At 53.4% G+C, this 461,373-nt stretch carries 339 protein-coding genes, 13 tRNA genes, 6 rRNA genes, 5 pseudogenes and 1 other annotated feature (1 of these 364 cut by a window edge); of the genes and pseudogenes, 249 read left to right on the top strand and 114 right to left on the bottom strand.

The annotated features are described in order from the left end of the window. Window positions 1-165: 165 nt before the first annotated feature. Window positions 166-1,170 carry a catabolite repressor/activator gene (gene cra / locus ACX9GT_RS21275; RefSeq protein ID WP_473188590.1) on the top strand — a complete coding sequence of 335 codons (1,005 nt, stop codon included), beginning with the start codon at window positions 166-168 and terminating at the stop codon, window positions 1,168-1,170. Window positions 1,171-1,203: 33 nt separating this feature from the next. On the opposite strand, the gene ACX9GT_RS21270 is transcribed toward cra, so the two are convergent. Further along, window positions 1,204-1,644, bottom strand: a complete 441-nt coding sequence (locus tag ACX9GT_RS21270) for an L-alanine exporter AlaE (protein ID WP_473188589.1) — start codon at window positions 1,642-1,644, stop codon at window positions 1,204-1,206. Window positions 1,645-2,514: 870 nt separating this feature from the next. On the opposite strand from ACX9GT_RS21270, the gene mraZ reads away from it, so the two are divergent. The 16 genes from mraZ (at window position 2,515) to lpxC (ending at window position 20,377) form a co-directional block, all read left to right on the top strand. Beyond that, window positions 2,515-2,973 carry a division/cell wall cluster transcriptional repressor MraZ gene (mraZ, locus tag ACX9GT_RS21265; protein ID WP_459401290.1) on the top strand — a complete coding sequence of 153 codons (459 nt, stop codon included), beginning with the start codon at window positions 2,515-2,517 and terminating at the stop codon, window positions 2,971-2,973. Window positions 2,974-2,975: 2 nt separating this feature from the next. Continuing rightward, window positions 2,976-3,917, top strand: a complete 942-nt coding sequence (gene rsmH, locus ACX9GT_RS21260) for a 16S rRNA (cytosine(1402)-N(4))-methyltransferase RsmH (RefSeq protein WP_473188588.1) — start codon at window positions 2,976-2,978, stop codon at window positions 3,915-3,917. Beyond that, complete coding sequence (gene ftsL, locus ACX9GT_RS21255) at window positions 3,914-4,234, top strand: cell division protein FtsL (protein WP_459401292.1); 321 nt, start codon at window positions 3,914-3,916, stop codon at window positions 4,232-4,234. Before rsmH ends, ftsL begins: the two co-directional genes overlap by 4 nt. A 42-nt stretch (window positions 4,235-4,276) precedes the next feature. Continuing rightward, entirely contained in the window at window positions 4,277-6,040 is a 1,764-nt protein-coding gene (locus tag ACX9GT_RS21250) for a peptidoglycan glycosyltransferase FtsI (protein ID WP_473188587.1), read from the top strand. Continuing rightward, window positions 6,027-7,514 (top strand): UDP-N-acetylmuramoyl-L-alanyl-D-glutamate--2,6-diaminopimelate ligase, encoded by a 1,488-nt coding sequence (gene murE / locus ACX9GT_RS21245; protein ID WP_473188586.1) that lies wholly within the window; start codon window positions 6,027-6,029, stop codon window positions 7,512-7,514. Before ACX9GT_RS21250 ends, murE begins: the two co-directional genes overlap by 14 nt. Continuing rightward, window positions 7,511-8,872 carry a UDP-N-acetylmuramoyl-tripeptide--D-alanyl-D-alanine ligase gene (gene murF / locus ACX9GT_RS21240; protein ID WP_473188585.1) on the top strand — a complete coding sequence of 454 codons (1,362 nt, stop codon included), beginning with the start codon at window positions 7,511-7,513 and terminating at the stop codon, window positions 8,870-8,872. Before murE ends, murF begins: the two co-directional genes overlap by 4 nt. Next, window positions 8,866-9,948, top strand: coding sequence for a phospho-N-acetylmuramoyl-pentapeptide-transferase (gene mraY / locus ACX9GT_RS21235; protein WP_473188584.1), 1,083 nt, complete (start codon window positions 8,866-8,868; stop codon window positions 9,946-9,948). Before murF ends, mraY begins: the two co-directional genes overlap by 7 nt. Window positions 9,949-9,950: 2 nt before the next feature. Beyond that, complete coding sequence (gene murD, locus ACX9GT_RS21230) at window positions 9,951-11,270, top strand: UDP-N-acetylmuramoyl-L-alanine--D-glutamate ligase (protein WP_473188583.1); 1,320 nt, start codon at window positions 9,951-9,953, stop codon at window positions 11,268-11,270. Then, window positions 11,267-12,469 carry a cell division protein FtsW gene (gene ftsW, locus ACX9GT_RS21225; protein ID WP_459401298.1) on the top strand — a complete coding sequence of 401 codons (1,203 nt, stop codon included), beginning with the start codon at window positions 11,267-11,269 and terminating at the stop codon, window positions 12,467-12,469. The genes murD and ftsW overlap by 4 nt, the downstream gene beginning before the upstream one ends. Window positions 12,470-12,472: 3 nt before the next feature. Next, window positions 12,473-13,537: an undecaprenyldiphospho-muramoylpentapeptide beta-N-acetylglucosaminyltransferase gene (gene murG / locus ACX9GT_RS21220; RefSeq protein ID WP_473188582.1), complete on the top strand. Its 1,065-nt coding sequence runs from the start codon at window positions 12,473-12,475 to the stop codon at window positions 13,535-13,537. An 81-nt stretch (window positions 13,538-13,618) separates the two neighbouring features. After that, the gene (murC, locus tag ACX9GT_RS21215) at window positions 13,619-15,097 is read left to right on the top strand and encodes a UDP-N-acetylmuramate--L-alanine ligase (RefSeq protein ID WP_473188581.1); all 1,479 of its coding nucleotides are present in this window, start codon (window positions 13,619-13,621) and stop codon (window positions 15,095-15,097) included. Continuing rightward, complete coding sequence (locus ACX9GT_RS21210; protein ID WP_473188580.1) at window positions 15,087-16,007, top strand: D-alanine--D-alanine ligase; 921 nt, start codon at window positions 15,087-15,089, stop codon at window positions 16,005-16,007. Before murC ends, ACX9GT_RS21210 begins: the two co-directional genes overlap by 11 nt. Before the next feature lies 1 nt (window position 16,008). After that, window positions 16,009-16,872 carry a cell division protein FtsQ gene (gene ftsQ, locus ACX9GT_RS21205; protein ID WP_473188579.1) on the top strand — a complete coding sequence of 288 codons (864 nt, stop codon included), beginning with the start codon at window positions 16,009-16,011 and terminating at the stop codon, window positions 16,870-16,872. Further along, entirely contained in the window at window positions 16,869-18,125 is a 1,257-nt protein-coding gene (gene ftsA, locus ACX9GT_RS21200) for a cell division protein FtsA (RefSeq protein ID WP_459401303.1), read from the top strand. Before ftsQ ends, ftsA begins: the two co-directional genes overlap by 4 nt. 75 nt (window positions 18,126-18,200) lie before the next feature. After that, window positions 18,201-19,355 (top strand): cell division protein FtsZ, encoded by a 1,155-nt coding sequence (gene ftsZ, locus ACX9GT_RS21195; protein ID WP_459401304.1) that lies wholly within the window; start codon window positions 18,201-18,203, stop codon window positions 19,353-19,355. 104 nt (window positions 19,356-19,459) lie between these two features. Beyond that, complete coding sequence (gene lpxC, locus ACX9GT_RS21190) at window positions 19,460-20,377, top strand: UDP-3-O-acyl-N-acetylglucosamine deacetylase (protein ID WP_459401305.1); 918 nt, start codon at window positions 19,460-19,462, stop codon at window positions 20,375-20,377. A 14-nt stretch (window positions 20,378-20,391) separates the two neighbouring features. Here lpxC and ACX9GT_RS21185 read toward each other — a convergent pair whose 3' ends face one another. Then, window positions 20,392-20,916 (bottom strand): DUF721 domain-containing protein, encoded by a 525-nt coding sequence (locus ACX9GT_RS21185; protein WP_473188578.1) that lies wholly within the window; start codon window positions 20,914-20,916, stop codon window positions 20,392-20,394. A 26-nt stretch (window positions 20,917-20,942) separates the two neighbouring features. Here ACX9GT_RS21185 and secM point away from each other — a divergent pair, with 26 nt between their 5' ends. The 3 genes from secM to mutT all read left to right on the top strand — a co-directional run bounded on the left by secM (window position 20,943) and on the right by mutT (window position 24,761). After that, on the top strand, window positions 20,943-21,476 hold the full coding sequence (secM, locus tag ACX9GT_RS21180; RefSeq protein WP_473188577.1) for a secA translation cis-regulator SecM: 534 nt from the start codon (window positions 20,943-20,945) through the stop codon (window positions 21,474-21,476). Between the two features lie 88 nt (window positions 21,477-21,564). Then, the gene (gene secA, locus ACX9GT_RS21175; protein ID WP_473188576.1) at window positions 21,565-24,276 is read left to right on the top strand and encodes a preprotein translocase subunit SecA; all 2,712 of its coding nucleotides are present in this window, start codon (window positions 21,565-21,567) and stop codon (window positions 24,274-24,276) included. A gap of 80 nt (window positions 24,277-24,356) precedes the next feature. After that, entirely contained in the window at window positions 24,357-24,761 is a 405-nt protein-coding gene (mutT, locus tag ACX9GT_RS21170; RefSeq protein WP_473188575.1) for an 8-oxo-dGTP diphosphatase MutT, read from the top strand. 40 nt (window positions 24,762-24,801) lie between these two features. Here the strand turns inward: mutT and yacG are convergent, their stop codons facing one another. Genes yacG through coaE form a run of 3 tightly spaced genes read right to left on the bottom strand, consistent with a single transcriptional unit; the run spans window position 24,802 to window position 26,413 of the window. Beyond that, the gene (gene yacG / locus ACX9GT_RS21165; RefSeq protein ID WP_473188574.1) at window positions 24,802-24,993 is read right to left on the bottom strand and encodes a DNA gyrase inhibitor YacG; all 192 of its coding nucleotides are present in this window, start codon (window positions 24,991-24,993) and stop codon (window positions 24,802-24,804) included. A gap of 47 nt (window positions 24,994-25,040) precedes the next feature. Continuing rightward, a complete protein-coding gene (gene zapD / locus ACX9GT_RS21160; RefSeq protein WP_473188573.1) occupies window positions 25,041-25,793 on the bottom strand; it encodes a cell division protein ZapD in 753 nt (250 codons plus the stop codon). Beyond that, window positions 25,790-26,413, bottom strand: a complete 624-nt coding sequence (coaE, locus tag ACX9GT_RS21155; RefSeq protein WP_473191659.1) for a dephospho-CoA kinase — start codon at window positions 26,411-26,413, stop codon at window positions 25,790-25,792. Before coaE ends, zapD begins: the two co-directional genes overlap by 4 nt. Before the next feature lie 321 nt (window positions 26,414-26,734). Here coaE and ACX9GT_RS21150 point away from each other — a divergent pair, with 321 nt between their 5' ends. Beyond that, window positions 26,735-27,778 carry a GMP reductase gene (locus ACX9GT_RS21150; protein ID WP_473188572.1) on the top strand — a complete coding sequence of 348 codons (1,044 nt, stop codon included), beginning with the start codon at window positions 26,735-26,737 and terminating at the stop codon, window positions 27,776-27,778. Between the two features lie 52 nt (window positions 27,779-27,830). Here ACX9GT_RS21150 and hofC read toward each other — a convergent pair whose 3' ends face one another. The 4 genes from hofC to nadC form a co-directional block, all read right to left on the bottom strand. Beyond that, window positions 27,831-29,030, bottom strand: a complete 1,200-nt coding sequence (hofC, locus tag ACX9GT_RS21145; protein WP_473188571.1) for a protein transport protein HofC — start codon at window positions 29,028-29,030, stop codon at window positions 27,831-27,833. Next, window positions 29,027-30,463: a type II secretion system protein GspE gene (gspE, locus tag ACX9GT_RS21140; RefSeq protein WP_473188570.1), complete on the bottom strand. Its 1,437-nt coding sequence runs from the start codon at window positions 30,461-30,463 to the stop codon at window positions 29,027-29,029. The genes hofC and gspE overlap by 4 nt, the downstream gene beginning before the upstream one ends. A gap of 11 nt (window positions 30,464-30,474) precedes the next feature. Then, the gene (ppdD, locus tag ACX9GT_RS21135; protein ID WP_473188569.1) at window positions 30,475-30,912 is read right to left on the bottom strand and encodes a prepilin peptidase-dependent pilin; all 438 of its coding nucleotides are present in this window, start codon (window positions 30,910-30,912) and stop codon (window positions 30,475-30,477) included. Window positions 30,913-31,117: 205 nt separating this feature from the next. Continuing rightward, window positions 31,118-32,008, bottom strand: a complete 891-nt coding sequence (gene nadC / locus ACX9GT_RS21130) for a carboxylating nicotinate-nucleotide diphosphorylase (protein WP_473188568.1) — start codon at window positions 32,006-32,008, stop codon at window positions 31,118-31,120. A gap of 171 nt (window positions 32,009-32,179) precedes the next feature. Between nadC and ampE the strand changes: the two genes are divergently transcribed. Then, a complete protein-coding gene (gene ampE / locus ACX9GT_RS21125; protein ID WP_473188567.1) occupies window positions 32,180-33,034 on the top strand; it encodes a beta-lactamase regulator AmpE in 855 nt (284 codons plus the stop codon). 47 nt (window positions 33,035-33,081) lie between these two features. Here the strand turns inward: ampE and hemL are convergent, their stop codons facing one another. Beyond that, a complete protein-coding gene (hemL, locus tag ACX9GT_RS21120) occupies window positions 33,082-34,371 on the bottom strand; it encodes a glutamate-1-semialdehyde 2,1-aminomutase (RefSeq protein ID WP_473188566.1) in 1,290 nt (429 codons plus the stop codon). A gap of 325 nt (window positions 34,372-34,696) precedes the next feature. Here hemL and erpA point away from each other — a divergent pair, with 325 nt between their 5' ends. Together erpA and ACX9GT_RS21110 are read left to right on the top strand one after the other, a co-directional pair. Further along, window positions 34,697-35,041 carry an iron-sulfur cluster insertion protein ErpA gene (gene erpA / locus ACX9GT_RS21115; RefSeq protein WP_473188565.1) on the top strand — a complete coding sequence of 115 codons (345 nt, stop codon included), beginning with the start codon at window positions 34,697-34,699 and terminating at the stop codon, window positions 35,039-35,041. A gap of 115 nt (window positions 35,042-35,156) precedes the next feature. After that, a complete protein-coding gene (locus ACX9GT_RS21110; RefSeq protein ID WP_473188564.1) occupies window positions 35,157-36,161 on the top strand; it encodes an IS110 family RNA-guided transposase in 1,005 nt (334 codons plus the stop codon). A gap of 32 nt (window positions 36,162-36,193) precedes the next feature. Here the strand turns inward: ACX9GT_RS21110 and ACX9GT_RS21105 are convergent, their stop codons facing one another. The 4 genes from ACX9GT_RS21105 to mtnN all read right to left on the bottom strand — a co-directional run bounded on the left by ACX9GT_RS21105 (window position 36,194) and on the right by mtnN (window position 38,553). Next, window positions 36,194-36,361, bottom strand: coding sequence for a hypothetical protein (locus tag ACX9GT_RS21105; protein WP_473188563.1), 168 nt, complete (start codon window positions 36,359-36,361; stop codon window positions 36,194-36,196). Between the two features lie 80 nt (window positions 36,362-36,441). Beyond that, window positions 36,442-37,056, bottom strand: a complete 615-nt coding sequence (locus ACX9GT_RS21100; protein WP_459401320.1) for a TRIC cation channel family protein — start codon at window positions 37,054-37,056, stop codon at window positions 36,442-36,444. Further along, the gene (gene btuF, locus ACX9GT_RS21095; protein ID WP_473188562.1) at window positions 37,056-37,850 is read right to left on the bottom strand and encodes a vitamin B12 ABC transporter substrate-binding protein BtuF; all 795 of its coding nucleotides are present in this window, start codon (window positions 37,848-37,850) and stop codon (window positions 37,056-37,058) included. The genes ACX9GT_RS21100 and btuF overlap by 1 nt, the downstream gene beginning before the upstream one ends. A 1-nt stretch (window position 37,851) precedes the next feature. Further along, window positions 37,852-38,553, bottom strand: a complete 702-nt coding sequence (gene mtnN / locus ACX9GT_RS21090; protein WP_473188561.1) for a 5'-methylthioadenosine/S-adenosylhomocysteine nucleosidase — start codon at window positions 38,551-38,553, stop codon at window positions 37,852-37,854. A 125-nt stretch (window positions 38,554-38,678) separates the two neighbouring features. Between mtnN and dgt the strand changes: the two genes are divergently transcribed. The 3 genes from dgt (at window position 38,679) to ACX9GT_RS21075 (ending at window position 43,287) form a co-directional block, all read left to right on the top strand. Then, on the top strand, window positions 38,679-40,196 hold the full coding sequence (gene dgt / locus ACX9GT_RS21085) for a dGTPase (protein ID WP_473188560.1): 1,518 nt from the start codon (window positions 38,679-38,681) through the stop codon (window positions 40,194-40,196). A gap of 316 nt (window positions 40,197-40,512) precedes the next feature. Continuing rightward, window positions 40,513-41,955 (top strand): serine endoprotease DegP, encoded by a 1,443-nt coding sequence (gene degP / locus ACX9GT_RS21080; protein ID WP_473188559.1) that lies wholly within the window; start codon window positions 40,513-40,515, stop codon window positions 41,953-41,955. A gap of 177 nt (window positions 41,956-42,132) precedes the next feature. After that, window positions 42,133-43,287 (top strand): CdaR family transcriptional regulator, encoded by a 1,155-nt coding sequence (locus ACX9GT_RS21075; RefSeq protein WP_473188558.1) that lies wholly within the window; start codon window positions 42,133-42,135, stop codon window positions 43,285-43,287. 53 nt (window positions 43,288-43,340) lie between these two features. Here the strand turns inward: ACX9GT_RS21075 and garD are convergent, their stop codons facing one another. Beyond that, window positions 43,341-44,906, bottom strand: coding sequence for a galactarate dehydratase (garD, locus tag ACX9GT_RS21070; RefSeq protein ID WP_459401326.1), 1,566 nt, complete (start codon window positions 44,904-44,906; stop codon window positions 43,341-43,343). Between the two features lie 503 nt (window positions 44,907-45,409). Between garD and ACX9GT_RS21065 the strand changes: the two genes are divergently transcribed. From ACX9GT_RS21065 to ACX9GT_RS21045, 5 genes are all read left to right on the top strand, one after another. Beyond that, on the top strand, window positions 45,410-46,768 hold the full coding sequence (locus tag ACX9GT_RS21065; protein WP_473188557.1) for an MFS transporter: 1,359 nt from the start codon (window positions 45,410-45,412) through the stop codon (window positions 46,766-46,768). After that, window positions 46,765-48,096, top strand: a complete 1,332-nt coding sequence (gudD, locus tag ACX9GT_RS21060; RefSeq protein ID WP_459401328.1) for a glucarate dehydratase — start codon at window positions 46,765-46,767, stop codon at window positions 48,094-48,096. Before ACX9GT_RS21065 ends, gudD begins: the two co-directional genes overlap by 4 nt. Before the next feature lie 25 nt (window positions 48,097-48,121). After that, window positions 48,122-48,895, top strand: a complete 774-nt coding sequence (gene garL, locus ACX9GT_RS21055; protein ID WP_473188556.1) for a 2-dehydro-3-deoxyglucarate aldolase — start codon at window positions 48,122-48,124, stop codon at window positions 48,893-48,895. Between the two features lie 5 nt (window positions 48,896-48,900). After that, the gene (garR, locus tag ACX9GT_RS21050) at window positions 48,901-49,791 is read left to right on the top strand and encodes a 2-hydroxy-3-oxopropionate reductase (protein WP_473191658.1); all 891 of its coding nucleotides are present in this window, start codon (window positions 48,901-48,903) and stop codon (window positions 49,789-49,791) included. Between the two features lie 83 nt (window positions 49,792-49,874). Further along, window positions 49,875-51,011, top strand: coding sequence for a glycerate kinase (locus ACX9GT_RS21045; protein ID WP_473188555.1), 1,137 nt, complete (start codon window positions 49,875-49,877; stop codon window positions 51,009-51,011). Between the two features lie 37 nt (window positions 51,012-51,048). Here ACX9GT_RS21045 and barA read toward each other — a convergent pair whose 3' ends face one another. Next, window positions 51,049-53,781 carry a two-component sensor histidine kinase BarA gene (gene barA, locus ACX9GT_RS21040; protein WP_473188554.1) on the bottom strand — a complete coding sequence of 911 codons (2,733 nt, stop codon included), beginning with the start codon at window positions 53,779-53,781 and terminating at the stop codon, window positions 51,049-51,051. Window positions 53,782-53,939: 158 nt separating this feature from the next. Between barA and ACX9GT_RS21035 the strand changes: the two are divergent. The 5 genes and pseudogenes from ACX9GT_RS21035 to eno form a co-directional block, all read left to right on the top strand. Then, a pseudogene (locus ACX9GT_RS21035) lies at window positions 53,940-54,587 on the top strand (hypothetical protein); the annotation flags it as partial. 9 nt (window positions 54,588-54,596) lie between these two features. Further along, a complete protein-coding gene (gene relA, locus ACX9GT_RS21030; RefSeq protein ID WP_473188553.1) occupies window positions 54,597-56,831 on the top strand; it encodes a GTP diphosphokinase in 2,235 nt (744 codons plus the stop codon). A 59-nt stretch (window positions 56,832-56,890) separates the two neighbouring features. Continuing rightward, window positions 56,891-57,685: a nucleoside triphosphate pyrophosphohydrolase gene (gene mazG / locus ACX9GT_RS21025; RefSeq protein WP_473188552.1), complete on the top strand. Its 795-nt coding sequence runs from the start codon at window positions 56,891-56,893 to the stop codon at window positions 57,683-57,685. Window positions 57,686-58,049: 364 nt separating this feature from the next. After that, window positions 58,050-59,687, top strand: a complete 1,638-nt coding sequence (pyrG, locus tag ACX9GT_RS21020) for a glutamine hydrolyzing CTP synthase (RefSeq protein WP_473188551.1) — start codon at window positions 58,050-58,052, stop codon at window positions 59,685-59,687. Window positions 59,688-59,771: 84 nt separating this feature from the next. Continuing rightward, the gene (gene eno / locus ACX9GT_RS21015) at window positions 59,772-61,067 is read left to right on the top strand and encodes a phosphopyruvate hydratase (RefSeq protein ID WP_473188550.1); all 1,296 of its coding nucleotides are present in this window, start codon (window positions 59,772-59,774) and stop codon (window positions 61,065-61,067) included. A gap of 94 nt (window positions 61,068-61,161) precedes the next feature. Here eno and ACX9GT_RS21010 read toward each other — a convergent pair whose 3' ends face one another. From ACX9GT_RS21010 to ACX9GT_RS20990, 5 genes are all read right to left on the bottom strand, one after another. Then, window positions 61,162-61,734: a response regulator transcription factor gene (locus tag ACX9GT_RS21010; protein ID WP_473191657.1), complete on the bottom strand. Its 573-nt coding sequence runs from the start codon at window positions 61,732-61,734 to the stop codon at window positions 61,162-61,164. Window positions 61,735-62,352: 618 nt separating this feature from the next. Continuing rightward, the gene (locus ACX9GT_RS21005) at window positions 62,353-63,741 is read right to left on the bottom strand and encodes an amino acid permease (protein WP_473188549.1); all 1,389 of its coding nucleotides are present in this window, start codon (window positions 63,739-63,741) and stop codon (window positions 62,353-62,355) included. Between the two features lie 167 nt (window positions 63,742-63,908). Continuing rightward, window positions 63,909-65,444: a histidine ammonia-lyase gene (gene hutH / locus ACX9GT_RS21000; RefSeq protein ID WP_473188548.1), complete on the bottom strand. Its 1,536-nt coding sequence runs from the start codon at window positions 65,442-65,444 to the stop codon at window positions 63,909-63,911. Then, window positions 65,441-67,132, bottom strand: a complete 1,692-nt coding sequence (hutU, locus tag ACX9GT_RS20995; RefSeq protein ID WP_473188547.1) for a urocanate hydratase — start codon at window positions 67,130-67,132, stop codon at window positions 65,441-65,443. Before hutU ends, hutH begins: the two co-directional genes overlap by 4 nt. 457 nt (window positions 67,133-67,589) lie before the next feature. After that, window positions 67,590-68,933 carry an MFS transporter gene (locus ACX9GT_RS20990; RefSeq protein WP_473188546.1) on the bottom strand — a complete coding sequence of 448 codons (1,344 nt, stop codon included), beginning with the start codon at window positions 68,931-68,933 and terminating at the stop codon, window positions 67,590-67,592. 348 nt (window positions 68,934-69,281) lie between these two features. On the opposite strand from ACX9GT_RS20990, the gene queE reads away from it, so the two are divergent. Then, entirely contained in the window at window positions 69,282-69,953 is a 672-nt protein-coding gene (gene queE, locus ACX9GT_RS20985) for a 7-carboxy-7-deazaguanine synthase QueE (RefSeq protein ID WP_473188545.1), read from the top strand. Between the two features lie 30 nt (window positions 69,954-69,983). On the opposite strand, the gene queD is transcribed toward queE, so the two are convergent. Next, window positions 69,984-70,343 (bottom strand): 6-carboxytetrahydropterin synthase QueD, encoded by a 360-nt coding sequence (gene queD, locus ACX9GT_RS20980; protein WP_473188544.1) that lies wholly within the window; start codon window positions 70,341-70,343, stop codon window positions 69,984-69,986. 418 nt (window positions 70,344-70,761) lie between these two features. On the opposite strand from queD, the gene cysJ reads away from it, so the two are divergent. The 3 genes from cysJ to cysH are packed head-to-tail and all read left to right on the top strand — an operon-like array spanning window position 70,762 to window position 75,075. Beyond that, window positions 70,762-72,567, top strand: coding sequence for an NADPH-dependent assimilatory sulfite reductase flavoprotein subunit (cysJ, locus tag ACX9GT_RS20975; protein WP_473188543.1), 1,806 nt, complete (start codon window positions 70,762-70,764; stop codon window positions 72,565-72,567). Beyond that, window positions 72,567-74,282 (top strand): assimilatory sulfite reductase (NADPH) hemoprotein subunit, encoded by a 1,716-nt coding sequence (cysI, locus tag ACX9GT_RS20970; RefSeq protein ID WP_473188542.1) that lies wholly within the window; start codon window positions 72,567-72,569, stop codon window positions 74,280-74,282. The genes cysJ and cysI overlap by 1 nt, the downstream gene beginning before the upstream one ends. 58 nt (window positions 74,283-74,340) lie before the next feature. Further along, the gene (gene cysH, locus ACX9GT_RS20965) at window positions 74,341-75,075 is read left to right on the top strand and encodes a phosphoadenosine phosphosulfate reductase (RefSeq protein ID WP_473188541.1); all 735 of its coding nucleotides are present in this window, start codon (window positions 74,341-74,343) and stop codon (window positions 75,073-75,075) included. Window positions 75,076-75,112: 37 nt separating this feature from the next. Here cysH and ACX9GT_RS20960 read toward each other — a convergent pair whose 3' ends face one another. Beyond that, window positions 75,113-75,823 carry an XRE family transcriptional regulator gene (locus tag ACX9GT_RS20960; protein WP_473188540.1) on the bottom strand — a complete coding sequence of 237 codons (711 nt, stop codon included), beginning with the start codon at window positions 75,821-75,823 and terminating at the stop codon, window positions 75,113-75,115. 141 nt (window positions 75,824-75,964) lie between these two features. Between ACX9GT_RS20960 and ACX9GT_RS20955 the strand changes: the two genes are divergently transcribed. The 13 genes from ACX9GT_RS20955 (at window position 75,965) to ACX9GT_RS20895 (ending at window position 88,931) form a co-directional block, all read left to right on the top strand. Further along, complete coding sequence (locus ACX9GT_RS20955; protein WP_473188539.1) at window positions 75,965-76,324, top strand: antiterminator Q family protein; 360 nt, start codon at window positions 75,965-75,967, stop codon at window positions 76,322-76,324. Window positions 76,325-76,683: 359 nt separating this feature from the next. Next, complete coding sequence (locus ACX9GT_RS20950; RefSeq protein ID WP_473188538.1) at window positions 76,684-77,610, top strand: phage tail tube protein; 927 nt, start codon at window positions 76,684-76,686, stop codon at window positions 77,608-77,610. Between the two features lie 180 nt (window positions 77,611-77,790). Further along, the gene (locus tag ACX9GT_RS20945) at window positions 77,791-78,192 is read left to right on the top strand and encodes a hypothetical protein (protein WP_473188537.1); all 402 of its coding nucleotides are present in this window, start codon (window positions 77,791-77,793) and stop codon (window positions 78,190-78,192) included. Window positions 78,193-78,272: 80 nt separating this feature from the next. Then, the gene (locus tag ACX9GT_RS20940) at window positions 78,273-78,506 is read left to right on the top strand and encodes a phage tail assembly chaperone (RefSeq protein WP_473188536.1); all 234 of its coding nucleotides are present in this window, start codon (window positions 78,273-78,275) and stop codon (window positions 78,504-78,506) included. A gap of 46 nt (window positions 78,507-78,552) precedes the next feature. Continuing rightward, window positions 78,553-79,890, top strand: a complete 1,338-nt coding sequence (locus tag ACX9GT_RS20935) for a hypothetical protein (protein WP_473188535.1) — start codon at window positions 78,553-78,555, stop codon at window positions 79,888-79,890. Beyond that, a complete protein-coding gene (locus tag ACX9GT_RS20930; protein ID WP_473188534.1) occupies window positions 79,887-80,216 on the top strand; it encodes a phage tail protein in 330 nt (109 codons plus the stop codon). Before ACX9GT_RS20935 ends, ACX9GT_RS20930 begins: the two co-directional genes overlap by 4 nt. 17 nt (window positions 80,217-80,233) lie before the next feature. After that, window positions 80,234-80,941 carry a phage minor tail protein L gene (locus tag ACX9GT_RS20925; protein ID WP_473188533.1) on the top strand — a complete coding sequence of 236 codons (708 nt, stop codon included), beginning with the start codon at window positions 80,234-80,236 and terminating at the stop codon, window positions 80,939-80,941. A gap of 8 nt (window positions 80,942-80,949) precedes the next feature. Beyond that, window positions 80,950-81,687 carry a C40 family peptidase gene (locus ACX9GT_RS20920; protein ID WP_473191656.1) on the top strand — a complete coding sequence of 246 codons (738 nt, stop codon included), beginning with the start codon at window positions 80,950-80,952 and terminating at the stop codon, window positions 81,685-81,687. Beyond that, window positions 81,630-82,181, top strand: a complete 552-nt coding sequence (locus tag ACX9GT_RS20915) for a tail assembly protein (RefSeq protein ID WP_473188532.1) — start codon at window positions 81,630-81,632, stop codon at window positions 82,179-82,181. Before ACX9GT_RS20920 ends, ACX9GT_RS20915 begins: the two co-directional genes overlap by 58 nt. Before the next feature lie 72 nt (window positions 82,182-82,253). Further along, the gene (locus ACX9GT_RS20910; RefSeq protein WP_473188531.1) at window positions 82,254-85,985 is read left to right on the top strand and encodes a TipJ family phage tail tip protein; all 3,732 of its coding nucleotides are present in this window, start codon (window positions 82,254-82,256) and stop codon (window positions 85,983-85,985) included. Window positions 85,986-86,096: 111 nt separating this feature from the next. After that, window positions 86,097-87,845, top strand: coding sequence for a pyocin knob domain-containing S74 family peptidase (locus tag ACX9GT_RS20905; protein ID WP_473188530.1), 1,749 nt, complete (start codon window positions 86,097-86,099; stop codon window positions 87,843-87,845). Between the two features lie 115 nt (window positions 87,846-87,960). Continuing rightward, window positions 87,961-88,572 (top strand): hypothetical protein, encoded by a 612-nt coding sequence (locus tag ACX9GT_RS20900; RefSeq protein WP_473188529.1) that lies wholly within the window; start codon window positions 87,961-87,963, stop codon window positions 88,570-88,572. Continuing rightward, window positions 88,572-88,931 carry a D-Ala-D-Ala carboxypeptidase family metallohydrolase gene (locus ACX9GT_RS20895; protein ID WP_473188528.1) on the top strand — a complete coding sequence of 120 codons (360 nt, stop codon included), beginning with the start codon at window positions 88,572-88,574 and terminating at the stop codon, window positions 88,929-88,931. Before ACX9GT_RS20900 ends, ACX9GT_RS20895 begins: the two co-directional genes overlap by 1 nt. A 59-nt stretch (window positions 88,932-88,990) precedes the next feature. Here the strand turns inward: ACX9GT_RS20895 and ACX9GT_RS20890 are convergent, their stop codons facing one another. Next, window positions 88,991-90,271, bottom strand: a complete 1,281-nt coding sequence (locus tag ACX9GT_RS20890; protein ID WP_473188527.1) for an aminopeptidase — start codon at window positions 90,269-90,271, stop codon at window positions 88,991-88,993. A 261-nt stretch (window positions 90,272-90,532) separates the two neighbouring features. On the opposite strand from ACX9GT_RS20890, the gene cysG reads away from it, so the two are divergent. The 5 genes from cysG (at window position 90,533) to ACX9GT_RS20865 (ending at window position 95,386) form a co-directional block, all read left to right on the top strand. Then, window positions 90,533-91,963 carry a siroheme synthase CysG gene (gene cysG / locus ACX9GT_RS20885; RefSeq protein WP_473188526.1) on the top strand — a complete coding sequence of 477 codons (1,431 nt, stop codon included), beginning with the start codon at window positions 90,533-90,535 and terminating at the stop codon, window positions 91,961-91,963. A 35-nt stretch (window positions 91,964-91,998) separates the two neighbouring features. Further along, window positions 91,999-92,907, top strand: a complete 909-nt coding sequence (gene cysD, locus ACX9GT_RS20880; protein ID WP_473188525.1) for a sulfate adenylyltransferase subunit CysD — start codon at window positions 91,999-92,001, stop codon at window positions 92,905-92,907. A gap of 11 nt (window positions 92,908-92,918) precedes the next feature. After that, window positions 92,919-94,358: a sulfate adenylyltransferase subunit CysN gene (gene cysN, locus ACX9GT_RS20875; RefSeq protein ID WP_473188524.1), complete on the top strand. Its 1,440-nt coding sequence runs from the start codon at window positions 92,919-92,921 to the stop codon at window positions 94,356-94,358. Continuing rightward, window positions 94,288-94,974, top strand: a complete 687-nt coding sequence (cysC, locus tag ACX9GT_RS20870; RefSeq protein WP_473188523.1) for an adenylyl-sulfate kinase — start codon at window positions 94,288-94,290, stop codon at window positions 94,972-94,974. The genes cysN and cysC overlap by 71 nt, the downstream gene beginning before the upstream one ends. Before the next feature lie 94 nt (window positions 94,975-95,068). After that, on the top strand, window positions 95,069-95,386 hold the full coding sequence (locus tag ACX9GT_RS20865; protein ID WP_473188522.1) for a DUF3561 family protein: 318 nt from the start codon (window positions 95,069-95,071) through the stop codon (window positions 95,384-95,386). Window positions 95,387-95,436: 50 nt separating this feature from the next. Here ACX9GT_RS20865 and ACX9GT_RS20860 read toward each other — a convergent pair whose 3' ends face one another. The 3 genes from ACX9GT_RS20860 to ACX9GT_RS20850 all read right to left on the bottom strand — a co-directional run bounded on the left by ACX9GT_RS20860 (window position 95,437) and on the right by ACX9GT_RS20850 (window position 97,698). After that, the gene (locus ACX9GT_RS20860; RefSeq protein ID WP_473188521.1) at window positions 95,437-96,159 is read right to left on the bottom strand and encodes an amino acid ABC transporter ATP-binding protein; all 723 of its coding nucleotides are present in this window, start codon (window positions 96,157-96,159) and stop codon (window positions 95,437-95,439) included. Further along, window positions 96,143-96,862 (bottom strand): amino acid ABC transporter permease, encoded by a 720-nt coding sequence (locus tag ACX9GT_RS20855; protein WP_459402718.1) that lies wholly within the window; start codon window positions 96,860-96,862, stop codon window positions 96,143-96,145. The genes ACX9GT_RS20860 and ACX9GT_RS20855 overlap by 17 nt, the downstream gene beginning before the upstream one ends. A gap of 71 nt (window positions 96,863-96,933) precedes the next feature. After that, a complete protein-coding gene (locus tag ACX9GT_RS20850; protein ID WP_473188520.1) occupies window positions 96,934-97,698 on the bottom strand; it encodes a basic amino acid ABC transporter substrate-binding protein in 765 nt (254 codons plus the stop codon). A gap of 397 nt (window positions 97,699-98,095) precedes the next feature. On the opposite strand from ACX9GT_RS20850, the gene ftsB reads away from it, so the two are divergent. From ftsB to rpoS, 8 genes are all read left to right on the top strand, one after another. Next, complete coding sequence (ftsB, locus tag ACX9GT_RS20845) at window positions 98,096-98,416, top strand: cell division protein FtsB (RefSeq protein WP_459401379.1); 321 nt, start codon at window positions 98,096-98,098, stop codon at window positions 98,414-98,416. Window positions 98,417-98,419: 3 nt separating this feature from the next. Then, on the top strand, window positions 98,420-99,127 hold the full coding sequence (gene ispD / locus ACX9GT_RS20840; protein WP_473188519.1) for a 2-C-methyl-D-erythritol 4-phosphate cytidylyltransferase: 708 nt from the start codon (window positions 98,420-98,422) through the stop codon (window positions 99,125-99,127). Window positions 99,128-99,137: 10 nt separating this feature from the next. After that, a complete protein-coding gene (gene ispF, locus ACX9GT_RS20835) occupies window positions 99,138-99,611 on the top strand; it encodes a 2-C-methyl-D-erythritol 2,4-cyclodiphosphate synthase (RefSeq protein WP_473188518.1) in 474 nt (157 codons plus the stop codon). A 4-nt stretch (window positions 99,612-99,615) separates the two neighbouring features. Continuing rightward, a complete protein-coding gene (gene truD / locus ACX9GT_RS20830; RefSeq protein WP_473188517.1) occupies window positions 99,616-100,662 on the top strand; it encodes a tRNA pseudouridine(13) synthase TruD in 1,047 nt (348 codons plus the stop codon). Continuing rightward, on the top strand, window positions 100,643-101,404 hold the full coding sequence (gene surE, locus ACX9GT_RS20825; RefSeq protein ID WP_473188516.1) for a 5'/3'-nucleotidase SurE: 762 nt from the start codon (window positions 100,643-100,645) through the stop codon (window positions 101,402-101,404). Before truD ends, surE begins: the two co-directional genes overlap by 20 nt. Continuing rightward, window positions 101,398-102,024, top strand: coding sequence for a protein-L-isoaspartate(D-aspartate) O-methyltransferase (locus ACX9GT_RS20820; protein WP_473188515.1), 627 nt, complete (start codon window positions 101,398-101,400; stop codon window positions 102,022-102,024). The genes surE and ACX9GT_RS20820 overlap by 7 nt, the downstream gene beginning before the upstream one ends. 323 nt (window positions 102,025-102,347) lie before the next feature. Next, on the top strand, window positions 102,348-103,313 hold the full coding sequence (gene nlpD, locus ACX9GT_RS20815) for a murein hydrolase activator NlpD (RefSeq protein ID WP_473188514.1): 966 nt from the start codon (window positions 102,348-102,350) through the stop codon (window positions 103,311-103,313). A gap of 53 nt (window positions 103,314-103,366) precedes the next feature. Next, complete coding sequence (gene rpoS, locus ACX9GT_RS20810) at window positions 103,367-104,365, top strand: RNA polymerase sigma factor RpoS (RefSeq protein WP_473188513.1); 999 nt, start codon at window positions 103,367-103,369, stop codon at window positions 104,363-104,365. 77 nt (window positions 104,366-104,442) lie between these two features. Here rpoS and mutS read toward each other — a convergent pair whose 3' ends face one another. Next, on the bottom strand, window positions 104,443-106,998 hold the full coding sequence (mutS, locus tag ACX9GT_RS20805) for a DNA mismatch repair protein MutS (RefSeq protein ID WP_473188512.1): 2,556 nt from the start codon (window positions 106,996-106,998) through the stop codon (window positions 104,443-104,445). A gap of 540 nt (window positions 106,999-107,538) precedes the next feature. On the opposite strand from mutS, the gene ACX9GT_RS20800 reads away from it, so the two are divergent. From ACX9GT_RS20800 to ACX9GT_RS20770, 7 genes and pseudogenes are all read left to right on the top strand, one after another. Beyond that, window positions 107,539-109,035, top strand: a complete 1,497-nt coding sequence (locus tag ACX9GT_RS20800) for a DUF3375 domain-containing protein (protein WP_473188511.1) — start codon at window positions 107,539-107,541, stop codon at window positions 109,033-109,035. Between the two features lie 4 nt (window positions 109,036-109,039). Continuing rightward, the gene (locus ACX9GT_RS20795; protein WP_473188510.1) at window positions 109,040-109,777 is read left to right on the top strand and encodes a DUF4194 domain-containing protein; all 738 of its coding nucleotides are present in this window, start codon (window positions 109,040-109,042) and stop codon (window positions 109,775-109,777) included. Then, window positions 109,774-109,929: pseudogene (locus ACX9GT_RS20790) on the top strand (ATP-binding protein); the annotation flags it as partial. The gene ACX9GT_RS20795 and the pseudogene ACX9GT_RS20790, both read left to right, overlap by 4 nt. A gap of 1,791 nt (window positions 109,930-111,720) precedes the next feature. Next, window positions 111,721-113,079, top strand: a complete 1,359-nt coding sequence (locus ACX9GT_RS20785) for an SbcC/MukB-like Walker B domain-containing protein (RefSeq protein WP_473191655.1) — start codon at window positions 111,721-111,723, stop codon at window positions 113,077-113,079. Continuing rightward, window positions 113,063-114,238 carry a DUF3322 domain-containing protein gene (locus tag ACX9GT_RS20780; protein ID WP_473188509.1) on the top strand — a complete coding sequence of 392 codons (1,176 nt, stop codon included), beginning with the start codon at window positions 113,063-113,065 and terminating at the stop codon, window positions 114,236-114,238. The genes ACX9GT_RS20785 and ACX9GT_RS20780 overlap by 17 nt, the downstream gene beginning before the upstream one ends. Before the next feature lie 15 nt (window positions 114,239-114,253). Continuing rightward, window positions 114,254-116,353: a RecQ family ATP-dependent DNA helicase gene (locus ACX9GT_RS20775; RefSeq protein WP_473188508.1), complete on the top strand. Its 2,100-nt coding sequence runs from the start codon at window positions 114,254-114,256 to the stop codon at window positions 116,351-116,353. Next, window positions 116,350-117,639, top strand: a complete 1,290-nt coding sequence (locus ACX9GT_RS20770) for a DNA-processing protein DprA (protein ID WP_473188507.1) — start codon at window positions 116,350-116,352, stop codon at window positions 117,637-117,639. Before ACX9GT_RS20775 ends, ACX9GT_RS20770 begins: the two co-directional genes overlap by 4 nt. A 53-nt stretch (window positions 117,640-117,692) precedes the next feature. On the opposite strand, the gene ACX9GT_RS20765 is transcribed toward ACX9GT_RS20770, so the two are convergent. From ACX9GT_RS20765 to ACX9GT_RS20755, 3 genes are all read right to left on the bottom strand, one after another. Continuing rightward, window positions 117,693-119,144 carry an alpha/beta hydrolase gene (locus ACX9GT_RS20765; RefSeq protein ID WP_473188506.1) on the bottom strand — a complete coding sequence of 484 codons (1,452 nt, stop codon included), beginning with the start codon at window positions 119,142-119,144 and terminating at the stop codon, window positions 117,693-117,695. Between the two features lie 151 nt (window positions 119,145-119,295). Next, window positions 119,296-119,763, bottom strand: coding sequence for an outer membrane lipoprotein (locus ACX9GT_RS20760; RefSeq protein WP_473188505.1), 468 nt, complete (start codon window positions 119,761-119,763; stop codon window positions 119,296-119,298). A gap of 382 nt (window positions 119,764-120,145) precedes the next feature. Beyond that, complete coding sequence (locus tag ACX9GT_RS20755; protein WP_473188504.1) at window positions 120,146-120,589, bottom strand: periplasmic heavy metal sensor; 444 nt, start codon at window positions 120,587-120,589, stop codon at window positions 120,146-120,148. 315 nt (window positions 120,590-120,904) lie between these two features. On the opposite strand from ACX9GT_RS20755, the gene zraS reads away from it, so the two are divergent. Further along, on the top strand, window positions 120,905-122,344 hold the full coding sequence (gene zraS, locus ACX9GT_RS20750; protein WP_473188503.1) for a two-component system sensor histidine kinase ZraS: 1,440 nt from the start codon (window positions 120,905-120,907) through the stop codon (window positions 122,342-122,344). Next, complete coding sequence (locus tag ACX9GT_RS20745) at window positions 122,331-123,674, top strand: sigma 54-interacting transcriptional regulator (RefSeq protein ID WP_473188502.1); 1,344 nt, start codon at window positions 122,331-122,333, stop codon at window positions 123,672-123,674. Before zraS ends, ACX9GT_RS20745 begins: the two co-directional genes overlap by 14 nt. Window positions 123,675-123,751: 77 nt before the next feature. Here the strand turns inward: ACX9GT_RS20745 and ACX9GT_RS20740 are convergent, their stop codons facing one another. Beyond that, window positions 123,752-124,489, bottom strand: a complete 738-nt coding sequence (locus ACX9GT_RS20740) for a carbonic anhydrase (protein ID WP_473188501.1) — start codon at window positions 124,487-124,489, stop codon at window positions 123,752-123,754. Between the two features lie 271 nt (window positions 124,490-124,760). Here ACX9GT_RS20740 and mltB point away from each other — a divergent pair, with 271 nt between their 5' ends. After that, window positions 124,761-125,840: a lytic murein transglycosylase B gene (mltB, locus tag ACX9GT_RS20735; RefSeq protein ID WP_473188500.1), complete on the top strand. Its 1,080-nt coding sequence runs from the start codon at window positions 124,761-124,763 to the stop codon at window positions 125,838-125,840. A 52-nt stretch (window positions 125,841-125,892) separates the two neighbouring features. Here the strand turns inward: mltB and ACX9GT_RS20730 are convergent, their stop codons facing one another. Further along, window positions 125,893-127,254 (bottom strand): MFS transporter, encoded by a 1,362-nt coding sequence (locus ACX9GT_RS20730; RefSeq protein ID WP_473188499.1) that lies wholly within the window; start codon window positions 127,252-127,254, stop codon window positions 125,893-125,895. Window positions 127,255-127,474: 220 nt separating this feature from the next. Here ACX9GT_RS20730 and pncC point away from each other — a divergent pair, with 220 nt between their 5' ends. The 13 genes from pncC to luxS all read left to right on the top strand — a co-directional run bounded on the left by pncC (window position 127,475) and on the right by luxS (window position 137,152). Continuing rightward, complete coding sequence (gene pncC / locus ACX9GT_RS20725) at window positions 127,475-127,963, top strand: nicotinamide-nucleotide amidase (protein ID WP_473188498.1); 489 nt, start codon at window positions 127,475-127,477, stop codon at window positions 127,961-127,963. A 111-nt stretch (window positions 127,964-128,074) separates the two neighbouring features. Then, window positions 128,075-129,139 (top strand): recombinase RecA, encoded by a 1,065-nt coding sequence (recA, locus tag ACX9GT_RS20720; protein WP_459401403.1) that lies wholly within the window; start codon window positions 128,075-128,077, stop codon window positions 129,137-129,139. A gap of 98 nt (window positions 129,140-129,237) precedes the next feature. Then, on the top strand, window positions 129,238-129,735 hold the full coding sequence (gene recX, locus ACX9GT_RS20715) for a recombination regulator RecX (RefSeq protein ID WP_473191654.1): 498 nt from the start codon (window positions 129,238-129,240) through the stop codon (window positions 129,733-129,735). Window positions 129,736-129,867: 132 nt separating this feature from the next. Next, the gene (gene alaS, locus ACX9GT_RS20710) at window positions 129,868-132,495 is read left to right on the top strand and encodes an alanine--tRNA ligase (RefSeq protein ID WP_473188497.1); all 2,628 of its coding nucleotides are present in this window, start codon (window positions 129,868-129,870) and stop codon (window positions 132,493-132,495) included. Window positions 132,496-132,748: 253 nt separating this feature from the next. Then, on the top strand, window positions 132,749-132,934 hold the full coding sequence (gene csrA / locus ACX9GT_RS20705; protein ID WP_004091602.1) for a carbon storage regulator CsrA: 186 nt from the start codon (window positions 132,749-132,751) through the stop codon (window positions 132,932-132,934). Between the two features lie 311 nt (window positions 132,935-133,245). Next, a tRNA-Ser gene (locus tag ACX9GT_RS20700) sits at window positions 133,246-133,338 on the top strand. Window positions 133,339-133,341: 3 nt separating this feature from the next. Next, window positions 133,342-133,418: transfer RNA gene (locus tag ACX9GT_RS20695), tRNA-Arg, on the top strand. A 62-nt stretch (window positions 133,419-133,480) separates the two neighbouring features. After that, window positions 133,481-133,557 (top strand) — tRNA-Arg (locus ACX9GT_RS20690). A 54-nt stretch (window positions 133,558-133,611) separates the two neighbouring features. After that, a tRNA-Arg gene (locus ACX9GT_RS20685) sits at window positions 133,612-133,688 on the top strand. Window positions 133,689-133,835: 147 nt separating this feature from the next. Next, window positions 133,836-134,402, top strand: coding sequence for a fructose-1-phosphate/6-phosphogluconate phosphatase (yqaB, locus tag ACX9GT_RS20680; protein ID WP_473188496.1), 567 nt, complete (start codon window positions 133,836-133,838; stop codon window positions 134,400-134,402). After that, window positions 134,399-134,827 (top strand): YqaA family protein, encoded by a 429-nt coding sequence (locus tag ACX9GT_RS20675; protein WP_459401407.1) that lies wholly within the window; start codon window positions 134,399-134,401, stop codon window positions 134,825-134,827. Before yqaB ends, ACX9GT_RS20675 begins: the two co-directional genes overlap by 4 nt. An 82-nt stretch (window positions 134,828-134,909) precedes the next feature. Further along, on the top strand, window positions 134,910-136,472 hold the full coding sequence (gene gshA, locus ACX9GT_RS20670) for a glutamate--cysteine ligase (protein WP_473188495.1): 1,563 nt from the start codon (window positions 134,910-134,912) through the stop codon (window positions 136,470-136,472). A gap of 164 nt (window positions 136,473-136,636) precedes the next feature. Next, window positions 136,637-137,152, top strand: coding sequence for an S-ribosylhomocysteine lyase (gene luxS, locus ACX9GT_RS20665; RefSeq protein WP_473188494.1), 516 nt, complete (start codon window positions 136,637-136,639; stop codon window positions 137,150-137,152). Between the two features lie 68 nt (window positions 137,153-137,220). On the opposite strand, the gene ACX9GT_RS20660 is transcribed toward luxS, so the two are convergent. Both ACX9GT_RS20660 and ACX9GT_RS20655 read right to left on the bottom strand, forming a co-directional pair. After that, window positions 137,221-138,510 carry an HlyC/CorC family transporter gene (locus ACX9GT_RS20660; RefSeq protein ID WP_473188493.1) on the bottom strand — a complete coding sequence of 430 codons (1,290 nt, stop codon included), beginning with the start codon at window positions 138,508-138,510 and terminating at the stop codon, window positions 137,221-137,223. 64 nt (window positions 138,511-138,574) lie between these two features. Next, a complete protein-coding gene (locus ACX9GT_RS20655; RefSeq protein WP_473191653.1) occupies window positions 138,575-139,366 on the bottom strand; it encodes a cytochrome C assembly family protein in 792 nt (263 codons plus the stop codon). Window positions 139,367-139,532: 166 nt separating this feature from the next. Here ACX9GT_RS20655 and ffh point away from each other — a divergent pair, with 166 nt between their 5' ends. The 5 genes from ffh to rplS all read left to right on the top strand — a co-directional run bounded on the left by ffh (window position 139,533) and on the right by rplS (window position 143,151). Further along, entirely contained in the window at window positions 139,533-140,894 is a 1,362-nt protein-coding gene (gene ffh, locus ACX9GT_RS20650; protein ID WP_473188492.1) for a signal recognition particle protein, read from the top strand. 217 nt (window positions 140,895-141,111) lie between these two features. After that, the gene (gene rpsP, locus ACX9GT_RS20645) at window positions 141,112-141,360 is read left to right on the top strand and encodes a 30S ribosomal protein S16 (protein WP_037404063.1); all 249 of its coding nucleotides are present in this window, start codon (window positions 141,112-141,114) and stop codon (window positions 141,358-141,360) included. 18 nt (window positions 141,361-141,378) lie between these two features. After that, window positions 141,379-141,927 (top strand): ribosome maturation factor RimM, encoded by a 549-nt coding sequence (rimM, locus tag ACX9GT_RS20640; RefSeq protein WP_473188491.1) that lies wholly within the window; start codon window positions 141,379-141,381, stop codon window positions 141,925-141,927. Between the two features lie 52 nt (window positions 141,928-141,979). Next, window positions 141,980-142,723 carry a tRNA (guanosine(37)-N1)-methyltransferase TrmD gene (trmD, locus tag ACX9GT_RS20635; protein WP_473188490.1) on the top strand — a complete coding sequence of 248 codons (744 nt, stop codon included), beginning with the start codon at window positions 141,980-141,982 and terminating at the stop codon, window positions 142,721-142,723. A 71-nt stretch (window positions 142,724-142,794) separates the two neighbouring features. Then, window positions 142,795-143,151, top strand: a complete 357-nt coding sequence (rplS, locus tag ACX9GT_RS20630) for a 50S ribosomal protein L19 (protein WP_004712521.1) — start codon at window positions 142,795-142,797, stop codon at window positions 143,149-143,151. A 133-nt stretch (window positions 143,152-143,284) separates the two neighbouring features. On the opposite strand, the gene ACX9GT_RS20625 is transcribed toward rplS, so the two are convergent. After that, a complete protein-coding gene (locus tag ACX9GT_RS20625) occupies window positions 143,285-143,506 on the bottom strand; it encodes a DNA-binding transcriptional regulator (protein ID WP_473188489.1) in 222 nt (73 codons plus the stop codon). Between the two features lie 299 nt (window positions 143,507-143,805). On the opposite strand from ACX9GT_RS20625, the gene ACX9GT_RS20620 reads away from it, so the two are divergent. Next, complete coding sequence (locus ACX9GT_RS20620) at window positions 143,806-145,281, top strand: IS1182 family transposase (RefSeq protein ID WP_473188488.1); 1,476 nt, start codon at window positions 143,806-143,808, stop codon at window positions 145,279-145,281. A 93-nt stretch (window positions 145,282-145,374) separates the two neighbouring features. Here ACX9GT_RS20620 and ACX9GT_RS20615 read toward each other — a convergent pair whose 3' ends face one another. Together ACX9GT_RS20615 and ACX9GT_RS20610 are read right to left on the bottom strand one after the other, a co-directional pair. After that, window positions 145,375-146,139, bottom strand: a complete 765-nt coding sequence (locus tag ACX9GT_RS20615; RefSeq protein ID WP_459401415.1) for a DUF481 domain-containing protein — start codon at window positions 146,137-146,139, stop codon at window positions 145,375-145,377. A gap of 245 nt (window positions 146,140-146,384) precedes the next feature. Continuing rightward, window positions 146,385-147,731, bottom strand: coding sequence for an anaerobic C4-dicarboxylate transporter (locus ACX9GT_RS20610; protein WP_473188487.1), 1,347 nt, complete (start codon window positions 147,729-147,731; stop codon window positions 146,385-146,387). A 653-nt stretch (window positions 147,732-148,384) separates the two neighbouring features. Between ACX9GT_RS20610 and ACX9GT_RS20605 the strand changes: the two genes are divergently transcribed. Next, the gene (locus tag ACX9GT_RS20605) at window positions 148,385-149,458 is read left to right on the top strand and encodes a 3-deoxy-7-phosphoheptulonate synthase (protein ID WP_473188486.1); all 1,074 of its coding nucleotides are present in this window, start codon (window positions 148,385-148,387) and stop codon (window positions 149,456-149,458) included. A gap of 6 nt (window positions 149,459-149,464) precedes the next feature. Next, window positions 149,465-150,586: a bifunctional chorismate mutase/prephenate dehydrogenase gene (tyrA, locus tag ACX9GT_RS20600; RefSeq protein WP_473188485.1), complete on the top strand. Its 1,122-nt coding sequence runs from the start codon at window positions 149,465-149,467 to the stop codon at window positions 150,584-150,586. Window positions 150,587-150,642: 56 nt separating this feature from the next. Here tyrA and pheA read toward each other — a convergent pair whose 3' ends face one another. The 4 genes from pheA to bamD form a co-directional block, all read right to left on the bottom strand. Beyond that, entirely contained in the window at window positions 150,643-151,800 is a 1,158-nt protein-coding gene (pheA, locus tag ACX9GT_RS20595) for a bifunctional chorismate mutase/prephenate dehydratase (protein WP_473188484.1), read from the bottom strand. A gap of 40 nt (window positions 151,801-151,840) precedes the next feature. Then, window positions 151,841-151,967: a sequence feature (Phe leader region), on the bottom strand. Beyond that, window positions 151,919-151,966, bottom strand: a complete 48-nt coding sequence (locus tag ACX9GT_RS20590) for a hypothetical protein (RefSeq protein ID WP_197062210.1) — start codon at window positions 151,964-151,966, stop codon at window positions 151,919-151,921. Its footprint overlaps the feature before it by 48 nt. A 124-nt stretch (window positions 151,968-152,091) precedes the next feature. After that, complete coding sequence (gene raiA / locus ACX9GT_RS20585) at window positions 152,092-152,430, bottom strand: ribosome-associated translation inhibitor RaiA (RefSeq protein ID WP_473188483.1); 339 nt, start codon at window positions 152,428-152,430, stop codon at window positions 152,092-152,094. 292 nt (window positions 152,431-152,722) lie between these two features. Then, window positions 152,723-153,454, bottom strand: coding sequence for an outer membrane protein assembly factor BamD (gene bamD / locus ACX9GT_RS20580; protein ID WP_473188482.1), 732 nt, complete (start codon window positions 153,452-153,454; stop codon window positions 152,723-152,725). Between the two features lie 133 nt (window positions 153,455-153,587). Here bamD and rluD point away from each other — a divergent pair, with 133 nt between their 5' ends. The 9 genes from rluD to ACX9GT_RS20535 all read left to right on the top strand — a co-directional run bounded on the left by rluD (window position 153,588) and on the right by ACX9GT_RS20535 (window position 165,168). After that, complete coding sequence (gene rluD / locus ACX9GT_RS20575; RefSeq protein WP_473188481.1) at window positions 153,588-154,565, top strand: 23S rRNA pseudouridine(1911/1915/1917) synthase RluD; 978 nt, start codon at window positions 153,588-153,590, stop codon at window positions 154,563-154,565. Then, window positions 154,565-155,296 (top strand): purine nucleoside phosphorylase YfiH, encoded by a 732-nt coding sequence (gene yfiH, locus ACX9GT_RS20570; RefSeq protein WP_473188480.1) that lies wholly within the window; start codon window positions 154,565-154,567, stop codon window positions 155,294-155,296. The genes rluD and yfiH overlap by 1 nt, the downstream gene beginning before the upstream one ends. Window positions 155,297-155,426: 130 nt before the next feature. Then, a complete protein-coding gene (gene clpB / locus ACX9GT_RS20565; RefSeq protein ID WP_473188479.1) occupies window positions 155,427-158,000 on the top strand; it encodes an ATP-dependent chaperone ClpB in 2,574 nt (857 codons plus the stop codon). Between the two features lie 573 nt (window positions 158,001-158,573). Then, window positions 158,574-160,114, top strand: a 16S ribosomal RNA gene (locus ACX9GT_RS20560). A 218-nt stretch (window positions 160,115-160,332) separates the two neighbouring features. Then, a tRNA-Glu gene (locus ACX9GT_RS20555) sits at window positions 160,333-160,408 on the top strand. Window positions 160,409-160,655: 247 nt separating this feature from the next. After that, window positions 160,656-163,565, top strand: a 23S ribosomal RNA gene (locus ACX9GT_RS20550). A gap of 122 nt (window positions 163,566-163,687) precedes the next feature. After that, window positions 163,688-163,803: ribosomal RNA gene (gene rrf, locus ACX9GT_RS20545) — 5S ribosomal RNA — on the top strand. The 16S, 23S and 5S rRNA genes sit together here with 2 tRNA genes alongside, the layout of an rRNA operon. 93 nt (window positions 163,804-163,896) lie before the next feature. Further along, a tRNA-Asp gene (locus ACX9GT_RS20540) sits at window positions 163,897-163,973 on the top strand. 403 nt (window positions 163,974-164,376) lie between these two features. Continuing rightward, window positions 164,377-165,168 carry an endonuclease/exonuclease/phosphatase family protein gene (locus ACX9GT_RS20535; protein WP_473188478.1) on the top strand — a complete coding sequence of 264 codons (792 nt, stop codon included), beginning with the start codon at window positions 164,377-164,379 and terminating at the stop codon, window positions 165,166-165,168. A 65-nt stretch (window positions 165,169-165,233) separates the two neighbouring features. Here the strand turns inward: ACX9GT_RS20535 and mltD are convergent, their stop codons facing one another. After that, a complete protein-coding gene (gene mltD / locus ACX9GT_RS20530; RefSeq protein WP_473191652.1) occupies window positions 165,234-166,610 on the bottom strand; it encodes a murein transglycosylase D in 1,377 nt (458 codons plus the stop codon). Between the two features lie 72 nt (window positions 166,611-166,682). Next, window positions 166,683-167,438 (bottom strand): hydroxyacylglutathione hydrolase, encoded by a 756-nt coding sequence (gloB, locus tag ACX9GT_RS20525; protein ID WP_473188477.1) that lies wholly within the window; start codon window positions 167,436-167,438, stop codon window positions 166,683-166,685. Window positions 167,439-167,482: 44 nt separating this feature from the next. Between gloB and ACX9GT_RS20520 the strand changes: the two genes are divergently transcribed. Further along, entirely contained in the window at window positions 167,483-168,202 is a 720-nt protein-coding gene (locus ACX9GT_RS20520) for a class I SAM-dependent methyltransferase (RefSeq protein WP_473188476.1), read from the top strand. Here the strand turns inward: ACX9GT_RS20520 and rnhA are convergent. Further along, window positions 168,199-168,666 carry a ribonuclease HI gene (gene rnhA / locus ACX9GT_RS20515; RefSeq protein WP_473188475.1) on the bottom strand — a complete coding sequence of 156 codons (468 nt, stop codon included), beginning with the start codon at window positions 168,664-168,666 and terminating at the stop codon, window positions 168,199-168,201. The genes ACX9GT_RS20520 and rnhA overlap by 4 nt on opposite strands. A 72-nt stretch (window positions 168,667-168,738) precedes the next feature. Here rnhA and dnaQ point away from each other — a divergent pair, with 72 nt between their 5' ends. The 7 genes from dnaQ (at window position 168,739) to ACX9GT_RS20480 (ending at window position 187,828) form a co-directional block, all read left to right on the top strand. Then, window positions 168,739-169,473 carry a DNA polymerase III subunit epsilon gene (gene dnaQ, locus ACX9GT_RS20510; protein ID WP_473188474.1) on the top strand — a complete coding sequence of 245 codons (735 nt, stop codon included), beginning with the start codon at window positions 168,739-168,741 and terminating at the stop codon, window positions 169,471-169,473. A gap of 156 nt (window positions 169,474-169,629) precedes the next feature. Beyond that, a tRNA-Asp gene (locus ACX9GT_RS20505) sits at window positions 169,630-169,706 on the top strand. A gap of 1,717 nt (window positions 169,707-171,423) precedes the next feature. Further along, window positions 171,424-181,650, top strand: a complete 10,227-nt coding sequence (locus tag ACX9GT_RS20500; RefSeq protein ID WP_473188473.1) for an Ig-like domain-containing protein — start codon at window positions 171,424-171,426, stop codon at window positions 181,648-181,650. 239 nt (window positions 181,651-181,889) lie between these two features. Continuing rightward, a complete protein-coding gene (locus ACX9GT_RS20495) occupies window positions 181,890-182,819 on the top strand; it encodes an OmpA family protein (protein WP_473188472.1) in 930 nt (309 codons plus the stop codon). A gap of 309 nt (window positions 182,820-183,128) precedes the next feature. Then, window positions 183,129-185,417 carry a type I secretion system permease/ATPase gene (locus ACX9GT_RS20490; protein WP_473188471.1) on the top strand — a complete coding sequence of 763 codons (2,289 nt, stop codon included), beginning with the start codon at window positions 183,129-183,131 and terminating at the stop codon, window positions 185,415-185,417. 2 nt (window positions 185,418-185,419) lie between these two features. Beyond that, a complete protein-coding gene (locus ACX9GT_RS20485; protein ID WP_473188470.1) occupies window positions 185,420-186,727 on the top strand; it encodes an HlyD family type I secretion periplasmic adaptor subunit in 1,308 nt (435 codons plus the stop codon). A 180-nt stretch (window positions 186,728-186,907) separates the two neighbouring features. Continuing rightward, window positions 186,908-187,828, top strand: a complete 921-nt coding sequence (locus ACX9GT_RS20480; protein ID WP_473188469.1) for a LysR substrate-binding domain-containing protein — start codon at window positions 186,908-186,910, stop codon at window positions 187,826-187,828. Between the two features lie 80 nt (window positions 187,829-187,908). Here ACX9GT_RS20480 and ACX9GT_RS20475 read toward each other — a convergent pair whose 3' ends face one another. From ACX9GT_RS20475 to ACX9GT_RS20460, 4 genes are all read right to left on the bottom strand, one after another. Beyond that, complete coding sequence (locus ACX9GT_RS20475; protein ID WP_473188468.1) at window positions 187,909-188,892, bottom strand: fimbrial protein; 984 nt, start codon at window positions 188,890-188,892, stop codon at window positions 187,909-187,911. Window positions 188,893-189,164: 272 nt separating this feature from the next. Next, a complete protein-coding gene (locus tag ACX9GT_RS20470) occupies window positions 189,165-191,819 on the bottom strand; it encodes a fimbria/pilus outer membrane usher protein (protein WP_473188467.1) in 2,655 nt (884 codons plus the stop codon). A 79-nt stretch (window positions 191,820-191,898) separates the two neighbouring features. Beyond that, window positions 191,899-192,600: a fimbria/pilus periplasmic chaperone gene (locus tag ACX9GT_RS20465; RefSeq protein ID WP_473188466.1), complete on the bottom strand. Its 702-nt coding sequence runs from the start codon at window positions 192,598-192,600 to the stop codon at window positions 191,899-191,901. A 54-nt stretch (window positions 192,601-192,654) separates the two neighbouring features. After that, complete coding sequence (locus ACX9GT_RS20460; protein ID WP_473188465.1) at window positions 192,655-193,197, bottom strand: fimbrial protein; 543 nt, start codon at window positions 193,195-193,197, stop codon at window positions 192,655-192,657. 879 nt (window positions 193,198-194,076) lie between these two features. Here ACX9GT_RS20460 and ACX9GT_RS20455 point away from each other — a divergent pair. From ACX9GT_RS20455 to ACX9GT_RS20445, 3 genes are all read left to right on the top strand, one after another. Then, entirely contained in the window at window positions 194,077-194,778 is a 702-nt protein-coding gene (locus tag ACX9GT_RS20455) for a helix-turn-helix transcriptional regulator (RefSeq protein WP_473188464.1), read from the top strand. Between the two features lie 360 nt (window positions 194,779-195,138). After that, window positions 195,139-196,077, top strand: coding sequence for a LysR substrate-binding domain-containing protein (locus ACX9GT_RS20450; RefSeq protein ID WP_473188463.1), 939 nt, complete (start codon window positions 195,139-195,141; stop codon window positions 196,075-196,077). A gap of 128 nt (window positions 196,078-196,205) precedes the next feature. Next, on the top strand, window positions 196,206-197,084 hold the full coding sequence (locus tag ACX9GT_RS20445) for a siderophore-interacting protein (protein WP_473188462.1): 879 nt from the start codon (window positions 196,206-196,208) through the stop codon (window positions 197,082-197,084). On the opposite strand, the gene ACX9GT_RS20440 is transcribed toward ACX9GT_RS20445, so the two are convergent. The 4 genes from ACX9GT_RS20440 to ACX9GT_RS20425 form a co-directional block, all read right to left on the bottom strand. Next, window positions 197,081-197,371: a type II toxin-antitoxin system RelE/ParE family toxin gene (locus ACX9GT_RS20440; protein WP_473188461.1), complete on the bottom strand. Its 291-nt coding sequence runs from the start codon at window positions 197,369-197,371 to the stop codon at window positions 197,081-197,083. The two genes, ACX9GT_RS20445 and ACX9GT_RS20440, sit on opposite strands and share 4 nt — an antisense overlap. Further along, a complete protein-coding gene (locus ACX9GT_RS20435) occupies window positions 197,359-197,637 on the bottom strand; it encodes a CopG family ribbon-helix-helix protein (protein WP_473188460.1) in 279 nt (92 codons plus the stop codon). Before ACX9GT_RS20435 ends, ACX9GT_RS20440 begins: the two co-directional genes overlap by 13 nt. Before the next feature lie 87 nt (window positions 197,638-197,724). Beyond that, window positions 197,725-198,498, bottom strand: coding sequence for an amidohydrolase (locus ACX9GT_RS20430; RefSeq protein ID WP_473188459.1), 774 nt, complete (start codon window positions 198,496-198,498; stop codon window positions 197,725-197,727). Continuing rightward, window positions 198,486-199,646: a pyridoxal phosphate-dependent aminotransferase gene (locus tag ACX9GT_RS20425; protein ID WP_473188458.1), complete on the bottom strand. Its 1,161-nt coding sequence runs from the start codon at window positions 199,644-199,646 to the stop codon at window positions 198,486-198,488. Before ACX9GT_RS20425 ends, ACX9GT_RS20430 begins: the two co-directional genes overlap by 13 nt. 117 nt (window positions 199,647-199,763) lie before the next feature. Between ACX9GT_RS20425 and ACX9GT_RS20420 the strand changes: the two genes are divergently transcribed. Genes ACX9GT_RS20420 through ACX9GT_RS20410 form a run of 3 tightly spaced genes read left to right on the top strand, consistent with a single transcriptional unit; the run spans window position 199,764 to window position 201,603 of the window. After that, window positions 199,764-200,378 (top strand): methylthioribulose 1-phosphate dehydratase, encoded by a 615-nt coding sequence (locus ACX9GT_RS20420; protein ID WP_473188457.1) that lies wholly within the window; start codon window positions 199,764-199,766, stop codon window positions 200,376-200,378. Continuing rightward, on the top strand, window positions 200,375-201,064 hold the full coding sequence (mtnC, locus tag ACX9GT_RS20415; protein WP_473188456.1) for an acireductone synthase: 690 nt from the start codon (window positions 200,375-200,377) through the stop codon (window positions 201,062-201,064). The genes ACX9GT_RS20420 and mtnC overlap by 4 nt, the downstream gene beginning before the upstream one ends. Next, window positions 201,061-201,603 (top strand): 1,2-dihydroxy-3-keto-5-methylthiopentene dioxygenase, encoded by a 543-nt coding sequence (locus ACX9GT_RS20410; RefSeq protein ID WP_473188455.1) that lies wholly within the window; start codon window positions 201,061-201,063, stop codon window positions 201,601-201,603. Before mtnC ends, ACX9GT_RS20410 begins: the two co-directional genes overlap by 4 nt. A 104-nt stretch (window positions 201,604-201,707) precedes the next feature. Here the strand turns inward: ACX9GT_RS20410 and mtnA are convergent, their stop codons facing one another. Continuing rightward, window positions 201,708-202,736 (bottom strand): S-methyl-5-thioribose-1-phosphate isomerase, encoded by a 1,029-nt coding sequence (gene mtnA / locus ACX9GT_RS20405; protein ID WP_473188454.1) that lies wholly within the window; start codon window positions 202,734-202,736, stop codon window positions 201,708-201,710. Window positions 202,737-202,865: 129 nt separating this feature from the next. On the opposite strand from mtnA, the gene mtnK reads away from it, so the two are divergent. Continuing rightward, window positions 202,866-204,065 carry an S-methyl-5-thioribose kinase gene (gene mtnK, locus ACX9GT_RS20400; RefSeq protein WP_473188453.1) on the top strand — a complete coding sequence of 400 codons (1,200 nt, stop codon included), beginning with the start codon at window positions 202,866-202,868 and terminating at the stop codon, window positions 204,063-204,065. Window positions 204,066-204,123: 58 nt separating this feature from the next. Here mtnK and fadE read toward each other — a convergent pair whose 3' ends face one another. Next, window positions 204,124-206,580: an acyl-CoA dehydrogenase FadE gene (fadE, locus tag ACX9GT_RS20395; RefSeq protein WP_473188452.1), complete on the bottom strand. Its 2,457-nt coding sequence runs from the start codon at window positions 206,578-206,580 to the stop codon at window positions 204,124-204,126. A gap of 251 nt (window positions 206,581-206,831) precedes the next feature. On the opposite strand from fadE, the gene lpcA reads away from it, so the two are divergent. Together lpcA and ACX9GT_RS20385 are read left to right on the top strand one after the other, a co-directional pair. Continuing rightward, window positions 206,832-207,413 (top strand): D-sedoheptulose 7-phosphate isomerase, encoded by a 582-nt coding sequence (gene lpcA / locus ACX9GT_RS20390; RefSeq protein ID WP_473188451.1) that lies wholly within the window; start codon window positions 206,832-206,834, stop codon window positions 207,411-207,413. A 90-nt stretch (window positions 207,414-207,503) separates the two neighbouring features. After that, window positions 207,504-208,298: a class II glutamine amidotransferase gene (locus ACX9GT_RS20385; RefSeq protein ID WP_473188450.1), complete on the top strand. Its 795-nt coding sequence runs from the start codon at window positions 207,504-207,506 to the stop codon at window positions 208,296-208,298. Here ACX9GT_RS20385 and dpaA read toward each other — a convergent pair. Continuing rightward, a complete protein-coding gene (gene dpaA / locus ACX9GT_RS20380; protein ID WP_473188449.1) occupies window positions 208,242-209,000 on the bottom strand; it encodes a peptidoglycan meso-diaminopimelic acid protein amidase in 759 nt (252 codons plus the stop codon). The two genes, ACX9GT_RS20385 and dpaA, sit on opposite strands and share 57 nt — an antisense overlap. Before the next feature lie 546 nt (window positions 209,001-209,546). Here dpaA and ACX9GT_RS20375 point away from each other — a divergent pair. The 9 genes from ACX9GT_RS20375 to dinB all read left to right on the top strand — a co-directional run bounded on the left by ACX9GT_RS20375 (window position 209,547) and on the right by dinB (window position 217,829). Next, window positions 209,547-210,896: a Na(+)-translocating NADH-quinone reductase subunit A gene (locus ACX9GT_RS20375; protein ID WP_473188448.1), complete on the top strand. Its 1,350-nt coding sequence runs from the start codon at window positions 209,547-209,549 to the stop codon at window positions 210,894-210,896. A gap of 3 nt (window positions 210,897-210,899) precedes the next feature. Then, complete coding sequence (locus ACX9GT_RS20370) at window positions 210,900-212,141, top strand: NADH:ubiquinone reductase (Na(+)-transporting) subunit B (RefSeq protein ID WP_473188447.1); 1,242 nt, start codon at window positions 210,900-210,902, stop codon at window positions 212,139-212,141. Further along, window positions 212,131-212,925, top strand: a complete 795-nt coding sequence (locus tag ACX9GT_RS20365) for a Na(+)-translocating NADH-quinone reductase subunit C (protein WP_473188446.1) — start codon at window positions 212,131-212,133, stop codon at window positions 212,923-212,925. The genes ACX9GT_RS20370 and ACX9GT_RS20365 overlap by 11 nt, the downstream gene beginning before the upstream one ends. Beyond that, window positions 212,918-213,547: an NADH:ubiquinone reductase (Na(+)-transporting) subunit D gene (locus tag ACX9GT_RS20360; protein ID WP_473188445.1), complete on the top strand. Its 630-nt coding sequence runs from the start codon at window positions 212,918-212,920 to the stop codon at window positions 213,545-213,547. The genes ACX9GT_RS20365 and ACX9GT_RS20360 overlap by 8 nt, the downstream gene beginning before the upstream one ends. A gap of 6 nt (window positions 213,548-213,553) precedes the next feature. Next, window positions 213,554-214,150, top strand: coding sequence for an NADH:ubiquinone reductase (Na(+)-transporting) subunit E (nqrE, locus tag ACX9GT_RS20355; RefSeq protein ID WP_037403832.1), 597 nt, complete (start codon window positions 213,554-213,556; stop codon window positions 214,148-214,150). A gap of 15 nt (window positions 214,151-214,165) precedes the next feature. Next, a complete protein-coding gene (nqrF, locus tag ACX9GT_RS20350) occupies window positions 214,166-215,389 on the top strand; it encodes an NADH:ubiquinone reductase (Na(+)-transporting) subunit F (RefSeq protein ID WP_473188444.1) in 1,224 nt (407 codons plus the stop codon). 12 nt (window positions 215,390-215,401) lie between these two features. After that, window positions 215,402-216,418, top strand: coding sequence for an FAD:protein FMN transferase (locus ACX9GT_RS20345; protein ID WP_473188443.1), 1,017 nt, complete (start codon window positions 215,402-215,404; stop codon window positions 216,416-216,418). A gap of 7 nt (window positions 216,419-216,425) precedes the next feature. Next, window positions 216,426-216,653: a (Na+)-NQR maturation NqrM gene (nqrM, locus tag ACX9GT_RS20340; protein WP_473188442.1), complete on the top strand. Its 228-nt coding sequence runs from the start codon at window positions 216,426-216,428 to the stop codon at window positions 216,651-216,653. Window positions 216,654-216,770: 117 nt separating this feature from the next. Then, window positions 216,771-217,829 (top strand): DNA polymerase IV, encoded by a 1,059-nt coding sequence (dinB, locus tag ACX9GT_RS20335; protein ID WP_473188441.1) that lies wholly within the window; start codon window positions 216,771-216,773, stop codon window positions 217,827-217,829. 61 nt (window positions 217,830-217,890) lie between these two features. On the opposite strand, the gene pepD is transcribed toward dinB, so the two are convergent. Continuing rightward, window positions 217,891-219,351 (bottom strand): beta-Ala-His dipeptidase, encoded by a 1,461-nt coding sequence (gene pepD / locus ACX9GT_RS20330; RefSeq protein ID WP_473188440.1) that lies wholly within the window; start codon window positions 219,349-219,351, stop codon window positions 217,891-217,893. 261 nt (window positions 219,352-219,612) lie between these two features. On the opposite strand from pepD, the gene gpt reads away from it, so the two are divergent. From gpt to ACX9GT_RS20265, 13 genes are all read left to right on the top strand, one after another. After that, window positions 219,613-220,071, top strand: coding sequence for a xanthine phosphoribosyltransferase (gpt, locus tag ACX9GT_RS20325; protein ID WP_459401459.1), 459 nt, complete (start codon window positions 219,613-219,615; stop codon window positions 220,069-220,071). Between the two features lie 194 nt (window positions 220,072-220,265). Further along, window positions 220,266-221,513 (top strand): esterase FrsA, encoded by a 1,248-nt coding sequence (frsA, locus tag ACX9GT_RS20320; protein ID WP_473188439.1) that lies wholly within the window; start codon window positions 220,266-220,268, stop codon window positions 221,511-221,513. Between the two features lie 60 nt (window positions 221,514-221,573). Then, the gene (gene crl / locus ACX9GT_RS20315; protein WP_473188438.1) at window positions 221,574-221,975 is read left to right on the top strand and encodes a sigma factor-binding protein Crl; all 402 of its coding nucleotides are present in this window, start codon (window positions 221,574-221,576) and stop codon (window positions 221,973-221,975) included. A gap of 112 nt (window positions 221,976-222,087) precedes the next feature. Next, window positions 222,088-223,191, top strand: coding sequence for a glutamate 5-kinase (gene proB, locus ACX9GT_RS20310; protein WP_473188437.1), 1,104 nt, complete (start codon window positions 222,088-222,090; stop codon window positions 223,189-223,191). Window positions 223,192-223,200: 9 nt separating this feature from the next. Continuing rightward, the gene (proA, locus tag ACX9GT_RS20305) at window positions 223,201-224,454 is read left to right on the top strand and encodes a glutamate-5-semialdehyde dehydrogenase (RefSeq protein ID WP_473188436.1); all 1,254 of its coding nucleotides are present in this window, start codon (window positions 223,201-223,203) and stop codon (window positions 224,452-224,454) included. A 174-nt stretch (window positions 224,455-224,628) separates the two neighbouring features. Further along, window positions 224,629-224,704 (top strand) — tRNA-Thr (locus tag ACX9GT_RS20300). A 171-nt stretch (window positions 224,705-224,875) separates the two neighbouring features. Continuing rightward, window positions 224,876-225,076 carry a hypothetical protein gene (locus ACX9GT_RS20295; RefSeq protein WP_473188435.1) on the top strand — a complete coding sequence of 67 codons (201 nt, stop codon included), beginning with the start codon at window positions 224,876-224,878 and terminating at the stop codon, window positions 225,074-225,076. Between the two features lie 248 nt (window positions 225,077-225,324). Further along, window positions 225,325-225,747, top strand: coding sequence for a hypothetical protein (locus ACX9GT_RS20290; RefSeq protein WP_473188434.1), 423 nt, complete (start codon window positions 225,325-225,327; stop codon window positions 225,745-225,747). A gap of 86 nt (window positions 225,748-225,833) precedes the next feature. Further along, the gene (locus ACX9GT_RS20285) at window positions 225,834-226,181 is read left to right on the top strand and encodes a hypothetical protein (protein WP_473188433.1); all 348 of its coding nucleotides are present in this window, start codon (window positions 225,834-225,836) and stop codon (window positions 226,179-226,181) included. 242 nt (window positions 226,182-226,423) lie between these two features. Then, a complete protein-coding gene (locus tag ACX9GT_RS20280; RefSeq protein ID WP_473188432.1) occupies window positions 226,424-228,049 on the top strand; it encodes a ShlB/FhaC/HecB family hemolysin secretion/activation protein in 1,626 nt (541 codons plus the stop codon). Continuing rightward, window positions 228,049-228,603: a toxin-activating lysine-acyltransferase gene (locus tag ACX9GT_RS20275; RefSeq protein ID WP_473188431.1), complete on the top strand. Its 555-nt coding sequence runs from the start codon at window positions 228,049-228,051 to the stop codon at window positions 228,601-228,603. The genes ACX9GT_RS20280 and ACX9GT_RS20275 overlap by 1 nt, the downstream gene beginning before the upstream one ends. Beyond that, on the top strand, window positions 228,600-237,698 hold the full coding sequence (locus ACX9GT_RS20270; RefSeq protein WP_473188430.1) for a hemagglutinin repeat-containing protein: 9,099 nt from the start codon (window positions 228,600-228,602) through the stop codon (window positions 237,696-237,698). The genes ACX9GT_RS20275 and ACX9GT_RS20270 overlap by 4 nt, the downstream gene beginning before the upstream one ends. Further along, window positions 237,695-238,060 (top strand): hypothetical protein, encoded by a 366-nt coding sequence (locus ACX9GT_RS20265; RefSeq protein WP_473188429.1) that lies wholly within the window; start codon window positions 237,695-237,697, stop codon window positions 238,058-238,060. The genes ACX9GT_RS20270 and ACX9GT_RS20265 overlap by 4 nt, the downstream gene beginning before the upstream one ends. 397 nt (window positions 238,061-238,457) lie before the next feature. On the opposite strand, the gene tnpC is transcribed toward ACX9GT_RS20265, so the two are convergent. From tnpC to ACX9GT_RS20195, 14 genes are all read right to left on the bottom strand, one after another. Further along, a complete protein-coding gene (gene tnpC, locus ACX9GT_RS20260) occupies window positions 238,458-240,044 on the bottom strand; it encodes an IS66 family transposase (protein WP_473191651.1) in 1,587 nt (528 codons plus the stop codon). 42 nt (window positions 240,045-240,086) lie between these two features. Then, a complete protein-coding gene (gene tnpB, locus ACX9GT_RS20255; RefSeq protein WP_473191650.1) occupies window positions 240,087-240,467 on the bottom strand; it encodes an IS66 family insertion sequence element accessory protein TnpB in 381 nt (126 codons plus the stop codon). Next, complete coding sequence (gene tnpA, locus ACX9GT_RS20250) at window positions 240,454-240,786, bottom strand: IS66 family insertion sequence element accessory protein TnpA (protein WP_473188428.1); 333 nt, start codon at window positions 240,784-240,786, stop codon at window positions 240,454-240,456. The genes tnpB and tnpA overlap by 14 nt, the downstream gene beginning before the upstream one ends. 71 nt (window positions 240,787-240,857) lie before the next feature. Next, on the bottom strand, window positions 240,858-241,043 hold the full coding sequence (locus ACX9GT_RS20245; protein WP_473188427.1) for a hypothetical protein: 186 nt from the start codon (window positions 241,041-241,043) through the stop codon (window positions 240,858-240,860). Continuing rightward, the gene (locus ACX9GT_RS20240) at window positions 241,040-241,258 is read right to left on the bottom strand and encodes a SymE family type I addiction module toxin (protein WP_473191649.1); all 219 of its coding nucleotides are present in this window, start codon (window positions 241,256-241,258) and stop codon (window positions 241,040-241,042) included. The genes ACX9GT_RS20245 and ACX9GT_RS20240 overlap by 4 nt, the downstream gene beginning before the upstream one ends. 37 nt (window positions 241,259-241,295) lie before the next feature. Continuing rightward, the gene (gene cobA, locus ACX9GT_RS20235) at window positions 241,296-242,090 is read right to left on the bottom strand and encodes a uroporphyrinogen-III C-methyltransferase (protein WP_473188426.1); all 795 of its coding nucleotides are present in this window, start codon (window positions 242,088-242,090) and stop codon (window positions 241,296-241,298) included. Window positions 242,091-242,111: 21 nt separating this feature from the next. Then, window positions 242,112-244,754 (bottom strand): nitrate reductase, encoded by a 2,643-nt coding sequence (locus ACX9GT_RS20230; RefSeq protein ID WP_473188425.1) that lies wholly within the window; start codon window positions 244,752-244,754, stop codon window positions 242,112-242,114. Further along, window positions 244,751-248,875 (bottom strand): nitrite reductase large subunit NirB, encoded by a 4,125-nt coding sequence (gene nirB / locus ACX9GT_RS20225; protein ID WP_473188424.1) that lies wholly within the window; start codon window positions 248,873-248,875, stop codon window positions 244,751-244,753. Before nirB ends, ACX9GT_RS20230 begins: the two co-directional genes overlap by 4 nt. A 3-nt stretch (window positions 248,876-248,878) precedes the next feature. Next, window positions 248,879-249,667, bottom strand: coding sequence for an ABC transporter ATP-binding protein (locus ACX9GT_RS20220; protein WP_473188423.1), 789 nt, complete (start codon window positions 249,665-249,667; stop codon window positions 248,879-248,881). Between the two features lie 9 nt (window positions 249,668-249,676). Beyond that, window positions 249,677-250,555 carry a nitrate ABC transporter permease gene (gene ntrB, locus ACX9GT_RS20215; protein ID WP_473188422.1) on the bottom strand — a complete coding sequence of 293 codons (879 nt, stop codon included), beginning with the start codon at window positions 250,553-250,555 and terminating at the stop codon, window positions 249,677-249,679. A gap of 424 nt (window positions 250,556-250,979) precedes the next feature. Then, window positions 250,980-252,239, bottom strand: coding sequence for a CmpA/NrtA family ABC transporter substrate-binding protein (locus ACX9GT_RS20210; RefSeq protein ID WP_473188421.1), 1,260 nt, complete (start codon window positions 252,237-252,239; stop codon window positions 250,980-250,982). 266 nt (window positions 252,240-252,505) lie between these two features. Beyond that, on the bottom strand, window positions 252,506-253,789 hold the full coding sequence (locus ACX9GT_RS20205; RefSeq protein WP_473188420.1) for a nitrate- and nitrite sensing domain-containing protein: 1,284 nt from the start codon (window positions 253,787-253,789) through the stop codon (window positions 252,506-252,508). A gap of 86 nt (window positions 253,790-253,875) precedes the next feature. Further along, window positions 253,876-254,400, bottom strand: coding sequence for an NlpC/P60 family protein (locus ACX9GT_RS20200; RefSeq protein WP_473188419.1), 525 nt, complete (start codon window positions 254,398-254,400; stop codon window positions 253,876-253,878). Between the two features lie 339 nt (window positions 254,401-254,739). Continuing rightward, window positions 254,740-255,384, bottom strand: coding sequence for a response regulator (locus tag ACX9GT_RS20195; RefSeq protein ID WP_473188418.1), 645 nt, complete (start codon window positions 255,382-255,384; stop codon window positions 254,740-254,742). Between the two features lie 898 nt (window positions 255,385-256,282). Between ACX9GT_RS20195 and ACX9GT_RS20190 the strand changes: the two genes are divergently transcribed. Together ACX9GT_RS20190 and ACX9GT_RS20185 are read left to right on the top strand one after the other, a co-directional pair. Then, a complete protein-coding gene (locus tag ACX9GT_RS20190) occupies window positions 256,283-258,955 on the top strand; it encodes an ATP-binding protein (protein ID WP_473188417.1) in 2,673 nt (890 codons plus the stop codon). 200 nt (window positions 258,956-259,155) lie between these two features. Beyond that, the gene (locus ACX9GT_RS20185) at window positions 259,156-262,596 is read left to right on the top strand and encodes an ATP-binding protein (protein ID WP_473188416.1); all 3,441 of its coding nucleotides are present in this window, start codon (window positions 259,156-259,158) and stop codon (window positions 262,594-262,596) included. A gap of 47 nt (window positions 262,597-262,643) precedes the next feature. Here ACX9GT_RS20185 and ACX9GT_RS20180 read toward each other — a convergent pair whose 3' ends face one another. Continuing rightward, complete coding sequence (locus ACX9GT_RS20180) at window positions 262,644-267,704, bottom strand: Ig-like domain-containing protein (protein ID WP_473188415.1); 5,061 nt, start codon at window positions 267,702-267,704, stop codon at window positions 262,644-262,646. 799 nt (window positions 267,705-268,503) lie between these two features. Here ACX9GT_RS20180 and ACX9GT_RS20175 point away from each other — a divergent pair. From ACX9GT_RS20175 to ACX9GT_RS20125, 11 genes and pseudogenes are all read left to right on the top strand, one after another. Then, window positions 268,504-275,076: an Ig-like domain-containing protein gene (locus tag ACX9GT_RS20175; protein WP_473188414.1), complete on the top strand. Its 6,573-nt coding sequence runs from the start codon at window positions 268,504-268,506 to the stop codon at window positions 275,074-275,076. A 603-nt stretch (window positions 275,077-275,679) separates the two neighbouring features. Further along, window positions 275,680-281,655 carry an Ig-like domain-containing protein gene (locus ACX9GT_RS20170; RefSeq protein ID WP_473188413.1) on the top strand — a complete coding sequence of 1,992 codons (5,976 nt, stop codon included), beginning with the start codon at window positions 275,680-275,682 and terminating at the stop codon, window positions 281,653-281,655. A gap of 109 nt (window positions 281,656-281,764) precedes the next feature. Further along, on the top strand, window positions 281,765-282,271 hold the full coding sequence (locus tag ACX9GT_RS20165; protein WP_473188412.1) for a hypothetical protein: 507 nt from the start codon (window positions 281,765-281,767) through the stop codon (window positions 282,269-282,271). Window positions 282,272-282,436: 165 nt separating this feature from the next. Continuing rightward, the gene (locus ACX9GT_RS20160) at window positions 282,437-283,021 is read left to right on the top strand and encodes a LuxR C-terminal-related transcriptional regulator (protein WP_473188411.1); all 585 of its coding nucleotides are present in this window, start codon (window positions 282,437-282,439) and stop codon (window positions 283,019-283,021) included. 500 nt (window positions 283,022-283,521) lie between these two features. After that, entirely contained in the window at window positions 283,522-285,780 is a 2,259-nt protein-coding gene (locus ACX9GT_RS20155) for a type I secretion system permease/ATPase (protein ID WP_473188410.1), read from the top strand. Between the two features lie 50 nt (window positions 285,781-285,830). After that, on the top strand, window positions 285,831-287,084 hold the full coding sequence (locus ACX9GT_RS20150; protein WP_473188409.1) for an HlyD family type I secretion periplasmic adaptor subunit: 1,254 nt from the start codon (window positions 285,831-285,833) through the stop codon (window positions 287,082-287,084). 6 nt (window positions 287,085-287,090) lie between these two features. Then, the gene (locus ACX9GT_RS20145) at window positions 287,091-288,704 is read left to right on the top strand and encodes a TolC family protein (protein WP_473188408.1); all 1,614 of its coding nucleotides are present in this window, start codon (window positions 287,091-287,093) and stop codon (window positions 288,702-288,704) included. Between the two features lie 247 nt (window positions 288,705-288,951). After that, a complete protein-coding gene (locus tag ACX9GT_RS20140) occupies window positions 288,952-289,602 on the top strand; it encodes a response regulator (protein ID WP_473188407.1) in 651 nt (216 codons plus the stop codon). A 733-nt stretch (window positions 289,603-290,335) separates the two neighbouring features. After that, window positions 290,336-290,593, top strand: a complete 258-nt coding sequence (locus ACX9GT_RS20135; protein WP_473188406.1) for a YjhX family toxin — start codon at window positions 290,336-290,338, stop codon at window positions 290,591-290,593. A 529-nt stretch (window positions 290,594-291,122) separates the two neighbouring features. Continuing rightward, window positions 291,123-291,176, top strand: a pseudogene (locus tag ACX9GT_RS20130) (ESPR-type extended signal peptide-containing protein); the annotation flags it as partial. Window positions 291,177-291,374: 198 nt separating this feature from the next. Beyond that, the gene (locus ACX9GT_RS20125) at window positions 291,375-304,460 is read left to right on the top strand and encodes an autotransporter outer membrane beta-barrel domain-containing protein (RefSeq protein WP_473191648.1); all 13,086 of its coding nucleotides are present in this window, start codon (window positions 291,375-291,377) and stop codon (window positions 304,458-304,460) included. Window positions 304,461-304,585: 125 nt separating this feature from the next. On the opposite strand, the gene ACX9GT_RS20120 is transcribed toward ACX9GT_RS20125, so the two are convergent. From ACX9GT_RS20120 to ACX9GT_RS20110, 3 genes are all read right to left on the bottom strand, one after another. Then, the gene (locus ACX9GT_RS20120; protein WP_473188405.1) at window positions 304,586-304,960 is read right to left on the bottom strand and encodes a lysozyme inhibitor LprI family protein; all 375 of its coding nucleotides are present in this window, start codon (window positions 304,958-304,960) and stop codon (window positions 304,586-304,588) included. Between the two features lie 148 nt (window positions 304,961-305,108). Beyond that, window positions 305,109-308,189: an efflux RND transporter permease subunit gene (locus tag ACX9GT_RS20115; RefSeq protein ID WP_473188404.1), complete on the bottom strand. Its 3,081-nt coding sequence runs from the start codon at window positions 308,187-308,189 to the stop codon at window positions 305,109-305,111. Further along, complete coding sequence (locus ACX9GT_RS20110) at window positions 308,189-309,274, bottom strand: efflux RND transporter periplasmic adaptor subunit (protein ID WP_473188403.1); 1,086 nt, start codon at window positions 309,272-309,274, stop codon at window positions 308,189-308,191. The genes ACX9GT_RS20115 and ACX9GT_RS20110 overlap by 1 nt, the downstream gene beginning before the upstream one ends. Before the next feature lie 1,195 nt (window positions 309,275-310,469). Between ACX9GT_RS20110 and ACX9GT_RS20105 the strand changes: the two genes are divergently transcribed. From ACX9GT_RS20105 to ACX9GT_RS20050, 12 genes are all read left to right on the top strand, one after another. Further along, a complete protein-coding gene (locus ACX9GT_RS20105) occupies window positions 310,470-310,664 on the top strand; it encodes a DUF4762 family protein (RefSeq protein ID WP_473188402.1) in 195 nt (64 codons plus the stop codon). A 208-nt stretch (window positions 310,665-310,872) separates the two neighbouring features. Continuing rightward, the gene (locus ACX9GT_RS20100; RefSeq protein ID WP_473191647.1) at window positions 310,873-311,553 is read left to right on the top strand and encodes a DsbA family protein; all 681 of its coding nucleotides are present in this window, start codon (window positions 310,873-310,875) and stop codon (window positions 311,551-311,553) included. Then, the gene (locus ACX9GT_RS20095; RefSeq protein ID WP_473188401.1) at window positions 311,553-312,500 is read left to right on the top strand and encodes a lysophospholipid acyltransferase family protein; all 948 of its coding nucleotides are present in this window, start codon (window positions 311,553-311,555) and stop codon (window positions 312,498-312,500) included. Before ACX9GT_RS20100 ends, ACX9GT_RS20095 begins: the two co-directional genes overlap by 1 nt. Before the next feature lie 24 nt (window positions 312,501-312,524). Next, a complete protein-coding gene (locus ACX9GT_RS20090; protein ID WP_473188400.1) occupies window positions 312,525-314,672 on the top strand; it encodes a peptidase domain-containing ABC transporter in 2,148 nt (715 codons plus the stop codon). Window positions 314,673-314,683: 11 nt separating this feature from the next. Beyond that, a complete protein-coding gene (locus ACX9GT_RS20085) occupies window positions 314,684-315,853 on the top strand; it encodes an efflux RND transporter periplasmic adaptor subunit (RefSeq protein ID WP_473191646.1) in 1,170 nt (389 codons plus the stop codon). Beyond that, window positions 315,846-317,801 (top strand): ABC transporter permease, encoded by a 1,956-nt coding sequence (locus tag ACX9GT_RS20080; protein WP_473188399.1) that lies wholly within the window; start codon window positions 315,846-315,848, stop codon window positions 317,799-317,801. The genes ACX9GT_RS20085 and ACX9GT_RS20080 overlap by 8 nt, the downstream gene beginning before the upstream one ends. Continuing rightward, the gene (locus ACX9GT_RS20075) at window positions 317,801-319,204 is read left to right on the top strand and encodes an efflux transporter outer membrane subunit (protein ID WP_473188398.1); all 1,404 of its coding nucleotides are present in this window, start codon (window positions 317,801-317,803) and stop codon (window positions 319,202-319,204) included. Before ACX9GT_RS20080 ends, ACX9GT_RS20075 begins: the two co-directional genes overlap by 1 nt. Next, window positions 319,197-320,447, top strand: coding sequence for a beta-ketoacyl-[acyl-carrier-protein] synthase family protein (locus ACX9GT_RS20070; protein ID WP_473188397.1), 1,251 nt, complete (start codon window positions 319,197-319,199; stop codon window positions 320,445-320,447). Before ACX9GT_RS20075 ends, ACX9GT_RS20070 begins: the two co-directional genes overlap by 8 nt. A 2-nt stretch (window positions 320,448-320,449) precedes the next feature. Continuing rightward, entirely contained in the window at window positions 320,450-321,253 is an 804-nt protein-coding gene (locus ACX9GT_RS20065; RefSeq protein WP_473188396.1) for a MaoC family dehydratase, read from the top strand. Between the two features lie 14 nt (window positions 321,254-321,267). Next, the gene (locus ACX9GT_RS20060; RefSeq protein ID WP_473188395.1) at window positions 321,268-321,516 is read left to right on the top strand and encodes an acyl carrier protein; all 249 of its coding nucleotides are present in this window, start codon (window positions 321,268-321,270) and stop codon (window positions 321,514-321,516) included. Window positions 321,517-321,521: 5 nt separating this feature from the next. Continuing rightward, window positions 321,522-322,256, top strand: coding sequence for an SDR family oxidoreductase (locus tag ACX9GT_RS20055; RefSeq protein ID WP_473188394.1), 735 nt, complete (start codon window positions 321,522-321,524; stop codon window positions 322,254-322,256). A gap of 685 nt (window positions 322,257-322,941) precedes the next feature. Continuing rightward, window positions 322,942-324,528 carry a two-partner secretion domain-containing protein gene (locus tag ACX9GT_RS20050; RefSeq protein WP_473188393.1) on the top strand — a complete coding sequence of 529 codons (1,587 nt, stop codon included), beginning with the start codon at window positions 322,942-322,944 and terminating at the stop codon, window positions 324,526-324,528. On the opposite strand, the gene ACX9GT_RS20045 is transcribed toward ACX9GT_RS20050, so the two are convergent. Then, window positions 324,525-325,556, bottom strand: a complete 1,032-nt coding sequence (locus ACX9GT_RS20045; protein WP_473187389.1) for an IS630 family transposase — start codon at window positions 325,554-325,556, stop codon at window positions 324,525-324,527. The genes ACX9GT_RS20050 and ACX9GT_RS20045 overlap by 4 nt on opposite strands. An 81-nt stretch (window positions 325,557-325,637) precedes the next feature. On the opposite strand from ACX9GT_RS20045, the gene ACX9GT_RS20040 reads away from it, so the two are divergent. The 13 genes from ACX9GT_RS20040 (at window position 325,638) to ACX9GT_RS19980 (ending at window position 341,045) form a co-directional block, all read left to right on the top strand. Further along, window positions 325,638-326,678, top strand: a complete 1,041-nt coding sequence (locus ACX9GT_RS20040) for a GLUG motif-containing protein (RefSeq protein WP_473188392.1) — start codon at window positions 325,638-325,640, stop codon at window positions 326,676-326,678. Window positions 326,679-326,783: 105 nt separating this feature from the next. Continuing rightward, the gene (locus tag ACX9GT_RS20035) at window positions 326,784-328,460 is read left to right on the top strand and encodes a ShlB/FhaC/HecB family hemolysin secretion/activation protein (protein WP_473188391.1); all 1,677 of its coding nucleotides are present in this window, start codon (window positions 326,784-326,786) and stop codon (window positions 328,458-328,460) included. A 992-nt stretch (window positions 328,461-329,452) separates the two neighbouring features. Next, window positions 329,453-330,001 (top strand): tyrosine-type DNA invertase, encoded by a 549-nt coding sequence (locus tag ACX9GT_RS20030; RefSeq protein ID WP_459401483.1) that lies wholly within the window; start codon window positions 329,453-329,455, stop codon window positions 329,999-330,001. A 494-nt stretch (window positions 330,002-330,495) separates the two neighbouring features. Then, window positions 330,496-331,020, top strand: a complete 525-nt coding sequence (locus tag ACX9GT_RS20025) for a fimbrial protein (protein WP_473188390.1) — start codon at window positions 330,496-330,498, stop codon at window positions 331,018-331,020. A gap of 101 nt (window positions 331,021-331,121) precedes the next feature. Further along, entirely contained in the window at window positions 331,122-331,796 is a 675-nt protein-coding gene (locus ACX9GT_RS20020; protein WP_473188389.1) for a fimbrial biogenesis chaperone, read from the top strand. Window positions 331,797-331,902: 106 nt separating this feature from the next. Then, complete coding sequence (locus ACX9GT_RS20015) at window positions 331,903-334,530, top strand: fimbria/pilus outer membrane usher protein (RefSeq protein WP_473188388.1); 2,628 nt, start codon at window positions 331,903-331,905, stop codon at window positions 334,528-334,530. 11 nt (window positions 334,531-334,541) lie between these two features. Further along, window positions 334,542-335,642 carry a fimbrial protein gene (locus ACX9GT_RS20010; RefSeq protein ID WP_473188387.1) on the top strand — a complete coding sequence of 367 codons (1,101 nt, stop codon included), beginning with the start codon at window positions 334,542-334,544 and terminating at the stop codon, window positions 335,640-335,642. A gap of 41 nt (window positions 335,643-335,683) precedes the next feature. Then, window positions 335,684-336,223, top strand: a complete 540-nt coding sequence (locus tag ACX9GT_RS20005; protein ID WP_473188386.1) for a fimbrial protein — start codon at window positions 335,684-335,686, stop codon at window positions 336,221-336,223. Between the two features lie 250 nt (window positions 336,224-336,473). Further along, window positions 336,474-337,178 carry a LuxR C-terminal-related transcriptional regulator gene (locus ACX9GT_RS20000; RefSeq protein WP_473188385.1) on the top strand — a complete coding sequence of 235 codons (705 nt, stop codon included), beginning with the start codon at window positions 336,474-336,476 and terminating at the stop codon, window positions 337,176-337,178. A 63-nt stretch (window positions 337,179-337,241) separates the two neighbouring features. Next, complete coding sequence (locus ACX9GT_RS19995; protein ID WP_473188384.1) at window positions 337,242-337,910, top strand: response regulator transcription factor; 669 nt, start codon at window positions 337,242-337,244, stop codon at window positions 337,908-337,910. Window positions 337,911-338,019: 109 nt separating this feature from the next. Continuing rightward, window positions 338,020-338,838, top strand: a complete 819-nt coding sequence (locus ACX9GT_RS19990; protein WP_473188383.1) for a LuxR C-terminal-related transcriptional regulator — start codon at window positions 338,020-338,022, stop codon at window positions 338,836-338,838. A 3-nt stretch (window positions 338,839-338,841) separates the two neighbouring features. Continuing rightward, on the top strand, window positions 338,842-339,291 hold the full coding sequence (locus tag ACX9GT_RS19985) for a hypothetical protein (RefSeq protein ID WP_473188382.1): 450 nt from the start codon (window positions 338,842-338,844) through the stop codon (window positions 339,289-339,291). Window positions 339,292-339,377: 86 nt separating this feature from the next. Beyond that, a complete protein-coding gene (locus ACX9GT_RS19980) occupies window positions 339,378-341,045 on the top strand; it encodes an FKBP-type peptidyl-prolyl cis-trans isomerase N-terminal domain-containing protein (RefSeq protein WP_473188381.1) in 1,668 nt (555 codons plus the stop codon). A 58-nt stretch (window positions 341,046-341,103) separates the two neighbouring features. On the opposite strand, the gene ACX9GT_RS19975 is transcribed toward ACX9GT_RS19980, so the two are convergent. Continuing rightward, the gene (locus tag ACX9GT_RS19975) at window positions 341,104-341,655 is read right to left on the bottom strand and encodes a tyrosine-type DNA invertase (RefSeq protein WP_473188380.1); all 552 of its coding nucleotides are present in this window, start codon (window positions 341,653-341,655) and stop codon (window positions 341,104-341,106) included. Window positions 341,656-342,274: 619 nt separating this feature from the next. Here ACX9GT_RS19975 and ACX9GT_RS19970 point away from each other — a divergent pair. Further along, complete coding sequence (locus tag ACX9GT_RS19970) at window positions 342,275-343,927, top strand: multidrug ABC transporter permease/ATP-binding protein (protein WP_473188379.1); 1,653 nt, start codon at window positions 342,275-342,277, stop codon at window positions 343,925-343,927. A gap of 1,036 nt (window positions 343,928-344,963) precedes the next feature. Here ACX9GT_RS19970 and ACX9GT_RS19965 read toward each other — a convergent pair. The 3 genes and pseudogenes from ACX9GT_RS19965 to ACX9GT_RS19955 form a co-directional block, all read right to left on the bottom strand. Then, window positions 344,964-346,697 (bottom strand): ABC transporter ATP-binding protein/permease, encoded by a 1,734-nt coding sequence (locus tag ACX9GT_RS19965; RefSeq protein ID WP_473188378.1) that lies wholly within the window; start codon window positions 346,695-346,697, stop codon window positions 344,964-344,966. A gap of 228 nt (window positions 346,698-346,925) precedes the next feature. After that, window positions 346,926-347,253 (bottom strand): annotated as a pseudogene (locus ACX9GT_RS19960) (hypothetical protein). A 22-nt stretch (window positions 347,254-347,275) separates the two neighbouring features. After that, window positions 347,276-348,160, bottom strand: a complete 885-nt coding sequence (locus ACX9GT_RS19955; protein WP_473188377.1) for an MBL fold metallo-hydrolase — start codon at window positions 348,158-348,160, stop codon at window positions 347,276-347,278. A gap of 110 nt (window positions 348,161-348,270) precedes the next feature. On the opposite strand from ACX9GT_RS19955, the gene ACX9GT_RS19950 reads away from it, so the two are divergent. Next, entirely contained in the window at window positions 348,271-349,179 is a 909-nt protein-coding gene (locus ACX9GT_RS19950) for a LysR family transcriptional regulator (protein ID WP_473188376.1), read from the top strand. Window positions 349,180-349,182: 3 nt separating this feature from the next. Here ACX9GT_RS19950 and ACX9GT_RS19945 read toward each other — a convergent pair whose 3' ends face one another. After that, window positions 349,183-350,106: a LysR family transcriptional regulator gene (locus tag ACX9GT_RS19945; protein ID WP_473188375.1), complete on the bottom strand. Its 924-nt coding sequence runs from the start codon at window positions 350,104-350,106 to the stop codon at window positions 349,183-349,185. A 122-nt stretch (window positions 350,107-350,228) separates the two neighbouring features. Here ACX9GT_RS19945 and lysA point away from each other — a divergent pair, with 122 nt between their 5' ends. Beyond that, entirely contained in the window at window positions 350,229-351,485 is a 1,257-nt protein-coding gene (lysA, locus tag ACX9GT_RS19940; protein WP_473188374.1) for a diaminopimelate decarboxylase, read from the top strand. Here the strand turns inward: lysA and ACX9GT_RS19935 are convergent. Then, complete coding sequence (locus tag ACX9GT_RS19935; RefSeq protein WP_473188373.1) at window positions 351,482-352,492, bottom strand: LacI family DNA-binding transcriptional regulator; 1,011 nt, start codon at window positions 352,490-352,492, stop codon at window positions 351,482-351,484. The two genes, lysA and ACX9GT_RS19935, sit on opposite strands and share 4 nt — an antisense overlap. Before the next feature lie 134 nt (window positions 352,493-352,626). Between ACX9GT_RS19935 and ACX9GT_RS19930 the strand changes: the two genes are divergently transcribed. Continuing rightward, window positions 352,627-353,082 carry a GNAT family N-acetyltransferase gene (locus tag ACX9GT_RS19930; protein WP_473188372.1) on the top strand — a complete coding sequence of 152 codons (456 nt, stop codon included), beginning with the start codon at window positions 352,627-352,629 and terminating at the stop codon, window positions 353,080-353,082. Here the strand turns inward: ACX9GT_RS19930 and galR are convergent. Continuing rightward, window positions 353,079-354,098: an HTH-type transcriptional regulator GalR gene (gene galR, locus ACX9GT_RS19925; protein WP_473188371.1), complete on the bottom strand. Its 1,020-nt coding sequence runs from the start codon at window positions 354,096-354,098 to the stop codon at window positions 353,079-353,081. The genes ACX9GT_RS19930 and galR overlap by 4 nt on opposite strands. A gap of 415 nt (window positions 354,099-354,513) precedes the next feature. Here galR and aas point away from each other — a divergent pair, with 415 nt between their 5' ends. After that, on the top strand, window positions 354,514-356,667 hold the full coding sequence (gene aas, locus ACX9GT_RS19920; protein WP_473188370.1) for a bifunctional acyl-ACP--phospholipid O-acyltransferase/long-chain-fatty-acid--ACP ligase: 2,154 nt from the start codon (window positions 354,514-354,516) through the stop codon (window positions 356,665-356,667). Continuing rightward, the gene (gene lplT / locus ACX9GT_RS19915) at window positions 356,667-357,854 is read left to right on the top strand and encodes a lysophospholipid transporter LplT (RefSeq protein ID WP_459401507.1); all 1,188 of its coding nucleotides are present in this window, start codon (window positions 356,667-356,669) and stop codon (window positions 357,852-357,854) included. Before aas ends, lplT begins: the two co-directional genes overlap by 1 nt. 30 nt (window positions 357,855-357,884) lie before the next feature. Here lplT and ACX9GT_RS19910 read toward each other — a convergent pair whose 3' ends face one another. The 3 genes from ACX9GT_RS19910 to mutH form a co-directional block, all read right to left on the bottom strand. Further along, window positions 357,885-358,925: an NADP(H)-dependent aldo-keto reductase gene (locus ACX9GT_RS19910; protein WP_473188369.1), complete on the bottom strand. Its 1,041-nt coding sequence runs from the start codon at window positions 358,923-358,925 to the stop codon at window positions 357,885-357,887. Window positions 358,926-359,104: 179 nt separating this feature from the next. After that, on the bottom strand, window positions 359,105-359,821 hold the full coding sequence (locus tag ACX9GT_RS19905) for a TerC family protein (protein WP_473188368.1): 717 nt from the start codon (window positions 359,819-359,821) through the stop codon (window positions 359,105-359,107). Window positions 359,822-359,999: 178 nt separating this feature from the next. Continuing rightward, window positions 360,000-360,686 carry a DNA mismatch repair endonuclease MutH gene (gene mutH, locus ACX9GT_RS19900; RefSeq protein ID WP_473188367.1) on the bottom strand — a complete coding sequence of 229 codons (687 nt, stop codon included), beginning with the start codon at window positions 360,684-360,686 and terminating at the stop codon, window positions 360,000-360,002. A 103-nt stretch (window positions 360,687-360,789) separates the two neighbouring features. Here mutH and ACX9GT_RS19895 point away from each other — a divergent pair, with 103 nt between their 5' ends. From ACX9GT_RS19895 to recD, 13 genes are all read left to right on the top strand, one after another. Beyond that, on the top strand, window positions 360,790-360,945 hold the full coding sequence (locus ACX9GT_RS19895; RefSeq protein WP_473188366.1) for a hypothetical protein: 156 nt from the start codon (window positions 360,790-360,792) through the stop codon (window positions 360,943-360,945). A 437-nt stretch (window positions 360,946-361,382) separates the two neighbouring features. Continuing rightward, the gene (rppH, locus tag ACX9GT_RS19890; RefSeq protein WP_473188365.1) at window positions 361,383-361,910 is read left to right on the top strand and encodes an RNA pyrophosphohydrolase; all 528 of its coding nucleotides are present in this window, start codon (window positions 361,383-361,385) and stop codon (window positions 361,908-361,910) included. 11 nt (window positions 361,911-361,921) lie between these two features. After that, window positions 361,922-364,168, top strand: coding sequence for a phosphoenolpyruvate--protein phosphotransferase (gene ptsP, locus ACX9GT_RS19885; protein ID WP_473188364.1), 2,247 nt, complete (start codon window positions 361,922-361,924; stop codon window positions 364,166-364,168). 171 nt (window positions 364,169-364,339) lie between these two features. Beyond that, entirely contained in the window at window positions 364,340-365,212 is an 873-nt protein-coding gene (lgt, locus tag ACX9GT_RS19880; protein ID WP_473188363.1) for a prolipoprotein diacylglyceryl transferase, read from the top strand. A 6-nt stretch (window positions 365,213-365,218) separates the two neighbouring features. Next, window positions 365,219-366,013 (top strand): thymidylate synthase, encoded by a 795-nt coding sequence (gene thyA, locus ACX9GT_RS19875; protein ID WP_473188362.1) that lies wholly within the window; start codon window positions 365,219-365,221, stop codon window positions 366,011-366,013. A 203-nt stretch (window positions 366,014-366,216) separates the two neighbouring features. After that, complete coding sequence (locus ACX9GT_RS19870; protein ID WP_473188361.1) at window positions 366,217-366,723, top strand: prepilin peptidase-dependent protein; 507 nt, start codon at window positions 366,217-366,219, stop codon at window positions 366,721-366,723. Continuing rightward, window positions 366,711-367,283, top strand: a complete 573-nt coding sequence (locus ACX9GT_RS19865; RefSeq protein ID WP_473188360.1) for a prepilin peptidase-dependent protein — start codon at window positions 366,711-366,713, stop codon at window positions 367,281-367,283. Before ACX9GT_RS19870 ends, ACX9GT_RS19865 begins: the two co-directional genes overlap by 13 nt. After that, window positions 367,280-367,732 carry a YgdB family protein gene (locus tag ACX9GT_RS19860; protein ID WP_473191645.1) on the top strand — a complete coding sequence of 151 codons (453 nt, stop codon included), beginning with the start codon at window positions 367,280-367,282 and terminating at the stop codon, window positions 367,730-367,732. The genes ACX9GT_RS19865 and ACX9GT_RS19860 overlap by 4 nt, the downstream gene beginning before the upstream one ends. Continuing rightward, window positions 367,722-368,081: a prepilin-type N-terminal cleavage/methylation domain-containing protein gene (locus ACX9GT_RS19855; protein ID WP_473188359.1), complete on the top strand. Its 360-nt coding sequence runs from the start codon at window positions 367,722-367,724 to the stop codon at window positions 368,079-368,081. Before ACX9GT_RS19860 ends, ACX9GT_RS19855 begins: the two co-directional genes overlap by 11 nt. A gap of 196 nt (window positions 368,082-368,277) precedes the next feature. Next, a complete protein-coding gene (recC, locus tag ACX9GT_RS19850; protein ID WP_473188358.1) occupies window positions 368,278-371,649 on the top strand; it encodes an exodeoxyribonuclease V subunit gamma in 3,372 nt (1,123 codons plus the stop codon). A gap of 217 nt (window positions 371,650-371,866) precedes the next feature. After that, window positions 371,867-374,758 (top strand): pitrilysin, encoded by a 2,892-nt coding sequence (ptrA, locus tag ACX9GT_RS19845; protein WP_473188357.1) that lies wholly within the window; start codon window positions 371,867-371,869, stop codon window positions 374,756-374,758. Then, on the top strand, window positions 374,755-378,306 hold the full coding sequence (recB, locus tag ACX9GT_RS19840) for an exodeoxyribonuclease V subunit beta (RefSeq protein ID WP_473188356.1): 3,552 nt from the start codon (window positions 374,755-374,757) through the stop codon (window positions 378,304-378,306). Before ptrA ends, recB begins: the two co-directional genes overlap by 4 nt. After that, window positions 378,303-380,147: an exodeoxyribonuclease V subunit alpha gene (gene recD, locus ACX9GT_RS19835; RefSeq protein WP_473188355.1), complete on the top strand. Its 1,845-nt coding sequence runs from the start codon at window positions 378,303-378,305 to the stop codon at window positions 380,145-380,147. Before recB ends, recD begins: the two co-directional genes overlap by 4 nt. A gap of 29 nt (window positions 380,148-380,176) precedes the next feature. On the opposite strand, the gene argA is transcribed toward recD, so the two are convergent. Continuing rightward, entirely contained in the window at window positions 380,177-381,502 is a 1,326-nt protein-coding gene (gene argA, locus ACX9GT_RS19830) for an amino-acid N-acetyltransferase (protein WP_473188354.1), read from the bottom strand. A 229-nt stretch (window positions 381,503-381,731) separates the two neighbouring features. On the opposite strand from argA, the gene amiC reads away from it, so the two are divergent. Continuing rightward, entirely contained in the window at window positions 381,732-382,982 is a 1,251-nt protein-coding gene (gene amiC / locus ACX9GT_RS19825; protein WP_473188353.1) for an N-acetylmuramoyl-L-alanine amidase AmiC, read from the top strand. A 93-nt stretch (window positions 382,983-383,075) separates the two neighbouring features. On the opposite strand, the gene ACX9GT_RS19820 is transcribed toward amiC, so the two are convergent. From ACX9GT_RS19820 to ACX9GT_RS19810, 3 genes are all read right to left on the bottom strand, one after another. Continuing rightward, window positions 383,076-383,152: transfer RNA gene (locus tag ACX9GT_RS19820), tRNA-Met, on the bottom strand. Window positions 383,153-383,214: 62 nt separating this feature from the next. Further along, window positions 383,215-383,291: transfer RNA gene (locus tag ACX9GT_RS19815), tRNA-Met, on the bottom strand. 66 nt (window positions 383,292-383,357) lie between these two features. Further along, window positions 383,358-383,434 (bottom strand) — tRNA-Met (locus ACX9GT_RS19810). A 214-nt stretch (window positions 383,435-383,648) separates the two neighbouring features. On the opposite strand from ACX9GT_RS19810, the gene mltA reads away from it, so the two are divergent. Further along, the gene (gene mltA / locus ACX9GT_RS19805; protein WP_473188352.1) at window positions 383,649-384,794 is read left to right on the top strand and encodes a murein transglycosylase A; all 1,146 of its coding nucleotides are present in this window, start codon (window positions 383,649-383,651) and stop codon (window positions 384,792-384,794) included. Between the two features lie 83 nt (window positions 384,795-384,877). Continuing rightward, the gene (gene tcdA, locus ACX9GT_RS19800) at window positions 384,878-385,684 is read left to right on the top strand and encodes a tRNA cyclic N6-threonylcarbamoyladenosine(37) synthase TcdA (protein WP_473188351.1); all 807 of its coding nucleotides are present in this window, start codon (window positions 384,878-384,880) and stop codon (window positions 385,682-385,684) included. Here tcdA and csdE read toward each other — a convergent pair. Both csdE and csdA read right to left on the bottom strand, forming a co-directional pair. Continuing rightward, the gene (gene csdE, locus ACX9GT_RS19795; protein WP_473191644.1) at window positions 385,675-386,109 is read right to left on the bottom strand and encodes a cysteine desulfurase sulfur acceptor subunit CsdE; all 435 of its coding nucleotides are present in this window, start codon (window positions 386,107-386,109) and stop codon (window positions 385,675-385,677) included. The two genes, tcdA and csdE, sit on opposite strands and share 10 nt — an antisense overlap. A 7-nt stretch (window positions 386,110-386,116) precedes the next feature. After that, a complete protein-coding gene (gene csdA / locus ACX9GT_RS19790; RefSeq protein ID WP_473188350.1) occupies window positions 386,117-387,322 on the bottom strand; it encodes a cysteine desulfurase CsdA in 1,206 nt (401 codons plus the stop codon). A 481-nt stretch (window positions 387,323-387,803) separates the two neighbouring features. Here csdA and ACX9GT_RS19785 point away from each other — a divergent pair, with 481 nt between their 5' ends. From ACX9GT_RS19785 to rlmM, 3 genes are read left to right on the top strand one after another with little or no spacing between them, the layout of a single operon-like run. Then, window positions 387,804-388,721 carry a transcriptional regulator GcvA gene (locus tag ACX9GT_RS19785; protein WP_473188349.1) on the top strand — a complete coding sequence of 306 codons (918 nt, stop codon included), beginning with the start codon at window positions 387,804-387,806 and terminating at the stop codon, window positions 388,719-388,721. Window positions 388,722-388,751: 30 nt separating this feature from the next. After that, the gene (locus tag ACX9GT_RS19780; RefSeq protein WP_473188348.1) at window positions 388,752-389,147 is read left to right on the top strand and encodes a DUF423 domain-containing protein; all 396 of its coding nucleotides are present in this window, start codon (window positions 388,752-388,754) and stop codon (window positions 389,145-389,147) included. Next, window positions 389,140-390,240: a 23S rRNA (cytidine(2498)-2'-O)-methyltransferase RlmM gene (gene rlmM, locus ACX9GT_RS19775; protein WP_473188347.1), complete on the top strand. Its 1,101-nt coding sequence runs from the start codon at window positions 389,140-389,142 to the stop codon at window positions 390,238-390,240. The genes ACX9GT_RS19780 and rlmM overlap by 8 nt, the downstream gene beginning before the upstream one ends. Window positions 390,241-390,272: 32 nt before the next feature. On the opposite strand, the gene xni is transcribed toward rlmM, so the two are convergent. The 3 genes from xni to queF form a co-directional block, all read right to left on the bottom strand. Then, window positions 390,273-391,031 (bottom strand): flap endonuclease Xni, encoded by a 759-nt coding sequence (gene xni / locus ACX9GT_RS19770; protein WP_473188346.1) that lies wholly within the window; start codon window positions 391,029-391,031, stop codon window positions 390,273-390,275. 54 nt (window positions 391,032-391,085) lie between these two features. Next, a complete protein-coding gene (gene ppnN, locus ACX9GT_RS19765; protein WP_473188345.1) occupies window positions 391,086-392,438 on the bottom strand; it encodes a nucleotide 5'-monophosphate nucleosidase PpnN in 1,353 nt (450 codons plus the stop codon). A 217-nt stretch (window positions 392,439-392,655) separates the two neighbouring features. Next, window positions 392,656-393,501 carry an NADPH-dependent 7-cyano-7-deazaguanine reductase QueF gene (gene queF, locus ACX9GT_RS19760; RefSeq protein WP_473188344.1) on the bottom strand — a complete coding sequence of 282 codons (846 nt, stop codon included), beginning with the start codon at window positions 393,499-393,501 and terminating at the stop codon, window positions 392,656-392,658. 63 nt (window positions 393,502-393,564) lie between these two features. Between queF and syd the strand changes: the two genes are divergently transcribed. Next, window positions 393,565-394,113 carry a SecY-interacting protein gene (gene syd / locus ACX9GT_RS19755; protein ID WP_473188343.1) on the top strand — a complete coding sequence of 183 codons (549 nt, stop codon included), beginning with the start codon at window positions 393,565-393,567 and terminating at the stop codon, window positions 394,111-394,113. Window positions 394,114-394,735: 622 nt separating this feature from the next. On the opposite strand, the gene ACX9GT_RS19750 is transcribed toward syd, so the two are convergent. Next, entirely contained in the window at window positions 394,736-395,974 is a 1,239-nt protein-coding gene (locus tag ACX9GT_RS19750; protein ID WP_473188342.1) for an MFS transporter, read from the bottom strand. Window positions 395,975-396,138: 164 nt separating this feature from the next. Here ACX9GT_RS19750 and ACX9GT_RS19745 point away from each other — a divergent pair, with 164 nt between their 5' ends. The 3 genes from ACX9GT_RS19745 (at window position 396,139) to pbpC (ending at window position 405,136) form a co-directional block, all read left to right on the top strand. After that, the gene (locus ACX9GT_RS19745; protein WP_473188341.1) at window positions 396,139-396,468 is read left to right on the top strand and encodes a YqcC family protein; all 330 of its coding nucleotides are present in this window, start codon (window positions 396,139-396,141) and stop codon (window positions 396,466-396,468) included. Between the two features lie 249 nt (window positions 396,469-396,717). Beyond that, window positions 396,718-402,711 (top strand): alpha-2-macroglobulin family protein, encoded by a 5,994-nt coding sequence (locus ACX9GT_RS19740; protein ID WP_473188340.1) that lies wholly within the window; start codon window positions 396,718-396,720, stop codon window positions 402,709-402,711. Window positions 402,712-402,769: 58 nt separating this feature from the next. Next, window positions 402,770-405,136 (top strand): penicillin-binding protein 1C, encoded by a 2,367-nt coding sequence (pbpC, locus tag ACX9GT_RS19735; protein ID WP_473188339.1) that lies wholly within the window; start codon window positions 402,770-402,772, stop codon window positions 405,134-405,136. Between the two features lie 50 nt (window positions 405,137-405,186). Here pbpC and ACX9GT_RS19730 read toward each other — a convergent pair whose 3' ends face one another. Next, window positions 405,187-406,473, bottom strand: a complete 1,287-nt coding sequence (locus tag ACX9GT_RS19730; protein ID WP_473188338.1) for an alpha/beta fold hydrolase — start codon at window positions 406,471-406,473, stop codon at window positions 405,187-405,189. Window positions 406,474-407,116: 643 nt separating this feature from the next. Here ACX9GT_RS19730 and ACX9GT_RS19725 point away from each other — a divergent pair. Both ACX9GT_RS19725 and ACX9GT_RS19720 read left to right on the top strand, forming a co-directional pair. After that, window positions 407,117-407,602: a hypothetical protein gene (locus ACX9GT_RS19725; RefSeq protein ID WP_473188337.1), complete on the top strand. Its 486-nt coding sequence runs from the start codon at window positions 407,117-407,119 to the stop codon at window positions 407,600-407,602. Window positions 407,603-407,779: 177 nt separating this feature from the next. Next, the gene (locus tag ACX9GT_RS19720; protein WP_473188336.1) at window positions 407,780-409,393 is read left to right on the top strand and encodes a SulP family inorganic anion transporter; all 1,614 of its coding nucleotides are present in this window, start codon (window positions 407,780-407,782) and stop codon (window positions 409,391-409,393) included. 21 nt (window positions 409,394-409,414) lie between these two features. On the opposite strand, the gene ACX9GT_RS19715 is transcribed toward ACX9GT_RS19720, so the two are convergent. Both ACX9GT_RS19715 and dapF read right to left on the bottom strand, forming a co-directional pair. Beyond that, a complete protein-coding gene (locus tag ACX9GT_RS19715; protein WP_473187481.1) occupies window positions 409,415-410,623 on the bottom strand; it encodes an IS256 family transposase in 1,209 nt (402 codons plus the stop codon). A gap of 219 nt (window positions 410,624-410,842) precedes the next feature. Continuing rightward, window positions 410,843-411,685: a diaminopimelate epimerase gene (dapF, locus tag ACX9GT_RS19710; RefSeq protein WP_473188335.1), complete on the bottom strand. Its 843-nt coding sequence runs from the start codon at window positions 411,683-411,685 to the stop codon at window positions 410,843-410,845. A 265-nt stretch (window positions 411,686-411,950) separates the two neighbouring features. On the opposite strand from dapF, the pseudogene ACX9GT_RS19705 reads away from it, so the two are divergent. The 3 genes and pseudogenes from ACX9GT_RS19705 (at window position 411,951) to ACX9GT_RS19695 (ending at window position 413,639) form a co-directional block, all read left to right on the top strand. Continuing rightward, a pseudogene (locus tag ACX9GT_RS19705) lies at window positions 411,951-412,357 on the top strand (Exc2 family lipoprotein). A gap of 17 nt (window positions 412,358-412,374) precedes the next feature. Beyond that, complete coding sequence (gene truC, locus ACX9GT_RS19700) at window positions 412,375-413,142, top strand: tRNA pseudouridine(65) synthase TruC (protein ID WP_473188334.1); 768 nt, start codon at window positions 412,375-412,377, stop codon at window positions 413,140-413,142. Between the two features lie 47 nt (window positions 413,143-413,189). Beyond that, window positions 413,190-413,639 carry a flavodoxin gene (locus ACX9GT_RS19695; protein ID WP_473188333.1) on the top strand — a complete coding sequence of 150 codons (450 nt, stop codon included), beginning with the start codon at window positions 413,190-413,192 and terminating at the stop codon, window positions 413,637-413,639. Window positions 413,640-413,670: 31 nt separating this feature from the next. On the opposite strand, the gene ACX9GT_RS19690 is transcribed toward ACX9GT_RS19695, so the two are convergent. The 5 genes from ACX9GT_RS19690 to map form a co-directional block, all read right to left on the bottom strand. Then, window positions 413,671-414,405, bottom strand: coding sequence for a glucosamine-6-phosphate deaminase (locus tag ACX9GT_RS19690; RefSeq protein ID WP_473188332.1), 735 nt, complete (start codon window positions 414,403-414,405; stop codon window positions 413,671-413,673). 209 nt (window positions 414,406-414,614) lie between these two features. After that, window positions 414,615-415,004, bottom strand: coding sequence for a DUF3461 family protein (locus ACX9GT_RS19685; RefSeq protein WP_459401545.1), 390 nt, complete (start codon window positions 415,002-415,004; stop codon window positions 414,615-414,617). Window positions 415,005-415,191: 187 nt separating this feature from the next. Beyond that, a complete protein-coding gene (gene dapD / locus ACX9GT_RS19680; RefSeq protein WP_473188331.1) occupies window positions 415,192-416,016 on the bottom strand; it encodes a 2,3,4,5-tetrahydropyridine-2,6-dicarboxylate N-succinyltransferase in 825 nt (274 codons plus the stop codon). A gap of 42 nt (window positions 416,017-416,058) precedes the next feature. Beyond that, window positions 416,059-418,737 (bottom strand): bifunctional uridylyltransferase/uridylyl-removing protein GlnD, encoded by a 2,679-nt coding sequence (gene glnD, locus ACX9GT_RS19675; RefSeq protein WP_473188330.1) that lies wholly within the window; start codon window positions 418,735-418,737, stop codon window positions 416,059-416,061. Window positions 418,738-418,795: 58 nt separating this feature from the next. Next, entirely contained in the window at window positions 418,796-419,593 is a 798-nt protein-coding gene (map, locus tag ACX9GT_RS19670) for a type I methionyl aminopeptidase (protein ID WP_459401548.1), read from the bottom strand. A 351-nt stretch (window positions 419,594-419,944) separates the two neighbouring features. Between map and rpsB the strand changes: the two genes are divergently transcribed. The 21 genes from rpsB to ACX9GT_RS19565 all read left to right on the top strand — a co-directional run bounded on the left by rpsB (window position 419,945) and on the right by ACX9GT_RS19565 (window position 444,082). Then, a complete protein-coding gene (rpsB, locus tag ACX9GT_RS19665) occupies window positions 419,945-420,670 on the top strand; it encodes a 30S ribosomal protein S2 (protein WP_473188329.1) in 726 nt (241 codons plus the stop codon). A 117-nt stretch (window positions 420,671-420,787) separates the two neighbouring features. Continuing rightward, entirely contained in the window at window positions 420,788-421,639 is an 852-nt protein-coding gene (tsf, locus tag ACX9GT_RS19660; protein WP_473188328.1) for a translation elongation factor Ts, read from the top strand. A 148-nt stretch (window positions 421,640-421,787) separates the two neighbouring features. Beyond that, a complete protein-coding gene (gene pyrH / locus ACX9GT_RS19655; protein ID WP_337261329.1) occupies window positions 421,788-422,513 on the top strand; it encodes a UMP kinase in 726 nt (241 codons plus the stop codon). 122 nt (window positions 422,514-422,635) lie between these two features. Beyond that, complete coding sequence (gene frr, locus ACX9GT_RS19650) at window positions 422,636-423,193, top strand: ribosome recycling factor (protein ID WP_473188327.1); 558 nt, start codon at window positions 422,636-422,638, stop codon at window positions 423,191-423,193. A gap of 157 nt (window positions 423,194-423,350) precedes the next feature. Next, on the top strand, window positions 423,351-424,547 hold the full coding sequence (gene ispC, locus ACX9GT_RS19645; protein WP_473188326.1) for a 1-deoxy-D-xylulose-5-phosphate reductoisomerase: 1,197 nt from the start codon (window positions 423,351-423,353) through the stop codon (window positions 424,545-424,547). Between the two features lie 282 nt (window positions 424,548-424,829). Then, window positions 424,830-425,588 (top strand): (2E,6E)-farnesyl-diphosphate-specific ditrans,polycis-undecaprenyl-diphosphate synthase, encoded by a 759-nt coding sequence (gene ispU, locus ACX9GT_RS19640; RefSeq protein WP_473188325.1) that lies wholly within the window; start codon window positions 424,830-424,832, stop codon window positions 425,586-425,588. Window positions 425,589-425,597: 9 nt separating this feature from the next. Next, window positions 425,598-426,446, top strand: coding sequence for a phosphatidate cytidylyltransferase (gene cdsA, locus ACX9GT_RS19635; RefSeq protein WP_473188324.1), 849 nt, complete (start codon window positions 425,598-425,600; stop codon window positions 426,444-426,446). A gap of 33 nt (window positions 426,447-426,479) precedes the next feature. After that, window positions 426,480-427,835 carry a sigma E protease regulator RseP gene (rseP, locus tag ACX9GT_RS19630; RefSeq protein ID WP_473188323.1) on the top strand — a complete coding sequence of 452 codons (1,356 nt, stop codon included), beginning with the start codon at window positions 426,480-426,482 and terminating at the stop codon, window positions 427,833-427,835. 35 nt (window positions 427,836-427,870) lie between these two features. After that, entirely contained in the window at window positions 427,871-430,294 is a 2,424-nt protein-coding gene (gene bamA / locus ACX9GT_RS19625) for an outer membrane protein assembly factor BamA (RefSeq protein WP_473188322.1), read from the top strand. 161 nt (window positions 430,295-430,455) lie between these two features. Next, window positions 430,456-430,953, top strand: coding sequence for a molecular chaperone Skp (gene skp / locus ACX9GT_RS19620; protein ID WP_076943703.1), 498 nt, complete (start codon window positions 430,456-430,458; stop codon window positions 430,951-430,953). A 4-nt stretch (window positions 430,954-430,957) separates the two neighbouring features. Then, window positions 430,958-431,980, top strand: coding sequence for a UDP-3-O-(3-hydroxymyristoyl)glucosamine N-acyltransferase (gene lpxD / locus ACX9GT_RS19615; RefSeq protein ID WP_473188321.1), 1,023 nt, complete (start codon window positions 430,958-430,960; stop codon window positions 431,978-431,980). 161 nt (window positions 431,981-432,141) lie between these two features. Next, window positions 432,142-432,597 (top strand): 3-hydroxyacyl-ACP dehydratase FabZ, encoded by a 456-nt coding sequence (gene fabZ, locus ACX9GT_RS19610; RefSeq protein WP_473191643.1) that lies wholly within the window; start codon window positions 432,142-432,144, stop codon window positions 432,595-432,597. 3 nt (window positions 432,598-432,600) lie between these two features. Beyond that, a complete protein-coding gene (gene lpxA, locus ACX9GT_RS19605) occupies window positions 432,601-433,389 on the top strand; it encodes an acyl-ACP--UDP-N-acetylglucosamine O-acyltransferase (protein WP_473188320.1) in 789 nt (262 codons plus the stop codon). Between the two features lie 3 nt (window positions 433,390-433,392). After that, on the top strand, window positions 433,393-434,541 hold the full coding sequence (lpxB, locus tag ACX9GT_RS19600) for a lipid-A-disaccharide synthase (protein WP_473188319.1): 1,149 nt from the start codon (window positions 433,393-433,395) through the stop codon (window positions 434,539-434,541). Continuing rightward, entirely contained in the window at window positions 434,538-435,131 is a 594-nt protein-coding gene (rnhB, locus tag ACX9GT_RS19595) for a ribonuclease HII (RefSeq protein ID WP_473188318.1), read from the top strand. The genes lpxB and rnhB overlap by 4 nt, the downstream gene beginning before the upstream one ends. A gap of 65 nt (window positions 435,132-435,196) precedes the next feature. Next, complete coding sequence (dnaE, locus tag ACX9GT_RS19590; RefSeq protein ID WP_473188317.1) at window positions 435,197-438,685, top strand: DNA polymerase III subunit alpha; 3,489 nt, start codon at window positions 435,197-435,199, stop codon at window positions 438,683-438,685. A gap of 12 nt (window positions 438,686-438,697) precedes the next feature. After that, on the top strand, window positions 438,698-439,657 hold the full coding sequence (gene accA, locus ACX9GT_RS19585) for an acetyl-CoA carboxylase carboxyl transferase subunit alpha (RefSeq protein ID WP_473188316.1): 960 nt from the start codon (window positions 438,698-438,700) through the stop codon (window positions 439,655-439,657). A gap of 139 nt (window positions 439,658-439,796) precedes the next feature. Continuing rightward, the gene (locus ACX9GT_RS19580; protein ID WP_473188315.1) at window positions 439,797-441,941 is read left to right on the top strand and encodes a lysine decarboxylase LdcC; all 2,145 of its coding nucleotides are present in this window, start codon (window positions 439,797-439,799) and stop codon (window positions 441,939-441,941) included. Window positions 441,942-441,973: 32 nt separating this feature from the next. Beyond that, window positions 441,974-442,372, top strand: a complete 399-nt coding sequence (locus ACX9GT_RS19575) for a VOC family protein (protein WP_473188314.1) — start codon at window positions 441,974-441,976, stop codon at window positions 442,370-442,372. A 63-nt stretch (window positions 442,373-442,435) separates the two neighbouring features. Beyond that, window positions 442,436-443,761 carry a tRNA lysidine(34) synthetase TilS gene (gene tilS / locus ACX9GT_RS19570; protein WP_473188313.1) on the top strand — a complete coding sequence of 442 codons (1,326 nt, stop codon included), beginning with the start codon at window positions 442,436-442,438 and terminating at the stop codon, window positions 443,759-443,761. Between the two features lie 6 nt (window positions 443,762-443,767). Continuing rightward, window positions 443,768-444,082, top strand: coding sequence for a c-type cytochrome (locus tag ACX9GT_RS19565; protein ID WP_473188312.1), 315 nt, complete (start codon window positions 443,768-443,770; stop codon window positions 444,080-444,082). A gap of 52 nt (window positions 444,083-444,134) precedes the next feature. Here ACX9GT_RS19565 and rof read toward each other — a convergent pair whose 3' ends face one another. Both rof and ACX9GT_RS19555 read right to left on the bottom strand, forming a co-directional pair. Beyond that, entirely contained in the window at window positions 444,135-444,398 is a 264-nt protein-coding gene (rof, locus tag ACX9GT_RS19560) for a Rho-binding antiterminator (protein ID WP_459401566.1), read from the bottom strand. Continuing rightward, window positions 444,385-444,585: a YaeP family protein gene (locus ACX9GT_RS19555; RefSeq protein ID WP_473188311.1), complete on the bottom strand. Its 201-nt coding sequence runs from the start codon at window positions 444,583-444,585 to the stop codon at window positions 444,385-444,387. Before ACX9GT_RS19555 ends, rof begins: the two co-directional genes overlap by 14 nt. Window positions 444,586-444,801: 216 nt before the next feature. Between ACX9GT_RS19555 and ACX9GT_RS19550 the strand changes: the two genes are divergently transcribed. The 3 genes from ACX9GT_RS19550 to nlpE are packed head-to-tail and all read left to right on the top strand — an operon-like array spanning window position 444,802 to window position 446,515. Continuing rightward, entirely contained in the window at window positions 444,802-445,350 is a 549-nt protein-coding gene (locus ACX9GT_RS19550; protein WP_473188310.1) for a YaeQ family protein, read from the top strand. Window positions 445,351-445,353: 3 nt separating this feature from the next. Further along, a complete protein-coding gene (gene arfB / locus ACX9GT_RS19545; protein ID WP_473188309.1) occupies window positions 445,354-445,767 on the top strand; it encodes an alternative ribosome rescue aminoacyl-tRNA hydrolase ArfB in 414 nt (137 codons plus the stop codon). A gap of 58 nt (window positions 445,768-445,825) precedes the next feature. Beyond that, window positions 445,826-446,515, top strand: coding sequence for an envelope stress response activation lipoprotein NlpE (gene nlpE, locus ACX9GT_RS19540; protein ID WP_473188308.1), 690 nt, complete (start codon window positions 445,826-445,828; stop codon window positions 446,513-446,515). Window positions 446,516-446,579: 64 nt separating this feature from the next. On the opposite strand, the gene ACX9GT_RS19535 is transcribed toward nlpE, so the two are convergent. The 7 genes from ACX9GT_RS19535 to metN all read right to left on the bottom strand — a co-directional run bounded on the left by ACX9GT_RS19535 (window position 446,580) and on the right by metN (window position 453,148). After that, complete coding sequence (locus tag ACX9GT_RS19535) at window positions 446,580-447,437, bottom strand: YaeF family permuted papain-like enzyme (RefSeq protein WP_473188307.1); 858 nt, start codon at window positions 447,435-447,437, stop codon at window positions 446,580-446,582. A gap of 78 nt (window positions 447,438-447,515) precedes the next feature. After that, the gene (gene proS / locus ACX9GT_RS19530; protein WP_473188306.1) at window positions 447,516-449,234 is read right to left on the bottom strand and encodes a proline--tRNA ligase; all 1,719 of its coding nucleotides are present in this window, start codon (window positions 449,232-449,234) and stop codon (window positions 447,516-447,518) included. 124 nt (window positions 449,235-449,358) lie between these two features. Continuing rightward, window positions 449,359-450,066: a tRNA (N6-threonylcarbamoyladenosine(37)-N6)-methyltransferase TrmO gene (gene tsaA / locus ACX9GT_RS19525; RefSeq protein ID WP_473188305.1), complete on the bottom strand. Its 708-nt coding sequence runs from the start codon at window positions 450,064-450,066 to the stop codon at window positions 449,359-449,361. Continuing rightward, window positions 450,063-450,467 carry an Rcs stress response system protein RcsF gene (gene rcsF / locus ACX9GT_RS19520; protein ID WP_473188304.1) on the bottom strand — a complete coding sequence of 135 codons (405 nt, stop codon included), beginning with the start codon at window positions 450,465-450,467 and terminating at the stop codon, window positions 450,063-450,065. The genes tsaA and rcsF overlap by 4 nt, the downstream gene beginning before the upstream one ends. A 114-nt stretch (window positions 450,468-450,581) precedes the next feature. After that, on the bottom strand, window positions 450,582-451,397 hold the full coding sequence (locus tag ACX9GT_RS19515; protein ID WP_459401591.1) for a MetQ/NlpA family lipoprotein: 816 nt from the start codon (window positions 451,395-451,397) through the stop codon (window positions 450,582-450,584). 73 nt (window positions 451,398-451,470) lie between these two features. Continuing rightward, entirely contained in the window at window positions 451,471-452,124 is a 654-nt protein-coding gene (locus ACX9GT_RS19510) for a methionine ABC transporter permease MetI (protein ID WP_473188303.1), read from the bottom strand. Beyond that, window positions 452,117-453,148 (bottom strand): methionine ABC transporter ATP-binding protein MetN, encoded by a 1,032-nt coding sequence (gene metN, locus ACX9GT_RS19505; RefSeq protein WP_473188302.1) that lies wholly within the window; start codon window positions 453,146-453,148, stop codon window positions 452,117-452,119. The genes ACX9GT_RS19510 and metN overlap by 8 nt, the downstream gene beginning before the upstream one ends. 187 nt (window positions 453,149-453,335) lie before the next feature. On the opposite strand from metN, the gene gmhB reads away from it, so the two are divergent. The 7 genes from gmhB (at window position 453,336) to ACX9GT_RS19470 (ending at window position 461,173) form a co-directional block, all read left to right on the top strand. Then, window positions 453,336-453,899 (top strand): D-glycero-beta-D-manno-heptose 1,7-bisphosphate 7-phosphatase, encoded by a 564-nt coding sequence (gene gmhB / locus ACX9GT_RS19500; protein WP_473188301.1) that lies wholly within the window; start codon window positions 453,336-453,338, stop codon window positions 453,897-453,899. Between the two features lie 417 nt (window positions 453,900-454,316). Continuing rightward, window positions 454,317-455,857, top strand: a 16S ribosomal RNA gene (locus ACX9GT_RS19495). Between the two features lie 74 nt (window positions 455,858-455,931). Beyond that, a tRNA-Ile gene (locus ACX9GT_RS19490) sits at window positions 455,932-456,008 on the top strand. Between the two features lie 156 nt (window positions 456,009-456,164). Beyond that, window positions 456,165-456,240, top strand: a tRNA-Ala gene (locus ACX9GT_RS19485). Between the two features lie 223 nt (window positions 456,241-456,463). After that, window positions 456,464-459,373 (top strand): 23S ribosomal RNA (locus ACX9GT_RS19480). 122 nt (window positions 459,374-459,495) lie between these two features. After that, window positions 459,496-459,611, top strand: a 5S ribosomal RNA gene (rrf, locus tag ACX9GT_RS19475). 251 nt (window positions 459,612-459,862) lie between these two features. After that, window positions 459,863-461,173 (top strand): MFS family transporter, encoded by a 1,311-nt coding sequence (locus ACX9GT_RS19470; RefSeq protein ID WP_473188300.1) that lies wholly within the window; start codon window positions 459,863-459,865, stop codon window positions 461,171-461,173. 1 nt (window position 461,174) lies between these two features. On the opposite strand, the gene ACX9GT_RS19465 is transcribed toward ACX9GT_RS19470, so the two are convergent. Then, on the bottom strand, window positions 461,175-461,373 hold the 3' portion of the coding sequence (locus tag ACX9GT_RS19465; protein WP_473191642.1) for a YfiM family lipoprotein. Its footprint extends 134 nt past the window's final position; the window shows 199 of its 333 coding nt (coding positions 135-333); its start codon lies beyond the right edge, outside the window; it ends in the stop codon at window positions 461,175-461,177.

Raw genomic sequence — 461,373 nt, 5'->3', positions numbered from 1 at the left:
GCTGTTAGATCCAAAGACTGGGTTGAATAACCATAGTGATTATTATGGTTACTCGCTATCTTCCCTCTTTCAAACCGCAGCGTTGTTTAGCCGTGATCTGAGAGTGAAAGACTAAAACTGCACTCTTTATTTCTACTTTATTTTCAGCGTCATTAAGGGGTTAACGTGAAACTGGATGAAATCGCGCGTCTCGCAGGCGTTTCGCGCACTACGGCCAGTTATGTCATCAACGGCAAGGCGAAGCAGTATCGTGTCAGCGATAAAACCGTCGAAAAAGTGATGGCCGTGGTCAGGGAGCACAACTATCACCCGAATGCTGTCGCGGCAGGGCTACGCGCTGGCCGCACCCGCTCAATCGGCCTGGTGATACCGGATCTTGAAAATACCAGCTATACCCGCATCGCCAACTATCTGGAGCGTCAGGCACGCCAGCGGGGTTATCAACTGTTGATCGCCTGCTCGGAAGATCAGCCGGACAACGAAATGCGCTGTGTGGAGCATCTGCTGCAACGCCAGGTGGATGCGATCATTGTGTCTACCGCATTGCCGCCTGAGCATCCTTTCTATCAGCGCTGGGCCAACGATCCTTTCCCGATCATTGCGTTAGACCGTGCGCTGGATCGTGAGCATTTCATCAGCGTGGTTGGGGCCGATCAGGAGGACTCCTTAGCGCTGGCGCAGGAGTTACGCAGCTTCCCGGCCGAGTCAGTGCTGTATATTGGGGCATTGCCAGAGCTTTCGGTGAGTTTTCTGCGTGAGCAAGGGTTTCGCGAGGCTTGGCAGGATGACGCACGCCATGTGGACTATCTGTATGCCAATAGCTATGAACGTGATGCCGCAGGGGCACTGTTTGCCGAATGGCTGAAAACCCACCCAATGCCGCAGGCGCTGTTTACCACCTCCTTCTCCCTATTGCAGGGGGTGATGGATGTGACGCTGAAAAAATATGGGCGTTTACCCACGGATCTGGCTATTGCCACCTTTGGTGATAATGAGCTGCTGGATTTCTTGGAATGCCCGGTGCTGGCCGTGGCACAGCGCCACCGTGATGTGGCCGAGCGGGTGTTGGAGCTGGTTCTGGCCAGCCTTGACGAACCACGTAAACCGAAACCGGGCATGACGCGCATCCGTCGTAACCTGTTCCGCCGTGGCAGCCTGAGCCGGAAATAAGTCAACAGGGGCCAGCAAGCCGGGCCCCTGTTTTTACACATATCCCACGACCCGGAATAACCTACGGCAATACTCCAGAAAATAGCCATACACCACTCCCATTGCCATTGATACCAGCGCATTACTGGCTACCGCCGCCATAATTTGTTGCCCATCGGCACCCACGCTCCACAGAATCGCCGCATAAACCGGTGACTGAAAACTGACATAGGCCAGAAGATCGGCCAGATTGCGCAGTAAAAACTGCCCACGCGGGAAATGGCGAGCCGTAGCGATAAAAAAATCGCGGTAGCGGCCATACGGCCAGGCAATAAGAATGTTGACGGGAATCGACAATAAGCGGGAAGAGAGCGATTGGCTGAAACTCATGCCAGAAATCAGAATTTCAATCGCCATGCCTGCCAGAAAGCAGTACACCACCAAGGCAAAAGTATCGGCAGCGGCGCTGCGTAAACGTGAAGCAGGTGAAAACATGGGGTGAGCTCCTGTGCATTAGGTTAATACTTTTACTTTAAATGTTAATGTAGTGTAATAATCTGTAATTTAAAACAAAACCAGTTTACTAAACTGCATTGATTATTTTAACTAGCTCAATATTTTTATTTTTAACAATTGAGTGGTTTTTGTCCTGACGGAATGCGCCAAAATACAGTTTGGAGGGATTAAAAATGGGAGATATCAACAAAGTTATTAGAAACAGTATGTTGCGATTTTTTTCTTGGTTTGGGTGCTAAAAGGCGATTTACACAGCAACAAATAGAAATGTAAAAAAGTGCAACCTGAATTGTAAGTGAGTATTTTGGGAATAATCCCACTCAATTAACTGAAATTAGAATGGGTAAGCCTTGCAATATCCGCTCGATATATTTTTTCTGTGTGTCCTTCATTGATGGGATAATTGACGTAAAATAGCGCCCGGTTTACGGCGAAATATTTATCGAGTGTTATTAAGTCAATGGCTTATAACACATAACTGTAGGCCAGCAACGTGAAGCCAGGCCTTGGTGGACGCGGCTTGCCGCAGAGTGGCAACCGGTGATTGTCCGGTTTGAAAGTGAGACCTGGATTGCAGAAGGAAGTAATGAGTTAATTAATCGCCAATTTGTGAGTTTTTTAATCACCTTATTGCCGTTTAGAAAATTCTTCCCGTTTATCATGGTGTTAATTTTTATTCGTTTAATAAATAGAGTTCCTTTCGTGAGTCAGCCCCCAGAATGAACACTGAAATATTGCCAAAGCGCTGCCGCTCTGGCTTGACAAGGTTTTCATACCCTCCGTAAACTCTAATTTGTGGTAATTTGTGGGGGAAAGTGGTGAAAAAGGTCACGAGGGGGTAGCTCAGGTATGTTCCGTGGAGCAACGATGGTTAACCTCGACAGTAAAGGGCGGCTTGCCGTACCTACCCGTTATCGGGATTTACTGAATGAGGAGTCGCAAGGCCAAATGGTTTGTACCATTGACCTCCATCAGCCCTGCCTGCTGCTTTACCCATTACCCCAATGGGAAATTATCGAACAGAAATTGTCCCGTCTTTCGAGCATGAATCCCGCCGAGCGCCGCGTTCAGCGCTTACTTTTGGGGCATGCCAGCGAGTGTCAGATGGATGGGGCCGGGCGGTTGCTGTTGGCCAGTACGCTGCGCCAACACGCCGGGCTGACGAAAGAAGTGATGCTGGTCGGGCAGTTCAACAAGTTTGAACTGTGGGATGAACAGACCTGGTATCAACAAGTCAAGGACGATATTGACGCAGAACAATCCACTCAGGAACCCTTGTCTGAGCGGCTACAGGACTTGTCACTATAAGCATGTTGGAAAACTATAAACACACCACCGTACTGTTGGATGAGGCCGTGAATGGCCTCAATATTCGTAGTAACGGTACATACATTGACGGAACTTTTGGTCGCGGTGGCCATTCTCGTCTGATTCTGTCCCAATTGGGGCCGGAAGGGCGCTTGTTGGCTATTGACCGCGATCCGCAGGCCATTGCCGCTGCCCAATCTATTGAAGATTCTCGTTTTACTATCGTACACGGCCAGTTTTCTGATTTGTCGCACTATGTGCGGGAACGCGATCTGGTCGGCAAAATTGACGGTGTGTTGCTCGATCTGGGGGTTTCTTCTCCGCAGCTGGATGACGCTGAGCGTGGTTTTTCCTTTATGCGTGACGGCCCGCTGGATATGCGCATGGATCCCTCAAGCGGCCAGTCCGCCGCCGAATGGCTGATGAAAGCCGAAGCCGATGACATTGCCTGGGTGTTGAAAACCTTCGGCGAAGAGCGTTTTGCCAAGCGCATTGCGCGCGCCATCGTGGAAAGAAACCGTACTGAACCGATGACGCGCACCAAAGAACTGGCGGATCTGATCGCTAACGCCAGCCCGTTCCGCGAAAAGCACAAGCATCCGGCGACGCGCAGTTTCCAGGCGATCCGTATCTATATCAACAGCGAACTGGAAGAGATCGAGCGTGCGCTGGATGGCGCGCTGGAAGTACTGGCTCCGCAGGGCCGCTTGTCGATCATCAGCTTCCATTCGTTGGAAGATCGCATCGTCAAACGCTTTATGCGCCACCACAGCCGTGGAGCCCAGGTTCCGGCCGGTATTCCGTTGACCGAAGCGCAGTTGCGCGAGATGGGCGGCCGTACGCTGAAAGCGCTGGGCAAAATGATGCCGTCTGATGCGGAAGTGGCAGAAAACCCGCGTGCGCGCAGTTCGGTGCTGCGTATTGCCGAGAGGATGCCCGCGTGATTGGCAATGAACGCCACGGATTGGTCGGGGTCATCAGCGGTGATCTGCTGCGTAACGCTAAGATCCCGCTGATTTTACTGGCTGCCGTACTGGTTTCCGCCGTTTTTGTGGTCACTACCGCGCACCGCACCCGTTTGCTGACCGCCGAGCGCGAACAGCTGGTTCTGGAGCGGGATGCGCTGGATATTGAGTGGCGCAACCTGATTCTGGAAGAGAACGCCCTTGGCGATCACAGCCGTGTAGAACGTATTGCTACCGAGAAATTGCAGATGCAGCACGTTGATCCATCGCAGGAAAATATCATCGTTAAACCATAAAGGGCTTAACCACATTCACGACACGGAGCAGAAAGAGAACCAATGAAAGCAGCACGCCCCGGTAAGTTGAAACGCCAGGAAGATCAAGCCAGCTTTGTTAGCTGGCGTTTTGCGTTGCTGTGCGGCTGTATTCTGCTGGCGTTGACCGGGCTGTTGGTGCGTGTGGCTTACCTACAGGTGATCAACCCGGATCGGCTGGTGAAAGAGGGCGATATGCGCTCGCTGCGTGTGCAGGAAGTGCCTACCGCGCGCGGCATGATTAGCGATCGCTCCGGCCGTCCGTTGGCCGTCAGCGTGCCGGTGAACGCCGTATGGGCCGATCCTAAAGAGCTGATCGAGCGTGGTGGCATTACGCTGGATTCGCGCTGGAAGGCGCTTTCCGATGCGTTGCAGATCCCGCTGGATCAGTTATCTAACCGCATTAACGCCAACCCGAAAGGGCGCTTTGTTTATCTGGCGCGTCAGGTTAACCCGGCGATTGGTGACTATATCCACAAGCTGAAACTGCCGGGGATCTACCTGCGCCAGGAATCACGCCGTTACTATCCTTCCGGGCAGGTGACCTCGCACATTATCGGCGTCACCAACATTGATGGTGAAGGGATCGAAGGGGTTGAAAAGAGCTTCGACCGTTGGCTGACCGGGCAACCGGGTGAGCGAACCGTACGTAAAGATCGTTATGGCCGGGTGATTGAGGATGTCTCCTCAGTGGATAGCCTGGCGGCGCACAACCTGATGCTGAGCATTGACGAACGCTTGCAGGCGCTGGTGTATCGCGAATTGAATAATGCCGTGGCCTTTAACAAGGCGGAATCTGGCACCGCCGTGTTGGTGGATGTGAATACCGGCGAAGTGTTGGCAATGGCCAACAGCCCATCGTACAACCCGAATAATATGGCCGGTACGCCGAAAGACACCATGCGTAACCGTGCAATTACCGATATTTTTGAACCGGGTTCCACAGTGAAACCGATGGTGGTAATGACGGCATTGCAGCGCGGCGTAGTGAAAGAAAACAGCGTGCTCAATACCATTCCTTACCGCATTAACGGCCATGAAATCAAAGATGTGGCGCGTTATTCGGAACTGTCCATGACCGGGATCTTGCAGAAGTCGAGTAACGTCGGTGTTTCTAAACTGGCGTTAGCGATGCCGTCCTCAGCGTTAGTAGATACTTACTCACACTTTGGACTGGGAAAGGCGACCAACTTGGGGCTGGTCGGAGAAAGCAGTGGCTTATACCCAAAAAAACAACGGTGGTCTGACATAGAGAGGGCCACCTTCTCTTTCGGCTACGGGCTGATGGTAACGCCGTTACAGTTAGCGCGAGTCTATGCCACGATCGGCAGTTTGGGCGTATATCGCCCATTGTCGATCACTAAAGTTGACCCTCCGGTCGCCGGTGAGCGCGTCTTTCCTGAAGCTACGGTGCGTACCGTGGTGCATATGATGGAAAGCGTAGCCCTGCCGGGCGGCGGCGGCGTGAAAGCCGCCATCAAGGGTTACCGCATTGCGATTAAAACCGGTACCGCTAAAAAAGTCGGCCCGGACGGTAAATACGTCAACCGATATATCGCTTATACCGCGGGTGTGGCGCCCGCCAGTCAACCCCGTTTTGCCCTGGTGGTGGTGATCAACGATCCACAGGGCGGCAAGTACTACGGCGGTGCGATTTCAGCGCCCGTGTTTGGTGCGATCATGGGGGGCGTGCTGCGGATCATGAACATTGAGCCGGATGCTTTGCCTACCAGCGACAAAAGCGAATTAGTTATCAACAGTAAAGAGGGTACAGGTGGCAGATCGTAATTTACGCGATTTACTCGCTCCTTGGGTGCCAACGGCACCCGAGCGCCAGCTTAGGGAAATGATATTAGACAGCCGCATTGCGGCTGCCGGGGATCTGTTTGTCGCCGTTGTCGGCCATCAAACGGATGGTCGCCGCTATATTCCGCAAGCCATCGCGCAAGGGGTTGCCGCCGTTATCGCCGAGGCCGAAAGCCAGGCCGAAGACGGCAAAATCTGTGAAATGCACGGTGTGCCAGTGATTTACCTGAGCCAACTCAATCAGCGCCTTTCCGCACTGGCCGGGCGTTTTTACCAGCAGCCCGCAGATCGCCTGCGTTTGATCGGCGTGACCGGTACCAACGGCAAAACCACCACCACGCAGCTGTTGGCGCAATGGAGTCAATTGCTAGGGGAAACCGCTGCGGTGATGGGTACGGTCGGTAATGGGTTGCTGGGGCAGGTTTGCCCAACGGAAAATACCACCGGTTCTGCGGTGGATGTCCAACATATCCTGAACGATCTGGCCGAACAGGGCGCTACCTTTGCCGCAATGGAAGTCTCTTCTCATGGCTTGGTGCAGCACCGCGTAGCTGCTTTACCGTTCGCAGCGGCCGTATTCACCAACCTGAGCCGCGATCATCTTGATTATCATGGCGACATGGCCAGCTACGAAGCGGCTAAATGGTCGCTGTTTGCGGATCATGAGGTTGGGCAGGCGATTATCAATGCCGATGATGAAGTCGGGCAGTGCTGGCTGGCTAAACTGCCGGATGCGGTGGCCGTTACCATGCACGATAACTTGCAGCCTGGCTGCCGTGGCCGCTGGTTGAAGGCCACCGCAGTGAATTATCACGATAACGGTGCCACCATCCATTTCAGCTCAAGCTGGGGCAATGGCGAGATTGAAAGCCGCCTGATGGGGGCGTTCAACGTCAGTAACCTGCTGTTGGCGCTGGCAACATTGCTGTCGCTTGGTTATCCGTTTGATGACCTGGTGAAAACTGCCAATCAATTGCAGCCGGTCTGTGGCCGCATGGAAGTGTTCAATGCGCCGGGCAAGCCGACGGTCGTGGTGGATTATGCCCACACCCCGGATGCCTTGGAAAAGGCCTTGGAAGCCGCACGCTTGCATTGCCAGGGGCAACTGTGGTGCGTGTTTGGCTGTGGTGGCGATCGCGACAAAGGTAAGCGCCCACTTATGGGCGGCATTGCCGAGCAGTTCGCTGATCGGGTGGTGGTCACCGACGACAACCCGCGCACCGAAGAACCGCAGGCCATCATCAAAGATATTCTCGCCGGGTTGCTGGATGCCGGGCATGTGCAGGTGATCCACGGGCGTGCAGAAGCCGTCACCAGCGCCATCATGCAGGCAAAAGAACAGGATGTGGTACTGGTGGCGGGCAAAGGCCATGAGGATTACCAAGTGGTGGGTAACCGTCGCTTGGACTACTCCGATCGCACCACCGTCGCGCGTCTGCTGGGGGTATTGGCATGATCCCGGTCTCCCTTAAGACACTGGCGAAGGTATTGAGCGCTGAACTGATCGGTGCTGATTGCCAAATCACCGAAGTGACGACCAATACACGTCAGATCACGCCAGGTTGCCTTTTTGTGGCGCTGAAAGGTGAGCGTTTTGACGCCCATGACTTTGCTGCTGACGCCATCACTGCGGGCGCAGGAGCGCTGCTGGTAAGTAAGCGCTTATTGGGGGATGTGCCGCAACTGGTGGTAAAAGATACCCGCATTGCGTTGGGGCAGCTTGCCGCCTGGGTGCGCCAACAAGTTCCGGCCAAAGTGGTGGCGCTGACCGGCTCATCGGGCAAGACCTCGGTGAAAGAAATGACCGCCGCCATTCTGCGTGAATGTGGCGAAGTGCTGTATACCGCCGGGAATTTCAATAACGACATCGGCGTGCCGCTGACGTTACTGCGTTTACAGCCGCAGCATGATTTTGCCGTGATTGAGCTGGGCGCGAATCATATTGGTGAGATCGCTTATACCACCGCTTTAACCCAACCGCAGAGCGCGCTGGTGAACAACCTGGCGGCAGCACATTTGGAAGGGTTCGGCTCTCTGGCCGGTGTGGCTCAGGCAAAAGGTGAAATCTTTGCCGGTCTGCCTGCTGATGGTGTGGCGATCATCAACGCCGACAATAACGACTGGCCGCATTGGCAGGCCCAATTACAGGGCAAGAAAGTGTGGCGCTTCTCGCCGCAGGTGGCAGAGTCCGTAGACTTTTTTGCCAGCGATATCCAGGTGAATGGCAAGGGAACGCAGTTTACTCTGCACAGTCCGTTTGGCACGGTGGCTATCGAGCTGCCACTGCCGGGCCGCCATAACGTGGCCAATGCCTTGGCGGCAGCGGCACTGGCGATGTCGGTAGGTGCCAGCCTGCAAGCGGTGCGAAAAGGGTTACAACAGTTGCAAGCGGTGCCGGGGCGTTTATTCCCGGTCGTGCTGGCGGAAGGCAAACTGTTGCTGGATGACAGCTATAACGCCAACGTCGGTTCCATGATAGCGGCTGCACAGACGCTGGCAGAAATGCCGGGTTACCGGGTGATGGTGGTTGGCGATATGGCCGAACTGGGTGCAGAAGCCGAAGAGTGTCACCGCCAGGTGGGAGAAGCCGCCCGTCTGGCAGGCGTTGATCAAGTGATCAGCGTGGGCCAACTGAGCCAAGTGCTGAGTTCGGCAGCCGGTAACGGCGAACATTATCAAGATAAAACAGCAGTGACCGCACGCGTGGCGGAATTACTGTCAGCACATGCGGTAATTACCGTGTTAATCAAAGGGTCACGTAGTGCCGCAATGGAGCAGGTAGTACGCGCGTTACAGGAGAAAGCACCATGTTAGTTTGGCTGGCCGAACATTTGGTCAAATATTACTCAGGCTTCAACGTCTTTTCCTATCTGACGTTCCGGGCCATTGTCAGCCTGCTGACCGCGCTGTTTATTTCTCTGTGGATGGGGCCGCGGGTGATCAAACGCCTGCAGGAAATGTCCTTTGGCCAGGTGGTGCGTAACGACGGGCCAGAATCGCACTTCAGTAAACGCGGCACGCCAACCATGGGCGGCATCATGATCCTGACCTCCATCACCATTTCGGTGCTGATGTGGGCTTATCCCTCTAACCCTTATGTCTGGTGCGTGCTGTTCGTGCTGGTGGGCTACGGCATCGTCGGGTTTGTCGATGACTATCGCAAAGTGGTGCGCAAGGATACCCGAGGGTTGATTGCCCGCTGGAAGTACTTCTGGCAATCGGTGATTGCGCTGCTTGCCGCTTTTACCATGTATGCCATAGGAAAAGACACGCCAGCCACCGAGTTGGTGGTGCCATTTTTTAAAGACGTCATGCCGCAACTCGGCCTGTTGTACGTGCTGCTGGCTTACTTTGTGATTGTCGGTACCAGCAACGCAGTCAACCTGACCGATGGGCTGGATGGTTTGGCGATCATGCCAACCGTGTTCGTGGCCGCCGGTTTTGCGCTGGTTGCCTGGGCGACCGGTAACGTGAATTTTGCCAGCTACCTGCACATCCCCTATCTGCGCCATGCCGGTGAACTGGTGATTGTGTGTACCGCCATTGTGGGGGCCGGTTTAGGCTTTCTGTGGTTCAACACTTACCCAGCCCAGGTGTTTATGGGTGATGTCGGTTCGCTGGCGTTAGGGGGAGCATTGGGGACGATCGCCGTGCTGCTGCGTCAGGAGTTTTTGCTGGTGATTATGGGCGGCGTGTTCGTGGTTGAAACGCTGTCGGTGATCTTGCAGGTGGGGTCGTTCAAGCTGCGCGGGCAACGTATTTTCCGCATGGCACCGATTCATCACCACTATGAATTGAAAGGTTGGCCAGAGCCGCGCGTGATCGTGCGCTTCTGGATTATTTCGCTGATGCTGGTGCTGATTGGCCTGGCGACGCTGAAGGTGCGCTAATTATGGTGGATTATCAGGGTAAAAAAGTGGTCATCATCGGGTTAGGCCTCACCGGTTTGTCCTGTGTTGATTTCTTTATGATGCGTGGTGTGACGCCGCGCATTATGGATACCCGTATTGCTCCGCCGGGGCTGGATAAGTTGCCTGAGAGCGTGGAGCGGCATTTGGGCGATCTGAATCAGGATTGGCTGCTGGAAGCGGATTTGATCGTTGCCAGCCCAGGTATCGCCTTAGCGATACCGGCCTTGAGCACCGCTGTGGATGCCGGTGTGGAAATCGTCGGCGACGTCGAGCTGTTTTGTCGCGAGGCACAGGCACCGATTGTGGCGATCACCGGTTCTAACGGTAAAAGCACGGTGACCACGCTGGTGGGTGAAATGGCCAAAGCTGCCGGTTGGGCGGTGGGGGTCGGCGGTAATATCGGCCTGCCTGCGCTCAGCCTGCTGCGTCAGGAATGCCAGCTTTATGTGCTTGAGTTGTCGAGTTTCCAATTGGAAACCACCTACAGCCTGCGTGCTGCCGCCGCTACCATTCTGAACGTGACCGAAGATCATATGGATCGCTATCCGTTTGGCTTGCAGCAGTATCGTGCCGCCAAACTGCGGATCTATGAAAATGCCAGTAGGTGCGTGGTGAACGCAGACGACGCGCTAACCATGCCGGTGCGTGGTGCCGACAAGCGCTGTGTCAGCTTTGGTGCTGATGTGGGGGATTATCACCTCAATCGCCAGCAGGGCGAAACCTGGCTGCGGGTTAACGGCGAGAAAGTCCTCAACACCCGCGAGATGAAACTCACTGGCCAGCATAACTATACCAATGCGCTGGCGGCCTTGGCGTTGGCCGATGCGGTCAAACTGCCGCGCTCTTCCAGCCTGAAAGCGCTGACCACCTTTACCGGCCTGGAGCACCGTTTCCAACTGGTGTGGGAACATAACGGCGTGCGCTGGATTAATGATTCTAAAGCCACCAACGTTGGCAGCACCGAAGCGGCGCTGAACGGTCTGCAGGTTGAGGGTACGCTGCACCTGCTGTTGGGCGGTGATGGCAAATCTGCGGATTTCTCATCGCTGGCGCGTTATCTGCAAGGTGACAACGTGCGTTTGTACTGCTTTGGCCGCGATGGTGCCCAACTGGCAGAGTTGCGCCCAGAGATTGCGACCTTGACTGACACCATGGAGCAGGCGATGCAAACGATCGCTGGGTGCGTGAAAGCGGGCGATATGGTGCTGCTATCACCCGCCTGCGCCAGCCTGGATCAGTTCCGTAATTTTGAAGAGCGTGGCAACGAGTTTGCCCGTCTGGCGCAGGAGCTTGGCGGATGAGACTACGGGTGCCGACGTTTGGCCTGACCAACAAGCTGAAAGACTGGGTGATGGGGTCGCGTGAAAGCGATTCGAACAGTATGGTGCTGTATGACCGCACTCTGCTGTGGTTAACCCTAGGCCTGGCGGTGATCGGTTTTGTGATGGTGACGTCGGCATCAATGCCGATCGGCCAACGTCTGGCAGAAGATCCGTTCCTGTTTGCCAAACGTGATGCACTTTATCTGGTACTGGCATTTGGCCTGTCGCTGGTTACGCTGCGTATCCCGATGGAAGTGTGGCAGCGCTACAGCAACGTCATGCTGCTGGTGTCGATGGTGATGCTGCTGATCGTGTTGGTGGTCGGCAGTTCGGTCAACGGCGCATCGCGCTGGATCTCTCTTGGCCCGCTGCGCATTCAGCCAGCCGAACTCTCCAAACTGTCGCTGTTCTGTTACCTGTCGAGTTACTTGGTGCGTAAGGTCGAAGAAGTGCGTAGTAACTTCTGGGGCTTCTGTAAACCGATGGGGGTGATGGTGGTGTTGGCGGTATTGCTGCTGGCACAACCGGATTTAGGTACGGTGGTGGTGCTGTTTATCACCACCTTGGCGATGTTGTTTCTGGCCGGTGCCAAGATGTGGCAGTTCCTGGCGATTATCGGTTCCGGTGCGTTTGCGGTAGGGCTGCTGGTGATTGCCGAGCCCTATCGTATGCGCCGTGTGACCTCGTTCTGGAACCCATGGGCCGATCCATTCGGTAGCGGCTACCAGCTAACCCAGTCGCTGATGGCGTTCGGCCGTGGCGAGTTCTGGGGGCAGGGGCTGGGTAATTCGGTACAGAAGCTGGAGTATTTACCGGAAGCGCACACCGACTTTATCTTCGCGATTTTAGGTGAGGAATTGGGCTATATCGGTGTGGTTTTAGCCCTGTTAATGGTATTCTTCGTCGCTTTTCGCGCGATGTCGATCGGCCGCCGCGCACTGGAGATCGATCAGCGATTCTCCGGTTTCTTGGCATGTTCGATCGGCGTTTGGTTCAGTTTCCAGGCGTTGGTTAACGTGGGTGCGGCTGCGGGAATGCTGCCGACCAAAGGGCTGACGCTGCCGCTGATCAGCTATGGTGGTTCGAGTTTGATCATTATGTCGACGGCGATTGTGCTGTTGCTGCGTATTGACTATGAAACGCGCCTGACCAAAGCGCAGGCGTTTGTGAAGAGGTAACGGATGAGCGGTAAAGCTAAGCGTTTAATGGTGATGGCGGGCGGTACTGGCGGGCATGTGTTCCCGGGGCTGGCGGTTGCGCATCATCTGATGGCGCAGGGCTGGCAGGTGCGCTGGCTCGGAACCGCCGACCGTATGGAAGCCGATTTAGTGCCAAAGCATGGGATCGAAATCGATTTCATCCGTATTTCCGGTTTACGCGGCAAAGGGCTGAAGGCCCAGTTGACCGCGCCGTTACGCATCTGGCGTGCCGTGCGTCAGGCCAAGGCGATTATGCGCAGCTATCAGCCCGACGTGGTGCTGGGGATGGGCGGTTACGTTTCCGGCCCCGGTGGCTTGGCTGCCTGGCTGTGCGGTGTCCCGGTGGTGCTGCATGAGCAGAATGGTATTGCGGGTTTGACCAATCGCTGGTTATCGCGCATCGCCAAAACGGTGTTGCAGGCTTTCCCCGGCGCGTTCCCAAGTGCGGAGGTAGTGGGTAACCCGGTGCGTACCGATGTGTTGGCATTACCGCTGCCAGCGGAACGCTTGGCTGGGCGTGAAGGGCCGGTTCGCGTGCTGGTGATTGGCGGTAGCCAGGGCGCACGCGTGCTGAATCAGACCGTTCCTGAAGCCGCAGCGCTGCTGGGTGATAAGATTACCCTTTGGCATCAGGTAGGCAAAGGGGCACTGGAAACGGTGCTGCATGACTACCAGAGGGTAGGGCAGACCCAGCACAAAGTGACTGAATTTATCGATGACATGGCGACTGCCTATGCTTGGGCTGATGTGGTGGTGTGCCGTTCCGGTGCGCTGACCGTCAGTGAGATTGCAGCGGCCGGTTTGCCAGCCATTTTCGTGCCTTTCCAGCACAAAGATCGCCAGCAATATTGGAATGCGCGTCCGCTGGAAGCGGCAGGCGCGGCGAAAATTATTGAGCAGCCGCAGTTTACCGCCGGGACCATGGCGGAGTTGTTGGCGGGCTGGGATCGCCCAACGTTACTGGCAATGGCCGAAAAGGCTCGTGCGGTGGCGATACCGGATGCAACAGAACGCGTGGCGGCGGAGATTGTTCGCGTCGCCAAATAGATAATGCAGGGCTTGGTTCGCCGGGCCACATGAAGAATAAGCAAGATGGGGTTCGCAGATTGAACCCGGATAGAGAGAGTGATGAATACACAACAATTGGCGAAACTACGCACTTTCGTGCCCGAGATGCGACGCGTCCGGCACATCCACTTTGTTGGCATCGGTGGTGCCGGCATGGGGGGTATCGCCGAAGTGTTGGCTAACGAAGGCTATCAGATCAGCGGTTCCGATTTGGCACCGAATCCGGTCACCCAACAGTTGAGCGAGCTTGGGGCAACGATTTACTTCCATCACCGCCCAGAGAATGTGCTGGATGCCAGCGTGGTGGTGGTTTCCACCGCGATTTCGGCAGATAACCCGGAGATCGTCGCGGCCCGAGAGGCACGCATTCCGGTGATCCAGCGTGCAGAGATGCTGGCCGAACTGATGCGTTATCGTCATGGCATCGCAATCGCCGGTACGCACGGCAAGACCACCACCACGGCGATGGTATCGAGTATTTACGCAGAAGCTGGTTTGGATCCGACGTTTGTTAACGGTGGATTGGTGAAGGCGGCGGGGACTCATGCGCGCTTGGGCTCCAGCCGTTATCTGATTGCCGAAGCCGATGAGAGCGATGCGTCGTTCCTGCATCTGCAACCGATGGTGGCGATTGTCACCAATATCGAAGCCGACCATATGGATACCTACCATGGCGATTTCGAAAACCTGAAGCAGACGTTTATCAATTTCCTGCACAACTTGCCGTTTTATGGTCGTGCGGTGATGTGTATTGATGATCCGGTGGTGCGTGAATTGCTGCCGCGCGTGGGCCGCCATATTACTACTTACGGCTTCAGTGAAGATGCCGATGTGCGCGTAGAGAGCTATCGCCAGATCGGCCATCAGGGGCATTTTACTCTGAGCCGCCAGGACAAGCCGTTGCTGACGGTGACTCTGAACGCACCGGGCCGCCATAATGCGCTGAACGCCGCAGCAGCGGTTGCGGTAGCAACGGAAGAAGGCATTGCCGATGAAGCCATTCTGCGTGCGTTGGCTGGTTTTCAGGGAACGGGCCGTCGTTTTGATGTCCTTGGTGATTTCCCGCTGGCAGCGGTTAACGGGAAACCCGGTAGTGCGATGCTGGTGGACGATTATGGCCACCATCCAACCGAAGTGGATGCGACCATCAAGGCTGCGCGTGCAGGTTGGCCGAGCAAGCGCCTGGTGATGATTTTCCAGCCGCACCGTTTCACGCGTACCCGCGATCTGTACGACGACTTTGCCCATGTGTTATCGCAGGTGGATGTGCTGCTGATGCTGGATGTTTATTCGGCGGGTGAAACGCCGATCCCAGGTGCCGACAGCCGTTCGCTGTGCCGCACCATTCGCAATCGCGGCAAGTTGGATCCGATCCTGATTGCCGATGCGGAAATCGTGCCGGAAACGCTGGCGCAATTGTTGCAGGGGGACGATCTGATTCTGGTGCAAGGCGCGGGCAACGTCGGTAAAATTGCGCGCAAATTAGCTGAGCTGAAGTTGCAGCCACAGAATAAAGAGGAGGGCTACCATGGCGGATAAAGTTGCCGTGTTGCTGGGTGGAACCTCCGCAGAACGAGATGTGTCACTGCAATCCGGTGCCGCAGTGCTGGCTGGGTTGAGAGAAGCCGGTATTGATGCTCACCCGATCGATACCCGCGATTTCCCGGTGACCCAATTGAAAGAACAAGGGTTTAACAAGGTCTTTATCGCGCTGCACGGGCGTGGCGGTGAAGATGGCACTTTGCAGGGCCTGTTGGAGTTTTTGCAGTTGCCTTATACCGGTAGCGGTGTAATGGCATCGGCCCTGACCATGGACAAGTGGCGCACCAAGCTGGTGTGGCAATCTATGGGTTTACCGATCGCCCCTTATGTGGCGCTGTGCCGCCAGCAGTATTTGGGTAGCGAGCGGGAGAGCCTGCTGGCCGCCGTGGCAGCTCTAGGTTTACCGTTGATCGTCAAGCCGAGCCGTGAAGGCTCCAGCGTTGGGATGAGTAAGGTCACCGAGAGCAGCGCTCTTGAAAGCGCGTTGGCAGAGGCTTTCCACCATGACGACGACGTGTTGGTGGAAAAATGGTTGAGCGGCCCCGAATATACCGTGGCGATCCTCGGTGACCAGGTGTTGCCTTCCATCCGCATTCAGCCCGCTGGAGTGTTTTACGACTATCAGGCCAAATATATTGCCGACGACACGCAGTATTTTTGCCCGAGTGGCCTGAACGCGCATCAGGAAGCCGAGATGGCTGCGCTGGCACTGCGTGCCTATCGTGGGCTGGATTGCAGCGGTTGGGGGCGTGTTGACGTGATGCAAGACAGCGATGGTGGTTTTTATCTGCTGGAGGTGAATACCTCGCCAGGCATGACCAGCCACAGTCTGGTGCCGATGGCGGCGCGTCAGTCAGGGCTAACGTTCTCGCAGCTGGTCGCGGCAATTCTGGCATTGGCTGACTGAGATGTCGCAAGCGGCCCTGAATACGCGCGATCGCGAGGTGGATAACGGCCCGCGCCGCAGCAATGGCACTCAGCTGGCAGGCATGATTTTCCTGCTGATGGTGTTGGGAACCATTTTGTGGGGCGGTTGGGCGGTGATTGGCTGGATGAAAGATGCCAGCCGCCTGCCGCTCTCGAAGCTGGTGGTGACCGGTGAACGCCATTACACCACCAACGACGATATTCGCCAGGCGATTCTGGCACTGGGAGCACCCGGCACCTTTATGACGCAGGATGTGGACATCATCCAGCAGCAGATTGAACGCCTGCCTTGGATCAAGCAGGCCAGCGTGCGTAAACAGTGGCCGGATGAGCTGAAGATCCATCTGGTGGAGTATGTCCCGGTGGCACATTGGAACGATTTGCACATGGTTGATGCTGAAGGGAAGTCGTTCAGCGTACCGACAGAACGCTTAGGCAAACAGACATTGCCGTTGCTCTATGGCCCGGAGGGCAGCGAGCAGGATGTTCTGGAAGGTTACCGCGCGATGAGCAGCATGTTGGCGGCCAGTAGGTATACGTTGAAGATGGCGGCGATGACTGCCCGCCATTCATGGCAGTTGGCTTTGGATAACGATGTTCGGCTGGAGCTGGGACGTGACGATCGCATGGGGCGTCTGCAACGCTTTATCGGGCTTTATCCGGTATTGCAGCAGCAGGCGCAGGCGGAAAACAGGCGTGTCAGCTATGTCGATTTACGTTACGACACCGGTGCTTCGGTAGGTTGGGCTCAGGCGTTTATCGACCCGCAGGCGGGTGTACAGGCAGCAGGCGATCGGCCAAACAGTAATCAGCAACAGAATCAGGCACAGGCAAAACAACAATGATCAAGTCGACGGACAGAAAACTGGTAGTTGGACTGGAGATCGGAACTGCAAAAGTTTCCGCATTGGTAGGGGAAGTTCTGCCCGATGGCATGGTCAATATTATCGGGGTGGGCAGTTGCCCCTCTCGCGGGATGGATAAGGGTGGTGTCAACGACCTGGAATCGGTAGTCAAATGCGTTCAGCGTGCTATCGATCAGGCCGAACTGATGGCTGATTGTCAGATTTCTTCGGTTTATCTCGCATTATCGGGTAAACATATTAGCTGTCAGAACGAAATAGGGATGGTTCCTATTTCAGAAGAGGAAGTGACTCAGGAAGATGTAGAGAATGTGGTGCATACCGCCAAGTCGGTACGCGTACGCGATGAACACCGCATCCTGCATGTGATTCCTCAGGAATATGCCATTGATTATCAGGAAGGCATCAAAAACCCGGTGGGGTTATCCGGCGTGCGTATGCAGGCCAAGGTGCATCTGATCACCTGCCATAACGATATGGCGAAGAATATTGTCAAAGCGGTGGAACGCTGTGGTCTGAAAGTGGATCAACTGATTTTCGCCGGTCTGGCGGCCAGTTATGCGGTATTGACCGAAGATGAGCGTGAACTCGGCGTTTGTGTGGTGGATATCGGCGGCGGTACCATGGATATCGCGGTGTATACCGGCGGTGCTCTGCGCCATACCAAAGTCATCCCTTATGCCGGGAACGTGGTCACCAGCGATATCGCCTATGCCTTTGGCACACCACCGGCAGATGCGGAAGCGATTAAAGTTCGACACGGCTGTGCGCTTGGGTCGATTGTCAGCAAGGATGAGAGCGTAGAGGTGCCGAGCGTCGGAGGACGCCCGCCACGTAGTCTGCAAAGACAGACACTGGCTGAAGTGATTGAGCCACGCTACACGGAACTGTTGAATCTGGTTAACGATGAAATTTTGCAATTGCAGGAGCAACTACGGAGCCAAGGGGTGAAGCATCATCTGGCAGCGGGTATTGTGCTGACCGGCGGTGCCGCCCAGATTGATGGCTTGGCAGCCTGTGCGCAACGGGTATTCCACACCCAGGTACGCATCGGCCAACCCTTGAACATCACGGGCCTGACGGATTACGCACAGGAGCCTTATTACTCCACTGCGGTAGGGCTGTTGCACTATGGAAAAGAATCTCACCTGAGCGGTGAGGCAGAAGTAGAAAAACGCGCCTCGGTGGGCAATTGGTTTAAACGTATCAATAGCTGGCTGAGAAAAGAGTTTTAATGTTTCAACAAAGAGATCATGCTGAATTCATCTTTTTATGATCTCGCAGCGACAGGCACAAAACGGAGAGAAACTATGTTTGAACCAATGGAACTAACCAATGACGCGGTGATTAAAGTCATCGGCGTCGGCGGTGGCGGTGGCAACGCCGTTGAACACATGGTGCGCGAGCGCATTGAAGGTGTTGAATTCTTTGCCGTTAACACAGACGCTCAAGCGTTACGTAAAACGGCAGTGGGCCAAACCATCCAAATTGGTAGTGGTATTACTAAAGGATTGGGGGCAGGCGCGAACCCGGAAGTGGGTCGTAATTCGGCGGAAGAAGACCGTGAAGCCCTGCGTGTAGCCCTGGAAGGTGCAGACATGGTCTTTATCGCAGCAGGCATGGGGGGCGGTACCGGCACCGGTGCTGCGCCCGTGGTGGCTGAAGTTGCCAAAGAACTGGGTATCCTGACCGTCGCCGTGGTGACCAAGCCGTTCAATTTTGAAGGCAAGAAGCGCATGGCGTTCGCTGAGCAGGGTATCGCTGAGCTGTCCAAACACGTGGACTCGCTGATCACTATCCCGAACGACAAGTTGCTGAAAGTTCTGGGCCGTGGCATTTCTCTGCTGGACGCGTTTGGTGCGGCTAACGACGTGCTGAAAGGCGCGGTGCAGGGGATTGCCGAACTGATCACCCGTCCGGGCCTGATGAACGTCGACTTCGCCGACGTGCGCACCGTGATGTCCGAAATGGGCTACGCGATGATGGGCTCAGGTGTCGCGAGCGGTGAAGATCGTGCGGAAGAAGCGGCGGAAATGGCGATCTCCAGCCCACTGCTGGAAGACATCGACCTGTCCGGCGCCCGTGGCGTTCTGGTCAACATCACCGCTGGCTTCGATCTGCGTTTGGATGAGTTTGAAACCGTGGGTAACACTATCCGTGCTTTCGCTTCTGATAACGCGACCGTGGTGATCGGGACTTCGCTTGATCCGGAAATGAACGACGAACTGCGTGTGACCGTAGTGGCTACCGGTATTGGTATGGACAAACGTCCTGAAATCACCCTGGTAACCAACAAACAGGCCAGCCAGCCAGTGATGGATCACCGTTATCAGCAGCATGGTATGTCGCCGCTGCCGCAGGACGTTAAACCTGCTGCTAAAGTGGTGAACGATCAGAGCACGCAGCCGAATAAAGAGCCTGATTATCTGGATATTCCGGCCTTCTTGCGCAAGCAGGCAGACTAGGAATAAGCTGGAAATTTGGAATCTCCGCTCTTTGTGCTAAACTGTCCCGCCGGCCTTGCTGTATGCTTGGCCGGTAGGATGGATAAACATTGCGAGATAAAACGATGATCAAACAAAGGACATTAAAACGTATTATTCAGGCGACTGGTGTCGGTTTGCATACCGGCAAAAAAGTCACGCTGATAATGCGCCCAGCGCCGGCTAATACCGGGGTCATCTATCGTCGCACTGACTTGAATCCACCGGTTGATTTCCCGGCTGATGCAAAATCCGTGCGTGATACCATGCTCTGTACTTGCCTGGTCAATGAGCATGACGTACGTATTTCTACCGTTGAGCATCTCAATGCTGCGCTGGCGGGTTTAGGCATCGACAACATTATTATTGAAGTTGACGCTGCTGAAATCCCCATCATGGACGGTAGTGCCAGCCCGTTTGTTTTCCTGTTGCTGGATGCTGGCATCGAAGAGCTGAATTCAGCGAAGAAATTCCTGCGTTTGAAAGAGACAGTGCGCGTTGAAGATGGAGATAAGTGGGCAGAGTTGTCACCACATAATGGGTTCCGCCTGGATTTCACTATCGACTTCAACCACCCGGCTATTGATGCCAGCACGCAACGTTATCGCCTTGATTTCTCAGCCGATTCGTTCGTGCGCCAAATCAGCCGTGCGCGTACTTTTGGCTTCATGCGTGATATTGAGTACCTGCAATCCCGTGGCTTGGCCTTGGGCGGCAGTTTCGATTGCGCGATTGTGGTAGACGACTACCGAGTTCTGAACGAAGACGGCCTGCGCTTCGAAGATGAATTCGTACGCCACAAAATGCTGGATGCCATCGGTGACCTGTTCATGTGCGGCCATAACATCATTGGCGCGTTTACCGCGTACAAATCGGGTCATGCGCTGAACAATAAACTGTTGCAGGCGGTTCTGGCGAAGCAGGAAGCTTGGGAGTACGTCACATTCCAAGATGAAGAAGAAATGCCATTGGCATTCAAAGCTCCTTCCATGGTTTTGGCGTAAAACTCATACTGCTGTTATTTATCACGACTGGTAGCGTTGGCTCTCTCTCCTGCCAACGATGCCAGTCGTTCTAATACTTTCCGCAATTTTTCTGGGCTACGTGCCGCTAATCCTCGTAATTCATCCGCGCTTTCCTGGCTCAAATGACGTAATGGTGCGCTTGGTTGCTTATTTTCTGTCGTTTGGGCCGCACTTTGCACCTGGTTGTTGCCTTTCGCCATCAAGGCTGGATTAATCCTGATGTCGATTGACGACAATGATGGTAGAATTTGCGCTCGTAGTGCGGATAGCAAGCTGGGTTGTTCATAGCGTAAGCGCATCATCCAACTGGCATTAGCGGTTTCCAGCACTAAAACACCCTGTCTGAAGTTAGCGACACGGCACCATGGGTGCAACTGAGCAGGCAACAGGCCTCTCACTGCACGATTGAGTTTCAGTAGCGCCACGGCGCGTTGCTGAACGTTATGCAGCGGCCCTTTCTCTGCTGTGAGAGCGTCGTCGAACAGGACATCTAATAATTGTGGACGGCTATCGCGCATAATGGGCTCCGGCGGATTATAAACTTGTGATCGGTATTCTAAATCGTTGGCGACAATTTGGCAGACGTTATTTCTGGCCCCATCTCCTGTTAGGGATGGTTGCGGCCACGCTTGGCGTACCCCAAAATCTGTCCGGCACGTCCGATCAAACCGCATTGCCGAGCACCTCGTCCAGCCTTAACCGCCAGAATTCGGCCAGTAACGCCTTCAACAGCCTGGCGTTGCTGCAAGAAGTGCATCGTCGCCCAACGTTTGGCGTTGATTACTGGCACCAGCATGCGCTTCGTACCGTCATTCGTCACCTCTCTTTTGCTCTTGCCCCGCAGGCAGTCTATGCGCGGGTGCAGGAAGCTGAGAACGATGCCGTTGAACCCCCCTTGCAGGTGGCGCAATTGGCGTTGCTCTCCACGCTCAATGCGTTGCTGACGCATGAGCCAAAACCACCGACCATCATTCGTGATACCAACCATCCCGTTGTTCCTTCTTTGGCGCAGCATCAGGCCGGGCTTTGGCTCGCTCAGGTGCAGGGGATCCGCGCCGGGCCCAGCGTCCTCAACTGATTCTTGCCCTTCGGGCAACAAAAAACCAACGAAACAATAGCGAGTTGACGGCCGATATCACGTCGTCGCGTAAGAGATATTAAGAATCATGTTAAACAGATTATTGACCAAAGTTTTTGGCAGCAGCAACGATCGTACCCTGCGCCGTATGCGTAAATCAGTTGAGGCGATCAACCGTCTAGAGCCGGACATGGAAAAACTGTCCGACAGCGAATTACAGGCCAAGACCAACGAATTCCGTGAGCGCCTGAAGAATGGCGAAGTGCTGGAAAGCCTGATCCCGGAAGCGTTCGCCGTGGTGCGTGAAGCCAGTAAGCGCGTGTTCGGCATGCGTCACTTCGATGTGCAGTTGCTGGGCGGCATGGTGCTGAACGACCGTTGTATCGCCGAGATGCGTACCGGTGAAGGTAAAACCCTGACGGCGACCCTGCCTGCTTACCTGAATGCCCTGAGTGGCCGCGGTGTGCACGTGGTTACCGTCAACGACTATCTGGCACAGCGTGATGCCGAAAACAACCGTCCGCTGTTCGAATTCCTTGGCCTGAGCGTGGGTATCAACCTGCCGAATATGCCAGCTCCGGCCAAGCGTGAAGCTTATGCCGCAGATATCACTTACGGTACCAACAACGAATACGGTTTTGACTACCTGCGCGACAACATGGCGTTCAGCCCGGAAGAGCGTGTGCAGCGCAAACTGCACTATGCGCTGGTGGATGAGGTTGACTCCATCCTGATCGATGAAGCGCGTACTCCGCTGATCATCTCCGGCCCTGCCGAAGACAGCTCAGAGATGTATATTCGCGTTAACAAGCTGATCCCACAACTGATCCGTCAGGAAAAAGAAGACTCTGACAGCTTCCAGGGCGAAGGTCACTTCTCGGTGGATGAGAAAGCGCGTCAGGTTCACCTGACAGAACGCGGCCTGATCCTGATCGAAGAGATGCTGGTTGGTGCCAACATTATGGAAGAAGGCGAATCGCTGTACTCGCCAACCAACATCATGCTGATGCATCACGTTACCGCCGCGCTGCGTGCCCACGTGCTGTTCACCCGCGACGTTGACTACATCGTTAAAGACGGCGAAGTGATCATTGTTGATGAACACACCGGCCGTACCATGCAGGGCCGCCGCTGGTCTGATGGTTTGCATCAGGCGGTGGAAGCCAAAGAAGGCGTCGAAATTCAGAACGAAAACCAGACGCTGGCTTCGATTACTTTCCAGAACTACTTCCGTCTGTATGAGAAATTGGCCGGTATGACCGGTACTGCCGATACCGAAGCGTTTGAATTCAGCTCGATCTACAAGCTGGATACTATCGTGGTGCCGACTAACCGCCCAATGATCCGTAAAGATATGCCGGATCTGGTCTACATGACCGAAAAAGAGAAGATCGATGCGATCATTGAAGATATTCGCGAACGTACCACTAACGGTCAGCCGGTGCTGGTTGGTACGATTTCGATCGAAAAATCAGAAGTGGTTTCTCGCGAGTTAACCAAGGCAGGCATTGAGCACAAAGTGCTGAACGCCAAATTCCACGCCATGGAAGCCGACATCGTGGCCAATGCGGGCCAGACGGCGGCGGTGACCATCGCGACCAACATGGCAGGCCGTGGTACGGACATCGTGCTGGGCGGCAGCTGGCAGTCCGAAATCGCGCAGTTGGAAGAGCCGACCGAAGAGCAGATCGCGGCGATCAAAGACGCGTGGCAAATCCGCCATGATGCGGTGTTGGCTGCCGGTGGTTTGCATATTATCGGTACCGAGCGCCATGAATCACGCCGTATCGATAACCAACTGCGTGGTCGTTCTGGTCGTCAGGGGGATGCCGGTTCTTCCCGCTTCTATCTGTCGATGGAAGATGCGCTGATGCGTATTTTTGCCTCGGATCGCGTATCCGGCATGATGCGTAAATTGGGTATGAAAGATGGCGAAGCCATTGAGCACCCATGGGTGACTAAAGCGATTGCCAACGCGCAGCGCAAGGTTGAAAGCCGTAACTTCGATATTCGTAAGCAACTGCTGGAATATGACGATGTAGCGAACGATCAACGTCGGGCGATCTACAGCCAGCGTAACGAACTGCTGGATGTGTCAGACGTGAGCGAAACCATTAACAGCATCCGTGAAGACGTCTTCAAAACCACCATTGATAGCTACATTCCGCCGCAGTCGCTGGAAGAAATGTGGGATGTTAAGGGGCTGGAAGAACGCCTGAAAAACGATTTCGATCTGGATATGCCGGTCGCCGAATGGCTGGACAAAGAACCGCAACTGCATGAAGAAACATTGCGTGAGCGTATTCTGGAGAAAGCGAAGGAAGATTACCTGCGCAAAGAAGACGTTGTCGGTGCTGAGATGATGCGTAACTTTGAGAAGGGCGTGATGTTGCAAACGCTGGACTCTCTGTGGAAAGAGCACCTGGCGGCCATGGATTATCTGCGCCAAGGGATCCATCTGCGCGGTTATGCGCAAAAAGATCCTAAGCAGGAATACAAACGTGAGTCCTTCAACATGTTTGGCACCATGCTCGAATCACTGAAGTATGAAGTGATCAGCGTGCTGAGCAAGGTTCAGGTACGTATGCCGGAAGAGGTTGAAGCTCTGGAGTTGCAGCGTCGTGAAGACGCCGCACGTCTGGCGCGTCAGCAACAGCTGAGCCATCAGGAAGAAAACGCCTTGGCTCTTGAAGATCCGAACGCACCAGAGATCGCCGAGCGTAAAGTGGGCCGTAACGACCCTTGCCCATGCGGTTCCGGCAAAAAATACAAACAGTGCCATGGTCGTTTACAAAAGTAAGCAGGCAGTAATGAGTCACTAAACATAGGGGGTTCAGCTTGCTGAACCTCTTTTTTATACGCCAAGAGCGGGAGAACGCGATGAAGCACCTGAACATCGCCGTAGGTATTATTCGTAACCCACAGCAGGAAATTTTTATCACGCGTCGCGCGGCCGATTCGCATATGGCGGGTTTTTGGGAGTTCCCCGGTGGCAAGATTGAGCAGGGGGAAACACCGGAACAGGCATTACGCCGTGAGTTACTGGAAGAAACCGGGATTGACGCACATCAGGTAGCGTTGCTGGAAGTGCTGGAGCATCGTTTCACCGATCGGATCGTGACGCTGAATTTTTATTTGGTAGAAGGTTGGACGGGTGAACCTTATGGCCGTGAAGGCCAGCCGATGCGCTGGGTTAAGCAGGCCGATCTCCGTGAGGAAGAGTTCCCAGAAGCTAACGCTAGCATCATTAACCTACTGATTGCACAGGCTTGTACGGCACAGTGATGATTTTTCGGCCTGGCGTACCAGGCCACTATCATGACGATTATCGATCGTCTTCTTCACTCCAATCTTCCGTTTCCGACAGATCGCCGTTACTCGGAATGCGTTTTTCTTCATCGGCCCATTCGCCGAGATCGATCAGTTGGCAACGCTTGCAGCAGAACGGACGATAAGGGCTGACTTCCCCCCAAACGACACCTTTGCTACAGGTGGGGCACTTCACTACGATCGTCATATTTCTTCCTTACTTCCCTCAAGAGGCGAAAGTTTTATTGCCATGTCTTAACAGCAGGCCAGCTCAAAGTTCAAACGCTCTGGCACCATGCCGTTCTCGCTGTCTAACGGCAGAAAACGGATGGCATAACGGGTTTTGTGACCAGAAATCTGTGGGTAGAGCTGGTAAGCCAGATCGATATTCAAGCGTAACAGATCTGCCCCTTCGGCGTTGTCCTGAAAGAAACCGTTCAAACTGATCTGGTTACGAAATGCCCCGGCCTGACGCACCAGATCCAGCACCATGGTCAGTGCCTGATGCAGCGGTTCCAACGTTTCCAGCCAGGCGGCAACGTCGGCATCACGTTCATATTGGGCAATGTGCATCCACATGTGCAGCGTCGGTAAATCAAAGCTGCAACAGCCGCCCGGAATACTCAGGCGCTGGCGCACCAGGCTGATCAGGCGATCTTCACGCAGTGCCTGGCCCATACGCGGGGCAGACATTAATGACGCCGCCCGCGTTTTCAACTGGCTGCGCAACTGGTTGACCCGCGACATGTCTACGCCCGGGACTTCGGCCCATTGCAGCAGTTTTTGCTGTTGGCGTTCCAGCTCTTTCAAGAGTTCGGTACGGACTTCGCCACGTTCCAAAACGTCCAACAGGTCGGCGACGGTGCGGAAAAAGGTCAGGGCAATAGCGGTTTCGCTTAGTGTGCTTTGGCCATGCAGTTGCTGCAGTAAAAACTCGATTCGCAGCCAGGTACGCATTTTTTCATTTAACGGGTGTTCAAAGAGAACGGTTAGGGAAGAGTCACTCATTCAGTGTAATCCTGTCGGGTTGCTGACATTGCCAGCTCAAGATAGCGTTGATGCAGTGCGGCTACACAAGGCTCAATTCCCTGAGCTGTGCCGCTATTGTTAATAATGTCGTCGGCAACCGCCAAGCGCTGTTCACGCGTAGCCTGTGCAGACAAAATGTCCTGTGCCTGTTGGCGGCTGATGCCGTCACGGGCGATGGTTCTGGCGAGTTGCGTCTCAGGGTCAACATCGACAACCAAAACGCGATCGGCACGATCCTGCAGATGGTTTTCCACCAGTAACGGCACAACCCAAAGTGCATAGGGGCCGTTGACCGTTGCCAATTGACGCCGGGTTTCCTGGTGAATCAGCGGATGCAGTAGCCAGTTAAGCCAGGTTTTTTCGTCAGGATGACTGAAGATACGCTGGCGCAAGGCCGAACGGTTGAGTGAACCATCAGCCAGCAACATTTCATTACCAAAATGTGCAGAAATAGCTGCTAATGCCGGGGTTTCTGGTTCAACAATCTGACGGGCGATCACGTCAGCATCAACGATGGCCACGCCGAGGCGCGCAAAAGCCTCTGCAATAGTCGACTTGCCGCTGCCGATACCGCCTGTCAATGCAACAATGTAGGCCATGGTATGGGAAACTTCCTGATATTCACCAAAAAATAATAAACGAATCATAAAGCGATCGCGCAGAAGTGCAAGCTGGCGCGAATGGCTTGCCCTGCATCACAGGATGTCACTCCGCCAGAGGGGAAAAGGGGCGAAGAAAGTGAGGCAGGAATCACATCGCAATATCATAGGTAAATTTATGGGATTGTAGCGTAAATAAAGGCGAAATCGCAGTCTTGCCGAGCGATTATTAGTGCGTATGATAGCGTCACTGGAACTGGCATTAATAAGGTTCGAATATTCCCCTGCGATCCGTCGCCAAAAACCAGGAAATTATTAGTCATGCGTATTGAAGAAGATTTGAAGTTGGGCTTTAAAGATGTGTTGATCCGCCCAAAGCGCTCCACGCTGAAAAGCCGCTCAGAAGTTGAACTGGAACGCCAGTTTACCTTCAAACATTCAGGTTGGAACTGGTCCGGTGTGCCGATTATCGCCGCCAATATGGACACGGTTGGAACCTTCCGCATGGCTGAGGCTCTGGCATCTTTTGATATCCTCACTGCTGTCCATAAACACTACACCGTTGAACAATGGGCTGAGTTTGTGCAGCGCGTGCCGGAATCTACCCTGCGCCATGTGATGGTGTCTACTGGCACTTCTGAAGCTGACTTTGTGAAAATGAAGCAGATTCTGGCTTTATCCTCTGCGCTGAAATTTATCTGCATCGACGTAGCCAACGGCTACTCCGAGCACTTTGTTGCCTTCCTGCGAAAAGCGCGCGAAGCCTGCCCTAATCATGTGATTTGTGCCGGTAACGTGGTCACCGGTGAAATGGTGGAAGAACTGATCCTGTCGGGCGCGGATATTATCAAAGTGGGGATCGGCCCTGGCTCGGTATGTACCACCCGCGTGAAAACTGGCGTGGGTTATCCGCAGCTTTCCGCCGTGATCGAGTGCGCCGATGCGGCACACGGTCTGGGTGGCCAGATTGTCAGCGACGGCGGTTGTTCCGCGCCGGGCGATGTTGCTAAAGCTTTCGGCGGCGGCGCAGACTTTGTGATGCTCGGCGGCATGCTGGCGGGGCACGATGAATGTGAAGGCACCATAGTGGAAGAGAACGGTGAAAAATTCATGCTGTTCTATGGCATGAGTTCTGAATCTGCGATGAAACGCCACGTAGGTGGTGTTGCCGGGTACCGTGCGGCAGAAGGTAAAACCGTCAGGTTGCCACTGCGTGGTGAGGTTGAGTTTACCGTGCGCGATATCCTGGGTGGCCTGCGTTCTGCCTGTACTTATGTTGGTGCAGAGCGCTTGAAAGAGCTGACCAAGCGTACAACCTTTATCCGCGTTGCGGAGCAGGAAAATCGCGTTTTCGGCAGCAAATAAGCCCCAACAGCCCTCTTTAAACCCGGTTAACGCCGGGTTTTTTATTTCTGCATTACCCCAACACATTCCCCAGTTGGAAAATGGGTAAATACATGGCGATGACCAGCGCACCGACAATGCTGCCTACCACCATCATCAATAGGGGTTCCAGCGTTTGCGCCAGCGTATCAGCGAGTTCGTGAGTCTGTTGTTCATGCCAGAGTGCCAGTTTCCCTAAAAGAGTATCCAGAGTGCCGGATTCCTCCCCAACCCGAACCAGTTGCTGGCATAGGGAAGGGAACAGCACCTGGTGGGCTAATGCACTGTGGAAAGGATGCCCTTGCGCCAACTGTTGCTGAATAGTTTCCAGTGCCTGGCGATAAAACAAATTACCTACCGACAGCGTGGCAGCATGTAACCCTTCGACCAGCGTCAGACCCGCCTGTTGGGTCATGGTGAGTATGCGGAAGATTTGGCTAAGACAGTTACCTTTTATCAGCGAAGAAATCAGCGGAATGCGCAGCAGAGCCGCCTGTTCACGCTGTTGCCAATCAGGCAACGGATGCAGCCAGCGCAGATAAAACCCTATCAGTGACGCCAGGATCACCAGCAGATAAGGCCCAGAACCGATCAGCAGCGCGGAGAGATTCAGCAGCCCTTGGGTAAACCAGGGGAGTGGTGCATTAAATGATTGGTATACCTTGGCAAACTCCGGCAGCACCATAACCAGCATCAACATACTGACCAGTATGGCAACCACGCAGATAAACAACGGGTAGCGCAGGGCTTTCGCTACTTTTTTCTGTAGTTTTTGCTGGGCCTCCTGCTGTTGTGCCAATTGCAGGCAGCAGCGGTCAAGATTGCCAGTCAACTCACCGATAGCAATCAGTTGGCGATAGATCAACGGGAACACGGCCTGTTGCTCGGTAATCACTTCGGAAAAGGGTTGCCCTTGCGCCACTTTGTTACTGATTTCCAACAGCAAACAGCGCCAGGCCGCTGACTGATGCTCTTTTGCCAGCAGTTGTAAGCTGTTCACCAGCGGCAGCCCAGCCTGTAACAACGTGGCCAATTGCCGGGTAAATTGGATCATCGGTTCACCGCGCCAGAGGCGTGGTGCGATGCGTTTTCCAGCGCTGATCTGATAAGGCTGTAGCCCTTGCTCAAGTAATTGCTGATAGACCTGATTTTTATCATCGACCATCAATTCCCCCTGGCGAATACCGCCGTGAGAATCGATAGCCTGCCACAGATACAGGCGGCGTGTTTTCATGTTATCGCCTCGCTATCCGTTGCTACGCCAACGACGCGGTACACCTCTTCCAAAGAGGTCACTCCCTCTGCCGCTAGTGTTAAACCGGCTTGCAGCAGCGTGACTTGCCCCTGTTGTTGCGCGATGTTTGCCAGTTGAGTGGCCGAGGCGTTCTGCAACAGCGCGTTTTGCACTTCAGGCGTGATGGTCAGTAGTTCGTAAAGGCCAATGCGACCGTAATAACCACCAAAGCAATGTTCACACCCTGTGGCATTCCAGGGGATCAAGGGTTCAGGCCACAGGTTTGTCGGGAAGCGCAGAGGCTCGCTGTGTGGATAACGACAGTGCGGGCATAAGCGCCGTATCAACCGCTGAGCGATGATCAGCTTCAGGCAGGCCGCCAGCAAGTAACCAGGAATACCCATTTGGGTCAGGCGTGTCAGGGTTTCGCTGGTGGAGTTGGTATGCAAAGTAGAAAGTACCAAGTGCCCGGTTTGTGCCGCTTTTACGGCGATCTCGGCGGTTTCTCTATCACGGATCTCGCCGATCATGATGACATCAGGATCCTGGCGCAGCAGCGCCCGCAGTACGCGAGCAAAATCGAGGTCGGTTTTGCTGTTGATCTGGGTCTGGTTGATACCGAATACCGGGATCTCGATGGGATCTTCCACGCTGCACAGATTGCTCTGTACATCATTCAACTGGCGCAGGCCGCTGTATAGCGTAACGGTTTTGCCACTGCCGGTGGGGCCAGTGACCAGAATCATGCCTTGCGGGCTGGCAAGGGCATTGGCATACAGCCCAAGCGCTTTCGAGTTCATGCCGAGCTGTTCGAGAAGCAGTTCCTGACGATCGGTTTGCAAGATCCTCAGCACCACTTTTTCGCCATACAGTGTTGGCAGCGTCGAAATGCGCATAGAGAAGTTGGCATTGTCCAACTGCACGCTAAGTTGACCATCCTGCGGCAGACGGCGCTCCGCGATATCCAACTGCCCCATAATTTTCAGCCTGGCGGTAATGCGCGCGGCCAGTGGGAACGGTGGAGGAATAATGGCCTGCAACACGCCATCAATCCTTAACCGGACGCGGAACGTCTGTTGGTAAGGCTCAAAGTGGATGTCAGAGGCCCGCCGCTGGATGGCGTTGCGTAGGGTCTGATTAATAAATTGCACCACCGGGGTATCACTGTCGTCGTTAAGCGAAGGTGCACTCTCTTCTAAAGCCTCTTGCGGTGGTACGCTATCGGGTGATTGCCACTGATTCTGTGCCTGTTGCAGGCGAGCGAGAGGCCATTGTTCAACCACGATGCTTTTGCCAGCGGCAAAACGCAGCGCTTGCACCAAGGTGGGTGGGATCTCACCGTGCAGGGCGATGGTCAGTTGCTGCGGGTCTTCGCTGAGCGCCAGCGCCTGATAGCGGCGGCACAACGCGTGGATTTCATCGCTGATGCTCATTTCTACTGCCCTCACTCAGCCGCATCATCAAAGCGGAAAACTTCCTGGCAGGTTTCCTGTAGGTTACTGTCACTACTGCTGCATTGGCGCGTCCAGCGGATCAGGCCGGAAGGGTCTTGTACCGGTGTCAGCGTGGTGGTCAGCCCCTGCAAGCTTTGCGTACCGGTCAGGCTGATTGCCCCTTGGTTGACCTCAATTTTACTGACATAGCGTGATGTTGCACCTGCGGGGATGCCTTTACTGCCCGCGTTACAGCCGGTTGGGCTGCCGTTTTCCAGTGAGCAGAGTTCGACCGCCATCTTGTAAGGTGTCATGGCCTGCAACATGTCGGTCATGGCCGCTTTCTGGATATAGCGCTGATAAGCGGGAATGCCGATAGCGCTCAGTATGGCGATAATCGCAATCACAATCATTAATTCGACCAAGGTAAAGCCGCGTTGTGTTTCCATCTGTTGTTTCCTCCCAATAAACGTGGAGGCAACGTTAAAGCGCCGTGCGGCAGGTGGCGAGTGGGTGATTGCAATTGTGCGTAGGTTTTCCACCGCAAAGTGTTTATGTTGCGTGCGGTTGAAAAATAATGCGGGGTGTTTCGCAAATCAGGGGGGAGAAAAAACGCCTCTCTGCGGTAGCAAAGAGGCGGTTCACGAGCCAGGATTATTTAAAACGCATTGATAAATCGAGAGCGGTGACGTGCTTGGTCAACGCTCCAACTGAGATGTAATCCACGCCGGTTTCGGCGTATTCCCGCAGTGTTTGGGCGGTGACGTTACCGGAAACCTCAAGCTGCGTTCTCCCCTGCGCCAAGGCCACGGCAGCGCGCATCATCTCAACGCTGAAATTATCCAGCATCACGATGTCGGCACCGGCATCCAGCGCCTGTTGTAGTTCGTCCAGCGATTCAACCTCCACCTCCACCGGAACGTCGGCGTGCAACCAGAAGGCTTTCTCCACCGCGTTTTTAATCGAACCCGAGGCAATAATGTGGTTTTCCTTGATCAGGAACGCATCAGACAGGCCCAGGCGATGATTGCTGCCACCGCCGCATAGAACGGCATATTTTAGCGCGGTACGCAGGCCTGGCAGCGTTTTACGCGTATCCAGCAGGCGGGTTTGCGTATCTTTAAGCAATTCAACGTAATGGCTGACAGCGGTAGCAACACCGGAAAGCGTCTGAACAAAATTCAGTGCGGTACGTTCCCCGGTCAACAGGATGCGCGCCGGGCCGCTCAGGTAGCACAGGGGTTGGTTGGGTACCAGACGATCGCCGTCTTCCACCAGCCATTCTACTTTCACCTGATTGCCCAGTTGAATAAACACTTCACTCAACCAGCGGCGGCCACAGAAAATGCCCGTTTCGCGGGTAATGATGGTGGCTTCAGCCTGCTTATCTGCCGGGAGTAACTGCGCCGTAATATCGAGCTCGGCATCTACTTCGCCACCCAGATCTTCTCTCAGTGCCTGGGCAACGGTGTAAGGAATATCACTTTCAATACGTTCAAGCAGCGCGGTACGGCGACTGTCGGCACTGTAGCGGCGTGTCGGCATAGAAAACTCCGGAATGGACAGTAGGTTTGTAAGTGAACATGCTACTCTGTTGCAGGATCAAGTACCACTGCGGAGAGATGTCTGATGCCGTTGCAATGGGGTTGAAACGCCGGTGTGCAAGGTTATCTGACAATACGTTCAGCAAAGATAAACAAAGGAGAGGACTAGCTAATGACGCTGTTTACGCTGTTACTGGTACTGGCGTGGGAACGTCTATTTAAACTGGGTGAGCACTGGCAGTTGGATCATCGCCTTGAGGTGGTGTTTCAGCGCTTGCATCGGGTTTCGCTGGCGCAGACGCTGGCTATGGCCATTATCTGGATGGCGGTGATCGGGGGCATTCTGTGGCTGGCTAAGGGGCTGTTTTTCGGCGTAGTGGTGCTGCTGCTGTGGATCCTGATTGGGTTGTTGTGTGTGGGGGCGGGCATCAAACGTAAGCATTACCGGGCCTATTTGAGCGCTGCACGTCAGGGCGATGAGCATGCCAGCGATCAGATGGCGGAAGAACTGGCATTGATCCATGGCCTCCCGGTTGGCGGCAGCAAAGAAGAGCGGCTGCGTGGGCTGCAAAATGCGTTGCTGTGGATTAACTATCGCTATTATTTGGCTCCTCTGTTCTGGTTTGTGGTGTGCGGGCCCTATGGGCCGATTGCGTTGGCAGGGTATGCTTTTCTGCGCGCTTATCAAACCTGGCTGGCGCGGCACCAGACGCCGCTGGAGCGTTCTCAGGCAGGTATCGATTTTCTGCTGCACTGGTTGGATTGGATCCCGGTTCGGCTGGCTGGGGTGGCCTACGCGCTACTCGGTCATGGTGAAAGAGCGTTGCCCGCATGGTTTGCATCGTTGGGCGATCGTTATACGTCGCAATATCAGGTGCTGACGCGTTTGGCCCAGTTCTCTTTGGCGCGCGATCCGCACTGCGATCCGGTGCAGACACCTCGGGCAGCGGTAACGCTGGCGCGGAAGGTGACCATGATTATCCTGGTAGTGGTGGCATTGCTGACGATCTACGGTACGCTGGTCTAAACCATCGTGCGGGGATAACGCGGGCGCAGAATGCGCCCGCGAAGGTTTTACAGCTTGGCAAAGCAGCGGCGAGCGGCGTCCACGGTGCGCTGAATGTCTTCATCGCTGTGCGCAACCGACATAAACCCGGCTTCGAATGCCGACGGTGCCAGATAAATCCCTTCATCCAGCATCAAGTGGAAGAAGCGCTTGAAGCGTTCAACATCACACTGCATCACGTCTTGGTAGCGGGTGACGGCTGGTGCGTCGGTAAAGAACAGGCCGAACATACCGCCGACATGATTGATGACAAACGGAATGTTTTCGGCTTTTGCTGCTGCCAGCAGGCCTGTCGCCAGTTTGTCGGTCAGTTCGGTCAGCGTCTGGTGGATGCCTACCTGTGAAACCTCGGTCAGACAGGCGAAGCCTGCCGCCATGGCAATCGGGTTGCCAGACAGCGTTCCCGCCTGATAAACCGGCCCGGTTGGTGCCAATGCGGCCATCACGTCACGACGCCCACCGAAAGCCCCGACCGGCATGCCCCCGCCGATGATTTTGCCCAGGCAGGTCAGATCTGGCACCACATTGTAATAACTCTGTGCCCCCGCCAGCGCAACGCGGAACCCGGTCATCACTTCGTCGATAATCAGCAGTGCGCCGTATTGATCACACAATGCACGCAGGCCCGGCAAGAATTCTGGCAGTGGCGGGATGCAGTTCATGTTGCCTGCTACCGGTTCAACGATGATACAGGCGATCTCCGTTGGGTATTGCTCAAACGCGCTACGCACTGACTCAAGATCGTTATAGGTGCAGGTCAGGGTGTGCTTGGCGAAATCGGCCGGTACGCCCGGTGAGTTTGGCTGGCCCAAGGTCAGGGCACCTGAACCGGCTTTTACCAGCAGGCAGTCGGCATGGCCGTGGTAGCAGCCTTCGAACTTGATGATTTTGTCACGGTGGGTGTAGCCGCGTGCCAGACGGATAGCGCTCATGGTGGCTTCCGTACCGGAATTCACCATACGCACCATATCCATGGTCGGCACCAGTTCGGTCACCAACTGCGCCATCTTGACTTCCATTTCAGTTGGTGCACCAAAGCTCAGGCCGCGCTGTGCCGCTTCGATCACCGCATTGCGGATCGCCGGATGGTTGTGCCCCAGCACCATCGGGCCCCAGGAACCGACGTAATCGATATAGGCTTTGCCGTCGGCATCAAAAAGGTAAGCACCATCAGCGCGTTCGATAAACAGCGGTGTGCCGCCGACACCGGTGAATGCACGCACCGGAGAGTTAACCCCGCCGGGGATTAACTGCTGCGCTTGGGCATACAGATTTTCGGACTTGCTGTGTAAGCTCATAAATCGGCTCCTGGATTTTCATTTGAAGGATTTGACCGCGCTATTCTAGAGGAGAGCGCTGCGTTATGAAACGATCGCAGTCAGATACCTATGGTTAGGAGTCACGCAGGTTGCTCAGTTTCTGGGCGGTAAGCTATTGTATTCCTCGCTGTTGGCCTGCACATTAGAGCAACAGGCCATAGGTTATGGCAGAGAAAACAAGCAAATAAAATGCAACAAATGCGGTGAATACTTGAACGTAACACTCAGGTATTAGATAATCAAAGGCATTAATCAGGCTGCCATGGTAGTAACCTGATGTGGAACAATGTTGGGAGTAAAGAGTATGAGTGATGAAACAGCACTGCCCCTGCAATTTACCGAGGCAGCAGCAAGTAAGGTTAAGTTCCTGATTACTGACGAAGAAAATCCAAACCTGAAGTTGCGGGTTTACATTACCGGTGGCGGTTGCAGCGGATTCCAATACGGCTTCACTTTTGATGACAAGATCAACGACGGTGACATGACCATTGAGAAACAGGGTGTTGCGCTGGTGGTTGATCCGATGAGCCTGCAATATCTGGTCGGTGGTTCGGTGGATTACACCGAAGGGCTGGAAGGGTCACGCTTTGTGGTGACTAACCCGAATGCTAAAACCACCTGTGGCTGTGGGTCTTCATTCAGTATCTGATCCCCTCGCTGTCAGAAAACCCGCCAACCATAACGGTTCGCGGGTTAATGAGATGGTCACCCCCACCCTGTGAGCGGTACTCTGACAGGGTGTTTTTTTTCTGAAGGGGATCATCATGCAAAACGTTACACTCATCGGTATCGCTCTCGGCAAGCATTCGTTCCATGTTCACTGTCAGGATAAGTCTGGCAGGGCGCTTCTTCGTAAAAAACTTACTCGAGCCAAGTTATTTGAGTTTCTCGCTGGCTGTTCCTCTGCGACTGTTGTTATGGAGGCCTGTGCCGGTGCGCACTTTATGGCTCGTCGCATATCAGACTTAGGCCATGAGGCCAGGCTTATTTCTCCGCAGTTTGTCCGTCCTTTTGTTAAGAGCAACAAGAATGATTTCGTCGATGCTGAAGCGATATGTGAGGCTGCCTCACGTCCTTCCATGCGGTTTGTACAGCCGAGAACTGAGGCTCAGCAGGCCATGCGAGCTTTACATCGCGTCAGGGAGTCGCTGGTTAGAGACAAGGTCAAAACAACCAACCAGATGCATGCTTTTTTGCTGGAGTTTGGCATCAGCATGCCGGTCGGGATTGCAGTGATAAAACGCCTTGCTGCGGTACTGGCAGATAATGAGCTTCCGCCCTATCTGGCACAACTGCTTATGCGTTTACACGCCCATTACCTTTATCTGGTCGAACAGATCACAGAACTGGAAGTGGCGTTGAAGCAAGAGCTGAGCCGTGATGATACCGGGCAGCGCTTATTGACCATCCCTGGCATCGGTCCTATAACCGCCAGCGTTTTGTCCTCTCACCTGGGGGATGGCAAACAATATGCTCGCAGCCGTGATTTTGCGGCTGCAACAGGTTTAGTTCCCCGACAGCACAGCACTGGCGGGAAAAATACGTTACTGGGGATAAGTAAACGCGGTGATAAAAAGTTGCGCCAGTTGCTTGTTCAGTGTGCCAGGGTTTTTCTCCAGCACATTGACTCCCAGTCAGGACATCTTGCCGACTGGGTCAGAGAGCAACTGACACGAAAGCATTCCAATGTCGTTGCTTGCGCGTTGGCTAACAAACTCGCTCGGATAGCGTGGGCAGTAACGACAGGGCAAACCGTGTTCGAAAGGTAGCGTTAAACCTGCCTTAACCGACAGATTTAACGCTAATTAAAGTAGTTACCCATCTGGTTTTGCGAAGACTGATTATTGATGACATGAACGGCCAAACGGCCTGATGAAAAACCTAACATAAAAAATGGCTCTTGGAAGCCGCCGGGTTTTTTAGGTTTATCAGGCGCGGAACTCATCGTGGCGCGGGCATCCTTGCCCATAGTGACGCCGGATAGATTTAAGCAAGCCCATCATAAATCAAAATCAGTGTTGCAAAAACGGGGGTGACCATAGATTTTTATTACTTTTCGAGGATAAAGGCGGGTAACTTCAGGTGCCAGCGAATGGCGGCCAAACGGATACCCAGCGTGATCGCCATACCCAGCATCATGGCCTGTTGCAGCGGCATGCCGAAAGTGTAGAACGCGGTGGTATGCACGATCCCGCCCACAATACAGGCGGTGGCGTAGACCTCGGTGCGCAGGATCATCGGGATCTCACGAGCCAGTACGTCGCGGATAATCCCGCCGCCCACGCCGGTAATCACGCCCATACAGACAGCCACCAGCGGGCTGGTGCCAGCAGCCAGCGCTTTATTGACGCCAATGCCAACGAATACCGCCAGCCCGACCGCATCCAGCACCGGCAGGATCCATTTCGGCAAGCGACGCGGCTGGCGCACCAGCAGCAGCGTCAGCACGCAGGTGACCATTGCCACCACCAGATCGGTGGGATCTTGCACCCAGAATACCGGCCCGTTAGCCAGAGCCATATCCCGAATGGTTCCTCCGCCCACCGCAGTTACCACGCCCAGCACCAGTACGCCGAACGGATCCATGCGCAATTTGCCCGCCAGCAAGACGCCGGAGATGGCAAACACCGCCGTACCGAGAATATCCAGCCAAAAAACCAGCATTATTTGATCTCCGCCAGTTGGTTACAGAGCTCTTGTGCCGCCAGCATGATGCGTGGCCCGGCACGGTTGAACCAGTCTTCATTCAGCGCAACGATTGGGACTGCCAACTGCGGAGCCCAGAAAGCCTTCACGCTGGCGATCTGCTTTTCGCCACCGGTAATGACGATCGCCTGCGGTTGGCGCGTCAGCACCTGTTCGCGGCTGATCTGCGGCCAAGGAACGCGGCTGTCGGCAAAAATATTTTCCGCGCCGCACAGCGCAAGCACCTGGCTTTGCAACGTGGCTGCGGAAGCGGTGAACAACGGTTGAGTGCCAAACTGCAACAATACGCGCCTTGGTTGGTTATCGGCATATTGGGCCGTCAGCGTAGTCATTTGCTGGCGAATGTTTTCTGCGGCCTGATGCGCCTGCTCTGGATGCGGGCTGTACTGTGCCAACGCATCCAGCGACTGGGCGATGTCGTCGATATTTTTGGCATCGGCGTAGAAGATCGGGATGCCGAATGAGGCAAGCTGATCCAGCAATCGCTGTGGATTACCGCCGCGCCAGGCGAGGATCAGATCTGGCTTCAGCGCCAGTATCCGCTCCAGATTGATGCCTTGCCAGGAAGCCACCTGTTCCAGCTTTTTTGCTGCGGGTGGGTAATCCGAATAGGCACTCACTGCTACCAGCGTTTCGCCCATACCGGCAGCATAGGCGAGTTCTGTGGTGTTGGGTGCCAGGCTGATAACGCGCTGAGCCGCGCTGGTTGGCAGTGCAAAGCATAATGCCAGCAGCCATAACAGGGCCTTCACATTAACCGCGCTTAGCCAGAGTTTGCAGCATGGCGTTGACCATCAGTGACGACTGCTTGGCGGCTACGACCAGGAACTCGTCGAAGCTCATGTGTGATTCCTGATCGGCCACGTCAGAAATCGCGCGCACCACCACGAAAGGCGTGCCGAACTGGTGGCAGACATGGCCCACGGCGGCGGCTTCCATTTCAACTGCGGCAACGGTTGGGAAGGTGGCACGGATGCGTGCCAGCGGTTCAGCGCCGTTGATGAAAGCATCGCCGCTGCAAATCAGGCCGCGCACGGCATTCAGATCAAGCTGTTTAATACAGCTTTCCGCCAGGGCGATCAGTTCGTCGTTGGCAACAAAGGCGGGCGGGCAACCGGCCATCTGGCCCGGTTGGTAACCAAAGGCGGTGACGTCAGCATCGTGATAACGCACTTCTTCAGAAATCACGATATCACCCACTTTCAGCGTTGATGCCAGGCCACCGGCGGAACCGGTGTTGATCACCACATCGGGCTGGCAATGTTCCAGCAGCAGCGTAGTGCCCAATGCCGCCGCGACTTTACCGATCCCCGATTTCAGCAGTGCGACATCCACCCCGCCGATCTGGCCGGTATAGATTTCACAGCCAGCACGTTGAATGGTCTGACGGTTTTCAATTTGCGCGCGCAGCAGGGTAACTTCTTCTTCCATGGCGCCGATGATGCCTACTTTCATAAATAACACTCGCTGATAGGGTGTGGAAATTGCGGCATAGTCTATCATGGCTCTGAGAGAATACCGTTGCATCTGCTGCCGGGAATTGTTATCACGGAGGGAATGCTCAACGTTGGGAGAAACAGATGTCCGGGATCGACTTTAAGCAGAAGATCAGCTTCCAGCGGCCATTCAGCAAGCCGATTGAAGCCGAAGAAGAGTACGACATTGTCCGGCAGTTTGAGAGCGATCGCGGGCGCATCGTCAATTCGGCGGCGATCCGCCGTTTGCAGCAAAAAACGCAGGTGTTCCCGCTGGAGCGTAACGCCGCAGTGCGTAGCCGTTTGACCCATTCGATGGAAGTGCAGCAGGTGGGGCGGCATATTGCCAAAGAGATCCTCAACCGTTTCAAACAGGACCAGCGTATTGATACGCTCGGCCTGACCAAACTGCTCGATCCGTTTGAAAGCATTGTGGAAATGGCCTGCCTGATGCACGACATCGGTAATCCGCCCTTTGGTCATTTCGGTGAATCGGCGATTAACGACTGGTTCCGCCAGCGCCTCGATCCGGCCAACTGCGGCAGCGAGCCCAGCAGCCATGAACGTTGCCTGGTTGATGTGCTGCGCCTGCGTGAAGGGGAGAGCGATCTTAACCGGCTGCGCAGCCGTATCCGTCAGGATCTCAGCCATTTCGAAGGCAATGCTCAGGCGATCCGATTGGTATACACCCTGTTGAAGCTGAACCTGACCTATGCGCAGGTCGGCTGTATCCTGAAATATACCCGCCCGGCCTATTGGGCGAGCGACATCCCGGCCAGCCACAGTTACCTGATGAAAAAACCGGGGTTTTATCTGGCGGAAGAAGCCTTTGTCGATCGTTTACGGCGCGAATTGAATATGGGGGAATTCGATCGCTTCCCGCTGACTTATATTATGGAAGCTGCGGATGATATTTCTTATTGCGTTGCCGATCTGGAAGATGCGGTGGAAAAAAGCATTTTTACGGTCGAGCAATTGTATCAACATTTAACGCAGGAATGGGGTGAGGTTGCTCCTGGGGATCTGTTTGATAAAACCGTCGCCAGTGCATTCCGTAAAATCGATCGCGGCGGCGCGCGCCGAAGTTCAGAAGATCAATTCTTTATGTACCTGCGGGTATTCACCGTGGCACGTTTGGTGCCGCATGCTGCCCAGCGCTTTATCGATAATCTGGACGCGGTTTTTCACGGCCACTTTAATGGTGCACTGCTGGAAGATTCTGGCCCGGTGTATAAGTTATTGGAAATCTTTAAAAACGTAGCTTTCAAGCATGTGTTCAATCACCCAGAGGTGGAGCAGCTTGAACTGCAAGGCTACCGGGTGATCAGCGGCCTGCTGGATATCTATAGCCCCTTGCTGGCGATGTCGCTGGCGGATTTCAGCCAGTTGGTGCGGGACGACAGCCACCGGGCATTCCCGATCGAAACGCGGTTGTTCCACAAGCTTTCTACCAAACATCGGCTGGCTTACATGGAGGCGGTGGAGGGGCTACAACATCTTTCTGCCGAGCAACAGGCGATCAGAGAATATTATTTCCGCGCACGGTTATTGCAGGATTATATCAGCGGTATGACCGATCTTTATGCTTATGATGAATATCGTCGTTTAATGGCAGCAGAATAATATACCCGTCATACTTCAAGTTGCTTGGGTGTTGGCTGCCTTCGTTCACCCCAGTCACTTACCTGAGTAAGCTCCTGGGGCTTCGCTCAGTTGCCGCCTACAAGCAACTCGAATTATTTTGGGTATAAACTCACTACGAAATGTCTTATTTTACAGTCGTCATGGCAAGCGTGAAGTATTATTTCGAGTTTTGTAAAGACGGACAATATTTGTTTACTATTAGCTACCGCTCAGGGCCGGAACTTCGGTGTTTTAATACGCTCTTAATAGGCACAAATTCGCAGTATTTCCTGAACGACTTTAAAGAGACATACAGATGAAAAAAACCGTATTAGTTTTAAGCGCACTGGCATTCAGCATTGGTTTGACTCTGGGGCCGGTAGCGATCGCCAACGCCGCAGAAACTGCATCTGCTTCCCCTAGCATGCAGCAATTGCCGAGTCTGGCCCCGATGCTGGAAAAAGTGATGCCTTCCGTAGTGAGCATCAACGTTGAAGGCAGCGCTCCGGTGAGCGCACAACAGAGAATGCCGCAACAGTTCCAGCAGTTCTTTGGCGAAGATTCACCGTTCTGCCAGGACGGTTCGCCATTCCAAGGCTCACCGATGTGTCAGGGGGGCCAAGGTGGCCCTGGTGGCGATCAGGGCACCAAAGAAACCTTTAAGGCACTGGGTTCCGGTGTGATCATCGATGCCGCCAAAGGGTATGTGGTGACCAACAACCACGTGGTAGACAACGCCAGCAAGATCCAGGTGCAGTTGAGCGATGGCCGCCGCTTTGAAGCTAAAGTGATTGGCAAGGATCCGCGCTCCGATATCGCGCTGATCCAACTGAAAGAAGCCAAAAACCTGACGGCCATCAAGATGGCAGATTCCGAGCAATTGCGTGTAGGTGACTACACCGTGGCGATCGGTAACCCGTATGGCCTGGGGGAAACGGTGACTTCCGGTATCGTTTCTGCGCTGGGGCGTAGCGGTTTGAATATCGAAAACTACGAGAACTTTATCCAGACCGACGCGGCAATTAACCGTGGCAACTCCGGCGGTGCGCTGGTGAACCTGAACGGTGAACTGATCGGTATCAACACCGCGATTCTGGCCCCAGACGGCGGCAACATCGGTATCGGCTTTGCAATCCCAAGCAATATGGTGAAAAACCTGACGGCGCAAATGGTGGAGTTCGGCCAGGTGAAACGCGGCGAACTGGGGATTATGGGAACGGAACTGAACTCCGAACTGGCGCAGGCGATGAAGGTTGATGCCCAGCGTGGCGCGTTCATCAGCCAGGTGATGCCGAAGTCTTCCGCTGAGAAAGCCGGTATCAAGGCGGGTGACGTGATCGTAACTCTGAACGGTAAAGCGATTTCCAGCTTTGCTTCGTTCCGTGCGGAAGTCGGCACCCTGCCAATTGGCACCAAAATGTCGCTGGGCCTGATCCGTGACGGCAAACCGTTGACGGTTGAACTGACGCTGGAACAAAGCAGCCAGGCTCAGGTTGAATCCGGCAATATCTATACCGGTATCGAAGGCGCTGAACTGAGCAACGGCACCGGCCCTCAGAAAGGGGTGAAAGTGGACAATGTGAAGGCTGGCAGTGCTGCGGCGCGCATTGGCCTGAAGAAAGGTGACCTGATCCTCGGTGTGAACCAGCAGCCGGTAGAGAACCTGGGTGAACTGCGTAAAATCCTCGACAGCAAACCTTCAGTGCTGGCGCTGAACATTCAACGTGGCGACTCGACGCTGTATCTGCTGATGCAGTAAGTCTTTCTCGTTACCACACAGGGCACGCTACGGCGTGCCTTTTTTATGCGGCTAAATTGTGAGTTGCAGCACAATTAACATCATGTTTAAACCGTATTCGTGCATATGCACAATGTTCAGGGGCAGGTGCCCCGGTATGCTGGCTGCCTGTGTAATATCCGATAGGGACAAGACGCAATGGCGGAATATCATCTCGATGCCACACTAGCCAAGGAAATTGTCACTCGTACCATGCAAATCATTGACAGCAACGTCAATGTAATGGATACCCGTGGCCGCATTATCGGCAGCGGCGATCATGAACGCTTGGGGGAGCTGCATGAAGGGGCATTACTGGTGCTATCACAGGCCAGAGTGGTGGATATTGACGATGCCGTTGCCCGCCATTTGCACGGTGTTCGCCCCGGCATTAACTTGCCATTGCGTATCAACGGTAAAATTGTTGGGGTTATCGGCCTGACCGGTAATCCGGCACAGCTGCGCCAGTTCGGTGAACTGGTCTGTATGACCGCAGAGATGATGCTGGAACAGGCACGCCTGATGAGCATACTGGCGCAGGACAGCCGCTTTCGCGAAGAGCTGGTGCTCAATCTGATCCGCACCGAGGAACTGTCACCCGCCCTGATGGAGTGGGCGCACCGATTGGGCATTGATCCTGACCAACCTCGCGTTGCGGCGGTCGTCGAGGTTGACAGTGGTCAACTGGGGGTAGACAGCGCCATGGCCGAATTGCAGCAGCTACAGGCTTTGCTGACGATGCCGGAGCGTGACAATCTGATTGCCATCGTTTCCCTCAGCGAGATGGTGGTACTTAAGCCAGCGTTGAATAACCATGGGCAATGGGATGCGGAAAATCATCGGCGGCGGGTAGAAAACCTGTTGTCACGTATGAAGGAAAGTAGCCGTTTGCGCGTGCGTATTGCGCTGGGTAACTATTTCAGTGGCCCAGGCAGTCTGGTGCGTTCTTACCGCACGGCGCGTACTACCATGGCGGTTGGCAAGCAGCGCATGCCGGGCCAACGGGCTTATTACTATCAGGATCTGATGCTGCCAGTATTGTTGGGCAGCCTGCGCAGCGGTTGGCAGGCTGATGAATTGGCACGGCCACTGGAACGTCTGAAGGCCATGGACAGCAACGGTCTACTGTTGCGTACCTTGAATGCCTGGTTCCTGAACAACGTGCAACCTATTGCCACCGCCAAAGCGCTCTATATCCACCGCAATACGCTGGAATATCGTTTGAACCGCATTTCAGAACTGACCGGGTTGAACCTGGCTAATTTTGATGCGCGTCTGCTGCTGTATGTCGGTTTGCAACTGAATGATAACTGAGTGGTATCCCGCAGTTGACCGGCCGCCAGCGGCGCTCAACTGCGGGGTATGGTTCAGGTCACCGGCGCAGGGTTAAATACCGCCAACGCGTTGTACAGCCCCCATTGATCCGACCAGGTTTTCTTCCGCCCACTGGCGATCGCCAGAATAAGTTCAAACAGCTCCCAGCCCACCTGCTCAATGGTGGCTTCACCGGTGGCGATGGTGCCTGCGTTGATATCGATCAGGTCGTGCCAGCGTTCTGCCAGTGCGCTGCGCGTGGCCATCTTGATGACCGGCACGGCAGTCAAGCCGTAGGGGGTTCCCCGGCCGGTAGTGAACACCTGCACCGTGATGCCGGACGCCAACTGCTGGGTGCCACAAACAAAGTCGCTGGCAGGAGTGGCGGCATAAATCAGGCCGCGTTTAGTGGGGCGCTGGCCGGGGGACAGCACTTCGACAATCGCACTGCTGCCGGACTTGGCGATCGAACCCAGCGCTTTTTCCACCACGTTTGCCAAGCCGCCTTTTTTGTTGCCCGGAGAGGGGTTGGCACTGCGATCGGTTTGGCCACTGCTGAGGTAATCATCGTACCAGGCCATCTCCTCCAGTAAGCGCTTGCCAACCTGCTCATCGACGACCCGTGGCGTCAGCAGGTGAACCGCATCGCGTACCTCGGTCACTTCTGAGAACATCACGGTGGCACCACAGCGCACCAGTAAGTCGGAGGCAAAGCCTACCGCCGGGTTGGCGGTGACCCCGGAAAACGCATCGCTGCCGCCGCATTGCATACCCACCACCAGTTCTGATGCGGGAACGGTTTCCCGTTGGCGGCGGTTCAGTCGTTGCAGATGCTGTTCGGCGACGCGCAGGATATCGCTCACCATCGCCTGAAAACCGATATGCTTCTCATCCTGTAGGCGAACGATATGATTTTCATCCAGCGAGATCGGCTGCACATCTTCGGTGCCTAACAGCAGGCGTTCGGGCTGTAGTTTTTCGCAACCGAGGCCCACCACCATCACTTCGCCACCAAAGTTAGGGTTGAGCGCCAAGTTATGGATGGTGCGGATCGGCACCACCGCGGCGGGCGCATTGATGGCGACGCCGCAGCCGTAAAGGTGATTCAGGCCCACCACGCCGTCAACGTTCGGGTATTTCGCCAGCAGGTCGCGTTCAATGATTTTCACCACATAATCCACCACACCGGCTACGCAGTGTACGCTGGTGGTAATGCCCAGCAGGTTTTTGCTGCCAACGCTGCCATCAGCATTGCGGTAACCTTCGAAGGTATAGCCTTCCAAGGGGGGCAATGTCTGCGGCACCTGGTTAGCGAGCGGTAGGCTGGCCAGTTCGGGTGCAGGCGGTAGCGTCACCAGCGACTCGTCAATCCAACTGCCACGGAGGATATCTCGCTGAGCAAAACCGATCACCTCGCCGTAGCGCAGGATATCGCCACCTTCAGGGATATTCTGCAACGCCACTTTGTGCCCCTGCGGAATATGCTCCAATAACGTCAGCCCACAGGGGAATATTTCTCCTTTAGCCAGTCCGTTATTATTGACTACAATAGCCACGTTATCCTGCGGGTGAACTTTTATATATAGCGGTGTTTCTTTAATACGATTAACTTCGGACATTGAAACCTCACATACCCTAACCTGTTATCCCCATTATCTTGCAAGCCGCAACTTGAAAAGTATCGGGTTTATATTGTGCGCCGTAAGTCATAATCGAAAGTCTTGCTCGTGGAGAATTATAGCGTTCACCGGTCTGCCAGGCATTATGCAGATGACCTATATTCTGTGGTTTCTGAGCGCTATTCTTTGGCATTGGTCCAGTTGGCTGTGAGATGGCTCACGCCGCGGCGGGCGGTAGGTGATTCCGTGAGCCAGCCAACGCCATTTTGGGCAGATGCCACAAATTACCCCTGATATTGTCGGAATTATTGGGGTATTGCCCGATGAGTCTGCGTGGCCTGATCTCTATACTTTGATACCAGCAGGATTTATTGCGTTTAAAAATTGCCAGCGCCGGATTTATATTAATCGAATTGCTCAAACAGGCCGCAATTAATTAAACCATTTCGTTCTGAGAATCGTTCAGGATGAATATAGCTACGGCTATCATTCAGGAGAGCATCATGTCTACAGTCAGCACTGAGAGCAGTGCAATAATAAAAAGAACTAATAAGCGTTATTGGATCGTGGTGATGTTGTTTATCGTCACCTCATTCAACTATGGCGATCGCGCCACGCTGTCTATTGCCGGTACTTCGATGGCCCAGGATATTGGCCTCGATCCGGTTGGGATGGGCTATATCTTCTCGGCGTTTTCCTGGGCTTATGTGATCGGGCAGATCCCCGGTGGCTGGCTGCTGGATCGCTTCGGTTCGAAACGGGTTTATTTCTGGAGCATCTTCATCTGGTCGCTGTTTACCTTGTTGCAAGGCTTCGTTGATATCTTCAGCGGTTTTGGCATCGTGGTCGCGCTGTTTGCACTGCGCTTCCTGGTCGGCCTGGCGGAGGCGCCATCCTTCCCCGGCAACAGCCGGATTGTGGCTGCCTGGTTCCCCGCCCATGAGCGCGGCACTGCGGTAGCGATCTTCAACTCGGCACAATACTTTGCCACGGTGATCTTCGCGCCGATCATGGGCTGGTTGACGCATGCGGTGGGTTGGTCACACGTCTTCTTCTTTATGGGGGGATTGGGCATCATCCTGAGCTTTGTCTGGCTCAAAGTGCTGCACGATCCTAAAGATCACCCGAGCATCAACCAGGCCGAACTGGATTACATCGAAGCCGGTGGTGCCTTGATCAACATGGATCAGCAACAGAAAAAACAGCAGAAGGTCAAAGGCGAGAAGTGGTTCCAGATCAAGCAGCTATTGCAGTCACGCATGATGATTGGCGTGTATATCGGCCAATACTGCATCAACGCCATGACCTACTTTTTTATCACCTGGTTCCCGGTGTATCTGGTGCAGGCGCGTGGCATGTCGATCCTCAAGGCAGGTTTTGTCGCTTCGGTTCCGGCAATCTGCGGTTTTATCGGTGGAGTGCTCGGCGGCGTGATTTCCGATTACCTGATGCGCCGCACCCAGTCACTGACCTTCGCCCGTAAAACACCGATCGTGCTGGGCATGCTGTTGTCGATGTCGATGATTTTCTGCAACTACGTCGATACCGAATGGATGGTGGTGGGCATTATGGCCGCCGCGTTCTTCGGTAAAGGGCTGGGGGCTTTAGGCTGGGCCGTGATGGCCGATACCGCACCGAAAGAAATCAGCGGGTTGAGCGGGGGGCTGTTCAATATGTTCGGCAATATTTCCGGCATCGTTACACCGATCGCCATCGGATACATCATCGGCACTACCGGGTCGTTCAATGGTGCGCTGGTGTATGTCGGCATTCATGCGCTCATGGCGGTGGCCAGCTACCTGTTTATTGTCGGTGATATCAAACGTATTGAATTGAAACCTATGACAAGGAGTGGACGATGAATACCGCACCAAAAATTACCTCCATGCAGGTTGTGCCGGTCGCCGGTCACGACAGTATGCTGCTTAATCTCAGTGGCGCCCATGCGCCGTTCTTCACCCGTAATATCGTGATCTTGCAGGATAACGCCGGTAACACCGGGTTGGGCGAAATTCCAGGGGGCGAGAAAATCCGTCAAACTCTGGAAGAGGCGCAATCGCTGGTGGTGGGTAAAACCCTCGGTGAATACAAGAACGTCATGAACGAGGTGCGTAACCGTTTTGCCGATCGCGATGCGACCGGGCGCGGCCTACAGACTTTCGACCTGCGTACCACGATTCATGTGGTCACCGGGATTGAGGCGGCGATGCTGGATCTGCTGGGCCAATTCCTCCATGTGCCAGTGGCCGCACTGTTGGGTGACGGGCAGCAGCGTGATTCGGTCGAGATGCTCGGTTATCTGTTCTATATCGGCGATCGCAATAAAACGCCGCTGCCTTACCAGAGCCAGCCCGCTGAAGCCTGCGACTGGTATCGCCTGCGCCATGAAGAGGCGCTGACGCCACAAAGTATTGTGCGCCTGGCGGAAGCGGCCTACGAGAAATATGGCTTCAACGATTTCAAGCTGAAAGGTGGCGTGCTGGCGGGCAGTGAAGAAGCGGAGGCGGTCACGGCGCTGGCGCAGCGCTTCCCTGAGGCGCGTATTACCCTTGATCCTAACGGTGCCTGGTCGCTGAAGGAAGCGATCGCGCTCGGCAAACAGCTGCGCCATGTGCTGGCTTACGCCGAAGATCCTTGCGGCGCAGAACAAGGGTTCTCTGGCCGGGAAGTGATGGCGGAATTCCGCCGCGCTACCGGGCTACCGACGGCCACTAACATGATCGCCACCGATTGGCGGCAGATGGGCCACACGCTGCAATTGCAGTCGGTCGATATTCCGTTGGCCGATCCCCACTTCTGGACCATGCAGGGCTCGGTACGGGTGGCGCAGATGTGCCACGAGTTCGGCCTGACCTGGGGTTCACACTCTAATAACCACTTCGATATTTCTCTGGCGATGTTCACCCACGTGGCGGCAGCGGCACCGGGCAACATTGCGGCGATCGATACTCATTGGATTTGGCAGGAGGGCAACCAGCGCCTGACGCGGGAACCGTTGCAGATCGTCGGGGGCCGCGTGGCGGTTCCACAACGGCCGGGGCTGGGGATCGAACTGGATCAGGATCGGTTGATGCAGGGCCATGAGCTTTATAAAAAACATGGGCTGGGCGCGCGTGACGATGCGCAGGGTATGCAGTATCTGATCCCTAACTGGGTCTTTGATAACAAGCGTCCGTGCCTGGTTCGTTAATTATTTTTTGAGCAGAGGAAACTCCATGAATAGCTGCCATAACCGTTTTCGCCAGTCGCTGCTTGAGGGGGAAACCCTGATCGGCTGCTGGTCGGCACTCGCCAACCCGATCTCCACCGAAGTGTTGGGGCTGGCTGGTTTCGACTGGCTGGTGCTGGATGGCGAACACGCACCGAATGATATCGGCACGTTTGTGCCGCAACTGATGGCGCTGAAAGGCAGCCACAGCGCGGCGGTGGTGCGCCCGCCGTGCAACGAACCGATCATCATCAAGCGCCTGCTGGATATCGGCTTTTACAACTTCTTGATCCCGTTTGTGGAAAGCGCTGAACAGGCGCAACAGGCGGTAGCGTCAACCCGCTATCCACCCGCCGGTATCCGCGGTGTGTCGGTTGCGCACCGCAGTAACGGTTACGGCACCGTACCGGATTATTTTGCTCAGATTAACGAGCAGATCGCCGTTCTGGTGCAGATCGAAAGCCAACTGGGGGTGGATAACCTGGATGCTATTGCCACAGTCCCAGGGGTTGACGGCATCTTTGTCGGGCCGGGGGATCTTTCTGCGGCGCTGGGCTATCTCGGCCAGCCGAATCACCCAGAAGTGCAGGCGGTGATCCGCCATATTTTCGAGCGCGCCAGTGCGCACGGTAAAGCCAGCGGCATTCTGGCCCCGGCTGAAGCCGATGCCCGCCGTTATCTGGAATGGGGAGCCCGCTTTGTAGCGGTTGGCAGCGATCTCGGCGTTTTCCGCAATGCCACACAGGCATTGTGCGATCGTTTTAAACACAGCGGTAAATAAGGGGAATTAGGATGAAAATCGGATTTATTGGCCTGGGTATCATGGGCAAACCCATGAGCAAAAACCTGCTGAAGGCAGGTTATTCACTGGTAGTGATGGATCGTAATACCGACGTGGTGGCTGAGTTGGTCGAATTGGGTGCTGATGTGGCCGCAACGCCGAAGGCCGTGGCGGCACAAAGTGATATCGTGATTACCATGCTGCCAAACTCACCGCAGGTGCGGGAAGTCGCCCTGGGGGAAAACGGCATTATTGAGGGGGCTAAAGCCGGCACCGTGCTGATCGACATGAGCTCCATTGCACCGCTGGCGAGCCGTGAAATCAGCACCGCCCTGGCCGCCAAACAGATTGCCATGCTCGATGCCCCGGTGAGCGGCGGTGAACCCAAGGCGATAGATGCTACGCTGTCGGTGATGGTCGGTGGCGACAAAGAGGTTTTCGAGCGCTGTTTTGAAGTAATGAAAACCATGGCCGGTTCGGTGGTGCATACTGGTGATATTGGTGCCGGTAATGTGACCAAACTGGCGAATCAGGTGATCGTCGCGCTGAATATTGCGGCGATGTCGGAAGCACTGGTGCTGGCGACCAAAGCCGGGGTGAACCCGGATCTGGTGTATCAGGCGATCCGCGGCGGGCTGGCGGGTAGCACGGTATTGGATGCCAAAGCGCCGATGGTGATGGATCGCAATTTCAAACCGGGTTTCCGCATCGATCTGCACATTAAAGATCTGGCTAATGCGTTGGATACTTCTCATAGCGTGGGTGCCCAGTTGCCGCTGACCGCTGCGGTGATGGAAATGATGCAGGCACTGCGTGCCGATGGCCTTGGCAATGCCGATCACAGCGCACTGGCGTGCTATTACGAGAAATTGGCCAAGGCAGAGGTCACCCGATAAGGGGATCCGATGTCGCGCCCGTTAAATCCGATGGGGCTGGATGCTCGGCCCTTATCGATCGGTCGCTTGGGAGTTGATAGCTTATGAAAATAGTGATTGCGCCGGATTCATACAAAGAGAGCCTGTCTGCGTTTGAAGTCGCCTCGTGTATTGAGGCGGGATTTCGGGAAATTTTCCCGCAGGCCAGCTACCTGAAGCTGCCAATGGCGGACGGGGGTGAGGGAACGGTGGAGGTGATGGTTGCCGCTACCTCGGGCCGTAAGATCGACGTGGAAGTCACCGGGCCATTGGGTGAGAAGGTGATGGCTTTTTTTGGTTTATCCGGCGATGGGCAAAGCGCTTTTATCGAAATGGCGGCGGCCAGCGGGTTGGAGTTGGTGCCGGGGCCACGGCGCAACCCGCTGAAAACCACCTCTTACGGCACCGGTGAACTGATTCGCTGTGCGCTGGATCAGGGCGTTCAGCATTGCATTATCGGCATCGGTGGCAGCGCTACCAACGACGGCGGTGCGGGCATGGTTCAGGCATTGGGTGCCCGATTGCTGGACAGCCAAGGGGAAGAATTGGGTTTTGGTGGCGCAGCCTTGGCTGGGTTGGCGAGCATTGATATCAGCGGGCTGGATCCGCGTATCCACCAGTGCAAATTTGAGATTGCCTGCGACGTTACCAATCCACTGACCGGTAAAAACGGCGCGTCGGCGATTTTTGGCCCGCAGAAAGGTGCCACGCCGCAGATGGTTGAACAACTGGATCGCGCTTTGCAGCATTACGCGAGCATGATCAAATACTGGTTGGATATTGACGTTGAGCAGGTCGCCGGGGCGGGAGCGGCTGGGGGCATGGGGGCGGCATTGCTGGCCTTCTGCCGGGCGGAACTGCGTCAAGGAATTGAGATTGTCACCGACGCTTTGGGGCTGGATGAACTGGTGCGCGATGCCACCTTGGTGATCACCGGTGAAGGGCGGATTGATAGCCAAAGCCTCAACGGCAAAGTCCCGATCGGTGTTGCCAGGGTGGCCAAGCGTTATCACAAGCCAGTGATTGGTATTGCCGGTAGCCTGAGTTCAGATGTCAGCGTGGTGCATCAGCATGGTTTGGACGCGGTGTTCAGCGTGCTGCCCCGCATCTGCACGCTGGAAGAGGCATTGGCTAATGCCGGGGAAAACGTGCGCATGACGGCGCGCAATATTGCCGCGATCATCAAACTGGCCCAACAGTAAATCGCTCTGCCCCTTTCTGATCGAAAGGGGCACAACGCTATTCCAGATGGAACCGCGCTTCAGTAGTGACCAGCTCTATCTCATCCAACAACTCCAGCCATTCAGGCTCCAGATCGCGGCTGTTGGCGCCTTGGCGCAGTTGCTGTTCGAGGTAGTAACACAGTTGTTTGAGGCGTGGCACGCCGCTGTAGCTGCAACTGCCATGCAGTTTGTGGATCAGATCGAGAATACTGTCGTCTACTTCCCCTTCCAGCAGCGCTCTTACCCGTTCACTGACCTCGGGCAGAAACTCCACCAGCATCTGGAGCAGATCGTTGGCCAAATCTTCTTTGTTAGCCGCTTGGCGCAGGGCCAACTGCCAGTCTAATGACAGGGGTTGTTCTGATACATTGCGCGGAGCAACCACCTCTTGCACGATGTCGTGGGTGTGGTAACGGGCCAGCACCTGCGTCAGCATGGCTTCGTCGATCGGCTTGGCCAGGTAATCATCCATGCCCGCCTGCAACAGATATTCGCGCTCGCCGCTGATCGCATGAGCGGTGACTGCGACGATCGGCGTGGAGTTGTGATGTGGCATCTGGCGGATCAGTTCACCAGCACGGATGCCATCAATATTCGGCATCTGGATATCCATCAGGATCATATCCAGCACGTTATCGCGTGCCAGCGCAATCGCTTCTTCACCGCTGCCGCACAGCAGCGTATTTTCCACCTGTTCTGCCAGTAAGGTACCAATCAGTTTCAGGTTAGCGGGGTTATCATCCACCGCCATCACCGTCAGTGGCAGGAGCTTACGTACCGGTGGCGCAACCAGCGGATATTGGCTCTCCATACGCAGCAGTGGATACAGGCGATTGCTGGTGATCGGCTTAATCAGGCAACCAATGGCGCCGAGATTTTTCATTTCTTCGGCATCGACCTGCGACTGGCTTGGCAGCGCGAGGATCACCCGATTGGTGATTTTCAGCGCATCGTTTAGCTTGTTCCGATGTTGAGGGATGCTGTCGCGATAGGGGATCGGCACGCCAACCAGCAGGAAGTCGTAATCGTTTTTCGGCAGTTTCCCCAGCGTCGGTGAATGGGTAACGATCAGTTGAGTAACGCTCAGCATGTTCATCGTCGCCTGAGCGGCAGTAGGGTTGGCTTCGATGTAAGCCAGCATTTTGCCACGTAAATCCGGCAGGTTTGGCGGCAGCGACAGCATGCCCTCATTGAGATCGAGCGTAATGTGGAACCAGAAGGTTGAACCCCGGTTTAACTGGCTGTAGAAGCAGATATCGCCGCCCATTTCCTTCACCAGCTTCTGGGTGATCACCAGACCCAATCCGGTGCCGCCATGACGGCGTGAAATGCTGGCATCCGCCTGACGGAATGCCTGGAACAGTTGCGATTGCTGGCGTTCAGAAATGCCAATCCCGGTATCGTGGATCTGCATTTCCAGTTCGACCTGCCGCTCTAATTGATTGCGCAGTTCGACGCGGATATCAATATTGCCGGTTTCGGTGAATTTGATGGCATTCCCCAGCAGGTTGGTGATCACCTGTTGCAGGCGCAGCGAATCACCAATGACCTGCTCAGGCACATCGTTTTGCACATCCAGCGTCAGCTCCAGCCCTTTTTCGTGTGCGCTGGGGGCCAGCAACACGATCACTTCGTCCAGCGTTTCACGCAGCGCGAACGGAATATGCTCCAGCACCAGTTTACCGGCCTCCAGCTTGGAGAAGTCCAGCACGTCATTGATGATGGTCAGCAGGTTATTGGCTGAACGCTCAATGGTTTGCAGATAGTCGATCTGCGTGGCGCTCAACGTTGTTTTCAGCATCTGGCGGGTAAAACCAATCACGCCGTTGAGTGGCGTGCGCAACTCATGGGACATATTGGCCAGGAATTCAGACTTGATACGTGCGGCTTCCTGCGCCCGTTTTTTGGCCAGATCCAGTTCAACGTTCTGGATCTCCATCTGCTCCAGCGTTTCGCGCAGATCGGAGGTGGCCTGATCGATATTCTGCTGCATCTCTTCGTGATAGGCGGTCAGCGACATCGCCATGGAGTTGATGCCGTTTTTCAGCATATGCAACTCGCCGAGCATAAAGCCTTCTACCCGGCTGTCGAGCTGGCCCCGGCGGATACGGTCGACGGTGTTGACCATATTGCGGATCGGGCCGGTCACGTCGCGCATCAGGCGGTAGGCGAACAGCACGGCGATACACATGCACAACAGCAACAGCATGCTGGAAACGAACACTTCTTTGTATTGCTGTAGCCGTACCGATTTCAGATCCAGTTCGATCGCCACATAGCCAAGTTTGTTATCGGCACGTGCTTCGTTCCCGGCGGTTTCGTCTGGATACGGATTTTCTGACAGGATCGGCGTACGCAGGATCAACGAATCGCCGCGCCGGGTTAACATCAGTTCGGTGGGAAATGGCACATCTTTCGGCAACTGCAACTGGGTATAATTGTGATGATAATTGGAGGTGACGAAAAGGTTGTTCTGCGCGTCAAACACGGTAATCGAACGGACAATATCGGAATGGCGGCGGTGCAACAGGCTGACCAACTGCCTGACCGATTCGCGGCTGCGGAACGTCATGCCGTATTCGCTGGCTACCGCCAGGGGTTCGATGATGCTGGCACCAGAATCAACTAATTGTTCCTGCAGCTCGTTGTAGCGGTGAACCACAAAGAAAGTACTGAGCAACAGACCGATCAGTAACGTCGGTGCCAAGATCAGTATCATCATGCGCGCACGCAGGCTGTATTTGGTCATGGGATTCCAATGTGGGAGAATTGGGCTAATCCTAGCTTAGTGAACCAGCGCTCAATCGACAATTATGGTGCAATTCTACTCTCCCAAACGCCGCGTGACGACCCGGTAAAGTTTATTTAGCACCAGGCAGCGATTGGCTCGGAAAACTGTGCGGTGAAGCGCCGTATGATCAGGTTGACGGCTACGCTTAGAGTTCAGTTTGCACGATTTTATTCAGGTTAATGCTGCAATAAATCGGCAAATTCTGGTTCAGTCCCTTGAATGGCTAGAAATTGCGCCCAATGATCGCATACTGGATCTATTTTGCGGGATGAGTAATCAGTGGCAGGCGTTGAAGGTGTTGCTACGCTGGTAGCGAATGGGCAATATAATGCGCATAAGAATTTGCTGAGTAAGCTGTCGTTTTTCCATCAGAATCGGGAAGGCGGTAAGGGTTTGATAAAGTGACGTTGGATCTTGCCCGCATTGGTGCGGCTGGAGTGATCTCACAGAGTGTAAAACTGGCACCAGAGCGGTAATGCCGGTCAGTTAAGCGCAAAGCTGCATAATTATGCAGCAGGTGCTAAAGGTGTGGCCTCCCTCTCCCTGTGGGAGAGGGAACTGGTTAGCCTTAACTGACAAGCATTACGCCAGAGCGGGGGGTTTATGTTGCCTGTAACCCCACGACGCTGGCACGTGACAGTAAAGTGCTACTGGACGCCGGTTATCGTCTTGCCCGTGTGCGGATGTTGGAGAGGTTTTCGCACTCGGGGCATCTTGAATCCATGGCGTTGGTGCTCAAAACGCCAGGAGTCGCTGCAAAGTAGGGAGAAGTTATGGTTGCGGTAAGAAGTGCGCATCTGAATACGGCGGGTGAATTCGCTCTTGATGATTGGATTGCCAGCCTGGGGCTACCTAACCCGCAGTCATGTGAGCGATTAGCCGCAACCTGGCGTTACTGCGAGCAGCAAACCAAAAGCCATGCTGATGCCCCCCTGTTGCTGTGGCGCGGCGTGGAAATGGTGGAAATCCTCTCGACCCTCAGCATGGATAACGACAGCATGCGTGCCGCGCTGCTGTTCCCGCTGGTGGACGCCGGTATCGTGCCGGAAGACATTCTGACCGAAGCCTTTGGCTCCGGCATTACTTCGCTGGTGCACGGTGTGCGTGATATGGACGCCATTCGCCAACTGAAAGCCACGCATAACGACTCGATGGGTTCCGAGCAGGTCGACAACGTGCGCCGTATGCTGTTGGCGATGGTGGAAGATTTTCGCTGCGTGGTGATCAAGCTGGCGGAGCGGATTGCCCACCTGCGTGAAGTCAAAGACGCGCCGGAAGATGAACGCGTGCTGGCGGCCAAAGAGTGTTTCAATATCTATGCCCCGCTGGCCAACCGCCTCGGTATCGGCCAACTGAAATGGGAGCTGGAAGATTTCTGCTTCCGCTATCTGCACCCAGACGAATACAAACGTATTGCCAAATTGCTGCACGAACGCCGTATCGATCGTGAACATTTTATTGATGATTTCGTGGCCGCGTTGCACCAAGCGATGGTGGATGAAGGCATCAAGGCCGAAATCTATGGCCGCCCGAAACATATCTACAGCATCTGGCGCAAGATGCAGAAAAAGTCACTGGCGTTTGATGAATTGTTCGATGTGCGCGCGGTGCGCGTGGTGGTGGAACGCTTGCAGGATTGCTATGCGGCGCTGGGCATTGTGCATACCCACTTTCGCCATCTGCCGGATGAGTTCGACGATTACGTCGCCAACCCGAAACCCAACGGCTATCAGTCGATCCATACCGTGGTGCTTGGGCCGCGGGGTAAAACGCTGGAAATCCAGATCCGTACCCGCCAGATGCACGAAGACGCTGAACTGGGCGTGGCCGCGCACTGGAAGTATAAAGAGGGCGCGGTCGTTACCGCACGTTCCGGCTACGAAGAGCGTATTGCCTGGTTGCGTAAGCTGATCGCCTGGCAGGAAGAGATGGCGGATTCGGGCGAAATGCTCGACGAAGTGCGCAGCCAGGTGTTCGACGATCGCGTTTACGTGTTTACCCCGAAAGGCGATGTGATCGATCTACCGGCGGGCTCAACGCCGCTCGATTTCGCTTACCATATTCACAGCGACGTCGGCCACCGCTGTATCGGTGCCAAAATTGGCGGCCGCATCGTGCCGTTTACCTATCAGTTGCAGATGGGCGATCAGATTGAAGTGATCACCCAGAAACAGCCGAACCCAAGCCGCGACTGGCTGAACCCGAACCTCGGCTATATCACCACCAGCCGCGGGCGCTCGAAGATCCACAACTGGTTCCGCAAGCAGGATCGTGACAAAAACATCCTGGCCGGGCGGCAGATGCTGGACAACGAGCTGGAACACCTCGGCATCAGCCTGAAAGAGGCCGAGAAGCTGCTGATCCCGCGCTATAACGTCAATTCGCTGGATGAAGTGCTGGCGAGTATTGGCGGTGGGGATATCCGCCTGAATCAGATGGTGAATTTCCTGCAAGGCAAGCTCAACAAGCCGAGCGCCGAAGAGCAGGATCGCCAGGCGCTGCGTCAGTTGACCCAGCAGAAAGCGCCATCCGCCGCTACGCGCAGCAAAGACAATGGCCGCGTAGTGGTGGAGGGCGTCGGCAATCTGATGCACCACATTGCGCGCTGCTGCCAGCCGATCCCAGGCGACGACATCATTGGCTTTATCACTCAAGGGCGAGGGATTTCGATCCACCGGGCGGATTGCGATCAACTGGCCGAGCTGCAATCCCATGCCCCGGAACGCATCGTTGATGCGGTATGGGGCGAGAGCTACTCCAGCGGCTATTCGCTGGTGGTGCGCGTGGTGGCGAACGATCGCAGCGGCTTGCTGCGTGATATCACCACGATACTGGCCAACGAGAAGGTCAACGTGCTGGGCGTCGCCAGCAGGAGTGATACCAAAAAGCAGTTGGCCACCATCGATATGGATATCGAAATCTACAACCAGCAGGTGCTGGGGCGCGTGTTAGCCAAACTTAACCAGTTGCCGGATGTGATTGACGCTAAGCGCCTACACGGTAAGTGATTTTCCTTTTTTCCTAATGGCCCAGCTTGCTGGGCCATTGATTATTCAGAGATTTTTCTATGACCCAATCCACCCCGCTGCAACGCCTGCTGAGCATCATGAAAACCTTGCGCGATCCACAGTCAGGCTGCCCGTGGGATCGCCAGCAGACCTTCGCGACCATCGCGCCTTACACGCTGGAAGAAACTTACGAAGTGCTGGACGCCATCGAGCGCCAGGATTACGCCGATCTGCGTGATGAACTGGGGGATCTGTTGTTCCAGGTGGTGTTTTATGCCCAGATGGGGCAGGAGCAAGGGCTGTTTAATTTCGACCAGATCTGCAACGCCATCAGCGACAAACTGGAGCGCCGCCATCCGCACATTTTCGGTGAGGCCGATGCCGCCGATAGCGCAGCGGTTTCCGCCCGTTGGGAGCAACTGAAGGCCGGTGAGCGCGCCGAGAAAGCGCTGCATTCGGCGCTGGACGATATTCCTAATGCTCTGCCCGCGCTGATGAAAGCCCACAAAATCCAGAAACGCTGCGCGACGGTCGGCTTCGACTGGCATACGCTGGGCCCGGTGCTGGACAAAGTGTACGAAGAGATCGACGAAGTGATGCACGAAGCGCAGCAGGCGGTGGTGGATGAGCAGAAGCTGGAAGAAGAGATTGGCGATCTGCTGTTTGCCACGGTCAACCTTTCCCGCCATCTTGGCCATAAGGCAGAAAGTGCCTTGCAGGCCGCCAACCGCAAGTTTGAACGCCGCTTCCGCCAGGTTGAAGAGATTGTGCAACAGCGCGGTCTGAAGATGGAACAGGCGACGCTGGAGCAGATGGAAGAAGCCTGGCAGCAAGTGAAACAACAGGAAAATTAATCTGAGTCTGGGCGCTCAACCGCATCACTTGTTTGATCGGCAACAAGGTTTGCTCACGCTGAAACGGTTAAGCTCGCCATCCTATCTTGCTGAATTGCGCATTATGTGGCAGAAAAGTCAACAAACTGAATTGTAAGGCGTTTTATTACGGCAGAAGGCAGTTTACCGACAAAAATTTAAGCTAACCTGTTGTTTTAAAAAGGCAGAGAGAGTGAGGCTGGCGGACTAAACCTGGATGAACTCACGGCGGTGACAGAGATGATGGATAGCAAAACGATCGTTTGTAGGTCTAGAGAGGTTCGGGTATACTACTTTCCCGTCCTGGTTCTTCCATCGTCTTTAAACCTAAACTCTCAGGTTCAGCATGACAACTAATTATATTTTTGTGACCGGCGGGGTCGTCTCCTCTCTGGGTAAAGGCATTGCCGCAGCCTCTCTGGCGGCTATTCTTGAAGCCCGTGGCCTCAACGTTACCATCATGAAACTGGACCCGTACATCAACGTGGATCCGGGCACCATGAGCCCGATTCAGCATGGGGAAGTTTTCGTCACCGAAGACGGCGCAGAAACCGATCTGGATCTGGGTCACTACGAGCGTTTCATCCGCACCAAAATGACGCGTCGTAACAACTTCACCACCGGCCGTATCTACTCCGACGTTCTGCGTAAAGAACGCCGTGGCGACTATCTGGGCGCAACCGTACAGGTTATTCCGCACATCACCAATGCCATTAAAGAACGCATTATCGAAGGCGCAGAAGGCCACGATGTGGTGCTGGTGGAGATCGGCGGCACCGTGGGTGATATCGAATCCCTGCCGTTCCTGGAAGCGATTCGCCAGATGGCGGTTGAAGTGGGCCGCGAGCACACGCTGTATATGCACCTGACTCTGGTGCCGTATCTGGCGGCTGCCGGTGAAGTGAAAACCAAACCAACCCAGCATTCGGTTAAAGAGTTGCTCTCCATCGGTATCCAGCCGGATGTGTTGATCTGCCGTTCCGATCGCACCGTGCCTGCTAACGAGCGCGCAAAAATCGCCCTGTTCTGCAACGTGCCGGAAAAAGCGGTTATCTCGCTGAAAGATATTGATTCTATTTATAAAATCCCAGGCCTATTGAAATCTCAGGGGCTGGACGACTATATTTGCAAACGATTCAATCTCAATGCGCCGGAAGCCAACCTGAGCGAGTGGGAGCAGGTGGTTTACGAAGAAGCCAATCCGGGCGGCGAAGTGACCATTGGCATGGTCGGCAAATATGTCGAACTGCCGGATGCGTACAAGTCGGTGATTGAAGCGCTGAAGCACGGTGGTCTGAAAAACCGCTTGACCGTTAATATCAAGCTGATCGATTCGCAGGATGTTGAAACTCGCGGTGTGGAAGTCCTGAAAGGGCTGGACGCGATTTTGATTCCTGGCGGCTTTGGCTACCGTGGCGTGGAAGGTAAGGTGATGACCGCGCAGTACGCGCGTGAAAATAACATTCCTTATCTGGGTATCTGCCTGGGTATGCAAGTGGCACTGATCGAGTTTGCCCGTCATGTCGCGGGCATGGCGAACGCCAACTCAACCGAGTTTGTGCCAGACTGCAAGTACCCGGTGGTGGCGTTAATCACCGAATGGCGTGACGAAGACGGTAACGTTGAAGTGCGCACCGAAGAAAGCGATTTGGGCGGCACGATGCGCGTCGGCGGGCAGCAATGTCATTTGACCGACCACAGCCTGGTGCGCCAGATGTATGGCGAGCCAACCATCGTTGAGCGCCATCGTCACCGTTATGAAGTTAACAACATGCTGTTGAAGCAGATCGAGGCCGCAGGTTTACGCGTTGCCGGTCGTTCTGCGGATAACAAGCTGGTTGAGATTATCGAGCTGCCTAACCATCCGTGGTTTGTTGCTTGCCAGTTCCACCCGGAGTTTACTTCGACGCCGCGTGATGGCCATCCGTTGTTCGCTGGTTTTGTCAAAGCGGCGGGTGAGTATCAGAAGCGTCAGGCGAAATAAGAGTTTTAGTAAGCAACGCGCGGCCAAAACCGCGCGTTGTTTGTCTGGAGTTTTAGTTTAACTTGTGACTTGAGGAAAACCCATATGTCCAAAATTGTGAAAGTCATCGGCCGTGAAATCATCGACTCACGCGGCAACCCAACTGTTGAAGCCGAAGTGCATCTGGAAGGCGGTTTCGTGGGTCTGGCTGCTGCGCCGTCAGGGGCTTCTACCGGTTCCCGTGAAGCGCTGGAACTGCGTGACGGTGACAAATCTCGTTTCCTGGGTAAAGGCGTACTGAAAGCCGTTGCTGCGGTTAATGGCCCAATTGCTCAGGCAGTACAGGGTAAAGATGCCAAAGACCAGGCTAACATCGACAAGATCATGATCGAGTTGGACGGTACTGAGAACAAATCCCTGTTTGGCGCTAACGCCATCCTGGCGGTTTCTCTGGCCGCTGCCAAGGCTGCTGCTGCTTCCAAAGGCATGCCGCTGTATGAGCACATTGCTGAACTGAACGGCACCCCAGGCAAATTCTCTATGCCTCTGCCGATGATGAACATCATCAACGGCGGCGAGCACGCAGACAACAACGTCGACATTCAGGAATTCATGATTCAGCCAGTTGGCGCGAAGACCCTGAAAGAAGCCGTGCGTATGGGTTCTGAAGTGTTCCATCACCTGGCAAAAGTGCTGAAGTCCAAAGGGATGAACACGGCGGTGGGTGACGAAGGTGGCTACGCGCCAAACCTGGGTTCTAACGCTGAAGCTCTGGCGGTTATCGCTGAAGCGGTGAAAGCGGCAGGCTACGAACTGGGTAAAGACATTACCCTGGCGATGGACTGTGCGGCGTCTGAATTCTACAAAGACGGCAAATATGTGCTGGCTGGCGAAGGCAACAAAGCCTTCACCTCTGAAGAGTTCACTCACTTCCTGGAAGATCTGACCAAACAGTACCCAATCGTTTCTATCGAAGACGGTCTGGATGAATCTGACTGGGCTGGTTTTGCTTACCAGACCAAAGTGCTGGGCGACAAGATCCAACTGGTGGGTGACGATCTGTTCGTTACCAACACCAAGATCCTGAAAGAAGGCATCGATAAAGGTATCGCTAACTCTATCCTGATCAAATTCAACCAGATCGGTTCTTTGACCGAAACTCTGGCGGCGATCAAGATGGCAAAAGATGCAGGCTACACTGCGGTGATCTCTCACCGTTCAGGTGAAACCGAAGATGCTACCATCGCTGACCTGGCGGTAGGTACTGCGGCTGGCCAGATCAAAACCGGTTCTATGAGCCGTTCTGACCGCGTTGCTAAATACAACCAACTGATCCGTATCGAAGAAGCGCTGGGCAACCGCGCACCGTTTAATGGCCTGAAAGAAGTTAAAGGTCAGTAATCGTTATAACGGCTTTGTTTGTTTACGGGGAGTGTCATTAGACACTCCCCGTTTTTTATTGTGACTGACTCCCCAGCGCTGCGGCTGAAGCGAGTTACAGCATGGCGATCATTTTCAGCAGTTCTACGCGGTTGCGAATGCCGAATTTTTTACCCGCATTGTTCAGATGGGAGTAGATGGTCTTCGGATGCAGGTGCAAGCGTTGCGCAATGTTACCAATGCTGGTATTACGCGCTATCTCACAGAGCACCATGATTTCACCGGGCGTAATTATCGCCGGTTTCTTGGTTCCCCACATATGACCATTTGCTACAGGTTCTTTTTGTTCTATTAAGAGCATGCACATTTCAAGCACCACATTTATCTTTTCTTTCTTATTCAATAACGCATCCGGATGTGCGCGGGCGATCAACGCCAAGATTAAGGGCGAGGCTTTATCGATGAAAAACAGCGTTTTGATTTTAGGATGACACGTCCTCAGTTTTTCAAGAAAAAGAAGATACTCTTCAAAAAGATAAATCTGTTCGGGGAAGCTCATTATTACCAGATTCGGGGGAGGTTCTTCCGAACGCAACAGGCTTATGGAAGGGTGTGATAAACAAATAATATCTTGTGCCAGCAGTGCCTTCATTCCTAGTTGGCACAGTGGCGAGTGGTCAATATACATAATGCCCACACTGATTCTCCTTTTCAGCAAATTAACCGCACTGTTTCACAGTATCTATATAATGTCATGGTTTATTTTGGGCCATTAACTGGCAAGGGTGAAAAGGATAAGTGATTGATAATAAATGACTAATACTATGTATGGATAATGCTTGAATAGTGACGTGACTGTTTCAGCATGTTTCATTTTGGCAGGTAATTCAAACAAATTGACAAGATTCTGAACATGTTATGTCATTGTTATAAAATAGGTTTATAAACACTCTCTCATTGGGCACTGTCAATGCTGTGATTAGCAATGCTCGGTTAAAAAACAGTATTCGACTCGGTTATTATGATGAAATAATCTCCATAAAATAAGTGGAGAAACTATTTTTTAAGTAAATACTTAATTAAAATTAAGAAGCGTGCCGATAAAATAAAATACGTTATAAGGGCAAGTTGATGTTGTTTATCGAAAGCGCTCGCTGAGTTCTGCGCGGTTTTGCACAATCAGCTTAACCCCGTTCTTCAGCGGTGCTGAGAAGCGGCAATAAAGCATGGGGCGATATAAGGTTTGAAAAGCAGACTTAGTGCAACCAACTGCCCTAAGCCTGCTTAAGTAACGCTAAATCTATTCTTACATATTTTGCGCTGAGGCTACGGCGGATGGGGTTTTCTTACGTACCCACAGCCAGTAGGCCAGGGTGAGGAAGGCCACCCAGACCAGGCCGACATACAGCGCGATGCGGCTTGCTTCGAAATAACCCAACAGACCGATCACAAACAACATGAATACGGTTGCCACCGCCGGAGCAACGGGCCACCAGGGCACCGGGAAACTCAGTTGGCTGACTTCTTCTTTGCTGAGCGTGCGGCGCATGGCGATCTGCGAGAGCAGGATCATCAGCCATACCCAAACGGTGGCAAAGGTGGCGATCGAGGCAATGATCATGAAGATCTGTTTCGGAATGAAATAGTTGAGTACCACCGCCAGCAGCAGCGCGATGGACATTACCAACACCGTCATCCAAGGGACTCCGCTGGCGGTCAACTTAGAGAAGCTTTTCGGTGCCTGGCCGTCGTGGGCCATGCCGTACATCATGCGGCCTGCGCCAAAAATGTCGCTGTTGATGGCAGAGATGGCGGCGGTGATCACCACGACGTTCAACACGTTGGCGGCGGAACTGATCCCCAGATTGCTGAAGATTTCCACGAACGGGCTGCCTTTCTGACCGATGCTGTTCCAGGGATAGATCGCCATCAGCACCAATAGGGTCAATACGTAGAATAACAGTATGCGAATTGGCACGGAGTTGATGGCTTTTGGCAGCACGGTGGCCGGATCTTTGGCCTCACTGGCGGTGATACCGATAATTTCAATACCGCCGAAGGCAAACATCACCACGGCCAGTGAAGCCACGACGCCGCCAATGCCGTTTGGCATAAAGCCGCCGTGCTGCCACAGGTTACTGAAGCCGGTGGCTTCATGCGTTTGGCCGAAGCCAAACATCATTACTGCCGCACCACCGATGATCATCGCCACAATGGCCGCGACTTTCACCAGTGAAAGCCAGAACTCCATTTCACCGAATACTTTGACGCTGCACATGTTGAGCGCGCCGATAAACATAATGATGCTCAGTACCCAAACCCACTGTGCGACATCTGGGAACCACAGCCCCATATAGATACCAAAAGCCGTGACGTCGGCCAGGGCTACGATCACCATTTCAAAGGTATAGGTCCAACCGGTGAGAAACCCGGCCAATGGGCCAAGATAGTGGCTGGCGTAATGGCCGAATGAGCCGGAAACCGGCTGATGAACCGCCATTTCCCCCAGCGCACGCATCACCATAAACACCGCCGCCCCGCCGACCAGATAGGCCAGGAGGACGGCAGGGCCAGCCAGTTGAATAGCGCCTGCGGAACCGTAGAACAGCCCGGTGCCGATGGCGGAACCCAAGGCCATAAAGCGAATGTGCCGTGCGTTCAAGCCGCGCCGGAGTTGAGTTTTTTCGTTACGCATGTTGCTTCCCCGTTTTAGAGTTGTTGTCGGACAGGCAGCACTGCCCACATCGGGGAAACGAGCCCGATGGGACAGAGTACGAACTTGCAGGGTATATCCCTTTTGTCATGCAAACCGCAACTTTGTCGGCTGCGATTTGCAATCCAGAGGGCAGATTAAAGAAACGGCTACGCCTGGCTAGGCAACAGCGCCGCGGGTATTAGTGATGTCAGATGACCGGCCGCCAACAGCGCACTGGCGGCTTCGATATCGGGAGCGAAGAACCGATCCTTATCGTAGTAGCTGACATATTCGCGCAGCAGGCGGCGCGCCTGTTCCAGACCTGCGGTGGTTTGCAGACCCTTACGCAGATCCAGCCCTTGGCAGGCCGCCAGCCACTCTACCGCCAGGATACCGCGCACGTTATCGGCCATTTCCCACAGGCGACGGCCAGCGGCTGGGGCCATAGAAACGTGGTCTTCCTGGTTGGCCGACGTCGGAATACTGTCGACGCTGGCCGGGTGTGCCAGTGCTTTGTTCTCGCTGGTCAAGGCTGCCGCCGTGACCTGAGCGATCATAAAGCCAGAGTTCACGCCGCCGTTATCCACCAGGAATGGCGGTAGCTGCGACATGTGTTTATCCATCATCAGAGAAATACGGCGCTCGGCGAGCGAACCGATTTCAGCGAACGCCAGCGCCAGATTATCGGCGGCCATGGCTACCGGTTCGGCGTGGAAATTACCGCCGGACAGCACATCACCTTGGTCAGCAAACACCAGCGGGTTATCGGACACCGCGTTGGCTTCGATTACCAGCACTTCGGCCGCATTGCGGATCTGCGTCAGGCAGGCTCCCATCACCTGTGGCTGGCAGCGCAGGGAGTAGGGATCCTGCACTTTTTCGCAGTTGTGGTGCGAGTCAGATATAGCGCTACGCTCCCCCAACAGATGGCGATACGCGGTGGCAGCATCGATCTGGCCACGTTGGCCGCGCACTTCATGGATCCGTGCGTCGAACGGGCTGCGGGAACCCAGAGCCGCTTCTACCGTCAGGCTGCCAGTGACGGTCGCCGCTGCGTACAGATCTTCTGCATCAAACAGGCCGCGCAGGGCAAAGGCGGCAGAAACCTGTGTACCGTTCAGCAATGCCAGCCCTTCTTTGGCTGCCAACTGAATTGGCTTCAGGCCCGCTTTGGCCAGCGCTTCCACCGCTGGCAACCATTCGCCCTGATAACGGGCTTTGCCTTCACCCAGCAATACCAGGCTCATGTGCGCCAGCGGTGCCAGATCGCCGGAAGCACCGACGGAACCCTTCAGCGGAATATGCGGATAGACTTCGGCATTCACCAGAGCCATCAAGGCCTGAATCACCTCCAGACGGATACCGGAAAAACCGCGCGACAGGCTGTTGATCTTCAGCACCATGATCAGGCGCACCAGATTGTCATCGGTCGGCGCGCCAACGCCGGCGGCGTGGGAAAGCACAAGGGAGCGCTGGAGATTTTCCAGATCGTCACGGGCAATACGGCTTGAGGCCAACAGACCAAAACCCGTGTTGATCCCATAGGTGGTGCGGTTTTCTTCCACAATGCGCTCTACACAGGCCACGCTTTGTTGGATCGCGCTATAAGCATGGTCGTCCAGAGTCAGTTTTACCGGCTGTTGATAAACCTGGCGCAGCTCGGCAAGCGTCAGTTTGCCTGGGCGAATAGTCAGTGCTTTCATGCTTTGTCTCCCTGAGTGGCCGCGATCATTGGTAGGTTGAGGCCCTGCTCGCATGCACAATCGATAGCAATATCATAGCCTGCGTCAGCATGACGCATCACGCCGGTGGCCGGATCGTTATGCAGCACGCGAGCGATACGCTCAGCGGCCTCGTCGGTGCCGTCACAGACGATCACCATCCCAGAATGCTGCGAGAAGCCCATGCCGACGCCACCGCCGTGGTGCAGGGAAACCCAGGTCGCGCCGCTGGCGGTGTTGAGCAGGGCATTGAGCAGCGGCCAGTCGGATACCGCATCGGAACCGTCCTTCATCGATTCGGTTTCGCGGTTCGGGCTGGAGACGGAACCGGAGTCCAGATGGTCACGACCAATCACGATCGGTGCAGAAAGCTCGCCACGGCGTACCATTTCGTTGAACGCCAGCCCCAGCTTGGCGCGTTGGCCCAAACCGACCCAGCAGATACGTGCCGGTAAGCCCTGGAAGCTGATGCGCTCACGCGCCATATCCAGCCAGCGATGCAGATGTTCATCGTCTGGGATCAGCTCTTTGACCATCGCATCAGTTTTGTAGATATCCTGCGGATCGCCGGATAATGCAGCCCAGCGGAACGGGCCGATGCCGCGACAGAACAATGGGCGGATGTAAGCTGGGACAAATCCTGGGAAATCAAAGGCATTGCTGACGCCCATCTCTTTGGCCATCTGGCGGATGTTGTTGCCATAGTCAAAGGTTGGCACGCCCATTTTCTGGAAGGCCAGCATGGCCTCAACATGTTCGGCCATCGATTGCTTGGCCGCTTTAACCACCAGCGCGGGTTCGGTCTGTGCGCGGCGGCGATACTCTTCCCAGCTCCAGCCTTTCGGCAGATAACCGTTCAGCGGATCGTGGGCGCTGGTCTGATCGGTGACCATATCTGGGCGCACGCCGCGTTTGACCAACTCCGGCAGGATCTCGGCCGCATTACCACACAGGGCGATGGAGATGGCTTTGCCTTCGGCGGTGTAGCGCTTGATGCGTGCCAGTGCATCGTCCAGATCGGTGGCCTGCTCATCGACATAGCGGGTCTTCAGGCGGAAATCGATGCGGCTCTGCTGACATTCAATATTCAGCGAGCAGGCCCCGGCCAGCGTGGCGGCCAGTGGCTGCGCGCCGCCCATGCCACCCAAGCCTGCGGTCAGCACCCAGCGGCCTTGCAGGCTGCCGTTGTAATGCTGGCGGCCAGCTTCGACGAAGGTTTCATAGGTGCCCTGCACGATGCCCTGGCTGCCGATGTAGATCCAACTGCCAGCGGTCATCTGGCCATACATCGCCAAGCCTTTGGCATCCAGTTCGTTGAAGTGTTCCCAGGTCGCCCAATGAGGCACCAGGTTGGAGTTGGCGATCAGCACACGCGGGGCATTGCTGTGGGTTTTGAATACGCCGACCGGTTTGCCGGACTGCACCAGCAGGGTTTCGTCGTCTTCCAGTTTTTTGAGGGTTTCAACAATCTTGTCGTAACAATCCCAATCACGGGCAGCGCGGCCAATACCACCGTACACCACCAGCTCGTGCGGGTTTTCCGCCACGTCAGGATCGAGGTTGTTCATCAGCATACGCAGGGGGGCTTCGGTCTGCCAACTCTTGGCATTTAATTGAGTGCCGCGGGGTGCACGTATATCGACGTTGCGAACTTTGTTATTTGCAGTCACAGCTATTTCCTCAAACAGTATCGGTACAAATTTTATGACGTAGCAGATCACTCACCATGCCATAACAATGCGTCGGGATAATTAACATATACTTGTATGTACAAGCATATGCAACACTGACCAATAAGCGCTGAAAAAACCATAAGAGAAAGCGATTTCTTTTTTTAATCAATCGAATAGGCGCGGTTTTAGCAGAAAAACCATGAATTGAGCCCGGCAGAATAGTGAGTTGCTCTGCAAAAATGAATTAAAGTAGCGTCATTTTTGCGCGTTAAATCACAATAATTTTACATACCCATTACAAGTTAGCTGTAAGGATTAAAAAGTCGTACTACGGAAGAGGAGGATTCGTAGTTATCTGCCCGCTGGAGCCGTGAAGGGGAGGTATTTATGCTCCCCTTGGTAGTGAGCTCGGAGAATGGCTTGATCGCTCGTGGCAATTTCCAATCGATGGCTTTTACGAAAGCACGGGTTGAGCAAGCTGTGGCTTACGCGTCATCTTAAATAGGGTCGCCATCGCGGCCACCAGCGCCGGTATGCACAGGAACATCAGGATACTTTGTATTTCCCACTGCATTGCCAGCAACTGGGCCGCCATCATGGTGCCTGCCACACCACCAAAACGGCCAATACCTTGCATCCAGGCGATTCCCGTGGCACGGCTATGTGTGGGGTAAAAGGTGGCCGCCAGGGTTTGCAGGCCGGATTGTGCTCCGTTCATGGTAATCCCCATCAGGAAGATGAACGCACCAAGCAGCAGGATATGGGTATCTTCGGTTGCCATTGCCATAATCAACAGCGTGGTGACCGCAAAACCACCAGAAACCACCTTATGGGCATTCCAGCGATCCATCAGCCAACCGGCCACCAGTATCCCCAAAGTGCCACCAAAGGTGAACAGCGAAGTCAGGAATGCGGATTGCTCAAGTTGGTAGCCCAATCCCTGCATCAGGAGCGGCATCCAGCTCAGTAGTACGTAATAGATCACCAGCCCCATAAAATAGGTTAACCACAGCATGAGTGTGCCCACCAGATATGGGCGGCTGAACAGCAGACCGACACTGGTTTTTGACTCGGCCAGCTTGTCTTCATACAAATAGAAATGCGTGACGCTGCTGATATTCTGGCTGACAAAACGCTGGGCGATCCGCTTGATTTTTAATGCATCCTGACCGCGGTTAACCATGTATTTGACCGATTCTGGCAGGAACAGGATCAGCAACACGGTAAGCAGCAGTGGGGCAATGGCTCCTAGCAACAGCACAGTGTGCCAGCCGTAGGCAGGGATCAGCCAGGAAGAAATAGCGCCGCCACCTGCGGCCCCCAGTGGGAATCCACAGTACATGGTATTGATAGCCAGTGAACGGCAGCGCTGCGGTGCATATTCTGAAATCAGCGTAATGGCGTTGGGCATTGCTGCACCCAATCCGAGGCCGGTGAGGAAACGCCACAGCGTCAGGCTGTTGAGCGAACCCGCATAGGCAGTGGCCAGGCTGGACAGGCCAAAAAACAGACAGGAGAAGATAAGAACCCGCTTGCGGCCAATGCGATCAGAAATTGGCCCGGCGACCAAGGCACCCAGCGAAAGGCCAAGCAGCGCAGCGCTGAGTACCGGCCCAAGATCCTGTTTTGCGATCCCCCAGTCTTTGGCAACCGAAGGCGCGATGTAGCCCATGGCCGCCGTATCGTAACCATCAATGGCCAGGATCAGAAAGCCCAGAATGATTAAGGTCCAGTGAAATAGTGAAAACTTGCTGTCATCAATGGCTTGCTGGATATTCAATTCAGTGGAATTAACCATAAACCCCCTCTAAATGCAGATGTGATATCCCCGATTTTTAAACTTGGGGGACGCAGACTGATGAATGAAACGGTGTCTTGCTTGTGCTTGCCTGTATATACATCTGCGTCGTCATTAGGGGCTATGTCAAATATATTTATCTTATTTGTTGATTTTATGTTTATTGCGCGCAGTGGGATGTACTGCCCGTGCGGCTATCATCCATTAATAAATTTCATAAATAAGGAAATTAATCGAAAGGATATGCTGGCTGGGGCTCAGGTAAAAAATTTAATACAATCTTCCTGATTTGGTCGTAAGAACAGGATCTGCGATAATGCGTTTTTACCCTGCCTGATTGAGAAAACGATGCAGTATCCGATTAACGAGATGTTCCAAACCTTGCAAGGGGAAGGCTATTTTACTGGCGTTCCGGCTATTTTTATCCGCTTGCAGGGCTGCCCGGTGGGGTGTAGCTGGTGCGATACCAAACATACCTGGGAAAAGGATGCCGATCGGGAAGTGGATATGCAGCGGATCCTGGTGAAAACCGCCGAAAGCGATGCCTGGGGCAGCGCCAGCGGCGAGCAACTGCTTAAGGTGATCCAGCAGCAGGGCTATACCGCGCGCCATATTGTGATCACCGGTGGTGAACCCTGTATCTACGATCTGATCCCGCTGACGACATTGTTTGAAAACAGTGGCTATGGCTGCCAGATAGAAACCAGTGGCACCCATGAAATCCTCTGTTCCGCCAATACCTGGGTGACGGTTTCACCAAAAGTAAACATGCGCGGTGGAATGAAAGTCTTGCAGCAAGCGCTGGTGCGTGCTGATGAGATCAAACACCCGGTCGGGCGTGAGCGTGATATCGAGGCACTGGATGAGTTATTGGCAACGCTGCGCGATGAGAAGCGCCGTATCATCGCGCTGCAACCGATCAGCCAGAAAGAAGAGGCGACGCGTTTGTGTATTGCAACCTGCATCGCCCGCAACTGGCGGCTTTCGATGCAGACGCATAAGTATTTGAATATTGCATAAAATCAAGGCGCCGATCGGCGCCTTTATCTTTCAACCCTTATACACGCAGCCTGCGGTACAGGTTTCTTTCACCATTACCGCCGTCAATTCCGGCAATTGCGGTTTGAGCTGTTGCCAGATCCAGGCGGCAAGCACTTCGCTGGTGGGATTTTCCAATCCTGGAATATCGTTGAGATAATGGTGATCCAGGCGTTGCCAAATCGGATCAAACACCACCTTCAGTTCGGCAAAATCCATTACCCAACCGGTGTGTGCATCCACTTCACCGGTGACTTCCAGGCGCACCATAAAAGAATGCCCGTGCAGGCGGCCACATTTGTGGCCCTCGGGAACGTGTGGCAAGCGATGGGCGGCTTCAAACAGAAAATCTTTAAACAGCGTGGTTGCCATTATTTTGGCCTCATTGATTCAAAAAACGCCGCACAGTGTAGCGAAAAGCGGCTTTGCTTACCATTTATACCCTTCCGTACCTTTAGTCTTTCAAATCACCGCTGCTCAGCAACCTGGGCTTAACACTTTTTTTGTTTGGTCTGCGTGCGGCTTATCGGATGAGGTCGTCAACCATAAATGCGATTCATTCCATAAAGAGTAAAAAAAGTGTCTTATTTTCATAGTGATAAAAAAATGCTCTTAACGCTTTAACCGCTATCCGTTACCAGAAAAACAGCTTAGTCATTTTGGTTATTAATTATTGCTATCCCTTATTTATTCGTTGCAATGGTGCTCGGTAACCTTACAAACTCTCCTGATCTTTTCAGGCAAGCAAACAGCGACTGACACTGGCTAAGCATAGGATATCCGTACTGCGATGACGACTCAGGCTCCTCCAACATCTTTGCTCCCGCTAACACCCGAACAGTTGGCGCGCCTTCAGGCCGCAATTGGTGAGTATTCACCAACGCAACTGGCGTGGCTGTCCGGTTACTTCTGGGGAATGGTTAATCAGCAACCGGGAGCTGTCGCTAACGCGCCAGCGGTGTCTGCTGCCGCTGTGGCCAGCATTACCGTGATTTCTGCTTCCCAGACTGGCAATGCGCGCCGGTTGGCGGAACAGCTGCGTGACGATCTGCTGGCGGCCAAACTGAGCGTCACCTTGGTTAACGCAGGTGACTACAAATTCAAGCAAATCGCTCAGGAACGCCTGCTGGTGGTGGTGGCCTCTACCCAAGGAGAAGGTGAACCGGCGGAAGAAGCGGTCGCGCTGCATAAATTCCTGCATTCGAAAAAAGCGCCAAAACTTACCGATACCGCCTTTGCCGTATTCGGTTTAGGCGATACTTCTTACGAGAACTTCTGTCAGTCCGGTAAAGATTTTGACACCAAGCTGGCCGAACTGGGCGCAGAACGCTTGGTTGAACGCATTGATGCCGATGTGGAATATCAGGAACTGGCAATCGCTTGGCGCAAGCAGGTGGTGGAAGTGCTGAAGGGGCGTGCGCCCGCAGAAAGCAGCGCGCAGAGCGTATTGGCGAGCGGTGCCGTTGATCTGATCGATAGCAGCCCTTACAGCAAAGAACAGCCGTTGACCGCACAACTGGCGGTGAAGCAACAGATCACCGGCCGTGGCTCAGATAAAGATGTGCGCCATATCGAAATTGACCTAGGGGATTCCGGCTTGCGTTATCAGCCGGGGGATGCGCTGGGCGTCTGGTTTGACAATGATCCAGAACTGGTGAATGAGTTGGCGCAACTGTTGTGGCTGAAAGGCGACGAACCGGTTGAAGTCGAAGGTAAAACCCTGCTGCTGCGCGAGGCGTTGCGCACTCACTTCGAACTGACGCAGAACACCACGCCGATCGTGGAAAAGTATGCTGCATTGTCGCGCGATGAAAAACTGATTGGCCTGCTGGCCGATAAAACCAAGCTACAGCACTACGCGCACAATACGCCGATTGTCGATATGGTGCGCCAGGCTCCGGCGGATTTGAACGCCGAGCAGTTGCTTGGCCTGCTGCGCCCGCTGACGCCGCGTTTGTATTCGATCGCCTCTTCTCAGGCAGAGAATGAAAACGAAGTGCATATCACCGTGGGCGTAGTGCGCTACGACATCGACGGCCGCGCACGTGCGGGCGGTGCCTCCAGCTTCTTGGCGGATCGCCTGGAAGAAGAGGGCGATCTGCGGGTGTTTATCGAACATAACGACAACTTCCGCCTGCCCGCTAACCCAGAAACACCGGTGATCATGATCGGCCCCGGCACCGGTATTGCGCCGTTCCGCGCCTTTATGCAGCAGCGTGAAGCCGATGGCGCTGCGGGGAAAAACTGGCTGTTCTTTGGCAACCCGCATTTCACCGAAGATTTCCTGTATCAGGTTGAATGGCAACGCTATGTGAAAGACGGCTTACTGACCCGCATCGATCTGGCCTGGTCGCGCGATCAGCAGCATAAAGTCTACGTGCAGGACAAACTGCGCGAGCAGGGTGCAGAGGTTTGGAACTGGATCCAGCAAGGCGCGCACATTTATGTCTGTGGCGATGCTAACCGCATGGCGAAAGACGTTGAAAACACATTATTAGCACTGGTGGCCGAGCACGGTGGTATGGATACCGAGCAGGCAGATGAATTTTTAAGTGAGCTGCGCTTTGAGCGCCGTTATCAGCGGGATGTGTACTGATGAGTGATAAACACCCTGGGCCTCTGGTTGTGGCAGGCAAACTGGCCGATGCCGAGCGCTTGAAGAAAGAGAGCAACTTCCTGCGCGGCACCATTGCGGAGGATTTAAAAGACGGCCTGACCGGCGGCTTCAATGGCGACAACTTCCTGCTGATCCGTTTCCACGGCATGTACCAGCAGGACGACCGTGATATTCGCGCCGAACGTGCCGAACAAAAGCTGGAACCGCGCCACGCTATGATGCTGCGCTGCCGCCTGCCGGGGGGGATTATCACCCCGCAGCAGTGGCTGGGCATCGACAAATTTGCGCAGGAAAGCACCCTGTACGGCAGCATCCGTATTACCAACCGGCAGACGTTCCAGTTTCACGGCATCCTGAAAGGCAATGTGAAGCCGGTGCATCAGTTGCTGAACCGCCTGGGGCTGGACGCGCTGGCAACGGCTAATGACGTTAACCGCAACGTGCTCTGTACGTCGAACCCGGTAGAGTCTGAACTGCATCAGCAAGCCTACGAGTGGGCGAAGAAAATTTCTGAGCACCTGCTGCCGCGCACCCGCGCCTATGCAGAAGTGTGGCTGGATCAAGAAAAGGTCGCAACCACCGATGAAGAGCCGATCCTCGGGGCCACCTATCTGCCGCGTAAGTTTAAAACTACGGTGGTAATCCCGCCGCAAAACGATGTCGATCTGCACGCTAATGATATGAACTTTGTGGCTATCGCCAAAAACGGCAAGCTGGTGGGCTTTAACCTGTTGGTGGGCGGTGGTCTGTCGATCGAGCATGGCAATAAGAAAACCTATGCGCGCAAGGCGAGCGAATTCGGTTATATCCCGCTAGAGCACACGCTGGCGGTGGCTGAAGCAGTGGTCACCACCCAGCGTGACTGGGGGAACCGTACCGATCGCAAGAATGCCAAAACTAAATACACGCTTGAACGTGTTGGTGTGGACACCTTCCGCGCCGAAGTGGAAAAACGCGCCGGTATTACCTTCGAACCGGTGCGCCCGTATGAATTTACCGGTCGTGGCGATCGTATCGGCTGGGTAAAAGGCATTGATAAACAGTGGCACCTGACGCTGTTTATTGAGAATGGCCGCCTGCTGGACTATCCGGAGCGCCCGTTGAAAACCGGTATGGCCGAGATCGCCAAGATCCACAAGGGCGATTTCCGCCTGACGGCCAACCAAAACCTGATTGTGGCCGGAGTTGCGGAGAGTGAGAAGGCGAAGATCGAAGCGTTGGCGCGCAAGCATGGCCTGATCGACGATACGGTCAGCGAGCAACGCAAGAACTCGATGGCCTGCGTGTCCTATCCCACTTGCCCATTGGCGATGGCAGAAGCTGAACGCTTCTTGCCCGAGTTTGTCACCAAGGTGGAAGACATCATGCAGCAGCATGGCGTTGGCGATGAACATATTGTATTACGCATCACCGGTTGCCCGAACGGCTGTGGCCGTGCGCTGCTGGCGGAGATCGGCCTGGTGGGCAAAGCGATTGGCCGCTACAACCTGCATTTGGGCGGCAACCGCGAAGGCACGCGTATTCCACGCATGTACCGTGAGAATATTAATGAAGCCGATATTTTGCAGGAAATTGACCAACTGGTAGGCCGCTGGGCGCAAGAGCGCAATGCGGGCGAAGGTTTTGGCGATTTCACGATCCGCACCGGGATTGTCCGGCCGGTAGTGGATTCAGCGCGGGATTTTTGGGATTAAAACGCGGCATGCGAGTCGGGTAAGGGGAATACATCATCATTTTCAGGAGGCAAGCAACATGGCTGAACTCGATCTGGTAGCGCTGAATGCCTTGCCAAAATCAGGGCAGGCGCTGGCACTGGCGGTAGTCAATGGTCAGTTGGAACACTTTTCGGCGCAGGAACGAGTCGCCTGGGCGCTGGAGCATTTGCCGGGTGAATTCGTGCTTTCTTCCAGTTTTGGCATTCAGGCGGCGGTCTGTTTGCATCTGGTCACCCGCATCAAGCCGGATATCCCGGTGATCCTGACCGATACCGGTTATCTGTTCCCAGAAACTTATCAGTTTATCGATCAACTGGCCGACAAGCTGAAGCTGAATCTGCAAGTGTTCCGTGCCGAGCATTCACCGGCCTGGCAGGAAGCGCGTTACGGCAAACTGTGGGAGCAGGGCATTGAGGGGATTGAGAAATACAATCAGCTCAACAAGGTTGAGCCGATGAATCGTGCGCTGGAAACGCTGGGCGCACAGACCTGGTTCGCCGGTTTACGCCGCGAGCAGTCCGGTAGCCGTGCCAACCTGCCAGTGCTGGCGGTGCAACGCGGGGTGTTCAAGATTTTGCCGATTATCGACTGGGATAACCGCCAGATTTACCAGTATTTGACCGAGCATGGGCTGAGTTATCACCCGCTGTGGGAACAAGGGTACTTATCGGTTGGCGATACGCACACCACCCGTAAATGGGAAGAGGGTATGAAGGAAGAGGAAACCCGCTTCTTCGGCCTGAAGCGTGAGTGCGGTTTGCACGAAGGCTGAGGTTACTGGCAATGAGGGGTGAAACCCCTCATTGTGTTTACCAGATAGTCGAAGACCAGAAAACCCGGCCAATAATATGGATGCGTTGTTCAAACTCCTGACGATTCAGAGACTCATCGGGATATTCAGCACTATTAAAACTTTTGATGAGTACCCCGCCATCAGGCTTGGCCACCAGTTGCTTGACGCGGATTAAATCGCCATCCCGAATCGCGTAATAATCACCATCATTGATCGGAAACTGATTGGCGGTATCGATACCGACCACATCACCGCTGCGCAACAGCGGTGCCATGCTGTTGCCAATCACTCTGACAACCCGCGCATCACGGGCATTCACCCCCAAGCGCCGCAGGGTATAACGCCGAAACGGCAGGCGATAGATTTCTCTTTCCTCTTCTGGCATCGCACCGCTACCCGCCGACGCCTCAACGTCTAGCACTGGTATATCGATAAACTCTTTCTGATCCTGCTCCATCGATTCCCACTCTTCGACGCGTAAGCGGCTCTCTTTGATTTCGTCGAGCTCAGGTAAGGTTGTCGTTGAGTTGGTCTCGCCAAACAACAACCACTGTGAGGTTACCGAAAGAGCCTCTGCCAGTTTCTCCAGATTGCGTGGCGAGCGGGTTTGCCCAGTCTCAATTTTATTGATGGACTGCTGGCTGACCCCCACTTTTTCTGCCAAGGCTTTCTGGCTTAAACCGAGCTGTTCGCGCCGTTTAGCAAGGCGTTCACCTAAAGTTTGCATAGTTCATCTCCTGTTCCCCTGATTATAAATGAAAAAAATTCAATAACAACCTGTGAGGGTTGATACAACGTAATTATATTGAATTAACAACTATAAGTATGTAGTATACAACAACTGTATTTAGTCTGTCTTGGAGCAAAAATGAACAATATAAAGGTAAGCCTTGAGACGTGGGGAAACTGGGCGCGCTGTCATCTGGGTACTGAATATTCAACGGTAAATATCACTTTTCAAGAAGCGCTGCCGGTGAGTAGTTTCAACCGGACTCGCATCGACGATAAAGAAGGTATGCTGATTGACTCGGCGGTGGCCGGGCTTAAACGCTTTGATTTACTGGCTTATAAATTGATTATTGCGCATTATGTCTATCGCGTCAGCCAGAACCGTTTGGCGAAAGAGATCGGTAAGGCGCAGAGCTATGTCGCCAATCTACTACGTGTTGCCGAAGCCTTCATCGCCGGGCAGATCTTCTCTTATACCGAGACTGCCGCAACCGCTTGAAGACACTTCCAACCTGCTTTCTTGAGATACCGCCGTAAGGCGGTATTTTTTTGCCCACAACAAAAATAACAACAAAAAAGTGTTGATCTAATCTGATTAGCTGGTATAGTAACAACTATAAGGTCAAGGAGTTGTATCTTGAACTCAGCCACCTGAAGCCCTTCTCCTCTGCGTGAAGGGCTTTTTTGTTTGTACCTCTGAAAAACGTATTCACGGTCAATAGGCGCGTTGCTGCTAGCGACGACTTATTGCCGTAAATCATATGCACTCTGAATCGGTGCGTATGTACACCGGGAAGAACGCTTTTCCCACCGCCAATCGGGCAAAAAACAATAATAGTTAAGTAATTGGAGATGACTATGTCACAGGGCGCACGCCATTCGGTTTACTTTGTTAAAGAAGCAATTAGCGGAACTACCCCAAATACTCCAGCGCTGACGGTGTTCCGCGCAACGCAAAACTCACTGGATATCAAAATCAGTACGCTTGAATCTTCTGAATTGCGCAGCGATGCAGAGGTTTCTGATCTGCGTTTGGGGACTCGCAGCGTTGAAGGTTCTCTGTCTGCAGAACTGACTTTCGGCACTTTCGATGATTTGATCGCTGCGGCATTACGCAGCACATGGACTACCGATAATAAATTGACGGCGGGTGTTTTACGCCAGTCATTTACCTTTATTGATTACCAGGCAGACCTTCCTGCTGCCGATGGTCAGTACACTATCTACCGCGGTTGTGAAATCAACTCTATGTCGATGAAAGTGAGTGCAGAAGGGATCACCACCATTGAGTTCGGCATTATCGGCCGCACCATGGAGATTGCCACCGCGCTGCCAACGGGAGCAACTATTACTGCTGCAACCACGACGGCACCGATGGACGGTTTCTCTGGTTCGCTGCTGGAAGGGGGCAAAGCAGTATCCGTTGTTACCGAGGTGGATCTGACGGTAGAAAACGGCATTGAATCGCGCTATGTCGTTGGTTCAAAAACCGCCATTACGCCGAGCACCAAACGCCGTACGGTCAGCGGCACACTCAACACCTATTTTGAGGACAACACCTGTCGTAAGAAATTTATTAACGAAACGGAGAGTAATATCAGTTTTGATTTGCTCGATCCCAATAGCGCAACCAAAAAATATACGGTCAAGGTTCCACGCCTGAAATTCACTGAAGCACCTCGCAGTATTGATGGTGAAGGCGATATTATGATCAACCTTAATTATCGCGGGTTACTGGATCGCACCGTGGGTGCCAGCGTACAAATTACGCGTGTTGTTGCATAATAAAAGATCCCAAGTCTGAATAATAACAATAAATAATAATAAAAACGCCTGCGTCAGCGATTATTTCGCTCCGGTAGCGCAGCTTTTTAGTTTGAAAAAATAAACACTCCCGGCCATCAGTGAATCACTTCGTGATGGTTCGGGATTTTTAAATAATCTCATAACAAGTAGGGTAAAATTATGGCCAGTTTTCGTGAATTAAATATTGCCTCTAAAGCTAATGCTGGGATTGAGATCCCCGTCATGATCCCCGGTGGTGACAAAGGGGTACAAACCGGTGAGCTACTTACCGTGTTAAGCACCTACAGTGAACGGTTTCGTAAAGCGGAGGCCGATGGCTATCGCCGCATTCGCGAATATGTGCGTGAGGCCGAAACCAACAATCAAAAAATGGATGACAAAATCTATGAGGAAGTGGCTCTGGACTCCATCGCACAATTAATTATTGATTGGACCTACGACGAGCCTTGTACCACTGAAAACGTCAAACTCTTTTTACAAACCAACCCCCATATGTATGACACGGTGAATCGTGTTGCAGCGGATCACAGCGTTTTTTTCGCCAACGCCGCGACCAGTTAATTCAACGCCTCGCGGCGGAATGGGAACTTAATCTTCCCCCCAAGGGGAGTAAAGTCGCTCTGCGTAAGCATCTGGAAAAAGTGTGGCAAGTGACCGGTAAAAAACCGGTAAAACTTGTTGAACTGGATAATACGCCCTTCCCGGAAGAGCTTGGCTATCTCTACCAATGGTTTGCCGAATTTTATAATGGTCAACCCTTCAGCTACGGCGAGCTGGAGGCATGGTGCCGTTTGACCTGTCGGCAGTTGGATCCTGTTGAAGTAGAAACTATTCGTTATTTGACTCTTGCCCGTGAGGGCAATCGACAGAATTAAAATAATAAAAAATTAACCTGCTCCATAAAATAATGTGGGAGGAATAATGGTAACCACAAGCGCATCGAGTTATCAAGATAAAAAAACGCAAGCGGTAATAACCAGTACGTTGAAAAAAATGGCTGGTGATATTAATCTTGCCAATAAAAATGTTGATAAAGCAACGAAAGAACTGTCAAGAACCGTCGCATCATCACAGGGTTCCTATGCAGGAATTGCTGCTTTTTTATTAGCCTCCAATAAGTTGATTAGCGCAAGAAATGACTTTGACGCTAAAAGGTTGGCAAAGAAGGAGTATGCGGATAAAAATTTCCAAATTCCTTTTACTTATCCGGGTACTGAAAAACCAGATCTCAGTGGACTGGAAAAATTTATTACTCTGAATATCCCCCTGGCAGATTTATTAAAATTTAGTAATGAATTTTCTACCGCAGGAAAAGAGGTAAGGAATACGCTTAAAACAGCGGGGGAAGTATTTGGTAAAAATTCGAGAGCTTATAGTGTTACAAAAGATGTGACAGTAGGCGTTGATGCTGCCAACGGACTTGTCAATGGTTATACCGCACTGACAAAAGGTTATAACTCGGGTAAAAGTGACTCAGAGTCCTTCAAAATATTTGGTAATACATTTGAGCAACTAACAAATGGTACCTATGCAGAAAATAATCCCAGTACGTCTACCGCTTCAGGTGATGTATTAGCACAACAACAGCAACTTGAAGACAGCAAAACTCAAATTGCGCAAAGCGGCTCAGATCAAAGAGCAGCTATATCACTTACAGAATTACAAATCAGTGCTCAAAACTATGCGAGTGGATTTGGGTCGTTAGCTGGCACCATGGATTCTATGATGCTGGCTTCCGATGGTTTGATCAGCAAACAATCTGGTGCCTACAGAACCATGTTTGCAATGTCAAAAGCATTCAGTGCAGCGCAAGCCTCTCTTAACTTTTATCTCGCTGTCTCTAAAGCCATGGCATCTGGTCAATCAGTTCCAGAGATGATTGCCAATATAGCCATCGCTACGACATCAGGCATGCAGTTAATTGGAGCGATTCAGGGGATCAACTTCTCCGGTCAGGCCCATAGCGGCATTGATTATATTCCACGGGAAGGCACCTGGTTGCTGGATCGCGGCGAGCGGGTGGTGGATAGCCGCACTAACGCCGATCTAAAACAGTTCCTGAACGGCGCACCGTCGTCGGGCGGTGGCTCATCACTCTCTATCAATGTCCCGGTTACCGTGCAAAACGAGGGCGGTGGTTCGTCAATGTCTGCCGAAGGGCTAAGCCAACTGGCCGGCATTATCAAGAGCAAGGTGTATGAGGTGGTCAGTAATGAGCAACGCCCTGGTGGGTTATTAAATAGAGGAGCATACGCGTGAAAACCTTTACCTGGATCCCGGAAGAATCGCTGCAAGTGAGTGTAAAGCCGAAAGTCAAAGTGGTCTCTTTTGGCGACGGTTATGAACAGCGCTCACCCGACGGTATCAATAACCAGTTGCGCAGTTACTCGCTGCAGTTTTCGGGCAGCGCGGAAGATGTCAGGACCATCGATCAGTTTCTGACTGAGCACGGTGGAGCGCAGGCTTTCAGCTGGCTGCCTCCCGACACCCTGAAAAGTGCGCTATTCAAATGCGAAGAGTGGAACCTGACCGTTAACGGTTATTGGAATTCACTGAGTGCTACTTTCCAAGAAGTTGTCGCCTGACAGCAAGGATCAATAAAATGAGAAATATCAGTAACTCGCTGGTGCAATCCAGTGCTGCCATTGAGCAGGATACTTTGCTCGATCTCTACCAGGTCGATCTCACCTTTATCGGTGGTGATTTGCTGCGTTTTCACGCCGGACTAAATGAAAAAGGGGAAACGCTGGTGTGGCAAGGGAAAAGCTATCCTCCTTATCCGATTCAAGCCAATGGTTTTGAATTTAATGGCCAGGGCACCAGCAATCGACCCAAACTTACCGTGGCTAATATCAGCGGTTTGCTCACTGGTTTGAACGAGGATTTTGACGATCTGGTGGGGGCGGTCGTCACGCGTCGCCAAGTTCCGCGTCGCGCGCTGGATGCGGTGAACTTCAAACAGGGGAACCCGCAGGCGGATGCTACGCAGGAATTAGTCAGCCGCTATGTCATTGAGCGGCTGACTAATCTTACCAGTGAGGCGGCGACCTATGAACTGGCACTGCCCAGTGAAAGCGATGGTGCCATGCTGCCTGCCAGGGTAATTATCAGCGACATCTGCCCCTGGGAATACCGTTCAGCCAACTGTAGCTATCGCGGTAGCCCGGTGGCGGATGAGAAAGACAATCCCACCACGTCGGCACAGCTGGATAAATGCGGTAAACGGCTGAACTCCTGCAAAATGCGTTTCGGCAAGAACGGCATCTTGCCATTTGGTGGCTTCCCGTCCGCTGCCAAACTCAGCCGCTGATAGGGGGCATTATGGGCATTGAGCAGCAGATTCTGCACCATGCCGCAGCAGAAGCACCGTTTGAGTGCTGCGGGCTGGTGGTGAGCACTGAAGATCAACCACGCTATCTGCCCTGCAAGAATATCGCCGATCGTCCGGAACTGAATTTTGAAATCTCTCCCGATGATTGGTTACGTGCGCAACTGCAAGGCGACATTCTGGCGGTGGTGCATAGCCACCCTGGCGGGCCGAACTACCTCAGCGAAGCCGATCGCGCGATACAAAAACGCACCGCCTGCGAATGGTGGCTGGTGGGCAGCGGAGATCTCCTGCGCTTTCGCAACTGTTTGCCGCTGCTGGGCCGTCAATTTCTGCATGGTACGACCGACTGTTACACCTTGATTCGTGATGCCTATCATCTGGCAGGCATCGAATTACCAGAGGCAGAACGTGAAGATGACTGGTGGCTCGGCGAACAAGAGCTTTATCTGGAGAATATTGTCAGCGCCGGTTTTAGCCGTATTACTGACGACAACCCACAGCCCGGCGATGTGCTGCTGATCTGCCTTGGCAGCGCACGCGCCAATCATGCCGCGATTTACTGCGGCGATCAGACCATCCTGCATCATGTGCCGCACCGTTTAAGCCGCCGGGATACCTATGGCGGTTACTGGCAGCAATACACGCATTCAATATGGAGACATCAAGCATGGCAACCGTCTGCTTTTACGGCGATCTGCAACGATATGGCCGCCGCTTTAACTTAGAAGTTCACACCGCAGGGGAGGCGCTGCGCGCGCTGATCTCGCAAATTCCTGGGCTGCGCCAGCATATCAGTAACGATTTCTACCGCTTGCGCATCGCAGGGCAAGATATTACGCAAGAAGAGCTCAAACAGGGGATGCATAGTCCTTTACCGGATAAAGCGGTGATTCATCTGGTGCCTCGAGCATTGGGGGCAAAAAATGCCGGTATTTTTCCGACGATCCTGGGGGCTGTGATGGTCGTGGTTGGGGCCTTCACTATACCGTTGGGAGGGGCGGCACTGATCGGTGCAGGGATTGGCATGATAGCGACGGGCGTCGCCAGCATGCTGACCAAAATGCCATCAACCCCCAAAGTAGGGAATAACGGCAATATCACCAATACCGCCTTTTCCAATCTGGATAACGGCATTGCTCAGGGCGCAGCCATTCCCTTGTGTTATGGGGAAGTGCGCATTGGCTCCAAGGTGCTGAGCCAAGGGCTAGCCACTGAGTAAGTTCGCGTCAATCAGCAATTTTTCTTTTCACTCAACCCTGGCCTCGCCGGGTTTTTTTTATCTGAGGTATGTATGGGCAAAGGTGGCGGTGGCGCTCGCACGCCAGTAGAACAAGCGGATAACTTAAAGTCAAAACAGCAATTATCCATTATCGATCTGCTTTGCGAAGGGCAGATCGAAGGCCCGGTTGGCGGGCTAAAAGGGGTCTATCTTAACGATACTCCGATTCAGAACAGCGATGGTTCCAACAACTTTTCCGGCGTTAATGCGCAATGGCTGGCTGGGACACAGCAGCAATCCTGCCTGGAAGGGTTCTCATCCGCAGAGAATGAAGTGCCGGTTTCTACCGAAGTGAAATATGGCACACCGCTGATCAGAACCATCTCTTCTGCGGATATCGACCGTGTTCGTGTCACCGTTGGCGTCAGCGCGTTGTTCTCGCAAACCTCGGAAGGGGACATTAACGGCAGCAGCGTTGAGTTGCTGGTGCAGGTCAGCAACGGTAGTACCTGGCAAACCCGTGAAACGGTGAAGATTGAGGGAAAAATCCGTTCACAATACCTGCGTTCGGTATTTTTGACCGCGCTACCGAAGGCTCCGTTTAATATCAGGGTGGTACGTAACACCCCAGACAGTACCAGCAGTAAAGTCGAGAATAAAACCCTGTGGTCCAGCTATACCGAAATTATCGACAGCAAACTCAGTTACCCGAATACCGCGCTGGTGGGGCTCTCTTTTTACTCCTCGCAGTTTCAGGGGGTGCCAAAGCGTAACTATCTGATTCGTGGCCTGATGATCAAAGTTCCCAGCAACTATACGCCGGAAACACGCGTCTACAGCGGGATGTGGGATGGCAGCTTCAAGATTGCCTGGAGTAATAACCCGGCCTGGATCTTCTACGATCTGGTGATGAACGAGCGTTATGGCCTAGGGAAACGCCTGGGGAGTTTTGGCTGTGACAAGTGGGCCATGTACAGCATTGCGCAATACTGCGATGTGCTGGTCGACGACGGCTTCGGTAATAAAGAACCGCGCATGACCTGTAACTGCTATATCACCGATCGTCGTCAGGCGTATGAGGTGGTCAACGATCTGGCTTCGATCTTCCGTGCCATGCCAGTGTGGGATGGCATGCAGATGAGCTGTGTACAGGATCGGCCCAGCGATCCGGTCTGGCGTTATACCAACGCCAACGTGGTGGATGGCAGCTTCAGCTATCAGTCCAGCGCCCAGAAGGCACGGCATACGGCGGCGCATGTGCGCTATATCGATCCCGCTAATGGTTGGAAAACCGCGACGGAATACGTTTCTGACGATGTGATGATTGCCCGTTACGGTCTCAACGTCACCGAGATCGATGCCTTTGGTTGTACCTCGCGCGGGCAGGCCCGTCGCACCGGCCAGTGGATCCTGCAAACCGAACGGCTGGAAAAGCAGTCGGTCAGCTTCAATGTCGGGCGCGAAGGCATGAAACATCTGCCGGGGGATATCATCGAAATCGTTGATAACCAGTATACCGGCAGCCGCAGCGGTGGGCGTATCAAGGCCATCAGTGGCCGCACTGTTACGCTGGATCGCGACATCACCATCCCCGCTGGGCAGCGCGCCTACTTGGGTTACATCGGGAAAGATAATAAGCCTGCTCAGGTGGATATCGCCTCGCGGCCACTGCCTAATCAGGTGGTATTGGCTCAGGATGTGACTGGCCTCCAGCTGCAAGGCGTTTGGACGCTCTCGCTTGCCAGCCTGAAGCCGCGGCTGTTCCGCGCCATGTCGATCGGTGAAAACGACGATGGCACTTACAGCATTAATGCGCTGCAACATGTGCCGGAAAAAGAAGCGGCGGTGGATAACGGCGTCCGCTTTGATCCCAAGCCTGCTCGGCCTTATGGCGGTAACCTACCGCCGGTGGAACATCTGCTGGTGGAAGCGATCCCAGACAGCAGCGTCACGCAGGCTCGCGCTTACTGGTCGACTCCAACGGTGAACCAGCATGTCACTTTTGAGGTGAAGCTCACCAGGAGCGGAGCGGTGGTATTGCGGGAAAACACCCCTGATACCCAATATCTGCTGAACGGCCTGGAGGTGGCGAATTATCAGATCTCCGTACGCTGCCGTGACAGCGAGGGGCGTTTAGGGGAAGAGACCGTAGTCGACTTTTCTCTTAATGCCCCCGCACCCCCGGCCTATATTGATGTCACGCCTGGGGTGGGGCGCATTACTTTACAGCCACATTTTGCCGGAGCGGTTTCCTTTAATACTTTGTTTGAGTTCTGGTATGCGGAAAAAGCGCTGACGCTGAATCAAGTAGAATCGATGGCGATGAAGTTGGTCACCAGCAGCTACTACATTCACGATCGCTTAAAGCATGGCAAAACCTATTACTACTACGTCCGCTCGGTAAACCCTTACGGCAAATCAGCGTTTATCGGCGTTGAAGCGCAAACCAGCAGCGATGCGTCAGAAATCCTGGACGTGATTGCCGATCAGGTAATGAGCAGTGAATTAGGCAAAAGCCTGACGGAAAGCGTAGAAAAAAATAATCAGGACCTGAACGAAGCGGCGAATGCCATTATCAGTAATGCCTTGGCGAACGATGCCGATGCACGCGAATGGCGGAAAAAGGTTGGCCAAACGGATGCGTCAATTACCGAGGTGAAACAGGTGGTGGCGGATGGCGAACAGGCTACCGCCACGGTGCTACAGCAATTAACCAGTAAAACTGATAATACGGCGGCATCTTTAACCCAGTTGTCGACCACTGTGGCTAACAACAGCAGTGCAACGTCGCAGCAAATTACCGGGCTAAACAGCCAGATTGGCACGGTTTCCGCCGATGTTCAGCAAACTTCGAAAACCGTCGCGGATATCAATGGCAAACTGTCTGCATCCTGGAATATTAAGGTTGGCACCACCAGCAACGGCAAACAGTATGCAGCCGGTATTGGCGTGGGGGTAGAAAATACCCCTAGCGGCATGCAGAGCCAGGTACTCTTTTCCGCCGATAGATTTGCCTTTATTAATACCGCCAATGGCACCACCAGTATACCCTTTGTGATTGATGGTAGTCAGACGATTATTAATAGCGCCTTTATTAAGGATGGGAGTATTACTAATGCTAAAATTGGGGGGTATATTCAATCAGATGATTACGATTCGACTAATAAAACAGGGTGGTCTATATTAAAAAACGGGAGTGCTGTTTTTAATAATATTACAGCTAGGGGGCATATTGAGGCGGCAAGTGGGTATTTCAGTGGGGAGATCCGTGCAGCAAATGGGTCATTTAACGGAACAGTCTATGCAAGTAAAATAATCGGTGACCTAGTTGATATAAATGCTATGGTTGAGTATGTTGATGTTAGCCGATGGATTGATCGGAGTAGTTATATTGATATACCGATAGCAGTTATTGAGCCCGCAGCATTTGAACGGCGAGGTGTTATTAATGGCTTGTTGCCATCTGGCATTTATCATTATAACCAAAGTGGTAAAGTTATAATGGTTCAGCAAGGGAAAATAGCGAGTGCATATGGTCTTGGTGGAGCTACTGGCGATGTTGAACTTATATTAAATAACACTATTATTGCAAAGTCAAACTCGCTTTTTGAGCGTAATTCAGTTGGATTTCCGCTTGGTATAATATCAACAACGCCTTTTAAAATTAAAGCTAACTCAGGTGCGGCTAATTTGACTTTACGCATCAAAAATATCAGTAGCAATGAAGGGAATTGGATTAGTTGCTTTGTGCAATTTTCTATTACAACATCACGCGCCACACAAAATATAGCACTTTTAGTATGATTTAAATGTTCGCAAAAAATCGTATGATACTTAAAAAATCATAATTATTATTATGATTAATAAGTGATAAAAGAGTGCTGTTTTATATAAAAATTAAAAGGAAGAAACGCTATGTCAATGTATGAAACTGGAAAAATTACCGGAAAAATAAATACCACTTTGGTTACTGGTACCGACACAAAATGGGATGATGCCAAAAATGGTATTGCCGCTGGTGCTATTCTGGTGGTGGTGGCAACTGGCAAAGTGGATATGTACCAAGTCAGCAAGGTCAATAGCGCTACGCAACTTACCCTGAGCCGCACTATTACACAGGACTTTACCAACTCTCCTTACGGGATTATTGTAGCTGAAAGTAATAGCACGGCTTCATTTGCCAATCAATTAACGGCAATGTTGAGTTATTACCAAACACAACTTAATGGTTGGCAACAGATCCTGACCGGTACTGGTGATATCAAACTTACAGCACCCGATGGTACAGTTGTTACTGTTACAACTCAGTCAGCATTGAATAAAGCCATCAGTAATTTAAATATAGACTTTGGGAAGTTAAATACAACGGTCACTAGTCTGAATACGGATTTAGGTAAATTAAATGCAACGGTTAGCAATACGCTAGATAAGACAAAAAATGGCACTGATATTCCTGATAAAGTGGCATTCCGTAAAAATATTGGGTTAAAAGCAGCGGCTGAAAGGGATGTCGGGACATCTGCTGGTCAACTGATGGAGGTCGGTGCCTTTGGTGGCCCAACTGGGAATAACCGTTTCTTTCAAGTGAATAATGATGGTGGTGCACCCAAAACGGTAGATTGGAATAGTGTTACAGCACCAGGGCTATACCCCTCTTTATTAAGAAGTAATGATTTCAGCCCTAACGGCCCGCAGGGAACAGGATATTACTTTTATTGCATCGTCTATAAATACTCTGATACTTCAGTGGAACAATGGGCGCTTCCCTATGCTGGTGAGGGGAACGGACGTATGTTTTTCCGTAGTATGAATGCGGGAAAATGGGCTGAATGGTCTGAGGTGCATAACTCAGCCAACCCAATAGATACCAGCAAAAACCCTGTCTTTAGAGGGAGTCAAATTCTGTTGCAAAACAGTGGTAGACGTCATATCCGCACTGAAACTACGGCAGGAGCCGCGGATGGTTATATCTACAAAGATCCAGATGGTTCTTGGGTAATACAGAATTATATCAATAACGTACTAAAAAACCATTGGAGCTTTACTAATACGGGAATGCTGCAATTGGGTGGCATGTTAATGAGTAATGATGCCAATGGTATTATTCGTGGTGCAGTTCAGGGGGGGGCTTATGTAGATTGGCAAAAGAGATCTGCTGGCCTATTAGTTGATTGCCCTAATGCTGAAACCTCTGCTCATCAAATCTGGAAAGCGACTCAGTGGGGGCGTGCACATCTTGCTGGTATGGATATCCATTATCCGCCGAATGGAACTATTCAAGCGCTTATGCATGTTGGTGATGCTAACTTCTTTTGGCATAGCAATGGTGTTTTCTCCTGCCAATCCCTACAGCAGACTTCTGATATTCGGCATAAAAAACAGGTCGAAAATATCACAAATCCTGAGGAAATTATTCAATCCTGGAACGGGAAAACCTGGGTTTATAAAAACAGTGAAACTGCCAGTGCCGGGTTAATTGCGCAAGATGTACAGCAGAAATTCCCAGTCGCCGTGAATACCGCTTCGGATGGCACATTAACTCTGGATTACAGTGCAACGACTGGTGTTATTGTTGAGGTGGTGAAAAACCTACTCAACCGGCAGCAGGAGTTAGAACAACGTATTCAACAACTCGAACAGAAACTTATTGCCAAAGGGCAATGAAAAATTCCCGTCACTCTTTTTCATAAATGATAAGAAAGTCCACTTAAGCCTTGGCAATTGTCAAGGCTTTTATTTCCCTTTTGCCACTTTGAATAGTGGGTTTTTAAGGCTGCATATGAAGACTATAAATCCCCAGGAAGGCATTCGGGAGGATGCTTTTAGGTTGCTTAACTATATTAATACTTGGAAGAAATTAGCCATTCTGATGGTGATGGTTGTTTTCTTTGGTGTTTGTTACGTGGGGTGGGAACAACGAAGAGAGTTATCCTTTTGGCTTATGTCTACCTACGGTATGCCGCAAGTGGATAACGCTATTGTTGATACGGAAGCAATCCAGTTAATGAATGATATTGACGGGAAAAGCGCTGCTATATGGTCCCTGGATCTAAATCAAAATAAACGCTCAGCGATTTATTTTAGAGTTGCCGATAGGCGAATCAATCACCTTGAAGGTACTGCTGATTTGGCTCTTCGCCCCTACTCTGAATATTCTGCAAATATCATCAAAACAATCACGCAAAAAACACTTTGTGTACCTCTGATTGTTAATACTGTAATCGACGAAATGGAGAAAAAAGAGGGGGTGAGTTACGTCTGTTATGCAGCCATTCCACCTTCACACGGAACAATGATTGGCTTGTTGGTCGTGGGCTTCACTCAAAAACCGCATAACGAAGACTATGTCAAAGTGCGGATGATATCTGCAGCACAGAGGATCATTAAATAATGAATAATAAACTTTCAGAGCACTTTAACAATAATGAGTTTGCATGCCACTGCGGCTGTGGCGCATGCGAAGTATCACCAGAGCTGGTTATCGTATTGGAAGATCTACGTGTGCATTTCAATGCACCGGTTAACATCGTCAGTGGCCGTCGCTGCGTTGTCCACAACGTGAGCGTTGGCGGTACTCAATCAAGCCAGCACCTGTTTGGCATGGCTGCTGATATCCAAATAACGACGAAAAGTCCTGCTCAGGTAGCCGACTACCTTGAAGCGAAGTATCCAGGCCGTTATGGCATCGGGCGCTACGCAAACTTCACGCATATTGATGTGCGTGCGACAGCGGCACGTTGGCAACAATAAAGAAAACATAATTACACACAACCTTGTCACCGCTGGGGTTGATTGGCCCCAGTTATCTCCTATTTCTTCTCTTTCTTTTGCCCCACAACCGGCTGCACTTGCGCCAGCTCTTTAATCAATGGCAACAGGATCTGCACGCTGTCATGGCTGCGTTGGTCGATCCGCCCCGGCAGATTGCTCTCCAGATATTGCAGGTTGTCGTATTGCGGGCGATGCCAGGTGACTCCCTGTGGGAACTGTGGGCTGACGGCCGTTTGCTGATAGCCATCTTTATCACCCAGCGACCAGTTGGTGGCTTCTACCGCTAAAACCGGGATTTTTGCCTCATCAAAAACCGTGTGATCGGAGCAGCAGCCAGTTCCTTTGGGGTACTCTTTATTGCCTGGATTAATCGCGGCGGCAATGCCGTAGCGCTGAGCGATTTCTAGCGCACGATCGCGGGTGATTTTGGCGACTTCTGGTGAGGTGTTGCGCCCTGAGTGGAAATAGAGCCGATCGCCGGTGATCAGGTTATCAAGGTTGATCACCAACAGAGTGTTGTCGCGTTCTGCCTGTGTCATACGCCTCAGGTAGTTTTTTGCCCCCAATGATTTAAGCTCTTCACCGCTGGTGGCCAGAAAACGCAGTTGGTAAGCCGTAGGGATATCTTTCATCTGCTTCGCTAGCTCCAGCATTACCCCAACCCCGGAAGCATTGTCATCCACGCCCTGTAGAGTTAGCCCACCCAGGTTGTTGTCCACTTCATTGTCGTTGTGCGGGGTGTAGGTGTCGAAATGCGCCATGATGATGATCTGCTTGGCTTGCGTGTCTTTTTGGGCTGCGATCACCGAAGTAACGATAATCTTGTTCCAATCTTCGCTGGTGTCGTTTTTGGCATAAAGATATTGAGCATTAAAACTACGCGTGTTGCTCGAGTAACCCATACTGGCGAATTGTTGCTTCAGATAATCTGCGGCGAGCAATTCTGCCGGGCTGCCCGCCATACGCCCGGGGAAATGCGTAGCGATATGTCGTATCTGCTTCGCAGCAAATTGACCCAATACTGCGTTTTTAGCCGGTTTAGCCTCTTTTGTTTCTTTTGCTTTTTTGGTCGATTTGCTCGTGGGCGCAACTTTTTCTGTATGGCTGACGGTGGAAAGCAGCATCTGCTCAGCCGCAAACTGGCCCGGTGCGGGTTCTGTGGCCGCCGGAGCGTTTGTCTTGTTAATGATCAGACTATGTTCGGCGGCAAATTGGCCCAAGGTGGCTTCTTTGGCAGGTTTGGTGGTGGCCGAAACGCTTGCAACGTTGCCGAGAACGGCCATCAGTAAAGCGGCTCTCAGGCAAAAGCGGGAAAACATACCGAAAAATCCTTTTTGGGCAGCGGTGAGGCCGATTATTCTTTCGCGGCGATCAGTATGGGATGCTATTAAGGATTACACAATTTCTTCGTCTCTTAATTTTCGGGCTAACACGCAGACTTTCCCTCCGTTTATAACCCCTCAAGCCCAGTGCTGCGGCCTATATTCCATTATCGAACAAGCAATTCCTTTTCGTCATTTCAGAGGCCAAATCTCACCCCGTATAGTCACACTATCTTTCTGTTATATGAAAAGGCCGTTGTGGACTATCTACCAATATTTGCCGACCTTAAACAACGCCCGGTGCTGGTCGTTGGCGGCGGTGAAGTGGCTGCGCGTAAAGTTGATCTTCTCAGGCGCGCCGGGGCGGAAATACGGATAGTTGCGCAGGCTCTCTCACCGGAAATCGAACATCTTCATCAGCAAGGTCAGATCCACTGGTTAGCGCGCTCTTTTGCTCCGCAGCAACTGGACGAGGTGTTTCTGGTGATTGCCGCTACCGATGACAGCCAACTGAACGCCGAGGTGTATGCCGAAGCGGATAAACGCCGCGTGTTGGCGAACGTGGTGGACGATCAGCCGCGCTGTTCCTTTATTTTCCCGTCAATTATCGATCGCTCACCGCTGGTGGTGGCCGTCTCTTCCAGTGGCCAGGCTCCGGTGCTAGCGCGGATGCTGCGTGAGAAGCTGGAGGCACTGTTGCCTGCGAGCCTTGGGCAGATGGCGCAAGTGGCCGGGCGTTGGCGCGGCCAGGTGAAACAGCGGCTCTCATCTATTGGGGCAAGACGCCGTTTCTGGGAGAAAACCTTCAGCGGGCGTTTTGCCACGTTGGTGGCTAATGGCCAAGTGGTGCAGGCTGAGCAACAGTTGGAACAGGATTTAACCGCCTTTGCGCAGGGTAATGAAGGTCAGCAGGGTGAGATCGCACTGGTCGGGGCAGGGCCGGGCGATGTGGGTTTGCTGACGCTGCGCGGGTTGCAGGTGATGCAGCAGGCTGACGTGGTGCTGTATGACCACTTGGTGAGCGATGAAACGCTGGATTTGGTGCGTCGTGACGCCGAGCGGATCTGCGTGGGCAAACGCGCCGGTGCGCACTCGGTGATTCAGGAAGAAACCAACCGCCTGCTGGTGGAACTGGCGCAGCAGGGCAAGCGCGTGGTGCGGCTGAAGGGCGGCGATCCGTTTATCTTTGGCCGCGGTGGCGAAGAATTGCAGGTGGCCGCCGCCGCTGGCATTCCGTTCCAGGTGGTGCCGGGGGTGACCGCTGCCGCTGGAGCGACGGCGTATGCCGGTATTCCGCTGACGCATCGCGATCACGCACAGAGCGTAACCTTTATTACCGGCCATTGCCGCCCGGATGGCAGCGGTTTGGACTGGGCCGATCTGGCGCGAGCGCGCCAGACCTTGGCGATCTACATGGGCACCATGAAGGCGGCGGATATCAGCCGTAACCTGATGGCTCATGGCCGTGAGGCCAGCACGCCAGTGGCGGTGATCAGCCGTGGTACGCGGCCCGATCAGCAGGTGCGGATCGGTACGCTGCAACAACTGGAACAATTGGCCCAACAGGCACCATTACCGGCGCTGCTGGTGATCGGTGAGGTGGTGGAACTGCACCATCAAATTGCCTGGTTTGGGCATCAACCGCAGGCGGAAGGGGGATCTCGTCCCTCCGTCGTGAATCTGGCTTAGGCCGAGTATTACGGCAAGGCGTTTAAGGATCTGCTATGGACGAAAAACGACTCACTCATTTGCGGCAATTGGAGGCGGAGAGTATCCATATCATCCGTGAAGTCGCCGCTGAATTTGGTAACCCGGTGATGATGTACTCCATCGGAAAAGACTCTTCTGTGATGCTGCATCTGGCACGCAAGGCGTTTTATCCGGGTACCTTACCGTTCCCGTTGCTGCATGTGGATACCGGCTGGAAATTCCGCGAAATGTACGAATTCCGCGATCGTACCGCTAAAGAGTACGGTTTCGAACTGCTGGTACACAAGAACCCGGAAGGCGTGGCGATGGGTATCAACCCGTTCGTCCATGGCAGCGCCAAACATACCGATATCATGAAAACCGAAGGCCTGAAGCAGGCATTGAACAAATACGGCTTTGATGCTGCTTTCGGCGGTGCGCGCCGCGATGAGGAGAAATCTCGCGCCAAAGAGCGTATCTATTCGTTCCGCGATCGCTTCCACCGCTGGGATCCTAAAAACCAGCGCCCGGAGCTGTGGCATAACTATAACGGCCAGATCAATAAGGGGGAAAGCATCCGCGTATTCCCGCTGTCGAACTGGACCGAACTGGATATCTGGCAATATATCTTCCTGGAAAAGATCGACATTGTGCCGCTGTATCTGGCGAAACCGCGCCCGGTGGTTGAGCGCGACGGCATGTTGCTGATGGTGGATGACGATCGTATCGATCTGCAACCGGGTGAGGTGATCAGCCAGCGTATGGTGCGTTTCCGTACCCTCGGCTGCTGGCCGCTGACCGGCGCGGTGGACTCTTCGGCACAAACGCTGCCGGAGATCATCGAAGAGATGCTGGTTTCCACCACCAGTGAACGTCAGGGCCGCATGATCGATCGCGATCAGTCTGGTTCGATGGAGCTGAAAAAGCGCCAAGGGTATTTCTAAGGAGCCGCCGGATGAACAACGTTATTGCACAACAAATTGCTGAACAGGGCGGAGTGGAGTCTTATCTGCACGCGCAGCAGCACAAGAGCCTGCTACGTTTCCTGACCTGCGGCAGCGTCGACGATGGTAAAAGCACCCTGATCGGCCGCTTGCTGCACGATACCCGCCAGATTTACGAAGATCAGCTCTCTACGCTGCACACGGACAGCAAACGCATTGGCACGCAGGGCGAAAAGCTCGATCTGGCGTTGCTGGTCGATGGTTTGCAGGCCGAGCGCGAACAGGGCATCACCATTGATGTGGCTTACCGCTATTTCTCTACGGAAAAACGTAAGTTTATTATCGCCGATACGCCGGGGCATGAGCAGTACACCCGCAATATGGCAACCGGGGCGTCGACTTGCGATCTGGCGATCCTGCTGCTTGATGCGCGTAAAGGTATGCTGGATCAGACCCGCCGCCACAGCTTTATCGCCACTCTGCTGGGCATTCGTCACCTGGTGGTGGCGGTGAACAAGATGGATCTGGTGGATTACAGCGAAGCGGTGTTTGAGCAATATAAGCAGGATTACCTGACGTTTGCCGAGCAACTGCCAAGCGATCTGAACATCAAGTTTGTGCCGCTGTCGGCGTTGGACGGTGACAACGTGGCAACCCAGAGCAAACAGATGCCGTGGTACAGTGGCCCGACGCTGCTGGAAGTGCTGGAAACCGTGGATGTGATCAGCCAAAGGGAAAGCCAGCCGCTGCGCTTCCCGGTGCAATACGTCAACCGGCCGAATCTCGATTTCCGTGGCTACGCGGGCACCTTGTCTGCCGGTATCGTGCGCGTCGGCCAGCGCGTTAAAGTGCTGCCCTCTGGCGTGGAATCTAGCGTTGCGCGCATCGTGACCTTTGATGGCGACTTGCAGGAAGCCGTTCCGGGTGAGGCAATTACGCTGGTACTGAAAGACGAAGTGGATATCAGCCGTGGCGATCTGCTGGTAGATGCCGGTGAAACGCTACAGGCGGCGCAGAGCGCACTGGTGGATGTGGTGTGGATGGCCGAGCAATCGCTGTTACCGGGCCAAAGTTATGACATCAAAGTGGCAGGCAAGAAAACTCGTGCCCGGGTAGAAAGTATTCGCCATCAGGTGGAGATCAACTCGCTGGCGCAACATCATGCCGATATTTTACCGCTGAACGGCATTGGGCTGGTGGAACTGACCTTTGACGAACCGCTGGTGCTGGACAGCTATCAACAGAATCACGACACCGGCGGCCTGATCTTTATCGATCGCCTGACTAACGTGACGGTCGGCGCCGGGCTAATCCGCGAAGCGCTGCACCATAGCCATCAAACGGCAACCGGGGATTACAGCGCCTTTGAACTGGAGCTGAATGCGCTGGTGCGCAAGCACTTCCCACATTGGGAAGCGCGCGATCTACTTGGGGGGAAATCGCGTGGTTGAGATCCGGCCAACCGGGCCAGACGATGAAAACGTGGTGTGGTATCCGCATGCGGTAACGCGGGCGGAACGCGAAACACGAAACGGCCATAAAGGCGTGGTGCTGTGGTTTACCGGCCTTTCCGGCTCGGGGAAATCCACCGTTGCCGGTGCGCTGGAGCAGGCGCTGCATCAGTTAGGAGTTAGCACCTATCTGCTGGATGGCGATAACGTGCGCCATGGCCTGTGCCGCGATCTGGGTTTTAGCGATGAGGAGCGGCGTGAGAACATCCGCCGCGTTGGTGAAGTCGCGAAACTGATGGTGGATGCCGGGTTGGTGGTGCTGACCGCCTTCATCTCACCGCACCGTGCTGAACGGCAGATGGTGCGGGAAATGCTCGACAGTGGGCGTTTTGTGGAGGTATTTGTCGACACGCCATTGGCCATTTGCGAAGCGCGCGATCCGAAAGGGCTGTACAAGAAAGCGCGCGCCGGTGAACTGCGTAACTTCACCGGGATCGACTCGGTTTATGAAGCTCCCGCCCAACCTGATGTTTACCTGAATGGTGAACAATTGGTAACAAATTTGACTGCGCAATTGTTAGACGTACTGCGTGGTCAGGCTATTATCAAACCCTGAATTCGAGAAAAGCGTATGGCAGTTTTGCCGTACGCTTTTTAATCTAAGCCCGCTGCAAAGCGCGCCAATAGACTATGAATGACCAGGGATCGCTATGCAAAATGCCCCGCCAGTCCTGATTGATGTGCAACAACAGCAAGAGGAGTCCTCGTACTCTTTCTTGGGTGCTGCCAGCGGTTTTGCCTTCTACTGGTTGGCGTTTGCAGTTCCCTTTCTGGTTTACGGTTCCAACACGCTGTTCTTCCTGCTCTATACCTGGCCGTTCTTCCTGGCGTTGATGCCGGTGTCGGTATTGGTTGGGATCGCTGTCAGCATGCTATTACGTGGCAAACCATTTCTTACCTTATTGACGACTGGCGTTGCCGTCATTTGCCTGTTCTGGCTGGTATTCAGTTTTTTGAGCGGCTGGTAATAAGCAGGGCGCAGATCTGCGCCCGAGAGATGTTAAAGCCGTGCGTAAGGTTACAAAACTTTGCTTAGAAATGCCTGGGTGCGCGGATTGGTAGGGTGACTGAAAATCTGCTGCGGCGTGCCTTCTTCCTGAATAATGCCCTGATCGATAAACAACACCCGATCGGCCACTTCACGCGCAAAGCCCATTTCATGGGTCACCACCACCATCGTCATGCCCTCATGCGCCAGTGATTTCATCACCGCCAGCACTTCGCCGACCAATTCTGGATCCAATGCCGATGTCGGCTCATCGAACAGCATGATTTTAGGTTCCATCGCCAGCGCCCGGGCGATCGCCACCCGTTGCTGTTGGCCGCCAGACAGGCTGCTGGGATAGGCGTCGATCTTATCGATCAGCCCAACCTTATTCAGCAACACTTCTGCCCGTGTAATGGCCTCGCTGCGCGATAACTTTTTCACCCCCATCGGTGCCATGATGATGTTTTCCAGCACCGTCATATGTGGGAACAGGTTAAAACGTTGGAATACCATGCCCACGCTTTCACGCATCTGGTTCAGATCGGTTTTCTGGCTGTGAATGGCAAAGCCGTTAACGTCAATCTCGCCGCCAGAGAGGGTTTCCAGCGCATTGATACAGCGCAGAAAGGTGCTTTTGCCGGAACCGGAAGGGCCGATAATGCACACCACTTCATTAGGCGCGATCTCGCAGGAGATGCCGCGCAGCACGTGGCTTTCGCCAAATTGTTTTTGCAGGTTATGTACGCGAATCACTTTTACCGAACCTTTTTTCCATGTGTTGCACCATCAGCGAAAGCAGGAAGGTGATGACCCAATAGACCAGCGAGATGGCCAGGTAGGGCTCCCAGTAGGTGGCGTACGCGCCGGACACGGTACGGGCGGCATAGGCCAGATCGGCCAGACCAATAGCGGAAGCCAATGACGAATCCTTGACGATGGCAATCGCGTTGTTACCTAACGGCGGCAACATACGGCGAAACGCCTGCGGCAGGATCACTTTGCGCATGGTTTTGCCGTAGCTCATCCCCAACGAGCGTGAGGCCTCCATCTGGCCGCGATCGATAGACTGAATACCGGCACGGAAAATTTCTGACACGTAAGCACCGGCGTTCAGGGTGATCGCCACCACGCACGACAGGAATGCGCCGTAATCAGAACGCAGCGCGCGAGCGAAATCGCTGCTCATCAGGCCGCTGGTGACCAACAAGCCATCACGCGGGTTGATGAACAGCGGCACCAGCGCAAAGTGCACGACCATGATTTGCACAAACAGCGGCGTGCCCCGAAAAGCGCTGATGTAAATACGCACCGGCCATTGAATGCCGTAGTGCAGAATCGGTTTCCAGATGCCGTGCGGTGCCTGCGCCAGGCGGCCCAACCCGAGGATCAATCCCCAAGTGGTGCCCAGCAGCACGCAGATGATGGTGCATTTGATGGTCATCAGGGCGCCTTCCATAAATAATGGCGCGTATTCCTGAATGATCTCCCAACGGAAATTCAAGGGCTGTTCCTTCTGATTGACTCAGTTTACTGCGCTGGCAGCGTTGGCACGTTGCTGTCGAACCAGGTTTGATAGATTTTTGCGTAAGTACCGTCGGCGATGATTTTCTTCAGCCCGGCGTTGATCTTGTTACGCAGTTCATCGTTACCTTTTGCGACCGCGATGCCGAAATACTGGCGCTCAAACTTGGCGTCAGAAACCAGTTTGAACTCTTTCTCCGGGTGGGTTTTGATGTAGAACTTGGCCACGCCAACGTCGCCCACGGCGGCACCGATACCGTCTTCATACAGCTCTTGCAGCATCAGCGGCGTATTGTCGAAGCGTTTAATCGCCGTGCTGTTTTTGCCCAAGGTGTCGGAAACCACGATGTCACCGGTGCTGGAGTTGACGACGCCGACCTTCAGCGCTTTCAGTGCGGCAATGGAATCCACCGTGGAATCTTTCGGCACCACGATCGCCTGTTCTGCCGGGAAATAAGGCGCCGAAAAATCAACCATTTGCTTGCGTTTGTCGGTAATGGTGATACCAGAAATAATAATGTCGCGATCGCCAGAATTGAGGGTGGCGAAAATCCCTTCCCACGGTGTATTGACCAGTTTCACCTGGAAACCTTCCGCTTTGGCTACGGCCTTAATCACATCAATATCAAAGCCTTCCAGCTCTTTCTTGCTGTTTTCGAATTCGAATGGGCGATAAGTCCCACCAGATCCAACCACGTAAGTCGGTTCCGCCGCGAAGGAAGTAAAAGTGGCTGCCAGACAGGCACCAATCAGCACTAAATGTTTTAACATCGTCGATCCCCAGAAATTAAAGGTTATATATTGGATTTATTTATGCACTTTACGTGCATAAAAATAAGCTCATATGAATAAAAACACAACCATTACCTCATGATGAAAATACCAATAGTGTTAAATATGAATAATTATTTTAATCGTGGTGTAAGTGTCGGAGGATTTTTGCGGTAGCCAGTGCTTATTACTGCATAACCTGCTTGGGATGGCTTAGAAGCCAGCCGCCGTTTTTCTGCGGTATAACGTGGCTTTTTTTGCCGTTTTCGGGCGAAAATAAAGCGATAAGCTCAGGAAGTTCTTATCCTTACTCTGAATCTGCTGGCTAAATGCCGCTCCCGGTGTGGAGTCAAACAGAAAGTTGTGGGATGATTGGTCGGTTTTTCAGGGGGCGGAGATGGGAAAACTTACGCTGCTATTGCTTGCATTGCTCGGCTGGCTACAGTACTCGCTGTGGTTGGGTAAAAATGGTGTTCACGATTATGTGCGGGTCAATGAAGACGTAGCGGCTCAACAGAGCAATAATGCCAAATTAAAGGCGCGTAACGATCAGTTGTTTGCCGAGATCGACGATTTGAACGGCGGTCAGGAAGCGATTGAGGAACGTGCACGTAATGAACTGGGGATGATTAAACCCGGTGAGACTTTCTATCGTCTGGTGCCTGACCAATCTAGACGCAGCGCGGCGTCTTCCACGCAAAATAACCTACAAAAATAACGCATGAATCATTCCGCAAGTGCTTTGCCGCAGGTGGTCGCTGTCCTGCCCGCTGCCGGTATCGGCAGCCGCATGCAGGCCGATTGTCCGAAACAGTATTTAACTATCGGCCATCAAACTATCCTTGAGCACGCGATCCATGCCCTGTTGCGGCATCCGCGTATTCCACAGGTGATCGTGGCCATCAGCCCCGACGATCATCAATTCCACCGGCTTCCGATCGCTCAGGATCCTCGCGTGCGCGTTACCGTGGGGGGCCAGCAGCGTGCTGACTCGGTGATGGCCGGGTTGCGACTGGCGGGCGATGCCGAATGGGTATTGGTGCATGATGCCGCGCGTCCTTGTCTGCATGCGGACGATCTGGAGCGCCTGTTGGCCATTACGGCACACAGTTTGGCCGGTGGCATTCTGGCCGCGCCGGTGCGTGATACCATGAAACGCGCTGAAACGGGCCAAAGTGCTATTTCGCACACCGTTGAACGCCAGGATCTGTGGCATGCGCTGACGCCGCAGCTATTCCCGTTGGCATTGCTTAAACTCTGCCTGCAACGCGCGCTGGACGAAGGCGCAACGGTGACCGACGAAGCTTCTGCGCTGGAGCATTGCGGTTATCATCCGCTGCTGGTGGCGGGGCGTTCGGACAATATTAAAGTGACGCGGCCGGAGGATTTAGCGCTGGCGGCGTTCTATTTGACTCAGTTGAACAATTAAGGAGCGCATTATGCGTATCGGTCACGGTTTTGATGTCCATAAATTTGGCGGCGAAGGGCCGCTGGTGATCGGTGGTGTTCGCATTCCTTATGAAAAAGGTCTGCTGGCGCACTCAGACGGTGATGTCGCGCTGCATGCCGCCACCGATGCTCTGTTAGGAGCGGCGGCGTTAGGCGATATCGGTAAACTGTTCCCAGATACCGATCCGGCATTCAAAGGGGCCGATAGCCGCGAGTTGCTGCGTGAAGCGTGGAAACGCATTCGTGCCAAAGGCTATCGCTTGGGGAATCTGGACGTGACCATTATCGCTCAGGCACCGAAGATGGCACCGCATATTCCTCAGATGCGCGTTTTCCTGGCAGAAGATCTGCAATGCCATATGGATGACATTAATGTTAAAGCCACCACCACTGAGCAACTAGGCTTCACCGGGCGCGGTGAGGGCATTGCCTGTGAAGCCGTCGCCTTGTTGATCAAGGAGTAGGCGCATGAATATGGCAAATCTGACCTGGCTGTACGGCCAGCCGCAGGCCCATGGGGTGCTGAAAGCTAACCCGGAAGATTTCGTCGTCGTGGAAGATCTGGGATTTACGCCGGATGGTGAAGGTGAGCACCTGTTGGTGAACATCCGCAAAACTGGCTGTAATACCCAGTTTGTCGCCGATTATCTGGCGAAGTTTGCCGGTATTCATGCCCGTTCGGTCAGCTATGCCGGTTTGAAAGACCGCCATGCGGTGACCGAGCAGTGGTTCTGCCTGCATCTGCCGGGCAAAGAATCTCCCGATCTCACCCAGTTTGCGCTTGAAGGCTGTGAAGTGCTGCAGGCCGCGCGCCATCTGCGCAAGCTACGTATCGGCACCTTGAAAGGTAATGATTTTACCCTGGTGTTACGCGATATCAGCGATCGCCAAGCAGTGGAACAGCGTTTGCAGGCGATCGCGGCAGGCGGTGTACCGAATTATTTTGGCAGCCAGCGCTTTGGCCGCGGCGGCAACAACCTGGTGATGGCGCGCCGCTGGGCGAAGGACGAGATTCGGGTCAAAGAGCGCAGCAAACGCAGTTTTTATCTCTCCGCCAGCCGTAGCGCGTTGTTCAACCTGATTACCAGCCAGCGTCTGGCCAATCAGCAACAGCGTACCGTGCTGGAAGGTGATGCGTTGCAGCTCGCTGGGCGTGGCAGTTGGTTTGTCGCCAAGCCAGAGGAGTTGGACAGCTTGCAACAGCGCTTGGAGGCCGGTGAATTGCTGATCACCGCGCCCTTGCCGGGGGATGGTGAACCGGGCACCGCTGGGGAATCACTGAAATTTGAACAGCAATGCTTGGCGGAACAGCCGGAATTGCTTACGCTTTTAAAGCGCGAGCGTGTTGAACCTGCTCGACGAGCCCTGCTGTTACAACCGCAGAAACTGCTGTGGAATTGGCGGGATGATGTCACCGTTGAATTGCGCTTTTGGTTGCCAGCAGGCAGTTTTGCTACCAGCGTTGTTCGCGAAATCATGCGGCAGGATAACAGTGATGCGGATATTACTGAGTAATGATGACGGTGTTTCGGCACCGGGTATTCAGGCACTGGCTAAGCGGCTGCGTGAATTTGCCGAGGTGCAGGTGGTGGCACCGGATCGCAACCGCAGCGGTTCTTCCAATGCGCTGACGTTGGAGTCGCCATTGCGCACGCTGACCATGCCGAATGGCGATATTGCGGTGCAACATGGGACACCAACGGATTGTGTCTATCTGGGCGTCAATGCGTTGATGCGCCCGGCACCCGATGTGGTGATTTCTGGCATCAACGCCGGGCCGAATCTGGGGGATGACGTTATCTATTCCGGCACGGTTGCCGCCGCAATGGAAGGCCGTCATCTGGGCTTGCCTGCGCTCGCGGTGTCGCTGAATGGCCACCAGCATTATGATACGGCAGCGGTAATCGCCTGCTCCCTGCTGCGCGCCTTGCAGCGTGAACCGCTGCGCACCGGTAAAATCCTCAATATCAACGTGCCCGATTTACCGCTTTCGCAGATCAAAGGGATACGTGTGACCCGCTGTGGCAGCCGACATCCCGCCGACAAGGTATTTTGCCAGCAGGATCCGCGTGGGCAGAATCTGTATTGGATTGGCCCGCCGGGAGATCAGTTCGATGCGGGCCCAGATACTGACTTTGCTGCGGTGGAACAGGGGTACGTGGCAGTGACGCCTTTGCAGGTGGATTTGACCGCCTACGGGGCGCGGGATGTGCTAACAACATGGTTAACCAAAGTAGAGGTTAGCGGGGAATGGTGAACAGACGCATACAGACACTGTTGACGCAACTGCGCCAGCAAGGGATCAGGGACGAACGATTGCTTAAGGCGATCGAAGATGTGCCGCGTGAGCGTTTTGTTGACGAGGCGCTTGAACACAAGGCCTATGAAAATACCGCATTGCCTATCGGTTCGGGCCAGACGATTTCTCAGCCTTATATGGTTGCGCGTATGACGGAGCTGTTAAAGCTGACGCAAACCTCCAGAGTGCTGGAGATTGGTACGGGTTCCGGTTATCAGACCGCTATTCTGGCCCATTTGGTGCAGCATGTTTGCTCCGTTGAGCGGATCAAAGGGTTGCAGTGGCAGGCAAAGCGTCGCCTGAAGCAGCTCGATCTTCACAACGTTTCGACGCGCCATGGTGATGGCTGGCAGGGCTGGGCATCACGTGGGCCGTTTGATGCCATCATCGTGACCGCTGCGCCACCGGAAATCCCGCAGGCGCTGATGCAGCAACTGGACGATGGCGGCATATTGGTGTTGCCGGTGGGCGAGCAGGCGCAAACGCTGAAGCGTATTCAGCGCTGTGGCGATGAGTTTTCTATCGATGCCGTTGAAGCAGTAAGATTCGTGCCACTGGTGAAAGGTGAACTGGCCTAGCCTGAATTTGCCGTGCAGGAAGAAATCTGTTGCACTTTCATAACGTCCGGTTAAGGTTTTAGCGTTTCAACAATATTAATTTTCAATACAATTGTTTTTCTATGTGGTTGTCTTATGGTGTGGCTGCGCCAATGTGGCGAGCATTGGCGGTGCTGCTTTTTTGATTCCCTGGCGGGAGATCACCTGGTGTTCAGGGATCGGCCGAGGGAACCTTTCATTGTAGAAACAGAGAGAACGCTCAAGCTCAGCTACGATGTAAAGGGTATTTTTGGATATATCACTGATATTGCTGTTATGGGGGAAGCATGAGCACGGGAAGCCCAATGATTACTTTGCGCCGAGTTGCGGTGTGTACGATGTTAAGTTTGTGGTTGGCAGGTTGTTCGAACAATAATTCCACCTCGGCACCTATCAGCAGCGTAGGCGGCGATGGTGCTGCTACATCGGGTAACTCGGGTGGCGCTACGGCTTCGCAGGGGCGCATTGTTTACAACCGTAGTTACAACGCTATACCTAAAGGGAGCTATAGCGGCAGCACTTATACCGTTAAACGTGGTGACACGCTGTTTTATATTGCCTGGATCACCGGGAATGATTTTCGTGATCTGGCCCAGCGGAACAATATCCCTCAGCCGTACAGCCTGGAAGTAGGCCAAACCATTCAACTTGGCAATGGTTCTGCCAACGGTAATGGCGGTATGCTGGCTGCAACTAATGCGACCGGCGGTGGTGTACCGAAACCACCATCCAGCTCTCAGATACAAACTGCAACGGTTGATTCTCAATCAACTAACGCGTATTCTGGTAACTCGGGTAAACAGAATGTAGGTAAGATGTTGCCTGCATCAGGGGCAGTCGTGGCAGGTTCCGCCAGCGCTCCTGTTACCGCGCCAAGCACCCTCAGCAATAGCGCTCCGGTTAGTACCTGGAGATGGCCAACTGACGGTAAAATTATTGATAACTTCTCTTCATCGGAAGGTGGAAATAAAGGTATCGATATCGCTGGCACCCGTGGGCAGCCTATTTTTGCTACCGCCGATGGTCGCGTAGTATATGCAGGCAACGCTTTACGGGGTTACGGTAATCTAATCATCATCAAACATAATGATGATTACCTGAGCGCCTACGCCCATAACGACACAATGCTGGTCCGGGAACAACAAGAGGTCAAGGCGGGGCAAAAAATAGCAACGATGGGAAGCACCGGAACCAGTTCAGTACGTTTGCATTTTGAAATTCGTTACAAGGGGAAATCCGTAAACCCGCTGCGTTATCTTCCGCAGCGATAGATTGGGCAGAATGCGTTGTATTCTGCTCGCGGTATCACGGGTAGGAGCCGCTTATGAGCCAAAATACGCTGAAAGTTAACGAGTTACATGATGATGCAGATTTCGATGAGAATGCCACGGAGGTTGAATCATTCGACGAAAAAACGCTGGTAGAGGAAGAATCCAGTGAGAATGATTTAGCAGAAGACGAGCTCTTGTCTCAAGGTGTTACCCAACGCGTATTGGATGCAACGCAGCTCTATCTGGGCGAAATCGGTTATTCACCTTTGCTGACCGCAGAGGAAGAAGTTTATTTTGCGCGGCGTGCATTGCGCGGAGACGTGCCGTCTCGCCGCCGCATGATAGAGAGCAACCTACGGCTGGTGGTGAAAATTGCCCGCCGTTACAGTAATCGCGGCCTGGCGCTGCTGGATCTGATTGAAGAGGGTAACCTTGGTCTGATCCGTGCGGTTGAAAAGTTTGACCCAGAACGCGGTTTCCGTTTCTCTACCTATGCAACTTGGTGGATCCGTCAGACGATCGAACGGGCGATTATGAATCAAACCCGTACTATCCGTTTGCCGATCCATATCGTTAAAGAACTGAATGTTTATTTGCGTACCGCGCGTGAGCTTTCTCACAAACTGGATCACGAACCAAGCGCTGAAGAGATTGCGGAGCAACTCGACAAGCCGGTTGATGACGTCAGCCGGATGCTGCGCCTGAACGAACGTATCACTTCTGTTGATACGCCGTTGGGTGGTGATTCCGAGAAAGCGCTGATGGATATTCTGGCTGATGAGAAAGACAACGGGCCGGAAGACACCACGCAAGACGATGACATGAAACAAAGCATCGTTAAATGGCTGTTCGAATTGAACGCCAAACAGCGTGAAGTGTTGGCTCGTCGTTTCGGTCTGCTGGGCTATGAAGCGGCAACGCTGGAAGACGTGGGCCGCGAGATTGGCCTGACACGTGAACGTGTTCGTCAGATTCAGGTTGAAGGCTTACGCCGTCTGCGTGAAATTCTGCAAATGCAAGGTCTGAGCATCGAAGCACTGTTCCGCGAATAAACGTGTTTGACTTCATTAACAACAAAAACGGTGAGCATGATGCTCACCGTTTTTTTATGCCCATAATTTCAAACTATTCAAACCAGGCTTTTCAGTCGGTAGATCCATTCCAGCGCCTGACGTGGTGATAGAGTGTCTGGATCCAGCGCCTCTAAGGCTTCTACGGCCGGTGAAACTTCCTCATTCAGCAGCGTCATCTGGGTTGCATCTACCGTGCCAGCGGCGGTTTGGCTGGAGAGGCTTTCCAACTCACGCAACTTCTGGCGAGCACGTTTGATCACATCACGCGGCACCCCGGCCAGTGCGGCTACCGCCAGCCCGTAGCTCTTGCTAGCTGCGCCGTCTTGCACGCTGTGCATAAAGGCGATGGTATCACCATGCTCTAATGCATCCAGATGCACGTTGACCACCCCTTCCATTTTTTCTGGCAAGGTGGTGAGTTCGAAATAATGCGTGGCGAACAAAGTCATGGCTTTGATGCGGTTCGCCAGGTTTTCGGCACAGGCCCAGGCCAGAGACAGCCCATCGTAAGTTGAAGTGCCACGGCCAATCTCATCCATCAGCACCAGGCTGTTTTCTGTGGCGTTATGCAGGATATTGGCGGTTTCGGTCATTTCCACCATAAAAGTCGAGCGGCCGGAGGCCAGATCGTCTGCCGCACCAACGCGGGTAAAGATACGATCGACCGGGCCGATGGTGGCTTTGGCTGCGGGCACGAAACTGCCGATATGCGCCATCAGTACAATCAGCGCCGTTTGGCGCATATAGGTACTTTTACCACCCATGTTCGGGCCGGTAATAATCAGCATGCGCCGCTGTGGCGACAGGGAAACCGGGTTAGCGATAAAGGGTTCACTCAGCACCTGTTCGACTACCGGGTGACGGCCCTCAGCGATGCGGATACCCGGCTGTTCAGTCATGGTTGGGCAGGCATAGTTCAGCGTTTCGGCACGCTCCGCCAGGTTGGCTAATACATCCAGCTCCGCCAAGGCTCCAGCACTTTGTTGCAGTTCTTCAAGGTGGGGCAGCAGCAGATCGAACAATTCGTCATACAGCCCTTTTTCAATCGCCAGTGCTTTTCCTTTCGAGGTCAGCACTTTATCTTCGTATTCTTTCAGCTCTGGAATGATATAGCGTTCGGCATTTTTCAGCGTCTGACGGCGTACATAGTGGATCGGCACCAAGTGGCTTTGCCCACGGCTGACCTGAATGTAGTAACCATGCACACCGTTGAAACCCACTTTCAGCGTATCAAGACCGAGCTTTTCACGTTCGCGGATCTCAAGGCGATCCAGATAGTCGCTAGCCCCGTCTGCCAGTGCCCGCCACTCATCCAGCTCTTCGTTATAACCAGGTGCAATCACGCCACCATCTCGCACCAGCACCGGTGGTGCTTCTACAATGGCACGTTCCAGCAGCGCTTGCAGTTCGTCAAATTGGCCGACCTGTGACAGCAGTTTCTGTACGTGTGATGTTGCGGTATTTTCCAGCACCTCACGGATATCCGGCAGTTGCTGGAAAGCGTGGCGCATACGCGCCAGATCGCGTGGACGAGCGGTGCGCAGCGCTAAGCGTGCCAGAATACGTTCCAGATCGCCCACCTGGCGCAGCGGTTGCTGTAGATCGTTACTCAGTTCTTGCAATGCAGCGATAGCTTGCTGTCGGTTGTTCAGCACGTTGACGTCGCGGGTAGGCATATGTAACCAGCGTTTCAGCATACGGCTACCCATTGGCGTGACGGTGCGATCAAGGATCGCCGCCAGAGTGTTCTCGTTGCCACCTGAAAGGTTTTGCGTGATTTCCAGATTGCGGCGGGTGGCGGCATCCATGATGATGCCGTCCTGCTGGCGCTCCATGGTGATCCCACGGATATGCGGCAGCGAGGTACGCTGGGTATCTTTAACATATTGCAGCAGGCAACCCGCAGCACGCAGCGCCTGATGTGCCTGTTCCACGCCAAAACCGGTGAGATCGCGGGTACCGAATTGCAGGTTCAACTGCTGACGGGCGGTTTCCAGTTCAAATTCCCACAGCGGGCGGCGGCGTAGGCCGTTACGTTGTTCAATCAGCGCCATCTGCTCGAAACTTTCCGGATACAAAAGCTCCGCTGGGTTGGTGCGCTGTAATTCGGCCGCCATGGTTTCGAGATCTTCCGGCTCGGCAACCCGGAAACGGCCAGAGCTGATGTCCAGCGTAGCGTAGCCAAAACCGCGGGCATCTTGCCAGATAGCGGCCAGCAAGTTGTCCTGCCGCTCCTGTAGCAAGGCTTCATCGGTGATGGTGCCTGGGGTAACAATACGGACAACTTTACGTTCGACCGGGCCTTTACTGGTGGCCGGATCGCCAATCTGTTCACAAATCGCTGCTGATTCACCCAGTTGTATCAGCTTGGCGAGATAGTTTTCCACCGCATGATGAGGAACGCCTGCCATCGGGATCGGCTCACCGGCAGATGCGCCGCGTTTGGTCAGCGAGATATCCAGCAACTGCGATGCGCGTTTGGCATCGTCATAAAACAGCTCATAGAAATCACCCATCCGGTAGAACAGCAGGATCTCTGGATGCTGTGCTTTCAGGCGAAGATACTGCTGCATCATTGGCGTATGCGAATCGAGTTTTTCGGTACTTGTCATAACGTTATCGCTTCCAATCCATTGAATTTAAAATTGATTGTGATCTTCGTTTTCATCATTAGTTATCGCGCTGTCTCATGAAAAATCACTAAATCTCACTTGTTGAGCTGAAAATGGGTGTCAGCATAATTAAATCAATCAGTTGGTCATAAAGCGGAGCATATATGACGGGCAAACAGGCTGGCAAACCTTTGTGATCCAAGGGCATCAAAATGACGACGCCAGCGGACAGCATTCGGTAATAACCAGAGCCTGCACATGACTTGTGGTGTTACGGGTATCGCTATACTAGCCCAGCGATCAATCAGCTGTCACAGGTAAAAATTGGAAACGTCTCGCAAACTGCGCTTGTAATGGCTTGAGTGAGGTTGCAAGGATTGAAAAGAGAGAAAAAACTAATGAGAATGGAGCAATAAACCGCAAATGTCGGTATTGATGCGATCTAGCGAGCTTTGTGGTGCTGTTTGTTGCTTTACACAATAATTGTTCATCAGTTTAATCCAGGATGTTACCTTCGGTTGATTAAAGGCCCCGGCAGACATGGAAGAAAATACGCAGCAACGGACGGAAAAATACATTTCAGCCAGAGGCCAGCATCCTGCCTGGGTGTTACTGGCTTCCCGCCGCGCCCCGTTGGTTCTAAGCTGCCTGCAATCCCTTTTTGAAAAATCAACAGATGGCATTCCCATGGAAGAGGCGCTACAGGTATTGGGCAACCTGCTCGCCAGCCATGCCAATCAGGAGCAATACCAGATTGAGCCGGAAAACACGTTTCTTCAGGCCGGGCGTGAACTACGGGAATGGATCAAGCGCCGGCTGATCGTTGAACGGGAGGGAAGGATTTTCGCCACGGATGCTCTGGAAGTGGCCATTGGCTTTGTTGATACGTTGGATAACCGCATCATGACGTCCACCGCCTCCCGCCTGTCGATAGTACAGCGCGAAATCGAAAATCTGGAAACCAGCCTTAACCCCAACCCGGCTAGCCGCATCGCCACGCTCCGCCGCCGAATGGCCGATCTCGAGCGTGAGCTCGCAGAGGCCGAAAGCGGGCATATCACCGTGCTGGGAGAGTATCAGGCGGTTGAAGGGATCCGTGAGGTCTATAACTTGGCTACCGGGCTGCGCACTGATTTTCGCCGCGTTGAAGACTCCTGGCGTGAAGCCGATCGCGCGCTCAGGCAGTCAATCATTGGCGAGCAGTATCATCGGGGAGAAATTGTCGAACGCCTGCTTAACGATCAGGATGCGCTACTCAATACGCCAGAAGGCCGCGTATTCGACAGTTTTCAATTGCAACTCCGGCAGTCCAGTGAGTTGACAGCGATGAGTGAACGATTACGCGTGATCCTCATTCACCCGGCTGCCGCCGATGCGCTAACACGCCAACAGCACCAGGAGCTGCGTTGGCTAGTTAAGCGCCTTGTGGACGAATCTCAAACCGTACTTCAGGCCCGTTCTCGCAGTGAGCGTGATGTTCGCGGTTTTCTGAAGACCGGCCTTGCCGCTGAACATCATCGCGTCGGGCACCTGCTGAACGAAATTCTCAGCCTTACGCTCAAGCTCGACTGGCAGCGGCAAGCGGTACGCAAACAGGAAGTGCCATTGCCCGCCATTGGCGTAGCGGTTACAGGGGTCTCGGCGGTTGAGCGCCTGCGCTTCAAAGAGATGGATGAGGCCGCAGAACAGGTTCTGGATCTCAGCAACAATGCCGCCGATCTGGAACAAGTCGGCAATGATTTCTGGGATGCATTTAATGGCCTGGATCGGGAAGCGTTGATTCTGCGCACCTTACAGATCCTGGCACAAGAAAACCGGTCGGTCAGCCTTGGTGAACTGGCTACCCTCCTGCCCCCTGAACACGATCTGGAAACCTTCGCGATCTGGCTGGGAATGGCCCGTGAGGCAGGGATCGAGGTTCTGGATGAGCAGCGGGAAAGTGTTGAGCTCGTAGATGATGAGCAACGCCGTTGGCGCTTTAACCTGCCTTACACCGGGCTAGAGAATCAGGCCCTCAGGGATATTGATTGGGAGTAATAACATGGCTGGCTTTTTTGACAAAGTAGCAGGCTCTGGTGCCACAGAAGACGTTGACACGACGTCAGGATCGGAAATCGAGGAGGTACAAAACCCCGCGAGCCTGGAAAGCGAGGCTCGAACCTTGAAGCCGGTGCGTGAAGCCGTGCAGGAACTGCTCAAATATGGCCTGCTTGAGGAGAACCAGAAGCCCAACCTTTATCGAACCGCTCTAACAAATACGGAAGAGATATCACACATTCTGCAACCCCTGGATCTTGAAATGGGGATAGATGAAATCCGGGGCCTGCTGTATGTCGCGGTACGCCAGGATGACTTACAGGAGCAGGATGAGTGGGCACATCCGCTGGTGCGTCGACAACGCCTGAATCTGGAGCAATCGTTGCTGGTAGCGATGCTGCGCAAATATTTTATCGCTTATGAGCAGGAAAGCGGAACCGGGGCTGGTCAGGCAACGATCGCTGTCGACGAATTAATCCCACAATTACAGGTCTACCTGGGCGATCCGGGCAGCGAGTCTAAAGAACGAACCCGGGTTATTAACCTGTTAGATCAGCTGAAAGGCCATGGGTTGGTTTCCGCACTGGATGCGCAAGAACGTGTCACCATCCGTCCTATCATCGCCCATCTGGCCAACCCCGAAAACTTGCAGGCGTTACTGGTTTGGCTGCAAGAGCAGGTGGAAAACAAATTTCCTGCGGATGATGACAGGCCCCGGGCAGACCTGGAGGAGATGGCATGACGCGAACCGCGCTTTGGGCTGAAAATGAAACCTTTATTTTGACCCATATTGAATTATTCAACTGGGGCGGCTTCCAGGGGTTGCACCAGGCAACGATAGATCCCGCAGGAACCGCGGTCATTGGCCCGACAGGCAGTGGCAAAACAACGTTAGTGGATGCGCTTATGACGCTTCTGTGTGCGAACCCCCGCTACAACTTGGCTTCTACGGGGGGGCATGAAAGCGATCGCGATCTGGTTTCTTATGTACGCGGTGTTTCCGGGCCTGGGGATGGCGGCCCTGGGCAATCTCATATTGCGCGGCTAGGTAAAACCATCACCGGGATCACGGCAACGCTGGAGCGCAATGGGCAACTCGTCCGTCTGGGGGCATTACTGTGGTTTGAAGGCACCAGTTCAACCGCCACCGATCTGAAAAAACTTTGGTTATTCAGTGACAATCCTGAACACACGCTGGAACACTGGCTCAATGTGCACCATGGCGGTGGCATGCGAGCCCTGCGGCAAATGGAGAAAGACGGCACCGGGATTTGGGCCTGGACGAACAAAAAATCCTACCTGGCGCGGCTACGTGACTACTTTGAGGTGGGCGAAAACGCGTTCACGCTACTGAACCGGGCCGCAGGATTAAAACAGCTCAACAGCATTGATGAAATTTTCCGCGAGCTGGTACTTGACGATCACTCTGCCTTTGACCGCGCAGCGGAGGTTGCCAGCAGCTTTGATGACCTGACGGATATCCACCAGGAGCTGGAAACCGCGCGCCGGCAGCAACGCTCGCTACAACCTATCGCTGATGGCTGGGTTAAGTATCAAGCACACCAGGGGCAACTGGACGATAAACTCGCACTTGAAACCCTTTTGCCGGTCTGGTTCGCCGAACAGGCTTTCCGGCTGTGGCAAGCCCAAGTCACCGATCTGCAAACCAAGATCCTGGCGGCGGAAACCATCAGGGCTGGCCTGCAAGCACAGGTTGAGGCACAGAAAAAACAGGTGACGGAGTGTTTGCAGCGTTACATGCAGGTGGGCGGTGCCAATATCGATGACTTAAATGAACGCATTAACGAATGGAAAAGCATCTGTAGCCGGCGAGAAGTTCAAGCGACGCAATATCAACAGTTGGCCCGTAATCTTGAACTGTCGCCAGAACTGAGTCAGGTAGCGTTACAGGCTAACCAGCAGGAGAGCGAAGCGCGGCTGGAGCAAATCAACGGCGAGATAACAATAAAAGAAAATGAGGCCTATCAGAAAGGGGCGGTAGAACTCGGGTTAACACAGCAAATCCAGCAATTACAACAGGAAAAGGCTGAAGTTGAACGCCGCCCCGGTTCTAACCTTCCCGCGCCCTACCAGACATTTCGTGGCGAACTGGCTACCGCGTTGGGCCTTGATGAGTCCGCGTTGCCTTTCGTTGCCGAGTTGGTGCAAATCAAGCAAGAAGAGCAGGCTTGGCGGGGGGCGATTGAACGCGCCATCGGTAGCCACCGTTTGCGCATCCTGGTACCACCTGAAGCGGCAGAACATGCCCTGCGCTGGATTAACCAGCGGCATAATCGCCTGCATGTCCGTTTGCTTGAAGTCAAGATGCCACAATCGCGCCCCACGTTCTTCGACGACGGTTTTACGCATAAACTGCTCTGGAAGGATCACCCCTGGAAAGCTGTCGTTCAAACACTGCTGGCCGGTATCGATCGGCACTGCGTCGATAATCCCGAGCGGTTGCGTGATACTCAACACGCCATGACCGCGCAGGGGCTGATGTCAGGTAAGGCACGCTTCTATGATAAGCAGGACCAAAAGCGCTTGGAAGATGACTGGCTGACGGGGTTCGATAACCAGGATCGCTTGACCTTTCTCACCCGAGAGATCGCGCAGATCGAAGAACAGTTAAATGTGGCTAGGCGGGCGCTGGGTGAAGCTAAAGGGGTCGTTAGCAAACTTCAGATGCAAACCCGTATCTTCGAGCACCTTCGCCATCTTGAGTTCACCGATATTGATCTTCCCGGTGCCCAGCGCCAGGTGGCAGAATTGGTTGCTCGTCTGGAGAACCTGATGCGCCCAGAGTCGGACGCTATGGCCGCCAAGCAGGAACTTGATGATGCGCAGGAACGGCAGAATCAGCTGGAACTGCAATTTCAGCGGGAAATCAAGCGCTATGGCGGGTTGGAAAGGAGCCTCGAAGAGGCGGCTTCATCGGCTCAAAAATGCCAGCAAGTGGCTGGCATAGGCATGACCGAGGCGCAGCGGGAGCAGGGTGCCAAATATTTACCCGTAGTGGACGCCGAACAACGGGGCGATATTCAGTCTCTGGAGCGTGATCACGCGCGGGAGTTGCAAAAGCAGATTGATGAGATCAGGGACGAGCTGCAAAAGATCGGCAGAGAGTTGACTAAGCGGATGTCCGATGCCCAGAAGATCGATACTGGCGCACTTTCTGAAGTGGGCCGGGAACTGGAAGACGTCCCGATGTACCTGCAACGTTTACAGGAACTGACCGAGGAGGCGTTACCAGAAAAACTTAATCGTTTTATTGAGTACCTGAATCGTTCTTCTGATGAGGGCGTCACCCAGTTGCTCAGCCATATAGAACATGAAGTATTGATGATTGAAGATCGCCTGAACGATCTCAATAACACGATGGTCCGGGTTGATTTCCAACCGGAGCGCTACCTGCGCCTAGTGGCAAAAAAGGTCATACACACCAGCTTGCATAACTTGCAGACGGCCCAGCGCCAGCTGAATGCGGCGCGCTTCGCCGATGATAACGGCGAAAGCCAGTATAAAGCGCTGCGTGAACTGGTGAGCCAACTCAAAGATGCCTGCGAACGGCACCGTACTTTAGGTGCCAGAGCCTTGTTGGACCCACGATTCCGCCTTGAATTTGCCGTCTCGGTTATCGATCGCCATACCGGAGAGGTGATTGAAACCCGCACTGGCTCACAGGGCGGCAGCGGCGGGGAGAAAGAGATCATCGCTTCTTACGTGTTAACCGCCTCGTTGAGCTATGCATTGTGCCCAGGCGGCAGTAACCGCCCCCTGTTTGGCACCATTGTATTAGATGAAGCCTTTTCCCGCAGCTCACATGCGGTAGCTGGGCGGATTATTGCCGCACTCAGAGAGTTTGGCTTACATGCGGTCTTTATCACGCCAAACAAAGAGATGCGACTGCTGCGCCATCATACCCGCTCAGCCATTGTGGTTCATCGGCGCGGCCAGAGCTCCAATATGGCGTCACTGAGTTGGGAAGAGCTTGAGCAGCACTATCAGCGGAGAAATCAGGACGCACATGAATTCACCCAGTGATATCAGCCGGAAACTGGCCAGGCAGTGGCATAAAACCAGCATTCGAAGTGAACGCTTGCTCAAGCCGGGCTGTTGGCCACTGCATGTGCCGATCGGCAAGCCTTCAGCAAAGGCGTTTGCTGAAAGCGCGCAATGTGTGCAACGCCATGTTCAGGCCTGGCGACAGGTAAGTATTGGCAATGTGGAATGGGAACCTGTGAGTTACCGCGCCAGCCTCACCCCGGTTTCAATCCCCGTTCGCTGGGTGTTGTATCAGCCTTCAGACTGGATCAAAGCGGCATCAGATCCGCAGGTTAGCCAGGAATTTAAGCAGCTTGAACACATCGTAGAACGTGTCGACGCGTTTTTTCACCCATTGTTGATTAACCAACGCTCACTCTGGCAACAAAAATCGCTGGCGGAAGTGATCGCTGCCGTTGAACTTGCCACTCGTTTGACACCGGGTTGCGCCAAGGGGCGTCCGTTAAGATTGCTGGCCGATCAAGGGGTAGACACCAAGTTTTTCGAAAGAAATGCTCCCCTGCTGACCAAACTGCTGGATGAACGTTTCGCAGGTGAGGCCAGCGAGCAAGGGTTGACGGCTTTTCTGGACGCGCTGGATGAAAATAACCATTGGGTGCTGGTCACACCGCTGGCTCCCGGGCTACTCCCGTTTAAAAAAATCAAAATCACCACGGCAGAACTGGCTGAGGCAGCGCTCCCTGCCGCGCGGATACTGGTGGTCGAAAATGAACACTGTATTCATCAACTCCCGGTATTACCTGACACCATTGCGATCCTTGGGGCTGGCCTGGATTTGCAGTGGCTTGCCTCCCCCTGGCTTGCCGAAAAATCAGTGGGTTATTGGGGAGATATGGATACTTGGGGTTTGCTGATGTTGGCAAGGGTGAGAGGTTATTATCCGGCTATTCATGTTCTGTTAATGAACCGCATGCTGTTTGATCGCTATTCCTCCAGTAGCGCCGTGGTGGAACCTGTAACGGCGCAGGATACGGCTCCCGAAGGTTTGCTGCGCGACGAGGGAGAATTTTACCGCTATTTACTGATGCAAAAGCGCGGCCGCCTCGAACAAGAGTTTTTGCCCGCAGAGGTGGTGATCGCCACGCTCAATGAGTGGGGAAAGGTTGGAACTGCCGATATCCAAACAGAAACTGTGTAAATCAAGGAGGGTGAGATGAACCGAGAACAAGCCCAACAGCTGTTACAAACTGCACTGGCCGATCCCGCAGCTCAGTTTCGCGATGGCCAATGGGAGGCGATTGATGCCCTGGTTAACCAACGGCAGAAACTGTTGGTCGTACAGCGAACCGGCTGGGGGAAAAGCTCGGTTTATTTTATCAGTACCCGGGTTTTCCGCGATCGCGGTATGGGGCCAACCATTATCGTTTCCCCTCTGCTGGCCCTGATGCGTAACCAGATTGAGTCTGCCCAGCGTTTGGGCATCGTCGCACAGACCATGAACTCCACCAATTCGGCGGATTGGCAAGCCGTAACACGGCAGATTCTGAATAATCAGATCGATTGCCTGCTGATTTCACCCGAGCGCTTAGCTAATGACAGCTTTATTGAGACGGTATTGCAACCTATTGCCAACCACATCGCTTTGATGGTGATCGACGAAGCACACTGTATTTCCGACTGGGGCCATGATTTCCGCCCTGACTATCGGCGTATCGTGAACATTTTGCGCCAGCTGCCCGCTAATACTCCGGTGCTGGGCACAACGGCGACGGCTAATAACCGTGTTATCGCCGATATTCATGCTCAATTGGGCAATCTTCAAATCCAACGGGGCCCATTGAGCCGAGAAAGTTTGGCGTTGCAAACCCTGATGCTACCCGATCAGGCCTCCCGTTTGGCGTGGTTGGCTCAGGCGATCCCAAACTTGCCTGGCACAGGTATTGTCTACACGCTAACGGTGCGCGATGCTGAGCAGGTGGCTGAGTGGTTGAATACCAGGGATATTAATGCAAAAGCCTATCATGGCAGCGTCGAGGCCGAGGGGTTTGAAAGCAGCAATGCCTACCGTCAGCATTTGGAAACATTGCTGTTAACCAATCAGCTCAAGGTCTTGGTGGCAACGAGCGCATTGGGAATGGGCTACGATAAGCCCGATCTCAGCTTTGTGATCCACTATCAGGCACCGGGTTCGATAGTGGCTTATTACCAACAGGTGGGGCGCGCCGGGCGCGGTATTGCTCATGCAATTGGAGTGCTGATGTCTGGGGTGGAAGATCAGAATATTCACGAATTCTTTAGAGACTCGGCATTTCCTTCTGAATCACAGGTGCATGAAATTCTACAGGTATTAGCAAGCAGCGATGGCTTGTCTATGAGGGCAATTGAAGAACAAACCAACTTGCGCTACGGGCAAATCGAAAAAGTGCTGAAGCTACTGAGTGTGGAAAACCCGGCCCCCGTACTTAAAGTCGATAACCAGTGGCGCAGAACGCCAGTACATTACGCCATTGATCACGTCCGTATTGCGCATCTTACCCATCAACGCGAGCAGGAATGGGCGGAGGTAAAAAACTACCTGACGGATACAGATTGCAAAATGACTTTTTTGCGCCGCGCGTTGGATGATAACGATCCAACACCTTGCGGCAAGTGCGCCTCCTGTATTGGCCAACCGGTCGTGAACCAACGGGTCGATCCAGAACTTGCTCATCAGGCAGCGACGTTTCTCAAGCATGCAGAAATGGTCATCTTGCCGAAAGCGCAAGTGGCCGCCAATGCCTTTGTGGAGTACGGTTTTAGAGCTAACCTGCCGCAAAACCTGCGTGCCCAGCCAGGCCGGGCGCTGTCTCGCTGGGGGGATGCGGGGTGGGGGCATATCGTAGCCGATCATAAACGTGCTGGCCGTTTCGGTGATGAACTGGTCGAGGCGATGGCGGAGATGATCCAGCAACGCTGGTTACCACAACCAGCCCCTCAATGGGTTTGTTGTGTGCCCTCACGCAATCATCCTGAATTAGTGCCAGACTTTGCCCGCAGGTTAGCTGCTCGGCTAGGATTGCCTTTCATTGATGCGGTGAGCAAAGTAAAGAATAATCAGCCGCAAAAAGCCCAGCAAAACCGCTTCCATCAGTGCCGTAATCTGGATGGGGCGTTTTCTATCAACCAGCCGATACCCAATACACCTATGTTGCTCGTTGATGATATTGTAGATTCTGGATGGACGTTAACGGTTATTGCGGCACTGTTGCAACAAGCCAGTAGCTGCCTGGTCTACCCTGTTGTACTCGCATCCTCTTCGGTAAGAGACTCATGAATTTATCGCCAACCGCACAAGCCATGCTGCTGTTAACCAGCTTTTTTACTAAAGCAAACAGTGAAGATGCCAAGCCGCTAACCAATGCAGAATGGGGGCGCTTTGCTTTATGGCTGAAAGAAAAGGCCACGACGCCAGCGGATTTATTGGTCCCTGAACCACAATCTCTTTTGAGTGGCTGGCATGACCCACGTATCAGCATTGAACGTATTGTGCAGTTACTGAACCGTGGCCATAGTTTGGCGTTGGCCGTTGAAAAGTGGCAACGTGCCGGTCTTTGGGTCGTGACCCGGTCTGATTCCGAATATCCAAGAAGGCTAAAACAGCGTCTGAAAACAGATTCCCCGCCCGTCCTGTTTGGTTGTGGCAACAAAGCGTTACTGAATGCCGGGGGAATGGCCGTAGTTGGCTCACGTAACGCCAGCCTGAGTGATTTGTCTTACGCCGAACAGGTGGGAGCTAAAGCGGCATTTGAGGGCATCGCGATTGTTTCTGGTGGGGCTAGAGGTGTGGATGAAGCCGCCATGCTGGGGGCTATGCACAAGGGTGGAACAGTTGTTGGCGTTATGGCAGATAGCCTGTTGAAAGCGGCGACCAGTGCCAAATGGCGTAATGGGCTGATGGAGGGGAATGTGGTTCTGGTTTCACCTTTTTACCCGGAGGCCGGATTCAGCGCAGGTAACGCTATGGCAAGAAACAAATATATCTATTGCCTGGCCGACAGTTCTCTGGTGATCCATTCGGGGCAGAAAGGCGGCACGCTCAGCGGTGCGCAAGATAATCTCAAAAAAGGCTGGGTGCCGTTATGGGTTAAGCCTACAGAGGATGAAAACGCTGCAAACCGTGATTTGGTTGCCAGCGGTGGCCGCTGGTGTGAAGCGAACATCCAGGCTGTTAACGTCTCTGACTTGTTGCTGGCAGATAACCCTGCATCGTATCGAGAGAAAGCCGAACAGGCTGATTTGTTCTCTTTAGATACTTCATCAACCTTGTTCGATTTTGCGCTGCGGGAGCCGGAAGCGATAAAAGAATCAGGCGTATCGCAAACGGTGATGGAGAGCAAATCGGAGTGCTCTGGCATAGATGACGTGGAAGCACCTGTCGACTTCTACCAGGTATTTGTCGGCGAAGTTCGCCGATTGGCGGCAAACCCGGTCACTCTGGATGAGTTATTGGCGAGCACACTCCTTCATAAGTCTCAGCTTAGTGACTGGCTAAAGCGTGCCATTGCAGACAGCGTGGTAGAGAAATTGAATCGTCCTGTGCGGTATCAGGTAAAGCAGTAGCAACCAATAACGATGGCTGGTGTTATTTATGCACCAGCCATCAGAGGCGTTATTTATTTCGGCTGTGGCCCGATGTTGTCATCAATACGCTTGAGCATATACGGGAAGAACGGGTTTGAGGATAAACGCATCAGCGAATCCAACCCCACCACCAGCACCGCGCGCTCACCGCGTGCGGCAAAGGTTCCCAGGCTGATGCCATACTGATTACGTGGCTCAGGATAGCGCCCATACAGAGAATCATTTAACGGGAACGGCAGAGCAACGTGCGACAGTGAGAATATATCCGGCAAATAGGTGATATCCAGCATTTCGGTGGTTTCTGCTGTCTGCCCGGCAGCGGTGGTACGTGCCTCGGTATCGGTGCTTTCCGGCGTCACGTTGGTCACTATTGTTGCCTTATAGTTACGTGGCGCTGCTGGCAACAACCTGGGTAGCGCGGTATAGGACGAGGTTCTGAGCAAGGGGCCAAACGCAACCGCCTGATTTAAATCGAACAGGACCACTTCACTGCCATTGGCGGGTAGATGGTTATACAGCGCCGTAATCACCGCACGGGTACTGACCGTAGAGTCCATGACCGATTGGAAGGTCAGAATCGGTGGTAATTCCCCCATCTTGTTGTTACGCGAGTCACGGGCAATCTGCTTTTGCAACTCCTGGGTTAACTGGAAAGACTGACGCGCTGCATTCACCGGGAATGAATTGTATTTAAACGGATTGAACTCAGGCACGATGCCCAACCAAGCCGCTTTGGCAAACGCCGGGAAGATGGCTGGCCAACCGGCAACACCGGCAAAGCGGGCAAAGCTGGTCACGCCGATCATCGGTGAAATCAGCACTACACGCTGAGGTTTTGCCAAGGTGGCATCATCCAGCGCATCCAGAGTGTATTTCATCGCCAATGCGCCACCGTTGGAAAAACCAACGATGTGCAACGGTACATCATTACCTGCCAGGCTTTTGGCTTCACGCACCGCCAGGCGGGTCGCGGCTAGCCAATCCTGCCAGTCTACGCGGGTCAAAGCCCCTGGAACGGTTCCGTGCGCAGGCAAGCGAATACCAACTGCGACATAACCTTCCTGACGATAATTATCCGCAATGTGTCTCAGGCTGTAAGGGGTATCGGTCAAGCCGTGTAACAACACCACGGCACCTTTTGGCTTGCCTTCCGGCATCATCACGTATGAGCGATTCCAATCGGTGGGGAATTTTTCGGGATAGATAGGGCTTCCGGAATAATAACGGTTCAACGACGTTTGTACGCTGCTGTCCAGCTTATCGGTAACGTTCAACCGGACTTCCTTGAAAATAGCGTCTTCTGCTTTCAGATAATCAGCCCAACTGGCTTTATCGATCGCAGCGGCACGCATTTCATCTGGCACAAACGTGTGCCAAAGCTGTAGTGCCGGGCCTTGCTGAGTGTAATAAATACGCCCAATCAACGCACCGACGACTAAAAGCAACACCATCAGTACAAGACGTTTAACCCATTTGATAAGCATATATCTTAACTCCGTTTCTTATTGTAATAACCGAGCCGGAAAACTCGCTATCATCCCGAAAAGTCTATTAATTTTTTGTACATAGTCTCCCTTTTGATAAGCCATTCTGCCGTGAACGGCCTAAACAAGAGGATAACGTTTTAAACTACTCTTAGCGTGGTGACACAGTGACAGTGCTGCCGCTGGTGGCAATCGCAACCCGTTGTCCAGGATGGAACTGGCTGCTTCCCTGTGCCTGAACCACAATAATGCTTGTGCCATCGTCGCGGCGGACTTCAAGCTCTACACCGTTGCTGCGATTCATTGCACCCTGTATGTTCTGGCCTACTACCGCCCCACCAACCGCACCGGCTCCGGTTGCCAGATTCCGTCCGCGGCCGCCGCCAACGGTATTGCCCAATAAGCCGCCCACCACCGCCCCGCCAACGGCACCCGCGACATTATTACCATCGCCGCCCTGAATGGTTACCGGGCGTACTGACACCAAGGTTCCGTAGGTGACGGTCTGAACCTGTCTGGCCTGCGCGGCCGTAAAGGTATCGCCGGAAGAGGTATTATTAGCGGCACAACCACTAAGGGCTGCGACCACAACAGCAATGGCAATGATTGTTTTAGTCATATAAACCCCAAAAATGTCTAGTGAGTGTAAGAAGTGACGAAACCAGCAGTCTCGTAGTTTGAAGTATGGCAGGAACTTGATTTTATTCAGGTAGCGGTGAAAAAAATTATGGTGGAGGTTCAGGTTGGAGTATCAAAAATGCGAAGTGATTTTTTATTTTATATATAAATCAAAGAGTTGTTTTTTCTCTGCTCGGATTTTCGCCATGCTGAAGAAAATAATGTGCGTATCAAGGCCTTCAGGAGGATATCAGCACGAATGAGCAAGGAGAGAAGCCCGGAATTGTTGAGCGTTCTCTCCGTTTTGCCTTTAAAGGACGGGAAAGTGAGCCTTAGCCGTTATTTCAGCTGTTGGATCAGGCGGATAACTAGCGGGCCGAAATTTAACGGCACCCGCGGCCACCATGCATTCCTGCTCCCCCCATCCCCATACGGTGCCCCATAGCGGGAACTCCGGCTTTTGCCAATTGAGTATCCAACTCCACACGCTGTTGGTAGAGATTGTCGCGTAAGGCGGTAATTTCTTTGCTGACGGCCAGAACCTTTTGCTCATCAAGCGGCTTACTGGTTAACAGCGCCTGGTACTCATATTGCTTGGACATCATCTGTTGGCGTAAATCGGCCGTTTTAAGCTGGAATGCATCGAAAGCCTTCTGGCTCGTTGCCTGCTGCTCCGGTGTCAGGCTGGCCATATAGCCCTGGTGATAGCCCATACCCCGTTGGGAGTTCGGTCCATTCATACCATTTTGTGCCATGGCAGCATGGCTAAACCCTGTCAGCGTGGCAAGAGAGAGGATGGCGGCAAGGGTGGCTTTGTTCAGTGTCATGATTTACGTCCTTATGCTTGATATCAATAGATGAAATATCGCCAGATGTTCCACCCTGTTAGTGCAACCGGCGTGCCAGGATCGGGTTGGCATGGGAATTGTATGGATCAACGATCGTTATTGATGGGCGTAAAGCTCGCCAGACAAGGAGTCCAGGCGGTGAATACGCTTAACGTTATGGCAGGAGTAAAAAATAAGGCGGGCAGACAATGGAAATGTGCTTGCCAATACCCTGGTAAAAAGTGGGTTATTTTTACTCGCCTGGCTGATAGTGTGAGTAATAATTACCCGTAAGCCAGATTGAAGAAGGTGCTAATGGCGACGAAAATTAAAAAAAAATCAGGCATATCTTCGGTTTTACTGGCCTGGATGGTTATCTGCCCGGTGGTTGTGTTGCTCGGTATCATTATCACGCTGGCCGTTAAGGATTTGCAGAGCGGGCGAGAGATTGAGATCCAGACGCTACGTGAAAAAAGCGCGGTGCTTATCCGTGCGTTTGAATCCGGTGCCCGTACCGGCATGGGGATGCGCTGGCGTCAGGATCAGCGCCAGATCCTGCTGGAGGAGATGGCCTACCAGCCGGGGGTGCTGTATATCGCGATTACCGATCGTTCAGGCAGGATCCTGGCTCACAGCGATCCGCTGCGGGTTGGCAGTCAGTTGTATAGCCAGCAACAGATGGAGGCGTTGCAGGCCACGGGCGCAGAACAGTGGCATATGACCTCTTTTGTTGATCGGCAGCAGAACCGCCAGAATGCCTTTGAAGCTTATCGTTTCTTCAAACCATTGAAACGCGGTAACGGCCACGGTGGCCATATGATGAATATGCATCGGGCTACAGAAACCGAGGCTGCCGATAGCCAGAATGATGAGCAAACCCTCATTTTTGTCGCCTTCGATACCTTGGCGCTGGATGCTGCTCAGGCGAAAGATATCCGTAACACCTCCATCTTGCTGTTCACCCTGTTGTTGCTGGCATTGACCAGCCTGCTGGCGTTGTTCTGGGCGCGGCGCTATCAGCGTTCCAGCCGCCAACTGCAAGACGAAGTGCGCCGGAAAGAAAAACTGGCGGCCATTGGTGACTTGGCGGCGGGCTTGGCGCATGAAATCCGCAATCCGCTCTCTTCGATCAAAGGGTTTGCCAAGTATTTTGCAGACCGCTCGCCGCAAGGCAGCGAAGAGCAGGAATTGGCCAAAGTGATGACGAAAGAGGTTGATCGCCTGAATCGCGTGATTAGCGAATTGCTGGCCTTGGTGCGCCCTGTGGATTTACGCCTACAGCAGGTGGATATCAATGAGGTGATCGAGCACTCATTGCACCTGATCCGCCAGGATGCGGTGAACAAGAATATTACTATCCGCTATAGCCGCAATAATGCCTTACCGCTGGCTGAAATCGACCCCGACCGCCTCACTCAGGCGTTGCTGAATCTTTATCTGAATGCCATTCAGGCGATCGGGGCTGAGGGTTCGTTGGAAGTGGCTGTGGTGCTGGTGGGCGAGGAGGGGTTGCGCATTACCGTTACGGACTCCGGTAAAGGTATCAAGCCGGACGATTTGGCGAAAATTTTCAACCCGTATTTCACCACCAAGGCAGCGGGCACCGGCCTGGGGCTGACCATCGTGCAGAAAGTGATCGAGGAGCATCAAGGTAGTATCACTGTGACCAGTCATTCGCCATCGGGTAGCCGTTTTGCGATAACGATTCCATTGAGACATAAAAAACCGGAGGCTCCTGATCATGGCGACGCCTAACGCACATATTCTGGTGGTGGATGACGATCTGAGCCACTGCACCATCATTCAAGCCTTGATGAAAGGGTGGGGATATCGGGTCACGCTGGCGCATAACGGCCTAGAAGCCGTGGAACAGGCCAAGGGCACGCCGTTTGACCTGATTCTGAGCGATGTTCGCATGGCAGAAATGGATGGTATTGAGGCGCTTAAAGCGATCAAAGCCTACAATCCGGCGATCCCGATCCTGATTATGACCGCTTACTCTAACGTTGAATCGGCGGTTGAGGCGATAAAAGCGGGTGCCTATGATTACCTGACCAAACCGTTGGATTTCGATCTCTTGCAGCTCACCCTCGAGCGGGCACTGGAGCATACTGCCCTGAAATTCGAGAATAAAACCCTCAAACAACAGCTGATTGCCGATCGTGGCAACATGATTGGCCGCAGCGTGCCCATGCGCCGCCTGATGGAGATGATCGCCATGATCGCGCCTTCGGAAGCGACGGTGCTGATCTGCGGTGAGTCGGGCACCGGCAAAGAGCTGATCGCTCGGGCGGTACACGCCAACAGTCAGCGCAAGGATCGGCCGTTGGTGAGTATTAACTGCGCGGCGTTGAGTGAATCATTGCTGGAATCCGAACTGTTCGGCCATGAGAAAGGGGCTTTTACCGGCGCGGATAAACGCCGCGAAGGGCGTTTTATGGAGGCGAATCAAGGCACGCTGTTTCTGGATGAGATTGGCGAAGTTTCACCGTTAATGCAGGCGAAATTACTGCGGGCGATTCAGGAGCGGGAAATTCAGCGGGTTGGCAGCAACCAGACGCTGTCTGTTGATGTGCGGTTGATCGCCGCCACCAACCGCGATCTGATGGCTGATGTGGAAGCGGGCAGATTCCGTCAGGATCTCTATTATCGCTTAAACGTGGTGACGGTAGACAGCCCGCCGCTACGACAACGCCGCGAAGATATCCCGCTATTAGCAATGCATTTTCTGGCAAAGTTTGCCGAACGTAATCGTAAGCCGGTCAAAGGGTTTACCCCACAGGCTATGGATATGCTGCTGAAATACCACTGGCCGGGTAACGTGCGCGAACTGGAAAATTCCGTTGAGCGCGGTGTGATCCTGTTGACCGGTGACTTTATCAGTGAAAAGGAACTGCCATTGAGCGTGAGTTTACTTGCTGATGACGAGCAGGAAAGCGGTTTGGATCAACCGATTCAACCGCTGGAGCAGGTAGAGAAAAATGCGATCCTCGCCGCGTTGGAAAAAACCGCGGGCAACAAAACGGAAGCGGCGAAGCAGTTGGGCATTACCCGCAAGACTTTATTGACCAAGTTGCAGAAATAAAATGCGGGGGCTTTAAAGTAAAGCGCAGCGGTGTGATTAATATCAGCCGCTGCGCTTTTTATCTAAACATTATGTTGTTATGAGAGGAATTCCACTTTACCGCCAGACAGATGGTACATGCTGCCGACGATTTTTATTTTCCCTTCTTCTTCCAGTTTTTTCAGGACCGGGCTGTTTTTACGGATATCTTCAATGGTCATCACAACGTTGGTTTTAGCTACCGCATCTACAAAAGCATCATTTTTGCCGGAGCGATCGCCTTCAAAGACGGTTTTGTCGATCGCCGGTTTGATCTTGTTCAGCAAGCCGGTCAGATTACCCAGTTCGGCATTATCAATAGCTCCCCGTACCGCACCGCAGGCGGTATGCCCTATAACCAGCACCACTTTGGCACCGGCAACGGCGCAGGCGAACTCCATACTGCCCAGAATATCGTCGTTCTGAATGTTGCCCGCTACGCGAGCGTTGAAGGTTTCACCAATCCCGACATCCAGCAGGATCTCCGCCGGGGCGCGTGAGTCAATGCAGCTTAAAATGACCGCAGTCGGGAATTGCCCGTGCTGGCTGGCCTGCTTCTGAGCTACATAGTCATGCTGCTGCATCTTCCCTTCGCGGAATCTCATGTTGCCTTGTTTAAAGCTTTCGATGATTTCATCCGGCGTCATTTTATCGCGTTGTTCTTTGGTCATTGCGGCAGCGAAAGCAACGGAAGGGGCAGTAAAACCGGCAACACCGGTCATAGCAAGAACGGAAAGGGCGGCAGTACGTTTTAATAGAGTTCTACGTGCGGGCTCTTTGGCAGGAAGCTTACTCATAACGTTATTCCTCTGTGTTATTCGGTAGTACAACACTGCGATTATGGATTTACACCAATACAATCGGGTAAAGACGGCAACCTAGCGTTTTAGGGTTGAACCGATATCACCTGTAGAGACGTAAGCATTATAAGTGTATATGCCCCCTCACTTTTCGTTGGAGTATTTTGCCTCTGCCGGGCAGTGAATATGTGCCATATTCCTGTTTGTTCGCGTCAGACAATGGCTTAACATAGCAGCCACTCTTTCTGCCCGGCTATATGGATATCCGATGCGCCACTTGGTCACCCTGTTACCACTGATCCCTTTGCTTGCTGCTTGTAGCAGTGAGCCAGCCCCCCAAGAGCAAGCCCCTCAGGCCGACAACATGGTTCAGAGCGGTTTTCAACTTGAGCCGGAACACGCCATTCATCCGTTGAGCGGAGATTTTGCCGATAACCCGGCAACGGCACGCTTTATCGATAAAATGGTGCAGGAGCACGGCTTTGAGCGCCAGCAACTGCATGATGTGCTGGCGCAGGCGCAACGGCTGGATTGGGTGGTGCGCCTGATGGATAAACAGGCACCGGCTGGCCGCCCCTCAACGACCCCGAATGGGGCCTGGATCCGCTATCGCAGCAAGTTTCTGACTCCCGACAATGTGCAAAACGGTGTAGCGTTCTGGAATAAGTACGACGAAGTGCTACAGCGCGCCTGGCAGGTTTATGGGGTGCCGCCGGAGATTATCGTTGGCATCATCGGGGTGGAAACCCGTTGGGGCCGGGTGATGGGCAAAACACGCATTATCGATGCCTTGGCTACGCTGTCGTTTGACTATCCACGCCGTGCAGAGTTCTTTAGCGGTGAACTGGAAACGTTTCTGCTGATGGCGCGCGCGGAAGGCGACGATCCGCTGTCACTGCGCGGATCCTACGCGGGTGCCATGGGATATGGCCAGTTTATGCCCTCATCATTTAAGGGCTATGCGGTTGATTTTAATGGTGACGGCCACGTCAACCTGTGGGATCCGGTGGATGCCATCGGCAGCGTTGCTAACTATTTCAAAGCCCATGGTTGGACCCGAGGGGCTACAGTAGCGATTCCGGCCAACGGTCAGGCACCAGGCCTGGAAACAGGCTTCAAAACCAACTATGCCATCACCACTTTGGCTGCTGCCGGTTTAACGCCGCAGGGCTCATTGGCAGGCTATCAGCAAGCCAGCCTGCTGCGCCTGGATATGGGCAACCGTTATCAATACTGGTACGGGTTACCGAATTTCTACACCATCACCCGCTACAACCACAGCGTTCACTATGCCATGGCGGTTTGGCAACTGGGTGAAGCGGTCGGCAGGGCGCGGCGCGGGCAATAATACTGGCAAGTCCACCAGAGATTGAGCTGGCAATGGTGCAATCTCTGGTGGTTTACAGCATGGTGTAGGCCTTTTTCAGCCCGGTGTCTTCTTCAGGATTGGCACCTTGCGGATGGAGTGCAATTTCCTCGAGCTGCTCGGGTGCCGCTTCCGGCGCTGGCATGGTGTCCTGAATGATTTGCTCATCAAACGACGGATTCAAGGCCGGGGAGAGTGGGGAACTGCTCAGGCTGTCCGGCATGGCGATATGGGGCACTGGCGCATCCGGTACAAACTGCGATTTATCTTCTTTCACCGTCCTGCTACAGGTGACAAGCAGCACCCCGCAAAGGGCGAAGAACGCATACAGAATATTGCCACCCAGCGGTTGGATCAGCGCCCCAACGGCCAGCGGGCCGATACTGGCCCCTACGCCAAATGACATCAGCAAGCAGGCGGCCAGCGAGACGCGGCGTTCCGGCTCAATCAGGTCATTAGCCAGCGCCACTGCCAGCGGATACAGCGTGAATTGCAGCATGCTGACGACAAAGCCCACCCCCAGCAGGATTGGGAAATCAATATGCGGTAATAGCGCCAATGGCAGAGAGGCGATAATCAGCAAGATCGCATTAATCTGCATCAGCAGAGTGCGATTGTAACGATCGGACAGCCAGCTCAGTGGTAACTGCGCCACCAGCCCGGCAAAAATGGCGATCGCCATAAACAGGCCGGTTTGTTGCGTCGTCAAGGCTTGCTGGCTGGCGTAAACCGGTGCTAATCCATAGAAGGAACCCACCACCATGCCGATCACCAAAGTGCTGGCCAGCACTTTAGGAATAGCGCCGATAAAATAGCGCAGCTCCATGGGAGCGGGTGACATATGGCGAGCATTGGTGCGGGTGGTCAGGGCGATCGGGACCAGGCAGAGGGCAAAACACAGGGCGATCAGCAGCAGCGTGGTAATCCCCAGATCGGTTTGCAGCATCAGCACGATCTGCCCCAACGACATACCAAGATACGACGCCGCCATATAAAAACCGAATACCCTGCCGCGCTGATTGGATTCAGACTGATCGTTCAGCCAGCTTTCCAACACCATGTATTGGCACATCATGCACAGGCCGATAATCAGCCGCAGCACCACCCATACCGGGATATATTCCGTCAGGCCATGGCCCAGCACCGCCGCGGTAATAATACCGGCACAAGAGACATAGGCGCGGATGTGCCCGACGCGGGCAATCAGAAAGTGCCCCACTTTGCCGCCGATCACCAGGCCGATATAGTTGGCGGCGATAATGGCCCCGATCAGTGCGCCGGTAACATTGATGGAGGTTAATCGCAGAGAGATGTAAGTGGTGAGTAACCCTGATCCCAGCAACATCAGCAACGTTGTGGTGTACAGCGGAAAGAATACGCCTAACGTTTTTCTCACTCTGCCTTCCTGTTTCTTATGGCTAATAAGCCGATGTGCGGTATCCCCATCACCAAGCAACGCAGCACGCTGGGCGTCGTCTTTGATACTAGCAGCTTGAGTTACGGCTTAAAACCGCATCAGCCTGCGAAACGCTGCGCATTTCTGTCATGGCTCCGCCAGCGATGCTTGATAAATGTTACCATCGGGCGCATATAGCTTGATTCACTAAGGAGAGGCCATGAGTGAGAGTACACTGCGCAAGCTCAGTATTTCCGTTGGGCAAAAATTACAGGCCAGCGGCCAGTGGATCACCTGTGCAGAGTCTTGTACCGGTGGTGGGATTGCCAAAGCCATTACCGATATTGCGGGCAGCTCGGCCTATTTTGATCGTGGTTTTGTCACCTACAGCAACGCGGCAAAGCATGAATTGTTAGGGGTGGCTGAAACTACCTTGATGGCGCACGGTGCGGTAAGTGAAGCGGTGGTGCGCGAAATGGCGCAGGGTGCGCTGCATGCCGCCAGGGCCGATCTAGCGCTGTCGGTAAGCGGCATTGCTGGCCCTGATGGCGGCAGTGCTGAAAAACCTGTCGGCACCGTCTGGTTTGGTTTTGCCGAACGTTCTGGCCGCGTGCTGGCGCGTAAAATGCAATTTGCTGGCGATCGTGATGCCGTGCGGTTACAGGCAACGATTTTTGCGCTGCAAACGGCGCTTGATGAATTTTTGTAAAATTAGTCTTGATACTGTATGACCATACAGTATAATTAGCGACATTTCCTGCACAACATACATTCAGTGGCAGTGTGGGGTAACACCGGCATTGCAAAACGAGGAGCAAACATGGCTATTGATGAGAACAAGCAAAAGGCGTTAGCTGCGGCACTGGGCCAGATTGAGAAGCAATTCGGCAAAGGCTCCATCATGCGTCTGGGTGAAGACCGTTCAATGGACGTAGAAACGATCTCCACTGGCTCGCTGTCACTGGATATCGCACTGGGTGCGGGCGGCTTGCCAATGGGCCGTATTGTTGAGATTTATGGTCCAGAATCCTCGGGTAAAACCACTCTGACCTTGCAGGTTATCGCCTCCGCTCAGCGCGAAGGTAAAACCTGTGCGTTTATTGATGCCGAGCATGCGCTGGATCCGATCTATGCCAAGAAACTGGGTGTTGATATCGACAACCTGCTGTGTTCGCAGCCTGATACCGGTGAGCAGGCGTTGGAGATCTGTGATGCTTTGACCCGCTCCGGCGCGGTTGACGTGATCATCGTTGACTCCGTTGCGGCTTTAACGCCGAAGGCAGAGATCGAAGGTGAAATCGGTGACTCACACATGGGCCTCGCGGCGCGTATGATGAGCCAGGCAATGCGTAAGCTGGCCGGTAACCTGAAAAACGCCAACACCCTGCTGATCTTCATCAACCAGATCCGTATGAAAATTGGGGTGATGTTCGGTAACCCAGAAACCACCACCGGGGGTAACGCACTGAAGTTCTACGCTTCTGTTCGCCTGGACATCCGCCGTATCGGTGCGATCAAAGAAGGTGATGAAGTGATCGGCAGCGAAACCCGCGTAAAAGTGGTGAAAAACAAGATTGCAGCACCGTTCAAACAGGCCGAGTTCCAAATCCTGTATGGCGAAGGCATCAACAGCCGTGGCGAATTGGTCGATCTGGGCGTGAAGCATAAGATGATCGAAAAAGCTGGCGCATGGTACAGCTACAACGGTGAGAAGATCGGTCAGGGTAAATCAAATGCCTGTAACTTCTTGAAAGAGAACCCAGCTATCGCCGCTGAGTTGGATAAAAAACTGCGTGATCTGTTGCTGCACAGCAATGGCGAACCGGTTGCCGCTGTTGCTGAAAACTTGGATGATAATGAAGCAGAAACCAGCGAAGAGTTTTAATCTTTGCCGGTAAGCAGGTGCACCCTTGGTGGTGTGCCTGTTGAGCTCTAAGGTTGTATGGTATGAATGATGGCATTTCCCCACCCTCACGTAATACATTGAATGCCTTGATAAGCCGCGCGATGCGCTTATTGTCTCAACGCGATCATAGTGAGGCTGAACTGCGCCGCAAACTTGCGGCGCCGCCGTTTGTAGCGAATACCAGATTCGGTTCGAAATCCCCAGCAAATCCCCCCGAAGAACCCGTTGACCCCGCAGTGATTGAGCAAGTAATTGCCTATTGTTATCAGCATAACTGGCTGGACGATCAACGTTTTGCCAATAGTTTTATCACCGGGCGTAGCCGTAAGGGTTATGGCGCACAGCGCATTCGCTCTGAGCTGATGCAAAAAGGCGTAGAAAAAGAGATTGTGCAGGCGGCGCTGGCAGCATGTGACATTAACTGGTGTGAACAGGCTAAGCAGGTTGCACAGCGTAAATTTGGCGATCCGCTACCGGTAGAATGGAAAGATAAAGCCAAAGTTCAACGTTATCTACTCTATCGTGGCTTCTTTCAGGAAGAAATTCAGTCAATTTACCGTGATTTTGCGCAATGAACGCATACGGGGTTTTACTTCCCACCGAAGAAAATTTATCTTATTCACACTTTTTGTTCGTGAGCTAGAGATATCGTCAGGATGTCGTGCTTCTTGCTCACGTGTCGTTATTCTAGCCTTTCCAGGAAAATTATGAGCAAGAGCACCGCTGAGATCCGTCAAGCGTTTCTCGATTTCTTTCATAGTAAAGGTCATCAGGTCGTAGCAAGCAGCTCCCTGGTGCCTAACAATGATCCGACATTGCTGTTTACCAATGCCGGGATGAACCAATTTAAAGATGTTTTCCTGGGGCTGGATAAGCGAGCCTATTCTCGTGCTACCACTTCACAGCGTTGTGTTCGCGCCGGTGGTAAACACAACGATTTGGAAAACGTGGGTTATACCGCACGTCACCATACTTTCTTTGAGATGTTGGGCAACTTCAGTTTCGGCGACTATTTCAAGCATGATGCTATCAGCTATGCGTGGGAACTGTTGACCGGTGAAAACTGGTTCAACCTGCCAAAAGAGAAGCTGTGGGTTACCGTGTATGAGACCGATGACGAAGCTTTCGACATCTGGCAGAAGCAGATCGGTGTTCCGGCTGAGCGCATTATCCGTATTGGTGACAACAAAGGTGCTGCCTTTGCTTCCGATAACTTCTGGCAGATGGGTGATACCGGTCCGTGTGGCCCGTGTACCGAGATTTTCTACGATCATGGCGATCATATCTGGGGCGGCCCTCCAGGCAGCGCGGAAGAAGACGGCGATCGCTATATCGAGATCTGGAATATCGTGTTCATGCAGTTCAACCGCCAGTCCGATGGCACCATGCTGCCGCTGCCGAAACCTTCAGTGGATACCGGTATGGGCCTGGAGCGTATTGCCGCGGTTTTGCAGCATGTGAATTCCAACTATGACATCGATCTCTTCAGTACCCTGATTGCCGCCGTTGCAGACGTGACCGGTGCCACCGACCTGAATAACAAATCACTGCGTGTTATTGCCGACCACATCCGTTCATGCGCATTCCTGATCTCTGATGGCGTTATCCCTTCGAATGAAAACCGTGGTTATGTGCTGCGCCGCATCATTCGTCGTGCTATTCGTCATGGCAACATGCTGGGTGCGAAAGACACCTTCTTCTACAAGCTGGTTGCGCCATTGATCGGCGTGATGGGTTCAGCCGCCGATGAGTTGAAACGTCAGCAAGCGCTGGTCGAGCAGGTACTGAAAACCGAAGAAGAGCAGTTCGCTCGCACGCTGGAGCGTGGTTTGGCGTTGCTGGACGATGAGTTGGCCCAATTGCAGGGCGATACCCTGGATGGTGAAACCGCATTCCGTCTGTACGACACTTATGGCTTCCCGGTGGATCTGACGGCGGATGTCTGCCGTGAGCGTGGTTTGAAGGTTGACGAAGCTGGCTTTGAGCAGGCAATGGAAGCACAGCGCCGCCGTGCGCGTGAATCCAGCGGTTTTGGTGCTGATTACAACAGCATGATCCGCGTCGAAGGGGCTAGCCAGTTCAATGGTTACGACCGCGACGAGCAACAGGCGAAAGTGGTTGCATTGTTCCGCGATGGTCAGCCGGTGGATGCGATTCAGGCTGGTGAAGAGGCTGTCGTGATCTTGGATGAAACCCCATTCTATGCAGAATCGGGTGGCCAAGTGGGCGATAAAGGTATACTGAAAACTGCCGATAGTAAGTTTGTGGTCAGTGATACACAGAAATATGGTCAGGCGATTGGTCATCAGGGCCAACTGGTGGCCGGTACGCTGAAGCTGAATGACCGCGTTGACGCAATGATTGATAGCACACGCCGCGATCGCATTCGCCTGAACCACTCGGCAACTCACCTGCTGCATGCGGCGTTGCGCCAGACTTTGGGTGAGCATGTCGCACAGAAAGGTTCGTTGGTGAATGACAAGTATCTGCGTTTCGACTTCTCGCATTTTGAAGCGATGAAACCGGAGCAAATCCGCGCAGTCGAGGATTTGGTAAACCAGCAGGTACGGCGTAACCTAGCGGTGCAAACTGATGTTATGGCGCTGGACGATGCCAAAGAAAAGGGCGCGATGGCGCTGTTTGGCGAAAAGTATGATGACAACGTACGCGTGCTGAGCATGGGAGATTTCTCTACCGAACTGTGTGGTGGTACTCACGCCAGCCGTACCGGGGATATTGGCCTGTTCCGTATTCAGAGTGAGTCGGGCACTGCTGCCGGTATCCGCCGTATTGAAGCGGTAACCGGTGAAGGAGCGATTGCTACTCTGCATCAGCAAAATGACCTGTTACAGGACGTTGCGCATTTGGTGAAAGGGGATAGCAATAACCTGACGGATAAAGTGCGTGCGGTGCTTGATCGTACCCGCGCGTTGGAAAAAGAGTTGCAACAACTGAAGGATCAGCAGGCTGCGCTGGAAAGTGCTTCTCTGTCGAGCAAAGCGAAGCTGATCAAGGGTACTAAACTGTTGGTCAGTCAGTTGGATAACGTGGAGCCGAAAATGTTGCGTACCATGGTTGATGATCTTAAAAATCAACTGGGTTCTGCAGTGATTGTTCTGGCCACGGCGGAAGAAGGAAAAGTCAGCCTGATTGTGGGTGTTACTAAAGATCTCACCGACCGGGTGAAGGCCGGTGAGTTGATTGGCAATATTGCGCAGCAGGTTGGTGGTAAGGGCGGTGGTCGCCCAGATATGGCGCAGGCTGGAGGTAGTGATGTCAGTGCTCTGCCAGCGGCATTAGAGAGTGTTGAAGCTTGGGTGGCTTCGAAGTTGTAAATATAAATAAATAGGCACGTGAAGACACCATAATACTTTGTAAATTATGGTGTTTTCATACGATGCTAAGACAATGTAGTTATAATTATGGGAACAAAGTTTCTCAGGTCGGCTAAACTTACCATAGTCTGGAGTGACACCAAGTCTGCTTACATTTATTGTGGGCTCTATGGCTTACGTTTTCACTGCATATGATGGATAATGGCCGGGAAACTGAGAAACCCGACTCTTTTAATCTTTCAAGGAGCAAAGAATGTTAATTCTGACTCGTCGAGTTGGTGAGACCCTCATGATTGGCGATGAGGTCACGGTCACAGTGCTGGGGGTTAAAGGCAACCAGGTTCGTATTGGTGTGAATGCTCCCAAAGAGGTGTCTGTACACCGCGAAGAAATCTACCAGCGTATCCAGGCCGAGAAGTCTCAACAGACGACTTACTGATTTCTGAGCAGCGTCTCGTGTTATCGCGAGACGCTCTTGCTCCCTTCGTGACTATTTCCCCCGAACTTTCCTGTATTTCTTCCAATCTTTTTTTCTTTGAGTGCAAACTTTTGCGTCATCTCATCGTATGTTTGCTTGTTGATAAAACACTCTTTTTGTCGTGAAATCACGCATGTTGCCTGTGATTTGTGCAAACGAGCATGAGTTGGGAAAAATTGTTTGACTTATAAGTCGGGGAAAGTAATATGTGCGCCACGCAGTGCCGATGAGCTTCTCTAAAGCAAGTTAGGCACAATTCGCAAGAAGCGTATGGTGAGGTGGCCGAGAGGCTGAAGGCGCTCCCCTGCTAAGGGAGTATGCGGTCAAAAGCTGCATCCGGGGTTCGAATCCCCGCCTCACCGCCATTTGCATCCATAGCTCAGCTGGATAGAGTACTCGGCTACGAACCGAGCGGTCGGAGGTTCGAATCCTCCTGGATGCACCATATTTAGCCATATGGTAAAGCAATTTGAAGTTATACCATAAGGCATCAAAAAGAATTCCTGTGCATCCATAGCTCAGCTGGATAGAGTACTCGGCTACGAACCGAGCGGTCGGAGGTTCGAATCCTCCTGGATGCACCATTCTTCAAGTGAAGTTTCACGGAACGAAACAAACTCGCTGTAACAAATCAGATTGCATCCATAGCTCAGCTGGATAGAGTACTCGGCTACGAACCGAGCGGTCGGAGGTTCGAATCCTCCTGGTTGCACCATCTAAGAAAAACCCGCTTCGGCGGGTTTTTCGCTTTTATCTTCTGCTATTCCTTGCCAGTACAGCACTTTCCGTCATGTTCAAGCAGCGACAACCTTTCGGCTTTACGCTAAAGTGGTTTTCTTTCTTCAATGAGCATGGAGTCACGATGTACGATCGCTACCAGGGTCTGATCTTCGACATGGATGGTACGATTCTGGATACCGAATCGACACATCGCAAGGCGTGGCATGACGTGTTGGCGCGCTACGGTATGAAGTTCGATGAGGCGGCGATGGTGGCACTGAATGGTTCGCCAACGTGGCGTATCGCTCAGACGATCATCATTGCCCATCAGGCCGATCTTGATCCCCACCATCTTGCGGCAGAGAAAACCCGAGCGGTAGAAGCCATGCTGCTGGATAGCGTTCGCCCATTGCCGTTGATTGAGGTGGTAAAATCTTATCATGGACGCCGCCCAATGGCGGTGGGGACCGGCAGCGAGCACCGCATGGCGGAGATGCTCTTACGCCATTTAGGGTTGCTCAACTGTTTTGATGCGATTGTGGGGGCTGACGACGTACAGCGTCATAAGCCGGAGCCGGATACCTTCCTGCGCTGCGCCGAACTGATCGGTATACCGCCAGAAAATTGCGTGGTGTTTGAAGACGCCGATTTTGGTATTGAAGCCGCCAAGCGCGCTAATATGGCCGTGGTCGACGTCCGGACATTGTGAATAGTACGCTGGCAATTCTGTCATTGTTTGGCAGCAGCTTTCTCAGTTCGACGCTGTTGCCGGGCAATTCTGAAGTCGTGTTGGTCGCTGTGCTGACCAACAGCAGTGTTTCACCGAGTATATTGGTGCTGGTTGCGACGTTGGGCAATACCCTGGGTGGATTGACCAACGTGATTATTGGGCGCCTGTTACCGGCGTTGAAACCACAACGGGGGCTGGAAACGGCGCTCGGTTGGTTAAAACGCTTCGGCCCGGCTGCGCTGTTGCTCAGTTGGGTGCCGGTAGTGGGCGATTTATTGTGCGTGTTGGCAGGCTGGCTGCGTATGCCATGGGGCTCTGTTACGCTGTTTCTGTGTGTCGGAAAAGCGTTGCGTTACATCATATTAACTATGATTACGCTACAGGGAATAGCCTGGTGGCATTAACCAAGTGAATATAACTCAATATTCTCTTGGCAGCGGATTCAGTATGCTGACAGGTTATCGTTTTTAGCAGCGGGAGGTCAATTTGATCCCGGACGTATCACAGGCGCTTTCTTGGTTGGAAGCCCACCCTCATGCATTAAAAGGGATCCGGCGTGGTATTGAGCGCGAGACTCTGCGGGTTACCGCAGATGGCACGCTCGCCACTACCGGTCATCCAGAGAAACTGGGGGCGGCATTAACGCACCATTGGATCACTACAGACTTCGCCGAGGCGCTGTTAGAGTTTATTACGCCGGTTGATGACGACATCGATCACTTGCTGACGTTCTTGCGTGACATCCACCGTCATGTAGCACGGAATCTGGATGATGAGCGCATGTGGCCGCTGAGTATGCCGTGTTTCATCGAGGCTGAGCAGGATATTGAGCTGGCACAGTTTGGTTCGTCAAACATTGGCCGCATGAAAACGCTGTATCGTGAAGGCCTGAAGAACCGCTACGGCGCGTTGATGCAGACCATTTCCGGTGTGCACTATAATTTCTCCCTGCCGCTGGAATTCTGGCAGGCATGGGCAGGGGTTGAAGACGCCGAAAGCGGTAAAGAGCAGATCTCGGCGGGATATTTCCGGCTGATCCGCAACTATTACCGTTTTGGCTGGGTGATTCCGTATCTGTTTGGTGCTTCCCCGGCAATTTGTTCCTCGTTCCTGAAAGGGCGAGAAACCGCGCTGCCGTTTGAGCGCAATGCGCAAGGCATGTGCTATTTGCCGTATGCCACTTCGCTGCGTTTGAGCGATCTCGGTTATACCAACAAATCGCAGAGTAACCTGGGGATTACCTTCAACGATCTGCAAAGCTACGTTAAGGGGCTGAAGCGAGCGATCGCGACGCCTTCTGAAGAGTACGCCAAGCTGGGAGTGAAAGAGGGCGATCGCTATCTGCAACTTAACAGCAACGTATTGCAGATAGAGAACGAGCTTTACGCCCCGATCCGGCCAAAGCGCGTCACCCATAGCGGTGAAACGCCTTCAGACGCGCTGCTACGCGGCGGTATCGAATATATTGAAGTCCGTTCGCTGGACATCAACCCGTTCTCGCCGATTGGTGTGGATGCCGTACAGGCCCGTTTCCTGGACCTGTTCCTGGTGTGGTGCGTATTGGCCGATGCGCCGGAGATGAGCAGTGACGAACTGCTGTGTACCCGTAAAAACTGGAACCGCGTGATTCTGGAAGGGCGCAAACCGGGGCAAACTATTGGTATCGGTTGTGATGATACCCGCGAGCCGCTGGCAACGGTAGGTAAGGCGTTGTTTGACGATCTGCGGCGTGTCGCTGAAGTGCTGGATAGCGAGGCGGGTAATCAGCAGTATCAGCAGGTTTGTGACGAGCTGCTTGCCGCATTCGACGATCCTGAACTGACATTCTCTGCCCGTATCCTGAAGGCGATGAAAGCCGGGGGAATCGGCCGTGTTGGTCTTGATCTGGCGGAGCAATACCGCAAGATGCTGATGGAAGAACCGTTGGAACTGTTGACCGAAGATCAACTGGCTCAGGAACAGCAGGCATCATGGCAGCGTCAGCATGAGCTGGAAGCCAGTGATACATTGAGCTTTGATGAATTCCTGAAGGCAAACGGCGGAAGCTGAAAAAGAAAAGGCCACATCAATGTGGCCAAATATACATCTCTGATAACAGGGATGATGATAACAAATGCGCGTCTTTCATATACTCAGACTCGCTGGGTTGGAAAAGGTTTCCTCGAGTAGGAAAAAAGTTTCGAAATAAATGCTATTTATGAGGAGGTGACAACATGCCACTGTTGGATAGTTTTACCGTAGACCATACCCGCATGGCAGCTCCGGCTGTCCGCGTTGCTAAAACCATGAAAACTCCTCATGGCGATACCATCACCGTATTCGATCTGCGCTTCTGTCGCCCGAATCTGGAAGTGATGCCGGAACGTGGGATTCATACGCTGGAGCACCTGTTTGCCGGTTTTATGCGCGACCATCTGAATGGTAATGGCGTGGAGATTATCGACATCTCGCCAATGGGTTGCCGTACTGGCTTCTACATGAGCCTGATTGGTGTGCCAGAAGAGCAGCGCGTTGCCGATGCTTGGCAAGCGGCAATGTCTGACGTGCTGAAGGTTACTGACCAGCGTAAAATTCCTGAGCTTAATGAATTCCAATGTGGCACCTACCACATGCATTCATTGGAAGAAGCGCAGGAAATTGCCAAGCATATTCTCGATCATGGCGTGGTCGTGAACCATAACGACGAATTGGCGCTGCCGAAAGAGAAACTGCAAGAACTGCATATTTAGCTCCGTCAGTATTCAGAAACTAAAAAAGACGCGAAATTGCGTCTTTTTATTTTTATATCAAAGAGTAATCAATGATTCTGCACGCTGGCCTGCAACGATTTTATCGGCGTGACGCGTACCTGTTTGATCATGTTTTCCTGCACGTCGAGGATATCAATATCATAATGGCCAATGCGCACCCGTTTGCCGATGTTCGGGATCTCTTCCAGCTCTTCCAGCAGCATACCGTTGATGGTACGAGCATCCGTGGCGGGCAAGTTCCAGTTGAAGGCCTTATTCAACTCACGCACGTTGGCCGTGCCGTCGATCAATACTGAACCATCGCTTTGTGGATTCACTTCTTCTGCCAGGGTCGGAGACATTGAGGTGGTGAAGTCGCCAACGATCTCTTCAAGAATATCCTCCACCGTGACCAAGCCCTGAATATCGCCGTATTCATCGACCACAATGCCGACTTTCTCTTTGTTACGCTGGAATTTCACCAGTTGCACATTGAGCGGCGTGCCTTCCGGCACGAAGTAAATTTCATCGGCGGCGCGCAGCAGGTTTTCTTTGTTGAACTCTTTTTTCTCGGTCATCAGGCGGTAGGCTTCACGCACTCGCAACATGCCGATGGAATCGTCCAGCGAATCGCGGTACAGCACGATGCGGCCATGCGGGGAGTGGGTTAATTGGCGCATGATCGACTTCCAGTCATCATTGACATCAATGCCGACGATCTCGTTGCGCGGCACCATAATGTCGTCCACCGTCACTTTTTCCAAGTCCAGCACCGAAATCAGCATGTCCTGATTGCGGCGTGAAATCTGTGACTGGGATTCGTTCACGATGGTTCGCAACTCATCTTTGCTCAAGGCACCGCTGATGCGCACGTTGGTACGAATGCCAAAAATACGCAGCAGCAGAGTGGTGATGCCGTTCAACAGCCACACCAACGGAAACATGATTTTCTGTAGCGGCGTCAGCAGGAAACTGCTGGGAAAGGCGATGCGCTCCGGGTAAAGCGCGGCAAAGGTTTTTGGCAACACTTCAGCAAACAGCAGAATGATAAAGGTGAGTATCCCGGTAGCGATCGCGACGCCAATATCGCCATACAGGCGCATACCGACGATAGTCGCCAAGGCTGAAGCCAGTATGTTGACCAGGTTATTACCGATTAACACCAGGCCAATCAGGCGGTCGGGTTTTTGCAGCAGTTTCTCCACCCGACGCGCGCCCCGATTGCCCTGCTTGGACAAATGGCGCAGGCGATAGCGATTGAGCGTCATCATGCCGGTTTCGGAAGCTGAAAAATAAGCGGAGACCACAATCATAATCACCAGGATGAGGATGAGGGCCCCTGTCGAAACATGCTCCAACGCGGTATTCCTTATGCATAGGGAAAGAAGGCCTCACCGGAATGAGGAGGCACTAGAGAGTATTCTAGCGCACCATCACTTCCTGGATCAGGCGGCTGCCGAAATAGGCCAGCGTAAGAAGAAAGGCACCCGCAAAGCTGAACCAGACCACGCGGCGGCCACGCCAACCTTCGTGATAATGACCCCACAGCAGGACGATGTAGACAAACCAGGCCATGATGGACAGCACGGCTTTATGCACGTTCTCTTTGCTGAACAGATTATCCATGTAAAGCAGGCCGGTACACAGCGTCAGTGTTAGCAGCACCACACCGATCTGGGTGATGTGGAACATCTTGCGCTCAATACTCATCAGTGGTGGCATATCGGCGCTGAAACTGAGCTTTTTGTTCTTCAACAGATAATCCAGCCAGGCCAATTGCAGGGCGTAAAGTGCCGCAATCATCAGCGTGGCGTAAGAGAACAGCGCCAGGCCAATATGCACCATCAGTTCTGGGCTGGCTTCCAGATGGGTAATAAACTCACCCGGCACAAAGCTGGCTAAGGCCAGATTGATAATCGCAAAGCTGTAAATAATCGGCAGCAGGAACCAGCCGCGATCGCGTGAGGCCACAAAGGTCATCACCGAACAGATAATCAGGCTGACAACCGAACCAATGTTCAACAGGCTGAGATTTTGCCCGGTGTTGACATCAAAAATGCGTTGCTGAAGTGCGACGGCATGGCAGATCAGTGCCACTACGGCCGAAACGATAGCCAGCCGACGGTAAGCGCTATTCTTCCGCAACAAACTGGGAATAATCAGTCCAAGGCTGAGCAGGTAGGCCATCAAAGCCACAATGGAGAAAACTGGCATAGCGTTATTTAGCATCGGCATGGTTAATTGGAATGCCAGTATAGCGTTGAGCGCGCTTCACTCCAACCGATCTCCAACGCTAAGGCAGAGATCGTGTTTGCTTCGTGTTATAATCGCCGCAATTGTGTCGCCACTGCGGCCTGACTCTTACGTTGAGCATGAGACGATGTTTGAAAATTTAACCGATCGATTGTCGCGCACCCTGCGCAATATCAGCGGCCGTGGGCGGCTGACCGAAGATAATATTAAAGACACCCTGCGCGAAGTGCGTATGGCACTGCTGGAAGCGGACGTTGCGTTGCCGGTGGTGCGTGACTTCATCAGCCGCGTCAAAGAGAGCGCGGTTGGCCATGAAGTGAACAAGAGCCTGACGCCGGGCCAAGAGTTCGTCAAGATCGTCAAGAACGAACTGATTGCCGCGATGGGCGAAGTGAACACTGAGCTGAACCTGGCGGCGCAGCCACCGGCCGTGGTGCTGATGGCGGGCCTGCAAGGTGCGGGTAAAACCACCAGCGTGGCGAAGCTCGGCAAGTTCCTGAAAGAAAAACAGAAGAAAAAAGTGCTGGTGGTTTCCGCCGACGTTTATCGCCCTGCGGCGATCCGGCAGTTGGAAACGCTGGCAGAAGGCGTGGGGATCGATTTCTTCCCGTCTGATGTGCAAGAAAAACCGATCGATATCGTTAACCGTGCGTTGCAACACGCCAAGCTGAAGTTTTACGACGTTCTGATCGTCGATACCGCTGGTCGTTTACACGTTGACGAAGCGATGATGGACGAAATCAAACAGGTGCACGCGGCGATCAAGCCGGTGGAAACCCTGTTTGTGGTCGATGCCATGACCGGTCAGGATGCTGCCAACACCGCCAAAGCGTTCAATGAAGCGCTGCCGCTGACTGGGGTCGTGTTGACCAAAGTCGATGGCGACGCGCGCGGCGGTGCGGCGTTGTCTATTCGCCACATTACCGGCAAGCCGATCAAATTCCTCGGCGTGGGTGAAAAAACCGACGCGCTGGAGCCGTTCCACCCCGACCGCGTGGCTTCACGTATTCTCGGCATGGGCGATGTGCTGTCGCTGATCGAGGATATTGAAAGCAAAGTTGACCGTGCGCAGGCCGAAAAACTGGCTAACAAGCTGAAGAAGGGCGACGGTTTTGATCTGACCGACTTCCTGGAGCAGTTGAAGCAGATGCGCAACATGGGCGGTATGGCCAGCATGCTGAGCAAACTTCCGGGTGCCGGGCAACTGCCGGACAACGTGAAATCGCAGATGGACGATAAAGTTCTGGTGCGCATGGAGGCGATCATTAACTCCATGACGCTGAAAGAGCGCGCCAAGCCTGAAATTATCAAGGGCTCGCGCAAACGCCGTATCGCGATGGGTTCTGGCATGCAGGTGCAGGACGTTAACCGCTTGCTGAAACAGTTCGACGACATGCAGCGCATGATGAAAAAGATGAAGAAAGGCGGTATGGCGAAGATGATGCGCGGCATGAAAGGTATGATGCCGCCGGGCTTCCCAGGCCGCTAAAGCCGTTTGCATTTGTGGATGTGAACGCGTTCAACGATTTGCCGTTCGCGGTAAAAACCGCCTGAAAGTCTCATGGTTGCAAAAACGAATTCTTGGCAATCGACGCTTTAGATTGCTTTTTGCGCCAAAATGAGTAAAATTTTCGGGCTTTTTATATTGCAACCGGGCCCCGTTCCCTCAATGGGGCCCGGCTGTTTTATTAACTAAAGAGGATGTTATGGTAACAATTCGTTTGGCACGTGGCGGCGCTAAAAAGCGTCCGTTCTATCAAGTAGTAGTGACCGACAGCCGCAATGCTCGTGATGGTCGTTTCATCGAGCGCGTAGGCTTTTTCAACCCGATCGCATCTGGTCAGGCTGAAGCATTGCGTCTGGATCTGGATCGCATTGAGCACTGGCAGGGTCTGGGTGCAACGGTTTCTGATCGCGTTTCTGCGCTGATCAAAGAAGCCAAGAAAGCAGCTTAATCTGTCGCGGTGGTGGCAATGAGCAAGCAACTCAAACCGGTAGCACCGATCGCGCCGATTGTACTCGGTAAAATGGGGTCTACTTACGGCATTCGTGGTTGGCTCAGAGTGTTTTCATCCACCGAAAATGCCGAAAGCATATTTGACTATCAGCCCTGGTTTATCCAGTTGGTAGGTAAGTGGCAGCTTGTCGAGTTGGAAGACTGGAAGCGCCATAGTCAGGATCTGATCATCAAAGTTAAAGGCATTGACGATCGGGATGCGGCGAATTTACTGACCAATTGCGAGATTGTGGTAGATTCCGAGCAGTTGCCTCCGCTGGAAGGCGATGATTATTACTGGAAAGACCTGATGGGCTGCCAGGTAATCACCACTTCCGGATACGAACTGGGTAAAGTCGTCGATATGATGGAAACCGGTTCAAACGACGTGATGGTCGTGCGGGCAAACCTGAAAGATGCATTTGGCATGAAGGAGCGGTTGGTCCCGTTTCTTCATGGGCAGGTTATCAAGAAAGTCGATCTCGCTGCCAAGATTATTGAGGCGGAGTGGGATCCTGGTTTTTGACCTCCGGATTCAGCGGTCGAAGCAAGTGGAATAACAAGATGGGGATTGGCTGGTGTTCATTGGTATTGTAAGCCTGTTTCCTGAGATGTTCCGCGCAATCACCGATTACGGGGTGACTGGCCGGGCAGTAAAAAATGGCCTGCTGAGCGTGCAGTGTTGGAGTCCGCGTGACTTCACCTACGACCGGCATCGTACCGTGGACGAGCGCCCTTACGGTGGCGGACCGGGAATGTTGATGATGGTGCAACCTTTGCGGGAAGCCATTCATGCAGCAAAAGCAGCGGCAGGCGAGGGAGCAAAGGTGATTTATCTGTCACCTCAGGGGCGCAAGCTGGATCAAACCGGTGTGCGCGAACTGGCGGCTAATCAGAAGATGATTCTGGTGTGTGGTCGCTACGAAGGGGTTGATGAGCGCGTGATCAAAACCGAAATTGACGAAGAATGGTCAATCGGCGATTACGTCCTCAGCGGTGGGGAACTGCCGGCAATGACCCTGATTGATTCAGTCGCCCGTTTTATACCGGGTGTGCTGGGCCATCAGGCTTCAGCAGAAGAGGACTCTTTTGTTGATGGATTGCTGGACTGCCCACATTATACCCGCCCCGAGGTGTTGGAAGGGATGGAGGTTCCGCCGGTTTTACTGTCGGGCAACCATGCCGAGATACGTCGCTGGCGCTTAAAGCAGTCGCTGGGCCGTACCTGGCTTAGAAGACCTGAACTTCTAGAAAGCCTAGCTCTGACTGACGAGCAAGCGGTGTTGCTGGCTGAGTTCCAACGGGAACATCAGGCCAAGTAACAGGACTATGAAGGGAACGTCTGATACAGACGGGACCGATATATCAGTTTACCTAGGGTAAGAGACATATTATGAGCAACATTATTAAGCAAATTGAACAAGAGCAGATGAAGCAAGACGTACCTGCATTCCGTCCGGGTGATTCCGTGGAAGTTAAGGTATGGGTCGTTGAAGGTAGCAAAAAACGTCTGCAGGCATTCGAGGGCGTGGTTATCGCTATCCGTAACCGCGGTCTGCACTCTGCATTCACTGTTCGTAAGATTTCCAACGGCGAAGGTGTTGAGCGTGTATTCCAGACTCACTCCCCAGTAATCGACAGCATTACTGTTAAGCGTCGTGGTGCCGTTCGTCAAGCCAAACTGTACTACCTGCGTGAGCGTACTGGTAAGTCTGCTCGTATCAAAGAGCGTCTGAACCGCGTTAACTAAGGTTACATCCGAAAGTTAATAGCTATCAGGGGCTTACCGTTATGGTAAGCCCCTTTTTTATGCAAAAAAACGGGTTACTGCCAAATCGTGTTTGCCAATGGAAACGCACGTGGTCAGTCGCAGAGAAAACCTATTACAGTGCGGCTGCGGCGCGCTGCTTGCCTTTTTCCGGATGCGGTTGCGCCGGAATGATATCACCAGGTTTTACAATGACACGGGCTACCGATTCATGGGTGGCAAACGTGCAACTGCAATTAATGTTCTGGCATTGGTGATAACGTTCTTTAGTCGACTCAGTCAAGTAACGGCTGGAGCGAGTGTGTGCCACGCTACCACACAGTGGACAATGCATCATAGAAACCCCCTCTTGGTAAAAATGATAAAACGCTATTGAGTTAAACCACACTCAAGAAAAAATACCGATGTCCCCTAACGATCTATTCTTGCTGGTCATGGTTACTGTATATGTATACAGTATTAAGCTGATTGCTAAAGTCGTCAAGTGGGATATGATTTTTTTAGCAGAATGTGTAATGCAGAGTAGTAAGTATAAAAAAAGCCCATCAATGATGGGCTCAGATTGATGACAAAGTCCTGGCCGTGAGGCCAGGACTTTGATCTAATAAGGTCAGTGCAAAAAATGGACTGACTGCCATGCTCAAAACACCCTCTCCCCAGCAATATCAGTTTGAAACCATCACCCTGGATGAGTTGGTCCCTGAAGACCATCTGGTTCGCCAAATCGATGCCGCCATCGATTTTGAATTTATCCGCGATGCCGTTGCTCATCTCTATTGTCCTGATAACGGCAGACCCGCTATTGACCCCGTTCGCCTGATTAAAATGATGCTGCTGGGTTATCTCTTCGGTATCCCCAGCGAGCGCCGTCTGGTCAAGGAAATACAGGTCAATGTCGCTTATCGCTGGTTCCTGCGTATGGCCCTCACCGAAAAAGTCCCTGACGCCTCGACCCTGAGCCAGAACCGCCTCCGCCGCTTCAACCACAGCGACGTCTTCCAGCAGATTTTTGACCACATCGTGGAACAGGCTCTCAGCCGCGGCATGGCCAACGGGCGTGTTCTTTACACTGACAGCACGCACTTGAAAGCCGACGCCAACCCTCGCAGAGCGGTGAATGAAGAACGTCCGGTGGGCATCAGTGAATATCTGGAGCAGCTTGATGCTGCTGTAGAGGCCGACAGGAAGAAGCACGAAAAAAAGCCGCTGCCCGCCGTAAAAAAGACACCCGAAAACGCCGTCGCCGTTAAGAACACCAAAGTCAGCACCACCGACCCGGAAAGCGGCTTTATGCACCGGGACAACAAACCGAAGGGCTTCTTCTATCTGGACCACCGCACGGTGGACGGGAAGCACGGCATCATCCTGGATACGCATGTGACACCGGGTAATGTCCATGACAGCCAGCCCTTTATCGGGCGACTTGAGCGGCAGGTAGAGCGCTTCGGTCTGGAGCCGGTGGCGGTGGGCGTGGACGCGGGTTACTTCACCGCCGCGGTGTGCCATCTGACACAGGAAATGGGTATCGCGCTGGTTCCCGGCTATCGGCGGCCGCACAAAGGTCAGAATGACTTCCAGAAAAAGCACTTCAGGTACGATGAGAAGCGTGATGTGTATGTGTGCCCGGCAGACACGTTGCTGGTCTACAGCACGACAGACCGTAACGGTTATCGGCATTACCGTTCACCCCCGGCAGTGTGCCAGCGGTGTGAGCAGAGGCAGCAATGTACGCAGAACAGCAAGGCACAGAAAACGATAACGCGGCATGTGTGGGAAGAGGCGAAAGAGGAAGCCAACAGGTTACGGCTGACGAAATGGGGCAAGAAAATCTACGCGCGGCGCAAAGAGACAGTGGAGAGAAGCTTCGCGGATGCGAAACAGCACCATGGCCATCGATATGCGCGGTTCCGTGGCCTGTCAAAAGTGCAGATGCAGTGCCTGCTGGCGGCCACAGCGCAGAATATGAAAAAGATGGCGCTGCTGGCGCTTCTTTATTGTCTTTACCGGTGGTGGAAAGCGTCTTGGGAAGGCCAGAAAGGTGCCTTGGGCGAACAGAAGTTGCCAATGACGGGGTTATGGAAAAATATCGCGATCGCGACCTGCGGTCGCTAAAAAAGAAGAACCCCACCTGAAGAAGTGGGGTTAGTCAGCAGTCTGAGCCCATCAATGATGGGCTTAGAAGAGAGAGGCTGGAAGGCGAGAGAATTACAGACCGTAAACCAGCGTGACGGAAGTGGTGGTATCCGTGTTCTTTGGGGCTGATGCTGGCGGCTTACTGTTGTAAGTCACGGTGTAAGCCAAGCGCAGAGAAAAATCGTTGTTGATTGATACGTTCAGCGCGGTTTCTGAGTTGATGGTGGTTTCATCGTTAGCCAGCGCGGATAAACCTTCTGAGAAACGGGCATTGTCCGTCAACCGGTAAGAATAGTTAGCTGCACCGTAGGCCAGAGCACGAGTAGAGCGACCACCACCGCGATATTCATCGTGGCGAACCCCGGGGCCGAATTCTACACGCAGGTCATGAAGTGGGCCGTTGAAGATCTGGCGACCATAGCCCCCGGTCACGGTAGTACGCGAATTATAACCGTTGAAGCGATCGTTCAACCAACCGGCCTGACCAAACATATAGTTACGGCTGGTCAGATTCTGACGGGTACGGCCACTTGCCTGATATCTTTCTGAGGATCGCACATTGGAAGACGTACTATTGTTCGCCGCCCCCCACAGGCTATAAGCGGCATCGCTGTTAAACCAGGTCATGGTGGTGTTGGCTAACAGCGTGGAGTTCTGCGAGTTGCCAGACTGGGCGTTATAACCCGCCTGAATATTGCCATCAAACGGCTTCTTGGCGGTGGACGGATCGTCCATCGCGGTGAAGAGGGTGTTGTCGGCAAGGGCTGGGATACTGGTGAAAGCGGTCAAGCAGCTGAAATACAGCGGAATGGCGCGACGAGCGCGTAAAGAGAGCATTTTGGATCCAGTTGTTAAGAGTGATAATAAGTGATAGCTGTCACATTATATCGGTTCGTCACTGCGACAAAAATAGCCTCGATTAGCTTAAGTTTTTAATTTTCATTCGCTACTTATTCATTTTTCTTCTACTGCATTTTCTGGCATTAGTAGCATAAAGTGCTTGTTAACCTTAATGTTGAACAGGGTATTGAGACGGGCTTGGTTGTACGGCAACGACAGCTGCCCGTTGCCGTACAGGGGTTTTACAGGAAGGTGGTCACCAAAATATAACCGGTGATGCAGGAACTCAGTACACCGATCAATCCTGGAATAATAAAGCTGTGGTTGATGATAAATTTGCCGATCCGCGTTGTCCCTGAGCGGTCAAAACCAATACAAGCCAAATCGCTAGGGTAAGTTGGCAATACAAAGTAACCGTAAGCCGCTGGGAAGAAGGCCAGCAACATTTTTGGGTCAACGCCTAATTGCAACGCCATAGGGGCAATCGCGGTCAGAGCAGCGGCTTGGCTGTTAACCAGCTTGGAAACCAGGAACAGAACGATCGCGTAGGTCCAGGGTTGGCTTTTGACTACATCTTCCAACAACAGCTTTAAATCGCCCATATGCGCCTGGAAGAAGGTATCACTCATCCAGGCTACGCCGAATACCGAGAATATCGCCACCATCCCGGCCTTGAACACGGCGCCGTTGGCAATATCACCCGGTTTCACTTTGCAGCCGATCAGGATCACAGCACCGGCAATCAACATCATCATCTGGATAACCAGATTCATCGACAGCGGTTTCAGCGCCCCTTTTGCATCAGCAAATGAAGGGCGTATATCGGCAAAAGCCCCCAACAGCACTACGATAGCGATAGCGGCGAAGAAAATGGCGGTGGACCAATAAGCCTGTTTCGGGAATTTTTGGTTGAGCAGCGTTTCGGTACTACCATAAATATACGCGCGTTGCTCTGGGTCCTGAATTTTTGCCTGGAATTCAGGATCTTTATCCAGATCTTTACCACGGCGCAGGCTCCACAAGGCGGCCATCAGCACCCCCACCAGCGACGCTGGGATGGAGACCGCAAGAATTTCAACCAGTGTATAGGCTTTACCGATGCCATGACCGGCCGCGATGATCGAAACCAATGAAACAACCGCCACGGAAACCGGTGAAGCGGTAATGGCCATTTGTGAAGCGACAGAGGCTACGGCCATTGGGCGCTCTGGGCGGATCCCTTTTTTGATGGCGATGTCGGAGATAATCGGGAACATGGTGTAAACCACGTGTCCGGTACCGCACAGGAAGGTCAGCGTCCAGGTGGTAAACGGGGCTAGCAGCGTAATGTGCTGTGGGTGACGGCGCAACAGCCGTTCGGCATATTGCATCATGACGTTCAGGCCACCTGCGGTTTGTAACACCGAGGCACAACCAATGACCGCCAGAATAGTCAGCATGACATCAACAGGGGGTTTTCCAGGCTCAAGTCCGAATATAAAACACAGCAGGAATAAACCAATGCCGCTAATTAAGCCCAGCCCCATACCGCCAAATCGGGTGCCGACTAATAAGCAGAGAATAATAATCGCGAATTCCAGAGTTATCATGAGTGTCCCTTGTGAAAAATGAAAAACTGCTAACGGTTATCACCCCTCAAGGCAGATGAGGCGGGCTCTGTCTATGCAGATTACCTCTTAAGAGGTGCAAACGATTTGCAGCCATGATTATTTATTTAGCAGGGGATAACTGTGAGATTAAGCAATGTTTATTCAATACTTGTTTTAAATCTGCAGGAATAAATGGAAATGAATAATGATTGAAAATCAATTGCCAGTTAATTGTATTCTAATTGTTTTTTAGTTGTTTAATTTATTGGCTGTTATCTGTTGCTACTGATGCTGATTACTTTTTTACATGGATGATTTCCGCAAGATGAGATGTTTTTCAGTGAGCCTGGAACCGACAAAGTGTAAATATTTTTCGTACTAAAATGTTTACACTTTGAAGGTGGTGACTCTTTTTTATAAGCCTCTTAATAGGGGGTGAATTCAGAGCGTAATTAATTTTTATTGTTATTTATCAATATATTATATTCATTTCAGTGAAATTTTAATCCTGCCAAAGCAAGTTTTTCCATGATGGTAACTTTTTATTTACAGCTAATGGATTGAAATCTTTACATGGCATGGTAATGTAAGCGTTATAACGCTCAATGTTCTATCAACGCTCACGTATAACGGCACAAGACAGGAATAGCATCATGCAAAAAGACGCGCTCAACAACGTACATATCAGTGCAGAACAGGTTCTGATTACCCCGGAAGAGCTGAAAAACCAACACCCGCTCAGTGCTCGTGATGAGAATGAAATCTCTGTTGCACGCCAAACCATTGCCAACATTCTGAAAGGGCAGGATCACCGTCTGCTGGTGGTGTGCGGGCCTTGTTCGATCCATGATCCGGATGCGGCGCTAGATTACGCGCGTCGTCTGCAAGCGCTGTCGGCTGAATTGAGCGATCAGCTGTATATCGTCATGCGCGTCTATTTTGAAAAGCCAAGAACCACGGTCGGTTGGAAAGGCTTGATCAACGATCCGCATATGGATGGAACCTTTGATGTTGAAGCTGGTTTACACATCGCGCGTCGCCTGCTGCTGGATCTGGTGGGCATGGGCTTGCCGTTGGCCACCGAAGCGTTGGATCCTAACAGCCCGCAATATTTAGGTGACCTGTTCAGTTGGTCGGCGATCGGCGCGCGTACCACAGAATCCCAGACGCACCGCGAGATGGCCTCTGGTCTCTCAATGCCGGTCGGCTTCAAAAATGGCACCGATGGCAGCTTGGGTACGGCGATCAACGCTATGCGTGCGGCTTCGATGCCACACCGTTTCGTCGGGATCAATCAGGCCGGGCAGGTGTGCCTGCTGCAAACTCAGGGCAACCCAGACGGCCACGTGATCCTGCGCGGAGGCAAGACGCCAAACTACAGCGCGGAACACGTTGCTGCTTGCGAAAAACAGATGCAGGATGCAGGACTCCAGCCGTCCTTGATGATAGATTGCAGCCATGGCAACTCGAATAAAGACTATCGCCGTCAGCCGGCCGTTGCCGAATCCGTCGTTGAGCAGATCAAAGCGGGTAACCGTTCGATCACCGGTATTATGCTGGAGAGCAATCTGCACGAAGGGAATCAGTCGTCTGAGCAACCACGTGCAGAGATGCATTACGGTGTTTCAGTGACCGATGCCTGCATCAACTGGGAAAGCACGGAAACCCTGCTGCGCCAAATGCATCAGGAACTCGGCGCGGTGCTGATGGCTCGCACTGGAGAATAGTGAGTTATGGTGGCTGAACTGACCGCATTACGCGATCAAATTGACGAAGTAGATAAAGCATTGCTGGGTCTGTTGGCGAAGCGCCTGGAACTGGTGGCGGAAGTGGGGGAAGTCAAAAGCCACTACGGTTTACCGGTCTACGTGCCTGAGCGTGAGGCGGCGATGCTGGCCTCGCGCCGTAAAGAGGCTGAAGGCCTTGGCGTGCCGCCGGATTTGATTGAGGATGTGCTGCGTCGGGTGATGCGCGAATCCTATACCAGTGAGAACGACAAAGGTTTTAAAACGCTGTGTCCACAATTGCGTCCGATTGTCATTATCGGCGGCAATGGCCAGATGGGGCGTTTGTTTAATCGCCTGCTGACCTTATCCGGTTATCAGGTGAAGGTGCTGGATCAGGAAGATTGGCCGCAGGCCGACACCTTGCTGGCTGATGCTGGTATGGTGATTGTCAGCGTGCCTATCCACGTCACAGAACAGGTGATCGGCCAGTTGCCACCATTGCCGGAAGACTGCATCTTGATCGATTTGGCCTCGGTCAAAAACCGGCCGCTACAGGCGATGCTGGCAGCCCACGGCGGGCCAGTGCTTGGGCTTCACCCGATGTTTGGCCCGGATGTTGGCAGCGTTGCCAAGCAGGTGGTGGTGTATTGTGATGGACGCCAACCTGAAGCCTATCAGTGGCTGCTGGAACAGTTGCAGGTTTGGGGCGCGCGATTACACCGCATCAGCGCCGTTGAGCACGATCAAAATATGGCCTTTATCCAGGCATTGCGACATTTCGCGACTTTTGCCTATGGCCTGCATTTGGCAGAAGAGAACGTCCAACTGGAACAATTGTTGGCGCTGTCTTCACCGATCTACCGGTTGGAGTTGGCGATGGTGGGCCGGTTGTTTGCTCAGGATCCGCAGCTTTATGCTGATATCATCATGTCTTCCGACGAAAATATTCATCTGATCAAACGTTATTATCAGCGTTTTGGTGAGGCGATTCAGTTGCTGGAGCATGGTGACAAGCAGGCGTTTATCCAAAGCTTCCAGAAAGTGGAACACTGGTTTGGTGATTATGCCCAGCGTTTCCTGGTGGAGAGCCGCTCGTTGTTACGCCAGGCGAATGACAGCCGCCAATAATGGTCATGCTGCTTGATTGATAAGAGGTTCGGCATTGCCGAACCTCTTTTTTTGCATCAAGATGGGTTTACCGGCACCACATTTTCGCTCGGATAGCACCCCAGCACCTTCAGTGAACGGGTAATCGGGGTCAGGTCTTTCAACGCTTTCTGCATGGATTCAGAACGCAGGTTGGCCTGCACATCAATATAGAACATCTCTTCCCACGGGTTGCCGTTAATCGGGCGTGATTCCAGCTTGGTCATGATGATGCCGTTGTCACGTAACACCAATAACGCTTCTACCAGCGCACCGGACTGCTGGCCGGTAGCCATAATCAGCGTGGTTTTGGCCGGAACCTGCTCTGAGACTTCGATCGCTTTGCGTGCCAGCACGATGAAACGGGTGATGTTCTGCTGCTGGTTAGCCAGATTGTGCTCAAGTACCTGTAGGTGGTAGAGCGCACCACCGGCTTCGCTGCCCAATGCCGCAGCCTTTGGCGAATTTAGCTCAGCCACTTTCTCCATGGCGGCGGCGGTGCTTTCGCAATACTCAATTTTCCAGTGTGGATAACGGTTAATAAACTGGCTGCACTGCTGGAAAGGCTGTGGATGGCTGTAAACAATCTCGATCTGGCTCAGATCGGTTTGGCTAGCGACCAGCACGCAGTGATCGATCGGCAACGTAAGTTCGCCTACGATCGACAGACTGGTATGTTGCAGCAGATCATACACGTCGTTGATTGACCCGGAGCTGGTGTTTTCGATTGGCAGAATGGCGTAATCCGCCTGGCCGGTTTCAACCTGAGTAAAAATATCCTGGAATTTCTGGCAGCCGCATTCGATCAACTGATCGAAATGGCGGGCACTGTATTGGCGCGCCGCGAGATGCGAATAGGAGCCCTTGGGGCCGAGGAAGGCAATGCGCGCAGAGTGCTGACTGATTTGGTTAAGCTGATGCTGCAACAGTGTCTGCTGGGTCAGCACGGAGTCTTCAATGATCAACTGGAACAGGCGGGTGACATAGAAACCGTCTAGATCATAAGGTTTGGCAGCGCTAATCAGCGCATCCAGCAGATCGCGTTCACGCTCTTTATCGCGAATCGGCCGGTGTGAGTGCAGCTTGGTTTTGCCCACTTCTACCGCCAGCTCACGGCGTTCTGCCAGCAGCGCCAGCAGTTTCAGGTCCAGTGCGCTGATACGTTCGCGCAGTACGAGTAACGGGTTATCAGTCATAATCAGCCTTATCTTGTGTTCTTATCATCGTTAAATAGCCATAAAAAAAGCCCCCTGTTTTCAGGAGGCTTGGTTGTTCGTCTTCGCATTCTTTATCACACGACGAAACGCCTCCCAATCAGGGGAAGGTAAAAAAGAATGCGAAGAAAAACGGTTTACGAGTCATGGGTGTCCAAAAGTATGTGTAAGCAGGTTAAGGTAACCGCAGGCTTTTCTCTGTGTCAATAAAAACCGGCCGTTAAAAAACGCGCCCGAAGGCGCGTTTGATACGAAACAATCATGAAAAGGTGTTTACTCTTCCGGAGTCACTTCTGGCGCGAGGTCTTTCACACTGGCGTAGGCGCGGCGCGCTTCGCTCTTGTGCTGCACTTTATTCAGCTGACGCTCAAGTTTGGCGATCAGGTCATTAACGGCGGTATACATGTCTTCATGTTTTGCGCTGGCAACCAGCGGGCCGTTAGGTGTGGTAATGGTGGCATCCACGACAAACCCTTTAGGTTCTTTAGACAAAACAATATGCGGATTAATCAGTTGAGCCTGCCATTTATCCAGTTTGGTGAGACGGTCTTCGACATGACTACGGATTGCGGGGGTGATATCCATTTGTTTGCTGGTAATGTTGATTGTCATATAACTTACCTCTCTGTCTTTCCATCTTGGATGTATTCAGCATAACGCGCTTTTTGCCGAAGTGGGTGAAAGAGATCGCGTATTTTTGTCACTTTTTGCAAAGTTAGCTCAATCTGTGATTTAGACTCTGAAACCGTTATCTAACACTTGAGTCTGAGTGGCAGAACGCGCATTATTGATAAGTTAACAGGTGACGTAACCTTGTTAATATTCTGTTTTTTCTTGTGAATTTATCACTAATGAAAACGGCAGCCGAAGCTGCCGTTTTTTATGTTTGTGACGGTTAGAATCGTTACGCCGGGTTGGCGGCAATGATTTTCGCCACTTTGTCGGCTTGAGCATTCAGCTCCAGTTGACGATAAGCATTTTCCATCAGCGGTAGCGCATCACGAGTCGCTTTGGTATCCGGGAATTCACGCATCATCTGCTCAACGCGATTAACAACCGCGACGTAAGCACCGCGTTTAGTGTAGTATTCCGCCACTGAAAGCTCATACTTGGCCAAGCGGTTTTTCAGGAACACCAGACGCTTGTAAGTGTCTGTGGCGTATTGGCTGTTCGGATACTGCTGAAGCAGCTGGTTGAAATCGCGGAATGCGGCGCGGGCATGTTGCGGATCGCGGTCAGAACGGTCAACCCCGAAGAAGCCTTGCAACGCACTGTCATCCAGCGCCATATCTGTCAAACCGCGCATGTACATGACGTAATCAATGTTAGGGTGCGTTGGGTTCAAGCGCATAAAGCGATCGATAGAGGCTTGCGCCATCGGTAAATCGGCAGATTTATAGTAGGCGTAAATCAGATCCAACTGGACCTGCTGGGAGTATGGCCCGAAAGGATAGCGGTTATCTAACGCTTCGAGTTGTTTAATCGCGCCCTTAAAGTCACCGTCCTGCAGTTTTTGCTGGGCAGTAGCATAGATTTCCGAAGGTGGGTTGTCGGGAACCGCATCCTTGGATGTGGAGCAACCTGCCAGCGCCAGGCTCAACGTGGCTGCCGCCACCAGATATTTCATACGCGTCATGACGTTTTGATTATCCTCAGGGTGTTATTCCGGGAGACTGTCCGTTAAGCTCCCGACAAAAGACCAGTTACAATAGCACATTATATTAAACGGCATCGCCGTGAAAACCCAACGTTAACGAAGAATCCTGCATATGGCACAACAAGTACAACTCACCGCAACGGTGGCCGAAACTCAACTCGGACAACGTTTAGATCAGGCTTTGGCCGAATTGTTCCCTGATTATTCAAGATCACGCATAAAAGATTGGATCCTGGAAGATCGGGTACAGGTCAATGGCAAAACGGTAAACAAGCCGAAAGAGAAGGTACTGGGGGGAGAAACGGTCGCCATTGATGCACAGATCGAGGAAGATGCCCGTTGGGAACCGCAGGACATCGCACTGGATATTGTCTATGAAGATGCCGATATTCTGGTGATTAACAAACCTCGCGATTTTGTGGTGCACCCTGGTGCTGGCAACCCGGATGGCACGGTGCTTAATGCGCTGCTGCACTATTACCCGGAAATTGCCGATGTACCGCGTGCCGGTATCGTGCACCGCCTGGATAAAGATACCACCGGCCTGATGGTCGTGGCGAAAACCGTCCCGGCGCAAACCCGCTTGGTGGAAGCGCTACAGGCACGTGAAATCACGCGTGAATATGAAGCGGTGGCGATTGGCACCATGACGGCGGGTGGCACGGTGGAAGAACCGATTGCGCGCCACTCCACCAAACGTACCCATATGGCCGTGCATCCGATGGGGAAACCTGCGGTAACCCATTACCGCATCATGGAGCATTTCCGCGCGCATACTCGTCTGCGTTTGCGTCTGGAAACCGGGCGTACCCATCAAATCCGTGTGCACATGTCGCACATTAACCATCCGCTGGTGGGCGATCCGCTGTACGGTGGCCGCCCGCGTCCGCCAAAAGGGGCATCGGAGTCGTTTATCAGCACCCTGCGTGGGTTTGATCGTCAGGCACTGCACGCGACGATGTTACGCTTGTACCATCCTATCAGCGGTATCCAGATGGAATGGCACGCTCCATTGCCGCAGGATATGGTTGATCTGATCGACGCGCTGAAAGCCGATACCGAAGAATTCAAAGACCAAATGGATTGGTAATGGATGCGCTCATTCTGCCCGATTGGCCGATACCTGCAGGGGTAAAAGCCTATAGCACCACTCGCCATGGCGGTATCAGCCTGCCGCCTTATGATTCATTGAATCTGGGCACGCACGTGGGGGATGATGCGCAAGCGGTAGCCTGTAACCGCCAACGGCTGGTGGCGGGGGCGGGTTTACCGCAGATGCCTATTTGGCTGGAGCAGATACACGGAACACGTGTGTTGGCGTTGGACGGGCAAGCGCCTGATGATTTACGGGCCGATGCGGTTTACAGCAACGTGGCGGGGCAGGTGTGTGCGGTGATGACAGCGGATTGCCTGCCTGTACTCTTTGCTTCACAGGCAGGCGATGAAGTGGCGGCAGCCCACGCGGGTTGGCGTGGGCTCTGTGATGGCATATTGGAACGCACAATAGAACGCTTTGTTGCTGCGCCGGGCAAAATCACCGCCTGGCTTGGCCCAGCCATCGGCCCGCAGCGGTTTGAAGTGGGGGCGGAAGTGCGTGCGGCGTTTATTGCTGCCGATGTTGCTGCTGCTTCTGCGTTTACACCTCGTGGCGATAAATTTCTCGCTGATATCTACCTTTTGGCTCGCCAGCGCCTTCAGCGTGCGGGTATTTTCGCCATTTATGGCGGGGATCGTTGCACAGTGACTGAAATGAGTCATTTTTTCTCCTATCGGCGTGATGGAGTGACCGGACGTCTGGCAAGTTTGATCTGGGTGATATAACCTACTGCCCTAGGACGATCCACAGATGCATGACGTTGTACTAATAATATAGTGTCGGAATAACCTTGAAAATTTGAGGGATGACCTCATTTAATCTCCTGTAGCAATTCTGCACTATATTGGAGGTGTTATGCGTCTGGATCGTCTTACCAACAAATTCCAGCTTGCCCTCGCCGATGCTCAATCCTTGGCCTTAGGGCGCGACAATCAATTTATCGAACCGTTACATCTGATGAGCGCATTGCTCAATCAGGATGGGGGAACGGTTCGCCCATTGTTAACTTCTGCCGGGATCGACGCTGGGCGTGTGCGCAGCGAGATCGACCAGGCGTTAACCCGTCTGCCGCAGGTTGAAGGTACCGGTGGTGACGTTCAACCGTCACATGAACTGGTGCGCGTACTCAACCTGTGCGACAAACTGGCGCAAAAGCGCGCGGACAAATTCATTTCTTCTGAGCTGTTTGTTCTGGCGGTGCTTGAAGATCGCGGTGCGTTGACCGATCTGCTGAAAGCGGCTGGCGCAACGGCCGATAAACTCTCCAAAGCCATTGAACAAATGCGAGGCGGTGACAGCGTGGATGATCAAGGTGCGGAAGATCAGCGTCAGGCATTGAAGAAATACACCATCGATCTCACCGAGCGTGCCGAGCAGGGCAAACTTGACCCGGTTATCGGCCGTGATGAAGAGATCCGCCGTACCATTCAGGTATTGCAGCGCCGTACCAAAAATAACCCTGTTCTGATCGGTGAACCCGGTGTCGGTAAGACCGCCATCGTCGAAGGCCTGGCGCAGCGCATCATTAATGGCGAAGTGCCTGAAGGGCTCAAGCATAAGCGGGTGCTTTCACTGGATATGGGCGCGTTGATTGCCGGGGCAAAATACCGCGGCGAGTTTGAGGAACGCCTGAAAGGGGTGTTGAGCGATCTCTCCAAGCAGGAAGGCAGCGTCATTCTGTTCATCGACGAACTGCACACGATGGTCGGTGCCGGTAAGGCCGACGGTGCGATGGATGCTGGCAACATGCTCAAGCCAGCGTTGGCCCGTGGGGAACTGCACTGCGTAGGTGCCACTACGCTGAATGAGTATCGTCAGTATATAGAGAAGGATGCCGCGCTTGAGCGTCGTTTCCAGAAAGTCTATGTGGCAGAACCGACGGTCGAAGATACCATCGCCATTCTGCGTGGTCTGAAAGAACGTTATGAGCTGCATCACCATGTGCAGATTACCGATCCGGCGATCGTGGCTGCTGCGACTTTGTCGCATCGCTATATTTCCGATCGCCAGTTGCCGGATAAAGCCATCGACCTGATCGATGAAGCGGCATCCAGCATTCGTATGCAGATGGACTCTAAGCCGGAATCACTCGATCGTCTGGAGCGCCGTATCATTCAGTTGAAACTGGAACAGCAGGCGCTGAATAAAGAGTCTGATGATGCCAGTAAAAAACGCCTGGAAATGCTGAGCAGTGAACTTGAGCAGAAAGAGCGTGAGTATTCCGAACTGGAAGAAGAGTGGAAAGCAGAAAAAGCCTCTCTTTCCGGTACGCAGAATATCAAGGCTGAACTTGAACAGGCCAAGATTACTTTGGAGCAATCCCGCCGTTCAGGTGACCTGGCGCGCATGTCTGAGTTGCAGTACGGCAAAATTCCGGAGCTGGAAAAACAGCTGGCTGCGGCAACACTGGCTGAAGGCAAGACCATGAAGCTGCTGCGCAACCGTGTTACCGATGCGGAGATTGCCGAAGTGCTGGCTAAAGCCACCGGTATCCCGGTCGCCAGAATGCTGGAAGGTGAGCGTGATAAGCTGCTACGCCTTGAGCAGGAGCTGCATTCGCGGGTGATTGGCCAGGATGAAGCGGTGGTTGCGGTGTCTAATGCCATTCGTCGTAGCCGAGCTGGTCTTTCCGATCCGAACCGGCCGATCGGTTCATTCCTGTTCCTCGGCCCGACGGGGGTAGGTAAAACCGAACTGTGTAAAGCGCTGGCTTCGTTCCTGTTCGACAGTGATGACGCGATGGTGCGTATCGATATGTCCGAGTTTATGGAGAAGCACTCCGTTTCCAGGCTGGTTGGGGCACCTCCGGGTTATGTCGGTTATGAAGAAGGTGGCTATCTGACAGAAGCGGTACGTCGTCGGCCTTATTCGGTGATCCTGCTGGATGAAGTAGAAAAAGCACATCCCGATGTGTTCAACATTCTGTTGCAGGTGTTAGATGACGGACGTTTGACAGATGGGCAAGGCCGTACCGTTGATTTCCGCAATACCGTGGTGATTATGACCTCTAACCTGGGCTCCGAAATGATTCAAGAGCACTTTGGTAAGGTTAACTATGCGCAGATGAAAGAGTCGGTGATGGAGATGGTGAGCCATCATTTCCGGCCAGAATTCATCAACCGCATCGATGAGGTCGTGGTCTTCCATCCGCTCGGCCGTAAACATATCGCGCAGATTGCCAAGATTCAGTTGGCGCGCCTGTACAAACGTCTGGAAGAGCGCGGTTATGAAGTGAATATCACAGAGCCTGCGTTGGAACTGTTGGGTAAAACCGGTTATGACCCTGTTTATGGTGCTCGGCCATTGAAACGTGCCATCCAGCAGGAAATTGAAAACCCGTTGGCGCAGCAAATCCTTTCTGGAAAGTTGATACCGGGCAAGCCAGTGACGCTGGATGTGGAAAACGACCATATTGTTGCCAAACAATAAACACGGCAGCTATTTATAGTGATGGAAGGGGCGGTTTTTACTGCCCCTTTTCTATTTGTTTAACCAGGTTGATACTTTTTCTCTGTTCAAATATCTGAAAGCGGCCTTTTTCTGGATAATAAACATCCTAAAATAGTGGTTTTGTCCGTTTTCTGAACGCTTGAAAGGTTTTTTGAATTTAGGGGTTGCGGCGCTCTGAGAACTCCCTATAATGCGCCTCCACTGACCGGGAACAACGAACTCTTTATAGCAAAGAATGTCGCCCAGCCAGGAAGAAGCAACCCGGTGAAAACACCGCATCTCGGCAGAGAAAAAAGGTTGACTCTTCAGCGGGAAAGCGTATTATCTGCCTCCCGCGTTACCGAGAAACATGCCGGTAACCACGCTCTTTAACAATTTATCAGACAATCTGTGTGGGCACTCACAAGACGATATCCAGCCACCTCGGTGGCACAAAAATATCAAGTCTTGAAGAGTGACCAAAGCAGTAAACATTTGAACTTCGGTTCCAATGAATATTTGCAGAAAGTAATCTTTGAGCATCGCTTAAGTGGTTTAAGCAAATCGAACTTTTAATTGAAGAGTTTGATCATGGCTCAGATTGAACGCTGGCGGCAGGCCTAACACATGCAAGTCGAGCGGTAGCACAGGGAGCTTGCTCCTGGGTGACGAGCGGCGGACGGGTGAGTAATGTCTGGGAAACTGCCCGATGGAGGGGGATAACTACTGGAAACGGTAGCTAATACCGCATAACGTCTTCGGACCAAAGTGGGGGACCTTCGGGCCTCACACCATCGGATGTGCCCAGATGGGATTAGCTAGTAGGTGGGGTAATGGCTCACCTAGGCGACGATCCCTAGCTGGTCTGAGAGGATGACCAGCCACACTGGAACTGAGACACGGTCCAGACTCCTACGGGAGGCAGCAGTGGGGAATATTGCACAATGGGCGCAAGCCTGATGCAGCCATGCCGCGTGTGTGAAGAAGGCCTTCGGGTTGTAAAGCACTTTCAGCGAGGAGGAAGGGTGGTGTGTTAATAGCGCATCACATTGACGTTACTCGCAGAAGAAGCACCGGCTAACTCCGTGCCAGCAGCCGCGGTAATACGGAGGGTGCAAGCGTTAATCGGAATTACTGGGCGTAAAGCGCACGCAGGCGGTTTGTTAAGTCAGATGTGAAATCCCCGCGCTTAACGTGGGAACTGCATTTGAAACTGGCAAGCTAGAGTCTTGTAGAGGGGGGTAGAATTCCAGGTGTAGCGGTGAAATGCGTAGAGATCTGGAGGAATACCGGTGGCGAAGGCGGCCCCCTGGACAAAGACTGACGCTCAGGTGCGAAAGCGTGGGGAGCAAACAGGATTAGATACCCTGGTAGTCCACGCTGTAAACGATGTCGACTTGGAGGTTGTGCCCTTGAGGCGTGGCTTCCGGAGCTAACGCGTTAAGTCGACCGCCTGGGGAGTACGGCCGCAAGGTTAAAACTCAAATGAATTGACGGGGGCCCGCACAAGCGGTGGAGCATGTGGTTTAATTCGATGCAACGCGAAGAACCTTACCTACTCTTGACATCCACGGAACTTGGTAGAGATACCTTGGTGCCTTCGGGAACCGTGAGACAGGTGCTGCATGGCTGTCGTCAGCTCGTGTTGTGAAATGTTGGGTTAAGTCCCGCAACGAGCGCAACCCTTATCCTTTGTTGCCAGCACGTAATGGTGGGAACTCAAAGGAGACTGCCGGTGATAAACCGGAGGAAGGTGGGGATGACGTCAAGTCATCATGGCCCTTACGAGTAGGGCTACACACGTGCTACAATGGCATATACAAAGAGAAGCAAACTCGCGAGAGCCAGCGGACCTCATAAAGTATGTCGTAGTCCGGATTGGAGTCTGCAACTCGACTCCATGAAGTCGGAATCGCTAGTAATCGTAGATCAGAATGCTACGGTGAATACGTTCCCGGGCCTTGTACACACCGCCCGTCACACCATGGGAGTGGGTTGCAAAAGAAGTAGGTAGCTTAACCTTCGGGAGGGCGCTTACCACTTTGTGATTCATGACTGGGGTGAAGTCGTAACAAGGTAACCGTAGGGGAACCTGCGGTTGGATCACCTCCTTACCGAATGATATTGATTGAGTGAGTGTTCACAACAGATTGTCTGATAGAAAGTAACGAGCAAAAGCGCTACCTGTTGATAAAGGTTGGCGATGATTCCTGAGTGCTGAGGCGTTTGCGGCTGTCGAGTGCAGTAACAAACAACAAGGGCGTTCGATTTTTCTGGAAAAATCTCACCTTTACACAAAAATAGCAACGCATGCGTTGCTGGCAATTTTTGTGTCCCCATCGTCTAGAGGCCTAGGACACTGCCCTTTCACGGCTGTAACAGGGGTTCGAATCCCCTTGGGGACGCCATCCGATAATGCGTGAAAGACATTATCACTGGTTATTTAAACCGAAAAAATCGTAAAGATGACTCTCACGAGTCGTGTTTACGATATTGCTCTTTAACAATCTGGAACAAGCTGAAAATTGAAACCTGACAGCAGAAATTCGTCTCTCCGTAGAACTCTTGAGATGAAAAGTACCCTGTCAGAGAGTCTCTCAATGATTTACAGCACGAATTTGTCTTCTGTTTACAGGAAACACCTTCGGGTTGTGAGGTTAAGTGACTAAGCGTACACGGTGGATGCCTAGGCAGTCAGAGGCGATGAAGGGCGTGCTAATCTGCGAAAAGTGTCGGTAAGGTGATATGAACCGTTATAACCGGCAATACCCGAATGGGGAAACCCAGTGCAATCCGTTGCACTATCATGTCATGAATACATAGTGGCATGAGGCGAACCGGGGGAACTGAAACATCTAAGTACCCCGAGGAAAAGAAATCAACCGAGATTCCCCCAGTAGCGGCGAGCGAACGGGGAAGAGCCCAGAACCTGAATCAGTGGGTGTGTTAGTGGAAGCGTCTGGAAAGTCGCGCAGCAAAGGGTGATAGCCCCGTACACTAAAATGCATGAACTGTGAGTTCGATGAGTAGGGCGGGACACGTGACATCCTGTCTGAATATGGGGGGACCATCCTCCAAGGCTAAATACTCCTGACTGACCGATAGTGAACCAGTACCGTGAGGGAAAGGCGAAAAGAACCCCGGCGAGGGGAGTGAAATAGAACCTGAAACCGTGTACGTACAAGCAGTGGGAGCCTCTTTTATGGGGTGACTGCGTACCTTTTGTATAATGGGTCAGCGACTTATATTTTGTAGCAAGGTTAACCGTATAGGGGAGCCGTAGGGAAACCGAGTCTTAACTGGGCGTCTAGTTGCAAGGTATAGACCCGAAACCCGGTGATCTAGCCATGGGCAGGTTGAAGGTTGGGTAACACTAACTGGAGGACCGAACCGACTAATGTTGAAAAATTAGCGGATGACTTGTGGCTGGGGGTGAAAGGCCAATCAAACCGGGAGATAGCTGGTTCTCCCCGAAAGCTATTTAGGTAGCGCCTCGTGAACTCATCTTCGGGGGTAGAGCACTGTTTCGGCTAGGGGGCCATCCCGGCTTACCAACCCGATGCAAACTCCGAATACCGAAGAATGTTATCACGGGAGACACACGGCGGGTGCTAACGTCCGTCGTGAAGAGGGAAACAACCCAGACCGCCAGCTAAGGTCCCAAAGTCATGGTTAAGTGGGAAACGATGTGGGAAGGCATAGACAGCCAGGATGTTGGCTTAGAAGCAGCCATCATTTAAAGAAAGCGTAATAGCTCACTGGTCGAGTCGGCCTGCGCGGAAGATGTAACGGGGCTAAACCATGCACCGAAGCTGCGGCAGCGACGCTTAGGCGTTGTTGGGTAGGGGAGCGTTCTGTAAGCCGTTGAAGGTGGTCTGTGAGGGCTGCTGGAGGTATCAGAAGTGCGAATGCTGACATAAGTAACGATAAAGCGGGTGAAAAACCCGCTCGCCGGAAGACCAAGGGTTCCTGTCCAACGTTAATCGGGGCAGGGTGAGTCGACCCCTAAGGCGAGGCCGAAAGGCGTAGTCGATGGGAAACGGGTTAATATTCCCGTACTCGGTGTTACTGCGAAGGGGGGACGGAGAAGGCTAGGCTGGCCGGGCGACGGTTGTCCCGGTTTAAGCGTGTAGGGGGAGAGAATTGGTAAATCCGTTCTCTTATTCAACCCTGAGGCGTGATGACGATGCACTACGGTGCAGAAGCAGTTGATGCCAAGCTTCCAGGAAAAGCCTCTAAGCTCCAGGTAACACAGAATCGTACCCCAAACCGACACAGGTGGTCAGGTAGAGAATACCCAGGCGCTTGAGAGAACTCGGGTGAAGGAACTAGGCAAAATGGTGCCGTAACTTCGGGAGAAGGCACGCTGGCGCGTAGGTGAAGAGACTTGCTCTCGGAGCTGAAGCCAGTCGCAGATACCAGCTGGCTGCAACTGTTTAATAAAAACACAGCACTGTGCAAACACGAAAGTGGACGTATACGGTGTGACGCCTGCCCGGTGCTGGAAGGTTAATTGATGGGGTTAGCCGCAAGGCGAAGCTCTTGATCGAAGCCCCAGTAAACGGCGGCCGTAACTATAACGGTCCTAAGGTAGCGAAATTCCTTGTCGGGTAAGTTCCGACCTGCACGAATGGCGTAATGATGGCCAGGCTGTCTCCACCCGAGACTCAGTGAAATTGAACTCGCTGTGAAGATGCAGTGTACCCGCGGCAAGACGGAAAGACCCCGTGAACCTTTACTATAGCTTGACACTGAACATTGAGCCTTGATGTGTAGGATAGGTGGGAGGCAGTGAAGTGTGGACGCCAGTCTGCATGGAGCCAACCTTGAAATACCACCCTTTAATGTTTGATGTTCTAACTCGGCCCCGTGATCCGGGGTGAGGACAGTGTCTGGTGGGTAGTTTGACTGGGGCGGTCTCCTCCCAAAGAGTAACGGAGGAGCACGAAGGTTAGCTAATCACGGTCGGACATCGTGAGGTTAGTGCAAAGGCATAAGCTAGCTTGACTGCGAGAGTGACGGCTCGAGCAGGTACGAAAGTAGGTCTTAGTGATCCGGTGGTTCTGAATGGAAGGGCCATCGCTCAACGGATAAAAGGTACTCCGGGGATAACAGGCTGATACCGCCCAAGAGTTCATATCGACGGCGGTGTTTGGCACCTCGATGTCGGCTCATCACATCCTGGGGCTGAAGTAGGTCCCAAGGGTATGGCTGTTCGCCATTTAAAGTGGTACGCGAGCTGGGTTTAGAACGTCGTGAGACAGTTCGGTCCCTATCTGCCGTGGGCGTTGGAAGATTGAGAGGGGTTGCTCCTAGTACGAGAGGACCGGAGTGAACGCACCGCTGGTGTTCGGGTTGTCATGCCAATGGCACTGCCCGGTAGCTAAGTGCGGAACAGATAAGCGCTGAAAGCATCTAAGCGCGAAACTAGCCTCGAGATGAGTCTTCCCTGGGCCTTTAAGGCTCCTGAAGGAACGTTTAAGACTAAGACGTTGATAGGCTGGGTGTGTAAGTGCAGCGATGCATTGAGCTAACCAGTACTAATGAACCGTGAGGCTTAACCTTACAACACCGAAGGTGTTTTGGTGAGAGACAGAATATAAGTTTTAATTTTCAGCGACGTTCTTAGATTGGTTCTGGTGGTTGCGTGTAAAGACATGTGACGGCCTGGAATAAAACAGAATTTGCCTGGCGGCAATAGCGCGGTGGTCCCACCTGATCCCATGCCGAACTCAGAAGTGAAACGCCGTAGCACCGATGGTAGTGTGGGGTCTCCCCATGCGAGAGTAGGACACTGCCAGGCATCAAACAAAGGTTATCAGAGTGACATCTGGTAATAGCGAAATCACCAAGGTGGTTTTGCCGGTATCAAAAGATACCGCATGAAAGAATCGGTGGAGCGGTAGTTCAGTTGGTTAGAATACCTGCCTGTCACGCAGGGGGTCGCGGGTTCGAGCCCCGTCCGTTCCGCCACTTAATTGATAAGCCCTGAGTCTCTGACTCAGGGCTTTTTGTGCACAGAAAACCTCCAGCTAGGCTGGAGGTTCCGTAAAGCTTTCAGCTTTGAGCCAGTTATAAAAACCCCTTTTGATTTGTTAAAACAGTTTGCGGTCTGGCAACTTCAAACGTTAAACAAGAAATTGAGGGACACAGCCTAGCCCGCCTTTTGCGGGCTTTTTCGCATTTATTACCGCTCACCGCTAACCTTTACAGACGTATACGTTTCACTGATTGAAATCACCTCTCCTCGCCTCTATAACTGAAAGAGCCTTCCTCCTAAAAGCCATGCTGGCAGAGAAGCACAGGCGTATAATCAATCTATTGTTGGTGGCAATGTTGCTATCAACATCATCCAAACGGGAAATAGGCGAATAGCGTGCCGAAACGAACTTATGCAATGAGGTATGTTGCAGGCCAGCCAGTTGAACGAATTTTCCCTGGTGCCATCCATCAACCGCTACTGCCTGGGGCTGCGTTACCTACGTCTGGGGTATTGCGGGTTATGGTGTGGAATATCTTCAAGCAGCAACGGGCTGATTGGCTTTCGGTGCTGAAAGATTTTGGTAAAGATGCGCAACTGGTGTTATTGCAAGAAGCCCAGACGACACCTGAACTGGTGAGCTTTGCTACCTCTCACTATCTGGCGGCCGATCAAGTCCCTGCTTTTGTGTTGCCGCAACATCCTTCGGGCGTGATGACACTGGCAGCGGCCCACCCGGTGTATTGCTGCCCGTTGCGCGAACGTGAGCCGCTGTTGCGTCTGGCTAAATCAGCGTTGATCACCGTCTATCCACTCTATAATGGTCAATTGTTGATGGTGGTGAATATCCATGCGGTGAATTTCAGTTTAGGTATCGATATATACAGTAAGCAGCTAGACCCGATTGGCGAGCAGATTGCTAACCATCAAGGGCCAGTAATCATGGCCGGTGATTTTAATGCCTGGAGCCGCAAACGCATCAATGCGCTGTATCAGTTTGCTGATGACATAGCTTTGCATGAGGTAAGCTTCACCGATGATCACCGTAAGAAAGCATTTGGCCGACCGCTAGATTTTGTATTTTACCGTAATTTAGGCGTTGTGGAGGCTTCTGTACTGGTTACCCAAGCGTCAGATCATAATCCTCTGTTGGTGGAGTTCCATCCAGAAATTGATAAGCCGATCTAGTAGAGGGAATCTGAAGACAATAAAAAAGCACCCTACAACGCAGGGTGCTTTTTTGTGTCGGAAATCTAGGTATCTGGTGACATTTTGTTGTTTACAAACAAGGTCAGTTTCAGACCCGGTTGCAGACTACTTTTTTTGCCGAGCCTTGAGTTCCAACGCATCACGTCATCTATATCGACACCGTGACGGCGTGCAATACTGGAAAGCGAATCACCCTTGCGAACTTGATAGGTGATACTGTTATTATCGCCGGTATTGCTGGCTACCTGCAGCGTTTGTCCAACTTTTAGAGTGCTTTTGGCACGTAAATTGTTCCAACTCTGCAAATCACTTGGCTTTACGTTCAGCCGTTTGGCGATGGTAGATAACGTATCGCCGGAGCGAACCTTATACGCACTTCCGCCAGACAAACTACTGTTCTTCGCCAGCTGGGCTGGCGGTGGAGTAATTTGCCCATCAGCCAACGAGTCTTTCAGCTGTGCGGCATTACCTTTCGGGACCATAATGTAATGAGGCCCGTTCGGTGCCGTCACACCTTTCTTGTAGCCTGGGTTGTAAGCTTTCATTTTGGTGACTGAAAGCCCTGCCATCTCAGCCGCCTGAGTTAGCTGGATCTGCTGCCCAACATCAATTCGCGCCAGTGCACGGGTTTCGTCAGTTTTTGGTAATTTGACTCCGTACTTTTTACTGTGTTTGATGATATCACTCAGTGCCAGCATTTTCGGGACATAGATTGACGTTTCACGCGGAAGCGACAAATCCCAGAACTCGGTGGACTTACCTTGGCGTTTATTCGCCTTCACCGCCTGCATGATGCGGCCTTCACCACTGTTATAAGCCGCGACGGTCAGTAACCAGTCGCCGTCAAACATACGGTTCAAGCGCTCCATCATATCAAGCGCAGCAGTCGTCGAGGCAACAACATCACGGCGCCCGTCATACCACTGATTGTTCTTCAGCCCATAATTACGACCCGTTTGCGGCACGATCTGCCATAGCCCTGCGGCATTGGCATGCGACGTGGCGTGTGGGTCAAAAGCGCTCTCCACTATGGGTAGCAGTACCAGTTCCATCGGCATATTACGTTTCTTAATCTGCCCGACTATCCAGTACATGTACGGCTCTGCCCGTAATGTTACATCGTGGAGATAGCTCTTACTTTTTAGGTACTTTCTTTTTTGTTCACGGATCCGGGGATTTTCCGGAACCTCCATCTTCAGCTCGTCGCTAATGAAGTTCCACAGGTCCTGTTGTGCGGCGCTATTACCCTCTAACCACCGCGCCGAGCTTGCTCGACCATTCGCTGTGTACTCTCCTGCTTCACTTTCTTGACCTGCCGAAGACAGACTCTGTGCATGCTGCTCTGGTACCTGCACGCCCTTCTTGGACGCCTGGCAACCTACTAGCAAGACTGAGGCGAGAATTATCGCTTTAGCCTTCATGTGTATGTCAATATAGTTGCTTAAAAGACGAGCAACTATACTTTGCTTCATCGAATAACACAACTAAAAGCTTCAGAAGCTATCTTTCCGCAGGCGTAATTCGGAAAAAACCGAATGAAGCCTGTCTGGTGGTGAGTTAAAGCCTATTTCTTTTTGTAAATCAGTATCATGGCAGCGTAAAAAGAGATTAATTTTACGCTCTAATTGTAACGTTGTAGGCACGCTAGGCTTACCTTTTGCGCGTAATCTCTCAACTTGTTGCTGATATGTTTCAATGTCGCGATCTTGTGGCAAAATAGCCCGTGAAAACTTAAGATTTGAGAGAGTATACTCGTGTGCGCAACAAATGAGAGTGTCATCGGGAAGTTGCGCGACTCGTTGAAATGAATCATACATTTGTTCAGCGGTCCCTTCAAAAAGTCTGCCACAACCAGCAGAAAAAACGGTATCCCCACAGAAAAGATAAGGTGCACTGTAGAATGCGACATGCCCAAGCGTATGCCCAGGAACCGCGATAATGCGGTACTGCCGCCCATTGATTTCGATAATTTCACCGTCTTGAACCAGAGTATTTGCCCCTTTATTGGCGGTTTCTTGCGGCCCATACATCCTCAGTTCTGGGTATTGCGCAACAAGTTCTGCCACGCCGCCAACGTGATCGCGATGGTGATGGGTCAGTAAAATGGCGTCAGGAATCAGTTGCAAACGTGTCAACGCTTCCAGCACCGGCCTGGCGTCTCCGGGATCGACGATAACGCAATGTCCTTGCTGGTTATCCAGCAACCAAATGTAATTGTCCTGAAAAGCAGGAATGCTGATAAGATTCATAACGGACCTCTCGTTGGCAACTGCTTGAAAGAAGATAATAAATCATGAAACCAGCCCATACTCTACAAAAGCTCACCAGCCCATACTCCTGGGCCGGATTGCCATGGGGAGAATACTACCGTGAGGCGCTTGAGCAGCAATTGCAACCCTGGTGGGCGAAGCTGTTCGGTTTTCATCTGCTGAAAGTGGGTAACCTCAGCGCCGCGCTGGATACTGAAAAGTGTGCCATATCGCATCAGGTCAACGTTGGCTTGGCAGGGGATAACCTGCATGTACTGGCCGATTCCTATCAATTACCCTTTGCTGCCAAATCGGTAGATGCCTGTCTACTGGCACACACGCTTTCCTATGCTGAAGATCCGCACCGCCTGTTGCGTGAAGTTGACCGTGTGATGATTGACGACGGTTGGCTGGTGATCAGTAGCTTCAATCCGTTCAGCTTACTCGGGTTGGGCAAATTGATCCCAGGATTGCGCAACCGGCAACCCTATGTCAGCCGGATGTTTACGCAGATGCGTTTGCTGGACTGGCTCAGCCTGTTGAATTATGAAGTGCTGGAGCAGACACGTTTCCACGTACTGCCCTGGCAGCGTAAAGGTGGCACGTTTTTAAGTACGCATTTGCCGGCGCTGGGGTGTATGAGCGTGATTGTGGCGCGAAAGAGAACCTTACCGCTGACGCCAACGCCGATGAGGTTGGGGGCGAGAAAGCCAGCTCTCAGCCGCGCTGTGGGCGCGACCAAGAGTTACCGCAAACAGCCTTAAGCTTCGGGTTGATACCCCATATCATCCTGCGTTGGATTGCCTGCGGCATCACGCGCCAGCACGTCACAACGCTCGTTTTCCGGGTGGCCCGCATGGCCTTTGACCCACTCCCAGCGGATGGTGTGGCGTGCAATTGCCAGATCCAGACGCTGCCAGAGATCGACGTTTTTTACCGGCTTTTTATCAGCGGTTTTCCAACCGCGCTTTTTCCAGTTGTGGATCCAACTGGTAATGCCTTGTCGTACATATTGGCTGTCGGTGCTGAGCACCACTTCACAAGGGGATGTCAGCGCTTCGAGTGCCACAATGGCGGCCATCATCTCCATACGGTTGTTGGTGGTCAGGTAATAGCCTGCACTGAAGGTTTTTTCGTGCTGCTTGTAGCGCAAAATTGCGCCGTAACCGCCGGGCCCTGGATTACCGAGGCAAGATCCGTCGGTGAAAATTTCTACCTGTTTGAGCATCTCTGGTAGACTCTTCCTATCAGTTTTATAAAAGCCAAGTCTGACATAAACGGGCGCTATGAGCACTGCAATATGATCACTACACCAACCAGACAGATCGTTCTCGATACCGAAACCACCGGTATGAACAAGCTAGGGGTTCACTACGAAGGTCACCGTATCATCGAGATCGGGGCCGTAGAGGTGATTAACCGTCGCCTGACCGGGCGTCACTACCATGTTTACGTCAAGCCGGATCGGCTGGTGGATCCCGAAGCTTACGGTGTGCACGGTATCAGTGATGAATTCCTGGCCGATAAACCAACCTTTGATCAGATTGCTGCTGAGTTTATTGATTTCATCCGTGGCGGTGAATTAGTTATTCATAACGCGGCGTTCGACATCGGCTTTATGGATCACGAGTTCCGCAAGCTGCAACAGAATATCCCGAAAACGGAGACTTTCTGTACCATCACCGATAGCCTGTTGATGGCGCGCCGTCTGTTTCCCGGCAAGCGTAACAACCTTGATGCCCTGTGTGGCCGCTATGAAATAGACAACAGCAAGCGAACGTTGCACGGCGCTTTGCTCGATGCCGAGATCCTGGCGGAAGTCTATCTGGCGATGACCGGTGGCCAGACCTCCATGGCATTCCAAATGGAAGGGGATACTCAGCAAACTGACTCAGCGCAGGATATTCAGCGCATTGTACGCCCGGCCACGGCAATGAAAGTGGTATATGCCAGCGATGAGGAAGTGGCCGCCCATGAAGTGCGCTTGGATCTGGTGGCTAAAAAGGGCGGTAGCTGCCTGTGGCGCAGCGAATAACGCCACCTTGAGTGTAAAAACATGGCGAACGCCGCATTATGCTGCCATGTTCGTTGAAAAACTGTGCAAACGACTCTTTTTATAAGAAAAGGCATTGACGGAATGCAGGGGCAACCGTAATATTCGCTTCGTTCCCCCGTAAGAGGGAACTGGCGCGGAGCGGTAGTTCAGTTGGTTAGAATACCTGCCTGTCACGCAGGGGGTCGCGGGTTCGAGCCCCGTCCGTTCCGCCAATCATTCAGACCCCAAGCTTTTTAAGCTTGGGGTTTTTTTTATGCCTTTTGATGTGCGATTCAAGTGTGCCTATTTATTTGTGAATATACTCTTCATACTTCAAGTTGGCTGCGTCCGCTCGCACTAGCTACATAGTGGCCTATGCTCGTGGCGACTCTCGGACCGGCCACCTACATGCAACGCGAGTTATTTAGAGTATCTGTAGATATTTATCTTTATTTTCTTACCATTAATAATGGTGAGCATTCCTCAGGTTATCGATAATAATAGCGTTACTTGGCTTTTTATCACATTTGACAAGCGCATCTGGCTATTCTGACCCATCCTATTACCCACAAGAAAATCATCGGTATTTGATAGGTGAAATGAGTGTGATCTTACGATTATCTTCAGAAGCTCAAAGCGAAAAAACCCTTTGATTGAGGAATGAGTTGAGAGTGAATTAAGTTAAAGCCGAGAGAACTCCAATGTGAATCATGTTGAATCGTATGGTCTGATTTTACTTATGCATCCATAAATTATGCCTACCGTATCTCATGAGTGTCGGGAGGCAAAATGGATGTGTGTTTATTTTTCCTGCTAACACTGTTAATAGGGCAATTGTGATAGATGAAGCCTCTTTAGAAAACGATATCGGGCTTAAAAAGATGTTGGTGTGGCTAAACCTCGTAGGGCTGAATGGATCTCTTAGTTAGAGCGTGGATAAGCCCATGTAGTGATACATTAAGCGGATTCTGAGAGTAATATACTGATACATATAAGAAAATGGTTATTGAGCTGAAAAAGTATAAGGAATTGTCTGACATAAGCAAAAGGCTGTGGTTTTTATGGTCTATTTTCCACATCTACTTTTAGTCCTGGTTGTCACATCTTTTGGGTTTTAATCTAATATACTGATATATATTGTTTTTATCCCTCCCGTTTATGAAGGGGAGGTCTATGGTTTTTATAGCTCAATCCTCCTATTTCTCTCACCTTTCTTGGTTTAAAGTTCTGTTAAAAACATTGTCATCAGTCATTAATGTAATAAATTTCATTATAAATAGTGTTTTATAAATTAAATTTGATTTAAATTGATTCTTTTTAGATTTTTATGTTGTATCTTTTGATTTCAATTTCTAAGAATGTTTTCTATACACTGCTTGTGTAAGATATTTCTTATCAACACGGGGCAAGCAATTAGAGTTTTCGCTTTTCGCTGTGAGTCACTGACTAATAGTGTGTTGGTAACAAGGTAAGTAGTTAGGGTTCTCATGACCGTTGAGCTGAGTATTCTGCGTTTTTAATGGATTTTTTTCGTTACGCTAAAGGTCATCATGAGTTATCCGTACTTTTGCGACATTGATTGTCAAATAAGAGTTAATTCAAACATGGAAGTAATGAGCGGACCCACCATAGTTTTATATGAAAATTCAATTCACCTGCCGAGGGATAAGCTTGAGTTGCCTAGCCCTTAAACTTGCCAATGCATCATATGCATAGGTGATAGGGGCGGTGTTTGATAGGTATTTCAGAGTTTATTGGAGCTTATATTTAGTTATATGGCTTCAAGGCTTTTACTGGTTTTTATTTCACTGTACCTCTGAGATATTTTTATTATCTATCGAATCAACCTCAATGTAATTATTTCTCTTCCCATTTATGGGTGCATTTCATTTTAAATAAAATGCAGTTCTCTTTGCATTTAATCATGTGACATTTGGAGTTACGAAAAAGATGAGTAAGACCATCGTTTTAGCAGTTAATAGTGGTGAAGGAAAAACCCGGTTATTGACTGCAAATGCCAACAAAGCCGTTAAAGTTAAACTGATCGAAGGTAACAAGTACCTGTTGAAAAACTTGGGTAACGACTTTGCGCCTGAAAATGTGACATTGGTGCGTGCTGGCAAAAACTTGCTTGTCTTGCAGGAAGGTGACGACCAACCTAGCATCATTATTGAGGATTACTTTAATGGTGATGCCAACAACCCGGTACTGCTGGGGATGGCCGAAGATGGGCAACTGTATGCCTATGTACCGTTATCTGGTGAAGGCTACGAAAGTGGTTATCTGGTCAGTGAAGGTGAGTTCTCTCCTGTGGCGTTGGGCGGCCCATCGCTGGGCAGTGGTAACGGCATTTTTGTTTCTTCAGATGACGATCATAACGCCTTGTTTGGCCTGCTCGGTTGGGTCGCTGCGGCGACGGCGATCGGCGCTGGTGCCGCTATTGCCAACCATAACAGTAACAATCGTGACAACAACCCGGCTGACACCACCCCACCGGCCAAACCCGCTATCGGCGAGGCGCTGGACCAGAAGGGCGCTATCACCGGCGTGATTCAGAACGGCAGCGTCACCGATGAAACCCGTCCTGTCCTGAGTGGTCAGGGCACCCCTGGCGACACCATCACCCTGTATGACAACGGCCAGGCCATCGGCAGCACCGTCATTGATGGCAACGGCCACTGGACATTGACCCCTGACACCGATCTGGGCGAAGGCTCGCACCAGTTGGTGATCACCGAGACCGATCCGGCGGGTAATGTCAGTTCTCCGTCCGACTCTCTGAATTTCAACGTCGATACCACCCCTCCGGATGCACCGGGCCTCCAGCATGTCATGGATAAAGTCGGCGACACCGTGGGTGAAATTACAGCCGGCGGCATGACCGACGATCCGCGTCCTGAACTGAGCGGCAGCGGCGAAGCTGGCAGCACCGTCACCATTTATGATAATGGCACCGTGATTGGTGAAACCGAAGTCAACGAAGATGGCCGCTGGTCCTTCAAACCCGACACCGACCTGACCGACGGCAGCCACACCCTCACCGTTTCCCAGACCGATCCGGCGGGCAACCAGAGCGAACCGTCGGGCGGTTTGACCTTCACGGTCGATACCCAGGCTCCTTCCCAGCCGTCTATCGGCAGCATGCTTGACAACACCGGCAGCGTCACCGGCCCGTTGACCAACGGCAGCGTGACGGATGAAACCCAGCCACAGCTAAACGGCGTGGGTGAGCCGGGTAACGTCATTATTATCACGGATAACGGCAAGCCGCTGGGCTCTACCGTGGTCGACGATCAGGGCAACTGGAATTATGTCGTTGACACACCGCTCACTGAGGGCAGCCATCAGCTCGTCGTGACCGAAGTGGATCAGGCCGGCAATAGCAGCGTACCGTCCAACCCGATTGAGATCGTGGTCGATACCACCGCTCCGGGCAAACCGGATGTGGCGCAGGCGCAGGATAATACCGGGCCGATCACCGGGCCGATTGTTAACGGCGGCTCCACCGACGAAACCCAGCCTAAACTGAGTGGCGTGGGTGAGCCGGGCAACACGGTCAACATTTATGACGGCGGCGAGAAAATCGGCTCCGTGGTGGTGGGTGACAACGGCAAGTGGAGCTTTACACCAGAGACCCCGTTGGCTGAAACCGATCACAGCATTACCGTGACTGAAACCGACCCGGCCGGCAATGAAAGTGCGCCGTCCGAGTCATTGAACTTTACCGTCGATACTACCGCATCGCCGGAAGGGCCGGATCATCTGGCCATTACCGCGGTGGAAGACCGCGTGGGCGATCGCCAGGGTACCGTGGATAACGGCGCGGTGACCGACGACAGCCAGCCGCTGATTAGCGGTATCGGCACCGCCGGTGATACCGTGTTTGTTTACACCACCGACAGCGCCGGTCAGCATCTGATTGGCAGCGCCGTGGTGCAGCAGGACGGCAAATGGAGCATGACGCCTGAGCTGCCGCTGCTGGAAGGCGACAACCACCTGGCGATCATGGCTCAGGATCCGGCGGGCAACCGTACCGGCCTCTCTTCACCGAGCTATGACATCAGCCTGTTTATTCCTGTCTCCTCCGAACCGGCGATCACCAGCGTGGTGGACAACGCCGAACCGCACGTCGGCGCACTGCAGAAGGGCGATGTCACCAACGACACGACCCCGACCCTGAGCGGCACCGCCGAAGCGGGCAGCACAGTGATCATTTCTGACAACGGTCAAGTGCTCGGTTCAGTCACCGCGGACGCCAACGGCAAGTGGAGCTTCACGCCGGAAACCGCGTTGAAAGACGGCAGCCACAGCCTGAATATCACCGCGACCGACGCGGCGGGCAACGTCAGCGCGCCAAGCGGCAGCTTCGGGATTGTCATTGATACCGTGGCCCCGGCGGCACCGGGTGAAGTGATCATCACCGACAACGTGGGTGAGAAGACCGGGGAAGTGAAGCCGGGCGAGACCACCGATGACCGCTCACCAACCCTGAGCGGGAAAGGTGAGCCGGGCGACACCATCACGGTGATCGACAACGGCAACGTGATCGGCAGCAGCGTGATCGACGAGAACGGCAACTGGACGTTCACCCCGAGTGAGCCACTGGACAACGGCGAGCATAATCTGAGCACCACCGTGACCGATCCGGCCGGCAACGTGAGCGAGCCCAGCCCGGGCGTGAACATCGTGGTGGACGACACCCCGGTCTTGGTTCAGCTGGGCTCCGTCAACGACAACGTGGGGCCGAATACCGGTAACCTGCAACCGGGCGATGTGACGGACGATGCACGTCCGGAACTGAACGGCAGCGGCAAGCCGGGCAGCGTGGTGACCGTGAAAGACGGTGACACCGTGCTGGGCAGCACCACCGTGAACCCGGATGGCAGTTGGACCTTTACGCCAGAGACCGACCTGGGCGACGGCAACCACAGCCTGACCGTGACCGCAGAAGATGCGGCGGGCAACAGTGTGACCTCCCCGGCGTTTGAGCTGAAGGTGGACACCGAAGCGCCAGCACAGCCGGTGATCGGCGGGGCGATAGACGACGTGGGCGACGTGCGCGGGCCATTGAGCAGCGGCAGCGTGACCGACGACGCCAACCCGACTTTCAACGGCACAGCGGAGCCGGGCAGCGTCATCAAGGTGTACGACAACGACAAGCTGTTGGGCTCGGTCACGACCGACAACAACGGAGCCTGGACGTTTACCCCGACCACCCCTCTGGTGGAAGGTGAACACAGCATCACCACCACGGCGACGGACACCGCAGGCAACACCAGCGCACCATCCGAGTCGTTCGACCTGACCACCGACTACACCGCGTCACCGACCGGGCCAGAGTTCCTGGCGATCACCGGCGTGGAAGACCGCGTGGGCAGCGAGCAGGGCACCATTGTGTCTGGCGGCATTACCGACGACAGCCAGCCGTTGATCAGCGGTATCGGCACCGCCGGTGACACCATCATCGTGTACGCGGCCGATGCCGCAGGCAATCACCCGATTGGCAGCACCACCGTGCAGGCCAATGGCACCTGGTCACTGACGCCAACCACGCCACTGCTGGAAGGCAACAACCAGCTGACCATCGTGGCGGTCGACGCGGCAGGCAACAAGACCACGCCAAGTACCCCGTCGTATGACCTCAAGATCGACATCACCGTGCCGACGCAGCCGGCGATCACCAGCGTGGTGGACAACGCCGAGCCGCATGTTGGGCCTTTGCAGAAGGGCGATGTCACCAACGACACGACCCCGACCCTGAGCGGCACTGCCGAAGCGGGCAGCACAGTGATCATTTCTGACAACGGTCAAGTGATCGGTTCAGTCACCGCTGATGCCAACGGCAAGTGGAGCTTCACGCCGGAAACGGCGCTGAAAGACGGCAGCCACAGCCTGAACATCACTGCCACCGATGCGGCGGGTAACGTCAGCGCGCCAAGCGGCAGCTTCGGGATTGTCATTGATACCGTGGCCCCGGCGGCACCGGGTGAAGTGATCATCACCGACAACGTGGGTGAGAAGACCGGTGAAGTGAAGCCGGGCGAGACTACCGACGATCGTTCCCCGACCCTGAGCGGGAAAGGTGAGCCGGGCGACACCATCACGGTGATCGACAACGGCAACGTGATCGGCAGCAGCGTGATCGACGAGAACGGCAACTGGACGTTCACCCCGAGTGAGCCACTGGACAACGGCGAGCATAATCTGAGCACCACCGTGACCGATCCGGCCGGCAACGTGAGCGAGCCCAGCCCGGGCGTGAACATCGTGGTGGACGATACCCCGGTGCTGGTACAACTGGGCTCCGTCAACGACAACGTGGGGCCGAATACCGGCAACCTGCAACCGGGCGATGTGACGGACGATGCACGTCCGGAACTGAACGGCAGCGGCAAGCCGGGCAGCGTGGTGACCGTGAAAGACGGTGACACCGTGCTGGGCAGCACCACCGTGAACCCGGACGGCAGTTGGCGCTTTACGCCAGAGACCGACCTGGGCGACGGCAACCACAGCCTGACCGTGACCGCGGAAGATGCGGCGGGCAACAGTGTGACCTCCCCGGCGTTTGAGCTGAAGGTGGACACCGAAGCGCCAGCACAGCCGGTGATCGGCGGGGCGATAGACGACGTGGGCGACGTGCGCGGGCCATTGAGCAGCGGCAGCGTGACCGACGACGCCAACCCGACCTTCAACGGCACAGCCGAACCGGGCAGCGTCATCAAGGTGTACGACAACGACAAACTGTTGGGCTCGGTCACGACCGACAACAACGGAGCCTGGGCGTTTACCCCGACCACCCCCCTGGTGGAAGGTGAACACAGCATCACCACCACGGCGACGGACACCGCAGGTAACACCAGCGCACCATCCGCGCCGTTCGATCTGACCACCGACTACTCTGCACCGGACGCCAGCAAAGTGGCGATCACCGGGGTGGACGATGCCGTAGGTGCAATAAAAGGCAATGTGGCGGTGGGCGGTACAACCGACGACAACCAGCCAACCCTCCACGGCACCGGGGCTGAAACCGGTAACACCATTACGGTGTACAACGGCACTACCGTGATCGGTACTGCGACGGTCCAGGCAGATGGCTCCTGGTCACTGAAACCGACCCTGCCACTGGCAGACGGTCTGTATGCCCTGACCGCGAAGGAAACCGACCCGGTGGGTAACACCACCGTGGCATCACCAGAGTATGGCTTTGCGGTGATCACCCAAGCGCCTGCGGCCCCGGTGATCGGCTCGGTGGAAGACGATGTGGCCCCGCATACCGGTGCGTTGCAGAAGGGCGATATCACTAACGACAACACCCCGACCTTGAAGGGCACGGCGTTGCCGGGTGGCACCGTGACCGTGTACGACAACGGCACGGCGATCGGCAGCGTCAAGGCGGACAACAACGGCGCGTGGAGCTTTACGCCATCGACCCCACTGGGTGAAGGCAACCACAACCTGACGGCCTCGGTGATGGACAGCATCGGCCAGGTCAGCCCGAGTACCGGTGATTTCGGTATCGTGGTTGACACCCTGCCTCCAGCGCCAGTAACCGATCTGGTGGTGACCGATGACTTTGGCAATGTGAAGGGCCCACTGACGGCGGGCAGCATCACCGACGACAACACGCCAACCTTCAGCGGCAAGGCCGAAGCAGGCAGCGTGGTCAAGGTACTGGATAACGGCAACGTGATCGGCAGTACCACCACGGATGTGAACGGCAACTGGAGCCTGACGCCAAGCACCCCGCTGAGCAACGGCGAGCATGACTTCACCACCACGGTCACCGACAAGGCAGGTAACACCAGCGGCGAAGGTGAGCATCTGGCGGTCACGGTAGATGTGGATCCGGGCCAGGTGCAACTGATCGGGCTGGCGGATGACGTGGGCAGCGTGCAGGGCAACATCGTGCAGAACGGCGTGACGGACGACACCCGTCCGACGCTGAACGGCACGGCGAAGGCCGGCAGCGTGGTGACGGTGAGCGACGGCAGCAATGTGCTGGGCAGCGTGACGGCGGACGGCAGCGGCAACTGGAGTTTCACGCCAACCACCGATCTGGGTCAGGGTGCACACAGCCTGAACGCCAGCGCCAAAGATCCGGCGGGCAGCATCAGCACCAGCGGCAACTGGGCGTTTACGGTGGATTCGGTCGCCCCTGTTGCACCGACCATTGATTCGGCGGTCGACGATGTGGGCAGCGTGCAGCCACAAAACATGACCAGCGGCAGTGCGACGGACGATCCGACGCCAACGCTGTCGGGCCGTGCGGAAGCCAACAGTATCGTGAAGGTCTATGACCAGAACGGGCTGCTGGGCTCGGCGCAGACCGACGCTACCGGCCAGTGGAGCTTTACCCCGACCACACCATTGTCGGAAGGTGAGCATCGCTTTACGGTTACGGCGACGGACAAGGCGGGTAACATCAGTGCACCGTCCAACACCTTTACCCTGACGCTGGACTTCACACCACCGGATGCCAGCAAAGTGGCGATCACCGGGGTAGAAGATGCGGTGGGTAATGTACAGGGACCGGTTGTCTCTGGGGGCGTAACGGACGATACGCGTCCGACTATCAATGGCACCGGGGCGGAAGTGGGCAACACCATTACGGTGTACAACGGCACCACCGTGATCGGCACCGCGACGGTACAGGCAAACGGCACCTGGTCATTGCAACCGACCCAGTTACTGGCTGATGGGACGTACCAGTTGACCGCCAAGGAAACCGATGCGGTAGGTAATACGAGCCTAGGCAGCAATGCATGGACACTGGTTGTTGACACGGCGATTTCGGATGCAGCTATCGCGATTACGTCGATCAGTGATGACCTGGGGGTCAGTAACTCTGACTTTAACACCAGCGATACCACGCTGTTGGTTAACGGTACGCTGAACAAAGCGCTGCTGGCCGATGAGTGGGTCGAAGTCAGTGTGGATGGTGGCAAGACCTGGACCAAGGCGGCCAGCACCACGGCCAGCAACTGGACGGTGGATCTGCAAAGCCAACCGCTGAGTTCGGGTAACTACACCATCGATGCGCGGGTGGTTGATCAGGCAGGCAATATCGGCAGCACCGATGCGCATGCACTGACCATCGCTACCAGCGGGCCGAACCTGAATGGCTTGACCACCACTACGGGGATCACTACCGATACCAGCAATGGTCTGGTGAATGGCGATCTGTTCAGCCACAGTGCGACGGCAACCAACAACGATATGGTCACCCGTGACCGTACCGTAACGTTGAACGGCAACCTGAGTACTGCGCTGCAAACTAACCAGTATCTGCAGATCTCGCTGGACAACGGTATCACCTGGAAAACGCTGCTGTCACAAAGCGGAAGCCAGTGGAATTACACGCTGGACGCGGTCACGCAGAGCACCACGGTGGATTACCAACTGCGGGTGATTGATTCTGCCGGTAACCTGGGGACCAACACCAATTTTGCCAACAGTTATCAGGTGGTGATCGATCTGGAAGCACCGGACAGCATTCTCGGCGCACCAGACGTGCCGCAGATTGTGGATAACAGCACTGCATTTACCTTCAATAGCAGTACCTACGGCAGGGTTGAGGCCGGGGCAATTGTTTCACTGGTGAGTGATGTTAATGGCAATGGTACTTATCAGGAAGGTCTGGATCAGGTTATCGGGTTTGCCAAGGCGGATGAGAATGGGAACTGGGTGCTGAATACTACGATGCCTGCTGGCGCGCATAACATCGCGTTTATGGTGTGGGATGAGGCGGGTAACCGTTCAGCCATGAGTTCCTCCACCAGCATTGGGGTCACCGATGGTAGCGGCAGTACGCTGATTCAACAGTCGTGGGGCGGCACGACCGATGCAGAAGGCTATGGCCTGAACGCGGCGGCAGTGACCATCAGCCAGGACGGGTTGTGGTCGTTCTTCCAAAGCGTGCGTGGCACTTCAGGGACAACGACGGCGAACGCCGGGCGTGTCTATAACGCCACCTCGCAGGAGGATTACACCTCGACGTATCTGGCACAGCCATCTAACGTTACCGAAGGCTCTTATGGCCGCTTTATCAACTCGGCCACCTTTGCGGATATCAACCGCGATGGTCTGACCGATGTGATGTCGCAGGTCAGCTCTTATGGTAACGGGGGGCGTACTGCTTACTGGATGCAGAATGCCAATGGCAGCTACACGGCGCAGGCGCTGGATCAGGGCACCCTGAACCACCTGGGGGGCGCGATTGCCTATGACCGTGAGGGTGATGGCTATCTGGACTTCGTGTTGGCCGACTCAGAGTCGGACTCCATTTCGTTTATCAAGAACGTCAATGGGACGCTGACCTACGAGAATGGTACGTACACGAGTGGTGGCACTGCACCTAATGGGCACCCTGGTGGGGTCATTCCTGCCGCGTTGAGCGTGTTGCACGAAGTGGGGGCGGTCGATATCGACAACAACGGCACGGTGGATATCACTGCGCACATCGATTACAACGGCGCGGGTGTCTACGCTGGCAACGGTTCACGTGGGCTGGGGATACTCTACAACCAGACCAACGGCACCACCTCGACCACCTTTGGTCAGGTGGGCTATTACGCCAACGTGTTCCGCAGTGACGGTGCAGATGATTACGGCAACCTGTCGATCTCGATGACCTATGCCGACTACAACGGGGATGGCTGGCTGGATCTGTTCCTGAGCCGCGGGGCGAAAAATGCGGCGGACGGTAACGAAAGCCGTATCTACCTGAACGACAAGACCGGCAAGCTGATGGCCACCGATGCGCAGGCGCTGTGGTTCGGTGACAGCCTGGATGGCGGAACGTCGCTGGCGGTGGACTGGAACCACGACGGCAAGATGGACATCATCGAAGTGCCACGCTCCGGTGTGACCGGCAGCCCGACGCTGTACCTGAACCAGGGTAACAATGTCTGGGGAACCAATGCGGTCAAGCTGACCAGCGGAACCTACAACAACCTGACGGGGGCGGTAGCGCTGGACTACGACTGGGACGGCTCGATGGACCTGGTGCTGTACCGCTCCGGCGCTGACGCCGCGGTGGTGTCTGGCGATGCGTCTGCACCAACGTTGCTGGTGAAAAACACCAACATCGCGGCAGACGGGACCAGCCTGCAGATCCGTATTGTTGACGGCAACGGCATCAATACCTTCTACAGCAACACCGTCAAGCTGTATGACTCGCAGGGTAACCTGGTGGCGACGCAGCTGATTAACCCGCAGGCGTCCGGCTCCAGCAACAGCATGGGCCTGGTGAGCTTCTTCGGGTTGAACCCGGACGAAGTGTACTCGGTACAGCTGCTGCGCATCACCAACGGTACGGCTAACCACGTCGGAGCCTTTGCCGGTGAGCAGGGTGGCAACATCAACACCACGGTGAATGAAAACTGGGGTGGGTTGACGACCGGCAAGGCGCATGATGCTTATGTGCTGACGGCGGAAAACACCAACGATGCCAACAATACCATCGGCACCGGCGGGATCATCGGCACCGGGTATAACGACACCTTCTTCGGTTCAGCGGGTGACGATACCTACACCGGGGGTGGCGGCTGGAACCAGGTGGTGAGTGGTCAGGCGGTCTGGAGTGCCTCTGCGGGCATGGACATCGTCGATTACAGCCGTTCATCAGGTGCCATTACGGCCAACCTGTGGACGGGGACCGCGACGGGCCAGGGTAACGACAAGCTGGTCAGTATCGAAGGCTTGATCGGCAGCAATCAGGGCGACACCTTCACCGATAACTCGGCAAACAACCTGTTTGAAGGCCGGGGTGGCGATGATACGTTCTACCTGACTAACGGGGGCAACGACACGCTGATGTATAACGTGTTGGCGGGTATGGCGAATGACGGGACGGGCGGTAACGGTCACGACACGGTCCATGGTTTCCACGTTGGCAACGTCGTCACTGACAAAGACGCCGACCTGATCGACCTGAGCGATCTGCTGGACTACAACGGCCCGATCTCCTTCTTCCAGGATGATGGCAAGATGGAGCTGGACTACTCTTCCCAAGGTATTCTCAAGTACCTGAAGGTGGAGACTTCCGGCAGCGATACGGTGATCAGCATCGACCGTGATGGCCAGGGCGGGCAGTATGCCTTTAGCAGCGTAGTGACGTTATCAAACGTGCATACCGATCTGGAAACGTTATTGCAGAATAACCAAATCATTGTTTAACCGGTAACGGAGCCCACGGTTTAAATACCGTGGGTTATTTCCCTCTAGCACTGGACTTCGGTGTTAGCTGTTGGGGAAAAACGGGAAAACAGAGGGGTATTTCAATCCTGTGTAACAAACAGAAATAAATAAATCTTTAGTGACCGCTAGCCTGGCTTCCCTTCTGATATAGGCGAAGGGATAACAGCGGCAATACGGTAATTAATGGATGAATACGGTAATTTTGGAGTTATTTAATAATGAAAGTTGTTCGTCATGGATGTAAATCAGTCAATATTTTGTTGACTGCTTTGGTGCTTGGGTTGTTTTCTTTTACCGCGATGGCGGAACAGACATTAGGGCGCTCTGGGCCAGAAGTGTCGCTTGTTTCTGACTCATCCAGTGCCAATACCCGTCATTCGGCTGTCAACTATCGGCCGGTTGCTGATGTTGTTTCAGAACTGGCGCAAGTGGTGTTTTACTACCCGCAAGGGGAATTGCCCGCCGCTATTTACGTGGATCGTGAATTACAATCAGCGCTACTGCCCGGCGAATTTAGCGTGTTTTGCGTTGCGCCAGGGGCACATGCTGTTGAATCTTACTTCAACGATCAGCCTACGTATCAAGGGAAACAAAACCCAACTCATCAGTTGGGGATGAAGGCGGGGAAGACTTACTTCCTGCAAGTTAACCCCGGTTCGAAAGGGACCACGACCGCACTGGCCGATCGTGCCAGTGCAGAGCGTGCGCTGAACACCCTGCGCAAGCAGACACGTATTGTTAACCGATCTTCACAAGTGAAACCGTGCGAATACGTTAAGGGTAGTGATATCGCGTTGATCCAGGAAAGTGTGTTGTTCCCGTTTGGCCAGAGCGATGCCAGGGCAATCTTGCCTGAGTCTCGAGCTAAGCTGCGTACTGTGATTGATATTATCAAGCAGGGGCCTGGTGCCACAGAAATCGAATTGCGCGGTTACACGGATGCGATTGGTCACCCTGAATCTAATCTGCGTCTTTCTGAGGCTAGAGCCCAGGCAGTACGTAACCTGTTGATTCAAGCTGGGGTGGAATCCTCCAACATTACGGCTACCGAAGGAATGGGCATCGCAGAGAGTGCTGAAGGATGTGTGGAAGGTCAGGCTGCGGGGTGTAATATTAATAGTCGGCGTGTCGATATCGTCGTCAGATAACGATAGTTAAGCCACACACAGAGTATGCAACGTAAAATGGGCTACAATAATAGGTGGCCCATTTTATTTGCTATGGATTTTATTCACGATATTTTAAATTCCCCAGCTATCTGCTGAAATTTTTGAGTTTACAGTTATGAGTGCTCTACTTTTAATATAATAGAGTTTAAGGGTATTCATTTGTTTTCACGAGGGTTTATTCTGGCGGCGAATCGCTGATTGCTTGCGGGGTTTTATTTCCTTTGCTACGCTTCATTATAATCAATCTAACCAATAAGAGTAGGTTCTCTATGAAATCAGAGAATGGCTATGAGTGAGAATATAACTCCTCCTCCAGTCTTAGAACCCACCGATTTTGATAATGTTGAAGATAATAGCAAAGATTCATTGCTGTGGGCGGTTGAATGGTTATGTCGATATCATAATAAAGTTGCCAGTAAAGAGGTCTTATACGCAGGATTACCGCGTAGTGAAAAGCTGACACCGGAACTGGCCTTGCGGATGCTGGATCAAGTTGGTCTTTCTGGCGGATGGATAAAACGAGATCTGGCCAAGATCTCTTCTTATCTTTTGCCTTTGGTGCTGGCTTACAACGATGGCAGCTATAGCGTCATTACTTCACGTACGGGCAAACGTGGTGACATGAAGTACCAGGTCGTGGTGCCGGAAAGTGGTGGCGCTCTCCAGATGTCGGAAGACGAACTGGCGGCCAATTATAGTGGGTACGCCATGTTGGCGAACCCAAAGCCCAAACTGGATAAGCGTACAGACGATGAAATACTGCCTGAAGCGAACCGCGAAGGGCACTGGTTGTTTTCTACGCTGTGGCGTTATCGTCACTACTTCTATAGCGCCGCAATGGCCGCTTTGTTGGCCAATATTCTGACCCTGGCCAGTACGTTTTTCACCATGAACGTCTACGATCGCGTGATCCCGACTCAGGCTTACGTCACCTTATGGTCGCTGGCGATCGGTGTATTGATTGCTATCGTATTTGAATTCATCTCGCGGCAGGTTCGTACTTACCTGATTGATGTTGCCGGTAAGAAAGCCGACTTGATTCTGGGTGCCAAATTGTTCCGCCAGGTCATGGCAATGCGTATGGAGAGCAAGCCGCAGTCAACGGGCTCTTTTGCTAACCAATTGCGAGACTTTGAAGCTGTTCGTGATTTTGTGACATCAGCGACGCTATCGACGCTGTCAGACCTGCCTTTCTGTATCCTGTTTATGCTGATCATCTATCTGATCGGCGGGCAATTGGCTATCGTTCCGTTGATCGCCATCCCGATTATTCTGCTGGTAAGCGTGTGTATCCAATGGCCACTCAGCCGCTATATGGGGGAAAACATTCGTGAGATCTCCCAGAAGCAGGGATTGTTGATTGAAGCCATCGAAGGGCTTGAAGCGTTGAAAGCGGCCCGGGGTGAAGGCGTGATGCAAAAGCGCTGGGATGATTTCAGCGCCCTGGCTGCGGCTTCTTCCATGAAGACCCGTTATCTCTCTTCCTTGACGTCTAACTTCGTCAGCTTTATGCAGCAGGTGACCACCGTGGTGATTGTGGTCTTCGGGGTTTATCTGATCCACGCGGGCGAGTTGACCATGGGCTCGATGATCGGGGTGGTGATCTTGTCCGGCCGCTCGCTGGGGCCACTGGCTTCGGTCGTGGCGCTGGCCCTGCGTTACCAGCATGCTAAAACCGCGTTGAAATCGCTGAATCAGTTGATGGAGTTACCGACGGAGCGCGATGCTGCGATTAACTATTTACCGACGCCAAATTTCACTGGGAATCTGCAACTGAGAAAAGTGGGGTTTGCCTATCCGGTGCCGGGGGTCATGGTTCCGCCTTCAATCCTGGATAACGTCAATATCAGTATTCGGGCGGGGGAACGGGTGGCGATCATTGGCAGCATTGGCAGTGGAAAATCGACGTTGTTACGGGTGATGGGGCGCCTGCTGCAACCTCGGAGCGGCCAGATTACGATTGATGGCGTTGATGCGACGCAGGTGGATCCGGCTGATTGGCGAGCGGCGGTGGGGTACGTCGGCCAGGACTGTCGCTTGTTCCACGGAACCTTGCGCTATAACGTGACCATTGGCAACCCGGGTGCCAATACCGAAGAATTTCTGCGCGTTGCGGGGATGACGGGCCTGGATCGGATTGCGGCCAGGCATCCGCTGGGTTATGACATGCCGGTAGGGGAGATGGGTAACGCGCTGTCCGGTGGGCAGAAACAGTTGGTTGCTCTGGCGCGCTGCCTGCTACTGCGGCCCAAAATTCTGTTGATGGATGAACCGACCAGCTCGATGGATGCGATGACGGAAACGCTGTTTATCCGTCAGTTGCAAAAAGCGATAGAAGGGCAGACGTTGGTGATTGTGACCCACCGTATGTCGGTATTGAATATTTTTGAACGGTTGATTGTGCTTGATGATGGCCGGGTGATGGCAGATGGCCCTAAAGATCAGGTCATCGCCATGCTTAATGCGAACAGCCAGAAGAAAAGCCAACAGAATGCGCAGATGGACGCTGGGAAAACAGCACCAGCGAAGCCAGATAGCGGCATGACAGCCATCGCCGAACAGAAAAGGGGAGCATAGTGATGAATAAGGATGACCTTAAGGTATCCCCACCACAGCAGGATCGGGCTAAAAAAAATCAGGTCAGCAAAGGCGAAAGTGCCAATGATGGCCCATCGAGCGGCAAAGTTGAAAATGGCGATTTAAATTTTATCAATGAATTGCAAGCGGCGTTGATCTCACAAAAGACGCCGTTCAGCATGATCATGCTCTATACCATTGCACTGGTGGTCGTGGTGGCATTGGTTTGGGCACATTTTGCGCGCGTCGAAGAGATCACGCGTGGAGATGGTAAAATTATCCCAGCCAGCCGTGAGCAGGTCATCCAGAGCCTGGAGGGCGGGATCTTGCAGGAACTGAACGTACACGAAGGCGACGTGGTTGAAAAAGGGCAGGTGCTGCTGAAAATGGATCCAACGCGTGCCGACTCCAGCTACGGTGAATCCCTGTCGAAAGTCTTGGGGCTACAGGCCTCTATAGCTCGGTTGCGTGCACAGGCTTATGGTAAACCGCTGGTATTTCCTCCCGAGGTGCTGGCGGAACCCAGCATCGTGAATGATGAAACCCAAGCCTACAACGCCCAATTGAGAACCCTGAATGAGAGCGTCGATGCGCTGAAGAAAAGCCTGGCACTGGCGGAAAACGAGGTACAGCTTTCAGCGCCATTGGCTAAAAAAGGGCTGGTGTCGGATGTGGAAATCCTGCGTCTGCGCAGGCAGGCGAATGAGTTCCAACTGCAGATTGCCGAACGTACCAACCGTTTCCGATCTGATGCCAACAGCGAACTGAACAAGCTGGAGTCAGAACTGGCTCAGGCTGAAGAAATCCTGCGTGGCCGCGAAGACGTGATGCAGCGCACCACCATTGTTGCCCCGGTGCGCGGAACGGTCAATAACATCCGCATCACCACCCTAGGGGGCGTTATCCAGCAGGGGGCCGAGATCATGACGATTATTCCTCTGGAAGATAACTTGCTGGTTGAGGCGCAGATTAAACCGGCGGACGTGGCATTCATTCACCCAGGCCTGCCCGCCACGGTCAAAATCACCGCTTATGACTATGCCATTTATGGCGGGCTGAGCGGCGTGGTGGAGCATATCAGTTCCGACACCTTGGTTGATGAAGAGAAAGCGCGCTCAGGTCGTGGGGACTCAACCTACTACCGCGTATATGTACGGACTAATCAGGCAGCATTGCATGTCAAGGATAAAACGTTCCCCATCATCCCAGGGATGGTGGCGAATGTTGAGATTCGTACCGGAGAGAAAACGATCCTCTCTTATTTGCTGAAGCCGGTATTAAAAGCACGAGAAGCATTCCGGGAGAGATGAGGGAATCATCGGGGTCTGTGGTGGAGTTCTGGCATGGTTCACATTCATAGCATTGCGCTTGATAAAGCAAAGGAATGCACTATGATCTTTAATATTAAAGAGAGTGTTTAATTTAAAGTTTCGTTGTTCATACAGGCTATATGTTCAATGTTGTTTTTTATAAAACTCCTAGGGTGCATAATGAAAGAACTCCCAAAGATTAATCAACTCAGGAATTTTCAAGCGATTATACGCTATGGGAGTATTAGAACTGCATCGCAGGCTTTGTTTCAGACACAGCCTGCCATGACACGGAGTATTCAGGAGTTAGAAAGAATATTGGGTGTTCCTCTATTGGCCCGTGGGCCACAAGGGATGGTGTTAACCAAAATGGGGCGAATCTTTGAACCCAGGGTTAATATGATTCTTAATGATCTGGAAAGGGCTGTCGATGAATTACACCAAGAGAGTCAATTATCACAAGGCACCGTAGTATTTGGTTGTTCACATTTGCCTGCTTTTAGTATTATGCCTTCCTTAATCAATAAATTTCAAAGTTCACATCCATTCTCCAGTATTACGGTAGTCGAGGGACAGCTTTCTGAATTAATTACCTCTCTACGGCTAGGGCGATTGGACTTTTTTGTCGGCATCGCGTCACCTGAGATATCTATGAATGAGTTTACTGTGGAGTGCTCAATCAATGCAGAGTTTTGTATTATCTCACGCCGTGAACATCCCTTAGTTAAAAGCAACTCATTAAGTCAGTTGCAGGGGGCTAAATGGTACTTCCCTAACTCCAGAACGGGATATTATAAGAATTTAGAAAAATTTATCTTCCCTAAAGGCAAGTCTGAGAGCAATGCTATTATTTACGGTGATTCAATGACCATTGGTGAACAACTGGTTTTAAATGAGGATTATCTGTTCGTTGGCCCTAAAGCGATACTCGAAGTTCCTTATATCAAAGATCTGATATCGGCGATCCCGATCAAAGAGAAACTGCCAGATGCTCTCTATATCGTGATATACAAGCAACAACAAGGTCTGACTCCTTTGGCGAAGTTGTTAATGGAGGAGGTTGCTGCGGAGTGCGCTAAATTTCTTGCTCACAATGTATGAGGGCGTATCAACACAATAATCTGATTCTTTATTGTGCTGATACGTTCTTTCATAGAAAGTTTGTGATGATTTTTCTGTAATTAATAATAGTTAATCAGGAATATTGTTTTGCCATTCGCCTTACCTGGCATGGGTTTCGCTTCGGTTTGAATATAGCGGGCGGCCAATGGAACACGGATTGTCGTACTTCCGTCTTTCGGTAATGTCATCGATTGTTCTGCCGCGAAGTTAAACGGAACAGGAGTTTGGTTGCTCATGCCCCAACCAAGCTGGATACCTACGCCTGATGCAGCCCCAGATACCGTCGAGTCGATAGCCATAATGCCATTGGCGGCATCTTTCACCTCGGTTGTCGGGGTTAGACGCACGCCAATGTTGTTATTGAGTGGCGAGGCGACGATACCTTCTCCTGTCTGGTAGTTCATCATCAACGTCGGATTGCTCGCGTTATAAAAACCGTGGAATACCGGGCAATTGTTCAACGTCACTGATGCATCAACCCAAGGGGTTGTTGAATTGACGCCCTTAAAATGGGGACTTATTTCATAAGACCCCAGAGCAACAGAGACATCTGAAGTGGTACAGGTTTGCGTAGAGATCGTCAAGCTACCCTGAAAACTGATATTAAATGCCGTTAGCGGAAATCCCGTTACGGGTACAGTATCACTGTGGCTGCCTTTCGCTTGTTCGATTGTCGTCTTGACTGTAGGGAAATTTGACGCATTGATCTGATAATTGCCCGGCACCATCGGGCCGGTTTTAACCAGCGCTAAATAACGTGTTGCTCCAATTATATTAACAGCACCCGCGAGCGATGGCCCCTTCGTTGAGATATAGGCATCACCACCAAGAGGTGTCGTTTGTGATAGCGGTGCGCCAGTGCTGTATAAAATGGCCACGCCAACACCCGGAATGTTGGTATTATAGACCGCGCCAGCCAATGGACCTGTCAGCAGATTACTGAGTGGGAGAGGGGCACTTTCGATAATCGTGGCGCCTCGGTACCAAATCGATTTATCCTGATCCGCCGCCGCCCAAGAGCATTCTAGGACTGTGTTTTTCATAATCCAACTGCCCTGGTAGAACACTGTCCCCACAGGGATATCGGCACCTGCTGAAATTATGGGTGGGCTCAACGGCACAGATTCTGTTTGTGTCACACCAGGCCCAAACCAACAATTCGCATCGGCCCAACTACTGTGGCTGGTTGCGGTTAATAGGAACCCGCAGAGCAGACCGGAAACTTTATTTATTGATAACTTCATTATGTTATTTGCCCTCTTTCTGGCAGGGAATTGCTGCCAGCCAGAAAATAATTATTGTGATGCAACGATGGTTAACCCTTATTAAGAGGCGCTGCGATGCTGTATTTAGCCAGTTTCGCTGCCACTGGCGCAGAGGATATCGTTGGCGTACAAGGGGAGGTAAATTGCTGTACCTGCGTCTGTTTCTGCCCTTTGGCCTGCGGCATCAGTAGGTAATTGATGGTGCATTGCATCTCGTGACCTTCTCCCCACTTCACGCGTAACTGACCTTTTTCCTGCGCTACGCGAGCATACAATTGCCCCGCCTGGCCTACAGACCCCACGTTGTTACCCAGGCTGTCAAATACCTCCGCACCAAATATCAGTGGCTCGCCCTGATGGATGGCATTGATCAGGATTGGGATGCCCTGTTTGGTGTTGTATTTCACCTTTACCACTGCGCCAGAATAGGGGGCGATTTTCTGGCTGGTATTTTCCAGTTCAATATCGGCCGATGTCCCTTTCGGATCGATACTGATGTCGTTCATTTGGTAAGGGTTGAGATAAGGCACTACGGCATAACCATGGGAATCGACTCTCACCCCGGAATAAGATGACACGCTGGCCCCTTCGGCCCCTTTGGCTTCTACCAAGGCAAAGGTGTCAGAGGTATACGGGGTCAACGTTACACCACCAGAGTGCCCAATCACCGTACCGCTCATCCCGGCAGAGGCACTCCGATAACCTTGACCGGTGCTGTAGGTAGCGCTCAGCGCGCTGAACGGGCTGCGGTAATTGCCGCTCACTGAACCGCTGGAACCGATGCCCTGGTTGGCGTTCATCGCCGTTACGCCATAGTTGTACTGCTTCTCCGCTCCGGCAGTGCCGGATATCGTGGCCTGCTGGCCATAACGGCCACTGCTGTCATGAGACAGATCCAAGCGTAGCTGTGGTGTGTGCGTCTGATCGTTACGCCCTAACGGCAGGCTGAAACTCAGCAGATAGTTGGTCTGGGTTGCACCCAGGCTCGAATAGCTGCGGTTGGCACTGAGGCCATAGGAGAGGTTCTTATAGCGGTTGTTGTAGCCCACCTGGTATTGCTTCTCGTTGCCCTCTTTGTTCCAGTAGTTCTGCACGGAGCCACTGACATACATTTGCCCCCAGCCACTTGGCAACCCCTGGCCTGCGGTGATCGTAAAGCGGTTCTTCGCCCGTGAGACTGAATCCGGTGAATAGCCCTGTACCACTGCATCACGGGTCTGCATCGCGGTCATAAAATCCATGTAGCCATCGGTGGAGAAACGATAAGCCGCCAGCGACAGGTTACTGTTGGTTTCACTGATCACCTTACTGTAGCTGAGCTGATAGCTCTGCCCGCTGAGGGAGTTGCCAGCGCGATGGCGTCCATCCTTATCGGTACTGTTATCCAGATGCGTGCGTGCCTGTGTGACATCCAGAGCTACGGCCCCGATCGGCGTACCGACGGCGGCCCCCAGTTGCAACGCATAGTAATCCGGGCTGGCTTGCAAGCCACCGTAACCGGTGATGGCGTTGGTCAGCCCATATTGGTAAGTAGCCTGATACAGCGCTGGATTGCCACGAATATTATCACTGCGTAATTCCCCCATGGTGACTGCATAACGGGACGATCCTGGGCGTAGCAGTTGCGTTACCGACGCATAAGGCACCAGGAAGCGTTGTTCTGTGCCATCTGACTCACGTACGGTGACCTCCAGATCGCCACCATAGCCGGTTGGGTACAGATCGTTGATCAGGAATTCACCCGGTGTGACCGTGGTTTCATAGAGTACCTGGCCGCTTTGGCGCACGGTGACACGGGCGTTGGTACGCGCAATGCCGCGAATATCTGGCGCATAGCCACGCAGGGATTCCGGCAGCATGCGTTCATCACTGGCCAGTTGCACACCGGAAAACGGTAAGGTGTCAAAAAGCTGCCCAAGGGTGTTGGACTGGCCCACCAGCAAGCGGCCTTTAAGTTGTGGAATGTCACGCTGTAGATAGGTATTGAGATTGCTGTACTGATTGGGGCCGTTATCCATCCGAGTATAGGCACCGTTATGGCGCAAGTACCAAGCTCCTACGTTCAACCCGGCATTCACTCCGGCATACAGCGAGTTAAAAGTGTTGCCATGAGACTCACTGGAATAACCATTAACGTTATAGCCCAATAGCAGAGCAGGCACGCCGCGATCCCACAATTCCGGGCTGACGGTGCCCTGTGCCGTTTTCAATATGTAAACCTGCGGGATCGTCAAATCAAGGCGCTGTTCATTACTGTCAAAATTGACCTGCGACTCAGGCAGTTTGCGCTGCAAATCTATGCAGAGTTCGCCCTGTTCTTCCTGGCTTAAAAAGCCGGCTGGCAGTTTTGCGTAGTTGAACGCAATATTGTTAATCACGGCACGCGTCAGACAGGGATAAACCGATTTATCTTCCCGCGATTTAAATTCAATCTCTCGGTGATCAATCAGCACATTATTGACATATACCGCAGTGCGGTAAGTCCCAGGCAGTGCCGAAGCACCGTTGGCAAAACGGCTCAGGTCAACCGAGTTTTGGTCGTCAACATTCAGGAAAGAAGCATCGAACTCCAGATTCTTTGCGATCTCTTGTGGCGGAATGGTCGTATTTTCAGCACTGACGCCCACTGCGAAGAAGGTCGATAGAATAGCCATAGCCAGAGGGGAAAGTTTACTCTGGATGCTACATTGCAAAGATTTTGACATAGCGAATCCCTTCAGAATTTATTTCCTGAATAATGACTAAAATGATATTTAAAATAGAATGCTAAGGTATGTGTGAGTGCTAATTAATAACGGCTTCAAAGAGGTTAACTGCACCGTAATCATTAACGAAACTTCCTGTCACTTTATTTCCCGTATTTGCTGGCAGCGCAAACGTGAGTGTAGATCGCGGTGCCAACAATTCGCCTTCAATCTGTTTGCCGTTAACCATCAGGCTGACAAACGACACATGATAAGGGGTTGGGTTAGTAGCCTGTAGGTTGTTGCCTTTTATGCTCCAGGTAACGACTTTAGCCGCATCATTGGCATTGCCTTCCAGCCCAACCGGGCGGTAAAACAGCTTAATGCGCGAGCGAAACGCCATTTGTAACAGGTTCTCGGCAGTCTGGGCCTGTTTTTTGGCCGGTACTTCCAGCACGTTCAGCCAGAACACCGATTCCTTGTCCATCGGCAACGTACCGCCAGCATAGCTGATCCGCAGGGTTTGCCCTTTCCCCGGTTCAACACGGTTAATAGGTGGGGTCAGTATAAAGGGTACCTTAATGGTCGACGGTTTGGCATTAGTGTCACCGGTATCGATCCAGCTTTGGAGCAGAACGGGAGAGGGCCCCATATTGCTGAGTTTAACACTGACTTCTTTTGCATCAGACGGATAGATCACGCGGGTGCCGGTGATCACCACGCTGGCCAGGCTATTGGCGCTAAACAGTGCGGCCAACGCCAGCATGAGAGCCTGATGAGGGAGGCGAGAGAGAAATGACATAATAAATTCCTGATAAGCGCTCAAGATGGGGAGGGTAATCCCCCCCATAAAGCATTATTTGTACTGAATAGAGTAAACAACGTTGCTGACTACGGTACCCGCTTCGGTTTTACCATCCGCGTAGTATTCCACTGCGTATGGCAGGTTGGTGCTGCCGCCAGAGATGTCTGCGAACTTGGTTTTCAGAACCTGATTCTGGTTACCCGCCTGGATAATGTCTTGAGATACGTTTGAAGCGTCACGCAGTTGCAGGCTGACATTTTTAGCGGTACCGGTCATATTTCTCAGACGACCCGTCACTGAATCAACGGATGCACCTGCTTCAAAGAAGGCAGAAGCCGTCTGCAGAGCGCCTGCGCAGTTCTTCAGAGCCATAACGAAGCCAGTCTGGCCCGCAGTCTGAGCAGCAGTAGTCAACTGGTTGATGCCCACGGTAGGCAGAGTTACGGTGGCATCTGCAGCCTGGCCGTCAATAACAACGTCACAGGTGGTGGCAGTCAGTTCACCTTCAAAGGTGATAGTGCCCGTAGAGGCCGCCTGAGCCATACCTGAAGACAGAATTACGCTGGCGAAAGTAGACAGAAGAGTCTTGTTCATTTATATATTCCTTACTTACAGTTAACACGACGTCCTTATCATTAGGAAGCGTCTACAATATTTACGTTCATCATTGAACGGGATAAAAATAACCCTGAGCAAGAGGGTTATTTGCAGTGCGTTCAATATATAAAAGGGAGTTGTGAGTGCTCTCTGAGATAACGCGTAAATAAATGGAATTTGTATAGGTGCTGTTTAGCGAGAGGTACTATAGGATTTCATTGAAAACCCGTAAAGGAAGTATTTTTTATCACTGATAAAAAAAACTAATTCCCGAATAAAAAATCAATGCAAATCGAGACTAATCAATATGAAAAATAGGGTTTTTTATAAAGATATCCAGTTCGGTTAAAGTTTTATCCTGCGACATAAGGTTCTTCTTGTTGGGAGGATTTTTATGTTGAGCACATCTGTAAGCATCACTTAAAAGGTGGGGATCCCCGATTTTCGCATGATGATTCTCATTACTGTTGCGATAAAAAACTGAGCTTCACCTTGTTGAGGTCGCGAATTGATAATTTTACTAATGTGTTAAATTATGTGGTAAATAAGGTGATAATCATTTTATTTTCGTTTTTATCATTGATTTATATTGGTTTTTATTATTGTATTATTTTTTATTATCACCGATAAAAAATACTTCCTTCACAATCTATGAGTATAATCCTATAATAAAATTACTAAAAATAGCCCTTCATAGTGAAGTCATTTTTTTAGTGATGTTTTAGTGATTAATAGATCATTGCATTACCCTGCCAGATAACAAATGTATTATTAACGTAGCTATTTGTACCCGATAAAAGTGTTGCATACCCAACATACTTAAAGTTACTGCTTAAAGTATGTTGGGGAAATTATGACGATCTCTATGAGGATATAATGATAAAGAAAAAAGTAGTGTTGCAATGCCCCTGCCATTTTACGCTAACAGGGCTGGAAGCACTAATCAACGATAGATATTTATCTGAGTATTTCGAGATCGTTGCCAGCACCAGTCATATTGAGCAATGTGAAAATATTTTAAGTTGTTTACCGTCTGTTGATATCGTCATCCTCACGTTAAGCAACAGTGATTATAGCCTAGCCTCGTTCTTGAGACTGCTCGGAGAGCGCTTACCGCAGATGCACCCTTCCAGTAAGATCGTGCTGATAGGAGATATAGCCTATATAGACGTGCTAAAACTTTATTTCAGCAGGTTAAAAAACACTCTGATCACCGTGGATAGCTCAATAAAGCTGGATAAATTGCAAGAGCAACTGCGGGATAGCGTCCTTTGTTGTACGGATAAGCGTAAAGATACCGTGAAATCATCTACAAGGCTCTCACCGCGTGAATGGTTGGTGTTACGCAAATTGTTGGATGGCAATACGCCGAACCAGATAGCCTGCGATTTACAGCTGAAATACAAAACGGTAAGTCACCACAAGCGTGCGGCGTTGGCAAAGCTTGGCATTCGTTCCCTGTGTCCTCTGGTGGTGCATAACCATAACCGACAAATAATACACTACAGGCTGCAACATCTGACGAAAAAAAGTTTCCATATCAATCCAACCTACTGGGTACCTCAGGAAGTTGAATAATAAAGCAAGAATAGGCACTGGCAATAAGGGTGAAAATAACACCTCTTGAATGATGTGGAGCGAGTGTTTGGCAGGGATCTACCCTGGATGATATGAAAAACCACGGCTTTTGGGTTAATTGCAATATATCCACTTGTCAGCAATTAACCTGATGAAATCAAGATAAAAATAACTCTCACTGCCTTTACCTTATTGTTATCTATTTTATATGGGTTTTATAAAAATATCCATTGCCCACGGGCATGGTGAAATAACGGAATTTTATATTTCAAATAAATCAAAGAAGTATAAGAATAATTAGTAATGGATAAAATAGATATCATATTCATGAGAAATCTGCCCAAACCCAATCAACTGAAAATGTTTCAGTCAATTATCGAGCATGGTAGCTTTCGTGCGGCGGCTAAAGCCCTGCATCAGACTCAGCCCGCGTTGACACAGTCAATGAACGAGCTTGAGAAAATGTTGGGAACGTCGCTGATCGTTCGCGGGCCGCGCGGTGTGGTACTGACCGAAGCGGGCAAACTGTTTGAACCCCGCGTGCAGTTGGTGTTGAAAGAACTGGAGCGCGCCGTTAATGAGGCAAAGCAATTCAGCGTTGCATCCAAGGGAACCATTGAGTTAGGCAGTTCCTCATTACCCTTTTTTACCATGCTGCCATCGGCAATACAGCGTTTCCAAAAACGCTTTCCGCAGGTCAGCATCAATCTTTCAGAAGGGCAACTTTCTGAACTGTTGCCAGCGCTACGTGCTGGAAAATTAGACTTTATTATCGGCGTGACGTCGCCAGAAAATATTACGCCTAGCGAGTTTGTCGTGGAGCCGTTCTTTACCGCTCCCTTTGGTGTCTTGGCACGCCGGGAGCATCCGCTGGCACAGAGTCACTCACTAAGCCAACTCAGAAACGCCAAGTGGTATTTACCGTCGTCGAGGCTGGGCTACTACGGTCAACTGGATACACTGTTGTTTCCCGAAGGGCACCAGGTTGCGCAAGCGGTTATCAGAGGGGATACGGCGATCATGGCTTTGCAGATGGTACTGAATGCTGATTTTCTGACCGTGGCCGCCAAAGAGATTTTGCGGGTGCCTTATCTGATGCAGCAACTTTGTGTGATACCGGTTGAAGAATCATTACCCGATGCATCCTACAGTTTTATCTACTCCCGACATTTACCGCTAACGCTGGTGGCCAGGAAGATGATGGATAAACTGCTTTGGGAATGCAAAAACTACCCTTGGTATGCTAAGAGCGAATCTAAACCGATTTCTCAGACGGTGGCCTCTTCCGCTGATGACTAACACTGCGCGAGTGGCGTGAGGCTAATCTCGAATGCTGCGGCCGTTAGGACGAGCCAAAAATTCATTGCAATTGGTAATGATTCTCCTTCAAACTAGCCGTTGGCGTTTTGTGCCGGAGAATCATTGGAATGTCCGCAAGCTACCGCATTTTTGATATTACTTTGAAGTATAAACAACCTATTTCTCCTTCTTTGCTGCGCTGCGTGTTTACCGGCCCCGAAGTGAATCGCATGAAGTTGGAAGCCCCCGATCAGCGTATCAAACTGCTGTTCCCCACAACGGAAGGGCCAGTCCTACAGCTTGGAAATGATGATGATTGGTATCGCCAATACATGGCGATCCCGAAAGAGCAGCGGCCAGTGATGCGCACCTATACGCTGCGGGCGTTGCGCAGTAGTGAGAGTGAAATGGACGTGGAGTTTGTGTTGCACGGTGTTAATGGCCCGGCTTCTGCCTGGGCAACCCACGCCGTGCCGGGGGAGACGCTACAGGTGGTGGCACCGAATGCTGGCTTTGATGGCGACAGCGGCGGCTATGAGTGGGTGCCCCCTAAGCAGATGCAGCAAGCATTGTTGATTGCTGATGAAACCGCGCTGCCTGCGGCGATGGGGATTTTGGATCAACTGGCACAGCAGGCCAATCCTCCGCGCGTTCAGGCATTTTTTGAAGTGCCGCAGGCGGGGGATTGCCTCAGTTTGGCTAAGTTCCCTTTCGCTGAGGTTTACTGGTTGCCGCGTGATGTCGGGCATCAGCATATTCACGGTTCGTTGTTAGTTGAATCGGTAAGGCAGCGGGTTAACATCCCCGTTGCGGCGCGCGCGGCAGAACAATCACTGGCGGAAAATAGTCTGGGTGGCGATCTGCTGTGGGAGCGTGCCGAAGGAGCTAACACTTTTTATGCCTGGGTGGCGGCGGAGTCTTCCGTGGTGAAAACGCTGCGCCACTATTTGATTGGCGAGTGCGATCTGGATCGTTCCTCGGTGAACTTTATGGCGTACTGGTGCTAATAGCCCACTTCACTTTGATGACGCACCGCCAGAATAACGGCGGCGCTACCGTCAACGTGATAGAGCGCCAGATATCTGCTGTTACCAAACTCGATTGGCCATTCGCGAAATTCGTTGGGTAATTCGTCTGCGGGGCGGCCAACCTGTGGTTGATGAGCCAAAATTTGCATGCTGCGGCGGATCGCGTTAACGGCGCGTTTTGCCGCATCGTTATCCTTCTGCGCCAGAAAACGGTATAGCCGTTGCACATCGGCGAGCGCAGCCGGTGTCCAGGTTAGTTGTGGCACTCCGGGATCTCCGTATCATGACCTTTCTCCAGATTGGACAGCCAGTTATCGGCTTCTTCTAGCGTCAGATGTTTACCATTGGCTTGATAGGTTTCCCATGCTTGTAATGCATCATTGCGCAATGCTTCGCGTTTTTCTTCACGTTCGACATATTCGCGGATGGCCTCACGCATAATCCAGTGGGCAGTCCGCTGGCGGTTGGCGGCAATGTGCTGCACGCGTTGCTTAAGCTCGTCGTCGATTTTAATGGATGTCGCTGTAGCCATAAGTCACCCTTAGTAGTGAAAGGTAATACCTTTGGCTACTATAAATCTCTTCTGCTGCCGTTGTCTAGTTTATGAGCTCCGGCATCATCAATTGTTGAGCAGGAAGCCATCAGCATCGCGCCAAGCCGGGAAAGCGTCACGATAGGTTTGCAGATTCTCCAGCGAAAGCTCCGCATCCAATCGGCTGGCCTGGCCCGGTTCAGCGCTGGCCAGGCGTTCCCCTTGTGGGCTGATGATCAGGCTGTCACCGCTGTAATTCAGACCGTTGCCGTCTTCCCCCACGCGGTTGCAACCCGCAACATACGCCTGATTTTCAATCGCCCGCGCGGCCAGCAACGTTTGCCAGTGCAGGCTGCGCGGCGCAGGCCAGTTGGCAACGTACAGCGCCAGATCGTAATCCTGCTGATAGCGTGACCAGACCGGGAAGCGCAGGTCGTAACAGATTTGCGGCAGAATGCGCCAACCGCGCCATTCGAAGATTTCGCGCTGGGTTCCGGCCTGATAATGCAAGTGCTCACCGGCCATGCGGAACAAGTGACGTTTATCGTAGAAATGCACCTTGCCGCCCGGTTCAACCAGCAGAAAACGGTTAACCGCACCTTCGGCAGTTTTCAACGCCACGCTGCCGCCGATCAGGGCGTTGGTTTTGACTGCCCAAGTGTGCAGCCAGTCGATAACCTGCTGCTCTGGCAATGCGCTTTCACCGGCATCCATAGCGAAACCGGTGGTAAACATTTCCGGTAACACGATCAGATCGCGGCCGGTAATCGGTGCCAGCAAACCATCGAACTGGCGCAGATTGGCTTTACCATCGCGCCAGACCAGAGGTTGCTGCAACAGGGTAATTTTCAAAGTCGACATAACCGCTCCGCGGCAGCGTCCAGCGTGGCATCCTGTTTAGCGAAGCACAGCCGGATCAATTTATAAGGAAAAGGCTCGGCACAGAAGACGGACAGTGGGATCGCCGCCACGCCTGCGTGCTCGGTTAACCAACGACAGAAGGCCACATCATCCAGATCGGAAATGGCACTGTAATCTGCCAGCAGGAAGTAAGTCCCGGCGCACGGCAGAATTTCCAGCCTGCTGTTGGCCAAAGCCTGCACAAAACGATCGCGTTTGGCAAGGTAGAACGCAGGCAACTGCTGCCAATGTGCGGGTTCGGCATGCAGCATATCGGCCAGCGCCAACTGTGCCGGAGTGTTGACCGAGAAGGTCAGATACTGGTGAACCTTGCGCACCTCGGCACTCAGCGCGACAGGTGCTACGCAGTAACCGACTTTCCAGCCGGTCATATGGAAGGTTTTACCAAAAGAAGAGACGGCGATTGCCCGCTGACGCAGTTGCGGGTGCGCCAGCACGCTGGCATGGCCACCTTTAGCAAAGCAGATGTGTTCGTAAACTTCGTCACTCAGCACGTAGACTTCGTGTTCCGCAATCGCCGCCCACAGTTGCTGCATGTCTTCTGCCTGCCAGGCCGTGGCGGAAGGATTATGCGGAGTATTGACGATCACCAGCCGGGTGCGTGGTGAGATCAATCCAGCAAACCGTTGCCAATCCACTTTGAAGGCGGGCGGTTGCAGGGTGATGCGTTTCAGTTCACCACCGGAAAGCTGTACCGCCGGGGCGTAGCTGTCGTAGCTGGGATCAAAGCAGATCACTTCGTCGCCTGGGCGCACCAGCGCGCTGATGGCGGCGAACAGCGCTTCCGTTGCACCCGCCGTAATAGTCACTTCGCTGGTGGCATTTGGCTGCCAGCCATACAGTTGCGCGGTTTTTTCAGCAATGGCTTCACGCAGTGGGGCAACGCCGGTCATCGGCGCATATTGATTAGCCCCTTGGCTGACGTGCCAGCTCAGGCGCTGTTTCAGATAGTCCGGGCCGTCAAAGTCGGGGAACCCTTGCGACAGGTTGATCGCCTGATGCTGCTGCGCTAACGCGCTCATCTGGGTAAAAATGGTGGTACCGAGGGCCGGTAATTTACTTTCGGGAATCGGGGCGGAAGTGTTCATCTCAGGTTCTTACTCCTGGGGCTTATGTTGCCAACAATATAACACGGTGTTAACCTTTGGCAATCAAGACGTTTAGATGGCTATATGTTCATCGCTACCTTGCAGGAAACTGAGTGTATGACGGAAAACCCGCAACTTCATGCGTTACTGGCGGCTTGCCACTGGATTGGTGACAAGGGTTGGTGCCCGGCCACCGGTGGTAATATGTCGCTGCGCCTCGATCATGAACAGTGTTTGGTAACCGAATCCGGTAAAGATAAAGGCAGCCTGACCAAGCAGGATTTCTTGCTGGTGGACATTGTTACCAACCAGGCTCCAAGTGGGCGCACCCCTTCGGCAGAAACCGGCCTGCATACCTTGATCTACCGTTTGTATCCCCAAGTGAGTGCAATCCTGCATACCCATTCGGTCAATGCTACGGTGCTGTCGCGCGTTGAGAAAAGCGACGCGCTGGTGCTGCAAGGGTATGAAATGCAAAAATCCCTCAGCGGGCAGCAAAGTCATCTGAGCAGCGTAGAAATACCGATTTTTGATAACGACCAGAATATTACAGCGCTGGCGGCCCACGTTGCGGACTATGCGGAAACCACGCCGTTGCAGTACGGTTTTCTGGTGCGTGGGCACGGGCTGTACTGTTGGGGCAAACAGGTGGCAGAAGCACGCCGCCATCTTGAAGGTTTGGAGTTCTTGTTCCAGTGCGAACTGCAACGCCGTTTACTGGAGGCTCAATGATCCGTGCGATTGTGACCGATATTGAAGGCACCACCAGCGATATCCGTTTTGTGCATCAGGTGTTGTTCCCTTATGCCCGCGAGCGGTTGGCCGAATTTGTACGCAGCCATGCTGCCGAAGCGGAAGTGGCCGCCCCATTGGCGGCATTGCGCGAAGAGATTGCTCAGCCGGATGCGGATCATGAGCAGCTGATTGCGGTGCTTTACCGCTTTATGGATGAAGATCGCAAATCGACCGCGCTGAAAACTTTGCAGGGGATCATTTGGCGCAGCGGCTATCACAATGGTGATTTTCGCGGCCATCTCTACCCGGAAGTGGCCGAGCAACTGGCCGCCTGGCAGCAGCAAGGGATAAAGCTGTATGTCTATTCTTCTGGCTCGGTGGAAGCACAGAAACTGCTGTTCGGTTACAGCGAGGCGGGCGACTTACGGCCGCTGTTCAGTGGCTATTTTGATACCCGCGTCGGGGCCAAGCGCGAGATCGCGTCCTACCAGAATATTGTGCGAGATATTGCGCTTGAACCGGCGGAGCTGCTGTTCCTTTCCGATATTCATCAGGAGCTTGATGCCGCGCGGGCCGCGGGTTGGCACACCTGTCAGTTGATTCGCGATGCTGCCGATCCGCTGAGCCAGCATCCACAGGTTGACCGTTTTACTCACATTGATTTAAGGGAGTTTGTCGTATGAGTGGATTGACCATTTTCAGTGACGCAGAACCACAGCAGGCGCTATGGCAGAGTCATGACGTGCAGGCTATTCAGCAGCAACTGGCGCAGATTGGCGTGCGTTTCGAGCGCTGGCAGGCGGATCGTGATTTGGGGGATAACCCACAGCCGGATAGGGTGATCGCCGCCTATCAGCATGAGATCGACCGGCTGGTGGCGGAAAAGAATTATCAGAGCTGGGATGTCATCAGCATGCGCCCGGATAACCCGCAGCGCCAGGAGTTGCGCGGCAAGTTTCTTGCGGAGCATACCCATGGCGAAGATGAGGTGCGTTTCTTTGTGGAAGGCAAGGGGCTGTTCTGCCTGCATCTGGAAGGCAAGGTTTTCCAGATCCTGTGTGAGAAAAACGATCTGCTTTCCGTGCCAGCCAACACTCACCATTGGTTTGATATGGGGTCTGAGCCAAACTTTACGGCGATCCGCATATTTGATAACCCACAAGGCTGGGTAGCGCAGTTTACCGGTGACAAAATTGCCGATGCTTTTCCGCGTTTGGATTGACCCTCGCTTTAAGCCAGATCGTCTTCTCCTGCTTGGCGAACAGGCAGGAGAAGGTGTTCTCTAGTGGCATATTGAGATAAGAAATAATCCAGCTACGCAGGCATTTAACCTAACGCCCGCTGGAAAATCCCGTCAGCCACCTGCTGCGGAGCGATCACGCCGCTGTCCAACACCCAGCCGCTGATTAACGCCGCAGGCGTGACGTCGAACGCCGGGTTATACACCGGGGCATCAGTCGGTGCCCACTGGCAGGAGCCAAAGCTGCCCGCTGCGCCGGTCACTTCTGCTGCGGCGCGCTGTTCGATGGGGAACGCCGCACCGTTTGGGCAATGGGGATCGTGAGTGGTGTGCGGCGCGGCAACGTAAAACGGAATGCGGTGGTAATGTGCCAGCACTGCCAGGCTGTAAGTGCCGATTTTATTGGCCACGTCGCCGTTGGCGGCGATGCGATCGGCCCCGACCCAGACGGCATCGACTTGGCCTGCGGCCATCAGGCTGGCAGCCATCGAATCGCAAATCAGTTGGTAAGGGATGCCAAGCTCGCCCAATTCCCAGGCGGTGAGGCGGCCGCCCTGCAACAGCGGGCGGGTTTCATCCACCCAAACCTGCGCGATCTTGCCTTGCTGGTGGGCACGCAGTAACACACCGATGGCGGTGCCGATCCCGGCGGTGGCTAACCCGCCGGTATTACAGTGGGTCAGCAGGCGGCTGCCCGGTTGCACTCGCTCTGCGCCGTGATCGGCGATGCGATCGCACAGCGCCCGATCTTCTGCTACCAAGCGCAGCGCTTCTGCGGCCATCGCCGTGACCCAATCGGGCTGTGCCAACGCCTGCTTCATGCGATCCAGGTTGTTCATCAGATTCACTGCCGTGGGGCGCGAGGCGCGCAGAGTGAGCAACGCCTGTTCCAGTTCGGTGGGGGATAAACCGCGTTCCGCCAGCAGGGCCAACAATAAGCTGGCCGAAAGGCCAATCAGCGGCGCACCACGTACCCGCAGCGTGCGGATATGCTCCACCAATTCATCCACGCTGTCGCAGGGCAGCCAGCGTTTTTCCTGCGGCAGCGCCTGCTGATCGAGGATCCAAAGTCGATTTTCCTTCAGGTTCAAACTGGTGGTGTTAAGCGTTTGCATCGGCAGTTAAATCCTTGTTATGTGCTTATTGCATCTGTAACGCTATTCTGCCAACATGACTTCCGGATGTATAGACGGCTAAATGCTTTTACGTCTAAAAAATAGAAATCATCGCGAAAGGGGTTGGGGATGTCGCTTTATCGTACGTTTACTGCTGCCGATGCTGTTGAATACGCCCGCCAATATGGGCAGGTTGCCGATCCACAAAGTTTGGTGAGTGCCGATGAGATTGGTGACGGTAATCTGAACCTGGTGTTTAAGATCCGCGATCGCGAAGGTGTGAGCCGAGCGATCGTCAAGCAGGCGCTGCCCTATGTGCGCTGCGTGGGTGAGTCCTGGCCGTTGACGCTGGATCGTTCGCGCATTGAGGCGCAAACCCTGCTGGTTCATGGCGCTTTGTGCCCGCGTCATACGGTGAAGGTATTGCACCACGATGCTGAATTGGCGGTGATGGTGCAGGAAGATCTCTCTGACCACCAGATCTGGCGCAGTGAGCTGGTGAAAGGGCGCTACTATCCGCTGGCGGCCGGGCAACTGGCGGAGTACCTGGCGCAAACCCTGTTCCATACGTCTGATTTTTACCAGAACGCACAGAAGAAGAAGGCGGAAGTCAGCCGTTTTACCAACCCGGAACTGTGCCAGATCACCGAAGATCTGTTTTTCACCGATCCCTATATCGATCATGAACGCAATCAGTTTGACGAGGCGCTGCTGCCGCAGGTGCAGGATCTGCGCAATGACGCAGCCCTGAAGCTGGCGATTGCCGGGCTGAAACATCGCTTTCTGAGCAAGGCCGAAGCGTTGTTGCACGGCGATATCCACAGCGGTTCGATTTTCGTTGCGGAAGGCAAACTGAAGGCTATCGATGCCGAGTTTGGTTTCTATGGGCCGATCGGGTTTGATATGGGGACTGCGCTGGGCAACTTGCTGCTGAATTATTGCGGCTTACCGGGGTTACTTGGCCCACGTGATGCTGCCGCCGGGCGCGAGCAGCGGTTGCAGGATGTGCGCGAACTGTGGCTGATCTTTGCCGATCGCTTCCTGACGTTGTGCCACCAGCACACCCGCGATGTGGCATTGGCGTTGCCGGGTTATGCCGAGCAGTTTCTGCAACAGGTGTGGCGGGATGCGGTGGGATATGCGGGCACCGAACTGATCCGCCGCACTATCGGGTTGGCGCACGTCGCCGATCTGGACAGCATTAACGACCCTGAAATGCGCGCCGACTGCCAGCGCAGTGCACTCAGCCTGGGGCGCACCTTGGTCGTTAATGCCGCGCAAATCGAATATATTGATGCACTGCTGGCGCGTATCCGGCAAAACGGTTGAATATGCAAAGAAAAAGGGGCGATTTGCATCGCCCCTAGGGATTTACTGCGGCAGAAGGTTATGCCGCTTCAGTCTGCTGCTGGCGTTTTTCCTTCTTCACCGGCTTTTCCGATTTGTGTGCCGCCAGCGCTTCAGGAGCGAAGTCATCAACGTTGATCGAACGCAGACGGCTTTCTTCGGCTTTCACCAGGGTCTTCGCTTCATCCGCATTGATTTTGCCTTCTTCCAACGCACGCTGTGCCAAGCGATCCAACCGGGTAAACGGCAGGTTTTTGCCCATCGCTTTACAGAGGCGCTCATGAATCGGCTCTGCGGCGATCACGTCGGCCAGAGCCGCTTCCAGCAGGCCAACCGGGTTATGCTCGCTCGGCGTCAGGTATTGACCACGGCCCAAACGGCTGCGGGTAGCAGACGGTTGTTGGAGGATCTTAGCCAGTTGATGGTCAAGGCGATCCGAAGGCGCAGAGTGGACGCGGCCGAACGGGAACACCACCAAACGCATGGCTCCGGCGATAAAACGATTCGGGAAATTACGCAATAAATCATCCAGCGCTTGTTCCGCCTGGTTCAGGCTGTCCTGCACGCCCCAATGGACCAGCGGCAGATCTTCTTTCTGACGGCCTTCATCTTCAAAGCGTTTCAGCGTTGCCGATGCCAGATACATCTGGCTGAGTACATCCCCCAAGCGCGCGGAGATACGTTCACGGCGTTTCAGGCTACCACCCAGCACGCCCATGGAAACGTCAGACAGCAGGGCCAAGTTGGCGCTCAGCCGGTTTAACTGCTGATAGTAGCGGCGGGTCGAGTCTTTAGTTGGGCTGCTGCTGGTGCGGCCGTTGGTCAGGCCAAGCCACAGACTGCGCATTTTGCTGCTGCCGACGTGGCCCAGATGGCCGAACAGGGCTTTATCGAACGCCTGTAGGTCGTTGTCCTGCGCTGCTGCCATTTCAGTCAGCACATAAGGATGGCAGCGGATCGCCCCTTGACCGAAGATCATCATGGTGCGGGTCAGGATGTTGGCCCCTTCAACCGTGATGGCGATAGGTGCGCCCTGATAGGCACGCGCCAGGAAGTTGGATTCGCCCAGCATGATGCCTTTACCGCCGGTGATATCCATCGCATCAATGATGGCCTGCTGGCCACGGTGGGTACAATGGTATTTCACGATGGCAGACAGCACCGCCGGTTTTTCACCCTGCATCAGCGCATAGGTGATCAGCGAAGCGGCGGCATCCATCACGTAGGTGTTACCGGCAATGCGCGCCAGCGGTTCTTCGATCCCTTCCATCTTGCCGATAGAGATCTTGAACTGACGGCGGATATGGGCATAAGCCCCGGTTGCCAGCGCAATGGATTTCAGGCTACCGGTCGAGTTGGAAGGCAAGGTAATACCGCGCCCGACTGACAGACATTCAACCAGCATACGCCAGCCCTGACCGGCCATTTTTGGCCCGCCGATGATGTAGTCGATCGGCACGAATACGTCGTTGCCGCAGGTTGGGCCATTCTGGAACGGCACGTTCAGCGGGAAATGGCGGTTGCCGATTTCTACCCCTGGGGTGTTGGTTGGGATCAGCGCACAGGTAATGCCTGGTGAGGCGTTATCGCTCAACAGGTGATCCGGGTCATGCAGCTTGAATGCCAGGCCCAATACGGTGGCGATGGGCGCCAGAGTAATGTAGCGCTTGTTCCAGGTCAGGCGCATGCCCAAAACCTGTTGGCCCTGCCATTCGCCCATGCAGACGGTACCGGTATCCGGAATAGCTCCGGCATCGGAACCCGCTTCCGGGCTGGTCAGCGCAAAGCAAGGGATTTCGTCGCCGCGCGCCAGGCCTGGCAGATAATGATCTTTCTGCTCTTCGGTGCCGTAGTGTTGCAGCAGTTCGCCTGGGCCGAGGGAGTTAGGCACGCCAACGGTAATCGCCAGAATACCGGAGACACCGGCCAGTTTTTGCAGTACGCGAGCTTGTGCATAAGGTGAAAACTCCAGGCCGCCGTACTCTTTCTTGATGATCATGGCGAAGAAACGGTGTTCTTTCAGATAGGCCCACAGTTCTGGCGGCAGGTCGGCCAGTTCGTGGGTGATCTGGAAGTCATTCGCCATGCGGCAGGCTTCTTCAACCGGGCCATCGATAAACGCCTGCTCTTCTTCCGTCAATTTGGGTTGCGGATAGTTGTGCAGTTTGTTCCAGTCTGGCTGGCCACGGAACAGATCGCCTTCCCACCAGGTGGTCCCGGCTTCGATGGCTTCTTTTTCCGTGGTGGACATCGGTGGCATCACCTTGCGGAAGGCGTTCAGAGCCGGTGCGGAAAACAGCGAGCGGCGCAGCGAGGTGATATTCAGCGGTAGCAGAACGATCGCCAGTGGCAGCAGCATCCAATAGCTCCACAGGCCGATAGCGCCCATGGCCACCGTGTAGGCCAGCAGAAGGAGACTGCTGAACGTCAGATTCACTCGGTGATAAAACACCACACCAATGAGTGCGAGTAGGACAACGATGCTAAGAACCATCATAAGAAGCTCCGAAGTAGTAAGAGGTCTGACCTGTTGTATATATTGGTTGTAGTCCATGCCCAGGCTTTTATCAATGCATTTACACTTTAATTACAACTTAAGTCACAAACTGGCGATACCCATCGTCAAAAACTTCTACTGTAGCTCAACACAGGTGCTGTTTCATTCACAGCACTTCTCGGTTTTTCTGCGATCCGTTACACTGCACAGCGAAAGATTGACGATGCCACAGCAAAAAAGAGGCGATCTCCATGTACCACGATTTAATTCGCAGTGAACTGAACGAAGCGGCTGATACTCTGGCGAAATTCCTCAGCGATGATGCCAATATTGACGCTATCCAGCGTGCGGCGGTCTTACTGGCCGATGCTTTTAAAGCGGGTGGGAAAGTGATTTCCTGCGGTAACGGCGGCTCCCACTGTGATGCGATGCACTTCGCAGAAGAGCTGACGGGGCGTTATCGTGAAAACCGCCCTGGCTACCCGGCTATCGCGATTTCTGACGTCAGCCATCTGTCCTGCGTCGGCAACGATTTTGGCTATGACTATGTCTTCTCGCGTTACGTGGAAGCGGTTGGCCGTGCGGGGGATGTGCTGCTGGGTATTTCTACTTCCGGTAATTCTGGCAACGTGATCAAGGCCATCGAAGCGGCTCGCGCCAAAGGGATGCACGTCATCACTCTGACCGGCAAAGACGGCGGTAAAATGGCCGGTTCTGCGGATGTTGAAATCCGCGTTCCGCACTTTGGTTACGCCGATCGTATTCAGGAAATTCATATCAAAGCGATCCATATCCTGATTCAACTGATTGAAAAAGAGATGGTCAAGGCTTGATATAGCTAAACCGGTTTAGGCTGGTGGTGAATGGCAGTAGGGCGCAGCAGAGTGCGCCCATAGTGTAATGTGCTTAAGGAGTGGCTTTCGATGTGTGAATTGCTCGGGATGAGCGCAAATGTGCCAACCGATATTTGCTTTAGCTTTAGCGGGCTGGTTCAGCGCGGTGGCGGCACCGGGCCACATAAAGATGGTTGGGGCATTACTTTCTATGAAGGTAATGGTTGCCGCACCTTCAAGGATCCACAGCCGAGTTTCAATTCACCGATCGCCCGCTTGGTACAGGAATACCCGATCAAATCCTGCGCGGTGGTTTCTCATATTCGCCAGGCTAACCGTGGTGAAGTGGCGCTGGAAAATACCCACCCGTTCACGCGTGAACTGTGGGGCCGTAACTGGACCTACGCTCACAACGGCCAGCTTAAAGGGTATCGCCAACTGCCTACCGGCAACTTCCGCCCGGTGGGGCAGACCGACAGTGAATATGCCTTCTGTTGGTTACTGAATCAGTTGGCGTTGAAATATCCACGGACGCCCAGCAATTGGCCCGCGGTGTTCCGCTATATTGCCCAGCTTGCCGATCAACTGCGGCAGAAGGGCGTATTCAATATGCTGCTGTCGGACGGGCGCTTTGTGATGGCCTATTGCTCAACCAATCTTTACTGGATCACCCGACGCGCACCGTTTGGCAAAGCCACGTTGCTCGATCAGGATGTGGAGATTGATTTTCAGCGGCAGACTACGCCCAATGACGTGGTAACGGTGATTGCGACCCAGCCGCTGACGGGCAATGAAACCTGGCACAAAATTGCGCCAGGTGAATTTGCTTTATTTTACTACGGTGAACGGCTTGGCCTGGGTGAGCGGGTTAGCATCAACCGTTGAAGCATATTGCGTCGGCTGGCCGCTGCTGTTAACCGGGTGAGCCAGCACGTATTGACCATTGGTCACGTTAACCATCGGCGGCTGGCGGTTTTTGACAAAGTAGTCATAACCCGGTTTCAACTGGCGCCAGAAGTTGATGTAGTTAGATGAGCGGTGGCGTTGCAGATTCTGTTCGGTCATGCGGAACGGATAAATGCTGATATTCACCTGGGCTTGACCATAGGTAAATGCCGCCTCCACATAGCGATAAATCTCGTCCATATAGGTGTTGGTCATCGCATAGCAACCAATGGATTTGCATTCGCCGTGGATCATCAGATAGGCACCGGAATAGCCCTGTGCTTTATCATAATCATTCGGGAAGCCGATATTGATTGCCCGGTAATATTTGCTGTTGGGTTTCAGATTGCGTACGTCGACGCTATAAAAACCTTCCGGGCTTTTAAAGTCGCCTTCACGGCGTTTCGGGCCCAAACCCCCTGAGAAATTGCAAATAGGGAAAGAGTTCACCAAGCGGAATTCATTACCCATTTTGGCGTACAATTCCAGCTTGCGTTCTTCTTTGAATATCTGGATATAGACGGGTGAACCCAATAATTGCTGTTTAACTAGCGGTGATTCGGGGGCCTGCTCGCTGGCGCTACAGGCTGTGATCATCGGTATACAAAATAGCATCGCAAACAACAGCGCGACTTTGCTCATTATTATTCCTGATTATATTTACTGCTGGCTTAGAGAGAGAACGCCGCCAACATGCCACTGACTTATGTGATTGCACTAAATGCCACGCCAGATTACCAGTGTGTTTTTTTTTAGCAATACACGAAGTGTATAAAAAAACTACAAGCATCGATAAAAGTGAATTGACTGGCAGATTTTAACGATGAGTGATGAAAAATTGCCGCTATTTAATTGTATTTGCTTGACTCAGGTCACTAGATAGCACGGAAAAATATTACCAAAAATGTTAGTATCCCACCTCTGTTTTACTATCCTTATTGGTTATCGACGGGGTTATTTTGAGTGAAATAGAATCAACCGCGTCTTGGTATTGATAACAAGGTTTTAACACGCTCTGTGGCCGGAATATTGTGATAGAAAAAACGGTTCAGTGAGAGTTTCATGTTGGGTATGATCTTGTCGTGCTCATCCTGAGGTTGTTATGGCAACCTCGTCATCCTGGCATCGTCTGTGCTTGCCTCTTGGGCTGGTAAGACGTGTGGACATTTTAAACATCGTGTACATCCTATGATCAGAATCAGAAAAGGGTTAGATCTGCCGATATCCGGGATACCGTCTCAGGTGATTCAGGACGGCCCCGTTATCACGCGTGTGGCACTGCTTGGCCAAGATTATGTCGGTATGCGCCCCTCCATGCTGGTGGAGGAAGGCGATCGCGTTAAAAAAGGCCAGGCGCTGTTCGAAGACAAAAAGAATCCTGGCGTTTTCTTCACGGCACCCGCCAGCGGGCGTATTGCTGCTATCCAGCGCGGTGAACGTCGCGTGCTGCAATCGGTAGTGATTGAGATCGAAAACGGCGGTGATGAGCAGGTGGAGTTCGCTTATTACCAGCAGGCCGATCTGCCGCAGTTGGAGCGTGAGCAGGTCGAAAGTGATTTGCTGGCCAGCGGTTTGTGGAGCGCACTGCGCACCCGCCCGTTCAGCAAGGCACCGCGTATTGGCTCTGTACCTCGCGCGATTTTCGTTAGCGCCATGGATACCCAGCCGTTAGCGGCCGATCCGCAGGTGATCATTGCCGAACAGCTGGCGGCGTTTAACGCCGGGCTGACGGTGTTGACGCGCCTGACCGATGGCAAAGTGCATGTCTGTCAGGCGGCAGGTGCCCGGCTGGCGGAACAGAGTGGGGCACAGATTAGCTACAGCGAGTTCGCTGGCCCACACCCTGCCGGTTTGGTGGGGACGCATATTCATTTCCTGGAGCCGGTCAGCCTTAAGAAGACCGTCTGGCATATCGGCTATCAGGATGTTATCGCCATCGGTACCTTGTTTACCACTGGCAGGCTCGATACCCGCCGCGTTGTGGCGCTGGCCGGGCCACAGGTGGAACAGCCCATTCTGCTGCGTACCCGTTTGGGTGCCAGCCTGGATGAGCTGACCGCTGGTCGTCTGAAGGCCGGGGAAAACCGTGTGATTTCCGGTTCGGTGCTGAGTGGCACCCATGCCAGCGGCCCGAACGCCTGGCTTGGCCGCTTCCATAATCAGGTTTCTGTACTGCTGGAAGGGCGTGAGAAAGAGCTGTTCGGTTGGATCGCTCCCGCGCCTGATAAATTCTCTATCACCCGTACCACGCTGGGTCATTTCCTGAAGAATAAGCTGTTCGCTTTTTCGACCACCACCAACGGCGGTGAGCGTTCAATGGTGCCGATCGGCAATTATGAGCGCGTGATGCCGCTGGATATTCTGCCGACCCATTTATTGCGCGATCTGTTGTCTGGCGATACCGACAGCGCTCAGGCGCTGGGCTGCCTGGAGCTGGATGAAGAAGATCTGGCGTTATGCACCTTCGTGTGCCCCGGCAAATATGAATACGGCCCGGTGCTGCGTGACGTGCTGACCAAGATTGAGCAGGAAGGATAACCCATGGGCCTGAAGAATTTTTTTGACAAGATTGAGCATCACTTCACGCCGGGCGGCAAGCTGGAAAAGTGGTATCCGCTGTATGAAGCGACCGCCACGGTGTTCTACACCCCAGGCACGGTGACGCATGGCGCTTCGCACGTGCGTGATGCTATCGATCTGAAACGTATGATGATCCTGGTGTGGCTGGCGGTTTTCCCGGCGATGTTCTGGGGGATGTACAACGTCGGCCAGCAGGCGATTCCGGCATTGCATCACCTGTACAGCGGTGAACAACTGCAACAGGTGCTAGCAGGCGATTGGCATTACAGCCTGGCGCAGTGGCTGGGGGCATCGTTAAGTTCCGATGCGGGCTGGATCAGCAAAATGGTGCTCGGCGCGACCTACTTTGTGCCGATCTACGCCGTGGTCTTCCTGGTGGGCGGTTTCTGGGAAGTGCTGTTTGCCATGATCCGCAAACACGAGATCAACGAAGGCTTCTTCGTGACCTCCATTCTGTTTGCGCTGATCGTGCCACCGACGTTGCCTCTATGGCAGGCGGCGCTGGGCATCACTTTTGGCGTGGTGATCGCCAAAGAGATCTTTGGTGGCACCGGGCGCAACTTCCTTAACCCGGCGTTGGCAGGGCGTGCTTTCCTGTTCTTCGCTTATCCTGCGCAGATTTCCGGCGATCTGGTGTGGACTTCCGCAGACGGTTTCTCTGGTGCCACGCCGTTGGCGCAATGGGGTACGGGTGGGGTTCACAGCCTGAGCAACGCCGTGACCGGGCAGCCGATCACCTGGATGGATGCATTCATGGGCAATATCCCAGGCTCGATCGGGGAAGTGTCCACGCTGATGATCCTGATTGGCGGTGCGATCATCCTGTTTGGCCGCGTGGCTTCCTGGCGCATTGTGGCCGGGGTGATGATCGGCATGATCGCCACCGCTTATCTGTTCAACGCCATTGGTTCTGCCACCAACCCGCTGTTTGCCATGCCATGGTACTGGCATCTGGTGCTCGGGGGTTTTGCCTTCGGCATGATCTTTATGGCTACCGACCCGGTTTCTGCCTCGTTTACCAACAAGGGGAAATGGTGGTACGGCATGTTGATCGGCACGATGTGCGTGCTGATCCGAGTGGTCAATCCGGCCTATCCGGAAGGCATGATGCTGGCGATCCTGTTCGCCAACCTGTTCGCACCGCTGTTCGATTATCTGGTGGTGCAGGCCAACATCAAGCGGAGAAAAGCCCGTGGCGAATGAATCTAAAAATGACAGCATCGGCAAAACGCTGATGGTCGTCCTGCTGTTGTGCTTGGTGTGTTCTGTGGTGGTGGCGGGTTCCGCCGTGGGTTTGAAACCCAGACAGCAGGAACAACGGTTATTGGACAAACAACGCAACATTCTTGACGTCGCAGGGTTGCTGGTACGTGGCATGCCCGGTGAGCAGGTCAGAGCGCTGTTTAGCAAACGTATTGAAACACGCCTGCTGGATCTGAACAGCGGTGAGTTTGTGCCGGGTAATCATAGCGATTTTGATCTGGCCGCCGCGTTGCGCAGCAATGCCAACAGCATCGCCTTACCGGCCAGTAAAGATCTGGCCGGGATCCGCCGCCGCAGCAACCAGGCAGAAATCTATCTGGTGCGTGATGACGCAGGTGCGGTAAGCAAAATCATACTGCCGGTATACGGTGCCGGGCTGTGGTCGATGATGTACGCCTTTGTGGCAATTGATGCCGACGGTAATACCGTGCGCGGCCTCAGTTTCTACCAGCACGGTGAAACCCCAGGGCTGGGTGGTGAAATCCAAAACCCTAACTGGCGTGCGCAGTGGGTGGGCAGGCAGCTGTTTGATGAAAACGGCAACCCGGCGATCCGCATTGTGAAAGGCGGTGCGCGCTCAGGGGATATTCACTCGGTGGATGGTTTATCCGGTGCGACGCTCACCTCCAACGGTGTGCAGAATACCTTTAATTTCTGGTTGGGCGAGCACGGCTTTGGCCCATTCCTGCAAAGAGTCCGTGAAGGAGCGCTGAAGAATGGCTGATTCCAAAGAGATTAAGCGGGTTCTACTGGGGCCGCTGTTTGACAATAACCCGATTGCCTTGCAGATCCTCGGGGTGTGTTCGGCGCTGGCGGTGACCACCAAGCTGGAAACGGCGTTGGTGATGACCATTGCGGTGACGCTGGTGACCGCGTTTTCCAGCTTCTTTATTTCGCTGATTCGTCATCATATTCCCAACAGCGTGCGCATTATCGTACAGATGACCATCATTGCTTCGCTGGTGATCGTGGTAGACCAATTGCTGCGTGCGTATGCGTTTGAGATTTCGAAACAGCTGTCGGTATTCGTTGGCCTGATTATCACCAACTGTATCGTGATGGGGCGCGCGGAAGCTTACGCCATGAAGTCGCCGCCGATCGAAAGCTTTATGGACGGGATTGGCAACGGTTTGGGGTACGGCGTGATCCTGATCCTGGTGGGGTTCCTGCGCGAGTTGATCGGTTCGGGCATGTTGTTCGATATCCCGGTACTGGTGACGGTGCAGAACGGCGGCTGGTATCAGCCTAATGGCCTGTTCCTGCTGGCGCCAAGCGCGTTCTTTATCATCGGCCTGCTGATCTGGGGTTTACGCACCCTGAAGCCAGCGCAGATAGAAAAGGAGTAACCGCCGATGGAACATTATATCAGCCTGTTTGTGCGCGCAGTGTTTGTTGAAAACATGGCGTTGGCGTTTTTCCTCGGCATGTGTACCTTCCTGGCGGTGTCGAAAAAGGTTTCTACCGCCTTTGGCCTGGGGATTGCGGTCACTCTGGTGCTCGGCATTTCCGTGCCGGTGAACAACCTGGTGTATAACCTGCTGCTGCGCGACGGTGCGCTGGTGGAAGGTGTCGATCTGAGCTTCCTTAACTTCATCACCTTTATCGGTGTGATCGCCGCACTGGTACAGATTCTGGAGATGATCCTCGATCGTTTCTTCCCGGCTTTGTATAACGCCCTCGGTATCTTCCTGCCGCTGATCACCGTGAACTGCGCCATCTTTGGTGGCGTGTCCTTCATGGTGCAGCGCGATTACAACTTTATGGAATCCGTGGTGTATGGCTTTGGCTCCGGTATCGGCTGGATGTTGGCCATCGTGGCTTTGGCGGGGATCCGCGAAAAACTGAAGTATGCCGATGTGCCAGCCGGGTTACGTGGTCTGGGCATTACCTTTATTGCCACCGGGCTGATGGCGTTGGGCTTTATGTCCTTCTCTGGCGTTCAGTTATAAAGGCGGGAAGTATTTATGGAAATTATTTTAGGCGTCGCCATGTTCACCTGCATCGTTATGGTGTTGGCACTGCTGATTCTGTTTGCCAAATCCAAGCTGGTGAATACCGGTGATATCGCCGTTGAGGTTAATGGCGATCAAGATAAAAGTTTTACCGCTCCGGCGGGGGATAAACTGCTCAACATGCTCTCCAGCCAAGGGATCTTTGTTTCCTCGGCCTGTGGCGGCGGCGGTTCCTGCGGCCAGTGCCGGGTGGTGATCAAAGAGGGCGGCGGCGATATTCTGCCCACCGAGCTTTCTCACATCAGCAAGCGTGAAGCCAAAGAGGGTTGCCGCCTGGCGTGCCAGGTGAATGTGAAGCAGAACCTCAAGATCGAACTGCCGGAAGAGATCTTCGGCGTGAAGAAATGGGATTGCGAAGTTATCTCCAACGATAACAAAGCCACCTTTATCAAAGAGCTGATGCTGAAGATCCCGGATGGCGAAGATGTGCCATTCCGTGCCGGGGGCTTTATCCAGATCGAGGCTCCGGCGCACGAAGTCAGCTATGCCGATTTTGAAGTACCACAGGAATACCGGGGTGATTGGGACAAGTTCAACCTGTTCCGCTTCCGTTCGGTGGTGAAGGAACCCACGGTTCGAGCCTACTCAATGGCCAACTACCCGGATGAAAAGGGCATTATTATGCTCAACGTGCGTATCGCTACGCCGCCACCGAATAACCCTGAGGCACCGCCGGGCATTATGTCTTCCTATATCTGGTCGCTGAAAGCGGGCGACAAGGTGACGATCTCCGGGCCGTTCGGCGAGTTCTTTGCCAAAGATACCCAGGCAGAAATGGTGTTTATCGGCGGTGGGGCCGGTATGGCACCGATGCGTTCACACATTTTCGATCAGCTGAAACGCCTGCAATCCAAGCGCAAAATCACTTTCTGGTACGGTGCCCGTTCTCTGCGTGAAATGTTCTATGAGGATGACTTCAATCATCTGCAGGAAGAGAACGAAAACTTTACCTGGCACGTGGCGCTTTCCGATCCGCAGCCGGAAGATAACTGGGCTGGCTATACCGGCTTTATTCACAATGTCCTGCTGGAAAATTACCTGAAGAACCATCCGGCACCGGAAGATTGTGAGTTTTACATGTGTGGCCCGCCAATGATGAACGCGGCAGTGATCAAGATGCTGAAAGATCTGGGTGTTGAAGACGACAATATTATGCTCGATGATTTTGGTGGTTAAACAGGCGGTTGAATGAAGTTTTGCATGACAATAGTGGCGCTTGGCGCCACTTTGCTCTTGGCAGGGTGTGAGCCGAAGCAGGAAAATCTCGACGGCAAGACGATGGGAACCTATTACTCGATCCGTTTTGTGCCAGGGGAAGAGACGCCCGCAGTGGAGACGTTGCGCGCCGAGATCGATAAACGGCTGGAACAGGTTAACGATCAGATGTCGACCTATCGGCCCGATTCTGAACTGAGCCGTTTTAATGCCAGCCGCGAAGTGAACCAACCGTTCCCGGTTTCCGCTGCAACCACGGAAGTGGTGCTGGAAGCGTTGCGTATCAACCGGGTGACCGACGGTGCGCTTGATGTCACCGTTGGGCCGCTGGTGAATCTGTGGGGTTTTGGCCCAGAAGGGCGCCCGAATAAAGTGCCGAGCGCCGCCGAACTGGAGCTGCGCCGTAGCTGGACTGGGATCGACAAGCTGTCGGTCGAAGGTAACGCGCTGGTGAAGAGCATTCCGGAGTTGTATGTCGATCTCTCTTCCATCGCCAAAGGTTATGGTGTGGATGTGATCGCGCAATACCTGCAATCACAGCAGGTCAAAAACTACATGGTTGATATCGGTGGTGAAGTGCGTACCCGCGGCCATAACGGCGAGAAACAACCGTGGCGTATTGCCATTGAACGCCCAATCGCCGGTGTGGAGCAACAGGCACATCTGGTGATTGAACCGGGTGAAATGTCTATCGCCACCTCTGGGGATTACCGTAACTACTTCGAACAGGATGGGGTGCGCTATTCTCATACTATCGACCCTGCCACCGGTAAGCCGATCAACCATCATCTGGTATCGGTTACCGTGATCAGCCCGCAGTGTATGACCGCTGACGGCCTTTCCACCGGCCTGAATGTGCTGGGGCCGGATCGGGGTATGGCGCTGGCAAACCTGATGGGGATTCCGGTCTTCATGATCGTGAAAACCGCCAACGGTTTTGAAGAGCGTTATTCTGCGGCGTTCAAACCCTATCTGAAGAAAAGCGAGTGAGGCGGTTATGCTGACGGTATTCGTTGCATCCTTTGTGCTGTTTCTGCTGGTGGTTGCTGGCATGTCGCTCGGCTATCTGTTCCGACGCAAAACCCTGCAAGGCAGTTGTGGGGGGATTACCGCGTTGGGAATGGAGAAAGTCTGCGATTGCCCAGAACCCTGCGATGCACGCAAAAAGCGTTTGGCGAAAGAAGCGCGGCGGCGTGAGCAACTGGAAAAGCATCGCATTTTATAACCGCTGAATATCAAGGGGTTCTGTACGCAGAGCCCTTTTCTTATCCCATCTGATCATTTTCGCGTTTGAGTTCCCTATATTTTACTGTATATTTAAACAGTATTCTGGGAGGGTGAGATGCGTAAAATCATTCATGTCGATATGGATTGCTTCTTCGCGGCGGTGGAAATGCGCGACGATCCCAGCCTGCGCGATATTCCATTAGCGATTGGTGCCAGCGCCGATCGGCGTGGGGTGATCAGCACCGCCAACTACCCTGCACGCCGTTACGGGGTACACAGCGCCATGTCTACCGCCATGGCGCTCAAACTTTGCCCGCACCTGAAGCTGCTACCGGGGCGGATGGCGGCCTATAAAGAAGCCTCGCAGCAGATCCGCGCTATTTTTGCCCGCTACACCTCCTTGATTGAACCGCTGTCGCTGGACGAAGCCTATCTGGATGTGAGCGACAGCGTACAGTGCAGCGGCTCAGCAACGTTGATCGCCCAAGAGATCCGCCAGGCGATCTCAGATGAATTGCATCTCACCGCCTCGGCCGGGATCGCGCCGATCAAATTTCTCGCCAAGATCGCCTCGGAATTGAATAAACCCAACGGCCAATACGTGATTACGCCCGCGCAGGTGCCGGGTTTTTTGCAGCAGTTGCCGCTCGGTAAGATCCCTGGCGTGGGCAAAGTGACCGCCAAGCGGCTGGAGGAACTGGGGTTGCGCACCTGTGCCGATGTGCAGCAATACGATCTGGCGGCATTGCTAAAAAGCTTCGGCAAGTTTGGCCGGGTACTGTGGGAGCGCAGCCAGGGTATTGATGAGCGAGAGGTTTCCCCCGATCGCCTCCGTAAGTCGGTCGGCGTTGAGCGCACGCTGGCAGAAGATATTCACCATTGGCAAGATTGTGAGACGCTGATTGTCGACAAACTGTATCCCGAGTTGGAGATGCGCTTGCGTAAGGTTAAACCGGATCTGCACATCGCCCGGCAAGGGGTGAAACTGAAGTTTCAGGACTTTCAGCAGACCACGCAGGAGCATATCTGGCCGGTGCTGAATAAAGAGGATTTGATCAACGTTGCGCGCCAAGTGTGGCAGGAGCGGCGGGAAGGGCGCGGTGTGCGCTTGGTCGGGTTGCATGTCACGTTGCTGGATCCGCAGCTTGAGCGGCAACTGGTGCTGACGTGGTAAGAACGGGTGGTTGATGTATTAACCTGCAAGGGCACAATATTGCACCCTTGCAGCATAACTCTTATTCGCGCTCAGGAATTGCTTTCAGCAGTTCGGTCAACAGCGTCCAGTATTGCCCGACGCTGGCGATATGCACTTGCTCATCCGGCGAGTGTGGCCCGGTGATGGTTGGCCCAATCGACACCATATCCATATGCGGGTAAGGCTTTTTGAACAAGCCACATTCCAACCCGGCGTGGATCACCATAATGTTTGGCGTGCTGTTAAACAGTTTCTGGTAGGTTTCACGCACCAGTTGCATCACCGGTGAGTTGGCATCGGGTTGCCAGCCGGGATAAGCCCCCTTGGCTTCGGTCTGTGCGTTGGCCAGTTGCCCCAGCGCGCTCAGCATCCCCACCACGTAATCTTTACCGCTGTCGATCAGAGAGCGGATCAGGCAGACGATCTCTGCTTCTTTTGCGCTGGTAGTGACTACGCCGACGTTCAGTGAGGTTTCCACCACGCCTTTCACTTCGTCGCTCATGCGGATCACACCGTTAGGCGTGCCGTTCAGCAGGGCGATAAAACGCGCCTGGCAGCTTGCGGTCATTGCCTGTGATGTGCTGGTGACGGGATCCAGCAGCACGGTAATATTTTTCTCTTTCGCGACCAGTTCGTTTTTCAGGATAGTCAGATAATGTTGGCTCAGCGCTTTCAGCGCATCGGCCTTGGCTGCCGGTACGGCAACCACCGCAGAAGCCTCGCGCGGGATCGCGTTACGCAACGTACCGCCGTTCAGATCCAGCAAGCGCAGATCCAGTTCTTGCGCATGGGCAAACAGGAAACGCGCCAGCAGTTTGTTGGCGTTGCCTAAGCCCTGATGGATTTCCGCGCCTGAGTGGCCACCCTTCAAGCCCTTGATGGTCAGCTTCAGGGTTTGATAACCGGCTGGCAGCGCTTCACGTTGCAGCGGCAGCGTGGTAATGAAATCAATACCGCCAGCGCAACCCATGTAGATTTCGCCTTCCGTTTCGGAGTCGGTGTTGATCAGGATATCGGCCTGCAACCAGTTGGGCTGCAAGCCAAAAGCGCCATCCATACCGGCTTCTTCGGTCATGGTCAGCAGCACTTCCAATGGGCCGTGCTCAACGCGGTCATCAGCCAGGACGGCCAGCGCAGAGGCCATGCCGATGCCGTTATCCGCGCCCAGCGTGGTGCCACGGGCTTTTACCCAGTCACCATCAACGTAAGCCTGAATCGGATCTTTGGCGAAGTCGTGAACGGTGTCGTTATTTTTCTGCGGCACCATATCGAGGTGTGCCTGCATCGCAACCGGCTTGCGGTTTTCCATGCCTTTGGTGGCTGGCTTGCGCAGTAGGATGTTACCTACCTGATCGCGTTCGGCGTGCAGGTGCTTTTCTTTTGCCCAACTGAGGATGTGCTGTGCCAGTGCTTCTTCATGGTAAGAAGGGTGGGGAATCGAGCAGATCTTGGCAAAAATATCCCACAGCGGCTGTGGCGAAAGTTGAGACAATTCAGACACTAGAGGTCTCCTGTAACAGCATGCCTTGCAGAGGGAATGCTGCGCGGTTAGGGGGAGTTGATATCTGTGCTTGGTGGCACGATGCTGAGAGAATATCACTTTATTCCAGGGCGTGCGCGCCGGTTTAGCCAGACGAAATACTGATGAATTCCTCAGTTCAACTGGTATTCGGCGCGGTCAGTCTCTATAATCTCGCGCAACCTTTTTTCCCCCTGATTACTGAATAAGCCACATTAACTGCTGGCCGGGACCACACATTCTATGAGCGAAAAATACGTTGTTACCTGGGACATGTTGCAAATGCAAGCGCGCAAACTGGCTCACCGCCTGCTGCCTGCCGATCAATGGAAAGGCATCATTGCCGTCAGCCGCGGTGGCCTGGTTCCGGCCTCTTTGCTGGCGCGTGAACTGAGCATCCGCTATGTGGATACCGTGTGTATTTCCAGCTATGACCATGACAACCAGCGCGAGATGAAGGTGCTGAAACGTGCCGAAGGTGATGGTGAAGGTTTTATCGTGGTTGACGATCTGGTGGATACCGGCGGCACCGCGAAAGCGATCCGTGATATGTACCCGAAAGCCCACTTCGTCACTATTTTTGCCAAACCGGCTGGCCGTCCGTTAGTTGACGACTACGTGGTTGATATCCCTCAGGATACCTGGATCGAACAGCCATGGGACATGGGCGTTGCCTTTGTACCACCGATCGGCGGCCGTTGAGTTCAGCCAAAACGCCCGGTTCCGCCGGGCGTTGGTATTTATTGCCGCTAGCTGCCTGATTTCGTCATCTTCTGTAAATTCCCCGCGTTCTGCCCGTTGAGCTTTGGTGTCTATAGCCAGAGTTAGGTACACTACCCCCAGACATTCCGGCTGTTTTCGGCCTTGAAGCAAGATTCTCGGAGGCTGTTGTTACCATGGCACAAGCCAACCTTTCTGAAGTACTGTTCAAACCTTCATTTAAACATGTCGAAACCTCGACGTTGGTATCGCGCGCTCATCATACGGTGGGAGCAGATATGCACTCCGCACTGGAAGGGGATACCGGCAACAATTGGTATCGCATGCTCAATCACCTGCTGTGGACCTGGCGCGGTATCGATCCGTTGGAGATCAGCGAAGTCTTGGCGCGTATTGCCAACTCGAACGCCGAGCACAGCGACGATCACCTGCTGGATACCGTGGTGGGTTATCGCAACGGCAACTGGATTTATGAATGGGTACGCCAAGGGATGCTGTGGCAACAGCGGGCGCTGGAGCAGCAAGATCCGCTGCTGGGCGGGCAGTATTGGTTAAATGCCGCCAATCTATACAGCATTGCCGGTTACCCGCATCTGAAAGGGGATGAACTGGCTGAGCAGGCGGAAGTGCTGTCCAACCGCGCGTATGAAGAGGCCGCCTTGCTGTTGCCGTATCAGCTCAAAGAACTGGAGTTCGCCATTGAGGGCGGCAGCGCGATCACCGGTTTTCTGCATATGCCGGAAAACGGACAGGCTCCGTTCCCAACGGTGCTGATGTGCGGCAGCCTCGATACGTTACAGACCGACTATCACCGCCTGTTCCGCGATTACCTGGCCCCGCTGGGCATTGCCATGCTGACCATTGACATGCCTTCTATTGGCTCATCTTATAAATGGAAGCTGACGCAGGACTCCAGCTTTCTGCATCAGCAAGTATTGATGCAACTGCCTTCGGTGCCGTGGATCGATCACCAGCGCGTTGCTGCCTTTGGTTTCCGTTTTGGTGCTAATGTGGCGGTACGTCTGGCTTATCTGGAAGCGAACCGCCTGCGTGGTGTGGCGTGCGTGGGTGCTCTGGTACACAGCCTGCTGTGCGAAGCGCGATGCCAGGAACTGGTGCCCGACATGTATATGGACGTGCTGGCCAGCCGCATGGGCATGTCGAATGCGTCCGACAGCGTATTGAGAACCGAACTGAACCGCTATTCGCTAAAAACGCAGGGGCTGCTTGGCCGTCGTTGCCCAACGCCGATGCTGGCGGCTTATTGGGATGGCGATCCGCTCAGCCCGAAAGCCGAAGCTCAACTGATCGCCTCATCCTCGCTGGATGGCAAATTGATCGCCATCCCTCGCTCGCCGGTCTACGAGAGTTTCCACAAATCGCTGCTGGAGATTTGTAACTGGTTGAAAGATAAAATGCGTTAACCAGTTGCTAATTTTCAACAGTTTGCTAAAAAGGGTGGTCTACATTGAGGAGGTTAAAGAATGACGTTACCAAGTGGCCATCCTAAGAGCCGGTTAATGAAACGCTTTGCCAGCCTGGGGCCTTATCTGCGCGAAGGCAAATGTGAAAATGACCGTTTCTTCTTTGATTGTTTAGCGGTCTGCGTCAACGTAAAGCCCGCACCGGAAAAGCGTGAGTTCTGGGGATGGTGGATCGAACTTCAGGCTGACCAATCCCGCTTTACCTATACCTATCAATTTGGCCTGTTCAATAAAGATGGGCAGTGGAAAGCAGAAAAGATTAAAGACAGTGAAGTACAAGAGAAGTTGGAAACCACGCTGCGCGATTTCCATCGTCGCTTGGGGGAACTGATGACCAGCCTGGAACTGGTGCTGGAGCCTGCTGCTGACTTTAATGAGAAACCGATCAAACTCTCCGCCTAGATCATTTTCGCTTCATAATTGCGCTGAAATCGCGTTGTGCCTGTTGGCATAACGCGTGTCTCCTGTTACAAAGTTCTTTGTATTCCCTTCTTATTTCAACGGCAGAGAGATTATGAGCAGCGGCCAGACATTGGTTGTGAAATTGGGCACCAGCGTGTTGACCGGCGGATCGCTGCGTCTTAACCGCGCCCATATTGTCGAACTGGTGCGCCAGTGCGCGCAGCAGCATGCGGCAGGTCACCGTATTGTTATTGTCACTTCCGGGGCGATTGCTGCCGGGCGTGAGCACCTGGGCTACCCCGAACTGCCCGCCACCATTGCGTCCAAACAGCTGTTGGCGGCGGTAGGGCAAAGCCGCCTGATCCAACTGTGGGAACAGTTGTTCTCAATCTACGGTATCCACATCGGGCAAATGCTGCTGACGCGTGCCGATCTGGAAGACCGCGAGCGGTTCCTCAACGCGCGTGACACCATGAGCGCGCTGCTGGATAACCGTATCGTGCCGGTGATCAATGAAAATGATGCGGTGGCCACCGCGGAAATCAAGGTTGGCGATAACGACAACCTTTCGGCACTGGCGGCCATCCTGGCCGGGGCGGATAAACTGCTGTTGCTGACCGATCAGCAGGGCTTGTACACTGCCGATCCGCGCAATAACCCCTCGGCGGAGCTGATCCGTGAAGTGCATGGCATTGATGATGCCCTGCGTGCCATCGCCGGTGACAGCGTATCCGGCCTTGGCACTGGCGGTATGGGCACCAAATTACAGGCCGCCGATGTCGCTTGCCGTGCGGGTATTGATGTGATTATCGCGGCGGGTAGCAAGCCGGGCGTGGTGGCCGATGTCATTGAAGGCAAACCGGTAGGCACCCGTTTCCATGCGCTGGAAACCCCGTTGGAAAACCGTAAACGCTGGATCTTTGGCGCACCGCCTGCGGGGGAGATCACCGTTGATGATGGTGCGGTAGACGCGATGATGGCGCGTGGCAGCTCACTGCTGCCAAAGGGGATCCGTGACGTTAAAGGTGATTTTTCCCGTGGCGAAGTGATCCGCATCTGCAATCTGGCGGGCCGCGATCTGGCTCATGGCGTCAGCCGCTATAACAGCGATGCGATGCGTATGATTGCCGGGCATCACTCGCAGGAAATCAACGAAATTTTGGGTTATGAGTATGGCCCGGTGGCAGTCCACCGCGACGATATGATTGTCAGCTAAGGAGTGAGCATGCTCGAGCAGATGGGGAAGGCCGCGAAGCAGGCTTCCTGGCAACTGGCGGTGCTAAGCACGGCAAAGAAAAATCAGGTGTTGGCGGTGATGGCCGACAGGCTGGAAGCTAACAGCGAAGTGATCTTGCAGGCTAACGAACAGGATATGGCGCAGGCGCGTGAGGCCGGTATGAGTGAAGCCCTGCTGGATCGCCTGTTGCTGACGCCCGCCCGCCTGGCGGCGATCGCCAATGATGTGCGGCAGGTGTGCCGCCTGAGCGATCCGGTGGGGCGTGTGCTCGATGGTAGCCTGTTGGACAGTGGCCTGAAGCTGGAACGCCGCCGCGTGCCGCTCGGCGTGATCGGGGTGATCTATGAAGCGCGCCCTAACGTCACGATCGACGTTGCCAGCCTGTGCCTGAAAACCGGCAATGCGGTGATCTTACGCGGTGGCAAAGAGACGCACCATACCAATCAGGCCACGGTGAAAGTGATCCAGCAAGCGTTGGAACAATGCGGCCTGCCTGCCGCCGCCGTGCAGGCGATTGAAAGCCCGGATCGTGCACTGGTGAACGAACTGCTGCGTATGGATCGCTATGTCGACATGCTGATCCCGCGTGGCGGTGCTGGTTTACACAAACTGTGCCGCGAACAGTCGACGATTCCGGTAATCACCGGCGGCATTGGCGTGTGCCATATCTACGTGGACGACAGCGTGGACTATGACAAAGCGCTATTGGTGATTGAAAACGCCAAGATCCAGCGGCCAAGTGCCTGCAACTCGGTGGAAACCCTGCTGGTTAACCGCACTATCGCTAACAGCTTCTTGCCCGCGCTGAGTGCGCGTATGGCAGCGGTGGGGGTGACGCTGCACGCCAGCGATAATGCGATGCCTTTATTGCAGGAAGGCCCGGCAAGGGTGATTGCGGTAGAGGCGAAAGACTACGACGACGAATGGCTGTCGCTGGATATGAACGTAACGCTGGTGGACGATATCGATCAGGCGATCGACCATATCCGCACTCACGGCACCAGCCACTCGGATGCGATTCTGACGCGTTCGCTGAGCAACGCCGAGTATTTTGTACGTGCGGTGGATTCCTCCGCGGTGTACGTCAATGCCAGCACCCGTTTTACCGACGGTGGCCAGTTTGGTCTGGGAGCCGAAGTGGCGGTGAGCACCCAGAAACTGCACGCTCGTGGCCCGATGGGGTTGGATGCGTTGACGACCTATAAATGGATTGGTTACGGCGACGATCTGGTTCGCAGTTAACGTTTCGTAGCAAGCTAGGGGCACGCTGTGCCCCTATGACATTTAGCTTTAAACTCTAATAAGTATACGGCTGACGCTAAATGCAGCAGATGATTAGCTGCCTATTGACTCACCCGGTGCTTTTGCATAATTTGTTCAGCGTACTCCGGTATGCATCTGCATACCCGGCCCAAGGCCGATATAGCTCAGTTGGTAGAGCAGCGCATTCGTAATGCGAAGGTCGTAGGTTCGACTCCTATTATCGGCACCAGTCAAACATTCACCAACGTCTACTAAAGTCTACCAAAACCCCTTATATACTGCCTGTCTTGGCGCAATCCATAGTATCCCTACGTATACTGACATACCCCAAAATCTACAGGTAAATGGGGGTATTTTATGTTAGGTCTAGTGGTCATCCTCGAAAGATGACCGGGGCAGAATGACCGTCAAATACAGTTGCAACTTACCTGAACGTTACCTGACGTATTACCGCAGCAGCACGGAAACCGTCGCCAAGTCCACGGTTGATGAACGTATTAATGCACTGAGAGTGCATAACAAACTCATTGAAGATGAGAGGGTTCAGACCGGGCAGTTGGTAAAGAGAAGAGTTGTGCTCATCAAAAAAATGCCGCACTGATTAACACTGTAGCAAGAAGTTAGCACCAGAACGGTCTTTCACGGATGGGAGGGGCGTATGGCATATTCGATAACACCACTTATATTTCCGGTTCTGGCGTAACCACATTGGCCACCGTGGAGGGATTCTGCCACGCATAATGGCGGGGTCTTGACGTTACCGACCCCTGTGTCACCGACGCTTACCCGGTTTATACCGCACTGCACGAAGGCTTGAAAAACCTCGAGACTTCCGATGATCGCTATTTCATGCTGCAAGTGATCAAACAGTGCGTTTGGGCGAAGGGCGAATCTTCTGACCGGGTAGCACAATGGCTGGCGGAATATGCACAAAGCGCCGAGCATGCTTATGCTGCCAGCCAGGCGGATATTGACGAAAACCAGAAAAGAATAACTGCCCTGGAGCAGGCATTGCAGGACTTCAAGGCCGGTCTTGACGTGTGGAGGGTAACGGAAACCTTTTGTTGGTGGGTTAGGTGTCTGTCATTTAGAGTTGCCACTGCCCTCCTGCTTACTGGATACTATTCAGCATCAATTTCACTCAACATTATGACATTAATGACAAATCCTCCCGACCAAACCGTGCAAGATCTTGCCCACCTCGCCTTTTGTGCCTTTGTCGCATTACATACTGCCGTTCAGCAAGGTGCCATCACTTCTCCCCCATGGTAGATCACCTGTTCCTCGTTCGCTGGCTGGCGACAGCCCAAAAGCAGAAACGGTTTCCCCGCAGTGTGGCTATCGATATTTAGCAGTTATTGGACAAGGGGTGTAAGCGTGGGGTTGAGGCCAAACTCAGAACCCGCTTCGAGTACGTCTGGCGTTCCTGTGATGGCGAGTTAAAGCACCAAAACGATCTGTTCAGGCTTACCTACGCAATCGAAAACCTCAAGGCACAGTGCTGGCGTAATGAACTGGTCACGCTGGCCGAGTGGAATAACGGCCTATCCGGTGAGTTGGAACCCACACTGTATGGGGTCAAGTCGGCGCTCAACGCGGCGTTTACCCAAAAAGGCCGGTTAATCACGCCGTTTGAGTTTAGGGTGGTAGGCCAACGTTCAGGCTTTTATCGATGCTTTAGCCACCGGCTTCCTCACCGCCAGTGAATCAGGGAATACAGTGACATTGAGGCCAACGGGACTGATAGCGGCGTCTTTATCTGAATCTGAGTCAGGATAATCATTGCAAACGGGCTTTCTCATGGTTAATATTCGCGCAAAATTTATATAAGCAAATATTAAGCGTTTCCAACAAGGATTGTTTGATGCTATCCCCCCGTTTTGTCCGCCGGGCGCGACGTTGTCGTGCCTGTGCTATTGCTGTGCCTGCGCTTCTGATGGTTTCACCTATGGCATTTGCCGCTAGCGCCATCAATAACAACGAACAAGTGATCTTGCAGCAGCAACGTCAGCGTGCGCTGGAACAACAGTTGTTGCCCCCCACGCCCGATGTGCGTCTGTTGCCCCCGGCTTCACGGTTGGGGCGTTTGGCATTCCCGCTGGAACAACCTTGCTTCAACATTGATCGCGTGGAACTGAGTGGCCAGGAGGCCCTGCCGCGCTGGTTGCCGTTACAGCGCATCGCCAATCAGGCGCAGGGCCAGTGTCTGGGCGGTAAAGGCATCAATCTGCTGATGAGCACTATGCAGAACCGCCTGGTGGATCACGGCTATATCACCACCCGTGTTCTGGCCCCGCAGCAGGATTTAAAGAGCGGCACGCTGCAACTGAAAATCCTGCCCGGTTTTATCCGCCAGGTGAAACTGACGCCGGACAGCGGCCAGTATGTCAGCCTGTTCAATGCTTTCCCGCCGCGCGCCGGTCAATTACTGGACTTGCGTGATATCGAGCAGGGGCTGGAGAACCTGCAACGCCTGCCGACCGTGCAGGCCAATATGGAAATCGTTCCCGCTGCAAAACCCGGTGAAAGCGATATTCAGCTCAACTGGCAGCAGGCCAAAATCTGGCGACTGGGCGCGTCGCTGGACGATTCCGGTTCGAAAGGCACCGGGCGTTATCAGGGCGGATTGACTTTCTCGCTGGATAACCCGCTGTCACTCAGCGATCTGTTCTATATCTCCGGCACCCGTGCGCTGCAACCCGGCAATGCCAAGAGCAGCAAAAACCTCACCGCCCACTACTCGGTGCCGTTCCGCTACGCGATGCTGTCAGTCACCGCCAACGACTACGACTATCACCAGACCGTGGCCGGGTTGAATGGCGATTTTCGCTACAGCGGTGACAGCCAGAACCTGACGGTGCAACTGAGCCGGGTGCTGCACCGCAGTGGTAGCCAGAAGACCACCTTTACCTACGATATCCTGACGCGTGGGTCGAAGAACTACATCAATGACACTGAAGTGGAAGTGAATCGCCGCCGCACCGCCGCCTGGCGCATGGGGCTGCAACACCGCCACTTTATCCAGCAGGCGACGCTGGATGCCGGTATTAGCTATCAACGTGGCACCCGCTGGTTCGGTGCACTGCCTGCGCCGGAAGAGTCTTACGGTGACGCCACCGCGCTGAGCAAGATTATCCAAATCTCCAGCCAGTTGAACGTGCCGTTTTCGCTGGGTAAGCAGACCTTCCGCTACAACGTTCAGTACCAGCGCCAGATGAGTAACACCCCGCTGACGCCGCAGGACCAGTTTGCCATCGGCAGTCGCTTTACGGTGCGCGGCTTTGACGGTGAGCGTACCCTCAATGCCAACGCCGGTTGGACGGTGCGCAACGAACTGGCCTGGAGTACGCCATTGCCGAACCAGGAATTGTATCTGGGGGCTGACTACGGCCACGTCAGCGGTCGTGGTCCTGAGGAACTGATAGGCACCAACCTGGCCGGTAGCGTACTCGGCGTGCGGGGCAGCGCCTTCAAGACCCGTTATGATCTTTTTGCCGGGGTACCGCTCTCCAAACCGGATGGTTTTGATACCAGCCCGGTCACGCTGGGTTTTACCCTGAACTGGGATTTTTGATGCAGATAGGTGCTTATGACGTGCATGCCCCGTTGATGCTGGGCGGGGATCGCAGTGAGGCCGAGGTGCTCGGGGCCGCCGTGTGGCTGTGGATGCATTCGCCACAGCACCGGGATCTCCCGTTGCACGCGTTGACCACGGTGCTGTTGCCAATTATCAAACACCAGCACTATATGCTGGTCAGCCGGGGCACACAGCCGCTGTTTTTCCTCAGTTGGATGTGGCTGAGCGTTGAGGCGGAAGCGCGTTATCTCACGCAACCGGCCATCCTGGTGCAGGAGGATGACTGGGCCAGCGGCGATCGCCTGTGGCTCCGAGACTGGATCGCGCCGTTTAGCGATGTCCGGGCAATGCGCCGCCTGGTCGGTGCAGCGCTGTTTCCTGAGCAGTGCTTCCGGGCGCTCTATCACCGTGGTGCGGAAACCGGCCAGCGGGTGATGAATTTCAAGGGTGACCAGGTCAGTCATGCGCAGGCCCGCGCCTGGCGTGCGGCCAACCCATTATCTGTTTCTCTACCCGAATACCCGCAAGACCAATCAAGGATGTTGCCGTGAACAAGAATTTATACCGACTCATTTTCAACCAGGCTCGTGGCATGATGATGGTGGTGCCCGATATCGCCGGGGCTGGCCGTGCGGGGGCCGCGTCGTCGCCGTCCGGCACGGGCCACACCCTTAGCCAAATGGTCGGTAAAGTTCATGGTGTGTGTTTCGCCTTGCTGCTGGCCTTGGGGGCCATTCAGCCGGTGCAGGCCAATGTCGTGGCCGATGGTAGCGCGCCGGGCAACCAGCAGCCGACCATCATCAGCAGTGCCAATGGCACCCCACAGGTCAATATCCAGACACCAAGCGCAGAGGGGGTTTCCCGCAACGTCTACAGCCAGTTCGACGTGGATAACAAGGGCGTGGTGCTCAATAACAGCCACCTCAACACCCAGACCCAGATCGCCGGGATGGTGACCGCCAACCCGTGGCTGGCGAAGGGTGAAGCCAAAGTCATTCTCAATGAGGTCAATGCCAGTAACCCCAGCCAGTTGAACGGCTTTATCGAAGTAGCCGGGCAGAAAGCGCAGGTGGTGATCGCCAACCCGGCAGGCATTACCTGTAGCGGCTGTGGCTTTATCAACGCCAACCGCGCCACGCTCACCACCGGCCAGGCGCAAATGACCAACGGCCAACTGACCGGTTACAACGTCGAACGCGGCGAAATCGTCATTCAAGGCAAGGGGCTGGACAGCAGCCTGCAGGATCATACCGACCTGATCGCCCGCTCGGTCAAGATCAATGCCGGGGTGTGGGCCAACGATCTGGCGGTGACCACCGGACGTAACCAGGTGGATGCGGCACATCAAACTGTCGCAGCAAAAACCGCTGACGGCAGCCCACGCCCACAGGTGGCGGTGGATGTATCCCAACTGGGCGGTATGTACGCCAATAAAATCCGCCTGCTGGGCACCGAAGCTGGGGTCGGCGTGCACAACGCCGGGGCGCTCAATGCGATTGCCGGTGACGTGGTGGTCAATGCGGATGGGACGCTCACCAACAGCGGGGCGATGACCGCTTCTCAGACCGTCCAGGTGACGACCACCGGGGATATCAATAACAGCGGCAAGCTGTATGCCGGGGCAGATACCCAGGTGCAGAGCCGCGGCGCACTGACCAACAGCGGGATTGTGGCAGCACAAGGCAACACCCGGCTTACTGCAGCCAGCATTAATAGCACCGCACAAGGCGTACTGGCGGCAGGCATGGCCAGCGATGGCAAACTCGGCAGCAGCGGCAACCTGACGCTCAACAGTCAGGGGCAACTCACCGCCAACGGGCAAAACTCGGCAGCGGGCCAACTGTCAGCCACCGGCACCGCGCTAGACCTCAGCGGTAGCCAGACCTATGGCAACACTGTCGATCTGCAAGCCACGGTGGGCGATATCAGCACTGCAGGGGCCAACTTGGCGGCAACGCAAGCACTCTCCGCGCGTACCGGCGGGATGCTCAACAACGACGGCGGCAAACTCAGTGCCGACCAGCTTTCATTGACTGCCAATGCGCTGTCTAACCAGCAGGGCACGGTGCAACAGCTCGGGCAGCAGGATCTGACCTTGAGCCACGCCAGCAGCATCAACAACCGTGCGGGTACGATTGCCAGCAACGGTAAAAACCTGACGCTCAATACCGCCAACCTCAACAACCAGCAGGGTACGATTGTACATGCCGGTGACGGGGCATTGACCCTACAGACCGGGCAGATGAACGGCGACAACGGTGCAGTGGTGTCCAACGGCAGCCTGGCACTGATGGGCACCCAACTGCAACTGGATAACACCACCACCCAGGCGGGAAATATTACCCTTAACGCCGGTAGCCTGTCGCACCGTGGCGGGCAGATGACCCAGACCGGCAGCGGCACGTTGAACCTGAACATCACCGACCTGTTCGATAATCAGGACGGTGCGGTGTTCTCCAACGGCGCGTTATCGCTGACCGCCGGAACGCTGAACAACCAGCAGGGTGAGCTGATTGCTGCCGACAAGCACGATCTGACGCTGACCCTGGACGGTGCGCTCAACAACCGTGATGGCCTGATTGCCGCCGATGGCCGTTTGATCTCGCTCAGCGGTGCGGTGGATAACACCGGTGGGTTAATGCAGGCCGGTTCCACCTTGAGCCTGAACAGTCGCGGTGCCGAGGTGCTGAACCGCAACAGCGGCGCACAGGGCGGCATTGTCAGCGCAGGCGATATGCAGCTTGCAACCGGCAACCTCGATAACCGCAACGGCCAGATTGCGGCCAACACCCTGAATGCCCAGACCGGCAATATCAACAATGCCGCAGGCAAAATTCTGGCGGACAAAGGGTTTACGCTCAGCAGCGGCGCCCTCAACAACCAGGCGGGCAACCTCCAGTCCGGTGCGGCACTGACGCTGAATACCCACGGCCAGACAATCGACAACTCGGCAGGCGGGCTGATCGGCGCAACCGGGGCGTTATCGCTCGCCAGCGGTGCAGTGGATAACCGCCAGGGCAAACTGGTGGGCGGTGGCGATACGGTATTGCACACCGGGTTACTGGATAACCGGAGCGGCCAACTGGCTTCTCTCAGTAATTTGTCACTGTTTAACACCGGCCTGCTCAATGATGACGGCGGTTTGCTGCAAAGCGCTGCTGATTTGCTGATCGACACTCAGGGTGGGGCTCTTAGTAATACCCACAGTGGTGACCAGGGCGGCATTACCAGCCAAGGTTCGCTGACGCTTAACACTGCCCTGCTGGACAACCAGCAGGGCGTGCTGATCAGTAACCAGCAACTGACCCTGACCTCCGGGGCAGTCGATAACCAACAGGGCCAGATCGCCGCATTGGGCAGTATCAATGCCCTGACGCAGGCGCTGAATAACGCCTGGGGTACCTTGCAGTCCGGTCAGGATCTGCAGTGGAATACCCAAGGCTTTGCGCTCGATAACCAGCACGGCACCTTCAGTGCGCAGGGTGATCTGTCGCTGACCACCGCCGATGTGAACAACCAGCACGGGCTGCTGGCTTCCGGCGGAGCGATGGCGCTCAATACCACTGCGTTCGACAACAGCCAGCAAGGCAACCTGTTCAGCAAGGGCACATTGGATCTCACCGCCAGCCGCCTCAATAACCAGCAGGGCCAGATCCAGGCGCTGGGCGATATGGCGCTCAACGCCGCTCAATCGGTGATCGACAACGGGGCCGGGCTGATCCAGGGGGCGCTGAATGTCACCTTGAACGCCGCCAGCATCTTCAACCAGAATACCCTCGGCGCAACCAGTGGTATCCAGGGCGGCAGCCTGACGCTGAATGCTCAGGATGTTGATAACAGCCAGGGTGCGCTGCGCGTGGATGATGCGCTGACGCTTAATCTGAGCGGCAGCCTGAACAATACCTCGGGGCTGTTGAGCGCACAGAACAGCCTGCACACCCAGGCCCAGCAAGTCACCAATAGCGCCGGTGCCATGGAAGCGGGTCAGCAACTGACGCTGAACAGTGGTTCCCTGACCGGTGACGGCTCGCTGCTGTCGCTGGGGGACATGTCGCTCACGCTGGCGCAGGATTTCTTCAATACCGGGTCAATCCAGGCAAGCCATGACCTGAGCTTGACCACCCAGGGCAATCTGACCAACCAGTCGCTGATCCAGGCAGGTAACCAGTTGGATCTGACGGCCACCAACCTTTTCAACAGTGCCACTGCGGAAATCAGCGCAGGCACCACGCAACTCACCGCCACCCAGATCCTGACCAACTACGGCCTGATTGACGGTTTCTACACCCGCCTCAACGGCACCACTGTCAACAATATCGGCAGTGGCCGGATTTACGGCGATGCGCTGGCTATCCAGGCTGGGACATTGAACAACCTGGCGGAGAACGGCCAGGCGGCGACTATCGCGGCCCGGCAACGGCTGGATATCGGTGTCGGCACCCTCAACAACCGCGACCATGCGCTGATTTACAGCGATGGTTTCGTGGCAATAGGTGGGGCGCTGGATGGTAACTATCAGGCTATCGGTCAGGGTGGTGTGCTCAACAACCACAGTTCCACGATTGAGTCTGCCGGGGATATGGCGCTCAACATTGCGCAGATCAACAACGTCAACGACCACTTCTCGCTGGAAAACGTGCTGGTTTCCCAGGAGCAGATCTCCGAATACGAAGTGGCCCGCCTCAATAACGGCGTGCGCTACAACGACAAGGATTACACCATCTACATCTACCAGGATGAAGTAAACGTCCTGTGTATTGAAGGGGTGATCTGCCACACCACCGACGGTGACCGTTTTACCCATTACGACTACACCCGCACCATCACTGAAGATCGCGTCAAGGAATCTGACCCGGCGAAAATCCTGGCTGGCGGCAATCTCAGCATCAATGCGGGCAGCGTGCTGAATGACAAGAGCCAGATCATTGCCGGTGGCGCGCTGGCGCTACAGGCCGGGACGCTGGATAACGTCGAGGTGGAAGCCAACCGCCAGATCAACGACGTCGGTGTTGCCACCTACTACTCACGCCATCAGAGCAAAGGCGGCGACTCCTCTAATGTCGATGACGTTGATTACCAACCGCCGACGGTGATCCAGGCCATCACGCTGAAGCCGAGCACCCTAGCGGAATACACCCAGGGCCAGGGGAGCAGCCTGGTGATTGATGCGCAGCAAAAAGCAGATATCAACGGTGATATCCAGGGCGCAGCAGGCATTAACGCCGCGCCGATTGCCGGACCGGGCGCAGGTAACCTGCTGCCGGTAGTGCCGGGTGCGATTACCCTGCCTGCGGGCAAAACCTTCGAGGTGAGTCTTGGCGATTCTGGCAAGGTCGTGCGTCTGGTGGGGCCGAACACCCAACTGCCGGACAACAGCCTGTTCCAGGTACACCCGGAAAGCAGCCCGTATCTGGTAGAAACCGATCCGCGCTTCACCAACCAGAAACAGTGGCTGGGCTCGGATTACATGATGAACGCCTTCACCACCGATCCGAACAACGTGCTGAAACGCCTGGGAGACGGCTATTACGAACAACGGCTGATCCGCGAGCAGGTGATCGCCCTGACCGGCAACCGTTATCTGGACGGCTTCCTGAATGATGAAGACCAGTACAAGGCTCTGATGAACAACGGGGTGGAGTTCGGCAAGCAATACAACCTGACCCTGGGTGTGGCGCTCACCGCTGAACAGATGGCGCTGCTGAGTGGCGATATCGTCTGGCTGGTCGCCCAGACCGTGACGCTGCCGGACGGCAGCACCCAGCAAGTTCTGGTGCCGCAGGTGTATGCCACCGTTAAGGCGGGTGACCTGGATGGCAGCGGTGCGCTGTTGGCCGGGAAAAATGTCGGCCTGAACCTGAGTGGCGATCTGACCAACAGCGGGCGCATCAACGGCCAGCAGAGCACGCAGATCCTGGCGGAGAACATCAATAACCTGGGCGGGTTGATCCAGGGTAACGATGTGGCGCTGAAAGCGCGCACCGATATCAATAACGTCGGCGGCGTGCTCGCCGGGCAACAGAGCCTGGTGGCGACCGCCGGGCGGGATATCAACGCCATCACCACCACCCGCAGTGCAGAAAGCGCGGGCGGCGATTTTGCGCGCAACACGCTGGATCGCGTCGCGGGGCTGTATGTGCAGCAACCGGATGGCACATTGGCGCTCCAAGCCGGGCGCGATGTGAATCTGACGGCAGCGCAGGTAGTCAACAGCGGTGAAGGCGGCACCACCTCCATCACGGCGGGGCGTGACCTGAACCTCAATACCGTCACTACCGGCAGCAAAGACAACCTCAACTGGGGTGACAACTGGCAGCACCACTCCAGCAGTCAGCAGGTCGGCAGTGAAATCGTCGGTGCAGGAAGCGTGCAACTGGGTGCCGGACACGATGTGAACATCACCGCAGGCAACGTCTCTGCCGGTGACAAGCTCAGTGTGGCGGCGGGTAACGATATCAATATTCAGCATGGCCTCGACACCAGCACACTGGACCAGCATTACAAGGCCACCGGCAGCAGCGGCATGCTCTCCAAAACCACCACCGAGTCGCGGGACACGATTAGCCAGCAGACCGTCAATGGCAGCCAGTTAAGCGGCGACAGCGTGACCATGCAGGCCGGACGTGATTTGACCGTCACTGGCAGCAGCGTGGCGGCTACGCAGGATGTGGCTCTTTCCGCCGGTAACAATCTGAGCCTGCAGGCGGCAACCGAGCAGCGGGATGAAACCCATATGCTGCAAGAGAAGAAAAGCGGGCTGTCCGGCACCGGCGGGATTGGTTTCAGCTACGGTACCAACGACACCAAAACCACCGATGACGGCAAATCCCAGACCAGCGTCGGCAGCACCGTGGGCAGCACCCAGGGTAACGTTACGTTGAATGCAGGAAACACCCTGACAGTTCAAGGCTCCGACGTATTGGCCGGAAAAGATATCACCCTGACCGGGAAGGAAGTGAATGTCCTCGCCGCAGAAAACCAGAGCACCCAGAAGCATGTGGTGGAGCAGAAACAGAGCGGCCTGACGCTGGCGCTGTCCGGTACCGTGGGCAGTGCGGTGAGTTCAGCGGTATCGAGTGCCAACGATGCCAGCAAGGAAAGCAGTGGGCGTCTTGCCGCCTTGCAGGGGATGAAGTCGGCATTAAGCGGGGTACAGGCCGCTCAGGCCAACGAACTTAACAATGCCGGAGATGAAAAAACCAGCCTGGTGGGGCTGAACCTCTCCTATGGTAGCCAGTCGTCAAAATCCGAGCAGACGACCAACCAATCGCAAAGCCAGGGCAGCACCTTGACCGCAGGCAACAACCTGAATATCCGCTCGACCGGGACGGATATCAACGTTCAGGGCAGCCAGTTGCAGGCCGGGAAGGATATCAACCTCAATGCGGCGCGGGACGTCAATCTGCTTTCCGCCCAGAACACCCAGACGGTGGACGGCAAGAACGAAAGCCACGGTGGTTCTGTTGGTGTGGGCGTGAACTTCGGCCAAGGCAAGAACGGCCTGACGCTGAACGCCAGCGCCAACAAGGGCAACGGTTCTGAGAGCGGCAATATGCTGACTCACACCGAGACCACGCTGAACGCGGGTAACAACCTCAACATTACCAGTGGTCGTGACACCACCCTGACCGGCGCACAGGTGAGCGGTGAGAAGGTGACGATGGATGTGGGCCGCAACCTGACCTTAACCAGTGAGCAGGACCGCGACAACTACGACTCGAAGCAGCAGAACGCCAGCGCGGGCGGCAGCGTCGGGTTCGGCTCTGCCAGTGGTTCGGTCAATCTGAGCCGTGACAAGATGCACTCGACCTACGACAGCGTGCAGGAGCAGACCGGGGTCTTTGCCGGAAAAGGTGGTTTTGATATTACCGTGGGTGAGCATACCCAGTTGAACGGTGCGGTCATCGGTTCGACAGCGACGGCAGACAAGAATAAACTGGATACCGGTACGCTAGGTTTTAGCAATATCGAGAACCAGGCCGCATACGACGTTGAGCACCAGAGCGTGGGCGTCAGCTCGGGAGGGAGCATCGGTGGACAGTTCGCGGGGAATATGGCTAACGGTCTGCTGACCGGGGTGAACGGCAGCGGCAGCGCCAGTTCAACGACCCAATCGGCGGTCAGTGAAGGCACCATCACCATCCGTGACAAAGACAAGCAGACTCAGAATGTCGGGGATCTCAGTCGCGATGTGGACAATGCGAATCCAGAGCTGGAAAAAATCTTCGACCTCGAAAAGGAGCAGAACCGGCTGAAAGAAGCGCAGCTCATTGGGGAGATCGGGAGCCAGGTCGGTGATATCGTGCGAACGCAGGGGCAGATCGAAGCCACCCGAGCGGCGAACGAGAAGATGCAGAACGTGACGCAGGCCGACCGTGATGCCGCCGAGAAACAGTGGCGGAAAGATCACCCAGGGCAGGAGCCAAAGGCTGAGGATATTAACGGCCAGATCTACCAGACGGCGTATAACAAGGCGTTTAACGACTCTGATTTTGGGACAGGGGGTAAAGTCCAACGCGCGGTACAGGCGGCGACGGCAGCAGTGCAGGGCTTGGCCGGGGGGGACCTGTCGAAAGCGCTGGCGGGTGCGAGCGCACCTTATATCACCAACATTATTGCGGATAGCCTGCGGGATGATCCTGCTGCACGAACCCTGGCTCATGCTGCTGTGAACGCTGCCCTCGCGGCTGCCCAAGGCAATAATGCGTTGGTGGGTGCGGGTGGTGCAGTCACCGGCGAACTGATGGGTATGATTGCGATCAATGCTTATGGTAAACCGGTTAGTGAGCTGAGCGAGACAGAGAAACAGACGATCACAGCGCTGGCGACATTGGCGGCAGGGTTAGCGGGTGGGTTGATAGGCAACAGCACAGCGGATGTGATAGCAGGAGCACAGACCGGGCAAACGGTGGTTACCAATAACTCGCTGAGTGGTGATGCAGCGCGTGAAACGGTGAAACAGGTTGCCGGCAATATGAAGGATCAGGTCAGGGATAAACTTGGCGAAGGTACACTCTCCGCTATCGTTAACAGCATTATCGGTGCGGCGGCGGATACCGGTGATGCGGTATTAGGTGGGGCGGATTACGGTGCTGATGCGGCGATGGCTCTCACTTCATGCGCGATGGGAGACAGTTACTGTACTCAGGCATTAAACGATCTGGCGGGTAAAAATCAGGCTGCGGCAGATACGTTGAAAGCCCTGATGAAGAGTGAAACCTGGACAGCGGTTGCCGGGCAGGTGAAAGAAGCCGCGCAAGGTAACCAGCTTGCTCTGGAAGCCACGGGTGGGATACTGGCGAGTATTATCTTGCCGGGTAAAAAAGTTCCACACGTTCCGAATGCCGGGGCTGTTGGTAATATGGGTGAGTTCTTTAAGCAGGCTGGTTTTGGAAGTGAAATTAAAGAGATATCTAAAAAAACCAGTAAGCAATATCAGGGGCAAAGCGTTTACCAGGCAAATAAACCTGTAGGTGATTATATTCAGAAAGGTGATCAATTCTATTTAGATGCCAAACATAAAGACCATATCGAAGTTTTTGATAGTACAGGGACAAAGGTAAGGGCGGTTCTTAATCTTGACGGTTCCTTTAATGACGCAAAAACCAAGGCCGCTAAAGCTGAAGGTAGAAGGTTGCCAAAATGATAGATATTAGTATGTTAGATAAATTTAAAGATGCTTACTTGGAGCTGTTAAAGCAGCGGTCGGGTAAAGAGCTTGATATGGATGACCTTTATTTGGCGAAAGATTATTCAATAGTAGATAGCATCCAAGGGAGCATGAAAAATCTTAATTTAACAATTGAGTTGTTTTTTAATGCACAAGAAAATAACGATGAATTAGCAATGCAAGCAGCCTTGCTGCGTATATCAGCTTTTTTATCTGGGATATACGGGGTTTTTTATCAGACGACTGAGGATATTGACCGTTTTTTCAAGCTTCCTGATGAGATATCTTTCCCGGAAGATTATAAAATCCCTGAGCATTACAACTATCCTATTAAATAGAACCAATCCCGGCCATTTGGCCGGGATCTTTGCATTTAAGCCCTAAAAACTTCCACTTCCCGCCGCTGTAACCGGAGCATACCGTGCGCAATGATGAGTTCCAGGTGTGCTTCCGGTGAACCGTGTGCTTCCGGTGAACCCGTATTGACAGGTTTATGAGACCTGCATCGTGTGCTTCCGGTGTGTGCTTCCGGTGAACCCGTATTGACAGGTTTATGAGACCTGCATCTGGTTTACAGGAGGCCGTTCGTCAGGTGGTGAAGTGCTGAGTGTGGTGTTGGGGGGCTTTGGCACAGGGGCTGAGTCCGTTGTCGCTGCCGTTGAAGCCATGTGGGACGCGGGCTCCCGATATTTACGGTGTCAGCGCCGCAAGTCCTTAGTGCGCGAAGTCACGGGATTACTGGCAGGCGTCGCTCCCCGCGAAGGTGAACCCCGGCAGCGGCAACAACTCCTCCAGACGCCCTTCTGGCCAGCCCGGCAGACGCCGCAGAACATCCGTCAGCCAGGCATGCGGCTCCAGGCCATTCATCTTTGCCGTTTCCAGCAGACTCATGATTTTCGCCGCGCGTTCGCCTGCTGCAACCGAACCTGCGAACAACCATGATTTTCTGCCCATGACCACCGGTTTGATCGCCCGCTCGCAGACATTGTTGTCCAGCGGCAACCCGCCATCGTCCAGGAAGCGACTGAGGGCAACCCGACGTTTCAGCGCGTACGTGATCGCTTTGCCCAGCGCAGAGTTCTCCGGGCACGCATTTTTCTGCTGTTCCAGCCAGTGCCAAAGTTTTTCCAGTGCCGGTCGCGCATAACGCTGTCGCCACTGGCGGACCTTTTCTACTGGCCGGTGCCGGATCTTCTTTTCCAGCCGGTACAGGCTGGCTATCTGTCTTATCGCCGTGGCTGCACGCGGAGCTTTACCCGCTTTATACAGGTCCGCGAAGTTTCTGCGGGCATGAGCCCAGCACCCCGACAGGATTATCCCGTTGTGCTGGTTTGCCAGCGTTTCATACGCCGGGTACCCGTCAACCACCAGGCTCCCGGCCCAGTCTTTCAGGTATCCCGCCGGATATTGGCTGCTTCTGCCGGGTTGACAGTCGAAGCACACCACTGGCGGGCCACTTCGTTCACCACTGACGTAGCACCAGAGATAACCGGCGCGGGATTTGCCCCCTTTTCTCGTGTCGAGGAGTTGCAGGGGCGTTTCATCGGCGTGTACCACATCCCGTGTCAGCAACATCCGGTGCAACGTCTCTGCCAGTGGCGTCAGTACGGTGCCCGCACGCCCGACCATATCCGCCATCGTGCTGACGGGCAGACTGATGTCTGACCGGGCCAGCACCGACTGCTGACGATACAGCGGCATATGGTCACAGTGTTTACTTATCACCAGTTGCGCGATGAGTGACGGTTCAGCCACACTTTTCGGGATAATGTGCGCGGGCATGTCACCGCTGACCACACACTGGCAGCAGTTGCAGCCGTACTGCGGGCGAACATACCGGTTAACCACGATGCGGGCCGGGATGTACTCCAGTTTTTCGCTCACTTCATCGCGGATGTGGTGCAGCATTCCAGGGCATTCGGGGTCAAGGCAGCTTTCCGTTGATGCGGGAACGATAACGATCTCTTTTCGCGGAAGATGTGCCGGAAGCGGTTTACGTGCCGGACTTTTGCCGGGGGGCGTTTCTTCTGGGGGAAGCAATGTATCCAGTTGCGCTTCAACGGCGGCGATATCGGCATCCATATCCTCTTCGAACAGGGAGCGTTGCATCCCGGCCAGGGTCTCACTTTTTTTCCCGAAGCGCTGTTGGCGGGCCAGTTTCAGCATTTCTTCCAGGAGTTCGATACGCTGTTGAAGCCCGGTATTTTGCTGACGAAGTTTTTCTTTTTCTGCATTCTCAGACATTGCATTTTGCACCATGGCAAGTGCCAGAGTGCGAAGCTGTTCGATGTCACTGATGGTGGTGAGAACGGAGATATCCATGCGGATCATTATACCACTCCCGACATGGATAATCATTATTCTTCATGAGGTTATCATGTTCTGCGAGCCATATTCAGACTCGCCATGGAAGACCCATTTTTCGAGGTCGTGGCCTCTCACCTGCTGCCAGTCAACACCACTGACGAGCCAGTTGAACTCATCGGGCGTGAGTGACCAGGCAACCTCATTTGCCCGGGGCCAGCGGAAGTTTCCTTTGTGCAGACGACGAACGCACAACCAGACGCCGTGCTTATCCCAGCGCAGCACCTTAATGCGGGAGCGAGCCTTGTTGGTGAAGACGAAGGCGGCACCTTCGTGCCAGGACGCCTGCAGTTCATCTTGCACGTACTGCGTAAGCGTGTCGATCCCGCGCCGCATATCAACGGGTTTCACGGCGAGAAAGACATTTTCAGGCGTCAGTATGCTTGAGCGCCTTGAAGACATCGGTCAGTTGTGAAGGATGGCAGCACATCCGTATTCCGCCGGGCAGGAATAGCGTAACGGGTTCATTCGCCACAGATGAAAAGGGTTCAGAAGGTGGAGCGGATTGGACGATCTGAACGGGCAAAACAGTAGGTTTGCTTGCACGTCGTTGAGCTTTTGCGACATCTTGGGGCCATTCACGAAAGGAGGTAAAAGGAATATCGTTGAGCTCACAATACTGCCGGCGGGTAAGGCCGCTGGCGCGCCAACTGGCGACGTGTTGTTTTTTCTGGTCAATGAACCATCGTTGTTTTTGCATCGGTAAACACCCTTGTGTCAGTGGAGGATGGTGCCGATCTTACCTGCTGAAATTATTATGAAAATACGAGTTCACCGGAAGTACACGGCCTCGCACAGCGCTTCCCAGGTGGCCTCGTCGGTGACGACAGTGATCCATAAGGTGCGATGCTGGCGTGTCAGTTGCAGCGGGGTGCCAGCGGTAAATCCGAGTCTGGCCAACGTAGCGCCTTCAATCATCAGCTCCGGGATCGGCTCAGGGGTAAAGGTGACGTTCATGCGGTTCCCTCCGTGGCGGGCGCGGTGCGAATAATCAGTTGGCCGTGCTCGGCGGTAATGTTCACCGGTTGGCCCTGAGTAAAGCCCAACGCTTCCAGCCAGCGGCCCTTGATCGTCAGTTGTGGCAGCGTGTTCGGCCTGCCGCCGTTGGTACGGCAAACCGCTTGGTTTCTTCTGCCATCAGGTAGTAACTCCCCTGCATCAATCCGAGTGATTGGAGGGGAAATCAAGCTCTGCTTACTGAGGTTATTGTTATCCAAATCCATCAGTTTGATTTGCAAAACATAATCTCGTTACTGCGCCTATTATCAGCAAACTGGGGGATATTGGGCGTGTGCGGGAAATAAGCTCTGATAGATTACCCAAAGTACCAGTTAGCACTCTTTGTTGCGGTTGTGTTCCTCGTTCAACGATTGCCAGTGGTGTATTACTTTCCATGCCGTAACGTATTAATTGGGATGCAATTAATGCGCTATGCGATAATCCCATATAGAATACCAAGGTTTGATTATCACTGACCAATGAATGCCAGTCAGGCATGAAACCACCATCACGGCAATGCCCCGTCACGAACCGCACCGATTGTGCCAAAGTTCTGTGAGTTAGAGGTATACCACTCGCTGCTGCACAACCACTGGCAGCAGTAATACCGGGTATGATATGGCAAGTTATACCGTACCGCCGTAATGTGATCATTTCCTCGCCTCCGCGACCGAAGATAAAAGGATCTCCGCCTTTTAATCGCACGACCTGATTGCCAGCATATGCCAATGTTACCAATAACTGTTCAATTTCAGTTTGTGACACGGTATATCGGCCTGCGGACTTACCCACGTCGATTCGCCGTATTCTGTCTGGTAACAACGCCATTATTTCTGCAGAAACAAGCCTGTCGAACACAACTACATCTGCTTGCTGCATAACACGCAGCGCTTTTATGGTAAGTAGCTCTGCATCTCCAGGTCCAGCCCCGACCAACCAAACTTCACCATGTGTTACCGACGGACGTTTCTTCCTTAACACTTTCTGCTGTTCTACCTCTTTCATCGTTTCACTCCGTCAGATGACTTACTGAGTTCCATGCAGTTGGAGTAGTTTTTTCAGCTCTGGCAGGCAAGAACCGCAGTTAGTGCCGCATTGCAGGCGTTCACCCAGTGCGGCGGCGCTGCGACATCCTTCCGCAATTGCCGCGATAATGTGATTTTCCCCTATGCCGAAACAGCTGCAAATAGTCGCGCCCGTCGCCAGTTTATCTGCTGCGCCTTGCCCCGCCAGCAACGCCAGTCGCGCGACACCCGGTGCTGGCGCCAGCACAAACGCCTGTAAAACCGCATCGCGATCGACCATCGGTGCCTGACGCTGAACGTAAAACGCCAACGCCACTTGCCCCTGTTGCCAGCCAATCACATGGAAACCGTCTGGCCCCAGCCAGGCGGTCTGAAACGTCAGTCCCTCCTGCGGAAAGTACCGCCGCAACCAGCCTGGCCAATCGGTCACCGCCCTGCGTCCAGCCATAACGTAATGTGTCACGCCCTCCTGCGCGATTCGGCTCCAGTAGACGCCGACCGGCGCTGGCATATCCGTGCGCAGAAATATTTCCGCCTGCCAGATGGTCGGCCAGCGGCTGATCCGTACCGGCGTATGCTTGCTCTCCGGCTGGCCGGAATGGGGATCCACCACAGACGGGATCAGGCTGTCCACCCTCCCTTGTGCGGTAAACTGCTCGTTCCAGTGCATCGGCACAAACACGTTGCCGCGCCGCTGCCCTGAATTTAACTGCGCGCGCGCCAGCATCCAGCCATAGGGGGTACAGAGCCGCACCAGACTGCGATCCTCGATACCCTGTGCGGCGGCATCCAATGGGTGCATATCGCAAAAAGGCTCGCTCAGATGGCGCATTAGCCGAACCGCCTTGCCGGTGCGCGTCATGGTGTGCCATTGGTCGCGGATGCGACCAGTATTCAGGACCAGAGGATAGGCTGTAGACGGCGCGTTATGCGGCAGTTGCGGAACGATCGGCAACAGGCGCGCCTTGCCGTCGGCATGCAAGAAACGGCCATTCTCGAACAGGCGGTGACAACCTGCCGGATGACGTGAATTGACCGGCCACTGTACCGGTGCCATGTGATACCACGACTCTTGGGTCATTGACGCCAACCCGCTGATATCGAAAGCGCGCGTACCGTTATTTTCAAAACCGGACAGAGCCGCATGCTCGTTGAAAATCTCCGCAGGATGACGATAGGCGAACGCCGCGCCGTGCCCCATGCGCTGCGCAACCTGGCTCAGGATCCACCAATCGGCTCGGGCTTCTCCCGGCGGCGGTAAAAATGCCCGTTGACGAGAAATGCAGCGCTCTGAATTGGTAACGCTGCCTTCTTTCTCTCCCCATGCCAACGCTGGCAGGCGAATATGCGCCAGCGCAGCGGTATCGGTGGTGATCATCACCTCCGATACCACCACCAACGGACACTGCCGCAGCGCCTGTCGCACCCTATCAGCATCCGGCAGCGACACTGCCGGGTTAGTGCCCATGATCCATATCGCCTTCACCCGTCCGGTGGCTACGGCTTGAAAAAGCTCCACGGCATTCAAGCCGGGCTCGCGCGCTATCGCAGGCGCCTGCCAAAAACGCTGTACCCGATCGATATCCGCATCGTTGAACCCCATATGCGCGGCCAGTTGGTTGGCCAATCCGCCGACCTCACGTCCTCCCATGGCATTGGGCTGGCCGGTCAGCGAAAACGGTCCGCAGCCAGCTCTGCCGATACGACCTCCCGCCAGGTGCAGGTTTATGATCGCATTGCATTTATCCGTGCCGCTCGAAGATTGGTTGATGCCCATCGAATAAAGTGTCAGCCAATTGCTGGCATCTCGCAGCAGACGGTAAAACGCCAGCAGCTTAGATACTGGCAACTGGCAAAACGCCGCCACCCGCTCCAGCGACCACTGCATAGCTTGGGCCAACGCAGCTTCAAACCCCGTCACATGTCGCTGTAAAAAAGACCGATCCAATTCACCCTGTTGCGCCAGCCAGTGCAAAGCGCCATTGAACAATGCCGCATCACTACCGGGGCGCAGCGCCAAATGCAGATCAGCGATGTCGCAACTGGCAGTCTCTCGCGGGTCGATCACCACCACCTGCATCTGTGGCCGTAGTCGGCGTGCGTTAACCAACCGTTGATATACCACCGGATGTGCCCAGGCGGTGTTCGAACCTATGAGGATCACCAAATCCGCCTGCTCGATATCCTGATAGCTGCATGGCACCGCATCAGCGCCAAAGGCTCGCTTATATCCCATCACCGCTGAGGCCATACACAGGCGAGAGTTGGTATCGATATTGGCGGAGCCGATAAACCCTTTCATCAGTTTGTTAGCGACATAGTAGTCTTCGGTCAACAGTTGGCCAGAGGCGTAAAACGCCACCGCCTGCGGCCCATGTTGCTCGATAATTCGGTTAAAGCGTTCCGCCACCTGTTCCAGTGCTTCATCCCAACCGACGGTTCGGTCATTTATCTGTGGATAGAGTAAGCGCCCCGTCAGATCGAGCGTCTCCCCCAGCGCGCTGCCCTTCACGCACAGCCGTCCCTGATTCGCCGGGTGCTCCGCATCGCCACTGATCGTCAGCGTACCGTCATCTCGCTGCTCGATGGCGACCCCGCAACCAACGCCGCAGTAGGGGCACGTCGTGCAATGGCGGACACTCATGACGTTATGTCCAGCGATTGTGTCGTATCTGCTGCGAGCGGTTGGCTATATACCCACACCTGCCCAGACTGTACCCGTACCGGCCAGGCGGTCACACCCTGTTTGCCGCCATCCACACAGGTGCCGTCGCGCAACCGAAAGCGCTGTTTGTACAGGGGAGAAATCACCACCGGTTCACCCGCTACGTCACCCAGCAAGCCTCGTGCCAGCACGTTGGCGTCGCTGTCTGGCTCCCGGTTGGCTAACGCATAGACGCCGCGATCGGGAAGATGAAACAGGGCGATTTGACGCTGGCCCAAGCGCGCGGCGACTCCGGCATTGAGCGGAATATCCGCCAAATTACAGACGACTTCCCATTGCGCCGGTTGTTCGGCGATCGGGCTCACCTGCTCGCGCCAACCGGCAGGACGCCGCTGACCGCGTTCCGGCAACCAACCGATCGCTTCATCCGGCTGTTCACTATTGACGAATGCACGAAATAGCTTAAGCCGGTCGGGACTGGCCAATGTGGTCTGCCACTCGCATTGATAACTGGCGATCACCGAGGCCATTTCGGCCTCCAGTTCGGCAGCAATGCCGAGACGATCTCCCAGCACCACCTCTCGCAGATAATCCAGCCCACCCTCCAGGTTATTCATCCAGGTGCTGGTACGCTGTAGCCGATCGGCAGTGCGAATATAGAACATCAAAAAACGATCGACGGTGCGAATCAACGTGGCGGTATCGAGATCGCTTGCGAACAGGTCTGCATGGCGCGGTTTCATACCGCCATTACCGCACAGGTACAGGTTCCACCCTTTTTCGGTGGCGATCACGCCAACGTCCTTGCTTTGCGCTTCCGCGCACTCGCGGGTGCAGCCGGATACCGCCATCTTGATTTTGTGCGGCGAGCGCAGCCCTTTGTAGCGATGCTCCAATTCAATCGCCAACGCTGTCGAATCCTGCACGCCATAGCGGCACCAGTTGGAACCGACGCAGGATTTCACCGTGCGTAACGATTTGCCATAAGCGTGGCCGGTTTCAAATCCCACAGCCACAAGATGGCGCCAGATCTCCGGCAGTTGTTCCAGTCGCGCACCGAACATGTCAACCCGCTGACCGCCGGTGATTTTGGTGTAAAGCTGATAGCGTTGGGCGATTTGGCCGATGGCGATCAGGCCTTCCGGCGTGATTTCGCCTGCCGGTACCCGCGGCACTACCGAATAGGTGCCATCCTTTTGCATGTTGGCGAAGAAGCGATCGTTAGTATCCTGCAGCGGTAGATGCTGCGGCTTCAGCAAATACTCGTTCCAGCAGGAGGCGAGAATAGAGCCGATCAGCGGCTTGCACACGTCACAGCCGTTCCCCTGGCCGTGACGGGACAGCAGTTCGTCAAAGGTGCGAATTTCGCCAACGCGAACCAGATGATAAAGCTCTTGCCGCGAGTAGGCGAAGTGCTCGCAGATATCTTTTTTCACCACCACGCCGTGTTGTTGTAACTCATGCTCCATTACCTGCTTTACCAGCGCCTCACAGCCGCCGCAGCCGGTGCCCGCTTTAGTGCAAGCCTTCACCGCCGCCAAATCGCCGCAGCCTTGGGCAATCGCTTCGCTGATGTCGTTTTTGCTGACGTTATGGCAAGAACAGATCTGCGCACTGGCCGGCAAGGCCGAAACGCCCGCTCCTGGCTGCACTGAACCCGCAGAAGCCGGCAGAATTAGGTTTTCCGGATGGGGGGGCAGCGGCATATCGTTCAACATCATTTGCAGCAGGCTGTTGTATTCCGCACTATCCCCTACCAATACCGCGCCCAACAAGCGCTTGCCTGTCGCATCGACCACCAGCTTTTTATACACTTCTGCCGGGCCGTCAACCCAACTGTAGCTCTGACTCCCCGGCGTGTGACCGTGAGCATCGCCGATAGACGCCACTTCGACACCCAGCAGCTTCAGTTTGGTACTCATATCAGCGCCGCAGAATAGGCTGTCTTGCCCGGCAAGTTGATCCGCTAAGGTTCGTGCCATCTGGTATCCCGGCGCAACCAATCCAAATATTTGGCCATTCCATAATGCGCATTCGCCGATCGCATAAATGGCATCGTCACTGGTGCGGCACTCACTGTCGATAACGATACCGCCGCGCGGCCCAATCTCCAGTCCGCACTCGCGCGCCAGTTGATCCCGGGGACGGATACCGGCGGAAAACAGGATTAAATCCGTCTCCAGATGCCCACCGTCGGCAAAATTCATGCTATGACGCCGCAGTAAACCTTCGCCTATGCTCTGTGTCTGCTTGTCGGTATGCACATTGACGCCCAAAGCTTCGATTTTTTTACGCAGCATCGACGAACCGCCTTCATCTAACTGCACCCCCATGAGCCGCGGCGCAAACTCGACTACATGGGTTTCCAACCCGAGTTGACGCAATGCGTTGGCCGCTTCTAACCCCAGCAAACCGCCGCCAACCACAGCCCCAACGCAGGCACTTTGTGCACATTCAGCGATCGCCGCCAGGTCGTCCAACGTGCGGTAGGCCAGGCAACCGGTGCGATCGTTACCGGGGAACGAAGGCACGAAGGGATAGGAGCCGGTAGCCAGCACCAGACGGTCATAGGCCGTCTCCCGGCCAGCATCATCGATCACACAGCGTCGTTGACGATCGATGGCGCATACCGTCCGGCCTAATCGCAGTTCGATGTCATAACGTTCGAAAAAACCATCCTCGACCATCGACAACGACGCCGCGCTACGCCCCGAAAAGAACTCAGACAGGTGCACGCGATCATAAGCCGCCGTCGATTCTTCTCCGAACACCACGATGTGATGTTGCCGATGCAGCTCGCGTGCCACCAGTTGTTCGAGAAAGTGATGCCCCACCATGCCGTGACCGGCGACCACCAAAACAGGTTTGTTCATAGCCAATGTCCTCTCGCCGGGTGTGCCCGGCGCTTTGTGTTCATCACTGCCGAACAGCAGAGCCGCGGGTTGATTCACCGACTGACCAAGCCGTTGTAGATAAAAAGCGCTCTCTCTGGCATCGCCGTACAGCAGCGCACCACTCAGCACGCCGTTGCGTACCAACAGGCGCCGGTAGTGCTGCGCCAGGGGATCTTCCGCGTGGTAAACCTCGGTATGTTCATCCGCCACCACTTCGCCAGCGCTGAACATCTCAATGCCGCTGACCTTTAACCGCAAAGGCTGCGGCTCTTGCGCGTACGCTTCCGTCGGCTCGCCAGCCAGCCGCCGAGCCAGCAACGTCGCCTGCCGCCAACATGGCGCCACTAGCCCCAGCGTGGTTTCGCCAAACTGTGCGCATTCCCCCAGTGCGAAAATTGCCGGATCCGACGTGTTCATACGCTCGTCGATGATGACGCCGCGCCCGCACCTCAGCCCTGCGGCCTGCGCCAGACGGATCTCTGGCTGCACGCCGATGGTGACCACCGCAAGTTCGCACGCCAATTCCTCCCCGCCGCTCAGGCTGACGGCGCTGAGTCGTTCCTCGCCCTGAAAGTGCAGCGCCTCGCGGCCCAACCGACACGCTATGCCGCGCTGCTGCAAATTGCGCTGTAACATTTCCGCAGCGACGGCGTCCAATTGCCGCTCCATCAGGTGAGCGCCGCGGTGCACCACGGTGACGCACATGCCACGCTGAGCCAGCGCCGCCGCCGCTTCGATGCCCAATACGCCACCGCCCAGCACCAGCGCTCGTCGCTCCGGTTCGCAATGCGTCAGCATAGCCTCCACATCATCCAGCGTGCGAAATCCATGAATACCCGTCAGCCCGATGCCGGGTAACGTCGGCATCAGTGGCCGCGATCCGGTTGCCAACACCAGCAGGTCATATCCCAGCCAGCGCCGCGAGGTTGTAATCCGCTTTTGACGCCGATCCAGCGTTAGCGCTGGCTCGCCAGCCAGCAACTGCACGTCTTGCTGGCGATACCATTCGGCGTCGTGCAACACCGTCTCGCTGAAGGTTTTCTCCCCCGCTAATACCGGTGACAACAGGATGCGGTTGTAATTGCCGCGCGGCTCCTCGCCGATTACCGTGATGGCATAGCGCTGCGGCGTCCGTTGGCAAAGCGTTTCCACCAGCCGCATTCCAGCCATGCCGTTGCCGATCACCACCAGTCGTTGGCGCGCCATGACTCAGGCCGCCTTCGCATGCTTTTCGTACAGGAACTTCAGCACCTGCTGACGGCTATGGTGATAGTCGGCGTCGCTTGCCAGCGTTACCCGGGAACGTGGTTGTGGCAACGTCACCGGCAGCACTTCGCCAATGCGTGCCGCCGGGCCGTTGGTCATCATCAACACCCGGTCGGACAGCAGCACCGCTTCATCCACGTCGTGCGTGATCAGCACGATAGTGGTGTGCAACCGCCGTTTGATCTCCATCACTGCGTCCTGCAAATGCGCGCGGGTCAAGGCGTCGAGCGCGCCGAACGGCTCATCCATCAGCAGCACTTTGGGTTTCATCGCCAACGCGCGCGCAATGCCGACGCGCTGCTTCATGCCGCCGGAGATCTCATGTGGCCGCTTGTGCAGCGCATGGCTCATATGTACCAGCTCCAGGTTGTGTTCGATCCACTCTCGCATCTCCGCCTGGCTCATCTGTCCGCGAAAGACCTGATGCACAGCCAGTGTCACGTTCTCGTAAGCGGTAAGCCACGGTAGCAGCGAATGGTTTTGAAACACCACGCCGCGCTCCGGCCCTGGACTGACGATCTGCTGGTTGTCGCACAGCAATACGCCATCGCTCGGCTGAGTCAGCCCGGCGATCAAATTCAACAGCGTGGATTTGCCACAGCCGGAGTGGCCAATCAGGCTGACGGTTTCCCCAGCCTGAATATCGAAGCTCACCCGATCCAGCGCGACGAATTCCCCTTGTGGGGTGGCGAAGCGCTGGCTGACGTTTTGCACCTGAATGATTGGTTTCATATGTGCTCCTTAATGTTGTTGATAACTAAAACGTTTCGCCAGCCACATCAGCCCTTGTTCGAGTAGCAGACCCACTACGCCGATCGCCACGATGGCGATGATGATGTTTTCCACGTTGAGGTTGTTCCACTCGTTCCAGATCCAAAAACCGATGCCAACACCGCCGGTGAGCATTTCCGCCGCCACGATCACCAGCCAGGCGATGCCGATCGACAGCCGTACGCCGGTCAGCACGTAAGGCAACACCGCTGGAAACAGGATTTTGCGCATCACCGTCCACTCAGGCAGTTTCAGCACGCGCGCCACGTTGAGGTAATCCTGCGGGATGCGTGTGACGCCCTCGGCGGTGTTGAGGATCATCGGCCATATCGAGCAGATGAAAATGGTCCAGGTGGACGCCGGTTCGGCGCGTTGAAACAGCAGCAGGCCGATCGGCAGCCAGGCTAGTGGGCTAACTGGCCGCAACAGAGAGATGATCGGGTTCAGCATCTGCGCCATAAATGTGAAACGACCAAGCAGAAAACCGGCGGGGATACCGACCAGCGCCGCCAACCCGAAGCCGACTGCGACGCGCTGCAACGAAGCCAGCACGTTCCAGCCGATACCCTGATCGTTCGGTCCGGCGGAATAAAATGGGTCAGCGAAGAGCGTCACCGCCGCCTGCCAGGTGGCGTGCGGCGTCGGGAATCCCTGACTGTTGAGCGCGGCGATCTGCCAGGTGGAGACGACCAGCACCAGGCCGATCGCGGCGGGCACCGCTCGGCGAAAGGTGCGTTGCAGCAACTGTCGCCAGTGCGGTCGGCGCGTAGGTTTGGGCTGCACCTTCAACGGCACCACCTCCGCCTCCAACGGCTTAGGGATGTCCAGACGTTCGGCGAGATTTTTCATACGTTGCTATATGAATGCATCCCGTTTGCAAGGCTTCCGTGGTATTGACGTTGACGGTAGGTTGCAGCTCTATATCCGGCTTTGTTGCAGCCAGTGCTGCGGGCCTTGATGAGATTCGCTGACTCATGCCTTATTCTCCGAGCGAGCTTTAAGCTCAGGAACGTATCCAGGTTTGGTGAGGCACGGTCTTACCTGTCGTTGTCATCACTACGGCTGCCTTGGCAACCTTTCAGCATTCACCCTTATGTTTAAAGAGTTAATGTGTTGCCAGCATCTGTCGTTCAGAACGGCCTGACGCTGACGTGTTTCCTGTCGTAGGTTCGGTTATGCATTCCGTATTGGGCACCATAATGCCGGAGGTCTCACACCTACCTGACGAACCCTTCGCCGCTCTTAAAATAGTTGGGATACGCTCATCTCATTCTCAGCGTTTTAAAGAGAAACTGTTGGCGTATTCCGCCGGGTTGCTGCCATCCCAGCGCTTGCCGTCCAGCAACGTGCTGGCGCGCATGTCGTTGCTGGGCAGATTGATGCCGCCCACCGCTTCGGCGGCCTGTTTGTAGAGATCGGTACGATTTATCCGGCGCGCGATGGTCAGGTAATCCGGTTCGGCGTTCAGCAACCCCCATCGACGGTGTTGGGTCAGGAACCACATGCCATCAGACAGATAGGGGTAACTCACCTCACCATCGTGGAAGAAACGCATCTCATGGGAGTCCTGCCAGCGTTTGCCCAGACCGTTCTGATATTGGCCCAGCATGCGGCTGACGATAATCTCTGGACGCACGTTGATGTAGGCCCGTCCTGCCACCGTCTGCGCCGTCTCCTGCCGGTTGGCGTCCGTGCTGTCAATCCAGCGCGCCGCCTCCAGCACCGCTGCGGTCAGCGCCCGGGCGCTGTTGGGATTGGCTGCCGCCCAATCCGCCGTGGTGCCCAAGACTTTTTCCGGATGATCGGGCCAGATCTCCTGAGTGGTGATGGCGGTAAAACCGATGTTTTCCGCGATCGCGCGCTGGTTCCACGGTTCCCCGACGCAAAAACCGCTCATGTTGCCGATCTTCATGTTCATCATCATTTGCGGTGGAGGTACCACCACGTTTCGCACGTCGTCGAATGGATGAATGCCAGCATTCGCCAGCCAGTAATACAGCCACATGGCGTGCGTGCCGGTCGGGAACGTTTGGGCGAAGGTATACGCGCCCTTTTCGCCTGCATCGATGTGCTTCTTCAGGCTATTGCCGTCGAGGACGCCGGCTTGCCGAAACTGATGGGAGAGTGTGATCGCCTGTCCGTTGTTGTTGAGTGTCATCAGTACCGCCATCTCACGCTGCGGCCCGGCGATGCCGAGTTGCAGACCGTAGACCATGCCGTACAGCACGTGCGCCGCATCCAGCTCGCCGGACAACAGTTTGTCGCGCACCGTTGCCCAACTGGCCTCTTTGCTGGGCACGATCTTAATGCCGTATTTCTCGTCGAATTTTTTCACCGCCGCCATCACTACCGAGGCGCAGTCGGTCAATGGAATAAAGCCCACGCGGATCTCTTTCTTCTCCGGCGCATCGGAGCCAGCAGCCCAGGCGGCATTCATTAGTCCAGGCAACATCATATTGCCGCCCAACGCCGCGCTGCCTATCAGAAAGCGGCGGCGCGATAGCTTCAGGCTGGGGTTGTTGGTGTGCGTCATCGGCGAATCCCTCAGTCAGGCGATAAAAATAAAAAAGGCGTCCCATCAGCACATTCCACCGTGGGTATGAACGTGCTGAAAGGACGCCTTTGTCCAAATCTTGTAGCCTATCGACCGCCATTGGCCGATTGACACAGTGATTAATGCAAATTACGCGCCAATTTAATAACTAATGGAATTGCCGGGTATTGCGCGCGTTCGCGGTGCCTGAAGTCACGGCGATTGCACAAGGGTAAAGCAGAAGCTGCACTGACAGAGTGCATACCTTACGGCCTATCGCCTGCAGGCTGGGGTAAAATCTCGGCCACCGCCAGCATCGCTTCGGCGATATCGATCAGGCGTCGGTTTTGATTCATCGCCATACTACGCAGCAGACGATGTGCTTGTTCCTCCGACAGGCCACGGTGCTGCATCAGGAGTCCTTTTGCGCGCTCAATCCGCTTCCGCTCATGCAATGTAGCGTGCGCGCTGGCCAATTCCGCCGATAAGGTCTGCAAACGTTGCGACTGTTGGCGAATCATATCCATCATCGAACGCCCCAGATACGGAGGAATGCCATCCCCCAATAGCGGTTCCACATCGCTCAGCGGAGCCGCCACGAACATCGCAAAGCTCTCCTGCATCTGCGGGGGAGTCCAGGCAGCGTAATCCTGTTCCAGTTCGCGCTGCGCTTCGTTCAGGCTGTGGCGACAACCGATCATCAATGCGTCCTCCAGTCGGTCTTCGATTTGCTTCATCAGATCGATTCGTTCGCTGGTGATCTCGAACCAACGCAGACTGGTATCGCGCGGATCGCTCAATTGCCGCTGAGTGCAGGCGATACGCCGTAAGCGCTCAAATTCGCGATGATCCTGTTGTTGCACGCTCCGCCACTGTGCCAACGTTTCGCCATCGGCAAAATCGCTGAAGAGTTCGAAGCAGCGTTCCTGACCATCGATAAGCGTCTGTAGCCGTCGATGTTCCTGCTCGCCAAACCGCATCGCGGCGAATCCCGCTGCGCCGATAGCCCGTTCTTGCCCCGCCAGTTCCTTGCCCTGCATAAAACTGAACATGGCGATCAATGATCGTGCAACCGCTGGCTCCACACAGGCATCTGCGGCCTCGAATACCAGCGCCAGCAGGCTGTGAATGAGGGTATTGAAGATGTCCATGATCACCGGCTGGGCGATCTGTAATCGTTGCACCTGCCCACGCAACGTCGGCAAAGCGGTAAGGTGATGCAACGCGCGGGCGATGCGATTAAATAGACGGCTGGAACCGGCCAGCGGCGCGTTGACGATATCAAGAGAGATCAACAGCCGTTGTACCGCCAGTTCAGCCTGCTCGACCTCTTGCGCCCGCACCGCGAGCAGGTCACCGAACATCGTGCCTTGTGAACACACATAGATATTGACGCTGCCACGCTCTCGTTGCAGTACGTGGATCAGTTGACTTACCTGCCCGACCAGTTGCCCCATCTGCAACAGTTGCTGTAGATGGGTAATTTCACAGCGCTTCGACGCCAGCCAAAAAGCAGTGGCGCTAGGTGGAAAAGCGCGATCTCGGCTCATGAGGATCCTCGTTGCGGTAAATAACGAGTTTATACAAGATTCATGCCATCATGGATGATGTTGTCTTAGTAGGGTGGATGAACTTATTAAGTTTCGGTGTGATTGATGCGTCGCGCTTGATCGTACTTTGTCTTCCAGTATTGATTGTCCAGTTCTGAAACCGTGACGCCTACTTTGCTAGAGGCATGGAGAAACTTGCCATCTCCGACATATACGCCAACGTGACGCTCTCGTGCCGAGGTTTTAAAAAAAACCAAGTCGCCAGCAGTGAGCTCGTCCTTGGTAACGCGTGAGCCTAACTTGATCTGCTCGTGTGAGGTTCTAGGCAGACTGAAAGAAAATCCATCTTTAAAAACGCGCTGCATATAGGCAGAGCAATCAATCCCTTTGCGTGAGTTGCCACCGAATTTGTAGCGTACGCCTTCCCATTCCTCATAATGATCCAGGATTTTTTTAAGTCTTTGTGTGTCGCTGTACCTTGATTTATCAGAGGACTTTTCGCTGACAAACGATGAGTTAAAAAAAGCCTGCTTAGTGCTGGTACTTGCCATGGCAGAAAAAACGGATAATGCGGTTAAAACAAAAATAAACGGAATGAAAATGTTCGACATAACTATAACTAAATTCAAATAACTGTTTCTAGAGTGAACTCCTGTTAGGAATCCTGATGAGTGGATAAACGTTACATAATGTTGGTGCAAAAATAAACCAATGCGTGATTGCTAATTGAATATTCTGTCATGTCAGATTTTTTTTATTATTTTTACTGTCTCTGTCATATATCGAAGAGTAGCCTTTTCGTTCTCGGCTAAAGTCGAAATAAGATGATGTGCTAGGCAAGATGTTTATCAACCATGCGGCGAGGCGCTGGTTTTGACATTCCAGATTGCGGTCTATGTTGGAAGACTTGATGATTTACTTGAGTCTATTCTCGGGCCTGCGAGTCTGAATTATTGGCTTGGCGTAATGCCTGATTCAAAGGCAAAGCGGAATAGATCTGCATCACGCGATATTCCTAACTTGCGCATGGCACTGGCTTTCTGCGAGCTAATAGTTTGCTTGGTGCGATGTAACTGAGAGGCAATTTCATTCACTGACAGGCCTGAAACATAAAGACGGATCACTTCCATTTCGCGTTTTGTCAAGGCTAGGTGTGGAACGGGATTTTGCATAATTCCGCTATGGCCTGTTATCAGATCCTTAGTCGGAAAATAGTTCGAACCGGCATAAACCGCATGGATCGCCGAGATTAACTGGCTGGTATGCTGTGTTTTTCCTAACACACCGTTTACCCCAAGCTTAGCCAGCTCCTGAGTTAGCGCCTGGTTTTCCAAGGTGGTGAAAACCACGATTTTCAATTGTGGCTTTACACGCCGGATATGGGACAACAGGCCAATGCCATCACCGTATTTACCTCCCGGCATAACGTAATCTGTTACTAACACATCGCATTCTGTTTTGTGTAACAGCTCAACTAGCGTATCAGAGTCCAACGCCGTACCTAAGATCTCCAAGGTTGGGAGTTTAACCAGTTCATGCATTAACCCTGCCAGTAACGCAGGGTGATCATCAGCGAGCAACAGGCGAATTTTCATGTTTTGGCTACATCCTTTATGGGATCACTGTACTGGTTTGATGATGAAGTGCGTATTACTAGCATAGACTTTTCTTCGTCACTTGGCAGGGTTTTGCCGATAACCCTCGTTCTTGTCTGTTATTTCTTTGATTATGCTAAGACTAGTTCGCTTTTGTTGATCTGCTATTTCTGATCTTTTTCATATGCTTCATGATAGCGTTTTTTTATGAGGTTGAACTGCTTTTTGGTTCGTTTATGCTGTTGTGTTAACTCCCCAAACTAAATCACTTATTCGCTTTCGTTACTACCAGCGCTGGTTGGTTTTTGGCTGCGGTACTTTTATCACCCTTATGCTTTTTTTAGCTTTTTTTATGGGCGTCAAAATCAAAGTACTCAACCATATTGAGACGTTGCATCAAAACTTTATGTCTGAGTCTGCCTTGTTAGATAAGGAGATTGTCGAACGAGAAAGTGTTTTCCGCACGATACTGATCGGTGCGGAAATGATATTGAAAGAGGATATTCATCTCGATAAAGCCTATCTGCCCCAATACCGCCTAAGCCATCAACAGGTGCTTTTAGCGTCGACCCCCGACACGGCTTCACAATGGATCTATAGTCCTGAAGATTTCACCGCGAATGAAAAGTTTGCCAGACATTTTTTTGAATTGACTGCGTATATCGCAAGAGTTCTGCGTGCAGAACGCATGATGACGGAAGAAGATATTCTATCCAGCTATTTATACAGCATGGGACACAGAATAATAGGTATTATCCCTGCCCCTGATTCAGCCGCGCGTGAACAGATTCAATCAGAGCGAAAGTATTATCTGAATTTGCTGACGCAAGATGTGGATAAAAATATATTCTTGTCTGGGCAGATAACAAATCATCAGGGTTTAAACCGCTTATATTGGATGCCTCCCTATATAAACCCCTATTCGGGTAAAAAAGTGCTGCGTCTTGCTGCACCGCTCCTGCTGGATAGAGTACCGTTTGCGACTCTTGTGATGGAGTTTGCCCCCCCGACGCGGGTGTCAATTCATACTCAGGAAGCTCAACTGGGTAGTTATACGCTTTTGTCAAAACAAGGGGATATCATCAGCGAGTATGCTGCGCAACCGGATACCAAGCGATGGGGAGCGGGGCAATCGGTTCTGCATAATGGAGAGAAGCTCGCAACTCAGTATCAGGAAAGGGGGATTGTTTTCGTTGCAACTTTGGGGGAGAGCGATTGGTTTCTGGTATTTCACTGTTCATGGCGCGAGATCGCGGCAGTTGTTGCTTTTGAGGTGAGGGGCGATGCGCTTATTACCCTTGGAACGCTGCTGTTTGTCTGGTGTTTTCTGATCTATTTTAAATTCTACATTTTCCGTCCGGTAATCAGGCAATCCCAGCAGGTTTTTGAAAGCGAACAACTGAGCCGCACCCTGATTGAAACCGCTCCGCTGGGGCTGGGGCTGTTGGCGCTGGCCAATGGTGAACCGCTGTTGCGCAGCCCGGCGATGTTGCAGATGCAAGGGCGGCTCCATACCGCAGGCAGCAGCCTGCCTGCCGAACTGGCCCGTTGTTATCGCCAGCAGACGCTGCCGCAAGGTGAGCAACTGTACCAGGAACTGACGTTCGACACGCACAGTGGCAAGCCGGTCATCCTGTCGGTCAGCATGGCCCCGGTGCGCTATCGGGGCGAGGATGCGCTGGTGGTGGCCTTTATTGACATCAGCAACCAAAAACAACTGGAGCAGCAGTTGACGGCGGCCAGAGAAGCAGCCGACAGGGCCAGTGCCGCCAAATCCTCCTTCCTGGCGGCGATGAGCCATGAGATCCGCACCCCCCTCAACGCCATCCTTGGCAACCTTGAACTGCTGGCCCACTCGGCGCATGACGGGCAGCGTGAACGCCTGCACACCATCCGCCAGGCGTCAGACAGCCTGCTGGCCACCATCAGTGACGTACTGGATTTTTCCAAGATTGAGGCGGGTGAACTGTACCTGGAACATATCGAGTTTGACGTGCTGGCGGTGGCGGCCAACGCGTTAGCTATCTTTGCCCCGGTGGCGCAGGCCAAGGGGCTGGCACTGGTGGGGGAATTAGGGGAAACGGTCAGCCAGCCGATGCGCGGTGACCCAACCTGTCTGGGGCAGGTGCTCAACAACCTGCTGTCGAATGCGCTGAAGTTTACCGAGCAAGGGCAGGTATTGCTGCGGATCGGCGTCGATGAGCCTGCCTCGTTAATCAAGATTGACGTAGAGGATACGGGGATCGGCATGTCTTTGTCACAGCAGGAACGGGTGTTCCGCGCGTTCAGGCAGGCGGATGAAACCATCAACCGGCGCTATGGCGGTACAGGCCTGGGGTTGGCGCTGTGCACGCGGCTGGCGCAGGCGATGGGGGGCGAGCTGTCGATGACCAGCGAGCCGGGTAAAGGCAGTGTGTTTCAACTGTCGTTGCCGCTCTCTCAGGACGTGGGGGAGGCGGAGCGTCCGCTGTTTCACGGTGAGCGGGTTTGCGTACTGGCGGCGATGCCGGGCGCTCGGGCGTATCTGAGCAAGGTATTGACGGCGTGGGGGCTGACGGTGGATGTCTACCAGCATCCGACCCAGATTGATGACGCGACCTTAGACTCACTAGGGACATTGGTGCTGTGGGGCGACAGAGCCACCTGGCACCCGGATGACGAGAACCGTCTGGTGGAAGAGGCAGCTTGGGTGGTTGAGTGCAGCAGCGACGGTGCGGAGATACCGGCGGCCACCGGTCGGGTATTAAGCACGTCGGTATACGGATTGAAAGGGTTGGCCTGCGCCTTGCGGTACACTTTGCAGGGTGAACGTCTGCCGACGCGTGAGCAGGGGGAGGCGGCGCTGCCCGGTGCGCTACGGGTGTTGGTGGCGGAGGATAACCCGGTTAACCGGCGCCTGCTCGAGGAGCAGTTGAAGCTGCTGGGCTGCGCGGTGAGCCTGGTGGAGGAGGGAGAACAGGCCTTGGCCTGCCTGGAGCGGGAGCGGTTTGATATTCTGCTGACGGATTTATCGATGCCGGGCATGGATGGTTATACGCTGGCGCGGCGGGTGCGAGTGGCATGGCCTTTGATGCCGGTGGTGGCGGTGACGGCCAACGCCACCCAGCAGGAGTATGACGAATGTGAGGCAGCAGGAATAGTACGTGTATTGACCAAACCGCTGTTATTGGACGAGTTGAAAGAGATGTTGCTGACGGTGTGTGGTCTGGAGATGGCCGAGACAAAGCCAGCGATACAGGCGGGAGGGCAACACAATGCATTATTAGGTGACCATTCATTACCAGAGGATATCTGGGATAGTTTTGAGCGCCTCTGCTTATCGTCTTGTCAGAAAATTCGCCAGGCTCAACGTATTGGGAACGTGGCAGAGATTTTGCGTGAATTACACCTGCTCCGTGGGGCACTGGGCGTATATCACTTTTCTGACGCTGAAAAAAAACTGGCGGAGATTGAGTTACATCTCAAATCGGGCGCATCCGATGCTGAAGAACGCTTGGAGCCATTTCTGCACATGCTCCAGCGTGAGTTATTTCTCCGTCGTCAATCGGCATCGCATCTACCGGCATCCTGAAACACGGCAGTGATATGAGGTAAATAAATCGGAGAAGGGGTGACACTGGCAATTGTTTATTACTGCACCATAATCATTTTGAGTGGGCTTGGGGGGTATTCATCATACTTCAAGTGGAATCTCTGGATGAACAAGTCTGCTCTCTGCCTTATTGATGTCACCAATGAGGTATTTCGAATAAACGTGAGAGTCTCCTGCCTATGATAAATCGTCATAAAGATGGCGTATTAGGGCGCTTACGCCGCCATCATTACCTGTTAATCAACGGTGGCGGTCTGGTGCTCACCCTGACCGTATTGCTTGCCAGTGGGTTGGAGATTTGGGCGAGTATCCGAGGCTACCAGGCCAGGGTGCACGATGAAATCTCGCTTGATGTTGCTCAATTATCGGCTCTGGAAAATCGTACTGCCACCACGATCCGCAATGGTGTGCAGAATATCGAACTGGCTTTGAATTCCCAGGCACCGCTAGACTCTGTGTTTCTACAGCGATTTTGGGCGAGTGGTGCCAGTTCACTCATACAGGCGGCGCCTGGCTATCAACCCGTTCTTGTTATGGCGAATAAATCGATACAGCATTTGGAATATGCCTGGCCTTATATTTCCCTGGCACAACAAATGTCCCCGATTGTTTCCAAAGTCAAAGAACGCAATGAGGGTAAACTGAGTGTTTATCTGTACAGCGCGGACAGAAACTTTTTGTTAGCCACGGTAGCGCCGTGGACAGACAGCACCTGGCGTAAGTTACAGTATCAATGGGGTTCAGGGCTTATGGAACAGTTAAGCTCCCCGATAGAGCAGGTGATCGCTGCCAATAACGAAGTGCATCGTACAGTAAAACCGGTTTTGCATTGGCTACCCTCTTATGAAAGCCGGCTAAGTGGTCAACCCGTATTCCGTGTTGCTACAACGATATGGGGGGCTGAAGACGTGCGGTTCGGTGTGATGGTTTTTGAACTGCCCGTTGAGTCATTATCCACCTTACTCCCTGCATCCAGTTTTGGCGGCAACTGTTTGCTCCTGGATCGAAATGGACGGTTAATGTTGCCGTGTAACAATCTTTCCGCAGGAAAGCTGCTTAACTTGGCACAGCAGGGGCAGAAACAAGGGCTCGGCGAGAATCACAGAAGTTTCTATCAGGATGGGCAGTTCCTCAATGGTTGGAAGCTGGGGCAAAGCGGTTGGGTACTGGTTTATTCCCTCTCATGGGGGGAGATTGTTGCGGGTACCAAACAGCAAATCCTGGTGTCTGCTTTATCCGCAGTCCTCATTATCCTGATAACCTGGTTTTTACTGCTGCTGGTTAAACGGCGCGTTTTGGCCCCCGCAGTGCGGCAGTCTGAACAGGTTTTTGAAAGCGAACAACTGAGCCGCACCCTGATTGAAACCGCTCCGCTGGGGCTGGGGCTGTTGGCGCTGGCCAATGGTGAACCGCTGTTGCGCAGCCCGGCGATGTTGCAGATGCAAGGGCGGCTCCATACCGCAGGCAGCAGCCTGCCTGCCGAACTGGCCCGTTGTTATCGCCAGCAGACGCTGCCGCAAGGTGAGCAACTGTACCAGGAACTGACGTTCGACACGCACAGTGGCAAGCCGGTCATCCTGTCGGTCAGCATGGCCCCGGTGCGCTATCGGGGCGAGGATGCGCTGGTGGTGGCCTTTATTGACATCAGCAACCAAAAACAACTGGAGCAGCAGTTGACGGCGGCCAGAGAAGCAGCCGACAGGGCCAGTGCCGCCAAATCCTCCTTCCTGGCGGCGATGAGCCATGAGATCCGCACCCCCCTCAACGCCATCCTTGGCAACCTTGAACTGCTGGCCCACTCGGCGCATGACGGGCAGCGTGAACGCCTGCACACCATCCGCCAGGCGTCAGACAGCCTGCTGGCCACCATCAGTGACGTACTGGATTTTTCCAAGATTGAGGCGGGTGAACTGTACCTGGAACATATCGAGTTTGACGTGCTGGCGGTGGCGGCCAACGCGTTAGCTATCTTTGCCCCGGTGGCGCAGGCCAAGGGGCTGGCACTGGTGGGGGAATTAGGGGAAACGGTCAGCCAGCCGATGCGCGGTGACCCAACCTGTCTGGGGCAGGTGCTCAACAACCTGCTGTCGAATGCGCTGAAGTTTACCGAGCAAGGGCAGGTATTGCTGCGGATCGGCGTCGATGAGCCTGCCTCGTTAATCAAGATTGACGTAGAGGATACGGGGATCGGCATGTCTTTGTCACAGCAGGAACGGGTGTTCCGCGCGTTCAGGCAGGCGGATGAAACCATCAACCGGCGCTATGGCGGTACAGGCCTGGGGCTGGCGCTGTGCACGCGGCTGGCGCAGGCGATGGGGGGCGAGCTGTCGATGACCAGCGAGCCGGGTAAAGGCAGTGTGTTTCAACTGTCGTTGCCGCTCTCTCAGGACGTGGGAGCGACGGAGCGTCCGCTGTTTCACGGTGAACGGGTTTGCGTACTGGCGGCGATGCCGGAAGCTCGGGCGTATCTGAGCAAGGTATTGACGGCGTGGGGGCTGACGGTGGATGTCTACCAGCATCCGACCCAGATTGATGACGCGACGTTAGACTCACTAGGGACGTTGGTGCTGTGGGGCGACAGAGCCACCTGGCATCCCGAGGATGAGAATCGCTTGGTGGAAGAGGCGGCCTGGGTGGTTGAGTGCAGCAGCGACGGTGCGGAGATACCGGCGGCCACCGGTCGGGTATTAAGTACGTCGGTATACGGATTGAAAGGGTTGGCCTGCGCCTTGCGGTACACTTTGCAGGGTGAACGTCTGCCGACGCGTGAGCAGGGGGAGGCGGCGCTACCTGGTGCGCTACGGGTGTTGGTGGCGGAGGATAACCCGGTTAACCGGCGCCTGCTCGAGGAGCAGTTGAAGCTGCTGGGCTGCGCGGTGAGCCTGGTGGAGGAGGGAGAACAGGCCTTGGCCTGCCTGGAGCGGGAGCGGTTTGATATTCTGCTGACGGATTTATCGATGCCGGGCATGGATGGTTATACGCTGGCGCGGCGGGTGCGAGTGGCATGGCCTTTGATGCCGGTGGTGGCGGTGACGGCCAACGCCACCCAGCAGGAGTATGACGAATGTGAGGCGGCAGGAATAGTACGTGTATTGACCAAACCGCTGTTATTGGACGAGTTGAAAGAGATGTTGCTGACGGTGTGTGGCCTGGATGCCGTCTATCATGATGTGCAGATTCAGCCTAAGGGAGAGGTGGTGTCATCCGGGTTGCTGAATGGCAAGGCTCTGCCTGAGGATGTCCAACGTCTTTTTGAGAAAAGCTGTGCTGATTCACTTGCCGCGATCAAACAAGCCTGTGTGACAGAAGATGCCACGGTTATTTTGCGTGAACTGCATTCCCTTAGCGGTGCGTTCGGTGTTTTTGAGATGAATGAATGGGTCAGACAAGCGTCTGATGTGGATAGTCTGGTGAGAAACTCCGGGGTTAAATCAGCCAGTCAGGCGTTGACATTATTCTGCCAGGCTTTAGAAGCTGTAGCCTCAGGGAAGCATACGGAAACCGAGGCGTTGATCGCTCGCATTATTACCTTGGCATCACTTTGTTCTGAAGAAAAAGTGGTGGCAGAAATTACGCGGTTGGGAAATCAGTTACTGACTGCGCTAGCTGAGCGCCGGTAAGCGGGTAAAAAAAGGGTTATCCCCGTTGGAGGATAACCCTTGTGGTATTACATGACGGTCACGTGGATATTCTGCTCGACCAACAGCTCCGTCGCACCTGCAACGTAGGTGTGGTAAACCACGCCACCAATTTCAGCCTGACCCGCTTCCGCCCACGACTCGGATTGCGTATCCAGCAGTTGCAGCGCGTTCGAGCCGTCGCCGTTGATCACCAACTGGTTCTTGCCGTCGGCCATCACCATATTGCTCTGCCCCATCCCTTCGAGCGCAGAGGCGCTCAGGCTCAGGCTGTTGGCGTTGCCCTGGCCGAGATCGATCTTCTCAATGCCGGTGATGCGGCCGATCAGTGCGTCGAGATCCAATGCCATGTTTTTGCCGTCCAGCAACAGGGTATCGATGCCGTCACCGCCGTGGATAGAAGCAAATGAGGTATTGGAAATACCAATTACATCATCACCCGCACCGCCGCGCACCGCCGACAGTGACTCACCGCTCAGCAGCAGGCCGGAGGTAGACCCATCGTCAAACAGCATCCACAGGCTACCGTGCTCTGCGTTGTCAGCCAGCATAAGGGCTGCTGCCCCATTGTTACCGGCCCCAACGTCCACCGCTGAACCCAGGCCCAGAGAGCTGTCGAGGTCAATGATGCGCCCTTTGATCGCCGCACCGTTACCATCACCCACGCCGTAATCGGTCCAGGTGACGAACAGACGGCCATCGTCAAGGAAAGCCACATCGGGTTTTTTTTGATCACCCGTCACCAGTTGGTTAATCTCTAGCTCTTGTCCTATACGGTGCCCTGCATCGTCAAAGAACTGTGCGTAGATACCGAGTGTACCTGCGCCAGGGGCAGTATCCGCCGCTGACTCGTAGATGACGATAAAGCCGCCGCCAGGGCGTGCAATAGCATAGCCGTTTTTCTGGTCGCCCGGTGTGAAGCTATTGACGAGGAACTCATTACCCACGGCTGTGCCGTCCGGTGAATAGATACGCGCCCACATTCCCCAGCCACTTTGGTCTGGGCCATCATGGTTGTTGGAATCCCAGGTCACCACAAAGTTGCCATTACTCAGTTTGGCGACGCCAGGAGCGGTCTGATCGCCAGAAACTGTCTGGTTAGTGATGACTTCTGGCCCAAAAATTTTACTCTGTGGATCATAGATCTTGAAGGCGATATCAAAACCTGATTGCTGTTTGGCATAAGAAAACACCACGCGCCCATCCGCTAATGTTTCGACGGTACTCATATGCCAGGTTAAAGGTGCCTCTGCTGTAAAGTTGGATTTGGCTACCAGCATATCGTCAGGGGTAGTTGGTGTGCCGTTCTTGTCATACTGACGTGCCATGATTGACCATTGACCACCCGATGATTTGATCCAGGTCAGCATGTAACCGCCATCATCAAGTGCAACAGTGGTGACGACACGGTTATGGGTGCTGCTATCAACGCTAACGAGTGAGTTGCTGCCGATTGGCGTTAAGCCAGAGCTCGCATTCCCCTCATAACGCTGTGTCCGTATCACATCATGACTATTCTCATAGCTGTGCCAGGCGATGATCACGCTACCATCACTGAGGGTCGTGGCACTGGGTCTGCCTTGATAGTCAGCGGTTAAGGTATTAACCGTAAATTCTTTACCGACGGACATACCTCTGTCATCAAAGACCTGAGCCATCACGTCAGCGTTACCATTTTGCCAGGATTCCCAGACCACCATAAATCCGCCGCCTGGCAGTTTGGTGGTGACGGAATTATTTTGGTCTCCGTTTGTCGTGGTGTTGACGATAAACTCCGAGTAGAAAGCGGCATCAATATCAACAACGACCCCTTCGATCCCATAACCATTCGGGTCGATTTTGTCACTGTGCCAGGTAACGAAAAGGTTACCATCTTCCATCAACGTAGCGGCAAGGATATGGTTCAAGTTGACATCATCCCAACCAGAGCCCTGGTTGCCCCAGGTGGTGGGGTTGACCAGGAGTTCATGGCCGATCTTGTTGCTGTTGGCATCAAAACGCTGAGCATAGATGGCAGAACCATCCCCATCGCCGCCGTCAGAACCCCAGATCAACACATAGCCGCCGTCGTCCAGCGCCACGCCCACCGGCTTATACTGCTTGCCCGCGCGATAGTCGTTGACGATATAGTCACCGTTACCGAGCATGGTAGGAGTTCCCGTCACCGGATCAAAGGTGTAGTGCGCGGCGCGGATATCGCTGCCAATCGCCTTGCTGTCGTTGGTATCCCAGAACACCACAAAGCTGCCATCCTTGAGCACGATGGCATCTGGGAAGTGCTGGTCTGCATCCCGCGTAGTGTTCAGCGTCATGACCGGGCCAGCGACGGAGCCGTCAATTTTTCGCAGTTGCCCCAGCACGCCGTCGCCTTGGCCGTCACCACCAGACCAGACGGTCAAGTACCAGCCTTCATGCGGTCCGTCTTCGAACAGCCTCATTTCTGGGCCACCGTACTGGAAAGAGGCACCTCCTGTTTTGATGACAAACTCATTACCCACAGGTTTGTTATCAGCACCATAGATGCGTTGTACGATCGAATAGCCGCTCTGCTCGCTGAACCAGGAAACAATGTAGCCACCATCGGGTAGGCCTAATGCACTTGGCGAGCGCTGGGCACCAACTATCGTCTGGTTGACCAGGAATTCATCGGTCTGGGCAGATCCATCGGCACCGTATCTACGGGCGAAGACCCCGTCTCCGTTGTTGTCCAGCGAACCGCTCTGATAGGACTCGAACACCACCAGGAAACCACCATCGGCCAGTGCTACTACCTCCGGGCTGTCCTGGTCATTGAGATTCCGCTGGTTGACAAACTGCTCTCGGCCGATCTTGTGGGTGCCGGTTGAGTCCATCAACTGCATCATCACATCATAACCACCGCCAACGTCCTGTTGCCACACCATCACCAGATTGCCGTTGGCCAGTTTGGTCACCTGTGGGTTGTTCTGATTGCCCAACACCGTGGTATTGATCGATCCACCCGAACTCTGGTTACTACCGAGGTCGTAGCCGCCTACCGTATCGTTGGTGGTTACGGTGATCTTGTAGCCTGGGCTGTGTGGCGTGGTGTTGCCCGCCGTATCAACGGCCACGGCGGTAAAGGTATTTGCGCCATAGCTCAAGGTTTCATTGACTTCCAGGAACCAGGTGCCGTTGTTGCCGACTTTCACACGGCCGATTTCATGCTGGCCGGTGGCATCGGTGTTATAGATAATCACGGTTTCGCCCGCTGGGCCGGTGCCGCTGAGGCTCGGGTTGCGGTCATCGGTACGGCTGCCAGGGACGATGTTGCCCGTGATATCACCTACATCATCGTAAACGCCGGTAATGCGCAGGTTTGATGCATCCGGTGCGGTCAGATCCAGCACCAGATCGAACGCCGGAGAGAGTTCACTGGGGGATTGGTTGGCGTTGAGCGCCTGCACCTGGAAGCTGTGTGCGCCTTCGGTCAGATCGAATGTAGGTGTAAAGCTCCAGCTACCATCGGCACCAGCTTCGGTTTCACCGATCGGCGTATTGTTGTCAAAAATCTGCACCTTGTCGCCGGGCTGTGCCTTGCCACGCAAGGTGGGGGTGGCATCGTCGGTCTGTGCCCCGCTGAACAGTGCCCCTTGAATGGAGCCCACATCATCGGTCACGCTGTCAATGGTTGGCGTGGTAGTGCGGTCTTCCCCCAGTTGCAGGGTGAAGGCATCGCTTTCGGTGCTGAGGTTGCCCGCCGGATCGCGCGCGGTGGTGGTGAACAGGTGTTCGCCGTCGGTCAGATCTGAAGACGGTGTAAACGACCATGTTCCTTGCGCACCGGCATTGGTGGTGCCGAGCAGTTTACCGTTGTCGTAGACAAATACCGTCACACCCGCCTCGGCCTTGCCGGAGAGCGTTGGGGTGCGGTCGTCGGTCAGGGCACCTGACGCCAGATTGCCCTGCTGCGCGCCTGCATCGTCAAACGCCTGCAGGATGGTGGGCACCGCAGGAGGGATGGTGTCGATGGTGATTTTGTAAGTGGTGGATGCCAGACCGGTGTTGCCGGAAAAGTCGATGGACTTGGCGGTGATGCTGTACACCCCGTCTGGGAAGGTAAAGGCGGAAGAGAACTCCCAGGCACCGGTGGCGTCGGCAAAGGCGGTACCCAGCATGGTCTTGCCGCTGTAGATGGCGACCATGCTTAACGCTTCGGCATGGCCTTTGATGACCGGAGTATTGTCGCTGGTATAGCCATTGTTCTGGATCGGGGTGTTGCCGTCGCGGTCGTTGATGATGCTGTCAATCACTGCCCGTGAAGGGGCGACAGAGTCGACGATCAGTACAAAGTTATCGGAAGACGCGCCGCTGCTGGTGTCGCGTGCGGTAAAGACGTGCCCGCTTTCGCTGAGTTTTTCTTCAGGCGCGAAGCTCCAATGACCATTGGTGTCAACGCTTACGCTGCCAATGACCTGACCGTTATCAATAATATCGAGCGTAGCGCCCGGTTTGCCTGTTCCCTCTATCACTGCCCATTGGTCATCTGTCACGTTGCCCGACTTCATTGAACCTTGGCGGGTACCGATCTGATCGAGGGCGTTGGTGATTTTAGGCGCTTCATCCGTTAGCAACGCCGCCATCATCAACTGGGGTGCAGCCGGTTCGGTGACCGGAGCCTGCGGGGTATCGGTATCAGAGAATGTCACCTCATGCAGCATGCCCAGCGCCCGTTGCTGTGGTTGCTGTTCGATAACACCCAACGATTGAGCATCGAAGTTTACCGGGCCTTGCTGTGGGTTATCCTGTGCAGACAGGCTACGGATAAACTCGCCGTCCTGTGTCATCACATGCAACTGACCGTTATGAGTAAAGAAGTTTTTGATATTCAGCGCTGGCTGGTCGTGTTCCTGGTTGCGGAAAGCGATAAGCAAGTCTTCACCTGAACGTGTGGCAACGAGCATATCTTCAATTGAAGCCTGTTCAAACTCTTGCAGCAGGTAAGTGTTGCCTGGCGTGTACGGGATCTGCTGTGTCGGCATGTCCAAAGACGCATCCAGCACATAGGTCTGTGTTAATGATTCTTCAGTAATGACTGAAAAACGGAGATAATTGTCAATAATATTTTTCATTTAAATAGAGAGATCATCAGGTAATTAATGAGGGAGTTCTAAGAAAAATAAGCACAAGCGATAGGTTGCTTTACAGTTATTTTTTTAACGGTAGTGCAACGGCCAACATTAATACCAAGTAAGAACATGGATTAACTCTTTTGGTTTTCTTGAGGGGCTGCTTATTGCCGTAATTGCTTAGAAAACGTCGCGACTTTGCGCGATGAGTAGATTAGAGAACGCTAAAGGAAATAAATACCTGACCAGTTCGAAATAGTGCCAGTAACCCCCCTTACTTTGGCAACTACGGCTGTAGCCTGATGCAGGATGGGGCGTTGATGACCTGATCTTATTGTGCAGGATAATCTTTATTTAGACATATTTTTTAAGTTAATTAAACACATAATCACGATTTCGTACGGGAACGCCCGCAAGCATCAAGAATTCATACCAATCAGAAAGACTATTCCGCCATCACACTGTTCAATATGGGCTTCAGGGTAAAGGCATGTTTCAGCCGGTCTGCAACAGCCAGCCATGACCCATGTTTAGCATCATTAAGAACACCATCTGGATTGTTACATCTGCTTTGCGAAAAAAGTGTATGTGACGATCGTATCGTTAGCAAATTGAAATTGATTAGGAAGAATATATGGTAATGCGGCCAACACAACTCGTATTAATGGAGGGTAAGGAAGTACGGCAAGAGCTGTCTTTGCGCCAAAAAAACACGAGCTCCCCTCAAAAGATAAAAGCCATTCCCAATGGTAAATTTATCCTTGCAGACAAAGAAACCGGTTTTGCCCCTGAAAACATCACTGTGAAGCGTGTGGGTAAAGACCTGCATGTCAGTGTTGAGGGGGATTCGTTGGATCAACCAACGGTCATTATTGAGGATTTCTTCCTGAATAATGCGGAACTTATCGGCATGGCTGAGAGCGGGGCTTACTATCCATATATCTCTTCCGATGGCGACGATAATGGTGCTGTTGCGGCGATGTTGTTGGATGGTGAAAGTTCGCCATTGGTTCTGGGTGGGGAACAGCTCTCCAGCCATGAAAGCTACTCCATACTGACTGCTCTCGGCATCCTCGGGCTGGGCGCTGCGGCTATTGGTGCCATGGTCAGCCAAGGCCGACCTGGCAAGCATAGCGGCGGCGGCAATAGTGATATGCCTCAACCTCAACAACCACAGGCTCCCGCAGATCCACAGCCAGCACCGGGCGTATCTACCCCAGTGTTAGGTCAGATTATTGATAATAAAGGCTCTTTACAGGGTGCTATTATCCGTGGTGCTGAGACTGATGATAATACCCCGACTTTTCTGGGGAGCAGCGGCACGCCTGGTAATACCATTGTCTTTTACGACAATGGAAAGAAAATAGGTGAAACTCAGGTTGGTCAGGATGGCCGCTGGTCATTCACTCCGCGCGAACCGCTGACCGACGGTTCCCACAGTATCACTATGGTTGAACAGAATGCCGATGGTGCGATCAGCAAGCCATCTGATGCGTTTGACTTTACCGTTGACACCCTTGCTCCAGCACAGCCTGCTATCGGCGGCATCTTTGACGACGCGGGCAGCGAAACCGGGCCATTGGCTGCGGGCGACACGACCGATGACGCGCAACCGACCCTGTCGGGCCAGGCTGAAGCCGGTGCCATCGTCACTATTTACGACAACGACCAGAAGATCGGCCAAACTCAAGCCGATGCCACAGGTAAGTGGTCATTCACCCCAGCGGCTCCGCTGGCAGACGGTTCACACAGCTTTACCGCTACCGCGACCGACGCAGCAGGCAATACCTCCGATCTTTCCGGTTCTTGGAAACTGGTGATTGATACGTTGCCACCTAAGTTTGAAGAACCTAAAGCCCAAGACCCTATCAGTGAAATCATCGACAATCAGGGCTCCATTCAGGGGCCGATCGTCAAAGGCGGCACCACTGACGACACCACTCCGACGCTAAACGGTACCGGTCAACCAGGGGACACGATTATTGTTACCGACAACGGTAAGAAGATCGGCGAAACCACCGTTAAGCCAGACGGTCAGTGGAGCTTTACGCCAGAAACTGAACTGGGTGAAGGCGAGCACGAGATTAGCGTGATCGTCCAAGACCAAGATGGTAATCAATCCAAGCCGTCCGATCCGTGGGTGGTGATTGTCGATACCAGCGCGCCAGACGCGCCGACCATCGGCAGCGTTTATGATGACGTGGGCAGCAAGACCGGGCCACTGTTGCCAGGTGCCAGCACCGATGATACGAAGCCAACCCTGAGCGGCCAGGCTGAAGCGGGAGCCACCGTAGCAATTTACGACAACGGCCAGAAGATTGGCGAAGCGGTGGCCGGTACGGATGGCAAGTGGGAGTTCACGCCACAAACTGCGCTGGCCGAAGGCCCGCACAGCTTTGCCACCACGGCAACCGATGCAGCAGGCAACACTTCCACGCCTTCCAGCGCCTGGGAACTGGTGATCGACACCATCCCACCTGAGCAGCCGGGTACCGACGGTAATGGCCCAGGCATCAGTGAGATCGTTGACGATCAGGGGCCAATTCAGGGGCCGATCGCCAAAGGGGGCATCACTGACGACACCACCCCAACGCTGAAAGGCCAGGGTGAGCCGGGTGACACCATCATCATTACCGACAACGGTAACAAGATCGGTGAAACCACCGTTGAGCCAGACGGTCAGTGGAGCTTTACGCCGGAAACCGAACTGGCAGACGGTGAACACGAAATCAGCGTGATTATCGAAGATAAAGCCGGTAACCAGTCAGAGCCGTCCGATCCGTGGGTGGTGATTGTGGATACCAGCGCACCAGACGCACCAACCATCAGCAGCATTGTTGATGACTTGGGCAACAAGACCGGTGCAATTCAGCCGGGTGAGGTGACTGATGACAATCGCCCAATGATCAATGGTAAGGCTGAAGCGGGTTCTACGGTCATTATTTACGATCAGGGTAAGAAAATCGGTGAAGCTCAAGCCGATAGCGAAGGTGATTGGAAATTTACGCCAGATGTAGCGCTTAACGTAGGTAACCACACGATCACGGTTAAGGCCATCGACGCTGCTGGCAATATGAGTGACTCCTCGTCCGCGTTCGATTTTTCGCTGATTGCACCCTATGCACCAAGCGCTCCATCGATTATTGCCGTACTTGATGATGTGGGTACCATCCAGGGGGCACTGCAAAAGAATGCGCTTACCGATGATACTCGCCCTACCCTGAAGGGAACTTCAGAACCAGGAACCACAATCAGCATCTATAACAACGGTGAGTTGTTGGGCAGCGTTGTGGCAGAGACTACAGGTCAATGGAGTTTCACCCCTGATACAGACCTGCCTGAAGGGCTAAACAATCTGTCGGCGCAGGCAACGGATGCTGCGGGTAATATCAGCCCGAGAACCGGGGATTATCCTTTAATTATTGATACCACACCGCCAGCCGCGATCGCATCCGGTGAACTGCTGGACGACGTTGGCAATATCCAAGGGCCTATCGCTAACGGCAGCATTACCGATGACGCACAGCCGACCTTCCATGGCGAAGCTGAACCTTATGCCACCATTGTTATTTACGACAAAGGTATAGAGATTGGCCGTGTGGCAAGTGGTAGCAATGGAATCTGGAGTTTCACCCCAGATACAGCGTTAATCGATGGTGATCACAGCCTGAGCGCTCAGGTTATCGATCGTGCGGGCAACCTGAGTGAAATCAGCACGCCTATCGAATTTACCGTCAACACCCATCTGGTTGAAGTGTCTATTGATGCGGTGCAGGACGACGTTGGTGTCAAGCAAGGCCCAATCAGCAAGGGTGGCGTAACGGATGATGCAACGCCAACCTTCAGTGGCCGTGCGTTCCCTGACTCCACCGTGGTGATCTACGACAAGGGTGTTGAGATAGGTTCCGTGAAAAGTGAGGCTTCTGGTAAATGGAGCTTTACACCACTGACGCCATTGCCTGAGGGGAGTCATGAAATCAGCGCAACGGTGATTACCGTTGCTGGTGGTGAAAGCTCACCAACTCCAGTCTTTGATTTCAATATTGATATCACCGCACCGGGTAAACCAGGAAACGACGGGGAAACAGGGATTGGCAGCGTTATTGATGACGTTGGGACTATCCAGGGGCCAATAGCGAATGGTGGAACGACCGATGACACGACGCCGACCTTTAAAGGCAAAGGTGAGCCGGGAGATACCATCCATATCTATGACAATGACGGACTGTTGGGCAGCGTTGAGGTTCAACCAGACGGTAGCTGGTCTTTCACTCCACCTCCAATGCTTGAGGGTGAGCATGAAATCAGCGTAATTATCGAAGATAAAGCCGGTAATCAATCAGAGCCGTCCGATCCATGGGTGGTGATTGTGGATACCAGCGCGCCAGACGCGCCGACCATCGGCAGCGTTGTTGACGATGTGGGCAGCAAAGTGGGTGAGCTTGCCCCAGGTGCCAGCACCGATGATACGAAGCCAACCCTGAGCGGTCAGGCTGAAGCGGGAGCCACCGTAACGATTTACGACAAAGGGCAGAAGATTGGCGAAGCGGTGGCCGATAAGGATGGCGAGTGGAAGTTCACGCCGGAAACTGAGCTGGCCGAAGGCCCACACAGCTTTACCACCACGGCAACCGATGTGGCAGGTAATACCTCCGCGCCTTCCAGCGCCTGGGAACTGGTGATCGACATCACGCCACCTGTGCAGCCAGGTACCGACGGTAATGGCCCAGGCATCAGTGAGATCGTTGACAATCAGGGGCCAATCCAGGGGCCGATCGCCAAAGGGGGCATCACTGACGATACCACCCCAACGCTGAAAGGCCAGGGTGAGCCGGGCGACACCATCATCATTACCGATAACGGTAAGAAAATCGGTGAAACCACCGTTGAACCAGACGGTCAGTGGAGCTTTACGCCGGAAACCGAACTGGCAGACGGTGAGCACGAAATCAGCGTAATTATCGAAGATAAAGCCGGTAACCAGTCAGAGCCGTCCGATCCATGGGTGGTGATTGTGGATACCAGCGCGCCAGACGCGCCGACCATCGGCAGCGTTGTTGACGATGTGGGCAGCAAAGTGGGTGAGCTTGCCCCAGGTGCCAGCACCGATGATACGAAGCCAACCCTGAGCGGTCAGGCTGAAGCGGGAGCCACCGTAACGATTTACGATAAAGGGCAGAAGATTGGCGAAGCGGTGGCCGATAAGGATGGCGAGTGGAAGTTCACGCCGGAAACTGAGCTGGCCGAAGGCCCGCACAGCTTTACCACCACGGCAACCGATGTGGCAGGTAATACCTCCGCGCCTTCCAGCGCCTGGGAACTGGTGATCGACATCACCCCACCTGTGCAGCCGGGTACCGACGGTAATGGTCCAGGCATCAGTGAGATCGTTGACAATCAGGGGCCAATCCAGGGGCCGATCGCCAAAGGGGGCATCACTGACGACACCACTCCAACGCTGAAAGGCCAGGGTGAGCCGGGTGACACCATCATCATTACCGATAACGGCAAGAAGATCGGTGAAACCACCGTTGAACCAGACGGTCAGTGGAGCTTTACGCCTGAAACCGAATTGGGTGAAGGTGAGCACGAAATCAGCGTGATTATCGAAGATAAAGCCGGTAACCAGTCAGAGCCGTCCGATCCATGGGTGGTGATTGTGGATACCAGCGCGCCAGACGCGCCGACCATTGGCAGCATTGTTGACGATGTGGGCAGCAAAGTGGGTGAGCTTGCTCCGGGTGCCAGCACCGATGATACGCAGCCGACCCTGAGCGGCCAGGCTGAAGCGGGAGCCACCGTAACGATTTACGATAAAGGGCAGGAGATTGGCGAAGCGGTGGCCGATAAGGATGGTGAGTGGAAGTTCACGCCGGAAACTGCGCTGGCAGTCGGCTCGCACAGCTTTACCGCTACGGCGACCGATGCGGCAGGCAACACTTCTGCGCCTTCCAGCGCTTGGGAATTGGTGCTGGTGAATGGCGGTGACTTACCGGCTAAGCCGGTGATCGACGCGGTGATCGACGATGTTGGTCCAGTAACCGGGGAATTACATTCTGGCGATGTGACCGACGATCGTCGTCCTGAAATTACCGGACGCAGTGAGCCTGATGTTACCGTGATCGTTTATGACCGTGGTGTCGAAATCGGGCGGGCGCAGGCTGATAACAAAGGGATTTGGAACTTTACGCCAGACAGCGATTTGCAGGATGGTGAATACAGTTTCACCGCAGTGGCTGAAAATGGTACTGGTAGCATGAGTGTAGCTTCCGATCCCTTTGATCTGGTTGTCTATAACGGCACTGGTCCGACTCAGGTTGCTCGCCTTTCACAGATGGGCAAGGACTCCGGTTATGACGGTCATGATTTTATCACCGACAATGGCAATGCGGGCCGTCTGATGTACGGCACCCTCAGTGCAAAACTGGTGGCTGGGCAGAGCGTGCAGGTTTCCACTGACGGTGGCCGCACCTGGCTGGATGCCATGGTCGACGGAACCCGTTGGGCTGCGCAAGACTTGAGCGAACACGCGGCGAGCTGGAGCATCCAGACCCGTGTGGTAGACCAGTCTGGTAACGCCGGTTATGTGATGAACCAGGACGTTGCTTTTGACAACGTCGCGCCGCCAACACCGGGTAAAGCGACGTTGGATGGAACCAGCCTGCGGGTTGAGTTTGGTTCGGCGAATGTGGTGGCGGGCGAGCGCATCGCGGTAATCGCTGACAACGACACTCATCGTTTTGAGTACACCCTGACCGAGCAGGATATCGCAGCAGGTTCAGTAACGCTGGAGGTGGGTGCAGTCAGCAGTGCCAGCGTAGCCTTGGTTGATTTGGCCGGTAATCTGTCTGGTTTTGCCAATACCAGCGGTGTCGCACCGGGTGTGAATATGACCGTAACGGGGGATGTGGCCGAAATCTACGGTCAGAACCGTGACAATACCTTCACGGTGGATGACGTCAACGTACTGAACTCCGTCAAGGTGATCGAAGGTAACGCTGGTGTTGATACGCTGAAACTGACCGGAGCGGATCAGGTGTTGGATTTGTCTGCCTGGAAAGGGCGCTTGAGTTCGGTAGAGGTGATCGACATTACCGGCTCTGGCAATAACACGCTGAAAATCTCCCTGGGCGATGTGCTGGATCAGGGGCACCGTGGTGCGTTTATCAACGATGACAGCGTGCAATTGGCGGTCAAAGGTAATGCGGGTGACGTGGTGATGTTGAGCGATCTGCTGCCTAACGGCATGGACGTGGGGGACTGGGAAAACCTCGGCGAGGTGATTTCTGCAGGTGTCTCTTACGATGTCTATCACCACACCGGGTTGGAGGCCGAAATCCTGGTACAGCAGGGCGTTGACGTACAGTTCCAATAATCGTTCTGACAGACCTGATTAGAGTAGCAATAAAGCGGGCTTTGCCATACAGGGCTCATGCCCGCTTTATTTTTTAATCAATATACTCACCCCACTTCAGGATATAGGTGTGTTTGCTGCGTTGGCTAACGGGTAAGCACAATCCTGAGTTCTTTAGAGTTGGTATGAAGATTATATGCAATGGATTTAGTACTGGTTCTACACTCTTTCATTTAAATTCGAACGCGCCTGACAGACATAAAAGCCGTTAGAATTTAGAGTAATGCTTCAATAGCTGAGGGGAGGCGGTTTATTTCCCCAGATTTCTTTTGCCTGTCATTTTCACAAGTATAGCGACAAACGCTATGGGGTTTTGATAACGCGGGTTCGATTAAGACATCAAAGGATTACTGACATGCTATTAGAGGAAGGTCATCTGAGTCAGAACGAAGATTCACTTGCACTAAGTTTTAAATCTCACTAAGGCGAGCTTTTCCATACCAGGCTCGGGTTCGCTTTATCTTTGAATAAATATACATAGGTAATAATGCAATGAACTTTGCTTTTTTAACTGATGAAGACACTTTATTTTTCTATCCTGTAGATGAAGTTAAGAGTTTATATTTGCCTGTTCAGGCGATGGATGGGGCACGCTATATTGTTACTGAGCAATACGGTACTGATATTAACGAAAGCGTTGCGGCAGAGCGTGTCAGTAACGATCTGCATCTGAATTTTTATACGGAGTCACAGACGCCTTCTAGCGTAGTCATCAAGGATTTTTACCTGACTAACGGTAAAGTCTTCGGTTTGAGCGACAATGGCGAATATCGTCAGTATCTGTCTGCTGAAGAAAGTCCTGCTCAAGGGCCAGTCGTATTAACCAGCATTGATCTTGGTACACAGCAGGAGCAGGCAGAAGCGGTTTCTCTGAAGGTGATCCAGCAGGCCACCACCTTGCAATATCTTGAAGAGCAGGCTGAATTGCTGAACCCAACCAGCGATGTTTCTTCAGAGCCAACCGACGCTGTCGCCCCTGCGAACGCGTTGTTCCTGTCAGCGGCAAGCCTGCCGGAAGAGAATTCATTTGCTGTAAAACCATCAATCACGGCTGTTTATGATCAGGTTGGTCAAAAACAGGGCGTGTTGGTCAGCGGTAGCGTCACCGATGATAAAGCACCTAAGCTTGAAGGTGCTGGGCAACCGGGTGCGCGGCTGGAAATCTTCCAGAACGGTGAGTTGGCTGGCTTTGCTGATGTTAACGCGGAAGGTAACTGGTCATTTATCCCTACTGTTCCATTGGAAGAAGGCGGGCAGCTTTTTTACGTGCGCGATCCGGCTACCAGCCAGACTTCTGGAAACATTGTATTGATCATCGATACGGTGGCGCCTTCCCGTAGCGACATTTCCAGTGTGGTTGCTGATAATACTGGCACAGCCACGCCGATCGGCAAAAATGGTTATACCGGTGACAATACGCCGACCCTGTCGGGTAAAGGTGAAGCCAACTGTTTGATCGCCATCTACAACGGTAATGCACTGGTAGGCACCACCTATGCCGATCAGTCCGGCAAATGGGACTTTACGCCAATTTCTCCATTGCTGGATGGCCAATACGCTTTCAGGGCGGTGGGGATCGACTTCTCTGGTAACGTCGGCCTGTCCTCGGCCAAATATATTTTCACCATTGATACTCTGCCGCCTGCGCAACCTCAGATTATTGAGGTGTTGGATGACGTTGGTGCAGTAACAGGGGCGGTGCCTAATGGCGCGGCAACCGATGACAGCACGCCAACGTTAAAGGGGCGTGCTGAAGCTGGCAGCAAGGTCACTATTTACGACAACAGTACCAAAGTTGCTGAAGTTCAAGCCGATGCTGACGGAAACTGGGATTTTACCCCGGCTACGCCAATGGATGGCGGGTTGCATACTCTTACCGTAACCGCCACGGATCAGGTCGGCAACCTGTCTCAGGCATCGCAGCCTTGGCAAATCAATATTGTACTGGGTATGCCAGATGCACCGATTGTCGATTCAGTTTACGACGATCATGGCGATATTGCGCATTACCTTAACTCTGGCGATAAGACTGACGACGCTACCCCGACGATTGCTGGCAGAGCAGAACCTGGCTCAACCGTGATTATTTACGATAACGGCCAGGAAGTCGGTCGTGTATCAGCAGATACGGGAGGCGAATGGCGCTTTACTCCAGCAGCTCCGCTTGCTGATGGTAATCATAATCTGACCTTTGTGACGTTAAACGAAGCAGGTAACTATAGCGAGGCCAGTTCCCCGTGGGTGGTGATTGTCGATACCGTAGCGCCAGATGCGCCGACCATCGGCAGCGTTGTTGACGATGTGGGTAACAAGACCGGGCCACTGTTGCCGGGTGATGTGACTGACGATACGAAGCCAACCCTGAGCGGCCAGGCCGAAGCGGGAGCCACCGTAGCGATTTACGATAAAGAGCAGAAGATTGGCGAAGTGGTGGCCGGTACGGATGGCAAGTGGGAATTCACGCCACAAACTGCGCTGGCCGAAGGCCCGCATAGCTTTACCACCACGGCAACCGATGTGGCAGGCAACACTTCCGCGCCTTCCAGCGCCTGGGAACTGGTGATTGACACTACGCCACCTGTGCAGCCGGGCACCGACGGTAATGGCCCAGGCATCAGTGAGATCGTTGACGATCAGGGGCCAATCCAGGGACCGATCGCCAAAGGGGGCATCACTGACGACACCACCCCAACGCTGAAAGGCCAGGGTGAGCCGGGCGACACCATCATCATTACCGATAACGGTAAGAAAATCGGTGAAACCACCGTTGAACCAGACGGTCAGTGGAGCTTTACGCCGGAAACCGAGCTGGCAGACGGTGAGCACGAAATCAGCGTGATTATCGAAGATAAAGCCGGTAACCAGTCAGAACCGTCCGATCCGTGGGTGGTGATTGTGGATACCAGCGCGCCAGACGCGCCGACCATCGGCAGCGTTGTTGACGATGTGGGTAACAAGACCGGGTCACTGTTGCCGGGTGATGTGACTGACGATACGAAACCGACCCTGAGCGGCCAGGCCGAAGCGGGATCTACCGTAGCGATTTACGATAAAGAGCAGAAGATTGGCGAAGCGGTGGCCGGTACGGATGGCAAGTGGGAGTTCACGCCACAAACTGCGCTGGCCGAAGGCCCGCACAACTTTACCACCACGGCAACCGATGTGGCAGGCAACATTTCCGCGCCTTCCAGCGCCTGGGAACTGGTGATCGACACCACGCCACCTGTGCAGCCGGGCACCGACGGTAATGGCCCAGGCATCAGTGAGATCGTTGACGATCAGGGTCCCATCCAGGGGCCGATCGCCAAAGGGGGCATCACTGACGACACCACCCCAACGCTGAAAGGCCAGGGTGAGCCGGGCGACACCATCATCATTACCGATAACGGTAAGAAAATCGGTGAAACCACCGTTGAACCAGACGGTCAGTGGAGCTTTACGCCGGAAACCGAGCTGGCAGACGGTGAGCACGAAATCAGCGTGATTATCGAAGATAAAGCCGGTAACCAGTCAGAGCCGTCCGATCCGTGGGTGGTGATTGTGGATACCAGCGCGCCAGACGCGCCGACCATCGGCAGCGTTGTTGACGATGTGGGTAACAAGACCGGGCCACTGTTGCCGGGTGATGTGACTGACGATACGAAGCCAACCCTGAGCGGCCAGGCCGAAGCGGGAGCCACCGTAGCGATTTACGATAAAGAGCAGAAGATTGGCGAAGCGGTGGCCGGTACGGATGGCAAGTGGGAGTTCACGCCGGAAACTGCGCTGGCCGAAGGCCCGCACAGCTTTACCACCACGGCAACCGATGTGGCAGGCAACACTTCCGCGCCTTCCAGCGCCTGGGAACTGGTGATCGACACTACGCCACCTGTGCAGCCGGGCACCGACGGTAATGGCCCAGGCATCAGTGAGATCGTTGACGATCAGGGTCCCATCCAGGGGCCGATCGCCAAAGGGGGCATCACTGACGACACCACCCCAACGCTGAAAGGCCAGGGTGAGCCGGGTGACACCATCATCATTACCGACAACGGCAAGAAGATCGGTGAAACCACCGTTGAGCCAGACGGTCAGTGGAGCTTTACGCCGGAAACCGAACTGGCGGACGGTGAGCACGAAATCAGCGTAATTATCGAAGATAAAGCCGGTAACCAGTCAGAACCATCCGACCCATGGGTGGTGATTGTGGATACCCAAGCGCCAGATGCGCCGACCATCGGCAGCATTGTTGACGATGTGGGTAACAAGACCGGGCCACTGTTGCCGGGTGATGTGACTGACGATACGAAACCGACCCTGAGCGGTCAGGCTGAAGCGGGAGCCACCGTAGCGATTTACGATAAAGAGCAGAAGATTGGCGAAGTGGTAGCCGGTACGGATGGCAAGTGGGAGTTCACGCCGGAAACTGAGCTGGCCGAAGGCCCGCACAGCTTTACCACCACGGCAACCGATGTGGCAGGCAACACTTCCGCGCCTTCCAGCGCCTGGGAACTGGTGATTGACACTACGCCACCTGTGCAGCCGGGCACCGACGGTAATGGCCCAGGCATCAGTGAGATCGTTGACGATCAGGGGCCAATCCAGGGGCCGATCGCCAAAGGGGGCATCACTGACGACACCACCCCAACGCTGAAAGGCCAGGGTGAGCCGGGTGACACCATCATCATTACCGATAACGGCAAGAAGATCGGTGAAACCACCGTTGAGCCAGACGGTCAGTGGAGCTTTACGCCAGAAACCGAGCTGGCAGACGGTGAGCACGAAATCAGCGTAATTATCGAAGATAAAGCCGGTAACCAGTCAGAGCCGTCCGATCCATGGGTGGTGATTGTGGATACCCAAGCGCCAGATGCGCCCACTATCTTGGGGGTTTATGACGACGTGGGAGAGAAGGTGGGGGCTCTTGAACCGGGTGATATTACCGACGATACGCGGCCAACCCTGACGGGGCGTGCAGAGGCAGGGGCAACTATCACGATTTACGATAAAGAGCAGAAGATCGGCGAAGTGGTAGCCGGTAACGATGGCAACTGGATATTTACCCCGGAAAGCGAACTGGCAGAAGGTGAGCACAGCTTTACCGTTTATGCAGAAGATGCTGCTGGCAACAAGTCTGAGGCATCAACCGCATGGCCAACCACTATTGTCGTGCACCTGCCTGAGGCACCTGTCATTGAATTCGTGAAGGACGATGTTGGTTCCGTGATGGGGGCATTGAATTCTGGTGATCTGACTGACGATCCCCGTCCTGAAATCGGCGGAAGCAGTGAGCCTGATGTTACCGTGATCGTTTATGACCGCGGTGTTGAAATTGGGCGTGCGCAGGCTGATGACAAAGGGATTTGGACCTTTACGCCGCAGAGCGATTTGCAGGATGGCGAATACAGTTTCACTGCCGTTGTCCTGAACGTCGCAGGTAACAGCAGCCCGGCTTCCGATCCCTTTGATTTGATTGTCTATACCGGTAATGGCCCGACTCAGGTGGCTCGTTTGTCGCAGATGGGTAAAGACTCCGGCTATGACGGGCAAGATCTTGTCACCGACAACGGCAGTGCTGGGCGCCTGATGCACGGTAGCCTGAGTGCAGAACTGACCGCAGGCCAGACCTTGCAGGTGTCTAGCGACGGTGGCCGCACCTGGTTTGATGCGCTGGTTGAAGGCACTAAATGGGCGGCTCAGGACTTGAATGAACACGTGGCGAACTGGAGCATCAAGACCCGAGTGGTAGACCAGTCCGGTAACGCCGGTTATGTGATGAACCAGGACGTTACTTTTGACAACGTCGCGCCGTCAACACCGGCTAAACCGACGTTGGATGGAACCAGCCTGCGGGTTGAGTTTGATCCGGCGAACGTGGTGGTGGGCGAGCGTATCGCGGTAATCGCTGACAACGGCACTCATCGTTTTGAGCACACTCTGACCGAGCAGGACATCACAGCAGGTTCAGTGACGCTGGAGGTGGGGGCAATCAGCAGTGCCAGCGTAGCCTTGGTTGATCTGGCCGGTAACCTGTCTGGTTTTGCCAATACCAGCGGTGCCGCACCGGGTGTGAATATGACCGTGACGGGGGAGGTATCTGAAGTTTACGGTCAGAACCGTGACAATACCTTCACGGTGAATGACGTCAACGTACTTGACTCTGTCAAGGTGATCGAAGGTAACGCTGGCGTTGATACGCTGAAACTGACCGGAGCGGATCAGGTGTTGGATTTGTCCGCCTGGAAAGGGCGCTTGAGTTCGGTGGAAGTGATCGACATTACGGGTTCCGGCAATAACACGCTGAAAATCTCCCTGGGCGATGTGCTGGATCAGGGGTTCCGTGGAGCATTCATCAACGACGACAGCGTACAGATGGCAGTTAAAGGCAATGCGGGCGACGTGGTGATGCTGAGCGACCTGCTGCCTAACGGCATGGATGTGGGGGATTGGGAAAACCTCGGTGAAGTGGTTGCCGCAGGTGTCTCTTACGATGTTTATCACCACACCGGGTTAGAGGCAGAGATCCTGGTACAGCAGGGGGTTACCGTCCAGTATTCGTAACATTAACACCAGGGGCTGCCCGTCGGCCCCTTCAATATTGAGATATCAATCGATTACGCACTTTTATGGTGCGTAATCGCAAGCAGGATTATTAAGGAGTATTTTTAAAATGTATTGCAAGAACATAAAAGTCATTTTGACCGTTTTATTATCGCTGGTACTGGTGCCTAACGTTTTTAGTCAGACCGTTCAGCACACACCTAAGTTAACGGTATTCGGTGAGCAGTATCATGCGTTGCCAGCAGCTGCGTCTGATAAAGCACAGGTCACTTATTATCGGGCAGCGTCGGGGGCGCAAAAATTATCCGGCGCAAATGTCTATGTTGATGGGCATTATCATACCTCCCTATTACCCGGTGGTTTTTCCACTTTTTGTCTTGTCCCAGGCGAACATACCTTGGGGGCTTATCAGCATGATGCGCCATTATATCGTGGCAAAACTGAGGAGCTTTATCGTGTTAAACTTGAGGCTGGAAAGACCTATTTTATAAAAGTTTCTGATGATGGCAAATCAGCGCCTGTTTCTGTAACGCGTGCTGAAGCTGAGCAAGAGTTAAAGTATGCCCATGAACAAAAGCACGCGGTTTCACGAGCCGCCGTTTTGACCTGTAAGTGATTGGACTGGTAATAGATTGAAATACGCAATTTAAACCGTAACAGCCTCGCAGTACTTAGTGTTAAACGAATAACAACGGTGTTTGTTATCCTTATTTGTGTAGTGCAAAAGAGTCTCAGAGTGAGCATATAAAATATCCTCCGTGATAAAAAATGGAGGATATTAATGGTTGTTTATAAATTCAATTTTTACGGAGGGGAAATGAAGAGAGAGTGTTTCATCGTCACTAATGACAGTTATTTTTATCTGGGAATGTCTCAATTGTTAAGTGATTTGCCGGAGAATGATATATCAAGGTTGTCATTTAATTCTTTATTTAAAACATGGCATTGTAATAAACTTACGCTGTTTATTGTACACCTTGATGATATGGTGTCTAATTTTAAAGCATTATTGTTTTTTGAAAGAATGAGTAATGATGTCGTGTTTTTATCAAAGAGCAATAAAGTCATGAAGCTTTGTTCAAACTTTGGCTATAACAGTGTGAAGATAAAAACGTTTATGGGGGCCTATGCAATGATTCGCAATGGATACGAGAGTGGGTACAGGAGAGCGCTATTATCTGGTATGGAAAAAAATGTGATTATAAATCTACTTGATGGTGAATCTAATATTAAGCTGGCAAGAAAAAACAGACTGTCTGATAAAACCATATCTCATCATAAGAGGAGTGCCTTATCAAAGGTTGGAATGGATAATATTAATTCTTTCTTTGATAATATAAATAAAGATATTTTCAAAGTTATATAATTTTATTTCAGAGAGTTATTTTAATTATTATTGATTGAAGTTGCAGATAATGACGCTGTAATTTTACGTGGTTGGGGCTGATATCGTTATGGCCCGTTCTCTTAAGTTCCTCGGCAATGGTTGCTCGATAGAGCTACCATATTGCCATTTCGATTTTATATTAATTTATGTAACAAAAATAACGTACCAAGGTTATTAACATTGCATTGTGCATGGCTAATATCAAAGTTCGGAGCCAGCTATCCATCCCGGGATACAAAAAAAGTAAGAACATCCATTTAGTACTGGTCCTACACTCTTTCATTTAAATTCGAACACGCCTGACAGACATAGAAGTCGTTGGAATTTAAAGTGTGCTCCTATAGAAAGCGTGAAGGAGACACCAATGTTTCCTGATTCCCTTTACCCCAGATTCTTATAGGCATAGCGACTAAGGTTATGTCTTTTTAATCAATCGTTGCCAAAGCTTGGGTCGATTAAGACGCCAAAGGATTATGAATATGTTGTCAGAAAAAGATCATCCGGATCAGAACGAAAACTCGTTTGCTCTTCCGCCACCTGAACGGATTGTGGATACGCTACTTGAGTGCACGCTGTGGATGTGTGAATACCAGGGCTCTCCCAGGAGTGCTGAAAGCTTATGTGCAGGGCTACCTAAAGGTAACCAACTGACTCCGTCTCAGGCTATTAGCGCATTAAGCAATGCAAATCTTACTGCGGGCATGGTTCGTCGCCGTGCGCATGAGTTTTCTTCACATCTGATGCCTATCCTATTGCTCCGTAAAGATCGTGGTGCGGCGATTCTCTTGGCTTCTCGGCGTGATGAAGAAGGTAAGCTGCGTTTCCAGATCATTCTGCCTGAGATCGGGGTCGACTCACCGGTAGAGATCGATCAGCAGGAACTCTCAAGCTGGTATTCAGAGCATGCCATCCTGGTTAAGCCCAGTGCGCAGATTGATGTACGTGCAGGTGAAGAAACCCCACACTCCGCCGGGCATTGGCTGTTCAGCACATTGTGGCGTTATCGCAGTTACTACCGCAGTGCGGCCCTTGCTGCGGTTATTGTCAACATTCTGGCGCTGGCCAGCATATTTTTTACGATGAACGTCTATGACCGGGTGGTGCCAAACCAGGCTTACGTGACGCTTTGGTCCCTTGCTATTGGTGTGGCTATTGCCATGTGTTTTGAAGCGATAACACGCTATACCCGCGCCAGTTTGCTGGATATGTCGGCTAAAAAAGCCGATTTGGTGTTGGGGTCCCGGCTATTCCGTCAGGCGCTGGGGGTGCGTATGGAGCACAAGCCGCCTTCTGCTGGCGCCTTTGCCAACCAACTGCGCGAATTTGAATCGGTACGAGACTTTTTTACTTCGGCAACGTTAGCTGCCTTATCCGATTTGCCCTTTGTTCTGCTGTTTGTTGGCGTGATCTTTGTTATTGGTGGTTCGCTGGGGTGGATACCCCTGTTGATGATACCTTGCATCGTACTGATCAGCGTGCTTATCCAGTGGCCGTTGGCGAGAACTATGCGTGAAAACCTGCGGGAATCCTCGCTGAAACAAGGCGTGCTGCTGGAGTCTATCGAAGGCATGGAGACGCTCAAGTCCGTTGGCGGCGAAGGCTATATGACGCGCCGTTGGGAGGCTTTCAGTGCGGCCGCCGCCAGCACTTCGATGAAATCACGCCAGCTCACCAGCACCGCGTTGAATCTGGTGACTTTCCTTCAGCAGTTGCAGACGGTCATTATTGTGGTGTGCGGCGTTTACTTAATTGGCAATGGTTCTCTATCACAGGGGGCTCTGATAGGCACCGTGATGCTGGCCGGACGGGCAACCGCTCCTTTGACGCAGGTGGCAGGATTAGCGGTACGTTTCCAGCAAGCCAAAGCAGCGCTGACATCGTTGAATCGCCTGATGGATATGCCGCTTGATCGTGAAGTCAATAAAAAATATTTGTCGTTACCTTCACTTCAGGGGCGGTTGGAACTTAAAGGAATTAAATTCGCTTATCCAGCACCACCGGATAAACCCAATCAGCCAGTGCTCGAGAATATCAATGTTTCCATCGCTCCCAACGAACGAGTCGCGATATTGGGCAAAATAGGCAGCGGCAAATCGACGTTACTGCGTCTGATTGCTCGCCTGTATCAACCGACTGCGGGGCAGATGCTGATTGGTGGTATTGATGTTGCACAGGTTGACCCGGCAGATTGGCGTGGCACCGTGGGGTACGTGGGTCAGGAAGCGCGTTTGTTCTACGGCACGCTGCGCGAGAACATTATGATCGGTCGTCCAGAAGCCTCTACAGATGAACTGCTGCGCGTTTTGCAATTGACGGGGCTGGACCAGATTGCGCAAAAACACCCTATGGGGATCAACCTTCCTATCGGTGAAATGGGTGAAGGATTGTCAGGAGGACAGCGTCAACTGGTTTCTTTAGCGCGCAGTTTGCTGGCGCGGCCACAAATGCTGTTACTGGACGAACCCACGAGCGCCATGGATACGCAGACTGAAGCCATTTTTATGGCGCGGCTGAATAACGCCACTAAAAACCAGACGTTGATATTGGTCACCCACCGAACATCGTTACTTAACCTGGTCGACAGGATCCTGGTGGTTGATGACGGGCGTATTGTCGCCGACGGGCCAAAAAATGAAATCATCGCCGCTTTGAGCGTAACGAGCGATCGTGAATCGGCGGGGAAAACACCTTCAGCTCAGCAAAACCCGGCGACAAAAGCCTCTGCTGCTGCCAGCTAAATTGTTCAGGCTGAGAATCAGCCTGGTTAAACACCGTAAGGGATTTAGAAATGTTCAATAAAATTCTGCGCCGTTTCAAGCGCACGCCTAAGCCTGCACCATTAAAGGCGGGGGATGCGGCTTTTATGAGTGACTTGCGTGAGTCATTACTTATTCAATCGGCACCTGGCTCACGTTCTGTTTTATATATTATCGTTGTTATTTTATTTACAGGGGTTATCTGGGCACACTACGCGAATGTTGAAGAAATTACTCAGGGCGAAGGGAAGATTATTTCAAAAAGCCGTGAGCAGGTCATAGAGAGCCTTGAGGCTGGCATTATCGATGAAATGTTAGTGCGTGAAGGTGATATTGTTGAGAAGGGGCAACCTTTACTTAAAATAAATCCAACGCGAGCGAGTTCTACCTATCAGGAAATGAATGCCAAATTAATGGGATTAAAAGCAATGATAGCGCGGTTAGAGGCCGAGGCTTATCAGGCGCCGTTGAAATTCCCTGAGGAACTACAGAAATATCCTTCGTTGATCGCGCAGGAAACCAAAGCATATGAATCACGGAAAAAGTCTCTTGATGATAGCTTGAGTGCATTAGAGCGCAGTCGTGACCTTATTTTGAAAGAGTTGTCCATGACCGCGCCACTGGCCGCTCGTGGCCTGATCTCTGAAGTTGAGTTGCTGCGTATGAGGCGCCAGGCCAATGATTTGGAGATCCAGATTGTGGAGCGCCGTAACCGTTACCAGGGAGAGGCAAATTCAGAATTGACCAAGTCTGAGCTTGAAGTTGCACAGCTGACAGAAAGCCTGGTAGGGCGTAAAGATGTGCTGGAGCGTACCACTATTTATGCCCCGGTTTATGGCACGGTTAAAAATGTCAGCATCAGTACGATTGGCGGTGTTATTCAACCGGGTGCGGATATCATGGAAATTGTACCCTTGGAAGATCAACTGATTGTTGAGGGGCAGATTAAGCCACAGGATGTCGCATTCCTGCGCCCAGGGCTCCCAGCTACCGTTAAAGTGTCTGCTTATGACTACGGTATTTATGGTGGCCTTAAAGGAAAGGTGACGCTCATAAGCCCTGATACTTTACAGGATGAAAAGAAATTAGCCGCAGGTCGCCCAGATGCTATTTATTATCGGGTTCAAATACTCACCGATACCAGTTGGCTTGAGTCTGGTGGTAAGAGACTGCCTATTATTCCCGGTATGACGGCTACGGTAGAAATACGTACGGGTGAGAAAACTATTTTGGATTATTTGCTTAAGCCAGTATTTAAAGCCAGAGAAGCTTTCCGCGAGAGATAATGCATAATGAAGCCAAGTAAAAGAAAATACATGCCTAAAAAGGCTCGTGTATTAGTGTGGAATACCTCAATGCAGCTTCTGCTGTGTTCTGGGATGATTTACTCCTCTATTCTGCATGCGCAACCTAATACACAGGATATTGTATTGTTGGCGGCGGAAGATGAATCTCGCAAGGCTTCATCATGGAGTTTGTTCTCATCTTCGGAAAAAACTAAAAGTGCCGAATTTCGTGGCACATTTGGTGAATACCGTCAAATTGCGGAGCAAGCTCAGAAATTATCACCCGCTAAGAAAGTAGCCGTTAAAGAAACAATGAAGCCGGTAGAGTCCTCCTCTACCCGTACTTATGCAGCGCGTCAAACACAGACTTATCGTCAAGACGGCGAGCGTGGTGCAGCGGGTAGCAACGCACTTAAAGCTATTTTGGCCGGGGCTTTAAAACAGGCGATTGAACGCAGCCCCACACTAAAACAGGCCAGTGCAGAACTGGGTGCGGCAAATGCTGATGTGCGTGAAGCGGAAGGGCAACGCTGGCCACAAATCGATGTGAGTGCTAACTCTCGTTCAAAATCATTGGGGCGCAATAGTAATCCAGCCACCCAGACGGTCAATCTGAATATGACGACTACGTTGTACGACTGGGGGCGCACGGAGAAAACGATCGATAGCCGAAAAGAGCTTGGAACAGCAGCGGTCCAGAAATATATGGCCAACGTGGAAGTCCTGGCCCAGGACGTAGCCAGCACTGTTCTTGAGAAAGAGAAGGCAAGCCGGATAAGCATTATCAGCCAGCAATACGTCGAACGTATGAAGCGGTTGGTTGATATGTTGAGTGACATAGTAGCTACTGATCCAGGGCGGGCCAGTGAGCTTGTCCAGGCGCGTGCCAGATTGATGGATGCCGAAGCCAGCCGAGATACATGGCAGGCACGTGAGCGCGATGCTGAAATAAAACTGCGCAAGCTGATTGGTAAAAATTCGGTCAGAATACCGCAGAATATTAAGTTTACGTTGCCAGATATTGAGCTGAATAGATTGCTGTCATCGGCCCAAAATCATCCTGCTTTATTGCAGGCTGAAGCCGAGGCGAAGGCATCAAGGCTTCATGCTGAATCACTGCGTGCTGCTGAGAAACCACAGATCAATTGGGTCGTGACTAAATCAACGGGTAAGGATGATTTTGGCCGAGAAGATCCTTGGCAGACCATGGTAACCGTCAGTTGGCCTATCTTCCGCGGTGGCTCAGCGACAGCGGCTCGGGAGGCTGCGTTGTTGAGAGCCGAGGCTGAACTGGAGAATAAAGAACAACAGCAAATGGATCTTGAATTTGAAGCTCGTGCTGCTGTGCAGGATGCCAATACGTTGCTGACAAGGGCGGATCTATACGTTGGCCTGATTAAAGAAACTGAAAAAGTGAAGGAGGCATTTTTTGATCAGTGGTATCACCTTGGTCGTCGAACGCTGCTTGATGTTCTGATTGCCGAAAGTGATTACAACAATAATCGCGTCAACGAAGTTTCATACCGTTTTGACAGCTATCTGGCCGTAATAAAAGCCTATGGAAGTACAGGAATGTTAAGCCGTTGGTTGATGGATGATATGAACAAATCTGAGCGATGAATTTCGTGAAGTTTTCCTAACGTGTTTGGCGTTGTAGGAAGAGGGTTGACTTTCTGCAACTTATCAAGTGATGTGGATATACCGGATGTTTTCACCTGTCTGAACAAGGGGGAGCCAGTTCCTCGGGGCTGGCTCTGTGGCTTTCTCTACCTGCCATTATTGGCATCTGGCGTATAGAACGATGCGATAGCACTTTATGAAATTTAATAAAGTGCTAAGGATATAGTTATTATTGATTGGATAAATTATGAATATTAATATTGTTATTGCTGACGATCACCCTGCAATACTTTCGGGTATTTCATACGAGTTATCGACAATTCGTACGCTAAATATTGTCGGAAAGGGGAGAAACTCGACAGAGGTTCTTGATGTATTAAACCAGGTTAATTGCGATGTTCTGATAACCGATTATGTCATGCCAGGAGGTATTGCGGGAGATGGCATGGCAATGCTTTCTTTCTTAAGACGGCATTACCCAGAATTAAAGATTATCGTTTTCACGATTATAGATAACCCCGCTATTGTTACTGAAATACTCAAGCTAGGTGTGGGTTCAGTGTTGAATAAGGCAGAGGATACTGGTCACCTCATTTCTGCCATACATGCTGTCTATGCTGGAGCTACTTATATTTCTCCTCACTTCAAATCAGTGGCGCAGGATTTGGGGGGTAATATGGCTTCACGAACCGCTAATCATAAATTGACAAGGCGAGAGGCTGAGGTTATCAGGCTGTATGTATCGGGGATGTCTGTAAATGACATCGCGAGCCAGTTAAAGCGAACTAAACAAACGGTCAGTTCTCAAAAAACCAGTGCGATGCGCAAACTTCAAATCTCAAGGGATGCCGATCTGTTTCGCTTTGCCTTTGAAACAGGTTTAACCGGTGTTGGTTAGGTCATAGGTTTGATGAAAATGTCATTCCTTAAAAATCGGAGTACCTATAATTAGCGTTTTCACGTCATCAGGAGTCGGTACCGCTCTTTATCACTGGCCGAGTGCAGAGTTGTTGGAGTAAATCCAATAGCTGCATTATGTTCAGTGAGCGAAAAATAGTTTTTAAACTTCATTGGCAGTGATTTAAAATAAGAATAGCTCATGTCTCGTTACGATATGCCAGACCTTACCTGGGAATTAATCGTTTCATTTTGCCTCCAGAACGTCCAGGCACTGCGGGCGTCCATACCGGTGCCTGGTTCGAGCCGGGCTTTGGACCCTTACCCAAGGGCCGAATGCTATGAGCTGTCTGATTGAGAGGCAACGTGAGGATACTGAATTCCTGAAAGAGGCAGCAGAAAATATAATACCGAGCATTCACTCCATCATGTGAATCATATCAGGCTGCTGACAACGGATTATATTCTATTCAGCAGCCAAGTTGCAGCCACTCGCTTTCCTCATTGAGATCACATTTTTCAGGCTTGCTGATTCCCATATAGAAAGTACGTGTTATGATTCCCGCCGTAAATACCTTTCACTCTCACCGAGGCTTTGATGCTGGAGAATGTAATCATCAGATAATCAGCTTACCGACCTTTTCAGGCCGGGCTGATTATCAATGCGCCGAAATCGAATGCAGACACTGCTGTGTTTGCACGTTTTGCACATGATGATTAACAGGTTTTTCAGTATGAATTTATCCCGTCAGGAACAACGTACCTTACATGTACTCGCCAAAGGTGGCCGTATTGCGCACGTCCGCGATGCTTCAGGCCGCATCACATCCGTAGAATGCTACAGCCGCGAAGGGCTATTGCTCAGCGACTGCACGCTCGCCGTCTTCAAAAAACTCAAAGCCAAAAAGCTGATCAAGTCCGCCAATGGTCAGCCATACCGCATCAACACCACCGGGCTGAATAGCGTACGTTCACAGCCGGACAATCGTTAAGGAGTGTGCCATGAACACGATATTTTCCCCTGAGTTTATCCACGCCAATATGACCGGCTGCATCAACAAATAAAACAACTCCCCCATCTTCGGATGGGGGAGCAAGAATTGTTTGTGGATATTTTCCTCTCTGATTTATATAGGTAATTCTGAATTATCAGATTGTTAATCCTTAGAACCACCTAATATCCGCCTAAAAACTCCTACGCATCGAATGTATTTAAATCGTCTGAATATGTTGTGTATCAGCGACATAGGTTATCAGCTTGTAAAAATGAATATTAGCCTGAGTGAGCGCATTATTGTTTTACGATTAATCTTAAACCATTGAATGTATAAGTGATTCCTTTAAAAAACAGGATAAAAAATCCTCCTTGATCCTTGATTTCAAAAGATTTACAACCGCAAGCAGCCTGCTTGCGTTTTAACAGGACAGAACTAGATTTAACTTAAATTTGTGTTTTTACGCCTTCAAATCTGAAGGTGGTAAATAGCTTATGGCGTCTGGCAGACCTTCAGAGGGATTCTTATGAACAAAGTTTATAGAGTGATATGGAGTGCGGTATTACAGGTTTGGGTGGTTGTCAGTGAACTCACTAATAAAAAACAGAAAACAGCCAGTCACAGTAGTTGTAATCAGCAACATGTTGATAAAATAACTAAAAATAATCAATTATTCAAAAATAGCGCTGTAGCCTTTTCACTATTTTCTGCCCTGGCGGTTTATAACAATGCTTATGCGATTACTGTGGCTGAATGTAATGCTTCGGGGGGCAGTTGCGTGACGGTGGGAACCGCGGCTGCGTTAGCCACTGCATTGAGTAATACCGGAGCAGGCAGTACAGCGACGACGATCCTATTAACCGCCAATATCGATATGTCAGCATCACATGCTGGTGGGATGGCGGTGAACCAAGCCGCTAACGCCCGGCAGAATCTGGTGGTAGATGGCGGCGGCTATAATTTAAGATTTGCTGGCTATGCTTTTACCATGACGGCGGCAGGCACCAACAACGTGGCCTGGAATACGCAGAATGCCACTTTTAAACTCACCAATTTTGGCGATATTACCTCAACCTTGGCGATCACCAGCGGCACGGTTTCCCGATTAGTCTATGCGCAAGATGCGACGACCAGATTGTCGGCAACGCTGGACAATATCAATTCAGTGCCTAATGGCAAACTGGTTGCCATGGGGTCTGATAGTGCCGCGGTTGCAGCTAACTCTGTCGGTAGAGTGATATTTGGCAACATCATTCAACCAATCACCTTGAATTTTGGTACTTATCGGCAGTCGGTATTAGGTAGCAATATTACCTTTACCGGCAATTTCGACTTAACGGGGATCACCAGCCCTGACTATCCGGCGGTATTCTGGAGTAATGATACCGCTGCTAACAGCCTGCTCCATTTTGCCGCTGGTTCGGATGTTAATATTATTGGTACACGTCTGACGAATGGCCCAGGTACTGTGGGTGTTGGGACTGCATCGTACAACTACCTGATTGATGACGGCGCCAAACTCACTCTGACGATTGATAGCCAAAACCCATTGGGTCTTGCCAACTATGGTGTGCAGATAGGCTCTTATAACACAGGGACCGGTTTATTTGGCCCCGGTGCTGTGGTTGTCATGAATAATCTGGCGGGTGATGTGATCAGCAATGCCTCCAGTACCACCACCACTTCATATATTTACAATGGCCCAGCCTCACCTAACGATGTGATCTACAACCTGGCGGCGGGGTCAAACCTTGTTGTTGCTTCCGGGGCGGCCAATGATGGGATCCTTGCCACCAAAACCACCGGAACGGGGGGGATTTATATCCGTTCGGCGGCGACCATCTCTGATGGCACGGCAAATACCACCGCCGGTAGCGGGATTAACGTCACTGCGGGCTCATCGGGCAAAGTGGTCGTACGTAATGAGGCTGAAGGGACGATCAGAAAAGCGACCGGGATCAGCGTCACTGATTCTGGTAGTAGCGCGGTAGATATCACCAACGCCGGTATCATTAACAGCACCACTGCCGGGGTGGCTATTGCCCATAACGGCAGCGGAACAGCCACCCTGACCAACAGCGGTTCGATCACCAGCACCACCGCCGGTTTGGCGTTGAGTGCCACCACTGCGGGTAAAAACATCACGGTGGACAGCACCGGAGGGACGATCACTGCCACTGGCGGCAGTGGGATCACGCTGGGCAATAACATCGTTCTTAATCTTATCAATGGCATGATTACGACGACAGGTGCCGCCACAGGCTTGACGATTGGGGCAACCAACGCGGGCATCCAGACGCTGACAGGGACCATATTTAATCTGGGGGGAACCGGCAGTGCGATCTCTAAAGGGGCATCGGGGAGTGTTAATCTCAGTAATACTCAATTCAATGCCACCAGCGGCACGGTGTTTACCACCTTGGCAGGCCTTAATTTCCTGCAAGGCCTGACGAATAACGCCATCAACCTGACGGGAAGTGGTGCCGTCACCGGGATCAGTTCGACGGCTTCGCTCGATCTTTCTTCCGCTTATCTGGATATCAATGTTAACAATGCGGCAGCAACGGGGATCTCGACCTCGGGTGCGGCCGGAGGCTCCGTCACCGTCGGGCCTAACACGACGATCAATGCCAGCGGTGGAGCCGCTGCGATCACCTTTGGCAACACTATTCCCGAGTCATTGATCAATAACGGGCTGATCAGCGGCAGCGTTTCCATGGGGAACAGCGGTAATACCATCGTTAACAACAGTACATTGGGTTCTCTGACCAGTGGCACTGGCGTGGATACGCTGACGTTGAGTACCGGTTCGATCAGCACGGGTATTATCGATCTGGGAGCCGGTAATAACATCGTTAATGTTAACGATGGCGCCACGATCTATGCGGTGAATACGGGGGCAGGCAACGACACCTTTAATGTCAATAATCTCACCAACGGCAGCATCACCTCTTTAGGCGTGCTTAATGCCGGGGGCGGCACCAATACGCTGAACCTGATCAACTCCACACGCACCCTGAACAGTGGAACCCGGTTGCAGAACTTCGATAATATCAATCTAACGGCGAATTCTAATATCGCCCTGAGTGACAGCAACAATATCACCAGTGGCAATGTTAACCTGGCCGCCGGTAATACCCTGTTATTCGGTAATACCTATAACGGCGCATTTGACGCTATTCTCAGTGGGGCAGGCAATGCAGAAATACAATCTGCCGGGAATGTGACCTTGAGCGGGGCTAGCACCTTTGCCGGGAACTGGCAGATTGATGCTGGCGGCACGTTGAACGCCGATGCGTTTAATCAATTTGGTACCGCCTCGATTGCTCTCAACGGCGTATTGAATTTTTCCAATAGCGGTACCTTTAATAATGCATTAACCGGTACTGGCCTGCTTAATATTAACGACACGGGGGGTGCATTTGATTTTGGTGCCGGTGCCGGGAGCGCATTTGCCGGTACCGTTGATATCAGTAATGCCACATTCAATTTGTCGGGGCTCAATTCCAGTGCGCTGAATGACGCCACCCTGCGTAATTCTACGGGGGGAATTATCACCCTGGATCTCGGTATTCATAACGTCGGTGACCTGATCTTTAATGGTGGCACATTGCAGTTCTCACCGGGCGGCCTGATCAGTACCGGCGCGGGTACAGGTTCTGGTTTACTCGCCGTCACGGGGAATTCGGTTATTCAGGCCGATCCTACGTTGCTGACCGCAGGAAACATTTTGGATCTTAACGCGGGAACCTTTACCGATCTGGTACAGAGTGGCAACGCGCTCTCTGGGGCAGATTTAGCCAGACTCCAGTTGCAGGATCTATTGGGTAATAACCTGCTGACGGGAACCACGGCAGACTATATACAGGGCGGTCAAGTGGTCGCCGTGAATACCTACGATTTTGCTCTGGTCAGTAATTATGGTTTCAGTAATCTGGGGCTGAGTATTTATGAACAACTGACCCAATCGGATTTGCAAGCCGGGCAAACGCTGACCTTAACCTCCAACGGTGCCAGCAATACCACGCTCACCTCGCAATTAACCGGCGCGGGCAATCTGGCGATTGGTGCAGATAACACGGCGCTGACTCTCAGTAATGATTTGAACAACTACACTGGCTCTACCACAGTGAATGCCGGTAGCCTGACGCTGGGAGCCAATAATTCTCTGGGTAACACGTCACTGCTTGATGTCGTGGCCGGGGCAACGGTCAATCTGGCTGGCAATGAGCAAACCGTTGGCGCACTGAGTAACGCAGGAATCGTCGGCTTGGCCGGAGGAACCCTGAACGTGACCAATGGCGGTACCTCCAGTGGAACGGGGGGGCTGACCGGCGCGGGTGCGTTGAATATCAATGGCGGTACGTTCACCGTGACGGGGGCAAACAGCGGGTTGTCGGCTCAGACCACGGTGGCTTCTGGTGCGATCGCTACGCTCAGCGGTGCGGGTAATCTGGGCAGCGGTGGTATTGAGGTTGACGGCACCCTGAATCTGAACAGTGCCAACCCAGGTTTTGCCAACCCACTCAGTGGTGTAGGCAGCGTGAATGCTAACGCCGCGATTGGGCTGACGGGTGACAATAGCTTCAGTGGCATTTTTGATGTTAATACCAACGGTAGCCTGACGGTAAGCAGCGCAGCTAATCTGGGCGGTGCAGAGGTCGATTTAACGGATGCGTCTGCCCAATTGCTGCTTAATGGCTTCATAGAAAATCTGGGTAATACCCTGAGCGGGGTAGCGGGCTCTACGGTTCAACTGAATAACAGTTCATCCACCACCTTGAGCGGTGCCAACAGCGGCTTTGCTGGCTTGTTTGATCTGACGGGCAACAGCACTCTGACTGCATCGCAGAATGTGCATCTGGGCAGTAGCAGCGTCAATATCGGCAGTGGCAGTACCCTGATCTTTGATACCTTTGCCGGGGGAGTCTTGACCGCCCTGAACAATGCCCTTAACGGGGCGGGGAACTGGGTGCTGCGCAACAGCAATATCGATCTTTCAGGCAACAGCAATGCGTCGGGCCTTAGCGGCTTGTTGGACATTAACATCGGTTCCTCTTTGACCTTAGATGGGACTACGGCGCTGAATGCGGCCACCGTACTGAATGTCAACGATGCGACCAGCGCGCTGAACATCACCAATGGCGGTGCCTTTACCCTGAACAATGCCCTGACCGGGGCCGGGCAGGTCAACGTCGACACGGCCAATAACGCCTTCAACTTCGGGGCGGGCGCAGGCACGGCCTTCACTGGCAATGTGACGCTGAATAACGCTACCTTCTCACTGGCAGGCACCAATGCCAGCGCCCTGGCGGGCGCCGGGCTGACGCTAGGCACTGGCAGCGATACCACCGTCGGGGTTGCAGGAACGCCAAGCACCGAAACGCTGCAAACTCTGATACTGGATGGCGGTACGCTGAACTTTACCGGTGGGGCACCATTGTCCAGCGCTGAAAGCACCATCACCGCCCAGACTCTGACCGCCAACAGCGGCACCATCAACGTGGTGGGCGGGGGGTCTTGGAACAACGATCAGCCGGTGGTGCCACCGAACCTGTCGATCCTGGACCAGAACCGGGGCGGGACGGCGATGCAGTTGATCAACGCCACCACGGCCAGCGGGGCCGGTAACCTGACGCTGACGATTGACGGCGTGGCGGTGACGCCACAGGGGTTGGTCTCTGCCATTAACCAGAACGCGCAACATGTGGCGGATGCGACTTACCACTATTCGTTATCCAATACCAACAGCGCCAGTGCCGCTGGCCTGTACCTGAACTATGACCTGAGTGCGATCAACCTGCTGCTGGACAATCCTGATGCGCTGATTATTGCCACCGATGCCAGCCCGGATTCCAACAAGGATTTGACTGCACAACTGACCGGGGTCGGTGGCATTGTATTTAATGCCACCAACGGGGCGTTGACCGTCTCCAACGCTCAGAACAGCTACACCGGCAGCACTACGGTGACCGGCGGCACAGTGCTGCTGGGAGCCAACAATGCCTTTGGCACCACCTCACTGCTGACGGTGGCCAACGGGGCCACTTTCAATACCCATGATTTTAGCCAGACGGTCGGCGCACTGACCAACCTGGGAACGGTGATACTCGATCCTGGCGTGTTAACCAGCGGACTGCTGACCAACACCGGGATCATCGATCTCGCGGGCGGCACCCTGAACCTGCTGGCAGGCGGTACCTCGAGTGCCGTTGGTGGCCTGACCGGGGCCGGTACGCTGAACGTGAACGGGGGCAATCTGGCCCTGAGCGCCGCCAACAGCGGCCTGTCGGCCGCGACCCATATTGCGTCCGGGGCATCAATCACCTCAAGCGCGGCCAATGCGTTGGGCACCAGCGCGGTGGAGGTCGGTGGCACGCTTAATCTCAATGCCGCAGATACCCTGGCCAATCTGCTGAGCGGAACCGGGACGATTAACACCGATGCGGCGGTCACCCTGAGCGGCAGCAACACCTTCAGTGGTACCCATGATATCAATGCGGGGGGCGCGCTGACGATCAGCACGGCCACTAACCTGGGAACCTCGGCGGCCAGCGTCGATCTCACCGATGCCACCGCCCGGTTGTTGCTTAATGGCGTCACGGGCAACCTTGCCAACGCGCTGAGTGGGGTGGCGAACGCCACGGTACAGCTCAATAATGCCGCGGACACCACATTGACGGGGGCTAACAGCGGTTTTGCGGGCTTGTTTGATCTGGTGGGCAACAGCGCCCTGACGGTATCGCAGAACACCAACCTGGGCACCGGCAGCGTCAGTATCGGCAGTGGCAGTACCCTGAACTTTAACGCCTTGGCGGGTGGGGCGTTGACGGCCCTGAACAATGCGTTGAGCGGGGCGGGGAACTGGGTGCTGCGCAACAGCAACATCAACCTGGCCGGTAACAGCAATGCATCGGCCTTTAGCGGCCTGCTGGACATTAACACCGGCTCCTCTCTGACGCTGAACAGTGCTACGGCGCTGAATGCGGCCACTGTGCTGAACGTCAACGATGCGACCAGCACGCTGAACATCAGCAACGGCGGTGCCTTTACCCTGAACAATGCCCTGACCGGGGCCGGGCAGGTCAACGTCGACACGGCTAATAACTCCTTCAACTTCGGGGCGGGTGCGGGCACCGCCTTCACCGGCAATGTGACGCTGAATAACACCACCTTCTCACTGGCAGGCACCAATGCCAGCGCCCTGGCATTGGCCGGGTTGACCTTGGGGAATGGCAGCATCACCACCGTCGGGGTGGCAGGAACGCCAAGCACCGAAACGCTGCAAACTCTGGTACTGGATGGCGGTACGCTGAACTTTACCGGTGGGGCACCATTGTCCAGCGCCGAAAGCACCATCACCGCCCAGACCCTGACCGCCAACAGCGGCACCATCAACGTGGTGGGCGGGGGTTCTTGGAACAATGATCAGCCGGTGGTGCCACCGAACCTGTCGATCCTGGACCAGAACCGGGGCGCGACGGCAATGCAGTTGATCAGCGCCAATACGGCCAGCGGGGCCAGTAACCTGACGCTGACGATTGACGGCGTGGCGGTGACGCCACTGGGGTTGGTCTCTGCCATTAACCAGAACGCGCAACATGTGGCGGATGCGACCTACAATTACGCCCTGTCTAACACCAACGCTGCCAGCGCCGCTGGCCTGTACCTGAACTACGGTCTGAGCGCGATCAATCTACTGCTGGATAACCCTGATGCGCTAATCATTGCCACCGATGCCAGCCCGGACTCCAACAAGGATTTGACTGCGCAACTGACCGGGGTGGGCGGTATTGTGTTTGATGCCACCAACGGGGCGTTAACCGTCTCCAACGCTCAGAACAGCTACACCGGTAGCACCACGGTAACCGGCGGCACAGTGCTGCTGGGAGCCAACAATGCCTTTGGCACCACCTCACTGCTGACGGTGGCCAACGGGGCCACTTTCAATACCCATGATTTTAGCCAGACGGTCGGCGCACTGACCAACCTGGGAACGGTGATACTCGATCCTGGCGTGTTAACCAGCGGACTGCTGACCAACACCGGGATCATCGATCTCGCGGGCGGCACCCTGAACCTGCTGGATGGGGGTACCTCGAGTGCCGTTGGTGGCCTGACCGGGGCCGGTACGCTGAACGTGAACGGGGGCAATCTGGCCCTGAGCGCCGCCAACAGCGGCCTGTCGGCCGCGACCCATATTGCGTCGGGGGCATCAATCACCTCAGGCGCGGCCAATGCCTTGGGCACCAGCGCGGTGGAGGTGGGTGGCACGCTTAATCTGAACGCCGCAGATACCCTGGCCAACCTGCTGAGCGGAGCCGGGATCATCAATACCAATGCAGCGGTCACCCTGAGTGGCAGCAACACCTTCAGCGGTACCCATGATATCAATGCGGGGGGCGCGCTGACGATCAGCACGGCCACTAACCTGGGAACCTCGGCGGCCAGCGTCGATCTCACCGATGCCACCGCCCGGTTGTTGCTTAATGGCGTCACGGGCAACCTTGCCAACGCGCTGAGTGGGGTGGCGAACGCCACGGTACAGCTCAATAATGCCGCGGACACCACATTGACGGGGGCTAACAGCGGTTTTGCGGGCTTGTTTGATCTGGTGGGCAACAGCGCCCTGACCGTGTCGCAGAGCGCCAACCTGGGCACCGGCAGCGTCAGTATCGGCAGTGGCAGTACGCTGAATTTTAACGCCTTTGAGGGCGGCGCCTTGACCGCGCTGAACAATGCCCTGAGCGGGGCGGGCAACTGGGTGCTGCGCAACAGCAATATCGATCTCTCTGGCAGCAGCAATGCGTCGGGCTTTAGCGGCCTGCTGGACATTAACACCGGCTCCTCTCTGACGCTGAACAGTGCTACGGCGCTGAATGCGGCCACTGTGCTGAACGTCAACGATGCGACCAGCACGCTGAACATCAGCAACGGCGGAGCCTTTACCCTGAACAATGCCCTGACCGGGGCCGGGCAGGTCAACGTCGATACCACCAATAACGCCTTCAACTTCGGGGCGGGTGCGGGCACCGCCTTCACCGGCAATGTGACGCTGAATAACACCACCTTCTCACTGGCAGGCACCAATGCCAACGCCCTGGCATTGGCCGGGTTGACCTTGGGGAATGGCAACATCACCACCGTCGGGGTAGCAGGAACGCCAAGCACCGAAACGCTGCAAACCCTGGTACTTAATGGCGGCACGCTGAACTTTACCGGCGGTGCGCCGCTGTCCAGCGCCGAGAGCACCATTACCACTCAGACCCTGACGGCCAGCAGCGGCACCGTCAACGTAGTGACCGGCGGCTCCTGGGACAATACGCCGCCGGTGGTGCCACCGAACCTGTCGATCCTGGACCAGAACCGGGAGGCGTCAGCGATGCAGTTGATCAGCGCCAATACGGCCAGCGGGGCCGGTAATCTGACGCTGATGATTAACGGTGTGGCGGTCGCGCCAGGCCAGGGCGTGGTGTCGGGGATTGATCAGAACGCGCAGCATGTGGCGGATGCGACCTATAGCTACTTATTGTCCAATACCAACAACCTGAACGCGACCGGTCTGTACCTGAACTACGGCCTGAGTGCAATTAATCTGCTGCTGGACACCCCTGATGCGCTGATTATTGCCACCGATGCCAGCCCGACGTCCAACAAGGATTTGACCGCACAACTGACCGGGGTGGGCGGCATCGTGTTGGATGCCACCAACGGGGCGTTGACCGTCACCAACAGCCTGAACAGCTACACCGGCAGCACTACGGTGACCGGCGGTAATGTGCTGCTGGGCAGCAACAATGGCTTTGGCGCCACCTCACAACTGACGGTAAACAGCGGGGCCAGCGTCAATGCCAACACCTTCAGCCAGACGGTGGGGGCGCTGACCAACCTGGGAACGGTCACGCTCAATACCGGCGTGCTGACCAGCGGGCTGCTGACCAACACCGGAGCCATCGATCTTGCGGGTGGCACCCTGAACCTGTCATTAGGGGGAACGTCAAGCGCCACCGGCGGCCTGAGCGGGGCCGGTACGCTGAACGTGAACGGGGGCAATCTGGCCCTGAGTGCTGCCAACGGCGGCCTGTCAGCCACCACCCATATCGCGTCCGGAGCCTCAATCACCGCAAGCGCGGCCAATGCGTTGGGCACCAGCGCGGTGGAGGTGGGCGGTACGCTGAATCTGAACGCCGCAGATACCCTGGCCAACGTGCTGAGCGGGGCCGGGATCATCAATACCGATGCGGCGGTCACCCTGAGCGGCAGCAACACCTTCAGCGGCACTCACGCTATCAATGCGGACGGTGTTCTGACGGTCAGCGCGGCCAATAACCTGGGGATCTCGGCGGCCCGCGTCGAGTTGACCGAGGCGACCTCGCAACTGATATTCAATGGCCTGACCGGAGATGTCGCCAATGCCCTGAGCGGAGTGGCGGATTCCACGGTCACCGTGAATAACGGGTCTACGATGTCCCTGTCCGGCAATAACGCTGGGTTTGCGGGCCAGTTCGGCATTACCGGCAACAGTGCGCTGAGCGTCAGCCAGAACCCGAATCTCGGCTCAGGCACGGTGGACATTGCCAGCGGTAGTCAACTGGTGTTTGCCGGGTTGACGGGCGCGCTGAGCAATACGCTCAGCGGGGCTGGCACTTGGGCACTGTCGAACAGCCAGGTGACGCTGAACAATGCCAATGCCACGGCCTTCACCGGCACGGTCAGCATCAACGGCGGCTCGGTGCTGAACCTGGACAGCATTGACTGGTTCAACCCGGCCGCCACGGTAGATATCGTGAGCGCCAGCGACACCTTGAACATCAGCAACAACGGGGATTTTACCTTTGATAACCTGTTGCTGGGGGCCGGTGTGTTGAATATCAATACCAACAATAACCTGTTCAACTTTGGCAGCAACGTGGGCACAGGGTTCACCGGGCAGGTCAATCTGCAGAACACCCAGTTCCAGCTGTCGAACAATAACACCAGCAGTAACAGCAATACCGTGCTGAACCTGGAGAACAACAGCCGTACCTCGGTCGGTGATGGGGTGCAGAATATCGGTGCGCTGGAGATGAACGGCGGGACGCTGATTTTCAGTAACATCATTGATAACAGCGGGTTATTGACCTCCGGGGGAACCGTGGCGGCCAGCCGTATCGATACCACCGGGGGCGGAACGGTGAGTGTCAACCTGCCGCCGAACGTCTCCCCCAGCCTGGAAGGGATCAGTACCTTGGCCCTGGACACCGGGGCCATTGTGGTGGACCTGGTGACCGGGGCGGCCACCGGCACCGGGCGCGAACTGACGCTGACGGACGGCAGCAATGCGCCGATTATTCAGGACTATTTTGAAGGTATCACCAACCCGAACAACAGCGTGGTGGCGGCAATGGGAACCTTTGGTTTTGGCCTGACCACTGGCGATCAACGCGATGGGTTGTATGTGAACTACAGCCTGAAGAGTCTGGATCTGCTGACCAGCGGCAGCGAGGCGCTGGAACTGGTCGGCACGGCGAGCTTTAACGGCACGCCGGGCAACGAACTCTTTGCGCAAATTACCGGCAGCGGGGATCTGGCGATCACCGAAGCGGATCCGGGCGCGATAGTGGTGCTTTCGGGGGCCGACAACAACTACACCGGGGCCACGCTGGTCCATGCGGGGACCGTGCAGTTGAATGCGGATGCCGCGCTGGGGCAGACCTCGGATCTGGTGATTGATGGCGGTGCGGCGGTGGACATCAACGGGCACACGCAAACCGTGGGGGCGCTGAACAGCGCTGCCGACAGCCTGCTGGATCTGGGCGGTGGTGTGCTGGCGGTGAGCAACGGCGGCGTGGCCGACGGGGCGTTGGCGGGCGCGGGCAATCTGCTGCTGAGCAGCGGCACGCTGGCGGTCAATCACAACAACACCGATTTTAGCGGCACCACCACGATTAACAGCGGGGCGACGGCAGACGTCACGCAGGCGCAGGGGCTGGGCACCGGCGCTATCGCGGTAGACGGCACGCTGCTTCTGGATGGCCGCGCCGGGGGGCTGGCGACGGCCACCCTGGTGAACGCCTTGCAGGGCAGCGGTAATACTGTGCTGAGCGATGCGGCCAACGTCACCCTGAGCGGCAACAACAGTGCGTATGCGGGGACTTTTACCACCCAGACGGGCACCACCCTGACGGCGACCCATGGCGATAATTTTGGCGCGGCGTCGGTCCTCAATGCGGGCAGCCTGGTGCTCAATACGGCGGGCGACTGGGATCTGACTACGCCTATCAGTGGCAGCGGTAGCCTGGTGAAACAGGGCAGCGGCACGGTAAACATCAACAACAGCCTGGTGAGTGCCGGTATGACGACGGTGCAGTCCGGGGCGTTGCTGGTGGGAACACCGGCAGTGAATGCCGCCGCACCGCAGGCGTTTGCCCTGCCGACGGCGTTCGCCTCGGTCGGCAGCGCCACGCTGACCAGCGACGTGACGGTGCAGGCTAACGGCACCTTTGGCGGTGACGGCCAGGTTATCGGCAACGTGTCCAACGCCGGGAACCTGGTGGTTGGGCGGGCCGCCACCGGGGGCAGCTACAGCGATTTCATCATCAATGGTAACTATGTGGGTAACGGCGGTAACGTTGCCTTGAATACCGTGTTGGCGGGGGATAACGCTGCCACCGACCGACTGGTGGTGACGGGGGATACGTCTGGCACCAGTACGGTCAGCGTCAGCAACATCGGCGGGGAGGGGGCGAAGAACATCAACGGTATTCAGGTGATTAACGTCGGCGGCAACTCGGCGGGCGTCTTCAACCTGAATGGGCGTGCCCAGGCCGGGGTGCTGGAATACTTCCTCTATCAGGGAACGCCAACGGATACGGCAGACGGCAACTGGTACCTGCGCTCCAACTATCAGGACAAGGTGGTGACCTATAACCCGGAATCGGGAGCCTTTATCGCCAACATCGCCGCGGCCAATACGCTGTTTAACACCCGGTTGGAAGATTTGCACGCAGGGGATGCGCGCGACAGCGGCGACCTGAGCGGTGCAGAGACGCGCTCCAGCCTGTGGCTGCGTCAGGTGGGTTCACGTAACAAGTTTGAGGATGCATCGGGCCAACTGTCCAACACCAGCAGCCGCTATGTGGCGCAGTTGGGGGGCGAAGTATTGGATACGCAGTTTACCGGGCAGGACCGCTTCGGGCTGGGGGTGATGGCCGGTTATGGTCGCGCGACCGGGACCACCGATTCGGGGGAAACCAGCTATAAATCCGATAACAGCCTGACGGGGTATACGGTTGGGGTATACGGTACCTGGTATGCGAAGGCCAGCGAACGTCACAGCCCGTATGTTCACGGCTGGCTGCAATACGAATGGTTCAATGCCACCGTCAGCAGCAGTGCCTACGACAGCGGAAACTACCATCTGCGCGGCGTAAGCACCTCGCTGGAAGGCGGCTACCCTGTTGAAATCTACCACGGTGAGGAGAATAACACCTATATCACGCCGCAGGCGCAGTTGACCCTGAACGGGGCGAAGATGAGCGACCTGCAAAACAATGGTTCCCTGGTGCAGCAGAGCGGCAATAACAATCTGCAAACCCGTCTGGGGGCCAAACTGTCGAACGACACGCTGATGGGGAAAGACAAGTCACGCATTCTGACCACCTATGTGGACCTGAACTGGATCCACAACAGCCGTCTGCCTGGCGTGAGTTCAGATGGCCTGGGGGTGCAGCAGACCGGCAGCCGCCATCTGGTTGAAGTGAAAGTGGGGGCGGAAGGCAAGCTGAGTAACAATTTCAGCGTCTGGGGTAACCTGACGCAGCAGATAGGGCAGAAAGGGTACGATGACAAAGCGGCGATGCTGGGGGTGAAATACAGCTTCTAATCGCAGTAAGAGGGTAAGAAAACGCTGGCTGCCGGTTCGGCAGCCAGCGGCTAAAAGGGATAATGCCCCACGTCGAATTAAGAGTTCGGCTTGGGGCATTATCCCTTTAGCTCAATTAGGCCGGATTACTGCTGCTGAGCCAGTTTATTACTGTCACAACCGGTGCTCTTGCACTCACGCTCCACGCTTTTCAGGAAATTAATCCGGCTCTGCATGGTTTTGTTTGAGCAATCGAGGAATAGACGCGCGCCGTCGCTGCATTCGTTATCCCGGTTTTGCAGCCACTGGACCTGCGATTGTTTTAACGTCTGTTTTTGCTGCGGATTCAGCAAACCCATCACTTTCTTGTATTCCACATTCAGTTCCTGATCCAACTGAACCATTTCCAGTGACGCACAGTAGGTTCTGTCATAAGCATTACGTGGGTTATCGCAGCCGCCCGCCAGCGCGGCGGCGGAGACTAACAGCAGTGAACATCCCAGAATCGTTTGTTTAATCACGTTGCACTTCTCCTTGTTTTGTCTTAATCCGCGCACACAGTAAACCAATGCTGTGCATTGGAATAGCTTGAAAAATTATCAGTGAATAGTGGTTCACATAAAAAAGCCCTCTTTACTGCTAAAGAGGGCTGGGTAAGGGGAAGGGCAATCAGGCTTCGGCTTCAGCCGCTACCTTGTTTTTGTCGGAGTTCATACAGCTGTAGATGACCGGCAGCACCAATAGCGTCAGCACTGTCGCAAAGCCTAGGCCGAACATGATGACCACCGCCATGCTTTGGAAGAAGGCGTCGCTAAGCAGCGGTGCCAGGCCCAGCACGGTGGTAAAGGCGGTCAGCAGGATCGGGCGCAAACGCGAGGTTGAGGCATCGATAATCGCTTCCAGCATCGGTTTCTCCTGGCGTTGCAGGCCGATCTCCTCCACCAGCACAATCCCGTTACGGATCAACATACCGCTCAAGCTCAGCAGGCCGATCAGCGCCATAAAGCCAAACGGAATACCGGTGAGCAGAAAGCCCAGCGTGACCCCGATCAGCGCCAGTGGGATCGTCAGCCAAATCGCCACGGCGTTTTTCAGCGAACTGAACATCAGCACGGTGATAATGAACATGATCACAAAGGCAACCGGCAGGCTGGTGAACAGCCCGGCCTGTGCCTCTTTGGTGCTTTCATAGTCGCCGCCCCATTGCAGTTCATAACCGCGTGGCAAAGTGATGGCCTCAATACCCGGCTTGATGCGTTGTAGCAATTCAGCAGAGGTTTCGCCGCTCTGGGTGCTTGGATCGGCCTGCACCGTCAGGGTACGCTTGCGATCCAAGCGCATGATTAACGGATCTTCCCATTCGGTTTTAAAGCCGCTGACCACGTTATCGATAGGAATAAACGCCTGCCGTGCCTGGCTCCAGATCATCACGTCGTTCAGCCGTTCGGCATTCAGCCGTTCAGAATCTGGCGTTCTCAGCACAATGGGCATCAGCCGGGTTCCATCGCGGTAAAGCCCTACCGTGACGCCGCCAAAGCTCATACGCAATGCGCTGTCGATTTCGCGTTTATCTACCCCCAGTTCGCGGCCAAGATAATCAGAGAACTGCGGACGAATCACCTTGCTGCGCTCCTGCCAGTCGTGCATCACGCCATCGGCATTCGGATCTGAGCTGGCGACTTTCTCTGCTTTGGCCGCGAGCGTACGCAACACGTTCGGATCCGGCCCAATAAAGCGCGCTTCGATCGAGCTGTTGTTGGAAGGGCCGAACATGATGCGTTTGGCCTGTGCATTGACCTGCGGGTAGTTCTCGCGCACATAGGTTTCGATTTGGCCGATCATGCCGGGGATCTGGTTCAGCTGTTTGGCCCGCACCATCACCTGCGCATAGTTGGAGTATTGCCGCTGTGCGTTATAGGTGAGCATAAAGCGCATTGCGCCCTGGCCAACGGTGACCATGGTATCGCTGACGGTCGGCTGCTCCTTGATATGCTGTTCGATCTGGGCGGCGATCTTCTCGGTATAGGCGATATCGGTGCCATACGGCAGCCAGATATCGACAAAGAAGATCGGCGTGTTGGAGGGCGGGAAGAAGCTCTGGCGTACGCTGCCAAAGCCGACCACCGAAGCCACCATCAGTGCCGCCAGCACTGCCAGGGTAACGGCACGCTGGCTCAGCAGTTTGCTCAGCAGGTTGCGGTAGACGCGGAACAGCCAGCCATCGTAAGGGCTTTTGGCCGACTCGCCCTCTTTCGGCTCGGCGATTTTCTGTTTTTCAAACGCCCATTTGGTGAACACTGGCGTCAGCGTCAGCGCGGTAAACCAACTCAGCATCAGCGAGATCAGCAGCACCTGGAACAGCGACTTACAGTATTCCCCGGTCGCGTCGTTAGACAACCCGATCGGTGCAAACGCCAGAATGGCAATAATGGTGGCCCCCAGCAGCGGGAACATGGTGCGTTTCACCACATTGCTGATGGCTTGCAGGGTGCTTTCGCGCTGTTGCCGCCCCACCAGCACGCCTTCGACAATCACGATGGCGTTATCCACCAGCATGCTCAGGGCGATCACCAATGCCCCGAGTGACACCCGTTGCAGTTCAATGCTGAACAGCTTCATGATCAACAGCGTGCCCAGTACGTTCAACGCCAACGAAGCGGCAATTACCAAACCGCTGCGCACCCCCATGAAAATCAGCAGGGTGCCGACCACGATCAACAGGGCCAGCAGGAAGTTCATGATAAAACCGTTTACCGCCCCTTCTACCTCATGGGACTGATCGTAGAAGACGCTGATATCCATCCCCGCCGGGCGTTCGGCTTGCAACTGGGCTAAACGGGCTTTGACCGCTTCCCCCACCACGATCACGTTGACGTTCGGCGTAAAAGAGACGCCGATAGACAGCGCAGGCTGGCCGTTGGCGCGGTAAATATTGTTAGGCGAATGGGTAAAACCCTGGGTGATCGTTGCGATATCCCGCAGGTACACGCTCTTGGCGCTGCCCGGTTCGCTGATCAGCAGGTTGCCCAATTCCTGCACGTTGGAGAACTCTCCGGTCGGATGCAGCCTGATCGACTCGCTGCCAACCAGCAGATCCCCGGCGTTGGACACCACGTTCTGCCGGCTCAACAGATCGAATAGCCGCTGCGGGATAATATTGGCGGCGGTCATCTGAGCGCGGGAGATTTCGATTTGAACTTCTTCCGGCACGATACCGACAATCCCGACCTTACCGACGCCGGGAACCACCACCAGTTCACGGCGCAGCAGTTCGGCAAAGTTGCGCAGTTCCTGATTGCTGTAACCGGCCCCATGCAGCGAGAAGAAGAAGCCATATACGTCACCGAAATCATCATTGACGATCGGTGGGCTGGAGCCCGGTGGCAAACGTACGGTGGCATCATTGATACGACGGCGCAGCACATCCCAGATTTGTGGCAGCTCTGCCGCACCATATTCAGCGCGAATATTGACGGTGATCTGCGATAGCCCCACGCTGGAGATGGAGGTTACGTTGTCGATATAGGGCAGTTGCTGGATGGCGTTTTCCAGCGGCAGGGTGACTTCCTCTTCAACCTGCTGAGCAGAGGCACCTTCGTAGCGGGTGACCACCACCGCCGTTTTAATGGTAAAAGCCGGATCCTCCAGCCTGCCAATATTCAGAAAAGCAATCACACCGCCAATACCCAGCAGCAGGATCGCCAGCCAGATACGGGTGCCGTTGTTGATGAAGTTCTCTGTCAGTTTCATTACAGACCTCGCTCACGAACCCAGGCGCGCACTTCTTGATTTGGGCGCAACTCACGAGTACCGGCTGCTACGATCCGTTCGCCATCGGCCAGACCGGAAACGATCTGAATACCATTGGCGGTTAATTGCCCGGTTGCAACCTGGCGGGATTCAACAAAGAGTTTCCCATCCTTTTCTTTCACCACCCACACGTGTGGCTGATTACGCGGGGTATTATCCGGGTTAAATACCGCTTCTACGGGCACCACTACATTGCTGCTTTGCGCCGCGTTCGCCAGGTTACCGAGGTTTATTTTTACACTGCCGCTCATGCCGGAAAGCAGAGGCAGATCTTGCGGGCGAGCCATGGTCAGCGTCATTTGGTAGGTCAATGATCCTGACGTGGTGCTAGTGGTGTGTTCTTTATACTGAGCGGCGAATTCACGGCCTGGTAAATTATTCAGGATGACTTTAGGTTGGTACTTCGCATTATCCGCATCAATGATGGTAAACAGGTTTTCAGGAATGCTGAAGATAACATCCAGTGAATCCAACGCGTTCAAGGTGGCGATAGGTTGACCTGCCGGGATCACCTGATAGTTACGTGCATTAACCGCAGCGATGATCCCTGCAAATGGCGCGCGGATTTGCATGTCGCTCAGTTCTTCCTGCGCGAGCTTCAGCGCTGCCCGGGCGGAGTCGCGAGCGGCACGTTGTACGTCGAGCTCGGCACGCGGAATGACATTGCGTGCGCTCAGCGTGGCGAAACGGTTGAACTGGGCCTGTGCCAAATCGAAGGTGGCCTGGCGATCTTTGAGGCGCAACCGGGCATCATTGCTGTTAAGTTCAGCAATCAACTGCCCCTGGCTGACTCGTTCACCTTCACGAACCAGCAACTGTTGCAATTGACCGGGGCGTTTAAAGGCCAGATCGGTTCTATCACCGGCCACGATCCTGGCGGGGAAAATGCGCTCGCCTTGCTGAGCATTGTTAATAACATCAAAGATGCTGACCGGACGCACGTTTTCGTTATTTTCAGGCGTCCCTCGGTCACAGGCGGAAAGGAACAGTGTGAAAAGCACAACGGCAACAAGTTTTATATTCACGATGCAATCTCTTAGGATCAGATTTTAAGGGAGCGACGATTTAACTTATTGACCAACAGGCGCTGCCTGCGCTGTGGTTTATCGCTCGTCTGGGCCTGCTCCGGCCCTCTATTCACGCACGCAATGGCGAGAATATAAACGACTCGTGGCATCTGTTTGGATGGGTAACAGGCAACAAGTTAAACTTTCAAAAAGGGACAACCACACAATGATCATCAGGGAACCTAAACGATAGGCGGATCACACAGCCACCCTCCCGTCTCCTTCTGCACTCAGAGCCAACAACGTCACCGACTTTATCCTCCTCTGTATGCTACTGAATTTGAACATTGCTCTTACGAGCGTAGGTCATAACTCCGCAGGGCGACAGTACAAATCTATTATTTCCATGGCCCCGTTGTGGCACTCAAGGCCGCAATCGTTTCCTTCAGTTTCAATCACTCGCAGCTTTTACAAGTTTAGTGCGCCTGCAACCATTGAGATGAAATTATCTTCATCAGGTTACCGTTTTATGCTGTCCAGACTCGCGTTAACGGGAAGTGAGAAAGTTTATGATGTGGCGATGAATCTGGAAGGAGCGTGTGACACCTCACGATTGGGTTGAGATTTGTCCATTCAATGAAAGGGCTGAGACCGATATCAGGCTGAGATTTTTCTTAATAAGAAGAGGGTGCCGGCATATGTGGCTGCTTTGGCTGGCTGAATACACTCAATTAACGGGTGGGCTTTCCCCTACAGTTCTAGGTATCGATGCTGCGAGGAGGGGAGGTTCTATCCTCTGTAAATGCCGACGGGTACGTTATCAGATTTCCTTTAATATTTTAGAAATATCACTGTTGATAGATTTTCTTTGTAAGAAATATCCTGTATTAGTGTTTATCAATATTTTAGCTAATTAAAGGTCTTTTAATAATATAATGGTTTTTATTTAAGAAAATATGAGAAACATCCTGTATTAATAATTAAACAGTTTATGAATAGGGTGTTATCTGTGAGAAAAATTATATTGATCTGCCTTAGGCGTCACGCTATCCTTGACGTCAATGCAGATGGAATGTAAATAAACCCTCCCCAATCCTACGCTTTAATAAAGGCATATTTGTTGTGCCTTTATATCAAGCGTAGATTTGTTCTATCATAATGATGAGCAATACTAGGGTTGGTTTTATTTCACTTTTTATATAAGGATGATGTTGTGAAAAAGATTAATTTATTTGAAGCGAATGCAATCGTTGGCGGCTGCTGTGACAATACCTGTACTGTTCAGTACGTTAAAGCGTCTGCAACTGTTTGTAACGCAGTAACCACTTGCGTAGACAAAAATGGTAAAGTTGTAAGCACTGCTTCTGCGCCAACTGCGCTGACTAACTGTGGCAACTTGGCTCCATAAGTTAAGCATCAGTTATCTATATTTTAGTATATAATTCAGTGCTGATGCGATAGGAATTTTCGCATCAGCCTGTTTAAGTATTGTGCTTTTAAATGGACAGGGATGTGATTGCTGCTGGTGTTATCAGTAGCGCAAGCGTGCTAAAAGACAATGATTGTCCCTCCTGTTATAAGAGCTAATAGATATGCCTTTTTAGGACGTCTTGTTTATGTTCAAAAAACCCCTGTATCTTATCGCTTACACCCTTTTAGTTATTGTTATATCTTCTCTGATAACAACGGCCTATTTCCATTATTTCATTCTTAATCAGAATCATGATAATAGTGCAGATCAGAGCAGTTTGCATTCAGTTAGTGCTCAAGAGGTGCAAAACAGTCCAATAAAGGACGAGAACAGCATCATCGAATTGTTCTCTTATGCTTGTCATTATTGCTCAGTCAATGAAGAAAATGTTGATAAGCTGGAAGCGCGCATGCCGCAAGGTTCCAAGCTGATCCGTCTGCACGTCAATGGCGATCAGATGGGCGTCTTCTCGAATACGGCACCGTTGTTTGCCACGTTGACCGTGATGGGCATTGAACCACAGCACCGTGAAAGCGCGTATAAAGCCGTTATTAAAGATAAAATTGATTTGGGCAACCCGCAAAATCGCGATCGCTGGTTGCAAGATAACGGTATCGATCTGGTGGCCTACACCAAAGCCAGTCAGTCGCAGCAAGTTAAAGATCTGCTGAATTATATGACTGACGTTGCCAAGTATTACAAAATCAATGCAACACCAACGTTTATTGTGAATAAAAAATGGTTGGCACAGCAGGATCGGGAATTCCCTCAGTTTATCGATAACCTGCTGTCGTTGTTGCAGCATGACAAGCCGTTGGAGCAATAATGCGTTTATTTGCCGTGTGGTTTTATTTGGCGTGGAGAAATTCTCTCACAACAATAGCGCGGAGTTTCAAGCCAATCCGCCGTGCGCACGGTAAGGTTATTTGTTGGATGCTGCGATATGGTGATTACCGGTTGCTACTTGGGCTGGCGGCCGTGGGCCGCTGGCTGAACTTAAGCAATCGGGGAGAGCGTTACCGTGCCTTTGTCGCAGCAGCCAATAAACAGTGTTTGATTGATGACGATCGCCAGGTCGATTTTGTCAAAATCAGTCAGCGCCGCCGCCTGCTGGAGCTGGCAGCCACCTTTGGCCAGAACTCACAGGTGATGGCTCAGTTGGAGCGTTGTAAAGCCGAACTTAACGCGGTGGTTGAACCCTTGCATCAGGCGGGGTCTCCCGTGGTGCTGGCGCCGTTGCATATGGTTTCTGATGTGCTGGCTGGTATGGTCGGTGGTGCTGCCTATCCTGGTCAGGCCACGGTGATCGTCTCTGCAAGCGCTGAGATCTACAATGAAAGAGCACGGCAGCAGGGAGGGGTTAACCTGTCTTACTGCTCGATCCATGATGATAATCGTGCGATTGCCGGTAATTTGATGTCGGCGATTATGGAAGCGGCGGATCATCAGCGTAATATTATTATCTTCCCCGATATCACGCCGGACTATACCGTGAATACCAATGAGGCTGAAACGGCAAAATTACATTGTAGATTATTTAATCGCCCCGCTAATATGCACAGTGGCGTTATTCGCATTGCCAGAGCGCTGTCGGCACAGGTGGTTTTTTATTATTTGTATTATGACAAAGAAATAAAAATTCATATTTATCCGCCGGTGCCTGCGCGTCGTTTAAAAGCAGAGCTGCCCGATATTATTGAAGCATCAATCACCCGGCATCCAGAAGACTGGCTGCTATGGCACTCACATTCGTTATTTTTTATCAATGAATAACCTGGAAATTTAAGAAGTCAGATCATGGAAAAGATAATCCCGACGCTGGTTTTTCAAGGCGAAACGAATGAATGTGGGTTGGCCTGTATCGCCATGATGGCCGAGACGCAGGGTATCAGTGCACCGCTGGAGAGCTTGCGCGAGCGTTATCCGGCTTCACAGCACGGCACCTCGTTGGCCACGCTGTGTACCATTATGTCGGAATTGGCGATGCCTGCTTACCCGGTGGCATTTGAGCATGACGAACTGGCCGAGTTACCTTTGCCAGCCATTCTGCATTACGGTGCCAGCCACTATGTCCTGCTGGCCTATCGTAAAGGGAATTACGTCTGCGTCATGAACCCGGCGATTGGTCAGCAACTGTTGCCGATAGAGTCTTTAAAGCGGGAAATCAGCGGCTATGCGCTGGTGTTGGACGGAGAGACGCAGGCCGATCCCCAGGCACTGGCCAACGTGAAACGCAGCACGCGCTCTCGCGCAATGGAGTGCATGAGCCTGAAAGAAACCGCAGGCATTCGCGGTATTTACCGGCTGATGGTGCTGGCGTTTCTGATTTCATTAACCCTGTTTATCATGCCAACGATGGTCAGCAGCGCCATCAACAAAGTCTTCTCCTCGGCGGGGGAAACCGATTTTCCGTATTTCTACTTCCTGCTGGCGTTTGTGGTGTCGACCACGCTGGCGTTTGCCGTGCGCTGGATCACCGAGCGGTTTATCAAACGTTTTGTGGTGGTTAACAGCGTGGCTGGTTTCTCGCGCTTACTGAGTAACTCGCTGAACTTTTTCGATAAACGTGCGCCGGGTGAGGTGTTCAGCCGTTTTGCCAACTGGCAAATGGCCTCAGGGATCAAAATCGAGTTGGATAACGGCCTGCGTACCGACTGGATCATCGGCGCGATCGCCCTGGCGGTGATGTGTTACATGAGCCCGCTGTTGGCGATGGTGTCGGGTATTGGCGTCACGCTGATGGGGTTGGTCAGCGTCTGGGCAATTTATCGCGATCGTTTCTACACCCAGCAGATGCAGGTCAAAACCGCCGAGCAGAGTGACTTCATTCTGGAAAGCATTCAGGGCTTTTCTACCATCAAATCGGCCGGTCTGGATAGCCAGCGCAAGAGCCTGTTTGCCAAGTATGCCCTGTCATTATTTACCTGCCGTCAGCAGCAGAAGATTTATGAGCAGGTGAAAAGCAGTATGTATCAGATGATTGGCAGCCTGGAGATGGTGTGCTTTATGTTCCTGGCGTTGCCGCTGCTGAAAAACGGCACTATTACGCTGGGTCAGTTCTTTGCCTACAGCTTTGTGCGTGAGATTTTTACCTCGTACATCACCAAAATTTTCTATGCCATCCTGCAGAAGAACCAGCTCCACGTGATCGATACCCGCGCGCGCGATCTGTTCCCACCGTTGCCTGAGCGTAATGAGTCAGATGATGCCGTTCCTGCTCCGATCCCGACGTTCGCTTCACAATTGCGCTATCACAATATTGCTTTTGCCTATGATGCCCAACAGCCGGTGCTGAGGGATCTGTCGCTGTCGCTGAAACCCGGCCAAAGTATCGCCATTGTGGGTGAGTCGGGGGCAGGTAAAAGCACCCTGCTGAAAGTGATGACTGGCCTGATGGCCCCACAGCAAGGAGAAGTGCTTGTGGACGGCGAGCCGGTCGATTACCGCCAGGTCTACTCTCTGTTCTTCCTGCAAAGTCAGGAAGATATTCTGTTTAATGCCTCGGTGTTGCAGAACATCACGCTGTTTGATGACCAGTTTGATGAGCAGAAACATCGGCGTATTGAGCACTCGCTCAAGGGTCTGAACTTGACGCCGGTGGTGGAGAAGCTGCCGGGTGGGCTGAACGCCCTGATCCGTGAAAGCCATGCCGGGCTGTCATTAGGCCAGCGCCAGCGCCTGCTGTTAGCACGTGCGATGTACAGCGATTGCCCGGTACTGGTACTGGATGAACCCACCGCCAATCTGGATGAAGACACCGCGCATCGGGTGATGACCACCCTGTTGGCGCACTGTCGTGAATACCATAAAACCCTGATCACCGTTACGCATAGCGAGAGTGTATTGCCGATGTTCGACCAAGTTTACCGTATGTCTAGTGGCCGCATGGAGCGCGTCTCTGCGGAATTTGAACCTCAACCCGCTCTGACTGCGGCGGTGTGCTGATGAAAACGACCATGGCAAGATTGGATAAACGAAAAGTGCGTGTGCTGCTGATTTCCTTGCTGGCGTTGGCGGCGCTGATTGGCGCAACAATCTGGTATTTCAGCGCGCCGAAACAGGCCAATACGTTAAATACTGCTGTGGTTACGCATGGCGATATTGAGAAAACCGTGTTGGCCACCGGCATCCTGAAACCGGCATTGCAGGTGAGCGTCGGTGCACAGGTTAACGGGCAGTTGACCAAATTGTATGTGAAACAGGGCGATCGGGTTACCCGCGGGCAACTGTTGGCAGAAATTGATCCCAGGTTACAACAGAACGAATTACGCAACTCGGAAGCAGCACTGCAAAGCGCTCTGGCCCAGAAACAGGTGACTCAGGCGACGCTGCGCCAGTATCAGCAAGAGCTGAAGCGCCAGCTAAAGCTGGATCGTGACAGATCCGGCGTTAAAAGCGATCTGGAAAAGGCGCAGGCGCTGTTCCAGACTCAGGTAGCGCAGTTAAAGGTTAACGAGGCACAGATTGTGCAGGCTGAGATGGCGCTGGAAACTGCCAAGGCTAACCTGGGGTTTACCCGGATCGTGGCGCCAATCGACGGTGAAGTGCTGGGGATTGTCACTAAAGAAGGGCAAACCATTGTTTCGTCACAGACCGTGCCAACCATCCTGGTACTGGCCAATGTGGATACCATGACGGTTCACACCCGTATTTCTGAAACCGACATTCTGAAAGTGCGCGTGGGGCAACCCTTATGGTTTTACGTGGTGGCGGATCCCAAACAGCGTTATGACAGCGTAATGGGTTCGATTCAGGAAGCGCCGAATGACGCCCTACAGGAAAGCAATTTACCGACTTCGACTAATCAGCAGCCTTCAGCGGTCTATTACAACGGTATTTTTGCGATTGCCAACCCTGAACGCGTACTGCGTACTTCAATGACCGCGCAGGTATTTATTATCACCGAACAGGCGAAGAATGCCTTGCGCGTACCGATTGCCGCTTTGGGGGCACAGCAGGAGAAAGATCGCTACCAGGTACAGGTGATGGAGGGTGACCGACAAGTGTCACGCTTGATCCACGTAGGGACCAACGACAGCCAGTTCGCTGAAGTGAAAGAAGGGCTGAAAGAGGGCGAGCGCGTGGTGTTACCGCAGCACTCTGTCGGGAGCGTTGGTCATGGTTGATCAAAGATCGCCACTCATTGAGCTGCGCGGTATTTCACGCCACTTTATCTCCGGGTTGCAGACGGTTGCGGTGTTGAAGAATATTTCGCTTACCATTCAACGTGGCGAAATGGTGGCGATTATGGGGGCTTCTGGTTCGGGGAAGTCCACACTGATGAACATCATTGGCTGCCTGGACAAACCGACGGAAGGTGAGATGCGTATTAAAGGCATCTCAACGCAATTGGCCAGCAGTGAACAACTGGCGCAATTAAGAAGCCAGTACATCGGATTTATTTTTCAGCGTTATCACCTGATGCCGTATCTGAGTGCGGCAGAGAACGTCGCTATTCCGGCACTGTACACGGCGATGCCGTCAACGGAACGGCAGACGCGCGCCGAATACCTGCTCACTCGGCTCGGGTTGCAGCAGCGTATGGAGTACAAACCGGCGCAGCTTTCGGGTGGGCAACAGCAGCGGGTCAGTATTGCTCGTGCGCTGATGAACGGTGCTGAAATTATTCTGGCCGATGAGCCGACCGGTGCGCTCGACAAGGCCAGCGGGCAGGAACTGATGGGGATCCTGCATTCGCTGCACCAATCAGGCCATACCATTATCATCGTTACCCACGATCGCGATGTGGCCAGTCAGGCGCAGCGCATTATTGAAATCAGCGACGGTGAGATTATCGCCGACCGGCACAATGAAGCGGTACCGCCGCTGGAAAACAAACCGGCGATGCCGGTTGCGGCAGCCACCGGGCGCGCGCTGTTCTGGCAGAGCGTCAAAGAGGCGGTGAAGATGGCCTGGCGTGCGCTGCTTGGGCATCGGGTTCGGGCCTTTCTGTCTATGCTGGGTATCATTATCGGTATTTCCTCCGTGGTATCGTCCATGGCCGTCGGTGAAGGTGCCCGGCAAAGTATTCTTGAGCAAATCAGCCAGTTGGGTACCAGTACGCTGGAGATCCGCCCTGGTTTGGGCTGGGATAAACCCCGCCCTGATTTTGCCCGTTCTCTGAAGCTTTCGGACGTTGAGCTGTTAGCGCGCCAACCGTACGTCGATAGCGTTTCCCCGGTGATCAGCAATACCGTCACTGCCGTTCGCGGCGGGAAAGAGGTCTATGTGTCGCTTTCCGGTATCAGTGATGCCTATTTCCGCGTGCGTGGTCTGCGTTTCCTTTCCGGTAACAGCTTTACCCAAAACGATCTGGATGAACGGGAACCGGTGGTGATCATCGATCCCGATCTGCGTTCAACGCTGTTTGAAAACGGTGAGAAGCCAGAAGGGCAAATTATCCAGCTTGCCGGAGCACCCTATCGGGTTGGCGGCGTCGCTGAGCCTAAGGGGGGAAAATTCAGCGGCATGATGCTGGGGGCGTGGATGCCCTATACCTCATTATTGGAACGTATGTCTGGCAACATGCCGCTCGAATCGATCACCCTGCGTTTGCGTGACGGTTTCTCGCTGAGTGAAGCGCAAATCGACGTGGAGCGCTTGCTGGAGCAGGCTCATGGTCAGCGTGATTTCTTCACCCAAACCAACGATCAGATGACGCAGGCGATGCGCAAAGCGTCGGATTCGATGTCGCTGCTGATTACCGCCATTGCGGGTATTTCGCTGCTGGTGGGGGGGGTTGGCGTGATGAACATCATGCTGGTGTCGGTTACCGAACGGACTCATGAGATCGGTATCCGCCTTTCTGTGGGCGCGCGTCCGGCTGACATTATGCGTCAGTTCCTGATTGAAGCCATGGTGATCTGCTCGCTCGGCGGCATGATTGGCATTATTGGTTCCGGGATCGCCGGGTTGATTTTTGCCCAGGTCACGCAGCAATTCACCATGATCTTCACCTGGCCACCGATCGTGCTCGCCTGCGGGTTCTCGGCGCTGATTGGCTTAGGGTTCGGCTTTTTCCCTGCGCGCAACGCGGCGCGTCTTCACCCTACGGAGGCGCTGGCGCGCGAGTAATGATGAATAAAATTTCTCTGGCAATGATGATTTCGCTATTACTGACCGGCTGTGGATCCCTGGTGAAAAGTGATTACCAGCAACCGATGCTGTCGGTACCGAAACAGTGGCGGGTGCAAGACACCGGCTCCGGTTTTCTGCAACAGACCGATCACTGGTGGGACAATTTCAACGATCCGCAACTCTCGACGCTGATTGGCCGGGTGTTGACCAGCAACAACGATCTGGCGATTGCTGGCTTGCAGCTGCGGCAGGCGCGGCTGGCCGCCGGGTTGACCAATACCAATCTGACGCCGGATGTCGCGGTGAATGGCAGCGCCAGCAACACCAAGAATCTGCGGGAAAACCGCGAGCCGGTGGAGTCTTACGGGGCTTCGGTTGGTCTGAGCTATGAGCTGGATCTGTGGGGGAAACTGGCGCGGGCGCGTGAACAGGCTGAATGGCAAGTTAAAGCGTCGGAGCAGGATCGGCAAAACACCGCGTTAACGCTGATTGGTACCACCGCCCAGCTCTACTGGCAGATTGCCAACCTGAATCAGCAGATTGTGCATCAGCAAGCGGGCCTGGAGATCGGCAGGCAAACGCTGGAGATCGTCCAGTCGCGCTACGGGGCGGGTGGTGCCGGGCAGATCGATCTGTTACAGGCGCAGCAATCGTTGCTCGATCGCCAAAATCAGTATCAGAACCTGCTGCAACAGCGGGAGGCAGCACGTAATGCCATGGCGATCCTGTTCAACCGCTCGCCGACCGATCGCCAGCCTGAACGGGCATCATTGGATATGACGCAAAACGTCCCTATTGCGCAAACTCTACCGCTGGAAGTGATCTCCCGTCGCCCGGATGTGCAGGGGGCAGAGGCACGCTTGCGTGCCAGCTTGGCCGGTTCCGACGTTGAACGCCTGAGTTTCTACCCGACGCTGTCGTTGAGCGCCACTTTAGGTGCGGGCAGCGCCATCTTCCAGCAGTGGTTCAATAATCCGTACCGAACGCTGGGGGCGAACGCTGCGCTGCCCTTTATCCAGTGGAATACGGTGCAACTGACTATCGAAAAGTCGGAGCTGGATGTGCAGCAGGCGGCAATCACGTTTCGTAGCAAGGTCTACAACGCCCTGTCCGATGTGGATAACGCTATGACGCAGCGTTTGAGTTATCAGCAACAGCGCACCAATCAGCAACAGAATGCGCAGCTTGCCGAGCAGCGCTGGACGTTGGCGAAAAGCCAGTATGAGGCGGGAGCCGTTTCCTTCCAGGCGTTGCTGGATGCCGAAGATGCCTTGCTGACCAGCAAAATCAACCTGTCGCAACTGCAATACAACTATCTCAATTCCACCATGACGCTGTGGCTGGCATTGGGCGGCGGTGTGGAAAAAGACAATGATAGGAAAGGAATAAATCATGAATAAAGATGCTTTGCCACGTCGTGTGGTCGTTACCGGGTATGGCGCGGTCACCCCAATGGGGATGAGTGCGGAGCAAAGTTGGGCAGCCATGATGGATTATCAGCTAGGCTATCGTCGTTACGATAAATCCCACGCCGGGATCCAGTCATGTTTTATGGGGCTGATTGACGACGAGCCTAACCTGAAAGGGATCCCTGCGGCAATCCGCCGCCGTTTGCCGCGTTTTGCCCGCTTGGTGCTGGGTGCGGCGCGTGAAGCGATGGAGATGGCGTTTGATAGCGCGACTCCGGCAGATTATTACGACTTGCTGGATTGCGGCACCATTATCGGCAGCGGCTGGGCTGGCCAGGATGAAACACACAGCAACTATGAAGATTATCTGCGCACCGGGTTGGGATCGCCGTTTGGCTGTTTCCTGACCATGCCGAACGCCGCCACCGCGGCTTGCAGCCTCTATTGGGGCCTGCGTGGTTACCAGAATACCCCGATCGCCGCCTGTGCCACCGGGACTATCGCCATTGGGGATGCGTTTGAAGTGATCCGCAGCGGGCGGGCTTCCATGATGTTGGCCGGTGCGGGTGAGTCGTTGCGCACCGATGCCGCCGTTTGGAATATCGATATTCTGCGTGCGCTGGCGCGTGAGCAGGAAGATATCAAAAAAGCCTGCTGCCCCTTCAGCCTTGATCGCAACGGCTTCGTGCTGTCCGAGGGCGCGGCCGTACTGTGCCTGGAAGAGCGTGAAGCCGCATTGGCGCGGGGCGCGACCATTCTGGGTGAGATCAAAGGGTACGGCAACTATTCCGATGCCTTCGATTTCACCGCGCCTGCCGAAGACAAGATTGCCAGAGTGAAAACCATTCAGTCTGCGTTGAAACAGGCTGGCTTGGCCGCTTCTGAGATTGATTACATCAATGCGCATGGCACTTCAACGCCGCTCAACGATCTGAACGAAACCGAGGCGATCAAGCTGGCGCTAGGTGAAGCGGCCTATTCCACGCCGCTTTCCAGTACCAAGTCTTACTCTGGGCACCTGATTGCCGCGGCCGGTAGTTTTGAATCGATCATTTGCTTACAGGCATTGAAGCATCAACTGATGCCTGCTACCTGCCACCTGAATAATCCCGATCCGGAATGTGACCTGGATTATATCAGTGAAGGGCACCGTCCGGCCAAATTGCAGAACACGCTGAACCTGAGCTTCGGTTTTGGCGGTGCCAATGCAGCCTTGGTGATCGGCCAGGCATGAGCATGAACCTCAACTATACGGTACGTGATGCAGAAGAGTGGGCGGCCTTTTCCGGGGATTACAACCCGATCCATTTTGACTTGCAGTACGTGCGCAACATGGGGGCTGAGCAGTTAAGCGTTCACGGTATGCGTGCCATGTTGGATATGAAACGGCACCTGAGCGAAGCGCTGCTGGCTGCTACGCCACGGGAAGCGTTTTATACCTTCAGCACGCGCCTGCGCCGCCCGGTGCTGTGCCATACCCCGTATCAGTTACAGATTGCTGAAAGCGGTAGGCAAATCACCGGCAAACTGCTCGACAGTGCCACGCAAGAGTGCTGCTTCAGCAGCAAATTGACGGCGGCACAGCCGTTGGTGCAGGCGAACTGCGGGCAGGAGCATCGGCTACCTTTGGCCGAGGTGATGGCGCTTAGCCGGCAGTTCCCGGGGGAGGCGTCAGATGCTGCCCAGACCTGGGGGTTCTTCGACGCCTTACTCTTCCAACTGGTGGTGAAGTCACCGGAAACCCTGGCCATGGTGACTGACACCTTGCCGGAGCTGACGGCAGCAACGCTGATTGAGGTGTTTGCCCAGATCCCGGTAGTACAGACGCACCATGAAACCCAGTTCAGCGCGACATTATTGCGCCCCGATGCGCATTTTCACCTGGTGGATCATCTGGATTATGCCATCCAGCCGATGCTCATCATGGGCAACCGAGAAAGCGGTTTTGTATTACGTACGGAGATCCAGGCCAGAGTGCAACAGCAGCCGCTGATCACGACCGCAGTCACATTGAAAACATGGCCGTTGGCCGGTAATTAAATAAGGATATAAAAATGGAAAAGTACGAACAGGTATACAGCACCGTTTGCGAAATGATTTGTGATGCGAAAGATCTGGAGATGTCCGATCTGTCGCCTGAGATGCCGCTGCACCAGTTGAAATTGGACAGCCTGGACTATGTCGAATTGATGGTTCTGGCCAAGCGCGAGTTTGGCGCGACCTTGAGCGCCGAAATGTTTATCGATAAACCGGAAATGACGCTGGGTGAGCTGTGCCACATGTTGGCAGAACAGCCGAAATAATTCCTATGACTAAACAATGGGTATTAGTGACCGGCGGTAGCCGGGGCATTGGCCGTGCGCTGGTGGAAGAGCTGGCAACACAGTGGAATGTGGTATTTACCTGCCGCAATAGCCAAACGCAGAGTGCTGAAGTGATTGCAGCCTGCGCCGATTTACCCGGCTGGGTAGAAAGTTGCGTCTGCGATGGCAGCGATGAAGAGGCGGTTAATCGGGTTGCCCCTGAGTTGCTGGCGCGTTTCGGTGCGCCTTTTGCGGTGATCCACAATGCCGGTATCACGCTTGATGGTTTGCATATTCAGCAGAACGGCGACAACTGGCGGCAGGTGATGGATACCAATCTGAACGCCATATTCTATTGGAACCGGCACTTGCTGCCAGCCATGTTGGCGCAGGGGGAGGGGGCATTGGTATTGATGTCTTCTGTTTCCGGGGTCAAGGGCAACATTGGGCAAACGGCCTATGCTGCCACCAAAGCGGCGATGATCGGCATGGGGCGATCACTGGCGCTGGAGGTCGCACGCTTTGGCATCCGGGTGAATTGCCTGCTGCCGGGCATTATTGAAAGCGATATGACGGACGCCATCCCCGCCGAAGCGCTGAAAGCGCTGCGCAAGCAAATCCCACTGCGCCGCTTGGGGAAAGCCAATGAAGTGGCTCGTGCCGCGGCATTTATGATTGGCGATGACAGCCGCTATATGACCGGGCAAACCCTGATACTTGATGGCGGTTTGACCGTCTGAGCCCGTGTTTTGCCTATTACTGTGGTGGGGTATCTCACGTACCCCACCTTTCTTTTAAAGCCCGATCTTCCCTTCTGTTACACTCCGCGTATTTCAAACGGCCTGCAGATACGATTATGCCGAACAATGAAAATCGATAAATATAATAGGTTTTATTGGGTTTATTCCCTGTATAAAACAAGAATAATCCTGTTTGTGGTGTATTGTTTATAATAAATAATCGCAACGAATTAATTATTATGGTTATTAATGGATTTTCTTTGCTATTGTTGGTGTGGCGATTTGCTGGGATAATTCTTGCTTGTATTCCTCTGCGTTTTTTAACTATGCCTGGTGTGTTTTTTACTTTGGATCACAGGGTGGTAGATGTAGGTTTAAATCAATATTAGAATAATATGCTTTAATTCCCCCTGATCTGGTCGATAAAGTGTAATTTCTAATTCAATTATTTCATTGGTGCCAGTGATGCCTCGATATACAAATATTCTTATTCCTTGATAGAAATAAATATACGGCAAAAAACATGGACATAACAAAATGGTTCTACTAGATTGTCTTCGCCTGCTGCTTATTTTTCTGTGAAGGATCGGTTCCTATGGCAGGTATTCAACATGATTTTTCTTATCCAGAGTTTAAATTAGGTTTATCTATATTATTTCTATTTCCTCGGATGGAGATGTTATTCATGAGTAAAATAATTAGCTCGATAGGCAATACCTCATTAAACCGCCTCACGCTTGCCATTCTGGGCAGTCTGGCGTTCAGTTCCAGCCATGCGGCCGATCTACCCACCGGTGGTGCGGTGAAATATGGTAGCGGCACCATCAGCCAGCCTGCCAGCCAACAAATGCAGATCAATCAGAGCAGCGATAAGCTGGCGATTGAGTGGCAGAGCTTTAATATTGCCGAAGGCAACAAGGTTAATTTCCAGCAACCGACCAGCAACTCGATTGCATTAAACCGGGTGGTGGGAACGGAAGGCTCCAAGGTGATGGGGCAGTTAAATGCCAATGGCCGCGTATTCCTGGTTAACCCGAACGGCGTGCTGTTTGGCAGCAACGCTCAGGTTAACGTTGGCGGGTTAGTGGCCTCTACCCAAGACTTAACCACCACCAACTTCTCTCTCGGTAAATACAACTTCAGCGGCGGCAACAGCCCGGCCAGCGTGGTCAACCAAGGCACCATTACTGCTAAAGACGGCGGTGCGGTGGTGTTCTTGGGCGGCCAGGTGAGCAACCAGGGGAATATTCAGGCCAACCTCGGCAGCGTGAAGTTGGCGGCCGGTAAAGCCACCACCCTGGATTTTGGCGGTGACGGGCTGGTGAATATTCAGGTGACGGGTGCCGCGGCCAATGCGCTGGCAGAAAACAGCGGCTTTATTCAGGCCGATGGCGGCCAGGTAGTGATGAGCGCTGCCTATGCCAACAGCAACGTGTTGCAGACTGTGGTGAATAATACTGGCACCATCCAGGCGCAAACCCTGAGCAATAAGTCGGGCAAGATCGTCCTGAGCGGTGGGCAGCAGGGGCTGGTCAACGTGGACGGTATTTTGGATGCCAGCACCGCTGACCAAGGCAACGGTGGCAATATCGAAACCAGCGGCCAGTCAGTCAACGTCAGCGCCAGTGCCAGCGTTGATACTCGTGGCTTCGGTGGTCAAACAGGTACCTGGACCGTGGCTGCCGATAAGCTGAACGTCAATGACAGCACCAGTAGCAATAAAGTCTCGGCCCGTGCTGTCACCAACAGCCTGCGCACCAGCAATGTTGAACTGATCAGTAACAGCAGCGATCTCACGCTGGCCAACGATATCAGCTGGAGCACGGCCAACCAGTTGCTTCTGGCGGCACAGGATAACATTGTGCTGAATGCCAACCTGAAAGCCACCGGCAAAAATGCGGGTGTGGCGTTTATTGAAGGCGGCGACTATGTGCTGGCCAAAGGGAAAAGCGTCACCCTTTCCGGCCAGGGTGCCAGCTTCAGCAATAACGGCCAAAGCTATACCGTGATCCAGAATGTGGCCCAGCTACAGGCGATGGAAAACGATCTGGCGGGCTACTATGTGCTGGGCAATACCATTGATGCCAGTTCGACCGCGCAGGGAGTGGGGTTTAGGCCGGTGGGGAGCAGTGCTAGTTTTAATGATGGGAACTCTTTTAGTGGTGTTTTTTCAGGATTGGGGAATACCATTAACCAGTTGACCATAAAACAGACACCTATCAGTACCTATGATTCTTCTGCATATTACTCTACGAGTTATATACCCGATTAACTTGAAGACGCTTGCTTTAGCACCTGAAAATTGTCATTCAGCCGGGACGATAATGAACCCGCCATCTCAGGGAGCGTTGTCGTAAAAAAGTTAAATATAGCCGTTCGGAAATCAGGCTTACTGGCAAAGTAACGGTTGTTCCTTGCACATTCGTGCATCAGCTTCCATAACCGTTCTATGGGATTCAAGTTGGGGCTGTAAGGTGGCAGGGAATGCAATTTTATATTGCAGACAAATGCCCAATCTTTGACCAGGTTTGTTTTGTTATACCCCGCGCCATCCAGAATAATATGAATTGGCTGCTTATAGTCGGGATAACATGTTCTTATCTCATTGAAAAATTGACAGATAGTGTATTCATTAATCGTTTCGTAATCATGAATGACTGGATGGGCAGCATCATTCAGATCCAGCGCGCCCAGAATGTTCATCCGAGTACGGCTTCCTGTTGTTTCAACAGTCTTTTTTTCCCCTTTTTTTATCCAGCCGAAGCTCAGTTTTGTCGCCTGAGTCGGATGCACTGCATCCAGAAAAAGGATCGGTTCACCTCTCGTGGCAACTTTTAATTCTTCATAATATTCAATGAACTGTTGCTGTTTCTCTTCACTGAATTTATGGGGTACGCCTGAGGGTTTCTTATAGCTGAAGCCATGCCGGTGCAGCCATTTGTTCATTCCTGGGACGCTGTATATGACACCCCATTTTTGTGCCACGTAGGCCACAATCTGGACAGTATGATGGAATAAATGTTGAGTTAAGTGGCTGATAAGCTGTTCGGTTTTTTCTGTGCTGAGCATGCCATCAGAGCCACCATTTTCGGGTTTCAACTTCCCTTTATTCAGATATTCGCTGATATGGTGGTCAACAGTGGTCTGATGCAGGCGCAGAGCCTGAGCAATCATGACCGAACTCCAACCTTCGGAGGCGAGAAGTACGGCTTTAATACGATCGCAAACGTGTTTGTCCCGGCTGGAATCATGCCGGCGTTCGAGTTCGATTTTTTGCTCAGCGGTGATAAATATCTTCATGGGATGAAAGCATGATCCTCTTCATCAACAAAATCAAGCATCTTCAATGATCACGGGTATATAGGTTTATTTGGAACTTCTATGGGTGAGATCCGTAACGTAGGGCTGATTGATACAGATATCAATCCTGTGTACATAGATAGTGTTCCGCCTATAAATTATTATGTAGGTAGTCTTGTTGGTCGGCAATATGGGGGACTTATTCATGATGTCTATGCTAAGAATGTTAATATTAGTGTTAATGCCAGTAACACGTCTGCCTATTCTGCAACCGGTGGATTGATTGGGTCTGCTTCAGGTAATATTAGTAACGTATATGTTACTGGGACAGTAAAAAATAACTCTCCATATGGACAACAAACCAAAACTGGTGGTTTGATAGCTTCATTCGACGGTCAGCTTGATAATGCCTATGCTGCTGTCGATGTTAGTGGTGGAGACGATACTGGCGGGTTGGTCGGAGCTGTCTGGGACGGAGGGATCAGTAACTCCTATGCTACAGGCAATGTATCTGCTGTAACGACTTATTCTAGTGCAGTAGGGGGATTAGTTGGTCGAGGTCGTGGTGTGTTCAGCGATGTTTATGCTACGGGAAATGTTAATGGATGGTACGACGTAGGTGGACTGTTTGGAGTCTTGGAGTCTGGAAGTTATCCTACGTCATTGTTGAGTAATGGCTATGCTACTGGTGCCGTTAGCGGGAGCTTTATGACCGGCGGGTTGATTGGTACTACCTATAACGCAACGATTATTAAGTCCCATGCAACAGGTGACGTTATCCATAATGGTGATGCCGCCGCTCATCAGGTCATAATAGGGGGGCTGGTTGGTTATGCTGGGCTTTCCACTATTAGCGATTCTTATGCTACAGGGCGCCTAATTGCTAACATTTCAAAGTATGAGATGAATGTTGGTGGCCTTGTTGGTGTTCTCACTGGAGGAAATGTTAATAATTCCTATGCTACGGGGTGGATGACAGTTAGTGCTGGTACAGTCAAGACAAATGTCGGTCCACTTGTAGGTGCTGTCAATAGCGATTTTAGCAGCACCATTACCAATTCCTATGGCTACGGCACCGTAAATGGTAAAGCCTGTACCGGCCAGTCATACTGCGGCCTATAACACCCAAAATTCAGCCTGGCGTAAGCCAGGCTTTTTATTGCCTATAACTGGTCATTCACCACCACCCGATTTGACAACACAATGATAAACAATAAAAAGAATTCCGTGCTCAATTCTCGGTCACGCAATACCTGGCCTTTACTCCCTCTGCTGCTGGGATTTGGCAGCGTACAGGCTGCAACGCCAACCCTACCGGATGCCGGTCAAAGCCTGCGTGAGATCGATACCCGTCGGCCAACGCTGGCACCTTCAACTGCTCCAGATCTGGGTTTACCCACACCGGCACCGGCTCAGCCCGCCAACGCTGAACAGCCGACGGTCAAGGTGAACACCTTTACTTTGAGCGGCAACACCCTGTTTCCCAACGCGGTTCTGCTGACGCAATTGCAGGCATACACCGGGCGCGAACTCACGTTGCCGCAACTTTATGAAGCGGCGCAGCGCATCACCACCTATTACCAACAGCGTGGCTATGTGCTCAACCGCGCCTATCTGCCGGAACAGGAGATTGAAAACGGCGTGGTAAAGATCGCGATACTGGAAGCGCACTATGGCGAGATCAAAACTGAGAACAGTTCGCGCCTTTCCGATGCTACTTTGAATCGCCTGATCGGCAGGATTGTTCCCGATGCTGCGATCAACGCCGGTCAACTGCAACAGACGTTGTTGCTGCTGAACGACACCCCCGGCGTGCAGGCCCGATCGACACTACTTACCAGCAAAAAAGCTGGCGCCGCCGATCTGCTGGTGGAGGCCAAACCTGCATCGCTATTCAGCGGTAACCTGGATCTGGATAACTACGGCGGTAAATATACTGGCAAAAACCGTTTGAATGCCGATGTCTCAGTCAACAGCCCGTTAGGGCTGGGGGATCGCCTGCGCCTGCGTGGTTTGGCCAGTGATGCACGGCAGTATTATTACTTTCTGTCGTACGACGCTCCGGTGAATCGCTGGTTTACCCGCGTGGGCGCTTCTTACTCCAATATGGATTACTCGCTGGGCAAAGACTTTGCCGACTTGGACGCGCACGGTAATGCCCGCACTACCAGTGCTTATATTTCTCAACCCTTGTACAGAAGCCGAACCCTGACCGTCAGCAGCCAGTTGCAGTTTGATGACAAACGGCTGCGGGATGACATCGACTTATTCGACAGTAAAAGCCACAAAAACAGCCAGTTGTGGACAGCCAGCCTCAACGCCAACGGGCAGGACAGTGTTGGCGGCGGTGGGTTGAACTTTGTTTCTGCCAGCGTGAGCAATGGCAATCTGGAGATTACCGATCTGGCCACTGCCCAGAACGACAGCTACACCGCGCGCACTGCGGGCAACTTCAGCAAATTCAACCTGACCGCCCTACGCTTACAGGCGCTCAGTGAACGCTGGAGTGTCTATAGCCAGTTCAGTGGTCAGTTGGCGTCGAAAAACCTGGATTCCTCAGAACAATTTTCGCTGGGGGGCGTCAACGGCGTGCGTGCTTACGCTTCTGGCAACACCAGTGGCGATCAGGGCTGGCTAACCAATCTGGAGTTGCGTTACGCGATAACCCCGGCCTGGCAGTGGAAAACCTTCTTTGACTACGGCGGAGTGAAAACCAGTAAATCGCCGTGGACAGCGGAGAAAAATCACCAGCAGCGTGGGGCGTTAGGAACCGGAGCCACCTGGTTTGGCGACAAGCGCCAGGTTTCACTGCAACTGGCGTGGCGGGTGAATCACCCCGATAACAGTGACAGCAAACAGGATGGCCAGCCGCAGATGTGGTTGCAAGCTTCACAGGGGTTTTAGCTCCGAAGGTTCGCTTCAACGCCTGTATTGCAGCCAAACGGGCGTTGAAGTATCTACGGTATTGTTCAATAAATAGAGTTTATCCTTCATAATGGTATTAATCTGAAATAAATATCAATAATACTGATGCAATTCCTCGCAAATGCTGTGTTTTCATTAGCATTTTTGTTCATTTATTTTGCATTTTTTCTAATATAACCACCCATCCATACTGATTTTTGGCGATATCAGCCTCATCTTCGCAACAAACTCTAATTTCTGTACTTTAAGCAGCCAATAATGATCGGGTGGATATTTTTTTATATTAAATATCAGTGCGATGATGTGGTTTATTAGGTTTTATCCACCATAGTATGGATAAATTTTCTATCGGCCAGAAAATCGGTCCTGATTTGCATGTTTCAGCCCGGTTGAGTTGGTTTTTTCTTTCTAACGATTAATAAGATCGCTTAACTCGGCTCAGGTTTCCTGTGGGTGATCAACTCATTTGGGAAACGCCAGAAGTTCTCACCGTACCAATAAAGGATAATTCTTTGGTTTTCATTGGTATTGTCTTGTTTTTTTCGTTGCTATTATTTGTTTTTTTATAACGATTTAACTTGGTTCTTGGCAACGTAATAGACAGGAATGGCAGTGGTTTCCCTCGGTTATTTATTCACATAGTAAAGTATTTTCGTTAATCCAGCTGTATGGTTATTTATAAATTGTTATCTTTTTTTAATTATTTATCGGCTATGTATAAATAATGGTTAACTTGCTAATGTTTATCTTGGTTATTTAATTTTGAGCTTACATGAGGAGTGCTTAAGCATTCAGGCCGATATTTTAGCTGCTCTAATATCATGGCTGTTACATTTAAGCTTATCGGCTATACTCTACCCAGGATTCAGGATGTTATCCGGAGGCAGGAGTCAACGCTCCTGAAAGCTATTGTGGAAATGACAAAGGAAAAAGAAATCCACATTTTTCTTTGTGAAGATTAACGAGGTACTATGACCAGTCGTAAGCATTTAACACCTTCAGAGGTGGAGAAGTTGCTTGAGGCAACCCTGAGGGGAAAGAATCCTGAACGTGATTATTGCTTGATTTGGATGTGTTTTATCCACGGATGTCGAGTGAGCGAAATTAACAGCTGGCGCTTATCTGATATCGATCTTGAGGGAGGGAATATCTATATTCATCGGTTGAAGAATGGTTTTTCGACAATTCACCCTTTATATGTTCGTGAAAGGAAATGCTTACAGCGCTGGATGGCAAAAAGAAAGCATTACCGAGGTGCGGATAGCGAATGGCTGTTTCTTTCTAACCGGGGTTCTCGTTTGTCACGTCAGCGAATTTATTGGTTAATTCGTAATTACAGTGAAGCAGCAAATTTAGAAGTGAACGCTCATCCACATATGCTTCGTCATGGTTGTGGTTTCGCACTGGCAGATAGAGGAATTGATACGCGTTTGATTCAGGATTTTCTTGGCCATAGGAACATTCAGAATACTGTGTTATATACTGCAAGCAACGCCAGGAGGTTTAAGGAAGTATGGTGATTGACGCGTAATTAAATATGTCTAATGAGTCACTTTGAACTAAATTGCAACATACTCTAAGGACGCTCAAAAATAATGTCAACACTAACGATTTAATATTTTACATTTGCGATAAAAAGCAATTAAAAACAAAGAGTTAATTAATTAAAACCCCCCCAAAAACCACAAAAAAATCTCAGTTTTTTCTTGATTTTCCCAAGACTAAAACCCTACACAAAAAAAGCATATTTTTTAACTGGATTTTTATCCTGTATTTTGACTTTTTACAACCAAATGCTCTGTGACTATTTTATTTTATGGGGATTGGTGGAGTTTTAAGCTAAAGGAGTCACTTTAGTTCAAAATGAATCGTTTGGCTGGAAAGGTTAACACTGCTCAATACCTATTGACGGAGGGAGCTTCCAGGCAATGGACTAAATAAAAAGGAATGACATAGGGTTATGTCAGAAATAAACAAGTGCGCGAGAAGTGCATTATTTTAAAGGAAAAGTAGTATGAACAAGAATCTTGTTGCCGTTGCCGTGTTAGCTGCCTCCGCGTTTACCACCACTGTGTTTGCTGCAGACGGTCAAGTTAACTTTACCGGTACTATCATTCCACAGGGTTGTGATATCTCCTCTACTACCAAAAACCAAACCGTTGATCTGGGTCAGATTGCTGTTTCTTCATTCCCAACTGCCGGTTCGATTTCTGCTTCTAAAGGGTTCTCTCTGGTATTGACCAACTGTCCATCTACCGTTTCTGCTGCCACTGTACGTTTTGATGGTACGCAAGTACCGGGTAACAACTCTATCCTGGCATTAACTCAGGTAAGCGGCGTTGCTACTGGCGTTGGTATTCAGATCGCTGATAACAACAACAAAGTGATCAACCTGTATCAGGACTCTACCAAGTTTAACCTGCTGCCGGGTACCGCGGTGAACACCCTGGGCTTTGTTGCAAGCTACATCTCAACTGCAGCTACTGTGACCCCTGGTTCAGCTAACGCAGTTAGCAACTTTACCATTGTTTATCAGTAAGTTTTGTCTGCCTGATTTCTTCAAGGCAGTATAAAGCCTGGTCAGGGGAGGCAAGTGCCACCCCTGGCTTTTCTCTCAATGGTTTAAGTGGGTAACAAGAAATGAAAGTTTGGCGGAGCGCGACAGTCGCAGTGCTATTATTGGCGTTTGGCTTTCAGGCCCAAGCAGGTGTTATCGTTGGCGGAACTCGCCTGATCTATAACGGCGCGAAAAAAGAGTCCTCCTTAAACATCAGTAATCCTGACAAAGTCCCTTATCTGATTCAGTCTTGGGTAGATTCTCAAGAAGGTGACACTTCTAAGGCTCCATTTATTATCACTCCGCCGTTATTCCGTTTGGACGGTGGGCAAGATAACATTCTGCGCGTCGTACGCGCTGGCGGTAACCTGCCGACCAATAAAGAATCCTTGTATTGGCTGAATATCAAATCTATTCCTTCAGCCGAGAAAAAAGATAATACGCTGCAAATTGCGATTAAAACCCGTATCAAATTGATCTATCGTCCTCAAGGGCTGCCCGGCTCACTGGATGAGGCCGCTCAGGCATTAACCTGGCAACGCAGCGGTAATGCGGTGCAAGTTACCAACTCTTCGCCTTACTACGTCACCTTCTTTAAGGTCAAGGTAAACGGCAATCAACTCAAAAACGCCACTATGGTTGCACCGCAATCCAGTGCTCGTTTTGATCTGCCTGCGGGTGTCAGTGGTGGTGCTTTGAGCTGGGAAATTATTAACGATTACGGTGGTACCAGTAAACCGTTCACCGGGAATTTATAAAGCACACGTCAAGATAACTAAAAATCAATCCCTGTACAGGTAGTGACAGGGAAAGGACGCGGCTTGCCGGAATCTACTGGCACTGCTGATAAATGGAGTTAAATGGATGAATAACCCGAAGCGTTTAGGCTCTCGCGGATTTAACCGTACCCCTCTGGCTTGGTTGATTTCATGTCAGGTTGCAATGCTAATGGGGCTTTCCGGTGGCGTACAGGCTCGCGATTTTTTTAACCCGGCATTGTTGGAACTTGATAATCCGTCTCAGCGTGGAGCTGACCTGACGGTTTTTGAAGATGGTAGCTCTCAGGCTCCAGGCAAATACCGGGTTGATGTCTATTTGAATGGTCAGATGGTCGACACTCAGGATCTCGATTTCTCCCTGCAAAAAGATGCGCTAGGTAAAAGTAGTTTGCAACCCTGCCTGAGTAGCGGCATGCTCGAATCAATGGGTGTCAAGGTTGAGTCTTTCCCTGCGATCAAAGCCTCTGGACAGTGCGCTAATCTGGCGCAAGCTATTCCGCAGGCTTCGGCCACCTTCCGTTTTAATCAGCAGCGTCTGGATCTGAGTGTTCCTCAGGCAGCGTTGAATCTGTCTGCTCGTGACTATGTTTCGCCGGATAAGTGGGATCAGGGTGTACCTGCGTTGTTGGTGAACTATAACTTCACCGGGGCTAACAACTGGAGCCGTAATAATAACAACAATAATAACAATAATATTATTGATAACGGTGTTGATATCAATGGTAACGCCAGTACTGGTAACGTCAGTAATGGTAACACCAGTACCTATTTCCTTAACTTGCGTTCAGGGGTAAACCTTGGCGCTTGGCGCCTGCGTAATTACTCCACTTGGAACCGTGATACTAATGGCGATAAACACTGGAATTCCATCAATACTTATTTACAACGCGATATTATTGCACTGAAAAGCCAAATGGTATTGGGTGAGAGTAGTTCGCCGAGTGACGTATTTGATAGTGTGCCGTTCCGTGGTGGTCAGTTGGCTTCAGATGACGATATGTTGCCAGACAGCATGAAGGGTTATTCGCCGGTGGTGCGTGGTATCGCCCGTAGCAACGCGCAGGTCACCATCCGCCAGAACGGTTTTATCATTTATCAAAGCTATGTGGCGCCAGGTGCCTTTGAGATTAAGGATCTTTACCCTACGGCAGGCAGCGGCGACTTGAACGTATCGATCAAAGAAACTGACGGTAGTGAGCAGAACCTGGTGGTGCCATTCGCCTCTGTACCGGTACTGCAACGTGAAGGGCGCTTCAAATATAGCCTGACCAGCGGCCAGTATCGTTCGTCGAACGATAATGTGGAAAACACACCATTTACGCAAGGCACCGGGATTTACGGCTTGCCGTGGGGTGCAACTATTTACGGTGGGGTACAGGCTGCCAGCAAGTACCAGTCACTCGCCGTTGGTTGGGGACAGAACATGGGGGTGATCGGTGCACTGTCTGCCGACATCACTCAGGCTTGGTCTAAACCCGAAAATGCGGATAAAGAGAGCGGTCAGTCATATCGTCTCCGTTACGGTAAGAGCTTTGTTGAAACCGGGACCAACTTCAGTTTGGCAAGTTATCGTTATTCGACGGCAGGGTTCTATTCTCTGCAGGAAACTCTGGATACCTATACTGACGGCAGAACCACACCATATCTTGATCATAAGAAGAGCCGTGCTGAACTGACGCTGAGTCAGAACCTGTGGGAAGGTGCTGGGTCCGTCTCTGTTAGCTTGATCAGTGAAGATTACTGGAACAACGATCGCCGCAGTCAGTCGGCAAGCGTGGGTTACAACAACAGTTGGAGTGGTATCAGTTACGGTCTGAACTATACCTATAGCAAAAATGGCTATAACAGCAATGGCGATCGTACTAATTACACCGACCAACTCTTTGCCTTTAACGTCAGTGTGCCGTTAAGTAAATGGCTGACCAACAGCAGTTATGCAACCTATAACATGAATACCAGTCGTCGTGGTTCGACCAGTAATATGGTTGGGATTGGTGGTACCGCATTGCCAACCGGTAACCTGAGCTACAACGTCAGCCAGGGCTATACCAGTCAGGGGCAAGGGGCAAATGGTAACGCCAGCGTCGGTTATCGTGGTGGTTTGGGCCAGGTAAACCTAGGTTATGGTTATGACAAATCACAACAGCGTCTTAACTACGGTGTACAGGGTGGTTTGATGGTGCATGAAAATGGCCTGACGTTGTCCCAATCGCTGGGTGAAACGGTGGTGTTGGTGAAAGCACCGGGTGCTAAAGGTGTCAACGTTGCCAACCAAACCGGGGTGACCACCGATTGGCGGGGCTATGCGGTGGTACCTTATGCTTCAGCCTATCGCAAGAATATTACTGGCCTGGATACCACTACCCTGCCGGACGACGTGGATATGACGTTGACCAGCCAGACGGTGATCCCAACCCGTGGTGCGGTAGTGCGTGCTGAATTTAAACCGAATATTGGCCAACGTGTATTGATGACTATGCTGATGCAGGGCGGAGCGCCGGTGCCGTTTGGTGCTACCGTGACCGATGCTGATGGTCAAAATGCCACCATTGTTGGCGACAGTGGGCAGGTTTACCTCACCGGCATGTCTGGCAACGGCAAACTGAATGTGAAATGGGGTAATGCAGCCTCACAACAGTGCCAGGTGTCTTACTCTGTGGTTGAACAGAAAGAGAATACTGGTATTCGACTGATGAATGGCCAGTGTTTATAAAGGTTTTAAATATGAAAACATTGAAATTAATGAAACGTTTTTTTGCATGTTGCGGTATGGTTGTAACAGGGTTATGTTTGTCGCAGCAAGTACATGCTGCGTCAGACATCTGTACGCCTAACGGTGCAGCTCTATATACTTTTCAATTTTCACCGGAACTATCCGATCCCTCATTGAATGTCACTGGCACTGTTATAGCGGACGCTTCTCAGGGGGCGTGGAACAGTAGTGCAACTTACTCGGTAACTTGTGATTGTACTCCTGTAAGAAATAGTAGTAATCAGTTAATCATGGGGGCGTCATACATTACGGCAACGCCTGCTTTGTCGACGATTGATACCACTATAAGTCCATTAACTTACTATGTGCTGGATGATTATCTGTCGGTAGCCAGTCAGGTGAGGATCGCGGGTGGATATGGTGTTCCTGGCAAGCTTTTCCCTACGCCATTCACTAATCAGTCAAATGGTTATAGTACCGATCCAGCATTGGTTGGTCAATTATGTACCGCCAATTATACTAGCGGTTCTGGTGGGCAGATCAGTCTACGCTTCAGACGGCCGTTTGTTGGAGTTCATACAATCGGTAATACCAAGTTATTGGATATTTATATTACATCAAGAGATGTCCCTCACGGTAGTGTATCAGTCGCATCAGTTTATATGAGTGGTACAGTGACGGTACCACAAAGCTGTGATATTAGCCCTGCGCCGATTACTATTAGCTTGGGCGATATTATGTCTAGTAAATTCAAAACGGCGGGGGCCATGCCAGACGGCTTTACGCCAGTCAACCAGCAGTTGACCTTGGCGTGCCGAAATATTTCAGATGGGGTTAAAGTTGACCTGTCCTTCACTGCAACACCAGATCCCAAGATGAGTAATGCATTGAAGACGACGAATAGTGATGTTGCTATAGTAATTAAAGATGGAAATGGCAACGTTATTTCACCAAATAATGGGAAGCTCCCCATTAATATGACAGGTCTCGGTACTCTGAATAGCACTGGCCAAGCAGAGATTAACGTATATCCCGTGAATACTACCGGTAACACACCTGCTGTGGGCGCATTTGAAAATGTGACTGGCACCGTGAAGGTTGAAATTCAATAATAATTTTTTTGGCTGGGTATTAACCAAAGGATAAGGATATTATGGAAAACTATAAGCAGATTTTAAAAAATACAGTGCTCTGTATTGCAGTGGCAAGCATGGGTATGAGTTATTCTGTATTAGCTGCAGATAATGTGGATATCAAGATTACCGGTACGATCAAGGCATCACCTTGCACAGTTGATGCCTCTAGCGGCAACGCGGTTAACGTCGATCTGGGAACCAATATTCAAGCTGCGAGTTTGACTGCTGCAAAAGGTTCCGACTGGGTGCCGTTTGCATTGCATCTGAAAGATTGTCCAACATCCACAACTTCAGTCACTGCTGCGTTTAGTGGTACTCAGGCCGCTGAAGAAACCGGTCTTTACCAGAATACGGGTGATGCAGATAAAGTGCAGATTGAATTGCAGAATGCTGTGCTAAATCAGAGGGTAGGTAATGGCGGCACAATGGTTGCACCAGTAGTTTCGGCAAACAGCGATGCCACCTTCAACTTGCGAGCTCGCGCCTATTCTTCTACTGGTAACGTAACGCCAGGTAGTGTGGTGGGCACCGTCCAAGTGGCATTTACCTACCAGTAATTACCCTTAGTACCCTTCCGTCATGAGAAATATAGCCCCAGCTCATGACGGATTGCTCGTTGCCTGTGTCTATGTAAAGTGTCAGTTGGGGCTTTTTTATTTTATAGCAGTTTCGTTACGTTTTTTGAGCGGTCACTTGGGAAGAGTCAAGAAAAAATAATAACCCTCGGTCATTAAAGGGCAATTCTGTATACCCATTGATAAAGGACGCAGTAAAGGATCAGTAACCTGCAGAAAAGGGAGAGTAACTATGACCATAGCTCATACTTATCAAAGAGTGAGTGCGCCTGCCCCACATCCTTACGGGCAAAAAGGGGAAAGTGTGATTGTAATGGAGTCCTGCCCAATCACTGCACTCGGTATGCGTAACATTTTGGCCCAGTCTTGTGGATTTGCGGACGGGGTGCAACTTGTCAGCAATCTTTCGGAAATCCCTACATTAATGCACCATCGCCCCGCTAAATTACTGATTATGGAATTATGTGGGGAAGAAGAGTCTGTGCTGGATGGCCTGCGGCTGATTGCGCTTTGCCTGGAACATTGGCCAACCACTTCAATGATCGTTTGTACCGCGCTTGATGACCCACGGGTGTTGCAATTATTGACTGCATCCGGGATCAAAGGGTTGGTATTGAAACAAGAGCCCGCAATCGCCCTGACACAATGTGTACAGCAAGTGATTTCAGGCCGCCGCAGTTATAGCCATAAAGTCAGACAGCTACTGGCCAATCATTCCGCGGGTGGCAAAGCGCTGACGGCCCGTGAGTTAGACGTGCTGGCTTATCTGTTTTCCGGAAAAAGTGTGACTACCGCAGCACTGATGATGCATCGCGATGTCCGCACCGTTAGTACCCACAAACGTAATGCCATGCACAAATTAGGCTTCCAGAGTGACGGTGAGCTTTATCTGCAGGGGAAATGGATGGCAAAAACCGGTCCGGTGTTTGCCCGCTAACGTTTATACAGATGGTACTCATTCCCGGATGGAATGAGCATGTTATTCATACAGGAGTAGAATATGACCCTTTCGTCGCAAAAACCGATCGGCATAGCCCTAATGGATCGCAGCCCGCTCACGTTGGCCGGGTTGTCGTGTTTTATTGGAACGCTGAGCGTACCGAATGAGATTATTGTGCAGGAAACCAGTATGGCAGCGGTTTCCGAAGGGTTGTTGTATCAGCCTGTCGATATTCTTATCACCGAATTAAATGGTCTGAATGAAACAACGGCTCAGGGGCGTGAGGCACTGCTGAATTTGTGCGCACAACTGCCTACGTTGCGAGTGATTGTTTACACCCGATGCCAGAAGGGAGAAGACCTGGGCAGGTTATTGGATGTTGCCAACATCAGCGTTGTTTCTCGTGGCGATAACCTGCAACTGGTGGGTGAATTCTTTAACCGTGTATTCAATGGTGAGCGTGTATTAAGCCCATTGATTGGTTCCTATCTGGCCCGTGCCGATTCCGATGATGTTTCCAGCCTGCATAGCCTGACACGTTGTGAAAATGATGTGTTGACCTTCTTGTTCAATGGCATGAGCCTGCGCGAAATTGCTGAGTTACAGCACCGTAGTATTAAAACTATCAGCGCACATAAGTGTAATGCCATGCGGAAGTTGCAGGTCAAGAACGACAGTGAGCTGTTTTCGCTCAGGAAAAATATCACCCAGCAGTTTGCGTGTGATTGATGGTCTTGCGAATAGGGGGACGTCCCCCTATTCGCCATCAGATAGGCCAATGTCGTCACGATAAATGCTGGCGGGCGATTAGCCTTCGTTCTCATGGAAGGGAATTCTCATGACTCTACGCAGTCCACCGATCTCACGTGTCGCACTGCTAATCCCTTGCCAAGTGATGGCGAGCGGTATTGAACACCACCTGAAAGAACAACATGACATCTGGCAGTGTTGGCGGATGCACTCCTTGACTGAAGCCCGATTACGGTTGGTCACCTCCAACATTGAGCTGTTGGTTATAGCCTTTAGCCGACAGCAGACAGATTGGCTAGAGCAGTTGCAGTTCATCCGGGCGTTACGTCAGACCAGACCAAGCATGCAAATTGTCGTGATAGTGGATGTCTATATTCCTTACTTCCTGCGGCGTTTATCTGAACTGAATGTGAGCGGGATCTTAAGTCAGCATGATTCTTTGACGGAAATTGAGCAGGCTTTCGCGCAAATAGGGCGTGAAACCTTTTACTGCAGTGTCAGAATAAAAAATGTATTGTCGGATAACTTGAGCAAAGTTCCAGATGAGGTAACATTGCGTCTGATGGAACTGAGAGTATTACAGCACTTGCTGGAGGGTGACTCGGTAAAGCGCACCGCAAAATTGTTGCTTCGCAGCGAAAAAACGGTGATGGCGATCAAGGGTAAAGCCATGCACAAGCTGGGTATCACTCACTGCGCCGATCTGGTGGCAATGAAAGAGATGCTGGAATATTTGTATCTGGAGTTGACCCTGGATGACGACTCAGAACACTCGGTTGACAGTCTCTCGGGCCGTATTCTCGGCAATAACAGAGAAATAAAAACATTACCGACATGGTTACCCCCGGTGGAGGTGCTCCATTCCAGGGTGGTGATGGCAGGTCATTATCCAGCAAGGAAGGAATAGAATTTGGAACAACTTCAGAAAGCCAACGGATGCAGCAGGCGGCTGTTGGTTGGATTTATCGTCAGTAGCGGTTTGTTGTTGGCCGGTTGCGCAAGTAAAAGCAGTCCTCCCCCATCCAAGGTGCAACCGTTCGTCTCTTCTCCCGCCGCAGTCGAACCGCCGCCTCAACCTGTGATTGAAAAGTCAGAGGTGAAACAAAATCGTCTGGGGCTCTGCCAGAGTGAACTCGCTTCTCTGAAAACGGTAAACCCAAGAGCCTATGCTGCCAGAAAAGCCTATTTCGATAATCTGGTAAGAAATGCTTCGGTTTACAGTGCCGTTCGTGGAGATGTCAACACGTTGACCAAAGATACGTTGGACGCCTTGTATAAATATAAAACCAACCAGGTGTGTGCTGAAATTGAGCGCGATGTGTTGAATGGATTGATTCGTAAAGGGGAGAGCCTGAAGTGAAACAGAGTCTAAAGTATGGCTTTTTTTTTACGCTGACACTGCCTTTGAGCTGCGCTTTTGGTGCAACAGATAGACTGCAAGATGATATGAGCACCACGCTCGAGTCATTGAATGCAATCACCAGCAAAGTGGATGACGCTCCGGCGCTGTTGCTGCTGACCCCATCTCAACTGGAAGCAATCACTCCTCCTCCTCGTGAAAAGAGAAGCAGCACTAAACCCGCCAAGAGTGCACAGAGCAAACGGCCAAGTGAATCCCAGTCAGCCCCAGTAGCAGAATTAAAAGCGCTGCAAGCCAAGATCAATCAGTTGAATGCGACGGTGAGCCAGCGGGATCAGGAGCTGAAACAGCTGCGTCAATCTGCTCAACAGGATGCAGATGCACGTGCTGAAATTGCCCAGTTGAAACAAAATCTCCAGGAGAATCTGCAAACAACAGATCAAATGCAGCAGGATTTGGCGGCAGCCACGGCGGCGAAGTCTGAGAATAAGCAGGATACCGGTCGTTTGCAGCAGGCTTTGGATAAAAGTCTGCTGCAAAGTTCGTCATTGCAGAAACAGTTGGATGCATTGGCACTATCGCAGAATGATAAAAACAAAGAGAACCAGGCGCTTCAGACACAGCTGAACGCAAGCCGTAAGCAAAGTGAAGAGGTACAGAAAACGTTGGCGGTATTAACGGCAAAAGCCAGCGAAAAAGAGCAAAAGGCATCAGCACTGCAAAAGCAACTGGATACGATGACCGTGGCACAAACGGGTAAGAGCAGCGAGCAGGATGCCCTGAAAGCGCAATTGACACAGAGTAAGAAACAGAGTGAGGCGGCACAGCAGAAGTTAGCGATGTTGACGAGTAAAGCCGCTGACGGCGCGCAGCAAATGGCGGCTCTGAAAAAGCAGCTAGAGACATTGGCGGCATCGGAAGGCGAGAAAGCCAAAAGCAATCAGACATTGCAGACCGCTTTAGATGAGAGCCGCAAGCAGAGTGAAGATTTGCAGAGCCAGCTTACCGCATTACGGGACAGCGCGAGCGAGAAAATGCGGGAAAGCAGCGCATTGGAACAGCAGTTGTCTACGCTACAGAAAGCGCAGAGCGACGCCGTTGTGGAGCCGAAAACCGAGAGCGAAATTCGCGATTATGCGATCGGCAGCTCGTTGGCCGATGACATGCTGGCATTGTTGAAAGAGAGAACGGCACAAGGGATCAAGATCGATAATCGCCTGGCGCTGGCGGGCGTGCAGGACACGTTTGCGGGCAAGATAAAACTGCCACAGGAGCAGATAGATAAAGCGCTGCATGCCACTGAGGCTGCGCTGAGTGCTAATGAAAAACAGCGTACGCAGGAAACCGAAGCGGCGGGCTCGCGCTATATCGCGCAGTTCAAAAAGCAAAAGCAGGTGAAGAAAGACACCTCTGGCTATTTCTACCGTATCGACAATGCGGGTAAAGGCAAGATTGACGATACCAGCATTGTGTCTGTGGTGGTGAAAGAAAGCCTGACGAATGGCAAAGTGATTAAGGACATGGAGGCGGCGGGTACGTCGATCAGGCAGCCATTGAGCAGCTACCCACCTATGTTCAGATCCGCACTGTCACAGTTGCAGAATCACGGCAGCATGACGATGGTAGTACCGCCAACCTTGGCTTACGGCGATAAAGGCCTACCACCCGACATCCCGCCGGGTTCTACAATGGTATATAACGTAAGGATATTAGACGTAGTGGCTCCTGCCGATACTGTTACTCCTGTAAGATAGTAGATGGTTTTTAAGACGTTGAGCGCTGGGGATAATTAAGAATAGCTCGAACTTTGGGTTAAATATTTATTGTCCTGAAGCGTTCAACGTTACTTGCAGTATAAATAACGGTGTTTTGAATGTTTTTATGCCCTAAATAATCTTGAATTAGCCGCGTATCAACGCCTTTATCGGCAAGTGCATAACCACAGGAATGACGCAACATATGGGGATGCACCTGTACGCTGATACCGGCTAATTCCCCATACGCTTTTATTAAACGGTAAAGTTGCTGTCGTGAGATTTGCCCGCCATGGCGTGACAAGAATAACCATGGGCTGTCGGACTCCAGGTAGCGTGGGCGTTGTGCCAGCCATTTGTTCAGTGCCAAGCGCTCGCGAATTTGAATCGGATGCTGAACAGAAAAACCATTTTTTAAACGAGAAACGTGCAAGCGGTTAGTAGTGAGATCAATATCCTCCAAGCGTAACCCCCTTAGTTCACTGACGCGTAATCCATGAATAAAGCACATCAACAGCATGCAGCGATCTCGCCAACCATTGGATCCATCCGGTATAGCAGAGATCATTCTCTCAATTTCAATGTGACTGAGATATTTGCGTTTTTTCATTTTCTTTTTCCTGCGTTACAAAAAGCAAATATTACTGTGGCGTGGTTATTTAAACATCGAATACCCATTTTCAGCAATTAAAATAACAATAGCTGCATCTAAGAACTTTCCGTTAAAATTGGTCGAGGAGTAGGGTTGAAGAGGCATTACGCATTGTTAATGTGAAAAAAAATAGCGTATCCGCTCATAAAATAATCATTTATTTATGAGGGATATCACATCATAGAGGATAAATGCTTTCTTTTTCAGGGAATGTAAGCTTTTTCTTAGTGCCACGTAATGTGTACATTTGTCATGGTTATTGAAATATTTAATTTTAATTGGAGTATTTATTTCAAGATAACGATTATTTTATGATATGTGATGTAATTTCCTATAATCCATTTTTTATCTGTTTTTGATATCGCTACTTCAGGTGTAACAGTGACCTGGCTTCTTCTTATTTTCGACGGTATCGTACCTTACAAGCCCGTTTTCTGCGCAGTCAGGCTTGAACAGTTTGCCCCTTTCGCCTTGATGGCGGCTTTTGTTATTAGAAACAAAATGATAATTATTATTGATATCGTGCTGTCGCTGACTACAATGCCAGCCATTGCATGGTATCAATATAGGGTTTCTCATGGAGTTGTTACGGGTGGTCTTTCAGCAGTATCGTTGGCCATTTCTGGCAGTCATGGCGCTGGCTATGGCCAGTGCCGTGTTGGGTATCGGTATTATTGCCTTTATCAATGTGCAATTGATGGGCGCTGCTGAGGATCCGTTGACCGTGCTGCCACAGTTTCTCGGCCTGTTGGCCTTGTTGATGGTGGTGACGCTAGGTTCGCAACTGGCCTTGACCCTCTTGGGGCACCATTTTGTTTATCGCCTGCGCAGTCAGTTGGTGAAACGCATACTGGATACCAATATTGAACGCCTGGAACAGTTGGGCAGTGCTGCACTGCTGGCCAGCCTGTCGAGTGATATCCGCAATATCACCATCGCTTTTGTGCGCTTGCCGGAACTGGTGCAGGGGGTGATCCTGACCCTTTGTTCGGCAGCTTATCTTGGCTGGTTATCACCGGCGATGCTGAGTGTGACGGCGGTGTGGGTGGCAGTGACCGTGATTGGCAGTGGGTATCTGGTGTCGCGGGTTTATCGCCATCTGAATAGCGTACGTGAAGCGGAAGAACGGCTTTATCACCATTATCAGTCGGCAATCGAGGGTTGCAAAGAACTGGCGCTGAACCGCGATCGTGCCAAAATGTTGTTCCAGCAGGCTTATCAGCCCGATGCCAGTGACTATCGTGATCATATTATTCGCGCCGATACCTTCCATCTCAGCGCCGTCAATTGGTCGAATATTATGATGCTGGGCGCTATCGGCCTGGTGTTCTATATGGCGAACAGCCTGGGATGGGCGGATACCGCAGTCGCCGCGACATATTCACTGACCCTATTATTCCTGCGAACGCCATTGCTGCAAGCGGTAGGGGCATTCCCGACCTTGATCAGCGCCGAGGTGGCCTTCCATAAAGTCAAAGCGCTTAAGCTGGCGGAATATCAACCGGCATTTCCCTTTACGCAGGCCAGAACATGGCAGACGCTGGAATTACGTGATGTATTCTTCCGCTATGGGGCTGCCGAATCACAGCCAGGATTTGAGGTTGGGCCAATCAACCTGGAGCTGCGGCGTGGTGAACTGGTCTTTCTGATTGGTGGCAACGGCAGTGGCAAATCGACCCTGGCTCGGTTGTTGACCGGATTATATTCACCGGTGAGTGGCCAGATTTTACTGGATGGCGTCGCCGTCAGTGCGGTAGAAATGCAGGATTATCGCCGCCTGTTCTCTGCCATATTTACCGATTTCCACCCATTTCACCAGTTAGTTGGGCCGCAGGGAGACGCACCGGATGCTGAACTGGTAGAAACCTGGCTCGATCGCTTAAAGATGAAAAGTAAACTGGAGTTTGATGGCGATCGGGTGATGAATCCACAGCTTTCACAGGGGCAGCGTAAGCGCTTGGCGCTGCTGCTGGCCATGGCGGAAAAACGGGATATTTTGCTGCTGGATGAATGGGCTGCGGATCAGGATCCCCAATTCCGGCGTACATTCTACCGTGCGTTACTTCCTCATTTGCGCGATATGGGTAAAACCGTCTTTGCGATCAGTCATGACGATCACTATTTTGAACAGGCTGACCGCCTGCTGCAAATGCGTAATGGGCATCTGATCGAGCTGACGGGCGAGGGCCGATTGCAAGCCAGTAAGGATTCTGTGGCTCAGATTGGTTGATGAATCACCCTGCAAGCGCTTGCTGAAGCTTGCAGGGTGATGTTTTAATCACTTGCAACCGGCATTCATTATCTCTCCGTGAGTAACTCCCATACCATCCTGTCTCTGGCATAAGGCTTCATATATTGATGACCTAAGTTAATGCACTTATTTCATGGAGTTATCGCTCGTAGCGCGGTGTAGAATATTTTGAGAATGGTTCGAATAATTAATTTGTTAGGCTTTTTTCAGAGGAATAGACTAGCAAACTGATTTTTTGAATCGATAATAAAGAATTTTACGATTGATTTAACTTATATGTTGGCTGTGCTGTTATCGCTATGAATGAGCAGAAAACGGCTTGGTCTGTGCGAAACAGAGCACATTTGGGCTGAAATACTGGCAATAACTTATTGGATACAGGGTGGGCGCGAACCTATGGATAATAAATCACTTACTTTTCGCGGGGATGCTCAGGTACAGTTCAAAGCGATATTTCCACCCGCTTGGCAATTGAATGATTTACAGCGTAATTTTATTGAAGACCTTTGGCAACCCGAGTTGTACGAAGGGGAACCGCCTGTGTTAGCCGATAATCTGTCGACACCTCGCTGACTTGAGTCAACTCATTTAAACAAGCCAAATAATCGCTCTGCTGTGCCATCTCTGCAAGCTCGGGGGATTGGGGCGGCGTAAGTTCCAAACAACATGCCTGCACCTGCGAACGCCCTTTCAGACCGATAACGACCGACTACACCAGTGAACTGCGTTGTTGATGGTGGCGAGGAAATGCCCTTGCTACCTGGCTGCCACTCTAAGGACTTTGGGTATAGACTCATTATTGATTTGTATAAAATTAAGAGGAATCACTATGCCCTACTATAGCCCCCGCCGCATTGCCCTTTATACCGTTGCCGTTATTCTCATTTTAGTGGTTGTCGGCTTGGTGACTTACGTCGGCGTCGGTTTGCTTAGTTGAGAGATTTGCTCTGCGCTGTATGCCCCTATCTCAACTGACGAACAACGGGTCGCTCATTGAGATAGGGGAAACGATGCCTTAGCCCAGCGTGGGTAACGGACTCAGCACCATATGTGCCAACCCCTTCTCGTTACGGCTGAAGCGCCAACAGGTCTGATGATACTTCGCCACGCTGTTGCGGTGTGCCACGCTCACTAGCGTGACGTTCGGCAGTTCGTCCACCAACAGGCAATACATTAACTGCTCGGTTTCATCATCCAGCGCGCTGGTGGCTTCATCGAGGAACAGAATGTCCGGGCGGGTGAGGATAGCGCGGGCAAACGCCAGCCGTTGCTGCTCACCCGGCGATAGCCGATGGCTCCAGTTGGCGCTGGTATCCAGCCACTGTTGCAAGTGCTTCAGGCGGCAATTCTCCAGCACTTTTAGCAGTTGTTCATCGCTATAGTCCTTATCCTGATGCGGGTAGCTCAGGGCTTCACGCAGCGTGCCGATCGGAATATAGCTGCGCTGCGGCAGGAACAGGGTGCTCAAAGTGTTATCCAGGCCGATCTCACCGGAACCGTAGGGCCAGATCCCGGCAATGGCGCGCAGCAGGGTAGATTTCCCACAGCCTGAAGGGCCAACGATCAGCACGCGTTCACCACGTTTTAGCGTGATGGTGGCGGCACTCAGCAGCGGCTGCCCATCGGGCAAGGACATGCTGAGATCGCGCAGTACCAGCGGCTGAACACTTTCTGGTTGTAGCTGAATACCGCGAGTCTGGTTATGCACCTCGTCTATCGCCGCGTTAAAACCCGCCAGACGGTTAACACAGGCTTTCCAGGTGGCCAGATTAGAGAACGCATCAATAAACCACGACAGCGCCCCTTGCACCTGGCCGAACGCGGAAGCGATCTGCATCAGCCCCCCCATCTGGATCGCGCCGGAGAAGTAGCGCGGGGCTGCCACCAGCAGTGGGAAAATAATGGCAAACTGGGCATAGAAGTTACTGGCGATATTAAGCCGCCGGGTAATCCGCATGATTGACCACCAGTTACTGCGGATCGCTTCAAAGCGATTGCTCAACTGCTGCTTCTCACGCGGTTCACCGTGGTACAGCGCAATGGCGTCGTTGTTTTCACGGATGCGGATCAACCCGAAACGGAAGTTGGCTTCGTAACGTTCCTGGTTAAAACCCAGCATGACCAGCGGTTTACCGACCCACCAGATCACCAGTGAACCCAATGCCGCGTACAGCAGGGCAAACCACACCATATAGCCAGGCAGGGTGATAGAGTGCTGGGCGATCATGAAGGTCATTGGCCCGCTGATGTGCCAGAGGATGCTAACAAACGAACCGAGAGTGACCAGGCTGGAAAGCAGGCCGAGTGACAGTGACAGCGTATATTGGGTCAGAACGTTGAGATCGTCAGAGATACGTTGGTCTGGGTTATCGATAATCTGCTGCTGTTCGGTATGGTAATAGGCTCGATGTGCCAGCCATTTCCCCATGAATTTTTCCGTCATCCAGCGCCGCCAGCGCATCTGCAAACCCTGCGTCAGATAGACCTTGTAGACCGCCAGCACAATGAAGATCAACGCCAGATAGGTAAAGCGCCACAGTTGTTCCTTGAACACCGGATAGTTTTTATTTTGCAGCGCGTCGTAGAACACCTGATTCCACTGGTTAATCAGCACGCTGATATAGACCAATCCCAGGGACAGCACCACGATGGCGATCAGCATCGCCCAGGCACGCCATTTCTCTTCCGAAACCCAAAAGGGCTTAATCAATTGCCAGACGGCATGTTTCTGCGAAGTCGTATTATTCATGATGTTCCAGAATGTATTGTTTCTTATCAGCATGGGCGCAGGAAGGGTAACAAACAAACTGTGACATGTAAGCAGTTTTGACACGGCTAACTATTTGAAATAGGCCGATGGCAGAATGAAGCGTCGCGGAACTGTGATGTTACGCGGGATTTCACCGCCGGTGCAGGTTGTGCGGGTGGAATAACCAGTAAAGGCTTGCCCTCTATCAACCGAAGGGCAAGCAGGTACTCAGTGTGCGATGTTAGTCAGCAATGCTTTCCAGCCTGCGACATCCGCCAGATAATCTCCAACCGGGATCGGGCGCAGATGTTCATCGCTACGCTGTAAGGCAAACGTCGGGAAGCCCTGACCTTGCACCTGAGCCAGCAGCGCGCGGCTTTGCGCAATATGCTGTGCGGCAGGAGCCCCCGCTCTTGAAGCGCATCTCGGCAATACCACCGGCGTGCAAGGCGATACTCAACCCAGGGACAGTCTGGGCGGCTTTCACCAGCGGCGCTGCGCCATAGCACCAGCCACATAGCGGATCAAAAATGTAATGCAGCGTTGCTGTACCCACGGTTATACCTCGGTTATCGGCCTTACTGTGGCCACTTCATGTCACCTTTCAGCACTTTGGCGCTCAGTTCCAGACTGGAACCGTCTTTCAGGCCGGGATAATGCTGTTTCATGGCGGCGATCAGTTCGCTAGAGTTTTTGGCCTTCGGTAATTCTGCTTCTAGCGTCGTCAGGTAGTTTTGGGTAAAGGTCACCGACTCCAGCGATTGCGCGGCACCCGGCAGGAAATGCCCCGGCACCACCACCTGTGGTTTCAGCGCTTTGATGCTTTCCAGCGTTTGCTGCCAATGAGCACGGGATTCTACGCTCTGGTTGTCCGCCAGCCACGGATGGATGTTGTTACCGGCCACCGCCACGCCGCCGACCACCGCCTGCAACGCCGGGATCCACACATAGGTGCGATCCGGCGCTGGGCCGGTCAGGCCTTTTACCTCTACTTTCTGACCGTCGATGGTAAAGCTATCGCCCTGCAACGGTTGCGGAACAATGAGCGTTTTCGGCGCATTTTCCTTCAGGATCGGGCCCCAATAAGCCATTTTACCGTCTTTGCTGGCGTTGATCGCGGCGATCGTTCCCGGAGAAGCGATGATTTTCGCCTGTGGGAATGCTGCTTTGATCACATCCAGCCCGAAATAGAAATCGGGATCCGAATGGCTGATATACACGGTGGTCAGTTTCTTGCCGGTGGCTTTGATTTTCTTCACTAACGCTTCGGCATCGTTCCGCTGGAATTGGGCGTCAATCAGCGCCACTTCGTGTTTACCGCTGATGATTTCAGAAGAAACCGGGAATACGCTGTTTTCGCCAGGATTATACACTTCCAGGGTCAGCGTATTGGCAGCGGTGGCGTAGGTGCTGAAAGCGGCGATGCTGGTTAACGTCAGGGTCAGTAATGATTGCTTAAACATTTGGCAGGTGTCCTTTAGGGATCGGTTAGGGTTGCCAAGATGTTATGTTGCATAAAGCGAGAGAAAAACCGGATAATAAACAATTATTCATTGCATAAATCGAGCGAATCATGGATCGCATTACCGCCGCAGAGGTTTTTGTCAACATTGTCGAGCGTGGCAGTATGATCGCGGCGGCAGATCGGCTTGAGATGTCGCGTGCCATGGTGACGCGCTATCTGGCGCAGATGGAGCAATGGGCCGGGGCGCGTTTGCTGCACCGCACCACGCGGAAACTGAGCCTGACCGATGCCGGTGAACGCACGTTGGAGCGCTGCCGCCGGATGCTGGCGTTGGCCGGGGAGATCGATCTGGTGGATAACCAGCAGAGTGACGATTTGCGCGGTCTGCTGCGCATTACCTGTTCGCAATCGCTTGGGCAAACGGCACTGGTGGGGGCGGTGGCGCAGTACCTGAAACGCCATCCGCAGGTGGCGGTGGATCTGCAAATGAATAATCGGGCGGTCAATCTGGTGGAGGAGCGTATCGATCTGGCGCTACGCATCACCAATGAACTGGATCCGAATCTGATCGCCCGGCCGCTTTCCACCTGTGCTTCGGTGGTCTGCGCTTCACCGGCCTATCTTGCCGCTCACGGCACGCCGCGCCATCCGCAGGATCTGGCTACGCATAACTGCCTGACGTATTCCTATTTCGGTAAAAGCCTGTGGCATTTTGACTGCCAGGGCGTGAAATCGGCGGTGGCGGTCAGCGGCAATCTGAGTGCCAATGAGTCAGTGGTGCTGCTGGCGGGCACGGTGCAAGGGGCGGGCATTTCATTGCAGCCTTACTATTCGGCGGCTCCGCTGCTGACAAAGGGCGATCTGATCGAATTACTGCCTGACTACATGCCGCAAGCCATGGGGATCTACGGGATTTACACCTCGCGCCGCCAAATGCCAGCCACGCTGCGCACCATGCTGGATTTCTTAGTGGAGTGGTTTGCCACCGATCCCGGTTGGCGCGCCACGTTGCGCTGACGGCTAGCGCTTAATCACTGCGGCCAGACGAGCAGGGAGTTTTGCCGCCTGCTGCTGCAAATGCTGCATAAACGCCGTTACCAGTGCGGAAGAGGGGCGGTGCAGCGGCCGGATCAGGCTGACGGTGAACGGCACTTCCACGCTGAATGGCCGCACATGCACGCCGTTATTGGCGTAATCCAGGGCGGTCAGCGGGTTGACGATCGACACACCGACGCCCGCTTTTACCATTGCACATACCGAAGCGGCGCTATGGGTTTCCAGCACCATGCGGCGATCGATCCCTTGTTCATGAAACAGAGAGTCCAGCAACTGCCGATAACTGTCAGTGCTCGACAGGCTGATAAAGTTCTCTCCGCTGAAGTCCTGCGGCGTCAGCACCGCTTTCGCCAGCAAAGGGTGCTTGGCGGGCAACACACAGACCTCATTCATGGTCATCAGCGTTACACGTTCGGTCCCGGCGGGAGTGAGGGTGTTTTCCGTCAGCCCCAGATCGTGGCGCTGTGCCGACAGCCACTCTTCCAGCAGCGGTGATTCCTGTGGGATCACGTTGAAGCTCACTTCCGGGTAACGATCGATAAACGGCTTGCAGACCGCAGGCAGCAGCGATTGGGAAAACACCGGCAGGCAGGCGATAGAAAGCTGTGCCTGCTGAAACTGGCGGATCCCGGCGGCGGCATTCTTGATGCGATCCAGGCCATAGTAAGAGCGCTGCACTTCTTCGAACAATCGCAGACCTTGCACCGTCGGGTACAAACGGCCGCGCACGCGATCAAACAGCTGCAACAGGATCAGCTTCTCAAAGCGCGCCAACTCACGGCTGACGGTGGGCTGCGAGGTTTGTAGCAAAGCAGCGGCCTCGGTCAGGTTACCGGTGGTCATCACCGCATGAAAGATCTCAATCTGGCGCAGGGTGATGGTAGGCATAGTGGTGCTCCACAGGTAAAGAAAACCATATCATAAGTGAATAGACTATGGCGAAATAGATATTTTTCAAATCGACATCGGTTCGGCATGATGATGGAAAATTTCATCTTGAGAACATACTGATGCCACGCGCTTTGAACGACACCTCTACCGCACTGAACGCCACCAACCTGATGGCATTGCCGCAACGCTTTGGCTGCCCGGTTTGGGCCTATGATGCTGATATTATTTGCCAGCGGATCAACCAGCTACGCCACTTTGACGTGATCCGCTTTGCGCAGAAAGCCTGCTCGAATATTCATATTCTGCGCCTGATGCGCGAGCAGGGTGTGAGAGTGGATTCGGTATCCTTGGGGGAGATCGAACGTGCTTTGCAGGCTGGTTTCGTGCCGGGCGGGGAAGAGATCATTTTTACGGCTGACGTCTTCGATCACGCCACGCTGGCCCGTGTCAGTGAGCTGAAAATCCCGGTGAACGCCGGTTCTGTCGATATGCTGGAGCAGCTTGGCCAGGTTTCGGCCGGTCATCCGGTGTGGCTGCGCGTTAACCCCGGTTTTGGTCATGGTCACAGCCAGAAAACCAATACCGGTGGCGAAAACAGTAAGCACGGTATCTGGTATGCCGACCTGCCGCAGGCGGTGGAAAAAATTCAACAATACGGCCTGAAACTGGTTGGCGTGCATATGCATATTGGTTCCGGCGTTGATTATCAGCACCTGGAGAGCGTGTGCGATGCCATGGTGCAGCAGGTGATTGATCTGGGCCAGGATCTCAGCGCGATTTCTGCCGGTGGCGGGCTTTCGATCCCTTATCAATATGGAGAAGAGGCGATTGATACCGAACACTATTACGGTTTGTGGAACCGCGCCCGCGAGCGCGTGGCCGCACATTTGGGCCATCCGGTGAAACTGGAAATCGAACCGGGGCGTTTCCTGATGGCGGAAGCGGGCGTGCTGGTGGCTGAAGTGCGAGCGGTGAAAGACATGGGCAGCCGCCATTTTGTGCTGGTGGATGCCGGTTTCAACGATCTGATGCGCCCGGCGATGTACGGCAGCTATCACCATATCTCGCTATTACCAGCGGATGGCCGTGATACTGCGGGCCAACCGCAGCGCGATACGGTGATTGCCGGGCCATTGTGTGAATCCGGTGATGTGTTTACCCAACAGGCGGGCGGCGGTATTGAAACCCGCGCATTGCCGCAGGTAGTGGTCGGTGACTATCTGGTGTTCCATGATACCGGGGCTTACGGCTCGTCGATGTCGTCTAACTACAATAGCCGCCCGCTGCTGCCGGAAGTGTTGTTCGAAAACGGCGAACCGCGCCTGATTCGCCGCCGCCAGACTATTGAAGAACTGATCGGTCTGGAACTGATTTAGCCCGCATACGGCCCTGGAACTACGGATTCCCGTAGTTTCAGTTCGCCGGTAAACGGGGTTAACGGCTGCACGCTTTCACCGTTGATCAGGCGGAAAGCCTGCGTGATGGCGGCTTCGATCATCGCATCGATCGGCAGATACACCGTCGATAATGCCGGTTGCAGGTAGGCGGCGCTTGGTTCGTCGTCAAAACCAAACAGCGAAACGTCCTGCGGCAGGCGTTTACCCGCCTGGTTAAGCGCTTTCATTGCGCCAATCGCCATATCATCGTTGCTGGCAAACAGAGCGCTGAACGGCGCGCCGGTGTGCAGCAACGCGTTGCAACTGTGATAGCCCCCCGGCACGCTGCTGTCGCCGTAGGTGACGAGCGCATCAACCAAGCTAATCTGATGATATTCCAAAGCCTGACGATAACCGGCCAGCCGCGCTTGAGCGGTGGGCGTATCGATCGGGCCGGTGATGCAGGCGATTTCGCGATGCCCTTGGCGGATCAGGTAATCCACCACGTTGAAGGCCGCCAGTTGCTGTTCGAAGAACACGCAGCGTTCACGGGCCTGCGGCAGATCGCGATTAATGATCATCACCGGAACCGGCAGGTTTTCCAGCAGCGCCATCAGCGCGCTTTCGCTCATAAAACGGGTATACAGGATAATGGCATCGCAACGGCGATCGGCCAGCAACTGTACCGCTTGCAGTTCATCTTCCGGCGTATCGTGGCCGTCAGTCACAATCAGGTGTTTGCCGCTGGCTTCGATCAGTTTGGCGGCCTGGCGCAGCAGGCGGCCAAAATAGGGGCCATCGAAATTGGACACCACCAGGCCGATGCTGTTGGAGCTTTTATTCGCCAGCGATTGCGCAAGAAAGTTCGGCCGATAGCCCAGTTCATCCATGGCCTTGAACACCGCGTCGCGCGTGCTCTTTTTCACCTGCCCGGTGCCGTTTAACACGCGTGAAACCGTGGCTTTAGAAACCCCCGCGCGAATGGAGACATCCAACATGGTGATCATCAGTGGCTAACCTCTTTCAACGTCCGCTGCGGTAAATAATGCCCAGTCTAGCATAGGGTTATCTTCGGTTGCGTCTTGCATTAGCCGTGGTTTGCACCCTAGCATGAGTAAAAACGCTTTCAGGGGAAACCAGAGTGATTCGTATTGTTCATCTGGCGGATTATCCGCAACATCAGCAACAGGTTATCGACTGGCAATGGCAGGCATTTGGCAGCGATAACAGCCGGGCATTTTTCGCCAGCGTGGTAGAAAGCAGCCTGCGCCATGACGGGTTACCCATCACCTTCATCGCGCTGCTGGATGATAAACCGGTAGGGACCGTGGGTTTATGGCGTTGCGACCTGATCAGCCGCCAGGATCTCACGCCGTGGCTGGCGGCGCTTTACGTTGACGAAAGCCAGCGTGGCAACGGTTTGGGGCTGCAATTGCAGCAGTTTGTGCAGGATTACAGCCAGCAGGCCGGGTTTAGCGAACTGTATCTGTATGCCGAGTTTAGCGGTTATTACGAACGCCACGGCTGGCAGTACATTGGCGATGCGTTGGATTATCCGGATCGCCCGGTACATTTATACCATCGCCGTTTAGGTTAATTAGCTTCGAACACGTTATTGATACTGGCCACCGAATGGCGGCGCACCAGCGTTGGGCTGAACATGTTGGTGATTTCCGGCAGCGGCTGGTGGTTGGCCAAGGCTAACGCCAGTTCGGCGGCCTGAGTAGCCATCGCCACCACCGGATAACGGATGGTGGTCAGGCGCGGGCGCAGGTAGCGTGAGATTAGCACGTCATCAAAACCAATCAGCGACATCTGGCCCGGCACATCAACGCTGTTATCACTCAGCACCGAAAGCGCTCCGGCAGCCATCGGATCGTTATAGCAGGTGACGGCGGTGAAGTTTTTGCCACGCCCCAGCAGCTCGGTCATGGCCTGTTCCCCGCCAATTTCATCCGGTTCACCGTAGGTAATCAGTTTCTCATCCACCGGGATGCCGTGCTCTGCCAGCGCATCCAGATAGCCCTGCAAACGGTCAGCGGCATCGGAAATCTGGTGGGTGGAACAGATAATGGCGATGCGCTGATGCCCTTGCTGGATCAGATGGCGCGTGGCCAGCCAGGCACCGTAGCGATCGTCAAGCGCCACGCAGCGCGTCTCAAACTCCGGCAAGGTCCGATTGATCAGCACCATGCCTGGAATCTGCCGCATCCAGGCGGCCAACTCATCATCGGTCAGCTTCTTGGCATGCACCACCAGCGCGTCACAACGATGGCGCACCAGTTGCTCAATCGCCTGGCGCTCTTTTTCAGCATTGTGGTAACCGTTGCCAATCAGCAGGAAATTATGTGTGGCATAGGCCACCTGCTCTACCGCTTTGACCATGGCACCAAAAAACGGATCGGAAACGTCGGAAACAATCAGGCCAAGGGTTTCTGTCGATTGCTGGGCCAGCGCGCGGGCGTTGGCGTTGGGGTGATATTGCAACTCCTCCATCGCAGCCAGCACCGCAATGCGCGAACCTTCACCGGCTTTGGGGGAGTGATTTATTACGCGAGATACCGTGGCGACGGAAACACCCGCCAGCCTGGCAACATCCTTAATCGTGGCCATATCTGTTAATACTTCCTGGGTAATCGCTTACATTCCTCAGTTTTGCGGAAAAACTCGGGGGCTGCAAGCGCTGGCATGCGTAACTTGTGGCGGCCATTGCAGATATGCGGATTTTATTCTTGCTGCGCCGACAGGAGGGTAACTATTTCAGCGAGTTATTACTGACCAGTGCAGGAAATTTACAGCTGGTTGCATTTAGAGCAGAACTCTTGCGATTCAAGGATAGTTTCTTAATCGACTCCCCTCTAGAGTAGTAGTCCCAGAGGTATTGATTGGTGAGAAATCAACATATTCTGTATGTTGAAGCCATTTTCAATTGCACCAACCTACGCAGATGCGTAGGTTTTTTTTTGCCCGCTATATAGTATCCTTTCCCCACAATGAGTTAAGGCCATCAACCCCCAGGGAGAGTGGGATGATTTATTCTATGTTACGCGCGGTATTTCGTTGGTTGTTCCGGGTACGCGTTGAAGGCGACGCCCGGTATTTAGCACAGCAGAAACTGCTGATTACCCCCAACCACGTTTCCTTTATGGATGGCGCGCTACTGGCGTTATTCCTGCCGATCAAACCGGTGTTTGCCGTCTATTCCAGCATCTCTGAACGCTGGTTTATGCGCTGGCTGAAGCCGTATATCGATTTTGTGCCGTTGGACCCGACCAAACCGATGGCGATTAAGCACCTGGTACGTATGGTTGAGCAGGGCCGACCGATCGTGGTGTTCCCAGAAGGGCGCATCACCGTGACCGGCTCACTGATGAAGGTTTATGACGGCGCGGCGTTTATTGCCGCTAAATCGGGTGCCACGGTGGTGCCGGTACGCATCGACGGCCCAGAGTTCAGCCTGTTTGGCCGCATGGGCGGGGTATTTAAAATCCGTTGGTTCCCGCAGGTCAACATCCATATTTTGCCGCCCACCCATATTCCGATGCCGAACGCGCCCCGCGCCCGTGAACGTCGAGTACTGGCCGGTGACCATCTGCAACAGATTATGATGCAGGCGCGGATGGATACTCGCGAACCACAAACCTTGTTCAGTGCGTTGCTGGCGGCGCAGCAGCGTTATGGCCGCACCAAACCGTGCATTGAAGATGTTGCCTTTAAAGAAGACAGCTATCAGGGGCTTATCAAAAAGGCGCTGGGCGTCAGCCGGATTTTGCAGCGTTTTACCGATCAGGGTGAACATGTTGGCATGCTGTTGCCCAACGCCACCATCACCGCTGCGGCGATTTTTGGTGCCTCGCTGCAAGGCCGAGTACCAGCGATGCTTAACTACACCGCCGGGGCTAACGGGCTGAAAAGCGCGCTGACTGCGGCGACGATCAAAACCATCGTCACCTCGCGCCAGTTTCTGGAAAAAGGCAAGTTAACCCATTTGCCGGAGCAGGTGCCGGAAGCTAATTGGGTGTATCTGGAGGATTTGAAAGATACCGTTACCCTGGCCGATAAACTGTGGATCCTGCGTCATCTGTTCCAGCCGCAGCGGGCGATGGTGCCGCAGCAGCCGGATGATGCGGCGTTGATCCTGTTTACTTCCGGCTCGGAAGGCAACCCGAAAGGCGTGGTGCATTCCCATGCCAGCCTGTTGGCCAACGTGGAGCAGATTCGCACCATTGCGGACTTTACCCCGCGCGATCGCTTTATGTCCTCGCTGCCGCTGTTCCACTCTTTCGGCCTGACGGTGGGGCTGATTACGCCACTGATGACCGGCAGCCGGATTTTCCTCTACCCTAGCCCGCTGCATTACCGCGTGGTGCCGGAACTGGTGTATGACCGTAACTGCACCGTGCTGTTTGGTACCGCAACCTTCCTCAATAACTATGCGCGCTTTGCGCATCCGTATGATTTCGCCCGCCTGCGCTACGTGGTGGCCGGGGCCGAGAAACTGGCGGACAGCACCAAGCAGATTTATCAGGACAAATACGGCATCCGCATTCTGGAAGGTTACGGGGTGACCGAGTGCGCGCCAGTGGTGTCGATCAACGTGCCGATGGCGGCGAAAGTCGGCACCGTGGGCCGCATTATGCCGAAGATGGAAGCTCGCCTAATGACGGTGCCGGGTATCGATCACGGTGGCCGCTTGCAGCTGAAAGGCCCGAACATCATGAAAGGCTACCTGCGCGTTGAGCGCCCAGGCGAACTGGAAGCCCCGGCCGCCGAGGATGAAAACGGCGTCTTGCAGCCGGGCTGGTACGATACCGGCGATATCGTCACGCTGGATGAACAGGGTTACTGCACCATCCGTGGCCGCGTGAAGCGCTTTGCCAAGCTGGCGGGGGAGATGATCTCGCTGGAAAGCGTAGAGCAACTGGCATGGCGTATCGCCCCGGAAGGGCAACATGCGGCAACGGTGAAGAGTGACAGCAGTAAAGGTGAAGCGCTGGTGCTGTTCACCAACGACAGCAGCATTACTCGCGACGCTTTGCTGCGGGTGGCGCGCGAACAGGGCAGCCCGGAGCTGGCGGTGCCGCGTGATATTCGTCTGGTGAAAGCGTTGCCGTTGCTCGGCAGTGGCAAACCGGATTTCGTTACCCTGCGTAAAATGGCTGAACAGCCGGAGAATGTCTGATGAATGCTACTGATTCACCCTTGCTGTCGCGCGGCATGATCGCGGTGATCTGCGCCCAGTTCCTGTCGGCATTCGGTGACAACGCGTTGCTGTTTGCCACCTTGGCGCTGATCAAACAGCAGATGTATCCCGACTGGAGCCAGCCGATACTGCAAATGGCGTTTGTGGCGACCTATATCATTCTTGCACCCTTCGTTGGCCAAGTGGCCGACAGCTTCGCCAAAGGGCGAGTGATGATGGTGGCCAACGGCCTGAAATTGGCCGGTGCGCTGGTGATCTGCTTCGGCCTGAACCCGTTTTTGGGCTATAGCCTGGTTGGCGTGGGGGCAGCGGCGTATTCACCGGCTAAATACGGCATTCTGGGTGAAATCACCAGTGGCGAAAAACTGGTGAAGGCCAACGGCTTGATGGAAGCCTCCACCATTGCCGCGATCCTGGTGGGTTCGGTCGCCGGTGGTTTGCTGGCGGACTGGCATATTGTGGCGGCGCTGGTGGTTTGTGCCGTGGTCTATGGCGCTGCGGTAGTGGCTAACCTGTATATTCCACGGCTGCCTGCGGCGCATAAGGTCACTTCCTGGCATCCGCGTGCTATGGGGCGCAATTTCTTCAATGCCTGCGTGGTGCTGTGGCGTGACGGCCAGACGCGTTTCTCGCTGATCGGCACCAGCCTGTTCTGGGGGGCCGGGGTGACGCTGCGTTTCCTGCTGGTGCTGTGGGTGCCGGTGGCCTTGGGTATCACCGACAACGCGACGCCAACGCTGCTCAATGCCATGGTAGCCATCGGGATCGTGGGCGGCGCTGGTGCTGCGGCGCGTTTTGTTACGCTGGAAACCGTTAAACGCTGTATGCCTGCCGGGATCTTGATTGGTGTCGCGGTGGCGTTCTTCGCCGTACAGACCACCATGTTGAACGCTTATGTGCTGTTACTGGCGATCGGCGTGCTGGGCGGGTTCTTTGTAGTGCCGCTGAATGCGTTGTTGCAGGAGCGTGGCAAGCGCTCGGTCGGTGCAGGCAATGCCATTGCGGTGCAGAATCTGGGTGAGAACACCGCCATGCTGCTGATGCTTGGCCTGTATTCGCTGGTGGTTAAGTTGGGCGTGCCGGTGATCGGGGTTGGGATTGGTTTTGGCGTGGTGTTTGCCTTGGCAATTACCGTGCTGTGGGTTTCTCAGTTCCGCGCAAAATAAAGCGGGGGCGCGTATGCGCCCCTGAATCATTTAGGGTGCAGGGATGGTAAAGCGGGTGTGGATCTCTTCGAGTGCCCGCAAAACGTCCTCCTCCAGAACCACCTCAAAACTGTCGATATTGCTTTTCAACTGTTCCATTGTGGTGGCACCCAGCAGGGTACTGGCAACGAACGGCTGCTGGCGCACAAATGCCAGCGCCATCTGAGCAGGATCAAGGCCGTGTTTCTTCGCCAGTGTGACGTATTCGGCAACGGCCAGTTGGCTTTGTGCAGAAGTGTAGCGGGTGAAGCGGCTGAACAGGGTGTTACGTGCTCCGGCGGGTTTGGCACCGTTGAGGTATTTGCCGGTCAGCGTGCCAAATGCCAGGCTGGAGTATGCCAGCAGCTCAATCCCTTCGTGCTGGCTGATCTCTGCCAAGCCAATCTCAAAGCTGCGGTTCAGCAGGCTGTAGGGGTTCTGGATCGTCACAATGCGTGGCAGTTCGTGTTTTTCCGCCAGTTGCAGGTAACGCATTACACCCCATGGGGTTTCGTTCGAGACGCCGATATAGCGGATTTTACCTGCACGTACCTGCTCGGTTAGCGCTTCCAGGGTCTCCAGCAGCGTAACCGTGGCTTTCTCATCGGTATATTGGTAGTTCAGCTTGCCGAAGCAATTGGTCGGGCGTTGTGGCCAATGCACCTGGTAAAGATCGAGATAATCGGTGTTCAGCCGTTTCAGGCTGGCATCCAGCGCGGCTCGGATGTTTTTGCGATCCAGTGCCTGCTGCGGGCGGATGCTGCTGTCATTGCCCCGTACCGGCCCGGCGATCTTGCTGGCCAGTACGATTTTATCGCGATTGCCGCGCGCCTTGATCCAATTGCCGATGTACTGCTCGGTCAGCCCTTGGGTTTCTGGGCGAGGCGGCACGGGGTACATCTCTGCGGTATCGATCAGGTTGACGCCAGCGGCTAATGCATAATCCAGTTGTGCGTGGGCATCGGCTTCGCTGTTTTGCTCGCCAAAGGTCATGGTGCCCAATCCCAGCACGCTCACTTCCAAAGAACTGTGGGGAATACGATGGTATTGCATTAACGGCCTTCCTTAAATGTTAGCGCTTGCAGACGGTGGAACAAGAAACGGCAGTGAAAACGCCTTTCTCGACTATAACCAAGCCGTGCAGATGGGGGAAGTGGATTATGCCTTGGTACTTGAAACAGCAGGGGAAATCGCGAGGAAACCGGGGCACGGCTGGCGTGCCCCGTTAATCATTAATCAGACGTGCGGTTTTTCTTGCTGCGCATCAGGTTGAGCGCCTCGACCGACATGGAGAAGAACATCGCAAAGTAGATATAGCCTTTCGGTATATGTACTTGGAAACTCTCCAGCATCAGGGTGAAGCCCACCAGAATCAGAAACGCCAGCGCCAGCATTTTTACCGAAGGATGACGGTTGACGAACTCACCAATCGGCCGCGCGGCAAACATCATCACACCGACGGAAATCACCACGGCAGCCATCATAATGAACAGATGGTCAGACAAGCCTACCGCGGTAATCACCGAATCCAGGCTGAAGATAATGTCCAGCAGCATGATTTGCACGATGGCACCAAAGAAGCTGTGTACCTTGGAATGGTGCTGTTCTTCCGAACCTTCGATCGTTTCATGGATCTCTTTGCTGGCCTTCCAGATCAGGAACAGGCCGCCGAGCAGCAGAATCAAATCACGGGCAGAAACGTTGTGACCCATCACGGCAAACAGCGGCTGGGTCAGACTGATCACCCAGGCGATTGAAGCCAACAGCCCCAGACGCATCAGCATCGCGGCAGCCAGGCCGATACGGCGTGCCTTGTTCTGCTGTGCCTTCGGCAGCTTGGCGACCACCAAGGAGAGAAAAATAATGTTATCAATACCCAACACGACCTCAAGAATGGTCAGCGTACCTAACGCTAGCCAAGCATTGGGATCCATAATCCATTCAAACATTGCCCTGAACACCTTAAGAAAAATGAAGCGGGAATTATACGCGTTTATTGAGATGGCGATACGTTAACTTAAACCTTACATCAACATAATAAGGAATAGCCTAGTCGCCTTGGTTATTTTACTTGCAATCTTTAGAAAATGCCCAGTTTCCAGAGTAAAAACTGAGCAACAAAATACACTAGATCGAGAAGTGCCTTGCCAGCAGCGCACCGGTGAAACTTTTTTTCAGGTAGAAACCGCGTGGCAGCGTGAGGATCGGCTGGCCCTGTTCGCCAATGGCTTCGGTTAACGCTTTACTGTTGGCGGCTTTCGGCCGCAGTTGCAGCACTTCACCATGACGGGCGGTAATGCGTTCAACCTGGCCGAGCACGATGAGATCCATCAGTTCTTCCCAATCGCGGCGCAGCATATCCTCTTCTTCCTGATTCGGTTGCCATAACAGCGGTGAACCGATGCGCCGCTGCGCCAGCGGGATCTGCCGTTCGCCTTCCACCGGTATCCACAGCACCCGTGCCAGCTTGTGGCGCACGTGGCTACTCGCCCAGGTCACCCCGCTGTTGCCGGTGAGTGGAGCCACGCAGACAAAGGTGGTTTCCAGCGGTTTACCGGCGGCATCAACCGGAATGGTTTTCAACTCAATGCCCAATTCGGGGAAATCCTGTTCAGGCTTGCTGCCGGACATCGCCCCCAGATACAGCTCCAACAGCATGCCCACCCAGCCTTTATCGCGTTTCAGATCATTGGGAATAGCGATTTGCGCACGCGCGGCCAGTTCACCCAGATTGCAACCGGCCAGCGCCTGTGCGCGTTCAAACAGCTGCTGTTCATTTTCCGGTGGTGGAGGGAGTGGGGATAAAAACGCCATAAATCAAGCCTGTGGGTTCTGGTTAAAAAATGCACTGTATTTGTTCACAACCGAACGCAGCGGAACGAAACCGGGGGAAAGAATAATAGTAGCATGATTTATCATGACTTTTTTCCAAAACGGCGGCGGGGAAAAAATTCCGCTTGGCGCTTGTGCACCTGAAGCCACCGACAATGAACAGGATCTTACACCTATTTATCCACAGATTTTTGGGATAACCCAAATTTTTACCGATCACTGGTTTGATTTACAGCCTTGACGCGGGCACTTTTTTACGAATTTGTCCGTTTTGTGCGTAACTCAGGCGGATAATCTGTGGATAAAATCAACGGTGGTGGATCTTTCGCCAGAGAAGGATCCTTACCGTGCACAGATCACATTTTCATCCTGTACATAAGTGGTTATAAGTATTTAATGTGCTGTTTTTAATTGGGAAATTTTATCATAGAATCATCAGGGATTTTTAGCTCCACGAAGTTTTACCGGCTTATCCCTTGGGTTCTTCACATACCTATCCACAGAAAAAGTGAATAAAACCGCCGTAAAATCGCATCACATGTTTATAACTTTGCCATTATCTGTGAGTTATCCCAATGTTATCCGGTTGGCTGTGCGGCAAAGCAGTGGTTTACCGCCTGTAGCTTGTGTGAAACAATCAGGTTATCTATACGAATTTATGCTTATCGAGGTAGTCCGGTGATCGATGATGATGGCTACCGCCCGAATGTTGGTATCGTAATCTGTAATCGTCAGGGGCAGGTCTTATGGGCCCGCCGTTACGGTCAGCACTCCTGGCAGTTTCCCCAAGGGGGAATAAACCCTGGCGAAACGCCTGAGCAAGCCATGTACCGTGAGCTGTTCGAAGAGGTGGGGTTGAGCAAAAAGGATGTGCGTATTCTGGCCTCAACCCGCAACTGGTTGCGCTATAAATTGCCAAAACGTTTGGTGCGTTGGGACACAAAGCCGGTTTGTATCGGCCAAAAGCAGAAATGGTTTCTGTTGCAACTGATGTGCAACGACGCGGATATCAATATGCAGCGCAGCAGCACGCCGGAGTTTGACGGTTGGCGCTGGGTGAGCTTCTGGTATCCGGTGCGCCAGGTGGTGTCGTTTAAACGCGACGTGTATCGCCGGGTAATGAAAGAATTTGCCGTGACCGTCATGCCAATGCAGGAACTGGCGGCGCAGCGGCAGGCTCCCGTTTATCGCCGAAAGAGAGGTTAAGTCAGCAGACTATGCTCACGCGCTTGCGAGAAATTGTTGAGAAAGTGGCCGCGGCGGCCAATCTGACAGACGCGCTGGATCTTTTGGTCAATGAAACCTGTCTGGCGATGGATACCGAAGTCTGCTCCATTTATCTGGCAGACAACGATCGCCGTTGTTACTACCTGATGGCAACGCGTGGGCTGAAAAAGCCGCGTGGGCGCACCATCGCACTGGCTTTCGATGAAGGCGTGGTCGGGTTGGTCGGGCGCAAGGCGGAGCCGATCAACCTGGCGGATGCACAAAGCCACCCCAGCTTCAAATACGTCCCGCAGGTGAAAGAGGATAAGTTTCGATCCTTCCTCGGTGTACCGATTATCCACCGCCGGCAACTGCTTGGCGTGCTGGTGGTGCAGCAGCGGGAACTGCGCCAGTTTGACGAGAGCGAAGAGTCGTTTCTGGTGACGCTGGCCACGCAGATGGCCGGGATCCTCTCCCAATCACAGCTTAACGCTATTTTTGGCCAATATCGCCAGACGCGTATCCGCGCGCTGGCGGCTTCCCCAGGGGTGGCCGTTGCCGAAGGCTGGCTGGACAGCAGCCAACCTTCGCTCGATCAAGTCTACCAAGCCTCAACGCTGGATATGGTCAGTGAGCGTGAGCGCTTGATGCAGGCTTTAGAAGAGGCCGGTGCGGAGTTCCGCCGTTTCAGCAAGCGCTTCTCTGCCAGTTCGCAGAAAGAGAGCGCGGCGATTTTCGATCTCTATTCCCACCTGCTGAACGATGCCCGCCTCAAACGTGAGCTGTTTGCCGAAATTGACGCCGGTTCGGTGGCCGAATGGGCGGTAAAACAGGTGATCGAAGCCTTTGCCGCACAGTTCGCCACCTTGCAGGATACCTATATGCGTGAGCGCGCCAGCGATCTGCGTGCGCTCGGCCAACGCCTGCTATTCCACCTCGACGATACCACTCAGGGCACCACCCAGTGGCCAGCACGCTTTGTGCTGGTGACCGATGAACTGACCGCGACGCTGTTGGCTGAAGTGCCACCGGATCGTCTGGCGGGCGTGGTGGTGCGCGATGGTGCTGCCAACTCCCATGCGGCGATCCTGGTGCGGGCCATGGGCGTGCCGACGGTGATGGGCGCGGATATCCAACCGGCGCTGCTGGCCCAGCGGATGCTGATTGTTGATGGCTATCGTGGCGAGTTGCTGGTGGATCCTGAACCGGTGTTGGTGCAGGAATATCAGCGCCTGATCAGTGAGGAACAGGAACTCAGCAAGCTGGCGGAAGACGATGTTGAACAACCGGCGCAACTGAAAACCGGTGAGCGGATCCAGGTGATGTTGAACGCTGGCCTCAGCCCGGAGCATGAGCAACTGCTCGGTGGGCGGGTGGACGGCGTTGGTCTGTACCGCACGGAGATCCCGTTCATGCTGCAAAGCGGTTTCCCGTCGGAAGAAGAGCAGGTGTCGCAGTATCAAGGCATGTTGCAGCTTTACCCGAACAAACCGGTCACGCTGCGCACGCTGGATATCGGTTCAGATAAACAGCTGCCTTACATGCCCATCAGCGAAGAGAATCCGTGCCTGGGTTGGCGCGGTATCCGCGTTACCCTGGATCAGCCGGAAATCTTTCTGGTTCAGGTACGTGCCATGCTGCGTGCCAATGCCAGCACTGGCAACCTGGGTATTTTGCTGCCGATGATCACCAGCCTGGAAGAGATCGACGAGGCAAAACGCCTGATCGATCGCGCCGGGCGTGAAGTGGAAGAAGTGTTGGGGTATGACCTCCCCAAACCCAGGATCGGCGTGATGCTGGAAGTGCCGTCAATGATTTTCCTGATCCCTTACCTGGCCGGGCGCGTTGATTTTATCTCGGTAGGCACCAACGATCTGACCCAGTATCTGCTGGCGGTAGACCGCAATAACACCCGCGTAGCGTTACTCTACGATAGCCTGCATCCTGCCATGTTACAGGTGTTGAAGCTGATCATCGATCAGGGTTCAGTTGCCGGGCTGCAAGTCAGCCTGTGTGGCGAACTGGCGGGCGATCCGATGGGGGCTTTGCTGCTGGTGGGGATGGGATACCGCAATCTGAGTATGAACGGGCGCAGCGTGGCGCGTATCAAATATCTGCTGCGCAATATTGAGCTATCTGATGCAGAAGGGCTGGTTCAGCGAGTTCTGAGTGCTCAAATGACCACCGAAGTGCGCCATCAGGTGGCAGCGTTTATGGAGCGGCGCGGGATGGGCGGGTTGATTCGCGGTGGTCGTTGAGTGGTGACTTTTTTACAGAACTTTTCCCTGTAGCCAAGCCCGAACGCCGTTAAGCCTATGTTATGATGCGCAGCTTGGCTGCAATTCGAAGTCTATCGGGAAGCCCCGATAGCGCGTTTGGCACCTGCCGCCCCCAAATGGGGAAAAATAATAGACATGTTGTGGTGATAGATGAGCACTAGCTATCTGGCGTTTCCTGAATTTGATCCGGTGATTTTCTCTATCGGCCCGGTCTCCTTGCACTGGTACGGCCTGATGTATCTGGTCGGTTTTATTTTTGCCATGTGGCTGGCATCACGCCGCGCCAGCAAGCCCGGCAGCGGCTGGACCAAAGACGAAGCGGAAAACATGCTGTACGCCGGTTTTCTGGGCGTCTTTATCGGTGGTCGCGTAGGTTACGTGCTGTTCTACAACCTGCCGCTGTTCCTGGATAACCCACTCTACTTATTCAAGGTCTGGGATGGTGGCATGTCATTCCACGGTGGCCTGCTGGGGGTGATCCTGGTGATGCTGTGGTTCGCTCATCGGACTAAACGCACCTTTTTCCAGGTTTCTGATTTTATTGCACCGCTGATCCCGTTTGGCCTGGGCGCTGGCCGTTTGGGCAACTTCATCAACGGCGAACTGTGGGGGCGAGTGACCACTAACACGCCTTGGGCCATGCTGTTCCCCGGCTCTCGCACCGAAGACATCGTCATTGCCGCCGCCGATCCGAGTTTGTTACCGATACTGAACCAGTACGGTGTACTGCCGCGCCATCCGTCGCAACTGTATGAAATGGTGCTGGAAGGCGTGGTGCTGTTTATCATTCTGAACCTGTTTATCCGCAAGCCGCGCCCGATGGGGGCCGTTTCTGGCCTGTTCCTGATTGGCTATGGCGTATTCCGCATTATCGTTGAAGCGTTCCGCCAGCCGGATGCCCAGCTTGGCCTGTTTGACGGCATTGTCAGCATGGGGCAAATCCTGTCCGTGCCGATGGTCGTAGTCGGTATCATTGTGATGATCTGGGCGTATCGTCGTCGCCCGCAGCAACAACTGTCGTGAGGAAAAATGAAACAGTATCTGGATTTGATGAACAAAGTGCTCGCCGAGGGTACCCCTAAAGCCGATCGTACCGGCACTGGTACGGTGTCGATTTTCGGCCACCAGATGCGTTTCAACCTGCAAGAAGGGTTTCCGTTGGTGACCACCAAAAAATGTCACCTGCGCTCGATCATTCATGAACTGCTGTGGTTCCTGAACGGCGAAACTAATGTCGCTTATCTGCGTGAAAATAAGGTCACGATCTGGGACGAGTGGGCCGATGAGAATGGCGATCTTGGTCCGGTTTATGGCAAGCAATGGCGCGCCTGGGGCGCAGCGGATGGCCGCCAGATCGATCAGCTCAGCAACGTGTTGCAGCAGTTGAAGCAAGACCCAAACTCACGCCGCATTATCGTTTCTGCATGGAACGTTGGTGAACTGGATCAGATGGCGTTGGCACCGTGCCATGCCTTCTTCCAGTTCTACGTGGCCGACGGTAAGCTCTCTTGCCAGCTGTATCAGCGTTCTTGTGATGTGTTCCTTGGCCTGCCGTTCAACATTGCCAGCTATGCGTTGCTGGTGCATATGATGGCGCAGCAGTGCGATCTCGAAGTGGGTGATTTTGTCTGGACCGGTGGTGACACCCATCTTTACAGCAATCACATGGATCAGACCCAACTGCAATTGACGCGTGAGCCGCGTACGCTGCCGAAGCTGGTGATTAAACGTAAGCCAGAGTCACTGTTTGACTATCGTTTCGAAGACTTCGAGATTGAAGGTTACGATCCGCATCCGGCGATCAAAGCACCTGTTGCCATCTAATATCCTTTGATAGCTAAAAGGGCTCAGTTGATTAATGACTGAGCCCTTATTCTTTTCATCACTCCCTCCCTACTTTGCCAGCAATGCGAAGCCGCGCGCATTTCTTGCTGTTTGCTTGATAGATGCATAAAAACTTTGCGTAGCATTTTCCAGCCTGAGTAAAGGTTTAAGCAGCCGACAATCTGGCGCATTACACTCGCCCCATGAACAGATACCCATGCAGCCATGGCCGCTACCAGCAAGGCTTATCGCTGATTGAACTGCTGGTGGTGATGCTGCTGGCTGGCACCTTGACCTCTTGGGGTATCAGCCAGTGGCATCTTTATCAACAGGCACTGCGGCTGGAACAGACGGCCCAGCAACTGCTGGCTTTTCTGACGCGCCTGCAGGCCGATGCCAACTGGCGTAATCGCAATGCTTTGCTGTGGTTCAAGCAGGGTGAGCCTTGGTGTATCGGCAGCGAAACCGCAGCGACTCGTTGCACCTCTGCGGTTGGCTGGGTGTTCACTCCGGCCTACACCGATGTGCAATTACAGGATTTCACTCAAAAAGAGATAGGTTTTTATGGGTTGCGTAACAATGCTCAGGCCGGGCATATCCTGCTGGCCAACGGAGCAGGCCGCATACGCCTGGTGCTGTCTGCCAAAGGGCGCCTGCGGCTATGCAGCGAAGAAACGGTGATTCGAGGTGTGGCCCTATGTCAGCCTTAGAACAAGGCTTTACCTTGCCTGAAGTGATGTTGGCAATGACGTTTGGCAGCCTGATTGCGTTGGGTGCGGCCAAGACTTTGCCGGTCCTGCGCCAGCAAACTACCGACGTGGGCCGCTATTACCGCTTGGAACAGGTACTGCGTCAGTTGGCTTTCGGTATTGAGAAAGACCTGCGCCGTGCCGGATTTTGCGCCGGGCAGTGCCAAGGACGGGCATTATTGATCGGCAATGCCGAAGGCGAAGCTCCAGGCAGCTGTGTGATTGTCGCCTATGACCTTAATCGTAATGGTCAGTGGGAAAATGCGGGTGATGTGGAGTATTTCGGCTATCGCCTGCGAGCAGGAACTCTGGAAGGGCAGCGTGGTGTGACCCAATGCCGCGGCAACGGTTGGGAACGCCTGCACGATCCGGAAGAGGTGCGTATTAACACTTTCTCCGTCAGCGAGATTACAGGGGATAGCGGCAAGTCTCTGGTGTTATTCAGCCTCGGAGGGCGTTCAACGGTGCGGGAAAATATTCAGCAGCGCCTGGAATGGGTTGTCAGTATGGAGGCACTCTGAACATGCAGACACAACAGGGTGGCAGCACGCTGGCGGCGGTAATGTTGCTACTGGTGATGGGCTTGATGCTGCTCAATGCCCAACAGCGGCAACTGGACAGTGCCTTGTTGCTGGCGGTCGATCAGCAGCGTTATCTGCGCGCCTACAATCAGGCAGTTTCCGCCTTGAACTGGGGGCTGGTGCAGCAGTGGCCGCGTGAACAACTGACCGCAACCCGATGGTACTGCCAGCCGTTACCTACCGATGCTCTGCAAGCCTGTGCCCGGCGTTCATCCCGTGCCGGTATCGTGGTGGTGCGCGGAGCTGGGGTGATTGCCAATGCTGAACCGTTGTGGCTCTACCAACTGGCCAGTGAAACCAATACGGTGGGGGATGTTGCGCTACAAGCGGAAAAAGGTGGCTGGCTGGATTTTTGCCCCGAGAAGAAAGAGAGTGATTGTGCCGATTAAACACGCCAACGCGCATTCTCAGCAGGGATTCAGCCTGCCGGAAGTATTGATCGCAGCATTGTTATTCGCGGTCTCTCTATTGGGGCTGTTACAATATCATCAGGTTTTGTTGCAGGCTTTTCAGCGGCAATGGCAATACCAGCAGGCCTGGTCGTTGGCGCATCACCAATTGGAAATGTTTAACGCCGGGACGATAACGCAGGATAACGCCTTACCGTTACCTCCCAACTGGCAGCGCGAAATGGAAACCCGGACGGCGGAAGCGCCTTGCCTGCGGCGAACGGTAAAAATACAAACACCACTGCGGCAGCAGGTTGAACTCAGCCGATGGTATTGCATCGGGCAGTAATCAGTACGAAATACCGGCTGGTATTTCAGACTGCGGACAAAGCCAGATATTAGGGAGAGCGTGCCGAAGGGGTCGTAGCGGCGTAAGCCGCCGGAGCGCCCCTCGGTGCGCTAGGCCCGAGTATCTCGGGCTTAAAAACCACTTTGTCATCAACCTCAAATACCGGCTGGGTATCTATTCGGTTTAAAGGAGCAGCATGTTTAGGGTCTATCACTCCAATCAGTTGGATTTACTGAAAACGCTGACCAGTACGTTGATAACCAGAGAACCCTTGGCCGATCCTTTTCAGCAGGAAGTGGTGTTGGTACAAAGCCCCGGTATGGCGCAGTGGCTGCAAATGCAATTGGCAGAACAATTGGGGATCGCCGCAAATATCGCTTTCCCGCTGCCTGCCACCTTTATCTGGGATATGTTCACTAAGGTTTTGCCAGGGATCCCAAAAGAGAGCGCCTTCAGCAAAGATGCCATGACCTGGAAGCTGATGTGGCTGCTGCCTGAGATGCTGGTGTTGCCCGAGTTTGCACCGCTGCAACATTACCTTACCGACGACGGCGACAAGCGCAAGATCCACCAGCTTGCCGGTAGAGTGGCGGATCTGTTTGACCAATATCTGGTTTATCGTCCGCAGTGGCTGGAAAGCTGGCAGCGCCAGGAACTGATCGACGGGTTAGCGGAGGCTCAACCATGGCAGGCTGCCTTGTGGCGCAGACTGGTTGAGTACACGGATGAACTGGGGCAGGAGAAATGGCATCGCGCCAATTTATACCGCCGTTTTATCAGCGATCTAGAAAACGCCGAGCAATGCCCGGCTGGCTTGCCACCCCGAGTGTTTATCTGCGGCATTTCAGCCTTGCCACCGGTCTATCTGGAGGCGTTGCAGGCGCTCGGCAAGCACATTGATATCCACCTGATGTTTACCAATCCCTGCCGTTATTACTGGGGGGATATTCAGGACTATGCGTTTCTTGCTCGCCTGCAAAGCCGCAAACGTCGCCACTACCATCAGGCACAAGAACAGGGGCTATTTCGCCAGCCAGAACAGGCCGCGCAGTTGTTTGATGCCGAAGGTGAGCAGCAACTGAGCAATCCGCTGCTCGCTTCATGGGGCAAACTGGGGCGTGACCATCTGTATTTGCTTTCGCAGATGGATGCAGTACAGGAAATTGATGCCTTTGTTGATATTCCGCCAGACGGCCTGCTGCATGCCATTCAGCACGACATGCTAGAGCTGGAAGATCACACGGTGATCGGCACCACGTTGGAAACGTTTGAGCACAGTGGCAATAAACGGCGGTTGGATCCGCAGGATCGTTCTCTCAGCCTGCATGCCTGCCACAGCCCGCAGCGTGAAGTTGAAGTGCTGCACGATCAACTGCTGACCATGCTGGCCGAAGATCCCCAACTGACAGCGCGCGATATTATCGTGATGGTGGCGGATATCGACAGCTATACCCCCTATATTCAGGCGGTCTTCGGCAATGCGTCTGCTGAGCGCTACCTGCCGTTTGCCATCTCTGATCGCAAGGCCAGCCAGGCACATCCCGCTTTACAGGCTTTTATCTCATTGCTCGATTTGCCACAGAGCCGCTTTACCTCAGAGCAGGTATTGGCACTGTTGGAAGTGCCTGCGTTGGCCGCCCGTTTTTCCATTCAGGAAGAGGGGTTGCGCCTGCTGCGCCATTGGACGGGGGAAGCGGGCGTGCGTTGGGGATTGGACGACGACAACGTGCGTGAACTGGCCTTACCGGCAACCGGTCAGCATACCTGGCGGTTTGGCATTACCCGTATGTTGCTGGGATATGCAATGGACAGTAATGCGGGTGATTGGCAAGGGGTATTGCCGTATGACGAATCCAGCGGGCTGGTAGCCGAACTGGCCGGGCAACTGGCCGATCTGCTGTCTCAGCTCAGCGATTGGCGCAAGCTCCTGAGTGAGGAGCGATCGCTGGCCGAATGGCTACCACTGTGCCGTCGCTTGCTTGATAGCTTCTTTAAGACGGACAGTGAAACGGAAGAAGCATTAGCGCTGATTGAACGGGACTGGTTGAAGATCATCGAGTACGGGTTATCGGCTCGCTATCCCGATACCGTACCCTTGACGCTGCTGCGCAATGAATTGGTGGCTCGGCTCGATCAGCAACGTATCAGCCAGCGTTTTCTGGCCGGGCAGATCAACTTCTGTACCTTGATGCCGATGCGTTCCATTCCGTTCAAGGTGGTCTGCCTGCTGGGGATGAACGATGGAGTTTATCCACGTACTTTACCGCCATTGGGTTTTGACCTGATGGCTCAACAGGTCAAACGTGGCGATCGCAGCCGCCGTGACGATGACCGATATCTGTTCCTGGAGGCGCTCCTCTCGGCCCAACAGCGGCTCTATATCAGCTTTATTGGTCGTTCGATTCAGGATAATAGCGAGCGCTATCCGTCGGTGCTGGTTACTGAACTGCTGGAGTACCTGGAGCAGAGCTATTGTTTACCGGGTGATGAGGCCTGTAATGCAGACGTCAGTGCGCATCGGGTAGGCAAACATTTACTTAGGTGGCACCCTCGCATGCCGTTTGCTGCCGAAAACTTCCTGCCGGGGAGTGAAGCACAAAGCTATGCCGCAGAGTGGCTGCCAGCGGCAGATGGCCGTGGGGCTGCCTATCCGGCGTTTAATCAACCATTGCTGGTTGAAGAGAAAACACAAATTTCGCTGGATGGGTTGCTGCGCTTCTATCGCCATCCAATACGGGCGTTTTTTCAATTGCGCCTCGGCGTCAACTTCATTCTGGAAGAGACCGAACTGCCGGAGGAAGAACCCTTTATTCTGGATAACCTCAGCCGCTATCAATTCAACAGCCAACTGCTGAATACTATGATAGAGCAAGAAGATACAGCGCGGTTATTCCAGCGGGTGCGTGCGTCTGGTGGTTTACCCTATGGGGCATTTGGTGAGATCTACTGGCAAACTCAGCAGGAAGAGATGAGCGAACTGGCTGAACGGGTACGCAATGAGCGGCAGGAAAACAGCAGCCTGGAATTGGATATTGACGTTGCGGGCATACGTATCAGTGGTTGGCTGCATCAAGTCCAACAGGATGGCCTGCTGCGTTGGCGGCCAGCCACGCTTTCGGCGGTAGATGGTATTTTGCTTTGGTTGGAACACCTGGTGTATTGCTGTGCTGGTGGCACGGGAACCAGTCGCATGTTCGGGCGCAAGAATTCTATCTGGCGTTTTGCGGCACTTTCCGCCGGGGAAGCCCATGACCAGTTGGCCGAACTGGTTGCCGGTTATCAGCGTGGCTTGTCACAACCCTTGATGTTGTTAAACAAAAGTGGTTGGGCGTGGTTGAGCCAGTGTTATCAGGCGGAAACGCAGCAGATTGACTGGGCTGAAGAGGTGCAAATCAAAGCGCGCGCCAAGCTGCTGCAAACCTGGCAGGGGGATCAGCGGATACCGGGGGAAGGGGCCGATCCCTATATCCAGCGCGTTTTCCGGCAAATGGATAATGCCTGCCTTGAACAAATTTTGCACGAAACGGAGCGTTATCTGTTGCCGGTGGCGCGTAATAACCTTGGGTAACAATCCTTCGGTGGTACTGATTAGTGGGAGATGATAAAAAATAGCGAGGTTTATATTTAACCATTTGAGTTGTCTCTGGTCTTACATGGCGTACCGGCATAGGTTCGTTGTCCTTCAAGCGGTGTAACTTGAAATCTTTTTATTTTTTCGTTTTGCAGAGTGCCGTTAACGTCAGGGAGTTGGCGTAGCGGCAAGATAATAGGGGTTTATTTTGGATATGCGCAGACAGTTGGTCCGCATTACTGGGTTAGTGTTGTTAGTTATGTTTTGGGTGCCGTTAAGCTGGGCAGCTCAAGGATGGCAACCACTGGCGGAGAAGATCCACAAAAGCGATCACGATCCGCGCCATTACCAGGCAATTAAACTGGCGAACGGGATGACGGTGTTGCTGGTTTCCGACGCACAGGCACCGAAATCACTGGCTGCGCTGGCGTTGCCGGTCGGTTCGCTGGAAAACCCAGCCAGCCAGCTCGGATTGGCCCATTATCTTGAACACATGGTCTTGATGGGATCCAAACGCTATCCGGAAGCGGAAAACCTCGCGGAATTCCTGAAAAAACACGGCGGCAGCCATAACGCGAGTACCGCGTCTTACCGTACCGCTTTTTATCTGGAAGTGGAAAATAACGCGCTGGAAGCGGCGGTGGATCGTATGGCCGATGCCATTGCAGAACCGCTGTTGGATCCAGGCAATGCCGATCGTGAACGTAATGCGGTGAATGCCGAACTGACTATGGCCCGTTCCCGCGACGGTATGCGCATGGCCCAGGTCAGGGCCGAAACGCTGAACCCTGAACACCCCAGCGCCCGTTTTGCCGGGGGTAACCTTGAGACACTGAAGGATAAACCGGGTAGCAAATTGCACGATGAACTGACCGGGTTTTACCAGCGCTATTATTCCGCCAATCTGATGATGGGGGTGTTATACAGCAACCAGTCACTGACGGACATGGCGGAACTGGCGGCCAGAACCTTTGGCCGTATACCAAACCGTGAGGCGCAAGTGCCGCCGATCACCGTTCCTGCTGTAACCGCTGAGCAGCAAGGCATCATCATTCATTACGTGCCCGCGCAACCGAGCAAACAGCTGAAAGTTGAGTTCCGCATCGACAATAACAGTGCGGAATTTCGCAGTAAAACCGATACCTATATCAGCTATCTGATTGGTAACCGCAGCAAGAATACGCTTTCTGACTGGCTGCAAAAGCAAGGGCTAGCTGATGCCATCAATGCGGGTGCCGATCCTATGGTGGATCGCAACGGAGGTATTTTCTCGATCAACGTTTCACTGACCGACAAAGGCCTGATGGAACGTGACAAAGTGGTTGCGGCTATCTTCAGCTATCTGAACATGTTGCGCAGTGAAGGGATCAAGCAGAGTTATTTTGATGAGATTGCCGACGTTCTGAATCTGGACTTCCGCTATCCGTCGATTACCCGCAATATGAATTATATCGAATGGCTGGTAGATACCATGCTGCGTGTGCCGATCGAGCACACGCTGGATGCTCCTTATCTGGCAGACCGCTTTGCTCCGCAAGCCATTGCGGAACGTCTAAACCAGATGACGCCGCAGAATGCGCGCATCTGGTTTATCAGCCCAGATGAACCGCATAACAAAACGGCTTACTTCGTTGAAGCCCCTTATCAGGTCGACAAAATTACGCCGGAGCGTTTCGAGAAGTGGCAGCAGTTGGGCAAAGGGATAGTTCTTTCTCTGCCGGGATTGAACCCCTATATTCCTGATGATTTCACCCTGAACACGCCGTCGCACGAGTTTACCAAACCGGAAATGGTGGTGAATCAGCCGGGTCTGCGCGTGTTGTATATGCCGAGCCGTTATTTTGCCGATGAGCCCAAGGCCGATGTCACCGTGGCTTTACGCAACCCTCAGACTATGGATTCAGCACGTAATCAGGTGCTGTTTTCCCTGATGGATTATCTCGCCGGTCTTTCGCTCGATCAGTTGAGTTATCAGGCTTCTGTCGGCGGGTTGAGCTTCTCCACCTCACCAAACAATGGCCTGATGTTTAATGCCAGCGGTTTTACCCAGCGTTTACCGCAACTGCTGACTTCGCTGATTGAAGGTTACTCCAGCTTTACGCCAACCGAAGAGCAACTCGCGCAGGCTAAATCCTGGTATCTGGAACAGCTGGATTCGGCAGAGAAGGGCAAAGCGTTTGAGTTGGCAATCCAACCGGTGCAGATGCTTTCTCGCGTGCCTTATACCGAGCGTAGTGAGCGCCGTGAAGTGCTGAAAACGCTGACGCTGAAAGATGTTTTGGCCTATCGCGACAGCTTGATGACCGAAGCCACGCCAGAACTGCTGGTGGTAGGCAACATGAGCAAACAGCAGGTGGACACGCTGGCCTCTACGCTGAAACAGCACTTGGGTTGCACCGGTGTGACCTGGTGGCATGGTGAAAATGTGGTGGTTGCCAAGCGTCAGTTGGCAAACCTGCAACGCCCAAGCAGCAGTACCGACTCGGCATTGGCGGCGGTGTACGTGCCGACGGGTTACGATGAGGTGACCGGCATGGCCTACAGCTCCTTGCTGGGGCAGATTATCCAGCCCTGGTTCTACAGCCAGTTGCGTACCCAGGAGCAGCTCGGTTATGCCGTATTCGCTTTTGCCACGTCGGTCGGCCGCCAGTGGGGCGTCGGTTTCCTGTTGCAAAGCAACAGCAAACAGCCCGCTTATCTTTATCAGCGCTATCAGGATTTCTATCCTAAGACTGAGAAACGTTTGCGTGAGATGAGTGAGGCTGATTTCGCTCAGTATAAACAGGCGATGATCAACGAACTGAAACAGCGCCCACAAACCCTAGGGGAGGAGGCTGGCCGCTTCAGCAATGATTTTGATCGCGGTAACTTCGCTTTTGATACTCGCCAGAAACTGATTACCCAGATTACGGCCATAACCCCAGCCAAGCTGGCAGACTATTTCCAGCAGGCCGTCATTCAGCCACAGGGTTTGGCCGTGTTGTCACAGGTGAGTGGCAGCAGCCATGAGAAAGCTGATTTTGCCGCACCGGGTGAAGGCTGGGTGACTTATCCCAATACTTCTACTCTACAGCAAACGTTGCCACGCCAGGTGGCGACACCATGACCACCCTTGTTCCTCAGAGGCTTGATGCACTGACGTTACCGCTGTTTGGCGAGCGGTTGATTGAGGCTTCGGCAGGAACCGGTAAAACCTTTACCATCGGGGCGCTCTATCTGCGTTTGCTGCTTGGCTTAGGCCAGGCAGCCGCCTTTCACCGCCCTCTGACGGTAGAGGAGATTCTGGTCGTAACCTTTACCGAGGCGGCTACCGAGGAATTACGTGGCCGTATTCGCAGCAATATCCACGCATTGCGGATTGCCTGCGTGCGCGGGCGAAGTGAAGGCCCGCTGTTTTCTTCACTGATGGCAGAAATTGGCGATCTGCCTGATGCGGCGGCGCAACTGCTGGCGGCAGAACGGCAGATGGACGAAGCGGCGATCTACACCATCCACGGTTTTTGTCAGCGAATGCTCACTCACAATGCGTTCGAATCCGGCATCCTGTTTGAACAAACGCTGATACAGGATGAGTTGCCGCTGCGGCGTCAGGCTTGTGCAGATTTCTGGCGGCGCCATTGCTACCCCTTGCCGTTGAACGTGGCAAGGGCGGTAAGCCAGGAGTGGAGCGGCCCGGAAGCGTTGCTGAGCGATCTTGCCGGTTATTTGCAGGGTGAAGCGCCAGCATTACGCCAGCCGCCGAAAGATGATGAAACGGTACTGCTGCGCCATGAGCAGATCGTTGCGCGTATCGATGCCATTAAAACGCAGTGGCAGGCCAATGCGGGGGAACTGGAGGCATTAATCAGCCAATCAGGCGTCGATAAGCGCAGCTACAGCAGCAAACATTTGCCTAACTGGTTGAATAAAGTGGGCGAATGGGCCGGGCAGGAAACGCAGGATTATCAACTGCCGAAAGAGTTGGATAAATTCCGCCAGTCGATATTGCTGGAGAAAACCAAAAAAGGAGAAGCACCGCGCCATGGGCTGTTTGTGGCGATTGATGAGCTGTTTGCTGAACCTTTAACGCTGCGCGATCTGATTATGGCCCGCGCATTGAGCGAAATACGTACCTCCATTGCGCAAGAGAAGCGCCAGCGTGCCGAACTGGGGTTTGATGACCTGCTCAGCAAGCTGGATGCGGCGCTGCAAAGCGCCGGTAGCGAACAGCTGGCTCATGCGATCCGCCAGCGTTATCCGGTGGCGATGATCGATGAGTTTCAGGATACCGACCCTCAGCAATACCGCATCTTCCAAAAACTTTATATTGGCCAACCAGACTGCGGTTTGCTGCTGATTGGCGATCCTAAACAGGCCATTTATGCTTTCCGCGGCGCGGATATCTTCACCTACATGCGCGCTCGTTCAGAGGTGAGCGCCCACTATACGCTCGAGACTAACTGGCGTTCATCACCGGCGATGGTGGGTAGCGTGAATCGGCTGTTTGCCCAGGTGGAAAACCCGTTTCTGTTCAGCCAGATCCCATTTATTGATGTTGCTGCCGCGCAGAGGAATCAGGGGCTGGTGTTTGAATGGCAAAACAAGCCACAACCGGCACTACAGTTCTGGTTGCAGCCGGGGGACGGTGCTGGAGTAAGTGATTACCAACAATTGATGGCCCGTTGGTGTGCGGCGCAAATCAGGGATTGGCTCAGCGCCGGGCAGGCGGGTGAAGCCTGGCTGGTGAATGGTGATAAACGCCGTAGCGTGCAGGCGTCGGATATTACCATTCTGGTGCGTAGCCGTACTGAGGCTGCGCTGGTGCGTGACGCACTCAGTGCGTTGGCAATCCCTTCGGTCTACCTTTCCAATCGCGACAGCGTATTTGATACGCCGGAAGCTAAAGACCTGCTGTGGTTATTGCAGGCGGTGCTGGCACCGGAACAGGAACGTACCTTGCGCAGTGCAATGGCGACCGGGTTGCTCGGGCTGGATGCGGCTGCGCTGGATAGCCTGAATCAGGATGAACAGGCCTGGGATGCATTGGTTAATGAGTTTGATGCCTATCGTACCCACTGGCAGCGGCGTGGCGTGTTACCGATGCTGCGTGAGGTGATGGCTCAGCGGCATCTGGCCGAAAACCTGCTGGCCAGCCCCGGCGGTGAGCGCCGTTTGACGGATGTGATGCATCTGGGTGAACTGTTGCAGGAGGCCACGGCACAGTTGGACAGCGAACATGCGTTGGTGCGTTGGCTGGCACAGCAGATCGCCCAGCCGAATCGCCAGTCAGATAATCAGCAACTGCGTTTGGAAAGCGATCGCCATCTGGTACAGGTAATTACCATCCACAAATCCAAAGGGTTGGAGTTCGATCTGGTGTGGTTACCCTTTGTCGGTAACTTCCGCCAACAGCAACAGGTGCTGTACCACGATCGTAAGACTTTCCAAGCGTTGCTGGATCTCAATGCCAATGAAGAAAGCATCGCCTGGGCCGAAGAAGAACGGCTGGCGGAAGATTTGCGCCTGCTGTATGTGGCGCTGACCCGCTCGGTATACCACTGTAGTATCGGTATCGCGCCGCTATTTCTGGGCACGCGCAAAAAGCAGGGAGAGACCGATTTGCATCGCAGTGCGCTGGGGTATCTGGTGCAGGCGGGGCAGGCCGGTGATGCCGCCTACCTGAAAGAGAGCCTGCAAAAGCTGGCTACTGGCAGTATTAAACTCGCACTGGTGGATGCGCCCGATGCACACCCTTGGCAGCCTCAAACAATCACGGCGGCCGAACTGGCGGCAAAACATTTTTCGCGGCGGATGCAGGATTTCTGGCGCGTGACCAGTTATACCGGCCTACAGCAGCACGGTACGGCAGGCATGCAAGAGTTGTTGCCGCGCTTGGACGTCGATGCCGCCGGGGAGCACGTGGCAGATAAAGCACCAGAACTGACTCCGCATACCTTCCCACGTGGCGCGGCACCGGGGACTTTCCTGCACAGCCTGTTTGAAACCTTGGATTTCACGCAGCCGCTTGATGAAAAAGCATTGTTGGAGCAGTTGCAGAAGCAAGGTGTTGAGGAACATTGGCTGCCAGTTTTGAAAGAGTGGATGCAGGTGTTGCTGAATACGCCGCTTAATGACAGCGGCGTGGTTCTTTCTGCTCTGAAGCCACAATTCAAGCAGGCGGAAATGCAGTTCTATTTACCGATCAACGGGTTGTTGCAGGCGCGAGAGCTGGACCAACTGGTGAAGCGTTACGATCCGCTTTCTGCACGTTGCCCTGAACTGAATTTCCAGCAGGTGCAAGGCATGTTGAAAGGCTTTATCGACCTGGTGTTCTGCTGGCAAGGTAAATACTACCTGCTGGATTACAAATCCAACTGGCTGGGTGAAGACAGCAGTGCTTACACCCAGCAGGCTATGGAACGGGCGATGGCGGAGCATCGCTACGATCTGCAATACCAGCTTTATACCTTGGCGCTGCATCGCTACTTGGGGCATCGCCTGGCGAATTATGATTACAACCATCATTTTGGTGGGGTGATTTATCTGTTTTTACGCGGCGTTGATGCTGAACATCCGGGCAACGGGATTTTTGCCTGTCGGCCGGAGGAAGCGTTGGTGCAAGGGATGGATCGTCTGTTCAGCGGAGCAGCCATCAGCGCGGAGGATGGGCAATGATTGAGATCCTGAATCAGGCGTTGGTGTTGGGCGCATTACGGCCTCTGGATGTGCATTTCGCCCAGATTGTCGCTGGAGATGACGAACCGGAACTCCTGTTGGCAGCCGCTAGCCTGAGCGCGGAGGCGGGAGCAGGTCACGTCTGCCTGCTGTTGGATCAGTTGTTACCAGAAAACCTGTTCAATGGTCGCCAGCCAGAGCTGGCATTGGCCGCCTGGCAGGCGGCGGGGCAGCCGGATTTAGCCCGTTGGCAACAATGCCTGGCGGCTTCGGCTGCCGTGAGCGATGGCAACTCAGCCACGCCGCTGGTGTTACAGCAGCATCGGTTGTATTTGCAGCGTATGTGGCAGAGTGAAGGCGAAGTCGCGGCCTTTATTAGCAGCGACAGGGTTTCGCAACCGGTTGAAGAGGCACAGCTTCGCGCGATCCTCGATCAACTGTTTGGTGAGGCGGCAGATGAACCGGACTGGCAGAAGATCGCTGCCGCCGTGGCTGCCACTCGCCGCATCGCCGTGATCTCCGGCGGCCCAGGCACCGGTAAAACCACCACCGTGGCCAAATTGCTGGCCGCACTGGTGCAGCTTGGTGGTGATGAGCGCTTACGTATCCAGCTTGCGGCTCCCACCGGCAAAGCGGCAGCGCGGCTGACGGAATCACTGGGCACTGCCAGCCGTCAGATCCCCCTCACACCGGAGCAGCGCGCGTTGTTCCCGGCGGAAGCCGCCACCTTGCATCGTTTGCTGGGCGCGCAGCCCAACAGCCAGCGGATGCGTTACCACCGGGGTAACCTGTTGCATCTGGATGTGCTGGTGGTGGATGAGGCGTCAATGGTGGATTTACCGATGATGGCGCGATTGATTGCCGCTTTGCCGCCTAAGGCGCGGGTGATATTTCTTGGCGATCGCGATCAGTTGGCTTCGGTGGAAGCGGGGGCGGTGCTGGGGGATATCTGCCGTTTTGCCGAGCAAGGCTACAGCGAGGACCGTGCAGCCCAACTGGCACGCTTGACGGGATATCCGTTACAGGGGCAGCCTGCGGGAGTGGCAGTGCGTGATAGCCTGTGTCTGCTGCGTAAAAGCTATCGGTTTGATGCTAAATCCGGCATTGGTCAGTTGGCCTTGGCGGTGAATGCAGGGGATGGCAAACAGGCGATGGCGGCGCTAAATGGCCGCTATGGTGACGTGGCCGGTTATCCGCTGGCAGAAACCGAGGATTATCAGCAACTGCTGGATGCCTGCGTTGAGGGGTATCGTGATTATCTCCGGTTGGTGGCCGAAGGCGCTGATGCCACTACGATACTGGAAGTTTTCGGTCGTTTTCAGGTGCTGTGTGCTTTGCGCGAAGGGCCGTTTGGCGTCGCCGGGTTGAATGAACGCATTGAAAGCGGGTTGCAGCGTGCGGGTCTGATCCGCCGTAATCCTGGCCCGGCGGGGCGCTGGTATTTAGGGCGGCCGGTGATGATTGGCCGCAACGATAGCGCATTGGGGTTGTTCAACGGCGATATTGGCATCGCCTTGCCCGGTGCAGAGGGCGATCTGCGGGTGCACTTCCAGTTACCGGACGGCAGCATTAAATCGGTGCAGCCGAGTCGTTTACCGGCGCATGAAACCGCTTATGCGATGACGGTGCATAAATCGCAGGGATCGGAGTTTGAGCATACGGTATTGGTGTTGCCGAATCATTTTCTGCCGGTGCTGACTCGTGAACTGGTGTATACCGCCATCACCCGCGCACGTAAGCAGCTTTCGCTGTATACCACGGATAAGGTTTTGCTGAGCGCCATCCGCACCCCTACGCAGCGCCGTAGCGGGCTGGCAGAACGGTTGCAGGCAGGGGAATAGGGCGCTGTGATACAGCGCCCGTAAAACGCTTACAGATCGGCCAGCAGGATTTTTGAGCGGCGCTGATAGTTATACAGCGCCTGTTTCTGCATCGGCAGAACATCCACTTCCGCTGGCGTAAAGCCACGCTCTTGGAACCAGTGGATGCTGCGGGTGGTCAACACAAACAGCTTCTGCAAGCCCATTTGCCGTGCCTGGCTCTCTACCCTTTGCAACAGCATTTCGCCACGCGACGAACTGCGATAATCCGGGTGGACTGCCACACAGGCCATTTCACCAATTTTCTCTTCCGGGAATGGATAGAGTGCGGCACAGGCGATCGTCAGGTTATCACGCTCGATAATCGTGAACTTGTCGATCTCCATTTCCAGCTGTTCCCGCGAACGGCGCACCAGAATGCCTTGCTGCTCCAGCGGGCGGATCAGCTCGAGTATGCCACCGATGTCGTTGATCGTCGCACGGCGTACCTGTTCGGCGCTCTCCATGACGATCTGAGTACCGATACCGTCGCGTGAGAACAACTCCTGCACCAACGCTCCGTCTTCCTGATAGCTGATCAGGTGGCTGCGGCGCACACCGCTGCGGCAGGCTTTGACCGCCCCGCGCAGGAAACGCACGGTGCCGGAATAGTAATCGCCGGTTGCTTCCAGTTGTTCAATGCGTTTTTGCGCATCGTTGGGGAACAGCTCAGGCGCGATCTGCCCTTCTGCGTTGGCTACCCCTTGCGATGAGCAGAAACCAATCATTTTTTCTGCTTTCAGCTTGATGGCCAACTGCGTGGCCACCTCTTCCGACGTCAGATTGAAGCTCTCGCCGGTCACGGAAACCGCCACCGGGCCAATCAGCACAATCGCATTGCTGTCGAGCTGGCGATGGATAGCTTCTTCGTCGATACGGCGGATGCGGCCGCTGTGACAATAGTCAACGCCATCATCCACACCGAGCGGCTGGGCAATGATAAAGTTGCCGCTTACCACGTTGATGTGCGCTCCTTGCAGCGGCGTGTTGTTCAGGCTCATGGAGAGCCGTGCGGTGATATCCAGTTGCAGCAGGCCAGCAGCCTGTTTGACCAACTCCAGCGCGTGGGCATCGGTAACGCGGGTATGTTTGTGATAAATCGGTTCGTAATTGTGCTGCGCCAGATTGCTATCAATCTGCGGCCGTGCGCCATACACCACCACCAGGCGGATCCCCAAGCTGTGTAATAGCCCGATATCATTGATGATACTGGAGAAATTCTCGTGTTCGATGGCTTCACCACCCAGCATGACGACAAACGTCTTACCGCGGTGGGCATTAATATAGGGAACTGAGTGACGGAATCCTTGGACCAGCTCTGTGCTACGTTCCTTCACGGCAAAACCTCTTTTGCATATTTATACGATATTTTTGTATTTTTATTCTTTTATTGCCCTGATGGCAAGCAGGAATTTGCGTGGAGATCCTGGTTAACTCAGTTATTTCATTAATAAATTGAAAAAACATAAAAAGATTTCCTAATGACAGCCACGAATGGATTGGTTAAAGTTTTTGCCATTGTCACTTTTGGGTGTTTTTTTAAATCTTTATCGCTGCTGGAGCCGCATGACTAACGCTAACCACAATCCAGGTCGCCGTCGTTTGTTACAGGGGGTTGCCGCAACCTGGTTGCTGAGTGTGAGCCGCGTAGGTTTTGCCGCCGCTTCGAACGTGATTGCCGTTCGCGTCTGGCCTTCCTCGACCTACACCCGCGTAACGTTGGAATCCAGCGTGCCGCTGAAATACCAACAGTTCGCGCTTGCCAATCCTGACCGCATCGTGATCGACATCGAAGGGGTTCACCTCAACAGCGTGCTCAAAGGGCTGGCTGGGCAGGTGCGCAAGGAAGATCCTTACCTGAAGCAGGCGCGCGTTGGCCAGTTCGATAAAAACACCATCAGGCTGGTGTTGGAGCTTAAGCAGAGCGTCAGCCCGAATATGTTTACCTTGGCGCCGGTGGCTGAATACCGCAACCGACTGGTGGTGGATCTCTATCCCACCAAGGGGGGCACTGGTGAAGAATATGATCCGCTGCTGGCGTTGCTGGAAGATTACAACAAAGGGGATCTGGAGCGATCGTTACCGGCAGAAGCGCCGCAGGCCGGTAAGGCAGGGCGCGATCGGCCGATGGTGATCATGCTGGATCCGGGGCACGGCGGTGAAGACCCCGGTGCGATCGGCAAAAATAAGACGCGTGAAAAAGATATCGTATTGCAGATTGCGCGCCGTTTGAGTGCGCTGATCAAGCGTGAGCCAAACATGAAAGTGTTTATGACGCGTAATGATGACGTGTTTATCCCGCTGAAGGTGCGCGTGGCAAAAGCCCGCAAGCAGCGCGCCGATCTGTTTGTCTCAATCCATGCCGATGCGTTTAGCAACCGCACGGCGCGCGGGTCTTCGGTTTTTGCCCTGTCGACCAAGGGCGCGACCAGCAATACCGCCAAATTTCTGGCGCAGACCCAGAACGCTTCTGATGAGATTGGCGGCGTAAGCAAGAGTGGTGACCGCTATCTGGATCATACGCTGTTTGATTTACTGCAAACCGCCACCATCAATGACAGCCTGAAATTCGGCAAGGAAGTGCTCAGCCGAATGGGGAAAATTAACCCTTTGCACAAAAAAAGTGTCGATCAGGCCGGTTTTGCCGTGTTAAAGGCGCCGGATATCCCGTCAATCCTGGTTGAAACGGCGTTTATCAGTAACATTGAGGAAGAACGCAAACTGCGTACCAGCCATTTTCAGCAGCAGATCGCGGAATCTATTCTAGCGGGGATTAAAGCCTACTTCGCCAACGGTGGGGCGCAGGCTCGTCACTAACCAGCAGGGCAGGATGCCCGCTTGACGATGGATTTCATGAATTTCAGAGACAAAAAAACACCCGTTAAGGTGCTTGTTCGTGCTTATCAAGATTGGTTGCGGAGGCCGGATTTGAACCGACGACCTTCGGGTTATGAGCCCGACGAGCTACCAGGCTGCTCCACCCCGCGTCCGTCTTGATACTGATATTATCGAACCCACCTTCATATGATACCGCTGGTACAGTATCGGTTGGTTGCGGGGGCCGGATTTGAACCGACGACCTTCGGGTTATGAGCCCGACGAGCTACCAGGCTGCTCCACCCCGCGTCCGTATAATACCTGTTTTTCCATCGAATCCAACCTTTTATCTGATACTGCTGTTGCAGTATCGGTTGGTTGCGGAGGCCGGATTTGAACCGACGACCTTCGGGTTATGAGCCCGACGAGCTACCAGGCTGCTCCACCCCGCGTCCGATGGAAGCGCACTATACTCTCCATGCGTTTTGTTGCAACCCTTTTTGCAAATAATCCCCTTAAAGCCATCTGTATGCTGAATTAGTCCTCAGATTGGTTTTTTTTTCATCATAATCACTTGGCGGGGAATTTTTGGCGGCAAAGATTCCTTTATTTATAGCCGTTTGTTATCGTTCGCCGATAGAACATATCAGCCTGAGAGAGCATGTAATGAAAGGACGTTGGGGCAAATACCTGCTGGGTGGATTAGTGATCGCCGTGCTGGCAGGGTGTTCATCAAAACCGACCGACCACGGGCAGCAGTATAAGGATGGCCGTCTGGACCAGGCGCTGGAGTTGGTGAATCAGCCCAACACCAGAGGCGTTCCCGTTAACGCCCAAGATTACTCCGATCAACTGATGCAGATTAAGAATGCTTCTCCAGCCCTCTTTGGCCGCAACAACACCACTTACCAAGCGGTGCAAAGCTGGATGGCCTCTGGCGCGGATACTCGGCAACTGAGTCAGTTTGGCCTGAGCGCCTATCAGATGGAAGGCGTGGATAACTACGGTAACGTCCAGTTTACCGGTTATTACACCCCGGTTTTGCAAGCACGTTATACTCAACAGGGCGAGTTCCGCTATCCGTTATACCGTATGCCAACCAAAGGTAAACGCCGCTTGCCGGATCGCGCCGCCATTTATTCCGGCGCACTCGATAGCCGTTACATCATCGCTTATACCAATTCGCTGATGGATAACTTTATGATGGAAGTCCAGGGCAGCGGTTATGTCGATTTCGGGAACGGCCAACCGTTGGTGTTCTTTGGCTATAGCGGCAAGAATGGCCATGCCTATCGCAGTATCGGCAAGGTGTTGATCGATCGTGGTGAAGTGACCAAGGCCGATATGTCGATGCAGGCGATCCGCCAGTGGGCGGAGAACCACAGCGAAGCAGAAGTGCGCGAACTGCTGGAGCAGAATCCTTCCTTTGTGTTCTTCCACCCGCAACATTTTGCCCCGGTGAAGGGGGCCAGTGCCGTACCGCTGGTGGCTAAAGCCTCGGTGGCATCCGATCGTTCATTGATCCCGGCGGGAACCACGTTGTTGGCAGAAGTTCCTCTGCTGGACAACCAGGGCAAGTTCACGGGAAAATACGAAATGCGTCTGATGGTCGCTTTAGATGTGGGTGGTGCGATTAAAGGCCAGCACTTCGATATGTATCAGGGCATCGGCCCAGAAGCCGGTCATTCGGCGGGCTACTATAACCACTATGGCCGCGTGTGGGTGCTGAAAGGGGCCGATGGTGGTCTGCCGCAGTTTGGTGCTTACCAGCAGCAGTCTACCTCTGGCGGTTCCCAACTGGTTACCCGCTGAAGGGCAAAAGACACAGAATTTGACCCGCAAGGGCCGGATCTTCCGGCCCTTATCATTTGCAAGATTAAGGTAATGAAAGCGAGATGAGTACCCCCTATTCAGAGAGCTATTTACAGCGTTTTGGCGGCACCGCGCGTTTGTACGGCCAGCCTGCGCTGGCGCTGTTTGCCCAGGCGCACGTGTGTGTGATTGGCATCGGTGGAGTAGGGTCGTGGGCAGCAGAGGCGCTGGCAAGAACCGGGATCGGTGCTATCACGCTGATCGACATGGATGACGTGTGCGTTACTAATACCAATCGTCAGATCCATGCGTTACGCCAGCATGTTGGCCAGTCAAAAACCGAGGTAATGGCGGAGCGTATTCTGGCGATCAACCCGGAATGCCGGGTGACCTGCGTGGATGATTTCATTACGCCGGACAATGTTGCGGAGCTGCTGAACCATAATTTCAGCTATGTGATTGATGCGATTGACAGCGTGCGGCCGAAAGCGGCGTTGTTGGCCTACTGTCGCCGCTTCAAAATCCCGGTGGTGACTACCGGTGGTGCCGGTGGGCAGATCGATCCCACGCGGATTGAAGTCGCCGATCTGGCAAAAACCATTCAGGATCCGCTGGCGGCGAAGCTGCGCGAAAGGTTGAAGAATGATTTCAACGTGGTGAAAAACAGCAAAGGCAAGTTGGGAATTGATTGTGTGTTCTCCACCGAGCCGCTGGTTTATCCGCAGCCGGATGGCACCGTCTGCGCTTCCCGCAGCACGGCGGAAGGGCCGAAGAAAATGGATTGCAGCGCAGGTTTTGGTGCGGCAACCATGGTCACTGCCACCTTTGGTTTTGTGGCCGTATCTCACGCGTTGAAGAAGATGGTGGCTAAAGCGGCACGTCAGGCGTAGCGCGCCGCAATACCTTTAACCGCCGCAGCCAGCGCTTGCAGGCCGCTGGCGCGCGTGGCGCTGAGTTGGCTACGCAGCGCCAGACGATCGAACAAAGCAAGGGGATCATCGGCCAGGATCTGCTGCGGCGTTTTACCTTCTACGGCGGTCAGCAGGATCGCCAACAGACCACGCACTATGCGGCCTTCGCTGTCGCCATAGAAGTGCAATGCGCCATCTTCCAGCCGCTGGTGCCCCAGCCAGACACGGTTTTCACAACCGCTCAGTTCCATTTCCGCTTGCCGGAGTTCGTCCGGCAACGGTGGTAACTGTTTTGCCAGCAGGATCAACTGACGATAGCGGTCTTCCCACTGTTTCAGCGCGTTAAATTTAGCTATCAGCATTTCGGAGGTAATTTCACTGCCAAAAGGATGAGGGGCAAGCAGGTTCATCTTATTCCGCCAGCAATTCGATGGCGCTTTCCAGCGCGTTGACTAAGGCATCCACATCTTCTGGCCGGTTGTAAGGGGCAAACGAGGCGCGTAGCGTACCGCTGACCCCAAGGGCGGCGATTAGCGGTTGAGCGCAATGCTGGCCGGCACGCAGCGCGATGCCCTGTTCAGCCAGCAAGGTAATGATATCGCTATGATGAATACCGGCAATATCAAACGCCAGCAGGCTGGAACCGGAACAGCGGAAACTGCGGAACCCCGGCAACCGGGCCAAGCGCTGCTCGGCACTGTGTGCCAAATCGCGGCTGTATTGTTCGGCTGCCGCCATATCCTGGGTGTTTAGCCAATCGAGTGCCGCAGCCAGCCCAAGTACGCCAGCGATATTGGGAGTACCCGCTTCAAAACAGTGCGGTGGTTGCTGCGCAGTAAAACCGCTGAAGGAGGCTGCGGTCAGCATTTTGCCGCCGCCTTGCCAGGGGCCCATTTCTGCCAGCAGCGCAGTTTTACCATACAGCGCACCGATGCCGGTCGGGCCGTAGAGTTTGTGCCCCGAGAACGCGTAAAAATCGATATCGAGCTGCTGGACATCTGCCGGGCAATGCACCACGCCTTGCGCACCGTCGATCATCACCACGGCACCGGCGGCGTGCGCCTGTTCGATCGCGAAAGCCAAATCCGGGCAACCCCCGGTGACGTTGGACATCTGCCCCAGCGCCAAAATGCGGGTTTTCTCATTGAGCAGGGTGGGGAGCAATGCCAGATCCGGCAGCCGATCGCTGCCCAGCGGCAGTTTCACCACCTGAGCACCGGTTTGCTCCGCCACCATCAGCCAGGGGATCAGGTTGGCATGGTGTTCGGCTTCGCTAACCAGGATCTGATCGCCCGGTTGCAGGCGCGGGCGGGCATAACTTTGTGCCACCAGATTGATCGCTTCGGTGGTGCCGCGCGTCCAGGCGATGTCGTCTGTTTGCGGAGCATTAATCAGCGTTGCCACCTGCTGACGCGCCCGCTCGAAACGGGCAGTCAGATCCTGCGCTGCCCGGTGCTGGCTGCGGTGGACGGTGGCGGCTTCTGCGCTGTAGAACTGCTGCGTGGCGTCGATCACCGCCTGCGGTTTCAGCGCGGTCGCGGCGCTGTCGAGATAAATGCCAGGCTGTTTGAGGGCCGGAAACTGGCGGCGGAAATCGGTGGGATTGAAAGGTGTCATAAGCGGGTTATCACTGGCTTCGTCAGGCGATGATCCTGTCCTATTTTTTCGGCTGAGACAAGTTTCCTGAATAATTCGAGGTGAAAAGAGTGCCGAATGACCGGCAAAAAAAAGCACCGCAAATCTTGCGGTGCTGCATAAAATCACTATGGACAGACAGGGTAAATATACAGAAATTGAAAAAAACAGTAGCTTAGCTACCACGTCCGGACCACCGGACAATTTGCAAACACAACATCACAACCACAGAGCCAAAAGTTCATCGGCGTCTTCGACACCCAATTCCTTTTCGTTCCGGCCCAGGAAGTTTCGCCACTATAGGTATTTACTGGCGCAGGCTCAACGGACAATTTATAATGGCTCGGATTAAAAAAACTAATGGAAATAACTCACTCCGGCGGGGCCACTGCGTTATAGATAACGCTGCCTGATTTTTTATGCCGAATAATTCGGAAAGTTGTTACACAAAAGTAGCTAATTCATGTCTAAACGCTTACCACCTCTTAATGCGCTGCGGGTGTTTGACGCGGCAGCCCGTCATCTGAGCTTTACCAAAGCGGCAGAAGAACTGTTTGTGACTCAAGCGGCGGTGAGCCACCAGATCAAATCGCTGGAAGATTTTCTTGGGTTAAAGCTGTTCCGGCGGCGCAACCGTTCGCTGCTGCTGACCGAGGAAGGGCAAAGTTATTACCTGGATATTAAAGAGATTTTTTCTTCGATCAATGAAGCAACGCGCAAGCTTCAGGCACGCAGCGCCAAAGGGGCGTTGACGGTGAGCCTGCCACCCAGCTTTGCCATTCAGTGGCTGGTGCCGCGCCTTTCTGGCTTTAATTCAGCTTATCCGGGGATTGATGTCCGTATACAAGCCATTGACCGTGAAGAAGATAAGCTGGCAGATGATGTTGACGTGGCGATCTTCTATGGCCGTGGTAACTGGCCGGGGGTGCGTGCCGAGCGTCTGTATGCGGAATATCTGCTGCCAGCCTGCTCGCCAACGCTGCTGACGGGGGAACATGCGCTAAAAGCGCCAGCCGATCTGGCTTATCATACGCTTCTGCATGATACTTCACGCCGCGACTGGCTGGCCTATACCCGGCAATTGGGATTACAGCACATTAACGTGCAGCAAGGGCCAATCTTCAGCCACAGTGCCATGGTGGTTCAGGCGGCGGTGCATGGCCAAGGTATTGCACTGGTCAATAACGTGATGGCGCAAACCGAAATCGAAGCCGGGCGCTTGGTATGCCCGTTCAACGATGTGCTGGTAAGTAAAAATGCTTTTTATCTGGTATGTCATGACAGCCAGGCAGAACTGGGTAAAATAGCCGCCTTTCGTCAATGGATCCTGGCGCGTGCAGCCAGCGAGCAGGAAAAGTTCCGCTTTCGCTATGAACAGTAAGGCCGGTTAATCTCTATAAGGTGAATAACGATGAGTAGTCGTTCTATGCTGATTTTTGCCGCTATCAGTGGTTTTTTATATGTCGCTTTAGGAGCATTTGGTGCGCACGTATTGAGTAATACGCTGGGGGCCAACGAAATGGCCTGGATACGTACCGGGCTTGAGTACCAAGGCTTTCACACTTTGGCCATTCTGGCCTTGGCTATCGCGATGCAGCGCCGGGTCAGCCTGTGGTTTTACTGGAGTGGGGCGCTGTTGGCGTTAGGTATTCTGTTTTTCAGCGGCAGTCTGTATTGCCTGGCGCTGTCTCACCTGAAGTTCTGGGTTTATCTCACACCAGTAGGGGGCATGTGCTTTCTGATCGGTTGGGCATTGATGTTGATTGGCGCTTTGCGTCTGAGGAAAAAGGCCGAGCGCCATGAATAAAATCGCGTTGTACTGCCGCCCCGGCTTTGAAAAAGAGTGTGCGGCGGAAATTACCGACAAAGCTGCCCAGTTGGAAATATTCGGCTTTGCGCGGGTCAAAGAGAACAGCGGTTATGTGCTGTTTGAATGCTATCAGCCGGACGATGCCGATCGTCTGGCCAAAGAAATACCGTTCCGTGAGCTGATTTTCGTTCGTCAGATGATCGTGGTGGGTGAGTTGCTGCGTGATTTACCGCCGGAAGATCGGGTATCGCCGATCGTCGGGATGCTGATGGGCGTAGTCGATCGCGGTGGTGAGCTGCGGGTGGAGGTGCCGGACACTAACGAAAGCAAAGAGCTGATGAAGTTCTGCCGCAAGCTGACAGTGCCGCTGCGTATTGCCATGCGCGAGCAAAAGGTGCTGATGGCGCGTGAAAACCCGACGCGTCCGGTAGTGCATGTGTTCTTTATCGCCCCCGGTTGCTGCTACGTGGGTTACTCCTACAGTAACAACAACTCCCCGTTCTATATGGGGATCCCACGCCTGAAGTTCCCATCGGATGCGCCAAGCCGTTCCACGCTGAAGCTGGAAGAGGCGTTCCACGTGTTTATTCCTGCCGACGAGTGGGAAGAGCGTTTGGGCAGCGGTATGCATGCGGTCGATCTGGGTGCTTGCCCCGGAGGCTGGACCTACCAACTGGTAAAACGCAGCATGATGGTACATGCGGTGGATAACGGCACGATGGCTCAGAGCCTGATGGATACCGGGCAGGTGACTCATCACCGTGCTGACGGTTTTAAATTCGAACCAACCAGCAGCAAAATTTACTGGCTGGTGTGCGATATGGTGGAAAAACCGGCGCGCGTGACGGGCCTGATGATTCATTGGCTTATTAACGGCTGGTGCCGCGAGGCGATCTTCAACCTGAAGCTGCCGATGAAGAAGCGCTATGAAGAGGTTTCTCAGAATCTGCAAAGTATTCGGGAAGCTTTGGCCGCAGCGGATATCAGCGCAGAAATTCATGCCAAGCAGCTGTATCACGATCGTGAAGAGATCACCGTGCATGTGCGCCGCATGTGGTCGGCCATTCCTGGCCGTCGCGACGAGCGTTGATTTTGACTCTTCTCCCATTGAGTTAAGGGAGATTAACGTGCCGGTAACCGCAGTTGCTGTAGGTTACCGGTCAAGGTCAGATCGGTGCGCAGTGTGGCTACCTGTTTGCTGATATAGGCCATCTCGCGGTGTTGCTGTAGCTTGCCACGCCATTTCTCGGGCACCTGTTGCAGGTCGGCGAACAGTGCATCCAGGCTACCTGCCTGTTGTAACAGCAAGACCGCCGTTTTAGGCCCGATACCGGCTACGCCGGGGATCTTGCTGCTGCTGATCCCCGCCAATCCCCAATAGTCCGGCAATTGCTGCGGCAAGACGCCGAACTCGTTTTGCACAAACGGCAAGTCGAGCCAGCGTTTCTGAAAGTAATCGCGGATTTGTATGTTCGGTGCCAGTAACTGGCAATAACCTTTGTCGGTAGAAACGATCGTGACCTGATAGCCGCCGTTGGCCACCTTGGTGGCTAGCGTAGCGGCCAGATCGTCCGCTTCATTACCTGCTGAATGCCAACTGGCCACACCTAAGGCGGCAAAAGCCTGGCGCAGTTGCGGCATTTCCTGTTGCAGGTTTTCTGGCATCGGTGATCGCCCGGTTTTGTAATCAGGCAGCGCTTGGTGACGCCAGCTTTCGCTGCGATCGTCTTCGTCGAACACGGCGACCGCATGGGTGGGTTGGCTGTGCTGGATCAACTGTTGCAACGCGTTCTGGCAGGCATTCAGGCATGGGGAACCCTGAACAGCGTGAATGCGGCGGATTAAGTTAAGGGCGTCAACGATCAGTAAGTGTATTGGCATGGGCGGCAACATCAGAAAAAGAGGGGCGGCTGTCACGCCGCCCAGGATTGATGATCAGGCCACAATCTCATAGCAGGGCACGTAAGCGGTTCCCGGTAGTTTCATGCGGTGCTGGGCGACAAAACCCTGTAACAGGCTGTCCATCTGCTTCATCATCTGCGTATCGCCGCGCAGTTTGTAGGGGCCGAACTGCTCAATGGCATGAATGCCATTTTCTTTGACGTTACCCGCCACGATGCCGGAGAACGCCCTGCGCAGCGCGGCGGCCAGCTGTTCTGCGGGTTGATTCGGGTACAGGTTGAGGTTGGCCATGTTTTCATGGGTTGGCTCAAACGGCAGTTGCAGATCCGGCGCAATACGAATCGACCAGTTGAAGCTGTAAGCATCACCGCTATTACGGCGGTTTTCTTTCACCAATGGCATGGCTTTCTTCATCTGACGGGCAACTTCTGCCGGATCGTCGATGATGATGGTGTAATGGCGGCGCGCTTCATCACCCAGCGTATTCATGATGAATTCATCAAGTACGCGGAAGTAGTCGGCGCTCTCTTTCGGCCCGGTGAGGATCAGCGGCAGCACTTGCTCGCTGTTTTCCGGGTTCATCAGAATACCCAGCAGATAAAGCAGCTCCTCCGCCGTACCAACTCCGCCAGGGAAGATGATGATACCGTGGGCGATACGCACAAAGGCTTCCAGGCGTTTCTCGATGTCCGGCATGATCACCAGTTCATTCACCAGTGGATTAGGCGGCTCTGCGGCGATAATGGAAGGTTCGGTCATACCGATAAAACGGCTGTTACGGTAGCGCTGCTGTGCATGGCCGACGGCGGCCCCTTTCATTGGGGCTTCCATGGCTCCCGGCCCACAGCCGGTGCAGATATTCAGCTCACGCAGGCCCAACTGGCTACCTACTTTGCGCCCATACAGGTACTCATTTTCATTGATCGAATGGCCGCCCCAGCACACCACCAGGTTTGGGTCTTCATCAAGGTGCAGCGTGCGGGCATTACGCAGAATAGAGAACACCAGGTTGGTGATATGAATAGAGTCTTCTTGGAGATGCCTGGCGCTGACGAGTTGACCATGTACGAACAGAATATCGCGTAAAACGGCAAACAGGTTAGCTTGCAGTGAACGGATGATACGGCCATCAACGAAAGCGTCTTCTGGCGGGTTGACCAGTTCCAGCTTCACCCCGCGTTCGCGGCGCAGCACGTTGATGTCAAAAGTTTCATAGCGGGACAGCAGCTGTTTGCTGCTGTCAGTCTGGCTACCGGAGTTCAACACTGCGAGGGAACAATTGCGGAATAAACGGTATAGATCGCTGCTGGCAGTACGCTTTAGCATGTCGACTTCTAGCTGCGACAACAGATCCATCGAGCCAAGTGGGCTGATATGTGTAATCAAGGTCACTCCTTTACGCCCACGCTGGGGCGGTAATAATCCATACCGCAGCAGAACAGCTTTTGTGCATTCATCTTTTGCACGCTGCGGTAAGGATTTTGAATTTCCTGCCAGAATATTGGGCTAAATGGCAGAGACTCTTGATTTAACCTTACCGCCGTCCCCGGTTTTTTACCAATAAAAACCGCTCGTTAGCTCAGTTGTTGAGCACTGTCTCGCATTATTGGCGGGCTAGACGGCCACGAGCAGGTTCAAAGAGCACATTGCTGCGCCATGGGTTGATATCCAACCCGCCGCGCCGGGTATAGCGGGCATAAACGCTCAGTTGCTCCGGTTGGCAGAAACGCAGCAGATCGTTAAAAATGCGTTCAACGCATTGCTCATGAAATTCATTGTGATGGCGGAACGAAACCAGATAGCGCAGCAGTGCTTCACGATTGATCTGCGGGCCGCGATAGCGGATTTGTACCGAACCCCAATCAGGTTGATTAGTGATCAGACAGTTGGATTTCAGCAGATGGCTGACCAGCGTTTCTTCCACCAGTTGTTCGCTGGTGGCATCTTGCAGATAGCCAGCATTGAATTCATAGTCATCAATGCTGATGTCTTGCGCATCAATACAGTCACCTGCGAAGCGGGCGATCGGCGAGCCCTCAAGCTGATCGACACTGTATAAGGTCACACTGATCTCCCCCTGTGCGCAGGCTGACAAGTCGCGTTGCAGCGTATTGCGCACCGTTTCCCAATCAGGGAAATGGGTCTGGTTAAAACTGTTGAGATAGAGCTTAAAGCTTTTGGACTCGATCAGGTTGATGCTGTTGGCATTCAGGCTGATTTCGCCAACCGCGACCTGCGGCAGGCCTTTTGCATTCAACCAGGAAAGCTCATACAGCGTCCAGATATCGGCCCCATGGAACGGCAGGTTATCGGGATAAAGCCCCAAAGGTTCACGATTCATACTGCGTGGAACCGCCTGTAGCAACGCAGCGTCGTAGTGGTCATGGTAAGCGGTCGGTTTGCCCAGCGTCAGCGCCGACAGCGCCTGATGGTGTTGAGAAGAGGACATAAGCTGTCACCTTGGTCTTGGAAAGGTACAATAGCCGCCAGTTTAGCGTATGTGAGAAAAAATATGGACCAGGATGTATCGCACGCACTGCGTGAATTTACCCGGCGTTATGTCGATCTCTGGCAGCAGCAGCGTGGTCATGCGCCTGCAAGCCAGGAACTGTACGGTGTCGCTTCACCGTGTATTGTAGAAAACCGTGATGACACAGTGTTGTGGCTGCCGCAGCCGTTTATCCCTGCGGCCACCTTGGTGAAGGTGGAGAATGCATTGGAACTGCAATTACAGCCGGATATTCATACCTTTTATACCCAGCAATATGCCGGAGATATGAGCGCGCAGTTTGAAGCACAGCAAATGACGCTGTTACAGGTATGGAGCGAAGATGATTTTATCCGCTTGCAGGAGAACCTGATCGGCCATCTGGTCACGCAAAAACGCCTCAAACTTTCTCCGACGTTATTCCTGGCAACGACGGAGTCAGAGATGACGGTGGTGTCACTGTGTAACGTCAGCGGTAATGTAGTGCTTGAGCAATTTGGCAGCGATAAACGTACGTTTCTGTCCAACTCACTGGCTGATTTTCTCCGTATGTTACGTCCTGTGTTGAATTAGTTGTCCTTTTTGTATCGAGTGCGTGTGAGAGATCTCTTACAAAGGCTGTAAGAGATCGCTTTTAATTTTTTCTGATGTGTGGCTTAGATTGGACTTATTGCTATCCAGATCAATCAGTTAAAATGGACTTAGGATAATCCCTTAATAAAGTTTGATGTAATCTGTCTTACATGGCCTTGTGAGACGGAAGGAATTAAGCGATCTTATGTCTACCGGATAGGAACTGGTTGGAGCAGGAAAACATCAGGATGATGTAGCTTCAGGAAAAAGAAATGGATGCACTCAGGAAGAGTGAAAAGGATTGGTATCAGGATGATGCTCAGGATGTTTCAGGATTGAAACCAAGGACACCTCCAGGACGGAGATTGAGAGCTAGCGCAGGACTGCTGGTGGGTCAGGAAGACTAAGGAACCGCGTCAGGACGATGCTACAGGACATAGCAAGGATTGTTTGGTCAGGATGGCCGAAGGAAAAGTTTTCAGGGATTGAGCAGGGAGCACACTGTTTAGCGGGATTGCTATAAAACGAACCGGGGGCACTGTTAACGCAGTGCCCCCAATTTTTTGGCTTCAGTAGCCAATGACTAAAAAAGATTAAAATTGTTAATAATTAACTTCCGTTATTAACCGATAGCCCCCAATACATCTCCGGTGCTTTGCTTCTTCGGCAGCAGGAACAGGGTGGCGTAAATATCCAGCAGATAAATGCCCGCCAGCAGACTGATAGCTGCCGTAAAGGAAACCTGCGTCACTAGCGCACCAATCACTAACGGACCAAGCCCACCAACGCCACGCCCCAGGTTGAACAGGATATTTTGCGCCGTAGCACGCGCTTGCACCGGGTAAGTATCCGAGATCAAAGCGCCATAGCCACCAATCATACCGTTAACAAATACCCCCATCAGCGCACCCGCAAACAGCATCAAGGTTGGGTCGCTGAGCTGGGCATAGCAAATCACCATCACTACGGCACCAATCTGGTAGATCACGAAGATTTTCCAGCGTGGGAAGCGGTCAGCCAATATCCCGAACAGCCAAATACCAAAGGTCATGCCGAGCACGGTGACCGCAGTCCAGACACCGGATTTGGTCAGCGAAAAACCAAAGTTTTTTGCCAGATAGGTCGGCATCCAAATCATCAGCCCGTAATAACCGAAGTTTTGTACCGAACAAAGGATGAGGATCCCCAGGCTAGCCTTTCCTGTATCACGATCCTTAAACAGCAGTTTGACTCGTTGAGTGAAGGAAAGATGTTGTTCACCGGCTTGCTGCTGCACAAACTCTTTGGGCTCGCCCATGGTGCGGCGGATAAAGAAAGAAACCAGCGCTGGCAACAGGCCAACCAGGAACATGCCACGCCAGCCGATATAAGGCAGTAACAGCGGGGTCAGGAAGGCGGCGGCAAGCACACCAAGCTGCCAACCCATGCCGACATAGGCTGAGGCGCGGTTGCGTTTTTCTGCTGGCCAGGCTTCGGCGATCAGCGCCATGCCGATGCCAAATTCACCCCCCAGCCCGATACCGGCTAACGTGCGGTAAGCGAGCAGATCCCAGTAGCCAACGGCGATAGCACACAGGCCGGTAAACAGGGAGAACATCAAAATGGTGAGGGTCAGAATGCGGATGCGCCCGAAACGGTCGCTGAGGTGGCCGAAAATCACGCCGCCAATCACTGCGCCGATCAGCGTCCAGGTGACCAGAGAACCCGCTTCCGATGAGGTCAGGCCCAATTCAGAGGTGATCACCGGCAGCATAAAGCCAAGTATCAGTAAATCGAAGCCATCCATTGCATAACCGGTAACCGAAGCCAACATGGCTTTACCGGGTGTCGCGTGATTTTTTGTTGATGAGATTGCGGACATGTCTTTCATCTGTGTGGTTTTGAGTGGGCGTATTGTGCCGTGCTGCGCGTGGTGTCACCAGATAAAATATGCATATATCATCAACTCTGCGGAGTTGGGGCTCGCGTGGCTTAAATGCTATGCTTTCGCGCTGATAATCAGGGCTACACAGTTTGGGAAGGCAAATGAGTATAGAAAACCAGGTTCGCCGCAGTTTACAGGCGATTGAACAAGCTATGCGGGATTTGGCACTATGGCAGGCTGCACCGCCTGAGTCTGAGGCTTTCTCCAGCACTGAGCCTTTCTGCGTAGACAGTATGCGGGCAGAAGAGTGGCTGCAATGGGTGCTGCTACCGCGTATGACCGCGTTGCTGGATGCCAAAGCACCATTACCAACGCGTTTTATGATTGCCCCTTATTTTGAAGAGGCGCTGAAGGATAAACAGCCAAACTGCATGCCGCTGCTGGTATTGCTACAGCATCTGGATTCGTTGCTGAATAAAGAGCCACAGTAATGTGCTGTAGTATTTCGGCCCAGGATAAATCGCCTTCCAGGCTACTTTTGCAGATTTGCAGGCCGTTGTGCGGCCTGCAAAGCAATTCCACTGAAAAGTGCAGCTAAATGTTTTGATGATATATAGACTAAGAAGCCAATTTATTTCGTTGCATTCATTTGTGTGCACAAATGGTGGTATTCAATACGTGGATTTAAGAATTAGAAGATTCTTCTGGGTATTTATAAGGGATCATAAGGTGCTGCAATAATGGATTTATTAAAGTTCATCCTTCGTCTGCCTTTTACGTTGATAAAAGGTGTGTTTCGCCTGCTGGCTTTTATTCTGGGTTTGCTGGGGCGGCTTTTCAAGCCGGTGATCGGCAACGTTAACTGGAATGCCCCTGCCTGGGCGGTAGTGCTGTCAGGTGGGTTGAAACGTGGTTTCCTGCGGTTGGAAAGCGGGGTGGACAAATATCCAAAAGCCATCAGCCTGGCGCTGCTGGTGTTGTTGTGCGCCGCAGGCGGTGCGTTTTACGGCTGGAACTGGTGGCTCAACCGGCCGCAGCCGATTGAACCGGCACCGATGGTGTATCAGGAAACCAGCGTGAAGGTTTCTGATCCCGAACCCGTTAATTACGCGTTAGCGAAATCTGTACCGCAGGAAGTGGTTCTCGCTTTCCGCAGCTCGGTCGCTCCGCTGACCGATGTGGGTAAAGTGGTGGAAAAAGGCGTTACGCTTAACCCCGCCGCAGAGGGTCAGTGGCAATGGCGCAATGCTTGGACTCTGGTATTTACGCCAAAAAATCCGTTGCCGATGGGCGCTAAATTTGAGGTTAACCTCGATCCTGCCGTGTTGCTTGCTCCGCAAATTAAGCTTAATAACACAAGCTACAGTTTCAACGTGCCTGCGTTCGGCTATCAGTTGGGGAAAGCCGAGTATTATCAGGACCCACAAGATCCGCAAAAGCGTAGTGCTATCTTCAACGTAAAATTCAATGCGCCAGTCGATGTGGCGAGTTTTGAAAAGCAGATCGCGCTTGGGCTGACGGAAGCCAAGGCCAAATCAGAAAAGAAACTCAATTTCTCTTTGGTCTATGACGAGAAAAAACTGAATGCCTGGGTGCATTCGGAACCACTGAAAGCATTGGATCACGGTGGTTCAGTGCATCTCACTATCGGCCAGGGCGTTAAATCCGTGGTGTCTGCCAATACTACCACGGAAACCAAAGATAACCGGGTATCTGTACCAACGCTGTACAGCCTGACGGTGAAGGATACCAGTGCGCAGGTGGTGGATGCCGATGGGGCTAAAGGCCAGCGTGCGCTGATTGTTGCCTTCAGCGATGCGGTGAAAGATACCGATGTGGGTCGTGCGGTCAAAGCCTGGTTGCTGCCGCAGCATGATCCTAATGATTCTGAGGCCAATCAGGATCCGAACGAGTTTTATCGCTGGAGCGTCCAGAGCGTTGATCATCGCGTGCTGGCGCAGTCAACGCCGCTGAATATCACACTCAATGAGGCGGAAGAAAGCTATCAGCCGCAGTTCAGCTTCAAGTTTGATGCGCCTGCTCACCGCTTTATGCTGATAGAAATTGATGACCTGATGACTTCATCCGGCGGCTATAAAATGCCGGAAAAGGTCTATCGCATTGTCGAAGTGCCAGATTATCCAAAATCCTTGCAGTTTATGTCGCAGGGTTCGCTGCTGTCGGTCAATGGTGACAAGCAAATCAGCGTGGCGGCCCGCAACGTACCGGGCCTGCGTTTAGACATCAAGCGGGTGATCCCGAGCCAGTTACAGCACATTGTCTCTTTCAAAAGCAGTGAATACTCATCGGCACAGTTCAACCAGCTTAATGACGAGTATTTTACTGAACACTTCAAATACCAGACGGTGATCAACAATGATGAACCGGGCGAAGTGAACTATCAGGGCATTGATCTTTCACGTTATCTCTCGACTAACCCAGACTCCCATCGCGGCGTATTTTTGTTAACGCTGTCGGAATGGCAGCCGGAGAAGAAGAAACAGCCACAGGCTACGGAAGAAGAGGAAAGTGAACAGACCGAAGAAGAAAGCGATGATGTGCCCAGCGTAGGGGATTCACGCTTTGTCGTCGTGACCGATCTGGGGATTATCGCCAAACGCTCTCAGGATAAAACGCGCGATGTCTTTGTGCAGTCGATCAATAACGGGGCACCGGTCAGCAATGCCAAAGTATCGGTGATCGCCAAAAACGGTGTGGCGCTGCTCAGCCAAACGACCGATGCCAACGGCCATGTGCGTTTCCCTGCGCTGGATGTGTACACTAACGAGCGTAAGCCGGTGATGTTCCTGGTGGAAAAAGAAGGTGACGTCTCCTTCCTGCCAACCGGTGACTATAACGATCGCGGGCTGGATTTCTCACGCTTTGATATCTCAGGTGAAGAAACGCCGGTCGATCCGCGCACTCTGAGCAGCTATCTGTTCTCTGACCGGGGCGTTTACCGGCCGGGGGATACTTTTAATATCGGCTTGATTACCCGCGCTGCCGACTGGAGCGTGGCTCTGGCCGGTGTGCCGGTGCGTGCCGAGATCCGTGATCCGCGTGACAAACTGATGACCACGGTGCCGCTGACTCTTGGTAGCAGTGGTTTCAACGAACTGAGTTATACCACTGACGAAAATGCGCCTACGGGTGAATGGAACGTCTACCTGTACCTGATTGGCAAGAATAATGACACCACGGCGTTGCTCGGCCATACCGCCGTGAACGTGAAGGAATTCGAGCCCGATCAGTTGAAAGTGAAGCTGGAACTGACGCCGAACCGCCAGCAAGGGTGGGTAAAACCCTCTGAGTTGCAGGCAAACATTGATGTGCAAAACCTGTTTGGCACGCCAGCGCAAGATCGCCGGGTAACCTCGAAGCTGACGCTGCGGCCGATGTATCCGAATTTTGACCAATTCCCAGATTACACTTTCTACGAGAACCGCCAGAACAGCGATGGTTTTGAAACCGAACTGGAAGACAGAACCACCAATGAGCAGGGTGTGGCAAATATTCCGCTGGATCTGAAATCCTATGCGGATGCCACTTACCAACTGCAATTGCTGTCTGAAGCTTTTGTCGCCGGTGGTGGCCGCTCAGTGGCAGCGACTGCGCGGGTGCTGGTATCACCTTATGATTATCTGATCGGCGTGAAGCCGGACGGCGACTTAGGCTATATCAACCGTGATGCGGCACGTCACCTGAACGTGATTGCCGTCGATCCTGCGCTCAAGCAGATTGCATTAGCCGATCTGAAGCTGTTATTGATCGAGCAACGCTACATTTCTGTGCTTACCAAGCAGGATTCCGGTGTTTACAAATACCAGTCGAAGATGAAAGAAGTTCAGCTTTCCGAACAGCCACTGGCGTTGACTGAACAGGGTAACGATCTGACGCTGGCGACCGATAAACCGGGCGACTTTGTGCTGGTGATTGAAGATGCGCAAGGCAAAGTGCTCAATCGCATTGCCTACAGCGTGGCGGGTAATGCCAACCTCAGCCGTTCACTGGATCGTAATGCCGAACTGAAGCTGAAACTGAACCAGGCGGAATATCAGCCTGGTGAAGAGATCGAAGTCTCGATCAATGCCCCTTATACCGGCAGCGGTTTGATCACCATTGAGAAAGATCGGGTGTACGGCTGGCAATGGTTCCATACCGATACCACCAGTTCGGTACAAAAAATCCGTGTTCCTGCCGGAATGGAAGGCAACGGCTACGTTAACGTGCAGTTTGTGCGTGATGTGAATTCCAGCGAAATCTTTATGAGCCCGCTGAGCTACGGCGTGATGCCGTTTAAAATCAGCACTCGCGCCCGTCAGAACAGCCTTGAAGTGTTGGCTCCTGAGGTGATCAAGCCGGGTGAAAATCTGGCGATGACGGTGAAAACCGACGGCCCGCAGCAGGTGGCGCTGTTTGCCGTAGATGAAGGTATCTTGCAGGTGGCACGCTATCGCTTGAAAGACCCGCTGGAGTACTTCTTCCGTAAGCGTGAACTGAGGGTTGAAAGTTCACAAATCCTCGATTTGATCCTGCCGGAGTTCAGCAAACTGATGGCGCTGACGGCGGCACCGGGCGGTGATGGTGGTGAAGGGCTTGATCTCAACCTGAATCCGTTCAAGCGTAAGCGTGATAAGCCGGTTGCCTACTGGTCGGGTATTACCGAAGTGAACGGTGAGAAACAGTTCGACTATCCGGTACCGGATTACTTCAACGGCAAAATTCGGGTGATGGCGATTTCGGTCACGCCGGACAAAATCGGCAAAGCGCAGACTTCCGCGACGGTGCGTGACAACTTCATCATGACGCCGAATGTGCCTTCGATGGTGGCACCGGGTGACGAGTTTGATGTCAGCGTAGGGGTCAGCAACAACCTCGAAGGGTTGAATGGCCAAGCCGTTGCGGTGAGCATCCATCTGACGCCGCCACCGCAACTGGAAGTGGTAGGCAATGCGGAGCAAAACCTGTCGTTGGCAGAAAAACGTGAAGGGGTGGTCAGCTTCCGTCTGCGTGCCAAATCGGCCCTCGGTGATGCGCCGTTGGTGTTCGATGCCCGCTATGGCGACAAAACCAGCCGCCGTACCATCAGCACCTCGGTACGCCCGGCGATGCCTTACCGCACGCAGTCGGTGATGGGGCGGATGAACGGCAGCAACCAGAATATCGACAATCTGCGCCAGATGTTTGATGCTTACGCACAACGCCGAGCGGCAGTCTCTTATTCGCCATTGGTGCTGACCAGCGGCTTGGCACAATATCTGGCGGATTATCCGTATTACTGTTCTGAACAGATTGTCAGCCGCTCAATCCCGCTGATGCTGCAAGGCCAGCACCCGGAAATGAACAGCAGCCTGAGCCAGGCAGAAGTCAGCAAACAGTTGAAAAACCTGCTCGGCGTACTGCGTTCACGCCAGAATGACAGTGGTGCGATTGGCGCATGGCGTTCATCGCCGGATGCCGATCCGTTTGTGACGCCGTATGTGGTGCAATATCTGCTGGAGGTCAAAGCGGCAGGTTATGCGCTGCCAACCGGTATGCTGGAGGATGCCAACGGTGCGCTGCGTGAACTGGCTGCCAGTCGTTATGACGACTTGTATCACCTGCGCCTGCGTACCTGGGCGGTTTACCTGCTGACCCTACAGGGGGAAATCACCACTAACTCGCTGGCTTCGGTGCAGGATACGTTGCAGAAACTGTATCCAGAGAGCTGGAAAACCGATCTGAGCGCGTTGTATCTGGCTTCTGCTTACCGTCTGTTAAAAATGGATGATGAAGCCAATGCTCTGTTGCAACCAAGCTGGAATCAACTCAGTAAAGCCTATGATAAGGGCTGGTGGACGCAGAATTACTTCGATCCGCTGGTGCAGGACGCCACGCGGTTGTATCTGATTACCCGCCACTTCCCGGAGAAAGTGTCTGCCATACCTCCGCAGGTGCTGGAGAATATGGTCAAGGCGCTGAGAGAAGAGCGTTATACCACCTATTCTTCGGCCATGAGCATTCTGGCGCTGGAGAGTTATTCGGCACAGGTGACGGCGCAGTCTTCCTCGGTGGATACGTTGAAGATCGCGCAAAGCAGCAAGCGTAGCGATGTTGATCCACAGATCATTTCGGCACTGGAAGGGCGGTTTATCAAAGGGCAGTTTACTGCTGATGCGCAAGCTATCCACTTTGAGAATACTCGTGATGCACCAGCCTGGTACGTGGTGACGCAGGCCGGTTACGATCTGGCTGCGCCGCAGAAAGCGATTTCGCGCGGTCTGGAAATCACCCGCGATTACACCGATGAGCAAGGTAAACCGCTAACGCAGGTGACGCTGGGGCAGAAAATCAATGTGCATCTGAAAATCCGCGCCAACTCGAAAGAGGGGCAGGATAATCTGGCGATTGTCGATCTGTTGCCTGGCGGGTTTGAGGTGGTGCAGCAAACGCCTCCACCACCGGCAACGGAGAGCGAAGGGGAAGGCAGTGATGATACTGATGCTGGCTGGCAGTCACCGCTGGCGGTATCGGGCTCCACCTGGGCACCGGATTACAGTGATATCCGCGAAGATCGGGTGATCATTTATGGCAGTGCCACGACCGATGTGCAGGAGTTTGTTTATCAGATCAAAGCGACCAACACCGGTAGCTTTGTGATCCCACCGGCTTATGGCGAAGCCATGTACGATCGTGAAGTGCAGGCGCTGTCGGTCAGTAGCGGTAAACTGGTTGTTGTACCAGCGAAAAACTAATAAACCACCATCATCCCCCTGTCGTTGGTCAACGGCGGGGGGATGTGCTGAGTCGTAAATGAAAATCCATCCCGCTTTCTCTGCGGCAGCCAAACGCTGGTTGCAGAATATTTTTATGGCGGTCGTGCTGCTGGCGCTGGTGTTCCTCGGTGTGCGGCTCTGGCCGCATCCGCCGCTATCTCAGGGCGTGCCTCTCTCTTCGGTTTATTACGATCGTCAGGGTGTGCTGATGCGCATCACGCTGGCGAATGACGAGCGTTATCGCTTGTGGACACCGCTGGAGCAGATCTCTCCGCTGGTGGTGCGTGGCATTTTGCTGCATGAAGATCGCTGGTTCTATTACAACCCTGGTTTTAACCCGGTCAGCCTGGCGCGTGGCTTTTGGCGCAGCTATGTGGCCGGGGGCAAAATGCAGGGTGGCTCGACCATCACCATGCAACTGGCAAGGATGCACTGGCATCTGAATACCCGTACGCCGAGCGGTAAATTGATGCAGATAGTGCGAGCCGTACAGTTGGAGCTCAGCTATTCCAAACACGATATTTTGGAAGCCTATCTGAATTACGCTCCTTATGGCCGCAACATTGAAAGCATCGGTGCCGCCAGCCTGATTTACTTCGCCAAGGCACCGCAAGATCTGACGTTGCCGGAAGCGCTGACGCTCTCGGTTTTACCACAATCGCCCAGTTACCGTATCGACCCGAAAACCGGCGTGCTGGGCAATGCCCTGACGCAGGCTCGCAATCGCCTGTTCCTGCGCTGGCAAGGGGTTTATGCCACCGACAGCAGTCAGCAAGCCTTGTTCCAGCTACCGCTTGCGCTGCGCCAACCGGAGCAGATGCCGTATATTGCCCCACATTTTATCGAGCAACTGCGCCAACAGAAGCAACAACTGGTTCAGCGTGATACCCGCATCGATACCACGCTGGATGCAAGCTTGCAGCGGCTGATTGAAAAGCAGGTGAACGCGTTCATTGCTCGCAATCAGAGCCGGGGGATCCATAATGCCTCGGTATTGCTGGTGGATAGCCGCGATATGGGCGTGCGCGCGCTGGTGGGTTCTGCCGATTATTACAATCGTGAGATCCAGGGGCAGGTGAACGGCACCAACGCCAAACGCTCGCCGGGTTCCACGCTCAAACCCTTTATTTATGCGCTGGGTATGGAGCAGGGCGTATTGCACCCGATGACCATTTTGAAAGACGTGCCCTCATCTTTTGGGGCTTATGCGCCAGAGAATTTTGACCGGCGCTTTCTGGGGCCGGTAACTGCCACGGATGCACTCAATTTCAGCCGTAATATTCCAGCCGTTTATGTGGCTTCGCAGTTGCGGCAGCCGACGTTCTATCAGTTTTTACGCTTGTCCGGCGTGGCTAATATGGCCAGTGAGAACCACTACGGGCTGTCGCTGGTGCTGGGCGGTGGCGAAGTCACGGCGCAGGAGTTGGCAAAGTTGTATGCGCTGTTGGCAAATCGCGGCGCACTGCGCCCGTTACGCATGCAAAAAATTGATGTTTCCCCTCAGCCGATACGTCTGCTCAGTGAAGAAGCCAGCTTTATCACTTTGGATATGCTGCGGCAGCACCGTCGGCCCGGCGATACTCTGGCACAGCGTTCATCTTCGCTGCCGGTCTATTGGAAAACCGGCACTTCCTGGGGATTCCGCGACGCCTGGAGCGTGGGTATTTTCGGCCCCTATGTGCTGGTGGTTTGGGAAGGGAATTTTGACAGCAAAGGCAACAACGTGTTTGTCGGCGCTGACGCTGCCGCACCGCTGTTTTTCAATATCATCGACAGTGTGAATGCCAGCTACCCGGCGTTGCAGGAGCCGAAGCGTCCGCTGCCAAAACAGCTGAAGCGGGTGGATATCTGCCTGGCCAGTGGCAATTTACCTACGCCGTGGTGCCAGCAAAAAGGCAAAACCTGGTTTATCCCTGGCAAATCGCCGATTAAAGTGGATACTGTTTATCGCCCGGTGGTGCTGGAGATCCAGAGTGATGAAGTGGCTTGCCCGCCCTATGATGAAACGCAAACTCGCACCGAAGTGTTTGAGTTTTGGCCTTCCGATCTGGCGAACGTGTTTGCGCAGGCGGGTTTGCCGAAACGCGCTCCCCCGGTGAATCGTTGTAAAGATAACGGTATAGCCATTAGCGGCAACCCGCCGCGTATTACTTCACCACTGAAAAATACCACCTATACCCTACGGCAGTCGCAGCAGGGGCGCGATAAAATAGCCTTCAATGCCGTAACCGATGCCGACAGTAAAACGGTGTACTGGTTTGTGGATGATATCTATCTTGGCAGCAGCGCCAGCAAAACAGCGATCGACTGGCGTCCGGTCAATAACGGCCAGTATCGCATCAGGGCGGTGGACGATCGTGGGCGGGCGGATAGCCGGATGATAATGATTGAACTGGTGAATTGACCGGCGCTGTGTAGGCAGAATATCCATCACAGCAACGCCGGTCACTGCCGTTATATGCAGAGCACTCCGGCTTTCTGCGCCATAGTTTGCAGGTGGCCAAACACGTTACCGACGCGCAGACCGTTGTGCTCATACTCATTGGTGATCCAGGGTGTCAGATTCCCCACTTGCTGCGCAGTCTCCAGCGATAGCCGGACATCGACGTACATATCGCTGAAGTAAACCGCGGCGAATACCGGTACCTGGTTTTCGAGCAAGCGTTCGCTGTTATACAGCGGTGACCATACCCGGCGTTCGGCCAATAACTTGACCGCATCGTTGAACGGGCGCAGTGCCGCAATGTCGGTAAACATCCACGGGTAGATCATCTCACCGGTCAGGTAGAGAGGCCGACGCTCTTCAGCAAAGGCATCAAAATTATGCCGCAGGCGCTGCGCGGCCCAATTGGTGGCTTTATCCTGCGCGTAGATACTTTCATGCAGCACGGCAAATAGCGGGTTTTCCGCATAGCTGGTGAGGGCCATAACCTGTGACAGGAAAGTATCGCTGAACTGCCCATCAGGATTAAAAGCCTCGTCGAACAGCCATAACAGCCGTTCATAACCTTCGCTCATGCCAAGGTCGATTCCCAGGCTTTGCAGGCGTTTGACGGTCAAGCGATCGCCATCGGGCAGCAAGACTTCCTGTTGCTCAAGCCGATCGGCGATCAGGCCTATTTGTTCTTTAAGGTGCGGATAGCGCCGATAGAAAATCTGGTTTTTCGCCACCACTTGCGGGTAAGTATGCGCATAAACCTGATCGGCGTCTGGCTGCAGGCTCGCGAGGCCACCGGTCATAAAACAGGTGTGCAAGCCTTCCGGTGCCTGGGAAAGATAAGTTAAGGTAATAAAGCCGCCGTAACTTTGCCCGAGCGTGCTCCAGGGGCGATCGCCAAAGCAGTTTTTGCGCAGATACTCGGCATCCGCCACAATCGAGTCTGCCCGGAAACAGGATAGATAATCAGCTGCCTGAACGTCGCTGAGCCCGGCCAGGCTTTTGCCTTCAACCCGGCTGCTGCGCCCGGTTCCGCGCTGATCGAGCAAGATCACTCTGTAGGTTTTCAGGGCTTCGGCGATCCAACTGCTGCGTGCGGTGGGGCGTGGGCTTTTCCCGCCGGGCCCGCCTTGAAGAAACAGCAGGCAAGGTAGCTGTTCCTCGCGACGTGCAGGATCCACCAATTCGCGGGCAAAAACCTCAATGGTGCGTGTATCCTGATCATCGAACCATTTCAATGGTACCTGAATGATATGCTCACGCACCCAAATGGCGGGTAGCAAATACTCTCGTTCAACAGTCATGTCATTTTCTTCCCTTTTGTTCTTTCCTCACTTTTCAGTGGCTCTATACCGCCAACGGCGTTTTACGAAGCTGCTCTAGCTGGCCAAGGCTACCTCATCGTTTTCTGTTGTCAGCGGTAATCAGGGTAAAAACTGTGGATGCTCTTTTTCAGAAACCACTGATTTTCCTGACTGAAAGGTCAGCTTCGCTTGGTTTACATCGTGCTTGGTTTTACCTGTAAGTAGAAGTGAGGCTTTATCAAACGACCTGAACGTTATGAACATAACTCGCGAAGACGGATTTGTGCTAGTACGTTAACGCAATGTAAAATGATCGCCATCACAATATTGATGATAGCTTTTAGTGCCCGCGTTCATGCTGAGCGATCAAGCCGGTTTTGCTGCGTTAGATGCTGGCTCGTTAGCACAACGGCGATTGCTTAAGTGTGGTCATGAATGATGCGCCATCCCTCGCCAGTGCGAACTCTTTAATCTCACCGAAAATGGCCTACGTTCATGTAAGGCAAAGTAAAATTGGACACCCTTTTAATAGGGAACTATATCTTAAAACAGGGTCAGGTTTTATACCTGACCTCATTGTTTTCGTCGTGAACCGTGTCGTGAAAGGTGAACACATCCCCGTAATAACTATATGGAGTAAACCATGATTACAGAAGCACAAGTCAATCAGGCCCAGCAGGACTGGTGCGATGGTTTGGTGAGAATCGGGGCAACGTATCGGCAGGAAGGGGATTACCAAGCTGTCGCGGCAGCCGTTGTAGATACTCTATACGATTACAAAGATGGCGTTGTGTTCTTCAAGCCCACTTTGGCACATGGGGCTAAGACATTCCGCAGTAGTCGTGAAGGGGCTATTTCTTACTTCGTCGGCGGGAACCCCAATTTTCCTGATGATGCTGGTTTTGCCTTGAAAGTGTGGCAAAAAGTCTGGTACGACAACAATGCCGCTGAGAATGGCATTCAGATTCATGGTGATATTGCGATCACTATGGGTAACGTCTATCTGATTAGCGAGAATAACGAGGAAGTGATGGTAGATAAGACGTTTGTTTTCCGTCGCTGTGCAGATGGTCAGTTGCGCCTATGTGCACATAAATCAGCGTTGCCTTTTACTCCTCCGGCCAAATAATACAGCTTGATTATATGTACGAGTTGCTGCGGCTCCGAAGGAGGAAAGCCATGGATAAGGCTAATAATCCAGGGGCCACAGCAGCTGTAATCTGAAGTATTACGAGTATAAAAAACATCATTACAACTTCCATTAGCCCGCAAATTAATTTCACGGAACCAGCAGAGAGAGGGCGTCATGAATATCAGCAAAGGTTTTTCCGGCGATCTTTTCGGTGGGCTGACAGCGGCGATTGTTGCTTTGCCATTGGCTCTGGCCTTTGGGGTACAGTCAGGTATGGGGGCTGTCGCCGGGCTCTATGGGGCTATTGCTCTTGGTATTCTGGCGGCACTGTTCGGTGGTACACGTACGCAGATCAGCGGCCCAACCGGGCCGATGACCGTGGTGTCCAGCGCCATTATTGCGGCAGAGATTGCCTACTTTGGCTCCTTGGAAGCAGCGCTACCTTCTATCGTGGTGACTTTTGTTCTCGCGGGATTATTGCAGATCCTAATGGGGATGCTCAAAGTGGGGCAGTACATTCGTTATATGCCTTACCCTGTTATCTCTGGCTTTATGAGCGGCATCGGCCTGATTATTATTATCACGCAACTCTTTCCACTGATGGGCCTGGTTTCACCCGGTTCGCCGTTGAGCACCCTGCTCGCCGTTGGTTCGGCTATAGGTAATATCAATCTGCAGGCGCTATTTTTGGCATTGGGTACTATCGCGACCATTTATCTGTTCCCAAAAATCACTAAAGTTATCCCAGCCACGCTGGTTGCCCTGGTGCTATTTACCTTGTTGTCGATAGTCTTAAAATTGCAGGTACCCACTATCGGAGATATACCACAGGGGCTGCCGGAACTGCATTTGAATGCCTTTACCCAGATCGAGTGGCATGACCCTGCCATTATCATTTTTACCGCATTAACCCTGGCCAGTTTAGGGGCGATCGACTCTCTGCTCACCTCTGTCGTGGCCGATAATATGACGCGTACCCAGCACAACTCTAATCGCGAATTGATTGGGCAGGGGATGGGTAATGCGGTGGCGGGGTTATTCGGGGGGCTTCCTGGCGCAGGGGCAACCATAAGAACGGTAGTTAATATTCGTTCCGGCGGTAACTCTCGGCTATCAGGAATAACGCATGGTCTGATCTTGCTGTTTATTCTATTGGGTGCCGGTAAATATGCTGGCTTGATCCCGGTGCCAGTGTTGGCCGGTATTCTGATCACGGTAGGGATCGGTATCATTGACTACCGTAGCCTGAGGGATTTGCGGTCAATTCCCCGTGCTGACGTGGTGATTATGCTGAGCGTGACGTTACTCACCGTATTTGTCGATCTCTTGCAGGCGGTAGGAATTGGGATGGTAATGGCCGCACTGTGGTTTATGAAACAGATGGGCGATCTGACAGAACAAAAATCCCAAGGGCATCTGTTATCAAAAGATAAACGGGTGGTTCTGCCCGATGAACAAAAATGGCTTGATGGGCACGAAGAACAAGTCTATATACAACATTTTGACGGGCCGATTTTCTTTGGTTTTATCTTTGGTTTTAACCGCATCATTCGGGAATTGCCTGAGGTGAAAACCGTGATTTTCCGTATGGAGAATGTGCCCTATATTGACCAGAGCGGATTATATGCGTTCGAGGATGCGATGACTAACCTGCGCCAAAATGGAATTGAGATAATGTTCTGCGCATTGCAGGCACAGCCGCGAAGTATGTTAGAAAAGATTGGTTTGATCCCGAATCTGGTTTCTCCAGACAAGATCGTCGAACGCTTCGAGGGAGCCTGTCCATAATTCTGTGTAACTGCCAACGTATTAAAGGTGACCGTCTAAGCGGTCACCGAATTCGATAATAAAACGACTCATCGCCAACCGCCAGTTCTTGATCGGCATACTCCATTTTTTCGACGCCGCCTGGATCGCCAGATAAATCACTTTTCTCACCGAGTCATCTGTCGGGAACACTTTACGCTTTTTAATCGCCTGCCGGATCACGCTGTTCAGCGACTCGATTGCGTTGGTCGTGTAGATCGCCTTGCGGATATCCGCTGGATAGCCGAAGAACGTGTTGAGATTTTCCCAGTGAGTACGCCAGCTTTTGCTGATTTGCGGGTATTTCTCATCCCAGACGCCTGCGAACTTGTCCAGCGCCATCAGGGCCGCCTCCTCTGTCGGGGCCTGGTACACTGTTTTCAACCCGCTGGTGACCGCTTTGTAGTCTTTCCACGACACGTACTTCAGGCTGTTGCGTACCATGTGGATAATGCACAGTTGGATGTGGGTTTGCGGATAGACGCTGTTTATCGCATCGGGGAAGCCTTTCAGGCCATCGACGCAGGCAATCAGGATATCCTGAAGACCCCGATTTTTCAGCTCAGTCAATACGTTGAGCCAAAACTTCGCCCCTTCATTTTCTGCCAGCCACATACCCAGAAGTTCTTTCTGACCCTCGGTGTTGATGCCCAGGGCAAGGAACACGGCCTTGTTGATGACGCTGCCATTTTGACGCACCTTCACCACGATACAGTCAAGGTAAACAATGGGATACAGTGAGTCCAGTGGCCGGTTTTGCCACTCGGTAACCTGCTCTTTAACGGCATCGGTGACTTTGGATATCAGCGTGGGTGACACGTCGGCATCGTACATCTCCTTGAACGTGGAGACGATTTCCCTCGTCGTCATCCCTTTGGCATATAAGGATAAAATCTGGCTGTCCATCTGCGTGATACGCGTCTGGTTTTTCTTTATCAGTTGGGGCTCAAAGGAGCCTTCACGGTCACGGGGTGTATTCAGCTCGAACTCACCATCATCAGTGAGCAGCGTTTTAGACGAGTAACCGTTACGGGCATTCGAGCCTTTTTTAGGGGTGTTTTTTTCATGGCCGAGGTGGTCAGTCAGCTCGGCATTCAAGGCGGTTTCGACGGTGAGCTTGGTCAACATACGAGAAAACGCATTGAGATCGGCTTCGGTTTTAATGCCTTTGGCCAGCTCAGCAGCGAGTGCCTTAAGTTTCTTTTCGTCCATAATTTGCCTGTCTCCATTGTCAGGAAGAACATATCAAAAACAGGCAATTACACAAATTAAATTACAGTCTCCTTCGAGGATTTGGTTCCATTATAGTGAGCGAGTAAGCGGTTAATTTGAATGTTCTATTTATCCCGATGCTCATGCCCATCAACGTTGATGGACATGAGTAATAAACTCTAAATCGCGCTCATTTTTTATTGTTTCGAGAGGGGGAGATCACATATCAAAAAAACAGTCTTCATCAAGTACTGATGTGGATATTTTCTGTACTGGGCCGCACATTCTGACTTGGAAATCATCGCTGAAGCTAATAATCAACTGCCCACCGGGCATATGTACGGTAACCTTGTCATCGACCAGCCCTAGCTTACGCATCGCACTGGCGGCGGCACAGCTGCTGCTACCCGATGCCAATGTATAACCTGCACCACGTTCCCATATGCCAATACGAATATTGCTGCGATCCCGAACCTCCACCAACTGGACATTGGTGCGTTTGGGGAAGATTGGCAATGTTTCTATTTTTCTTCCCAGTTCTTTCACCAAGGCAAGATCCAGTTTTTTCACCTGGACAACGCAGTGAGGATTACCCATTGATACCAAGGTCGCACTCAGTTTATGGCCATCAATAGGAAGTGGTAATGCCAGCGCAGTTTCACCTTCGACCAAAGCAGGTAGTACAGACGGTGTGAAATTGGCTTGCCCCATATCGACTATGATTTGATGCAAATCTTCCGTGACTTCACAGCGTACCTGCCCACCGAGGGTATTCACATAAAATGGTGAATGGGAAACTCGACCTGTATCAAACAGGTAACGAGCATAGATACGTAAACCGTTACCGCTCTTCTCGGCTTCGGAGCCATCGGGGTTGATTATGCGTAACGTTGGGAGAGCAAGATCGTCGATATCGATAAGTAACCCATCGGAACCAAGCCCGTAATGACGGTCACAAATACGCCGTATTTGCTGATTGGTCAGGCGATCCGCCACACTACGCTGACACACCAGGTAATCGTTACCTAACCCATGATAGCGGTGAAAAATAAGTTCGTTCATTGGCATCTCATAAAGTAGTGGTGGTTTTATTCATACTGGTAAATGACCGTTTCCGAGGTTGCCATCACCGTTGCTGTACTTTGTGGCAATTTTAGGCTGGCCTATGCACTGGGCGTATTGACCATTTATAGAGCAACCGTTAAAAAGATCAGGGTGACGACAGCGTTATTATTAAGTGGCTGCTCTCTTTATAAGATAAACTATTCATCATGAATTTATATTTTTCAATGAATTAAATAGATATTTACTATTTCAAGGAAGTATTATGACCCTGGCTATGCCTCGTACCATTGTTTTGTTGATAACCCTATTTCTGAGCGCCTGCTCAGGCCAGCAAAGTAGCCCAGAACGCCACGCCAAGCGTGCTATTTATCAGTTGGATCAGGTGCATTTTGATCCCAATAGCCGAATGGATATTTCAGGTTCGATAAAGCACGCCACACCGTTTTTTACTATGAGACTGGGAAAGCCGATCGGGCAAAAGGGCTAACGCGCCAGCAGGCTCAGCAGCGAGAAGCGTATTTCCGCAGCCCCGAATTCCTTCAAGAATCGGAACAGAAAAGTATATTTATCAACCAAAAATATTCAGCAGATAACCCGCAGAAACAGCGTCAGATACTGGTGGATGCCGCTGTTGCTACCTACTGGGATGGGTACGAAGGCAGATCTTGAATTAGGAATATTGTTATATGAAAGTTTTGTATCAGGACGAGCATCTGATTGCAGTCAACAAACCTGCGGGCTGGTTGGTGCATCGTAGTTGGTTGGATCGTCATGAAACGAAGTTCGTGATGCAAACCGTGCGCGATCAGATTGGTCAGCATGTATTTACCGTACATCGCCTTGATCGTCCCACTTCCGGCGTATTACTGATGGCGCTATCCAGCGACGTTGCGCGCATGCTGTCGCAGCAGTTTGAACGGCATGAAGTGCAGAAAACTTATCATGCGATGGTGCGGGGTTATGTGCTTGAAGAAGGCACTATCGATTATGCGCTGACGGAAGAGTTGGATAAGCTGGCGGACAAGCAGGCCGACCCAGATAAAGGCCCAAAATCGGCGGTGAGCCATTACCGGCCTTTGGCTACGGTGGAAATGCCGGTGGCGATTGGCCGTTATGCCACCTCGCGCTACAGCCTGGTTGAACTGAAGCCGGAAACCGGCCGTAAGCATCAGTTGCGCCGTCATATGGTGCACATCCGCCATCCGATCATTGGGGATACCGCACATGGCGATCTGCGTCAGAATCGTGGTATGGCACAGCATTTTGCCTGTTCGCGCCTGATGCTCCATGCTAGCCACCTGCAACTTAATCACCCCATCACCGGTGAAAAACTGCATATTTCCGCCCCTTGGGATGCCACTTGGCAGGGAGTGATGTCACAATTTGGCTGGCTCGACGTTATCCCTGAGCTTGCTGGGGTTGAGTTTCCCATGGCTAACGGTCAGGATAACTGAGCATTTTTTAAGACATATCCAAAGAAATCATCAAAGGAGCAGGAGCGATGGCTCAGGTTGGTATTTTCGTAGGGACGATCTACGGTAATTCATTGCTGGTGGCGGAAGAGGCGGAAAATATCCTTAAAGAGCAAGGCCATGAGGTCAAGCTGTTTGAAGAAGGGGAACTGGAGGCCTGGCAGTTTTATCGCCAGCACTATGTGTTAGTGGTGACTTCCACCACCGGGCAGGGCGATCTGCCAGACAGCATTGCGCCGCTGTTTCATGCTCTGCGCGATCAGGTCGGCTATCAGCCCGAATTGCATTATGGGCTGATTGCGCTCGGTGACAGCAGCTACGACAACTTTTGCGGTGCTGGCCGTGCTTTTGATGCGCTGTTGCAGGAGCAAGGGGCAACACGGGTGGGAACCGTCTTGGAAATCGATGCGCAAGAACAACCCGAACCAGAAGTCGCATCCTGTCCTTGGGTCGAGCAGTGGGGTTTATTGCTGAAATAGTAAACCCCAGGCGCGGTGTTGCTTGCGGTGATCAACGTTCGTGGCTGTTGGTAAGCAACTGCGCTGCGTCAAAATCGGCAAACAAGGTGCAGGCCGGATGCAAGCGCAGTATGGAAGCAGGGATGGCTTCCGTCAGCGGCCCTTCCAGCGCCTGCTTGAGTATTGGCGCTTTTTTCTCACCGGTTACCAACAGCAGGATATTTTTGGCTTGCATGATGGTTTTGAGCCCCAGAGAAAAATAAGCGTCAGGAACCAACGCTTTACCCCCCACTTCGTTTGCCAATAAGGCTGTCAGCTCGAGGTTATCGCGATCGACGGCAATCCGGCGTGCTTCGCTATCAAACGACGAACCCGGCAGGTTAGCGGCGATATGCCCATCGCTGCCTAGCCCCAGAATCAGTAAGTCAATGCCTCCATCCGCTTCTATCAGCCGGTCCGCTTGAGAATAATTGCTGCCGTTCAGCGCGTGGATGCGTTCATCAGGCACCCCGGCAGGTTCGAACAGATGGCGTTGTAAATGGCGATAAATGGCGCCCTGATCGTTCTCAAACGGATGAAAAGGCACTTCATCCTGCGTGTAATAATGCACATGGCGATATTGCGGGTTATCACGCAGATGTGGGATTAATGCTTGATACAGCGCTAAGGGCGTTGATCCCCCGGTTGGGGCAAAGTTGAAACGTGAGCGCGCTCGCATGGCTTGTGAAATATCACTGACCGCCTGCGAGGTGAGCAGCTCTTGGTTGGGGAATAATTCAATTCTCATGGTGTTTTCTCTATGGCTGGGTTATGCAGGGCAAAAAAAAACCTAACCCCTTAACTGCTCCCCAGGCCAAAGCGCGGGAAACGTTAAAGAGTTAGGTTTTGCCTGCTAAGCAGTAACAATCCTATCGGATGACCAGTTAACCCTAGCATACCGGGAACGGTCAAAATGTGAACTCAGTAACAGGCAGGTTTAATGCTCTGCTCTTGGGGTTATTTACCGCGCGTCAGTTTGTCCAGATCGGATTCAATCTCGGCAATCTTGTGGGAAACCACGTTTTCCAGATGGCGCAGGTCGTCAAGAATTTTACGTTTCAGATCCACTTCTATCTGATCGCGCTGGCAGAGTTGATCCAGCTCGTCGATCACGTAGCGCAGATTGGGGTTAATCTCGTGGATTTCTTTGTAGCCTTGACCCGCATTGTCGGCTACTACGGTCTTGCGTTGACGCGGATATTTGAACTTAACGCTTTTGGCAAAGAACTCGCCTTTGTCCTTGCGGAAATAAATCTTGAGAATGTCGTTATTGGCCTCCTGACGCAGACTATAGCGATCGACATCTTCTGGTTGATTGATTCCTAAGCTTTTCAGGTTGTCATACATAATCGCGCCACCTTTTAATGGATTTTACACCGGTTTCATTTCAATTCTCAGTGATGTTAGCTGAAAACTGACATTCATCAGGGATGTTTCACTGTGAGAATTATGGTGAAAACTGCCGCCAGAGACTGTGACGGTTCGCGTATTGAAGGCAAAAAAAGAGCGGGTGATATTCACCCGCTCTTCAATATTAGTCGATGGTGCGTAACAACTCATTAATCCCGACTTTGCCGCGCGTTTTAGCGTCGACTTTCTTGACGATCACCGCGCAGTACAGGCTGTATAAACCGTCTTTGGAAGGCAGGTTGCCAGAAACTACCACCGAGCCAGCAGGGACGCGGCCGTAATGCACTTCACCGGTTTCACGGTCATAAATGCGGGTGCTTTGACCGAGATAAACGCCCATTGAGATCACCGAACCTTCTTCTACGATCACTCCTTCCACCACTTCGGAACGCGCGCCGATGAAGCAGTTGTCTTCGATGATGGTTGGGTTGGCTTGCAGTGGTTCCAGCACGCCACCAATGCCGACGCCGCCAGACAGGTGAACGTTTTTACCAATTTGCGCGCAGGAACCCACGGTGGCCCAGGTATCAACCATGGTGCCTTCATCGACGTAGGCACCGATGTTGACGTAAGACGGCATCAGCACGGTATTACGGGCGATAAATGCGCCTTGGCGGACGGTTGCCGGTGGCACCACACGGAAGCCCTCTTTCTGGAAACGCGCTTCGTCGTAATCGGCGAACTTCATCGGCACTTTGTCGTAGTAACGGGTTTCGGCACCGTCCATTACTTTGTTGTCGTTGATGCGGAAAGAAAGCAGCACGGCTTTTTTCAGCCACTGATGCGTTACCCACTGACCGTCAATCTTCTCGGCAACGCGCAGAGCGCCGCTGTCCAGCAAGGCGATCACTTGGTTTACCGCTTCACGCGTTACGGTGTCTGCGTTGGCCGGGGTGATATCCGCACGGCGTTCGAAGGCGCTTTCAATAACGTTCTGTAATTGCTGCATTCTGTTCTCTGTCCTGGTTTTAGTTACGAAAGGTTACTTGTATCACATTTTATCGTTTGGATTGAGGGCCTCTGTCAACCGTTGTTCCAACTTTCTGCGCGTTTCTGGATTCAGAGCACGCCGATCGCTGTCGGCCAAAATAAATAAGTCCTCGACCCGCTCGCCGATGGTGGAAATGCGCGCGCCGTGCAGCGAAAGCCCAAGCGCGGCAAACACTTCACCGACCCGCGCCAGCAGGCCGGGCTGATCGAGAGCAATCAGTTCCAGATAGCTGCGACGATCGTTATGGGTCGGCAGGAAATTGACCTCGGTCGGTACGCTGAAATGACGCAGCTTGGAGGAAGGGCGGCGCGCGCGCGGTGGCTGATATTCCCGCTGAGTGATCGCCTGCTCCAGCGCATGGCGGATCGCGGCATGGCGATCTTGTGCCAGCGGGCTGCCGTCCGGCTCCAGCACGATAAAGGTGTCCATGGCGATCCCGTCGCGGTTGGTGAAGATCTGGGCGTCGTGCACGCTGAGGTTACGCCGATCCAGTTCGCCGACCACGGCGGCAAACAGGTAAGGGCGATCCGGGCTCCAGATAAAGATCTCGGTGCCGCCACGCGTTGCCTGACGGCTGACCAGCACCAGCGGTTTGGTCGAATCATGCACCAGCAGATGGCGGGCATGCCATGCCAGCTGATTTGGTGAATGGCGCAGGAAGTAATCGGCGCGGCAACGGCTCCAGATGTGGTGCAGAGCCTCTTCGTCGATATTGTCCATGCGCAGCAACGCCAGCGCTTGCAGGCGATGATGGCGCACGCGTTCGCGCAGATCCGGGCTGTTCTGCATACCGCGACGCAGTTGCTTTTCGGTAGCGAAGTACAGTTCGCGCAGCAGGCTCTGTTTCCAACTGTTCCACAAGTTTTCGTTAGTGGCGCAGATATCCGCGACCGTCAGGCAGACCAGATAACGCAGGCGGGTTTCGCTCTGCACTTCGCTGCTGAATTGCTGGATCACGTTAGGATCCTGAATATCGCGCCGCTGAGCGGTGACGGACATCAGCAGGTGGCAGCGCACCAGCCAGGCAACCAGCTGTGTTTCACGGGAGTTCAGGCCGTGCAGCTCCGCAAATTCAAGAGCGTCCTGCGCGCCAAGAATGGAGTGATCGCCACCGCGCCCTTTGGCAATATCGTGGAATAGCGCCGCCAGTAACAGCAATTCAGGGTGCGGCAAGCGGGGATACAGCTCCACGCATAGCGGATGGCGTGGGCGCGTCTCCTCATCGGCGAAGCTCTCCAATTTTTGCAGGACACGGACGGTGTGCTCGTCAACGGTATAGGCATGGAACAGATCAAACTGCATCTGGCCGACGATGTTGCCCCACTGCGGCATATAGGCCCAGAGTACGCTGTGACGATGCATGGGCACCAATGCGCGCGAAACCGCACCGGGATGGCGCAGAATGGCCATAAACAGATCGCGGGCTTCGGGAATATTGCACAAGGGTTGCTTCAGGTGGCGGCGAGCGTGGCGCAACTGGCGCACCGTGGTGGAGTAAATGCCTTTGATTTCGCGGTTACGCACCATCAGGTAGAACATGCGCATAATGGCTTCTGGCTGGCGGATAAACAGCGTTTCGTCACGCAGATCGATCAGATCGCCGCGCAGTTGGAAATCGTCATTCAGCGGGCGGGGTTTTTCCGTGGCATCCAGCGCCAGAATAGCCTCGTCAAACAGCTGCAATAGCATGTGATTCAGTTCGCTGGCGCGGCGCGTCATGCGGTAGAAATCTTTCATCATGCGCTCTACCGGCTCATTGCCTTCGCCTTCATAACGCAGCAACTGGGCTACGTTGAGCTGGCGATCGAACAGCAGGCGGTTGTCGTAGCGCGGCAGCACCAGATGCAGGGCAAAACGGATGCGCCACAGAAAGCTCTGGCACTCTTTCAGTTCGTTGCGCTCGGCCTGGGTCAGGAAGCCAAAACCGACCATTTCGTCCAGCGAAGTAGCGCCAAAGTGGCGTCGAGCCACCCACAGCAAGGTATGGATATCGCGCAGGCCGCCGGGGCTGCTTTTAATATCCGGCTCCAGGTTGTAACTGGTGCCGTGGTAACGCTGGTGGCGCTCCTGTTGTTCGAGCACTTTGGCGTGAAAGAATTCTGGCGATGGCCAGAAACCATCGCTGAAAATGTGCTTCTGCATTTGCAGGAACAGGGCGACGTCGCCGCAGATCATGCGTGATTCGATCAGGTTGGTGGCAACCGTTAAATCGGCCAGCCCTTCCAGCAGGCATTCTTCTAACGTCCGCACGCTGTGGCCGACTTCCAGCTTCAGATCCCACAGCAGGGTAATCAATTCACCTACGCGGGCTGCCTGTTCATCGCTCAGGTGGCGCTGGCTGAGCACCAGCACGTCGATGTCGGAAAGCGGGTGCAACTCGCCACGGCCATAACCGCCCACGGCAACCAGCGCGGTTTCCGGGATATCTTTAAAACCGTAGAACACCCACAAACGGCGCAGCAGTCGGTCGATGAATTTGCTGCGGGCAACCACCAAACTTTCGGCGCTGGAACCGGCATTGAAGGCCGCGGCCAGCCACTGCTGGAACTGCTCAAGGCGCTGTTTGAGCACCAAGCAGTTGAGCTCTTCATCGCCGTAGGCGTTGGGGGACTCAGGCTGTTTTGGCACGGCCTGTTGCAGATTGACCGATGTGTCTTGCTCACGATAATTTTCAGACATGATTCGCAGCCCATAAAAAAGCCGGCATCAGCCGGCTTGTGACCAGAAACAGCAGTGCTTACTGTTGTTCGTGCGTAATGATGTTGGGGATGGTGTCATCCTTGCGCAACGTCATTATCTCGCAGCCGTTATCAGTGACCACAATAGTATGCTCATACTGTGCCGACAAGCTGCGATCTTTGGTTTTTACCGTCCAACCGTCCTTCATGGTGCGGATACGGAAATCACCGGCATTCACCATGGGTTCGATGGTGAAGGCCATACCGGCCTGCAACACGACGCCGCCATCGTCAGCATCGTAATGCAGCACCTGGGGTTCTTCGTGGAACACCTCACCAATACCATGGCCGCAATATTCGCGCACCACGGAGAATTTCTCGGCTTCTACATACTGCTGGATGGCTTTACCCAGGGTGCGCAGGCGGATACCCGGTTTGACCATTTTCAGCGCCAGATACAGACTTTCCTGCGTGATACGGCACAGGCGCTCGCCCAGAATGGTGGGGGTGCCGACGATAAACATCTTGGAAGTATCACCGTGGAAACCGTCTTTGATCACGGTAACGTCGATGTTGACGATATCGCCATCTTTCAGCACTTTTTCATCGCTTGGGATACCGTGGCAGACCACTTCATTCACCGAGATACAGACGGATTTCGGGAAGCCGTGATAACCCAGGCAGGCAGAAATGGCCTGCTGTTCGTTGGTGATATAGCTATGACAGATTCTATCCAGTTCGCCGGTGGTCACGCCAGGTTTGACGTGCGGTTCGATGATCTCCAGCACTTCAGCGGCCAGGCGGCCTGCAACGCGCATTTTTTGGATGTCATCAGGTGTTTTAATTGAGATTGCCATGAAATTAGTCCGCAGGTGTCTTATCGTCGACAGTATTAAGGAAAGGCTTGGACTTATGGTATCAGCCCGCTCAAAGGCTGCCAAATTTGATTTCGAAACGGCGGTGCGAATGCAACAAATGTTGGTGTCAGAGGCGGGTTTATGGTATAAAGCGCGCCGGCAGATCCGCACTTCATCCTTGTGAGTGGTGCGGAGATGACCGAGGTACTTTAACTGCACTCACATTGTGTAAATAACACACACGTATCGACACATTCGCCGGGGTGCCTTGAGATGGTTTAGGCCATTGTCCGGGTCGGCGTTATGGGATACGTGGAGGCATAACCCCAATCACTCTATAGAGGTTTAATCATGGCAACTGTTTCCATGCGCGACATGCTCCAGGCCGGTGTACACTTTGGTCACCAGACCCGTTACTGGAACCCGAAAATGAAGCCTTTCATCTTCGGCGCACGTAACAAGGTTCACATCATCAACCTGGAAAAAACCGTACCAATGGCCAACGCAGCCTTGGCTGAGCTGACCAAGATCTCTTCCCGTAAAGGTAAGATCCTGTTCGTTGGTACCAAGCGCGCAGCAAGCGAAGCGGTAAAAGAATATGCTAACAACTGCGATCAGTTCTTCGTGAACCATCGCTGGTTGGGCGGCATGCTGACTAACTGGAAAACCGTTCGTCAGTCAATCAAACGTTTGAAAGATCTGGAAATCCAGTCTCAAGATGGCACCTTTGACAAGCTGACCAAGAAAGAAGCGCTGATGCGTACTCGTGAATTGGATAAGCTGGAAAACTCTCTGGGTGGTATCAAGGACATGGGTGGTCTGCCAGACGCTCTGTTTGTTATCGATGCCGATCACGAACACATCGCGATCAAAGAAGCCAACAACCTGGGTATCCCGGTATTCTCTATCGTTGATACCAACTCCGATCCAGACGGCGTTGACTTCATTATCCCTGGTAACGACGACGCAATCCGTGCAATCAAATTGTACCTGACTGCCGTTGCTACTGCCGTCCGTGAAGGTCGTTCTCAAGATCTGGCCGTTCAGGCGGAAGAAAGCTTCGTAGAAGCTGAATAATAAGGTCAAGCCCTTATTAACCAGGTATTGAATATGTTGGTTAGGGGGGCCTTTAAAGGCCCCCTTTGCTTATCTGAATGAGAACTGTCTCCACGTGAGATAACCGAGGAAAAAGAAATGGCTGATATTACCGCTGCTCTGGTAAAAGAACTGCGTGAGCGTACTGCCGCAGGCATGATGGAATGTAAGAAAGCGCTGGTTGAATCTAACGGCGACATCGAGCTGGCTATCGAAAATATGCGTAAGTCTGGCGCGATCAAAGCAGCGAAAAAAGCAGGCAACGTAGCTGCTGACGGCGTGATCAAAACCAAGATCGAAGGCAACTACGGCATGATTCTGGAAGTTAACTGCCAGACTGACTTCGTGGCTAAAGATGCTGGTTTCCAGGCGTTTGCTAACAAAGTGCTGGATGCGGCTGTTGCTGGCAAAATCACTGACGTTGACGTGCTGAAAGCGCAGTTCGAAGAAGAGCGCGTAGCGCTGGTGGCAAAAATTGGTGAGAACATCAATATCCGCCGCGTGGCTGCTCTGGAAGGCGAAGTGCTGGGTAGCTACCTGCACGGCGCGCGCATCGGTGTACTGGTGGCGGCTAAAGGTGCTGACGAAGAGCTGGTTAAGCAGCTGGCGATGCACGTTGCGGCAAGCAAGCCTGAGTTCGTGAAGCCTGAAGATGTGTCTGCTGAAGTGGTAGAAAAAGAGTACCAGGTTCAGTTGGACATCGCCATGCAGTCTGGCAAGCCGAAAGAAATCGCAGAGAAAATGGTTGAAGGCCGCATGAAGAAATTCACCGGTGAAGTCTCTCTGACCGGTCAACCTTTCGTGATGGATCCTGCCAAAACCGTTGGTCAACTGCTGAAAGAGCACAACGCTGACGTGATCAATTTCATCCGCTTCGAAGTGGGTGAAGGCATCGAGAAAGTTGAAACTGACTTTGCTGCTGAAGTTGCAGCAATGAGCAAACAGTCTTAATGCCTGTTAATGGAGCCGCCGTCAGGCGGTTCCATTTTATCCAGCCAGAGATAATCCGATGGCGGGCCTGGTGCGGCTATACTCAGCACAGGCGCAACGTGTCGGCCCAAACCTCCAATACTATTACTGCTTCTTAGGACAGAACACCATGGCAACCAATGCAAAACCCGTTTATCAGCGTATCCTGCTCAAACTGAGCGGCGAAGCCCTGCAAGGTGCAGAAGGTTTTGGTATCGACGCGAGCGTTTTGGATCGCATGGCTCAGGAAGTCAAAGAGCTGGTCGAGCTAGGAATTCAGGTCGGTGTAGTTATTGGCGGTGGTAACCTTTTCCGCGGTGCGGGCCTGGCACAAGCCGGCATGAACCGCGTTGTGGGCGACCACATGGGAATGCTGGCGACCGTGATGAACGGCCTGGCTATGCGTGATGCACTGCACCGCGCCTATGTGAACGCTCGCCTGATGTCGGCAATTCCACTGAACGGTGTGTGTGATAACTACAGTTGGGCAGAGGCGATCAGCCTGCTGCGCAATAACCGCGTGGTGATTTTCTCTGCCGGTACCGGTAACCCGTTTTTCACCACTGATTCTGCTGCTTGCCTGCGTGGGATCGAAATTGAAGCCGATGTGGTATTGAAAGCGACTAAAGTGGATGGTGTATACTCCGCTGACCCGGTGAAAAACCCAGATGCCACGCTGTACGAACAGTTAACCTATCAGGACGTGCTGGAGCGCGAGTTGAAAGTGATGGATCTGGCCGCGTTTACGCTGGCGCGCGATCATGGCTTGCCTATCCGCGTGTTCAACATGAATAAGCCGGGCGCACTGCGCCGGGTGGTGATGGGTGAGAACGAAGGCACGCTGATCACCAAATAAAGGGTGTTCGGTCAAATTTAGCGGGGCGGATAACGCCGGGCGTTGGCCGCTCCTTGATTAACATTCACGGGCTCTACGTGTTGTATTGCCTGCCAAGTAACCAGCTTCCAAGGGTTCGCAACGTGATTAATGAAATCAGAAAAGATGCTGATTCACGCATGGAAAAAAGCGTCGAAGCATTCAAAAATCAAATCAGCAAGATCCGCACCGGCCGTGCTTCACCAAGCATTCTGGACGGTATCATGGTGGAATATTACGGTTCGGCAACGCCGCTGCGTCAGTTGGCCAACGTGACCGTAGAAGATTCCCGCACTCTGGCGATCAACCTGTTCGATCGCTCTTTGGGTTCGGCAGTAGAAAAAGCCATTATGTCATCCGATCTCGGCCTGAACCCAAGCTCAGCCGGTAGCGTGATCCGTGTTCCGCTTCCGCCGCTGACTGAAGAACGCCGTAAAGATCTGATCAAAGTGGTGCGTGGCGAAGCTGAGCAGGGGCGCGTGGCCGTGCGTAACGTGCGTCGCGATGCTAACGATAAAGTCAAAGCGCTGCTGAAAGACAAAGAAATCAGCGAAGATGAAGATCGTCGTTCACAGGACGATATTCAAAAGATGACCGATGCCTACATCAAACTGCTTGATGCGGCGCTGGCAGACAAAGAAAAAGAGCTGATGGATTTCTAATCAGCATCGCGCAGAAAGAAAGCGTCGCCTGGGCGGCGCTTTCTTTTTTGTGGCGAAGATCCCGTTTTATCGTACTGAAAGATCATAGACAAGCGGTGGTTCAGGTTACACACTGGAGCACTTCCGATCTCATCAGACAGTGATTCAGAGCAAACTCATGAAGCAACTGACTATTCTGGGCTCCACTGGCTCGGTGGGCACCAGCACCCTGGCCGTGGTCAGGGAGAATCCCGACCTTTTCGCGATCAAAGCACTGGTAGGTGGCCGTAATGTGGCGGTGATGGCGCAGCAGTGCATGGAGTTTCGCCCTGCTTATGTGTCTATGGCCGATGAAAGCGCTGCGCGCGAATTACGGATCATCCTGGCGGAAAACGCGGTGAAAACCGAGGTGCTGTCGGGTGAGCAGTCTGCTTGCGAATTGGCTGCATTGAACGATGTTGATCAGGTGACGGCTGCCATTGTCGGAGCCGCAGGATTGTTGCCTACCTTGGCCGCTGTTCGTGCCGGTAAGCAGGTGTTATTGGCGAACAAAGAGTCGTTAGTGACCTGCGGCCGGCTGTTTATGGAGGCGGTACAAAAGAGCCAGGCACAATTGTTGCCGCTGGACAGTGAGCATAACGCTATTTTCCAGAGTTTGCCTGAGAGCATTCAGCGCCAGTTGGGATATTCCTGTCTGCAGGAACATGGTGTTTCGCGTATTGTTCTGACCGGTTCTGGCGGGCCATTCCGCACCACGCCATTGGCGCAGTTTGCGGCCATGACGCCGGATCAGGCCTGTGCGCACCCTAACTGGTCGATGGGCCGCAAGATCTCGGTGGATTCCGCCACCATGATGAATAAAGGCCTGGAATACATCGAAGCTCGCTGGTTGTTTAATGCCTCAGCCGAGCAAATGGAAGTCATCCTGCATCCGCAGTCGGTGATCCATTCCATGGTGCGCTATGCTGATGGTAGCGTGCTAGCACAATTGGGTACGCCAGATATGCGCACCCCGATCGCTCATGCGATGGCCTACCCGCAGCGGGTTCACTCTGGGGTGGCGGCGCTCGATTTTTGCCGTATAGGCGCGCTGACCTTCTCTGAACCGGAGCGTGAGCGTTATCCGTGCCTGTATCTGGCGATTGAAGCCTTTGATGCTGGGCAAGCTGCAACAACGGCGATCAATGCAGCCAATGAAATCGCCGTGGCGGCATTCTTGCAGGAAGAAATTCGATTTACCGACATTGCTGTGGTGAATCAAACAGTGGTTGAACGTTTGGCATTGCAGGAACCTTCTTGTGTTGAGGGGGTTTTAGACATCGATCGTCAGGCTCGTGAAATAGCTCGCAACGTGGTCCGGGTATTGCGTGTTTAATCTGTAGCGCATTGTCTGATTTTGTTTGCAAATTGCGTTCGCAACCGTGGGGCCGTTTGTTCGCGCTTCACGGAGGTGGTATAGTCTGCGCCACAATCATCGGATATACCGTTGAATAATGGCCGGATTGGTGCGTCATGAACCGATATTTCCCAGACGTTTTCTGGGGGCGCAAGGTGGGCAGACTGAAAAGCTGTGTCAGGCACACGGCTTTTTTTGCGCGCTAGGGCTGGATGTTCCGGTTAGGCTGGTGTGTTTCTACCGAGGGAATAAGTACGAGTTATGTCGTCCGCAAACCAACAAGAAGCTAATCTGTCTGCTCAGGGGCCGCGTCATGTCGCTATTATTATGGATGGCAACGGGCGATGGGCTAAACGTCAGGGTAAGTTACGTGTCTTCGGTCATAAAGCAGGAGTGAAGTCAGTACGCCGTGCGGTCAGTTTTGCTGCCAGTAACCATTTGGATGCACTCACGCTTTACGCCTTCAGCAGTGAGAACTGGAATCGCCCGGCACAGGAAGTGTCTGCCCTGATGGAACTGTTCGTGCGCGCACTGGACAGCGAAGTAAAAAGTTTGCATAAACATAACGTCAGGCTGCGTGTGATCGGCGATATTAGCCGTTTCAGCGCCCGTTTGCAGGAACGTATTCGTCGCTCTGAGCAACTGACAGAAAACAACGATGGCCTGACGCTGAATATTGCCGCCAATTATGGTGGGCGTTGGGATATCATTCAAGGAGTGAGGGATCTGGCCGAGCAGGTGCAGCAAGGTGTGTTGCGCCCGGAACAGATCAGCGAGGAACTGCTGAGTGAACGTGTCTGCATGAGCGATCTGTCACCAGTGGATTTAGTGATCCGTACCGGTGGCGAACATCGCATAAGTAACTTCTTGTTGTGGCAAATTGCTTACGCCGAGCTTTACTTTACTGATGTACTCTGGCCTGATTTTGATGAACTTGTCTTTGAAGGTGCGCTGAATGCATTTGCACAACGTGAGCGTCGCTTCGGGGGAACAACACCTATCGGCGCCAATGCGCCTTAGGGGGAACCTTTGCTGAAGTATCGCCTCATCACTGCTCTGATTTTAATTCCGCTGGTTATCGCAGCGCTGTTCTTGCTGCCGCCGCTGGGCTTTGCCTTGGTCACACTCGCTGTGTGCATGTTAGCAGCCTGGGAATGGGGACAGCTTGCCGGTTTCGCAACGCGTTCGCAGCGTCTCTGGTTGGCGATATTATGCGGCTTCCTGCTGGCATTGATGATGCTCAGTGTGCCCGCCTATCATCACACCGCCGATCGGTTACAGGTCGGTGTGCCTCTGTGGTTGTCGCTGGTCTGGTGGTTGGTAGCACTGCTACTGGTGCTCTTCTACCCCGGTTCCGCTGCACTGTGGCGTCATTCGCGCCCGCTGCGTCTGGTGTTCGGCCTGCTGACCATTGTCCCGTTCTTCTGGGGTATGGTGGCTTTGCGCCAGTTCGGTTATGAGCAGAATCATTTTACCGGTGCTTGGTGGTTGCTGTACGTCATGCTGCTGGTATGGGGAGCCGATTCTGGTGCCTATATGTTCGGCAAATTGTTCGGCAAGCACAAACTGGCACCGAAGGTTTCTCCAGGTAAAACCTGGGAAGGGCTGATTGGTGGGTTGGTGACTTCGGCGGTGATTTCGTGGCTGTTTGGTCGCTATGCGCCGTTGAATATTGTTCCAGTCACTTTACTGGTTTGTTCAGTGATTGCTGCGCTGGCTTCGGTGTTAGGCGATCTCACTGAAAGTATGTTCAAACGTGAAGCGGGTATCAAAGACAGTGGTCATTTGATACCAGGGCACGGCGGGATACTGGATCGTATTGATAGTTTGACCGCAGCAGTGCCTGTATTTGCCTGCTTGATGCTGTTAGTGTTTTAATCCGTCGTCATCGGCGGGGAGTGAAGGGTTTATATGGTCAGCGTGCTCTGGAACTTGGTAGCGTTTGTTATTGCTCTGGGTGTATTGATCACCGTACATGAGTTTGGGCACTTTTGGGTGGCCCGCCGCTGTGGTGTCCGTGTAGAACGCTTCTCCATTGGTTTTGGCCGGGCGCTGTGGCGCCGTACTGACCGCCAGGGCACTGAATATGTCATCGCCATGATCCCCCTTGGCGGTTATGTCAAAATGCTTGACGAGCGCGTAGAAACGGTTGCACCGGAGCAGCGTCATCAGGCGTTCAACAATAAAACAGTCTGGCAGCGCGCGGCGATTATCAGCGCTGGCCCCATCGCCAACTTCCTGTTTGCCATCCTGGCTTACTGGATCGTCTTCATCATCGGCGTGCCGAGTTTCCGCCCGGTTATTGGCGAAATTGCGCCACAATCCATTGCGGCCATTGCCGAAATTTCCCCAGGCATGGAACTTAAGTCCGTTGACGGTATCGAAACGCCTGATTGGGAATCCGTTCGGCTGGCACTGGTGAGTAAAATTGGTGATGCGCAAACCGAGGTAGGGGTTGCCCCGTTCGGTTCTTCACAGGTGGTGAGCAAAACTCTGGATCTGCGTCATTGGAGTTTTGAGCCGGACAAAGAAGATCCTGTTCGTTCCCTAGGCATGATCCCGCGTGGTCCGCAGATAGAATCTGTGCTGGCAGAAGTGCAACAAGGATCGGCTGCGCAAAAGGCAGGTTTACAAACAGGGGACAGGATCGTTAAAGTCGATGGTCAGTTGCTTGGGCGTTGGTCAACCTTGGTTAAACGGATCCATGATGGCCCGGGTAAACCGTTGGTTTTAGGGATCGAAAGAAACGGCAACCCCTTGTCTTTAACGCTGATACCGGATACAAAGCCGGTGGGAAAAGATAAAACGGTAGGTTTTGCAGGCATAATACCGAAAGTGCTACCGTTGCCTGATGAGTATAAGACGATTCGCCAGTATGGGCCGTTCCCTGCGTTATATCAGGCTGGGGACAAAACCTGGCAGCTAATGCGGCTGACGGTCAACATGCTGGGTAAATTAATCACCGGTGATGTAAAGCTGAACAATCTGAGTGGCCCGATTTCCATTGCACAGGGAGCAGGGGCGTCAGCAGGGGTTGGGTTTGTGTATTATATGATGTTTCTGGCGTTGATTAGTGTCAACCTAGGGATCATCAACCTATTCCCATTACCGGTATTAGATGGTGGGCATCTCCTCTTCCTGGCGATAGAAAAGCTGAAGGGTGGGCCGGTTTCTGAGCGAGTACAGGACTACAGTTATCGCATCGGTTCGATCGTGTTGATACTGTTAATGGGTCTTGCACTTTTCAATGATTTTTCTCGCCTTTAGGGGCGGGGACAGGTTAGGAAGAACGCATAACAACGATGGCGATGAAAAAGTTGCTCATAGCGTCGCTGCTGTTTGGCAGCGCCACCGTATACGGTGCAGACGGGTTCGTAGTGAAAGATATTCATTTCGAAGGCCTGCAACGAGTCGCCGTCGGTGCGGCGTTACTCAACATGCCGGTTCGCGTAGGCGATACCGTCTCTGATGATGATATCAGTAATACCATCCATGCCTTGTTTGCCACCGGCAACTTCGAGGATGTTCGCGTACTGCGCGATGGTGATACGCTGATTGTTCAGGTTAAGGAACGCCCTACCATTGCCAGCATCACTTTCTCCGGCAACAAGTCGGTGAAAGAGGATATGCTCAAGCAAAACCTGGAGGCTTCTGGCGTCCGGGTTGGTGAAGCACTCGACCGCACCACCTTATCCAGCATTGAAAAAGGGTTGGAAGACTTCTACTACAGCGTCGGGAAATACAGCGCCTCGGTAAAAGCTGTCGTGACACCGTTGCCGCGTAACCGTGTTGACCTGAAGCTGGTGTTCGCTGAAGGGGTTTCCGCCACGATCCAGCAAATCAATATTGTTGGCAACCATGCTTTCACCAACGATGAACTGATCTCACGCTTCCAATTGCGTGATGAAGTGCCATGGTGGAACGTGGTTGGCGATCGTAAATACCAGAAGCAGAAACTGGCGGGTGACCTTGAAATCCTGCGCAGCTTCTATCTGGATCGCGGTTATGCCCGTTTTAATATTGATTCGACGCAGGTTAGCCTGACGCCGGACAAAAAAGGGATTTATATCACCATCAACATTACAGAGGGCGAGCAGTATAAGCTCTCTGGTGTAGTGGTGAACGGCAACCTGGCGGGTCATTCGGCGGAAGTTGCCCAGTTGACCAAAATAGAGCCGGGTGAACTGTATAGCGGCAGCAAAGTGACCAAAATGGAAGACAACATCAAGAAGATGTTGGGCCGTTATGGTTATGCCTACCCGCGTGTGCAGACTCAGCCTGAAATCAATGATACGGATAAAACCGTGAAGCTGATGGTTAACATTGACGCGGGTAACCGTTTCTATGTTCGTCGCATCAAATTTGAAGGTAACGATACCAGCAAAGATGCCGTATTGCGTCGCGAAATGCGCCAGATGGAAGGCGCATGGCTGGGCAACGATCAGGTTGAACAGGGTAAAGATCGCCTGAACCGCTTGGGTTACTTCGAAACCGTAGATGTAGAAACCCAGCGTGTACCGGGTACTCCAGATCAGGTTGATGTTGTCTACAAGGTGAAAGAACGTAACACCGGCACCCTGAACTTTGGTGTCGGTTACGGCACTGAGAGTGGCGTCAGCTTCCAGGCGGGTGTGCAGCAGGATAACTGGCTGGGTACGGGTTACTCTGTTGGTATCAACGGTACCAAGAACGATTATCAGACCTATGCCGAGCTGTCGGTCACCAACCCGTACTTCACCGTGGATGGTGTCAGCTTGGGTGGCCGCGTCTTCTATAATGACTTTAAGGCCAATAACGCCGATCTGTCTGATTATACCAACAGCAGCTATGGTGTAGACGGTACGCTGGGCTTCCCGATCAACGAGAACAACTCGTTGCGTGCTGGCTTGGGTTATGTTCATAACTCCCTGTCGCAAATGAAGCCGCAGATTGCCATGTGGCGTTATCTGGACTCAGTCGGTGAGAATCCGGATCTGATAAATCGCGCCAGCTATACGGCGAACGACTTCCCGCTGACGCTGGGTTGGACTTACAACAATCTGGATCGTGGTTATTTCCCGACGTCGGGTAACCGTACCACGCTGAATGGCAAGGTTGTTGCACCGGGTTCTGACAACTCGTACTACAAATTCACGTTGGATAGCACGCAATACTTGCCAATCGACGACGATGCTACCTGGGTGATGCTGGGCCGTGGTCGCGTGGGTTATGCCGATGGTCTTGGCGGCAAAGAGATGCCGTTCTATGAGAACTTCTATGCGGGTGGTTCAAGCACCGTGCGCGGCTTCCAGTCCAATACCATCGGTCCGAAAGCGGTTTACTACAACTCCAACTCGTACACTTGTAATGATGCGCCGGGTAGCAGCGTGCCGCAGGTTATCTGTAATTCCAGCGATGCGGTTGGTGGTAACGCCATGGCTGTTGCTAGCCTGGAGCTGATTACACCGACGCCGTTTATCAGCGAGAAATATGCCAACTCAGTGCGTACTTCCGTGTTTATGGATGCGGGTACGGTATGGGATACCAAGTGGCAGAACACTAGCCAGACGCGCATGTTCGATATTCCGGATTACAGCAAAGCGAGTAATATTCGCGTATCTGTAGGCCTTGCCGTGCAATGGATGTCACCGTTGGGGCCGTTGGTATTCTCTTATGCTGACCCGATCAAGAAATACGATGGTGATAAATCTGAGCAATTCCAGTTTAACATTGGTAAAACCTGGTAACGGGTTTCACTTCTGGGCATAAGCAGTTAAAAAGAATCGCAAATGCCAGACTGACATCAAAACAAAGGGAGAGGATTCTCATTGTGTTGCGTGCAAGGTCTGGCAGATTGTGTACTTCAAAGTGTCGTGTGACACAAACGGGTGATGGTAAGGAGTTTATAGTGAAAAAGTGGTTGTGTGCCGCAGGCCTCGGTTTAGCAATGGCTGCTTCAGCAGGCGTTCAGGCAGCTGACAAAATTGCTGTCGTTAACGTTTCCAGTATTTTCCAACAGTTGCCAGCACGTGAAGCCGTGGCTAAACAACTGGAAGGCGAGTTTAAAGGCCGCGCGAGCGAACTCCAGAACATGGAACGCGATCTGCAGACTAAAATGCAGAAATTGCAGCGTGACGGTTCTACCATGAAAGCGAGCGATCGTGCCAAAATGGAAAAGGATGTGATGGCACAGCGCGAGCAGTTCTCTCAGAAAGCTCAGGCTTTTGAGCAGGACAACCGTCGCCGCCAGATGGAAGAGCGTAACAAAATCCTGGGCCGTATTCAGGATGCCGTGAAAGCCGTTGCCAGCAAAGAAGGCTATGATGTAGTGATCGACGCTAACGCGGTGGCTTACGTAGGAACTTCTAAAGACATCACTGCTGACGTGCTGAAACAGGTTAAATAACAACATGCCTTCGATTCGACTGGCTGATTTAGCACAGCAGTTGGATGCACAATTGCACGGTGATGGCGATATTGCCATCACCGGCATTGCTTCTATGCATTCTGCCCAGGCTGGCCAAATCACGTTTTTGTCAAACAGCCGCTATCAAGAACAGCTGGCTTCTTGCCAGGCGAGTGCCGTTGTTTTGACCTCTGCAGATTTACCCCATTGTCGCTCTGCGGCGCTGGTGGTTAAGAACCCTTATCTGACTTATGCGCGTATGGCGCAATTGATGGATACCACGCCGGCACCTGCAGCGGATATCGCGCCTAGTGCGGTGATTTCCCCGGAAGCTCGGCTTGGGCAAAATGTTGCCATTGGGGCAAATGCGGTTATTGAGTCCGGTGCAGAACTCGGCGATAACGTGGTTATCGGCCCTGGCTGTTTTATCGGCAAACACGCACGCATTGGTGCGGGTACGCGTTTGTGGGCAAACGTGACGATTTATCATGAAGTTGAAATCGGCCAGCACTGCCTGATCCAATCTGGAACGGTGATTGGTGCTGATGGTTTCGGCTATGCTAACGAGCATGGCAACTGGATCAAGATTCCGCAGTTGGGTACGGTGATCATCGGCGATCGTGTCGAGATCGGCGCTTGTACCACTATCGATCGCGGGGCGCTGGATAACACTCTGATTGGGAATGGTGTTATCATTGATAACCAATGCCAGATTGCGCATAACGTAGTAATTGGCGACAATACCGCTGTCGCCGGTGGTGTGATTATGGCTGGCAGCCTGAAAATCGGCCGCTATTGCCAGATTGGTGGGGCCAGTGTGATCAATGGCCATATGGAGATCGCTGACAAGGTTGTTGTCACCGGTATGGGAATGGTTATGCGACCAATTACCGAACCTGGGGTATACTCCTCGGGCATTCCGTTACAACCCAATAAAGTTTGGCGTAAAACCGCTGCGTTGGTGATGAATATCGATGAGATCAGCAAGCGCTTAAAAGCTGTCGAACGAAAAGTCGGAAAAGACTGATCACCACTGCCCGCCTGACTGGGTGCACACCGAAACGCGTTGGCCTTAAAGCCAAAAGCGCAAAGAGTTGTTAATTTGCGGCCTGCATGATGATCTCCTTTTTGGGGTCAACGCAGGCCGTGTTGTTGATGCCATCAGTTTTTAGAGACAGGAAGAGTATTTTGACTACTGACACTCATACTCTGGATATTGCAGAAATTTTGGAACTGCTTCCTCACCGTTACCCATTCTTGCTGGTTGACCGTGTACTGGAGTTTGAAGAGAACAAATATCTGCGTGCAGTGAAAAACGTCTCTGTTAATGAGCCGTTTTTCCAGGGGCATTTCCCTGGTAAACCGATTTTCCCAGGCGTATTGATTCTGGAAGCGATGGCGCAGGCCACGGGTATTCTGGCATTCAAGAGCGTAGGTAAACTGGAACCGGGCGAATTGTATTATTTTGCAGGTATTGATGAAGCTCGCTTCAAACGCCCTGTGGTGCCAGGTGATCAGATGATCATGGAAGTCACTTTCGAAAAAACCCGCCGTGGCCTGACGCGCTTTAAAGGCGTGGCGACCGTTGACGGAAAAATTGTCTGCGAAGCAACCATGATGTGTGCCCGCAGCCGGGAGGCATAATCCGTGATTGATAAAACCGCCTTTATTCATCCTAGCGCGATCGTTGAAGAGGGTGCCGTTATCGGCGCTGGTGCGCAGATCGGTCCTTTCTGTTACGTCGGCTCCCAGGTGGAAATCGGCGCGGGTACGGTACTGAAATCTCACGTGGTGGTGAACGGTATCACTAAGATCGGCCGTGATAACCAGATTTATCAGTTCGCCTCCATTGGCGAAGTGAATCAGGATCTGAAGTATGCCGGTGAACCAACGCGTGTTGAGATTGGCGATCGTAACCGCATTCGCGAAAGCGTGACTATCCATCGCGGTACTGCGCAGGGTACGGGCCTAACCAAGGTGGGTAACGACAACCTGCTGATGGTTAACGTGCATGTTGCCCATGATTGTGTGGTCGGTAATTCCTGTGTGCTTGCCAACAACGCGACGCTGGCGGGCCATGTCGAGATTGACGACTACGCCATTATCGGTGGTATGACCGCTATCCATCAGTTCTGCGTTATCGGTGCTCATGTGATGGTGGGGGGCTGTTCCGGTGTGGCTCAGGACGTACCTCCTTTTGTCATCGCACAAGGCAACCATGCGACGCCGTTCGGGGTTAACGCCGTAGGGCTGAAACGCCGTGGTTTCGATAAGGATGAATTGCAGGCAATTCGTAACGCCTACAAAATCCTTTATCGCAGCGAAAAGACCTTGGATGAAGCTAAATCAGAAATCGAAACCCTGGCGCAAGAGCAGCCAGTGGTGCAGCAGTTCCTTGATTTCTTTAGCCGTTCCACCCGCGGGATCATTCGCTGATTTATGCCAAATCGTCCATTGACTATCGGATTGGTCGCCGGGGAAACCTCTGGTGATATTCTTGGTGCCGGGTTAATCCGCGCGCTGAAGGTGCAGCATCCAGAAGCCCGTTTTGTTGGTGTGGCAGGCCCGTTGATGCAGGCCGAAGGGTGTGAAGCCTGGTATGAAATGGAAGAGCTGGCGGTAATGGGAGTGGTAGAGGTTCTTGAGCGTTTACCACGCCTGTTGAAGATCCGCAGGGATCTTACCCGCCGGTTCAGTGAACTGGCACCTGACGTATTTGTGGGTATCGATGCGCCAGATTTCAATATCACGTTGGAAGGCCGCCTGAAAAAGCGTGGTATCCGCACTATTCACTATGTCAGCCCGTCAGTCTGGGCCTGGCGTCAAAAGCGCGTTTTCAAAATTGGTAAAGCGACCGACCTAGTGTTGGCGTTTCTCCCTTTCGAAAAAGCGTTTTACGATCGTTTCAACGTTCCCTGCCGTTTTATCGGCCACACCATGGCCGATGCGATGCCGTTGCAGCCGGATAAACTGGCCGCACGCGCTGCGTTAGGGATTGCCCCTGAAGCACGTTGCCTGGCGCTGTTGCCCGGCAGCCGTGGTGCTGAAGTAGAGATGTTGAGCGGTGATTTCCTCAAGACTGCGCAACTGCTGCGTACTCACTATCCCGATCTGGAAGTGGTAGTACCTTTGGTGAATGCCAAGCGGCGTGAGCAGTTCGAGCGTATCAAGGCCGAAGTGGCACCGGAACTGACGGTGCATCTGCTGGACGGCAAAGGGCGCGAAGCCATGATCGCCAGCGATGCCGTTCTGTTGGCCTCAGGGACTGCTGCGCTGGAATGTATGCTGGCGAAGTGCCCGATGGTCGTGGGTTACCGCATGAAACCCTTTACTTATTGGTTGGCGGAGCGATTGGTGAAAACTCCGTACGTTTCGCTGCCAAACCTGCTGGCGGGGCGTGAAATCGTGCCCGAACTGCTGCAACACGACTGTGTGCCGGATAAATTGGCTGCGGCACTGTTGCCGTTGTTGGAAGAGAGCCCGCAAGCCGAGCAGTTGAAACAGACTTTCCTTGAACTGCACCTGAGTATTCGCTGTGGTGCAGACGAGCAGGCCGCTCAGGCGGTATTGGAGCTGGCAAAAGCATGATTGAACCCTTTGTTTATCCTGTCGCCCGGCTGATTGCGGGTGTGGATGAGGTGGGCCGTGGCCCGCTGGTGGGAGCCGTAGTTACCGCTGCGGTAATCCTCGATCCGGCACGGCCGATTGTTGGCTTGGCAGATTCCAAAAAGCTCAGTGAGAAGCGCCGCGAAGCGCTGTATGAAGAGATCGTGGAAAAGGCGTTATCCTGGAGCCTGGGGCGTGCTGAGCCGGAAGAGATTGATCGGCTGAATATTCTGCATGCCACTATGCTGGCGATGCAGCGTGCGGTGGCTGGCTTGCCCCTCACACCCGACATGGTATTAATTGACGGTAACCGCTGCCCCAGTTTGCCGATGCGTTCGCAGGCGGTGGTTAAGGGGGATAGCCGAGTGGCAGAGATCAGCGCGGCTTCTATCCTGGCGAAAGTGACACGCGATCGCGAAATGACCGAATTGGATCGGGTATTCCCAGAGTACGGTTTTGCCCAGCATAAAGGCTACCCTACCGCTTTCCATCTCGAAAAGCTGGCAGCATTGGGGGCCACTCAACACCATCGCCGCAGCTTCGCGCCGGTAAGACGTGCGCTGGAACTGTAGTAGCCTTGAAAGCAAAGAGTTAACCTTGGCCCGCTAAGCTGGGCCCTACACCTTGGTATCTGGATATGGCCGAACCTCGTTTTATTCACCTGCGCGTTCATAGTGACTACTCCATGATTGATGGATTAGCCAAGATCGGCCCGTTGGTGAAAAAAGCTGCCGAACTTGCCATGCCCGCTTTGGCGGTCACCGATTTCACCAACCTGTGTGGCCTGGTGAAGTTCTACGGCAGTGCGCATGGTGCCGGGATCAAACCGATCATCGGTGCAGATTTCCATGTGCAAAGCGAGGTGCTGGGTGATGAACTGGCGCAACTTACCGTGCTGGCGACCAATAACCAAGGTTATCAAAACCTGACTCTGTTGATTTCCCACGCTTATCAGCGTGGTTACGGTGCTGCTGGTCCGATTATTGACCGCGACTGGCTGATCGAACACCGTGAAGGGTTGATCCTGCTTTCCGGTGCGCGGATGGGCGACGTTGGCAAATTCTTGCTGCGTGGTAACCAGGCGCAGGTTGATCAATGCCTGGCGTTTTATCAGGAATATTTTCCCGACAACTACTATCTGGAACTGATCCGCACCGGTCGCGCAGACGAAGAGAACTATCTGCATGCCGCCGTAGCGCTGGCTACCGAGCGCGGTTTGCCAGTAGTAGCCACCAACGATGTGCGTTTCCTGGTGGAAGATGACTTCGATGCGCATGAAATTCGTGTGGCGATCCACGACGGTTTTACGCTAGACGATCCCAAGCGCCCGCGTAACTACAGCCCGCAGCAGTTTATGCGCAGTGAAGACGAAATGTGCGAGCTGTTTGCCGATATCCCCGAGGCACTGATCAACAGCGTCGAAATCGCTAAGCGTTGTAACGTGACCATTCGCCTTGGCGAATACTTCCTGCCGCAGTTTCCTACCGGTGAAATGACCACCGAGGATTTCCTGGTGGCGAAATCCCAGGAAGGGTTGGAAGAACGTCTCGAATTCCTGTTCCCCGATCCCGAAGTGCGTGCTCAGCGTCGCCCAGAATACGACGAACGTCTGGATGTTGAACTGCGAGTGATCAACCAGATGGGCTTCCCTGGCTACTTCCTGATCGTGATGGAGTTCATCCAGTGGTCGAAAGATAACGATGTACCGGTAGGGCCGGGGCGTGGTTCCGGTGCCGGTTCGCTGGTGGCCTATGCGCTGAAAATCACCGATCTGGATCCGCTGGCGTTTGATCTGCTGTTCGAACGTTTCCTGAATCCGGAACGCGTGTCGATGCCCGATTTCGACGTCGATTTCTGCATGGAAAAGCGCGATCTGGTGATTGAACACGTAGCGGAGATGTACGGCCGTGAAGCGGTATCGCAGATCATCACCTTCGGTACTATGGCAGCGAAGGCGGTGATCCGCGATGTGGGCCGCGTGTTGGGTCATCCGTATGGTTTTGTTGACCGTATTTCCAAGCTGGTGCCACCCGATCCGGGGATGACGCTGGAAAAGGCTTTTGCCGCTGAACCGCAACTGCCAGAAATTTATGAGGCAGACGAAGAGGTCAGGGCGCTGATCGACATGGCGCGTAAGCTGGAAGGGGTGACGCGTAACGCTGGCAAGCATGCGGGCGGGGTGGTGATCGCACCCACCAAAATCACAGACTTCGCGCCGCTGTATTGTGATGCCGAAGGTAACCACCCGGTTACCCAGTTCGATAAAAACGACGTGGAATATGCCGGGCTGGTGAAGTTTGACTTCCTTGGCCTGCGTACCCTGACCATCATCGACTGGGCGTTGGCGATGATCAACGCGCGCCGCGCCAAGACCGGGCTGGAACCGATCGATATCGCCGCTATTCCGCTGGATGACAAGCCAAGCTTCGACATGCTACAGCGTTCGGAAACCACGGCGGTATTCCAGCTTGAATCGCGCGGCATGAAAGACCTGATCAAGCGTCTGAAGCCTGACTGCTTCGAAGATATGATCGCACTGGTGGCGCTGTTCCGCCCAGGCCCTTTGCAGTCGGGCATGGTAGATAACTTTATCGACCGTAAGCATGGGCGCGAAGCGATTTCCTATCCTGATATTCAGTGGCAGCATGAGTCGCTGAAACCAGTGCTGGAGCCGACCTATGGCATCATCCTGTATCAGGAACAGGTCATGCAGATTGCCCAGGTGCTGGCAGGTTACACGCTGGGTGGCGCGGATATGCTGCGTCGTGCGATGGGTAAAAAGAACCCGGTCGAAATGGCCAAACAGCGCGGCGGGTTTGAAGACGGCGCTAAATCGCGCGGTATCGACGGTGAACTGTCGGTAAAAATCTTCGATCTGGTAGAAAAATTCGCTGGTTACGGCTTTAACAAATCGCACTCAGCCGCTTATGCGCTCGTGTCGTACCAAACGCTGTGGCTGAAAGCCCACTATCCCGCCGAGTTTATGGCGGCAGTGATGACCGCCGATATGGATAACACCGATAAGGTGGTTGGGCTGGTGGATGAGTGCTGGCGCATGGGGTTGAAAATCCTGCCGCCGGATATCAACAGCGGGCAATATCACTTCCACGTCAATGACGAAGGCGAGATCGTTTACGGCATTGGCGCGATTAAAGGCGTGGGCGAAGGGCCGATTGAGGCGATTATCGAGGCGCGTAACAGCGGTGAGCAGGGGTATTTCAAAGATCTGTTCGATCTGTGCGCGCGCTCTGATGTCAAAAAACTGAATCGCCGTATTCTGGAAAAACTGATCATGTCCGGGGCGTTCGATCGCCTGGGGCCGCACCGTGCTGCGCTAATGAATTCGCTGGGCGATGCGCTGAAAGCGGCCGATCAGCATGCCAAAGCCGAAGCGATCGGCCAGGCGGATATGTTTGGCGTGTTGGCGGAAGCGCCGGAGCAGGTAGAGCAGTCTTATGCTAACGTGCCGCTCTGGCAAGAACAGGTGGTGCTGGATGGCGAGCGCGAAACGCTGGGGCTCTATCTCACCGGCCATCCGATCACCCAGTATTTGAAAGAAATCGAACGCTATGCCGGTGGCCAGCGTTTGAAAGATATGCATCCGACAGAACGGGGCAAGATGACCACCGCCGTCGGGCTGGTGATTGCCGCCCGGGTTATGGTGACCAAACGGGGCAATCGTATCGGCATTTGTACGCTGGATGACCGTTCTGGCCGCCTGGAAGTGATGTTATTCACCGAAGCGCTGGAAAAATACCAGCATTTGTTGGAAAAAGACCGTATCCTGATCGCCACTGGACAGGTCAGCTTCGATGACTTCAGCGGCGGGCTTAAAATGATGGTCCGCGAGTTAATGGATATCAGTGAAGCCCGTGAAAAATACGCTCGTGGGCTTGCTATCTCGCTGACGGACAGGCAAATTGATGACCAGCTTTTGAACCGTCTCCGCCAGTCGTTGGAACCCCATCGCTCGGGGACGATTCCAGTGCATCTCTACTATCAACGGGAAGATGCACGAGCAAGGCTGCGTTTTGGCGCAACCTGGCGCGTGACGCCGACCGACCGCTTGTTGATAGATTTGCGGACCCTGGTAGGTAATGAGCAGGTGGAACTGGAATTTGACTAAAATAGGAATGCTATGAGTCTGAATTTTCTTGATTTTGAACAGCCGATTGCAGAGCTGGAAGCGAAAATTGACTCGCTGACTGCAGTCAACCGTCAAGACGAAAAATTAGATATTAATCTGGACGAAGAGGTTCAGCGCCTGCGTGAAAAGAGCGTTGAGCTGACGCGCAAGATTTTTTCCGATCTTGGGGCTTGGCAGATTGCCCAATTGGCACGCCACCCGCGCCGCCCTTATACGTTGGATTATATCGAACATATTTTCACCGACTTTGAAGAACTGGCTGGCGATCGCGCCTATGCCGATGACAAAGCCATTGTCGGTGGTATCGCACGGCTGGATGGTCGCCCGGTGATGATCATTGGTCATCAGAAAGGGCGCGAAACCAAAGAGAAAATCCGCCGCAACTTCGGCATGCCAGCGCCAGAAGGCTATCGCAAAGCGCTGCGCCTGATGGAAATGGCTTCTCGCTTCAAACTGCCACTGATTACCTTCATCGATACCCCAGGGGCTTATCCGGGTGTAGGTGCAGAAGAACGTGGCCAATCTGAAGCGATCGCCCGCAACCTGCGCGAAATGTCCCGCCTGAATATCCCGGTGATCTGCACCGTGATCGGCGAGGGTGGCTCCGGCGGTGCGCTGGCTATCGGCGTTGGCGATAAAGTAAATATGCTGCAATACAGCACCTACTCGGTGATTTCGCCGGAAGGTTGTGCCTCAATTCTGTGGAAAAGCGCCGACAAAGCGCCGATTGCCGCAGAAGCGATGGGCATTACCGCACCGCGCCTGAAAGAGCTGAAACTGATCGATTCGGTGATCCCGGAACCTTTGGGCTCTGCACATCGCGATGTACCGGCGATGGCCGCTGCATTGAAAGCACAGTTGCTGGCCGATCTGGCGGATCTGGATGGTTTCAACAACGAAGAGTTGCTCAACCGCCGTTATCAGCGCTTGATGAACTACGGCTACTGCTGAGTTTGCCTGCGCCACAAGAAACCGCCTGCCCAGGCGGTTTTTTTACGCCTGTCATTCGTGGTTTAGGATGAGCAGGGTACACTCTGTTGGTTTTTCATGTTGTTATAAGCCTTGGTAGTTAACTGACAGGAGCAGCCCGATGAATATCATCGCGATCATGAGCCCGACGGGTGTTTATTACAAAGATGAACCGATCCGTGAGCTCCACACCGCATTGGCCTCCATGGGCTTCCAACTGGTATATCCGAAAAACAGCGGCGATCTGCTGAAGCTGATTGAGCACAACGCGCGTATCTGTGGAGTGGTGTTCGACTGGGACGATTATAGCCTCGAACTGTGCAGCGAAATCAACGATCTCAATGAATATCTGCCGCTGTATGCGTTTATCAACACTCATTCCACTTTCGATGTCAGCCTGCATGAAATGCGCATGGTGCTGTATTTCTTCGAATATGGCTTGAACGCCGCAGAGGATATTGCCCAGCGCATCCAGCAGTACACCGATGAATATAGGGATACCATTACCCCGCCGCTGACCAAGGCGCTGTTCACCTATGTGAAAGAGGGCAAGTACACGTTCTGCACGCCGGGCCATATGGCGGGCACCGCGTTTCAGAAAAGCCCGGTGGGCTGCCTGTTCTATGATTTTTTCGGTGCCAACACGCTGAAGGCCGATATTTCCATCTCGGTAACCGAGCTGGGTTCATTGCTCGATCACACCGGCCCACACTTGGAGGCGGAAGAGTATATCGCCCGTACCTTCAACGCTGAGCAGAGTTATCTGGTGACCAACGGCACATCCACCGCCAACAAGATCGTCGGTATGTATTCGGCACCGGCGGGTAGCACGGTGCTGATTGACCGCAACTGCCACAAATCGCTGTGCCATTTGCTGATGATGTGCGACATCGTGCCGATTTACCTGCGCCCGCTGCGCAATGCCTACGGTATTTTGGGCGGCATCCCCCAGCGTGAACTTTCTCATGACAGCATTGCCAAACGGGTGGCCGAAACCGCCAACGCCAGTTGGCCAGTGCATGCGGTGATCACCAATTCCACCTATGACGGTTTGCTGTATAACACCGATTACATCAAGCAGACGCTGGATGTGGCATCGATTCACTTCGATTCCGCTTGGGTGCCCTATACCAATTTTCACCCGATCTACGAAGGCAAAAGCGGCATGAGCGGCGAGCGCATTCCGGGCAAAGTGATTTATGAAACCCAATCGACGCACAAATTACTCGCGGCGTTTTCGCAGGCGTCGATGATTCATATCAAAGGTGATTACGATGAAAACACCTTTAATGAAGCCTATATGATGCACACCACCACCTCGCCGCATTACGGCATTGTTGCTTCGATGGAAACCGCGGCGGCTATGCTGCGCGGTAATCCGGGGCGGCGCATGATTAATCGCTCTGTGGAGCGGGCGCTGCATTTCCGCCGTGAAGTCCAGCGCCTGCGGGCAGAGAGCGACAGTTGGTTTTTCGATATCTGGCAGCCGGAAGAAATCGACGAGGCGCAGTGCTGGCCGCTGAACCCGGATGATAACTGGCATGGTTTTGGCAATACCGATCGCGATCATATGTATCTGGATCCGATCAAGGTTACCATTCTGACGCCGGGAATGAACGAACTGGGCGAGTTGGAGAGCAGCGGCATTCCGGCGGCGCTGGTGGCGAAATATCTGGATGAGCGCGGTATCGTGGTGGAGAAAACCGGGCCGTATAATCTATTGTTCCTGTTCAGCATCGGTATCGATAAAACCAAGGCAATGAGCCTGTTGCGTGGCTTGACCGATTTCAAACGCGCATACGATCTCAATCTGCGGGTGAAAAACATGCTGCCGGATCTGTATGCTGAGGATCCAGATTTTTATCGCCATATGCGCATTCAGGAGCTCGCCGCCGGGATCCACCAACTGATTGGCCAGCATGATTTACCGCGCCTGATGCAGCGGGCGTTTGACGTTTTGCCGGAAATGAAGCTGACGCCTTATGAGATGTTCCAGCAGCAGGTACGGGGCAACGTGGAAACCTGCGAGATCGGCCAGTTGATCGGCAAAGTGGCCGCTAACATGATCCTGCCTTACCCGCCAGGCGTTCCGTTGGTGATGCCGGGGGAGATGATCACCGAAGAGAGCCGTGCGGTGCTCGATTTCCTGCTGATGTTGTGCTCGATCGGTGAGCGTTACCCCGGCTTTGAAACCGATATTCATGGCGCAAAACCGACCGATGATGGCCGTTATCTGGTGAAAGTATTGAAAACGCCAGCGGCTTGACGCAGGCATAACGTTATAAAAGGAGTTCATCCATGTTGGCATTGCGCCAGGTTCACCATATCGCGGTGATCTGTTCTGATTACGCCGTCAGTAAGCATTTTTACTGTGAGATCCTCGGGTTTGCCTTACTAGCAGAGGTTTATCGCGCAGAGCGTGATTCCTGGAAAGCCGATCTGGCGCTGAACGGCCAGTATACGATTGAACTGTTTTCCTTCCCTACGCCCGCGGCTCGCCCAAGTAGACCGGAAGCCTGTGGCCTGCGCCATCTGGCATTTAGTGTGGATGATATTGATAGCGCGATTGCTGAATTACAAGTTGCGGGAGTCGTGTGTGAACCAGTGCGTGTCGATCCTTATACCCAGTCCCGCTTTACCTTTTTCAACGATCCCGATGGATTACCGCTCGAGTTATATGAACTTCAACGTGGTTAATACTTGCTTGCTGACGGTGAGCTGGTTAACGTTCGGCTATGTGAATGCCATCAGGCATAGTCAATGAATACCAATCAACTCATTACACAGCTTGCCGATCAACTGGGTGCTAAACGCCAACTATTGCTGGCGTTTAGCGGCGGGCTGGATTCCAGCGTGTTGCTGCATTTGTTGGTGCAATTGCGCCAGCAGCAGCCGGGGATGGTTTTGCGTGCGGTGCATATTCACCATGGTCTGAGCCGTTTTGCCGATGAGTGGGTGACGCATTGCCAGCAACAGTGTGAAGGTTGGCAGGTGCCGCTGGTGGTTCATCATGTTCAGTTGGATGGGCTGAGTGGTGGTATTGAGGCGGCGGCGCGAGCGGCTCGCTATGCGGCTTTCAGTGGCACACTGATTGCGGGTGAAACTCTGCTGACGGCACAGCATCTTGACGATCAATGTGAAACCTTTTTGCTGGCCTTAAAACGTGGCAGTGGCCCGGCGGGGCTTTCGGCGATGGCCAGCGAGGCCAGGTTGGGAAATCATGTGTTGTTAAGGCCGCTGTTGGGCGTCTCGCGTCAACAGTTGGAGGATTATGCCCTTCAACATCAATTGCGTTGGATCGAGGACGACAGCAATCAGGATTGCCGATTCGACCGCAACTTCCTGCGTTTGAAGGTGTTGCCCGTGCTGAATGAGCGCTGGTCGCATTTTGCGGCGGCAGCGGCACGTAGTGCCAGCCTGTGCGCCGAGCAGGAGCGATTACTGGATGAACTGCTGGCAGAACAGTTAACGCTATTGCTGGATGCAGAAAACTCGCTGGCGATAGCTGGGCTGCAAGCCTGTTCTCCGGCCCGGCGTGATGCGCTATTGCGCCGCTGGATTGCCCGGTTTGGTGTCACCATGCCTGCTCGCGATCAGTTGCCAAGGATCTGGCACGAAGTGGCGCTGAGCCGTGAAGACGCGGAGCCGCAGCTACAGTTGGGCAACTACCAGATCCGCCGTTTCCGCCAGCGTTTATACCTGTTGCCGCTGATGGCTGATTTACACGCTTGGCAATTGCTCTGGCCGCAACCGACCAGGCTGGAGTTGCCCGATGGGCTTGGTGCGTTGGTCAGTGGGGAAGGGAATAACCTGGTGCGTGCACCGCAGGCGGGTGAGCAGGTGAGCGTGCGTTTTGGCGCTACAGGCCGGGTGCGTATTATCAATCGGGCCGGTTCAAGGCACGTCAAAAAACTGTGGCAAGAGTTAGGCATTCCCCCTTGGCAGCGCGAACGTATCCCATTGATTTACTATGATGAGCAACTGATTGCCGCCGTGGATACTTTTGTTACCGACGCTGGGCAGGTGCCTGCCGGTGAACAGCCGTGGCGGCTGAGCTGGAAGAAAAATAATAACAATATCTCGTGAGGAACCATGATGAAAAATATGAGCGTAGTGGTGGTGGCCGGGTTGTTGAGCGTTTCTGCTCTGGCTGCAGGTGACGCAGCGGTGGGTAAGAGTAAATCGGCCACCTGTGTGGCATGCCATGGTGCAGAAGGCAAAGTTTCGGTACCGATGTATCCGAATCTGGCCGGGCAAAACGCCATGTATTTAGAGCAGGCGTTGCAGTCCTACAAGAAAGGGGAACGGACCGGTGGCCAGGCTCAAGTGATGAGGGCATATGTGGCAAATCTGTCAGACGCGGATATCGCCGATCTGGCGGCCTACTACGCCAGCCTGAAGCCATAAATGACGAGGGCAGCCGTTGGGCTGCCCTGTAGAGAGGGGGTTACCGAGGTGTTTAGTCAGAAAGACTCACGACAACGGTACCAATTTCTGGATGACTAAAGCTGTGAATATGGTCCAAACGCACATCGCGCTGAGTACCATTTTGTTCGATCGTCAGGTATTCAACGCTTTTCTTTTGCAACAGATCGACTGCCTTGGCTTCGATGGTTTCTCCGTCGCGTAACTCCAGCTTCAGAGTCAGTTTTTGCTGGCAGGCGAGTTCCAGATTGTCGTAGTCATCACAATTGATGGGTTGATACTCATCATTCATCAACATAGTCGCTCACCAATAAGTTAGCGGCGGCAAATGCCGCCTGTTCCCTAACGGAGGACGGTAGCGCGCTATTCGCTGCAACCTCGTCCAATGCCTTTAAAACACATGCTAGTGCATCAGGCACGTAGCCAAGATCTCCACTGCCGATCTGGGCGTAAAAACGGCGTACTAACTCACAATATTGTTGCACAGTTTCCTCCCTTAAGAATCTCTGCATAATCGCCAACGTAGGCTGCGATGAGGCACAGACACTCGGAGATCAGTCCTATCCTAAACGACTATAGCACAGGTGCAATGGAGTTATTAGCACCTCGTAGTGGCTTTCATTCGCAGCTATAGGCTCCTCGTGCTGGCTGTGAACCGATCTTATCAAGTACACTGTGGCCTGTTAATAATGAGGTTACCCATGGCGCTGAAAGCAACAATTTACAAAGCCACGGTCAATATCGCGGATATGGATCGTCACTTTTACCACGACGCGACGCTTACGTTGGCCCAGCATCCTTCAGAAACCGAACAGCGTATGATGCTGCGCCTGCTGGCATGGATCTGCCATGCTGATGAACGCTTGGTGTTTACCAAAGGCTTAAGTGCGGAAGATGAGCCGGAAATCTGGCAGCGCAACGACCATAACGGGCTGGAAATGTGGATCGAACTGGGTCTGCCGGATGAAAAACGTATTAAAAAAGCCTGTAATCAATCTCCACGGGTGGTGCTGTATGCTTATGGTGAGCGTGCCGGGTATGTCTGGTGGCAATCGATGCAGGGCAAGGTGGCAAACCACAAAAACCTAAGCATCCGTTTTCTTGATGATGAACAATTAGCTCGCCTAGCCGCGATGGCCAGCCGCAATATGACGTTACAAGCCACGTTGCAGGAAGGAACTATTTGGCTTTCTGATGCTCAGAATAGTCTGGAAATTCAATTTGCCGAATGGCAGCAGGCACAGGTGTAACCGGTGCTGGCACTGTCAAGAAACGTAGCGATACCGGACAACGAAATAGAACTCACGGCGATCCGCGCTCAAGGTGCGGGCGGGCAGCATGTGAACAAAACCTCAACGGCCATTCATTTGCGTTTTGACATCCGGGCATCTAGCCTGCCAGAGTATTACAAGGAACGGCTGCTGGCGCTTAATCATCATTTAGTGACCGCTGATGGTGTGGTGATCATTAAAGCGCAGGAATACCGTAGCCAGGAATTAAATCGTGAAGCGGCGCTGGCCAGATTGGTGGCGCTGATTCAACAGGCGATGGTGGTTGAAAAGACGCGTAGAGCAACGAATCCCAGCAAAGGGGCAAAATTACGCCGCTTGGAAGGCAAGGTGCGCAAAGGCGCAACCAAAGCGCTGCGCGGCAAGGTTCGCCCTTGAGGAAGCCTGTTTGGGCACCACGCTGTGGGTATCAATGGAACACGGCAGGAGAATAACTGTGAAGATAATAACAATCGTCCTGTTTTTAGCGGCAGGATCACTTTCGCTACTAGGCTGTAATAACCAATACCAACCGAAAGAACAGTCGCTTCAGCCAATGCAGCAGAGTTATCAGGGGGTATTGCCTTGTGCTGACTGTAGCGGGCTGGATACGACTTTGTTTCTGGATAAAGATGGCACCTTCATTTTGCAGGAAACCTATCGTGACACCAAAGATGGCGATAAAACCTTTGCCAGCTATGGCCAGTGGGCGCGCACGGCCGATCGGTTGGTGCTGACCGAAGGCAGTGGTGAAAAGCGTTACTTCCGCCCGGCAGGCAAGAATCTGCAAATGTTGGATCGCAGCGGAGCACCGATGACGTCCGAGCTTAACTATACGTTGTCGCCAACCGAGCAGCCGTTGCCAAAAACGCCAATGCCTTTGAGTGGGCTGTATACCTATTTGGCTGATGCGGCAGTATTCAAAGATTGTGCGACCGGTAAAACCTTCCCGGTGGTCAATAACATCGCATTGGAACAAGGCTACTTGAAAGCCCGTAAAGCGCCAGGGGAGCCGTTATTCCTGATGCTTAACGGCCATTTCAGCGTTCAGCCATCAATGGAGGAAGGGCAGATGCAAAAAGCATTAGTGCCTGAGCCTGATGGTAAGGTGACTTTCGATAACAGCAAAGATTGTAACAGCCACTGATCGCGTTGATGTTGGACAGGTGAAGATAAAACCCCGTTATTGCCAATAACGGGGTTTATGTTTTTTAGAATACGTCATGGCCTGGTTGGTTCTGGGATTTGCCATCATGCGCGTTATTGCTGACCAATGCGCGATTGCGTAAATAGATACCCGGTTTGATGTGCCCGACATACGCCAAGGTCTGGCTTGGTGCCAGCGTTGCAATATCACCTTCCCGCATATGCAGCAAATCACCGGGGCTGACCCAGCCAGGCGAGGCCAGGGTGAGCGGCCGTCCGGCGTGCTCAAAGGCGGCCAACACAAACTGCGAGCAGAAATAGCTGGATTCATCGGCGGTTGGCGTACTGAGTTGCGCGGCTGCCAATCCTTGCACGCACTGCTGGCGGAAATCCTTCGAGAAAGGATTTAGTGAGCAAATCTGTTTGGTGACCATGAAGGGCATCATTTCAATAATCCCCTGATAGTTATAACGGCTACCGGCCTTTTGCTTGGCGAAGTGGCGAATCTGCTCTGCTTGAGTGGCGGTCAGGTCCGGCATGCGCAAAGCAAACAGTTTGTCACTGTGAGCCTGTGCATCTTCCAGGCTCACAATCTGTACGCCATCACCTACGGCTTCGGCGACTTGGCCTTGACCAATATAGATCGCCACATGGCTGACTGAGGAAGCGCTGAAGATACGGATCCCCAGAGAGGTCAGACCGATCGTTGAAGAAAAAAGCAAGTCGCCATCTTGAAGAGCGGTTGCATCGACTTCCCGAAAGGTATTCTGTGGTGCGGAACTGAGGGCTTGAAACTGGATATCTACGGGATTGAGGGAGGCGCGTTTTTCTTTTTCGGACAACGCAATATCCATGGTACAGCCAGTGAGAAAGGCTGGCAGCAGCGCAAACAGCCGCATAAATGAGGTGTAAGGTAACGGCATTTCTTAATCCTTTAATGAACTGCGTCCTTAGCAAAACACCCTGCAAAACAGGGTGTTTTTCATACCGCCTGGAGAATATCAGCGTTTGATCTGGGCCAACAGGAAATCAACGATTTCGCCGGTTTTAATCATCTGTTTCTCGCCAATCCGGCGATTTTTGTACTCAATTTCTTCACTGTCGAGGTTGCGATCGCCAATCACGATGGAGTGCGGCACGCCGATCAGTTCCATATCGGCAAACATCACGCCAGGGCGCTCTTTACGGTCATCAAGAATAACGTCGATGCCGTGAGAACGCAGCTGGTTGTAAAGCTCTTCGGCCAGTGCCTGCACGCGGAATGACTTATGCATGTTCATTGGCAGAATAGCCACCTGGAATGGCGCGATCGCATCTGGCCAGACAATGCCACGATCGTCGTGGTTCTGCTCAATAGCGGCGGCCACTACGCGGCTGACTCCAATACCGTAGCAACCCATGGTCAGAACCTGGTTACGGCCATCTTCACCCTGTACCGTGGCTTTCATCGCTTCCGAATACTTGGTACCCAACTGGAAGATATGACCCACTTCGATACCGCGTTTAATCAGCAAAGTGCCTTTGCCGTCTGGGCTGGCATCGCCTGCGACCACGTTACGGATATCGGCAATCTGCGGCAGCGGCAGGTCGCGCTCCCAGTTGATGCCGAAGTAGTGTTTAGCGTCGATATTGGCACCGGCCCCAAAATCGCTCATGGCCGCTACGCTGCGGTCGATCACCACAGGAACCGGCATCTTGATTGGGCCGAGGGAACCTGGGCCTGCCCCCACCGCAGCACGAATCTCTTCATCCGTGGCGAAGGTCAGCGGAGCCGCTACCTGCGGCAGTTTCTCGGCCTTGATTTCGTTCAGCTCGTGATCGCCACGTACCAACAGCGCAACCAGCTTGTGGCCGCTCTCTTCGCTTGCACGAACCAGCAGGGTTTTCACCGTTTTCTCGATCGGCAACTGGAATTGCTCAACCAGTTCGGCAATGGTCTTGGCGTTAGGGGTATCAATAATACGCAGCTCTTCGGTGGCTGCACCACGTGGCTGCGCAGGGGCAACAGCTTCTGCCAGCTCAATATTAGCCGCGTAATCAGAATCGGTAGAAAAGACGATATCGTCTTCACCGCTGTCTGCCAGCACCTGGAATTCGTGTGATGCGCTACCGCCGATAGAACCGGTATCAGCCAGCACCGGGCGGAAATCCAGCCCCATACGGCTGAAGATCTTGCTGTAGGCTTCGTACATGGCGTCGTAGGTCGCCTGCAGAGATTCCTGCGTGGTATGGAATGAATAGGCATCTTTCATCAGGAATTCACGGGAGCGCATCACGCCGAAACGCGGGCGGACTTCATCACGGAATTTGGTCTGGATCTGGAAGAAATTCAGCGGTAACTGTTTGTAGGAGCTGATTTCATTGCGGATCAGATCGGTGATCACTTCTTCATGCGTTGGGCCGAGAACGAACGGGCGTTCGCCACGATCGACAAAGCGCAGCAACTCAGGGCCATATTGCTCCCAGCGGCCGCTTTCCAGCCACAGATCTGCGGGTTGGACCACCGGCATGGAAACTTCGATCGCATTAGCATTGTTCATTTCTTCACGAACGATGTTTTCAACCTTCCTCAGAACACGCAACCCGGTTGGCAACCAGGTATAAAGACCAGAGGCCAGCTTGCGGATCATCCCGGCACGCAGCATCAGCTGGTGGCTGATCACTTCGGCATCGGCAGGTGTCTCCTTCAGGGTGGAGAGCAGATATTGGCTAGTACGCATGATGTTTTGGTTCCGTTAGCACTGCTAATTGCATCGGGCTGCCAGCAGGAGTGGCAGCCAAAATTTTCAAAAGTGGTTTAGTCTACCAGCGCAGGGCGGTTGTCAAAAGAGAGACGGTGGATTTTTAACGGGCGTTGAGTGATAACACTTCAGTTTGCCCATCGACAACCCGCCAGCGCACGTTGAACTCCAGCAACCATACGGCATATTCACGCTCAGCTTCTTCCACTTTACGATAGGCAGGACGTGGATCCTGTGCCAATACCTGGCTGATAAAGCGGCGTAAATTGGGATGGCGGCGCAGATGCAGCTGCAATTGCTGCTCTGCCTGCGGAGAAAAACTCACTGGCATATCACCAGCAGGGGCGGTTTGAGCAAAACCGGCACGCGCCTGAGGATGGCTCTCGGCAAACGGCAGGTAGGGTTTGATATCGACGACCGGCGTACCATCGACCAGATCGAGACTGCCCAACTTCAGCACGACTTTCCCGCTTTGGGTCTGGATGCCTTTCAGTTCGATCAGCGACATGCCGAGTGGGTTAGGGCGAAAGGTCGAGCGAGTAGCGAAAACACCCATACGGGTATTACCACCCAATCGTGGTGGCCTGACCGTTGGCCGCCAGCCACCCTCCATGGTTTGATGGAAAATGAACATCACCCAGAGATGGCTGAACTCACTGAGGCCGCGCACGGCTTCCACCTGGTTGTAAGGCGGTAACAACACCAGCTCTCCGCCACCGTCTTCGACCAACCCCGGTTGACGGGGAACGGCGAATTTTTCTTTATACGGTGAGCGGATGATGCCGATCTGATTAAAAACGAATTCGGTCATTTGGCCGAAACGTTAAGCGCAGAACCTTGGCAAATCGCCTGTTGGTAGCAACCGGCAACGCCCCTGAGCATCTGGCAGTCATGCAGCAATACTGCATTGGCCTTCATATGAGAGGCGCGCTGCTGCATCCGCCTGCGGGCAGAGGTCAGACTCGGTGGCGGATCCTGAACCGTGAGTTGGCAGACGCTACCGGAAACTTCCCCCAAATCGCGGAAAGGCTTACCGATTAATTCTTCTGCACTTTTGTACAGTGTCACTGGCGCTGGACGTGCTGCTGGTGCCACTTTTACCGGTGCAGTTGCTACCGGTGCATTGGTGCTGTCTGTTGTGGGTGCTACTGGCTTCGGTTTAGAACATCCGGCCAGCAAAAGTGCTAACAAACAGAGAGGTAAAACACGCATTGACATTCCTCTGCCTTTAATAAAAGTGGCGCTATTGAAACAATCTCTGGTCGAAATAACAAGACGGGCCTGAGCCCGTCTTGCAAATATAGGAGCAAAATAGGTAAGGGATGATTACCAGCCTTTCACTGCGCCACCGTTGAAGATTTTATTCGCTGCTTCGTTGACTTCCTCAGACTCATAGGCCTGAACGAATTTTTTCACGTTTTCTGCGTCTTTGTTATCTTCACGAGCAACCATGATGTTGACGTAAGGCGAGTCTTTATCTTCAACAAAGATACCGTCTTTGGCTGGCGTTAAACCGATCTGGCTGGCGTAAGTGGTGTTGATGACGGCCAGGGCGATTTGCTGATCGTCCAGTGAACGTGGCAGCTGTGGTGCTTCCAGTTCGACCAGCTTCAGGTTTTTCGGGTTTTCCACCACGTCCAATACGGTAGGCAGCAGGCCAACACCGTCTTTCAGTTTAATCAGGCCTTGTTTCTCCAGCAGCAGCAGCGAACGCCCCAGATTGGTTGGGTCGTTAGGTATTGCGATCTGTGAACCTTCTTTCAGCTCATCCAGCGATTTGATTTTTTTGGAGTAACCAGCAATCGGGTAAACGAAGGTGTTGCCGACCGGAACCAGTTTATAGCTACGGTCTTTGATTTGCTGATCCAGGTAAGGTTTATGTTGGAAAGCGTTCAGATCGATATCGCCTTTGCTCAACGCTTCGTTTGGCAGGACATAATCGTTGAAGGTTACCAACTCAACGTCCAGGCCATACTTCTCTTTTGCGACTTTTTGGGCAACTTCCGCCACCTGCTGTTCAGCACCAACGATAACGCCCACTTTGATATGGTTTGGATTTTTTTCGTCCTGACCGCAACCGGCCAAAGCCAGAGTACCGATCAGTGCGCCGATTGCCGCAATGGATTTAAATTTTAACGACATATCCTTTCCTCATTAGACTCGTATATGAAATACGCTTTACCCTATCGAGTAGCTGTAAGCGTGCTGGTAAAAACTATTTGTGAGTAACGGCCTTAACAATACGGTCGCCACAGAACTGAATCAGGTACACCAGAACAACCAGTAATATTAATACCGTATTCATAACGGTAGCGTTATAACCAATGTAACCATACTGATAACCAATTTGACCTAAACCCCCTGCGCCGACGGCACCACCCATCGCAGAATAACCCACCAGGGTAATCAGCGTGATGGTGGCCGCATTCACCAGACCAGGCAATGCTTCAGGCAACAGCACTTTCTTGATGATTTGCATTGGCGTGGCGCCCATGGCACGGGCAGCTTCAATCAGCCCTGACGGGATCTCCAGCAGGGCGTTTTCTACCATACGGGCAATAAAAGGCGCTGCGCCGACGGTCAGCGGCACGATGGCGGCCTGCAAACCAATAGAAGTACCGACTATCATGCGGGTAAAAGGAATCATCCACACCAACAATATAATGAAGGGGATGGAACGGAAAATGTTCACCAACCCAGACAAGGTTTTATACAGGGTATTGTTGGCAATAATTTGCCCTGGGCGGGTAACGTACAATAGCACACCAACCGGCAAGCCGAGCACGAAGCCGAAGAAGCCCGAGACAAAGGTCATCGTAACGGTTTCCCAAACTCCACGTGCCATTAACCACATCATTGCCTCAGACATAACCCAGAACCTCTACTTTTACCTGATTTTCCTGTAGGAACTTAATCGTTGCCTGTGCGTCTTCGTCTGAACCATGTAACTCAGCCAGCATCACGCCGAACTTCACCCCACCGGCGTAATCCATTTGCGCGCTGATAATGTTGTTATTGACGTTGAAACGACGGGCTGCTTCGGACAGCAGCGGTGCATCAACCGACTGACCGGTGAATTCCAGGCGCAACAGCGGTTGATGATTGCCATTGCGTTCCGGCATCAGGCGTTTGGCGTAGTCATCTGGAATATCCAGATGCAGGGTGGATTGGATAAACTGCTGGGCCAACGGTGTCTTCGGATGAGAGAACACTTCGCTGACGCTGTCTTTTTCAATCAATTGCCCCTGGCTGATGACGGCAACCTGATCGCAGATGCGTTTAACCACGTCCATTTCATGGGTGATCAGTAGAATGGTCAGCCCAAGGCGACGGTTAATATCCTTCAGCAATTCGAGAATGGAACGCGTTGTGGCCGGATCGAGTGCGCTGGTGGCCTCGTCACACAGCAGCACTTTAGGGTTGCTGGCCAAGGCACGGGCAATCGCCACGCGCTGTTTCTGGCCACCTGACAGATTGGCTGGGTAGGCATCGTGTTTGTCTGACAAACCTACCAGTTCCAGTAACTCGGCAACGCGTTTTTTGATTTCACTGCGCGGGGTATTATCCAGCTCCAGCGGCAACGACACGTTGCCAAATACCGTGCGTGAAGAGAGCAGGTTAAAGTGCTGGAATATCATGCCAATCTGACGGCGTGCACGTGTCAGTTCGCGTTCAGACAGGGAGGTCAGGTCCTGCCCATCCACCAATACGGTGCCGGATGTTGGGCGCTCAAGCATGTTGGCGCAGCGGATCAGCGTACTCTTACCGGCGCCCGAGGCACCGATTACGCCGTAAATCTGCCCGGCAGGGACGTGAAGGCTCACGTCGGAAAGCGCGCTGATGGTGCGCGATCCCTGCTGGAACACTTTGGTGATGTTGGAAAGTTTAATCATATTCTTCTTATTTTTAGCGTGGTTGCCCGTGGCTAGATAAAAGTAAACCTTGGCCAGAGCCAAGGTATAAGTCAGATGTTAAGGCGTCTAGACGTCTAAGTCAACGTTAACGCTGTTCTTCACCGTTCTCAGTCTGCGGTAAAACATGCGATACTGTACGCGTTTTCAGGCCCTCAGGAGCAGACCGGTGACACAACGCGTTCCAGCAATTTTCTTAGATCGTGATGGTACGATTAATGTGGACCATGGATATGTCCATGAAATAGATGATTTCCAATTTATTGATGGTGTGATTGATGCATGCCGTGAACTGAAAAATATGGGGTTCGCGCTGGTGCTAGTCACCAACCAGTCAGGCATCGCCCGCGGCAAATTCAGCGAAGACCAGTTTATGCGCCTGACAGAATGGATGGACTGGTCGCTGGCCGATCGTGATGTCGATCTGGACGGCATTTACTTTTGCCCACATCACCCAGAAGCATTAATAGAAGAATACCGTCAAACATGCGACTGCCGCAAACCGCAACCCGGTATGTTGCTGCTGGCGCAAAAAGAATTGAATATCGATCTGGCTGCTTCTTATATGGTGGGTGACAAAATCGAAGATATGCAAGCGGCTGCGGCGGCAGGCGTGGGCACTAAAGTGCTGGTTCGCACTGGTAAACCAGTAACGGAAGAAGGCGAAAAGGCGGCTGATTGGGTGCTAAATGGCCTGCAAGACCTGCCGGAAGCCATCAAAAAGCGGGTTTAACCCGCATTGTGCATGAATAGTGAGCGGTCAGAAGAAAAGTGAATATTATCCCTTGTCATTCTGAACCAGCTCCCTATAATGCGCCTCCATCGACCAGGAACATGTGAACAACTTCACAGAGTCTCCGGGGGTCGCAGAGAAAAAAACCTGAAAATTAAGGTTGACTCTGAAAGAGGAACGCGTAATATACGCCACCTCGAGTTAGCAAGCGAAAGCGCGTAACTCACTGCTCTTTAACAATTTATCAGACAATCTGTGTGGGCACTCACAAGACGATATCCAGCCACCTCGGTGGCACAAAAATATCAAGTCTTGAAGAGTGACCAAAGCAGTAAACATTTGAACTTCGGTTCCAATGAATATTTGCAGAAAGTAATCTTTGAGCATCGCTTTACTTGTTAAAGCAAATCGAACTTTTAATTGAAGAGTTTGATCATGGCTCAGATTGAACGCTGGCGGCAGGCCTAACACATGCAAGTCGAGCGGTAGCACAGGGAGCTTGCTCCTGGGTGACGAGCGGCGGACGGGTGAGTAATGTCTGGGAAACTGCCCGATGGAGGGGGATAACTACTGGAAACGGTAGCTAATACCGCATAACGTCTTCGGACCAAAGTGGGGGACCTTCGGGCCTCACACCATCGGATGTGCCCAGATGGGATTAGCTAGTAGGTGGGGTAATGGCTCACCTAGGCGACGATCCCTAGCTGGTCTGAGAGGATGACCAGCCACACTGGAACTGAGACACGGTCCAGACTCCTACGGGAGGCAGCAGTGGGGAATATTGCACAATGGGCGCAAGCCTGATGCAGCCATGCCGCGTGTGTGAAGAAGGCCTTCGGGTTGTAAAGCACTTTCAGCGAGGAGGAAGGGTGTGGTGTTAATAGCGCCATGCATTGACGTTACTCGCAGAAGAAGCACCGGCTAACTCCGTGCCAGCAGCCGCGGTAATACGGAGGGTGCAAGCGTTAATCGGAATTACTGGGCGTAAAGCGCACGCAGGCGGTTTGTTAAGTCAGATGTGAAATCCCCGCGCTTAACGTGGGAACTGCATTTGAAACTGGCAAGCTAGAGTCTTGTAGAGGGGGGTAGAATTCCAGGTGTAGCGGTGAAATGCGTAGAGATCTGGAGGAATACCGGTGGCGAAGGCGGCCCCCTGGACAAAGACTGACGCTCAGGTGCGAAAGCGTGGGGAGCAAACAGGATTAGATACCCTGGTAGTCCACGCTGTAAACGATGTCGACTTGGAGGTTGTGCCCTTGAGGCGTGGCTTCCGGAGCTAACGCGTTAAGTCGACCGCCTGGGGAGTACGGCCGCAAGGTTAAAACTCAAATGAATTGACGGGGGCCCGCACAAGCGGTGGAGCATGTGGTTTAATTCGATGCAACGCGAAGAACCTTACCTACTCTTGACATCCACGGAACTTGCCAGAGATGGCTTGGTGCCTTCGGGAACCGTGAGACAGGTGCTGCATGGCTGTCGTCAGCTCGTGTTGTGAAATGTTGGGTTAAGTCCCGCAACGAGCGCAACCCTTATCCTTTGTTGCCAGCACGTGATGGTGGGAACTCAAAGGAGACTGCCGGTGATAAACCGGAGGAAGGTGGGGATGACGTCAAGTCATCATGGCCCTTACGAGTAGGGCTACACACGTGCTACAATGGCATATACAAAGAGAAGCAAACTCGCGAGAGCCAGCGGACCTCATAAAGTATGTCGTAGTCCGGATTGGAGTCTGCAACTCGACTCCATGAAGTCGGAATCGCTAGTAATCGTAGATCAGAATGCTACGGTGAATACGTTCCCGGGCCTTGTACACACCGCCCGTCACACCATGGGAGTGGGTTGCAAAAGAAGTAGGTAGCTTAACCTTCGGGAGGGCGCTTACCACTTTGTGATTCATGACTGGGGTGAAGTCGTAACAAGGTAACCGTAGGGGAACCTGCGGTTGGATCACCTCCTTACCGAACGATATTGATTGAGTGAGTGTTCACAACAGATTGTCTGATGAAAAAGTAACGAGCAGAAAAATCTTTATAGGCTTGTAGCTCAGGTGGTTAGAGCGCACCCCTGATAAGGGTGAGGTCGGTGGTTCAAGTCCACTCAGGCCTACCAAATTCGCACTTATGCTGCGTTATGCGCGCGGTCGTTTACCCAAAAGTAAACTTCCCTTACGCATGCCTTGCCTAAGCACGAATTAACAGGATTTCCAACAGGAAAAGATTGTTATTCGCCGCGAGTGGTAATAAAGATTTCTGCAAGTGACTGTATGGGGCTATAGCTCAGCTGGGAGAGCGCCTGCCTTGCACGCAGGAGGTCAGCGGTTCGATCCCGCTTAGCTCCACCATATCCCTACGGTCCTTGAGAATACTTCAGAGTGTACTGGCAACAGTATGCTGCGAAGTATTTTGCTCTTTAACAATCTGGAACAAGCTGAAAATTGAAACCTGACAGCAGAAACTTATCCCTCCGTAGATATATTGGGGTAAGAAGTACCCTGTCAGAGAGTCTCTCAATTGTTTACAGCACGACCGTGTCTTCTGTTTACAGGAAACACCTTCGGGTTGTGAGGTTAAGTGACTAAGCGTACACGGTGGATGCCTAGGCAGTCAGAGGCGATGAAGGGCGTGCTAATCTGCGAAAAGTGTCGGTAAGGTGATATGAACCGTGATAACCGGCAATACCCGAATGGGGAAACCCAGTGCAATCCGTTGCACTATCATGTCATGAATACATAGTGGCATGAGGCGAACCGGGGGAACTGAAACATCTAAGTACCCCGAGGAAAAGAAATCAACCGAGATTCCCCCAGTAGCGGCGAGCGAACGGGGAAGAGCCCAGAACCTGAATCAGTTTGTGTGTTAGTGGAAGCGTCTGGAAAGTCGCGCAGCAAAGGGTGATAGCCCCGTACACTAAAATGCACATTCTGTGAGTTCGATGAGTAGGGCGGGACACGTGACATCCTGTCTGAATATGGGGGGACCATCCTCCAAGGCTAAATACTCCTGACTGACCGATAGTGAACCAGTACCGTGAGGGAAAGGCGAAAAGAACCCCGGCGAGGGGAGTGAAACAGAACCTGAAACCGTGTACGTACAAGCAGTGGGAGCCTCTTTTATGGGGTGACTGCGTACCTTTTGTATAATGGGTCAGCGACTTATATTTTGTAGCAAGGTTAACCGTATAGGGGAGCCGTAGGGAAACCGAGTCTTAACTGGGCGTCTAGTTGCAAGGTATAGACCCGAAACCCGGTGATCTAGCCATGGGCAGGTTGAAGGTTGGGTAACACTAACTGGAGGACCGAACCGACTAATGTTGAAAAATTAGCGGATGACTTGTGGCTGGGGGTGAAAGGCCAATCAAACCGGGAGATAGCTGGTTCTCCCCGAAAGCTATTTAGGTAGCGCCTCGTGAACTCATCTTCGGGGGTAGAGCACTGTTTCGGCTAGGGGGCCATCCCGGCTTACCAACCCGATGCAAACTCCGAATACCGAAGAATGTTATCACGGGAGACACACGGCGGGTGCTAACGTCCGTCGTGAAGAGGGAAACAACCCAGACCGCCAGCTAAGGTCCCAAAGTCATGGTTAAGTGGGAAACGATGTGGGAAGGCATAGACAGCCAGGATGTTGGCTTAGAAGCAGCCATCATTTAAAGAAAGCGTAATAGCTCACTGGTCGAGTCGGCCTGCGCGGAAGATGTAACGGGGCTAAACCATGCACCGAAGCTGCGGCAGCGACGCTTAGGCGTTGTTGGGTAGGGGAGCGTTCTGTAAGCCGTTGAAGGTGGTCTGTGAGGGCTGCTGGAGGTATCAGAAGTGCGAATGCTGACATAAGTAACGATAAAGCGGGTGAAAAACCCGCTCGCCGGAAGACCAAGGGTTCCTGTCCAACGTTAATCGGGGCAGGGTGAGTCGACCCCTAAGGCGAGGCCGAAAGGCGTAGTCGATGGGAAACGGGTTAATATTCCCGTACTCGGTGTTACTGCGAAGGGGGGACGGAGAAGGCTAGGCTGGCCGGGCGACGGTTGTCCCGGTTTAAGCGTGTAGGGGGAGAGAATTGGTAAATCCGTTCTCTTATTCAACCCTGAGGCGTGATGACGAGTCACTACGGTGGCGAAGTAGTTGATGCCAAGCTTCCAGGAAAAGCCTCTAAGCTCCAGGTAACACAGAATCGTACCCCAAACCGACACAGGTGGTCAGGTAGAGAATACCCAGGCGCTTGAGAGAACTCGGGTGAAGGAACTAGGCAAAATGGTGCCGTAACTTCGGGAGAAGGCACGCTGGCGCGTAGGTGAAGAGACTTGCTCTCGGAGCTGAAGCCAGTCGCAGATACCAGCTGGCTGCAACTGTTTAATAAAAACACAGCACTGTGCAAACACGAAAGTGGACGTATACGGTGTGACGCCTGCCCGGTGCTGGAAGGTTAATTGATGGGGTTAGCCGCAAGGCGAAGCTCTTGATCGAAGCCCCAGTAAACGGCGGCCGTAACTATAACGGTCCTAAGGTAGCGAAATTCCTTGTCGGGTAAGTTCCGACCTGCACGAATGGCGTAATGATGGCCAGGCTGTCTCCACCCGAGACTCAGTGAAATTGAACTCGCTGTGAAGATGCAGTGTACCCGCGGCAAGACGGAAAGACCCCGTGAACCTTTACTATAGCTTGACACTGAACATTGAGCCTTGATGTGTAGGATAGGTGGGAGGCAGTGAAGTGTGGACGCCAGTCTGCATGGAGCCAACCTTGAAATACCACCCTTTAATGTTTGATGTTCTAACTCGGCCCCGTGATCCGGGGTGAGGACAGTGTCTGGTGGGTAGTTTGACTGGGGCGGTCTCCTCCCAAAGAGTAACGGAGGAGCACGAAGGTTAGCTAATCACGGTCGGACATCGTGAGGTTAGTGCAAAGGCATAAGCTAGCTTGACTGCGAGAGTGACGGCTCGAGCAGGTACGAAAGTAGGTCTTAGTGATCCGGTGGTTCTGAATGGAAGGGCCATCGCTCAACGGATAAAAGGTACTCCGGGGATAACAGGCTGATACCGCCCAAGAGTTCATATCGACGGCGGTGTTTGGCACCTCGATGTCGGCTCATCACATCCTGGGGCTGAAGTAGGTCCCAAGGGTATGGCTGTTCGCCATTTAAAGTGGTACGCGAGCTGGGTTTAGAACGTCGTGAGACAGTTCGGTCCCTATCTGCCGTGGGCGTTGGAAGATTGAGAGGGGTTGCTCCTAGTACGAGAGGACCGGAGTGAACGCACCGCTGGTGTTCGGGTTGTCATGCCAATGGCACTGCCCGGTAGCTAAGTGCGGAACAGATAAGCGCTGAAAGCATCTAAGCGCGAAACTAGCCTCGAGATGAGTCTTCCCTGGGCCTTTAAGGCTCCTGAAGGAACGTTTAAGACTAAGACGTTGATAGGCTGGGTGTGTAAGTGCAGCGATGCATTGAGCTAACCAGTACTAATGAACCGTGAGGCTTAACCTTACAACACCGAAGGTGTTTTGGTGAGAGACAGAATATAAGTTTTAATTTTCAGCGACGTTCTTAGATTGGTTCTGGTGGTTGCGTGTAAAGACATGTGACGGCCTGGAATAAAACAGAATTTGCCTGGCGGCAATAGCGCGGTGGTCCCACCTGATCCCATGCCGAACTCAGAAGTGAAACGCCGTAGCGCCGATGGTAGTGTGGGGTCTCCCCATGCGAGAGTAGGACACTGCCAGGCATCAAACAAAGTAAAAAGCCTCATGCGAAAGCATGAGGCTTTTTACTTTATCAAGAAAAAATTCAACGTAGTTTCATCTAGTTACACCCTACTATTTAACCTCCGTCACAAAAATCACGTTTAGCTCTCTGTTTTTCCAGTTATGTTTAGCCTGTTGTCAGGATTTATTGTTAACTAAAAACCAACAATTAAGAAACAATTAACTGACAATACATCGGCTTATATTGCTGGGTTAGTGCGGAGAAAACACAATGGTAGAAACAACTTTGGCTATTGAGAGTGAGGAAAGTGCCGATCTGGCGGCGCAAGATAAAAAGAAGCGTATTTTCGCTATTGTTGGGGCTTCATCGGGGAACCTGGTGGAGTGGTTTGATTTTTACGTCTACTCGTTCTGCTCAATCTATTTTGCCGCCTCATTCTTCCCTGCGGGTAACAGCACTACGCAGTTGTTACAGACTGCTGGCGTCTTTGCCGCCGGTTTCTTTATGCGGCCAATTGGCGGCTGGCTGTTTGGCTATATTGCCGATCGGCATGGCCGGAAAAACTCGATGTTGATATCGGTCTGCATGATGTGCGCCGGATCGCTGGCGATCGCCTGTTTACCGACCTATGAGGCGATTGGTAGTTGGGCACCGGCCTTGCTGTTGATAGCCCGGCTGTTCCAGGGGCTGTCGGTTGGTGGTGAATACGGTACCAGTGCTACCTATATGAGTGAGGTAGCGGTGGAGGGGAAGCGTGGTTTTTATGCCTCCTTCCAATACGTGACGCTGATTGGCGGTCAACTGTTGGCGTTGTTGGTTCTGGTGGGGTTGCAGCAGATCCTTTCCACCGAAGAACTAAAGGCCTGGGGCTGGCGCATTCCGTTCGCGCTGGGTGCAGCGTTGGCGGTAGTTGCGCTGTTCTTGCGGCGTTCGCTGAATGAAACGTCCGATGCGAAAACTCGTAGCCATAAAGATGCTGGGTCGCTGAAAGGGCTGTGGAAAAATCGGAAGGCATTTCTGATGGTGCTGGGTTTTACCGCTGGCGGCTCGCTGAGCTTTTACACCTTCACCACCTACATGCAGAAATACCTGGTCAATACCACCGGTCTGGATGCCAAACTGGCCAGCATCATCATGACCGCCGCGCTATTTATCTACATGCTGTTGCAGCCGCTGATAGGGGCGTTATCGGACAAGATTGGCCGCCGCAGCTCGATGCTGATCTTTACCTCGCTGGCGACTTTGCTGACGGTGCCCATTCTGTTTACCCTGAAAAGCGTTACCAGCCCTTATGCGGCATTCGGTCTGATCGTGCTGGCGCTGTTTATCGTCAGTTTCTACACCTCGATCAGCGGGCTGTTGAAAGCTGAGATGTTCCCACCAGAAGTGCGGGCGTTAGGGGTAGGCCTGTCTTATGCGGTAGCTAACGCCATGTTTGGCGGTTCGGCTGAATATGTCGCGCTGTCGCTGAAGTCCTTCGGGGTGGAGCATGCCTTCTTCTGGTATGTCTCGGCGATGTGTCTGCTGGCGCTGGTCGTTTCATTAAAACTGCACCGCAAGGGTAACGAGATCCAACTGTAAATCACCGGGCGATGTGGTATAGGCCGTAGCCAGTGGCTGCGCCTGCCACATCCCAGGCAAAATCCTTCCAACTCCAGCCGGTGCCGCCTTCTCGGCTGTCATACAGTTCTTTAGCTGCGCCAAGGCCGATCGAAAATGACAGACCAAAGCTGCGGCTGCGGGCTTCATTCCAATTCTGGCGGTCACCATAGGCCGCTCCA

It is taken from the genome of Serratia sp. YWN4 (assembly GCF_055790845.1).
Note: the sequence above shows the minus strand (reverse complement) of the source record. Positions and strands in the feature narration are given on the sequence as shown.

Excerpts from the sequence above, each read along its gene's own strand:
- ACX9GT_RS21270 (WP_473188589.1), bottom strand. The coding sequence starts at position 1,644 with ATGTTTTCACCTGCTTCACGTTTACGCAGCGCCGCTGCCGATACTTTT.
- mraZ (WP_459401290.1), top strand. The coding sequence starts at position 2,515 with ATGTTCCGTGGAGCAACGATGGTTAACCTCGACAGTAAAGGGCGGCTT.
- rsmH (WP_473188588.1), top strand. The coding sequence starts at position 2,976 with ATGTTGGAAAACTATAAACACACCACCGTACTGTTGGATGAGGCCGTG.
- ACX9GT_RS21250 (WP_473188587.1), top strand. The coding sequence starts at position 4,277 with ATGAAAGCAGCACGCCCCGGTAAGTTGAAACGCCAGGAAGATCAAGCC.
- murF (WP_473188585.1), top strand. The coding sequence starts at position 7,511 with ATGATCCCGGTCTCCCTTAAGACACTGGCGAAGGTATTGAGCGCTGAA.
- mraY (WP_473188584.1), top strand. The coding sequence starts at position 8,866 with ATGTTAGTTTGGCTGGCCGAACATTTGGTCAAATATTACTCAGGCTTC.
- murD (WP_473188583.1), top strand. The coding sequence starts at position 9,951 with ATGGTGGATTATCAGGGTAAAAAAGTGGTCATCATCGGGTTAGGCCTC.
- ftsW (WP_459401298.1), top strand. The coding sequence starts at position 11,267 with ATGAGACTACGGGTGCCGACGTTTGGCCTGACCAACAAGCTGAAAGAC.
- murG (WP_473188582.1), top strand. The coding sequence starts at position 12,473 with ATGAGCGGTAAAGCTAAGCGTTTAATGGTGATGGCGGGCGGTACTGGC.
- murC (WP_473188581.1), top strand. The coding sequence starts at position 13,619 with ATGAATACACAACAATTGGCGAAACTACGCACTTTCGTGCCCGAGATG.
- ACX9GT_RS21210 (WP_473188580.1), top strand. The coding sequence starts at position 15,087 with ATGGCGGATAAAGTTGCCGTGTTGCTGGGTGGAACCTCCGCAGAACGA.
- ftsQ (WP_473188579.1), top strand. The coding sequence starts at position 16,009 with ATGTCGCAAGCGGCCCTGAATACGCGCGATCGCGAGGTGGATAACGGC.
- ftsA (WP_459401303.1), top strand. The coding sequence starts at position 16,869 with ATGATCAAGTCGACGGACAGAAAACTGGTAGTTGGACTGGAGATCGGA.
- ftsZ (WP_459401304.1), top strand. The coding sequence starts at position 18,201 with ATGTTTGAACCAATGGAACTAACCAATGACGCGGTGATTAAAGTCATC.
- lpxC (WP_459401305.1), top strand. The coding sequence starts at position 19,460 with ATGATCAAACAAAGGACATTAAAACGTATTATTCAGGCGACTGGTGTC.
- ACX9GT_RS21185 (WP_473188578.1), bottom strand. The coding sequence starts at position 20,916 with ATGCGCGATAGCCGTCCACAATTATTAGATGTCCTGTTCGACGACGCT.
- secA (WP_473188576.1), top strand. The coding sequence starts at position 21,565 with ATGTTAAACAGATTATTGACCAAAGTTTTTGGCAGCAGCAACGATCGT.
- mutT (WP_473188575.1), top strand. The coding sequence starts at position 24,357 with ATGAAGCACCTGAACATCGCCGTAGGTATTATTCGTAACCCACAGCAG.
- yacG (WP_473188574.1), bottom strand. The coding sequence starts at position 24,993 with ATGACGATCGTAGTGAAGTGCCCCACCTGTAGCAAAGGTGTCGTTTGG.
- zapD (WP_473188573.1), bottom strand. The coding sequence starts at position 25,793 with ATGAGTGACTCTTCCCTAACCGTTCTCTTTGAACACCCGTTAAATGAA.
- coaE (WP_473191659.1), bottom strand. The coding sequence starts at position 26,413 with ATGGCCTACATTGTTGCATTGACAGGCGGTATCGGCAGCGGCAAGTCG.
- ACX9GT_RS21150 (WP_473188572.1), top strand. The coding sequence starts at position 26,735 with ATGCGTATTGAAGAAGATTTGAAGTTGGGCTTTAAAGATGTGTTGATC.
- hofC (WP_473188571.1), bottom strand. The coding sequence starts at position 29,030 with ATGAAAACACGCCGCCTGTATCTGTGGCAGGCTATCGATTCTCACGGC.
- gspE (WP_473188570.1), bottom strand. The coding sequence starts at position 30,463 with ATGAGCATCAGCGATGAAATCCACGCGTTGTGCCGCCGCTATCAGGCG.
- ppdD (WP_473188569.1), bottom strand. The coding sequence starts at position 30,912 with ATGGAAACACAACGCGGCTTTACCTTGGTCGAATTAATGATTGTGATT.
- nadC (WP_473188568.1), bottom strand. The coding sequence starts at position 32,008 with ATGCCGACACGCCGCTACAGTGCCGACAGTCGCCGTACCGCGCTGCTT.
- ampE (WP_473188567.1), top strand. The coding sequence starts at position 32,180 with ATGACGCTGTTTACGCTGTTACTGGTACTGGCGTGGGAACGTCTATTT.
- hemL (WP_473188566.1), bottom strand. The coding sequence starts at position 34,371 with ATGAGCTTACACAGCAAGTCCGAAAATCTGTATGCCCAAGCGCAGCAG.
- erpA (WP_473188565.1), top strand. The coding sequence starts at position 34,697 with ATGAGTGATGAAACAGCACTGCCCCTGCAATTTACCGAGGCAGCAGCA.
- ACX9GT_RS21110 (WP_473188564.1), top strand. The coding sequence starts at position 35,157 with ATGCAAAACGTTACACTCATCGGTATCGCTCTCGGCAAGCATTCGTTC.
- ACX9GT_RS21105 (WP_473188563.1), bottom strand. The coding sequence starts at position 36,361 with ATGGGCAAGGATGCCCGCGCCACGATGAGTTCCGCGCCTGATAAACCT.
- ACX9GT_RS21100 (WP_459401320.1), bottom strand. The coding sequence starts at position 37,056 with ATGCTGGTTTTTTGGCTGGATATTCTCGGTACGGCGGTGTTTGCCATC.
- mtnN (WP_473188561.1), bottom strand. The coding sequence starts at position 38,553 with ATGAAAGTAGGCATCATCGGCGCCATGGAAGAAGAAGTTACCCTGCTG.
- dgt (WP_473188560.1), top strand. The coding sequence starts at position 38,679 with ATGTCCGGGATCGACTTTAAGCAGAAGATCAGCTTCCAGCGGCCATTC.
- degP (WP_473188559.1), top strand. The coding sequence starts at position 40,513 with ATGAAAAAAACCGTATTAGTTTTAAGCGCACTGGCATTCAGCATTGGT.
- ACX9GT_RS21075 (WP_473188558.1), top strand. The coding sequence starts at position 42,133 with ATGGCGGAATATCATCTCGATGCCACACTAGCCAAGGAAATTGTCACT.
- garD (WP_459401326.1), bottom strand. The coding sequence starts at position 44,906 with ATGTCCGAAGTTAATCGTATTAAAGAAACACCGCTATATATAAAAGTT.
- ACX9GT_RS21065 (WP_473188557.1), top strand. The coding sequence starts at position 45,410 with ATGTCTACAGTCAGCACTGAGAGCAGTGCAATAATAAAAAGAACTAAT.
- gudD (WP_459401328.1), top strand. The coding sequence starts at position 46,765 with ATGAATACCGCACCAAAAATTACCTCCATGCAGGTTGTGCCGGTCGCC.
- garL (WP_473188556.1), top strand. The coding sequence starts at position 48,122 with ATGAATAGCTGCCATAACCGTTTTCGCCAGTCGCTGCTTGAGGGGGAA.
- ACX9GT_RS21045 (WP_473188555.1), top strand. The coding sequence starts at position 49,875 with ATGAAAATAGTGATTGCGCCGGATTCATACAAAGAGAGCCTGTCTGCG.
- barA (WP_473188554.1), bottom strand. The coding sequence starts at position 53,781 with ATGACCAAATACAGCCTGCGTGCGCGCATGATGATACTGATCTTGGCA.
- relA (WP_473188553.1), top strand. The coding sequence starts at position 54,597 with ATGGTTGCGGTAAGAAGTGCGCATCTGAATACGGCGGGTGAATTCGCT.
- mazG (WP_473188552.1), top strand. The coding sequence starts at position 56,891 with ATGACCCAATCCACCCCGCTGCAACGCCTGCTGAGCATCATGAAAACC.
- pyrG (WP_473188551.1), top strand. The coding sequence starts at position 58,050 with ATGACAACTAATTATATTTTTGTGACCGGCGGGGTCGTCTCCTCTCTG.
- eno (WP_473188550.1), top strand. The coding sequence starts at position 59,772 with ATGTCCAAAATTGTGAAAGTCATCGGCCGTGAAATCATCGACTCACGC.
- ACX9GT_RS21010 (WP_473191657.1), bottom strand. The coding sequence starts at position 61,734 with ATGTATATTGACCACTCGCCACTGTGCCAACTAGGAATGAAGGCACTG.
- ACX9GT_RS21005 (WP_473188549.1), bottom strand. The coding sequence starts at position 63,741 with ATGCGTAACGAAAAAACTCAACTCCGGCGCGGCTTGAACGCACGGCAC.
- hutH (WP_473188548.1), bottom strand. The coding sequence starts at position 65,444 with ATGAAAGCACTGACTATTCGCCCAGGCAAACTGACGCTTGCCGAGCTG.
- ACX9GT_RS20990 (WP_473188546.1), bottom strand. The coding sequence starts at position 68,933 with ATGGTTAATTCCACTGAATTGAATATCCAGCAAGCCATTGATGACAGC.
- queE (WP_473188545.1), top strand. The coding sequence starts at position 69,282 with ATGCAGTATCCGATTAACGAGATGTTCCAAACCTTGCAAGGGGAAGGC.
- queD (WP_473188544.1), bottom strand. The coding sequence starts at position 70,343 with ATGGCAACCACGCTGTTTAAAGATTTTCTGTTTGAAGCCGCCCATCGC.
- cysJ (WP_473188543.1), top strand. The coding sequence starts at position 70,762 with ATGACGACTCAGGCTCCTCCAACATCTTTGCTCCCGCTAACACCCGAA.
- cysI (WP_473188542.1), top strand. The coding sequence starts at position 72,567 with ATGAGTGATAAACACCCTGGGCCTCTGGTTGTGGCAGGCAAACTGGCC.
- cysH (WP_473188541.1), top strand. The coding sequence starts at position 74,341 with ATGGCTGAACTCGATCTGGTAGCGCTGAATGCCTTGCCAAAATCAGGG.
- ACX9GT_RS20960 (WP_473188540.1), bottom strand. The coding sequence starts at position 75,823 with ATGCAAACTTTAGGTGAACGCCTTGCTAAACGGCGCGAACAGCTCGGT.
- ACX9GT_RS20955 (WP_473188539.1), top strand. The coding sequence starts at position 75,965 with ATGAACAATATAAAGGTAAGCCTTGAGACGTGGGGAAACTGGGCGCGC.
- ACX9GT_RS20950 (WP_473188538.1), top strand. The coding sequence starts at position 76,684 with ATGTCACAGGGCGCACGCCATTCGGTTTACTTTGTTAAAGAAGCAATT.
- ACX9GT_RS20945 (WP_473188537.1), top strand. The coding sequence starts at position 77,791 with ATGGCCAGTTTTCGTGAATTAAATATTGCCTCTAAAGCTAATGCTGGG.
- ACX9GT_RS20935 (WP_473188535.1), top strand. The coding sequence starts at position 78,553 with ATGGTAACCACAAGCGCATCGAGTTATCAAGATAAAAAAACGCAAGCG.
- ACX9GT_RS20925 (WP_473188533.1), top strand. The coding sequence starts at position 80,234 with ATGAGAAATATCAGTAACTCGCTGGTGCAATCCAGTGCTGCCATTGAG.
- ACX9GT_RS20915 (WP_473188532.1), top strand. The coding sequence starts at position 81,630 with ATGGCAACCGTCTGCTTTTACGGCGATCTGCAACGATATGGCCGCCGC.
- ACX9GT_RS20910 (WP_473188531.1), top strand. The coding sequence starts at position 82,254 with ATGGGCAAAGGTGGCGGTGGCGCTCGCACGCCAGTAGAACAAGCGGAT.
- ACX9GT_RS20905 (WP_473188530.1), top strand. The coding sequence starts at position 86,097 with ATGTCAATGTATGAAACTGGAAAAATTACCGGAAAAATAAATACCACT.
- ACX9GT_RS20900 (WP_473188529.1), top strand. The coding sequence starts at position 87,961 with ATGAAGACTATAAATCCCCAGGAAGGCATTCGGGAGGATGCTTTTAGG.
- ACX9GT_RS20895 (WP_473188528.1), top strand. The coding sequence starts at position 88,572 with ATGAATAATAAACTTTCAGAGCACTTTAACAATAATGAGTTTGCATGC.
- ACX9GT_RS20890 (WP_473188527.1), bottom strand. The coding sequence starts at position 90,271 with ATGTTTTCCCGCTTTTGCCTGAGAGCCGCTTTACTGATGGCCGTTCTC.
- cysD (WP_473188525.1), top strand. The coding sequence starts at position 91,999 with ATGGACGAAAAACGACTCACTCATTTGCGGCAATTGGAGGCGGAGAGT.
- cysN (WP_473188524.1), top strand. The coding sequence starts at position 92,919 with ATGAACAACGTTATTGCACAACAAATTGCTGAACAGGGCGGAGTGGAG.
- cysC (WP_473188523.1), top strand. The coding sequence starts at position 94,288 with ATGCGCTGGTGCGCAAGCACTTCCCACATTGGGAAGCGCGCGATCTAC.
- ACX9GT_RS20865 (WP_473188522.1), top strand. The coding sequence starts at position 95,069 with ATGCAAAATGCCCCGCCAGTCCTGATTGATGTGCAACAACAGCAAGAG.
- ACX9GT_RS20855 (WP_459402718.1), bottom strand. The coding sequence starts at position 96,862 with ATGGAAGGCGCCCTGATGACCATCAAATGCACCATCATCTGCGTGCTG.
- ACX9GT_RS20850 (WP_473188520.1), bottom strand. The coding sequence starts at position 97,698 with ATGTTAAAACATTTAGTGCTGATTGGTGCCTGTCTGGCAGCCACTTTT.
- ftsB (WP_459401379.1), top strand. The coding sequence starts at position 98,096 with ATGGGAAAACTTACGCTGCTATTGCTTGCATTGCTCGGCTGGCTACAG.
- ispD (WP_473188519.1), top strand. The coding sequence starts at position 98,420 with ATGAATCATTCCGCAAGTGCTTTGCCGCAGGTGGTCGCTGTCCTGCCC.
- ispF (WP_473188518.1), top strand. The coding sequence starts at position 99,138 with ATGCGTATCGGTCACGGTTTTGATGTCCATAAATTTGGCGGCGAAGGG.
- truD (WP_473188517.1), top strand. The coding sequence starts at position 99,616 with ATGAATATGGCAAATCTGACCTGGCTGTACGGCCAGCCGCAGGCCCAT.
- surE (WP_473188516.1), top strand. The coding sequence starts at position 100,643 with ATGCGGATATTACTGAGTAATGATGACGGTGTTTCGGCACCGGGTATT.
- ACX9GT_RS20820 (WP_473188515.1), top strand. The coding sequence starts at position 101,398 with ATGGTGAACAGACGCATACAGACACTGTTGACGCAACTGCGCCAGCAA.
- nlpD (WP_473188514.1), top strand. The coding sequence starts at position 102,348 with ATGATTACTTTGCGCCGAGTTGCGGTGTGTACGATGTTAAGTTTGTGG.
- rpoS (WP_473188513.1), top strand. The coding sequence starts at position 103,367 with ATGAGCCAAAATACGCTGAAAGTTAACGAGTTACATGATGATGCAGAT.
- mutS (WP_473188512.1), bottom strand. The coding sequence starts at position 106,998 with ATGACAAGTACCGAAAAACTCGATTCGCATACGCCAATGATGCAGCAG.
- ACX9GT_RS20800 (WP_473188511.1), top strand. The coding sequence starts at position 107,539 with ATGGAAGAAAATACGCAGCAACGGACGGAAAAATACATTTCAGCCAGA.
- ACX9GT_RS20795 (WP_473188510.1), top strand. The coding sequence starts at position 109,040 with ATGGCTGGCTTTTTTGACAAAGTAGCAGGCTCTGGTGCCACAGAAGAC.
- ACX9GT_RS20785 (WP_473191655.1), top strand. The coding sequence starts at position 111,721 with ATGCAAACCCGTATCTTCGAGCACCTTCGCCATCTTGAGTTCACCGAT.
- ACX9GT_RS20780 (WP_473188509.1), top strand. The coding sequence starts at position 113,063 with ATGAATTCACCCAGTGATATCAGCCGGAAACTGGCCAGGCAGTGGCAT.
- ACX9GT_RS20775 (WP_473188508.1), top strand. The coding sequence starts at position 114,254 with ATGAACCGAGAACAAGCCCAACAGCTGTTACAAACTGCACTGGCCGAT.
- ACX9GT_RS20770 (WP_473188507.1), top strand. The coding sequence starts at position 116,350 with ATGAATTTATCGCCAACCGCACAAGCCATGCTGCTGTTAACCAGCTTT.
- ACX9GT_RS20765 (WP_473188506.1), bottom strand. The coding sequence starts at position 119,144 with ATGCTTATCAAATGGGTTAAACGTCTTGTACTGATGGTGTTGCTTTTA.
- ACX9GT_RS20760 (WP_473188505.1), bottom strand. The coding sequence starts at position 119,763 with ATGACTAAAACAATCATTGCCATTGCTGTTGTGGTCGCAGCCCTTAGT.
- ACX9GT_RS20755 (WP_473188504.1), bottom strand. The coding sequence starts at position 120,589 with ATGACACTGAACAAAGCCACCCTTGCCGCCATCCTCTCTCTTGCCACG.
- zraS (WP_473188503.1), top strand. The coding sequence starts at position 120,905 with ATGGCGACGAAAATTAAAAAAAAATCAGGCATATCTTCGGTTTTACTG.
- ACX9GT_RS20745 (WP_473188502.1), top strand. The coding sequence starts at position 122,331 with ATGGCGACGCCTAACGCACATATTCTGGTGGTGGATGACGATCTGAGC.
- ACX9GT_RS20740 (WP_473188501.1), bottom strand. The coding sequence starts at position 124,489 with ATGAGTAAGCTTCCTGCCAAAGAGCCCGCACGTAGAACTCTATTAAAA.
- mltB (WP_473188500.1), top strand. The coding sequence starts at position 124,761 with ATGCGCCACTTGGTCACCCTGTTACCACTGATCCCTTTGCTTGCTGCT.
- pncC (WP_473188498.1), top strand. The coding sequence starts at position 127,475 with ATGAGTGAGAGTACACTGCGCAAGCTCAGTATTTCCGTTGGGCAAAAA.
- recA (WP_459401403.1), top strand. The coding sequence starts at position 128,075 with ATGGCTATTGATGAGAACAAGCAAAAGGCGTTAGCTGCGGCACTGGGC.
- alaS (WP_473188497.1), top strand. The coding sequence starts at position 129,868 with ATGAGCAAGAGCACCGCTGAGATCCGTCAAGCGTTTCTCGATTTCTTT.
- csrA (WP_004091602.1), top strand. The coding sequence starts at position 132,749 with ATGTTAATTCTGACTCGTCGAGTTGGTGAGACCCTCATGATTGGCGAT.
- yqaB (WP_473188496.1), top strand. The coding sequence starts at position 133,836 with ATGTACGATCGCTACCAGGGTCTGATCTTCGACATGGATGGTACGATT.
- luxS (WP_473188494.1), top strand. The coding sequence starts at position 136,637 with ATGCCACTGTTGGATAGTTTTACCGTAGACCATACCCGCATGGCAGCT.
- ACX9GT_RS20655 (WP_473191653.1), bottom strand. The coding sequence starts at position 139,366 with ATGCCAGTTTTCTCCATTGTGGCTTTGATGGCCTACCTGCTCAGCCTT.
- ffh (WP_473188492.1), top strand. The coding sequence starts at position 139,533 with ATGTTTGAAAATTTAACCGATCGATTGTCGCGCACCCTGCGCAATATC.
- rpsP (WP_037404063.1), top strand. The coding sequence starts at position 141,112 with ATGGTAACAATTCGTTTGGCACGTGGCGGCGCTAAAAAGCGTCCGTTC.
- rimM (WP_473188491.1), top strand. The coding sequence starts at position 141,379 with ATGAGCAAGCAACTCAAACCGGTAGCACCGATCGCGCCGATTGTACTC.
- rplS (WP_004712521.1), top strand. The coding sequence starts at position 142,795 with ATGAGCAACATTATTAAGCAAATTGAACAAGAGCAGATGAAGCAAGAC.
- ACX9GT_RS20625 (WP_473188489.1), bottom strand. The coding sequence starts at position 143,506 with ATGATGCATTGTCCACTGTGTGGTAGCGTGGCACACACTCGCTCCAGC.
- ACX9GT_RS20620 (WP_473188488.1), top strand. The coding sequence starts at position 143,806 with ATGCTCAAAACACCCTCTCCCCAGCAATATCAGTTTGAAACCATCACC.
- ACX9GT_RS20615 (WP_459401415.1), bottom strand. The coding sequence starts at position 146,139 with ATGCTCTCTTTACGCGCTCGTCGCGCCATTCCGCTGTATTTCAGCTGC.
- ACX9GT_RS20610 (WP_473188487.1), bottom strand. The coding sequence starts at position 147,731 with ATGATAACTCTGGAATTCGCGATTATTATTCTCTGCTTATTAGTCGGC.
- ACX9GT_RS20605 (WP_473188486.1), top strand. The coding sequence starts at position 148,385 with ATGCAAAAAGACGCGCTCAACAACGTACATATCAGTGCAGAACAGGTT.
- tyrA (WP_473188485.1), top strand. The coding sequence starts at position 149,465 with ATGGTGGCTGAACTGACCGCATTACGCGATCAAATTGACGAAGTAGAT.
- pheA (WP_473188484.1), bottom strand. The coding sequence starts at position 151,800 with ATGACTGATAACCCGTTACTCGTACTGCGCGAACGTATCAGCGCACTG.
- raiA (WP_473188483.1), bottom strand. The coding sequence starts at position 152,430 with ATGACAATCAACATTACCAGCAAACAAATGGATATCACCCCCGCAATC.
- bamD (WP_473188482.1), bottom strand. The coding sequence starts at position 153,454 with ATGACGCGTATGAAATATCTGGTGGCGGCAGCCACGTTGAGCCTGGCG.
- rluD (WP_473188481.1), top strand. The coding sequence starts at position 153,588 with ATGGCACAACAAGTACAACTCACCGCAACGGTGGCCGAAACTCAACTC.
- yfiH (WP_473188480.1), top strand. The coding sequence starts at position 154,565 with ATGGATGCGCTCATTCTGCCCGATTGGCCGATACCTGCAGGGGTAAAA.
- clpB (WP_473188479.1), top strand. The coding sequence starts at position 155,427 with ATGCGTCTGGATCGTCTTACCAACAAATTCCAGCTTGCCCTCGCCGAT.
- mltD (WP_473191652.1), bottom strand. The coding sequence starts at position 166,610 with ATGAAGGCTAAAGCGATAATTCTCGCCTCAGTCTTGCTAGTAGGTTGC.
- gloB (WP_473188477.1), bottom strand. The coding sequence starts at position 167,438 with ATGAATCTTATCAGCATTCCTGCTTTTCAGGACAATTACATTTGGTTG.
- ACX9GT_RS20520 (WP_473188476.1), top strand. The coding sequence starts at position 167,483 with ATGAAACCAGCCCATACTCTACAAAAGCTCACCAGCCCATACTCCTGG.
- rnhA (WP_473188475.1), bottom strand. The coding sequence starts at position 168,666 with ATGCTCAAACAGGTAGAAATTTTCACCGACGGATCTTGCCTCGGTAAT.
- dnaQ (WP_473188474.1), top strand. The coding sequence starts at position 168,739 with ATGATCACTACACCAACCAGACAGATCGTTCTCGATACCGAAACCACC.
- ACX9GT_RS20500 (WP_473188473.1), top strand. The coding sequence starts at position 171,424 with ATGAGTAAGACCATCGTTTTAGCAGTTAATAGTGGTGAAGGAAAAACC.
- ACX9GT_RS20495 (WP_473188472.1), top strand. The coding sequence starts at position 181,890 with ATGAAAGTTGTTCGTCATGGATGTAAATCAGTCAATATTTTGTTGACT.
- ACX9GT_RS20490 (WP_473188471.1), top strand. The coding sequence starts at position 183,129 with ATGAGTGAGAATATAACTCCTCCTCCAGTCTTAGAACCCACCGATTTT.
- ACX9GT_RS20485 (WP_473188470.1), top strand. The coding sequence starts at position 185,420 with ATGAATAAGGATGACCTTAAGGTATCCCCACCACAGCAGGATCGGGCT.
- ACX9GT_RS20480 (WP_473188469.1), top strand. The coding sequence starts at position 186,908 with ATGAAAGAACTCCCAAAGATTAATCAACTCAGGAATTTTCAAGCGATT.
- ACX9GT_RS20475 (WP_473188468.1), bottom strand. The coding sequence starts at position 188,892 with ATGAAAAACACAGTCCTAGAATGCTCTTGGGCGGCGGCGGATCAGGAT.
- ACX9GT_RS20470 (WP_473188467.1), bottom strand. The coding sequence starts at position 191,819 with ATGTCAAAATCTTTGCAATGTAGCATCCAGAGTAAACTTTCCCCTCTG.
- ACX9GT_RS20465 (WP_473188466.1), bottom strand. The coding sequence starts at position 192,600 with ATGTCATTTCTCTCTCGCCTCCCTCATCAGGCTCTCATGCTGGCGTTG.
- ACX9GT_RS20460 (WP_473188465.1), bottom strand. The coding sequence starts at position 193,197 with ATGAACAAGACTCTTCTGTCTACTTTCGCCAGCGTAATTCTGTCTTCA.
- ACX9GT_RS20455 (WP_473188464.1), top strand. The coding sequence starts at position 194,077 with ATGATAAAGAAAAAAGTAGTGTTGCAATGCCCCTGCCATTTTACGCTA.
- ACX9GT_RS20450 (WP_473188463.1), top strand. The coding sequence starts at position 195,139 with ATGTTTCAGTCAATTATCGAGCATGGTAGCTTTCGTGCGGCGGCTAAA.
- ACX9GT_RS20445 (WP_473188462.1), top strand. The coding sequence starts at position 196,206 with ATGTCCGCAAGCTACCGCATTTTTGATATTACTTTGAAGTATAAACAA.
- ACX9GT_RS20435 (WP_473188460.1), bottom strand. The coding sequence starts at position 197,637 with ATGGCTACAGCGACATCCATTAAAATCGACGACGAGCTTAAGCAACGC.
- ACX9GT_RS20430 (WP_473188459.1), bottom strand. The coding sequence starts at position 198,498 with ATGTCGACTTTGAAAATTACCCTGTTGCAGCAACCTCTGGTCTGGCGC.
- ACX9GT_RS20425 (WP_473188458.1), bottom strand. The coding sequence starts at position 199,646 with ATGAACACTTCCGCCCCGATTCCCGAAAGTAAATTACCGGCCCTCGGT.
- ACX9GT_RS20420 (WP_473188457.1), top strand. The coding sequence starts at position 199,764 with ATGACGGAAAACCCGCAACTTCATGCGTTACTGGCGGCTTGCCACTGG.
- mtnC (WP_473188456.1), top strand. The coding sequence starts at position 200,375 with ATGATCCGTGCGATTGTGACCGATATTGAAGGCACCACCAGCGATATC.
- ACX9GT_RS20410 (WP_473188455.1), top strand. The coding sequence starts at position 201,061 with ATGAGTGGATTGACCATTTTCAGTGACGCAGAACCACAGCAGGCGCTA.
- mtnA (WP_473188454.1), bottom strand. The coding sequence starts at position 202,736 with ATGCAAACGCTTAACACCACCAGTTTGAACCTGAAGGAAAATCGACTT.
- mtnK (WP_473188453.1), top strand. The coding sequence starts at position 202,866 with ATGTCGCTTTATCGTACGTTTACTGCTGCCGATGCTGTTGAATACGCC.
- fadE (WP_473188452.1), bottom strand. The coding sequence starts at position 206,580 with ATGATGGTTCTTAGCATCGTTGTCCTACTCGCACTCATTGGTGTGGTG.
- lpcA (WP_473188451.1), top strand. The coding sequence starts at position 206,832 with ATGTACCACGATTTAATTCGCAGTGAACTGAACGAAGCGGCTGATACT.
- ACX9GT_RS20385 (WP_473188450.1), top strand. The coding sequence starts at position 207,504 with ATGTGTGAATTGCTCGGGATGAGCGCAAATGTGCCAACCGATATTTGC.
- dpaA (WP_473188449.1), bottom strand. The coding sequence starts at position 209,000 with ATGAGCAAAGTCGCGCTGTTGTTTGCGATGCTATTTTGTATACCGATG.
- ACX9GT_RS20375 (WP_473188448.1), top strand. The coding sequence starts at position 209,547 with ATGATCAGAATCAGAAAAGGGTTAGATCTGCCGATATCCGGGATACCG.
- ACX9GT_RS20370 (WP_473188447.1), top strand. The coding sequence starts at position 210,900 with ATGGGCCTGAAGAATTTTTTTGACAAGATTGAGCATCACTTCACGCCG.
- ACX9GT_RS20360 (WP_473188445.1), top strand. The coding sequence starts at position 212,918 with ATGGCTGATTCCAAAGAGATTAAGCGGGTTCTACTGGGGCCGCTGTTT.
- nqrE (WP_037403832.1), top strand. The coding sequence starts at position 213,554 with ATGGAACATTATATCAGCCTGTTTGTGCGCGCAGTGTTTGTTGAAAAC.
- nqrF (WP_473188444.1), top strand. The coding sequence starts at position 214,166 with ATGGAAATTATTTTAGGCGTCGCCATGTTCACCTGCATCGTTATGGTG.
- ACX9GT_RS20345 (WP_473188443.1), top strand. The coding sequence starts at position 215,402 with ATGAAGTTTTGCATGACAATAGTGGCGCTTGGCGCCACTTTGCTCTTG.
- nqrM (WP_473188442.1), top strand. The coding sequence starts at position 216,426 with ATGCTGACGGTATTCGTTGCATCCTTTGTGCTGTTTCTGCTGGTGGTT.
- dinB (WP_473188441.1), top strand. The coding sequence starts at position 216,771 with ATGCGTAAAATCATTCATGTCGATATGGATTGCTTCTTCGCGGCGGTG.
- gpt (WP_459401459.1), top strand. The coding sequence starts at position 219,613 with ATGAGCGAAAAATACGTTGTTACCTGGGACATGTTGCAAATGCAAGCG.
- frsA (WP_473188439.1), top strand. The coding sequence starts at position 220,266 with ATGGCACAAGCCAACCTTTCTGAAGTACTGTTCAAACCTTCATTTAAA.
- crl (WP_473188438.1), top strand. The coding sequence starts at position 221,574 with ATGACGTTACCAAGTGGCCATCCTAAGAGCCGGTTAATGAAACGCTTT.
- proB (WP_473188437.1), top strand. The coding sequence starts at position 222,088 with ATGAGCAGCGGCCAGACATTGGTTGTGAAATTGGGCACCAGCGTGTTG.
- proA (WP_473188436.1), top strand. The coding sequence starts at position 223,201 with ATGCTCGAGCAGATGGGGAAGGCCGCGAAGCAGGCTTCCTGGCAACTG.
- ACX9GT_RS20295 (WP_473188435.1), top strand. The coding sequence starts at position 224,876 with ATGACCGTCAAATACAGTTGCAACTTACCTGAACGTTACCTGACGTAT.
- ACX9GT_RS20290 (WP_473188434.1), top strand. The coding sequence starts at position 225,325 with ATGCTGCAAGTGATCAAACAGTGCGTTTGGGCGAAGGGCGAATCTTCT.
- ACX9GT_RS20280 (WP_473188432.1), top strand. The coding sequence starts at position 226,424 with ATGGCATTTGCCGCTAGCGCCATCAATAACAACGAACAAGTGATCTTG.
- ACX9GT_RS20275 (WP_473188431.1), top strand. The coding sequence starts at position 228,049 with ATGCAGATAGGTGCTTATGACGTGCATGCCCCGTTGATGCTGGGCGGG.
- ACX9GT_RS20265 (WP_473188429.1), top strand. The coding sequence starts at position 237,695 with ATGATAGATATTAGTATGTTAGATAAATTTAAAGATGCTTACTTGGAG.
- tnpC (WP_473191651.1), bottom strand. The coding sequence starts at position 240,044 with ATGGATATCTCCGTTCTCACCACCATCAGTGACATCGAACAGCTTCGC.
- tnpA (WP_473188428.1), bottom strand. The coding sequence starts at position 240,786 with ATGCAAAAACAACGATGGTTCATTGACCAGAAAAAACAACACGTCGCC.
- ACX9GT_RS20245 (WP_473188427.1), bottom strand. The coding sequence starts at position 241,043 with ATGAACGTCACCTTTACCCCTGAGCCGATCCCGGAGCTGATGATTGAA.
- cobA (WP_473188426.1), bottom strand. The coding sequence starts at position 242,090 with ATGAAAGAGGTAGAACAGCAGAAAGTGTTAAGGAAGAAACGTCCGTCG.
- ACX9GT_RS20230 (WP_473188425.1), bottom strand. The coding sequence starts at position 244,754 with ATGAGTGTCCGCCATTGCACGACGTGCCCCTACTGCGGCGTTGGTTGC.
- nirB (WP_473188424.1), bottom strand. The coding sequence starts at position 248,875 with ATGGCGCGCCAACGACTGGTGGTGATCGGCAACGGCATGGCTGGAATG.
- ACX9GT_RS20220 (WP_473188423.1), bottom strand. The coding sequence starts at position 249,667 with ATGAAACCAATCATTCAGGTGCAAAACGTCAGCCAGCGCTTCGCCACC.
- ntrB (WP_473188422.1), bottom strand. The coding sequence starts at position 250,555 with ATGAAAAATCTCGCCGAACGTCTGGACATCCCTAAGCCGTTGGAGGCG.
- ACX9GT_RS20210 (WP_473188421.1), bottom strand. The coding sequence starts at position 252,239 with ATGACGCACACCAACAACCCCAGCCTGAAGCTATCGCGCCGCCGCTTT.
- ACX9GT_RS20205 (WP_473188420.1), bottom strand. The coding sequence starts at position 253,789 with ATGAGCCGAGATCGCGCTTTTCCACCTAGCGCCACTGCTTTTTGGCTG.
- ACX9GT_RS20200 (WP_473188419.1), bottom strand. The coding sequence starts at position 254,400 with ATGTCGAACATTTTCATTCCGTTTATTTTTGTTTTAACCGCATTATCC.
- ACX9GT_RS20195 (WP_473188418.1), bottom strand. The coding sequence starts at position 255,384 with ATGAAAATTCGCCTGTTGCTCGCTGATGATCACCCTGCGTTACTGGCA.
- ACX9GT_RS20190 (WP_473188417.1), top strand. The coding sequence starts at position 256,283 with ATGCCTCCCTATATAAACCCCTATTCGGGTAAAAAAGTGCTGCGTCTT.
- ACX9GT_RS20185 (WP_473188416.1), top strand. The coding sequence starts at position 259,156 with ATGATAAATCGTCATAAAGATGGCGTATTAGGGCGCTTACGCCGCCAT.
- ACX9GT_RS20180 (WP_473188415.1), bottom strand. The coding sequence starts at position 267,704 with ATGAAAAATATTATTGACAATTATCTCCGTTTTTCAGTCATTACTGAA.
- ACX9GT_RS20165 (WP_473188412.1), top strand. The coding sequence starts at position 281,765 with ATGTATTGCAAGAACATAAAAGTCATTTTGACCGTTTTATTATCGCTG.
- ACX9GT_RS20160 (WP_473188411.1), top strand. The coding sequence starts at position 282,437 with ATGGTTGTTTATAAATTCAATTTTTACGGAGGGGAAATGAAGAGAGAG.
- ACX9GT_RS20155 (WP_473188410.1), top strand. The coding sequence starts at position 283,522 with ATGTTGTCAGAAAAAGATCATCCGGATCAGAACGAAAACTCGTTTGCT.
- ACX9GT_RS20150 (WP_473188409.1), top strand. The coding sequence starts at position 285,831 with ATGTTCAATAAAATTCTGCGCCGTTTCAAGCGCACGCCTAAGCCTGCA.
- ACX9GT_RS20145 (WP_473188408.1), top strand. The coding sequence starts at position 287,091 with ATGAAGCCAAGTAAAAGAAAATACATGCCTAAAAAGGCTCGTGTATTA.
- ACX9GT_RS20140 (WP_473188407.1), top strand. The coding sequence starts at position 288,952 with ATGAATATTAATATTGTTATTGCTGACGATCACCCTGCAATACTTTCG.
- ACX9GT_RS20135 (WP_473188406.1), top strand. The coding sequence starts at position 290,336 with ATGAATTTATCCCGTCAGGAACAACGTACCTTACATGTACTCGCCAAA.
- ACX9GT_RS20115 (WP_473188404.1), bottom strand. The coding sequence starts at position 308,189 with ATGAAACTGACAGAGAACTTCATCAACAACGGCACCCGTATCTGGCTG.
- ACX9GT_RS20100 (WP_473191647.1), top strand. The coding sequence starts at position 310,873 with ATGTTCAAAAAACCCCTGTATCTTATCGCTTACACCCTTTTAGTTATT.
- ACX9GT_RS20095 (WP_473188401.1), top strand. The coding sequence starts at position 311,553 with ATGCGTTTATTTGCCGTGTGGTTTTATTTGGCGTGGAGAAATTCTCTC.
- ACX9GT_RS20090 (WP_473188400.1), top strand. The coding sequence starts at position 312,525 with ATGGAAAAGATAATCCCGACGCTGGTTTTTCAAGGCGAAACGAATGAA.
- ACX9GT_RS20085 (WP_473191646.1), top strand. The coding sequence starts at position 314,684 with ATGGCAAGATTGGATAAACGAAAAGTGCGTGTGCTGCTGATTTCCTTG.
- ACX9GT_RS20080 (WP_473188399.1), top strand. The coding sequence starts at position 315,846 with ATGGTTGATCAAAGATCGCCACTCATTGAGCTGCGCGGTATTTCACGC.
- ACX9GT_RS20075 (WP_473188398.1), top strand. The coding sequence starts at position 317,801 with ATGATGAATAAAATTTCTCTGGCAATGATGATTTCGCTATTACTGACC.
- ACX9GT_RS20070 (WP_473188397.1), top strand. The coding sequence starts at position 319,197 with ATGAATAAAGATGCTTTGCCACGTCGTGTGGTCGTTACCGGGTATGGC.
- ACX9GT_RS20065 (WP_473188396.1), top strand. The coding sequence starts at position 320,450 with ATGAACCTCAACTATACGGTACGTGATGCAGAAGAGTGGGCGGCCTTT.
- ACX9GT_RS20060 (WP_473188395.1), top strand. The coding sequence starts at position 321,268 with ATGGAAAAGTACGAACAGGTATACAGCACCGTTTGCGAAATGATTTGT.
- ACX9GT_RS20055 (WP_473188394.1), top strand. The coding sequence starts at position 321,522 with ATGACTAAACAATGGGTATTAGTGACCGGCGGTAGCCGGGGCATTGGC.
- ACX9GT_RS20050 (WP_473188393.1), top strand. The coding sequence starts at position 322,942 with ATGAGTAAAATAATTAGCTCGATAGGCAATACCTCATTAAACCGCCTC.
- ACX9GT_RS20045 (WP_473187389.1), bottom strand. The coding sequence starts at position 325,556 with ATGAAGATATTTATCACCGCTGAGCAAAAAATCGAACTCGAACGCCGG.
- ACX9GT_RS20040 (WP_473188392.1), top strand. The coding sequence starts at position 325,638 with ATGGGTGAGATCCGTAACGTAGGGCTGATTGATACAGATATCAATCCT.
- ACX9GT_RS20030 (WP_459401483.1), top strand. The coding sequence starts at position 329,453 with ATGACCAGTCGTAAGCATTTAACACCTTCAGAGGTGGAGAAGTTGCTT.
- ACX9GT_RS20025 (WP_473188390.1), top strand. The coding sequence starts at position 330,496 with ATGAACAAGAATCTTGTTGCCGTTGCCGTGTTAGCTGCCTCCGCGTTT.
- ACX9GT_RS20020 (WP_473188389.1), top strand. The coding sequence starts at position 331,122 with ATGAAAGTTTGGCGGAGCGCGACAGTCGCAGTGCTATTATTGGCGTTT.
- ACX9GT_RS20015 (WP_473188388.1), top strand. The coding sequence starts at position 331,903 with ATGAATAACCCGAAGCGTTTAGGCTCTCGCGGATTTAACCGTACCCCT.
- ACX9GT_RS20010 (WP_473188387.1), top strand. The coding sequence starts at position 334,542 with ATGAAAACATTGAAATTAATGAAACGTTTTTTTGCATGTTGCGGTATG.
- ACX9GT_RS20005 (WP_473188386.1), top strand. The coding sequence starts at position 335,684 with ATGGAAAACTATAAGCAGATTTTAAAAAATACAGTGCTCTGTATTGCA.
- ACX9GT_RS20000 (WP_473188385.1), top strand. The coding sequence starts at position 336,474 with ATGACCATAGCTCATACTTATCAAAGAGTGAGTGCGCCTGCCCCACAT.
- ACX9GT_RS19995 (WP_473188384.1), top strand. The coding sequence starts at position 337,242 with ATGACCCTTTCGTCGCAAAAACCGATCGGCATAGCCCTAATGGATCGC.
- ACX9GT_RS19990 (WP_473188383.1), top strand. The coding sequence starts at position 338,020 with ATGACTCTACGCAGTCCACCGATCTCACGTGTCGCACTGCTAATCCCT.
- ACX9GT_RS19980 (WP_473188381.1), top strand. The coding sequence starts at position 339,378 with ATGAGCACCACGCTCGAGTCATTGAATGCAATCACCAGCAAAGTGGAT.
- ACX9GT_RS19975 (WP_473188380.1), bottom strand. The coding sequence starts at position 341,655 with ATGAAAAAACGCAAATATCTCAGTCACATTGAAATTGAGAGAATGATC.
- ACX9GT_RS19970 (WP_473188379.1), top strand. The coding sequence starts at position 342,275 with ATGGAGTTGTTACGGGTGGTCTTTCAGCAGTATCGTTGGCCATTTCTG.
- ACX9GT_RS19965 (WP_473188378.1), bottom strand. The coding sequence starts at position 346,697 with ATGAATAATACGACTTCGCAGAAACATGCCGTCTGGCAATTGATTAAG.
- ACX9GT_RS19955 (WP_473188377.1), bottom strand. The coding sequence starts at position 348,160 with ATGTTTAAGCAATCATTACTGACCCTGACGTTAACCAGCATCGCCGCT.
- ACX9GT_RS19950 (WP_473188376.1), top strand. The coding sequence starts at position 348,271 with ATGGATCGCATTACCGCCGCAGAGGTTTTTGTCAACATTGTCGAGCGT.
- ACX9GT_RS19945 (WP_473188375.1), bottom strand. The coding sequence starts at position 350,106 with ATGCCTACCATCACCCTGCGCCAGATTGAGATCTTTCATGCGGTGATG.
- lysA (WP_473188374.1), top strand. The coding sequence starts at position 350,229 with ATGCCACGCGCTTTGAACGACACCTCTACCGCACTGAACGCCACCAAC.
- ACX9GT_RS19935 (WP_473188373.1), bottom strand. The coding sequence starts at position 352,492 with ATGATCACCATGTTGGATGTCTCCATTCGCGCGGGGGTTTCTAAAGCC.
- galR (WP_473188371.1), bottom strand. The coding sequence starts at position 354,098 with ATGGCCACGATTAAGGATGTTGCCAGGCTGGCGGGTGTTTCCGTCGCC.
- aas (WP_473188370.1), top strand. The coding sequence starts at position 354,514 with ATGATTTATTCTATGTTACGCGCGGTATTTCGTTGGTTGTTCCGGGTA.
- lplT (WP_459401507.1), top strand. The coding sequence starts at position 356,667 with ATGAATGCTACTGATTCACCCTTGCTGTCGCGCGGCATGATCGCGGTG.
- ACX9GT_RS19910 (WP_473188369.1), bottom strand. The coding sequence starts at position 358,925 with ATGCAATACCATCGTATTCCCCACAGTTCTTTGGAAGTGAGCGTGCTG.
- ACX9GT_RS19905 (WP_473188368.1), bottom strand. The coding sequence starts at position 359,821 with ATGTTTGAATGGATTATGGATCCCAATGCTTGGCTAGCGTTAGGTACG.
- mutH (WP_473188367.1), bottom strand. The coding sequence starts at position 360,686 with ATGGCGTTTTTATCCCCACTCCCTCCACCACCGGAAAATGAACAGCAG.
- ACX9GT_RS19895 (WP_473188366.1), top strand. The coding sequence starts at position 360,790 with ATGACTTTTTTCCAAAACGGCGGCGGGGAAAAAATTCCGCTTGGCGCT.
- ptsP (WP_473188364.1), top strand. The coding sequence starts at position 361,922 with ATGCTCACGCGCTTGCGAGAAATTGTTGAGAAAGTGGCCGCGGCGGCC.
- lgt (WP_473188363.1), top strand. The coding sequence starts at position 364,340 with ATGAGCACTAGCTATCTGGCGTTTCCTGAATTTGATCCGGTGATTTTC.
- thyA (WP_473188362.1), top strand. The coding sequence starts at position 365,219 with ATGAAACAGTATCTGGATTTGATGAACAAAGTGCTCGCCGAGGGTACC.
- ACX9GT_RS19870 (WP_473188361.1), top strand. The coding sequence starts at position 366,217 with ATGAACAGATACCCATGCAGCCATGGCCGCTACCAGCAAGGCTTATCG.
- ACX9GT_RS19865 (WP_473188360.1), top strand. The coding sequence starts at position 366,711 with ATGTCAGCCTTAGAACAAGGCTTTACCTTGCCTGAAGTGATGTTGGCA.
- recC (WP_473188358.1), top strand. The coding sequence starts at position 368,278 with ATGTTTAGGGTCTATCACTCCAATCAGTTGGATTTACTGAAAACGCTG.
- ptrA (WP_473188357.1), top strand. The coding sequence starts at position 371,867 with ATGCGCAGACAGTTGGTCCGCATTACTGGGTTAGTGTTGTTAGTTATG.
- recB (WP_473188356.1), top strand. The coding sequence starts at position 374,755 with ATGACCACCCTTGTTCCTCAGAGGCTTGATGCACTGACGTTACCGCTG.
- recD (WP_473188355.1), top strand. The coding sequence starts at position 378,303 with ATGATTGAGATCCTGAATCAGGCGTTGGTGTTGGGCGCATTACGGCCT.
- amiC (WP_473188353.1), top strand. The coding sequence starts at position 381,732 with ATGACTAACGCTAACCACAATCCAGGTCGCCGTCGTTTGTTACAGGGG.
- mltA (WP_473188352.1), top strand. The coding sequence starts at position 383,649 with ATGAAAGGACGTTGGGGCAAATACCTGCTGGGTGGATTAGTGATCGCC.
- tcdA (WP_473188351.1), top strand. The coding sequence starts at position 384,878 with ATGAGTACCCCCTATTCAGAGAGCTATTTACAGCGTTTTGGCGGCACC.
- csdA (WP_473188350.1), bottom strand. The coding sequence starts at position 387,322 with ATGACACCTTTCAATCCCACCGATTTCCGCCGCCAGTTTCCGGCCCTC.
- ACX9GT_RS19785 (WP_473188349.1), top strand. The coding sequence starts at position 387,804 with ATGTCTAAACGCTTACCACCTCTTAATGCGCTGCGGGTGTTTGACGCG.
- ACX9GT_RS19780 (WP_473188348.1), top strand. The coding sequence starts at position 388,752 with ATGAGTAGTCGTTCTATGCTGATTTTTGCCGCTATCAGTGGTTTTTTA.
- rlmM (WP_473188347.1), top strand. The coding sequence starts at position 389,140 with ATGAATAAAATCGCGTTGTACTGCCGCCCCGGCTTTGAAAAAGAGTGT.
- xni (WP_473188346.1), bottom strand. The coding sequence starts at position 391,031 with ATGCCAATACACTTACTGATCGTTGACGCCCTTAACTTAATCCGCCGC.
- queF (WP_473188344.1), bottom strand. The coding sequence starts at position 393,501 with ATGTCCTCTTCTCAACACCATCAGGCGCTGTCGGCGCTGACGCTGGGC.
- syd (WP_473188343.1), top strand. The coding sequence starts at position 393,565 with ATGGACCAGGATGTATCGCACGCACTGCGTGAATTTACCCGGCGTTAT.
- ACX9GT_RS19750 (WP_473188342.1), bottom strand. The coding sequence starts at position 395,974 with ATGTCCGCAATCTCATCAACAAAAAATCACGCGACACCCGGTAAAGCC.
- ACX9GT_RS19745 (WP_473188341.1), top strand. The coding sequence starts at position 396,139 with ATGAGTATAGAAAACCAGGTTCGCCGCAGTTTACAGGCGATTGAACAA.
- ACX9GT_RS19740 (WP_473188340.1), top strand. The coding sequence starts at position 396,718 with ATGGATTTATTAAAGTTCATCCTTCGTCTGCCTTTTACGTTGATAAAA.
- pbpC (WP_473188339.1), top strand. The coding sequence starts at position 402,770 with ATGAAAATCCATCCCGCTTTCTCTGCGGCAGCCAAACGCTGGTTGCAG.
- ACX9GT_RS19730 (WP_473188338.1), bottom strand. The coding sequence starts at position 406,473 with ATGACTGTTGAACGAGAGTATTTGCTACCCGCCATTTGGGTGCGTGAG.
- ACX9GT_RS19725 (WP_473188337.1), top strand. The coding sequence starts at position 407,117 with ATGATTACAGAAGCACAAGTCAATCAGGCCCAGCAGGACTGGTGCGAT.
- ACX9GT_RS19720 (WP_473188336.1), top strand. The coding sequence starts at position 407,780 with ATGAATATCAGCAAAGGTTTTTCCGGCGATCTTTTCGGTGGGCTGACA.
- ACX9GT_RS19715 (WP_473187481.1), bottom strand. The coding sequence starts at position 410,623 with ATGGACGAAAAGAAACTTAAGGCACTCGCTGCTGAGCTGGCCAAAGGC.
- dapF (WP_473188335.1), bottom strand. The coding sequence starts at position 411,685 with ATGAACGAACTTATTTTTCACCGCTATCATGGGTTAGGTAACGATTAC.
- truC (WP_473188334.1), top strand. The coding sequence starts at position 412,375 with ATGAAAGTTTTGTATCAGGACGAGCATCTGATTGCAGTCAACAAACCT.
- ACX9GT_RS19695 (WP_473188333.1), top strand. The coding sequence starts at position 413,190 with ATGGCTCAGGTTGGTATTTTCGTAGGGACGATCTACGGTAATTCATTG.
- ACX9GT_RS19690 (WP_473188332.1), bottom strand. The coding sequence starts at position 414,405 with ATGAGAATTGAATTATTCCCCAACCAAGAGCTGCTCACCTCGCAGGCG.
- ACX9GT_RS19685 (WP_459401545.1), bottom strand. The coding sequence starts at position 415,004 with ATGTATGACAACCTGAAAAGCTTAGGAATCAATCAACCAGAAGATGTC.
- dapD (WP_473188331.1), bottom strand. The coding sequence starts at position 416,016 with ATGCAGCAATTACAGAACGTTATTGAAAGCGCCTTCGAACGCCGTGCG.
- glnD (WP_473188330.1), bottom strand. The coding sequence starts at position 418,737 with ATGTCTGAAAATTATCGTGAGCAAGACACATCGGTCAATCTGCAACAG.
- map (WP_459401548.1), bottom strand. The coding sequence starts at position 419,593 with ATGGCAATCTCAATTAAAACACCTGATGACATCCAAAAAATGCGCGTT.
- rpsB (WP_473188329.1), top strand. The coding sequence starts at position 419,945 with ATGGCAACTGTTTCCATGCGCGACATGCTCCAGGCCGGTGTACACTTT.
- tsf (WP_473188328.1), top strand. The coding sequence starts at position 420,788 with ATGGCTGATATTACCGCTGCTCTGGTAAAAGAACTGCGTGAGCGTACT.
- pyrH (WP_337261329.1), top strand. The coding sequence starts at position 421,788 with ATGGCAACCAATGCAAAACCCGTTTATCAGCGTATCCTGCTCAAACTG.
- ispC (WP_473188326.1), top strand. The coding sequence starts at position 423,351 with ATGAAGCAACTGACTATTCTGGGCTCCACTGGCTCGGTGGGCACCAGC.
- ispU (WP_473188325.1), top strand. The coding sequence starts at position 424,830 with ATGTCGTCCGCAAACCAACAAGAAGCTAATCTGTCTGCTCAGGGGCCG.
- rseP (WP_473188323.1), top strand. The coding sequence starts at position 426,480 with ATGGTCAGCGTGCTCTGGAACTTGGTAGCGTTTGTTATTGCTCTGGGT.
- bamA (WP_473188322.1), top strand. The coding sequence starts at position 427,871 with ATGGCGATGAAAAAGTTGCTCATAGCGTCGCTGCTGTTTGGCAGCGCC.
- lpxD (WP_473188321.1), top strand. The coding sequence starts at position 430,958 with ATGCCTTCGATTCGACTGGCTGATTTAGCACAGCAGTTGGATGCACAA.
- lpxB (WP_473188319.1), top strand. The coding sequence starts at position 433,393 with ATGCCAAATCGTCCATTGACTATCGGATTGGTCGCCGGGGAAACCTCT.
- rnhB (WP_473188318.1), top strand. The coding sequence starts at position 434,538 with ATGATTGAACCCTTTGTTTATCCTGTCGCCCGGCTGATTGCGGGTGTG.
- dnaE (WP_473188317.1), top strand. The coding sequence starts at position 435,197 with ATGGCCGAACCTCGTTTTATTCACCTGCGCGTTCATAGTGACTACTCC.
- accA (WP_473188316.1), top strand. The coding sequence starts at position 438,698 with ATGAGTCTGAATTTTCTTGATTTTGAACAGCCGATTGCAGAGCTGGAA.
- ACX9GT_RS19580 (WP_473188315.1), top strand. The coding sequence starts at position 439,797 with ATGAATATCATCGCGATCATGAGCCCGACGGGTGTTTATTACAAAGAT.
- ACX9GT_RS19575 (WP_473188314.1), top strand. The coding sequence starts at position 441,974 with ATGTTGGCATTGCGCCAGGTTCACCATATCGCGGTGATCTGTTCTGAT.
- tilS (WP_473188313.1), top strand. The coding sequence starts at position 442,436 with ATGAATACCAATCAACTCATTACACAGCTTGCCGATCAACTGGGTGCT.
- ACX9GT_RS19565 (WP_473188312.1), top strand. The coding sequence starts at position 443,768 with ATGATGAAAAATATGAGCGTAGTGGTGGTGGCCGGGTTGTTGAGCGTT.
- rof (WP_459401566.1), bottom strand. The coding sequence starts at position 444,398 with ATGTTGATGAATGATGAGTATCAACCCATCAATTGTGATGACTACGAC.
- ACX9GT_RS19550 (WP_473188310.1), top strand. The coding sequence starts at position 444,802 with ATGGCGCTGAAAGCAACAATTTACAAAGCCACGGTCAATATCGCGGAT.
- ACX9GT_RS19535 (WP_473188307.1), bottom strand. The coding sequence starts at position 447,437 with ATGCCGTTACCTTACACCTCATTTATGCGGCTGTTTGCGCTGCTGCCA.
- proS (WP_473188306.1), bottom strand. The coding sequence starts at position 449,234 with ATGCGTACTAGCCAATATCTGCTCTCCACCCTGAAGGAGACACCTGCC.
- tsaA (WP_473188305.1), bottom strand. The coding sequence starts at position 450,066 with ATGACCGAATTCGTTTTTAATCAGATCGGCATCATCCGCTCACCGTAT.
- rcsF (WP_473188304.1), bottom strand. The coding sequence starts at position 450,467 with ATGCGTGTTTTACCTCTCTGTTTGTTAGCACTTTTGCTGGCCGGATGT.
- ACX9GT_RS19515 (WP_459401591.1), bottom strand. The coding sequence starts at position 451,397 with ATGTCGTTAAAATTTAAATCCATTGCGGCAATCGGCGCACTGATCGGT.
- ACX9GT_RS19510 (WP_473188303.1), bottom strand. The coding sequence starts at position 452,124 with ATGTCTGAGGCAATGATGTGGTTAATGGCACGTGGAGTTTGGGAAACC.
- metN (WP_473188302.1), bottom strand. The coding sequence starts at position 453,148 with ATGATTAAACTTTCCAACATCACCAAAGTGTTCCAGCAGGGATCGCGC.
- ACX9GT_RS19470 (WP_473188300.1), top strand. The coding sequence starts at position 459,863 with ATGGTAGAAACAACTTTGGCTATTGAGAGTGAGGAAAGTGCCGATCTG.